Source organism: Rossellomorea sp. LjRoot5 (genome assembly GCF_964253455.1).
Classification (GTDB): domain Bacteria; phylum Bacillota; class Bacilli; order Bacillales; family Bacillaceae_B; genus Rossellomorea.
In genome coordinates, this window is the sequence record NZ_CAXUQN020000001.1 from 1,607,400 (window position 1) to 2,066,855 (window position 459,456).

Consider the following 459,456-nt stretch of genomic DNA (forward strand, 5'->3'; position numbering starts at 1 on the left):
AAATTGACGGACGGTGAAGAAGTGAAAGTGGATAACCCATCTATGATGCCGGATCCACAAAAGGTCGATCATGTTGAAGAACCTTATGTCAAAGCAACGATCATGGTTCCGAACGACTATGTAGGTGCCGTCATGGAGCTTTGTCAAGTAAAGCGCGGGAACTTCATCGATATGCAGTATATGGATGATACACGAGTGAATATCGTTTATGAAATCCCGCTTGCTGAAATCGTATATGATTTCTTCGATCAGTTGAAATCGAATACGAAAGGATACGCTTCATTTGATTATGAGCTGATTGGATACAAGGAATCCAAGCTTGTGAAAATGGATATCCTGCTGAACGCTGAAAATGTCGATGCTCTCAGCTTTATCGTTCACCGTGACTTTGCTTATGAACGCGGGAAATTGATTGTAGAGAAACTGAAGGAATTAATTCCCAGACAACAATTCGAAGTACCCGTCCAGGCAGCGATCGGACAGAAGATTGTAGCAAGATCGACCATTAAAGCCATCCGTAAGAACGTATTGGCAAAATGTTATGGTGGGGATATCTCGCGTAAACGTAAGCTTCTTGATAAACAAAAAGAAGGTAAAAAACGTATGAAGTCCGTCGGGAATGTTGAAGTTCCGCAGGAAGCCTTCATGGCCGTCCTGAAAATGGATGATACGGATAAAAAATAATCGTCATGCAGATAAAGGGGGAAAGTGGCTTGTTTTTCAAGCACAGCTTACCCCCTTTTCTCTATGAATGCCCCCAAAGGAGGGATAATCTTGGTTAAATCAGCTTATATTCATATTCCTTTTTGTGAACATATCTGCCACTATTGTGATTTTAATAAAGTTTTCCTGGAAGGTCAGCCCGTAAATGAATACTTAATCAGCCTGGGTCAGGAAATGAAACATAGAGTCTCAGCTTCTGAGAAACTGGATACCATTTTTGTCGGCGGTGGTACGCCGACGTCTCTGGATGCAAGGCAGCTCGATACGCTGTGTAAATCCATCACGACCCATTTGCCTTTTGAAAAGGGTGAATTTACCTTCGAAGCAAACCCTGGTGATTTAACACAGGAGAAACTTCGAGTGTTAAAGGAGAACGGTGTGAATCGGTTGAGTTTCGGGGTTCAATCCTTCAATGATGAACTGTTGAAAGGAATCGGTCGTACCCATAAAAGTGAAGATGTCTATACGTCAGTAGAAAACGCTCAAAAAGTAGGGTTTTCAAACATCAGCATTGATTTGATCTATAGTCTTCCAAGGCAAACAGAAGAGGACTTTCGGGATACACTAACAAAAGCGCTTGACCTGGATCTTCCTCATTACTCTGCCTACTCGCTCATCGTAGAGCCGAAAACGGTTTTCTATAACTTGATGAGAAAGGGTAAGTTGTCACTCCCGTCACAGGACCAGGAAGCAGCCATGTACGAGATCCTGATCGAAACGATGGAGAAGTATGGGATCAATCAATATGAGATCAGTAATTTTGCCAAACCGGGATTTGAAAGCAAACACAATCTCGTTTACTGGGACAATAATGAATATTATGGTTTAGGAGCAGGTGCACACGGATATATAAACGGAGTACGTTATTCCAACTACGGACCGCTCAAGAAATACATGGACCCAATTTCAGAAGGTTCCCTCCCGACCATCCAGGAGCATCAAGTCACCAAAGCCGAAATGATGGAAGAAGAAATGTTCCTAGGGTTGCGTAAAGTGGAAGGCGTAAGTAAAACCATTTTCCAACAAAAATTCGGATCGAGCATAGAATCCGTCTTTGGCCCATCCATCGAAGAAATGGAAAAGCGCGGACTGCTCTCAGTAAATGAAGAGAGAATAGCACTTACAAAACAGGGCCGTTTCCTTGGAAACGAAGTATTTCAATCATTCCTGGGTGTAATCGAATAGTTGTGTTCTAATGTGCGGGTTAGCTTATGCTAATTAAGTTGATTGAAGCGGAAGGTGCTCGACTCCTGCGGGAAACGCGTGAATGTTGAGACCCCACAGGGCGAAGCCCGAAGAGGCTCAACTCACGCCCCGCGGAAAGCGAGCACCTGCAGCGGAAATCAACCACCACTCGCTATTTTTAAAAGGCCAATGAAAAGACCCAATCTAATATATTGACATCCCTTTACTGATTTGATAATTTATTAATTAGATTTAGCACTCATCTTAGTAGAGTGCTAACAGGGGTGATGAATGTTGTTAACAGATCGACAACTTCTAATTCTTCAAGTGATCATTGATGATTTTATTCTGTCTGCCCAGCCTGTCGGTTCAAGAAGCTTGTCTAAAAAAGATGAGATTTCATTCAGTTCAGCTACGATCCGTAATGAAATGGCAGATCTTGAGGATTTGGGCTTTATAGAAAAAACCCACACATCCTCAGGTCGCGTACCGTCAGAAAAGGGCTATCGATACTATGTGGATCACTTGCTTTCTCCACAGAAATTAAAAAAGAATGACGTCCATGCACTACGCTCCATCTTTACTGAGCGCATGTATGAATTGGAGAAAGTGGTTCAGAAATCGGCGAAGATCCTTTCAGAGCTGACCAATTATACAACGATTGTTTTAGGGCCAGATTTAAAGGAAAACAAGCTGAAAAAAATTCAGCTGATTCCTCTTAACAAAGATACGGCCATTGCCATCATCGTCACGGATAACGGACATGTTGAAAATAAACTGTTCCATATTCCGCCGACAATGGATGCATCAGAGCTTGAAAAGCTTGTACACATATTAAATGACCGCTTGACGGGTGTTCCGATCAGTGAGTTAAACGATAAAATCTTTAAAGAAGTCGCTCTTTTACTGAAAGAGCATATACAGAATTATGATTTTATCCTCCACTCCCTAACGGACTCCTTTAATCCAACCGTCACGGATAAGCTTTTCTTTGGAGGAAAGACCAATATCCTGAATCAGCCTGAATTTAATGATGTACAAAAGGTCCGCATGCTTCTTGAAATGATCGAACAGGAAGAAAGCATTTATAACCTGATCCGCCCATCTGCCACAGGGGTGAACATCAAGATCGGGAAAGAAAACGATCATCTTGCTATGGAGAATTGCAGTCTCATAACCGCTACTTATTCGATTGGCAAAGAACAATTAGGTTCCATTGCGATCATCGGGCCTACCCGGATGGAGTATTCCCGTGTCGTCAGTCTACTTAATTTCTTTTCAAACGATATGTCCAAGGTTCTGACGAAGCTGTATCAAAGTGAGGATTAGTGGACATATTGTATAAAGGAAAATATGGCCCCGAAAGCGCGTCTGAACAGACGTTTCGGCGCCTTCATACGAACGCTGGCAGGATCACATTTTTAAGGAGGTGAATGTTATGTCTGAAGAAACGAAACAAGAGCAGCAGGAAGCGAAAGAGGAAAAAGGCGAAGCAGTGGAAGAAGTGTTCGCTGAAGAACCTCAAGCTGAGGAAGTGCTTGAAGAGCAGCAAGAATCAGATGAGCTTTCACAATTAGAGGAAAAGCTGAATGAGTCTGAAAATCGTTATCTTCGTTTAAGAGCCGATTTCGATAATTTCCGCCGTCGCATTACCGTGGAAAATGAATCGAAGGAAAAATATCGTGCTCAAGGACTGATTACGGAACTATTACCGGCACTGGATAATTTCGAACGTGCTTTGAATATAGAAGCTGATAATGAGCAAACGAGACAACTGCTTCAAGGAATGGAAATGGTTCACAGAAGTCTTGTGGAAGCCCTCAAGAAAGAGGGTGTGGAACAAATTGAAGCGGTAGGTCAGGAGTTTGACCCTCATATGCATCAAGCTGTCATGCAGGTGGAAGATGAAAACTACGATAGTAATATCGTTGTTGAGGAATTCCAAAAGGGATACAAATTGAAAGATAGAGTAATTCGTCCTTCCATGGTGAAGGTCAGTCAATAAACAAGACATTACATATACAAAACAGGGAGGATTCTTACTATGAGTAAAATTATCGGTATTGACTTAGGTACAACAAACTCATGTGTTTCAGTACTTGAAGGCGGAGAGCCGAAAGTCATTGCAAATGCAGAAGGAAACCGCACAACTCCTTCAGTCGTAGCGTTCAAAAATGGTGAAAAGCAAGTTGGGGAAGTAGCAAAGCGTCAAGCGATCACAAACCCTAACACAATCATCTCAGTGAAACGTCACATGGGAACTGACCATAAAGTAGAAGCAGAAGGAAAAGAATATACGCCACAGGAAATCTCAGCTATGATTCTTCAACACTTGAAATCATATGCAGAGGATTACCTTGGAGAAACAGTTGAAAAAGCGGTCATCACTGTACCTGCTTATTTCAACGATGCAGAGCGTCAAGCAACAAAAGACGCAGGTAAAATCGCAGGTCTTGAAGTAGAGCGTATCATCAATGAGCCGACTGCTGCAGCGCTTGCATATGGACTTGATAAAATGGATCAGGACCAGACAATTCTAGTATATGACCTTGGTGGCGGTACGTTCGACGTATCCATCCTTGAACTTGGTGACGGAGTATTTGAAGTACGCTCGACTGCCGGTGACAACCGTCTTGGTGGAGACGACTTTGACCAAGTGATCATCGATTACCTTGTTGCTGAATTCAAAAAAGAAAACGGAATCGATCTTTCTAAGGATAAAATGGCTCTTCAACGTTTGAAAGATGCTGCTGAGAAAGCGAAGAAAGATCTTTCAGGAGTGACTTCAACTCAAATCTCACTTCCTTTCATCACAGCTGGAGAAGCAGGACCCCTTCACTTGGAAGTGACTCTATCCAGAGCGAAATTCGATGAAATCTCTTCTGACCTTGTAGAACGTACAATGGGACCAACTCGTCAAGCAATGAAAGATGCCGGTCTTTCTGCAAGTGAAATCGATAAGATCATCCTTGTTGGGGGATCGACTCGTATCCCAGCAGTACAGGAAGCAATCAGAAAAGAAACAGGTAAAGAGCCATCTAAGGGTGTTAACCCTGACGAAGTTGTAGCGATGGGTGCAGCCATTCAAGGTGGAGTTCTGACTGGAGATGTAAAAGACGTTGTATTACTTGACGTTACACCACTATCACTTGGTATCGAAACAATGGGTGGGGTATCTACGAAGCTGATCGAGCGTAACACAACGATCCCGACGTCTAAATCCCAAACATTCTCAACTGCCGCTGATAACCAGACGGCTGTTGACATTCACGTATTACAAGGTGAGCGCCCGATGGCTGCTGATAACAAAACGCTTGGACGTTTCCAATTAGCGGACATTCCACCGGCACCGCGTGGAGTACCACAAATCGAAGTGAAATTCGATATCGATAAGAACGGTATTGTGAATGTTAGTGCGAAAGATCTTGGAACAGGCAAAGAGCAAAACATCACAATCAAATCTTCTACAGGCCTTTCAGATGATGAAGTAGAGCGCATGGTGAAAGAAGCCGAAGAAAATGCCGATGCAGATAAGAAACGTAAAGAGGAAGTTGAACTTCGCAACGAAGCAGACCAACTTGTTTTCCAAACGGAAAAAACGTTAAAAGATCTTGAAGGCAAAGTAGAAGAAGATGAAGTGAAAAAAGCGGAAGATGCAAAAGCTGAACTGAAAGAAGCGATCGAGAAAGATGATCTTGATCTTATCCGCGAAAAGAAAGACGCATTGCAGGAAATCGTTCAAAGCTTAACGATGAAGCTTTATGAGCAGGCTCAAGCGGAAGCTCAGGCAGCACAAGGCGCTGAAGGCGAAGCTTCGAAAGATGACGATGTGGTCGACGCTGAATATGAAGAAGTAAATGACGATAAGAAATAATCAGGTGTAAACGAACGAAAAAGTCAAAGTCAGGGCGGTTCTTGGCTTTGACTTTTTCTATGATTGAAGGAAACCTTCAATCAACAGACACAAACTAAAGTAAGGAATGTTGAGTTTTTATTGATAATAGTCGAAGCTCAATGTTAAAATAACCTTTATGCAAAGGATTCGGGAGTGGTGTTTTAATGAGTAAACGGGACTATTATGAGGTTCTTGGGGTTGGAAAAGACGCCTCAAAAGACGAAATGAAGAAAGCATACCGCAAGCTCTCCAAAAAATATCATCCGGATATTAATAAAGAAGCGGATGCGGATGAAAAGTTCAAAGAAATATCGGAAGCGTATGAAGTGTTAAGTGATGATCAGAAGCGCGCTCAGTATGATCGTTTCGGACACACGGACCCTAACCAGGGATTCGGCGGCGGAGGAGACTTTGGCGGCGGCGGTTTCGGTGGTTTCGAGGATATCTTCAACACATTCTTCGGTGGAGGCGGCGGGGGCCGGAGAAGAGATCCAAATGCTCCCCGTCAAGGAGCGGACCTTCAATACACAATGTCTCTGACATTTGAAGAAGCGGTATTCGGGAAAGAAACCGAAATCGAAATTCCGAGAGAAGAAGAGTGTGATACGTGCCATGGTTCGGGAGCGAAGCCTGGTACAAAGGTCAATACATGTTCTCACTGTAATGGATCCGGTCAATTGAATGTTGAACAGAATACACCATTCGGCCGCATTGTGAACAGAAGGGTTTGTCACTACTGTAACGGTACAGGTAAACAAATCAAGGAAAAATGTTCAACGTGTGGCGGTGCAGGTAAAGTACAGAAACGCCGTAAAATCGCTGTTAAGATCCCTGCTGGTATCGATGATGGACAACAGCTGCGCGTGACAGGTCAAGGAGAACCGGGTATTAATGGCGGCCCTGCAGGTGACCTGTATGTAGTTTTCCACGTCCGTTCACATGATTTCTTCGAACGTAACGGTGATGACATATACTGCGAAATGCCTGTAACGTTTGCCCAGGCCGCATTGGGTGATGAAATTGAAGTACCGACCTTACACGGTAAAGTAAAGTTGAAAGTCCCTGCAGGTACTCAAACGAGTACGAGATTCCGCTTGAAAGGCAAGGGCGTACCGAATGTTCGAGGTTACGGTACGGGGGATCAGCATGTTCAGGTGAAAGTGGTCACCCCTTCCAAGCTGACGGATAAACAGAAACAATTATTGAGAGAATTTGCTGACATCAGCGGTCAAATTCCTGATGAACAGCATGAAAGTTTCTTTGATAAAGTAAAAAAGGCCTTTAAAGGCGAATAACTAAAGAGTGGAGTTGGTAGATCAATGAAATGGTCAGAAATCAGTATTCTTACAACGAATGAAGCGATTGAGCCGATTTCAAACATTCTTCATGAATCAGGGGCAAGCGGTGTGGTTATTGAAGATCCTGCCGAATTAGTTAAGGAAAGAGAAGATATGTTTGGAGAGATCTACCAACTCAACCCTGATGACTACCCATCTGATGGCGTCATGGTCAAAGCCTATTTGCCCGTCAATAGTTTCCTGGGGGAAACCGTTGACGAGATCAAGCAGGGCATCACGAACCTCGTTACGTATGATATCGACATTGGTGAAAACAAAGTGGAGATTTCTGAAGTGAATGAAGAAGAGTGGGCTACGGCTTGGAAGAAATATTACCATCCGGTGAAGATTTCCGATAAATTTACGATTGTTCCAACCTGGGAAGATTATACTCCGGTTCACAGTGATGAACTCATCATTGAGCTGGACCCGGGCATGGCGTTCGGAACGGGTACTCACCCTACTACCGTCATGTGTATCCAGGCACTTGAGCGGATCGTAAAAGAACATGATTCCGTCATTGATGTCGGCACGGGCTCAGGTGTATTATCCATTGCATCGGCTTTATTAGCTGCTGACCAAGTACGTGCATATGACCTGGATGAAGTCGCGGTTCGTTCAGCAAGGCTGAATGTAAAGTTGAACAAAGTTCAGGAAACGGTATCGGTGGATGCCAACAATCTATTGAACGGGGTGACCGGACAGGCTGATGTGATCGTGGCGAACATCCTGGCTGAAATCATCCTGCGCTTTACAGAAGACGCATACGAGCTTGTGAAGCCGGGTGGATATTTTATCACTTCCGGAATCATCCAGCCTAAAAAGCAGGAAGTACGTGACTCTTTGGAAGCTGCCGGTTTCCATATCGAAGAGATCATGGTAATGGAAGACTGGGTTGCGATCATCGCTATAAAACCTGAATAATACAAAGTGAAAACGGTGGAGTTGAGACTGTATGCAACGATATTTTATAGAAGACCTATATCGAGAAAATGATCCGATTACGATCACGGGGGATGATTATCATCATATTGTCCGTGTCATGAGAATGAAGGAACAGGAGGAAGTATTCGTTGTCTTCAAGGATCAGGCATCAGCGATCACCTGTATTGAAACGATTACCAGTGACGCAGTCAAGCTATCAATAGTACAATGGGAAACATCGACGAAAGAATTACCAATTAAAGTATCCATTGCGAGCGGACTGCCGAAAGGGGATAAATTGGAGTTGATTTTCCAAAAGGGAACAGAGCTTGGAGCCACTCAATTTATCCCTTTTAATGCGGATCGCTCCATTGTGAAGTGGGACGAAAAAAAAGCAAAGAAAAAGATAGAGCGTTGGGAAAAGATTGTGAAGGAAGCGGCTGAACAGTCGCATAGACTTCTCGTCCCTGATGTTTCTGCACCCCTTTCAATTAAACAATTGATTCAAGCAGGCAGTCAGTTCGATTATAAACTTGTCGCATATGAAGAAGAAGCACGTGCCGGTGAAAAAGGGAACCTGTCAAAGATGTTGTCCTCCATCGGTAACGGGCAAAGTGTACTGGTCGTATTCGGCCCAGAAGGTGGATTATCGGAGAAAGAAATAGAGATGTTGAGGAGCGGAGGCTTTCTTACATGCGGCCTTGGCCCAAGGATCCTCCGAACGGAGACGGCTCCATTATATGTTCTCTCAGCCATCAGCTATCAATTAGAACTTATGAGGTGATTGTAATGCCATCAGTAGCGTTTCACACTCTAGGGTGTAAAGTGAACCACTACGAAACTGAAGCCATCTGGCAACTATTTAAAGAAGAAGGGTATGAACGCGTAGAATATGACTCGATCGCAGATGTGTATGTCATCAATACATGTACTGTAACCAATACAGGGGATAAGAAAAGCAGGCAGGTCATCCGCCGTGCTATCCGGAAAAATCCTGACGGGGTCATCTGTGTAACAGGTTGCTATGCCCAAACGTCCCCAGCCGAAATCATGGCCATCCCGGGAGTCGATGTCGTTGTCGGCACACAGGATCGCAGGAAAATGCTTACGTATATCGAGGAATACAAAAAAGAGCGTCAACCGATCAATGGCGTCACAAATATAATGAAGAATCGCGTGTACGAAGAATTGGATGTCCCGGCATTCACGGACCGTACCCGTGCCTCGCTTAAGATCCAGGAAGGCTGCAACAATTTCTGTACGTTCTGTATCATTCCCTGGGCACGTGGACTGATGAGATCCCGCGACCCAGAAGAAGTCATTCACCAGGCCCAGCAGCTTGTTGATGCAGGATACAAAGAAATTGTCCTGACAGGGATCCATACAGGCGGATACGGAGAGGACATGAAAGACTACAATCTTGCTATGCTCCTTAAAGATCTTGAGCAAAATGTGAAGGGTCTTAAGAGAATTCGCATATCCTCCATCGAAGCGAGTCAATTGACGGATGAAGTCATTGAAGTGATCGATCAATCCGATATCGTGGTAAGGCATCTGCACATTCCACTTCAATCAGGATCCAATACGGTCCTAAAGAGAATGCGCAGAAAATATACGATGGAATTTTTTGCCGAGCGTTTAGAGAAGCTTAAAAAAGCCCTTCCCGGACTGGCCGTTACATCCGATGTCATTGTTGGTTTCCCTGGTGAAACGGAAGAAGAATTCATGGAAACGTATCATTTCATCAAAGAGCATAAATTCTCTGAGCTTCACGTTTTCCCTTATTCAAAACGGACAGGCACGCCTGCAGCCCGAATGGACGATCAGATTGATGAAGACATCAAGAACGCACGTGTCCACCGCTTAATTGAACTTTCGAACCAATTAGCGAAAGAATACGCTTCAGTATTCGAAAACGAAGTACTGGAGGTAATCCCTGAAGAAATCTATCAGGATGATCTCTATGTAGGATACACGGATAACTACTTGAAAGTGGTGTTCCCTGCAACCGAAGAGATGGTAGGGAAGGTTGTGAAAGTGAAACTCACCAAAGCAGGTTATCCTTTAAACGAAGGCCAATTTGTACGAGTACTTGAAGAATCAGAAGAAAAAGCAGCCATTTAATAGATGAAGGCACCTGACGTTTCGTTCGGGTGCCTTGCATTTTATTTTCGCACAATAATACTTTGTAACCACTTTCTTTTTTTGTTAGAATCGAATTATCTATTGATTAGTGCAGAAGAAGGTTGTAAACTAGTATTGTTAATCGAATATTTGAAAAGAGTCTTTTTTTTAAACAATAGTGCAAACGATTGCATTAAATGTAAGCGTTTGTATCTTACTATACTTTGATGAGGTGTTACGATGAAAAAGGCATGGCGTAAAGAGGCAGTGGGATACCAAATCTATCCTAGAAGTTTCCAGGATTCAAACGGTGACGGAATCGGGGACTTACAGGGAGTCATTCAGCGTTTGGATTATATTAAAGAGTTAGGGATCGATGTGATTTGGATCTGTCCAATGTACAAATCCCCTAATGACGATAATGGTTATGATATTTCGGATTATCAGGATATCATGGAAGACTTCGGAACGATGAAAGACTTCGACCAATTATTGAAAGAAGTTCATAATAGAGATATGAAACTCATCATAGACCTTGTCCTGAACCATACTAGTGATGAGCACCCTTGGTTTATCGAATCAAAAAGTTCAAAGGACAATCCAAAGCGTGATTGGTATATTTGGAGAGATGGCGTGAAAGGCAAAGAACCGAACAACTGGGAAAGTATTTTCGGGGGATCTGCCTGGCAGTATGATGAAGAAACGGAGCAATACTTCCTCCATGTCTTCTCGACGAAGCAGCCAGATCTGAATTGGGAAAACGAAGAAGTGCGTGAGGTACTATATGATACGGTGAATTGGTGGCTGGATAAAGGAATCGACGGCTTCAGAATCGATGCTATCAGTCATATAAAGAAGCGTGCTGGTCTGCCGGATATGCCGAATCCGAAGAAGGAAAAATACGTTTCTTCCTTTGACATGCATATGAATCAAAAAGGGATCCATACGTTCCTTCAGGAATTCAAGGATCGTACGTATGCCAATTATGACGTGATGTCGGTTGGAGAAGCAAACGGTGTGAAGGCAGATGAAGCGGAACTATGGGTCGGTAAAGAGAACGGAAAGATGGATATGATCTTTCAATTTGAACATCTTGGATTGTGGGATGCGGAAACAAATCCGGTTCTCGACATCGTTGAATTGAAAAAGGTGCTCACTCGTTGGCAAAAAGGGCTGGAAGGAAACGGCTGGAATGCCCTTTTCATCGAAAATCATGATAAAGCCCGTGTTGTTTCGACTTGGGGGAACGACAAGGAGTACTGGAAAGAAAGTGCCACAGCGATGGCAGCCATGTATTTCCTGATGCAGGGGACACCTTTCATCTATCAGGGACAGGAAATCGGAATGACAAACGTTCAATTTCCTTCCATCGAAGATTATGATGATGTAGCCGTGAAAAATCTATACCGTCTAAAACGTGAAGAAGGGGTCCCTCATCAAGATATCATGGAAATCATCTGGGCTTCGTCCCGTGATAACAGCAGAACACCGATGCAATGGTCAGCCGGGGAAAACAGCGGATTCACAAGTGGATCACCTTGGATGAAAGTGAATCCAAACTATAAGACGATCAACGTAGAAGCACAGGAAAAAGATGAAAAGTCCATCCTCAACTTCTACAAGAAAATGATTCAACTTAAGAAAAGGGAAGACGTCTTCACGTACGGAATCTATGATTTGCTGCTTGAAAAAGACAAGCAAATTTATGCCTATACCCGCACAGGAGAAAATACATCCATGGTCGTCATCACAAACCTTTCCACAAAGAACGCCGTTTGTGACCTTGGTAAACTAAACGTATCATCAGAGAACCTTCTATTGAACAACTATGAAGTAGAGAACCATGGGGAGTTAAGCAAGTTGACCCTCAAACCATACGAGGCGAGAGTATACCGACTAAAATAATCGTGTTACACCGCTGTTGATTTCCGTGCAAGACTTCGCTTTCCTCGGGCGGAAGGCGAGCATCTGGAGTGGAAATCCACTACTGCTTGCTTACTGAGAGGCAACCCTTTTGCAGGAATATGAAAAGGTTTTCTTTATTTTGGGAGATACTACAAAGTACTCGTCTTTTTCTCTGTGTTTTGGTATGATAAGAGAGGTACGGACAACTGTTAAAGGAGAGATAATTAATGACTATGAACATTGCAAGTATGATCGATCATACTTTACTTAAACCTGAATCAACAAAAGACCAAGTGGAGGTACTTTGCCAGGAAGCGAAAGAATACAAGTTTGCTTCTGTATGTGTAAATCCTACCTGGGTACAATATTCCAGTGAATTATTAAGCGGTACAGAAGTGAAAGTATGTACGGTGATCGGATTCCCGCTTGGAGCTTCTACACCTGAAACGAAAGCGTTTGAAACAAAAGATGCGATCGAAAAAGGAGCAACGGAAGTCGATATGGTCATCAATATCGGTGCACTAAAAAGCGGCGACCATGAACTAGTAAAACGTGACATTGAAGCGGTCGTTGCAGCATCTAAAGGGAAGGCACTTTCTAAAGTCATCATTGAAACATGTCTTCTGACTGATGAAGAAAAAGTGAAAGCTTGTCAACTTGCTGTGGAAGCGGGAGCGGATTATGTGAAAACATCGACAGGCTTCTCGACTGGCGGAGCAACGGTAGAAGATATCGCTTTAATGAGAAAAACGGTTGGACCTGATATCGGCGTGAAGGCTTCAGGCGGCGTACGCTCCCTTGAAGACGCACAAGCGATGATCGAAGCCGGGGCTACTCGTTTAGGAGCAAGCTCAGGTGTGAAAATTGTCCAAGGTTTAACAAGCGATTCTGATTATTAATAAGATAAAAAAAGCTGAGTGGGTACCCGCTCAGCTTTTTTTATGCAGGTGAACCTTCTCGATTAATCGGGCAAACGAATTGGCGAATGGAAGAACAAGCAGGGAACATATAAGGTTGAATAGGACACTGGCGTGTGCCAGTTGAAGATCAGCAGAACCGGCAAGCGTCTGTACGACTATACCCAACAGAGGGATAAAGGGAATGAAAAGTGCCACTCCCATCACATTTAGCCAGATATGCGCGTATGCCGTCAGCTTGGCTTGGGTGCCGCCTCCGATGCTTGCAATGAAGGCTGTAATACAAGTGCCGACATTTGCACCGAGCATAATAGCTATTCCTGCATGGAGATCAACCGAACCTGCAGCCAGAAACCCCATTGTCACTCCGGTAACGACGGTACTCGATTGTATGATGGCCGTTAACACGCATCCAATCAGTAATGCAAGGACAAGATGTTCATTTACCTGAATCATGTAAGAACGCAAGGACTCGTGCGTCGTCAAAGGCGTTGCAAGCCATTGGATGGCCCGGATCGAGGTGAAGATCAATCCGAAGCCTATAAAGATCATGCCACTGCTTCTGATCTGTGGAGATCTAAAAAAATACAGTACACACCCGATGATCATGGATGGCACAATGAGATAGTTCATATCCAGGGTGAACATTTCAAGGGTGAAAGTAGTCCCGATATTCGAACCAAGCATGATGCCGATGGTTTGACGGAAAGGGATCAGACCGGAGGAAGCAAGTCCCACTGTGAGGACCATGACGGCGGAACTGCTGTGAATGAAGGCGGTGACAATGGTCCCTGTCATGACGCCCTTGACTGGGGTGCTCGTGAGGTAATGAAGCCAAGTCTTGATTTTCTGATTTGCAATATTAAATAGCCCCGACCTGAGCCAGGTCATGCCGAATAAAAAACATAAGATGAAAAAAATAAAAGCGATTCCATGTAAGATCATCGGATTCCTCCTGTATACAAGTACGATTAATACAAATGTATGGGGGAAATCAATCAGACATGCCTATTTAAATGAGTGTTTTATGATAAATTGTTGACCTGACACATATCATATATTATAATGGCAAAGTACATGGATTTCTTTATAATATTAAAGAATCCATCCAAGAAAGACATACACTTTCTGTCCCCTTGTGACAAAAAGACAAGGGCAAAGCCATGACCTATTGGTGAAGTAAAGGACGTCAGAAATCTCTGCGTCTTAAGAAATTGGTACAAACCATTTCTTGACTTGAACATGTAAGTGTAGTGTGTTCGGAGGGAGGGAAAGAGAGATGTCAAAAACAGTTGTTCGTAAAAACGAATCGCTTGAAGATGCTCTTCGTCGCTTCAAACGCTCAGTTTCTAAAACAGGAACTTTACAAGAGTTTAGAAAGCGCGAATTTTATGAAAAGCCAAGCGTAAAACGCAAAAAGAAATCAGAAGCTGCAAGAAAGCGTAAGTTCTAAGAGAGGGTGTAAGTATGAGTCTTCTCAATCGTTTAAATGATGATATGAAACAAGCGATGAAAAATAAAGAAAAAGAGAAGCTTTCCGTTATCCGCATGCTTAAGGCGTCACTTCAAAATGAAGCCATCAAACATGGGAAACAGGAACTCTCTGAAGACGAAGAGTTGACTGTCCTTTCTCGAGAAGTGAAGCAACGGAAAGACTCCCTCCAGGAATTTCAAAACGCCGGTCGCGAAGACCTCGTTGAAAAAATTCAAACAGAACTGACTTACGTCGAAATATATATGCCTAAGCAGCTTTCAGAAGAAGAAGTCTCTGCTATTGTCGAACAGACGGTAGCGGAGGTAGGTGCTACTTCTAAAGCCGATATGGGCAAAGTGATGGGAGCAATCATGCCTAAATTAAAAGGGAAAGCCGATGGAGCTCTCGTCAACAAACTTGTTCTTCAACATCTATCATAAGATTAAAGAAACCGGAAAGCTTGATGCTTTCCGGTTTTTTTAAAATCATTTTCAGGTGGAACAGGTGACTCGATCCATTATTAATAACATATTTTTTCAAAAAGATGAAACTTTAATAGTAGGTCATCCGTACATAAAGTATCAAGGAATATTACCTGAAACGAGGGGGTTAAGTTGAGAAGAAGTATACTTGTATTATTGATGCTGATTCTGGGGGGCACCTTTGTCCAACCGCTGATCAGTTCTGCCGCGAATTCGGATAAGGTATACGTTATTCCCATTCAAAAAGAGGTGGAAAGGGGACTTCATGCATTTTTGGAAAGAGCGATTAAAGATGCGGAAGACGACAATGCGGAACTGATCATTTTCGATATTGATACCCCTGGGGGACTGGTGGATGCCGCGGGCGATATCGGGCAGCTCCTTGATGGAATCGATGTAAAAACGATTGCATTTGTAAACGACCATGCTTTGTCTGCGGGGGCGTTCATTTCCCTCCATGCAGATGAGATCTATATGGTCCCGAATGGACAGATGGGTGCTGCAGCGGTCATTGATCAGGAGGGGAATGCGGCTGATAAGAAAGCCCAGAGCTACTGGCTGTCTGCCATGAAAAGTGCCGCTGAATCAAATGGGAGAGATCCTCAATATGCTCTGGCCATGGCAGATGAGTCCCTTGTCATAGAAGAGCTGGGGATTGAAAAAGGTGAACTATTGACGCTGGGATCAAAGGAAGCGAAGGAAATCGGTTATTCCGAAGGGACAGTCAAGAACCTCGATGAGTTGTATGAAACGCTTGGAGTGGATAAATCCTCTGTGAATCGGGTGGATGAAACGTTCGCGGAAAAACTCGCCCGCTTCATCACGAATCCTGTCGTTGTCCCCATTCTTTTATCCCTGGCAAGCATCGGGCTGATTGTGGAGCTCTATTCACCCGGTTTTGGAATTGCCGGTTCTATCGGCTTGATTTCCCTTGTATTATTCTTTTATGGACACTTGGTTGCAGGGCTTGCGGGATATGAAACCATCGTTCTTTTCGTCATTGGCATCATTCTCATCGTCGCGGAGTTCTTCCTCCCAGGCGGGCTTGCGGGCGTCCTTGGTATAGGAGCGATCGTTGCAAGTATTATGTTGGCTGGGGGCGATATGATGCAAATGGGGGTATCAGTTCTGATTGCTTTATTAATTGCCGTTGCGACAGTGATTATCTTTGTAAAGGTGTTTGGTAAAAAAATGAAATTTTTCAACAAAATCATTTTAAATGATTCCACCAGCACAGAAAGCGGATATGTATCAAATGCGAATCGATTGGATTTGATCGGAAGAATGGGTGTGACCAAGACACCTTTAAGGCCATCCGGTACCGTGATCGTGGATGATGAAAGAATCGATGCGGTTACAGAAGGCGGCTTTATTAAAGCAGGTGAAAAGGTTAAGATTGTGAAGGTGGAAGGTTCAAGGATTGTTGTAAGAGACATTTCATAATACTTTAGGAGGTAAGAAAATATGGTTATAGGACCAAGTTCGATTCTACTGCTCGTTGCGATTGTGGTGGGCATTATCGTTTTAGCTATATTATTTACATTTGTACCTGTCATGCTGTGGATTTCAGCAATCGCGGCAGGGGTCAGGATCAGCATTTTCACACTTGTGGGGATGAGGCTTAGACGTGTTATACCAAGCCGTATCATCAATCCGCTGATTAAAGCTCATAAAGCGGGGATTACGGTAACGATCAACCAGCTGGAGAGTCACTATCTTGCTGGAGGTAATGTAGACCGGGTGGTCAATGCACTGATTGCTGCTCATCGTGCAAATATTGAATTGTCTTTCGAACGCTGTGCTGCGATCGACCTTGCAGGTCGTGACGTGCTTGAAGCCGTTCAGATGAGTGTTAACCCTAAAGTGATCGAAACACCGTTCATCGCGGGTGTGGCCATGGATGGGATCGAAGTGAAGGCCAAGGCGCGAATTACGGTCCGTGCGAATATCGACCGCCTTGTCGGTGGTGCCGGTGAAGAAACGATCGTTGCCCGTGTTGGGGAAGGGATTGTATCAACGATCGGTTCATCCGACAATCACAAAAAGGTATTGGAAAACCCGGATTTGATTTCTCAGACAGTCCTCTCAAAAGGTCTGGACGCAGGTACGGCATTTGAGATACTCTCGATTGATATTGCGGATGTTGATATCGGCAAGAATATCGGAGCGGAACTGCAAACAGAACAAGCAGAAGCGGACAAGAACATTGCCCAAGCGAAAGCGGAAGAACGAAGAGCGATGGCCGTTGCCAATGAGCAGGAAATGAAAGCAAGGGTAGAAGAAATGAGAGCGAAAGTGGTGGAAGCGGAAGCAGAAGTACCTCTTGCCATGGCTGAAGCACTCAGGTCAGGTAACATCGGTGTGATGGACTATATGAACTTGAAGAATATCGATGCCGATACAGAAATGAGAGACTCGATCGGAAAGCTGACAGGGGATAAAAAAGATCCGAAGAGTGATAAGTAATCTCCCTTTTTTCAGAAAGGAGGATCTCCATGGAATCATTGATCGTTTTAGTAATGATTGGGATCATCACATCCATATTCAATAAAGTGAAACAGCCTCCTTCCAATAAACCTGTGAGGCATAAGCCAATTCAAACGGCCTCTCCCGCTTCTCCCGAGCCTGTTGGAAGAGGCAGGGAAAGAGTGGAGAGGGAACGAAGCGTACGGAGGGAACCAAGGTCATATAAAGAGCCTGTAAAAGAGGCCGTTTCTTCCATTCAAAACCGTTTCGAAGACAAAAAGAGGGAGGCAGACTCTACTTATTCCAGCCTTCAGAAACAAGAAGAACGATATTCAAGGAAACTTGAAGCCCACCAGAACCGGGCAAAGAAGATTCGGGATGACTCGGGTCTGATCCTTGATTTCAAAAATGAAGATGATATCGTTAAAGGATTTATTTTTTCAGAGGTGTTCGGTCCTCCGAAATCAAAAAAACGCCATCATCAAAAATAAAAGTGATGAACCCCCTTTTCATTTCATACATATGAGATGAAAGGGGGTTCTTTTTTTATGGCGAAAAGCTTTTTGCACCAGATGCGAAAATGGATGACACAGAAAATGGATTTACCCGAAGATGTCATGATGGACCTTCCTCGCGTCACAATGATTGGACAAATTCATATCTATATAGAAAATCACCGGGGTCTGTTGACCTTCACAGATCGGGAGGTGCGGCTTGTGCTTAAACAGGGTCAACTGTTAATAAAAGGGGAGCAATTTGTCATCAAGATGATCCTTCCGGAAGAAATTCTCCTTCAGGGGAAGATCGTAGAAGTGATCTATTTAGAACAATAGGAGGGACGGATTTGAAGAATCAATGGTTCACCTTTCTGAGGGGAAAGGTATTAGTCAAAATAGAAGGCAGATTAGTCGAGCGGGTCATCAATCAATTGCTCAGGGCTGGTATCACCATATGGAATGTGAAGAGAGCGGGAACGGAAACCATCACCTTTTACTTATCCTTAGAAGATGTACATAACTTCCGAAGAGCGGTTCGGGCATCCGAGTGTAAAGTGACATTTCTAAGAGGTCAGGGGGTTCCTTTTCTATTCAAAAGATCACTGAAAAATTCGGGTTTCATGATTGGTGGACTGGCATTCTTCGTCATCGTATTCCTTCTTTCCAATATGGTGTGGGGCATAGAGATTAAAGGTGCGTCACCTCAAACTGAGCACAGTATACGAAAGGAACTGGAGGAGATGGGGGTTTCAAAGGGGAAGATGCAGTTCTCCATCCCCGATGTAGAGAACATTCAGCGTGAGTTATCCTACAGGATGGATAATATCACGTGGGTAGGCGTGGAGTTGCAAGGGACAACCTTTCACTTTCAAGTGGTGGAAAAGAATGCCCCTGTTCCACCTGAATCAACAGGCCTTCAGCATATTGTAGCCAAAAAGAAAGCCATCATCACGGATATGTTTGTAGAAGAAGGGGATCCCCAGGTAAACGTCAATGATTACGTCAATAAAGGACAGCTCCTTGTATCGGGTCTGATCGGGAATGAAAAGGAGCCGAAAGGGGTCTCGGCGAAAGCGAAGATACTGGGGGAAACATGGTATAAGACATCGGTTGAACTCCCGCTGAAGTCACGCTTTATCGTGTTCAGCGGAAACGAGAAAAGAAAACATTATCTTGGGTTCGGTTCAATGAATATTCAGGTATGGGGATTCGGGAAAACGGAATTTAAGGACGTCGTTGTGGAAGAAACGAAAAAGCCACTGCGTTTTTTGAAATGGGAGCTACCAGTTTATTATATTGACCGAAGCATGAAAGAGAAAGAGGACGTGGAGAGAACCTATACAAAATCCGAAGCAATCATGGCTGCGAAAAAGCTTGCCAAAAGTAACCTGGAATCCTCCCTCCCTGAAGATGCAGAAATAAGAGGGGGAAAAATTTTGCAAGAAAAGGTGGAGAATGGTAAAGTTAGGGTAACCATTCACTTCAAAGTAATAGAAAATATTGCAGAAGGACAACCACTTATTCAAGGAGACTAACGAATGTCAGATGAAATCTTAATGAAATTACAACTTGAAAACCCCAATGAAGCCCTCGCTTTGTTCGGTGTTTCAGATTCCCACCTTAAATTAATAGAACAGGAATTACACGTTTCGATCGTAACAAGAGGCGAAGAGTTGCTGGTTTCAGGTAAAGAAGAAGATGTAAGTCTCGCCGTTGATATTTCTGATCGACTGGTGGCTGTGATCCGTAAAGGGATCAATATCGGCCAGCGTGATGTCCATTATGCCATAGAAATGGGCAGACAAGGGACGCTTGAATATTTTACAGAGTTGTACAATGAAGAGATTACAAAGAACGCGAAAGGTAAATCCATACGGGTAAAAACCTTGGGGCAGCGCCAGTACATCCAATCCATCAAGAAGCATGATATGGTGTTCGGGATCGGGCCAGCCGGAACAGGGAAGACCTATTTAGCCGTTGTCATGGCTGTACATGCCTTAAAGAATGGGCAGGTCAAAAAGATCATCCTGACGAGGCCGGCTGTGGAAGCAGGTGAAAGCCTAGGGTTCCTTCCAGGTGACTTGAAAGAGAAGGTGGACCCTTATCTCAGACCCCTATATGATGCCCTGCATGATGTGCTGGGAGCAGAGCATACCGCCCGCCTGATTGAGAGGGGTACCATCGAAATCGCGCCTCTTGCATATATGAGGGGCCGTACACTCGATGATGCGTTCGTGATCCTTGATGAGGCCCAGAATACAACGAAGGCACAAATGAAAATGTTCCTGACAAGGCTCGGCTTTGATTCCAAGATGATTATCACTGGAGACCGTTCCCAGGTAGATCTGCCAAGGGGCAGCGAGTCAGGATTGATTTCTTCTGAACGGATTTTAAAAGATGTTAAAGGAGTGTCGTTCATTTACCTCGATCAAGCCGATGTAGTCCGTCATCCGTTGGTCGCGAAAATTATCGATGCCTATGAAACAATCGAAAAATAGACAAAGAGAGATTGATCCAGTTGATCCATGCCGCCATCATAAGATCCGGCCTGGCCGTGGATCAATCTTTTTTGTTAGGCAATACATAGATAAATAAGTCAAAAACTGTTATGATTTTACATAATTACTAAATGCCTTTACATATGGCTATCTGAAATTGTTTATACACAACAGGGGGTTCTTTATGCAAACTCACCCATTTCTACTCAAAATAAGGAGCTTTCTCAGCTACCGATTATTTACCAATCTCTTATTTGTGCTTCTCGGCATCATTGTTTTCGGTGTCCTGTATGGAAATGTGAAACCGAAAACGCTGGATATTAATTTATATGAAGATGCCCCCACTACGATAAGAGCTCCTAAGAAATTCGTCGATAAGGAGGCCACTGCCAAGAAGAAGGAAGAAGCAAAGGCAGAAGTGGCAAGTGTATATACACCCAAGGAAGGGGCGATCGATAACTCTACTTCATTGATTCACTCTCTGTTGGAAAGTGTAAATGAAGTGAAAAATGAGTCGAAACAGCAGGCGGGGGAAGAGGAAGATTTAAAACCGCCACCAAGTACCAATATAAATGATCAGCTAAAGCTTCTGAAAGCTAAATTGCCGAAGGATAAAAATAATAATGTCACCAACAGTCTGAGTGATGACGTGTTAAAAACGCTTCTTGAGGCGTCAGAAGATGACTTGTCCCGTGTAGAGACCATCGTTACCACACAAATGAAAATCATCATGGAAAACGGGGTGAAAGAGGAAGAATTAAATGAAGCGAAATTGAATTTGGAACAACGGATCACCAACTACTCATTTAATGGTGATTTATCCACCGCTGCCGTTAAACTGGGGAAAGTTGCCATTGAGCCGACGCTATTCTACGATGCTGAAAAAACGGATGAGTTAAAGAAGCTCGCCGAGGCAAACGTGGAAAAGGTTGAAATTATTGAAGGTGGCGTCATCGTTGAAGACGGGGAGCTGATCACACCTAAAACATACAGCATCCTGAAGAATCTGGGGATGGTTGAGGACACATTTTCCTTCAGGCCATATGTCGGACTGGCACTCTTCGTCCTTGTTGTGATAAGTTCACTCTATTATTTCTTCTACACACTTGAAGTCACCGAGGAAAGAAAGCAAAATTACTTGATCCTCACAAGTATCGTTTTTGTCATATCACTCTTGATCATGAAGATCGTAGGACTGATGGAGCAGCTGGAAATCAATGATATTGCCTTCATATTCCCGGCGGCGTTCACGGGTATGATATTGAGGATCCTACTGAATGAACGGATTGCCATGATGATGGTTTTCATCCTTTCTGCCTGCTCGAGTATCGTGTTTCACCAGCAGTTCTCCGGATCCATCGATATCGAAATTGCGATTTATACGTTATTCAGTGGTGTATCAGGAATTCTTTTCCTTGTAAGCCGAAATCAGCGATCGAATATTTTAAGGGCTGGGATTTACGTAGCACTTGTCAATATCCTGATCCTTGGATTTTTAATCCTATTAAGCGGTACTTCCTATTCGAATAGCGAATATGTGTATTATATAGTGTTTGCCTTGGTATCGGGTATCATGTCTTCTATCCTCACGATCGGTTTCCTCCCGTTTTTTGAAGCGGGATTCGGGATTCTTTCATCCATGAGACTGGTCGAGCTTTCAAGTCCTACACAACCGTTATTGAAGAAACTGTTGACTGATGCGCCGGGGACCTATCATCACAGTGTCATGGTGGCGAACCTTGCGGAAGCCGCGTGTGAAGCCATCGGGGCCAACGGGTTACTCGCCAGGGTCGGATGCTACTATCATGATGTAGGGAAGTCCAAACGTCCGCATTTCTTTATTGAAAATCAGCTGAATATGGGCAATCCCCATGACCGGGTCTCGCCTGAAACAAGCCGGGATGTTATTATTAGTCATGCTTCAGATGGAGCCCGGATGCTCCGGAAACATAAATTGCCAAAGGAAATCGTCGACATCGCCGAGCAGCATCACGGTACGACACTGTTGAAATTTTTCTATTATAAGGCAAAAGAACAAGGGAAAGATGTTAAGGAAGAAGAATACCGCTATCCGGGTCCTAAACCTCAGACGAGGGAAGCGGCTGTCATCAGCATTGCGGATAGTGTAGAAGCGGCTGTCAGGTCGAAGAAATCACCAACCCAGGAAGAAATTCAAAAGCTTGTCCATTCGATTGTACAAGACCGCCTCCAGGACGGGCAGTTTAACGAATGTGATATTTCATTAAAGCAATTAGAGACAGTAAAGAGGTCTCTATGTGAAACGTTGAATGGAATCTTCCATCCACGGATCGAGTACCCCGAACTTCAAGCAAAAGGAGAATAGGCATGACTTTATTAATCGACTTTATTGACGAAACAGAAACCGTATCCGAGGAACAGACACAGCTGGTTCAAAATATCCTGAACTTTGCTGCAGAACAAGAGGGAATCGAGGATGAAAGCGAAGTGTCCGTGACCTTTGTGACCAACGACCGAATCCAGGAAATCAACCGGGAATACCGGGCAAAGGATCAGCCCACGGATGTGATTTCATTTGCCCTTGAAGAGCTGGGGGAGGATGAGGTGGAAATCATAGGGGCAGGGATTCCCCGCGTTCTCGGGGATATCATCATTTCCATTGACCGAACTAAAGAACAGGCGGAAGAATACAACCATTCCGTATCCCGTGAACTTGGTTTTCTTGCCCTTCATGGCTTCCTTCATTTATTAGGGTACGATCATATGGAAGAAGAAGAGGAAAAGAAGATGTTCACGAGACAAAAGGACATTTTAGATGAATATGGACTCAAAAGAGACTAAATTCGGCTTATTCCGGTTCTTAAAATCCTTTGGATATGCAGCGGAAGGAATGAAGTCTGTCTGGGCGACGGAACAGAACTTCAGAATTCATTCTTTCGCAGGGATTGTCGTTTTCCTCCTTGCTTACCTGCTCTCTGTATCCGCCATGGAATGGGTCATACTGATCATCCTTGTCTTTTCCGTGCTTGCTCTTGAAACGATGAATACAGCCATTGAAAAGGCGGTCGATCTTACCATAGAAGGGTATCATCCTCTTGCGAAGGCTGCGAAGGATCTGGCTTCAGCTTCGGTTCTTCTCTTCGCAATCTGTACTGCGATCGTAGGAACCATCATCTTTCTTCCAAAGCTTTTGGAACTGATTCCCTGATCTGAAAAAAAGCATTGTAAGACCGCAAAATAAAGGCTGCAGGGAAGAAAATAAGCGATTTCTTCCCTGCAGCCTTTAATTCATTTGAAAACGTTCTTATACTTGTATAGAATAAGTGGAGCAAAGAACAAAATTGATAAATAGTTTGAATTATCTAACTATTTTATTACAAAATGATAACAGCCCATTTTCTTTTATGAAAATTGTAGTAAAATGAATGTGTAAGGGTTAAAAGGAGAGTTAAATCAATGAATGCAGAACAATTGATACAAGAAGCTAAACTAGCGAGGGAAAAAGCATACGTACCCTATAGTAAATTCAAGGTGGGAGCGGCACTTCTGTCAAAGGACGGTAAGGTCTATCACGGATGCAATATTGAAAATGCAGCGTACAGCATGTGTAACTGTGCTGAACGGACTGCGTTATTCAAGGCGTACTCAGAAGGCGATACAGACTATTCGATGATTGCGGTTGTGGCCGACACGGCAAGACCTGTTCCACCATGCGGGGCATGCCGGCAAGTCATTTCAGAACTTTGCCCGAAAGAAATGAAAGTCGTATTGACGAACCTGTCGGGCGATGTAGAAGAATTAACCGTAGCAGAACTATTACCAGGAGCTTTTTCACCGGAGGATCTAAATGAGTAATAATATCAGTAACACCGAATACAAATCAGGCTTTATCTCCATCATTGGAAGACCTAATGTAGGGAAATCCACTTTTCTGAACCGGGTCATCGGTCAAAAGATTGCCATTATGAGTGATAAGCCCCAGACGACACGCAACAAAGTCCAAGGAGTTTATACGACAGATGATGCCCAGATGATATTCATCGACACTCCTGGAATTCACAAACCGAAACATAAACTGGGAGACTTCATGATGAAGATTGCTCAGAACACTTTAAAAGAAGTGGACGTCATATTATTCATGGTGAACGTCGAAGAAGGATTGGGAAAAGGAGATCACTTCATCATAGAGAAGTTGAAAGGTGTAAAGACACCGGTCTACCTCATTCTTAATAAGATTGACCAGATCCATCCAGACGCCTTACTGCCTATGATTAAACAATACAATGACCTGTTCCCGTTTGCGGCGACTGTCCCGATTTCAGCACTCGAAGGAAACAACGTGGACCAGCTGCTGCATTTACTGAAGGATCAACTACCGGAAGGGCCTCAATTTTATCCTGCAGATCAGATTACCGATCATCCAGAACGTTTTATCGTATCAGAACTGATCCGGGAAAAGGTTCTGCACCTGACACGGGAAGAGATTCCGCACAGTATCGCAGTCGTGATCGACAAGATGGAGAGAAAAGAAGAAAAGGACCTCATTGACGTCATCGCCACCATCATTGTAGAGAGAGATTCCCAAAAGGGGATTGTCATCGGCAAGCAGGGTTCCATGCTCAAAGAAGTCGGAAAGCGCTCGCGTTTAGATATTGAGAACCTGTTGGGATCAAAGGTTTACCTCGAAATATGGGTGAAGGTACAGAAGGATTGGCGTAACCGATCTGCAAACCTCCGTGACTTTGGCTTCAGCGACGACGAATATTGATAATTAACAATATTTAGGCCACATGTTTTAGAGAGAAAATGCTCATTCTAATCACAAGAAAGCTTATGAAGTCTTGCTAGTTTAAATCCAGAAAGGTGGGTTTTTTATGTTAGACTTAACATGGAAATTTTTTTCGCAGACAGGAAGTATAGACACCTATCTCCTTTTTAAGGAGCTTGAAAAGGAATCATTTGAAGATCCTTACAGCTTTGAAGAAGAAACAGCGGAAGTAGATTTTCCTTTAACGTGATAAGTTTGTCATCACCCGGGAAAGTAGAGATCGGGAGGTGGCTAAATGCTGCAGAAGTGTGAAGGAATTGTCATTCGAACCAACCATTACGGTGAGTCGAACAAAATTGTTACCATATATACACGGGAATTCGGAAAGATTGGATTGATGGCTAGAGGGGCAAAGAAACCTAATAGCCGTCTATCCGCCATTTCACAATTGTTTACATATGGTTATTTCCTTTTTATTAAAGGAAGTGGGCTGGGTACCCTTCAACAGGGAGAGATGGCAGAGTCCCTGAGGCATGTGAGGGAGGATCTGTTTAAGACAGCTTACGCTACTTACATCGTGGACCTCCTTGATAAAGCGACGGAGGACCGAAAGCCGAACCCCTTCCTGTTTGAATTGCTTTACAAGACTCTTCACTACTTGAATGAAGACTATGACCCGGAAATCCTGATGCATATTTTTGAAATGAAGATGCTCCCTGTAATGGGGTTGTATCCTCACTTGAATGGATGTGCTGTATGTGGGGAGACCGATGGTGAATTCGCTTTTTCCTTTAAAGAAAATGGATTCATCTGTCATCGCTGTTTAAGTGAAGACCCACATCATTTACCGATCTCACAAAGCACTGTGAAGCTTCTCAGGGTATTTTACTATTTCGACCTCAATCGATTGGGAAATATATCGGTGAAAGATGAAACGAAAAGTCAGTTGAAGCGGGTAATCAGGACTTATTACGATGAAAACTCTGGTCTGACATTAAAATCCAGGAGGTTTCTTGACCAAATGGATAACCTTAAGGACTTATTCTAGTTTTATAGATGCTGCTTGTGATATAGAAAGGCCCATTCACATTTGTGAATGGGCCTGATTTTTTTAAAAAATTTTAGAATTTAATTTTCTCCTGCAAGAATGATTTCACTTCACTGATTGGCATTCTTACTTGATCCATTGTGTCACGGTCACGTACGGTTACTTGGCCGTCTTCTACAGAGTCAAAGTCAAATGTGATACAGAATGGTGTACCGATTTCGTCCTGGCGGCGGTAACGTTTCCCGATGGATGCCGTTTCGTCGAAGTCGATCATAAGATCTTGAGAAAGCTCTTCGTACACTTTGAATGCGTCATCGGAAAGCTTTTTCGAAAGTGGCAGGACAGCCGCTTTGAACGGAGCCAGTGCAGGGTGAAAACGTAATACGGTACGTGAATCGTTCTCGAGTTCTTCTTCTTCGAACGCATCGCATAGGAATGCAAGGGTTACCCGATCAGCCCCAAGGGAAGGCTCGATGCAGTATGGTACATATTTTTCATTCGTTTGTGGATCCATATAGTGGAAGTCCTCATTTGAATGTTCCATATGACGCTTCAGGTCGAAGTCTGTACGATCTGCCACACCCCAAAGCTCACCCCAGCCAAACGGGAATTTGTATTCGATATCCGTTGTCGCGTTGCTGTAATGGGATAATTCATCTTGATCATGATCACGCAGTCTCATATTGTCTTCGCTCATTCCAAGATTCAGTAACCAGTTTTTACAGAATTCGCGCCAGTACGAGAACCACTCAAGGTCTTCACCAGGTTTGCAGAAGAATTCCAGCTCCATCTGTTCGAATTCACGGGTTCTGAATGTGAAATTACCAGGAGTGATTTCATTTCGGAAGCTTTTACCTACTTGCGCAATACCAAAAGGCATTTTCTTACGCATGGATCGCTGAACGTTTTTGAAGTTTACAAAGATCCCCTGTGCTGTTTCGGGACGTAAATAAATTTCATTTGTAGAAGATTCCGTAACTCCCTGATGCGTTTTGAACATAAGATCAAATTGGCGGATATCCGTGAAATCGTGGCTTCCGCAATCAGGACACGCAATATCATGCTCTTTGATGATTTCTTCCATTTTCTCGAATGAAAGACCGTCGACGATCATCTCGATACCTTTTGCTTCCAAGGCGTTTTCGATGATTTTGTCTGCACGGTGGCGTGTCTTACATTGCTTACAGTCGATCATCGGATCATTGAAGTTTCCAACGTGCCCGGAAGCTACCCATGTTTGCGGATTCATCAGGATACTTGCATCAAGGCCCACATTATAAGGGGACTCCTGTACAAATTTTTTCCACCATGCTTTTTTAATATTGTTTTTCAACTCTACACCAAGCGGGCCGTAATCCCATGTGTTCGCAAGTCCTCCATATATTTCTGAACCGGGGAAAACAAACCCTCTGTGCTTTGCTAAGTTGACTACTTGTTCCATTGACATATAAGTCACTCCTTTTCATTATTTATGTAAATAAAAAAGCTCGTCCTTAGGCGCTTGAGGCCTAGGGACGAGCTTGTTACTCGCGGTTCCACCCTAGTTGATATACATAAATGTATACCCACTTTAAAAACGGTAATTAGCTCCGGATTGCCGTCTCCATGCCATCTGGGCTTTCACTGTCCCCAGTCGCTTATCAGTTAGCAAGGATTATTGATCCATCATAGCCTTATTGGTTATAAGATGAAGACATTTTACCATGATAAAGAAATAAAAACAACTAATGATTTTGAGAAGAGAAAAGATTTGAAGTTTTGTTCAAAAGAAGATACTCTTTGTAAAGTGAATTTCAGCTATAGGTTGTCACGAATGGATGATAATATGCTCTTTTCATTTTGGTTAAATAGTATATAATATTTAATATAAAGTATAACATAAATTGTTAAACCGTTAGGTGGTGAGTAACAATCGAACTTAATAAGCGTCAAGAACGTATTCTGCAAATAGTGAAAGACAACGGACCTATCACTGGTGAACATATTGCGGATCAATTAAATTTAACCAGGGCGACTCTAAGACCCGATCTTGCCATCCTGACCATGGCAGGTTACTTGGATGCCCGTCCGAGGGTAGGGTATTTCTATACAGGGAAAACAGGGACACAGCTGTTGACGGAGAACCTGAACAAAATATTCGTCAAGGATTATCAATCGATTCCGGTTGTGGTGAATGAAAATGTTTCCGTGTATGATGCCATCGTAACGATGTTTCTGGAAGATGTGGGAACATTGTTTGTAGTGGACGCCAATACATACTTAGTGGGTGTCCTGTCCCGTAAAGATCTTTTGAGAGCGAGTATCGGTAAGCAGGAACTCAGTACATTGCCGGTGAATATTATTATGACAAGGATGCCCAATATCACGGTTTGTGAAAAAGATGACCAGCTGATCGGTGTGGCGAAGGACTTGATTCATAAGCAAATCGACTCTGTCCCCGTGATTAAAAAGACCGAAAATGGTGATTTAGAAGTCATCGGCAGGATTACGAAGACCAATATAACAAAAGCATTTGTTGCGTTGGCAGATGAATATTAGAAGGTGGTGAACGATCGTGAAAGAACCGATCATCTATGTAGTATCCGACTCGGTCGGTGAGACTGCAGAATTAGTCACAAAAGCGGCGATTAGCCAATTCAATGGTTCCAATACGGTCATTAAACGCTTTCCGTATATAGAGGACACCGAACATATCGATGAAGTGATTTCCTTGGCAAAGCTCAATCAGGGGTTGATTGTGTACACCCTTGTAAAGCCGGATATGCGTGCTTACATTAAAGAACAATCTGAAAAGGAAGAGCTCTATGCATTTGATATCATCGGTCCATTAATGGACAAATTTCAATCTTCCTACCAAAGGGAACCGTTGTTTGAACCAGGGACTGTCAGAAAGCTTGATGACGACTACTTCAAGAAGGTGGAAGCCATTGAATTTGCCGTCAAATACGATGATGGGCGTGACCCGAGGGGCATACTCAGGGCGGATATTGTTCTTGTCGGGGTGTCCAGGACGTCAAAAACACCTCTGTCGCAATACCTTGCACTGAAAAGGATCAAAGTGGCGAATGTTCCACTTGTACCGGAAGTAGATCCCCCTGAAGAATTATTTATGGTTTCACCCAAGAAATGCTTCGGATTAAAAATCAGCCCGGAGAAGCTGAATACGATCCGCAGGGAAAGATTAAAGTCTCTCGGTCTGAACGATCAGGCAAGCTACGCGAATATAAAACGTATAGAAGACGAACTGAAGTATTTTGAAAAAATAACGGACCGCATCGGCTGTCACGTCATCGACGTAACCAACAAAGCCGTCGAAGAAACAGCCAATGTCATCACAAATATTTACCAAAAAGCCAACGATTGATCGGCGGTCATTCGAATGACCGTGTACATAAAAAGATGATTCCCCCTAAAAAACGGAGGAATCATCTTTTATTTAGGCCATTTTCATAAACCAGAACTATTAGCAATATTTAAAATCGATATTTTCTGCAATTGGAGAATGATGGGTTGATTAAATTGACAATCTGTTTAGTTTTAGTGAAAAACTATCCTTTGAAAGTTGATTGGAGCGGAAGGTGCTCGACTCCTGCGGGAAACAACGAAAAGCGGAGGCGGCTTGCTCAGCCCCGACAAGCATAAGATGAATGGGCCGGGAAGGCGTTTTTTGCCTTCTTGGACCATTTAGCTTATGACCTCGAGGGGCTAGCCGCCGGAGCTGGACAAGGGTAGGGCACCACTTGCAGCCGAGGAGGCTCACCGCCAGCCCCGCGGAAAGCGAGCACCTGGAGCGGAAATCAACCACCACTCGCTTTTTTGTAAACAAAGTTTGATGAATTTCAAAGCATAAACAAAAACCTAAAGGAATTAAGTTTTAATAGTGGTCAAACTTGTCCGATTATACTATAATAAAAAATTGTGATAAAAATATTTAAAATAGGTTTAGACTAAACTCTTAAGGAATAAACTAATTATTGTGATATGTCAAGTCTCATCTGAGTTAAAATTCGACAATTTTAATCAAATCTCTGGGAAAGTTCTAAAAAGAGAGAAGGATAATACGGAGTGATGTAGAATAGTTAGTAATAGCGAACATAACCCTACCGTATATGTAGATGCGGATGCCTGTCCGGTAAAACAGGAAATTATTAAAATAACAAGAGGTTATGGCTTTAAAATCATTTTTGTTGCTTCCCATGCCCACAGGAAGAACACACCTGATGAAGGTGAATGGGTATATGTGGATAGTTCGAAAGAAGCGGCAGACTTATACATCATGAATCATGTAAAGGCAGGAGATGTCCTGGTGACACAGGACATAGGGCTTGCAAGTCTGGTATTACCGAAAAAAGTTTATGCCATCTCTCCCAGGGGAAAAGCCTACAGGGAAGAGAGTATTGTCACGGCACTCGATTATCGGTATGTCGCAGCCAAAGAACGCAGGAGAGGCAACTATGGTAAAGGTCCCAAGCCTTTTACAAATGAAGACAGAGAAACATTTTGTACGTCCTTCGATAAAATCTTGTCGGAAATTGCAGGAGAATCGTAATAAGTACAGAATGGATTAAGAGGGTAAATAAAAACAGGTGATAGAGTATGTCTGAAAGAATCCCTGAAGATAAGTTAAATAAAATTTTAACGTCAACCGATATTGTCGATGTTGTCAGTGATTATGTACAACTGAAAAAGCAGGGCAGAAATTATTTTGGTTTATGTCCGTTCCATGGAGAAAATACTCCATCTTTTTCTGTTTCTCCCGACAAGCAAATTTTTCATTGCTTTGGATGTGGTGCAGGAGGAAATGCATTTACGTTTCTCATGGATGTAGACGGCCTCAACTTCCTTGAAGCGGCTCAAAAGCTGGGATCAAGAGTCGGCGAAGAAATTTCCATCCAAACCCCTTCTTCGGATCAACCGCTTCCTCCTCAAGAGGATGAGAAGCAAATGATGGAAGCTCACAGCTTATTAAGTAAATTTTACCATCATCTCCTTCTGAATACAAAGGAAGGTCAGGAAGCATTGGAATATCTACTTGCAAGGGGCTTTACAACGGAAAGCATCACGAAATTCCAGATTGGATGGTCGCTCCCAAGTTGGGATTTCACGGTCAAGTTCTTGGAAAAGAGAGGTTACTCCCTCGAACTGATGGAAGCCGCGGGTTTACTCGTGAGAAGGGAAAGGGACGATTCCTTCCTCGATCGCTTCAGGGGAAGAATCATGTTTCCGATTGTGGATACAAAAGGGAATACTGTTGCATTTTCTGGCAGGACGATCGATGCGGATGACCAGCCTAAATACTTAAATAGTCCTGAAACGAAGATCTTTAATAAAAGCAGCATCCTTTATCATTATCATGATGCACGATCCATGATTAGAAGGAAACAGCAGGCGATATTATTTGAAGGGTTCGCAGATGTTATTTCATCAAGCGAAGCCGGGGTTGAAAACGGGGTAGCCACCATGGGTACTTCTTTGACGGAACAGCAAATAGGCCTGTTAAAGCGATTAACGGATTCCATTATCATTTGTTACGATGGTGACTCTGCCGGAGTGGAAGCCGCATTCAGAGCCGGGAAGCTTCTTCATAAGCATCAGTTGGACATACGCGTAGCCGTGATACCTGAACAATTAGACCCTGATGACTACATCACCAAATATGGTCCAGAAAGATTTCAACAGGATGTAATAGGGGCAAGTTTGACGTTCATGGCGTTTAAGCTTCGGTATTATAAACTGAATAAAAACTTAAATGATGAAGGAGATCGGCTTAAGTATATAGAAGACATACTTAAGGAAATTACTCAATTAAGTAAAGCGGTTGAAAAGGATTATTATTTAAGATACCTGGCAGATGAGTTTGAACTATCGTTAGAGGCTCTTCAACAACAGCTATCTGAATTGCAAGGTCCGGAAAACCGCGTTGCTAAACCACCTAAACAGGTCGGTATGCCAGGGAATTTCAAACAGCCCACACAGTCCAGGCTGCTGCCTGCATACCAAACCGCTGAGCGAAGATTGATTGCTTACATGCTGAAGGATCCGAATATCGCTTATAAGATTCAGGAGTGGCTTGCAGGCACGAACCTCAATATTGATGAGCATCAGGCTATTATTACTTATTTATTGGGTTATTATGAAGAAGGTCTGCCTCCAAGTGCCAGTTCGTTTATCGGATATCTTCCCGATGAAAGGCTCAGAAGGATCGTGACGGATATCGAAATGATGTCCATTAGCGAGGAAAGTACGGATCAGGAATTGACAGATTACGTTAACCAGGTGTTAAAACATCAAAAGATGTTGAGAATAAAAGAAAAAGAAGTGGAAAGAAAAGAAGCGGAAAGACTAAAGGATTACAGGCAGGAAGCCCAAATAGCAATGGAAATCTTACAGCTGCGTAAGTCTCTATAAAGTTTTGTAAGGAAGTTGGAAGGAGGGGAACAAATGGCTGAAAAGTCAGCGCGTTCCAAACAAATAGCGTCAGAATTAACAGTTGATCAGGTGAAAGAATTTTTAGTAAACCAAGGTAAGAAAAGAGGAGTCCTCACATACGAAGATATTGCGGATAAATTATCCGGCTTCGAATTGGATTCCGATCAAATGGACGAATTCTATGAACACTTAGGTGAACAGGGTGTGGAAATCGTTAATGAAAGTGACGAAGATGATGATCCAGGTGCCACGGAGTTAGAGAAGGAAGAGGAAGAAGAGTTCAATCTGAATGATTTAAGTGTTCCTCCCGGGGTTAAGATAAATGATCCTGTACGTATGTACCTGAAAGAAATTGGGAGAGTCGATTTACTTTCTGCAGAGGAAGAGATCAGTCTTGCCAAGCGAATTGAAGATGGTGATGAGGAAGCGAAGCGACGTCTGGCCGAAGCGAACCTTAGACTCGTTGTCAGTATTGCAAAACGCTATGTTGGCCGCGGAATGCTATTTTTAGATCTTATCCAAGAAGGAAACATGGGCCTTATTAAAGCGGTGGAAAAGTTTGATTACCGGAAAGGGTACAAATTCAGTACGTATGCGACTTGGTGGATTCGACAAGCCATCACCCGTGCCATTGCTGACCAGGCAAGAACGATACGTATTCCGGTTCATATGGTTGAGACCATTAACAAGCTGATTCGCGTACAAAGACAGTTACTTCAAGACCTGGGCCGTGAACCTGCACCGGAAGAAATTGCTGAAGAAATGGATCTGACTCCTGAAAAGGTTCGTGAAATTCTCAAGATCGCTCAAGAACCAGTATCCCTTGAAACACCGATTGGTGAAGAAGATGATTCTCATCTCGGGGACTTCATTGAGGATGCAGAAGCTCAATCCCCTTCGGAACATGCAGCTTACGAACTGTTGAAAGAACAGCTTGAAGATGTCCTGGATACTCTTACAGACCGGGAAGAAAATGTTCTGCGGTTACGTTTTGGTCTGGATGATGGCAGAACCCGTACATTGGAAGAAGTGGGTAAAGTGTTCGGTGTTACCCGGGAACGTATTCGTCAAATCGAAGCGAAAGCCCTTCGGAAACTGCGCCATCCTAGCAGAAGCAAACGATTGAAAGACTTTCTGGAATAGAATCGCTCTTTACTGCCTCTATTGTGCTTAGAGGCAGTTTTTTTGTCCAATTTAAAGGGTTTTTCCTGATTGTTGCCGAATAGAGCTAAAGGATGCAACTACAAAAGGTGTGACAAAAGTGACCAGAATAAAGGATTCAAAAACAGAGACCATTATCCATGAAATTCTTCTGTGGAAGCAAACGAAGATGCTTCCTGAACAATATTGTGACTATCTTCTTGCACTATATACGGAAGGAGCAGGGATCGATGACAATCAATCAGCGGAACCACAGAAAAAGACCTTCCTAAACGAATTCCTTATTTCCATTTCTACGTTAGTAATTTCATTATTTGTCATTTATTTTACTGAATTGTCAATCGTTTTGCAAACAGCGATTTTGGCAAGTTTTGTCGGATTATTAATGGGGGTAGGAATTTATTATACTAAGAAACAATTCTCACCTTTACTTCTCTATACGGCAGCTGCGTGCATCCTGCTTCTTTCATCCATAGAAATAACGGAGAAGATCTTTGCAGGCAACACTTCGCGATTATACATAACCTTATTTATGAACTGTTTGATTTGGATAGGTGCAGGGGTGAAGTGGAGGCTGAATTATTTCACGCTGGCAGGATCGGTGGGAGCGGCGCTTGTAGGAATTTATATATTACTATAACTTCTGAAAATTTAAAAGTTTTTTAAAGTTGAGAAAATTCACGATCCCCTCTTATAATAGGAATGAGAGCGAATTCATAGATTCGTATGACTATGCTTGAAAGCGCTATCTGTATTGTAGAAGTCTGTGGCTTTCAGTCATCAAAGTTAGACAAGGGGGATAATGATGAATTTCGACTTAACACAAGAGCAAGCAATGATTAAGAAAACGATCAGGGAATTCGCTGAAGAAGAAGTGGCGCCCGGTGCGTTGGACCGTGACCGCACAAAGGAATTCCCAAAAGAAGTTTTCAAGAAACTTTCTGATCTGGGGATGATGGGACTTCCCTTTCCGGAGGACTATGGTGGAGCCGGAGCGGATACAGTAAGCTTTGCCATCGTAACAGAAGAACTCAGCCGTGCATGTGCTTCAACAGGGATTACGTACTCCGCCCATATTTCACTGGGAGGCGCCCCGGTCAATTTATTTGGTACACACGAGCAGAAACAGGAATACTTAACGCCGATCTGTACAGGGGAATCATTTGGAGCTTTCGGCCTGACTGAACCCAATGCCGGTTCAGATGCGGGTGGAACCCAGACCACTGCTGAAGATAAAGGGGATAAATGGGTCATTAATGGGAATAAGTGTTATATCACCAATGCAAGTTATGCGAATCATCTCGCGTTAACGGCGATTACAGGCAGGAACAACGGGCATAAAGAAATTAGTGCCATCATCGTTCCTACTAAAGCCAAAGGTTTTACGGTCATCGATAATTATGAAAAAATGGGCCTTCATTCCTCCAATACAACTGAGCTGGTCCTTGAGGACGTGGAAGTCCCGAAGGAAAACCTTTTAGGGAAGCAGGGGGAAGGATTCAAGCAGTTCCTTGTCACTCTTGACGGGGGCAGAATCGGAATCGGGGCAATGGCTGTCGGTGTGGCTCAGGCTGCTTTTGACAAGGCTCTTCAATATTCGAAAGAAAGAAAACAATTCGGTAAAACGTTATCTCAATTTCAAGTTACACAATTTAAGCTGGCTGACATGGCAATGAAGATCGAGCTCGCAAGGAACATGGTCCATAAAGCAGCCTGGTTGAAAGATCAGGGAAGACCATTTTCTAAAGAGGCTTCAATGTGTAAGCTTTACGCTTCGGAGATCAGTATGGAAGTAGCCGACGAAGCCATTCAGATCCATGGCGGATACGGTTACATGAAAGAGTATCATGTTGAGCGATACTTACGTGACGCGAAACTCCTTGAAATTGGAGAAGGCACATCAGAGGTGCAGAGAATGGTTATATCAAGGTTGATCGGCTGCCAATAGGAGCTAACTCCCATATAGGGAGGAGTGAGCTCTATCGGTCCACTGGGGGCTGATAGAGCTCACCTGTTTGTTAAGGGATACGTGAGAAGAAATTGAAGATGGAAACAGGAAAAAAGAAGGAAATGTGTCTAATTTGTGAGAAAGATGGAAAAGTTAATTGATAGTACTTTTACTTTGTCGGTTTTTACAGTAAAATATAAAGTGTTGAAAAGAGCACTAATTTTTGGATGTTGTACATAAAGGAGGTTAAAATCATGAATCGTAATCCAATCATTCCATTCGTACTGATCATGGCTCTTGGAATTGGTCTTGTTTTCTTCTTATCGATTGAAGGCCTTAACAATGCCGATGAAAAAGCGAAGGAAGAAAAGCATGGTGAGACTGCTGGCAAAGAAGGCGAAAAAGCTTCAAGCGGGGAGTTCGATCCGGAAGCTAAGTACAAGGAGTCTTGTGTATCTTGTCATGGTGGGAACTATGAAGGTGGCGCGGGTCCTGCTCTTAAAGGAACGAAGCTGTCAAAAGACGAGATCAAAGATAGAATCAAAAATGGTGGAGGGATCATGCCTGCTGGTCTTGTAGCAGATGAAAATCTTGATGCAATGGCAGACTGGATCAAATCACTTAAATAATCAATGAATAAAAAAGGTTCTTTGTCTTTGGGCAAAGAACTTTTTTTATATGGAAAAGTTGGTTAGAATGAGTATCAGATAAGCAGGACCAATAAAAGTGAGTAAAGGTGAACAAATGAATATTCAACAATTATCAAAACGACTTGAAACAGTTGTTTCATACATACCGGAACAATCTAAAATTGCCGATATCGGTTCAGATCATGCCTACCTTCCTTGCTATGCAGTCAATAAAGGTATCGCTTCTTCTGCGATCGCCGGTGAGGTGGTAAAAGGCCCTTACCTTTCTGCGAAAAAACAAGTGGAAGATGCCGGATTGACCCGGGAGGTAGAAGTCAGGTTAGGCAATGGTTTAGAAGTCATCTCTCCCGGTGAAGTCAATTGTATTACGATTGCGGGAATGGGTGGTGCATTGATAGCATCGATTTTGGAAGCAGGCAAGGACAAACTGACAGGCGGACCCAGATTGATCCTCCAGCCCAACGTGAGTGCGAAATCAATCAGGACGTGGCTGATGGATAATGAATGGGATCTGATAGGCGAGGAAATTCTTGAAGAAGATGATAAGCTATATGAAATTTTAATAGCAGAAAAAGGAAATCCACATACCCACTACTCCGAAGAACGTGAAAAAGAGTTACTGCTCGGGCCGTTCTTGATGAAGGATCGAAACGATGCATTCATTAAAAAATGGAATCAGGAACTCCGTCAGTGGAAGAATATCGTGAATAACATGGAAAAGGCAGAGCAGACTGAAGCGCTGGAAGTACGTAAAAATGAGCTTCTGCATAAAATCAAAATGGTTGAGGAGGTCCTTATCTCATGAAAACAGTGAACGGCCATGAAATAATTCAGCTTTTTGAGGAGTTCTCCCCAAAATATCTGGCTGAAAGCGGAGATCCCATCGGACTTCAAATCGGTAAGTTGAATGAGAAGGTTGAAAATGTCATGATCACCTTGGACGTGTTGGAAAATGTCGTGGATGAAGCGATCAAGAATAATGTCAAGTTGATCATTGCCCATCATCCCCCGTTATTTCGTCCCCTGAAATCTTTGCAAACTGATTCGTATCAGGGAAGAATGATTGAAAAGCTGATCAAACATGATATAGCCGTATATGCTGCCCATACCAATCTGGATGTGGCATCAGGCGGTGTGAATGATATGCTCGCTGCAAAGCTCCAGTTACAGGACCCTTCTGTCCTTGTGCCTACCTATCAGGAAGAAATTCGTAAATTGGCTGTATATGTGCCCAAAGAACATGCAGGGGAACTGAGGGAGGCATTAGGGAAAGCCGGCGCCGGACATATCGGGAATTATTCCCATTGCAGCTTCTCCTCCGAGGGACAGGGGAGATTTCTACCCGGGGAGGGAACCGATCCCCATATAGGAAAGCAAGGCGCCCTTGAAGAGGTTATAGAAGAAAAGGTGGAGACGGTTTATCCTGTTTCCCTGGAGAAAAAAGTATTGAAAGCGATGTTTACCCATCATCCATATGAAGAGATCGCTTATGATATCTACTCCCTGGAAAATGGGTCTAAAGCCCTTGGACTGGGCAGGATAGGATATTTAGCAGAGGAAATGAGCCTGAAGGACTTTGCACTATTTGTGAAGAAAACAATAGGCATGGATGGAATCAGGTTGATTGGGGACGGGGAAGCAAAGGTGAAGAAAGTGGCGGTACTCGGTGGAGATGGAAATAAGTTCATCGGAAAAGCCAAGAGACAGGGTGCCGATGTATTCGTTTCCGGTGATATCTATTATCACACGGCCCATGACGCCATGATGATGGGGCTCAATGTTGTGGATGCAGGTCATCACATTGAAAAAGTGATGAAAGAGGGAGTAGCCGCTCATTTAGCCAAAAGATGCTCGGAAAAAGGGTATATTGTGAATATCTTCGCTTCGAAAGCTGAAACGAACCCATTTACGTATATGTAAAAAAAGAAAGGCCCCTTGCCATTTCGCAAGGGGCCTTTCAGCACTCTTATTTTGTTCCCATTTTCGCTTTCCGGACTTTAGGGAGTATTTTATTTAAAGGGACATTGCGCTCTCTTGTCCAGGTGGATTCGTCATTTGGATCAAAAGCTTCCAGGAATTTAATGACTTCTTTTACAATCGGCGTTGGAGTGGACGCACCGGCCGTGACAGCGACGACACTCGCATCTTTGATCCATTCTACGTCTAGCTCACTGATGTCCGAAATGCGGTGGGCAGGTGTACCTGCGATATCAATCGACACTTGTGCAAGGCGATTGGAGTTATTGCTCTTCGGATCGCCGACGACAATGAGGACATCGGCATCCCCGGCCTGCTCTGCCACTGCTTCCTGCCGTACTTGTGTAGCCAGGCAGATTTCTTTGTGCAGTTCGACATGAGGATACATTTCCTTCACTTTATCCATTGTATCGAGCACATCCCATTGACTCATGGTCGTTTGGTTCGTCACGATGATCTTATCGTTGTCGATGGATAATTCTTCAACGTCGTCGGCTGTTTCGACGAGATGAACGATTTCGGGTGCGACACCGACCGCCCCCTCAGGCTCGGGGTGCCCCTTTTTCCCGATATAAATCACATCATAGCCCTCGGCTTCTTTGGCGCGGATCAAGTCATGTGTCTTTGTGACATCAGGGCAGGTAGCATCCAGCGTGACCAGTCCTTTTTGCTTGGCAATTTCTTTCACCTCAGGAGAGACTCCGTGGGCGGTAAAGATCACCGTTCCTTCATTCACCTGTTCAATGATTTCTTTTCTATTGCTGCCATCGAGGGTGATGATACCGTCTTCTTCAAACGCATCCGTTACATGTTTGTTATGGACGATCATCCCCAGAATATAAATTGGACGAGGAAGCGATTTGTCTAATGCGGCATTTCTTGCAATGACCATTGCGTCTACCACACCATAACAATAGCCTCTCGGAGTAATCTTAATAATATCCATTTATAAATATCCTCCTACATGAGAGAGTCTTTTGTCTTCATTATAAAGGAGAAAGGTCCGTCTGACAAAGAGAACGAAGTGAAACGCCATTTTTACATGATATCCAACCATGGGATCCCTCAGGAGGCACTTCAAAAAAATAATCCCTGTCAGGTGATGGAATACCTTTAGGGATGCGGCCTTTATATATATAGTTTTGGTTTTGATTGTGATTTAGACGGTGCGTCATCTTCCCAATCTTCTTCATCATTGATTTTTACAGAAGGTTTTTTTTTCTTTTTCTTTTTTTTCTTAACAGGGATTTCTGCTTCAGGGATATCATCACTTTCTTCATTTTTTATCTCTGTCGATGGTTCATCAGGCGTTTCAGCAGACATATCCTTGAACCCGCGGTACAGCTTCCACAGAGATGGGATATTTTTGACCATCGGACCGTATTGCTGAAACATCGGACCCAATTGCTGGGCTGTCTGCAGCATTTGTTGAGTGTTAGACAGAAAGGAATTGACATTGCCGGGATTCAAGAGTGTTTGCATGATTCCCCCTGCTGCCTGCGGTGATCGCTCGAATCCGGTTTCGCCGGCAGAAGACCTCGTAAATTGTTCTAGAAGTCCGCCACCGCCTGCATTGCGATTTTCTCCTTTTTTCAGGAACTTCGACAGCAACCCTTTGCCTTGCCCTCTGCCTCTTCCTCTTTGATTCATTCCCATATTAAAGCCTTGATTTGGATTTTGCCTTCCAAATTGAAAAGGCGGGGGCTGTGTCTGTCCGATCCCGAAATGATTCCTGCCAGATTGCTGCATGTCGAACCCGTTACCTTGCCGTTGTCCCAACCCGAAAGTGTTTTTCACGGGTTGCTGTAACCCGAATCCGTTACCCTGGCGCTGTCTCATTCCGAAAGGATTTCGCATATCCTGACCTTGGTTTCTCATTCTTCTAGGCGGCATAATGACAGCCTCCTTTCATTTCAATAAATTCGTTGTCATTATAGAGTATGCAACAGGTTAAAAAAGGGTATTGTGACAATAACATCTGAAATAAAATCAAGTTGACCTAGATGTTTTGCTGAAAATTGATTATAATGATTAGATGTTCTTTAAATATGACGCTTGCTAACGTTAAAATAAAATCACTGACAACTAAAAAAGTGATACGTACATTTTATATAAATCTGTGGTGATGATGTGAACGGCATAGACATCCATCCCGATGACAGCGTAGATAAAAGGATATGAAGATAAAAGGAGATGTACTCAATGAAAAAGAATTTATTTCTGCAATTTGGATTTCAGTCTTTCATCACTGAAGCTGTAGAAGAACTGGGTTTCTATGAACCAACTGAAATCCAGAAGAAAATGATCCCTCTGATTTTAAAAGGACAAAGTGCGATCGGCCAATCTCAAACGGGAACGGGGAAAACCCACTCGTATCTATTACCGATCATCGAAAAGGTAGATGCAGCTGCTGAACAGGTACAAGCTGTCATCACTGCACCTACCCGTGAATTGGCACAACAGATTTATCAGGAAGTACTTAAGATTACAAAGGGTACTGAGATTGTATCCCGTTGCTATATCGGGGGGACGGACAAACAGAGAACGATCGAGAAGTTAAAACATCAGCCTCATATCGTTGTCGGCACGCCGGGACGGATCAATGACCTGGTGAAGGACCAGGCACTATTTGTCCATACAGCGAAGCTTCTTGTGATCGATGAAGCTGATTTGATGCTCGATATGGGATTCATTGAAGATGTGGATCAAATTGCTGCGAAGATGCCTGAAAAACTACAGATGTTAGTATTTTCTGCCACGATCCCGGAGAAGCTGAAGCCTTTCCTGAAGAAGTATATGGAAAATCCCCAGTATGCCCACGTGGAACCGGAACAGCTGTCGGCAAAAAATATTGAACACGTGATCGTACCTTTGAAGAGCCGTGATAAAACCAATCTCCTTTACAATATTTTAGTGGAGATAAATCCTTACTTAGGGATTGTGTTCACCAACACGAAGCAAAAGGCGGATGAAGTAGCCGATGCCCTGATTGCCAAAGGATTGAAGGTCGGCCGTATTCACGGTGATCTTTCTCCACGTGAGCGTAAGAAAATGATGAAACAAATACGGAACCTTGATTATCAATACATTGTGGCAACAGACCTTGCCGCCAGAGGGATCGACATCGAAGGGGTAAGCCATATCATCAACTATGAACTGCCTCAGGATCTGGATTTTTATGTTCATCGTTCAGGCCGTACAGCACGTGCTGGAAATAGCGGTATTGCCTTTACCATTTATACGTCTTCGGATGAAGATGCGCTGAATCGTCTGGAGAAGCTTGGAATCAGCTTTTCCCATCGGGACATTAAAAAAGGTGAATGGTCCGAGCTGCCTCCTCTGAACAAACGTAAAAACCGTCAAAAATCGAACGTTGATGAAATCGATGAAAAGGCGAAATCGTTAGTCCGTAAACCGAAGTCGGTTAAACCGGGATATAAAAAGAAAATGAAATACAAAATGGATCAAATCAAGAAGCGGGAAAGAAGAATAAAAAACAGAAACAAATAAGGGTTTGAACGTGATTCATTTGTACACATTCGATACAATAAAGAGAGATTTTCTTAGGAGTTGAGAAGAATGGTTAAGATTGGATCCCATGTTTCCATGAGTGGAAAGAATATGTTACTTGCTTCAAGTGAAGAAGCCGTTTCGTATGGTGCGAATACCTTTATGATTTATACAGGTGCACCACAGAACACGAGAAGAAAAAAAATCGAAGACCTGAATATTGAAGCGGGTCTTGCTCATATGAAAGAAAACGGAATAGAGGACATCATCGTGCATGCTCCTTATATCATCAACATCGGAAATACGACCAACCCGTCTACATTCGAATTGGGAGTCAATTTCCTTCGCTCTGAAATGGAGCGCACAGAAGCGATCGGGGCAGGACAAATCGTCCTTCATCCTGGTGCTCATGTCGGTGCGGGAGCAGATAAGGGAATTGCGAAGATTATTGAAGGCCTTAACGAAGTATTGACCAAGGATCATAAAGTTCAAATTGCCCTTGAGACAATGGCCGGTAAAGGCTCTGAATGTGGGAGATCCTTTGAGGAAATCGCTCAGATCATGAATGGAGTAGAACTGAATGACCGCATCTCCGTCTGCTTTGATACATGTCATACACATGATGCAGGATATAATATCGTAGAAGACTTCGATGGGGTATTGGAAGAATTCGATAAAATCGTAGGCATCGACCGCTTAAAAGTTCTTCACATAAATGATAGTAAGAATGAATGTGGAGCGGCTAAGGACCGACATGAAAACCTGGGATTTGGGCATATCGGATTCAAGGCACTGAATTATATTGTGCATCATCCGCAGCTAAAGGATATTCCGAAGATATTGGAAACACCTTATGTAGGGGAAGATAAGAAAAATAAAAAGCCTCCATATAAGTTTGAAATCGACATGCTTCGTAATCAAACCTTTGATGAAGAGGTATTGACGAAAATAGTGAATCAGTAAAGATTGGAGGAGGTCATGTCTCGAGACTTGAGGCCGCCTCCTCTTTCTTTATTTTCATTACCGGATAAGCTGCAAAAAGAGCTGGTTGATTTCCTTGGCTTTCCTAGGTCCGATGATCTTGGCCAGATCCTTCACCAATCTGCTTCTCTTCGTATCATCGAAGATATTGATGTTTTTCCCTTTCACGCTCTGAACGATACTTGTTGCCTGTTGCGACGTGAGAGAAATATTATATTGTTTTGCATACTTTAATAACTCATCATTTGTAATATGATTGATTTTGTGATTAATCACATTTTGTAATAGTTTCATGTATATCACTCCTCAAATGATACATATGTATCTCACATCAAGAAAGTGACACTTTTATTAGAAAATAAGTAAAAGGAAAGGAATTGACAATGACTCAAAGAGTACATAAGAAGGAAAGTCCCCTTCATTTTATTTATCGTTTGCTTTTCATAACGGTCGGAGCCGGTCTCGCCGCTGTATCGATTGAATTGTTCCTTGTTCCCAATAATATCATTGACGGGGGGATCATTGGTGTTTCACTGATCCTGGATTATTTGGTTTCCGATTCCATCCCTTTTCTTAACTTTTCAACCCTGTTGGTTCTGTTGAATCTTCCCTTTATGTATTCTGGCTACAAACATATCGGAAAGACGTTTGTTGTATCGTCATTGTTTGCGGTAGTGTCCCTGGCTGTCATTGAAAGTCTCCTTCACCATATAGATCCATTCGTAACAGAGGAGATATTGGCAACCGTCTTCGGTGGTCTGATTCTCGGAGTGGGTGTGGGGCTGGTCATCCGTCATGGGGGTTCCCTCGACGGTACCGAGATCCTGGGGATCCTCATGACAAAGAAACTGCCTTTTTCCGTGGGTGAGTTTGTGATGTTCATGAATATTTTCATTTTTGGCTGGGCAGCATTCGTCTTCGGAATCGAAGAAGCGATGTATTCGGTCATGACATACTATATCGCATTTAAGACGATCGATACGGTCATTCAGGGGATGGACGAAACCAAAGCGGTCATCATCGTGTCTGATCATTACCTGGATGTGTCTGATGCAATCCTGCAAAGGCTCGGCAGGGGAACGACCATGTTAAAGGGGCGGGGAGGCTATACGGATAATGACAAAGAGGTCATATATGTCGTGGTCACCAGGCTTGAAGTAACGAAATTAAAATCGGTCGTTTCGGACGTGGATCCGGATGCATTCATCACCATCATGAGCACCCAGGAAACAAAAGGTGCACGTTTCAAATCTGCCATTCATTAATATGTAAAAAAACATCCATTATGAAATGACAGGACCGTCCAAACAAGAGGGCGGTCCTTTTTGAATGAAGACCGGAATTATTTACAATTGATGTTGCATCCTGTATACTACCCTATGTACTTTTAAATCGTAATGATTCTTATAAAGAGAGTTGATAAATATGGATAAGACAAATCCAGTGATAAAAATAGAAGACGTAAATTTCCGCTATGAGCGTGAAAGAGTGCTTGAAGATATCAATTTGAGCATTCCAAGAGGTGCTTTTCTCGGAATCGTCGGGCCGAACGGTTCAGGGAAATCCACCTTATTGAAGCTTGTCCTTGGCCTGCTCCGGGTGAAGCAGGGGAATATTGAGCTGTTTGGGATCCCGCAGCATAAATTTAAACAATGGGACCGTATCGGCTTCGTATCGCAAAAGGCAAACAGCTTCAACACAGGATTTCCGGCTACCGTTTATGAAGTGGTAGCCAGTGGACTGGCGAAAAAGGCAGGATTGTTCAAGCGGGTTTCATCAGCATTTAAGCAAGATGTGAATAAAGCAATCGAATCAGTCGGCATGGGTGAGTTCGCCAAACGGAATATCGGAGAATTATCAGGTGGTCAGCAGCAGAGGGTCTTCATCGCAAGGGCCCTCGTGAGTCAGCCTGATGTGCTGATCCTCGATGAACCGACAGTGGGAGTCGACAGCCGTAACGTCCAAAACTTCTACGATATGTTAGAAACATTGAACAAAGAACTAGGTATCACACTTGTGCTGGTCACCCATGACATCGGGTCGATCTCTAATAAGGTGACACATGTTGCCTGCTTAAATAAACATTTACATTTCCATGGCAAAACAGAAGAGTTTGAAAAGCTCAAAGAAAATCAGCTTTCCTCTTTTTATGGTCATGATGTACATTTTTTGAATCATGAGCATGAACATCAACATTCATGATCGATCGGAGGGAAGAGAATGCTTCAGGCTATTTTTCAATATGAATTTTTACAAAATGCATTTCTGACAGGAATCCTTATCGGGATCATCGCTCCGTTACTGGGGGCATTCATCGTAGTAAGGAGATTATCCCTGATTGCCGATGCTTTGAGCCACGTGACGCTCTCAGGCATTGCGGCAAGTCTGTACTTAAGCAAAACGGTGCCCGGGTTTTCAGGGTTGAATCCCCTTTACTTCGGAATGGCTTTCTCCGTAATAGGTTCCTTATTCATAGAACGATTAAGAATGGTATACAAGCATTACCAGGAGCTTGCGATACCAATCATCCTGTCTGGGGGAATCGGGATAGGGGTCATATTCATTTCACTCGCAGATGGTTTCAACACGGATTTATTCAGTTACTTATTTGGGAGTGTCAGCGCAGTCAGCAGGGGGGATCTGTATCTGATTGGTGGAATCAGTGTCCTTGTCATCGGAGTGGTTTTCTTATTGTATAAAGAGTTGTTCCTATTATCATTTGATGAGGACCATGCAAAGGCATCCGGGATCCCTGCGAAGGCGATCCACTTTATCTTTATGATCATGGTCGCCCTGGTGATTGCCGCCTCCATGCGCATTGTGGGAATCCTTCTGGTATCGTCTCTAATGACATTGCCCGTTGCGGCAAGCATCAGGATTGCGAACGGTTTTAAACAGACGATCGGATATTCCCTTTTATTCGGGGAGATTTCGGTCATCGTCGGGTTAGTGAGTGCCTTCTATTTGAATCTTGCTCCCGGGGGAACGATTGTCATCACGGCCATTCTGATTCTCCTCTTGACGATCCTCATCAAGAAATTGAGGTCGTCCAGTCATTCTTCTAAAGGTGAGGTGTAGAAAGTGAATGTAACGGAAGCAATGGAACTGTTAAAAGCAAAAGGATATAAGCATACTGGGAAACGGCAGCAATTACTTGAGTTGTTCTCAAGCTCGAATAAATATTTAACGGCCAGGGACGTGCTGGAGTATATGAAAGCCGATTATCCCGGTCTGAGCTTTGATACCATTTATCGTAATTTAAGCCTTTTCGTAGAACTGGGCATACTGGAAGAAACGGAATTATCCAGTGAAAGGCATTTCCGGATTACGTGTGAAAGTCATCATCATCATCATCACTTCATTTGTATGGATTGTGGGAAAACGAAAGAAATTCATACATGTCCCATGGAAACGTTGAAAGAAAATTTAGCTGAAACCGGATATGATATATCAGGACATAAATTTGAAATCTACGGTAAATGTCCACAGTGTCAATAGGGATCCCTCGGGGTCTCTTTTTCTTTTGTACATCTTAACGTGTTTAACCTTGCGTAAAGGAGGGGAAAAATAGGTATATAGAAGGAATAGAGGAGATGTAGCCATGGAATCGGTCCCTTTCACACACTGCCCCACCAATAAAAAAAACTGCGTGAGTACGATAGACCTTACGTCTTACCACAGGATTGCACCCCTTCCCGTAAGCGGGGAAGTAGCAGATGCGAAAGCAAGGATACACCAGACACTGAATCAATTTGATCATGTGGAAATCAAGGAAGAAAGGACGCATTATGTGCATGCCGTCTTCACTTCCAAGTGGATGAAATTCAAGGATGACCTGGAGCTTTTTATTGATGAAAGTACCCATCTTTTGCATTTTAAGTCGGGTTCACGCCTTGGGTATTATGATTTCAAAGTGAATCGAAGGCGCGTGGAACGATTTAAATCCTTGTTTAAAAAGGCATAGAAAAGAGCCTCAGAATCGAGGCTCTTTTCTATGATCAACGTTGTTGCAACAGCCAGTTTTGTACCCAGGAATCCGCTTCCTTCCAGTCATTCACTCGAATGACTCCATCAGGGATCGGTTTTTGATTATAAGGCGTGTTAAATAACAAAACCGGGATGGATAACTCTTCGGATATCGCCACTGCATTATCATGTTTATCTTCGAAGAAAATGTCGACTGCATGTTTTTTAGCAGTGGATATTTTATCGTGAGAACCGATCAATTCAATATGGTGATACATAAGGTCCTGAGCATCGAACCATTCCTTCGTAATATCGATGAGGTCGGTTCTTCTTGCACTGATAAAGTAAAGTTCGTGCTCCTCTTTCCATTGATCCAGGATCGTTTTTGCGCCGGGAGCAAGGGGAGATTCTTTGTAGATGAGCGGTTCTGCTTCTTTAAACCATTTTCCAAAGGTTTGGGGTGATATGTCCAAAACCTTTGTCAGTTCGTATTGGGTGATGTCTTGTAAGGTTAAATTCAATTGAAAATGATCATTTATGTGAGGCAGTAAAGATTCAGGTGACGTAACTGTCCCATCAATATCGATTCCAAAACGTTTCATTCTTTATCATACTCCCCTTTATAAAAACTCCTTCAAGTCTATCACATTCCTGCCCTATTTGGCAGAGCGCTGAAATGAGATGCCTTATTTCTTTAAAGAGTACATGCTTCGAAAGTTGATTGGAGTGGAAGGTGCTCGACTCCTGCGGGAAATGCGGGAAAGTTGAGACCCCGCAGGGCAAAACCCGAGGAGGCTCAACTCACGCCCCGCGGAAAGCGAGCACCTGGAGCGGAAATCAACTATTACATGTTTCTGGAAAATACCAACATACATTACTAAATGAAGGATTACATAACAAATACCGAATACCAATGGTTCTGATATCAAGATGAAAATTTGATCATAACAAAAATGACAAAGATTAGCATAGTAAAATGGCTGAACTGACACACAATAAGAAGGCTCCCAAACACAGAAAGTGAGGGATTGCTGTATGAGTGATGAACGACGCGAATTAAACAGCGTTGATCGAAATCTTCAAGATATCGACGTATATTACGACAATCCGGAAACAGATGTGAGTAGAGATGATTACCGTGAAGAAACAGCAGCAGAAATTGCTGCTCCAATGAATGTGAGCCGCGGCTTTGAAGATGATGCCACTGAAGATGCGACAACATCAGGTCGCGTGTTAGGATACTCTGCACTTGCACTATCCATTCTTTCCTTATTTATTCTCCCGGTCATCATGGGAGCAGCGGGGATCGTCCTTGGGTTTGTGGCAAGACGCAGGGGAGCAGAGATGCTCGGTGCCTGGGCAATCGGAATTGGGGCCGTATCGATAATCGTAGGATTATTTGTACTGCCGTTCTTTTAAACTAAATCGTTTTTCTTGAAATTGGGAGCGTTTCAGGAAACTAAAAAAGAGGGCTGATCATTGATCAGTCCTCTTTCATTCACAGGGTTAGACTTGCTCCTGCTCTTTCTTTTCGGCTTCCTGCTTTGCGAAGTATTCTTCCGCAATCTTGTCAATTTCTTTCTTTAATTCTTCTACCATGGTCTCTTCAGGTACTTTACGGACGGTTTTTCCCTTACGGAATAGGAGTCCTTCCCCTCTGGCACCGGCAATACCGATGTCAGCCTCTCTGGCTTCACCAGGTCCATTCACTGCACATCCCAGCACAGCGACCTTGATCGGTGCTTTAATCGTGGAAATGTATTCTTCCACTTCATTGGCGATTGAAATCAGGTCGATTTCGATACGGCCGCAAGTCGGGCACGAAATCAATGTAGCTGCATTTGCCGCCAATCCAAATGACTTCAATAATTCTCTTGCCACTTTCACTTCTTCGACGGGATCCGCACTCAAGGAAATCCGTACCGTGTTACCTATCCCAAGACTCAGGATGGCTCCAAGGCCAGCGGCACTTTTTACGGTACCTGCAAACAGAGTCCCTGATTCTGTGATTCCGAGGTGAAGCGGGTAGTCGAATGCTTTCGCAGCTTTCGTGTAAGCCTCGATGGCTAAATTCACGTCAGAGGCTTTCATGGATACGATGATGTCATGGAAATCGAGGTCTTCAAGGATTTTAATATGATGAAGGGCACTTTCCACCATTCCATCAGCTGTAGGGTATCCGTATTTTTCAAGGATTTTTCTTTCCAGGCTCCCTGCGTTCACTCCGATTCGAATCGGGATGCCTTTTTCTTTTGCTGCCTTGACTACTGCCTCGACTTTTTCACGGCGTCCGATATTCCCTGGATTGATCCGGATTTTATCAGCTCCGCCTTCAATGGCTTTTAGGGCTAATTTATAGTCAAAATGTATATCGACAACAAGCGGGATGTTGATTTGCTTCTTAATATCAGCAATGGCGTCGGCTGCACGTTCATCCGGGCATGCGACACGTACGACCTGGCATCCTGCTTCTTCCAGACGGTGAATTTCTTTAACCGTTGCTTCAACATCATGCGTTTTGGTCGTGGTCATACTTTGGATGACCACTTCGTTATTACCGCCGATCGTTAAATTTCCTACTTTGACAGGACGTGTTTTTGTACGATGTATAATTTCACTCAAGTGTAATTCGCTCCTTTAGAAAGGTTCTCAAAGTTTCATTATAAGTAATACGAAGCTATTGTAACAGTGTTTTGTGTAAAATGACAAGAAATAGGTGTTTATTACATGGCCAAGTCATTGATAATTCGGTATTTTATAGGTTTTCCCTATTTGGATCTTGGCCGGGGAGACATCATTCAATTCTTCAAAGTCGGTGATCACCTGGTCGATGGAAACGGGAATGGATCCATCAATAAGATCTTCCACAAGGCTCAATACGGTATCGCCCGGTTTCACTTCCATTTCTACATAAGAAAGGGATGAGGGATCTTCTTCTCTTTTAACAGGTTCTTGAGGTTGTTCCCTTTGATTCCCATTCACCAGGGGCTCGGAGGTGGCGACGATCGCTTCTTTATACAGCAGACGTAACGTCCCCTTATTTAAATCATAATAAACACTGTATAGAAGAATGATAATACCAAAGAAAATTGCCATTCGTTTCATCTATATTTCCTCCCGATTAGTGTGATGTCTGAATGGACCCATGAAGGAGTTGTGTGATATGAGAGAGAAGCTTCTCCCATTTGTGATCGGTTTACTGCCCATACTGATGGTACTCGGGAATTCCATGCTGATTCCCATTCTTCCTGACATTGAAGCAGATTTGGATTTAGGGGGCAGATGGTCCGGATTCATTTTAAGTTCATTCACAATCCCAGCAGCTTTGGTGATACCCTTTGCAGGGATATTGTCTGATCGCTATGGGCGTAAACGGTTAATCAGCATTTCTTTATGGATTATGGTTCTTGGAAGTATACTGTGTATCTTTAATGGAAATGTCATTGGCCTCTTTATGTTCGGCAGAGGACTGCAAGGTGTTGGTGCAGCTGGGACGATGCCTCTCGCTATGGCATTGATCGGTGATCTTTATCAGGGGGAGGAGCGCTCAAGGATGCTTGGTTCATTGGAGGTATTCAATGGTATCGGCAAAGTGGCAGCTCCACTTATTGGTGCCACCCTCGCCCAACTTGTTCTTTGGGATCAGTCTTTTTGGGTGTTCCCGGTAATTTCTTTAGTGATCTTAGTCGGTCTGCGCCATACAGTTGATTCAAAAAAAGGTGTTCGAAAATTGGATGTGAAAGCATTCATCCCCGTTTTTTTATCAAAGGGAAGGCTGCTGATCCCTCTCTATGTCATCGGGGGAACGGGCTTATTTTTATTATTCGGCATTCTCTTCTATCTTTCCTACCATATTGAAAATACTTTTCATATTGATGGGTTTTTCAAAGGGTTTTCGTTCATTTTCCCTCTTGGTGCGATGACGATCTGTTCGTATTGGTGCGGAAAAAGATTGAAGACCGATGAGGAATTGGGTTGGACCTATTTGAAATGTGGGCTAATCACGATGAGCATCCCTTTAGGATTATTGATCTTTTTTTCTTCATTGGGATCTTTGATGCTTTTTCTCACCATAAGCTTTGGGGGATTAGGGTTGATTCTTCCTGTCATCAATACGTTCATTACGGGAAGCGTATCTGAACAAGAAAGGGGGATGGTCGTCAGTCTTTATGGTGCTGTAAGATTCGGAGGTGTGGCTTTGGGCCCTGTTGCCTTCGGCGTGTGGAGGCAGGATCCGACACATATGTATATCATCACATTTGGATTCACATTGATGAATATCCTCCTATTTGCATTTCTTGCTATACGGACAAAAGGGGAGGTCCGTACTGAAATCTAATAGACCGTTCAACGAACAAAAGTCCCCGTCAAGTGGAAACGGGGACTTTGTTTAATGGCGTATTTTCCTTTGAGGGATTTCCTTCACTACTAAATACAGGATGACGGTAATGACAAACCAGTCCAATATTGGAGCAGCGGGGATCCTGGTTTGTAATAATTCCATTAGGGTAAAAAATACGGTAGAAACCGAAGCCGCATAAGCAGTGATGCGAAAGCTTTGGCGGTATTGTACATTTCGTTTCAGGATATTTGCAAAAGTAACACCGATGATGGCGAAAATGGTTACTTTTAAGAATGTCATTCCGGAGGTGAACACATAAAGAATGCTTAATGCCACAGGGATCAATATCCATTTCAGATCGTTGAGTGAATTCAGGATGTCGAGTAACTCATCCTTTGTTACAGTGCTGTCACCAAACAATGTATAGGATGAGGACTGAACATGTCCCTGGCTTATGACCACAAAGTCATTCTTAAGGAAGGCAACCGTATTTTCATTCCTGTCAAGGTTTCCTTCTTTCATTTGACCAGTATCATCCAAGATGATGGTGATGCCATCTTTCTCGAGGGTCACGGGTTCAGACTGATCAGATGATAAGGTGCCATTCTCGATTGAAAACGATGGCAGTTCTTTATCCAGAATTAATGTATCAAGGGCATTGGTTGCGAACGATACAAATTGTATAGCTACAGGAATGATGGATATAAGAGCAAGCAAAAAAATGAAACGGATCGTCTTACCGATTCCCTGGAAACGGAATTTTGCAATATCTTTTGGGGAATAGATACTTTTATACAATTGCTGAAATACATTCATTTAAATTTTTTCTCCTTTCGTGCATACCCTATCTATTTTAAGCTTGTCTTCATGCTTCATCAAGTATGGACCCTGGTAATAATTTATAATTAATATCGTTTGTAATGTAAATGTAATAAAAGTCGACTTTTATTAACCTATTGTAAATTCGGGGCGAAAAGTATTTACGTATGCCCCGTAATATATTAAAAATGATATGGGGTTTTTGTTGTTTAATGTCGAAAATATATGTAGGGGTTGAAAAAATGGAATTAAATTGGCAGGAAATGTTGTTTCAGTTCTTTGGAGGACTAGGTATTTTCCTCTTTGGGATAAAGTATATGGGGGATGGCCTTCAGAAGTCAGCGGGTGAACGCCTTAAGGAAATCCTGGATAAGTTCACGACCAATCCGTTCATGGGAGTTTTGGCGGGTGTTTTTGTTACAGTCTTGATCCAGTCGAGTAGTGGTACGACGGTCATCGTGGTCGGACTGGTAAGTGCAGGTTTCATGACCCTCAGACAAGCAATCGGTGTCATCATGGGTGCCAATATCGGTACGACGGTGACAGCCTTCATCATTGGTGTTGACATTGGGGAGTATGCCCTTCCGATTATTGCCGTAGGTACCATCCTGTTATTCTTCTTCAAGAATAAAAAAGTCCATAATCTTGGACAAATGATCTTTGGCTTCGGTGCCTTATTCTACGGGCTCGAATTAATGGGTGGAGGAATGAAACCTTTACGCTCATTGGAAGCATTCCATGATTTGACCGTTAGCATGAGTGATAATCCGATTCTTGGAGTGGTCGTGGGGACATTGTTTACAGTGGTTGTACAAAGTTCTTCTGCAACGATTGGTATCCTTCAGGAGCTGTATAGTTCCAATCTCGTTGACCTACAGGCGGGACTGCCGATTTTATTCGGTGATAACATCGGGACAACCATCACAGCGGTATTGGCTGCACTGGGTGCATCAGTCGCTGCCAGGCGTGCTGCGGCGGTACATGTACTATTTAACTTAATTGGAACAACCTTATTCTTGATCATATTGCCGTTCTTTTCAAAGTTTGTCATCTTTCTACAAACTACATTCAACCTGAATGAGCCAATGACCATTGCATTCGCTCATGGTACTTTCAATATAACGAATACCATCATTCAATTTCCTTTCATCGCTGTATTGGCGCTGATTGTAACGAAGTTGATACCGGGTCAGGACTCGATCGTTGATTATAATTCTAAACATCTGGATCCTGTATTCATCGAACAATCGCCATCCATTGCGTTAGGCCAGGCGAAAGAAGAAGTTCTCCGCATGGGAACATTTGCCGTTAAAGGATTACAGGAAACAAATGAGTTCTTAAAGACAAAGAGCTCGAAAAATTCAGAGGCAGCTTATCAAATAGAAGGCGCCATCAATAATCTTGATAAGAAAATCACGAATTATCTTGTTGATCTATCATCTGCTTCGCTTTCGGAATCTGAATCTGAGCGTCATTCGATCCTGATGGATACAGTTCGGGATATTGAGCGGGTGGGTGATCATTTTGAAAACATTGTTGAGTTGGTTGAATACCAACAAGCCAATAAAGTGAAAATCACGGATGATGCCATGTCCGATCTTGAAGTCATGTTCAATCTGACAATTGAAACAGTGGAAAAAGCGATCAAATCTTTGGATTTGAACGACACTGAAATTGCAAGAGAAGTGGCTGAGAAGGAAGATCAAATCGATAAAATGGAACGTAAGCTCCGCAAACAGCATATCCTGCGTTTGAACGAAGGAAAATGTTCGGGACAAGCTGGTATCGTATACGTAGATATCATCAGTAATCTAGAACGTATCGGGGATCATGCCGTCAATATTGCTGAAGCAGTATTGGGAGTAGAATAAGTTTCTTTCCTGACCTCTTTGGAATTTGTCAAAGGGGTCAGTTTTTTTTATACTCAAAAGGGGGTGTTAACGTGGACATCGTTTATTGGAGTATCATTATCATACTCATGATTTTATCGTTTGTCGGGCTTGTGTACCCGATTTTGCCGAGTGTCGTTTTCTTAATGGGAAGCTTTCTGCTCTATGGGGTGTTTTTCAGCTTTGAACCATTCAGCTGGTTGTTCTGGACTGTGCAGATCCTGTTTGTTGCCCTCTTGTTCGGTGCCGATTATATGGCGAACCTGATCGGTGTCAAAAAATTCGGAGGCACGAAGGCAGGAATATGGGGAAGCACCATCGGACTGCTCATTGGTCCATTTGTCATTCCAGTCATAGGGATTATAATCGGACCTTTCCTTGGCGCCGTCATAGGTGAGTGGGTCGTACATCGATCCAATCTAAAGACAGCAGTTAAAGTGGGGATAGGATCCGTGATAGGCTTCATCTCAAGCGTATTCACAAAAGGATGCATTCAAATGGTCATGGCCATCTATTTCTTTTGGGTTATTTAATCTGCTATTTTCAGACTACAGGGGTAAGTATATAAGAAATCAACTACTTCTCGCTAATCAAAAATGACAAAATAATATCCCAATGACTAGTCAGCAGAAAAGAGGGGCATTTTATCCTTGTAAGAAAAAATTGAGAGATTGAAGGCAAAATATTTGAACAGATATAGTAGTTTTGGTAATCTTATACTGAAACGGCCTGAATATAGCTATTCAGGAAACTATACATAGGGAGGAATTTATAATGGCTTACGAATTACCGCAATTACCTTACGCATATGATGCATTAGAACCTCATATCGACAAGGAAACAATGAACATTCACCACACAAAACACCATAACGCATATGTGACGAAAGTAAATGATGCACTTCAAGGACACGACGATTTATTAAGCAAATCCATTGAAGATCTTGTTTCTAACTTAGACGCTGTTCCTGAAGGTGCTCGTACTGCAGTTCGCAATAATGGTGGCGGTCACGCTAATCACTCTCTATTCTGGACGGTATTATCACCGAATGGTGGAGGCGCTCCATCTGGAGAGTTAGCAGATGCCATCTCTTCCAAGTTCGGAAGCTTCGATTCATTTAAAGAAGAATTCGCAAATGCTGCTGCAACTCGCTTTGGCTCAGGCTGGGCTTGGCTTGTAGTAAACAACGGTGAATTGGAAATAACAAGTACACCAAACCAGGACAGTCCTTTAATGGAAGGGAAAACTCCTGTCTTAGGTCTTGATGTTTGGGAGCATGCTTACTACCTGAACTATCAAAACCGTCGTCCTGATTACATCAGTTCATTCTGGAACGTTGTAAACTGGGATGAAGTAGCGAAGCGTTATTCAGCTGCTAAGTAATTTTATTCATACAGGAAGAGAGGTTCTTTCAGGAACCTCTCTTTTTTTTGTATAAGTTTCTTCCCTTTTTCACAAGATAGGGGTACGTTAAAGGGGAGTTTTACACATGAGCAGCTTTAAAAAGATACTAGGTGACATTGATTTAACGAAAGATCTGACTTTGCTCCTGTTGATCGGGGGATTATACTCTTTGAGTATTGCCCTCTCGAACACATTCGTGAACATATACTTATGGAAACAGTCAGGTGAATTCATTGATTTGGGTGTTTATAATTTAACCGTTGTCATCTTTCAGCCTCTTACATTTATTTTAGCTGGAAGGTTGGCAAAGAAAGTGGACCGGGTGATTGTATTACGCTTCGGTGTTATTTTTTTGGCTCTCTTTTACATATCCGTATTGGCATTCGGAGAATCGGCAGAAGATTATCTTGTCGTGTTGGGAGCATTACTTGGGATCGGCTATGGTTTCTACTGGTTAGCCTTCAATGTGTTGACTTTCGAAATCACCGAACCTGAAACAAGGGATTTCTTCAATGGCTTCCTTGGTACCCTGACTTCCGCCGGGGGAATGATCGGACCGATCCTCGCCGGTTTCATCATTTCAAGGTTTGCTTCCTTTAAGGGGTATACCATTGTATTCGGAATCTCTCTTTTGCTTTTTTTCATCGCGGTTATTATGAGCTTCTTTCTTAAGAGGAGGCCGGCATCCGGACGTTATCTATTCCTCAGGATCTTGGAGGAAAGAAAGCACAATCACAATTGGCGCTTCATCACAAATGCCCACTTTTTCCAGGGGCTGAGGGAAGGAACCTTCATCTTTATCATTTCGGTGTTTGTCTTCATCAGTACGGGAAGTGAATTTGCCATTGGTACCTTTGGCTTGATCAACTCAGGCATTGCCTTTGTAGGGTATTATATCGCTTCCCGGGTCATAAAGAAAAACCTGAGAAAACGTGCTATTCTTTTAGGTGGAATCCTCCTGTATCTTGCCATATTCCTGATTGTATTTGATGTTACGTATACGAAATTATTGCTTTATGCTGGTGTCATTGCCAGTGCCTACCCCATCCTGCTGGTCCCTTATATCTCTATGACATATGATGTGATCGGTACGGGATGGAACGCGGCTGAAATGAGAATCGAGTACATTGTGGTCAGGGAAATCTTCTTGAATCTGGGAAGGATCGTCTCTGTACTTGCTTTCATCGTAGCCGTGACTTTCTTTAATCAGGAAGAGAGCATCCCGATACTCCTATTGATACTAGGGGCAGGGCATACATTGATTTATTTGTTTGTACGGAAAGTCGTGCTGCCTTTATAAGGGACTTAATACAAAGAGAGGGAAAGATTTCCTCTCTTTACTTATGGCTAGATTATCCTTGAAATTTTCTATAAAATAAAGGGATAGGATAAAGATGATTCTGTTCCCTCCTTGTTAGATGTCCAATCAACCAGGAACGAAACAAGAGCACAGAGAGATTTTTACATAGAGGAAGGGTTGGAAGACTTGAAAAGAAATAAGAGAAAAAGAAAGACGCATGTTCCCGTCAGGATGAATTTGCTGTTTTTTGCCGTGTTCTTATTATTTTCCCTTCTTGTACTTAGACTTGGACTTGTTCAGATCGTGAATGGGGAGAGCTATAAAAAAGAAGTGGATAGAACGGAAGATGTCGTGGTCAATACAGGTGTGCCACGTGGGAAAATGTATGACCGTTACGGGAATGTGATCGTCGATAATATTCCGCTGAATGCCGTCACGTATACACGGGCAAACAATACCAAGATCGATGAAATGATCGAAGTTGCGTCCAAACTATCCAGGTTCATCGAAAAAGATACGGGAGACGTGACTGAGCGGGACAAGAAGGATTATTGGATCATCAAGCATCCTGAAGCAGCCGGTGCAAAAGTCTCGGCCGGGGAAGTCAAAAAGCTCCAAAGCAATGAAGAACTGTCTGAAGATGACATGAATAAAAAAGTGTATCAAATGAGACTCGACCGGATTTCCGAGAAAGAGCTTGATTCACTCACAGAAAATGACCTTGAGATCATCGCCATTTACCGTGAGTTCTCCAGTGGTTATGCGCTTAATCCACAGATTGTGAAGAATGAAGGAGTCACTCCGGAGGAATTCGCAACGGTCAGTGAGCATCTGAGTGAACTACCAGGTGTCAACACGACGACAGATTGGAAGCGTTCCTATGTATTTGATAATACGTTACGAACCATTTTAGGGAACGTGTCCTCTTCAAGGGAAGGATTGCCAAAGAATTTGGTGGATTCCTATTTAGCTCAGGATTATAATCGGAATGATCGCGTAGGTAAGAGCTATGTAGAACTTGAATATGAAGATGTTCTTCAAGGAAAAAAGGAACAAATCAAGAACGTAACCAAAGGAGGAAGTGTACTGGAATCGGTCCTTGTGCAACAAGGACAGCGAGGCAAGGATATCGTCCTTACCATCGATATGGAACTCCAGCGTGAAATCGAAAAAATAATCGAAGAAGAATTAAGTAAACAGATTGTTCATCGGGACGCATCTCCAGACCTGGATCGGGCGTATGTCGTCATGATTGACCCGAATACCGGGGAGATCCTGGCGATGGCTGGTAAACAATATGTCAAGAATTCTGAAACGGGCAAGTACGAAATGCGTGACGCTGCACTTGGAACCTTTACATCTTCCTATGAAGTGGGTTCCGTTGTGAAAGGCGCTACGGTATTAACTGGATATATGACCGGTAAATTGACGCCGGGTGAGGTTCTGATTGATGAACCATTAAGAATCAAAGGGACTAAACCGAAAACATCCTGGTTCAATAAATACCAGCAAATCCCGATGACCGATTTATACGCATTGGAGAAGTCCTCCAACGCCTACATGTGGAAGGTTGCCCTGAAAATTGCCGGTGGCCGGTATGTACCGAATGAGCCGATTGTGAACAACCCGGAAGCGTTCGATGTGTTCAGAAATCACTACGCTCAATTTGGTTTAGGCGTCCCGACAGGCATCGATCTGCCCGGGGAATCGGCCGGTCTGACAGGAACCAAGACAGATCCCGGTTTCTTACTGGATTTGGCGATCGGTCAGTTTGATACGTACACAACCATGCAGCTGGCACAATATGTTTCCACCATCGCGAATGACGGATATCGTGTACAGCCGCACATTATGAAGGAAATAAGGGAACCGACCAATGAAAAGGAAAGCCTTGGCCCCATCCTTTTCGAGAAAGAGACGAATGTACTGAATCGAATTGATGCGACGCAGGAACAGATCAAACATGTTCAAAAAGGTTTCTATCGTGTTTATCATAACCCTGAAGGAACGGGTTACTTATTTCATGACGCACCTTATAATGCAGCGGGGAAATCCGGTACAGCTGAGACGTATATAGACGGGGAACTGAGTTATAACACCACGTTGATTGGATATGCGCCTTACGATAATCCTGAGGTGGCGTATGCCACTGTGGTGCCGGCCTCTCATATCCAGGCAAGCGGCGTGGCCGATCCATATGTGAATAAGTACATCTCAAGACGGGTGATGGATAAGTACTTTGAATTAAAGAAGAAGCGTGCGGAAGAAGAGAAAGATCCCACTTCAGTAAACAAGAAAGTCGAGAACGCGGAAGAGGCAGAAGAGCAAATGCAGAAGGAAAGAGAACAGAATAACTAATTAAAAAAGCTGATCCATGGGAAATTTGTTCCATGAATCAGCTTTTTTTATTGTGAATGATCACATGAAACCGTGAATCGGTTTAATAAATTCATCAAACATAGACATTTTTTAATGGCCGTACATAATTCATCGATCATTACACAATACTAGTGTCAATAAGGGTTTTAAGCTTTTATGAACCGCGGAATCATGAAAGGGAATGTCGAATTTACAAAACCTTTACAATCGATTAAAACACCATTAACACTCATCTATTAATCTAGTACTCGTAGGACAAAACAACCAATATTCTAGGGGGAATTAAAGAATGAAGAACTTCAAGAAATACGGACTGCTTTTAATCATCGCAACGCTCGTAGCATTTGCCGCTGCATGTGGGAATGGAAGCAGCACAGATGAAAATGCTGGAGACGACAAAAAAGGTTCAGAAACAGCTGGCTCAATCGTAGTTTCAGGTTCTTCTGCAATGCAACCACTTGTTGCAGCAGCTGCTGAAGAATTCATGGCAGAAAATCCGGATGCAGATATCCAAGTGAACGCTGGAGGATCTGGTACAGGATTATCCCAAGTTTCTGAAGGATCCGTTCAAATCGGTAACTCGGATGTATTCGCTGAAGAAAAAGAAGGAATCCCGGCGGACGAGTTAGTTGACCATAAAGTAGCGGTAGTTGGTATGACTGCTGCAGTTAATCCTAATGTTGGTATTGAAGACATTTCTAAAGAAGATCTTAAAAAAGTATTCACTGGTGAAATCAAGAATTGGAAAGAACTTGGTGGTAAAGATCAAAAGATCACTCTTGTAAACCGTCCGGATTCTTCTGGTACACGTGCTACATTCGTTAAGTTTGGTCTTGATGGAGAAACACCTGCTGAAGGAATCACGGAAGATTCATCAAACACTGTAAAGAAAATCATCAATGAGACTGATGGAGCCATCGGCTACCTTGCATTCTCATACTTCACGGATGACAGCGTGACTCCACTATCAATCGATGGTGTTAAAGCAACTGACGAAAATGTTCAAAAAGGTGATTTCCCAATTTGGGCTTATCAACATTCTTACACTAAAGGGGAAGCTGAAGGTTTAGCTAAAACATTCCTTGATTATATGATGAGTAAAGATGTTCAAACTGGATTACTGAAAGATCAAGGTTACATCGCTGCCACAAAAATGGAAGTAGAGCGTGACGCTGAAGGGAAACAAACGAAAAAGTAAAGATGATGCAATTAAATAAATTGATAGGGTAGATGCTTGAAGGCATTTACCCTATTATCTCGTATTTAGGGGTGTTTATGGATATGGAAAACAAGCTACCTGCCTCAAAGAGGCTGATTAAAAGTAATAGATCTTGGATGAACGGTGAATTTAAGGGAAGATTCTTAGTGACATTAAGTGCAGTCATCATGATTGCCGCAACAATTTCCATCACCATTTTCTTAACATCAAAAGGGTTGCAGTCATTTATTAAAAATGGTGTAAGTCCAATTGAATTCTTAACCAGCCCGGATTGGAAGCCTACAGGTGAAAATCCAATGTATGGTGCTCTTCCGTTCATTTTCGGTTCCTTTGCGGTTACGATTCTTTCTGCATTAATTGCAGCACCGCTTGGTATCGGAGCGGCTATCTTTATGACGGATATCGCCCCATCATGGGGAAGGAAAATCATGCAGCCGATTGTAGAGCTCCTTGTCGGGATCCCGTCAGTTGTTTATGGATTTATAGGACTTACAGTATTGGTCCCATTTATTCGGTCTAATACTTCCGGTATCGGGTTTTCACTGCTTGCCGGTATGATCGTATTATCCGTGATGATTTTGCCGACCATCACTACTATTGCCACAGACGCCATGAGTTCATTGCCGAAAAGCCTTCGCGATGGATCATATGCATTAGGGGCAACAAGATGGCAAACGATTAGAAAGGTATTAATCCCTGCTGCATTGCCAACCTTATTGACAGCTGTCGTACTGGGTATGGCGAGAGCATTTGGTGAAGCACTGGCTGTTCAAATGGTCATAGGAAATACAAGAGATCTTCCTCAAAGTATAGTAGACGCATCAGCGACGTTGACAACGATCATTACGTTAAATATGGGACATACCACTTATGGAAGCGTAGAGAACAACACGCTCTGGTCGATGGGCCTCATTCTATTAATCATGTCATTCATATTTATCTTATTGATCCGCTACTTATCATCGAGGAGGAAAGTCTAATGAATAGTAAGAGAGCAGACAAGATCGCCACAGGTGTTTTCATTGGTATAGCAACAGTCATCATTGCGCTATTAGTCGCTTTATTTTCTTATATATTAGTAAAAGGTCTCCCATATGTGACATGGGACTTCCTGACAACTCCATCCAGTGCTGTCCGTGCCGGTGGAGGAATCCGTGACCAATTATTCAATTCATTCTATATCCTGATCATCACGATGATCATAACGGTTCCACTAGGTGTCGGCGGAGGCATCTATATGGCTGAATACGCAAAGCCAGGTAAGATCACGAATACCATCCGTTCTTGTATTGAAGTACTGGCCTCATTACCATCTATCGTCATCGGAATGTTTGGACTATTGGTGTTCGTAAATACAACGGGTTGGGGATATACCATTATAGGTGGAGCCCTGGCACTTACGGTATTTAATCTTCCTGTATTGGTTCGTGTAAGTGAAGATGCCATCAGGAGCGTACCCCGTGAGTTGAAAGAAGCGAGCCTTGCTCTTGGGATCACCAATTGGCATACCGTTAAAACTGTACTCATCCCTGGTGCATTCCCGTCTATTTTGACAGGGGCCATCCTTGCATCGGGCCGTGTATTCGGTGAGGCAGCTGCCTTATTATTCACAGCCGGACTGTCGACTCCAAGATTGAACTATATGGATTGGAATCCAGTTTCGCCTACATCTCCTTTGAATCTTTTCAGACCGGCTGAAACCCTGGCTGTTCACATTTGGTCGGTTAACACCCAAGGGTTGATTCCCGATGTAGATGAAAAAGCAGCAGGCGCTTCTGCCGTCTTGATTCTTTCGGTGTTGATCTTTAACCTGGGTGCACGATTCATCGGAAGCTACATTCATAATAAAATGACAGCGACAAAATAATAGAAGGTGTGATAGTACATGTCGGTTCAATTAGAAACGAATCAGAAGCGCTCTTCAAGAGTAGCGGATCGAATCAAAAATGAGACCATCATTGATGTTCAGAATTTAGATTTCTATTACGGCGATAATCACGCCGTTAAAAATATAAACATGGAAATTGAAAAAAATGCTGTGACAGCATTGATCGGTCCTTCCGGTTGCGGGAAATCGACCTTCTTAAGAACGGTTAACCGCATGAATGATCTGGTGCCTATCGCCCGTGCAGAGGGGAAAATCATGTACGAGGATGTAAATCTTCTTGGTAAGGATATTGATGTAGTAGCCCTTCGCAAAGAAATCGGGATGGTTTTCCAGAAGCCGAATCCATTCAGTAAATCCATATACGAAAATATTGTTCATGCATTGAAATTTTCCGGAATCAAAAAGAAGAGTGTCTTGAATGATATGGTAGAGGAAAGTTTGACCAAAGCGGCACTTTGGGATGAAGTAAAAGACCGTCTTCATACTTCGGCACTCTCATTATCAGGTGGACAGCAGCAGCGGTTATGCATCGCAAGGACCATTGCAATGAAACCGACGGTCATGTTATTGGATGAACCATCCTCGGCCCTGGACCCGATCTCAAATGCCAAGATTGAAGAATTGATCACGGATTTGAAGAAAGAGTACACGATTGTCATTGTCACCCATAACATGGGCCAGGCATCCCGTGTTTCTGACAAGACGGCATTCTTTTATAATGGTGATTTAGTGGAATTCGACCAAACCGAAAAGATTTTCACCAATCCATCGGAAAAAAGGACGGAAGACTATATTTCAGGACGTTTCAGTTGATCAATTAGTTGGAGGGGTTTCGTGTGTCAATAGCTGCAACGAAAAAAACGGCATTTAATGTAAACGACTTAAATTTATGGTATGGAAATAACTATGCTTTAAAAAACATTACGTTTCCTATTTATGATAAAGAGGTTACCGCAATTATTGGACCATCAGGATGCGGGAAATCGACATTCGTCAAAACATTGAACTTAATGAATCGTTCGGTGCCCGGGATTAAAATGTCCGGAGAAATCAATTACAACGGGACGAATATCCTCTCAGACAAGGTCGATTTAGTTGAATTGAGAAAAAAAGTGGGGATGGTGTTCCAAAAAGGAAATCCATTTCCGCAAAGCATTTATCACAACATTACGTTCGGACCGAAAGTGCATGGGGTCAAAAAGAGGAAAGAGCTAGATGAAATCGTGGAATCAACGTTAAAGAGTGTTGCATTATGGGAGGAAGTAAAGGATCGATTAGATGCCCCGGCCATGGGTCTGTCGGGTGGTCAACAACAGCGTCTGTGTATTGCCAGGGCACTTGCGACAAAACCTGAAATCCTTCTGATGGACGAACCGACCTCGGCTCTCGATCCCATTTCCACTGTCAAAATCGAAGAACTGATCAGTGAGCTCAAGAAACAATATACGATTGTCATTGTCACTCATAATATGCAGCAGGCAGCAAGGGTTTCTGATAAGACAGCTTTTTTCCTATTAGGGGACTTGATTGAACTGGACGAAACGGATAAAATATTTTCTAATCCTAGTGACAAAAGAACGGAAGACTATGTATCGGGACGATTTGGTTAACTTGCACTTCGAGAAAAATGGTTCTTCATCATTACTTAGCAAAGGGGAATAAGTATGGCGATTAGAAGAAATTTCGATAATAATTTAAAAGAGTTAAAAGACAAACTCTTCGATATGGCGGATCTTGCTAAAGTATCTTTAAAAGAGTCTGTGGTAGCCTTGAAGACACAAGACATTGAAAAAGCAGAGGAAATCATCAAAAAAGATCATATCATTAATCAATATGATAATGAAATCAATAATCTTGCCATCATTCTCATTGCGAAAGAATCTCCTGTAGCAACGGACTTGCGGAAAATCATCTCTGCATTAAGGATCTGTTCTGAAATTGAACGGATCGGGGATATGGCTACGAATATCGCGAAGTCTACCCTGCATATCGGAAACCAGAAATTGATCAAGCCGATTGAAGAAATTCCGAGAATGCTCTCGATTGCTGAAGAAATGCTCGAAGAAGCGCTGACGGCTTTCTATACTGAGGATGCTTCCATGGCGAAAAAAGTGGCAGATCGTGATGATGAGGTAGACGAACTGTACGGCCAACTGGTAAAAGAACTGATGACGTATATCCCGAACTATCCAGATGAAATCAGTCAAATTACGCAACTGGCGTTTACGTGCAGATATATTGAACGTGTAGCGGATCACGTCACGAATATTTGTGAAAATGTCATATTCTTAGTGACCGGTGAACGATTTGATCTGAATAACTGAACTAAAATGGCCAATATATATTATAAACGGCTTACTCCAACAGTTGAGTAAGCCGTTTTTCTGGTTCTAAGCATTTATTGTTCGCCGTCATGAGTCCTGAATGATAGAGAGGACTTCTTGTTTAGACAGTGTGGATTGTTTTGTGATCTGATCCACTTTTACCCCCTGCTTATAAAGGGATATGACTTGATTCTTAATAATTTCGTTAATTGGACTCTTGTGAAGGGTCATATCGCCATCCAACATGAGCTCTTCTTCCAATACGCTTATTCGCTTCTTTAATTTATAATGCTCCTGCAGAACATTCATCGATAATTCTTCCATATCTTTTTCAATATCACGATACCGATCCCGTTGGAAAAACGAAATGACAAGTAATAGGATAGAGAAGCTTACTAATCCAATGAATAGGTAAGTCACTTTATCACCCCAAGCTGTATTCTTCTCCTTTATTTATAGCACAGATCATGTTCCAACTCTATATAATACGTGGATAAATGTGTGGGATATACCAATATTTTGTCGAATGTCGTGGCAAGATCCACAAAGAAAAATGTCGTTATGGAAATGTAATCGCTTTATTATCATTTCAGCATACTAAATCATAAAAAAAATGCACGTTTAATCCTATTGCCATCATGTGTAACAAGATACGACAAAATGCGTTTATTGTAGGTTTTTCAATACGGTGTTACGATAAATTTAAGATTAATTGTCATAATATTTAGATTGAATTCATATAATAAATGTTTCGTTTTAGGAGGAATGATTTTGATCACAGAAATAATCAAGTTAAAAGAACAAGGTGTGTCATTCAGGAGGATTGCCAAAGAACTGAATACAACCGTGGGTAAGGTTCAGTATCAATGGGTGAAGTACCAGAAAGCATTGGAGAATAGCCCGGTTCCAGCAGATGTTGAAATGATAGAACCAGAAACACCGAAGAAGCGTGTAGGAAGAGCAGCTTTTGGCAGGAAGATGCCTAAGGGCAGAGTGAGAAACCCGAGAGCCACCGAATTATCGATTACGTTTTCAACTTCTTCCAGGATCTATTGTTATTGGAACATTTCCCATGACTGGATCCGGCATGTGAAGGCTCATTTTAAGATGAACTCCGACCCACAGCCATTTGTTCTTCGATTATATGATATTACTTCTATTTCTTTTAATGGTCATAATCAACATCACCATTCGGATTCGTATGTACCATTTACAGAAACCGATTGGTTCCTGAACGGATTAAAGGAAAACCGGAGCTACTGCATGGAAATCGGTTTGCGGCTACCGTCAGGGGACTTTGTTGCCTTTACCCGTTCCAATGTCATTCATACCCCGAGAACCTCTCATCAACAGGAGGCGCACAGTATGAAAGAGTTGTTGGAATACGAGCAGGGATTAATCAAGGAACCAAAGTGGGTGGAGCATGTCAGCACGTATTCGTATTATGTCATGAATGGGGAGGAAAAGGCATGAAGGCTCTTTCAGAAATCATCGTGTATCCAACATGTAATGAATATTCATATTCTCAAGTGTTTGAGCGGGAAGATATGCTTACTGCATTACTTTTAGAGAATGGAGAATTGATCGAATTCCTTGATCGGAATGAGAGTAGTTCCATTCCTGTCGTGTTGAATCCTCTCCTTTTCTCCCTTTTTATGAGCGAAGAGTTTAAAGAGAGGGCGAACGCTATCATTCAAAGCAACCTCCTGCAAGCAGGCTCTCATGATAAACATAAGTGGCAGTTCATCTATTCACAGTGGTCAACTTATGACATGAATCTCGTACAAGCCTACAAACATCTCGCATTGGAAGGAAAAGCAACCGTCATCCCTACGGCGGTAAGTCCTTTTCCATTCACCCATTACCGGACTCAACGGGCCATTGAATCCCAGGTTCGGATGAGTACATTACTATTCAAGCAATATTTTCAAATGATTCCTAAGTCGTTCTGGTTACCTCAAGCCGCGTATGTACCGGGGATTGATCTTTATCTCACTCAGCAAGGCATTGACTATACATTCATTTCTTCCTTTTCCTATGAACATAGTGAGAAGGAACAGAACAGAGGTGTGATCAGGACGCCGAGGGGATTGAAGCTCATTCCTGTTGAGGAGGGCATTGACTACCGGGAAGAAAACGATCAACCACTTTCAATCGTATTCGTAAAGACGCTATCAGACTATGATGCATTACTGAAACTGGATAGAGGGAATGCCCGTCATACAATGGAAATCATGCTGGAAGAACCTACCGCTCTTTCAAGGGTGGGCTTCGGGTATCTTGGAATGGAGAAGCAAATCCCGATAATGGCAGATTCAGCCATTCGGAATATTCGGGTGGTTCATCGCATGGAAGAGCAGTTGGAGAATATGGTTGCGTTGTCAGCCGAAACAGAGTGGGCCTTTCAAATTATAAGGGAATGGGTATCGAGCATGGAAAGGTTTAAAGATGAGAATGGATTAACTACGGTTCATTTCGACCGGTTGCTTGAACAAGTCATGGATGGGCATAAGGATGGACATCTCCTTCTTCATCGCAAGAGAATGATCCCTTTTCCATCTGACGACATTCTTGAGAAGCTCTCCATCGGAATGAAGGGTGACGTGGGAGAGAAGCATGATTCAGTGCTGATCCTTTCCTGGGAGTATCCGCCGAATATCGTGGGTGGGTTATCGAGACATGTGTATGATTTAGCCAACAATCTTGTGAAAAAAGGAAAGCATGTGCATGTTCTTACCACCAAGGCCAATGATGCACTTGCCCTGGAGAAAATGGAAGGTGTCACGATTCATCGGGTCCATCCTTTGCATCCATATGAAGAAGATTTCTTTAAATGGGTATTCGATTTGAATCAGTCCTTCATTCAGTACGCGCATGACTTGATACGAGATGAAAGAATCACACATATCCATGCCCATGATTGGATCGTATCGACATCAGCGATGAAGCTGAAAGACTATTATTCCCTTCCTCTTATCACCACGATCCATGCTACCGAACATGGCAGGAATCAAGGGATTTATACCGATTTGCAACACAAGATCCATGGGGAAGAGCAGCTTCTCATCGGTGCTTCTGATCATCTCATCGTCTGCAGTGAGCATATGAAAGACGAAATCAAGAGCTTATTCACGATAGAAGCACCAATCGCTGTCATACCAAACGGTGTGGAAATGGAGAAACTGGACCAGTTATCCCCCTATACCTTTTCCAAACCATCGACGCCATACTTTTTTTCAATTGGAAGGATGGTTCATGAGAAAGGATTTGATACCATCATCCGTGCAGCCTCACGGTTAAAGGAAAAGGGTTATAACATCTCCTTCGTCATAGCAGGGAAGGGTCCGATGCTCGAGCAATATCGAAAGACGGTTATCGAGGAGCAGCTTTCTGATTACGTATCATTTGTCGGATACATTTCGGATCGTGAACGAAATGACCATTTGAAGAATTGCCTGGCCGTCATCTTTCCAAGTTTGTACGAACCGTTTGGGATTGTTGCTCTGGAGGCGATGGCCTTCCGGAAAGGCGTGGTCGCTTCCAATACCGGTGGACTGAAGTCCATTGTGAAACACGAACAAACCGGCTTATTATTTGAACCCAATCAGGAACATAGTCTCTATACTCAATTGATTTCATTAATTGAAGATCCCCAAAAATCGGAACAGCTGGGTGAACTGGGTTTTAAAATGGCACAGTCCATGTTCAGCTGGGACCGGATCGCAGATCAGACCATTCATGTATATGATGATGTGCTTCTTCAATCAAAAGTCGAGGGCATAAAAAGATGAAGGCGGTTATATTGGCAGGTGGAGAAGGCAGGCGATTAAGGCCATATACGATGTCCGTTGCGAAGCCCATGGTCCCGATACTGAATAAGCCAATACTTGAATATAGCATTAACCTCCTAAGTTCTTATGGAATAAAAGATATATTGATTACGACTTGTTATAAAAGTGAGACCATTAAAGATTACTTCGGAAACGGGAAACGGTTCAATGTGAATATCACGTATCTTGAGGAAAAATCCCCACTGGGGACAGCGGGTGGCATATTCCTCGCACGGCACAGGCTGCGAGAACCGTTCCTGGTTCTTAGCGGGGATGCTTTTACCAATATTCCCATCGACAAGGTCATTGAATTCCATTATGAGAAAAGAGCGGTCATGACCGTGGTGTCAAAGGAAGTGGTGAATCCAAAAGAATATGGAATCTGTCATACGGACGAAACCCGCAAATTAGTCGGTTTTATCGAAAAGCCCGAAGAGTGGGCGGGTAATGAAGTCAATACAGGTGTATATATGCTTGATCCAAGGCTTTTGGATCGCTATGCCCACATTGGTGCCAAAGATTTCGGGCAGGATTTCATTCCCCGGCTTTTGTTGAATAATGAAGAAGTATACGTGTTTAAGACCAGTGCTTATTGGAGAGACATCGGTAACCCGGAAGAATATAAATGTGCAAGGGACGATCTTATGAGGGGACATTTCTCTCCTCCCTCTTTTAAGAAAGGATTCCATCATTCAAAGGGCTTGATGGAGCCTTTCATCACCCGTCTGCAGGTAGCCTGTCCAAATGGAAAGAAACCGATGGTGCTTGCAAAACTGCTTGAGACGGTTCCGTCTTCCTCCAGTCAGAAAGAAATCGTATTCGATCACAGGGATGGGGGCCGGACGAAAATCATAAGTGATCCAAAGAGAGGATTTATCATCTATTCCAATGCGGACAGAAGAAATCTGGCAAGGGAGTTTGCAAGATATTACGGAAAGAAAATAAAAATCTGGCAAAAGGTGTAGAGGCTAATGAGGGAGAATCTGAATCGAACGTTTCATATTCAAGGAATTGCCTGGAACAAGAAAAATGAGTATACGCCCGTCCACTCTGAGAAATGTTCTTCCCTAACGGATATTAAAGTAAGAGTGAAGGAAGAGGTTGAGGGGTGGGGTGAATCTTATGTATTCGAAATGGAGAATATGTCAAAAGGAAATCGCCAGCTAAAAGTTTTCTTTCTCATCGAGTGGCTCGCCTGCAAGGAAGATGGAGTGGGGGTTCTGTCCCTTTCGAAGGATACATTCTGGAATTACAGCGGAAAACGGGTTGCCATCACCAATATTGTTTCCTGTGCAGAATCTGTAAAGAAAACAATCTATCCTCTTAATCTGAAGGGGCTCAAACTTTGGAAGAAATCCTTAAGCAAAGGTAGCTTATACTACCATCCCATAACAAATGGCCTCAATATGATGGTGTATATGCTGGATTTCTCTTTCAAGCCCTTCGAAGTGAAACAGGGGAAAGTATATGCCGTTGAAGGTGAGCTGGAAGAAGAGGTTGCAAATTTAAGTGATAGAATAAAAAACGGACTAGCATTTCCCGGGGAAAAGTGATATTATATAAAAGTCGTATGAATAGTAGAAGATGTATATGTTTGGAGGGAAATTATAATGCGTGTAAACATTACTTTGGCTTGCACAGAAACTGGTGAGCGTAACTATATTACTACTAAGAACAAGCGTAACAACCCAGACCGTTTAGAGCTAAAAAAATATTGCCCGAAATTAAAGCGTGTGACTCTTCACCGCGAAACGAAATAAGCAGCCGGATTTTATCCGCTGCTTTTTTTTATGCTTTATTAGGTTCTAATTTATACTGAAGAGTAGCTGGCGTAAGGGCTGTCGCATTTATGCGGGAAATCCGTTAAAATAATTTCAGGATAGTAAGCGTGGAGGGATCATATGTCTAAAAAGGAAAAGCGGAAATCTCAGCTGCAAGTTTTAAAATCCATTGGTCATATTGCATTTCAACAAAAATGTTTCGAAATAGAACAGCGCCTTTTTGGGTCTCCTGAGTGGAAGCGAAGCAGCATTGTATCAATTACCATTTCAAAGCCTCCGGAACTCGATACTTGGAATATCATTAAGAGAGGCTGGGAAGAGGGAAAGACAGTCGTCGTGCCAAAGTGTCTCCCGGAGAACCGCCAGTTGGTTTTTTATAAACTGAATGATTTTCATCAGTTGGAACAATCTTATTTTAATTTATATGAACCGGACCCGGAGAAGTCCGTTGCTGTAAATAACGAATCCATTGAATTGATGATCGTACCGGGGTTATCTTATACCAATGCGGGTTACCGTCTTGGGTTTGGTGGGGGATATTATGACCGGCTGCTTTCAGTCTTTTCAGGAACCACAGTGTCTCTTGCCTTTGAAGAGCAAATGGTCGAATCATTGCCGATCGAATCCTTTGATATGCAGGTGTCAACCATATTGACGGACTTGAGACGGATCGATTGTGAAGATTGAGTTCTTCTTTCTTCTTCTCTTTATCCCTGCCATCGCGATTGGAGGATGGAGGACCAAGAATTTAAGTATATCAGGAGCTTGGATGGCGGTGTTGGTCGGGCTTTTCATTGGTATCGCATATGGTTTCCGGGGCTTGTTTGTATTGGGGGCATTCTTCCTTTCGTCAAGTATATGGTCTCATCTATTCAAAAAGCACAAAATCGGGATAGAGGACCGGCTCGCTAAGACGTCCAAACGAGATTGGCAGCAAGTATTGGCAAACGGCGGACCTGCAGCACTATTCGCCCTGTTGTTCAGCATAACAGGGGATAACGTATGGTCATTTGCTTTTGTTGCATCGGTTGCAGGGGCAAATTCGGATACCTGGGCTTCTGAAATTGGTCCTTTAAGTCATAAACAACCGTTTTCCCTAAGGTCGTTCCGGAGAGTTCCAAAAGGCACATCGGGAGCCGTTTCTCCTATCGGTACAATCGCGGCGATCCTGGGTGCAGCTTTTATCGCACTGGCAGCCCTGGTCATGCTGGATGGTATGGATACCAGACTCTTTATATTGATCACACTTTCCGGGTTTCTTGGAAATCTCCTGGATACATTGCTGGGTGCGTATGTACAATTGGATTACAGGTGCCGGGTGTGCGGGATACAGACGGAATCCACTGTCCACTGCGGACAGCCTACCGAAAGAACGAAGGGCTACTGGATGAATAATGAACTTGTCAATGCCATTTCAAGCTTAATGTCCGGAGTGATCCTTCTTCTCCTCTATTGGTAGCAGGCAAAAAAATGCCAGGTTTAGATAAATTTATGGGATAAGCCAATCGGTTATGATCCAAACTATAAGCAGGAGGGATCATGATGAACGGATGGACAAAATGGTTAGTGCTCGGAGGTTTGGTTCTCTTTTTGGTTCCAAATCGATATCGTTTGTTAAACTTGTTATTAGGGAACTTTCTACTACGGAAATTTGCTGTAAGAGCGGCCATGGGAATCCCCGGTATTCGCTCGAAGTTCATTCAGGGCGCATTCCGCTCTTGACCAAAAAAGGCTGCAGGAGGGCCATACCCCATCCTGCAGCCTTTTTTGTTTACACATTAAAAACAGGTTCGGTATAGTAGGGGGAGACACATTGAAATTTCGGTAGGTTAAAAGAGTAAAAAGAAAGTAGTGGATGTTGTGGATTTACGATATCATTATTTATTTTGGAAAGTAGCCCACTATTTAGTGGAATATAAACAATATCGGATCCTGAATCTTTCCCCCGACCAGGATGAAATATGGTTGGAGAATTCAGGAATGAAAGAAGGAAACATCGTCCGGATCGTTCGAAAGGACCTGGATTGGGGTAACTGGGTCAAGAGAGATTTGGAATTGACCTCCATGAATGGAGAAAAAATCAGGAAAACCCTGAAGAAAAGACAGCTTCATATAAAGAATCTCTACATATCTACTTTTCCACCTGTCGATGGGGATCCAGATCTATTCCTCGACCCGGTGAACCGTCATAAAACGACCATCCAACCTATTCTGCTAGATGGAGATGAAAGTGTGGAAAAGCTAAAAGCCCATCCACTTTTCAATGATGGAGACTGGGAGCTCCCCCCTGAAGTATTGGTAGCCAATGTTAATTGGATCAAAAATATGGCCATGACGTCTTCCTCCAAGCAAATTCAGAAAGAGAGACAGTTATTTGAAAGAGGGAAACCGTTTTTTACTTATCTCTTTATTGCTGTTCAAGTGATCATGTTCCTCATTCTTGAAATGAATGGAGGGAGTAAGGACCCCGAGACGCTCATTCAATTCGGTGCAAAATATAATCCTCTTATGATAGAAGGGGAGTGGTGGCGCCTCATCACACCAATCTTCCTGCATATAGGATTACTGCATCTCTTGATGAACACACTCGCTCTTTATTATCTCGGAATGGCAGTGGAGAAAATGTTCGGCAGGCTCCGGTTCGTTCTCATTTATATACTGTCGGGAGTCGCAGGCACGCTTGCAAGCTTCCTGTTTACATCCAATCTTTCAGCAGGGGCAAGTGGGGCGATCTTTGGTTGTTTCGGTGCTCTCCTGTACTTTGGGGTATTACATCCAAATGTTTTCTTCCGCACCATGGGAACCAATATCATTGCGGTCATCTTATTGAATCTGGTCCTGGGATTCAGCCTTCCCGGCATTGACAACGCTGGCCATATCGGGGGTCTTATTGGAGGATTCCTTGCGGCAGGGATCGTCAGTCTGCCAAACGCAATCCGGCCGGTGCGTCAGCTCCTGTTTCTTCTTGGAAGCATTCTTATAACAGGTATATTGGTATGGAATGGCATCGGAGAGGATTCAAGTTCCTGGGATGTCGATACGGCAAATGGGGTCGCCCAGGAAAAGATATCGAATCAGGAGTGGGCGGAAGCCGAGGACCTTCTTACCCCTGTAGTGGAAGAAGGAGCTCCGAATGCACAAACCTATTTCTACCTTTCCTATGCTGAAATCAAGCAGAATAAATTAGCACCGGCGAAGAAGCATTTGACCTCTGCAATAAAGGAAGATGATCGATTTCATGAAGCCCACTACAATCTTGCCTTGATATTGATCGATACCGGGGAAAGGGAAGAAGCTTACCTCCACGCAAAAAAAGCCTATGAATTAAATAGGCAGGATGAAAAGTATGAGAAACTTTATAAAGAGTTACAAGGGAGCAATTAAGATATCAACTGTCTGAGTAAGGACGCGCCCCCATAACGATCAACGAGCAGCACAAGGACTTCTTTTTTATCTTTTTTAACTAATAGTAGAGGAATGGCACTGTCGATGGATTCCACCACAGAGCCGTCCTCTTTTTTAATCCCTAAATAATAGTTTTTATATAGTCCTTCCCATAGATTACCGATCAGGCGATCCCATTCCTTTCTGGTGAAGCCCTCCAAGGGACGGCCATCGTACATCGCGAGACTGGTCAGTGGGATGGGGGTGTATTCATCGACATTGATGCCCATGGAGGAAAGGGCATTTTCCCATAAATAATCGAGTTGTTGGGACGTCACTTTGTCCAGGATGTTCTTCCATTCTTTTTCCGTGTCGCTCCCCGGTTGCCTGAAGGCATTTAATGGACTGAAATTGGAATCGATCACGTACAGCGTATCTTCTGACATTTTCTGGGCGCTGGTGAACTCTGTGTCTGATTCATGTATTTCAGAATAGTGAAACGTTACTGCTTGGAGAATACTGCTCTCTTTCCCCTTTATGGTCGATTCCTCATCAATCTGATCTGTATCCTGTTCCCATTCATTCATCAGACCCTTCAATCTCCCATTCATATATAAAAAGCCGACATCCTGACGTAAATAAGCGGGAGTATCAAGCTTTGAAGAGACCTTCCAATTTACCTCATAATGATCATTTTTCTTTTCCGGTTGGAGCATCAGAAGCGTCGTGGCCGATTCATAAGATACGTTTTCATTTATGGGAAAGAAAATGATGCTCTCCCGGCTTTGCGGCTTGTAAATAAATTGAATGCCCACAGCCACTATACACATGAGCACCAGAAATGGCATTGCTTCTTTCAGCCTATCCTTCATTTTGTTCACTCCAGTGGTTTGTCCATTTTCTACATAGTATGAATCGATGGGATTGAATATGATAGGATGTATGATTTCAGGCTTCTTTGTCTAGTATGGTAAAGATGGAAAATCATGTAAAGGTATTGGGAGTGAAGGCTAATGTCGAATGAGAAGAAAAAGCCTGTCTCTACTCAGATTGAAGAAAACACCAATTATTTAAGGGATACTTTAGCAGTGGACAAGAGCTTTGATGTCATTCAGTTGGATCTGGAGTATGCAGAAAGAAAGATGGCCATGTTTTTAGTGGATGGCTTCGTTAAAGATGATATTATGCATTATCTGATGAAGCTCTTATCTGGACTCAGTCCTGAACAATTGGAAGAGGATACGCTAGAAAAGCTTTTAAAAACGTATATTCCTTATATAGAGATTGAACAAGTAGATGACTTGAATCAGGTGATCGATTTAGTACTGGCAGGTCCGACAGCACTTGTCGTGGACGGCATTGACAAGGTTATTATGATTGATGCCAGGACGTATCCGGTCAGAGGGCCTCAAGAACCTGATTTAGAACGGGTGGTAAGGGGTTCAAGGGACGGATATGTCGAGACGATTGTATTTAACACAGCATTGACAAGACGGAGGGTGCGCGATCCTTCTCTTCGCATGGAATACATGCAAATAGGCAGAAGATCTAAAACGGACATCGTTGTCAGTTATATAGAAGACATTGCCGACCCTAAGTTGGTGCATAAAATCAAAGATGCACTCTCGAAGATCGATACAGACGGCCTTCCCATGGGGGAGAAAACGTTGGAAGAGTACATTGCGGGACGGCATTGGAATCCCTATCCGCTGGTCCGGTACACGGAAAGACCTGATACTGCGGCATCTCACCTATATGAGGGACATGTTCTCATCATGGTGGATGGTTCTCCGAGTGTCCTCATCACCCCGACCACGTTTTGGCATCATCTTCAGCATGCTGAAGAATACAGGAATAAACCTTCTGTAGGGGCTTATCTGCGTTTTGTAAGGTTTATTGCGGTGTGGACATCGATCTTTTTACTGCCCCTTTATTATTTATTTGCGATCCATCCGGAGCTGCTGCCGGAACCCATGGCCTATATCGGTCCGAATGATGTAGGGGAAGTCCCGTTATTCCTTCAGTTTTTAATCATTGAAATTGGGATCGATATTTTAAGGATGGCCGCCATACATACCCCGTCTTCCCTGGCAACCGCCCTTGGCCTCGTTGCAGCTTTGATGATCGGGCAGGTTGCGGTTGAAGTCGGGCTGTTCATTAATGAGGTCATTCTTTACCTGGCGATCGCTGCCATCGGAACGTTCTCGACCCCGAGTTATGAGATGAGTCTGGCTAATCGACTGGTGCGGATTTTCCTATTGATATGTACGGCTTTATTTGGTGCATATGGATTTGTAGTGGGTGTATTCTTATGGATCATCATGCTCTCAAGAATGAGTTCGTTTGGCATTCCATATATGTGGCCATTTATTCCCTTCAATCTCAGGGCATTCAGGGATGTATTCATTCGTTCCCCGATCCCCCTTAAGAACAGGCGGCCGCGATTTCTGCATCCGAAAGATCCGGATCGTTAGAAACGATAGAAAAGAGATTTTCTTACTGGATATTCCTTTAAGGAAATCTCTTTTTGTTTTGTGTCCGTACTGGTTTGTTTAGGATTGAGAAGAAAGCGGTTTTCACTTATACTTTATAGGGAAGAAGAGAAAGCAGGTGTATGGCATGAAAACGATTTATGATATCCAACAGTTACTCAAAAATTATGGAACGATTATATATGTTGGACATCGTCTTTCCGACCTGCAACTAATGGAAGGCGAATTAAAGGAACTCTATCAATCCCAACTGATCGATACCCGGGATTTTCAGACCGCTTTATTTTTGTTGCGTCATGAAATAGAAATTGAAAAAGAAAAACAGGACAGGTGATAAAAATGACAGAAAAATGGTTAGTTGGAGTTGATTTAGGAGGAACGACAACAAAGATTGCGTTCTTGAGTAAATACGGTGAGCTTTTACATAAATGGGAAATCCCCACGGATAAATCGGAAAACGGAAAAAATATCATTGTGAATATTGCGAAAGCGATAGATCAAAAGCTTGAAGAATTGGATCAGAGCAAGGATAAACTGGTTGGGATCGGTATGGGTGCACCTGGACCCGTCGATACGGCTAAAGGAATCATTTACGAAGCGGTCAATCTAGGCTGGGAGAATAATACGCCTTTAAAAGATTTGCTTGAAGTCGAAACAGGATTACATGCAGTCATTGACAATGATGCAAACTGTGCGGCACTCGGTGAGATGTGGAAGGGTGCAGGCGATGGGGCGAAGGATATCGTATGTGTGACATTAGGTACGGGCGTAGGGGGCGGTGTGATCACAAATGGCAATATCGTTCACGGTGTGAAAGGAGCAGGTGGTGAAATCGGCCATATCACCGTCGTACCGGAAGGCGGATACCAGTGTAATTGCGGGAAGACAGGGTGTCTTGAAACCGTTGCCTCAGCGACCGGTGTCGTCCGCCTCGCAAACGAAAAACTCGATGCCACAGGGGAAGAATCAACGCTTCGGGCCCTGAGGGATTCCCACGGTTCAATCAGCGCCAAGGATATCTTTGATGCGGCAAGAAACCAAGATGGACTTGCCTTGGCAGTCATTGATCAATTAGCCTTCTATCTCGGGTTATCACTTGCGAATCTCGGAAATGGGCTGAACCCTGAAAAAATCGTGATTGGTGGGGGAGTCTCTAAAGCAGGGGACATCTTATTAAAGCCCGTCATTACATTTTTTGAACAGTTTTCATTCCCGACGGTCCGTACTTCTACACACTTAAGTATTGCCACGCTTGGAAATGATGCCGGTGTGATCGGGGCAGCCTGGTTGGTCAAGAACAAGATCTAATTTAACCGTAAAGTAACATTCGAAAGAGAACTTTCCTTTATGGAGGGTTCTTTTTTGTATAAGGAATAGTAGTCTAAAACACCTAATGACTAATGAACCTTTTTTAATTAATCCTGTATTTATGAAACTTTTACTGGTTTCATTCGTCTAATAGTATGGGTAAGAAAATAAGGCTTAAACCATTATACACACCCATTATGTATCCACGATTGACGTTTTGTAAAAAGATGAGTCAAGGTTTCATAATGGAATCATTATTTCTCTATTAAAATCATGAAAGTGTTACATACGCTTGAACCGTTTGTAGCAAGGAGGTTGAATAAATGAATGTAAAGAAAATACCAAAGGTACCGCTTATCATTATCGCAGCATTGTTCCTTTGGATCAAAACGTATATTGTCTACAAAACCAGTTTTGATATAAAGATAGAAAACGCTCTCCAAGAACTGATTCTATTCATTAACCCACTAAGTTTCTTACTATTCATCTTCGGAGTGGGCTTACTTCTTAAAAAGGATAAGTCTCGCACCCGGTACATCATCACTGCAAGCTTCGTCCTCTCGTTTATCCTGTACGGAAACGTAGTATTCTATCGATTCTTCGATGACTTTTTGACATTGCCTGTCCTATTCCAAACAAGCAATTTCTCTGATTTAGGCACGAGCGCCAGTGCAATCATGAGCTGGAAGGATCTTTTCTATTTCACCGATGTGATCGTATTGATTTTCATTATAAAGTTGAAACCAACCTGGTTTTCTTTACAGAACTATTCTAAAGCCAATCGACGGGCTTATTTCCTCGTTGCAACAGCACTGGTTTTCTTTAACCTTGGATTGGCAGAATCGGAAAGACCTCAGCTTCTGACCAGGACATTTGACCGTGAAATGCTGGTCAAGAATATCGGAACATATAATTATCATGTATACGATCTTTTCCTGCAATCCAAATCTTCTGCCCAGAGAGCTCTTGCGGACGGAAGTGAACTGGCAGATATCGACAATTACGTCAGAGCGGGTTACGCCCGGCCCGATAAGGAAATGTTCGGGGTGGCAAAAGATAAGAATTTAATCATTGTGTCCCTTGAGTCACTGCAGAACTTTGTCATCAACAGTGAAGTGAATGGACAGGAAATCACTCCTTTCCTTAATGATTTCATAGGGGAAAGCTACTATTTTGATCAATTCTACCATCAAACCCAACAAGGGAAGACGTCCGATTCCGAGTTCATCATGGACAACTCCCTTTATCCGTTGAACCGTGGAGCGGTATTCTTTACCCATTCAGGGAATGAATTTGAGTCCATGACGGAAAAACTGGGGGAAAACGGATATTATACATCAGCTATGCACGCAAACAATAAAAGCTTCTGGAATCGTGACATCATGTATGATTCCCTGGGGTATGACCGATATTATTCGTTACCTGATTATGATGTGACAGAAGAAAACTCTGTGAACTGGGGGATGAAAGATATCCCGTTCTTCGAGCAATCTGTGGAGCATATGAAACAAATGCCTCAACCGTTTAGTACGAAGATGATTACATTAACGAATCATTATCCTTTCACGCTTGATGAAGAAGATCAGTTGATCGATCCTTATACATCCAAGGACGGTACGGTGAATCGTTATTTCCAGACGGTCCGTTACATGGATGAAGCGGTGAAGAACTTCATTACGGACTTAAAGGAGTCCGGTCTGTATGACAATTCCGTCATCGTGATGTATGGGGACCATTATGGGATTTCAGAGAATCACAATAAAGCGATGAGTCAATATCTCGGTAAAGACATCACCCCGTTTGTAAGCACTCAGCTCCAACAGGTGCCACTGATCATCCACATTCCCGGTGAGGAAGGGAAAACCATTTCCAAGGTTTCAGGACAAATCGACTTAAAGCCGACCATCATGCACCTTCTCGGAATCGATACCAAAAAGGACATTCAATTTGGTTCTGACCTCTTCTCCCATGAACATGAGGACCTGGCCATACTCCGTGACGGACGGTTCATCTCGAAAGACTATGTGTATGCAGGTGAAAAATGCTGGAATAAGGAAACGGAAGAAAAAACCGATATGAAATATTGTGAGCCATTTAAAGAGCGTGTTACTAATGAGCTGGAATACTCCGATAAGATCATTTATGGAGATCTGCTCCGCTTTTATGGGGAAACCGAATATCGTGATGACGATGAATCATAAAGTTAAAGCTTGCGAAAGGTTTCGCAGGCTTTTTTTGTCATGAATTTTTGAACCATTCATACATGTAAGTAAGGACATATGAATGGGGAGGTTCCATTATGAAAGTGAAAGTGCGCAGTGGCGATACCCTCTGGTACTATAGCCAACTGTTTTATATCCCGGTCCAGTTAATCATCGATTCAAATCCTTCCGTTGATCCGAATAGATTGAAAATCGGTACAGAGATACAACTTCCAGGATTCAGGAAAGAAAATCATTCTATTAAACAGGGTGATTCTTTTTGGTCCCTTGCCCAAAACCGGAATATCGATGTCGATGCGTTACTTCTAATGAACGAAGGTGTTAATCCCAATGGATTACAAGTTGGTTCGACTATCATTCTTCCCTCCAGGGTGGTTTCACCCATCGTCAATGGTAAACAGGCCTACGGTTCACAAAGATTCGAGGGAGATGTCCAACGTTTAAAAGAGATCTATCCCTTTATAAAATTAAGATCAACCGGCGAAAGTGTAGGTGGAAAAGATCTCATCGAAATAAGGATAGGAAGCGGAAAGAAGAAAGTTCATATGAATGCTTCTTTCCATGGGAATGAGTGGATCACCACATCCGTCCTCATGACGTTTATCAATGATTATTTACTTTCCTTGACCAACAGTCAGCTTATGAGGGGAATACAAACCCTGCCCATATATGCAGATGTGACGATGTCACTCGTCCCCATGGTGAATCCCGATGGAGTGGACCTTGTTCTGAATGGTCCCCCCGGGGATAAAAGAACGGAAATGATCGCTCTCAATAGGGGAAGTACCGATTTTACCGGATGGAAAGCCAATATTAGAGGCGTGGATTTGAACAATCAGTTCCCTGCCAAATGGGAAGTCGAGCAGGAAAGGAAGGAGGAAAAAGAACCTGCTCCAAGAGATTTCCCAGGATATAAGCCACTCTCAGAACCTGAAACCATCGCAATGGCTAAGCTTGCCCGGCAAGAAAAATTCGATCGACTTCTTGCCCTGCACACCCAGGGGAAAGAATTTTACTGGGGGTATGATGGATTGGAGCCTCCGGAAGCCGCTAAACTAGCAAAAGATTTCACCAGAGTGAGCGGGTATGAATCCGTCCGTTATATTGATAGTTACGCTGGATATAAAGATTGGTTTGTCAAAGAATTCAAGAAATCAGGGTTCACCCTTGAATTAGGAAGAGGCATCAACCCCTTGCCCCTATCACAATTCGATGAAATCTACCAGGACGTACTCGGTATTTTACTCGTCTCAATCTATCGGTGGTATGAATGAAGAAAATACTCGAAAAATCTTTTTATAAGTTCCATAAATATCTATTGTAGAAAACGAAAATCAGGAGTAAAATTAATCATCATCCTAATGAATAGTAACCTCTTGTGGTGACCCTAAAGGTGTGTTTCTGAACATCTGGTCATCACTTTTTTGAATTTTTGTAATGTTTTTTTAATCTTATTGAAACATTTTTACGTTTGAAACGTACTAATTAATATGGAATACAGGAGAAGGGGGAAGTGGATGAAAAAGAAAAAAAGTAGTGTGTTGATATTTTTCATAATGTGCATTCTGTGGTTAACGGCATGTCAGCCGGAAGAAACACAATCTTCCCCCTCAGAGAAAGAAAAGGCTCATAAGAAAGAAATGATGGTCAATATCCTTCCTGCAGAAGGATTTATAGAAAATGTCGGCTGGCTGTCCAGTTCAGAAATCCTTTCTGTACGGGAAAAGGATGGTATGACGTCCTTCTATATCTACAATGTGTATGACGGAAGCAATCAAAAAATTTATGATGTACAACCCTCTTATGTGAGCGCAAGTATCTCACCTGATAAGAAAAAAATACTCATTCATTCCTCTCCGGCATCCTATTCAGCCCAACTGACGATCATCAATAGATCAGGGGAAGTGCAATTTCAAAAGGACGTTCCTTCCTACGACTTGACTCATTCCTGGAATCCGTTCAATGATGATACTTTGTTAATCACGACTTTCAATGAAGATTGGAGCTTTCAGGTCTTTGAAATGAATATCGGGGACAGGACCATGGATCCCATTGAGGTAGAACAGCCGTTTGTTCAGTGGCAATCAGCATCCTCCGTCCTTTATCAGGATTGGAGCAAAGATGAAGTGAGCGTATCGGCACCCCTGATCGCTCAAAATATCCTCGATGGTAAGAAGGAAACGATCGTGGAGGATAGTATCCATTTCAATCAATTCAATGATTCTCTGTTAGCGGTCTTCCCACGAGAAGAAAATGGGCCTTTTACGTATCAGTTCATTCATTCCACCGGGGAAGTTCAGTCCGAATTTACAGTTGACCTCTTAAGCCGTTACTCTGATTGGTTAATCCCTTACTATGATATGATAGAAGGGACGGGGCGGTTGATTACGTTCGTTGCCAATGAACCAGGTTCCTTTGATACGTACTCGGGCACGTTTTCTTTAAAGGGGTGGGACACGAATTCCGGAAAGGAAGATGTCCTGTTTGATGATCTTCCTTTAGAACCCATAAAGTGTTCTCCTGATGGAGAATCCTGTTTATATGGAAATCAACTTGAAAAAGTAATCAATTTGAAGAACTCAAGTATCATCCAACTATTAAAAGAAGAAGGAGCAGATATGTAATGGCGATAGTCGATGTAACAGTAATACCAATCGGAACGGAATCTCCCAGCGTAAGTTCATATGTTGCGGATCTGCATGGGATCCTTAAGGGGTATGAAGAGGAAGGGAAGATCCGTTTTCAACTTACTCCCATGAATACTATTATAGAGGGGGAACTCCCCGTTCTTTTCCAAGTGATTCAAGATATTCATGAGTCCCCATTCCAACAAGGGATCCAGCGTGTGGCAACCAATATCAGAATTGATGACCGCAGGGATAAGCCATCCACCATGGAAGGAAAACTTTCTTCCGTCCAGCGTAAATTAGAAAAATAACGGCTATAAAAAGAGTGGGCATCCATGCCCACTCTTTTTATAGGAACCGATCAAACTTCTTCACTTTCCAAAAGGACTTCACTTTTGTCGGGATAGGTTTTTTCGATGTGCTGCTCACCCCATGCACATAACATATCCAGAGGCTCTTTTAACGACCATCCGTACTCTGTCAGTTCATACTCCACCTTTGGAGGGACCTGATTATAAATGATCCGGTTTATGACGCCATCTGCTTCAAGTTCCCTCAATTGCTGGGTCAGCATTTTCTGTGTTATTCCAGGCATCAAACGTTTTAGTTCACTGGTTCTCCGCTTGCTTTTAATCAAATGACAGAGGATGACGACCTTCCACTTGCCACCGATCACTTCCAAGGAAGCTTCTACGGGTATATTGTATTTTTTCATATCATTGCCTCCACATCTAAAGTCAAATATTATATAGAATCAGCTGCAAGGATAGGGAATATCCCATTTCCTTGAAGATATATTTCACCATTATTATAACGTACACATCCAAAAGGTCCATAGGGTACTTTTGGGTGCCTATAGCGGGAGTGGGGAAAATTAAAAAGCCTTCCAAAACAAATTGGAAGGCTTTTTAATGTGTAACATTTTTTAATTAATGGCCACCTGGGTATCCAGAGTGAAGGACAGTCATAATTGTAAACCATCCAAAGACACCTAATGTCGCCAATGAGAAAAGGATTCCCATTGCATTCTTGTTTTTGAACGTGCTTACTACTGCGAATAAAGCTAATAATGTAACCAGTGAAGTAATAATTACAAGACCCATTTATATGACCCCTTTCATTAAAATGCGTTTTACTGATTCTATTGTAACATTATGTACATAAATGCACCCATTAACATTTTATAGGTTTTTCTCCTGTTTGTCGAGGTCAAAAAGTTTGACACTTCTATGTCGACCTCATTTTTATGATGACGGAAGTTCTGATACAATAAAAGTATCACAAATGGAGGTGGAAACGTTGCAATGGAAACAAATGCCCTTAGGCCCTCTGCAAACCAACTGTTATATCCTATGGAACGCCAATAATGATTGCCTGGTGATTGATCCCGGTGGAGAAGGGGATAAACTCATTCAATGGTTGGAGAATCAATCATTGTCTCCGTTAGCCATTCTTCTCACTCATGCTCATTTTGATCATATTGGAGCGGTTGATCAAATGAGGGACCACTTTAGCATCACTGTATATGTACATGAAAAAGAGGCACAGTGGTTATTAGATCCTTCATTGAATGGATCACAGCTATTCATGATGGGCGAGCCCGTCAGACTGAAGCCAGCGGATTACATACTGACAAATGAAAAGAACTTGAAAATTGGTGACTTTCAACTGCAATTATTCGAAACACCTGGTCATTCACCCGGTAGTATTTCTTATTATGTACAAGAATGTGGAATCGTATTAGCAGGAGATACTTTATTTATGGGCGGTATCGGGAGATCTGATTTGCCGGGTGGAAACCAGAAAGAATTATTAACAAGTATTCATGATAAGTTATTGACCCTGCCGGAGGATACCACAGTCCTACCAGGTCACGGTCCTGAAACATCGATTGAAGTGGAAATGGATTCCAATCCTTTCTTGAACGGCTTCTAAATAAAAAAATCCCTTCAGCTACAAGCTGAAGGGATTTTTTTTAGTGTCCTCCTGCACCAGGAGTCATCATAAAGGTCGTCCAATAAGTAAAACCTGCAAAGAACACTGTTAAGTAGGCACCGAAAACATAAATATACATGCGTTCGGACAGTTTTAAATAGCTAAGCATAATGAAGAATCCGGTTTGGCCTAAAAAGATTAATGATGTCGTGGTCATATCACCAAGATAGAACATAACGGCAAAAATACCAGTCCAAAACCCAAGAACTCTAAACATACGATCCATATGTAACCCTCCTTTGCACCCTAAGTCCATCACTCAATATTATAAATGAATACTACCATAAAAGTAAATATGTGTTTGAAGTTAGTTTGTGACGAATGCTTGTTAACTAAACATGAAACTTTCATTTTCTCTATAACTTACGAATTATTTTAGATTAACCCATTTAATGTAAAAAAATAATCACAAATTTCCAAGTGATATTACTGTACAAAAGTTATACAATTAATATACAATATGTTTAATGAATAAGAAAGTTCAATTTAAAGGAGGTCAATAAAGTGAACAACCTGACATTTTTTACTTATCCAAGCTGTACCTCTTGCCGAAAAGCCAAAAAGTGGTTAACCGCACATTCCGTCGATTTTGATGAGAGACACCTATTTAGAGAGACTCCTACACATAAAGAGCTGATGGATCTACTATCCTTAACGACTGATGGACTTGATGAAATACTTGCCACAAGAAGCCAAACGTTCAAAGCCTTGGGTAAAAACGTGGACGATCTGCCATTATCAGAAGTGATCAAACTAATCATCGATGAACCGAAACTTCTTCGCAGGCCCCTTTTGACAGACGGAAAAAAACTGGTCGTCGGCTACAATCCAGATGGCCTTCAGAGTTTGGCGAACAAAAACAGATCACTGAAGAAAAGCAGCTAGACGGTAATTGAAAAAGGCAGGCACTCGAATTTCGAGTGCCTGCCTTTTTCAATGGTTATAAGTTATCGGGGCTGAACGAGCCGTTTCCGCTTTTCGATTATCCAGCTGCGGGGCTTAGAGGCTCGAGGTCATAAGCTAAGGAACCCAAAAAGGCAAAGAACGCCTTTCCGGGTTCCTCATCTTATGCTTGTCGCCTCTGGGCAAAGCCCCTCCGCTTTTCGAGATGTCCAGCTGCAGGGGCTTGGGGCTCGAGGTCATAAGCCAAGTAACCTAAAAAGGCAAAAGGCGCCTTTTTTGGTTACTCGTCTTATGCTTGTCGCCCCAGTGCGAGCCCCTTCCGCTTTTCTTACTGGGCTAGCTGGATTCGAACCAACGCATGTCGCAGTCAAAGTGCGATGCCTTACCGCTTGGCTATAGCCCATTGAATCGTCTTTACAAAATATAGTATGGATGTATTTTGACGATCTATTCATGTATTGTTAAAAAGTTATTAAAATGTTTTCGGAATGCATTGTCTGTTGTAATAATGGTTTGGTTGATATTGATAATAGTATGGGGGGCAACTGAAAGAGACTTTTAATTAAAAATTCTTTCAGAAAAAGAAGGATTTTGCCAATTAATGTCGTATATATACTTTAAGAAAACAGAAAGGTGGTGCCAATCCATATTTCACTCAGTCGAATCATTATCGGAAGTGATGATCGGAGAAGCGTTCAGCAATGATGCAACAGATGTTCATTTGATTCCCAGAACGAAAGATTACTTGATTCAATTCAGAAAGCTCGGGGTACTGGTTCCGTTCCAGACCATAGACCCGGATCAGGCAGACCGCTTGATTGCCCATCTGAAGTTCATGGCCTCCATGGATATCGGTGAAAAGCGTAAACCCCAAAGCGGCTCCTTCAGCCTTACCGTAAAAAACACACCCCTATCTCTCAGGATTTCCACCCTGCCAACCACCCATTTAAAAGAAAGTCTCGTCATTCGGATACTCCCACAAAAATACCAGATTCCCATTGAAAAAATGTCACTATACCCGTCATCAGCTAAAAAACTTCTTGCACTTCTTATGCATTCCCATGGGCTCATTCTGTTTACAGGACCGACCGGAAGTGGTAAAACGACCACTTTGTATTCCCTCGTGCACCATTGCTCCGTCGCCCTGAACCGGAATGTGATCACCCTTGAGGATCCCGTGGAGAAGCAGCATGATGAAATGGTGCAGATCCAGGTAAATGAAAAAGCAGGGATTACGTATTCCACGGGATTAAAAGCTATTTTGCGGCATGATCCCGATATCATCATGGTGGGGGAAATCCGGGACCGGGAGACGGCCGAGATTGCGATACGGGCGTCCCTGACAGGTCACTTGGTGATTTCCACCTTGCATACAAGGGACGCAAAAGGAGCGATATACCGCTTGATGGAACTGGGGATTGAGTGGCATGACATCGAACAGACGCTTCTCGCGGTATCTGCTCAGAGGTTGTTGAAGCTCCTCTGTCCGATCTGCAAATCAGAATGTGGCGGTCAATGCCTTAGAGGGAAAAACCGTAACAGGGCATCTGTCTATGAAATCATTACGGGAAGTGCTTTGAAGGACGTACTGAAGGAGGCGAAGGGTGAGAGGGTAAAGCATCAGTACCGCACATTGCAGGCATTGATTTGTAAGGGGGTGGCACTCGGCTTTGTTTCAGAACATGAATATAGGAAATGGGTTCATGAAGAAAAACGATGATCAAGGTAAATTTCTGAAGAGGCTTGGGGATCTCCTTCAAAAAGGGTATTCCTTTACTGAAGCCATCGACTTTCTCTTGCTTCCCAAAGAAAAGAAAACCATCAAATTAAAAAAGAGATTGATCGGTTCCCTCCAAAAAGGAGAGTCCATCTCCTCCGTGATGAATAAACACCTTAACATCCCCGCTCATGTCAGCGCACAGATTTTTTTCGCGGAGCATCATGGCAAAATGGGCCACACCTTGTCAGAGGCAGGAAGCTATCTCATAAAGAGAAGAAAAAATCAGGAGCAATTGCAAAAGGTCTTTCAATACCCGCTCATGTTAATTTTTATGTCCATCATCATGATGGTCTTGCTTCGAAAGGTATTATTTCCAAGATTTCAGTCCCTTTATTCTTCGATGGGCTATGAACCTTCAGCCAAACTTACGTATCTTCTACACTTCATTGAGAACTTCCCCATTATTTTCAGTGCAGGTTTATTGTTTCTCCTTATCCTTACAATCGTTCTTTTCCTTTTCAAGAATAGAATTTCCCCTGTGAAACTCTCGGTTGTCTTATGTCGTATACCATTGATCTCCACTTACATGAAGCTTGGTCATTCCCACTTTTTTTCGAGGGAAATAAGCTTCCTGCTCTCAAGCGGAGTATCCATCACGGAATCCCTCCTCATCATCGAAAGACAATCATTCCGTCCGACCTTACAATACATTTCCAGCCATTGCATTAAACAACTTAAAGCCGGGAGTCCGTTTCATGATTGTTTTTTAACTATGCCTTTTTTTCAAGAAGAGCTGTCATTCGTTGTCCAGCATGGGCAGACGAACGGAAGATTGGCAGAGGAACTTCGTATTTACAGTGATATCTGCTTTCAGGAATTAGAGGAGAAAACACATGCCTGGCTCAAGTATATCCAGCCTGCAATCTTTACTTTTGTCGGTCTATTCATCATGGCGATCTATTTTTCCATCATGATGCCTCTCTTTCAGATGATGCAGGGAATCTAAAAAAAAATCCATAACCAGGAGGGGAAATATGCTTAAAAATGAAAAAGGATTCACCCTAATCGAAATGATGATCGTTTTGTTGGTCATTTCCGTTTTACTTTTCATTACGATCCCGAATGTCACGAATCAGAGTAATTCTATTAATTCTAAGGGGTGTGAAGCGTTTGTGCATATGGTGGAAGGGCAGATTGAAGCATATAAAATGGATGGGAATACTGATGCAGTGACCATTGATACCCTGGTTGCCGATGGCTATCTGAACGATGACTATAAAGCTTGTCCCGACGGAAGGGCCATCTCCATCAATAGTGAGGGGAAGGTGGTGACAGCTGATTAATGATGGCATAAAAGCTGAAGCGGGATATACCCTGGTTGAAATGCTCATCGTCTTATTGATCTTTACCATATTATTATCATGGGTTGGTTTCTCCATCGTTCCTTTAAAAGATCATACTCAAAAGGATCTGTTCATTTCTCAGCTTGAATCGGACCTTTACCAGATCCAAAGTTACAGTATCAATCATCAAACACCACTCTTCCTCACTTTTTATCCATTTACAAATAAATATGTTGCTAAAACGGACGCTAGACAAACAATTGTTTCGAGAGAGCTTCCTGACGGTATACAGATAAATTCTACGAACAGCCTGGAAGAAATCACTTTTTATCCTGATGGAAATACAAGCCAATTTGGCAGGGTGAATTTCAAAATGGGAGATATCACCATGTCCCTGATGTTCCAAATTGGTCAAGGAAGATTTTATGTACAAGAATACTAAGGGTTTTTCATTACCGGAAACACTAGTAGCGTTTAGTTGTGTCCTCATGATTTGCGGCTTGTTTATCCCCTTCCTCATGCATTATGCTTCCCGCCTTCAACAGCTCCAACGTGAAGTGGAGGCATTGAAATTTCTTCGTGAAGGGGTGGAGGAGGCAATCGTTACACATGAGTTTGTTGACCATTCAAGAACCTATAAGGGGGTCAAGTATGAGCTTGTGTGGGAAAGCGGAGGGAGTGGTGAAGCGTGTGTGCGCTATGGTGAAAAAGCAGTGGCCTTCCATGAGGTTTGTGTCGGGGCGGATGGATGAGAAGGGGTTCACATTGATTGAAGCACTGTTAAGCTTTAGTTTGTTTTGTATGATTTCCCTCAGTATTCCTCTGATGATGAAAGGTTTTTCGACAATCAAGCATGATTTGGTCCCTCCCCGTTATTATGAATGGAATTTATTTCATGAAAGTGTGAGAAATGAATTAAGGAAGGCAAATGATGTAAATGTATTGTCCAATCAGATCTCCTTCGTCATCGATGGAGAAACAATACTGTATGAAAAATATAATCAGTCCATTAGAAGGAGGGTGAATAATAGGGGGCATGAAATTGTCCTTCAGTCAGTGGACCATTTTACGTTTGATGTCATCCAACAGGGGGTGCATTTGAATCTTGAATTTGAAGGTGGAGAAAAAGTGGAAGGGAACTTCTTTTACTTTTCAGGGATTGAGGGGCGATCCTCTCCTTAACAATAGCGGTTTTATTCTCCCGTATACGCTGCTTCTATTGATGATTGTCCTGCTTTTAGCACTTGCATCAAAAGATTTGTTTATAAGTAAGTATCAGTATCTCTCTAATATGAAGAGTATCCAAGAAAGAAATGTAAGTGTCTCCCACGTCATCTTACGGGAAATCGAGAATGGACCTCATCCTTCGGGGCATGTAAAAACCAAATTTGGTGATGTCATGACCACCAGTCAGATGCTAAACCCGGAAGAAGTCCAATTAGAAGTGACATTTTCACGGGATAAGAAGGTTTTTCTTCCTGCGACGGTTGTGTATAATAGGGAAACAAAACAAATCATACGTTGGGAGTAGAATATGAAACCGATTTTCTTCATTGGCTTTATGGGGGTAGGAAAGACGACGATAGGAAAACGTCTTGGAGACGTATTGAATCTTCCGGTCATTGATATGGATCAATACATTGAAAGAATTGAACAAAAGGCGATTAAAGACATCTTTCATCAGCATGGTGAAGCGTATTTCAGGGATCTGGAAACGAAGGTGCTCTTTGAATTACAAAGTGAAGAAGCCATTATCACGACTGGCGGGGGAGTGGTGGAAAGAAAGGCGAATCGGGATATATTACGGCAGAACGGCTCTGTGTTCCATTTAACATGCTCTTTTGATGCACTATGGGATAGGCTTGAAGGGGATGAGGATCGTCCTCTGGTACAAAATAATTCAAAGGACAAATTATTGGCCCTTTTCGAGCGCCGGTTTCCCCTGTATGAAAAAGGGAGCTCTGTAACCATTCAAACAGATTATAAATCAGTCGATGAAGTGGTTCAAGCGATATTGCCCTATATTGAGAGTTAGGTCGTATAATTTCCAGTCTAATGGTGATACTGATAAAAGCGGAAGGTGGTGCTTTTATGTCAGTAAATGATTATGTTAAGTTCATAACACAAACATTTGTCCAACATTATGAAAAATCACCCCATGAACGTAAAACATTAAAAAAGCAGAGGAAGAATGAGCGGGAACCATTCCTCTTCAGGTGGTTCGGCATCATTCCATATGCTTTCATGATCATGTTCAAGAAAAATAAATAGTGGATAAGGATTACCTTTATGGTAGTCCTTTTTTTGTAGTGGAAGGGGTATCAAACAAAGTTTGTTCCCCCTTGAATCCTCACTTTGACTGCTGTAGATAAAAAATACCGCCGTTTATGACCTCAATGATGATTTTCGGTTCGTACTGCTCCTTTAACGCCTGTTGTTCAAGAAAATAAGATTCAGGCTTTTCTTCCTGATCTCCATAAAAATGATCCAGAAGTTGAAGGTCCTCCTCCCAGGTTTTCCTTGCTTGTTCCGCCCATTCGACGGGCTCCCTTTTGATTTCTTCATAAAGATACGCCTGAATCCGGTTCACTCCGCTTTTCGGTTTGATGATCGGTGTCAAAGTGAATGAGAAGTCAGGAATCTTCGGCGTCAGATTTCTGGATAATAATGACGAGTGAAAGTCCTCTTCTATGACGCCGTTGATCAGATTCAATCCGATACTCTTAATGCTGTCTTTCTTTCGATTGGATTGATAGGATATTTTAATATTCAGCCCGAGCCAAGGGTGCAGAGGGGTCTGCTGCCCACTCGGCGTGTACCGGTTCTCGTACAGTCGGATATACCCTGCCAAGTTCCGCGTTGAGTGAAAGATCTGATGTAGTCGCGGTGAACCAAAGTGAATGGGTTCTCCTTTCATATCTTCCGGTGCATGGTCAGGATTTGTGACGAGAGATAATGTCATAGGATTTGGGGTACCACCTGTTTTTTCGAGATAATGCCAGTAGAACGGACGGTTCATAAGCTCTTTATCCAAGTCGATTGTAAGCTGTACGGTCATATATCCATTCCCGTTCGCCACCATGTCACAGCCGTTGGCAAGGAAGTACCTCTCAAGAAATCGATGAATTTCGTGCTGCTGCATTGGATTTCTCCTCCTTTAATTGTTCTGCAAATTGAATCATACTGGTCAAATTTTCCATTTTGATCTTCATTTCCCCTTCTGTACGGGAGGAGGAGAGGATGTCTGTCACATGCTCTTCAAAATCCCTGAAATCAAGTCGCGTCAGGATTTCGTCCAATTGACCGATTACACGCTCAAAAAGATTGATCTTTTCATACAGAAGCTTCAGGATATGTTCTTCAACGGTGTTCTTTGTTGCGAAGTTATAGATGTGAACATCTTCCGTCTGGCCAAGTCGGTGCACACGGCCTATTCGCTGCTCAAGCCTCATAGGGTTCCAAGGAAGGTCGAAATTGATCACGTGATGGCAGAATTGTAGGTTGATTCCTTCCCCGCCGGCCTCGGTGGCGATCAGCACCTGGCCATGCTTCTGGAATAATTCACGCATCCAGTCTTTTTTACCACGTTTAAATCCACCCCTGAATGGGACTGAGCTGATTCCATGCTGTTTCAAAAACCATTGAAGATAGAGCTGTGTCGCCCGGTACTCGGTAAAAATGATTACTTTATCATTAATGGACTGCACGATTTCCAATGCTTTCTGAGCCTTGGAGTTCATCGTGACATTTTCTACTTTTTTCATCAGTGCACCAATTACCTGTTCAAAGGCTGGTGTAGGGGATTCCTTCTTTTCAAGCATATTCTTCAGGGTGTAAAAAACAGCTTCACGTGAGCTGCATGCTTCTCTTTGTAAAGTCAAAAGGGAGAAGGAGCTCGAATTGGCCCAGTCATCATATCGCCCCTTTAGCATATCTATACTGTCATACAAGTCCCTTTCGGCTTCATTGAAATCGATCAACACCGTCTTCACATGCCGCTTCGTCCATTCGATACCTGTATCACCACGTCTGTTACGGATCATCACTTTGTTGATGAGGCTTTTTAAATGTTCATCCTCCTGAAGCGAACGATCTCCTTTTTTATATCTGTCTGTAAATCCTGATTCATTCCCAAGATGACCCGGTTTCAATAAGGAAACTAGATGAAAGATTTCCTCTACACGATTTTGGATGGGAGTTGCAGTCAAAAGCAGGCAGAACTTTTTCTTTAGATTCTGCACAAATTCATAGTTTTTTGTTTTATGATTTTTCAGTTTGTGAGCTTCATCAATGATCACCAAGTCATAATCCTGCTCATACACTTTTTCACGGTGAGGACTTCTCTTCGCTGTGTCCATGGAAGAAACCACGATGTCACATTGATCCCACACATAGCTCTTTCGCTGGGGGACAGCGGGAATGAAGAACTTACTGTTCAATTCATAAGCCCACTGAGAAACAAGGGAGGCGGGAACAAGTATCAATACTTTTTTTACTAATCCCCTAATCATGTACTCTTTTAATATCAACCCTGCCTCGATTGTCTTTCCGAGTCCGACTTCATCTGCAAGGATGGCTTTTCCATTCATCGTTTCCACAACCTGTTTCGCTGCTTCCAGCTGATGAGGGAGCGGAGTGACGTTTGCCAAATGTTTCGGAGCCTGCAGGCCTTCAAAGTTCGGAATTGCAAGATGTTGCTCGAATTCGATGGCGAGCTTATAAAGTTCCCAGTTCCCCCATGGTCCATCGTTTTCGATTAAATTCTCGAGACCTTCTCCCCACTCTTCATCAAATATAACTTCAACATTCATCTGAAAAACATCTCCTTAATTCTTATAAAAATGATTGCTCAAAACTCGTATTTAATGGTAGGATGAAAATAGATTTTCAATTGTTAGAAAAACTCGAAAATCCGAACATTCACATTTACAACATTTCTTCTGTATATTTCTAGTATGACCAATTGTTTCAAGGAATATTGGCGAATGATGACAAGGGGAGAGACTGTGCATTCAGCGCCGAAGGAGCAAGCACGTTTAAGTGTGAATCTCTCAGGCAAAAAGACTCTTGTTGGACGCAACTCTGGAGAGTGTTTCCGTTATCAGGAAACCACCAAAGGGGAAAGCCGTTCTTCGGTAAACTTTCAGGTGCAAGGACAGAGAAAACTTCTTTATGAAAAGGGGTTTTTCTGTCCTTTTTTCATGGGATAAAACGTGGTTAAGGATTATGCATGTAAGAAAGATAAAGGGGGAAAAGTCATGTCAGAGTTAAAACAAACACCTTTATACGAAGTGTACAAAGAGTATGGAGGAAAGACCATCGACTTCGGTGGCTGGGCTTTACCAGTGCAATTCTCAAGTATTAAGGAAGAACATGAAGCGGTACGATCCCGGGCAGGACTATTCGACGTTTCTCATATGGGAGAAATTGAAGTGAAGGGTGAAGGGGCTCTTGACTACTTACAAAAAATGATGACAAATGATGTCTCCAAAGTGAAAGACGGAGGCGCTCAGTATACGGCTATGTGCTACGAAAACGGTGGGACGGTCGATGATTTACTTGTTTATAAGATAAAAGATAATGATTATTTGCTTGTTGTCAATGCAGCAAATATAGATAAAGATTTCAAATGGTTGAAAGAACATCAGACAGAAGAAGTTGAAATTAACAATATCTCTGAACAAATGGCACAATTGGCACTTCAAGGTCCGATTGCCGAAGAGGTGTTACAAACAATCACAAATGAACATACATTGGGTGACATCGGATTTTTTAAATTTCAGACTGAAGTGAACATAGATGGGAAGCACGCACTCGTTTCCCGTACAGGTTACACAGGGGAAGACGGGTTTGAGATTTACTGTGATGCAGGAGATGCGGCTGTGATCTGGAAGGCGATCCTGGCTGCCGGCAAGGAGCAGGGCGTCCTTCCATGCGGACTAGGTGCGCGTGACACCTTGCGTTTTGAAGCGAACCTTGCCCTTTACGGACAAGAATTATCTCAATCGATCACACCGATCGAGGCGGGAATCGGTTTCGCTGTAAAAGTGAATAAAGAGATTCCATTCATCGGTCAGGAAGTACTGAAACGACAAAAAGAAGAAGGTGCCCCGCGAAAGATCGTCGGTATTGAAATGATCGACCGCGGCATCCCCCGTCATGGTTATAAAGTATTTTCAGGTGAAGAAGAAATAGGGGAAGTCACAACAGGGACACAATCGCCTACATTAAAGAAAAATATTGGATTGGCATTGCTTGATAAAGAATTCACTTCACTGGATACAGAAGTACAGGTTGAAATCAGAGGGAAAAAGCTTAAAGCGAAAGTGGCATCAACACCTTTTTATAAAAGACCAAAGAAATAGGGGAGGAATGACGGTCATGAAGCATCGTTATTTACCGATGACAGAGCAGGATCAAAGGGAAATGTTAGAACAAATAGGAGTAGACAGCGTTAACGATCTATTTGAAGATATTCCTGAACAGGTTCGTTTCAAAGGGGATTACAGAATCAAAGAAGCGAAGTCAGAAACGGAACTGGTAAAAGAACTGACTAAAATGGCAGCGAAGAATGCTGACCTGAAAAGTCATACATCGTTTCTCGGGGCAGGGGTCTATGATCACTACATGCCGATCATCGTGGATCACGTATTATCACGTTCAGAGTTTTATACAGCTTATACGCCATATCAGCCTGAGATTTCCCAAGGGGAGCTTCAAGCGATTTTTGAATTCCAGACGATGATTTGTGAGCTGACAGGTATGGATGTAGCGAACTCCTCTATGTATGATGGGGGAACGGCTCTTGCAGAAGCAGCAATGCTGAGCGCAGGCCAGACCCGTCGCAAGAAGGTCCTTGTTTCAAGCACAGTCCATCCCGAATCACGTGATGTTTTGCGCTCATATGCAAAAGGTCAGTATATCGAAGTGGTGGAGATTCCGCACACAGATGGTGTAACCGATGTGGAAGAACTTAAGAAATTAATGAGTGATGAGATTGCAGCGGTCATCGTTCAATATCCTAACTTCTTCGGGCGGGTCGAGGAGCTGAAAGCGATCGAAGAAGTGGCACACGGGGAAAAAGCGATGTTCGTCGTATCCTCAAACCCCCTTGCACTCGGGGCACTTACACCTCCAGGGGAATTAGGGGCTGACATTGTCATTGGGGATGCACAGCCATTCGGTATCCCGAGTGCCTTCGGTGGGCCTCACTGCGGATACTTCGCCGTGAATAAGAAGCTTATGCGTAAGGTACCTGGCCGCCTGGTCGGTCAAACTGTCGATGAAGACGGCATCCGTGGTTTCGTTTTGACTCTCCAAGCTCGTGAACAACATATCCGTCGTGACAAAGCGACATCGAATATCTGTTCCAATCAGGCATTGAATGCACTCGCGGCATCCGTCGCGATGACCGCACTCGGAAAACAGGGTGTCAAAGAAATGGCCATTCAAAATATCCAAAAAGCTCATTATGCCAAGGAAGCGTTGAAAGCGAAAGGATTCCTCGTCGCGTTTGAAGGACCATCTTTCAATGAGTTTGTCGTAAAAGTAAATAGGCCGGTCAAAGACATCAATCAAAAGCTACTGGAAAAAGACATGATTGGTGGATATGATCTTGGACTAATGGACGACAGCTTGACACAGCATATGCTGGTGGCTGTCACAGAACTTCGCAGCAAAGATGAAATCGATGCATTCGCAGCAGAATTGGGGGATTGTCATGAATAAGCAAGATCAACCTCTTATTTTTGAATTATCAAAAGAAGGCCGAATTGGTTACAGCTTACCTGAAATGGATGTACCTCAGGTAGATCTATCCGAGCTCTTTCCACCTGAGTATATACGCACAGAAGCACCGGAACTCCCGGAGGTCTCTGAACTCGATATCATGCGCCATTATACGGCCTTATCCAAACGTAATCACGGTGTGGACTCCGGATTCTATCCACTTGGATCCTGTACGATGAAGTATAATCCGAAAGTGAACGAAAACGTTGCACGCTTGAATGGATTTGCCCATATCAATCCGCTACAGGAAGCAGAAAGCGTTCAAGGTGCCCTTGAACTGATGTATGACCTGCAGGAGCATTTGAAAGAAATCACCGGTATGGATGAAGTCACACTTCAACCTGCTGCGGGGGCCCATGGCGAATGGACCGGTCTTATGATGATCCGTGCCTATCATGAAGCGAATGGTGATACACACCGTACGAAGGTCATCGTACCCGATTCCGCTCATGGCACGAATCCTGCCAGTGCAACGGTTGCCGGCTTTGAAACCATTACCGTTAAGTCCAACGAGAATGGGCTCGTCGATTTAGACGATCTTAAGCGCGTCGTCGGGGATGACACGGCTGCCCTGATGTTGACAAACCCGAACACCCTTGGATTATTCGAAGAGAACATCATGGAAATGGCTTCCATCATTCATGAAGCTGGCGGTAAGCTGTATTATGACGGTGCCAATCTAAATGCGGTTCTATCGAAAGCAAGACCGGGGGATATGGGATTTGATGTCGTACATTTAAATCTCCATAAGACATTCACTGGCCCTCACGGAGGCGGTGGTCCGGGAAGCGGTCCTGTCGGAGTGAAGGAAGACTTGATTAAATACCTTCCTAAACCGGTACTTGTGAAAAATGGTGAAACATTCGAATTCGATTACAACAGACCTGAATCCATCGGCCGGGTAAAACCTTACTATGGAAACTTTGGTATCAATGTCCGTGCTTATACGTATATCAGGACGATGGGTCCGGACGGACTGAGAGCCGTAACGGAAAACGCGGTTCTGAATGCCAATTACATGATGCGTCGACTCGCACCTCACTTTGACCTTCCTTACGACCGTCATTGTAAGCATGAGTTTGTCATCAGCGGGAAACGTCAGAAGAAGCTCGGCGTCCGTACATTGGATATTGCGAAGCGACTACTGGACTTCGGATATCACCCACCGACCATCTACTTCCCATTGAACGTGGAAGAGTGCATGATGATCGAACCGACGGAAACAGAATCAAAAGAAACCCTTGATTCATTCATTGATGCCATGATCCAAATTGCCAAAGAAGCAGAAGAAACACCGGAAATCGTCCAGGAAGCCCCTCACACAACCATCGTGAAGCGTATGGATGAAACACTGGCAGCAAGAAAACCGGTACTGCGTTATACAAAAGAGAGCTAAACATACTATTTACATTGAAAGCCCTGCAGAAAAATCTCTGCAGGGCTTTTATTTGAGGGTCGGACCTTCGATATGTAGTGGTTGTGGAGGGGGAACCGGCCGATTTGGGTGATAATCCAGCCGGAAAATCAATGAAACCAGCCGTTTTGGTCGATAATCCGGCCGGTTAATCTGAAAATCCAGCCGTTTTCAGGAGAAAACCAGCCTAATACCATTTAATTCCATCAGCAGTACTAGAACAGTATCACCTCTTAAATGGTTCATGCACGAACACCCATCCCACCCAATAAAAAAAGATCGCCCCAGGGCGATCTCTCTGCATTATTTTTTATGCTTTACTTTCCCTGTCCACTTTTTGAATCCACCCTGTAATTGGTGAAGATTGCGGTAGCCTTTTTTGTGCAGCATTTGTGCTGCTCTTCCGCTGCGGAGTCCGCTTTGGCAATAAAGGTATACAGGTTGATCTGAGCGGATTTCCTTTTGTCTCATTTTGATCTGTGACAATGGAATATTCCGTGCACCGAGGACGTGACCGTTTTCAAATTCATTCGCTTCACGAACATCTATCAATTGAGCTTTACGATATCCTGCTCGAAATTCTTCCTCATTCAATGTATTCACGATTCTCTTTTGATAGAAGAACGTAAAAAGTGAATAGATGATGATTCCACCAAGTACGACTAAAAGAATATATAATCCTTCCATCATTCATGCTCCTTTCTACAAGTGCGCTATCTTCTATTATATTCATGAAGTGAGTAAGAATCAAAACAAATTTATTATTTTACAGCAAACACTTTCCAATCTGTTTTTCTTTGTTTTTTCGATTGGATTTGATAGACTAGTAACGGACTTGAATGAAGATGGATTTTTACATATCAATATTAAACAGAAGACGTAAATGAGGTATGCTGCATGAAAAAGGAAACGTGGAGATTTATTGACTCCGGTAATTGTTCTCCCTCTTATAATATGGCTCTTGATGAGGCATTGCTTGATTGGCACAGTGAAGGGAAGATCCCTCCTACGATCCGGTTTTACGGGTGGGATCCAGCGACACTTTCCATCGGTTATTTTCAAAAAGTGGAAAAGGAAATCAATCTTGACGCCGTCAAAGAGCATGGACTTGGTTTTGTGAGACGGCCGACGGGAGGCAGAGGGGTTCTTCATGAACATGAATTGACGTACAGCGTCATCGTTTCAGAAGAACATCCGGAAATGCCGAGAACCGTCACAGAAGCGTACCGTGTCATTTCCGAAGGGATTCTGAAGGGATTTCAAGGTCTTGGTCTCGAAGCCTACTTTGCTGTACCAAGAACGGCGGAAGAGCGGGAAGGATTAAAAAACCCGCGTTCAGCGGTTTGCTTTGATGCTCCGAGCTGGTATGAGCTTGTCGTTGAAGGACGAAAAGTGGCAGGAAGTGCACAGACCAGGCAAAAAGGTGTCATCCTTCAGCACGGTTCGATTCTATTGGATCTTGACGAGGATAAACTGTTCAGCCTGTTTAACTACCCATCTGACAGGGTAAAAGAGCGTATGCAGCGGGCATTTAAAAGCAAGGCTGTTGCGATGAATGAAATCAGTTCCGTACCGGTCACGATGGATATGGCGAAAGAAGCATTCAAAAAAGGTTTTGAGAAAGGATTGAACATCCATCTCGAGCCTTATGAGCTCTCTGAAGAGGAAACACAATATGTTGTGGATCTTGCCGAGTCCCGATACGAATCTGATGAGTGGAATTTTAAACGTTAAAAAATTTTTTGTAGAAAAAAAGCGATGCTTGTCGCTTTTTTCCTATTTTACCAACGATAACGGTGCTTTATTTTATATCAAGTTCTAAATTAATAGAAATGGACGGAGTATTATATGATTTTCTATTCTTTTCTCCCGTTTTCTATTTTTATTGGCATATTAACCGTTTGACAAACAAATGACCTATTGACCCAAAACACAATATATGGTGTGTCGAATAATTTTTCGTACACAATATGTTGTGTTTATTTATTGCTTTTCCAGAATGGCTATGATATCTTAATAATTGATATAATACATCAGTGAAGAAAGCAGAAACTGAAACATTTGAGATAGAAGGAGTTGTCTTTATGACTGTTGCGTCGAAAAATACGATGAAATTAAACACCGAGAGATTAAATAAGGATATTGGATTGTTTCCTCAAGTACATCCCATTACACCGGATATGAAAACTACACACAAAGGTGTATCCCGTCTTGTCATGATCGATCGTTATTCGTTCAAAGACACGGAAAAGATCACTCTTTCCGAAGGAGATTTCGTGGTCCTCACCATCAAGGAAGATCCGAAGTTCCCTGCAAGGGGATTGGGCTACATATCAAGCATCGATTGGGAAACGAAAAAAGCATCTGTCTGGATCGAAGAAGAGTACAGAAGTGCCATCGATAAACCGGAGGAAATGGAGACGGGGATTGTCTCGAGGACACTCGATGTCATTGAAAAACCACTTGAAGTCTACTATGAACAAATTGCGAAGCGTAACGCAACAGGCTTGGCAGAAGTGGAACAAACTCCTGAAAAGAGACAGGTTTGGTTTGAAAAATTCTATCATGAACTAGTGAACCTGCATTTTGTTCCTGCCGGACGGGTCCTGTACGGAGCGGGTGCAGGCACGGACGTAACATACTTCAACTGTTACGTGATGCCATTCGTACAGGATTCCCGCGAAGGTATTTCAGAACACCGCAAGCAGGTGATGGAGATCATGAGCCGAGGCGGCGGAGTCGGAACGAATGGATCGACGCTTCGTCCACGCAATACACTGGCGAAAGGCGTCAACGGTAAATCATCAGGCTCCGTTTCCTGGCTGGACGATATTGCGAAATTGACTCATTTGGTTGAGCAGGGCGGATCAAGACGTGGGGCCCAAATGATTATGTTAACCGATTGGCATCCGGATATTATCGAATTCATTACTTCTAAAATGCAAAACCCGCGTATCCTGCGTTATCTTCTGGAAAACACGGAAGATGAAACCATTAAAAAGGCGGCTCAGGAAAAGTTGAAATTCACCCCTCTTACAGAGCAAGAGGAAGCGATGTATCAAGGGATCCTGAACTACAGACAAATCCCCGGCTATGGTGGATTTGATGCGAAGATCCTTAAGAATGCAGAAGAAAAACTGCGCACAGGCGGAACGTACAGCGTCCATAATTCAGAATTCCTGACAGGGGCGAACATCTCCGTCTGCCTGACAAGCGACTTTATGGAAGCAGTGGAAAACGATCGTGATTATGAACTGCGCTTCCCAGATGTGGAAAGCTATAATGAAGAGCAAATGAAGTACTATAATGAAGAGTGGCACAATGTAGGCGATGTACGTGAGTGGGAAAAGCTCGGATATAAAGTGCGTACCTACCGCAAAATCAAGGCGAAGGAACTGTGGAACCTGATCAATGTGTGTGCAACGTACTCGGCTGAACCTGGAATCTTCTTTATCGATAACGCAAATGATATGACGAATGCGAAAGCATATGGGCAGAAAGTAGTCGCTACGAACCCTTGTGGCGAGCAGCCGCTTGCACCATATTCAGTATGTAACCTGGCAGCTGTCAACCTTGCCCGATTCGCCGATAAAGAAACGAAAACAGTTGATTTTGAAAAATTGAAGCGGACGGTGGAAGTAGGCGTCCGCATGCAGGACAATGTCATCGACGCGACTCCATACTTCCTGGATGAAAATAAGAAGCAGGCTCTCGGAGAGCGACGCGTAGGCCTTGGTGTAATGGGTCTTGCCGACTTATTGATCTACTGTGAAAAAGAATACGGTTCAGAAGAGGGCAACAGGCTTGTGGATGAAGTATTTGAAGTCATCGCGACAACCGCTTATCGTGCTTCTGTGGAATTATCGAAGGAAAAAGGAAGTTTCCCATTCCTGACTGGAAGCACCGATGAAGAAACGAAGGCCCTGCGTAAGGCATTCGTGGAAACAGGCTTTATGAAGAAAATGCCTGAAGACGTACGTCATGACATTGAAGAGTACGGGATCCGGAACTCCCATCTGCTGACGGTGGCCCCAACAGGTTCAACAGGTACGATGGTCGGGGTCTCGACGGGTCTTGAGCCATACTTCTCCTTCACCTATTACAGAAGTGGACGTCTCGGTAAATTCATTGAAGTAAAGGCGGATATTGTAGAGGATTACTTGAAGAGAAATCCGGATGCGGATGCAGACAATCTTCCGGAATGGTTCGTTTCTTCCATGAGCCTGGCTCCACAAGCACATGCCGACGTTCAATGCGTTATCCAGAATTGGATCGACAGCTCCATTTCGAAAACCGTTAATGCCCCTCGTGGTTATACGGTAGAACAAGTAGAAAAAGTATATGAGCGACTTTATAAAGGTGGAGCAAAAGGCGGTACCGTGTATGTGGACGGAAGCCGTGATTCTCAGGTGCTCACCCTTAAAGCGGAAGAAAACAGCTTTGATGATGAGAATGAACAGGATCAACATGATATTCCGACTGCCAAAAAGCCGATCGTCTTACTGGATACAATCCAGGACGTGCGTTCAACGGACGTGACCATCGGTTCTGAAGTGGGGAATACGTGCCCGGTCTGCCGTAAAGGTACGGTAAAAGATATGGGTGGATGCAATACTTGTACAAACTGCGGCGCTCAGCTGAAGTGTGGACTATAATCATTTAGATGCGCAGGAGGGGACTGGTTCCCCTCCTGTTTTTTTTAGTCTAAAATCCTTCCAGGTGAATTAAAGATGTAGTAATACACTAAAAGGAGGGGAGCACTTGGACATAGATGGCGTATTTTCCGGTGGAGGTATAAAGGGGCTCGCCATGATAGGAGCATACCAGGCGGTTGAAGAGAAAGGATACACATTCAAGAGGCTGGCAGGAACCAGTGCAGGGGCTGTGATTGCTGCATTTATTGCTGCAGGATACTCAAGCCGTGAATTACTCAAAATCATGGACGATGTTGACTTGAAGAATCTGTTGGATTCAAACGCGGTCATTTCCCTGCCGATCCTTAAGTGGTTTCGGGTTTACTATCGTTTGGGATTATATAAAGGAGTGGCGCTTGAAAGCTGGGTGGAAGAAAAGCTAAAAGCAAGGGGTATTTATACGTTTGCCGATCTGCCCCCCGGGTCCCTCCGTGTCATTGCATCGGATTTATCAAACGGAAGAATGCTTGTCCTCCCCGATGACCTTGAGAAGTACGGAATACCGAAAGAAACCTTTCCTGTTGCCCGGGCGATACGGATGAGTGCGAGCCTTCCTTATTTCTTTGAACCTGTGAAATTACGTTCACTGGAAGGGACCAGTTTTATGGTGGACGGGGGAGTGCTCAGTAATTTCCCCATGTGGCTCTTTGACAGGGAAAACGTGAAGAAAATAAGGCCGGTACTCGGAGTGAAGCTTAGTCACGATTTGATAAGTAAGCCGAAAAAACCGATCAAAAATGCCATTGATTTATATGGAGCCCTCTTTACGACCATGAAAGACGCTCATGATTCAAGATATATTTCCAGAAAACTTGAAAAGAACATTATCTTTATTCCGACAGAAGGCGTCCTCACCACCGAATTCGAATTGACTCCTGAGCGGAAGATTGAACTCGTTCAATACGGGAAATCAAAGGCTGCAGCCTTTTTGCAAACATGGCCCCATTAATAAAACAATCGAGCTCCTAAAACGAAGCTCGATTGTTTTTTTTATTCTTTTTTCCTTCAATTACGGTTAGTTTGGCATTGGATTTTTTTCGTATCGAACGTTTTTTCGAAACACTGGATACTTGAGGCTTACTTGTAGACTTCTTCTTATGTCGCTTCTTTGATTGCTTGGCTGCTTTAACAAACGCTCTCTGTTCATTGCTATTTCCAGTCCGTCTTCCACTGAACCATTTTTTGTAAATGAAATAGATGATCCCGATGACGGCTGCTGTAATCAGCAATTGTCTTGCAAGACCTAAAGGATTTCCGAACAGGGAAGTTCCGAGCCCGATCATAGCCAACAATATGAGTGTGAAAACAAAGATATTACGAGCGTTCAACAAAGCCACCTCCTTACATCACTATCCATCTTAGATATTATCTATACTATTATTCTAGACCATTTCGGTCTTCTTTAACCGTATAAATTGTTTTTTTATTAGGGAATGAATGTGACAAACCCACTTCTTTTTTCTGAAACTTTAAAAGATATTATCTATTTTACTAAATATTGAAGAAAATCACTAGAGGGAGCGTTTCCTGAATGTTATTTCTCAACGTTCCTTGTCCCCGATCAATGAAATAAAAATAAACAATTCCATGCAAATGTTTCATACTATGGGACATACTACGAATGGAGGTGTTACAGATGGCAGAACAGAAAGGGCAACATGAGAAGGTCCAGGACGGGACGGAAGAGAGTAAAGAAAATCCACGGTTGGAGCAGAATCAAAGTGAAAAACCGCTTTCCTTCACGGCGATGGTGGTCGTGACGGGCTTTACTGCCGGGATGTTGTGGAGCGCGATTGCATACATTTGCCATTTCTTTTCCTTTACAAAAATCGAACCTAATATCATATTTGAACCTTGGGCAGTCGGGAACTGGGTGGACAAATGGATCGGAGTCGTTCTATCCATCGTAGCTTACGGTGTCATATCGATTGGTGTGGCTCTCATTTATTATGGCCTGTTACGAAAATTCAAGTCCATGTGGGTTGGTGCAGCGTATGGAATCGCTCTGTACCTGGCATTTTTTCTTTTGCTGAATCCACTTTTTCCAAGCATAAAATCCTTTACAGCCATTGATTATCACACATTGATTACGACGTTTTGTTTGTATATTCTTTACGGTGTTTTTATAGGTTACTCGATTTCATATGAAGAAAATGAATTAAGGCATCAGGATGAAAAGGAAAAATCAGGGGAAGTTTCTCATTAATTAAGAAATGCTATTTATCAGACAATTAAGTAGGTATAGGTAAAAGGTTTATGTTAGAATGTTCATGATGAACATTCTATTTTTTTAGGAGTTTACATATGGTGAAAATCTTACTGTTAAATGGCCCCAATTTAAACCGATTAGGGAAACGGGAGCCTTCTATTTACGGTCATGTCACATTGGCTCAACTGGAAGCAACCTTGAAAAGTAAGGCAGAAGATGAAGGTGTTGAATTGTTTGCCGCTCAATCGAATCATGAAGGGGAATTGATTGACGTCATCCACCAGTCTGAAGATGAAGGATATGGGGGGATCATCCTGAACCCCGGTGCATTCACGCATTACAGCTATGCGTTAAGAGATGCAGTGGCGTCTGTATCCGTCCCGGTTGTGGAAGTGCATATATCAAATATTCATGCACGGGAAGAGTTCAGGCATCAGTCTGTCGTGGCTGCTGAGACGATTGGGCAGGTCGTCGGATTCGGCCTGTTTGGTTACGAGTTGGCCCTCAAAGCGATTATAAAGAACATTAAGGGAGTGGAACACGATGAAACTTGAACGATTACGTGAAACCTTTACAAAGAATGAACTTGACGGTATTTTATTGACGAGTACGTATAATCGCCGTTACATGACGAACTTTACGGGTTCTTCAGGAGTGGTGTTGATTTCAAAGGAGAAGGCATTATTCATCACCGATTTCAGATACATAGAACAAGCAACGGAACAGGCGGCTGATTATGAAATCGTGCAGCATACCGGTCCGATTCATGAAGAATTGGCAAAACAGGTGAAGAACCTTGGTATTACGAAGCTTGGTTTCGAAAAGAACGACATGACGTACAGTGCATTCGAAAGTTACCGTGATGCAGTGAAGGCGGACATGGTGCCGGTATCCGGTTTAGTGGAAAAGTTACGCTTGATTAAGACACCTGAAGAGCTTAATATAATTAAGGATGCGGCGGATATCGCCGATGCAGCATTTAAGCATATATTAGATTTCATCAAACCGGGTGTGACAGAGTTAGAGGTTTCAAATGAATTAGAATTCTTCATGAGAAAGGCAGGAGCCACTTCATCCTCTTTTGATATCATCGTTGCCTCAGGTAATCGTTCTGCACTTCCTCACGGGGTGGCCAGTGATAAAGTCATTGAAAAAGGTGATTTTGTAACCTTGGATTATGGTGCATACTATAAAGGATACTGCTCCGACATGACACGTACTTTATCTGTTGGGGAACCAACCGAGAAATTGAAAGAGATCTATGATGTCGTCCTTCAATCACAGCTTCTTGCCATGGAAAAAATCAAACCGGGCATGACTGGAAAAGAAGCGGATGCAATCGCTCGTGATTACATAACAGAAAAGGGTTATGGAGAGTATTTCGGACATTCACTGGGGCACGGGATTGGTCTTGAAGTCCATGAAGGACCAGGATTGTCCTCACGATCTGACGTGGTACTTGAGCCCGGGATGATCGTAACGGTCGAACCAGGTGTCTATGTACCCGGAGTTGGCGGCGTACGTATCGAAGATGATACACTCATAACGGAAGATTCCAATGAAACACTGACACACTCAACAAAAGATCTAATCATTCTACCATTTTAGTCCTTAAAAAGGCCTACTAGACAATAGGAGGAATACACATGATTTCAGTAAATGATTTTCGCACAGGTTTAACCGTCGAAGTCGACAACGGAATTTGGCGGGTAATCGATTTCCAACACGTTAAACCGGGAAAGGGAGCCGCGTTCGTCCGCTCTAAACTTCGTAACCTGCGCACAGGTGCCATCCAGGAAAAAACGTTCCGTGCCGGTGAAAAAGTAGGGAAAGCGCAAATCGACAACCGTAAAATGCAGTACCTGTATGCAAATGGTGACATGCATGTATTCATGGACAACGAAAGCTACGATCAAATCGAGCTTCCTGCTTCTACCATCGAATATGAATTGAAATATTTGAAAGAAAACATGGAAGTATCCATCATGATGTACGGAGCCGAAACGCTTGGTGTCGAGCTTCCAAACTCTGTTGAATTAAAAGTGACGGAAACAGAGCCGGGAATCAAAGGCGACACGGCTTCCGGTGGATCCAAGCCTGCTACTGTTGAAACAGGTTTAGTGGTGAACGTTCCATTCTTCGTGAACGAAGGGGACACATTAATCATTAATACAACGGACGGATCTTATGTATCACGTGGATAAAGAATAAATATGAAAAGCCTGAACGGGATACATCCCGTTCAGGCTTTTTTTGTCTCTCCGCTTCCATCCACTACCCCCAATGACCACCTCAAATCTTCCAACTCTATTGTCATAATCTTCATTCGCTAGAATACATTGTATTATCGGGAAGCATGTACAAAGGGTCCATGCCCGTCAACCCGAAGTGGAACAAGATTAGGAGGTCTCCATATGCATGAAGTTCTAGCCTTTCTACCCAGCACTATAACTGCCAAAGTCCTGTCCCTTCCACAAGATCTGATTGACCGGATAGAAGAAATCAGGGTTCGTACCAGCCGTGTATTAGAGGTAACGGCACGGGGGAAGCCATATTTTCTTTCCTATACGGTGACAAAAGAAGATAGTGAACAGCTCATTAACAAATTATCCCGCCATTCATTTTATACATTGGAAGAAGAGTTGAAGCGTGGCTATATCACGATTGAAGGCGGGCATCGGGTGGGGCTTGCCGGGAAGGTGATACTTGAAGGAGGAGTTGTGAAGGGAATCCGGAATCTATCTTCTTTTAACATCCGGATTGCCAGGGAAAAGATTGGCATAGCTCAATCCTTATTTCCATATGTGTATCGTGATGGCTGGAAACACACGATGCTGATCGGTTCTCCTCAGACGGGCAAAACGACTCTACTACGGGATCTGGCCAGGATGATTTCGACAGGCGTCCCTGAAAGAAATATCCCCCCGTTCAAAGTGGGGATCGTCGATGAACGATCAGAGATTGCCGGCTGCGTGAAAGGCATCCCTCAGCTGATGTTCGGTCCGAGAGTGGACGTGCTGGATGCCTGTCCAAAGGCTGAAGGCATGATGATGTTGATCCGTTCCATGAGTCCGGATGTCCTGGTCGTGGATGAAATCGGACGAGTGGAAGACGGTCAAGCGATTCAGGAAGCCGTGAATGCCGGTATAACCCTTGTCATGACGACGCATGGGTCTTCTTTAAGTGAAGTAAGAAAGAGACCTGTGATCAAGGATATTGTGAATCTGCAGACGATTGAACGATTCGTGGAACTGAGGAGGGGGGATGAACCGGGTAAGGTCCATGAGGTGTGGGACGAACACGGTCAATCTCTTCTGAAAAAAGTGAGTGTGACATAAATGATAAAACTTATTGGTGCTGTATTTATTCTCCTTTCCACTTCCTGGGCGGGGTTCGAAGCTTCGAAATATTTGACGGAAAGACCCAGGCAGCTTCGGCTGTTGAAGGTGGCCCTTCAGTCATTGGAAGCTGAAATCACCTACAGTCATACCCCATTGCATGAAGCGACCAGGAAGATTTCAAAACAACTGCAAAAGCCTGTTTCCTGGTTTTTTGAAACTTTCTCGAAGAAATTGACAGAGCAGGAGATCTCAGTGAAGAAAGCATGGGAAGAAAGCCTGAATGATATCTGGAAATTAACGGCTTTTAAAGCGGGTGAGTATGAAATCCTGAAGCAATTCGGAGAGAACCTTGGCAGACATGACATGATGACTCAGCAAAAACATATCCAGCTTGCACTCAAACATCTGGATAGGGAAGAAACGGAAGCCGTTGAAAAGCAGAAGAAATATGAAAAGATGACGAAAAGTTTAGGATTTCTATCAGGACTTTTGTTGATCATCCTACTACTCTGACTTGCGGACCGCATACGGGATGAGGCTTAGAAACCAGGAGGGAAACAAATATGGGAATTGACGTGGATATAATTTTCAAGATTGCCGGAGTAGGGATTGTCGTCGCCTTTTTGCATACGATTTTAGATCAGGTAGGGAAGAAGGAATATGCCCAGTGGGTGACGTTATTCGGATTCATTTACATCTTGTTCATGGTGGCTTCGATTGTCGATGATTTGTTCCAGAAGATAAAATCGGTCTTCTTATATCAAGGATGAGGGGGCGTCCGCGATTGAAATCATCCAGATTGTAGGTATTGCACTGGTAGCGACTTTTCTTGCTTTGATCGTGAAAGAACAAAAACCGAATTTTGCTTTCCTGCTCATTGTGTTTACAGGTTGTACGATTTTTTTATTTCTGATTGATCAAATTTATTCCATCATTCATATGATCGAGAAATTGGCTGCAAACGCAAATGTGAACATGGTATATGTGGAAACTATTCTTAAAATCATCGGCATCGCTTACATAGCGGAATTCGCTTCACACATTACGAAAGATGCCGGTCAGGGGGCACTGGCAGCGAAAGTGGAGCTTGCCGGAAAGATATTAATATTGGCAATGGCTGTTCCCATCCTGACAGTCATCATCGAAACGATCATCAATATGATTCCGACTGGATAAGTGAAACGTTAAGAGGTGAAATAAATGGTGCAATTATATCGGATACTCATCACAGCACTCGTTATCTTTGTCCTCGCAGCTTCAAGTGGACAAGCAGAAGAAGGAGATGAACAGAATCCTCCCGACACAAAGATTCAGCAGGAAATGATCGATGCGCAACTGGACCGGTTAGGGGTTGAAGAATTGACGGGATATTGGAATAGTATCGTGGATCAATACGGCGGCTATCTTCCAGAAAGTCAAAAAGGCAGTTTGATCGATTTCATGAAAGGCGAGAAAGAGTTCTCATTTAAAGCATGGTTCAGCGGAATCTTCAAATTTGCCTTTCAGGAGCTTGTGATGAATGGCAAGTTATTGGGTACCCTGATTATGCTCACAATCTTCAGCATGTTTCTCCAGTCCCTGCAGAATGCTTTCGAAGGAGGAAGCGTCAGCAAGGTGGCATACAGCATCATATTCATGGTGTTGATCATCATAGCCCTCAATAGTTTTCATGTGGCCATCGACTACACCCGGGATGCCATCTCCACCATGGTTCATTTCATCATCGCCCTTATCCCGCTGCTACTCGCCCTCATTGCCGCTTCAGGAGGCGTGGTTTCGGCAGCTTTCTTTCATCCCGTCATTATCTTCCTGATGAATACAAGCGGCTTACTCATTCAAAATGTCGTGCTGCCCCTCTTATTTCTTTCCGCACTTCTGAGCATTGTAAGCACCCTTTCCAGTCATTACAAAGTGACTCAGTTGGCTCAGCTATTGAGAACTTGGAGCATCGGTCTGTTAGGGGCGTTCATGACGGTCTTTCTTGGGGTGATATCCGTACAGGGTGCAACAGCTGCCGTGACGGACGGCATAACGATCCGCACAGCGAAATTTGTGACAGGCAACTTTGTTCCGGTCATCGGCAGGATGTTCACGGACGCAACGGATACCGTGATCAGCGCATCGGTTCTGTTGAAAAATACGGTGGGGATAGCAGGTGTCGCCATCGTATTGATCATTGCTGCCTTTCCCGCCATCAAGATCTTGATGATTGCATTCATATACAAACTCGCAGCCGCTCTCCTTCAACCTCTAGGGGGAGGACCGGTGATTGACTGCCTGGATACGATCGCAAAGAGTGTGATTTATGTTTTTGCAGCCCTGGCCATCGTGTCCTTTATGTTTTTCTTAAGTCTTACCGTCATCATTGCAGCGGGAAATATAACGATGATGATGAGATAAGGGGGTCCCGTCATGTCATTTCTAACCGATTGGATTACAAATATCATTATCTTTGTTCTCTTAGCCACCGTTATTGACATGCTGCTTCCAAGCTCCAACATGCAGAAATATGCCAAAATCGTGACCGGCTTATTATTGATTACCATCATCCTTACACCGCTCTTCAAATTGATGTCTACTGATTTTGATGAAGTGATGAGTTCCATCAATTTAAATGGTCCCATTCAGAATAAATCGATGGAAAATGAAATAGAAATGAAGAAAAAAGAAATACAAGCCTCACAACGTGCATATATTTTAGAACAGATGGCTGTCCAAATGAAACAACAAGCAGAAAAGGAGATGATGGATGAGCACGGCAAAGTCATTGAGAAGGTGACCATACAAGCTGATGACGTAGAGAATCTTCCCGACAGTATTACAGAAGTGGCAGTGATTGTGAAAGAAAAGGAAAGTGAAAAAGACAGCACCATTGAAACAGTCCAAAACGTGGAGATCGATACGGGATCTGAAGCGAGAAAGAAAACATCCGGCGAAGATACGTCCCAACTGGCCTCCTTACTAGCCGAACAATGGAATCTAACACAAGACAAAATAATCATTACAGTTGAAGGGGGGACTGGGGAATCGAATGAACTTTAATAAAGGTCCGCTGAATATGTTGAAGGAATGGTTATCAAAGGAAGACGCGAACTCTCCGCCCAGAGGGGGAAAAGGAACAAGGCTGCATTACTTTATCATTGTGCTTCTCGTTGGAGTGGCCTTCATGCTGATCAGCAATCTGTGGAGCGGTGATCAAGGGCTCGAAGTTGCGAAGAAAGTGGATGGAGGTACCCCTGAAGAGGTGGCGGCATTCGGATCCGGTCAAAAGGAGTCGGATGGTTCCATGAGGGATTACGAAGATCGATACGAAAATCAGTTGAAAGAAGCCCTTGATCAAATTGTAGGGGTTAGCGATGTATATGTAGTGGTCAATGTGGAGGCAACGGAATCAAAAGTGTATGAGAAGAATGAATCGACAACAACACAATCCACTGATGAAGAAGATAAAGAAGGCGGAAAGCGGTCGATAGAAGATAAATCCCGTGAAGAAGAAATCGTCATTGTGAACAACGGTGAGAAAGAAGTTCCCATTGTGAAAGAAACAAAAAAACCTAAAGTCACCGGTGTCCTTGTAGTAGCAAAGGGAGCCGATAACATACAAATCAAAAAATGGATTATAGAGGCCGTCACCCGTGCCCTTGACGTTCCAAGTCACCGGGTATCGGTCCTGCCCAAACAATAAGGGGGAAATGATAGATGTTACTGAAAAAACAAACGGTTTGGTTATTAACGATGTTGAGTCTTGTGATTGTCCTTTCGGTGTATTACATTACGTCACCAACACAACAAGCGACGGATATGGCTTATCAGGAAAAGGACGGGAAAGAGCAGGCAAAAGACGGTGATAAAGAGACGATGTCAGGCAATGACATGGAAGTCGTCACGGATGCAGCTGGAAATGAAATGTTCGAAGCATTGCGTATTGAAGTAACAGACCAGCGAGATCAGCTTCGTGAAGAGCTGGAAGCGAAGGTGGCAAACGCGGATGTATCAGCAGAAGAAAAGAGTGCAGCCTATGAGCAAATGGAAAACCTTCGTGAGTTGGCCATGACGGAATCGGTTCTTGAAACGATGATTAAAACAATGGGTTACGAGGATGCCCTTGTCAGAGCGAACGGAGAGAACATCCGGATCACAGTGAAATCAGACAAAGAGCACTCCAAAGCGGATGCCAATGAAATTATCCGCCTGGTCATGAGTGAAGTGGGACAAATGAAGCCGGTTGCAGTGGAATTCCAGCCAGCAAACTAAATGATCAATGACCTGATGCCGCCTAAAGCAGACCCTTTAGGCGGCATATTTATGTTCAGGCCGGCAAATACCCCCTTATGGTCATTTTTAACGGATAAATGAAAAATCCTTTTCTATTATTTTATTTTTTTGCGAAAAAGGTCTAGAATAGAGGTAGAGTTGTATGCGCTTAACAGGATGGTAGGAATCGCATATTGAATTTATACGTGGTATTATCGTATGATGTTAGTAGCTAGTCATAATTTTATAAACTATAAGAGGGGTGTCAACAGTGTTGAAAATTCAAGAAATTCGCGAAATAATCAAACTCGTAGATCAATCAAGTGTTGAAGAGTTTACATACGAGCATGATGGATCAAAGATCAATTTAAAGAAAAATAATGGCGTGACCGTATCAGCCCAGCCACAAGTGATACAGGCAGTGGAAGAAGTGAAACCTGCTGCACAAGCCGTTCAACAAGCTCCTGTACAGGAAGCAGCCGCTCCTGCACAGCCAGAAAAAGAAGCTCCACAAGCTAGTGCAGAGGATGCAAACCTACATAAAATCACGTCTCCGATGGTCGGGACGTTCTATGAATCTTCTTCACCTGAATCAGGTCCATATGTAAAAGTCGGGGATAAAGTCGATGAAAGCTCAGTGGTGTGCATCGTGGAAGCGATGAAACTATTTAATGAAATCGAAGCTGAAGCAAAAGGCGAAATCGTAGAAATTTTAGTAAAAGACGGTCAATTAGTGGAATATGGTCAGCCGTTATTCTTGGTTAAACCTGAATAAGGAGCGAAAATAGATATGATAAAAAAGGTATTAATAGCCAATCGAGGAGAAATTGCTGTACGTATCATTCGTGCATGCCGAGATTTAGGCATTGAAAGTGTAGCCGTTTATTCTGAAGCAGATAAAGAGGCACTCCATGTTCAACTAGCGGATGAAGCTTATTGCATCGGACCAACTGCATCGAAAGACAGCTACCTGAATTTCACAAACATCATTAGCGTGGCTAAACTGACAGATTGTGATGCCATCCACCCGGGTTACGGATTTCTAGCAGAGAACTCTGATTTTGCAGAGTTGTGCCGTGATTGCAACATCATCTTCATCGGTCCTTCACCTGAAGCCATCTCCAAGATGGGGACGAAAGACGTGGCCCGTGAAACGATGAGGGAAGCAGGCGTTCCGATTGTACCTGGTTCAAAAGGCATTGTGAAGGATGCAGATGATGCGGTTCAGCTTGCAGAATCCATGGGTTACCCGGTCATCATCAAAGCCACTGCCGGTGGTGGAGGAAAAGGGATCCGGGTCGCGAAAAGTCGGGAAGAGCTTATCAAAGGGGTGACGATCACCCAGCAGGAAGCCATGACCGCATTCGGAAACCCGGGTGTATATATCGAGAAGTTCATCGAGGACTTCAGGCACGTGGAAATTCAAGTGCTCGCTGATAACTTCGGAAACGTGATCCACCTTGGAGAACGGGACTGTACGATTCAACGCCGCCTTCAGAAACTGATTGAAGAAACCCCGTCACCTGCTTTAACAGAAGAGAATCGTGTTAAAATGGGGGAAGCGGCAGTAAAAGCAGCCAAAGCGGTTGATTATACAGGTGCCGGCACGGTAGAATTTATATATGACTACGTGAATCAATCATTCTACTTTATGGAAATGAATACGCGTATCCAGGTGGAACATCCTGTAACCGAACAAGTAACAGGAGTCGATTTGATTAAGGAACAGATTCTCGTTGCATCAGGACAAAAGCTTTCCCTGACACAAGAAGAAGTGACGTTTACCGGCTGGGCCATTGAATGTCGTATTAATGCGGAGAATCCAGAGAAGAATTTCATGCCTTCAGCAGGCCGGATCGAAATGTATCTTCCACCGGGCGGCATTGGCGTAAGAGTCGACTCAGCCGCATATCCTGGTTATACGATCCCTCCATATTACGATAGCATGATTGCCAAAGTGATTACCTATGGCGCAACACGTGAAGAAGCTATTTCAAGGATGAAACGGGCTCTAAGTGAATTTGTGGTTGAAGGAATACACACAACCATCCCGTTCCATCTGAGACTATTAGAACATGAAACCTTTGTAGGTGGGGAATTCAATACGAAATTCTTAGAAAAATATGAAGTAATGAAATCCTAGTGTGAATTCAGGAGGTGCCTTACATGGCGGAAAATCAAAACCTTTTACAAATGTCTCACGGTAAAGACGGTCTTGGGAAAATTGAAATCGCACCTGAAGTGATTGAAGTAATCGCAGGAATCGCCGCGTCAGAAGTCGAAGGCGTATCTCAAATGCGCGGAAACTTCGCAACAGGTGTCGTCGAGCGACTCGGAAAGAAAAACCACGGTAAAGGCGTCAAGGTGGAACTGGCCGAAGAAGGAATCATCGTGGATGTATACTGCCTCATGAAATTCGGTGTAGCCATCCCGACGGTCGCTCAAAAAATCCAGGACAATATTCGTCAAGCCCTGCATAACATGACTGCTCTCGAAGCAGACGAAGTGAATGTTCATATCGTAGGCGTCCAATTTGAAAATCAAAAGTTTGAAGCTGAAATTGAAGACGAAATGTAATGGGGAAGAACGGTCCTTTTAGGGGGCCGTTCTTTTTTGTGTCTGGAGGTGCACCTGGAATTCAAGTGAGGATGGGGTTTTATGGGAAATGGCTGGATTATTCAGTAGATTGGCTGGATTTTTTCCTGAAATGGCTGGATTTCTATTGGTTTCCGCTGGATTTTTCATCAAAACGGCTGGAATTGCTGGGATTTCGGCTGGATTCTTTATATGTATAACGCTGTCCAGCTCCGGCGGGTAGTCCCTCGAGGTCATTTCTGAAAAATCCCCAAAGGCAAAAAGCGCCTTCAGGGATTTCCCGGAAATGCTTGTCGGGCCTGTCCAACCCGCCTCCGCTTTTCTTTTCAGAATATTGATTTTTTTAGATAGGCGTGCGTTATGCCCTTGGTTTGTGCTATTATCAAAGGTATGAAAATTGATGGAGTTAAAGGAGTAAATATAAGATGAAGAGAAGAGTTGCCCGTGAAAAGGCTTTACAGGCGTTATTTCAAATAGATATGAGTGGGATTGAGCCGGAGGTTGCGTTAAGGAACGTGCTGGAGGAAGAGGAGAAGATGGATGCCTATCTTGAGCAGGTTGTTCTCGGCTTCATCGAGAATCAGGAACGGATTGATGGACATATTCGTGAAAACCTGGAGAAATGGTCTTTTGACCGTCTGGCAAAAGTCGATCGTAATATTCTACGTTTAGGCGTGTACGAGCTTCTGTTTGTAGAAGATGTTCCAAATAAAGTGGTCATTAATGAAGCAGTTGAAATTGCAAAGATCTTTGGTGATGATCAATCCAGTAAGTTTATCAATGGTGTCCTTTCAAAGGTAAGTCAATCTTAACAATGTAAGGGGGCGAGTGAATGTCAGCTTCTATAATTGATGGCAAGCTCATTGCAGATCATTATCGGCAGCAATTAAAGAGTCAGATTGAACAGCTGAAGGAGCAGGAAGTCATACCTGGCCTGGCTGTCATCCTGGTGGGTGATAACCATGCCTCCCATTCTTATGTGAAAATGAAGCGGAAGGCATGCAGTAATCTTGGGATCCATTCAGAGCTTTATTTATATGAATCCACTCTTACACAAGAAGAGTTGCTTGGGAAAATCAGAGAATTGAATGAACAGGATCATATTCATGGAATTCTCGTGCAACTTCCACTGCCGGAACATATCAACCCGATTACCGTGATTGAAACGATTTCTCCATCGAAGGATGTGGACGGCTTTCACCCAGTTTCCATTGGGAAAATGGTGACGAATCAAGATACATTCTATTCATGCACACCACTTGGAATCATGAAAATGCTTGAATATGAAAACATTTCGGTGGAAGGAAAACACGTCGTCATAATAGGTCGAAGTAACATTGTCGGAAAGCCGGCAGGTCACTTATTCCTGAATCGGAATGCCACCGTGACGTTCTGCCATTCGAAAACGGACAATATGTCTTCCTTCACACAGCAGGCGGATATTATCGTTTCTGCCGTAGGCAAAGCGGATCTGATCGGGGCGGAGGACATCAAACCCGGGGCTGTAGTCATAGATGTAGGCATGAATCGCAATGAAGATGGCAAGCTGTGCGGAGACGTGAATTTTGCGGAAGTAAAGGAAAAGGCAGGTAAGATCACACCTGTTCCCGGTGGAGTTGGCCCGATGACGATCACCATGCTTCTCTATAACACCGTGAAATCTGCAGAATGGGCTTTCCGGAATCGCCAAAACGGTTAAAAAATAGTACAATATACGTAACATAAAAGGAAAGGGACGGCTAATCGCTGGTCCCTTTCCGTATTCCTGCACTTAAAATTCATTCAGTGCAAGGGACAAAGGAGTCAGTGAGCATGGAACTTGATCAATCACGTTATTTAACGGTACAAGCTCTGACAAAATACATAAAGCGTAAATTCGACAGGGACCCACATCTATCCAACTTGTTTGTACGAGGTGAAATTTCCAACTTCAAAAGGCACTCAAGCGGACATATGTACTTTACTCTGAAAGATGAAAAGGCCAGGATATTGTCTGTGATGTTTTCAAGTCATAATCAATCACTGAAATTCAGGCCCGAAAATGGAATGAATGTATTGATCCGCGGAGATATTTCCGTGTATGAGTCAGGCGGACAGTATCAGATTTATGTGAAAGAAATGCAGCCCGATGGAATCGGTGAGCTTTATTTAGCGTATGAACAACTGAAGGAAAAGCTCGAGAAAGCTGGTTTCTTTGAACAGGACCGCAAACGGATGATCCCTAAGTTTCCGAAGCGGATTGCCGTTGTCACCTCCCCGACGGGTGCTGCGATCCGTGACATCATCACAACGATCAAACGGCGGTATCCGATCGGAGAAATCCTCGTATATCCTGCTCTGGTCCAGGGCGATCAAGCGGCAGGCTCGATTGCCGGCGCGATGAGGAAAGTGAATGAGCACGGTGATATCGACGTGTTGATCATAGGCCGGGGTGGCGGTTCGATTGAAGAGCTGTGGGCATTTAACGAAGAAGTCGTGGCAAAAGCCATCGCCGAGTCAAAGGTTCCCGTCATCTCTGCAGTGGGACATGAAACAGACTTTACGATTGCCGATTTTGTGGCGGATCTCAGGGCACCTACGCCGACGGCTGCCGGGGAATTAGCTGTTCCACACATTGAAGATCTATTGGAAAGAATCATGAACCGGAAACTAAGGCTGATTAAATCGTTTAAAACAAAGCTGCAAAGTGAAAGAAGCCGCTTAAATGGATTAACGAAATCATATGCTTTGAGGAATCCAAGAAATCTCTATCAGCAGAAGATCGAGACCGTCGACCGGCTGACGGATCAGCTGCAAAGAAATATCAGCATACATGTGAAACAAAACCGGGATCGATTATCCGGGCTTCATTCAAGGCTCGAACGTGTTCACCCATCCCAAATCATCAAGGTGCAGCATGAACGGGTTTTATTTATGCAAGCAGTGCTTGAAAAGCAGTTTAAACAAGTGTTGAAAGAAAAGAATCACCGTTTCACTTCAGCACTGTCCACCTTACATGCCCTCAGTCCATTGAAAATCATGGACAGGGGATACAGCCTTGTTTACCGGGATGAAGACAAATTGATTAAATCATCTCAGCAAGTAAAAGCAGGCGACCGCCTCGAGATTAATGTCAGAGATGGAAAAATATATTGTGAAGTTGAATCCGTTGAGGAGAGTGAGCGAAATGGCAAAGTCTAAAGAAGAACTATCATTTGAAACAGCTATGGATCAGTTGGAAGAAATCGTGGAGAAATTAGAAGAAGGGGAAGTTCCCCTCGAGAAGGCGCTGGAATTTTATCAAAAAGGGATGGACCTTTCGAAATACTGTCATGATACATTGCAAAAAGCAGAAAATCAATTAACCAAAATGATGACGGATGAAGGGGAAAAAACCTTTGATCTCGATGAGGAGGAATAATACATGTTTCCTCCCATTACATTGAAAGAGTTTCAACAGGAGCATGGGGAACTGATCACCAAACATATGGTTGAGACCGTCGAAGGCCTAAAGATCCCCCTTGTATTAAAGGAGGCCATGATTTATTCCCTGCAGGCAGGTGGGAAAAGAATACGTCCCATCCTCCTGCTGGCAGCGATCAGGACTTTCAAACAAGACACGAGGCTCGGACTTAATACTGCGTCCGCCCTTGAAATGATTCATACATATTCTTTGATCCATGACGACCTTCCTTCCATGGATGATGACGATTTAAGGCGAGGCAAGCCGACCAATCATAAGATGTTTGGGGAGGCAGCGGCGATTCTGGCAGGCGATGGTCTGCTGACATATAGTTTTCAGCTCATTGCAGAAGATAAAGAGTTAACAAATGACCAAAAGGTGAAGCTCATCGCCCTTCTCGCACGGTGTGCCGGTCCGGAGGGCATGGTCGGCGGTCAGGTTGCCGATATCGAAGGGGAGAATAAGCGGTTAACTGTACAGGAACTTGAAAACATTCACGTTCATAAGACAGGTAAGCTACTCATATTCAGCGTATTGGCCGGGGGGATCATTTCAGGGGCGTCAGAGAATGAACTCAGGCTACTTGAACGATTTTCCTACCATATCGGCCTCGCATTCCAAATTCAGGATGATATCCTTGATATTGAAGGATCTGAAGAAATGATTGGTAAACCGGTGGGGAGCGACGAGTCGAAACATAAGAGTACGTATCCAAGCCTTTTGACGATGAAAGGTGCGAAGGAGAAGCTTCAATTTCATCTGGACGAGGCGTTGACGGCCCTTGCTGACTTGCCCGTGGACTCCGGCCTGTTGGCAGAAATTGCCCGATTGATCGTTTCCCGGAATCATTAAAACATTCTATATTTGAGCTAGTGATTTAACATATGTTATAATATGATTAGAATAAATTTTGGGGTGGTGCAGTATTCTAGTCAGTCCACCAATCCTGAAGGTGGGCCTAAAAATCCACTAAAGGGCACATCGATGAAGTTCCTGGAATTGGCTTGAGGCGCCCAGCTTTGGGTCATATCTGGGAGTAAGGCTTGAGGGCGATCCACAATGGCATGTGGGCGTTGACCCGCGAGCCGCGGAGGCTTTGTTTCTTATGCTGGCTTCAAAGCATATGCAATAAGAACAAAGTATGAACCTGCGATGTGATGATTCACTAGCAGCGTAGCCTGCCTTGAGTGAAGAGAGAGGGGATTATGGTTACAGGGTACACATCAGTTGGCCATTGATATGTGCTTTTTCGCCCATATGAAATCCTCTTTGCAAAAGAGGCTAAGGATTGTGTTAAGGACTGTTGAGGAAAACTCCTAGACTGTTCATATTCGGACATATAAAGAGGATTATAGTGCGGACTAAGTGGTAATCCAGTCTAGCTTGTGGTGACGCGGCTAAGTCGGGTTTAATGGGAAACCGCCGGTATGGCAACATCCGGTACCTGATTGGGAAAACCTACTGGACCTAAGCTGCAATTTTTACTCTTTATATGACCCCCCAATTACATATAACCAAACTATTTACACAGTAGAAACGGTGTGTTTAAACGATAATGAATGAAACAGTGAAAAACTCAATAAAATGGAGTGTCAGCATTGCCGTTATCACATTTGTGTTAGCGGCTATTTTTTCAGTTACTTCCAATATGGTTTTAAACGGAGTCGCGTGGTTCACCGGGCTCGTAGTCGTGTTGATCATCGTCTTCATCGGGATCTTTTTTGATATGCTTGGAATCGCTTCAACGGCTGCTGATGAAACCCCTTTTCATGCTATGGCGGCCAAAAAGGTGTACGGAGCGAAATATTCAATCAAAATTGTACGGAACGCAGATCGATTCGCAAGCTTCTGTAACGATGTGATCGGTGATATTTCAGGGATCATAAGCGGGACCGCATCAGCCATTGTCCTGGTCCAATTGGCGGTTTCCTTTCACCTTAAGGGAGGGTCCTTGAAGGAGTATATCATAAGTGTAACCCTGACAAGTATCATCGCTTCCTTGACAGTCGGAGGCAAAGCGCTTGGAAAAACGTTTGCTATCACCTATTCTAAGGATATAATATTTAGAGTTGGTAAAGTTCTACAATTCCTTGAAGATCGATTTCATATCGTACTAATCAAAGATAAAAAAGACAAAAAAGATAAAAATAAGAAAAAAGGTTTTAAACGTGAGAAACAAAATATTTAGTGATGAAAGTGAGTGGACCCCATGGATCTATTATCAATAAAGGAGCCTTCTTTTCTAAAGAGCATGTCGAATGAACAATTAGAAGAGCTCAGCCAAGAGATTCGCCAATTTTTAATCAAGAATCTATCCAAAACCGGCGGTCATATTGGTCCAAACTTAGGGGTGGTCGAATTAACCGTTGCCCTTCATAAGCATTTCTCAAGTCCAAAAGATAAAATCCTTTGGGATGTTGGTCACCAATCGTATGTCCATAAGATATTAACCGGCAGGGCCTGTCAGTTTGATACCCTCCGTCAATATAAGGGGTTATGCGGTTTTCCGAAACGGAATGAAAGTGAGCATGATGTATGGGAAACCGGACATAGTTCCACTTCATTATCGGCAGGCATGGGTATGGCCATCGCGAGGGACGTCAAGAAAGAAGATTCATATATTATCCCGGTGATCGGTGATGGCGCCTTGACTGGTGGAATGGCACTTGAAGCACTTAATCACATCGGTCATGAAAAGAAGGACATGATCGTTGTACTGAATGACAATGAAATGTCCATCGCTCCAAATGTAGGGGCCCTGCACAGTGTACTTGGCCGATTGCGTACGGCCGGGAAATACAACTGGGTGAAGGATGAAATGGAATATATCCTTAAGCGCATCCCCGCTGTTGGCGGCAAATTAGCCAGTACAGCAGAACGGGTAAAGGACAGCTTAAAGTATTTATTCGTTTCCGGGATGTTCTTTGAGGAGCTCGGTTTTACATACCTTGGACCGATTGATGGACATGATTATAATGATCTCGCTGAAAATATTCAATATGCCAAGAAAACCAAAGGCCCCGTCCTATTACACGTGATCACGAAAAAAGGAAAAGGGTTTCATCCCGCAGAGTCGGACAAAGAAGGAACCTGGCACGGTACCGGACCTTACAAAATCGATACCGGGGATCTGATCAAGCCTGTGAATGCACCTCCTTCATGGAGTGGCCTTGTCAGTGAGACGGTTCGAAGGATTGCGCGTGAGGATGAACGGATCGTGGCCATTACTCCTGCTATGCCGGTCGGCTCCAAACTTCTCGGATTTGCGGAGGAATTCCCTGACCGGATGTTCGACGTGGGGATTGCCGAGCAGCATGCCACCACGGTCGCTGCCGGTCTTGCCACTCAGGATATGAAGCCGTTCTTAGCCATATATTCTACCTTCCTGCAACGAGCGTACGATCAGGTGGTTCACGATATTTGCCGCCAAAACTTAAACGTCTTCATCGGGATCGACCGTGCCGGATTGGTCGGAGCAGACGGGGAAACCCATCAAGGTGTATTCGATATTGCCTTTTTAAGACATTTACCGAATATGGTGATCATGATGCCGAAAGACGAAAATGAAGGGCAACACCTTGTCAATACGGCACTTCAATATAATGACGGTCCCATCGCTCTGCGCTATCCCCGCGGAAACGGATATGGAGTACCGATGGACGGGGAACTTACAACGATCCCGATTGGAACGTGGGAAATATTGAAACAGGGAACGGATGCAGCGATCCTGACTTTCGGAACGACGATCCCGATGGCTATGGAAGCGGCAGCAGACCTTGAAAAACAAGGACTTTCGGTTCGGGTTGTAAACGCACGTTTCATCAAACCGATGGATGAGATCATGCTGAAAAGGATCCTGGAAGAAGAGATGCCAGTGCTGACGATCGAAGAAGCGGTTCTTCAAGGCGGTTTCGGAAGCGGTGTTCTTGAATTCGCACAGGAACAGGGCTTCCATGACGCCGTGATCGACCGCATCGGTATTCCTGATTACTTCATCGAGCATGGCAGCGTGAAGGAATTATTGAACGAAATCGGCATGACCAAAGAAAACATTGTGGATCGCATCTTAACGATCACACCAAAAAAACAAAAAAGGGCTTAATGATGAAAGTAAAAAAACAACGAGTAGACGTACTTCTGGTAGAACGAGGATTAATTGATACAAGAGAAAAGGCTAAGCGGGCTGTCATGGCGGGTCTTGTCTATTCCAATGAAATGAGGCTGGACAAGCCGGGGGAAAAAGTAAGTGAGGATATCCCCCTTACGATGAAGGGGAAAGTGATTCCTTATGTGAGCCGTGGCGGTTTGAAGCTTGAGAAAGCCCTCCAGGTCTTCGATGTGGATGTGGACGATAAAGTGATGATCGATATCGGTGCTTCCACTGGCGGGTTTACGGATTGTGCCCTCCAAAATGGCGCAAAGATGTCCTATGCCCTTGATGTAGGATATAACCAATTAGCCTGGAAGCTAAGACAGGATGATCGGGTCGTGGTCATGGAAAGGACGAACTTCCGATACGTGACCCCGGCGGATCTCCAAGGGGAAATGCCAAGCTTTGCTTCCATCGACGTATCCTTCATCTCCCTTTCTTTGATATTGCCTGTCCTGAAAACCTTATTGGTTCCTGGAGGGGATTGTGTCGCTTTAATCAAGCCGCAATTCGAAGCGGGTAAGGACCAGGTCGGGAAAAAAGGAATTGTAAGAGATCCTGCCGTGCACAAAATGGTCATCGAAAAAATCATGACATTGGCGATTAAAGAAGGCTATCATATAGCAGGCCTGTCTTACTCCCCCATTACAGGCGGGGATGGGAATATAGAATTCCTCATTCATCTGAAATGGCCGGGGCACGAGGGTGAAGGGGAGTCCCTTCTTACCACCACACCGGATGACGTGATCGAGGAAGCGCATAGTCAATTTAAAGCTAAAACACAACAGTAAAGACAGGGTCACTCTTCTTAGGAGAGTGGCTTTTTTCATGGAAGAGAATTAATGTATACCGGAAATGTGTTGGAAGCAAAGTCGATACTCCCTCCAAAAGGTAGTAGTCTTATGCTTGTCGCCCCAGAACGAGCCGCCTCCGCTTTTCATTGTCCAGCTCCGGCGGCTAGAGGCTCGAGGTCACAAGCCAAACATCCCAAAAAGGCAAAGAACGCCTTTGTGGGATGTTCGTCTTATGCTTGTCGCCTCTAAGCAAGCCGCCTCCGCTTTTCTTTTTTATTGTACTTCCCAACGAAATAGGCTAACATAAGCGTAGAGGTATATTTATACAGGCTTTAATCCAATGTAAGAGGTGTATGTTCTATGATGAACAAAGGACAAAGACATATTAAAATCAGGGAAATTATTACGAATAGAGATGTGGAAACGCAGGATGAGCTGGTGGAAAGCCTGAAGAATGCAGGATTTAATGTGACGCAGGCAACTGTATCCAGGGATATCAAGGAGCTCCATCTTGTGAAGGTTCCGCTGATGGATGGCAGATACAAATACAGCTTGCCGGCTGATCAGCGCTTTAATCCACTTCAAAAGTTGAAGCGTACACTGACGGATGCGTTCGTGAAAGTGGATCAGGCAGGGCATATGCTGGTGATGAAAACGTTACCTGGAAATGCAAATGCCATCGGGGCTTTAATCGATAATCTAGATTGGGAAGAGATTCTTGGAACCATCTGCGGGGACGATACCTGTTTGATCATTTGCCGGACGGAAGAAGAAACGAAAGTCGTTTCAGAACGATTTTTAGATATGCTGTAACAATTAATTTCATGGGGCTTATTGACGGCCCTTCATACAAAATCCAATAGGAAGCTTTTCTTTTTCGAAATTTTGAGGGGAAAGTTCCTTTTTATTTGAGGTGAATGTTTTGCTACAAGAACTATCAATCAAAAATTTCGCCATTATCGATTCCCTTTCCCTTTCGTTTGAAGAAGGATTGACTGTATTATCAGGTGAAACGGGCGCGGGTAAGTCGATCATCATCGACGCCATTCATTTACTGGTTGGCGGCAGAGGATCCTCTGAGTATGTACGGCATGGGGAGAAGAAGGCTGAAATTGAAGGGTTATTTATTCTTGATAATGAAACACATCCCTGCTTTCAGAAAGCAGCAGACTTCGGAATCGAGGTCGAGGAAGGTATGATCGTCCTCAGAAGGGATATCTCGAGCACGGGGAAAAGTGTTTGCAGAATTAATGGCAAGCTGGTGACGATCGCCATCATGAGGGAAATCGGGGCATCCCTTATTGACATCCACGGGCAGCACGAACATCAGGAACTCATGAATGAAAGCCTTCATCTTTCCTTATTGGATCAATTCGGGGGGAAGGATATTGCCTCCGGATTATCCGGTTATGGACAAGTCTATAAAGAGTATCTATCCATCTATAAGCAGCTGAAAAGATTGAATGAAAATGAACAGGAGATGGCTCACCGTCTGGATCTTATTCAATTTCAGCTGAAAGAGATCCACGATGCGAATCTTCAGCTCAATGAAGATGAAGAGCTGCAGGATGAGAAGCGGAAACTGATGAACTTTGAAAGGCTATTTGAAGCCCTTCAAACCTCTTATGACAGCATACAAGGGGAAAGGAAGGGGATGGACTGGGCAGGACTCGCCATGAGCCATCTTGAAACCGCTGCAGAAGTCGATTCTCAGTATGAGAAGACGCTTGAATCCGTATCGAATGCGTATTATATTCTTGAAGATGCCGCCAATCAAGTCAGGGGAGGACTGGATCAGCTTGAATTCGAGCCGAATCGACTGGACCTGATTGAGGCGAGATTGAATGAAATCAACGGTCTTAAGAGAAAATACGGATCAACGGTAGAAGAGATTCTTGCCTATAGTTCTAAGATCGAAGAAGAAATTGAAACAATTCTGAATAAAGATTCCCATGTTGAACAATTACAAAGTAAATTACAGTCACTTGAAAAAGATTTATCCCTCGAGGCGAAAAATCTTTCCGATACAAGAAAAATGTGGGCGAAGAAATTGACCGCGAGTATCCATGAACAGTTAAAGCAGCTGTATATGGATAAGACGAAATTCGAAGTCCGGTTTGTAAAAAGCGGGGAAAATGAATCCTTTTCCTTTCAAGATTTCAAAAAGGATGGTTGGGATACGGTTGAGTTTTATATCTCCACCAATCCCGGAGAGCCGTTGAAGCCGTTATCGAAGGTGGCTTCAGGTGGGGAACTGTCACGGATCATGCTTGCCCTTAAGACCATTTTTTCAAAGCATCAAGGGATTACCTCGATCATTTTTGATGAAGTTGATACAGGTGTGAGCGGCAGGGTCGCCCAGGCAATCGCTGAAAAAATCTATCAGGTTGCCGTGCATTCACAAGTGATGTGCATCTCTCACTTGCCTCAGGTGGCAGCCATGGCCGATTGTCACTTGTTCATTTCGAAAAAAATGTCAGGAGGCAGGACGAGCACGATGGTGAAACGTCTTCAGGAAAAAGATAAGATCAGGGAAATTTCCCGTATGATTTCGGGTGTGGAAATAACCGATCTGACTTTGGAACATGCAAAGGAATTACTTCAATTGGCAGGTTCCATTAAAGAGACATGAAAAGCTATCCAATTCGGGTAGCTTTTTTTTCATGATTACCAGTTATAAATGTAGTCTTTAAAGGCAAAATTAAAACTGTAGCCGATAGTAAGTGTTTGTGGATTAGAAGCGAGGAGAGTGAATATATTGAGTTTAGATTGGTTAAGAAAATGTATAGGTGGAATTCTCCTTGTTTCGCTTTGTCTTATTGGTTTTTACAAACCGGTTCAACAATTTATCAATACTCCGAACTCTGTAAGGATGATGGAAGGGGATCAAGTTGCTCTCCCTAAAGCTGCATCCGTCACGACCATGGGTTCGTCGCATAATGAACATGTTCAAGTGGAAGAAGGGAAAGGTCAGCTCTCCATCCAGGGAAGTTCTGTAGGTAAGGACGAAGTGGTTTTCGAGCTTGCCGGCCTGCCCATAAAAAAGGTCGATGTAGAAGTACTGAAAGATTTCAAAGTGATTCCCGGTGGACAATCCATTGGAGTCAAATTAAATACTGTTGGGGTGTTGGTGGTTGGGCATCATCTGGTGGAAACAGATGGTGGGAAAATGTCACCCGGCGAAAAAGCCGGTATTCAGGTAGGGGACATGATTACTGAAATTAATGGAACGAAAATTGAAGAACTTGCCGATGTTGCCCCTTTTGTTCAGAAGGCAGGCGAAGAAGCGAAATCTCTTGACGTCGTAATCAAGCGGGATCAAAAGACAGTAAAGACACAATTGCTTCCATTGAAAGAAAAAGGGGACAAAAACTATAAGTTAGGCCTGTATATCCGTGATTCAGCAGCAGGTATCGGTACGATGACATTTTATGATCCAAAGTCCAAGAAATACGGAGCCCTCGGCCATGTGATTTCCGATATGGATACAAAAAAACCGATTGTCGTTGAAAACGGGGAAATCGTGAATTCCGAAGTCACTTCGATTCAAAAAGGGACGGATGGAAAACCAGGAGAGAAACTGGCCCGCTTTTCTTCTGACCGGAACGTCATTGGTAATATTAAGCGGAACAGTCCTTTTGGAATTTTTGGTGAATTAAATCAGTCCATTGAAAATGAACTGATGGATAAGCCAATGCCCATCGCGCTATCTCATCAAGTGAAAGAAGGACCGGCACAAATATTAACTGTAGTGGATGGGAAAGAAGTTGAAATGTACGATATTGAAATCGTCAGTACCATCCCGCAGAAATATCCCGCAACAAAAGGGATGGTCTTGAAAGTGACGGATCCCGAGTTGCTCAAGAAAACAGGTGGAATCGTACAGGGGATGAGCGGGAGTCCGATTATCCAAGATGGGAAGGTAATCGGGGCTGTCACCCATGTGTTTGTCAATGACCCGACGAGCGGATACGGGGTACACATTGAATGGATGCTGAGTGAAGCAGGAATCGATATTTATAAAAAAGATCATAACCGGGCAAGCTAAAAGTGGAAAACCCTTACGAAAGTACCGAAACCGGGTACTTATAAGGGTTCTTTTTTTTGAAGTGCCATGGGGCATCCCGGAATTCTTACTCACATCCGTTTGCCAAAGAGAGCTCATCCTTGATAAAATAAAGATTATTCGACAAAACGAATCAGGAATATCGAATAGGGTCGAAATATAAAGAAATCGTTAGAAAAACAAAGAAAATATAATAATTTTCAAGTTTTTTTCAAAAATAAAAGGAATTTAGGTTGCATTGTCGAAAAAGTAATTTAGAATAAAATTACAGAGATGAATTAATTAGGATTGAGGAGGAAACCTGTAGTGAAATCGATTAAAGTATGTGTTGTGGATGATAACCGTGAGCTGACGTCTTTATTGGAGGACTACATTGCTTCGCAAAATGATATGGAAGTAGTGGGGATTGCCCATAATGGTCAAGATTGTTTAGATTTATTAGATGAAGTTGATCCGGATGTCCTTGTCCTTGATATCATCATGCCTCATTTGGACGGACTGGCAGTGCTTGAACGCCTTCGTGAAAAGAAGGGCATCCCCAATGTCATCATGCTTACGGCCTTCGGACAGGAGGATGTGACGAAGAAAGCTGTCGACCTTGGAGCTTCTTATTTTATTTTAAAACCATTCGATATGGAAAATCTAGTAAGTCATATTAGACAAGTCAGCGGTAAATCAAACTCAATCATCAAAAAACCTTCCTCATCCAGAATGAATACAGAACAAAAACCTAGAAACCTGGATGCAAGTATCACCAGCATCATCCACGAAATCGGCGTGCCGGCACATATTAAAGGATACTTATATTTACGTGAAGCGATCTCTATGGTGTATAACGATATCGAGTTACTCGGGTCCATCACAAAGGTCCTATACCCGGATATTGCCAAGAAATACAATACGACCGCATCACGTGTGGAACGGGCGATCCGTCACGCCATTGAAGTGGCCTGGAGCAGAGGGAATATTGATTCCATTTCTTCTTTATTCGGATACACCGTCAGCATGTCAAAAGCAAAACCGACCAATTCGGAATTCATTGCCATGGTAGCGGACAAACTGCGCCTTGAGCATATGGCTTCTTGAAAGCGTAAGGAATAATACAAGCATCTTTCAAATTTTCACATGACTATCCCTCTGATTATTCGGGTCAGGGGGTTTTTGTTTGCTCATTTTCTTCTGTTTGTCCTTCCAAAGCGTCATCAAACCCTATTACAATCGCCTCTTTTATTCAAAAATGGTGGTTCGCCCTTACAGCCTGTCCCCTGCGTCATAAGATAAAGTGTAGTACAAAAACAAAATAGGGGGAGGTGAGACTATGGGATACTACCGTGATAATAACGATGTAGGAGGATCCTATGACCGTTGCAGAAACAATGATGTAGCAGGTGCTTCCGACAACAACAATGACTTCAGAGTTCCTGTCAGAGCTTATATCAGAGGAGAAGATTTCTGCAGAGCCGTTCGCCGTTGCAGGGATAATGATGTAGCCGGTGAAATGGACAACCGTCGCAGATGCCGTTGCCGCTGGTTCTAATCAAGTGCCACCACAAAACGCGAAAAACCCTGAGTTTCTCAGGGTTTTTTTGAAGATAGGTGTAAAAAGGTTCATCCTTTGAGTAGAAACTAAATAAGTATATAATGGAGTCAGTCAATTAAATTCTATAAGTGAAAGAGTATACATAAATAGAAAAAAAGAAGGAAGTGAACGTATGACGCTGATTTTTGCTCACCGTGGATCTGCAGGTACTCATCCAGAAAATACAATGGAAGCTTTTTATGAAGCGGAAAGAGTGAAGGCTGACGGAATCGAATTGGACGTTCAGCTGACAAAAGACGGAGAAATTATCGTCATACATGATGAGACCGTCGACAGGACGACCAATGGAAAAGGGTTCGTCAAAGATTATACGTTAAAAGAAATTCAAAGGCTCCAGGCGAATTTCAAATTCAAGAGTAAACTATTCAAGAAAAATCGCGTCCCGTCATTGAGGGAGGTCTTTCAGTGGCTAAAGGGAAATGAACTCCTTTGTAACATCGAGTTGAAAAACAGTATCATGGATTATCAAGGTCTGGAAGAAAAGGTGATCGGACTGATCAGGGAATTCGGATTCGAGGACCGGATCATCATCTCTTCTTTTAATCATTATTCGATTGTGGCCTGTTACCGTCTGGAACCTGAGGTGGAAATCGCGCCGCTTTACTCATCACGCATATTCATGCCCTGGATCTATGCCCAGTCATTAAGGGCGAAGGCGATACACCCCAACCTGAAAGCAGTAACGGATGAAATAATTATTGAAGCAATGAGTAATGGAGTTGGCGTCAGGCCTTACACGGTGAATAAAGTGGAGCAAATGGAGAGACTGTTACATGTAGGGTGTACGGCAATTGTCACGGACTATCCTGAAAAGGCATGGAAGCTGAGAGAAAATAAGAAAGGCTAGCGCATACAAAGCGCTAGCCTTTCTTGTTGAATCGGGACTGAACTTTATTTCGTTTTCGATCACGATGCAGGACGAAACCTGCAATGAAACCCAAACCGCAAACAAAAAAAACTAACCCGATAATGAACTGAAGCCAAAGATAAGGGATCGGAGGCTGCAGGATTCCAAAAAGCATATCTCTCATCAACTTAATTCCAAGAGCTGCGAATGCTCCGGGGATCAACATGATAATCAGGGCAATAAGACGGACCATGAGATGCATAACTCCTTTTCGTTTCCATACTAAAATTCTAACTCCAAGCAGAGAATTGTCAAGTTTCGAAAAGTAGTGTAACATTATGGATGTGAAAAATATTGCAGGTCTCGGGGTGAAGAAAGTTGCAAGAGGTTCTAATTGTCGGCGGTGGTAAGGGTGGAACAGCCATCCTGCAGATCCTCCACGAAGTTTCCGTCATGAAAGTGATTGCCGTTGTAGATTTAAATGATAACGCTTCAGGTATTAAGCTCTCAAAGGAACTTGGCATCCCTGTTGGTACAGATTGGAGACGGTTCCTCAGTGACTCCGTAGACATCGTCATCGAGGTGACCGGTGAACAGGAAGTGTTTGAGCAGATAAGGGATCATCGTGGAAAGAATACAGTCTTGATCCCTGGAAGCGTGGCTTTCCTTATTTCGAAGCTCCTTGAAGAAAAAGAAGATTTAATCCATCAATTGACGAGCGAGTCCTTTAAAAGGGATCTTATCTTTAATTCAACGGATGATGGAATGGTCGGGATCGATGATCGAGGCCTCGTCATGCTATTTAATAAAAGCGCTGAGCGTATGATCGGAAAGAGTCAGGAAGATGTGATGGGCCTTCATATTTCTGAAGTGATACCTGAGAGTAAGCTGACCAGAACGATCGAAACAAGACGGACAGAAATCAATCAGGAAGTGATACTCGGGAACGGATTGAAGATCATCTCCAATCGGATTCCAATGATCACAGAACAGGATGAAATCATCGGTGCCTTTTCAGTGTTTAAAGATATTACCGAAGTGGTGAATCTGGCAGAGGAGATAACCAACCTCAAAGAAATTCAGACGATGCTCGAAGCCATCATCCATTCCAGTGACGACGCAATCTCAGTCGTTGACGAAGAGGGTAAGGGGATCATGATTAACCCGGCTTATACCAGGATCACTGGACTTCCCCGGGAAGAAGTGATCGGGAAGCCTGCGACGGCGGATATTTCTGAAGGGGAGAGTATCCATTTGAAAGTGCTGCAAACACGGAGAGCGATCCGTGGGACGAGGATGCGGGTAGGCCCCAACCGTAAAGAAGTCATCGTGAATGTAGCACCCATCATCGTGAACAACAAGCTAAAGGGAAGTGTCGGTGTCATTCATGACATGTCGGAAATACAATCTCTTACCCAGGAATTGGACCGGGCGAGGAGAATCATCCGAACGCTGGAAGCGAAGTATATGTTCGAGGATATCATTGGTGACTCAGAGGAAATGATGATCCCCATCGAGCAAGCCAAACTGGGCGCGAAAACCCCTGCTACCGTTCTTCTTCGCGGAGAATCAGGGACTGGGAAGGAATTATTCGCCCACGCCATACATAATGCGAGTGACCGTAAATTCAATAAATTCCTCAGGGTCAACTGCGCCGCATTATCGGAGAGCCTTTTGGAAAGCGAACTATTCGGGTATGAAGAAGGTGCCTTTTCCGGTGCAAAGCGCGGTGGAAAACGTGGCTTGTTCGAAGAGGCGAATAATGGGAGTATCTTCCTCGATGAAATAGGGGAATTGAGTGCCAATACACAAGCTAAATTATTGAGGGTCCTGCAGGAAAATGAAATCGTAAGGGTTGGAGGGACAAAATCGATCCAAATCAATGTCCGTGTCATTGCTGCGACCAACGTAAACCTTGAAAAGGGAATAGCCGATGGATCTTTCAGGGAAGATCTGTATTATCGCCTCAACCGGATGCCAATTCAAATCCCTCCGTTAAGGCAGCGTAAATCCGATATTCCGCTCATTTCTGAAGCCCTGATTGCAAAGATCAATCAGGACTACGGAAGAAATGTCGAAGGAGTGACGGCTGCAGCCATGAACAAGCTGATGAATTATCATTGGCCGGGGAATGTGCGTGAGCTTGAGAACGTGCTGGGAAGAGCCATCATTTTCATGAACTACAATGAAGTCCAAATCGATGGCAAGCATTTACCTCAATTAGAAAACACAGCTAAACCCTTTGTCAACGTAGCTGAACTTCCGTATCAAGGAGCGGAAGATCTTGCATCCCAAGTGGAAAAGTATGAAAAAAATATAATTCAAAACGTTTTAGAGCAGAATAATGGTAATAAAACGGCTACTGCTAAAGCATTAAATGTATCAGTGAGAAACCTATATTATAAAATTGAAAAATATAACATTGAAATAAATAGCATGAAATAATTTGCAGAGTGAGAAATAGTTTGCAGGGTCTATTTTAACTTTATAAAGCGTTTTCAGGCTTTTAAAGTTGGCACGCTTCTTGCATGTAGTTGTATGGGAACATAATAACAGAAAAAAGGGGTTGAAACGACATACATGAATCTACAATCTTTAGTGGAAAAAGCAACCCGAATTGAAAACTCCACTGTAGCAGTCGCTGCTGCAGAAGATAAAGAAGTCCTTGTGGCTGTTTCCATGGCGGTTGAAAAGAAGATGACTGACTTTTTACTGTTCGGGGATAAAGAAGAAATCATCTCCATATTGGAAGATGTTGCCCCGCAGCTGATATCTCACAGCAGTATAAAAATCAAGCATGCCTTCTCTCCTCAAAAAGCAGCGGAGCTTGCCGTGAAGGCTGTAAAGGAAAATGAGGCAAGTACTCTTATGAAGGGGAACGTCCCTACTGCTGTCATCTTGAAAGCAGTCTTAAATAAAGAATGGGGACTTCGTACTGGTAAGGTTTTGTCACATGTGGCAGCATTTGAGGTCCCCGGGTTTGAAAGGCTGACTTTCATTACGGATGCAGCAATGAATATCTCTCCTGACCTGCAGCAAAAGGCGCAAATCATTGAAAATGCCGTCGGGGTTGCCCGTTCAATCGGTGTGGACATGCCGAAAGTAGCGCCAATTGCCGCTGTGGAAGTGGTGAATCCAGCGATGCCGGCTACAGTCGATGCGGCTTCCCTCACCATGATGAATCAGCGGGGGCAGATTCGAAATTGCACGGTCGATGGCCCACTGGCCCTTGACAATGCCGTTTCCCACCATGCAGCAAAGCATAAAGGGATCGAAAGTGAGGTTGCGGGACAGGCGGATATCCTGCTCGTACCGACGATCGAAACAGGAAATGCCCTGTACAAATCCTTGATCTATTTTGCCAAGGCGAAAGTAGGGGCAGTCATAGCGGGAGCAAAAGCACCAATCGTTTTAACATCCAGAGCAGACAGTGCAGAAAGTAAATTATATTCATTGGCACTGGCTATATGCTCTGCTTCTAATAAATAATCATTTAATGATAAAAATATAAACCTACAGGGGGAAATAATAATGAAAATTTTCAGCTATATGGAACAATATGACTATGAGCAATTGGTATTCTGTCAAGACGAAGCTTCAGGATTAAAAGCAATCATCGCCATTCATGATACGACACTTGGACCTGCCCTTGGTGGAACCCGTATGTGGACGTACGAATCGGAAGAAGCAGCGATTGAAGATGCCCTGCGCCTTGCAAAAGGGATGACATATAAGAATGCAGCGGCCGGTCTGAATCTAGGTGGAGGGAAGACGGTTATCATCGGTGATCCCCGTAAAGATAAGAACGAAGAAATGTTCCGTGCGTTCGGTCGTTATATTCAAGGTTTAAATGGACGCTATATTACTGCTGAAGACGTGGGAACAACAGTTGCCGATATGGACTTGATCCACGAAGAAACGGATTATGTTACAGGGATTTCACCTGCGTTCGGTTCATCCGGTAACCCGTCTCCTGTGACTGCTTATGGAGTATATCGAGGAATCAAAGCGGCAGCGAAAGAAGCGTTCGGTACCGATTCACTGGAAGGGAAGACAATTGCTGTACAAGGGGTCGGGAATGTTGCGTACAATATGTGCCGCCACCTGCACGAAGAAGGGGCGAACCTGATCGTAACGGATATCAACAAAGAAGCTGTTCAACGTGCCGTTGATGAATTTGGTGCGAAAGCAGTGGACATCAATGATATTTATGGTGTGGATTGTGACATCTTTGCTCCATGTGCACTGGGTGCGATCATCAATGATGAAACGATTCCACAGCTAAAGGCGAAAGTTATTGCTGGAGCAGCAAATAACCAATTGAAAGAAACTCGTCATGGTGACGCTATCCATGAAATGGGTATCGTTTATGCACCTGACTACGTTATCAATGCAGGTGGAGTCATCAACGTAGCAGACGAATTATACGGCTATAACAGTGAAAGAGCGATGAAGAAAGTGGAGCAGGTATATAACAATGTAGAGCGAGTGATTGAGATCGCTAAACGTGACAATGTCCCAACATATGTTGCTGCTGACCGTATGGCGGAAGAGCGCATCGAAAAAATGCACCGTTCAAGAAGTCAGTTCCTGCAAAATGGACACCATATTCTTAGCAGACGTGGATAAATAGAAGAAAGAACGCTTTGCTTTGTGAGAAAGTGAAGCGTTTCTTCCCTGTAAAGGGAAACATCGAACAGAGTAAGGGGTTATCTATCATAGGGGGAAATTCTTTCATGCAAACATTACAATACAGCTGCCCAAATGGAGGTAACAACAGTGCAGGAAAATAAACATCGAATACTAGTCATTAATCCTGGCTCGACATCAACCAAAATTGGTGTCTTTGATGATGATCGCTCTATATTCGAAAAGACGATCCGTCATGATTCAGAAAAGATTAATGAATTTGCAACGATTATCGATCAATATGAATTTAGGAAGAACACCATTCTTCAGACATTGGATGAAGAAGGGATCAATATATCAAAGCTGAGTGCCGTATGCGGCCGCGGGGGACTTCTAAGACCGATAGAAGGTGGCACCTATTTAGTGAATGATGACATGCTAAAGGATCTGAAAGAAGGATTCTCTGGTCAGCATGCGTCTAACCTTGGGGGCATCCTGGCATTTGAAATCGCCTCAGGATTAAATATTCCTTCTTATATCGTCGATCCCGTTGTCGTGGACGAGCTGCAGCCCCTTGCCCGGGTTTCTGGATTCTCACTCATTGAAAGAAAGAGTATTTTCCATGCGTTGAATCAGAAAGCGGTCGCAAGAAGTGTGGCGAAACAAATCGGGAAGAAATATGAAGACCTTAATCTGATCATCACTCATATGGGTGGTGGTATCACTGTAGGGGCTCATCGGAATGGAAAAGTCGTGGATGTGAATAATGGTCTCCACGGGGACGGACCATTCAGCCCTGAAAGAGCTGGAACCGTTCCTGCAGGCGATCTGGTTGACCTTTGTTTCTCAGGAGACTATTACCGTGATGAAATCATGAAGAAACTTGTCGGTCAAGGCGGCCTGGTCGGTTATCTTAATACAAATGATGCCGTAAAGGTAGAGAAAATGATAGAAAATGGTGACGAAAAAGCCAAAGCCGTCTATGATGCCATGGCGTATCAAATTGCGAAAGAAATCGGATCGGCAAGTGCGGTTCTGAATGGCAAAGTCGACGCCATTGTGTTAACCGGAGGACTTGCGTACGGCAAGGATTTCGTCAAAGCGATAAGTGAACGAATCAACTGGATAGCGGATGTCGTTATTCAACCAGGAGAAAATGAACTGCAAGCTCTTGCTGAGGGCGCTTTAAGAGTCTTACGGGATGAAGAGGACTATAAAGTATACCCGGGAAATGTAAAAAAAGAAGCAAGAGTATAAGAGCAAGGGGGACTTAAGATTGGCAGAAGAATATGATTTAGTCATTCTCGGTGGGGGTACAGGTGGTTATGTTGCTGCCATCCGTGCTTCTCAACTTGGGTTGAAAACAGCAATCGTTGAAAAAGGAAAGCTTGGAGGGACATGCCTACACAAAGGATGTATTCCGAGTAAAGCTCTTCTTCGCAGCGCTGAAGTATATGCGACAGCGAAACACAGTGAAAATTTTGGCGTGAAGATCAATGGAGTGGAACTTGACTTCCCTAAGGTCCAGGAAAGAAAAGAAGGAATCGTCGAACAACTGCATAAAGGGGTCCAACATCTGATGAAACAGGGTAAGATCGATGTCTTCGAAGGACTCGGCCGTATTCTCGGACCTTCCATTTTCTCACCGATGCCGGGAACCATTTCCGTGGAAATGAACAACGGCGAAGATAACGCGATGCTTATTCCCAAAAATGTGATCGTGGCAACAGGTTCAAGACCACGTTCACTGCCAGGTCTTGATATTGATGGTGAATATGTTTTATCTTCTGATGAAGCGCTTTCACTCGAAGTACTTCCAAAATCGATTATCATCGTTGGCGGCGGCGTCATCGGAATCGAATGGGCTTCCATGCTTTCTGACTTTGATGTCGATGTCACCGTTGTTGAATACGCTGATAAAATCGTACCAACCGAAGATCATGAAATTTCAAAAGAAATGCAGCGCCTCATGAAGAAAAAGGGCGTTAAAATCGTGACTAGTGCAAAAGTGCTTCCTGAATCCTTAAACAAAGGGGACGGAGAAGTGACAATAAACGCGGAGCATAAAGGGGAAGAAAAATCCTTTACAGCAGAGAAAATCCTTGTATCTGTAGGCAGACAAGCAAACGTTGAAGGCATTGGCTTAGAGAACACAGATATTAAGGTGGAAAAGGGCTTTATTGAAGTGAATGATTTCTTCCAAACGAAAGAATCCCATATTTATGCGATAGGGGACGTCATCGGAGGACTTCAATTGGCGCATGTTGCGTCTCATGAAGGAATCACGGCAGTGGAACATATGGCGAATGAGAATCCTCATCCGATTGACTATTCCCTGATTTCAAAATGCATCTACAGTAATCCTGAAATGGCAAGCGTAGGGATCACAGAGCAGGAAGCGAAAGAAAAAGGATACAATCTGAAGATCGGTAAATTCAGCTTCAGAGCGATCGGAAAAGCACTTGTATACGGTGAATCGGATGGTTTTGTGAAGATCATTGCAGACAAAGATTCCGAGGACATCCTTGGCGTGCACATGATTGGTCCACATGTAACCGATATGATTTCAGAAGCGGGACTTGCTAAAGTATTAGATGCAACACCGTGGGAAATCGCCCATACCATCCACCCTCACCCTTCCCTGTCAGAAGCGATCGGGGAAGCCGCTCTAGCTGTAGATGGAAAGGCAATTCACTCTTAATAAGAAAATTCAGGAAAGGTAGAGATCTTCTCTACCTTCCTAACCATTAGATTGTGTAGGAGGTAAATAAAATGGCTGAGAATCGTCATGAAGCATTAGGACTTTCCAATGAGAAAGTATTAGAAATGTATGAAACCATGCTGCTTGCCAGAAAAATCGATGAGCGCATGTGGTTACTGAACCGTTCGGGTAAAATCCCATTTGTCATTTCATGTCAGGGTCAGGAAGCGGCTCAAGTTGGTGCTGCATTTGCCCTGGACCGTGAAAAGGATTATGTGCTGCCGTACTATCGTGACATGGGTGTTGTATTGACATTCGGAATGACGGCCCAGGAATTGATGCTATCAGGTTTTGCGAAAGCAGAAGACCCGAACTCAGGCGGTCGTCAAATGCCTGGTCACTTTGGGCAAAAGAAGAATAATATCGTAACGGGTTCATCTCCTGTGACGACTCAAGTGCCTCATGCCGTTGGTATCGCTCTGGCCGGTAAAATGGAGAAGAAAGATGTTGTGACGTTTGTCACGTTCGGAGAAGGGTCTTCCAACCAGGGAGATTTCCATGAAGGGGCAAACTTTGCAGGTGTACATAAACTTCCTGTTATTTTCATGTGTGAAAACAATAAATATGCGATTTCGGTTCCGATTGAAAAACAATTGGCGTGTGAGAATGTGTCAGACCGCGCCATCGGTTACGGAATGCCTGGAATCACAGTGGATGGAAATGATCCAATCGAAGTATACAAAGCCGTGAAGGAAGCCGCTGATCGTGGACGTCGCGGAGAAGGCCCAACGCTTGTTGAGACGGTGTCTTATCGATTGACTCCCCACTCCTCTGATGATGATGACAGAAGCTACCGCTCACCGGATGAAGTGGCAAAAGCGAAAACGAACGATCCGATCATCACATTTGGTGCTTATCTGAAAGAGACAGGCGTTATGAATGATGACATTGAGAAAGAAATCAATGATCGTATTATGAAGCTTGTAAATGAAGCAACGGATTATGCAGAAAACGCTCCATATGCTGAAGCAGAATCAGCGATGAAGTATGTTTACGCAGAAGAGAAGTAAGGGGGAATTCAATCATGCCAGTAATTTCATACATTGATGCCGTAACCATGGCAATAAGAGAAGAAATGGAACGTGATGAGAAAGTATTCGTTCTTGGTGAAGACGTAGGGAAAAAAGGTGGAGTATTTAAAGCGACTCACGGTTTGTATGATCAATTTGGTGAGGACCGTGTCATTGATACGCCACTTGCTGAATCAGCCATTGCCGGAGTCGGGATCGGAGCGGCCATGTATGGTATGAGACCGATCGCAGAAATGCAGTTCGCTGATTTTATCATGCCTGCCGTAAACCAAATCGTCTCTGAAGCGGCTAAAATTCGTTACCGTTCGAATAACGATTGGAGCTGTCCGATGGTCATCCGAGCTCCTTATGGCGGTGGGGTGCACGGAGCGCTTTATCACTCACAATCCGTCGAAGCCGTCTTTGCCAATCAACCCGGATTGAAAATTGTGATGCCTTCGACTCCGTATGATGTGAAAGGCTTATTGAAAGCGGCCATCCGCGACGAAGATCCGGTACTATTCTTTGAACATAAGCGAGCTTATCGTCTGATCAAAGGAGAAGTGCCTGAGGATGATTATACGCTTCCAATTGGAAAAGCTGATGTGAAGCGTGAAGGGGAAGACATTACAGTCATCACATACGGCTTATGTGTTCACTTTGCCCTTCAAGCGGCTGAAAAACTGGCTCAGGACGGAATTGAGGCACATATCCTGGATTTACGCACGATTTACCCGTTAGATAAAGAGGCAATCATTGAAGCAGCGTCTAAAACAGGTAAAGTACTTCTTGTGACAGAAGACAATAAAGAAGGAAGCATCATGGGTGAAGTTTCTGCGATCATCGCTGAAAATTGCTTGTTCGAGCTTGATGCTCCGGTAAAACGCCTTGCAGGTCCAGACGTTCCTGCTATGCCGTATGCACCGACTATGGAAAAATACTTCATGATCAACCCGGATAAAGTAGAAAAAGCAATGCGTGAACTTGCAGAATTTTAATCACAGTCAACACCAATTAAACCAAAGCAGTAGGGAGGGTTCCTCATTGGGTATTGAAAATATGAAAATGCCTCAGCTAGGGGAAAGTGTTACAGAAGGTACAATTAGTAAATGGTTGGTGTCACCTGGTGATGCCGTTAATAAATACGATCCGATTGCAGAAGTTCAAACAGATAAAGTAAATGCAGAAGTGCCATCTTCATTCTCGGGTACCATTAAAGAATTAATTGCTGATGAAGGGGACACTCTTGAAGTCGGGGAAATCATTTGCTCCATCGAGATTGAAGGTGGAGGCGCAGCCCCTGCTGAAGAAACTCCGAAAGAAGAGCCTAAAGAGGAAGCGAAAGGGTCGGCACCCGCTAAGCCTAAGGCACCTTCAAGAGATAGCGGAAATAAAGCAAGGTATTCTCCAGCCGTATTAAAGCTGTCCCAAGAGCACGATATCGATTTGAATCAAGTGGAAGGCACCGGAAACGGCGGCCGGATCACCCGTAAAGATTTAAAGAAGATCATCGAATCAGGCTCAATCCCGAAAGCTGGAGATGCACCTGCACTTAAGAATGAAGCTCAGGCTCCACAACAAGCGCCGGTAAAAGAATCTGCACCAGAACAACCGGCTAAACAACAAGCATCTGCAGCGACTGTTCCAGTCGTCCCTGGTGATATTGAGATCCCGGTTTCAGGCATCCGCAAAGCGATTGCCTCCAACATGGTACGGAGTAAACATGAAGCGCCTCATGCTTGGACGATGATGGAAGTGGATGTAACCAACCTTGTTGACTACAGGAATTCACTTAAGACAGAATTCAAACAGCGTGAAGGATTCAATCTGACATTCTTCGCATTTTTCGTGAAAGCTGTCGCCCAGGCTCTTAAAGAGTACCCACAAATCAACTCCATGTGGGCTGGAGACAAAATCGTTCAGAAGAAGGACGTCAATCTTTCCATTGCAGTAGCCACAGATGATGCACTTTATGTTCCTGTGATTAAGAATGCTGACGAAAAAACGATCAAAGGAATCGCAAGAGAAATCACCGAGCTTGCAGGAAAAGTCCGCAGCGGTAAATTGACCTCCCAGGATATGCAGGGCGGAACATTTACGGTGAATAATACAGGGTCATTTGGCTCGGTACAATCGATGGGTATCATCAATTATCCACAGGCCGCGATCCTTCAAGTGGAATCGATCGTAAAACGTCCTGTTGTCATGAACAACGGGATGATTGCCGTCCGTGATATGGTGAACCTATGTATGTCACTCGATCACCGAGTACTTGACGGATTGGTATGTGGAAGATTCCTTCAGCGCGTGAAAGAAATCTTAGAAAACACTTCGAAAGAAAATACATCTGTCTATTAATAATGATAAGGACTGACCCTGAGAGGTTGGTCCTTATTTTTTTGTGCAGCTAGATAGAATGACTTATTAAACAAGGTTCGTACTCACTGAAACCCGGAAAAAACCACCTGAATATAACTGGAAGAATATTTTAATATGACATTTCAATTTACTATGTAGGTCGTATTTCTGGTTCTTCATTAAGAATATTCCCCCTATGAAACTTCTCGCTCATTTTTTCTTTCCTTCACTTATTAAAAGAGGCATAACCTCCACTTTCATCCTACTAAATCTGAGGATTACTCTGGAATATTCCTGAAGTTATATTATAAGAGTGCCTTTATCCTTATGAAAAAAACGGGATTCGTGACTTTTCAACCAATTACTGAATTTTCAGATTTATTTCGACAGTAACTTACAACATTTTACATATACACTTGGTTATCTTTGGTTTAACACCTACTATTTTCCAAGGTTGGTGTTCGAAGGAGGTGACGGGTGAATAGAGTTATAAAAAGACTGGGAGGGAATTAGATGTCAGGAAGAAAACGTAAGGCAAGATGGTTATCCATTGTACTCACCTTAGTCATGTTTGTCCCCTTGATGTTTCCATTCTATGCAGGGGCGGCGAATACCTCACAAGCGGCTCTATCGAAAGAAAAGCCATCCACATCAGCGAATGAGTCAGCAAAAGTAAGTCCACAATCAAAAATCACAACCACATTACAAGAACAATTTAAGAAAAAGGAACAGGTCACATACTTAGTGAAATTCAAGGATAAGGTAGATACGGAAGCAGTATCTAAAAAGGCGGCTGAAACAGCGAAAAAGCAGAAACTGTCTGCTAATAATAAGAAATTATTAAAACGGAATATGGTCGTCTCAGAGCTTCGCGCTAAAGCCCTTGAATCTCAAGCAGAAGTGAAAGAATACTTAGCGAAAGAGAAGAAGTCAGGTGCAGTAAAGGAAATCAAAGACTTCTATGTTGTAAACGGAATGGCCGTTACAAGTACGAAGAAAGTCATGGAAAAGATTTCAACCTTTGCGGAAGTGGAAAAAATCCTGCCAAATGAAACGAGACAAATTATCCAGCCGGCAAAGGCAAAAGCCTCTTCATCTGCAGTGTTGGATAAAGAAGCCCCAAAAACCCCGGCATCGATCGAGTGGAATATCGATCGGGTTGGAGCGCCGGCGGTCTGGGAAATGGGAATCGATGGAGCAGGAACCGTCATCGCCTCCATTGACACCGGGGTACAGTGGAATCATCCGGCATTAAAAGAAAAATATAGAGGGTATGACCCTCAGAACCCGGATTCACCGGACAACGAATTCAACTGGTTTGATGCAACCGCAGGACAGAGTGCGCCGTATGACGATCAGGGTCATGGAACACACACTGTCGGTACCATGGTCGGGTCTGAGCCTGATGGCAGCAATCAAATCGGGGTAGCGCCGGGTGCCAAGTGGATCGCGGTCAAAGCGTTCACGGCCGATGGCGGGACGGATGTAGACTTACTGGAAGCGGGAGAATGGATTCTGGCACCTAAAGACGCTGAAGGAAATCCTCATCCTGAAATGGCTCCAGATGTTGTCAATAACTCATGGGGCGGTGGAGCCGGCCTCGATGAATGGTACCGGGATATGGTAAGTGCGTGGAGAGCGGCAGAGATATTCCCTGAGTTCTCTGCAGGAAATACAACGCTATTCAATCCGGGAGGACCAGGATCGATTGCGAATCCGGCTAACTACCCTGAGTCATTCGCAACAGGTGCAACGGATATCAACGATCAATTGGGAAGCTTCTCATTACAGGGGCCTTCTCCTTATCAGGAAATTAAGCCTGAGATTGCCGCACCGGGAGTAAATATTCGCTCTTCCGTTCCAGGTGGCAATTATGAAGGAGGCTGGAATGGAACATCGATGGCTGGTCCACACGTAACGGCAGTCGCTGCCCTGCTACGACAAGTGGATGCAAGCTTAACAGTAGATGAAATCGAAGAAATCCTTATGTCGACCGCTGTCCCATTAACAGACGGGACTTTCCCGGATTCGCCTAATAACGGATATGGACACGGCTTGGTCAATGCGTTTGATGCAGTATCCTCCGTTATGAGCGGAATCGGAAAAGTGAAAGGACAGGTTTCAAAAGAAGGCGATGACACGGAAGCTCCTGTCATCACTCATGACGCACCACAAGAAGCATTTAAAGAAATGAATCTGCCATTACAAGCAGAAGCAAGTGATAATGTAAGTGTGACAAATGTTACCTTGAATTATCAAAATCAGGACGGTGAATGGGTAGAAGTTGAAGCAAGCAGAACTTCAGGCGACTATACATCAGGAACGTATGAAGCGGTCATCCCGGGTGAGGACCTCACAGGAGATCAGGTCACGTACAAGTGGGTTGCAACGGACTTCGGTGGTAATGAAGTCGAATCTGATAGTTATACGGTGACCCTGTTACCGGGTATCACAGTTGGATATGAGCAGGACTTTGAAGCAGATCCGACTGGCTGGACATCGTACGGTCCAGGGAACAGCTGGGAGTGGGGCGTACCGGCGAGTGGTCCGGGGAATGCTTCTTCGGGAGAAAAAGTTTATGCCACCAACTTAGACGGAACGTATGACAACAGTGCGAATATGTCACTTCAGATGCCTCCGATCGATTTACCTGATGGAGAGAGCTTCTTACAATTTAAACAGTGGCACGAACTGGAACGCAACTATGACTACGGCCATGTGTTTGTATCCACTGATGGTGAAGAGTGGACACAGGCACTGCGCGTGAATGGAAATACTGAAGGATGGGTAGACGGTGAAGTGGATCTGAGTCAGTATGCAGGTCAACGTGTATACATTGCCTTCAACGTTACCTCCGATGGAAGTGTGACGAAACAAGGCTGGTACCTTGATGATGTGAAGCTTAGCTCGGAATCAAAACTTCCAGCCAAGAAAATGAATCTTGGTCTGAAATCGAAGGATGAGAAATCATCCTCTGTATCGAAAAAGCCAAGTGTAAATCCAGCTAAGATTACAGTGGAAAATGACGTGAAGAAAGATGATGAGACGGATGAATCAGGTCCAGCTCCTGTCCTTCTTCCGATACAAGCAGAGGTAAGTGTATTGGAAACGGGTCGTTCCGTTTACACAAATCCTGCAGATGGATCATATGAAATGACTCATGCAGCAGGTGAATTCACATTACAGGCATCCACATACGGTTACAGATCCGAAACACAAAGTGTGACGATTGAAGCCGATCAAACATCTACTGCCAACTTCACCCTTGAAGAAATCCCTCAAGGGAATATCACCGGAACCGTCACGAACGAAGTAACGGGAGAACCGGTTGAAGGAGCAACGGTCTTCGTTCTTGAGGATGCAGTAGTGGAGCCGGTTGTAACAAATGCCAATGGAGAATATGAATTAGAAGCTTACGAAGGGGACTACACCCTTAAAGTGGTTGCGCCTTACTATTATAGTAAGGAAATGAGCGTCGCTGTTGAAGGCGGGGAAGTCACAACCGCCGATGTATCCTTAGAACCATTCATCGGGTATCCAGGTGAGATCGGGTACGATGATGGAACAGCTGAAAATGCACGGGCATTCTATGATGCTGGTAACGGCTGGGCTGTGAAAATGTCCCTTGAAGAAGGCAATGACACGGCACTGGTGACAGGCGGACTATTCCGCTTCTGGGACACAGAGTGGCCTGTGCCAGGAGGAACAGAATTCCAGGTTGCCGTCTATGACGCTTCTGGACCAGACGGGGCACCAGGTAAGAAAATCGCCGGTCCATTCGATGGAACCGCGTTGCGTAATGGTGAATGGACGCATGTGGATCTCAGCGAGCACGGCATCATGGTCGAAGGTGATTTCTATATGGTGTACATCCAATCTGCACCAAATCCAAATGCACCAGGCCTTGGAACGGATGAAGATGGAGAATATGCCGCAAGGAGCTGGCAGTTCGTCGGTGGAGCCTGGTCACTGGCACCGGAAGATGAAGGGAACTATATGATTCGCGCAACTGTGAATTATGAAGTGACGTCACCAGTCATAACTTCACCGAAGGATGGATCTTTCACGAATAAGGATTCCGTTACGGTTGAAGGGACTTCTGCACCGACTACGACCGTTCATCTCTTTAATGGAGAGGAAGAAGTAACGACAGCCGATACTGGTGAGGATGGAACATTCTCTGCTGATGTCTCCCTCCATGATGGTGAGAATGTATTAACCGCAAAGGCAGCGACTGAACAGGGCATGACGGGGCCATCGGAAGCAGTGACGGTAACACTTGATCAAGTGAAGCCGGAACTCGCCATCACATCACCGGAAGATGACATGAAAACAAATCGTGAAGCTATCACGGTTAAAGGAACCATCGCGGATGAAAATCTTGCATGGGTGAAAGTGAATGGTGAGAAAGCTACAGTTAAGGACGGAGAGTTCAGTCATCGAATTCTACTGAATGAAGGAGAAAATGTCATTGAGGTACTCGCGAAAGATAAAGCAGGAAACAAAAAGAAACAAAGAGTGACAGTACTAGCGAAATTCGGTGACATTGAAATTGACAATCTTCTTCCCGCAGAAGATAAAGAACTGAAGAAGGGCGAATCCGTCAAGATCGAATTTGACAGTGAGCCGGGATTGGACGCGACATTTGTCATTCAGATGCCTCTGACAAATGCACGATCCCAAGTGACAAATGCCACTGAACTTCCAATGATGGAAACGTCAGAAGGTCATTATGAAGGTTACTATACAGCCACCTCGAATGTAAAGGCGCCGGGAGCCGTGATTGAAGTGAAGATTTCCGATGATTATGGAAATGTAACGACTCAGCGTGCTGAAGGTAAATTGTATATCAATTCAAAAAAATAAGCATAGTGGGAAGAAGAGTTGGGACGTCCAACTCTTCTTCTTTTTTATACTCATTTTTCTGAGAGATTGAAGAAAGCCGTTTTTTTTTATATACTAAAATAGTATTAGTATAAACATTTTGAATTTTCAAAGGGGACGCTTGTTTATTTAGAAGAATTTTTATGAAACGTTATGTAAACGATTACAAAAATGATTTGCGGAAGAGGGGTATTATGAAGCTTAGTGATATGAAAAGTCAATCATTCAGTCGTCATACACTGTCAGAATGGCAGGAAGCTGCTGAAAAAGCGTTAAAGGGGAAGGGAATAAGTTCCTTACATACAAGCACATATGAAAATATTGATCTTAAACCATTATTTTTAGCGGAAGACGCACCTCAAATTGATAGGGTGAAAGATTATATCCCGAATATTGATGACAAATTGGAACGAACTCATAAATGGTACATTGCCCAGCCAATCAAAAGGGAATCCTGGGGAGAACTCTCAGCAGCCGTGAGGGATGCATTGTCCCGGGGGCAAAACTGTCTGTCGTTTTCCATTGGGGACCTGGACAAGGCTCAGGACCTCGTGCCATTCATGAACGATATGGGAGAATTTGATGCTCCTGTTTTTTCGATTGATCAGGCTACATCAATAGCCATCCATGGTATGAAGGACATTCCGGAGAAGATGGAGACAACAGGCGTTATTGGATACGACCCCATCTCAGAGGAAGGATGGAACGATGAAAGCAGATTGGAACGGTGGCTGAATGTTGTCGAAGGATCGACTATGGATCTGACAGGGGTTAAAGACCTGATTGTGAATTCAGCTCCCTATCATAATAAGGGAGCAAGTGGGACACAGGAGCTTGCTTATGCACTGAGTGAAGGCGTTGCTTATTTGGAGGCTGTTCAGGATAGAGGGTGGGAAATCGAGAAGGCTGCCCAAACCTTACACTTCCATTTTTCAATAGGAAGTCATTTCTTTATGGAAATCGCGAAAATCAGGGCATTTAAGAAACTGTGGCAGGGAGTCTTAACCTCTTACGGCTTGAATGAACAAAGTATCGTAAAATCCATCAGCATCAGTGCAGAGACCTCCCGATTCAACAAATCGGCCCTTGATTCCTATGTCAACATTTTACGCGGAGGTGGGGAAGCATTCTCTGCTATCCTCGCAGGGGTCGATTATCTTGTCGTAGCCCCGTTCAATGAGGTGAGCGGCGAAGTGACTCCCCTTGCTGAAAGGATTGCCAGAAACACTCAACTTGTCCTGGGGGAAGAAGCCCATTTGAATAAGGTCCTGGACCCTGGTGGCGGTTCTTATTATGTAGAGTGGCTTTCAGATGAAGTAGGAAAGCGTGCATGGAAAGAATTCCAGCAGGTTGATAAAGAGGGTGGGATCCTTGCCCTCCTTGCTAATGGATCGATAGAAGAGAAGATAAGAGTAGTAAGGGACGCCCGCATCAAGGACCTGGCCACCCGGAAGAACTCCATGATCGGGACGAACATCTATGCAAATCTGGAAGAGACCCTTCCGATTTCTCTAGCAGCGGGAGAACGGCTCTCTCTTCCTTTTGAAAGAGTAAGAGAGCGGGCACAGAAACTCGGAGATAATCCCACTGCAGGCCTGATCGGGTTAGGCGAACTGAAAACGTATAAGCCCCGTGCCGACTTTGTAAAAGGATTTTTAGCGACGGGAGGCATTCAGACGCATCAAAGTACGGATTGCTTCTCCAAGGAAGATATCCTGCAATTCGTGGAAGAAACCCGGTATCCGTACTATGTGGTGTGCGGTAAGGACGAAGAATATCACCATAAACTTTCAATGATCACTGAAGCCGTCCATCTCGTTGATTCTTCCATTGTGATTGACTTGGCGGGCAGAATTCCTGAGGAAAATAGAAGTGAATGGATCCTTAAGGGATTGAACGGTTCCATTTACAACAAACAAAACATACTTGAAAAACTTGATGCACTATTAACGATTTGGGAGGAGGGGAAAGAAAATGAGGAAGCCTGATTGGCAACAAATTAACCCGTATTCGAATGTGGGGGCAGCGGGGGACCTTCCTCTTACCGGCACTCCCTACGAAACGAATGAAAAAATCGATATAAAAGCTTTATATACAGAAAGAGACTCGGAAAATATTTCGCATGGAGAAGATTTACCCGGCCTCGCTCCGTACACTAGGGGGCCGTATCCGACGATGTATGTGAATCGTCCTTGGACGGTCAGGCAGTATGCGGGATTTTCAACCGCTGAAGAAAGCAATGCTTTTTATAGAAGAAATTTAAGTATGGGGCAGAAAGGGTTGTCGGTGGCATTTGATTTGGCGACTCACCGCGGATATGACTCGGATCATCCAAGGGTTGTAGGGGATGTTGGTAAAGCGGGCGTCGCCATCGATTCCATCCTGGACATGAAGATATTGTTCGACGGGATCCCCCTTGATCAAATGTCCGTTTCCATGACGATGAATGGGGCTGTTCTGCCTATCCTTGCTTTTTATATCGTGACGGCAGAAGAGCAGGGTGTGTCGAAGGAGAAGCTTTCCGGTACGATCCAGAACGATATCTTAAAGGAATACATGGTAAGGAATACGTACATCTATCCACCTGAAACGTCCATGAACATCATCGCGGATATTTTCGAGTATACATCCAAACATATGCCGAAATTCAACAGCATCAGCATTTCCGGGTATCATATGCAAGAAGCCGGGGCACCTGCTGATATTGAGCTTGCTTATACGCTGGCGGATGGTCTCGAGTATGTCAGGACCGGACTTCAGGCAGGGATCGACATCGATTCCTTTGCACCGAGACTTTCATTCTTTTGGGCCATCGGCATGAACTATTTCATGGAAGTGGCCAAGATGAGGGCGGCCAGGAGGATTTGGGCGAAGATGATGAAGACATTCAACCCCCGGAATCCTAAATCGATGGCGCTCAGGACCCATTCCCAAACATCCGGATGGAGCTTGACGGAACAGGATCCTTATAATAATGTCATCCGTACGTTACTCGAAGCCCATGCAGCTGCGATGGGTCATACGCAGTCGCTCCATACGAATGCCCTTGACGAAGCGATTGCCCTGCCGACAGACTTTTCGGCGCGTATCGCGCGCAATACCCAGCTTTATCTTCAAGAAGAAACAGGCATAACGAAAGTGATCGACCCATGGGCCGGTTCCCACTATGTCGAGACACTGACTCATCAACTGATGGAAAAGGCATGGGAGCATATTGAAGAAATCGAAGAACTCGGAGGCATGACGAAAGCAATCGAAACGGGCCTGCCAAAGATGCGCATCGAGGAAGCTGCTGCCAGAAGACAAGCAATGATCGATTCAGGGGACGAGTCCATCATCGGAGTGAATAAATACCGTCTGGATAAAGAAGATCCGATTGAAACACTGGACATCGATAATACGGTGGTCAGACAGAAGCAGATCGAACGGATCCAGAAGTTGAAAGAAGAACGAAATGAAGATAAAGTCACTGAAACTCTGGAAGCTTTGACGCGAACTGCAGAAACAGGCGAAGGGAACCTCCTTGAAAAAGCCGTAGATGCGGCAAGGGCACGTGCCACTTTAGGAGAAATCTCCGATGCAATAGAAAAAGTTTCCGGAAGGCATAAAGCGACGATCCGGAGTATAAGCGGGGTGTACAGTGCGAATTTCTCAAATGAACAGGAAATCAACGTCGTGAAAGAGATGACGGAAGAATTTCTGGAGAACGAAGGAAGAAGACCCCGTATCCTCATTGCCAAGATGGGGCAGGACGGCCATGACAGGGGCGCGAAAGTAATCAGCACGGCATTTGCCGATCTTGGATTTGACGTTGATATCGGGCCATTGTTCCAAACACCTGAAGAAACAGCTCTTCAGGCCGTTGAAAACGATGTGCACGTCATCGGGGTAAGCTCATTGGCCGCCGGTCATAAAACGCTTCTGCCTCAATTAGTTGCGGAACTGAAGAAACTTGGAAGGGAAGACATCCTTGTCGTCATCGGCGGGGTGATTCCAGCGAAAGACTATGATTTCCTTTTAACCAATGGGGCATCTGCCGTCTTTGGCCCTGGAACGATCATTCCCGTAGCCGCACAAAAAGTGATCAAAGAAATTTATGAAGTGCTCGGCTATGAGGAAGTGGCTGAATAATGACAGATCATCAGTCGGGACGAAAGAAGAGGTTTGTGAAAAAGAAAAAGGATCCCGTTTCGATCAGTGACTTAAAGAGTGGGGTCCTGAACGGTGACCGCAGTCACTTAGCGAAAGCCATCACGTTGATAGAGAGCAATGCGGAAGAGCATTATGCGTTGGGACAGGAGCTACTTCAAGAACTCCTCCCCCATACCGGTAAAAGCTTCCGGATCGGGATTACTGGTGTGCCTGGAGCGGGGAAAAGTACGTTTATCGAACAATTCGGGGAGATGTTGTGTAACGATGGACACCGTGTTGCCGTTCTCGCCATCGATCCAAGCTCCTCTATTTCAGGTGGCAGCATTTTAGGCGATAAAACGAGGATGGAGCAGTTATCGAAGAATCCCCGTGCCTTTGTCAGGCCCTCCCCAACGGCAGGGACGCTTGGAGGAGTCCACCGGAAAACCAATGAAACCCTCCTCTTATGCGAGGCCGCAGGGTATGACCTCATCATCATAGAGACCGTTGGGGTCGGTCAGAGTGAAGTCATGGTCAGACAGATGGTTGATTTCTTCCTGCTGCTCGTCATTACGGGAGCGGGAGACGAGCTTCAGGGAATGAAAAAAGGAATCATGGAGCTTGCCGACGTGTTGCTCGTCAACAAAGCAGATGGAGAGAATAAGCCTCTCGCGGAAAAGACGAGGAGGGAGCTCAATCAAATCCTTCACTTCCTGATTCCTGCCACAAAAGGCTGGAGTTCAAAGGCTTATACCTGTTCGGCATTGAAAAATGAGGGATTGAAGGAACTTTGGGATGTGGTCCAACAATTCGAAGATCAGACAAAAGAACAGGGTGTATTCCAGGAAAGAAGGCTTCTCCAGAAACAGGAATGGTTCCATACGATGCTGAAAGAAAGAATACTGTCAGACTTCTTCTTCCATCCGCACATCAAGTCATCTCTCCCCCGCCTGGAAGACAGGGTGAGAACTGGGGATTTTACCACTTCCCAAGCGGTGGAAGAATTGTTGACACAATATAAACAAGCGATACTCGATGGGAATCGTTCATTTTGATTGAAAGATAGGGTTTGAAATTGTTATGATAGGGGTATATCAGATCCTCTTGTTTTTTGTGAGATATGATTAAGTCAGCGATTAAAGGAGAGTTCAAGCATGGATATAGATTTCAATTTATTTATGAACGACGTTGTCCGCCAGGCCCGTCAAGAAATCGAGACAGCAGGGTATACGCAATTGACAACAGAAGAAGAAGTGGACCAGGCTTTTTCTAAAGAAGGTACAACACTGGTCATGGTCAATTCTGTTTGTGGATGCGCAGGAGGAATCGCCCGTCCCGCAGCCGCTCATTCCATTCACTTCGATAAGCGTCCGGATCAATTGGTCACGGTTTTCGCCGGACAGGATAAAGAAGCGACTGCGAAAGCACGCAGCTATTTCACAGGTTATCCGCCATCCTCACCGTCATTCGCCCTATTGAAAGACGGAAAACTACTGACGATGGTTGAAAGACACGAGATCGAAGGACATGATCCAATGTCCGTTGTAAACAAACTTCAATCATACTTTGATGAGTATTGCGAAGAGGTATAAAAAATTTCGTCAAGTTTCTTACTGTTAGAGTGAGAAACTTGACGTTTTTTTTATTTTTGGAGGATTACTTATTATGCATATATCATGCATAAAATACACCAACCACTATTGTTAATCCAACTGAAATAGTCAATACCAACATATGAATTTTCAGAAAACATAATTATTTATCGATATTTATAAAAAGTATTGCATAAATATTGAACTCTGCTACAATACGAATATAGTAATTAATATACATTATATATTATATTTATACATTCTAACTCAGGAGGAATCACAATGAAAAAGCTATTATCTCTCGTATTAGTATTAATCCTTTCTACTACACTTGCAGCATGCGGCTCAGGAGAAGACAAGCCTGCTTCCGGGGAATCAAAGAAATTGATCATGGGGACGTCGGCAGACTATAAACCGTTTGAATATGTCGACACGGCCCACAGCGACAAAATCATTGGGTATGATATTGATCTTGCCAATATGCTCGCAGATGAAATGGGATACGAAATCGAAATCAAGGATATGGAATTCAGCGGATTAATCTCCGCCCTGAAAACGGGGCAGGTGGATTTTGTCCTTTCTGCCATGACACCTACGCCGGAACGACAAAAGAATGTTGACTTCAGTGATGTCTACTATACGGCTAAAGATATGATTATCTCGACAAAAGAAAGCGGCATTCAAAGTGAGAAAGATCTGGATGGGAAAACGGTAGGAGTTCAATTAGGCTCGATTCAACAGGATGCTGCAGAAGAACTTTCAAAATCGATCAAGCTGAAAGTGGACACTCGTGATCGTATTCCTGAACTGATCCAGGATCTTCAAAATGGACGCTTCGACGCCATTATCATCGAAAATACAGTGGCAAACGGTTATTTGGACAAGAATGACGAGCTTCAAGGAAATACGATGAATGTAAATGAAGAAGAGGCAGGTTCTGCGGTTGCCCTTCCAAAGGACAGCGAGCTGACAGGTAAATTCAATGACGCATTGAAGAAGATTAAAGACAGTGGAGAATTGGATAAACTCGCTGAAAAATGGTTTGACGGAGAACAGTAGATCGATGAAGGGCTAACCTCTAATCCGGTTAGCCCTTCCTATTACATGACATTACAACTTTGGAGGGGATCAATATGCCACTAGATTTTGAACAACTGATTCCTTCGATCCCCTTTATTTTGGAAGGATTGAAGGTCACACTTAAAATTGTCGCGTTAGCAGGGGTGCTCGGGTTCGTGTTCGGTATTCTTCTTGCCCTTTGTAAAATTAGTTCCATCAAACCTTTAACCCTGCTTGCGGATCTTTATACATCGATATTCAGGGGAACTCCCCTCGTCCTTCAACTGATGATCATCTTCTACGGATCTCCTCAGCTTTTCGGGACACAGATTGAACCGTATTACGCAGCGATCCTCGCTTTTTCCCTTAATTCAGCTGCCTATATTTCCGAAATCATCCGTGCCGGGATCAATGCAGTGGATAAAGGGCAAACGGAAGCCGCGATGGCTCTTGGAGTGCCTTACCGATTGATGATGAAAGACGTGATCCTGCCTCAGGCGATCAAGAATATCCTCCCTGCGTTGATGAACGAATTCATCACGCTTACAAAGGAATCCGCCATCGTCACGGTGATCGGTGCTGCAGATGTGATGAGACGTTCATACATGGTTGGAAGTGACTTGTATTCCTTCTTTGAACCGCTTTTATTCGCAGGTCTGATTTATTATGTGCTCGTTATGATTCTGACTTTACTAGGGAAAGTGCTGGAAGGGAGACTGCGTGGAAATGATTAAAGGAGAACAGATAACCAAGTCGTTTGGAAAGCTTCAGCTATTAAAGGGAATCGATTTCTCGGTTGAGAAAGGTGAAGTCGTCGCATTGATCGGTCCATCGGGTTCAGGGAAATCCACTTTATTGCGGTGTTTGAATCATCTTGAAGAACCTACATCGGGATCGATTTACTTTGAAGAAGCCCTTGTGAAGGGGAAAGCCATCAATAAGGTAAGACAAGACGTCGGCATGGTATTTCAACATTTTCACCTCTTTCCTCATATGACCTCATTGGAAAATGTCATTTACGCCCCAATGAAAGTGAAGGGCATGACCAAAGGGGAAGCTGCGAAATTAGGGACGGACCTCCTGACTAAAGTCGGTCTGAAAGAAAAGTGCAACGAATACCCGAACCGTTTATCAGGCGGACAGAAGCAGCGTGTGGCCATTGCAAGGGCACTTGCAATGGAACCGAAAGTCATGTTATTCGATGAACCTACGTCAGCCCTTGATCCCGAAATGGTGAAAGAGGTTCTGGATGTCATGAAATCACTCGCTCACACAGGGATGACGATGATCATCGTGACCCATGAAATGGGCTTTGCAAGAGAGGTGGCGGACAGGATCCTCTTCATCGATGATGGTAAGATCATTGAAGAAGGAGAACCGCAGGCCTTTTTCTCCAACCCGCAAAGTGACAGGGGAAAAGGATTCCTTGAGAAAATATTATAATGGTGAGGGGTTAACGGAAGAAATCGTTAATCCCTCTTTTTATGTTCATCACTGTTTGTGGTATCCTAGAGTAGCTAAAAAATGAAGTAGTTAGGAGAAAGTTGAATGTTTCGAATCGGATATCGGACACTTAAGACAGGAATCGGCACCGCGGCTGCCATCAGCATCGCCCAGTGGTTCCACCTGGATAATTTCGTATCAGCCGGGATATTGACGATCCTGTGCATTCAGAATACGAAGAAGAAATCGGTGAATGCATCATGGAGCCGTTTTTTGGCATGTGTGATCGCCATGGTTTTTTCTGCCGCCTTTTTCGAATTCCTTGCCTATCACCCGGCGATCATCGGTTTGCTGCTTCTTGTGTTCATTCCACTCACCGTTAGTTTGAACATCAAAGAAGGGATTGTCACAAGTTCCGTCATCATCCTTCATGTATACTCCGCGGGACATGTCACCCTCGCCCTTTTTGAAAATGAGCTTGGGATCATCGTGATCGGGATCGGGATTGCCCTCTTGATGAACTTGTATATGCCGAGCGTCGATAAAAAGATGATCGATTATCAGGAAAAAATAGAAGCGAACTTTTATAAGGTTTTCTGTGAAATGATCAATTATTTAAAGACAAATGACAGCGACTGGGACGGCAGGGAAATCACGGAAACGGAGCAATTACTCAAAGAGGCGAAGACGATTGCCTTTAAAGATGTAGAGAATCATTTTTTAAGGGATGAGAACTTATACTATTTATATTTCAAAATGAGGGAGAAACAGTTTGAAATCCTTCAGCGCATCCTGCCGATAGCCACCAATATATCGTTAACCGTCGAGCAGGGCCACCGCATCGCAGATTTCCTGGAAGAACTGAGCAATCATATCCATCCAGGGAATACGGCGCTCTTTTACTTAAAAAAACTGTACGATATGAAAGTGGAATTCGAGCAGATGGAGCTGCCGAAAACGAGGGAAGAGTTTGAAACACGTGCCGCCCTTTATCAATTTGTTCAGGAAATGGAACAGTATCTCCTCCTGAAAAGCTCGTTCAAAGGAATAAAAAAGGAGGAAAGTGAAGCAAACTATACCTAAAATATGAAAAAGGTGATAGGATGCGTTTACTTCTTGCCTTCATTTTGTTTGCTTCCCCGATATGGCCACTCGGCAGAAACCCGATCCAGGGGGATCCGTTTATCATCGTAAACAAGGAAACGAATCAATTGGCGTATGTAGATAACGGGAAGATACAGGCTACCTTTCCCGTTGCTACAGGGAAAACGACTGCGCTCACTCCGGAAGGTTTGTTTAATGTCACAGTGAAGGCCAAGGACCCCTACTATCGTAAGAAGAACATCCCTGGCGGGGACCCGAGAAACCCCCTCGGAACCCGGTGGATCGGTTTTGATGCAGAAGGGACGGATGGCAGGATCTACGGAATCCACGGAACGAACCGGCCATCGAGCATAGGGAGATACATCTCCAATGGATGTATCCGGATGCACAATAAGAATGTCGAATATTTGTTTGACAAAGCCCCCCTCGGCACCAAGGTGCTCGTTGTGAAAACGAAGAAGAGCTTCAATCAGTTGGGGAAAGAATACGGGGCCCTGAAATAAAGAGGAGCTGCTAATCGATGGATTCGAAAAGCAGCTCCTTTTAGGTCCTATTTTTATAATAAGAATGACAGTCCTGCCATGATCGTTGATGCAATCATCGCAAACAGCATCACAAATACAATGATCTTTTGCATTTTTTTATTACCCATCGTATCGCTCCATTCTTCCACGTAAGCGTGAGATAATTTTCATTTCTATTTTAACGTGAATAATGAGAGAAGACAACCACCGGAATAAAAGAAAACGCTTTAATTATTCGTCTCAATAGGAGGAAATTCGACAACAAGTATGGAATACTATATGGGTGGAGCATGCAAACAACAGGGGGATGATAGGGATGAAAAAGGTAGAACATATCGGAATAGCAGTTTCATCAATAGACAATGTTCTCGCATTTTATGAAGATACTCTCGGTCTTTCACTACTGAAGATCGAAGAAGTTGAGAATCAAGGTGTCAAAGTAGCATTCATGGATGGTGGAAATCTTAAGCTCGAGTTACTGGAGCCACTACATAAAGAAAGCCCGATTGCGGCATTCATAGAAAAAAAGGGTGAAGGGATTCACCATATAGCCTTCGGTGTAGAAGGAATCGAGGAGCGCATCATAGAGCTCCAGACCAAAGGGGTACGGATGATCAACGAAATACCAAAGCCTGGTGCCGGCGGGGCATCTGTTGCGTTCATGCATCCGAAATCGGCCTACGGCGTTTTATACGAGCTTTGTGATAAATCCAACATCAAAGGGGAGTAATCATAATGGATATTTATGAGAAAATCAATGAATTATACGACCGCAGAAGAGAAGTGGAGCTTGGCGGCGGAGATGAAAAAATAGACAAGCAGCATGAAAAAGGAAAGCTGACAGCAAGGGAACGAATCGATATCCTGGTTGATCCTGGTAGCTTTGTGGAGTTGAACCCATTCATCGAGCACAGATGCTCAGACTTTGGACTTGAAGGGGTACAGGGCCCTGGTGACGGGGTCGTGACAGGGTACGGAAAAGTAAACGGGAAACCGATTTACTTATTCTCCCAGGATTTCACGGTGTTCGGCGGGGCACTTGGAGAAATGCACGCGAAGAAGATTTCCCATGTGATGGATCTTGCCGTCAAAAATGGTGCTCCGTTCATCGGATTGAATGATTCTGGCGGGGCAAGGATTCAAGAAGGTGTCGTTTCTTTGGATGGCTATGGACATATCTTCTATCGAAACGCCGTTTATTCAGGGGTGATTCCGCAAATATCCGTCATCATGGGCCCTTGTGCCGGTGGGGCGGTTTACTCACCTGCCATCACGGATTTTGTCTTTATGGTGGATGAGACGAGCCAAATGTTCATCACCGGACCTAAAGTCATTGAAACCGTGACAGGGGAAAAAATAAGCTCGGAGGATCTCGGTGGGGCAAAGGTTCATAACTCCATCAGCGGAAATGCCCATTTCAGGGGGAAAACGGAGGAAGAGGTGTTACAAGAGGTTCGAAGATTATTAACATACCTGCCTCAAAATAATGAAGAGAAGCCCCCTCGCCTGGATGTGGATGAAGACGATGATTACCGTGCCAACTTAACGGACCTGATTCCATTTGATGCGATTCGTCCCTATGACGTCCGTACCGTCATCAATGAAATCGTAGATGAAGGAAGCTTCATGGAGGTTCAGAAGGAATTCGCCAAAAACATCGTTGTGGGGTTGGCCCGCATAAAAGGCGAAGTGGTCGGACTTATATGCAATCAGCCAAAGTTCATGGCGGGTGGTCTTGATATCGATTCTTCCGACAAAGCCTCCCGTTTCATCAGGTTCTGTGATTCCTTCAATATTCCTCTCATTACGTTTGAGGATGTTACGGGATTCTTCCCTGGGATCAAGCAGGAACACGGAGGAATCATCCGTCACGGGGCCAAGATTCTATACGCATATTCTGAAGCGACGGTCCCTAAAATGACCGTGATTCTAAGGAAAGCGTATGGTGGAGCGTATGTGGCACTGAATAGTAAATCGATCGGTGCGGATCTGGTCTTTGCCTGGCCGAATGCGGAAATCGCCGTCATGGGGCCTCAAGGAGCCGCAAATATCATTTTTGCCAGGGAAATTGCATCGAGCGATAACCCTGAAGAGCTAAGGGAACAGAAAATCGAAGAGTATCGTGAAAAATTCGCGAATCCATATGTCGCCGCGTCCCGTGGAATGGTGGATGATGTCATCGATCCCCGTGAAACCCGGATTAAATTGATTCAAGGGTTGGAAATGATGAGAAACAAACGGGAAGAACGTCCGAAGAAAAAGCACGGCAATATCCCATTGTAAAAGGTGTACCATTTGTTGAACCCGGCTATTCACGCTATACTATAAATGTGAATACATATTTGTGGAGGTTACTAAATGATTAATGAAGAACGTTTATTAAATGAATTCCTGGAATTGGTCCAGATCGATTCTGAAACGAAAGAAGAAGCGGAAATCGCGAAAGTATTAACAAAAAAATTCTCCGATCTTGGAGTAGAGGTATTCGAAGACGACACGATGGGGGAAACGGGCCACGGTGCCGGCAACCTGATCTGTACATTAAAAGGGAATAAAGATGGGGTAGATACCATTTATTTCACTTCCCATATGGATACAGTAGTCCCTGCTAAAGGGGTAAAGCCCACTCTTAAAGAAGATGGCTATATTTACTCAGATGGGACAACCATCCTGGGAGCCGATGACAAAGCCGGTCTTGCCACTATGCTTGAATCCGTGCGTGTCCTTAAGGAAAACAATATTTCCCACGGTGACATCCAGTTCATCATCACAGTAGGGGAAGAATCAGGTCTCGTTGGAGCAAAAGCCCTTGATTCCTCACTTGTTAAAGCGAAATACGGTTTCGCCCTTGATAGTGACGGAAAAGTCGGAAACATCATCGTAGCAGCACCGACACAGGCAAAAGTGATGGCGACGATCTACGGAAAAACGGCACACGCAGGCGTAGCTCCTGAAAAAGGTGTTTCTGCCATCACGATTGCAGCGAAAGCCATCTCTAAAATGCCACTTGGCCGTATCGATGAAGAAACGACTGCAAACATCGGCCGCTTCGAAGGCGGGAAAGCAACGAATATCGTATGCGAACAAGCTGATATCCTTGCTGAAGCCCGTTCACTGGTTCCTGAAAAAATGGAAGCACAGGTAGAAAAAATGAAAGTTGCCTTCACTTCCGTTGCTGAAGAAATGGGCGGTAAAGCAGAAGTCGAAGTTCAGATCATGTACCCAGGCTTCAAGTTCAAAGACGGTGACGAAGTAGTCGAAGTGGCAAAACGTGCGGCGAAGAAAATCGGTCGCCCGAGCGAGCTTCTTACAAGCGGAGGCGGAAGCGACGCCAACGTCATCGCCGGATTCGGAGTACCGACCGTCAACCTGGCAGTAGGCTACGAAGAAATCCACACCAAAAGCGAAAGAATGCCAGTAGAAGAACTAAACAAACTCTCTGAAATGGTAATAGCCATCATACAAGAAGTCGCTGGGGAATAGAAAAGCGGAGGGGGCTTGCTCTGGGACATACCGGAAAGGCGTACTTTGCCTTTTTGGTAGGTTTGACTTATGACCTCGAGCCTCTAAGCCCTGTAGCTGGACAAATAGAAAAGCAGAAGGGCTTTGCTAAGAGGCGACAAGCATAATATATCCAAATGTCCACGAACCAAAGGTAACCCCTTCGGTTCGTGGACATTTCTTCATTCATATTAGCACCTACCTTTCTGAAATATGGTACATTAGTAGTATACATATCCGAAATGCGAGAGGGGACGTTATACATTGCCGAAAGTAGTTGTATTTCATGCCGGAAAAGAAGAATATGCTCTACCGATTGAGAACGTAGTATCCATTGAAAAGGTGGAGGAGATCAGGGCGATCCCTCACTTACCCCCATTTGTTCTGGGACTTGTAAAGGTCAGGGGAGAGCTGATTCCGGTCCTTGATTTAGGGAACATCCTATATAACACCCCTGCGATTGCTGAAAAAGGAATGTTTCTCCTCGTCGTCCAGACGAAAACGATGCAGGTCGGTTTGGTCGTGACCGAAGCAAAGGAAATCCTTGAAGTGCCCGATGAGTCGATTACAAATGTCGGTTTACTTGCTTATTCGAAAACAACCTATTTTTCAGGGATCATCAATCTTGAAGATTCTCTTTTAACCCAAATCGATCCCGATGTTTTAGTAGAGAGCTTAGAAGGTATAAAAGAAATAAAGGATTATGTGGACGAGCAAAAAACACATCAAAACTAGACAAAGAAAGCCGCGATTGAAATGAACTCACACTATCCCAAAAACGGACGAGTGATCCTTCATGTTGACATGAACAGTTTTTATGCCTCTGTAGAAATGGCCTATGATCCTACTCTGCGGGGGAAACCCCTGGCTATAGCCGGGAACCCCCAGGAAAGACGGGGCATCATCGTGACATGCAGCTACGAAGCCAGGGGCTTTGGAGTGAAAACGACGATGCCTCTTTGGGAGGCAAAAAAATTATGTCCGGATCTGGTTATCATGACACCCAACTTCGACCGTTACCGTGCCGCCTCCAAAGGAATATTCGATATCCTCAGACAATATACAGAATTAGTGGAACCCGTTTCGATTGATGAAGGGTATCTGGATATAACGGATTCCTTCGAGAAAGGAACTCCATTACAAATTGCCTCAGACATCCAGGCCCAGATCAAGGGTCAGTTAGACCTTCCTTGCAGTATAGGTGTGGCGCCCAATAAATTCTTGGCGAAAACGGCTTCAGATATGAAGAAGCCTATGGGAATCACCGTGTTGCGTAAAAGGGACATCCCGAATAGGCTGTGGCCGCTCCCCGTCATTGAAATGCACGGGATCGGTCAGAAGACTGCCGAGAAGCTGAATTCAATCGGTATCCATACGTGCAGCGACCTTGCCCATGCCAACGATATCCAGTTGAAGTCACTGCTCGGGATCAACGGACTCCGTCTTAAAGAGCGAGCCAATGGAATCGACAGAAGGAATGTGGACCCAGAGTCGATTTATGATTATAAGAGCGTGGGCAATTCCACTACCTTGCCTAAGGATACAACGAATCAGCATGAGCTTTTAATGGTTGTCGAAACGCTGTGTGCGAAGGTGTCGTCGCGACTTCAACAAAAAGATGTACTTGGTACGACGATCCAGCTGATGATCCGGGATAAATCCAGGAAGACCATCACAAGAAGCAAAAAGGTTGCAAACCCCATCTATAGAAAAGAAGACCTATTTCACCATGCGAAAGACTTATTCCTGAAGCATTGGGATGGGGATCCCGTCAGGCTCCTGGGGGTCACGGCACAGGATGTAGTGGAGAAGAGCGAAGCCACGGAACAACTGGACTTATTTTCTTATAAGAAATTCGCCGAAAAGGAACCACTCTACAACGTATTATCCAAGCTCCATGACAAGTTTGGGAAAGATTCCATCTCTCAAGGGATTAAAGCCAAGAATAAGAAAAAGTCTTATGACCAGAAACAGGACACAAGCTTCAACAAAGACTTTTTACGGGAATGACAGTTGTAAAAGGGGATACCTTATAACAGTAACGTACTTCTCAATCGGATTATTTGCATCAGTGACCCATTCTTGTTAGATTGAAAAAGACTTCGGTCATTGATTTGATGAAACGGAAGAAGTAATAAAATCATGATTCTTTAGATGAAAGGATGTTGATGTTATGGCTCAGGAAATTGGTGTTATCGGATTAGCCGTTATGGGAAAAAACTTGGCATGGAATATTGAAAGCAGGGGGTACTCTGTTTCTGTTTACAATCGTTCCAGTGAGAAAACGGATGAAATGATGAGCGAATCGAAGGGCAAGAATGTCAATCCTACATATACAATCGAGGAATTCGTCAACTCATTGGAAAAACCTCGGAAGATTCTTCTGATGGTCAAGGCGGGAAATCCGACTGATGCGACCATCGAACAATTAAAACCCTACCTTGAAAAAGGTGACATCCTGATCGATGGGGGAAATACGTTCTTCGAGGATACCCGTCGCCGCAATCAGGAACTAAGCGAACTTGGTATCCATTTTATCGGGACGGGTGTGTCCGGTGGGGAGGAAGGCGCCCTGACAGGTCCATCCATCATGCCTGGAGGACAGAAGGAAGCATATGATCTCGTGGCACCTATCCTGAAAGATATCGCAGCGAAGGTCGACGGAGATCCTTGTACGACGTATATCGGTCCCGATGGCGCAGGTCACTATGTGAAAATGGTGCACAACGGCATTGAATACGGAGATATGCAGCTGATCGCGGAATCCTACTTCCTTATGAAAAATGTCCTCGGCTTAAGTGCGGAAGAACTGCATGAAGTGTTTGCCGACTGGAATAAAGGCGAGCTTGACAGCTATCTCATCGAAATCACAGCAGATATCTTTACCAAGAAAGATGAAGAAACCGGCAAGCCGATGGTAGATGTCATCCTCGATAAAGCAGGTCAAAAGGGGACGGGTAAATGGACAAGCCAAAGTGCGTTGGATCTAGGTGTTTCCTTACCTATCATCACCGAGTCTGTCTTCGCCCGTTTCATTTCAGCGATTAAAGATGAACGTGTCAAAGCGAGTAAGATGTTGAAAGGCCCTGATACGAAACCATTCGATGGCGATAAGAAAGCATTGGTCGAATCGATTCGCAAAGCCCTTTACATGAGTAAGATCTGTTCATATGCGCAAGGCTTCGCCCAAATGCGTTCTGCGTCTGATGAGTACAAATGGGATCTCGAGTACGGTGATATCGCCATGATCTTCTGCGGAGGGTGCATCATCCGTGCACAGTTCCTGCAGAAGATTAAAGAAGCATATGACCGTGAGTCCAATCTCACTAACCTTTTACTCGATCCTTACTTCAAAGAGATCGTCGAAAGCTATCAATACGCACTCCGCGAAGTTATCAGTGTAGCCGTCCAGAATGGCGTACCGGTTCCCGGCTTCTCGGCAGCCCTATCTTATTATGACAGCTACCGTACAGAAACGCTTCCTGCGAATTTGATCCAGGCGCAGCGGGACTACTTCGGTGCTCATACCTACGAACGTGTGGACAAAGAAGGCATTTTCCATACGGAGTGGATGAAATAATTGAATGATTTAAGCCCCTTTCTGATGAAGAGAGGGGCTTTTAATTGTGAAAAAAACACTGAATTTTCTGAGAAGATACTCCATAATGAGCTGGTATATGTTACCATTATATTACATATTCAGATAGGGGTGGCGAGATGCTTCAATCGATTAAAGAAAATATAGCCAAAGTCATGATTGATAAAGAGAATGAGATAGAATTAATGATCATTGCCTTATTGAGCGACGGTCATGTATTGTTGGAAGATGTACCGGGAACGGGGAAGACCACCATGGCAAAATGCTTTTCAAAGAGTATTGATGGAACCTTCAACCGTCTGCAATTCACCCCGGACACCCTCCCTTCCGATATTGTCGGGCAGGAATACTTCGACGTGAAAACGAGTGACTTTAAAGTCAGGAAAGGACCGGTATTCAATAATGTCCTTCTTATTGATGAAATCAACCGGGCAGTACCCCGTACTCAGTCGGCACTACTCGAGTTAATGGAAGAAAAGACAGTGACACTTGGTGGAGTCACCTACCATTTACCACAACCTTTCTGCGTCATCGCCACTCAGAACCCATTTGACTCCGTCGGTACGTTCCCACTGCCGGACGCACAGCTTGATCGCTTTCTATTGACGATCAAACAGGGATATCCGTCTCCTGAAAAAGAAAAAATGATGTTAAGAAGATTCCGTTCGTCCAATCCCCTTGAAACCATCGGGAGTGTCATTTCCATTGATGATATTATCCAGTTAAAACAGAGTGTAAAAGATGTCCTTGTCTCGGAAGAAATAGAGGATTATTTGATGGACATCGTTCAACAGACCAGGAAGCATAACTATGTGGATGTCGGGGTGAGTCCTCGTGGATCTATTGCCTTCATGAGGGCGATTCAGTCAAGGGCCTTCCTGTACGGAAGGGATTTCTGCACGCCGGAAGATGTGAAGGCATTGGCACTGCCTCTATTGGCTCACAGAATTTCCTTGAATGTGGAGGGGGAAGTGAAGTCATCGAAAGAAGCAATCATACATGAAATCCTTGACCTCACTTCCGTCCCGGTCGAAACACCATGAAAGTCCATAAAGACCCACCCTTTATCTTCGCGCCACTGGTCTTGATCTTGAACGTGATCCTCATCATCATCAGCAGTTTCGCAGGGTATAGTTTCCTTGTGTTTCTTTTCTTCCTGATTCTATCTTTCGCTCTATTCTCGAGGATCTACTTGAACATCCAGCATACTAAAATCTCGTGGAGCGTAAAGAAATACCATGAAGCCTCAAGCATCGACGAAGCGGTGACCTGCTATATTGATATCAGGAATGATTCTGTGCTCCCTTTGTATCGTCTTAAAATGAACATAGAGACGAGAAGTGATCATGACCTCGTGTTCACAAGCATTGATGGTGAGAGCAGCATGTACTCACTGTCCCTGGACCTCCCGGCTAAATCTCAAAAGACGATACCTGTTGTCCTAAAGGGAAAAGGCAGGGGGAACCACCGCTTGAGCAATCTTGAATTTATCCTGGGAGATCCGCTGTCCCTGCGAGCGTATCGTATGGAATATGGGGAGGACGAACTCCCCTCATTCAAAGTTCTTCCCCGGATAGGAAAGATCCATGACTTGAAGCTGAAATCCATGCTTCAGGGATATAAACAGACCACCTACTCCCTGTTTCTGGATGAGACGAGCATCATAGGGACCAAAGAGTATGAAAACGAAAGTTTCAGGCACATCCACTGGCTTGCGACAGCCAAAGAAAACAAGCTTCTTGCAAAAAAATACCAGAAAGTCCACGGAGATATCTATTCCATCTTCCTTAACATGGTCGGAGCGGGTCAGTTTCACCTCAGAAAGGATATGGAGGAACTGATTGAGTACACCGTATCGGTCTGCCTGTATTTGATTAAAGAAGGATGCAAGGTGGAACTGTGGATTAATTATGCCACCGAACAACATGACGTCTTGCGCCTCAGAAACGACCTTGACCGCACACAACTGAGGAAGCTTGCCGAGACGCTTGCAGTCATCGATCCAAATGGGAGATTCTTCTCAACCGACCGCTTTTATCAACTTTCACTGAAGGCGAAAGACAGCAAGTCACTCGGCTTGGTCATCGGAACTCCGCCTGAGCCGACAAGGCGTGAACAGCTTTTGCATATCAAACGGTGAGAGAGGAATGAGAGGAGGTTGTCATGTTGAAAAGAGTAGGGATAACATTTCTTTTTATTTTTGTCTGTGCAGTTGCAAGCTTGGTTTTGATGGAAGTCTTTAATGATACGACTGAAAAGATCAAAGGGTTTTACTATGTAGAGGATAACGGTGGAGAAAGGGATCTCAATCTGGGTCCCGGGAAAGAAGGCAGAACGATTTCTGACAGGCGACTCGATAAGCCGATCGTTGTGGATGAATATTTACCATGGTTCGTCGACCCTTTTTCAGGTGAAATCGGATCTGAGAAAAGTTTTATAGATGTAGTAAAGGAATACGGGATCTTCGTGGTTCTAACGGTTGCTTGCCTCTTCTGGTATCTTCGCCATAAGAAAAAAAGGAAAGTGATAAAAAAAGAATTTCCAGAAACATCGGTCAACCGGCATGCCGTTCACCATGATCAATTAGCCCGTGAAGAGGAGACCTCCTTTACCCTCTCTGATGAGAAGTTGAATGAAATCCGTCAGATGCTGAAAGAATGGGAGAGTCATTTAAACATCCTAAACAGGAAAAAGAACCACGAAACGATCCAGGAATGGTTCAAACGGATCAAGGGACCTGTAGACATCATTCCCATTTATGAAAAAGTTCGCTATGGAGAGAAGGACTTCTCCACGCACGAGTTGGATTTACTTAGGAAGATGTTAAAATAGCTCCCTTTTTTGAGGGGGGGCAAGTGATAAAAGCGATCCATGCACTTTCGAGAGAATTACAAAAGGGTGAATTGGCCGGTTTGAAACAGATTTCTTTGATTTTCTGCACGGGTTTGAAATAATGAAACTAGCATCAAGAAAAGAGGAGGCATTTCAATGAGTCAAACCAATACATCGACAGATCCATTATTTAGACCATTCCATAGTGAGAAACTACAGTTATCCAACCGCACAGTGATGGCGCCAATGACACGGGGCTTTTCGCCAAATGGGGTCCCGGGTGATGACGTTGCCGCTTACTATCGCCGCAGAGCTGAAAATGGTGTTGGATTGATTGTCACGGAGGGAACGGGAATCAATCACCCATCTTCCGTTTCAGGAGCGAGCATCCCTCTGTTCCACGGTGAAGAATCACTGAATGGATGGGAAAACGTCGTAAAGAAAGTCCATCAAGCAGGAGGAAAGATCGTTCCACAGCTTTGGCATGTGGGGATGACCCGTAAAAAGGGGGAGCTTCCAAATGAAGAAGCCTTTCCTGTTGGACCATCAGGACTAAGTCTTTCAGGTGAAGAAATCACGGAGCCTATGTCGGAAGAGGAAGTCGTCCAGATGGTGGAAGCGTACGCCCAAGCTGCTGCAGATGCGAAACGCATAGGCTTCGACGGCATAGAATTGCACGGGGCACATGGATATTTAATCGATCAGTTTTTCTGGAAGAATACAAACCGTCGTACTGATCGTTATGGAGGAAATCTGGTCGGTAGAACCCGGTTTGCCGTCGAGGTGGTTGAGGCCTGCCGACGCGAAGTGGGACCCGATTTCCCGATCATTTTCCGTTTTTCACAATGGAAAATGAATGATTTCAACGCAAAGCTTACAACGACGCCAGATGAGCTGGAGCGTTTCCTGGAGCCTCTTGTGAAAGCAGGCGTGGATATTTTCCATTGCTCGACACGCCGTTTCTGGGAGCCTGAATTTGAAGGATCTGACTTGAATCTCGCCGGCTGGACGAAAAAGCTGACAGGTAAACCCGTCATATCGGTTGGATCGGTTGGACTGGATGGAGAATTCACGAGCTTCTCGGGGGCGGATACGACTAGCCTGGATGGTCTGATCGAGAGGCTGGACAGTGGAGAATTCGACTTGGTCGCAATCGGACGCTCACTCCTTCAGGACCCTGAATGGGTGATGAAAGTGGAAGAAGGCAAGGCGGATGACCTGCTGCCGTTTGATAAGGAAGCGCTGAAAAAATTGTATTAAGATAGTACTAGGTGTCTCTTTGAATGAGGCACCTTTTTTTGTGTTTACATTAAAAGAACTCCCCGGCAATTAGCCAGAGAGTCCTATATCTAACGTTTACCCGATCATTTCATCAAACAACAGCACGCGTGCGGGTGATGCATCGGTGTTTTGAATTTTTAGTGGTGCCGCCACCATGAAGTATTGGCCGGCTTTGATGTCCTTCAACTGAAGGCCTTCCATGATGATGACGCCGCTTCCCATCAGGCTGCGGTGAGTCGGGTGACCTTCCTGGGCCCGCTCGATTCCAAGGGCATCGATCCCGACGCCTGCAATCTTTTGCTCAGCAAGATATGCGGCAGCGTCTTCTGCTACATAGATGAAGTCAAAGTTGAATTCCGTATCCCATGAATTCTTTGTTTTGAAGAGGATGAAGTCATTCTCTTCAATCTCTAATCCTTCAATATCCTTCAGGCTGATTTTTTCATCGGCTTCCGTTACATCAAATACTTTAACAGGGCGAACGAGCTTCTCGATATCGATGGTTTCAATCGTTTCGCCGTCGTTGATCATGTGAAGGGGAGCGTCGACATGAGTCCCTGTATGAACATCAATGGAGAGTCTTGACTCCGTCACATGGCCGTTCGTATTTGTTTCAATCGTTGGTTGCTTTTCAGGTTTGTTTTTGTACACGGGCATCCCGTTAAAGATCGGGGCAGTTACGTCATAAATTTTCATTGGTTCCACACCTTTCTTAGCATTGGTCTACATCGAGGTTGGCAATCGGCCACCAGGAGAAGCCGTCTTTTGCAAGCAGGTTGTCAGCGGCTTTTGGTCCCATTGAACCTGCTTCATAGTTAGGGAATTCTCCGTCACGTGTATGTTCCCATACTTCAGAGATCTTGTCGACGAATGCCCAGGACAATTTCACTTCATCCCAATGGGTGAAGTTCGTGGCATCACCGCGAAGACAATCGAATAGAAGCTTTTCATATGCCTCAGGTGTGTTCATTCCATCCACGCTGTTGTTGGCAAAGTTCAGTTTTACTGGTGTCGTTTCGATATTCTGTCCGGATTTTTTCACATTCAGGTGCAGGGTGATCCCTTCTTCCGGCTGGATGTGAATAACCAGCAGGTTCGGTGCCAGTGGCTTGTCCGGGTTGTAATACAGGTTCATAGGGATATCTTTGAACTGGATGACAATTTTCGTTGACTTGGTCTCCATTCTTTTTCCGGTACGGATATAGAACGGGACACCTGCCCAACGGAAGTTATCAATCATCAATTTACCTGCTACATAGGTTTCCGTATTGGACTGATCATCGACGTTTTCAGCTTCGCGGTAACCAGGAAGTTCTTCATTTCCTGCTTTACCAGGACCGTATTGGCCTCTGACGAAGTAATCCTTGACTTCATCCTGTTCAAATGGACGAAGAGATCGCAACACGCGTACTTTTTCACTGCGGATTTCGTCCGTCGTCAATTTGATCGGGGGCTCCATGGCAAGTAATGCAACCATTTGAAGCAGATGGTTTTGAACCATATCGCGAAGGGCCCCGCTTTTTTCGTAATAACGGCCGCGGTCTTCCACACCAAGCTCTTCGGATGAAGTGACCTGGATATTGGAGATATAGCGGTTATTCCATAATGGTTCAAACATCGCATTGGAAAAACGGATGACTTCGATGTTCTGCACCATTTCTTTACCAAGATAGTGATCGATACGGTAAATTTGGTCTTCTGAGAATGATTCGCGGATCTGGCTGTTCAATTTTTCCGCTGAAGGCAGGTCGTGACCGAATGGTTTCTCAATCACAAGTCGCTGGAAGCCTTTTGTATCGGTTAAGCCTTGATTTTTCAACTGCTCTGTAATCGTTCCGAAGAATTCAGGAGCCATCGCCAAGTAGAAAACGCGATTGCCTTCTAATTCATATGTTTCATCGAGCTCATCGGATAAGTTCTTCAATGCTTTGTAAGAATCACTGTTAGACACATCATTCGGCTGATAATAGAAATGTGACACAAATTCATCGATGTTTTCATCGCTGCCTAACGCTTTATGTACCGATGTCTTTACGTGCTCCTGGAATTCTTCATTTGACCATTCGCGTCGTGCCACACCTACGACGGCAAATCGCTTTGAGATTTTTCCTTTACGGAACAAATGATAAAGGGACGGATATAGTTTTCTTTTCGCTAGATCACCTGTCGCTCCAAAAATCGTAATCAGAGATGTTGGTGTTGTTGGATTATTCAATGTCATGACCTCACTTTATCTTGTTGTAACCCTTATTTATGCGTTTCTTCTTATTTAATATCCTATACAATTACTTAATTTTAAAGACTTCTGTTTCATTTAGCAAATTATATGCTGAGGACGGAATGATGAAAACGTTTTATGTTTTGTGTAACCTTCTTCGTCATTATGTTGGCTTTAATTTTCATTCTTATGACTCATTTTCCGGGAAAGGGTAAAAAGCCGGGGATTATGCTAAAATGGAGACAGAATAGCTCATCTGAGGAGTGATGACAGTGGAATTATTATTTCTGGGTACGGGTGCAGGGGTACCGGCCAAGCTCCGCAATGTGACCAGTGTCGCTTTGAAATTACTTGAGGAACGTGGGGCAGTTTGGCTATTTGATTGTGGGGAAGCGACCCAGCATCAAATTTTACATACAAGCTTGAAACCAAGAAGGATCGAAAAGATTTTCATTACCCATCTGCATGGTGATCACATATACGGGCTGCCGGGGTTACTCGGGAGCCGTTCCTTCCAAGGAGGGGAAACAAAACTGACGGTATATGGTCCTAAGGGGATCAAAGAGTTTATCGAGGTTTCCCTCTCAGTTAGCAGGACCCACCTTCAATATCCCCTTGAAGTGGTGGAAATCAAGGAAGGGGTCATCTTTCAAGATGAAGGGTTCAGTGTAGAAGCCAGGGGACTCGACCATGCTCTTCCTACTTTCGGCTATCGTGTACTTGAAAAAGATAAGCCAGGTGTCCTTCAAGTGGATCAATTACGTGAAAGGGGCGTTCAACCAGGGCCCCTCTATAAGAAATTAAAATCAGGTGAAACGGTTCGTCTGGAAGACGGGAGGGAGATTGAAGGAAAGGATTTTCTCGGACCTTCGATTCCTGGACGGGTGGTCACGATCCTTGGAGATACAAGGTTTTGTTCCAATGCGGTGGACCTTTCTAAGGATGCAGATGTCCTGGTTCATGAAGCGACCTTTAACCGGGATCAAGAAGAGATGGCCCGGGAGTATTATCATTCCACGACAAAGCAGGCTGGAGAGACCGCTCTTCTAGCCGGGGCCCGACGCCTTTTCCTGACCCATATTTCTTCCCGCTATGCAAAGGAGTCATGGGAAGAATTGGAGAAGGAAGCAAGGGACGTCTTCCCGGAAAGCTATATGGCAAGGGATTTCATGGAGTACGTCATACCTTTAAAGAAATAGGGTGGGAATAATGAAGGAAATCTATATCGTACGTCACGCGAAAGCGGAAGGACAGCCCTTTCATGCACCGTTAACGGAGGAGGGGAAACGTCAGGCACGTCAATTAGCGTCCTTTTTAGAAAATCGATCCATTCAAGCGATTTATTCAAGCCCCTTCATCAGGGCACTGGACACCATCGCTCCTTTTGCTGAACGCTCCGGCCTCTCCATACGGGAGGACGACAGGCTGGGAGAAAGGGTGCTGAGCGATCAGGATCTTCCTGATTGGATGGAAAAGTTGAAGAGGAGTTTTGAGGATTTTTCTCTCTCATTACCTGGTGGAGAATCCAATCAAATGGCGATGGAACGGGCAAGGTCCTTCATCGATGAAGTGATGGGAAAAGAAGAGGAACACATTGTCTGTGTGAGTCATGGTAATTTAACGACGCTCATCCTCAGGTTATTTGATGAAAGCTATGGCTACAATGAACTGTTCGCTCTATCCAATCCCGACGTCTATATCGTCGGGCTGGAAGGAGACCGCGCTTCTGTACAGCGTGTTTGGGAGTAGGGAATGCCGTTTAAACAGAAAAAGGGGAATCGAGATGAATTCATTTACATTTGAACATATTTATAATCCGGGGCATATTATAGCCGAAAACGCTCTTTATCGACATATTCATTATCCGGAAATGCTGACGCGGTATGATAGTAACTTTCTAGCATTTAAGAAACAGCCGACACTTGAAGAATTTATTGAAGCCGCCCGTTCTTTACGGGAATTCCATCAGGCAAAAGGCCAGAAGCATGTAAAGTTTCTTCTTCCTCAAGATCACAAACCTTCGCAAGAACTAATGGATTATTGTAAACAAGAGGGATATGACGTCGGATTCAATGAACTTTATTCCATTGCACCAGATCAGTTCCCATCGATGGATGTGAATCCTGATATTGAGGTCAAGGAAGTGGGCAAGGAAGAACTCCAAGATTATCTTTCTTTTCAGTATGAGCAGGATATGGACTATGGTCGGGATTTTGCCGACCAAAAGGTGGATATGCATAAGCGGAATTTTGAAAATTCCCGTATCATGCAGCTTCTGGCTTTCTATAAAGGGGCGCCGGCCGGATCCGTGGATGTGATCATCGAAGAAGATTCAGCGGAAATAGACGGATTGATGGTTCACGAATCGTTTCAAAAGAAAGGGATCGGAAGCAGACTGCAGCGGTTTGTCATGGAACGGTTCCCTGACAAGTTTATCATTCTGGTGGCGGACGGGGAAGATACGCCAAGACGGATGTACCAAAAGCAGAATTACCGTTGTCTAGGGTTCAGATATGAAGTACAGAAGGTGTATGAATAAATAAAACAAGAGGGTGGACTTCTGGTCCCCCCTCTTGTTTTTCGTATTTTTTATTTCCAGCCGCGCTCATACTGTTTAGGTGCTTCGATTTCAACACCGAGTTCTTTGGCCGCTGTTCTTGGCCAGTAAGGGTCCCGAAGCAGTTCCCGTGCAAGGAGGACGAGGTCCGCCCGGTCATTTTGCAGGATTTCTTCCGCCTGGATGCCTGTTGTAATCAGTCCGACAGCTCCCGTGTCAATGCCTGCCCCGTTCTTGATGGTCTCGGCAAGCTTCACCTGATAGCCGGGGAATACCGGGATGCGTGCAGGTACAAGGGCGCCGGAGCTTACATCGATCAAATCGACGCCTTGCTCTTTCATCCATTGTGCAAATACGACATAGTCTTCGACGTTCAAGCCTTCTTCGTTATAATCTTTGGCAGATACCCTCACAAGGAGTGGTCCGTCCCATACTTGTTGAATCCCTTCAATGATTTCACGGAGGAACCGGTAGCGGTTTTCTGCCGATCCACCATATTCATCGTTTCGTTTATTGGACAGGGGGGAGAGGAACTCATTGATGAGATATCCGTGGGCTCCGTGAATCTCAATCACATCAAAGCCTGCTTTCTTCGCTCTTTCAGCCCCCTTGATGAATGCCGTGATGGTTTCTTTTATATCATCCGCTGTCATTTCAACGGGGGGTTTCATATCATCATTGAATGGAATGGCAGATGGAGCGAGGATGTCTCCTTCAAGGACCGCTTTTCTTCCGGCATGGGCTAGCTGGATGCCGGTCTTTGCCCCTTGCTCTTTCATCAGATCCACCAACTCTTTTAAGCCTTCGATATGTTCGTCATCCCAGATTCCTAAATCCTGTGGGGAGATTCTTCCCTGTGGTGTAACCGCTGTTGCTTCCAGGATGATGAGTCCGACTCCGCCGACAGCACGGCTCGTGTAGTGGGTGCGATGCCAGTTTTCGACTTTTCCATCTTCATGGTGGGAAGAGTACATGCACATGGGTGCCATGACGATTCGGTTCTTTATTTCAACATTTTTTAACGAATATGGTTCGAATAGCTTTGCGTTCATTTCCAATCACCTTTCCATGAGGAATTTATTTCGGGTTTCTAAACAGTAATTCATCATGAGTATATCAACAACACTTTTGCCGGAAAAGGAATGTGCTCTATTTTCTCTTCTTCCTTAGCTCTTTCAAAGAACTTCTTTTTTGCTTTGATGGTATCACTGAAACGGGATCCCCGCGAACCATGATCGGCTGTAGGTTTATTTTTTTAAAGAATTCTCCTTTAATTCATGTCCGAGTGTTTGAGAGCGGTTATTTGCGGAAGAAATGCACTGGAAAAAGGCATCCCTAACTTGATGGTCCTCAAGCGCAGCGATTCCCGCTTCGGTCGTTCCACCTGCACTGGTAACATTCCTTCTTAATTCCCATGCTTCCAATCCGGATTCTGAAAGCATGGCGCTTGCCCCGGCGATCGTCTGGGTAACAAGGCTTTCAGCGAGGTCCTCTTCCAGTCCCAATTCTACTGCAGCATGTTTCAGTATTTCGGCTACGTAATAGATATAAGCAGGCCCGCTCCCTGATAGAGCCGTGATCAGGTCCAATTTCTCTTCTTCTACCTCCGTTGCTATGCCGACAGACTGAAATAGTGTTTTCGTCCATTCCTTCTGGGAGGGTGAGAGATACTGATTAAAAGCTACCGCCGTTGCTGACTTCCCCATGGCTGCACTTGTATTCGGCATGGCTCTCGCGATGGCTCCCTTAAAGTCCAGCCTGTCGCTTATATGCTCCATGGTGATGCCTGCCAGTACAGAGATGATCAGCGTATTCTTGGAAAGGTAGGGTCTGACAGAATCTGCTGCTTCATGAAAGTCCTTTGGTTTCATGGCGAGGATGATGACATCATATCGTGACGCCCGGTTTACCTTTCGGATACAGAATTCATGCATGATTTTATTTAAACGCTCGTGATTGGCACGATTGGTTACATATACTTCTTCATTATTCAATACTCCCGCTTTCAATGCGCCGCTTATTAAAGCATGAGCCATCGACCCTGCTCCGATAAATAATGTCTTCATTCGCTCATTCCCCCTTCTGTTTTTGAAAAAAAACAGACCCTTTCATCCATAAAGGACGAAAGGGTCTCGCTTCCGTGGTACCACCTTGTTTTGTCCATTTTCCACGAAGAAGATGAACACACTCCAATTCCATTAACGCTGGACGACGTTCTGTTTTAAGACGCTCAAAAGGCAGGTTCACAAATAGAGAGGACGACGGTGCCTTTCAGCCGGTGGGCACTGATCTCTGACATCTTCTATTCATTACTAGTCTTTCTCATCGCTTTATTCTATATCATTATGTAATGGGTGATGAATGGATTAAATCTATATTATAGGTGATTATCGTAGAAATACAGCTTATCTGTCAAGGGCTTATTTTTAGTATATTCACACTTTTTAAAAATGACATCATGCTGAAAAAAATGTACACTAGGTAATGAAGGATCATTCATTTTCTGGAAATGAGTGACAAAACGGGAAGATACCATGTTGGCTTTCCCTTTTTATTATGAAGAATGTGGTGAAAATATGACAACTTTAGTGAATGATATCGCAAAAATCACACTCTCCACCCCTTTTGCCGTAGGAGATGTGAATGTTTATTTAGTCAAGGGGGATGCCTTGACCCTGGTAGATGCAGGCCCTCTTACAGATACGGCCTGGACGCAGCTGACTGAACAATTGTCCCTTTTAGGGTATACACCTCAGGATATCGAACAAATCGTCCTGACCCATCATCATCCCGATCACGCAGGCCTGCTTGATCGTTTCTCATCCGACGTCACAGTATATGGTCACACGTATAATCGATTCTGGCTCAAGCGTGATGATCACTTCCATGAAGAGTATGACCGTTTCTTCACGAAGCTTGCCATGGAATCAGGGCTGCCTGAAGAGTATCTCCCGGCCATCCCCAAGTTCAAGAGTCCATTGAAATTCATGGGGGACCGACAGCTGGATGTGGCGATAGCAGAAGGGGATAGCGTTCCCGGAATGGGAGGGTGGTCGGTCATTGAAACCCTTGGTCACGCCCAGAGTCACTTATCCTTTTATAGGGAACGTGATGGCGTTCTGATAGCGGGCGACCACATTCTCGCCACTATTTCTCCCAACCCCCTCATTGAACCGCCATTTGAAGGGGAGATGGAGCGTACAAAGCCATTGCTGCAGTATAATGCTTCATTGAAAAAACTTTTTGATTTTCCAATTTCCCTTGCCTACACAGGACATGGAGACAACGTTACGGATGTTCATGGGTTGATTCCGAGGAGATTAGGGAAACAGGAAGAAAGAGCAAGAGATGTATTCGGCATGATTAAAGGAAACCGCGTGACCGTATTTGAGATATGCAAGAGGTTATTTCCCTCCGTGTATCGGAAGGAGCTCGGTTTGACATTGTCCGAGACCATCGGGCAATTGGATTATTTGGAATCCAATCAATCTATACGGAAAGAAAAGCATGAAGGAATCTATTATTATTTTGCTTAGGAAGATGTGACTGACATGAACAGTAGAATCAAAGGGAAAACGATTATCATTACCGGTGCCTCGGGAGGAATCGGGGAGCAAATGGCCATAAAGGTTGCGGAGAATGGCGGGAACCTTGCGTTGATTGCACGCCGTGTCCATCTGCTTCAAGCATTGAAGGAAAAGCTGACAACAAAATTCAACTGTAAGGTGGAAGTATATCCTTTAAACGTAACGGATTATGATCAAATCCCCCGCGTTTTCACTACCATCAGGAAGGACTTTGGATCGATCCATGCCTTGATCAATAACGCAGGTTATGGAATCTTCCAGGAAGCACACGTTACTTCCTTTCAAGATGTAAAAGGGATGATGGATGTGAATGTTCTTGGACTGATGGCATGTACAGGGGAAGTCCTTCCTTATATGCGCGAACAGGGATTTGGCCACATCATAAATATCGCATCTCAGGCAGGGAAGTTTGCCACTCCGAAATCAAGTGCCTATTCCGCTTCCAAGCATGCTGTCCTTGGGTATACGAACAGTGTAAGGATGGAAGCGAAACGATACGGGGTGAAGGTGACGGCGGTGAACCCCGGACCAATCGCCACAGACTTCTTCTCCATTGCCGATGAAACCGGCACGTATGTGAAGAATGTGGAGAAGTTCATGCTTGATCCTGCATTCGTCGCGGAGACGGTAGTGGATTCACTTTTTACCAATAAAAGAGAAATCAACCTGCCCCGATGGATGAATATAGGAAGTAAGTTCTATCAATTATTCCCATCTTTTGTCGAAAAAGTGGGAAATAACCTTTTTTTCAAAAAATAGTGAAACCAAATAGTACCATCGATCGTCTAATCTAATAAGGGGGGAGTCTATGAAGAAATGTTTGACTGTTATGATACTTTGTTCCTGTATACTATTCACTGGCTGCGGGCCGTCGACATCGGTCAATTCATCTCAGGGCAGCACAAATTTCATAGGCTTTGTCACCCAATTGGAAAACAATCAGGTGCTGATCAATGATGTTTGGTTTTCTTTCACTCAACAAACTGTCATGTTGACAGATCATGATAAAAAACTTCATAAAGAAGATATAGAGATGGGTAAAAAAGTGAATGTAATCTTTAATGGGGAGATGAAGGAATCCTATCCCAGGAGAGCTTCGGCGGACCAACTGGTATTTCTGACAGACAAAGAAAGCAAAATCGAAGAGACTGTCGTGAAATTAGTCATGAGCGATCCCCGGTTTTCACAGGTGGTCATCCAATCCATCGAAAAAAATCCCACCGGCCTCTATTCGTTACGATTCAAAGATCTTTCCCTCGACCGTGATGTCCATGTAATGGTGAATGTGGAGAATGAAAGGGTCATTGTTCCGATACATACTTCTACCAAATAAGAAAGCGTTGATTTCACCTCAACGCTTTCTTTTCTTTTTTTGAGATTATACGGGACGGAAGAAGGGTATGCATCAGAGAGTGAGAAATATTTTACGTTTTTCCAGACGAAACGGGTAGAATTTTTGTTTCAGAGGAAAACTATGATTATTGTCGGAAAAAGGATGTGGATGTATGATAGGGATTCTTTTAGCCCTGATCCCCGCGGTCGCGTGGGGAAGTCTTGTGTTTGTAAGTGTAAAACTTGGAGGGAATGCTTACAGTCAAACGGTTGGGATCACGGTTGGTTCACTGCTGTTTGCGATTGGCGTCTTCTTCATCAAGTCCCCTGAGTTAACGTTATTTGTCTGGGGCATCGGGTTTATTTCCGGCGTCTTTTGGGCTGTCGGGCAAGTGAACCAGCTGGCAAGTGTTAAATTCATCGGCGTTTCGAAAACCGTGCCGATCTCAACGGGGATGCAGCTGATCGGAACGACGCTCTTTGGTGTTCTGGTATTTAAAGAATGGAAGGCGACTGAAACGATTCTCCTTGGAAGCGGGGCGGTTCTGGCTCTTATCATCGGTGTCGTTCTCACCTCATTCACACAGAAGTCCGAAGGGGATGAAGGCTCTCAATTGAAAAAAGGTCTGTTGACGCTGCTCCTTTCCAGTTGTGGATACATAGCTTATGTCGTCATATTAAGATGGTTTGATATTGACGGATGGGAAGCGATTTTACCACAGGCAATCGGTATGTTCATCGGAGCCGTTGTCATCACATTCAGGCATAAGCCATTTAACAAATACACGGTTCGAAATATTTTAACCGGACTTATGTGGGCATCCGGGAATCTCGGATTGCTCCTTGCCCTGCCCCGGATCGGTGTGGCGACAAGCTTCTCCCTGTCCCAAACGGGAATCGTCATTTCCACTCTCGGTGGTTTGTTCTTCTTAGGGGAAAAGAAATCGAAAAAGCAGATCCTCCTCGTCATTGCAGGGTGTGTCCTGATCATCATCGGCGGGGTTCTATTGGGCTTTACGAAAGATTAAGGAGGAATTGAACATGTATACAGATTTAACGGATAAGGTTGTCATCATCACGGGTGCCGCTACTGGTATAGGTAAGGCGATTGCTAAACGGTTTGCCTCTGAAGGCTGTAAAGTGGTCATTAATTATTTCAAAGAAGAAGAAAACCCTGAAGGACTGGTAAAGGAAATCGAAGAAGCAGGTGGGACTGCCTCCATCATTCAAGGGGATGTGTCAAAAGAAGAGGATGTCCAGGAGTTTGTCCGATTTGCTCATGAGACGTATGGCCGTCTGGATATCTACGTAAATAATGCGGGAATCGAAAATGAGGTTCCGTCTGAAAACCTGCCGATTGAAGATTGGCAAAGGGTCATCAACACCAACTTGACAGGTACATTCCTCGGATGCCGAGAAGCGGCGAAGTACATGCTCGAACATCACATCAAGGGATCGATCATCAATGTATCGTCTGTCCATGAAATCATCCCGTGGCCTCACTTCGCTCATTATGCAGCCAGTAAAGGAGGAGTGAAACTGCTGATGGAAAGCCTGGCGCTGGAGTTTGCACCAGATGGGATACGCGTGAACAATATTGCTCCAGGAGCCATTGATACACCGATCAATGCCGAGAAATTTTCCGATCCGGAAAAGAAAAAGGGAGTGGAGAAACTCATTCCCCTCGGCTACATCGGAGAACCTGAACAGGTCGCTTCCTGCGCCGTATTTCTAGCCTCTGATCAGGCAAGCTACGTCACGGGTACGACGCTCATCGCCGATGGGGGCATGACGAAATACCCGGGATTCCAAGCTGGAAAAGGTTGATGTATGAAAGGATAAGTCCAAAATCAAAAAAATGATTTTGGACTTATTTTTTTTACTCTGATTTTGCTGTACGTCACCCTTTGTGCCAATCATCGTATGCTTGTCGCCTCTGCCCAAGCCGCCTCCGCTTTTCTTTGTCCAGCTGCAGGGGCTTGGGGCTCGAGGTCATAAGCCAAGTCACCCAAAAAGGCAAAGAACGCCTTTTCCGGGTTACTCGTCATATGCTTGTCGCCCCAGAGCAAGCCCCTTCCGCTTTTCTTGATATTTTCTCTATTACCATTTATTTAAGTTGAAAGGGAACGTATATTCGGTTAGAATCATAGATATACTATACAAGAACGTTTGTTCTGTTTTTAGGTAGGATGGAGGATGAGGATATGACTGTCGATTACAGTGTGCTGCCACACCACAAGATTTTGTGCATCGATATGAAGAGCTTTTATGCTAGCTGTTCGGCTGTCATGGAAGGGCTGGATCCCCTTGAATGTCACTTGGCTGTAGTGGGGGATAAAAGTCGGCAGGGAAGCATCGTCCTGGCGGCCTCACCCAGGATGAAGAAGGATTTTGGAATCAAAACGGGTTCGAGGATGTTTGAAATTCCAAACGACCCGAGAATCCAGCTTGTAGAGCCGAAAATGGCGACGTATGTCCGGATCTCCACGGAGCTGACCCGCCTGTTTCATCGTTATGTGCCAAAGGATGCCATCCACACGTACAGCGTGGACGAAAGCTTCATCAAGATTGATGGGGCGACGGGTCTCTGGGGGGACGCGGCCACCATCGCCGGCAAAATCAAAGACGATATGGAAAGGGAATTCCAGCTTCCCTGTGCCATTGGAATCGGCCCTAATATGCTCTTATCCAAGCTGTGCCTGGATCTTGACGCTAAGAAAAAGGGAATCGCCGAGTGGACCTATGAAGACGTCCCCGAAAAGCTGTGGCCTCTCTCACCGCTGCGCGAAATGTGGGGGATTGGAGGACGTCTTGAGAAGACCCTCAATCGCATGGGCATCTTCTCCATCGGGCAATTGGCGAAGTATGACCTGGAAAAGCTTGAGGCGAAGTTCGGTGTGATGGGGAACCAGCTTTATTACCATGCATGGGGGGTGGACCTCTCCGAAATAGGGGCACCGATCATGGATGGGCAGGTCAGCTTCGGCAAGGGTCAGATCCTGCTGCGGGATTATAAGGAGAGAAAGGAAATCAAACGCGTCATTTTAGAAATGTGCGAAGAGGTCGCGAGACGTGCCCGGACCCATCGCAAGGCCGGGCGGACCGTGAGCTTCGGAATCGGCTACAGCCACGAAGAATTCGGAGGGGGATTCCACCGGTCGCGAACGATAGAAGAACCGACCAATATCACCATGGATCTGTACCGGGTGTGCCTGGAACTATTCGAAGAGAACTACAATGGGAAAACCGTACGGAAAATTAATATCGCCCTTTCGAATATTGTAGAGGACGGAGCGCTGCAGGTTTCCCTGTTCGAACCTGACCGGTGGGAGAAACGGGAACTCGGGTATGTAGTGGACCACATCCGGAATAAATATGGTTCAGGGGCCCTTCTCCGCGCCGTCTCCTACACTGAAGCGGGAACAGCAAGGCACCGTGCCCGCCTGGTGGGCGGACATAAATCGTAGCGAATAGGAGGTGAATAGAATTGATCCGCGATCGAGGAAGAATCAAGTGGACATCCATGATGCTCCCCGAGCATGTGAAGCTTCTCAGGGATTGGGCAAAGGAAGATACACACGAAAAGAGGATTGAACTTGATGAGCAGGAACTGGACAGGATGAATGAAGTCGTGGCAGAAGCGATGGAGTTTGGCAGGATGGTGTCGATTACCCACTATGTAAAGCACCGTCATCAATTATCAATCGGAACCGTTCATCATGTCGACCCGTTGGACGGGAAGCTGCACGTCGTAGACAGGTTCGAAGACGTACACTATATACCATTGACAAGCGTTGTGGATATTCGCTTTTTCGACTGATCTCCAAATGAAAAAGAGGGACCCCGGGTGGAGTCCCTCTTTTCATTTACTCTTCGTCTAATACCTTTTCTGCGCGCACACACGATTCAAATTTCCCTTTGTGAGAAGCGTCGCAAAACGGCATGTTGGTTGATAGACCGCAACGGCAAAGAGTGAACACTTGTTTCGTTGGAAATACATTTCCGTCAGCATCAATCAGTTCCACATCGCCGCTTACGCGAAAAGAACCGTTATCATTCACTTTAATTTGAGCTTTTGTCATGAAAACCCACCCTTTCTAGAAAATACAAAAGAATCCCCCCTATCGATAGTAAGATGAAAAGAGTAAAAAAGCAATATTCTAAAAGGAACAAATGAAATGTGATAGGATAAGGGACAGAGGAGGAAAGTCGAATGAAAATCCAACTAACGAACGAAGCAACCCAAAAGATCCAGGATAAAATAGAAAACAAACAAGGTCACCTGAAACTGAAATATGATACGGAAGGCTGTGGCTGTGTGATGAGCGGCATTCCTACCCTGTGGTTTGTCCATCACCCTGTTGAAGGTGAAGATATCAAGATCGACACGAACAGTTATCCGATTCTCGTAGAAAAATCAAAGATGGTCTTCCTGGATGAAGAGCTGAAAATCGATTTTTCTTCCCAAAGCAATACATTCCAATTAAAAAGCCCCGGGCAGATCATCAATGGGAGAATGAACTTTTTGATGTACCCGGGGGAATAGAGGACAAAAGCTCCGGTGCATACCGGAGCTTTTGTGTTCTTAAAACCAATATTCCCAACAGGATATAGGGGAAATCCCTGGGGAAGAGGGTTGGTGAGACTGTTACTCCGCCAACAGCTCTTCAAACATCCCCGCCAAAGAAACCCCGGTTTTCCATCCATCCAGTCCACCCTCTACAGACCAGCAAGCAGACAGAATTGAATGACAAAATCCATACTGAAGCAATCGCTCATAAGAGAGGGAAAGCAGGGACGCGATTGTCTCAGTTCTATATCGGAGGAGCTCTAACGGCGCATCCCATTTCTCCCATTCATTCAACATAAACTGGATGCAGTCATATTCCCGCTCTCCGATAAGCCCCTTAGGGTCAATGGCGGTCCAACCGGAAGAAGCGGAGTAGAGTATGTTTCCGTGATGAAGATCACCGTGAAGAAGATAGAGGTCTGTGGGCGTATTCAGCAACTCCGGATAAAGCGCTTCAGCTTTCACGACGAGCTCCGGAGGAATGGGACCGGTTCCTCCATTAAACCGTTCCCGTAACCTCCCGATTCCCTTTGACCAGCATTGAACCGTGGGATAAGAATGAGAACTGACAGGCTTATGCCAAAGTCCCTTGGCAATATGGGTGAAGATAGAGAGGACCTCTTCTTCATCCTCAATAGAGAGAAGGGAAGGTCCCGGCATGAGTCGATCTAAAAGGATCCAGCCTTCTTCCTTACTGCAGTCGAGCATCTTCACCATTCCCTTTCCCTGGAAATCCTGAAGCGCATGAAACTCATTGGAAAAATCATTGTTCGGATACCCGACCTTTAAAACGGCATTCTGTTCACGCCCGATCTGAACCGGCACTACAAAATTATAGCTTAATGAAAAAGGTTCACTGTAGGTTAAATCGAATCGCTTTTTAAATGAGTCCAGTAGACCTGCCAAGTGGGATAACCACTCTCGACCGGAATCGCCATACATGGTTTGCATTTTTAATTTGAAATCGGTTGGAATCATGAGATCTCTCCCTTGTCGGTTGGTACAAACTGCTCCAGAAAACGTTGGATTACTTCCTCATATTGTTCAGGGTTGTCATTGTATGATTGGGCATGGGTCCCGTGGAAATCGAGGAAGAGCTCCTTTGGCCCCTGCTTTTTTTCGAAAAGATCCTTTGTCATTTGAGGCAGGATGAAGTCATCATTCTGGCTGTGGATAAATAACACAGGTTTCCGGATGTTTTGAACAACCGAAACAGGAGATAAATCCTTTAGTGTGTATCCTTGTCGCAGCTTCAGCATACCGTCTACGAGGGGAAGGAGGAACTTTGCCGGCATCTTCACTTCCGCACGCATACGATAGGCAAGCTGTTCACCGAAGTCAGAGAAGGGACAATCGGCAATATAAAAATCAGCGCGGTCCTCCACACTTCCTGCATAGAGGATCAAAGTCGCAGCTCCCATCGATTCCCCGTGGATTCCGAAGAATACATCGTCTCCTTCACGACGGATCAGTTCATCCACAACAGCCTTCAGATCAAATTTTTCAAAATACCCGTAGCTTGTCGTCTTACCACCGGATTCCCCGTGACGCCTGTGGTCATAAATCACGGCATTGAAACCCTGTTTGATGAACAGATTCATATATTTAATCGAATTCCATTTATTCTCCGTCACCCCATGGGAAAAAATCATAAATTTTTTATGAGGGTGGGGGTTCACGAAAACCGCCTTTATGTCATATCCGTACTGGGAAGGGATCATTACTTCTTCTTTAGGGAGGGAATCATATTCATCTTCGATCACACGGGTCGATTCCGTTTCACGTGAACGAATGAAGTCATCCCCTTTTTTTGGTAAATACATAAATCGATTGGTTATATAAACCCCAAGCAGCCCGATAGAAGAAAGGGTACCGCCCAGAATCGCAAGTTTTTTTCGCATATCATCACCTCAAGGAGCATCGTTTACACATATTGTAGCAAAAGAAGGAAAAAAGAGGAATTTTAAAAGCATAATAAAAAAGTGCCTCAAAAAGAGACACTTTTTTCACGGTGAATAAGAACTGACGCTTACGACTTGGCATTTTGTCCTTTAGCAGGATGAATGGCTTTATCCAGTTCTTCTTTCGCCATGGTGTTAGAAACCGTATCTGCATTCGGTTTGCCTTTTTGACTGAATCCTTTATCGCGTTTTTGGCTCATGTGACTCATCTCCTTAAAGGTTATCCAAAGGACATATGCACTACTGATTCAATTCATAAAGGCGATAATAACCGCTTTCCACAGGACGGCTGATATGAGGTTTCACGACGTCGATGGCAAGGGCGAGTTTCTCAAGGTCAACCCCTGTGGAAACCCCCATTTCCGCAAGCATATACACGACATCTTCAGTCGCAACATTCCCTGTTGCACCGGGGGCGAAAGGGCAGCCTCCGAGTCCACCTGCACTTGTGTCAAAGCGGTCGACTCCCGCTTCGAGCGACGCAAGGATATTAGCGAGCGCCATCTTACGGGTGTCATGGAAATGTGCCGTAAGCAGTGTGTCGGGTAATTCTTGTTTTAGTAATGAAAAGAGATGATAGGCTTCAGACGGATTGGCCCGTCCGACCGTATCGGCGACACTCAATTCATCCACACCTAATGAAACGAATTCCTGACAAAGGGAAAGAGTATCTTCAGGTAAGATCTTCCCTTCATATGGACAGTGGAAAGCGGTCGAAATGCAGGCTCTCACGAAATAGCCCTTTTCTTTCAGCTCCGCAATGAGAGGAGCCAGTCCTTTCATGGCTTCCTCAGTGGTTTTATTAATGTTTTTTTGATTGAAGGAATCGCTGACACCGACAAAGACGGCTACAGAACGGCATCCTGTTTCATATACCCGCTCGATCCCCCTTTTATTTGGTGCAAGAACGATATCTCGTGAATCCATTGTCATGCAGGCATCGACAATCTCACCGGCATCCTGCATTTGTGGAACCCATTTAGGGGAAACAAACGAAGTCAGCTCCATTTCTTTCACACCTGATTGTTTCAACCGATGGATAAATTCTTTTTTAACGTCCGTCGGAACAAAGTTCTTTTCATTTTGCAAGCCGTCTCTCGGACCTACTTCAATGATCGTGGCTTTTTTAGGTAAATTCATCATTTCACTCCTCCCTCTTTCATTTTAAGAAAATTTCGACATATAAATCAATATAAAAATTTTTTGACGAATTTAGAGGAATTTAACCGCTTACATAGAATGAGTTAAAGTGGAACTATTTTATAAGCTATGAATAGGCAAGCACATCAGTCAGAAGAGAAAGGGAGGAAGAACGATGTCGAATGAAGTTGTCATTGTGAGTGCAGTACGCACGGCCATCGGAAGCTTTAACGGATCTTTAAAAGGTATTTCCGCTCCGGAACTTGGAGCGATTGTCATTAAAGATGCCCTGGAGAAGGCTGGTTTAAGCGGGAATGATGTTGATGAAGTGATCATGGGGAATGTGTTGCAGGCAGGGTTGGGACAGAACCCGGCTCGTCAAGCATCCATCAAAGCTGGACTGCCTGAACAGGTACCGGCCATGACGATTAATAAAGTGTGTGGATCAGGATTAAAAACGGTTCATCTCGCAACGCAGGCAATCCTTTCCGGGGATGCAGATATCATCGTTGCAGGTGGAATGGAAAATATGAGTCAGGCTCCATATCTGCTGCAGGGAGCAAGAGAAGGATACAAAATGGGGGACCAGAAAGTCGTCGACAGCATGATATCAGACGGTTTATGGTGTGCCTTTAATGATTACCACATGGGTGTGACGGCAGAAAATCTATGTGACCGTTACTCTCTCTCACGGGAAGAACAGGACGAATTCGCTGCATGGAGTCAGCAAAAGGCAGCAGCAGCCATAGCATCCGGCCGATTTGATGATGAAATCGTCCCGGTTTCCATCCCGCAGCGAAAAGGGGATCCGGTTGTGTTCAAACAGGATGAATTCCCGCGTAAAGGGTCAACGGCCGAGAAGTTATCGGGACTTCGGGCTGCCTTCAAAAAAGATGGCTCTGTGACAGCCGGTAATGCATCGGGCATCAATGATGGGGCCGCTGCCGTTGTCGTCATGTCCAGGAAGAAAGCAGACGAACTTGGCATCACGCCTCTCGTGACGATCAAAGGGAACGCCAATGCAGGTGTAGATCCAAGCGTCATGGGAATCGGACCGGTTGCCGCCGTGAAAAAAGTATTGGAAAAAACGAAGATGACTATAGAAGACATGGAATTGATCGAAGCGAATGAAGCATTTGCCGCTCAATCATTGGCGGTGGATAAAGAGCTTCAATTCAAAAAGGATGCCCTTAATGTAAACGGGGGAGCCATTGCACTTGGTCACCCGATTGGAGCCAGCGGTACACGGATCCTTGTGACACTGATCCATGAAATGAAGAAGAGAGGCGTCCAAAACGGACTCGCTACCCTTTGCATCGGTGGGGGACAGGGAGTGGCAACAGTCGTTGAACTTCATAAATAAGGAATGGGAAAATCCAGATTCGAGGAGGGAATACAATGAAAGAAGTATACACTTCATATGACGAAGCGGTGGCAGACATTCACGATGGAGCAACATTGATGGTTGGAGGATTCGGTCTGTGCGGAATCCCTGAAAAACTCATTCTTGCCCTTGTGGAAAAAGGGGTGAAAAACCTGACCGTCATTTCAAATAACTGCGGGATAGACGATTGGGGCTTGGGTTTATTACTGAAGAATAAGCAGATTGATAAGATGATAGGTTCCTATGTTGGGGAAAACAAAGAATTTGAACGTCAGGTATTATCAGGTGAGCTTGAAGTGGAATTGGTTCCCCAAGGGACGCTTGCTGAGAAAATCCGAGCAGGTGGCGCAGGGATACCTGCATTCTACACGCCTGCTGGAGTCGGGACACCGGTAGCGGAAGGAAAAGAAACCCGCACATTTAACGGGAAAGAATATTTACTGGAAGAAGCCTTTACGGCGGATTTCTCACTTGTCCGGGCGTGGAAGGCCGATAAGATGGGGAATCTGATTTACAATAAAACGGCACAGAACTTTAACCCGATGATTGCAGCGGCGGGGAAAGTGACGATCGCCGAAGTAGAAGAACTTGTTGAAATCGGGGACATCAACCCGAATGAAGTGCATACACCAAGCATCTATGTGCAGCGTCTGATACAGGCCGAGCAGGAAAAACGGATTGAAAGAAGAACAGTGAGACAAGCATAGAAGGGAGAGTGGAACGGGATGGATCGTGCCAAAATGCGTGAAAGAATTGCAAGAAGAGCGGAAAAGGAAATTGAAGATGGTTTCTATGTCAACTTAGGAATCGGAATGCCTACGCTGGTAGCCAACTACATTACAGAAAACAAACAGGTTGTCCTTCAATCTGAAAATGGTTTACTCGGAATCGGACCATATCCGGATGAAAATGAAGTCGATGCCGACCTCATCAATGCCGGAAAAGAGACCGTTACAGCGATTCCGGGCTCCTCTTACTTTGACAGCTCGGAGTCATTCGGAATGATCCGCGGAGGGCATATCAACATCGCCATCCTTGGTGGAATGGAGGTAGCCGAAAACGGGGACCTTGCCAACTGGATGATCCCGGGAAAAATGATCAAAGGGATGGGCGGAGCGATGGATCTTGTTCACGGAGCCCAGCGCATCATCGTCATCATGGAACATGTCAATAAGGCTGGTGAAAGCAAGATCCTGAAAGAATGCACCCTTCCTCTGACAGGAAAAGGCGTCGTTGACCGCATCATCACGGATCGCGCCGTGATGGACGTCACGGAAGAAGGATTACTGCTTCGCGAAGTAGCGAACGGCTTCTCTGTGGAGGATATCCAATCATCCACGGATGCGACGTTGATCGTCGGGGACGACGTAGTACTCGAAGCCTATTGATGGAGAAAGCCGGTTAGAAGGGGAGAGAACCTCTTTTGACCGGCTTTTTTTGAGCCTGCCTTTTGACTAAAGTGGAAAAAAGATTTATAACTATGACAGATAGGGGGAATCAGTACATGTCCAAGAAAAAGAAACAGGAAGCCGAATTGACGTTGAAAAATTCCATCAACGGGGACCTCTTCGAACAACTGAAGCAAAAAAAGGCAGAGCTTGAAAAAGTTGAGTCTGTGAAAAAGGAAGAAGAGCGCCTCCGGAAAATTGAAGAGAAAAAACAGCGTGAGAAGAATAAAAGTTTCGAAGAGCTGTTGAATGAAAGCAATTTGAATTGGAAGAACTACAAAGATTGATGAGGGATGTGATAGTGGTACCCCATCAATCAGACTGGCAGGAGAAATTTGAAAAAGAAAAACGCAGTCTGAATAAGCTCCTTCCTGACGCAACCATCCATCATATCGGTTCAACTTCCGTACCGGGCTTGGCTGCTAAACCAATCATAGACATAATGATAGAAGTACCAAGCTTAGAGAGCGTTGATGAACGTAGAGATCAATTCAGCCAACTGCATTTTGTGGGAAAGGGAGAGAATGGCATCCAGAACCGCCGCTACTTCTATAAAGGAGAAGGGAATGAAAGAGCCGTACATCTTCATATTTTTCCTTATGGAATCGATCATGTAGTCAGGCACTTGGCGTTTCGTGATTATTTGAGGGAATTTAACGGGGAAGCAAAACGGTATGGTGACCTGAAATCAATGCTTGCAAAGAAGTTCCCGCACGATATGGAGGGCTACATTCAAGGGAAGGATCAATTTGTGAAGACCCTTGAGAAAAAGGCGTTAAGCTGGTATGAAAAAAATAAGCGGGCAGGGAACCAATAAACCCTGACCCGCTTATTTTTGTGTCACTCAGTCCCTATGTTGATCATAACGTGATAATTTGGTTAACTGTTTTAACATGTCAAGCTCTTCGGAAGATAAAGATCCCGCATTCACAGCATCGATATTCTCCTGAAGCTGTTGAACGGAGCTTGCTCCCGGGATGACAGCACCCACCGAGTCATGAGCGAGAATATATTGCAGGGCAAGTTCGTTCATTGAACGGTTGTCCCCCAGTTTCCCATGGATAGACTTGAGTGTTTCTTCAAGCTCTTGATAAGAGTAGTCCAGATAGCCATCTTCCTTCATTTTCGCAGAAGCTTTGGAAAGCATTTTTTCAGAAAGAAGCCCTTTGGCCAAAGGTCCCCTGGCTACAATACTCACCTTATTTTCATCCAGCAGATCCCTCCACTCTTCCGGACGACGATCCAGTAAGCTGTACTGCATCATGACGCTATCAATGGAAGATGAACTTAGAAATCGCTTGATGACATTCGGGCGGATGGAAGAGATGCCGTAATAACGAATCAGTCCTTCCTTCTTCAAATCTTCAAACGCTTCGATTGTTTCTTCAAACTCATCTTCGATCGTCCCACCGTGAAGCTGGTAAAGATCGATATAGTCCACTTTCAAGCGTGAAAGGCTATCCTTAACGGCAGTCTTGATATAGGATTTGGAAGGATCCCAGCGCCAGCCGTCTTCCACGTCATCCCAACGGTTACCCACTTTTGTGGCCAGGATGATGTCGTCCCGGACATCACGAATGGCGTTGCCGACGATTTCTTCATTTTGCCCAAAGTCATATAAATCAGCAGTATCAAGATAATTGATTCCATTTTCTAAAGCGTGCTGCACAATTTCCTTCGCGGCGCTTTCTTCGGTTCCAAGGGACATACAGCCGAGTCCCATCTTTGAGACTAATAAATCAGAGTTTCCTATCCGTCTTTTTTCCATGGTATCCGTCCTTTCGACATTAGCACTCTCTATTATATTAACGAAAGTGAGGACGAATAAACAAAGAAAACGGTCGGATTCAACGATTGGCGTCGATCCATGCTTTCACAGTGGAATAGGTTAGACTATATTCCTTCAGCTTTGCCTTGATTTCCCATGCTTTCCCTACCAGGATGATCCGGTCCTTTTCAGCAATCACCTTCAAGGGTTTTCACCTCGATCCTCGAATGGGATATGGTAAAATGTATGAGGACAAAGGCAATGACAGAACAAGGAGAGTTGAACGATGAAAAAATTTGAAGAAAAGACCATCAACACAGAAACGATCTATCAAGGGAAAATCATTGATCTTCAAGTGGATGAAGTCGAGCTTCCAAACGGCAAGACATCCAAGCGGGAACTGATCAAGCACCCCGGGGCTGTAGCGGTCATCGCATTGACACCGGAAGGGAAAATGGTGATGGTGGAGCAGTACCGTAAAGCGTTGGAGAAATCCATCATCGAGATACCTGCCGGAAAGCTTGAGCCGGGTGAAGAGCCTGATAAAACAGCCCTGCGTGAACTGGAAGAAGAAACAGGGTATGGATGTGAAAATCTGGAGCATCTTATCTCATTTTATACTTCACCGGGATTTGCGGATGAGCTCGTTCACTTGTATATCGCTCACGATATCCATCCCATCTTGGAGTCGAAAGAAACGGATGAAGACGAATTTGTCGAATTGATTGAGGTGACAGTGGAAGAGGCACTGCAGCTCATTAAAGATCAGCGGATTTATGATGCAAAAACGGCTTATGCGGTTCAGTATCTGCAACTGGAGAAGTTGGGGAATAAGAGTTGATGTGAAGAAAGCTGGACTCCCGTTGAGAGGGGTCCAGCTTTTTTGGATGGAAATGTTTAATCCAGGTCTCCAGGAACTAGAGAATACACACATGTGTCACGTGCATCCGTCCCATTTTTATCAAGATGGTCATTCCTTATAATCCCCTCAAGCAGGAACCCCAGCCTCTCAGGCACCCTCCGCGAAGCATTGTTTCTCTCATCACAACGGATTTCCACACGCTTACAGGAAAGGTCGTGTAGGGCGAAATGGGTCAACGCCTCCACGGCTTCCACGATATACCCCTTTTTGGTGTGCCGTGAGTTGAGCCAATACCCGATTTCCACTTTAGGTACATCCCAGTCGATGCGGTGAAGACCTGTGGATCCGATGAATTCATTCGTTTCTTTCAAATAGATATGTAGTCGGATATCGGTCTTCTTAATGAAATCTGCATAGGATTCCCGGACGCCTGCCTCCACCTCTTCAAGGGTCTGTTCTTTCCGGGCGAAGGGGAGCCATGGTTGTAACTCATTCCGCGAATCTGCAATGGCATGAAACACGTCTGTACCGTCACCGGGCATGCATGGCCGAATGAAAAGGCGTGGAGTTTCGATCCTGGAGGGGAATTCGATTAAACTTGGTTTGGTCATACTATATTCCTCCCATTGGGGTTTCTATGATTATACGTTTATCCCTATGGAAGTTCAATAGAATAGAATAAACGTCTTCCACCTTACATATAGATTAGTAATCGATATCTAGGAGGAGCACTGTGATGCGCAAAAAAATGTCAAATTCAAATCCACTCGTTCAACATGTACAAGCACATTCCTCAATCTATTTATTTATCATTACATTGTTTTTAATGGGAATCATTTTTGGTGCGATTGTTGTGAATTCTTTATCATTTGCCCAAAAGGAGGACCTTTATTTCTATTTAAGTAAGTTCTTTAGTGAGATGGAGGATGGAAGCATGACGTCAGCGGAAGAGCTCTTCCGTCAAAGTTTCCTCCATAATGTGAAGTATCTCGGATTGATGTGGCTCCTCGGGATCTCGATCATCGGGCTGCCCCTCATCTTCGTTCTATTGTTTATGAAGGGTGTCGTAGTTGGCTTTTCTGTCGGGTTTCTTGTGAATCAAATGGGCTGGAGCGGATTTTTATTGTCTTTTGTGAGCGTGCTGCCACAAAATATTATCATCATTCCGGCATTTATCTTCATAGGTGCAATCAGCGCGAACTTCTCCCTGACGTTGATCCGGAAGATCTTTATGAGGCAGACGTCGTCCATGCAGTTCCAGATGATCCCTTTTTTGTCCAGATACGTCATCTTCATGGTGGTGGCCATCGGAATCGTCACCATTGCCGCTAGTATTGAAGCCTATCTTTCACCTGCTTTAATGGAAGCGGTCATAGGGAAAATCAAATAAAATGATTCTTATATAAGAATCATTTTATTTTTTTGATTATAATTATTTTATTTTGCTTATTCCTCCCTTTTTGATATAATAGTAAAGAAATTGACGAGGGAGGAGAGGACTATGGAAAGCCGCATTGAACGAATAAAAAAACAGCTTCATTCTGCCAGCTACAAGCTTACGCCACAGCGCGAAGCTACGGTACGCGTGTTATTGGAACATGAAGAAGATCACCTCAGCGCCGAAGATGTATACCTCCTCGTTAAGGAAAAATCTCCGGAAATTGGACTGGCGACCGTATATCGTACATTGGAATTGCTGTCTGAACTGAAAATTGTAGATAAAATCAATTTTGGCGATGGTGTATCGCGATATGACCTCAGGCAAGAAGGGGCAGCCCACTTCCATCACCATTTAGTATGCATTGAATGTGGAGCTGTCGATGAAATTCAAGATGATCTTTTAGAAGACGTGGAAACGATTGTCGAACGAGACTGGAAGTTTAAAATAAAAGACCACCGCCTCACCTTTCATGGCATTTGTTCCAGATGTCAGGATAAAGAAGAGGATCCAGAAGAATAAGATGATGCCGGAAAGCCTTAAAGACCCCTGTGTTGTTTCTAGAATCGGAAACATCCCATACATACTCTTTAAGGCTTTTTTCATACTCTCCCGGAATTTTTCGCGGTTTCTGACTCCATAAGGTATAAAACGGTTCAAAATCGTCATAGCTTGTATTAATAAGCAAGCGAATATGGAGGACGACAGGATGATAAAAGGGGTTCAAGTGGTATGGCAGACCATTAAGGTGTTTATTTTATTTACTGGCTCAACGATTTTGTTTTACTATGGTATCATGTGGATAAGCGAAGAATACGAAGGTTATCACAAATATGATGAGCCAGAGGGAGCAGCGGTAAAGGTTTATTCTTCCGTGACAGAGGAAGAAAGCCATTGGTATGACCGATTATTATTTTTTTATATGAACGGGGAGTAATGCAGTGTGGAAGACCATATTCAAGATTTCATGCACTTTTTAATAGTAGAAAAAGGGCTTGCAAAAAATACGATCGAGTCGTATCAACGCGATTTGAAGAATTATGCTTTATATTTATCGAAGGTTGAGGAAGTGGCGGAATTGAACACCGTTTCAAGGGTGAATATTCTGCAGTTTCTCGGCCATTTGAAAAACCAGGGGAAATCTTCAAAGACCGTTGCCCGTCATGTGGCATCGATCAGGTCTTTTCATCAATTCCTATTGAGGGAAAAGGCGACGGAACAGGATCCGACGGTGCATATCGAGACACCAAAGACCGAGAGGACACTCCCAAGGATCCTGAGCATCGCTGAAGTTGAAGCTCTACTCGAAGCCCCGGAAGAATCGACACCTTTAGGGATGAGGGACAAGGCGATGCTTGAGCTTCTTTATGCGACGGGGATACGGGTAAGCGAGCTTATCCAGCTTCAATTGGAAGACGTCCATTTGACCATGGGATTTGTCCGGTGCATCGGAAAAGGGAACAAAGAGCGGATTATCCCGATCGGGCAGACGGCCATGGATGTCCTCGAGAAATACTTAAGTGATGCACGTTTGAAATTACGGAGCAAGAAGCACCGTGATGATCATTTGTTTCTGAATCACCATGGAAAAGGGCTGACAAGACAAGGCTTCTGGAAGAATTTAAAGGCCCTTGCCAAGAAAGCCAATATTGAGAAGGATTTGACGCCTCATACGCTTCGTCATTCATTTGCCACTCATTTATTGGAGAATGGGGCGGATCTCAGGGCGGTTCAGGAAATGCTCGGTCATGCAGACATTTCCACGACCCAAATCTATACACATGTGACGAAAACACGCTTAAAGGATGTCTATTCGCAATTCCATCCCAGAGCTTAATAGAATGAAGGGGGATTCCATAAAGAAATTACGTTTCTTTAAGGGATCTCTCTTGTTTTTTTTGAAAGGGAAAAGTAAAATATAGATGTCAGACTTCTGACGTTAAATCCTGTCGATTGCTTCAAAGTGGATAAGGGTAAGATACGTTTGAAGGTCGAAAATGTAACCGCTTTTTTAAAAAATGGATTAATATATAGGAGGTTTATTATAATGAGTAACTATACATACAAACGGGTTCACTTGATCGTAATGGATTCTGTCGGTATCGGCGAAGCGCCGGATGCAGAACTGTTCAACGATAAGGGATCAGATACGCTCGGTCATATTGCTGAACACGTGAATGGATTGAATATGCCGAATATCGGGAAGCTCGGCCTTTCCAATATTAAAGAAGTAACAGGTATTGAAAAGGCAGACAAACCTCTTGCATACTACACAAAAATGCAGGAAGCATCAGTCGGGAAAGACACGATGACCGGCCATTGGGAAATCATGGGTCTGAATATCGATAAGCCGTTCAAGACATACCCGGATGGTTTTCCTGAAAAATTGATCCAAAGACTTGAAGCCGAAACAGGCAGGACGATCATTGGAAACAAGCCTGCCAGTGGCACGGAAATCATTGAGGAACTGGGAAAAGAGCATATGGATACAGGAGCTCTCATTGTGTATACATCTGCAGACCCCGTTCTTCAAATCGCAGCTCATGAAGATATCATCCCGATTGAAGAGCAGTACAAAATCTGTGAGATTGCCCGTGAAATCACGAAAGAAGAGGAATACCTCGTCGGACGTGTGATCGCCCGCCCGTTCGTGGGTGAACCAGGAGAGTTCAAACGGACATCCAATCGCCACGACTATGCGCTGAAGCCATTTGAACGTACGGTCATGAATGAAATGAAAGATTCTGGCCTGGACGTAATCGCCATCGGAAAGATTTCAGATATTTACAATGGTGAAGGTGTGACGGATTCTATCCGTACGAAGCATAATATGGACGGAATGGACAATTTCATTAAAACATTCAATCAGTCCTTCACGGGTCTCAGCTTCCTGAATCTCGTGGACTTTGATGCGTTATATGGACATCGTCGTGATCCCAAAGGATACGGGGAAGCATTGGAAGAGTTCGATGCGAGACTGCCGGAAGTGTTCGATAAAATGACGGAAGATGATCTTCTCATCATCACGGCCGATCATGGAAATGACCCTACTGCCCCGGGGACAGACCATACGAGAGAGTATGTTCCACTTCTTGTTTATTCAAAACGATTTAAAGAGGGGAAGGAACTGCCGATCTCCGAAACATTCGCAGATATCGGGGCAACGGTTGCTGATAACTTTAATGTAAAAATGCCGAAGTTCGGACAAAGCTTCCTGACGCAATTGAAATAAGAAAACGAAAAATACAAGCAGGAGAGAGGGATGAAGCGGAAAGCTCATTACCTCCTCTTTACGTTGAAAAGGAGTAATAAGATGAATTACGAAAACATCCAAAATGCAGCAAATCATTTGAAAAACCAATATACAGGACAGCCTAAGGTCGGATTGATCCTTGGATCAGGACTTGGTGTACTGGCAGATGAAATCCAAAACTCAGTGAAGATCCCTTATAAGGAAATTCCTGATTTCCCTGTTTCAACAGTAGCGGGTCATGCGGGACAGCTTGTGTTCGGACAATTGGCCGGACAGGAAGTCGTCGCCATGCAAGGGCGTTTCCATTACTATGAAGGGTATGGATTCGATAAAGTGACATTCCCAGTACGCGTCATGAAAGAGTTGGGCGTGGAAGTGCTGATTGTGACAAATGCAGCAGGCGGAGTGAACGAAAGCTTTCAGGCAGGGGATCTGATGCTGATTACCGATCATATCAACAATATGGGAGGCAATCCCCTTATCGGAGCGAATGATTCCCGTCTAGGGCCGAGATTCCCGGATATGTCAGAGGCATATTGCAAAGAACTCCGTCAAAAAGCGAAAGAAATCGCCGGGAAATTATCCATTGAAGTGCAGGAAGGGGTCTATGTAGGAAATACCGGCCCTACTTATGAAACGCCTGCTGAAGTTCGCCTTGCCCGTACCCTGGGTGGAGATGCCGTCGGAATGTCAACGGTTCCTGAAGTCATCGTGGCCCGTCATGCAGGAATCAAGGTATTGGGGATTTCATGCATTTCAAATATGGCTGCCGGAATCCTGGACCAGCCCCTTTCCCATGATGAAGTCATGGAAACAACGGAGATGGTGCGTGCCAATTTCCTTTCATATGTAAAAGAGATCGTGAAATCATTATAAACGCTGATTAATACTAGAAGAGTGGGTGAAGGCAATGAGAATGGTTGACTTAATAGAGAAAAAACGTGAAGGAAAAGAATTATCTACGGAAGAAATCAAATTCATCGTTGAGGGGTATACAGACGGAAGCATCCCGGATTATCAGGTAAGCGCCCTGACGATGGCGATTTTCTTTAAAGATATGAGCGATAGAGAAAGAGCAGACCTGACGATGGCCATGGTGGAATCAGGCGATCAAATTGATTTGTCCGCCATTGAAGGGATCAAAGTGGATAAGCACTCTACAGGAGGAGTCGGTGATACAACGACACTTGTTCTTGGACCACTTGTGGCATCTGTTGGTGTCCCTGTAGCGAAGATGAGTGGAAGGGGTCTTGGTCATACCGGGGGAACCATCGATAAGCTTGAATCCGTAGAAGGATTCCATGTGGAAATCGAAAACGACGAGTTCATCCGCCTGGTGAACAAGAATAAACTTGCCGTCATCGGTCAAAGCGGTAACTTGACACCTGCCGATAAAAAGCTGTATTCCCTGCGTGATGTCACGGCTACGGTCAATAGCATCCCTCTGATTGCAAGCTCGATCATGAGTAAAAAGATTGCGGCGGGTGCCGATGCCATCGTCCTTGACGTGAAAACCGGTGCAGGAGCTTTCATGAAGACACTGAACGATTCAAAGGACCTTGCCAAAGCGATGGTGAACATCGGAAATAACGTCGGAAGAAAGACGATGGCCGTCATTTCCGATATGAGCCAGCCCCTTGGTTACGCTATCGGAAATGCACTGGAAGTAAAAGAAGCAATCGATACGTTAAAAGGGGAAGGACCTGAGGACTTAACGGAACTGTGCCTGACCCTTGGAAGCCACATGGTGTTCCTGGCGGAGAAAGCATCCACTTTGGAAGAAGCGAGGGCGTTATTACAAAGAGCGATTGAAGACGGTTCAGCTCTTGAGAATTTCAAGGTATTCCTTAAATCACAAGGTGGAGATCCATCTGTTGTGGATGAACCATCCAAGCTGCCACAAGCTAAGTACAAGATCGAGCTTGAAGCGAAACAGGACGGCTATGTATCTGAAATCGTGGCCGATGCAGTCGGAACGGCTGCCATGTGGCTTGGAGCAGGCCGCGCGACAAAGGATTCTGTCATCGACCTGGCTGTTGGTCTTGAGCTTCGCAAAAAGATCGGGGATGCCGTCAATGCTGGTGAATCCCTTGCTACGATTTACAGCAACGACGAAAACATCGACAACGTAAAAGAAAAATTATATGAAAGCATCAAAGTGACATCTGAACATGTGGATTCGCCTACGTTGATTCATACTGAAATTACGGGTTGATTATCAATTTTGAACGAAGCCTTTGCCGAAGGGATTATTTCTCTTTGGCAGGGGCTTTTTTTGTGTGAAAACAGATTCTTGAAATGATTTCAATAAAACACAATGAACGAAGCTAAACGACGCACTAAATTTTAAAATGACTTTTTACCAATGATTGTATAAAAATGATGCGGTTGGAAAAAATGGATCTATGAGTATTGAATAATAACGAGATTTTGATTGGAGGACAGTTGGATGAAACGTTTTGCGTATATAGTGGTGACATTTGTTTTAACAGCTTTTCTATTTCCTTCTATGGGTTTTGCCCAGGAGAAGAAGTCGGAGCTCGCCGACGTGGCAAAATCAGCCATTTTGATTGAGCGTGATACTGGAGCGGTGCTTTATGAGAAAAACAGCCATGAAAAGCTGGCACCTGCGTCCATGACCAAGATCATGACCATGACCCTCATCATGGAAGCCCTCGAAAAAGGTCAAATCAAGTGGGATGACAAAGTGCGTGCGAGTGAGTACGCTGCATCGATGGGCGGATCACAGATCTTCCTGGAGCCGGGTGAAAGCATGTCTGTAGAAGAAATGCTGAAGGGGATTGCCATTGGATCGGCCAATGACGCCTCAGTCGCGATGGCGGAGCATATTGCAGGAAGTGAAGAAGCATTCGTTGAAAAAATGAACAAAAAGGTGAAGGAGCTCGGGTTAAAGGAAACTAACTTCAAAAACCCGACAGGTTTACCATCCAAAGATCATTACAGCTCGGCCCATGATATGTCCATGATGGCGAAGGAACTTCTTAAATATGATGGAATCACAAAATTCACAGGCAGCTATGAATCCTATTTACGGGAAGGGTCTGATAAAAAATTCTGGCTTGTGAATACGAATAAATTAGTCCGTTTTTATGACGGGGTGGATGGTTTGAAAACAGGTTTCACGAACGAGGCGAAATATTGCCTGACGGCGACGGCAAAGAAAGACAATATGAGAGTGATTGCGGTCGTGTTCGGTGCCCCGACACCAAAGGAACGGAACAATGAGGTGAGTAAAATGCTTGATTATGCCTTCAATCAGTATTCAACCAAACCTCTCTTTAAAAAAGGAGATTCTCTTGCTAAGGTGAAGGTCTCAAAGGGTAAGGAAAATAAGGTGGATGCCGTAACGGATGAGCCCATATCCCTCCTTACCCAAAAAGGTGAAAAGTTAGATGGGATCCAGCAGAAGATCATCTTATCGAAAGACTTGAAAGCTCCGATTAAAAAAGGAGACAAAGTCGGGACAGTCGTGGTGATGAATAAAGGAAAAAAAGTAGTGGTAAGCACTCTCGTTGCCAAGAAAAATGTAAACGAGGCAAGCTGGTGGGAATTATATAAAAAATCCTTTGGTCTTTTTACGAAGGTAGGGAAGTAATGGGCCTCAGAAAATAACCTCTAATTATGACGAATTCCTTCTAGTTTTGTCATGGAGAAGGAATTTACTAAAAGAATAGCGAAATGACTCACTATACGACAGAGAAGGAGGCTTTCTGATAGTGAGTCTTGCTATTAACTTAGAAGTCAAAAAAGATGTACTGTGTGTCCGTTTAAGTGGTGAGTTGGACCATCACACCGCCGATGAACTCAGGGGAAAAGCTTCAAGTCTGATTGAAAGTGAGAATGTGAAGCATATCATCTTGAATTTAGAGGAATTAAGCTTTATGGATAGTTCCGGATTGGGTGTCATTTTGGGCCGATACAAGCAAATCAAGCAAAAGCATGGAGAAATGGTGGTATGTGCGATATCCCCTTCTGTAAACCGATTATTTGAAATGTCAGGGTTGTTTAAGATCATTCGTCTTGAACCGTCTGAAGAAAACGCATTACAAAGATTGGGGGTCGCATGACATGAGAAATGAAATGAATATTCAATTCAGTTCTTTAAGCCAAAATGAATCTTTTGCCCGTGTGACTGTAGCATCATTTATTGCCCAACTCGATCCGACCATGGATGAGTTGACTGAAATCAAGACCGTCGTCTCAGAAGCCGTGACCAATGCCATCATTCACGGGTATGATAACAGACCGAATGGGACGGTTTATATTTCCGTGATCATGGAAGAGGATGGGTTTATTGATATGACCATCCGTGATGAAGGGATCGGAATTGGAGATGTGGAAGAAGCCCGTCAACCACTCTTTACCTCCAAGCCGGAGCTTGAACGTTCTGGTATGGGATTTACAATCATGGAGAATTTCATGGATGAAATAGAAGTGTCATCACACCCAGGTACAGGCACCACGGTAAGGCTGAAGAAGCACTTGACCAATAGTAAAGCGCTATGCAATTAAGGAGTCGTGCCCATGGATGTCGAAGTGAAAAATGAAAAGGAACAGACCTTTTTGAAAGATCACGAGGTGAAAGACCTGATAAAGAAAAGTCAGGAAGGTGACCAGAGCGCCAGGGATTTGATCGTCCAGAAGAATATGCGCCTCGTATGGTCCGTCGTCCAACGTTTTCTCAATCGTGGTTATGAGCCGGATGATCTCTTTCAAATAGGCAGTATCGGGTTGCTGAAATCAGTGGATAAGTTTGATTTAAGCTACGATGTCAAGTTTTCGACTTATGCGGTTCCGATGATTATCGGAGAGATCCAGCGTTTCATTCGGGATGATGGGACAGTGAAGGTGAGTCGTTCCCTGAAGGAAATGGGGAATAAAATCAGGAAAGCAAAGGATGAGCTTTCCAAGAAGTTCGGCAGGGTCCCGACCGTCAGCGAGCTTGCCGATCATCTTGAGTATTCCGTTGAAGAGGTGATCATGGCCCAGGAAGCGAGTCGTGCCCCATCTTCCATTCATGAAACGGTATATGAAAATGATGGAGATCCCATCACGCTTTTAGATCAGATTGCCGATAATTCGGATAATAAATGGTTTGACAAGATTGCCCTGAAAGAAGCCATCCGGGAATTGGATGATCGGGAGCGGCTGATCGTATATTTAAGGTATTACAAAGATCGGACCCAATCGGAAGTAGCGGATCGGCTGGGGATTTCCCAGGTTCAGGTATCAAGGCTTGAGAAGAAGATTTTACAAACGATGAAAGAACATATGCATACAGAGTCATAGGCAAGATAACCTTGAGGATTCAATTTTTGAATCTTCAAGGTTATTTTTTTGATTGAAATTGTTTCCATAAACTATTCGCTCCAGTCCTTCCCATCACTTCCGCCCCTACGTTGGGTTCAGTTAATTCTCCTCATCGTCCCCGTGTCATTACATAAATAAATCACGTTAATCCATACTATTGGTACGTAGGGAAAATCATGTTTTCGGGAAGTGAACTGCATGGAAGGTATTTTGTATATACGCTTACGTCATCGAGTGCAGGTAAGGGAAGAGAGCATGGTCAAGCTTTCTCAGCTGGCGCAAATCATAGCATCTGAAACAATTGTAGAGGATATAAGGGAAATCCCGATTCATCAAGTGACCCCATCAGATAAGAATATAGTGGTGGTCGACGTCATGAAGGTCATCAGTGAGGTATGCAAAGTATACCCAGACCTGGATATTCAAACGATCGGGCCTACTCAAAGTATTATAGAAGTGATCTATGAGAAAAAGAAAGTCTCTCTTCCTTTATTCATTGGCGTGTGGTTACTATTATTCATCGGTGCGGCCCTGGCGATAATGAATTTCCATGAAGATGTAAGTATGAGAGAAGTTCATCAAAGGCTGTATCATTTTGTGACAGGAGGAGTGGACCCCCATCCTTTATTGTTCCAGGTTCCTTACTCGTTTGGCTTGGGCCTTGGGATGATCTTGTTTTTCAATCATGTGTTTCGAAAAAGACTCAATGAAGAGCCGAGCCCTCTAGAGGTTGAAATGTTTAATTATCAGCAGGATTTAGATCAATACGTGATTATGCACGAAAATAAAGAAAGTCAGAAGAAACTGGATGACCATTAATATATTGATCACCGTATTTATTGGATTTGCCGGGGGGCTTGCTGTAGGCTCGGGTTTCGTTGCATTTTTAACCGTATTGGGTATCATTCCCCGGTTAACTCAATTGACCAAAACAATGAAAATGATTCATTACTATGAAATGGCTGTCATTACCGGGGCTCTTGCAGGAGGGTTCATCAGCCTGAATGATTACACTCTCCATTTCTCTCCCCTCGTCCTTATCCCCCTCGGTCTCATGAGCGGGGTGTTCATCGGACTGTTGGCTGCTGCGTTGACAGAAGTATTGAATGTGTTTCCCATTTTGGCCAAACGAATCGGGATTGATGGAGAAATTGTGATTCTGATCATGGCGATCGTGTTCGGGAAGATTTTCGGTTCTTTATTTCATTGGCTCTACTTGGTTTATCAATAATTTGCAAGAGGCAGGGGTTTCATATGGACAACAAAAGGAAAGTGATCCTGATAACAGATGGGGATGAATACGCCAAGCGCGCTATCGAATGCGTGGCGAAAGAGTATAGGGGAAGGTGTATCTCAAGCTCTAAAGGAAATCCCTCTGTGTTGTCGGGACCTGAAATTGTAAAGCTGATTCAAAGAGCCAAAAACGACCCTGTCTTTGTGATGTTTGATGATAGTGGATTTATTGGGGAAGGTGCAGGTGAAATGGCGCTTAAGTATGTGGCGAATCATCCGGATATAGACGTGCTCGGAATTATTGCGGTAGCAAGTAAAACCAGGCAGGCGGAATGGACCAGGGTGGATGTCTGCATTGATAAATTCGGGGAGTTGACTCCATACGGGGTGGATAAATTTGGTGTACCCGAAATGGATGTAGGCAGATTGACGGGAGATACTGTTTATTGTCTTGATGAACTGGATGTGCCGGTGATTGTCGGAATTGGTGACATAGGGAAAATGGCAAAGCGGGATCATTACTCCCAAGGCGCCCCCATTACGAAAAAAGCAGTGGAAATCATCTTAGAAAGGAGTGGGTACCATGCCTCAAAAGACGAAAGAAACACCGATTTCTAAAGATTTAAAAGTCATTGAAGATTATATGAAAAAACACGTAGGATTGAACACAAGTTTTGACATCGGTGTCCGTAAGTTGATGATTTTGAAAAAAGGTGTCCATTTTTATTATATAAATGGGCTTACCGATGCATCATACATTATTGAAATTGTAGAAGAACTTGTGGAAATCAACGATCATGAGCGGGCCACAAGCCGATTATATGATATTGTACATAATCGACTTGTGCATCAATCCGTCGAACCGGTTAAAACGATTGAAGAGGCAGTAGATGAAGTACTTTCCGGTTTGATTGCCGTATTTGTTGAAGGATATGAAGAAGCGCTGATCGTAGATGTCCGAAGCTATCCGGGAAGGCAGCCGTCGGAACCTGATACAGAGAAGGTTGTCCGCGGTTCTCGTGACGGTTATGTGGAGAATATCATCGTCAATACAGCCTTAACAAGAAGAAGAATAAGAGATCCCAGGCTGAGGTTTGAAATATTCCGAATCGGAGAGCGTTCCAAAACGGATATTTCGATTGCATATATTGATGATGTGGCAAATCCGAGTCTGATTGAAGTGATCAAGAAAGAATTGAAAAGTATAAAAATCGATGGTTTGACGATGGCGGATAAAACGATAGAAGAGTTTCTGGTGAAACAAGGGTATAATCCATATCCATTAGTCAGATATACAGAAAGAGCGGATGTGGCTGCGACACACCTATTAGAAGGGCATGTGTTGATCTTTGTCGATACATCCCCAAGTGTCATCATCACCCCTACCACGTATTTTCATCACCTGCAGCATGCGGAGGAGTATAGACAATCACCGGCCGTAGGGACTTTTGTGAGATGGACTAGATTCTTGGGAGTGCTTGCTTCCCTTTTCCTGCTTCCATTATGGTATCTGTTTGTACTTGATCCATCACTCCTGCCGGAAGCCATCAAATATGTCGGTCCCCAGGAACAGACCAATATCCCGGTCATCGTTCAATTATTCATCGCTGATCTTGGGGTGGAGATGTTCAGGATCGCCGCCATTCATACTCCGACCCCGCTCTCGACGGCCATGGGTTTGATCGCCGCCGTATTGATCGGCCAGATTGCCATCGACGTAGGGTTATTCCAGCCTGAAGTAATCTTATATGTAGCGGTAGCTTCGATCGGTACGTTTGCAACCCCGAGTTACGAATTGAGTGTGGCCAATAAGATGGCAAGGCTGTTTCTCATGGTGATGGTTGCATTCTTCCATATTCCCGGGTTGATGATTGGAAGTACCCTGTATATTCTATACGTAACGAATATTAAATCTCTCAATACACCGTATCTATGGCCACTCCTGCCTTTCAGTCCGAAGGCATTTATGCAGATTCTCGTCAGGAAGTCGGTACCGGGATCAAAAACACGACCAAGTATCGTCCAACCGCGAAATAAATACAAACAGCCTGCGAAATCTTAGAATATTGCAACAACTCTTGTTCTATGGTAAATTACGTTTAATTAGTAGTGGACTATAGAGGGGATTGTGACGTTACATGCATCTTCATGGATCAGCAGAAATAAAAAACGGTAGCTTAATGATAGGAGGGGTCAGTACCTTAGACCTGGCAGCTCAATATGGTACGCCCCTTTATGTGTATGACACGAAACTTGTCAGAGAGCGTGCAAGAGGGTTTAAACAAACATTTGAATCCCTCGGGGTGAAGGCGGAAGTTGCCTATGCCAGCAAAGCATTCTCCTGTATCGGGATCTTTCAGGTAATGGATGAAGAAGGATTGTCCCTGGATGTCGTTTCTGGAGGAGAGCTATTTACGGCTCTGAAGGCAGGATTTCCTCCAGGACGAATCCATTTTAATGGAAATAACAAGTCACGGGAAGAACTAATGATGGCCATTGAACATAAGATCGGCTGTATCGTCGTCGATAATTTTCATGAGCTGGAGCTTGTGAGTGAATTGTCACGGTCCCTTGAAGAAGGCACAAGGGTGCTGTTAAGAGTTACTCCAGGGATCGAAGCTCATACTCATGATTATATCCTGACCGGACAGGAAGATTCGAAATTCGGATTTGATTTAGAGAATGGTCAGGCCGAGAAAGCGATGAAATCAGCATTGGATTCCGAAACCATTGAATTGTTGGGCCTGCACTGCCATATTGGTTCGCAGATTTTTGAAACGACGGGCTTCATTCTCGCTGCAAGGAAAATCATTGGGAGTGTCGCCAGGTGGCGTTCTCAATACAGCTTTGATCCAAAGGTCATTAACCTGGGTGGGGGCTTTGGGATTCGATATACGAAAGATGATGATCCAATCCCTCCGGCTCAATATGTGAAAGAAATGATAGCTGCAGTGAAAGAGGAAGTGGAGAAATACAATTTAGTGATGCCTGAAATCTGGATTGAACCAGGGCGGTCACTCGTAGGTGATGCAGGTACCAGTCTCTATACATTGGGATCGCAGAAAGATGTTCCAGGCGTCCGGAAATATGTAGCGGTTGATGGAGGAATGAGCGATAATATCAGACCTGCCCTATACAAGGCGAAGTATGAAGCGATCATAGCGAATAAAGCCGACCGGATTTGTGAAGATACGGTTTCCATTGCAGGGAAATGCTGTGAGTCCGGAGACATGTTGATATGGGACTTACCACTTCCTGTCCCTGAAGACGGGGATATTCTCGCCGTATTCTGTACAGGTGCATACGGGTATTCGATGGCGAATAACTATAATCGGATTCCACGGCCGGCCGTCGTATTTGTCGAGGACGGAGAAGCCAGGTTAGCCCTCCGAAGGGAGACTTATGAGGATCTAATTACACATGATGTAAAGTTTTAACGACATGTAATGTAGTCTTTAAGTATCTCGAACTTAAAGACTACTTTTTTGCAATCTGGATTACATACTTTAACAAATTTCGATTTTACTATACAATAACTATGACATAAACGAATAGAGTGAAGAAAAAGGAGTCAGTCATGAAGATCAGTAATAAAGCATTGTTCTTGTTATTAATCGTCGCGGGTCTGGTATGGGGAGTCATCTACTGGACGTTCATCGCTGGAAACTAAATTGATTAGGATTTGCTTAATAAAAGTAAATTTAGTAAGATAAATAAACGTTCATATCAATTAAATTTCTAGTTTTTGTCTATAATAGGAAATATAGATTAGACATAAAACATGACGAGGGGTAAATATGTTAATTCGGTATAAAAAGACGTTTGAAAAGATTGCCATGGGATTATTATCTTTCATGCCAAATGAAAAGGATTTGAAGAAGCTTCAACAGACGATGAAGCAATACGAAACTGAAGAAAATTGGCAGCTCTTTTTATGGAAAGAAGAGGACATAGTAGGTTTAATCGGCGTATACAAAACAGAAGGTACATTAGAGATTCAACATATATCAGTCAATCCATCACATCGTCACGAAGGAATCGGCAAATCCATGGTGAAGCATCTCAGGGATATGCACTCCGAGCTTGAAGTGAAGCCCAATTCAGACACCGCATCATTTTTTGAGAAATGCGATGAAATGGGTGAGGACAACGAGGTACAAGAACAATAAAGAGGCAGGCCGCCTATTCTGGTGGCCCGCCTCTTTTTTTTCGCAAGGCATTTTGCCGCTCTGTTATCACATCAGTGCGGTCCCTGAGGGAATGGCGGTGAATGAGCGCTGAATTCGTGAGGTCACTCTCTGAACACCAGATGTAGCCATTTTTCCTGCACCGCAATTGAACCTGATCTGAAAGTGAAACATCCGTTAAAGGCAGGATAATACTGTGATATGGTTGATTTTCGCTGATTTGGTGAATGGTTTCCTCAATCATTGCTTGAAGTTTTCTGGAATGAATTCCGAGAAGGGTCAGTTCTTGGTGATTACTCTTAATATTCTTAATAGCTTTACTGAACGTTCTGACCGCACCTGTCTGGTTGCCTCTTCTATAATGATAAAAACCAACCGCCACCTGGATCAGACCCACCCAGTGAGAAGCCCTGTTTGCCGGATCGACTTCTTTCCAATATTCTTCTAGTACTTCATGGCATTCAAAATAATCACGATTTCCATGGAAGTACATTAAGTATTCGATGTAGGCTTCCGGATAAACCATAAGATCCCTCCATAAGACGCAAAGTAGTTAAATTGTAGCACAATCCCTCGCCAGAACGACAGGAAAGCCTGTAAATACAAAACTTTCTATTGGAGAAAAGAAGTCTTTCTACTATACTATTAAGTAGCATTCTTGCAAGATTGTTATAAGAAATTTGGTGATAAAGTGGAATACAATGTGAAGATTGACGCTTTTGAAGGTCCTATGGATCTTCTTTTGCATCTGATTAACTCGTTAGAAATTGACATATATGATATTCCTATGGCTCAGATCACGGAGCAATATATGTTATATGTACATACGATGAAGAATTTGCAACTGGATGTTGCCAGTGAATATCTAGTGATGGCAGCTACGTTACTCGCCATAAAAAGTAAAATGCTCCTTCCTAAACATGATGAGGGCAAGATGAGCGATGAAATCGAATTTGAAGAGGAAGATCCCCGGGACGAACTGGTGGAGCGGTTAATTGAGTATCGTAAATTTAAAGAAGCAGCGAATGAACTGAAGCTTCGTGAGGAAGAGCGGGGGCAAGTGTATACCAAGCCTCCAAGCGACCTTTCAGAATTCAGTGAAGAGGTCGATTTGAAGAATACGGAAGTTCAGGTATCTTTATATGATATGCTTGGAGCTTTTCATAAATTATTGAGAAGGAAAAAACTTCAACGACCCGTTCAAACGAGAATTACTAGACAGGAAATATCCATTGAGAAAAGAATGAATGATATTCTGGAAAATTTACAGAATCTAAAAAGTCGCACATCCTTTAAAAATCTTTTCCCCTCTGATAGCAAAGAGCATCTCGTGGTGACGTTCCTTGCTGTGCTGGAATTAATGAAGCGGAAACAAATCATTGTCAACCAGGATAAAAACTTTACGGAAATATTTGTAGAAGCAGGAGAGGAGGCTGGAATGGTTGAGCAGTATTAATTGGAAAGGGGTCCTTGAAAGCTTATTGTTTGCAGCGGGGGACGAAGGTCTATCACTGAAACAGGTCTGTTCTGTACTGGAAATCGAAGAACAGAAAGCAAAGGATGTCCTTGAAGACTTGAAGAATGATTATGAGAATGATTCCAATAGAGGCATATACATCATTGAAATTGCAGGAACCTTTCAATTAGTGACCAAAAAAACAAATGCCGACTACTTAAAGAAGCTGGTAGAATCACCCCATGTCAGTTTCCTTTCACAGGCAGCCCTTGAAACCCTTGCGATTATTGCGTATAAACAACCAATCACGCGGACGGAAATCGAGCAAATTAGAGGCGTCAAGACGGAGCGTCCCATTCAGACCCTTACGTCAAAAGGGCTCGTTAAAGAAGTGGGCAGGGCGGAAGGGACCGGCCGTGCATTCTTATTCGGTACAACGAAAGAATTTCTGGACTACTTCGGCCTGAAAAGCATCGAGGAACTTCCGCCTCTTCCTGAGAATATTGAAGATGAATTCGCCCAGGACGAAGCCGACCTGTTCTTTGAGAAGTTTCAGGAGACGATGGAAACGAACGAATAGAAGAAAGTTTATGAACAGGCAGAACTGTGAAGATACAATGACAGTCCTGCCTGCTTTATGTTCGACAGGGGGATCAAAAATTCAAGTACCCGGACACAGCCTACGGTAGCTGTGTTTTTTTGTTTTGGCTACGTCCATTGGAGATAAACACTTCCCCTTTATAATCCGCCCCTTTGCTTTCGAGATTTCACTCATATTACCCCTTGTCCTCTCATAAACTTGTACAAACACGTTAGATTTAAAGGAGTAGATGGGTGTGAATCGAAAGAGATCGAAATTTTACATATATTATTTCCTTATATGTGCTTTTCTGTTTGTATCTGTTTCCAATAAGGTTCAGGCTGCACCTTCAGTCAGTGCACAAAAAGCAATCCTAATGGATCAGGAAACAGGGCGCATTCTATATGAAAAGGATGCCCATACTCAAAGTCGCATTGCAAGCATCACCAAGATCATGACAGCGATCCTTGCCGTGGAGTCTGGAAAGATGGACCAGAAAGTAACCGTATCACAGAACGCAGCAGGCACGGAAGGTTCTTCCCTTTACTTGAAGGCAGGAGAGAAGATAAAGCTTGAGGATCTCGTATACGGGTTGATGCTCAGGTCAGGGAATGATGGGGCAGTCGCCATTGCAGAATTTGTAGGAGGAAGCCTGGACGGTTTTGTATATATGATGAATGAAAAAGCGAAGGAAATCGGGATGGAAAATACTCATTTCTCCAATCCCCACGGACTGGACGACCATGAAGATCACTATTCGACTGCGTATGATATGGCCATTCTGGCACGATATTCAATGGAAAACGATAGGTATAAGGAAATTGCGGGCACCAAAGTCCACACAGCACCGAATCCTGATGAGAAGTGGGACCGCAAGTGGAAAAACAAAAATAGACTGCTGACGGAATTATATAAATATAGTACAGGAGGGAAAACGGGTTATACGAAACTGGCAAAAAGAACGCTCGTTTCCACCGCTTCCAAGGATGGGGAGAATCTGATTGCCGTGACCCTGAACGGCCCCGATGACTGGAACGATCATATCGGAATGTTTGAATACGGATTTAAACACTATGATTATAAAATCGTTCTCGACAAAGGCAGAATTGAAAAAATGGATGATGAAATCTATAAAGACCATGCCTACCTGAAACGGGAGTCTGTGTTACCGTTGACAGATGATGAAGTGGATAAGGTCAAAGTGGAGTATAAGATGTTGAAGCCGAAAGAGGAATGGTTAAAGGGTCAGCATGTGCCTGGGGTAGTCGGGAAGGCAGTAGTTTATCTAGGGGATAAGGAAGTAGATACCCTTCCCGTTTTTTATAAAACATCAGACGAAAATAAAGAAGAAAAAAGCTGGTGGAAATTTTGGGCATATTCCTTCGAATCCATCATTGGGGTACGTGACCATGGTTAACTTGATATGGGTGGGGATGACCATTATCGGGTTGATATTCGCGATTATTAACGGGAAAATGGCCGAAGTGAATGAAGCCATTTTTACTTCAGCAAATGAAGCTGTCACCTTATGCATTGGATTGGTCAGTGTATTGGTGTTTTGGCTGGGGATTATGAGAATCGCCCAAGAAGCAGGTTTACTTGATAAATTGGCAAAGTTATTCAGGCCATTCGTGAAGAGGCTGTTTCCGGAAGTACCTGATAACCATCCGGCAATGGGCTATATCCTTTCCAATATGATGGCCAATATGTTCGGTTTGGGAAATGCTGCGACCCCACTCGGGATCAAAGCCATGGAGCAGTTAAAAAGCTTAAACGGGGGAAGGGATGTTGCAAGCAGGTCGATGATCACATTCTTGGCGATCAATACCTCAAGCATCACGATCATTCCGACAACGGTGATCGCGATCCGTATGAAATATGACTCTGCTTCGCCAACTGAAATTGTAGGACCGACTCTGATTGCCACGATGCTATCCACCATTGGTGCGATTCTGATCGACCGTTATTTTCATTATAGGCGAACCCGTCGAGAGGTGAAGTAAATGCAATGGATATCCACCATTTCCTTATGGCTGATTCCCATCATGATTGGGTTTATATTAATCTATGGGACCATCAAAAAGGTCCCGACGTATGAAACGTTTGTGGACGGAGGAAAAGAAGGGATTAAAATAGCCGTATCCATCATTCCCTTTCTCATTGGGATGCTTGTGGCCATCACCATTTTTCGGGAATCAGGTGCCCTTGAATTCTTTGTTGGTCTTATCCGCCCTGCATTGCTTGCACTGGGTATCCCCCCGGAAATCGTTCCTCTGGCCATCATCAGGCCGATTTCCGGAACCGCTGCCCTCGGCATGATGAGTGATATCATCGCCACCAACGGGCCCGATTCGTTCATCGGAAGACTCGCTTCCACCTTACAGGGCAGCACGGATACAACGTTATATGTACTAACCGTATATTTCGGTGCAGTTGGAATCCGGAAAATGGGGGATGCCCTGAAAGTGGGTCTCCTGGCCGATCTCGTAGGAATAGCAGCCGCCATCTTCATCGTCACCATCATGTTTTAATGATTGGCTGTCATTGTAACTTTATGGTTTTGACAAAGCGAGATGTAGTTGATTTTCGCTCCAATCAACTTTTTAAAGTGAGTTTTTCCCCTAAACTCAAAAATGTCATGTTTGATTCCGATCACATCACGCTCTAAAGAGTAAAGTGATTTATTATAACAAGTGTAAAATCCTCTTTATCATTACTGAGTTTATAAAAACCTCTAGCTCTGCCACCAATTGCTTATTTAAAGGGAGAGGGGAACTGCGTAGACTCCTACGGAAAACGGGCGTGTCGAGACCCCGGAAGCGAACTGTGCTGAGGAGGCTCGGCCGAACGTCCGTGGAAAGCGGAGCAGTTCCCCTCACCCTAAAGCACACACCTGTTGCAGAGCATTTAGGAACATAATCTAAAGCTTTAATGATCAGCCTCACCTTGCAGGAAAGATGAAAAGGCATAAAGGGATCGACTGAATTGGTCGATTTTCCTTTATGCCTTTCTATTTTGCCTGGATTGTGTAATAATTCATGAAGGTAAATGTATTGAAAATTAAATGAGGTGAAAGACCGTGGAACGATTACAGAAGGTAATTGCTCACAGTGGCGTGGCATCACGCCGTAAAGCAGAGCAATTAATTATAGAAGGTAAAGTAAAGGTCAATGGGAAAGTCGTAAAGGAACTTGGAACGAAGGTGTCACACTCCGATCGCGTTGAGGTGACGGGCATTCAAATCGAAAGAGAAAATAAAGTATATTATTTGCTCTATAAACCAAGGGGGGTCATCTCTGCTGTAACCGACGATAAAAATCGTCAGGTAGTAACGGACTTCTTCCCTGAAATCGAGGAAAGAATTTATCCTGTCGGCAGACTGGATTATGAAACTTCAGGAATCCTTCTGTTAACCAATGATGGCGACTTTGCCAATTCCCTGATGCACCCAAGCAATGAGATTGAAAAGACATATGTGGCAAGATTAAAAGGGATCCCGCCTAAATTTAAGATCCGCGAGCTTGAAAAAGGAATTAAATTGGAAGACGGAATGACCGCACCGGCTAAAGTGAAAGTCCTGAGTATCGATAAAAAGCAGGGGAAATCAATCGTGGAAATCTCGATTCATGAAGGAAGAAACCGTCAGGTCCGCCGGATGTTCGAAGCCCTGGGTTATCCTGTTCAAAAGTTGAAACGAGAAAGATATGCATTCCTCTCGCTCCACGGCTTGAATGCGGGTGAGGGAAGAGAACTGACACCACATGAAGTGAAACAATTAAGGACGCTTGCTGAAACAGGCAGCATCCACTAATGTCCCTCCTGGAAAGTGTCACATATCCTTCATATAATTTACATTAACTTTAAAGTGATAAATGATATAATGAGAAAGGAATTTTACCCTGAAAATCATGGGATATTTCTCTGCTCATTATGAGGATATGCAACCATACATTATGGCAGGGACTGATTTCATAAGTGGACTCTTATGACTTCAGGCCCTTTGCTACTGTAAAGAGAGAAAAACTTCTCCATTCTTGAGAACGATTTCAATTTGGGAGGCACAGGTAAATGAATAAGAAAAAACGCAGATTGCTCATCCGGACCATTATTCTCATTGTGCTGACTTCTGCAGTTGCGTATACCCTTTATGCAAACTTTACGAAGGATGAAAGAGGAATGTTAAAGGAAGGCGACAAGGCACCTGACTTTGTTCTAACCGATATGGAAGGGAATACACACCGCCTTTCCGATTATGAAGGAAAAGGAGTCTTCTTGAACTTCTGGGGAACATGGTGCAAACCGTGTGAAAGGGAAATGCCTTTTATGAACAATCAATTTAAGAAGTATCAGGATCAAGGCGTACAGATTTTAGCTGTAAATGTAGGGGAATCCGATTTTCTCATTAACCGATTCGTTTCAAAACATGGGTTAGAGTTCCCTATAGTAGTAGACAAAGAAGAGGAAGTGCAGAATGCATATGGGATCGATCCACTCCCGACGACGTTTCTGATTAACCCTCAAGGAGAAATAGAAAAGATCATAACAGGTACGATGACAGAAAACGATATCATTGAAGATTTAGAGAGCATCAAACCGTAAGGCAGTTTAACTTGAAATAAGGAGTTTTAGCATGAAAGAGATTAAATGTGTATGCGGTCATGTGAATCCAATTGGTACCGTTCTCTGTGAATCCTGTGGACGGGCTTTAACGGAGGAAGCAAAGAATGAAATGCTCCATGACATGCGTTACGAGGGGAGTGCAAGACGTTCCCAAACGTATAATAAATCGATTATAGATAAGATTTGGAATTTCTTTTCATCTGTGAAAGTGGGCGTGTGGTTAATCGTCACCACGCTTATTGCTTCAGCAGTGGGAACGATACTGCCCCAGGAACAGTATATTCCAAATGGTCAGCCTGCAGATGAATACTATGAAGATGTCTATGGTTTTTTCGGAGAACTATACTATACGGTAGGTTTCCATGATCTATATAGCTCATGGTGGTACTTGCTATTAATTGCATCCATTGGTGTTTCCCTCGTCATATGCAGCCTGGACCGGGTGATTCCCCTCTATCGAGCCTTGAAGAACCAACGTGTCTCAAGGCATGTCGGCTTCTTGAAACGTCAAAGGATATATGGGAAAACGGACACGACCGAATATCATGAATCCCTCGGCAAAATAAAAGAAAAGCTGACCCGGAAAAAATATAAGATCCGGGAAGAGGATGGAAATATCCTTGCAGAGAAGAACCGTTTCTCAAGATGGGGTCCCTATGTAAATCATATCGGTCTTATCATCTTCTTATTCGGAGGCATGCTTCGATTCGTCCCGGGGATGTACATCGACGAAACGGTGTGGATCCGTGAAGGAGAAACGAGAGCGGTTCCGGGTACGGACCAGGAATATTACTTAGAAAACAAAGGATTCACCCTGGAGACATACGACAAGAATAAGGATAAAGAAGTATTCGGTGAAGCGATTGACAAAAACGGGACTATCGCGAAGAATTTCCAATCGGATGTGATCCTGTATAAGGAATCAGGAGATCGCGTTCCCGGTCAAAAGGCAGAACGCACGAAAGAACAGGAGGATTCCATTAAAGTAAACCATCCTCTTAAATTCGGGAATTTTGCTGTCTACCAAACAAGTTATAAACTGGATGAATTCAAATCCATGTCATTTACCCTGGATAATAAAGAGTCAGGGGAAAGCTTCGGTAAATTCACAGTCGATTTATTCGATCCGCAAAATGCGTATACGTTTGAAGATGGGTATAAAGCAGAACTTATGGGATATTATCCGGATTTCTCGGGGTTCAACGAACAGGGTGAACCGCAAACCAAATCTCCCCTGCCAAATAATCCGGCATTTCTGTTTAAATTATTCTCACCTGAAAAGCCCGAAGGTGAAATCAGTTTTGTAGGAATCCGAAAAAACCTTGAGCCCTTAGGTGAAAATGCCTATAAATTGTCATTTGCAGGTGTCGAGACGAGAGATGTATCGGCCTTAACCGTACATAAAGATCTTACCCTCTGGATCCTGGCTCTTGGAGGAGCAATCTTCATGATCGGTGTTATACAGGGTGCCTACTGGCATCACAGAAGGATCTGGATCAGGCGGAGTGATGATGGGGATGGACTCATCGTAGCCGGACATACGAACAAAAACTGGCATGGTTTGAAAAATGAAATCAGCCTTGTATTGGAAGGCACTGGAATCAATGAGCCTGTCGATCAACAACAAAAGGACGATGTAAGGAGGAATGAGGATGTCAACGACAACAATGGCAGAGTGGAGCAGTAATTTACTTTACGTATCCTTCATCATGTATTTGATTGCGACTCTGTTTTTTGGCGGGAGTATCCGTCAAAAGAATACAACGGAAACGAACCAGAAGAAATGGGGCTTTATCGGGATTGCTTTAACCCTTGTCGGATTTGCCTCTCAATTGGGGTACTTCTTTCTTAGATGGGGCGCTTCGGGACATGCACCTGTAAGTAATTTATTCGAATTTACGACCTTTTTCGGTATGATGCTTGTCGGAGCCTTCATCATTCTTTACTTTATGTATAAGACGACGATACTTGGTGTCATTGCACTGCCATTCGCCCTTTTGGTGATTGCATACGCCAGCATGTTTCCAAAGGACATCAGTCCACTCATCCCTGCACTTCAAAGTGATTGGTTGAAGATCCACGTCACAACCGTTTCGGCAGGGGAAGCGATTCTTTCCATCAGCTTCGTGGCAGGACTGATCTACTTACTGAAATCAGTTCAGCATACAAAAGGCAGCAGGCAGTCATTCTGGCTCGAAACTGTGATGTATTCACTGGTTATCGTACTGGGGTTTGTTGTCGCCTCGACGGCATTTACCCTTGGGCATTACGAAGCGAACTTTCAATACGTGAATCAACAGGGTGAAGAGGCGGTTTCTGAATACACCCTCCCTGCCCTGGTAGGTCCGAATAAAGGTGAACTATTAAGCGAAGACGTGATGGAGCCGCTCGTTGAAATGCCTGCTCTCATCAATGCGAAGAAATTAAATACCGTGATTTGGTCATTTATGATCGGAACAGTCATTTATCTTCTTCTCCGCTTGATCTTCAGAAAGCGGATCGCTGCTAAGATGCAGCCGCTTGTAAAGAATGTGAACCTCGACCTGATGGACGAAATCGGTTACCGTTCTGTATTGATCGGCTTCCCGGTATTCACTCTTGGGGGACTCATCTTTGCCATGATCTGGGCACAGATCGCCTGGACCCGCTTTTGGGGATGGGATCCTAAAGAGGTCTGGGCATTGGTTACATTCTTATTCTATGCAGCCTTTCTCCACCTCCGCATGTCTAAAGGCTGGCATGGCGAGAAATCGGCATGGCTTGCTGTTGTTGGGGTTGCGATCATTCTATTCAACCTTATAGCGGTTAATCTAATTATTGCAGGGTTACACTCATACGCTTAATCAATCGTAAGGAAAGGAAGGAGCTGACAACCATGAGAATACAATTCTCTTCCCAGTCAGCTTCTTTTTTTATACAAAATAGAGGATAATATAGTGTAAATATACAAAGGGGGATGTACCCATGGAAGAAAATATTCGCATTCTGGTTGTAGATGATGAAGATCGAATCAGAAGACTGCTAAAGATGTATTTAGAAAGAGAAAACTATGAAATCGATGAAGCGGAGAATGGAGAACAAGCGTTGGAAATGGCTCTCGAACAAAACTATGATTGCATCCTATTGGATATCATGATGCCTGGAATGGATGGAATCGAAGTGTGTCAGCACCTTCGGGAAAGCAAGGCGACCCCCGTCATCATGCTTACTGCCAAGGGTGAAGAAGTGAATAGGGTACAAGGTTTCGAAGTCGGGACCGACGACTATATCGTAAAGCCTTTCTCACCCCGTGAAGTGGTTCTCAGAGTGAAGGCACTTTTACGACGCTCCACAAAATCAAGTTTCATTCAGACGGATGCAAAAGCAAAGGACCTGATCGTTTATCCCCATCTGACAATCGATAATGATGCACACCGGGTATCGGCGGATGGAATCGATGTCAATTTGACCCCTAAAGAATATGAACTCTTATATTTCCTTGCGAAAGCTCCTGATAAAGTATTTGATCGTGAGCACCTTCTGAAGGAAGTATGGCATTACGAATTCTTCGGTGATTTGCGTACGGTGGATACTCATGTGAAACGATTAAGGGAGAAGCTGAACAAAGTGTCTGAAATGGCAGCTAAAATGATCGTAACCGTATGGGGAGTGGGCTATAAATTCGAGGTAACAAATGAATGAGGCTTTGGCGTAGTGTAGTAGGGAAACTGTGGGTGACCATCCTGCTTCTGGTTTCCTTTGTATTATTTATACTTACCATCTTATTGCTGGAATTTTTTCAGAATTATCATGTAGGTGTAGTGGAGAAAGAGCTGACCCATACGGCTGAAAAAGTAGCCAGGGTCATCGAGAATCATAATGATCTGACCATCGGAATGGAACTGGGGAAAGAAATCATCGATGAACCTGTGAATATCATCATTTCCCTGGATCAAAACCAATCTTTTTATTCTCAAGACTCGACTGTCTTTCAAAAGAAGATCCACCAGTATATCTCGAAGGATAACAAGCTACAGTCAGTCAAATCAAAGGAAATAACCGTTAAAAAAGAGGTTGAATTATCCAAGGAGTCGTCTAATCGATATGAGAATGTCATCGTAGTCGGGACGCCCCTTCATATTAATGGGGAAGATGGAGCCGTTTATCTCTATCAGTCCCTTGGGGTAATCAAAGATACGACACGACAAACCACCAAACTGATTCTGCTTGCGGCAGGGATTGCCATCATTCTTACGACCATCTTTGCCTTTTTCCTTTCCACACGTATCACTGCACCGCTCCGGAAAATGAGGGAAGCGGCTTTCGAAGTGGCAAAGGGGAAGTTCGATACAAAGGTACCGATCCTGACGAAGGATGAAATCGGTGAACTTGCTACAGGCTTCAATCAAATGGGAAGGCAGTTGAAGTTTCATATCAATGCACTCAGTCAGGAAAAAGAACAGCTTTCATCCATTCTCAGCAGTATGGCTGATGGTGTAATCACCTTTAATCGGGACGGGACCATCCTGATCACGAACCCCCCTGCAGATCGTTTCCTACAACACTGGTATTACGAACAAAGTGAAGAGGGTGAAGAAGCGATACCGACGACTGTAAGAGAGTTATTGCAGAGTGTGGTCGTAACTGAAATGGAACAAACTGATGAACTGAGTCTGCAAGGGCGATCCTACGTAGTGATCGTGAGCCCCCTATATAATAATAACAATATCAGGGGAGCGGTCGCGGTGGTTCGTGACATGACCGAAGAGCGGAGATTGGATAAGCTTCGTAAGGATTTCATCGCCAACGTCTCCCACGAACTGCGCACACCCATTTCCATGCTGCAAGGGTATAGTGAAGCGATCGTGGATGATATTGCAGGATCGGAAGAAGAGAAGAAAGAAATTGCCCGCATCATCTATGATGAATCGCTACGCATGGGAAGGCTCGTGAATGATCTCCTGGATCTTGCCCGCATGGAAGCCGGGCATATCACCCTGAACAAGGATGTCATCGAAGTGATGCCTTTCACGGAAAGAGTGACAAACAAGTTCATCGGATTGGCCAAGGAAAAAAAGGTTTTCATCTACTTTGAAAGTGATGTGGAGATGAATAAAGAAATCATTATGGACCCCGATCGAATTGAACAAGTATTAACGAATCTCATCGATAATGCTTTGAGGCATACGCCAACGGGAGGGGAAGTGACGGTTTGCCTGACGGAAAAAAAAGGCGGATATCTGTTCCATGTCAAAGACACGGGTTCCGGCATACCTGAAGAAGATCTTCCCTTTGTATTCGAGCGTTTTTACAAGGCGGACAAAGCCAGAACAAGAGGGAAGTCGGGAACAGGTCTCGGCCTCGCCATCGCTAAAAATATCATTGAATCCCATAAGGGGCATATTCAGGTGCAAAGCAAAGTCGATCAAGGGACAACCTTCACTTTCTTTCTCCCTATTTAGCCAATTATCGATCATCTCCATAGAAACATGACGATTTTTCTTGTTACATGGGAAACATTCTTTATTTTTTGTTTTATTTCAAGAAGGTTGTTGAAAAAGAGAAAATGGGCCAGCAGGGTGATTCTCCCTGCTGGCTTTTTCCATGCTGTTTCCCGTCAATCTGGGTCTTTCCTTTTCACCTGAATAATACTATATTGATAGTGTGTAACTTTTTTACATATAAAACGACTAATAATCTGACGGGGAGGGAATAAAGTGAACTCCGTTTTTGAGAAATTATACTCTGCTTATCATCAGGATGTATTTCAATTCCTCATATACATGGTACAAAATAAACAGCAGGCTGAAGACCTAGTTCAAGAAGTCTATATAAGGGTGCTTAAATCTCATGAGAATTTCGAAGGGAAAAGCTCCGAAAAGACCTGGCTTTTTTCCATTGCGAAAAATGTAGCGATTGATCATTTCAGAAAACAAAAAAACTGGAAAAACCGTATTCTGGATAAATTCGATTGGAGTCGCAATGAAATAACAGACGACGGGGCACTTCCCGAAGAGATCGCCGTTGCCAATGAAGAGATCCAAGTGTTGTATGAATGCTTAAAATACTGCACAACGGACTTTCGAATGGTCATCATCATGCGTTACTTACAGGAACTTTCAATCACCGAAACCTCTGAGGTGCTTGGCTGGTCAGAAAGCAAAGTGAAGACGACCCAGCATAGGGCCATCAAATGGTTGAGAATTGAAATGAATCATCGGCTCCCAAAGGAGGAAAGAGACATTGAACAAGTCAGAATGGAAAGATCGTGATATTGAGTACCTCATCAAAAAGCTTCCTCAAATCAAAGATGACCGAACTTCTCAATATATCCAAGCAAGAATGGAAAGTCGAAAAAAGAAAAGTCAAGCTTCATTCAAACGATTCATACCGGCAGTTGCTGCACTTGCCGCCATATTCATCATGGTCCTACTCGCTCCCACCGTTCTAAATCAACTAACGGAAACCAGCATGGACAAACCTGAAACGGGAACGGCCGATTCAACGGGAAGCTCTGAAAATAATATGGAAATGGCTTCCCGGGAGAAGAAAACAGAACTTCCTCCCGAATCAAGGAAAGAAGAGAAAGTCGCTGTGACGGAAGATAATCAAAAAGAAAACAACAAGCTGACAATGTCTGAAGACCCTCAAGAACCTAAAAAAAGGCTTTCTCTCTATGAAGATGACATAAAGGGAAAGGAATTATATAACTTTGGACTTGTTTCACCGGATGCAGTACCCATACCTGTATCGATTGTCGAAGAACAGAAAAAAGAAGACTGGTTAACAAGACATGAACAAATTGCCGAGAAGCTACCTGAAACGGACTGGGGACTTGAAGACTACCTTCCTTTAAATGGCGACGTGTCTTTTGACAAAAATAAGGTCATCTTCACTCTCCGGCCTGATCACTCTTACAGTGGCAGGAGTGCAGTCGAATACGCATTTTATCACTCTCTTCAATATTCCTTCCAACATAAGGGTTTAGAAGAGGTCGTACTGAAAAATCAGGACGGCTCGGTCCCTCAATTCAGTTCCATGGGAGAATTCTCAAGTGTTGATTTGAATGAAAATACACACAGTGCATACTATCTATACTCGCCAAATGGAAAGGACCGATTCCTAGTTCCGGATAATATAAACAGAGGGGGGACCAAGGAGGCAATCCAGGCAATGAAAAGTGCAGAGACGGGCCTCTTTCAAAGTGTCATCCCGAAAGAGATCAATTTCATTGTGGCAGAAGCAGATGAAGTGGTAACCATCAGTTTCTTAAACGAATTGGATTTGACCTCTTTAGACGAACAAACCGCACAGGAGATGATTGAAGGGATATTACTGACAAGCAGGAGTTCCGGATATGAGAGCGCCCGGTTTGAAAACATCAAACAGGAAAGCTGGAACGGTTTCGACTTTACAGGACCTATCAAGACACCGATCAGCCCGAATAAAAAGAGCTTACTAAACTAAATAACATGCATAAGGCCAGAAGCGGATTTGACCTCCGATTCTGGTCTTTCCTATTTTTTAGCCATGAGATGAATATTTGCCTCATACAAAGACAAACTACTCAAAGGAAAAATATCTCAAAAAGTATGCTGGTGCATGTAATGAGGGGGAAAAGGTTAGAATGGTGTAATACATATAGAAGTCGAGGTACGTAGTCAATAAGAGCGAAGGAGGACAAGCATGATTTTCGATTATGCAAGAAGGCTTTTCATCGTTTTTCTTTTAACATTATGTGTATTCATGATGTTCTTAACCGGTAATGAGGCAAAAGCAGAGGGGGATAAGGTATCAGGGGACACAGCTTCCTGGACATTTCCCGTAGAAGGCATGGTAACAGATTCATATGGTACCCGGTCGGGATCTCACAAAGGCATGGATATCGGAGGGGAAGCCGGGTCGCCTGTGTATTCTGTCGACAAAGGAAAAGTGATCAAATCCTATCTTTCAGAGAGCTATGGTCATGTTGTATTCATCAGGCATGAAAATGGATATGAAACCGTCTATGCCCATCTTCAAAGCAGGCTTGTGGATGAAAATCAGGAAGTGGCACAAGGTCAACAACTTGGACGATTAGGGAATACGGGAAGATCAACGGGGGCCCATCTTCACTTTGAAGTACATAGGGGGGAGTGGACGATTGATAAAGAAAATGCAATCGATCCCTATCGTGTTTTCGGTCATGGGGAAGTCGGGCAGCTTGTATTTGCGAAAGAGCAGGATCCTTTCCAGATAGTTGGTGTCGCAGGTAATCTGGAATCGCCTCCTGATGAGAGGGCAGAAGAGGGGGTGCATATCGTACATGAAGGAGAGACCCTTTGGGGGATTTCCCGACAATACGATTTGTCAGTTGAAGATATAATGCAGGAAAATGCATTGAAGAGCTCCGAGTTAAAGGTCAATCAGAGATTGATGATACGGGGGTCATCCCCTGAAGGGCAGTACGTAGTGAAGCAAGGGGACACGCTCTATTCCATCTCTATGGCAGAGGGGATCGATATGGATGAACTGGTCTCGAAGAATGATTTGAACCCGGCATCGGCGATATATCCGCAACAGGTGCTCAAGGTGGATTGAGTACGTCCTGAACAACGTGGAAAAGGGGTATCACCTAATTAGTTCGAATTCGAACTGTTTTTCTTCACATAACCCTCAACTTTATGTATAATGAGAATGTATAAAAAAATAAAGATTCGTCTTCGGGGCAGGGTGAAATTCCCTACCGGCGGTGATGAAACCACGTGTTTCTAAGCCCGCGAGCCTTTTGGGGCAGGATTTGGTGCAATTCCAAAGCCGACAGTATAGTCTGGATGGGAGAAGATGAAGGTGATGGCCACAACGTTTAGAAAATGGGAAGCTAAACGTTTATTAGGGTATGCCTTTCATTCTCCGGGATATGTATATCCGGGAGTTTTTTAATGCTGCCTTTGGCTTGAACCGTCTTCGATTTGAGATGAATCTCCTAAAGGAGAGAGAGTTATGAAAAAAATGAATACGCGCATGTTTGTCACAGTTGGTATGCTAAGTGCCATATCGTATGTACTAATGTTATTCAACTTCCCAATTCCACCATTTCCAAAGTTTCTAATGGTTGATTTCAGTGATGTACCAGCATTGATTGCGACGGTCACACTGGGACCGCTTGCAGGAATATTGGTTGAACTGTTTAAAAACGTGATCGATTATGTCATGACTGGAAGCGACACAGGTGTTCCGATTGGTCATGCAGCCAATTTTATTGCGGGAGTTCTTTTGATCCTGCCGACGTATTACATCTATTCACGTTTTCAATCGAAAAAAGGTCTGTTGATCGGACTGATCACAGGTACCGTCGTCATGAGTATAAGCATGGGGATCTTGAATTATTTCGTGTTCCTGCCTGCTTATAAATACTTCATGAACTTCGAGCTTCCTGCTGAAATTATCATTACCGGAATCGTTCCATTCAACATCTTGAAAGGGATTTTGGTTACATCCGTATTTACCTTACTGTTTGTCCGCCTTCAAGGCCTGCTATCAAGGCAAGCGGCCTTAAACAAAGCGGCATAGTGATCATATAAAATAAACCCCTCAACTATATTGAGGGGTTTTTCTATTGAGATGACTTACCATAAAAAAAGGCTAAGAAGAATAGATCTTCTTAGCCTTCATCCTTACTATTCAAATTTCAGTGCATCTCCGTCGAATGGTTCGTCAGATACTTTAATGGAATCTGTCGGGCAACCTTCGAATGCATCGATCATATCATCTTCCAATACGTCAGGAACTTCAACCGTTCCCTGGTTATCATCTAATGTTACAAATGCAATACCTTCATCATCATAATCGTAAATATCTGGAGCGGCAGCCCCGCAAGCTCCACATGCAATGCATGTATCCTTGTCAACGATCGTATATTTTGGCAAAGAAAAAACCTCCCGAATAAATAATTCTATATAATTCATCATTATACACAATGTCAATTTGTGAAAAATCACTTAATGTTTATTTTATAGAGGATTGAGTGACTTTTCAATAGTTAGGTGCTTTCTTTTTATTTTTATCCTATATAAGAAAAACAAAACATGGTGAAAAGCCAATTTCATGGTACAATATTTGACAATAACCTACATATTAAGGAGTAGAGAATTGACCTATCTTCATTATGTGATCCTATACTGTTTTTTGCAAATTAGTGGAGAACGTTCCGTTTACTCGGTATTTCATATTTTAAAAGGAAAGAAGTCATCCCAATCCATTCAGGATGCACATATTTTTCATCTGCAACCATTTTTCCTTTCATTACCTAAGCTGAAGCGGCCCTTTTTCAATCAAAAGGTAAAGGAATTGGAGAAAGAAGGATGGATCACTTTTGGTGAAAGCGATAATGCCCAAGTGTCACTCGAGGGATCCAAAGCCGTGAAAGAACATTTTCTGGGTGATCCTTTCCCTTCAGATATGAACGGGCTCATATATGGTGATCAAACCCGTCTATTCTGGATGAGATTGAGCCTTCTGGTTCAAGTGCTTTCCAATGCCAAACAACAGGAAACACTCTATTATCCGGTTCAGCGGAACAAACATATTCAGGAATGGGTAAAGGATTGTATCAGGACCCACCCTAATCGTGACCATCTCTCGTCCCAGCTGTATAAAGAGCTGACCACCCTGTTGAATACTCAAGGGAATGATCCATCATTATTGGTCTATCGATTAACCGGATATCGAGACTACGGGTGGACGGAATTTCAGGTGGCAGAGAAAAAAGGAATGGATCCAGAAGAGTGCAGATTCAGATTCCTGAATTTGCTCCACGGTATGCTGACAGAAATAGAAAAGGACCCTGAAGGCTATCCTTTATTATATTCGATCAGCTTGAAAAGTGAGCACAGACAGAACTTGACCATATCGACCAGCAAGACTTACGACTTATATAAGAGGGGGCATACCCTCGAAGAAATTGCACAGATTCGTAAATTGAAACTCAATACCATTGAAGATCATGTCATCGAGTTGATTTTAACAGAAGAAGATTTGGCCATTGAACCCTTCATTACCAGGGAAGAATACGTAAATGTACTGAAAGTGATGAAGGAAGCACAAACGAAAAGACTCAAGCCCATTAAAGAAAAGCTCCCTCATTTGACTTATTTTCAAATTCGGGTCGCAATCGCAAAGGCAGGTGAAACACGTGAATTTGCAACGAGAACTTAAAGAAAGATTCGGTTATTCTTCCTTTAGGGAAGGGCAGGAAGAAATTATCCATTCCGTACTGAATCATCAGGATACGGTTGCTATGCTTCCGACAGGAACAGGGAAGTCGCTGTGTTATCAGCTGCCTGGATATCTTATGGATGGGCATGTGTTGATTATTTCTCCCCTGCTCTCTTTAATGCAGGATCAAGTGGAACAGATGAAAGTGATGGGGGAAAAGCGGGTTATCGCACTGAATTCTTTTTTGCCCTATATGGAAAGAAGAGACGCTTTGCAACAATTACATCTGTATAAGTTCATCTTCATTTCCCCTGAAATGTTAATGAATCGAGGGGTCATATCCTCCCTTCAATCATTGGATATCTCCCTATATGTGATTGATGAAGCCCACTGTATATCTCAGTGGGGACCTGATTTCAGGCCGGATTATCTAAAGCTCGGGGATCTGAAGGAGCTGCTCCGTAACCCGACCACCCTGGCATTGACGGCAACGGCGACAAAGGAAGTCAGGGAAGACATCAAGCAGGTGCTTCAAATGAATCATGCTGTTGAAATGGTTTATTCAGTCGATCGCGGGAATATTGGATTATTTGTTAATAGGGTAGCCGGACAAAGTGAAAAGCTGAATACTTTGTTAGAGTGTGTGAGAGCGTGGTCGGGTCCGGGGGTAGTATATTTCTCAAGTAAACGTATGGCTGAAGATGTTGCCCTCTGGCTTTCAGAGAAAGGTGTGGCAGATGTTGCCCACTACCACGGGGGAATGGAGCAAGAGGACCGGATCTTAATTCAGCAGCAATTCCTTTCGGGAAAACTGAGAATGATCTGTGCAACCTCAGCGTTTGGGATGGGAGTGAATAAAGAAAATATCCGATTCGTCATTCACTTTCATTTCCCATCCAGCATCGAAGCGTTTTTACAGGAAATTGGAAGGGCGGGCCGCGATGGGGAGAGTAGTGTTTCTGTCGTGTTATACTCAGAACAGGATCTTTCCTTGCCCTTACAGCTCATTGAAAGCGAGCTGCCCGAGGATGATCAGATTCGAGGTTTTATTAACGAAAGCAGAAAGGGTCATTCGAAGGAGTTAATCGAACAGCTGCAGCTTACAGAGGTGCAGTATCGATTCCTTACGTATTACATAGATGAGTTGACCCGGGGAATGCCATTTGATCAAGATAGATTACTAGAAAAAGTGAAACAAATCCGGAATAATCGTTTACAATACAAGAAGGAGAAGCTGTACTCCATGATCAACTGGCTTCAAGCCGTTACATGCAGACGGGGGAAGCTGCTCGATTATTTCAATGAGAAAATGAATGTGGATCATCCATTTTGTTGTGATGTATGCGGTGATTCACTCGATGATTTCAAGACCAAGCCTTTCGCGTTAAATAGAGAAGAACCCGGTGTGACAAACTGGGAGAAAAGGTTAGAAAATTTATTATTAGGATAAGTGGTAACAATGCAGAAGCAAGGGGAAATCATTCAACAGCTCACTAAGAAACAATTAACTTTCCATTTGTATTTTACTCAATTTTTACTATTAACGATTGCCTGTGTATTAGGTATATTTTTATTTGACGCAACGTCTGAATTCTGGAAACAGCTCAGGTTTTCCCCCATCATTTTTACGGTCGGGATGACGAGCGGTCTCCTGATCGTCATGATCGATATCCTCCTGATGAAGGTGTTACCTGCTAAATACTATGACGATGGCGGGGTCAATGCACGGATATTCACTAATCGAAGCATCGGGGAAATTGCCCTTTTAGCTTTTTTTATCAGTGTAAGTGAAGAGGTATTATTCAGGGGTGTGCTTCAATTTCATTTTGGACTGGTCATCTCAAGCATTATTTTCGCACTCATTCATTTCAGGTATTGGGCTCACTGGTTTTTAATCATCAATATAGTACTGCTCAGCTTTTGGATCGGTTTCATTTATGAATCCACAGATAATTTATTGGTTACGATCATCATGCACTTTGTCATCGATTTTTTACTCGGCTTACACATGCGTAAGAATGGAAGACAAAGAAGTAAAGAAGGGATGTCACATGAGTAAAGACCCATATCGAGATCAGGCAGCGAAACGGAAGATAAAAATTGAACGAGTCCCTGAGGAACCACCCGCCAAAAAAAGGGAGCCGCTTCCGCCAAGAAGTGAGCTGCACAGAGAAAAACATCAAAAGAACAAATGGAAAATGAAATATCCTGTGATCAGTATGCTGCTCTTATTTTTTATTTTATTGCCTCTGACTGTTTTTGGCATTTACTCTTTTTACGATCACAGAAATGGTCCCCTGGTCGTCATGTCGGAAGATGTAGATGACGTGGTTGAAGTCCGTTATGATCAAGAAAATGAACAAGAAGAAAGTGAGGCTGCCGTGGCCCCTCAAACGGAAGAAGAGCCTCCTGAAAAGGAACAGAAAAAGGCATCATCGAAAGAGTCCGCTTCCTCTACGGGTGAGAAGAATCAACAAGCCTCGGGGCCACCACCTAAAGAAACGGTAGAAGAAAAGCCGAAGGAGCAGATTAAAAAGGAACCAAAAGAAGAACCACAGGAAATAGAGAAAGAAGAACCAAAGGTCAAGGTTGTGTATCATACGGTTAAACCAAAGGAAACCTTGTACCGGATCGCCATGAATTACTACCATTCCCCATCTGGCGTTGATCGGATCAAAGAATGGAATAAGATTCAGGATACTGAAATCCAAACAGGCCAAGTGTTGGAAATCCCGTTGGATCAATAAAACATCCTCCCCATCATATGGGGACGGGTGTTTTTTTATGGGGAATTTACATTTATTTGCAACAATCATCTTTAGGATATAACATTACGTATCCATTTTAATATGCTGATTCTATCTCACTGGACATGCTCATACATTATAAGGAGGGAAGGGGTGTATATAGATGGACCGGGGAGGAAAGGGATTTGGGGAATGGACAGATCAAGCAACGGAGCAAATGCTCTATAACCTGATTGAAAAAAAACAAAAATTTGATAAAGCGAAGGCCCTTCACCTTTATGCATTATGGGGGGCAATGTTTGCATCCTTCTTTTTTCTGTATTATTTGACGAAATTCGTGTTAGGCCCTTATTCATACTCGTTTGCTGCGATGTTCTCTATCTTTGTATCTGATTCCATTCATTTATTCATGGCACTGTTTCTGGTTGTGCTATTCGGAGCTGCAAAAATATTATATGAAAAAAAGGAAAAGAAAGAGAAAGAATATCATGCATTAAGATGCGAAGTCATCGATCGCAGTAAAGATTTATGGAAAGAAGAAGCGTGGAAAAAGAGGCATCATGTATACGATAAAATGAAAAAAGAATGGGATATCAATCTATTTCATGGCAGTAAATAAGAATCCAGTGCTTCATGGAAGCACTGGGAGTGTATGATGACAGGCATGCACTTATCTCACACTTGCCATGGCCACGGTGCATCTTTCCAATCCCACGGGTAATTGGAGTAGCTGTACCCATAATGGGTCAGGGGACCGAACTCCTTTTCAAACTTCTTTTTAATTTGTTTTCGCGTTTTTACATACATATTGTACTGTGAGATGGCTTCATAGTCTTCCGGGTGGGTGTCCAGGTACAGAGTGAGATCGACAATGACGAAATCGATCGCCTGCAATTCTTCCAACACGTCATAATAATGGGCGGGAAGTTGTTTCATATGGGATCATTCTCCCTTCGTTTTTTCGTAGGGACTATAATACGGATCATAAAATACTTTCCACAACGTCCCCTTCTGCAATGCCTCTTTAGGTGAATATTGTTCCAAATTAGGGGGCTGAAACCCAAGATACAGGTTTGGGGGAGTCGAATATACCTTCCGAGTAATCGGCTTACACGGATCATTTGGACTTATATAGGGATAATATGCTTTATAGAACTCATGCATACGGATACCTCCTTTAAATGAATTCCTTCGTAACAACATATGATAGGAGGAATGGGAACATGTTATTTTATATAAATTCATAAGAATGAAGGGAAATACAAGGGAAATGTTGAATACTTAAGGTGTAGGAAATTAATGATGAGGTGGTCAAATGTTTGTTAAAAATGCCATGATACCGAAACACAAATGCTATGTGGTGGATGTAAACGATTCAGTTGAAAAGACGCTGACGGTGCTTGAACACCATAAAATCGATGGGGTACCTGTCCTTTCGAATGAAGAGTTTAAAGGCGTAGCGACCCGTTATAATATCTATCAAAGCTTCTTCCTTTCCGGAATGGACAAGGAAACCTTTCTCAAAGAGAAAAAAGTCAGTGATATCATAACAGATTCGGACAAATATATGACCGAAAAGGATGTATTTGAAAATGCATTGATCGAATTAAAAGATTCGCCGATCCTCCCGGTGGTAGGTGGAAATAATAAGTTCCTGGGACTCGTTACACGCTTTGACGTCCTGGATCAATTCAGAAGTGCATTCGGCATGGATCAGAAAGGAGTACGCATCGCTTTCTCTTCTGTAGAAACGGAAGGACGGATCGCGAGGCTCGGTGACATCATCCAACAACATTCAGAATCGGTGATATCCCTAGTAACGTTCGATGAATCGGATAAATTGTTACGTCGTATTGTCCTCAAGGTGGAAAAGAAGGACAATATGGATAAATTCCTTCATAAGTTAGAGAAATCGGGATTCCGAATTCTCGATATACATGAAGATGAATAATTGAATAAATCCCTGTATGAAAAAAAATCCTTCTCATAAGATTTATGGGAGGGATTTTTTTGATCAATCATTTTGTGAAACTGATAATTACGTTTCTTTTAGGGTATCTATTCATTACATGGTTTCCGGCATCCGAACGATTTACAAATCCTGAATTCATTGTGGAGATGGTCCTCAATCCGGTACAGTTCTTTGCAGCGTCTATTGCTTTTATGATGGGGATATTGATCCAGGTGAATGTACTGAAAGCTGAATTCTATTCTATCCTACAATTATGGAATGGAAAACTACATAAAGAATCAATCCTCATTCCATTTCACTTAGCGGTGATTTGCGTGTTGAGCGGGTATGGCATATGGCAAACCATGATTTTTTCCTGTTCAGCGATTTTTTATGGTATCATTTCAATAGATTTTCGCCGTCAAGGAGGCCACAATGCTTGAATTTTGTATTATTTTATTGGCAGGGGGAGTAAGCCTCCTCTTTTATATGTTATATGAAGCCCGACGTAACGTTGTAAAGATTGAAAACGTTAAGCTGCCCTCTTATCCTGAACAAATGAAGCCCGTATCCCTTTTTTTCATTTCCGATATACATAAACGGGAAATTTCAAATGAAATCATCGAAGACGTGAAGGGAAAAACGGATCTTGTCATCATCGGAGGGGACCTTTTGGAAAAAGGGGTGCCTTTTTCAAGGGTCGAACGTAATCTCGACAAACTCCTGACATTGGGGAGCGTTTATTTTGTATGGGGAAATAATGATTATGAAGTGAATACAAGCAGGTTAAAACAGATATTCAAGAAAAAAGGAATCATCGAAATCGTCAATTCTTCAGTGAAAGTGAAGATTCATAATGGTGTCATCAACTTGATAGGAGTGGACGACGCAAGTACCCAACGGGCAAATTATGAGGCTTCACTTGAACGGGTACACCCTGATGAATTCAATCTTTTGGTCAGTCATGATCCAAGACTTGTGAATCAAGTTCAGAAAAAGGACGGAATCGATTTCATGGTAAGCGGTCATACGCACGGGGGGCAGATTCGCCTGTTCGGTTGTGGGATGTATAAAAAAGGAAGACTTGAAACTCTCCCGGAGACCACCCTATTAGTAACAAATGGCTACGGGACAACCGCCATTCCTTTACGACTGGGTGCCCCGGCCGAAACCCACTTGTTGGTGATGGATAAAGAATGAAATGAACAAATGTTATCCATTACCTATACAAGTTTTACACAATAAGGTTTCTCTATTATAATTTTAGAGAGATGAGAAATACTTGGGGGACTATTTATGAGCGATGAAAAGAAGTTGGAAGGCAAATACAATATTAAAGCTGTGTCTACCATTTTAGGGATTCAACCGGGAACATTGAGGGCATGGGAGAGAAGGTATCAGATCATTGCACCTGTGCGGAATGAATCCGGGCACCGTTTGTATACCGAACAGCATTTAAATATATTGAAATGGCTTGTTGAAAAGGTGGATCAAGGCTTTACCATCAGTCAAGCCGTTGCGTTACTGGACAAACAGGAACTGGAAGAGAATGAAATCACATCCTCCGAACAAAAGGATCGCACCCAAACGATTTCCGATGATCTCTTAAAGGCTTTATTAAGTTTTGATGAAACAAAAGCCCATGAATTGATCAACCAGTCGTTTACGGTGTATACGATTGACAAGGTGGTCATCGACATTCTCGGGAGTCTCCTGGTAAGGATCGGGGATTTATGGGAAAATGATGAAATCACGACGGCCCATGAGCATTTTGCCACTTCCATCCTCAGGTCCCGGATCGGTATCATCATGCATTCATTCCCGCATAACGGGATATTACCCAAGGTAGTGGCTGTCTGCGGCCCTGGGGAATGGCATGAATTAGGATTATTGATCTTCACTCTTTATGTACGAAGAAAGGGGTTTGAAGTCATCTATCTGGGATCGAGCATAAAAGAGAATGATATTGACGTCGTACTGGATGAAGTGGATCCAAAGTTTTTATTCTTCTCATGCACACTGCTTGAAAACGTTGATAACCTCCTTTCCCTCGTTACGTCCTTAAAGAACGAGCGAAAAAACCTCGTGATCGGAATGGGCGGATTCGCAGTTGATCATTTGTCCAAAGACGTAAAGGCAGAATTTGATGAACACATCGTGGGACAATCGAAATCCGAATGGGAACAATGGCTCAAAAGTAAATTATAAGTGGAGTATGCACTGTTTTTTGCCCCTTACATAGTATGATGATAAATCGTTACACTCTAGGGGGTACGAAGATGAAGCTCGAAAGAATTTCGGACAATAAAATAAAATTTTCCATTAGTGTAGAAGAGTTAGAACAAAAAGGCTTGTTTGAACAAGACCAATGGAAAGATTCCTATATGTGGCATGATCTGTTCGAAGACATGTTAGATGAAGTACAAGGGAAGTTCGGCATTGAAACGCAGATGGAAATCACAGTGGAGATCGAATCATTTGATGATCAGGAAATCTGCTTGATCCTCACGTTAGAATCAGAAGATGACTTTTCTGACTGGGAAGAAGGTACCGAAATGATGAAATCCATGAATGATCACGATGTTCTCGTGTATTTCGATGATTTCGAAGACTTACTCAACCTTCTTGAACGGATCAATAAGATGGGAAAGTTGAGCCATTCCCTCACTCAATGCAGTATTTTTTATTATGAAAAAAAGTATTACGTACTTATAGAGAATTTGCTTGAAGGCGACAGCTTCGTCCTTGAAGCAATTTGCGTAGAATATGGTCAACACTCGACGATCACGAAGCATATCCTCATGGAATATGGCCGAGTTGTGTTACAAAGGGATTCCATCGAAAAGATATTGTATTATTTTTGACTAGTTGATACTGGTATTGAATCTACCCCCTTTAAATATATGTTTTATACTGGAACTCATCAGTTTTTGCACTCTCAGGGTCAATCCTGGGGGTGTTTTTTGATTGGTTGGAAGCGTGTCCAGCTCCGGCGGCTAGAGGCTCGAGGTCATAAGTCAAACCGGCCAAAAAGGCAAAAAACGCCTTTGTGTCCGCTTCGCCTTATGCTTGTCACCTCTAAGCAAGCCGCCTCCGCTTTTCGATGTGTCCAGCTCCGGCGGCTAGTCCCTCGAGGTCATAAGGTCAATAGTCCAAGAAGGCAAATACCGCCTTCCCGGCCCATTGACCTTATGCTTGTCGGGCCTGAACAAGCCGCCTCCGCTTTTCTTAAATGATAGCGTTTTCAAAAAAATGCTTCATATTGAATTTTCCTTCTTTGCAAGTGGAAATCAAACGTGTATACTATGTCATGAAAGCGGACGAGCTTCCGCTAAACAGTGAAGGATACTGGGAGGTTTACATACATGGTAGCCGAAAAGGGGAAAGAAAATCACCAAGCAGAAGAGCAGCATGATGTGCTGAAATCTACACAAACGGTTATTCATCTTGCACTTGATAAATTAGGGTATTCAGAAGAAGTTTATGAATTATTAAAAGAACCAATTCGTATGTTGACGGTTAAAATACCAGTCCGGATGGACGATGGAAAAGTAAAGGTGTTCACGGGCTATCGTGCCCAGCATAATGATGCGGTCGGACCGACAAAGGGCGGGATTCGCTTTCATCCGAACGTTTCGGAAAAGGAAGTCAAAGCGCTTTCCATATGGATGAGCTTGAAATGCGGAATCGTCGATCTTCCATATGGGGGAGGTAAAGGCGGGATCATCTGTGATCCACGGGATATGTCATTTAGGGAGTTAGAGCGTTTAAGCCGTGGATATGTGCGTGCCATCAGCCAAATTGTAGGACCGTCGAAAGACATTCCTGCACCGGATGTTTTCACCAACTCGCAAATCATGGCATGGATGATGGATGAATACAGTCGGATTGATGAATACAATTCTCCAGGATTCATTACCGGAAAACCATTGGTGCTGGGAGGATCCCATGGCCGTGAAACGGCAACTGCCAAAGGGGTGACGATCTGTATCCATGAAGCGGCGAAGAAAAAGGGCATCAAACTCGAAGGAGCAAGGGTAGTCGTTCAGGGGTTCGGGAATGCCGGAAGCTTCCTTGCCAAATTCATGCATGACGCCGGTGCGAAGGTGATCGGGATATCTGATGCCTACGGCGGCCTGCACGATGTGGACGGATTGGACATCGATTATTTGCTGGACAGACGCGACAGCTTTGGAACGGTCACGAAGCTGTTCAATAATACGATTACAAATGAAGAGCTACTGGAGCTTGATTGTGATATTCTAGTGCCTGCTGCTATTGAAAATCAAATCACGGACAAGAATGCCCACAATATAAGGGCTAGCATCGTCGTCGAAGCGGCCAACGGACCGACAACACTGGATGCGACGAAGATCTTGACGGAACGCGGAATTCTATTGGTACCTGATGTGTTAGCGTCGTCAGGTGGAGTGACGGTTTCGTACTTCGAGTGGGTTCAGAACAATCAGGGGTATTACTGGACAGAAGAAGAAGTGGAAGAGAAACTCGAAAAGATCCTGGTCAGCTCTTTTAATAATGTGTATGAAACGTCACAAACAAGAAGAGTGGATATGAGGCTCGCCGCCTATATGGTTGGGGTAAGGAAAATGGCGGAAGCCTGCAGGTTCAGAGGGTGGATTTAGCGATATATTAAAAAGGGTAGGGTGCATGGCATCCCACCCTTTTTTCTATTGGAATCACATTCATTGCTGCCCATAATATGAGTGTGGATCCCGGGAGACCGAGGGCTCCTTTTTGACCTGGACGCAATCTTATTCCATAATAACTGAGTAAAGACTTTTTAAAAATCTGAAGTGTACGGATGAACTTGATCATTCAGATAGAGGAATTGAAGGAGTGTCTGAATTTGAAAATGGAAGAATGCATTATTGTAGGCGGAGGACCATGCGGGTTGTCAGCTGCCATTAGTCTGAAAGAAAAAGGGATCAATCCTTTGATCATCGAAAAAGGGAATATCGTCAATGCGATTTACCACTATCCTACCCATCAAACCTTCTTTTCGTCGAGTGAGAAGCTTGAGATCGGTGATGTGCCTTTTGTCATTGAAGAGCATAAGCCGAGAAGGAATCAGGCATTGGTGTATTATCGCGAAGTGGCGAAGCGTAAAAAGCTGAGGATCAACCGATTTGAAACCGTTTATAAAGTAGAGAAGCACGACGGTAGCTTTACGGTGACTACTTCTAAGGGCCATTACGAAAGTAAGTCGATTGTCATCGCAACCGGATACTACGATAACCCGAATTATATGGAGATCCCGGGAGAGGAACAAGAGAATGTGTTTCATTATTTTAAAGAAGCCCATCCTTTTTTTGATACAGATGTGGTTGTCATCGGAGGGAAAAACTCCGCGGTTGATGCTGCTCTCGAATTGAATAAAGCGGGGGCTAGGGTCACCGTTTTATACCGTGGAAGTGAATATTCCAAAAGTGTCAAGCCATGGATTCTCCCGAATTTTGATGCCCTTGTAAGAAACGGTGAGGTCACGATGGAGTTTCAGGCATGTGTGGATGAAATAAACGGGGATTCGGTACTTTACAACGTTAATGGAGAAAAGAAAGAAGTTATGAGTGATTTTGTGTTTGCCATGACCGGCTACCATCCGGATCACAGCTTCCTGACGAAGATGGGAATCGAAATCGATAAGAAAACAGGTCGTCCTGCCCATGATCCCGAAACGATGGAAACAAATGTAGACAGCGTCTATATTGCAGGTGTGATTGCTGCAGGAAACAATGCCAATGAAATCTTTATTGAAAACGGTCGTTTGCATGGAGGACTGATTGCTGAATCCATCACTGGAATGAAAAAATAGAATGAAGAATGAGAAAGAGGCTCACTCATGAGCCTCTTTCTTTCGTCTATATTACTCGTGATCTTTTACTAATTTTTGAAAATCGCTTCCAATTCTTTTATGTCATGTATTTGGGAAAGGGCGACCACAAGCTTGATTCTGGCCTTTTGTCCATTTAGACCGTTTGAGAAGATGACCCCTTTTTCCTTCAGTTGTTTTCCACCACCGGAATATCCGTAAATGTCCTGGACAATCCCGTTGAAACATCTGGACACCAATACGACGGGAATATTCGATTTTAACAGTTCCTCGATGCCCGTCACCGTTTCCGGCGGGAGATTCCCCTGACCCAATGCTTCGATGACGACCCCGTCATACTGAAGATCCTTAATGGCCCTCAGTAATCCTGAATCCATCCCTGCGTATGCCTTTATGAGTGTCACCCTTTTAGAAATATCGCATACCTCGTAGTGTTCGTTCGAGGTAGGCTGGTGATGAAAGAGGACACCTCTTTTCGTCACGATCCCGATCGGTCCATATTGTGGGCTCTGAAAAGTGGATACATTGCTTGTATGGGTTTTGGTCACATTTTTTGCTGAATGGATCTCGTCGTTCAGGACAACTAAAACCCCTTTGTGCATGGATTTATCGTCCGCCGCTACCCGGACGGATGATATCAGATTATATAAACCGTCGGCACCTATTTCATTGCTTGATCTCATGGCTCCTGTCACGACGATCGAGATGGGGAGGGAGAGGGTCAAGTCTAAGAAATACGCTGTTTCTTCCAGTGTATCTGTACCGTGGGTGATGACGACCCCGTGGAATGGCGTTTCCTGATACTTTGCTTCGATGATCTCTTTCAGCTGCTGCATATGCTCCGGCGTAATATGAGGGGAAGGCAGATGGAATGCTTCTTCGACCGTTAAATTTGCCAGGCTTGAAACGATGGATGTCTGTACCGAAAGCGGGTTTTCTTTTCCCGGTGTAACGGCTCCGGTCTGTTCGTCTTCCATCATCGAGATGGTACCGCCTGTATGTATGACTAAAATATCTTTCTTCATCATTCATTCCTCCAACCATTTAAATTCCTATTTCCAATCCTACATTAACATGATACGATTAAGAAAACCGAAAGAAAAGAGGACTTTTTATGCTGGTGATTTTATCAGCGGGTATAGCACCAGGATTAGCATTGTTAAGTTACTTTTATTTACGGGATCAATATGAGGCCGAACCCATTACATTGGTGTTTAAAACGTTTATGTACGGGGCCCTTATTACCTTCCCGATTATGTTTTTACAATATGTCCTGGAAGTGGAAGGGATCATTGATTCTAATTGGTCCACTGCCTTCATTTCCTCCGGGTTCCTCGAAGAATTTTTTAAGTGGTTTATTTTGATGTTTGCAATCTTCCAGCACGTGGACTTTAACGAACCATACGACGGTATTGTGTATGGAGCCAGTGTTTCTCTTGGGTTCGCAACAGTAGAAAATATATTATATTTGATCGCCAATGGCGTTGAGCATGCATTTGGGAGGGCGGTACTCCCTGTATCGAGTCATGCCCTTTTCGGGGTCATCATGGGATACTATTTAGGAAAAGCCAAGTTCTCATCCCGAGAAGAAAGGCATAAATGGCTTTTTCTGGCCATCTCAGTGCCTATCTTGTTGCATGGAACCTACAATTATATTTTCCTTGCTGAGAAAAACTGGGTTTACTATATGGTTCCGTTCATGTTTTTCTTATGGTGGCTGGGATTAAAGAAAGTGAAGAGTGCCCACCAGCTTACAGAGAAGAAGTACAAAAGGGAATTGAAGAAAGAAGTCATTTAAAGACGCTCACGATAAGGGGCGTCTTTTCCATTGAATGAGAAGAACCCCCGCTAAATGCGGGGGTTCGATTTATTTATAGGCAGCAGCAAGATCGGTTTTGGGGGATTCTTTTCGCTTCACTTCATCAATTTTGTTCACAAACATCTGAAATACTTTTCTTTTTTCATCCAAGTCGCGTATGTATTCTTTCAGTTCACTATACTTTTCTTCAAATGGTTTATGATACATTTCCCTGATATTTTCAATGATTTCTTCATTCACCGTGGATTGAATGACCTGCTTTGTAATTCCATATTTATAGGAATAGACTTTCAATTCTTTTTTTACTTCCTCATAGTCAGTATTGATTTGATCCAATACCTCCGAAATATCCTCTTTCCACTCATCCAAAGATTTCGCTAAATAATCCTCCATCATGACCCTCCTGTTTGAATTAATAAGTATCCCTAAATTTATTATAACCTTGCTTGTTTACATCTTTTTTGCTGAGACATTACAGTGTCTTATCAAAGTAGTTCACTTCTGCAGGCACTTTTCCCAGTTTTAAATTTTTAATGATTCCACTTGTATAAAATGGGAGCCTCTACAAAAACTAGAGTTAATGTTAATTGAAGATATGGAGGTTAAGGCATTATGAATAGTCGTTTCAAATGGGTTTCTACTTCAGTCGTCATGGTGCTTATGTGTTCTCTTCTTATGATCTCTTCTGAAGGGGAAAAGGCAGACGCTTTTACAAACCAGGTAATTCAGCATGGCGCAACGGGTGAGGATGTAATTGAGCTTCAATCCAGACTTCAATATATCGGATATTATAACGGCGATATTGATGGTGTATTTGGATGGGGGACCTATTGGGCACTCCGAAACTTTCAATATGAGTTCGGTCTTCCAATCGATGGCCTTGCCGGTGCGAAAACGAAAGAAAAACTTGTAAAGGCATCGAAGTACAATAAGGAATATGTGAAAAATCAAATTGAAAAAGGCAATAACTTCAGCCATTATGGCGGGACAGATTTAGATAAACAAAAAGGTGGGGGAGGGGGAAAGGCTCCTGCTCAAAACAAGCCGGCCCCGTCTAAGCCTACGGCGGTGAATACACCGAATGGATTTTCCCAAAATGACATCCAGCTGATGGCAAATGCAGTCTATGGAGAGTCACGCGGTGAACCGTATGAGGGGCAAGTCGCTGTTGCCGCAGTCATTCTTAATCGGATAGACAGCTCTGCTTTTCCAAATACGGCAGCAGGGGTGATCTTTGAGCCGGGCGCCTTTACAGCCGTGGCTGATGGACAAATCTGGCTGACGCCTAATGAAAAGGCGAAAGAAGCGGTTTTAGATGCAATAAATGGTTGGGATCCTTCGTCCAGTGCCCTTTATTACTTTAATCCTGCGACAGCAACAAGCAAGTGGATTTGGTCGCGTCCACAAATCAAGAAAATTGGTAAACACATATTCTGTAGTTAAAGAGGTGAAGTAAATTGCTACGTGTCATTCTAATTACGGTGCTTGTCCTCGGTGTAGCCGGAACCGCTTTTTGGGGGTACCAGGAACATCAGGAGAAGAATGCGATACTGATCAATGCAGAAAATAACTATCAACGGGCGTTTCATGAATTAACCTATCAAGTGGATCTGCTTCATGACAAAATCGGTTCCACTCTTGCCATGAATTCAAGAAAATCACTGTCACCGGCACTTGCCGATGTGTGGAGATTAACCTCACAGGCTCACAGTGATGTTGGGCAGCTACCTTTGACGCTGCTGCCGTTTAATAAGACGGAAGAATTCCTGAGCAATATCGGTGACTTCAGTTATCGAGTAGCTGTAAGGGATTTAGATAAAAATCCTTTAACGGATAAAGAATATAAGTCATTGGAAAACTTGTATGAACAAAGTGCTGATATACAGAATCAGCTAAGAAAAGTACAGCATCTTGTCATGGAGAACAATTTACGATGGATGGATGTTGAACTTGCGTTGGCATCAGGGAATGAACAGGCAGATAATACCATTATCGATGGCTTCAAGACCGTCGAGAAAAATGTATCCGGATATGATGAAGCGAACTTTGGAACGACCACCTTCGTCAATACGGAGAAAAAAGATCAAAACTTTAAAAAGTTAAAGGGGAAAGAGATTTCCAAAGAGGAAGCAGTCAAGATATTACGAAGATATTCCGGTATCCCGAAATCAAAGGATGCAAAAGTATCAAAAAGCGGGAAAGGGGCCGATTACAAGTTCTATAGTGTATCGATCGGAAATGGAAATACGGAAGCGAGCATGGATATCACCCAAAAAGGCGGGTATCCGATCTGGTATATCAATAATCGCAAAATCAAGGAACCGAAGATCAGCTTGAACAAAGCGGCTGAAAAAGCGACGACTTTCCTGAAGGAAAATGATTTCCAAAAGCTTGAGATGTTTGAGAGTGCACAATATGATAACATTGGTATTTTCACATACGTGACGGTCCTGGATGGCGTAAGAATTTATCCTGACTCAGTCAAAATAAAAGTAGCTCTGGATAATGGACAGATTGTCGGATTTGCTGCTGAAGAATACTTAAAGAATAATCATGAAAGAGAGGTTCCTAAAGCTTCTATTACCAAGGCAGAGGCGAAAGAAACGACGAATCCCAAGCTGAAGATAATGGAAGAGCGTCAAGCGGTGATCGTGAACGACCTGAATGAAGAAGTGCTATGCTATGAATTCATGGGCATGCTAGGTAAAGATACCTATAGAATATTCATCAATGCAGACACTGGAGAAGAAGAAAAAGTAGAAAGGCTCAAAAAAGCTGAGCCCATTTATGAAGAAGTCGTTTAACACTTAGAGGGACGGACCTCCAAATTTGGAGGTCCGTCCCTCTCTTGTTGGAAAATTCAGAATGGAGTTAAAAAAGGTATGGAAAGGTGAGGGATCTCGTGACATAATATAGATACATATTATGGGAAAGTGGGAATTTCGGACTATGATAAAAGCAGGTACCACATTGCAATTGGAGCCTATACATAATGAAACATTTGATCGATATAGATGCAGGGTGGTCGAACTTTCCGACGAGGGGATTTTTATTGATTATCCTATCCATACCAAAACGGAGAAAGCCGTTTTTTTAATCGATGGAACACAGATGAAAGCAAGCTTCACCCTCAATGAGCAGACGGTTCTGATGTTTGAAACGGAAGTGATTGGTCGTAAATTATCCAAGATACCGATGATCCACCTGCATTATCCAGGGGACGAAGGTCTAATTAAAGTCCAAAGAAGACAATTCGTCCGTGTCGAAGCGAGTACCGACATTTCATTAAAGATCAATGGTCAGTTTCATCCGACAATCACGGAAGATCTCAGTGCAGGGGGTTGTGCTGTGGTGGTGAGAAAAGGGATGGATTTGAAAAGTGGCATCAAGCTATCCACAATCATCGTCCTGCCGATGCAGACAGGGGAGTGCCGGTATGCAGAAATCGAAGGAAAGGTGATCCGAGTCTGGGAGAAGGAGCATAAACAGATTGCGAGCATCGAGTTTGTTCACTTAACTGAGAATCAGAGACAACTTATTTTAAGATATTGTTTCGAAAGACAGCTTGACTTAAGAAAAAAAGGCTTACTTGAATAAAAAACCAAAATGTACACATACTTTTTCTTAGAACGGAAAAAGGGTGATCTTGGTGAAAACGGTAGAAAGAATTCTAATAAAATTAGCCATCATACATGTCATATTATTAATAGCGGTCCAGTTTGTATTCCATCAATTTAACTTCCTTCCCGAGCTGCATAAGCTCGTTTTCTACGAAGGGGTGGAGAAAATGGAGTACAGTGAAATTGTCGAAACCCTATCACGTTAGAGCAGGAGATGGATCCCTGCTCTTTTTTTTGGAAGAATATCTTTAAAGAAAGAATCTATAAACGAAAAATGAGATTTATGTTAAAATGGGTAAGAAAATTAATAGGAATTTAAGTAGGTGGATGAATTGAAAAAATTAAGAATTGCAATCGATGGTCCTGCAGCAGCAGGGAAAAGCACTGTTGCAAAGATTGTGGCAGGGAAATTATCTTATCTTTATATTGATACCGGGGCAATGTACCGGTCTTTAACGTATAAAGCTTTGAGCAACAACGTAGACTTGCATGATGAGAATGAATTGAATCAACTATTGTCCGAAACGACGATCGAACTTGAACCTTCAGCAGAAGGCCAGCTTGTATTCCTGGACGGGACCGATGTAACAGATGAAATCCGCCAGGCTTCCGTGACCAATTCAGTGTCTCATGTGGCAGTTCATTCCGGTGTGAGGGAAGAAATGGTGAAGAGACAGCAGCTGCTTGCGAAAGAAGGCGCCGTTGTTATGGACGGAAGGGATATCGGCACTCATGTCATCCCTGATGCAGAAATCAAGGTTTTCTTACTCGCGAGCGTGGACGAACGTGCCCAAAGGAGACATGAAGAGAACCTCTCGAAGGGATATCCGAGTGACCTGGAGCAATTAAAAGAAGAAATCGCCCGCCGAGACAAAATTGATTCAGAAAGAGAAGTGGCTCCTCTGAAAAAAGCCGAAGATGCAACGGAAATAGACACCACTTCCCTTTCCATATCAGAAGTGGTGGACCAAATCATGTTGTTAGTAGAAAGGAAAGGTTAAAGTGAACTTATATACCTTTGCCAGAGGTCTAGTTAAGTCAATCCTTTCACCATTGTATCGAATTGACGTGAAAGGGTTGGAGCATTTCCCGAAAGATGGAGGGGTTCTACTGTGCTCCAACCATATTGATAATCTGGATCCGCCAGTTGTCGGGATTTCAGCACCTAGACCTGTGGCCTTCATGGCTAAAGAAGAGCTCTTCAACGTACCCGTATTAGGGAAATTGCTGCCTGATTTACGTGCATTCCCTGTAAAAAGAGGCATGAGTGACCGTGAGGCACTCCGAAAAGGTTTACAGGTACTGAAACAGGGAGATGTTTTAGGACTGTTTCCAGAGGGTACAAGAAGTAAGACAGGGCAAATAGGCAAGGGATTGGCAGGAGCAGGCTTCTTTGCTCTTCGTTCTGAAGCTTACGTGGTACCCTGTGCCATCATCGGTCCATACAAGCCATTCAGGAAATTGAAGGTTGTATTCGGGCCGCCGATCCCGATGGATAGTATCCGTGAGGAAAGACTAAATGCGGAGAAAACCACGGAAATTATTATGCAGCATATTGAAAACTTGATACATGAGCATCAATAATATAAGGTTTCCCGCTTGACAAAAAGTAGTATTTATTAGAAGTTAGTAGAAAGAATATTTTAAATTGCGAAGTCTCAAAATAATCAAAATCTTTGCAGTCATGGATTAAGGAGGAGTACATAATGGAAGACATGAATGGAATTGAAGTGAAGAATCTTGAAATTGGTGAAAAAGTAAAAGGGACAGTCACTAAGGTTGAAGAAAAACAAGTCTTAGTCGACGTTCAAGATAGTAAAGTGGATGGCATCATTCCAATTAGTGAACTCTCAAGCCTTCACATCGAAAAAGCTTCTGATGTAGTCAGTGAAGGGGATGTACTTGAGTTAATCGTGACAAAAGTGGAAGAAGAATTGTTGGTTCTGTCTAAGCGTAAAGTGGATGCGGAAAAAGCATGGGAAGAAATGAAGGTCCGCTTTGAAAATGGAGACGTCTTTGAAGCTGAAGTGAAAGACGTTGTGAAAGGCGGTCTTGTCGTTGATCTAGGAGTAAGAGGATTTGTTCCGGCCTCATTGGTGGAAGATTACTATGTCGAGGATTTCTCCGATTATAAAGATAAAATGTTAACCTTCAAGATCGTTGAGCTGGATCAGGAAAAAAATCGTTTGATCCTTTCCCACCGTGCAGTGGTCGAGGCAGAGAAGCAGCATCAGAAGAAGCAGCTGCTGACAGATATCGAATCGGGTGCAGTCCTTGAAGGGACAGTCCAACGTATCACCGATTTCGGTGCCTTTGTAGATATTGGTGGAGTGGACGGACTTGTCCATATTTCCCAACTCTCCCATGAACATGTAGAGAAGCCTTCTGATGTAGTGACAGAGGGACAAAAAGTACAGGTGAAGGTCCTGAGTGTCGATCGTGACAACGAACGGATTTCTTTATCCATCAAAGAAACCCTTCCTGGACCATGGAGTGATATCTCCGATAAGGCCCCTAAAGGAACTGTGTTGGATGGGGTCGTAAAACGCCTTGTATCTTACGGTGCATTTGTAGAAGTATTCCCTGGGGTTGAAGGACTTGTTCATATCTCTCAAATTTCACATAAACATATCGGTACTCCACACGAAGTGCTTCAGGAAAACCAGGATGTAAAAGTGAAGGTGCTAGACGTGAATGAAAATGAACAACGCTTATCTTTAAGCATCAAGGCACTTGAAGAAAAAGAGGATGAAGTAACGGATTACGAAATGCCTCAAGAAAGTACCGGGTTCCAATTAGGTGAAATGATCGGAGACAAACTAAAAGATCTTAAGTAATGGTGATGAATTGTGACGAGAGCTCAAAGAAAGCAAGACCACATTAATTATGCAATATCCACCGGTCAACAGCGGAAGACAGGTTTTGATGAAGTGGCTTTTGTTCACCAAAGCTTACCGAATATAGCAGTAGATGAGGTTCATCTGCAGTCTGAAATTGGCGAACTTATATGGAGTTCGCCAATTTTCATAAATGCTATGACTGGTGGAGGTGGAGAAACCACTACAAAAATCAATCAGGAATTATCGATTCTTTCCAGGGAAACGGGGCTGGCAATCGCAGTAGGATCCCAAATGTCAGCTCTTAAAGACCCTGCTGAACGAAAAACGTATGAAGTCGTCCGGAAGCACAACCCGGATGGGATGGTCTTCGGGAATTTGGGAAGTGAGGCAACAGTTCAACAGGCAAGGGATGCCGTTGAGATGATTAGAGCCGATGCCCTGCAGATCCATTTAAATGTGATTCAGGAATTGACGATGCCTGAAGGGGACCGTGACTTCCGGGGGGCCTTGGAAAGGATACAGAACATTGCGGAGAATCTTTCAGTACCTGTGATTGTGAAAGAGACGGGGTTTGGCATAAGTAAAGAGGCTGCCGAATCCTTGTCCCGTTCAACGATTTCTGCCATCGATATAGGCGGATTCGGCGGAACAAACTTCTCGAAAATCGAGAATCAACGACGAAAGCGTATGTTGGATTTCTTCGATGAATGGGGTATTCCCACTGCCATTTCAATAGCTGAATGTTATGCCGCCTCGGATAAGCCGATCCTCGCATCCGGAGGGATCCAAAATAGCTTAGACATCGTTAAGTCTTTAGGATTAGGGGCATCTGCTGTAGGGATGGCCGGCGTCATCCTTAAGCATCTCCTGGAATCGGGTTTGAAGGATACCATTGATGAAGTGAATCAAATTCATACGGATATTCAGTTTTTAATGTGTGCGCTCGGGTGTAGACGGATTGACGATCTTCATAAGGTACCCATTGTGCTATCGGGCCACGTGTACCATTGGCTTGAGAAAAGACGGTTGAACCCCGGTGCATACAGCAATAGAATGTTTGATATGTAAAAAGAACGAATTCTCAAGATTGAGAATTCGTTCTTTTTTTGTTGCACGGGTTATGAGATGGAGTCCATCGATGGCGTTTATGCTTGACGCCTCTGACCAAGCCGCCTCCGCTTTTAACGTTTAGCTTTTTCCGTTCCTTCAAGGCTTGTTGCTCCGTTGTAGTGTAAGCCCTGGTCACGGTCTGATTCCACGCGTTTGCTCTGTTTCAGTTTCTTCTCTTGTCGATCTTTGCCCACTTGAAAACACCTCCTTTCTTTATTTTTTCTTTGGAAAGTTGATTCATACATGAATGAGATACATAAAGATTTTCCATAATGTAGATAATAGGAGGGAGAGTGTGCTGATGGATGGCATTTTGTATTTATGGGTACTGTGGGGAATGTGGGTATATACGACATTTATTTTGAAAAAGTCGCATCCGGACCGTTTTCGTTATTCGTTTCTTTGTTTATTGCTCATATGTGTCTTTCCATATGGCATGATGGCCGGTTCTGTAGAAGTGTCATTTTCTGTTATTGTACTTGCACTCATTTGTATTGTTTATATACGAAATTTAAGCTTGAGAGAGAAGTTATATATGCTTGCAGCTGTTCTCTCGATGGGGATGACTTATGCAGGTATCGCATTGATTTCCATTTATGACCCGGTACTTATGTTTATAGATCGGGATATCATCCTTTCTTTGTCGGTGGTACTAGTAGGCATTCTATTCTACAGTCACTCCTCCCTATACAGGCTTCGTCTCATTGCGGTCGCTTTAAGCAGTGTCACCGGCGACTTTTTTCTGAGCGTTCCATTAAACAAGGTTGGATTTTACTATTCGATCGGGGGGGCTGCTTACCTTGACGTGCTTGCTTTAACCATCGGGCTTTTATCAGCCTTAATAATAGTAATGGAAATAAATCAGGCTGTTCACATCAAGACTCAAACAAAAAAGGGGGAAATGAAGAATATATGAATGTGTATGTGTATCCTGTAATCTTTGGCGTGGTGATGGGGACCCTGACAAGGATCTATATGCTTCGCACTGACTATCGCCAATATCCAACCTATCTGCATGGAAAAATTATACATATAGCCCTTGGGTTCATTGCGGCGGGACTTGGCACCATTGCGATTCCTGCTTTACTGGAGGAAAACTTCACGGCGATAACGTTCTTGACGGTGGCGGCTTCTCAATTCCGGGATGTGAGAAACATGGAGAGAAACACGTTGACCGAGCTGGACGCTTATGAACTTGTCCCTAGAGGGGCTACTTACATTGAAGGGATCGCCATTGCATTTGAAAGTCGAAATTACTTAGTTATTTTTACTTCTCTTCTTGCTACGATCGCTTACATCGTTTTTAATATTTATGTCGCTTTAGGGATCAGTGCGATCTGCATGGTGCTTGCTCATAAATTAATGGCCGGCGGTAGGTTGAAGGATATCGTTGATATTGAATATGTGAAGCCTCGTTTTGATGGAGCGGGATTATATGTTGATAATATTTACATCATGAATATAGGCCTTAAAGTAAGGCAGGAAGAGATCCTCCGATATGGGATGGGGTTCATCCTTTCACCCAAATCGTTTGATGCAAGGTCGACACTCGCCAATCTTGGTCAACGTCAGGCCATTCTCCATGATATGTCCACTTCACTCGGGATCTTTAAGGACTCTGGGACTCCTGCTTTGACACCTCTCGCCAAGAGGGATTTAGATGATGGAAGAATCGGGGTATTTGTCCTTCCGCAGCGAAAGGACGTAGAGAAAGCCATTGCTATTCTTGGGCAGGTACCAACCCTCGAAAATGCTATAAGGATGCCGTCTGAGTCGAAAGCGAATCAGGAGGGGAGTAAGTTAAAATGAGTACGACCATACAGAAATTCATCCTCGCAACAGTCACGACCGCACCTGAAAAAGTACCGAGTGGAACAAGTGTGTTCTATTGTAAAACGGATGATGAATTACAAAAAATCTGTGCAAACCTGGAAGCCATTCTGGACGGGATTGCCCATGAATTAGATGAGGGACTGTTCATCATCGTAAAACATTGATTGCCAGTTTATTCTTTTACTGATAAAATAGTAAAGTTAGAGGGGACTGTCCCATAAGGAAACATACCTTAAGGGCGGTCCTTCTTGTGCCAGTTTATGATAATGATTGAACAGGCTTAAAAAGAGGAAATGTAAGAACGAAACAACTTCTTACAGAAAGGGTGATGAACGTGACAAAACCAGTAGTAGCAATCGTAGGGCGTCCGAACGTCGGGAAGTCCACGATCTTTAATAGAATTGTTGGTGAAAGAATATCCATCGTTGAAGATGTACCTGGTGTAACAAGGGACCGTATATATAGTTCTGCTGAATGGCTGACGCATGAATTCAATATCATTGATACAGGCGGGATTGAACTGGGAAATGAACCATTCCTGGATCAAATCAGACAGCAGGCTGAAATTGCGATTGATGAAGCCGATGTCATTGTGTTTTTGACGAATGGCCGCGAAGGCGTCACAGCCGCTGATGAAATTGTTGCCAAAATTCTTTACAGATCAAAGAAACCGGTCGTATTAGGGATAAACAAAATCGATAATCCTGAAATGAGGGAAATGATTTATGATTTTTACTCTTTAGGATTTGGTGAGCCTTATCCTATTTCAGGTTCTCATGGGCTTGGTCTGGGAGATCTACTCGACGATGTCGTCAAGAACTTCAAACAGGAAGAGGAAGAGGATTATGCGGAGGATGTCATCAAATTTTCTTTGATCGGTCGTCCGAATGTAGGGAAATCTTCTTTAGTCAACGCTTTATTAGGGGAAGACCGTGTTATCGTCAGTAACGTAGCAGGCACGACGCGGGATGCCATTGACTCCTCCTATACGTATGATGGACAGGACTACGTCATCATTGACACAGCGGGTATGAGGAAAAAAGGGAAAGTGTATGAAACCACTGAAAAATATAGTGTGTTAAGAGCTCTCAGGGCCATTGAGCGATCAGATGTGGTCCTTTCACTCATAGACGGTGAAGAAGGAATCATCGAGCAGGACAAGAAAATCGCAGGGTATGCACATGATGCCGGTCGAGCTGTCGTCATTGTCGTGAATAAATGGGATGCCGTGGATAAAGATGAGAAAACCATGATAAAATGGGAAAAGAATATCAGGGAACATTTTCAATTCCTCGATTATGCACCAATCGTCTTCCTTTCTGCGAAAACAAAGAAGCGCATTCACACATTGCTGCCGATCATCAATACGGCAAGTGAAAATCACGCCATGCGTGTACAGTCCAGTGTGCTGAACGAAGTGGTCATGGATGCTGTTGCCATGAATCCGACACCGACTGATAATGGCAAGAGATTACGGATATACTATGCGACACAAGTGGCTGTTAAGCCTCCTACTTTCGTTGTGTTTGTCAATGACCCTGAATTAATGCACTTCTCTTACGAACGATTCTTGGAGAATAGAATCCGTGATGCATTTGGATTTGAAGGAACCCCTATTCGTATTATTGCGCGTGCTAGAAAATAATAAGGTGGGTGTAAAAATGAAAAGTTCAAAAAATGTAACGGTAGTCGGAGCAGGAAGCTGGGGCTCGGCTCTAGCGATGGTGCTGGCTGATAATGGATTGGAAGTAAGGCTATGGGGCCACAAAAAAGAACAAATCGATGAAATCAACTCTAAGCATACCAATCAAAAGTATTTGAAAGAAATCGAGCTCCCTGAATCCATTATAGGGTATCATGACCTCGGGGAGTCATTGGATGGCGTTGATACCATCATTCTGGCTGTTCCAACGAAAGCGATCCGCGGGGTCCTGGGGCAGATTCAAGAGGTTCAACGGGCCCCATTGACCGTGGTCCATGTTAGTAAGGGAATTGAACCTGATTCCCTCCTCAGGATTTCAGAATTGATCGAAGATGAAATGGCGCCTGAGAATTTACATACAGTAGTGGTATTATCAGGACCAAGCCACGCTGAAGAAGTGAGCTTAAGGCATCCAACCACTGTGACCGTTTCGTCTAAGGATATGAAGGCGGCTGAAGAAGTTCAGGACCTGTTCATGAACATGAACTTTCGTGTATACACAAATCCCGATCTCCTCGGTGTTGAAATTGGTGGGGCATTAAAGAATATCATCGCCCTTGCTGCCGGAATTACAGACGGTTTGGGGTACGGAGATAACGCCAAAGCGGCTCTGATTACACGAGGGCTTGCTGAGATTGCCCGTTTAGGAACGAAAATGGGGGCAAATCCTCTGACGTTTTCAGGGTTAACTGGAATCGGCGACCTCATCGTGACGTGTACAAGTGTGCATTCGAGAAACTGGAGAGCCGGGAATATGCTCGGGAAGGGCCATAATCTGGATGAGGTCCTGGCCAACATGGGCATGGTCGTAGAAGGGGTACGCACCACGAAAGCGGCCCATCAGCTGGCTGAAAAGTATGAAGTGAAAATGCCGATTACGGATGCCCTTTACGATGTCCTCTTCAATAAAGTCGAGGCGAAAGAAGCGGTTGATCACTTGATGGGTCGCGGGAAAACGAATGAAATGGAAGACCTTGTGAATATTCTGGGTGAACGCTTAACTTGATCTGACAATATAGGCAGGCTGGAATGATTTTTTTGCTGAATGCACAATTATTCCTCGATTTATAGGCATTCGAGGATGCGAACACTGATCTCTCTGCATACACTGTCATGAATATATACAGCTTTGCCTATGGATGGGTAGGTCTCCCTTATTAGAGCTTCTCTTAGTATGTTGACGTCTATGATGTTGAAATACTTGAGAAGCTTTTTTTTGATTTTCATCCATAAGTCCCTCCCTAAGGATTGTCACAGATTATTGAACAACCATTCTTTTCTATTCTTCAGTAAAAGTCTTATGATATAATACATTCGATAACAGGAGGGATGAACTTTGGATTCGATGATGAAGATGTGGATTTCGTTTGCCTCAATGGGATTCATGCTTTTTGCCATATTAACGATTTATTTCAGCAGATACAAGATCAAGCAGAAATTCCTGCGTTTTATCACAGCTTTCATGGCTTACATACTGATGATCGCTGGTGGGCTCATGATGATTTATATAGTATTAAGCGGACCTACCAATTAGGACCGCCCGATTGAAAGGACGTTTTAGATTGAAGCGCTTTAGTATAACAGCACTACTCCTCATACTAACCATGACCATACTTTCCGGTTGTTTGTATCCGGATGAAGAATTAAGTCAGAATCAGATTCCTTATGAAACCCAGGTGAAGGCTGTACAAGAGGCAGTGGAAACCTATCAGAAAGACAATAGCGGACTGCTTCCAATTAAGACCCGGGATCAGGATACTCCCATCTATCAGAAATATCCGATTGATTTTAGGAAATTATCCCCCAGATACTTACCTGAAATCCCGGGGAATGCTTTTGAAAATGGCGGAATTTTTCAATATGTTCTGATAAATGTGGAAGAAAAGCCCGAAGTCAAGATATTCGACCTTCGAATGGCTGAACAAATAAGAGAATTGAAAATCAGGATCCAGGCCCAAGACTACCCTCCGTTCAATAAAGAAGTAGCACACAATGTTTATACCCTGAATTATAAGGAGCTTGGCTATGACGGGGAAGTCTACGTGAATAGCCCTTATTCCAATAAAAATCTTCCCCTTGTCATCAACGGGGATGGAGACATTTTTGTGGATTACTCAATGGATTTATTTGAAGAACTCAATTCGGTAGATAAAGAATATAAAAAAGGTGAAGATATCCGGAATTTACTTGTAAAAGACACATACTTTGTTCCTGCATATTCTTTACCGTATACGGTCGATGAAAATAACGAACCTGTCTTTATGACAAAATAGGCATAACCCTTTTCTTACAAAATATATTGTAAGGGAAGGGTTATTATTTTTATGTCATCCTTTATAGGGTTATTTCATCAAAACAAATGATCATAAATGCTAAAGACATAATAAATTTTTCACTTTTCATCATAAGGGGGGAAAAAAAGCATATTAATAGTCATAAGTCATTGGGACAACATCATAAATATAGAGTGTGAGACACAGAATACACGGATGAAACATCCCTGGAATATAAGATGGGAGGGAATCTCTTGGAAAGAGTCGATCTATTTAAAGACATTGCCGAAAGAACAGGCGGAGATATCTATTTAGGTGTGGTGGGAGCAGTCAGAACAGGAAAATCAACATTCATCAAGAAATTCATGGAACTTGTCGTCCTTCCTAACATCGCAAGTGAGTCAGAGCGTGCAAGAGCGCAGGATGAATTGCCTCAAAGTGCGGCGGGCAGGACGATCATGACGACTGAACCGAAATTTGTTCCGAATCAAGCCATCTCTGTTCATGTCGATGAAGGCCTCGAAGTGAATATTAGATTGGTAGATTGTGTGGGATATACGGTCCCGGGTGCGAAAGGGTATGAAGATGAAAATGGACCCAGGATGATCAATACTCCATGGTATGAAGAACCTATACCATTCCATGAAGCGGCAGAGATCGGGACCAGGAAAGTCATCCAGGAGCATTCTACGATCGGAGTGGTTGTGACAACGGACGGCTCCATCGGGGAAATTGGAAGAGGGGACTACATTGAGGCGGAAGAGCGCGTCATCGAGGAACTGAAAGAAGTAGGTAAACCATTTATCATGGTCATCAACTCGGCGAGGCCGCATGCTCCTGAGACAGAAGACCTGAGAGTGAAACTTCAAGATAAGTATGACATCCCTGTCCTTGCCATGAGTGTGGAGAGCATGAGGGACTCAGATGTTCTCAATGTACTTAGAGAAGCGTTATTTGAATTCCCGGTATTAGAAGTGAATGTAAACCTTCCAAGCTGGGTAATGGTATTAAAGGAAGATCACTGGTTAAGACAGAACTACCAGGAAGCCGTGAAAGAAACAGTAAAGGATATTAAGCGCCTCCGGGATGTCGATCGGGTTGTCCACTACTTCAGTGAATTCGATCATATCGAACGTGCGGGACTTGCCGGTATCGATATGGGTCAAGGGATTGCTGAAATCGACCTGTTCGCCCCGGATGAACTGTACGACGAAGTTCTGAAGGAAATTGTAGGAGTGGAAATCCGCGGGAAAGATCATCTCCTGGAATTAATGCAGGATTTCGCTCATGCGAAAGCCGAATATGATCAAATTTCGGATGCCCTGAGAATGGTGAAGCAGACAGGATATGGAATTGCTGCTCCATCACTGAACGATATGAGCCTCGATGAACCTGAAATCATCAGGCAGGGAGCAAGATTCGGTGTCAGCTTGAAAGCGGTGGCTCCATCCATCCACATGATCAAAGTGGATGTCCAATCTAAGTTTGAACCGATCATCGGGACAGAAAAACAGAGCGAAGAGCTTGTGCGCTACCTGATGCAGGATTTTGAAGATGATCCGCTGTCCATCTGGAACTCCGATATTTTCGGAAGAAGCTTGAGTTCCATCGTAAGAGAAGGTATCCAGGCGAAACTCTCCCTGATGCCTGAAAACGCAAGATATAAACTTAAAGATACATTAGAAAGAATCATCAATGAAGGATCGGGTGGATTGATCGCCATTATATTATAAATGTCTTTGACCTTCTTAGGAGGGTCATTTTTTTGTCTTTCTTTTTTTAAGCGATTCACGCTCTGACTGTAGGATTTTTCACATTGTATAATTATAAATTTTCAGTAGTTTGAAAGAAGGTTGTCGAAACGACGTCAGATGCATTGAACACTTGGTATATATGGGTTTGTGGTAGGGAATGCTCAAGAAGGATGCCATCTTGGAAGGTATGCAAATCTGCTGAGAAACGGGTATGGATGTTTACGGGATTCCAAGGATGGGAAGTAAGATAGAGTACCTGACAGATGAGGGTATTGGTTGCAGTCATCCGAAAGAAGTGATAGGTTGATTAGAGTGCGAGAATAAAGGCATGGAGGGTGATTCTATTACATTTGTGTTGCAAATAAGAAAAGATTCCCATTATTTCTTGATTTGTTCTTGCTAAGGTTAATCTATTGTGATAATCTTTTAACAGAATTGTTGTTGAATATTGATTCAGCAACGTTTTCAAGCGTTTTTTCTACACATCATGTATAGAATTCGCTAAAGTTGTTTACTAATGATATTAAAGTAAATGAATCATGACTGAGACATTTCCTTGGGAGGAGGTGAATGGCATGAACAAGACAGAACTTATCAATGCTGTTGCAGAAGCTGCTGAGTTATCTAAGAAGGACGCTACTAAAGCGGTTGACGCTGTTTTCGATACAATTCAAAATTCACTTGCAAATGGTGATAAAGTACAATTAATCGGATTCGGTAACTTCGAAGTACGTGAGCGTGCAGCCCGTAAAGGTCGCAACCCACAAACAGGTGAAGAGATCGAAATCTCAGCTAGCAAAGTACCTGCTTTCAAACCAGGTAAAGCGCTTAAAGAAGCTGTAAAATAATTACATACTTTGAGCGTAACGGGAAGGTCGCATTTTTATGCGGCCTTTTTGTTTTTTTACTATTAGTATGAAATGTTCTCCCGAAAATTATGTATGAAGTTTTTTTCTTTTATTGTTGGATTTATATTAATATAAAACTTCTAAAGCACTAGTCTTTGATGACATTATGGGCTTGTGCTAATATTAACAATGTTACTATTTCTTTAAGTTATTTTAGGAGGACAACATTATGGCACAAGTCAATCATGGCCAAATTGAAGAAGCAATTCGATTAATATTAGAAGCTATTGGAGAGAATCCTAGTAGAGAAGGCTTATTAGATACGCCAAAGCGAGTGGCGAAAATGTATGCAGAAGTATTTTCAGGACTCGATCATGATCCGAAAGAATACTTTGAAACGATATTCAGTGAAGAACATGAAGAACTGGTGCTAGTGAAGGATATTCCATTTTATTCAATGTGCGAGCATCACCTTGTCCCATTCTTCGGAAAAGCACATGTTGCTTATATTCCAAGGGATGGTAAGGTGGCAGGTTTAAGTAAACTTGCAAGGGCAGTTGAATCCGTTGCCAAACGCCCTCAGCTTCAAGAAAGAATTACATCGACAGTGGCGGATACGATCATGGAAACCCTTCTTCCTCACGGTGCCATGGTAGTCGTTGAAGCGGAGCATATGTGCATGACAATGAGGGGCGTGAAGAAACCGGGCTCGAGTACAGTGACAACAGCTGTAAGAGGTACGTTCAAAGAAGACGCTCAGGCACGAAGTGAAGTTCTTTCTTTTATAAAGAATTAGGAGTGACGACGAATGAATTCAAATGATTATATTGTCATCAAAGCAATTGAGGACGGCGTGAATGTGATCGGACTGACAAGAGGGACGGACACTCGGTTTCATCATTCAGAGAAGCTGGATAAAGGCGAAGTGATGATCGCCCAATTCACCGATCACACATCTGCCATTAAGGTAAGAGGGAAAGCGACGATCGTCACCAGTTACGGCGAGGTTGAGAGTGATAATAAGAAATAATCTTCTATTCTGCTATTGGCTGATAGAAAAAAATAAAGGAGGGACGGACTAAGGAGTTTTAGGCTTCGTGGTCGTCCCCTTTGTTATAATCTCATCAAGGGGTGTAAGACTCATGCTCCCTATTGTGGAGGATTTTATGGTATAATATTTAATGCTGAAATTTTTAGACCGATACATAGTAGAAATGGGGATTACAGGGTATGAAATTCATTGATTGTAACCATCAAGCGAATATCATTCATCAATACATAGAAGAGCAGTTGCATCACTCTTATCTAAAGGAATATATCGATCAACCGTATATTGACCGGGACCGGATCTGTTTTCTGCTCCTGCCTTTCGTAAGCGAAGGACGGACGATGAGTAAAGAAGCTGTACAGTGGATTTCGACTGCCATGTTATTGCAGATAGCCCTTGATACACATGAAAAGGTTACAATCTCTGAACGTGATTCCTTAAAGGAAAGGCAGCTGACCGTACTCGCTGGAGTGTACTTCAGCAGCCTCTATTACAAAATCCTCGCAGAAACAGATGATGTAGAACTTATCTCACATTTAGCAAAAGCGATTAAAGAAATAAATGAAAGCAAAATTTCCATATACAAGGACGAACATAAGAGCATTGCTGAACTCATGAAGAAGTTAAAAACCAGAGAATCAGCGATTGTGTCCAACTTCTATCGTTCCTTTGAAGATAATAAATGGATTGGGATCGTTGAAGAATCCCTGCTTTATAAGAAGCTCGTTCAGGAGAAAATCAGTCTCGGACATTCGCAGTATACAAGTTTTATACGGGCTTTGACCACTTTGTCCAACCGAATTGATCCGGATGCACCGGACTTCCACTTAACGAAGGAAGAAAAGGGTCATCTCCTATCTCAAATAAATGAACTCATAGAAGTGACAAAGCGAAAGGTCCAAACGCAGTTAGAGGCCATTGAGCCGGACACGCCCTATTTTAAGAAGCTTATTGTAGAACTGTTACCTTATGTGGAGCCTGAACCAATGACCAAACTATACGCGGAAGAAGGGTAAAACGACATGCAGCAGTCGAAAGAACAAAAAGTCCACGGAGTATTTGAAAAAATTTATTCCAATTATGATAAGATGAACTCCGTCATCAGTTTCCAACAGCATATAAAGTGGAGGAAAGATACCATGAAGCACATGAAAGTGAAGCCTGGCTCCAAGGCCCTTGACGTTTGCTGCGGTACTGCGGACTGGACATTGGCCATCGGGGAAGAAGTTGGTGAGTCCGGCAGTGTGATGGGTCTTGATTTCAGTCAAAATATGCTTTCAATCGGTAAAGAGAAAGTCAAAGAGTCCCACCTGAACAATATCGAACTGATTCATGGGAACGCCATGGAGCTCCCTTTCGACGATAACACGTTTGATTATGTGACCATTGGCTTCGGTTTGCGAAATGTTCCCGACTATCTCCACGTCCTGAAGGAAATGAACCGCGTAGTGAAACCAGGAGGGATGGCCGTCTGCCTTGAAACCTCCCAGCCGACCATGTTCGGATTCAAGCAGATGTATTATGCATATTTCCGTTTTGTGATGCCCCTGTTCGGGAAGATTTTCGCCAAGAGCTTTAATGAATATTCCTGGCTACAGGAATCTGCCAGGGATTTTCCGGGCATGAAGGAGCTTGCACAGATGTTTGAAGAAGCTGGCTTTAAAGACATACATGTGAAGCCATATAGTGGCGGGGTTGCTGCTATGCATTCCGGCAGAAAGTAAGAAATTCGTAAATTAGGTGGAAAAACTATGAAGCTAAACAGGATGTATTCGTTTCTTAAAACGGATATAGATGAAATTGAAAAGGAATTGGAAGTGGCGATCGAGTCAGAATCCCGGCTTTTACAAGAGGCCTCCCTTCACCTTCTCCAAGCAGGTGGGAAGAGGATCCGGCCGGTATTTGTATTGCTGTCTGCGAAATTTGGACAATATGATATTAATATTGTGAAAAATGTAGCGGTAGCATTAGAGCTGATGCACATGGCTTCCCTCGTACACGACGATGTGATCGACGATGCAGAGTTAAGAAGAGGAAAGCCGACGATTAAAGCCCAATGGGATAATCGTATTGCGATGTATACAGGGGATTATATTTTTGCACGGGCCCTTGAATATATGACATCTATAAAAGTTCCTGAAGCACATCAGATTTTATCACATACACTGGTGGAATTATGTAAGGGTGAAATCGCTCAAATTGAAGATAAATATCGATTTGATCAGAACCTGCGGAATTATCTTTTACGGATTAAAAGGAAAACCGCCTTGCTTATTGCCGTAAGCTGCCAGCTTGGTGCTATTTCTTCCGGAGCTCCTGAAGAGATTCACAGGCGCCTTTACCGATTCGGTTACAATGTGGGGATGAGCTTTCAAATCACGGATGATATCCTGGACCTTACAGCAAGTGAGGAAGAACTGGGGAAACCTGCTGGCAGTGACTTGTGGCAAGGGAATATCACCCTTCCGATTCTGTACGCCATGGAAAACCCGGATTTGAAATCCAAGATTGAAAGAGTGTCGGAATATACCACTCCCGACGAAATGAAAGAGGTCATATCCTCCATCCTGGCTACCGACGCCATTGACCGGTCCCATGAGCTCAGCAGAATGTATCTGGATAGAGCCCTGAAGGATCTTGATCACCTTCCATATAACAGGGTAAAGAAAAGCCTTAAAAATATTGCAAACTATATAGGCAAGAGAAAATATTAAGAAAATTTAAAATGGAAACGTTGCCAAAACCCCCAATCAGTGTTACTATTTTTCGTGGGATGTCCTTAGGACTTCCATACATACATATTAGGAGTGGGGAAGATGGAAAAGACTTTTTTAATGGTAAAGCCGGACGGCGTACAAAGAGGATTAATCGGTGATATCGTATCACGTTTTGAAAAGAAGGGGTTTCAATTAGTCGGCGCCAAGCTTATGAGCATTTCAAACGAGCTTGCCGAAGAGCATTATGGTGAGCATAAGGAAAGACCATTCTTCGGGGAACTTGTTGACTTTATTACTTCTGGACCTGTCTTTGCAATGGTTTGGCAGGGTGAAAACGTCATCACGACTGCACGTGGCATGATGGGGGCCACTAATCCCAAGGATGCCGCTCTTGGTACGATCCGCGGTGATTTCGGTCTGACTGTCGGCAAGAACATCATCCATGGTTCCGACTCTGCTGAAAGCGCTGTAAGAGAAATTGGTCTATTCTTCAAAGAAGAAGAACTGGTTGAATATTCCAAGTTAATGAATGAGTGGGTTTACTAATAGCCCTTTGATATTTAGAAGCAGGTCGCGATTTGCGGCTTGCTTTTTTCTATGGATAAAGGTTTAACTTTTCCCTGAAATGTTCGATATAGATAATATAGCTTTATACCTTTATCGCAGCAAAGAGAGTGTGGATTCAAATGTCAAATGATTATAGTGAATTTATTCAAGGGATTAAACGAAGAACGGGTATTGATCTTTCCCTTTATAAAGAAGCCCAGATGAAGAGGAGGCTGACGGCCCTTTATGAAAAGAAAGGGTATGGAAGTTTTCAGGAGTTCTTTGGTGCGTTGAATCGGGATAGAGAAGAAATGGAAGGGTTTCTGGACAGAATGACCATAAACGTGTCAGAATTCTTCCGTAACTACAAGCGTTGGGAAATTATGGAGACAAAGATTCTCCCCCGACTGTTAGATGGGAATGCAACTTTGAAAGTATGGAGCGCAGCATGCTCAACCGGCGAAGAACCTTACACCCTTTCCATGATGCTGTCGAAGTATATTCCCCTTTCAGGCGGTTCCATCACGGCCACAGACATAGACAAAAATGCACTTCAACGGGCCATGAACGGGGTCTATCCAGAAAGGTCATTATCTGAAATCCCGGAAGAAATGAAAAAAATCCATTTCATCCAGGAAGGACCTTTGTTTAAACTGAAGGACGAAGTAAAGAGAACGGTGACCTTTAAGCAGCAAAACCTGCTTTCGGACCCATTCGAAGGGAAATACGACTTGATCGTGTGCAGAAATGTAATGATCTATTTCACAGAAGAGGCCAAAAACCTTCTTTACCATAAATTCAATGCCTCACTAAAGCCCGGCGGCGTCCTCTTCGTAGGCAGCACAGAACAAATCTTCAACCCATCCCAATACGGCTTCGAAACAGAAGACACCTTCTTCTACAAAAAAATATAAACAATGACGATGTCAATCCGCATAACTTGAATCACTTCTTTCTTCCCTTGGGGTTATAAAAAGTGAACTTTCAAAATATGGTGGATTCACATCGTTTTATATTTTTTAGGAAAATAGAATATTAGAAAAGTTTTTAAACGTAAGGACTAGGAAAGAATATAAATTCTATGTTATATTGGTACATAATTCTTTAACGAGTTGAAGGGGGAAAGTAAATGAGATACTTAACATCTGGAGAATCACATGGACCACAGTTAACGACCATCATTGAAGGGCTACCGGCAGGAATGCCGCTTGAAGCTGAAGATATAAATGAAAACCTGGCAAGAAGGCAGAAAGGCTATGGACGCGGACGAAGAATGCAGATTGAAAAGGATCGTGCCTCGATCGTCGGCGGTGTGAGACATGGATATACTCTTGGTTCTCCTTTAGGATTGGTTGTGGAGAATAAAGACTGGACTCACTGGACGAAGGTGATGGGAATCGAGCCCCTTCTTGAAGGCGGAGAAGAAGAAGTGAAGAGAAAGATCTCGAGGCCGAGACCAGGGCATGCGGATCTCGTTGGCGGAATGAAATATGGACATAGAGATCTCAGGAATGTCCTGGAACGTTCATCTGCCAGGGAGACGACTGTAAGGGTGGCAGCAGGAGCCGTTGCTAAGAAGCTATTGAAGTTATTGGATATTGAAGTTGTCGGACATGTCCTTGAAATCGGAGGCATTAAAGCAGAAAAGCTTCATTATGATTCTATAAATGAATTGAGAGAGATCACAGAAGAATCTCCTGTTCGCTGCCTGGATGAAGAGGCTGCCGGGAAAATGATGAACCTGATAGATGAAGCGAAGCAGAATGGGGATTCCATCGGAGGGGTCGTAGAAGTCATCGTTGAGGGGATGCCTGCAGGTGTGGGCAGTTACGTTCATTATGACCGTAAGCTTGATGCGAAAATTGCTATGGCGGTCATGAGTATCAACGCATTTAAAGGCGTCGAATTCGGCTTGGGCTTTGAAATGGCAAGAAAGCCGGGAAGTGAAGTGCATGATGAAATAGCATGGAGTGAGGAGCTTGGGTACTACCGGAAAACGAATCGCTTAGGAGGATTTGAAGGAGGTATGACAACGGGTATGCCGATCCGTGTCAAAGGGGTCATGAAGCCGATCCCTACTCTGTACAAGCCTCTTCAGAGTGTAGACATCGAAACGAAGGAACCCTTTAAAGCAAGCATCGAGAGATCGGATAGTTGTGCGGTTCCAGCTGCAAGCGTAGTAGCAGAAGCCGTAGTGGCATGGGAACTTGCTGCTGGCATCGTCGAACAATTCAATAGTGATCAATTTGACAAACTTCGTCAGGATATCGACAGACAACGTCAGGATTCAAAGGAGTATTAATGAAATGAAACAGGTAACCATTCAAACTGCTTCCAAGACATATGACGTGAATATTGGAGTGGAGATGACGAATGAAATTGTTTCTTTTATTAAGAAGTCCTTCCCTGATGTATCAAAGCTATGGCTCATTGCCGATGAAACGGTTTTTAAGCTTCATGGGCAAGCTTTCTCTGATGATCTCGGTCAGTCCTTTGATGTAACCATTTATCAGGCTCCCAAAGGGGAAAACGCAAAGAACTTTGCCACTTATGAAGAAGCGATAACACACGGACTCAAACATCATGTAGATCGTAAATCCATCGTGATTGCTTTCGGTGGCGGTGCCATTGGTGATCTTGCGGGCTTTATCGCATCCACCTATATGAGGGGAATCCCTTTCATCGGAGTACCGACAACGATACTGGCCCATGACAGTGCCGTAGGAGGGAAAGTGGCGATCAATCACCCGCTGGGGAAAAATATGGTCGGTCAGTTTTACCAGCCGGAAGGCGTATTCTTTGATTTGAACTACTTTTCGAGCCTTTCCGAAACGGAAATACTATCGGGATTCGCTGAAGTGATCAAACATGCCTTCTTATCTGATCAGGAGTTCTTACAGAATCTCATGCATTCTTTCCGATCACCCGCAAAACTGGATGAAAGCTTTTTAACAGATTGCCTGATTAAGGGAATACAGGTAAAGGGAGATATTGTATCAAAAGATGAACGGGAGTCAAATATCCGGGCATTCTTGAACTTCGGGCACACTTACGGCCACGCAGTTGAAAGCGCAAGCGGCTATGGAAATCGAACCCACGGGGAATCGGTCATGATCGGGATGGTCTATGCTTTGTATCTAAGTGAACGCTACTGCAAACTGTCCTTTGATATGGAGAGGTTTATAGGGTGGATCAAGTCTCTTGGGTACCATCTGAAGGTTCCTTCCAACATCGGTTTTGATACATTATACGAGGGGATGAAGCGTGATAAGAAGTCCCTGAACGGCAATCCGGTTTTCGTGTTGTTGAAAGATATCGGTGAACCAGTGATGGCAGATGTTACGGAAGAGGATTTAAAACAGGCGGATGCATACATTCGACAGTTATAGATCCCGGCGCTAAAGAGACTATAGAATACCAAGAAAAAAGGGAGAGTGGAAGAATGATCAGGGGAATTCGAGGTGCCACTACAGCAGATCGTGATAATGAAAAGGAAGTTCTCCTTTCAACTGAAAGTCTCTTAAAGGAAATGATTTTACATAATAATATTACGGCAGAAAATGTCGCATCCGTTTTTATTTCTGCAACAGATGACATTACGAGCGTATTTCCAGCTAAAGCATTAAGGGGACTCGAAGAGTGGATATATGTCCCCGTTATGTGCATGCAGGAATTGGACGTGCCTGATGGACTGTCCCGGTGCATCAGAGTGATGATCCACTTCAATACATCAACACCTCAAAGTGACATCCAACATATTTATATGAAAAATGCAGTCAGCCTTCGCCCTGACTTGAAGAACAAATAAGCGGCCATTATGAAAACGACTGAAAGGAAGTTAAACATGAAGTGGAAATCCCAGATTCAAAATCTTAAAGCATACCAGCCTGGAAAAACGATGGATGATGTAAAAGAGTTATTCAATCTTGAGAAAGTAGTGAAGCTTGCATCGAATGAAAATCCCTTCGGATGCTCCAGAAACGTTGAAACCTATCTGAAAAACAGTGCTCTTTCCCATGCGCTCTATCCTGACGGTTATGCGAAGGAGTTACGTTTTAAGATGGCAGAACATTTATCTGTGGAACCTGGACAGTTATTGTTTGGAAATGGCTCGGATGAAGTGATCGAGATCATCTCCAGGGCTTTATTGGATGGTGGTAAAAGTACGGTAATGGCAGCCCCTACTTTCCCACAATATAAGCATAATGCCATCGTTGAAGGAGCAGAGGTCCGTGAAGTTCCCCTGGATGCTGCAGGAAGGCATCAACTGGACAAAATGCTGGGAGAAATTGATGACACCACTTCGGTCGTCTGGTTATGTTCGCCCAATAATCCAACAGGGGAATATATCCGAAATAGTGAACTCATTTCCTTCTTGGACGCTGTCCCTTCCCATGTACTTGTCGTTTTGGACGAAGCGTATTATGAATATGTAGTGGCGGAGGATTATTATGATTCTTTGGAATTGTTGAAGTCATATCCTCAACTATTGATTACACGCACCTTTTCAAAAGCATATGGACTGGCAGGGTTTAGAGTGGGCTTCGGGATCGGGAATAAAGACGTGATCGGGAAACTGGAGCCGATCCGTGAACCTTTCAATAACAATTCACTTGCTCAAGGAGCGGCCTCAGCGGCCATCGATGATCAGACCTTTATCGAGGAATGCAGGAGTGAGAACCGAAAAGGACTTCAGCAGTATTACAGCTTCTGTGAGCAAAACGGCCTCGCTTATGTCCCATCGCAAGCGAACTTCGTATTGATCGACTTTGGCGTAAGTGGAGACGAGGTATTTCAATACTTGATGAGCAAGGGCTATATCGTCCGGTCCGGAGAAGCACTGGGATACCCTCATTCTGTCAGGATAACAGTAGGATCCTATGATCAAAATGAAGAGGTCATCGATAAAATGACAGAATTTCTGGCACTTCAGAAACAAGAATGATGAGCGGTCGGAGGGGCGTTGGTCCTTTCCGGCTTTTTTAAAATCAGATGTTGGAGGAGAAACGATGATTGGAACAGTGTTGATCATTGGGATGGGGCTGATCGGGGGATCCCTTTCCCTCTGCATAAAAAAAGAACACCCACATGCCAAAATTATTGGTCATGATGTGAACCATAAAGAATTGAGGTTGGCGAAATCACTGGGGGTAATCGATGAGATGTCCCTTTCATTACAGACTGCCGCTGAACAAGCAGATCTCATTATTATCTCTACACCTGTTTTTCAAACAGAAAAGATCATCGCACAATTTGAATCCCTTTCCTTGAAAGAAAGAGTTTTGATCACCGATACAGGCAGTACAAAGGAACAGATAATGAGCTCATCGGAGAGACTGACCAAAAACGGGATTCAATTTATCGGGGGCCACCCAATGGCTGGCTCTCATAAGAGCGGCGTAGCAGCTGCGAAAGAAATCCTATTTGAAAATGCCTTTTATATGCTTACGCCGGGTTCCGGTGTGACAGAGGAAAACGTCTGTAGGCTTCAAGTCTGGCTGAGGGGAACACATGCGAAATTTTTAATAGTAGAGCCAAGGGAACATGATGAGTTAACGGGGATGATCAGCCACTTTCCCCATATTGTTGCGGCTTCACTGGTTCACCAGGCGAAGGGCTCTTCGACTGAACACCCCTATTTGAGAAGGCTTGCTGCAGGAGGCTTTCGTGATATAACCCGAATAGCCTCATCCAACCCAACAATGTGGAAAGACATCACCATTCAGAACAGAGGGGTCCTGCTTTCTCTCTTAAAGGAGTGGAAAGTAGAGATGGATGAGGTCGTATCGCTCATCGAAATAAATGATTCACAGAAAATATACGATTATTTTAATGATGCGAAGACATTCAGGGATGATCTCCCTATCTTAGAAAAAGGGGCCATTCCTTCATTCTATGATTTATTTGTGGATGTCCCCGATTATCCAGGGGTGATCTCCGAAGTAACAGGGTATCTTGCACAGGAGAAAATCAGTTTGACGAATATCAGAATAATGGAAACGAGAGAAGATATATACGGAGTATTAGCGATCAGCTTTCAAACGTTGGAAGATAGAGAAAGAGCTTTGCACTGCTTAAGAGAGCAAACAAATTATGAACTATTCTTAGGATAAAGGGTGATAAGCATGGAAGCGAAGAAAAGACTGTCAAATCCAAACAGTGGTTTGAATGGAGAGCTTCACGTACCCGGGGACAAATCGATATCCCACCGCTCCATTATGTTTGGATCGGTTGCTGAAGGCAAAACGGTTATACATAACTTTCTTATGGGGGAGGATTGTTTAAGCACGATTTCCTGCTTTCGTAAATTAGGCGTTGAGATAGAGGTCTCTGAAGGTGAAGTGATCGTGTACGGTAATGGGTGGGATCACTTGAAAGAGCCCGTTGACATTCTTGATGTGGGAAATTCAGGGACCACGACCCGTCTCATTATGGGAATTCTGGCAGGAAGGCCATTTCATTCGGTTCTGATAGGTGATTCCTCGATTGCAAGAAGGCCCATGAAAAGAGTGACAGAGCCCTTAAAGCAATTCGGGACAGTGATAGATGGCCGTTCCGGAGGCAACTTTACGCCAATATCCATTAGGGGCGGAAATCTGAAAGGAATCCATTATTCTTTACCTGTGGCAAGTGCCCAGGTGAAATCCGCTCTCATTCTGGCCGGGCTTCAGGCTGAAGGAATGACTGAAATAGTCGAAAGAGAGCAAACGAGGAACCATACAGAAAAGATGATCGTCGAGTTTGGTGGAACGATCGAGAAGCACGGAGATACCATTAAAGTAAAGGGAGGACAGGTATTGAAAGGCACGGAAATCCTTGTACCTGGAGACATTTCCTCAGCAGCCTTTTTCATGGTGGCCGCAGCCATCGTTCCAGATAGTAGAGTATTGTTGAAGAATGTCGGGCTAAATGAAACGCGAACCGGTATTGTGGAAGTGATGAAGAAAATGGGTGCGTCCATTGAGGTCATGGAGCAATCAACCGAAGGTGAACCGGTCGGTGATATTATGGTGCATACGTCCAAACTTACAGGAATTGAAATCGGAGGGGACCTGATTCCTTCTTTGATCGACGAAATTCCCATCATTGCCCTTTTAGCTTCACAAGCGGACGGGAAGACCGTCATCAAGGATGCCGAGGAATTAAAAGTGAAGGAAACCAATCGAATCGATGCTGTTGTGAAGGAGCTTGGAAAGCTTGGTGCAAACATACAGGGTACAGACGACGGGATGATCATCGAGGGGAAAACCCCTTTACGCGGTGGAGAAGTCCATTCCTGGGGCGACCACCGGATTGGCATGACTCTGGCAGTCGCTTCCCTGTTAACGGACTCAGATGTATATTTAGAAGATGCAGAGGCCGTGAAGATCTCGTATCCGACTTTCTTTGAACACATCAACAAACTGTTGGCGAACTGAATCAATAATGTGAGAGGTGGTTGGTCTTAGGGCTAAATCCGCCTCTCTTTTTAATGAGTGGGTGGCATGAATTCATCCTTCCCTTCATAGCTTGTCTATAAAGGAAGGTGATGACGGGTTGAGCACCTATATCATTGAAAACGCCAATTGGGTAAAGGACACCAAGCATACTCACTCTTCACTATTGATAAAAGACGGCAGGATTTCAGCCATCAGGAACAGCTTTCAGTACTACAAGTACATGAAAATGGATGTTTCCCTTTTTTTGATGACGCCCGGACATGTCATGTGTGACTTAATGGTACCCCAAGGGAGTGATTTTTCCACCGTAAAGAACTATTACCTTGACGAATTTATAAAAAGAGGGTGTACCACGGTTTTAACGGCTTTTTCAATACAGTATGAGTATGAATTTCTTAAACGATTAAATGAACGGAAAACAGCGTTGCTCAACAGTCCCATTGATTATACGATAGGATTAAAAATATCTGCGAATCTGATTACCCCGAACATCATACGGGCATGTAAGCGGCATAAAGTTCCTGTCATCTGGATCGATCTGGACGAAGCAGCTGTATTAAGAGACATTCCGTGGGGATGGATCAAAGGATTATTGTATGATTACCCTATTACTTTTGTCCCTTTTTTTACGACAGACATAGACAATAAAACCAAAATGAAGCATCTTAAAATATGGCAGAATTCGATGAAAAGCGAGGGTATTCCCCATATTCCTGCTGAAATCCCCGAAAAAGAACCACTGAAATTAAGCATATTGAAGAAAATTGGAATATATCCCCTTAGAGGAAATTTTTTGGTTGGTGGAGAAATATGTTATAACCTCTATATGAAGCCTGAAGGCGAGTTGGGTGCTGAGCCATTATCATTTCATTATGATCATCATGTGCTAAAATGTACTATGAACAAAGGGAAATATCATTATATAAATAATCGAGGTCATTTTTATCCTGGAGCTGGTGAAGAACTGATCATACAAACCCCGGGATATTTTACTTAATTGAATACAAGCTTTTTTATAGAAAGGGATTGACCATGTCATACGCTGAACAAATGTTATCATCTTTAAATGAAGGAAATTTAAAAGAAGCAAAGAAACAATATAATCAAGTGCTGAAATTTGGGAGTCATGAAGAAAAATTCAGTCTTGCCGAAGAATTACATCATCTGGGTTTTCTGGAGGAAGCAAAAGAGCTGTACGGGAATCTCCTTCAATATTATCCGGGTGAGGGTGAGCTTCTCATTGAACTGGCGGAAGTGCTGGTGGAGATGGATAAAGAAGAGGAAGCCATCGAGACGCTTGCAGAATTGGATGAGAAAGACCCCACCTATCCAAGGTCACTTCTTCTTTTAGCAGATCTATATCAAATGCAGGGTTTGTTTGAAGTAAGCGAACAAAAGCTTCTTCAAGCTAAGAGGTTATTGCCCGATGAACCTGTCATCGATTTCGGACTGGGGGAATTGTATTCTGAAACGGGCAGATTCCTGGAAGCGATCAGGCATTATCAGATCCTCATTGAAAAGGGGACGACTGAACTTGGAGGAACCAATGTCCACCAGAGATTGGCCGAGGCCTATAGTGTAGGAGGAGCATTCGAAGAAGCTTTGACCCATTATGAAAAAGCTCTTCAAGAACATCTGGAAATCAATACACTGTTCGGCTATGCCTTTACAGCCTATCAGGCAGGTTATTACGAAAAGGCGATTGAAAAATTCGTTTCCGTCAAGGAACTGGATCCTGAATATCATTCTGTCTATTTACTACTGGCGAAGTCGTATGAGCGTGAAGAAAAGCTTCAAGAGAGCCTGGAAGCCGTTCAGGCAGGTGTGAAGCAGGATGAATACAATAAAGAACTGAATGTATTCGGAGGCAAGATTTCATTGAAGATGGGCCATGAAAAAGCAGCGGAAGCGTTCCTTCGGGAAGCCTTGGCGCTTGACCCCGGTTATGTGGAGGCTGCCCTTATCATCAATAAATTGTTCTTTACACAGGACCGGTATGAAGATGTGCTGGAGATTGCCCAGATGCTGACGGTAGAAGGAGAAGAAGAGCCTCAGATCAACTGGGATCTGGCAAAAGCTTATGAAGGGCTTGAACAATATAATCATGCATTAAAACAATACCGTATTGCATATACTTACTTTAAGAATCATCAAGAGTTTTTACTAGAGTTCGGACAATTTCTAGTAGAAGAAGGACTCAGGGGTGAAGCAGTAGAAGTATATAAACACCTGATTGAAATGGATCCTTCAAATGACGAATGGCAGGACCTGATTGAAAGATTACAAGACTGATCAGTGACGGTGGGTCTAAGGGACTTGGACGTTAGGAAATGAATATGGCTAAGGGCTTATGAATGTGACCTAAACTTTATGATGAAAGAAAAACGGACCTTTTAAAAAGGATTCTGCAGAGGAGGGAAAACCATGACCACCCCTGTTTCTGTCAACGAGAAGAAAGAATTTATCCGCTGGTTTTTGAACCGATATCAATTAAAACGAAGAGAATGTGTGTGGATCTTAAATTATCTGATGAGTCATGACCAACTAATGAAAAAGGTTCACTTTGTCGAAGAATCCCAGTACTGTCCGAGAGGCTTGGTGATGTCCACCCATTGTGTCGAAGATGTTCCATTCCGGTTCTATAAAGAGAATATCATGACAACGGACGCAGAAAAGTCCTTTCATGATATCCGATTGAACAAGGATGAAGACATTTACATTCAGCTAAACTTCAGTAAGGCAAATTCCAGTTATCAATTTGCAGCCGTACTGGAAGAAAATCCGTTTATGCCGAAATACTTACTGATCAATGAAAAAGACAGAATGGTAGCTGAACGGTTTCTAGAGGACAGCCTGCAGACCTTCAGGAAGGACCGCTTGTTAAAGGCCATCGATTTAGCATTGGATACCGGTGACAAAAAGGCTTTCAATAAATTGACCAAAGAATTGAATAGCCTTACCTGATAAGTCGAATGAAGAGAAACGCCCTCTCTTCATTCGATTTTTTTATTGTCTTTTTTAGATAGTAAGATTAAGAATGGTGCATACTATGAACGAGGCTCTTTTCGTGTCCTGAGTGGTTTATCCCCATTAAGTATACCTATCCCGGGGAGTATTTCACCAGGGAGCACGTTTTATATGTAAAGCGCTTGTATAAAAAAGTGAAATCGCTTTATATGAGATGATATAAAGTGATAAGATGGGAAGTGGAAAATGAAAGAAAAAAGTGAGGGTTATATATGAATTGGAACGTAAAAGATATTGAAGTGTTCGAAGCCGAAAAAGCATATGTAGATACGGCTGTCATTCCCGTTGTCCCTGTTGATTTCGGGAAGGATATAAGAGTCTCAGCAGCACAATCAGAGTTTATCAATCTACTCACTCTGCACCTGGAAAGGCAATTCAAGGGTAGAATGATGATGATCCCTTCATTTACGTATAGGATGTCATCATCGGTGGATCGCGAGGTATCCGAATTATCCCAATGGGCAAGAGAATTAACCGTGAGCGGTGTGAAGCATGTCTTCTTTCTGACTTCAGACAGCGGGTGGAAAAAGGTCGAGGATAAACTCGGAGAAGGCTTGATATGGGTCCCATCCATTCCTCTTGAAAACCTGGACGAACAATATAAACATTCGATTATGGAAGATCAGGTAAAGCAGCTGTTAAATGTGATTGTACAAAAATGGCAAAAAAATTCATAAAAACTTCACATTGTTTCCATCTTTTAGATACGAGAGTTATTGACCTTGTATAGAGTTTAATATATCATAGTTATGTCCTAGTTTTATATTTGTGCGAAATATGTCCGACGGACTTACCTTACGATAGAGGGGGGAAAAGGATGAGCAAACATCGTGTATCTAGACGTCAATTCCTTAACTATACACTTACGGGTGTAGGCGGTTTCATGGCGGCGGGAATGTTAATGCCGATGGTTCGCTTTGCAGTGGATCCAGTGTTGAAAACGGAAGCTGCGGGAGATTTTAGAGCGACTAAGCAAAAGGTTTCAGAATTATCGAATGAACCAGTACGTGTCGATTTCTCATATGAGCAAAAAGATGCGTGGTACACATCAGAAGTTACACAAACCGCTTGGGTATATAAGAACAAAGAAGACAAAATCATTGCTCTTTCACCGGTTTGTAAGCACCTCGGTTGTACAGTTAACTGGAATGGGAATCCGGATCATAAAGAAATGTTCTATTGCCCATGTCATGGTGGAATGTATCACAAGAACGGTGAGAATGTACCAGGTACACCACCGACAGCACCGTTGGATTCATATCCGACAAAAGTAAAAGATGGAATTCTTTATCTTGGACAACCAGAACCAAATAAATTTGTTAAGTAAGGGGGCGTAATCTGTGCTGAACAAGATCTATGATTGGGTTGACGAGCGTTTAGACATTACGCCTTTGTGGCGCGATATCGCGGATCACGAAGTTCCTGAACATGTAAACCCTGCGCATCACTTTTCTGCGTTTGTTTACTGCTTCGGAGGATTGACATTCTTCGTAACCGTCATCCAAATTTTATCCGGAATGTTCTTAACGATGTACTATGTTCCAGATATTAAAAACGCTTGGGAATCTGTGTATTATCTGCAAAATGAAGTTGCATTTGGACAAATTGTCCGCGGAATGCATCACTGGGGAGCCAGTTTGGTTATCGTAATGATGTTCTTACATACACTACGCGTCTTCTTCCAAGGTGCATACAAAAAACCTCGTGAATTGAACTGGGTTGTTGGGGTTCTTATTTTCTTCGTTATGTTAGGGCTTGGTTTCACCGGCTATTTACTGCCTTGGGATATGAAAGCGCTATTCGCGACGAAAGTAGGTCTTGAAATAGCAGGGGCCACTCCATTTATCGGAGATCAGGTGAAAATGTTATTAGCGGGAGATGCTCACATCGTCGGGGCACAGACTCTGACTCGTTTCTTCGCTATTCACGTATTCTTCCTGCCTGCTGCTCTACTTGGTTTGATGGGAGCTCACTTCCTGATGATCCGTAAGCAAGGTATTTCCGGACCACTATAAGAAACAATTGTAAATGATTAACCTAATAAAAGGAGGGGGACACTATGCATCGAGGAAAAGGGATGAAGTTTGTAGGGGACTCCCGGGTTCCTGCAGACAAAAAGCCGAATATACCGAAAGACTATTCGGAGTTCCCTGGTAAAACAGAAGCTTTCTGGCCGAACTTCTTATTGAAGGAGTGGCTGGTAGGAGCTGTTTTCCTTATCGGTTATCTTTGTTTAACGGTTGCTCATCCATCACCGTTAGAACGTATAGCCGATCCGACAGATACTGGATATATTCCATTACCTGACTGGTATTTCTTATTCTTATACCAATTACTTAAGTACACATATGCATCTGGACCTTATAATGTTATCGGAGCGTTCGTCATTCCTGGAATCGCGTTTGGGGCACTTTTACTTGCACCATTCATAGATATAGGACCTGAACGCCGTCCAACAAAACGTCCTTTTGCAGTAGGATTCATGTTATTGGCACTTGCAGCTACGTACTTCCTGACTTGGGAATCCGTTGCGACCCATGACTGGGAAGCGGCTGAGGAACAAGGGAAGATCCGTGCTGAAGTGGATATCGATAAAGAATCTGAAGGATATAAGATTTTTTCTGATCAGAAGAATGGTTGTATTAACTGTCATGGTGAGAATTTGCAGGGTGGGGCGGGTCCTTCCTTAATCGGAACGGGTCTTGCACCTGAAGAAATTGCGAAGATCGCTAAAAACGGTAAACCACCGGGCATGCCTGCAGGTTTATTTAAAGGGACAGATGAAGAGTTGAAGAAACTCTCTGAATTCATTTCTGGTTTAGAAGAATAATATTGAAAAAGGGCCGGCTTCTGTCGGCCCTTTTTTTCTACTTGAAAGAGAGGTGCAAACATGCTCTGGATCATGACGATACTAAGAAATAAAACCTTTTTATGGTTGCTGCTATTAGTGAATGTATTCGGTACCATCTATGGATACATATGGTATATGTCACAGCTCCGAAATACTCCTCCCCAGTTTTTACTGTTTGTCCCGGATAGTCCGACAGCCAGTCTATTTTTTTGTTTCGTATTAATCGCGTTTATACTGAATCGTAATTGGCCGATTTTTGAAGTACTTGCCATCATCACCCTGTTTAAATACGGAGTTTGGGCAGTGATCATGAACCTGTTGACCCTCATGGTATCGGGTGATTTGCCTTGGGAAGGATATATGCTGATGGCTTCACACGCGGCAATGGCCGTGCAGGGTATCCTATATTCCTCGTTTTACCGGGTGAAGTTGTGGCATATTGCCGCAGGGGCTGTCTGGACCGTCCATAATGATATCATCGATTATGTTTACATGCAGTTTCCTGTATATTCAAGACTCTATATGTATATTCAGAATATCGGATATTTCACTTTCTGGCTCAGCATCATCTCCATCGCCATTGCGTATTATTTCACGCAGAAAACAAATCGTCTCTCTCTTGACTATAAGTTTGACTGATTTATGGTCTACTCTTGTCCACCCCTTCATACACTTTATTAGTAGTTTTAGGGGGGACAAGTATGAAATTAATCCAATTTTTTATCACGCTTTTCTTATTTCTCATTTTAGTACCTCACCCATTAATCGCTGTAGAATCTCCGTCTCCAATCAACGAGCTCGATGATATATCAGATCAGGCTTTACAGATGACAAAGGCAGGCAGGTATGAAGAAGCCAAGCATCTATTAGTTTATTTCTCCGAAGAATTTGCCTCTTTGAGTGTCCAACAGTCCTTCTCGATGGATGAGCTTAGAATTCTTACCATTTCACATAATCTTGCATTGGAAAGTATCAACCATTCCTCCCTTGCTCTTGAGCAAAAGGTGAATGCCGTTACGAAGTTCCGACTGGTGATGGATGCATTAAACAGTCAGCATCAGCCTTTATGGGTTGAAATGGAAGACCCGATCATGGAAGCCTTTAATGGTGTAAAGGTTGCAGCGGAAAACGGAAATGTTGATGAATACCAAACGACATTGAATGTGTTTTTATCAAAATATAATATCATTCAACCGAGTATTAAATTGGATATTCCAGTTGAGCGGGCTCAATCACTGGATGCAAGGATCACTTACTTGGATCACTATCGTCAGGATGTGTTGGAAGGGGAACAAACGATGAGTGAGCTGACGGCTTTGGAAACGGATCTACAAAAACTATTCGAGAACATGACAGAGGATGAAGCGGATCCTTCCCTTTGGTGGGTCATCATTTCGACGGGCAGTATCATTGTATCTACATTATCTTATGTAGGTTGGAGAAAATATAAGGGACAGGATGAAGTGAAAAAGTCCGAACGTCAAAAAAATTGACAGTACGAGGATGGCGCTATAAAATTTAGGTAATCTATACATCTGGAGGTTTTAGCGATAATGGCAGGATTTTTGATTTACTTTTTACTGATTGCTCTTATTCCAATAGGAGCACAGATGCGTGTAAAGAGTACGTTTAAGAAATATTCAAAAGTGGCTACGACTTCGGGTATGACCGGCAGGGAAATGGCCAGAAGGATTCTTGATGAAAATGGTTTGCACAATGTAAAAGTTGTGGAAGGCAGAGGGTTTCTGAGTGATCACTATAATCCGATGACGAAAACCGTAGCGTTATCACCTGATAACTACCACGGGCACTCGGTCGCCGGGGCGGCAGTGGCTGCGCATGAAGTAGGACACGCCATACAGGACGCTGAAAGCTATGCATTTCTAAGATTCCGCCATGCTCTTGTACCGGTAGCGAATATCGGTTCTAATATGTCCTGGATCTTCTTGATGATCGGCATTTTCACTCAATTAACCGGTATGTTCCTGCTTGGGATCATTTTAATGGCCGCAGGGGTTGTGTTCCAATTGATCACGCTTCCTGTTGAGTTCAATGCATCATCGAGGGCGATGAATCAAATCGTTTCCATTGGCTTGATCCGCAATGAAGAAGAGCGTCATGCCAGAAAAGTGCTGAACGCAGCAGCAATGACGTATGTAGCCGCTGCAGCAGTGGCCATCATTGAACTGATAAGACTGGTACTTATTTTCACCGGGATGAATGGTGACGATTAAGAATACAATAAAGCAGCCGGACTCGGAGGATCCTCCGAGTCCGGCTGCTTTTGGTTTGACGTACGATTCCCTCTAGTCCAGTATAGGGTTTTTATCTGCATCGAGTGTGAATCCTTCGCCGAGAACGTCATGGACCACGGTGACGGATACGAAGGCGTGAGGATCAACGCTTGTAATGATGTTTTTCAGTCTGACGATTTCATTTTTCCCGACTACGCAGTAAAGAACTTCCCGCTCTTGTTTCGTAAACGAGCCGTGGCCGCGTAATACGGTCACTCCCCGGTCCATTTTCTCATTGATGACAGTGGCGATTTCTTCATTGCGTTCTGAAATGATCATGGCCCCCCTGGCAGAGTAAGCCCCTTCCTGCATGAAATCGATGACCCTTGCAGCCACAAAAACAGCTACCAGCGTGTACATCGCTTCCCGGTATTCCAAATACGTAATGAGTGAGACGCCGATGACGACGGCATCAAACATGAACATCGTCTTTCCCATGCTCCACCCTATGTATTTGTGGGCAAGTCGGGCGATGATATCCACCCCGCCTGTCGTACCTCCGTATCTGAAAATGATCCCCAGTCCTATTCCAATGAAAACACCCGCAAATAAGGCCGCGAGAAAAAGATCCCCTTCGAGGTTGATGGTCATTTGATACCGTTGAAAAATCCATAGAAATACGGATAGAGCTACAGTCCCGATCACAGTATAATAGAAAGCTTTCTTCCCGAGGAGCTTCCATCCCAGGAAGAATAGGGGTATATTTAAGGCAAGGTTGGAGTACGACGGATCAATATCAAATAAGAAATAAAGGATGAGCGTTATTCCCGTGAATCCACCTTCAGCCAGTTTATTTTGGATATTAAAATGTACGAGTCCAAAAGCAAATATAGCCGACCCTAATAAGATGAACAATATATTTTTAATGCGTAATCCCAACATCTGTGTTTCCCTCCTTTTATAGTATTATCTAAGTTGACAGAGACATTATATAAGAAGAAAAACAAACTGGCAACGAAGACTTTCAAAATCAAACGTAATATTTGTCAAACGGGAAGGATTTAGCTAACATGATAGGAGATAATGAAGGAGTGAGACTTCTTATGGATAAAAATAAAACGATGAATCAATTACAAAAAGAAGTGGACCAATACATAAGTCAATTCAAAGAGGGTTATTTCAGTCCATTGGCGATGGTAGCGCGTCTTACCGAGGAGCTTGGTGAATTAGCGAGAGAAGTAAATCATTACCATGGTGAAAAACCAAAGAAACATACAGAAAAAGAAAACACGATTGAGGAAGAGCTGGGGGATCTGTTGTTTGTCGTTATCTGTTTGGCCAACTCCCTGGATATCAGCCTTGAAGAAGCCCACAATACAGTAATGCATAAGTTTAATACAAGAGATAAAGATCGATGGACCAGAATCGAAAGTGGGGATGAAGGTGGAGCAAATTAACATCACGATTGCAGGACCGAGAGGAAGAATGGGGAAGGAAGCTGTTCAATTGGTGAAGGACACCGAGCATTTTACTCTTATTAGCGTAATCGATCACAAGAAGGAAGCGGATCTGGATGTGCCGGTGTATTCAGATATAGAGGCATGCTTTCAAGATGGGGCGCCTCATGTGTTGATTGACTTGACGACGCCTGAAGTCGGGTATCATCATACGAAAACGGCCCTGGAATATGGGGTCAGACCGGTTGTCGGGACAACGGGTTTTTCTGCAGATGAACTGGAAGAATTGAGGGAACTGGCAGAATCCAAGTCACTTGGATGCATCATTGCTCCCAATTTTGCGATTGGAGCCGTGCTCATGATGAAATTCTCTCAGATGGCTGCAAAATATTTCGATGATATTGAAATTATTGAACTGCATCATGATCAAAAATTGGATGCACCATCCGGTACGGCCGTGAAAACGGCAGAAATGATCAGGGAAGTAAGGCAATCGAAGGAGCAGGGGCATCCTGATGAGAAGGAAACACATAGCGGTGCCAGGGGAGCGAATGTAGATGGGATGCATATTCACAGTGTACGCCTCCCAGGACTCATCGCACATCAACAGGTAATGTTAGGAGCAGAGGGACAAACATTGACGATACGCCATGATTCCTTTAACAGAGGAAGTTTCATGTCGGGAGTGAAGGTTTCTGTGGACACGGTCATGAAACTGGACACATTAGTGTATGGACTTGAAAATATATTAGACTAAAGGGTGAGTGTTATGAATATTGCGCTGATTGCTCATGATAAGAAAAAAGATGATCTTATTCGTTTCGTGCTTGCATACAAGTCAATCATAGAGAAACACTCCCTCTTTGCCACGGGGACAACGGGAAAAAGAATCGGAGAAGAAACGGGTTTATCCGTCCATCGATTCCGTTCAGGCCCTTTGGGAGGAGACCAGGAAATAGGTTCTTACATCGCCAATAATAAAATGGACCTTATCCTTTTCTTCCGGGATCCCCTGACCGCACAGCCCCACGAACCTGACGTGACGGCCCTGATCAGGCTTTGTGATGTGTATTCAGTACCGCTCGCGACCAATATGGGTACTGCTGAAGTGCTGGTAAGAGGTCTTGACAGAGGGGATATTGCGTGGCGGAGTGTAGTGAAGGAAAAGGAGGAGTAATGTGGACCAACAAATAGACATCCTTGCGTTTGGAGCACATGCAGACGATGTGGAAATCGGTATGGGAGGGACCCTGGCGAAATATGCTGCTGAGGGAAAGAATATTGTCATCTGCGATATTACAGAGGCAGAGCTGTCTTCCAATGGGACGGTTTCTTTGCGAAAAGAGGAAGCGCTTAGGGCAGCAGACATATTAGGGGCATGTAAGAGAGTGACCCTCGATATACCCGACCGGGGAATATACATAACGGACGAACACATTGAGAAAGTCGTCAACTTGATTAGAACGTATAAACCGAAAGCAATATTTGCTCCCTATGACCAAGATCGCCATCCTGATCATGGAAATGTTTCCCGACTGGTGAAAGAGGCATTTTTCTCTGCGGGAATCCGGAAGTTTCATTCCGAAACCCCGGTCCATAAAACGCCTCACCTCTATTTCTATATGATCAACGGTTTTCATAAACCTCAATTTGTTGTGGATATCGAGCCGTATATGCAAGCAAAGATTGCGAGCCTTCGAGCATATGGAAGCCAATTCTCTAAAGGATCCGACGGAGTGTCGACTCCTTTAACAGACGGATATATCGAAGCGGTTGAAGCAAGGGAGAGAATGATGGGGAAAGATGCGGGACTCCGCTATGCAGAAGGATTCTTTTCCTATAACACCCTTATCTTGCATCATGATTTGTTAGGAGATTAAGTGTATGAAGAAGTTGAAGATAGGAATTACCTGCTATCCGACGGTCGGAGGATCAGGAGTAGTGGCAACCGAGCTCGGGAAATTACTGGCTGAGAAAGGCCATGAAATACATTTTATTACCTCGAGCATTCCGTTCAGATTGAACAAAATGTATCACAATATTTATTTTCATCAAGTAGAAGTGAGTCAATATTCAGTGTTTCAATATCCTCCTTATGATCTTGCATTGGCGAATAAGATGGCGGAAATCACGGAACGGGAAAGCCTGGATATCCTGCATGTGCATTATGCGATTCCCCATGCTGTCTGTGCCATATTGGGGAAACAAATGTCCGGGAAAGACGTGAAGATCGTCACCACCTTACACGGAACGGATATTACGGTTCTTGGGTACGATCCATCTCTGACAGGGGCCATTCGCTTCGGTATTGAAAAGTCGGATGTCGTGACGGCGGTTTCTTCCGCTTTAGTAAAACAAACCCATGATTTGATCCAGCCTGATAAAGAGATCCAAACGGTTTATAATTTTATTGATGAGAGGGTATACAGGGAAGTGGATTCCAGTCATCTAAGAAAAGAATATGGAATCAAGGATCATGAAAAAGTCATCATCCATGTATCAAACTTCCGTGGTGTGAAAAGGGTGACCGATGTAGTCGCTTCCTTCAACCTCATCCAGAAGGAAATTCCATCCAAGCTTCTCCTTGTAGGGGACGGACCTGAAATGACACTCATATGCAAGCAGGTAAAGGAGCTTGGATTAGAAGATCGTGTTTTATTCCTTGGAAAACAGGATAATCTGGAAGAACTTTATTCGATCAGTGATATCAAACTATTACTTTCAGAAAAAGAGAGCTTCGGTTTAGTCGCACTCGAAGCGATGGCTTGTGGTGTTCCAAGCATCGGCACGAATGTAGGCGGTATCCCTGAAGTGATCGAAGATGGATACAACGGATTTATCTGTGAAATCGGAAACGTCAAACAAATTGCCGGGAAGGCATTGCAATTGATGAAGGACGAGAAGCTCCACATGGAATTATCGAAGAATGCCCTCCAAACGGCACGGACGAAATTTCACTCGAGCAAAATAGTCGAACAGTATGAACAAATCTATAAGAATCTTTTGTGAACTGTCAGGGATCCTTTAGTCGATTCAAGTAAAGCAGGTGTTAAGAATGTTACCAACCATATTCCAACAAGCTGTTCCCATATTGAAAAAGCTTGAAAAGGCAGGGTTTGAAGCTTATTTCGTTGGAGGATCTGTCCGGGATCACTTACTTGGCAGAACGATCAATGACGTAGATATCGCCACTTCTGCCTACCCGGAAGAGGTAAAAGCAATCTTCCATAGAACGATTGATCTCGGTATTGAACATGGGACGGTCCTCGTTTTGGAAGAGGGCAGAGAATATGAAATCACCACGTTTAGGAGCGAGTCTTCCTATACGGATTATAGAAGGCCAGATAAGGTAGAATTTATCCGTTCACTAGACGGGGACTTGAAGCGCCGGGATTTCACCATGAACAGCATGGCCATGAACTGCGATGGCACTATCATGGATCCTTATCATGGTAAAGAAGACATACATAATAGGTTGATACGGACCGTAGGCTCACCGGAAATGAGGTTTACTGAGGATGCCTTGCGCATGATGAGGGCAGTCCGGTTTGTCAGTCAGCTCGGCTTCAGTCTCGAATCATCTACATTAATCAGCTTAAGGGAGCACTCGAGACTTCTGGAGCATATAGCAGTTGAACGAAAAACAATGGAATTCGAGAAAATACTGGCTGGCCTATGGAAGCAAAAAGGGCTGAAGCTCCTTGTGGACACCCATTTGTACAAGGAGCTTCCCTATCTAGGTGGATACGGTGCACAACTCAAAGCGTTAGCAGACCTCCCTGGTTTGGACACATTAAATAAAGATCAAGCCTGGCTTCTCTTACTGACTTATATAGGGGAGGTAGATGTGCAGGGCTTTCTGAAAGGGTGGAGACTTCCTTCCAAAATGATCAGGGTCCGTTCCAAAGAACTCGATATTTTAAAGGAAAGGAAAACTGGATGGACAAAGACATTATTATATCGTGCCGGTCTCGAAGTAGCACTTAATGTTGAAAAAGTATACGGATGCTTGGAACCTTCATCAGACTTTTCGGTGGAAAGAGTAATGGAGCAATATCGCAACCTCGCAATCTCGTCCAGGCAAGAACTAGATGTAACAGGTACGGACTTAATGGCATGGGCTGACCAAAAGGGTGGTCCATGGGTGAAAGAACGATTGCTTGAAATTGAATCAGCTATCATTAATGAGACAATCCCCAATGATAAAGAAGAGATAAGGAGGTGGCTCACAGAATGCAATCGACTATAAGAAAAAAAGTCCTTCAAGCGCTATTCGAATCGGATCAGGAATTTTTATCCGGACAAGCCCTTGCTGATATAGCGGGTTGTTCGCGTACTGCAATCTGGAAACATATCGAAGAGCTTCGTAAAGAAGGTTTTGTATTGGAAGCGGTAAGGAAAAAAGGATACCGGATCATAGAGACGCCTGATAGTGTCACAGAAAGTAAAATACGTTTAGGCTTACAAACCCTGACGCTAGGGACCTCGATCCATTATGAAGAATCTGTTCCAAGCACACAGAGGATCGCTCATACCCTTGCAAGTAATGGAGCGGAAGAAGGTACATTGGTGATTGCAGACGAACAGACTGCCGGAAGAGGCAGATTGATGAGGGAGTGGCACTCCTCGAAAGGTACCGGTATTTGGATGAGCTTAATCTTAAAGCCGCACCTTCCACCTCAAAAAGCCCCACAATTCACACTTATAGCTGCCGTGGCCGTGGTCCAGGCGATCGAGGAGGTTACCGGCCTCCATCCACAGATCAAATGGCCAAACGACATACTCATTGAGGGGAAAAAGGTGACGGGCATCCTGACAGAACTTCAGGCTGAATCGGATAAAATTAATTCCATCATTATCGGGATAGGGATGAATGTCAACCAGACGAAAGACCATTTCCCCGATGAGATTCAAAAGATTGCAACGTCGCTATCCATCGAAGAAGGCAGAACCTTATCAAGATCTGTCATTGTTCAAGGATTACTGGAACGGATAGAGGCGTTGTATTCACTTTACATGAAAGAAGGATTCACACCAATCAAGCTTTTATGGGAAAGCTATGCCATCAGTATCGGGAAGAAGATCCGGGCAAGAACCATCAATGGAACCATTGAAGGCAGAGCGCTCGGAATCACGGATGAAGGCGTACTGAAGATCGAAGACGCAGGCGGGACGGTCCATCAGATCTACTCCGCCGATATTGAAGTAAATGTTTGAACTTGCAGCGGGATGGAAATCTGTGTAGCCATCCCGTTCTTTTATGGTATAATCCAATTGGGCAGTATCCTTGGAACTGCACCTGATAGAAACGTACATTTGATTTTCAATACTATTTCTGCCTTGATCCATTGTGGACTGGGACAGAGGGTCGAAACAATGATATAAAACACTCATGATCCTTCTGTCATTTTTTTCAGGAGGTTTTTTTATTTTCGTCATGAAAGTGCTTTCATTCCGTTTCGTCACCTCTGACTGAAAAGAAGGAGGATAACATGAAACAAACAACAGATTTTCATAATATGAAGATTGAAAAAGAAAAGATTGCCATGGTTACAGCTTATGATTATCCAAGTGCGAAAGTAGCCGAGGAAGCGGGTATCGATGTCATTCTGGTGGGGGACAGCTTGGGCATGGTCGTTTTAGGATATGACTCTACGGTACCTGTGACGGTATTCGATATGATTCATCATACGAAGGCCGTAAAAAGAGGGGCATCGAATACGTTTATCGTGACAGATATGCCGTTTATGTCGTATCACCTATCGAGGGAAGAAACCCTTAAAACGGCGGCGGACATCCTTCAACAGGGAGGGGCCCATGCCGTAAAGGTCGAAGGAGGCGCCCACGTCATCGATCGAATAAGGGACCTTACAAGTGCGGGAATTCCCGTGGTGGCCCATTTAGGATTGACTCCTCAATCCGTTGGGATACTTGGAGGATATAAAGTTCAGGGGAAGACAGCAGACACAGCAAAGAAATTGATCCAAGATAGTATAAAATGTGAAGAGGCAGGTGCCTTCGCCCTGGTACTTGAATGTGTACCGAAGCAAATCGCAAAGGAGATATCAGAAGCCTTAACGATTCCGACGATCGGCATCGGTGCCGGAGTTAACACCGACGGTCAGGTTTTAGTGTTCCATGACCTTGTGACGTATGGTGTGAACCGCGTCCCTAAGTTTGTCAAACAATATGGGAATGCATCAGACGTCATGCATGACAGCCTAAAGAGCTATATTGATGAAGTAAAGGGTAAGAGCTTTCCGACAGATGAACATTCCTTTACTATGCGGGATGAGGAACTTCATTCTCTTTATGGCGGGATGAACAAATGAACGTCATAACAAAGATAAGTGATTTGAGACTGAGTATAGAATCGTTGAAAAAAACGGGGAAGACGATTGGATTCGTTCCTACAATGGGATTTCTTCATGAAGGGCATTTGACCCTGGCGAAAGAAGCAAGAAGTCAAAATGAAATCGTCGTGATGAGTATTTTTGTGAACCCCCTGCAGTTCGGGCCAAATGAAGACTTTGACCGCTATCCCCGTGATGTGGAAAGGGATACGGAGTTAGCAAGGACGTCAGGGGTGGATATCCTTTTCATTCCTGAAGTGGCTGACATGTACAGGGGGAGTCAGTCAGTGACTATGAGGGTGAAAGAGCGTGTAGATGTACTGTGCGGCCGGAAGAGGGAAGGTCATTTTGATGGAGTTGTGACCGTCCTGACGAAATTGTTTCATCTTGTGCAGCCTACCAGGGCCTACTTTGGCCAGAAGGATGCCCAACAAGTCGCAGTGGTAGAAGGCTTGGTGAGCGATTATTTCTTTCCTGTTGAAATCATCCGTGTCCCGACCGTTCGGGAAGAGGATGGACTGGCGAAGAGTTCGAGAAATGTCTATCTGTCTGAAGAGGAAAGACAAGTTGCCCCTTTCCTATATAGAAGTTTGAAAGAAGCGGCTAAAAGTATTGAAGACGGAGAGAGGACTCCGTCTGTCATTACGGGGAGGATTTCTAAAATCATTCAAGCAAACACTTCTGGTACCATTGATTATGTGGAAGTGTATTCATACCCGGAGCTTGAGGAACTGAAGCAGCTGGAAGATGACATCATCATAGCTATAGCTGTTCAATTCCAACAAGCCAGATTAATAGATAATATAATCATCAATGTACAACCGGAGGAGGATTCACATGTTTAGAACGATGATGAGTGGAAAAATCCATAGAGCGACTGTAACCGAAGCAAACCTTGAGTATGTCGGGAGCATTACCATCGATCAGGATATTCTGGATGCTGTCGGAATGATGGCTAATGAAAAGGTTCAGATTGTCAATAACAATAACGGTGCACGCCTGGAAACCTATATCATACCGGGTGAAAGAGGGAGCGGCGTCATCTGTCTGAACGGGGCGGCAGCAAGACTCGTGCAAAAAGGAGATATTGTCATCATCATATCGTATAAACTGGTTGCTGAGGAAATGGTTCATAACCATATCCCGAAAGTGGCGATCATGGGAGAGAATAACAGGGTGATCGATATGATCGGAACAGAACCGGAAGCGACAATACTATAATAAATGGGCAAGTCTTCTAATTTGGGAATAGGAGACTTGCTTTTTTGTTTGTGGTACACTTATTTAGAAAATCATAAGAGTAGGATCTATATAAAGGCAGTGAATAACATGTACCCATTTAAATTGGTTGTCATAGACTTGGAAACAACAGGAAATTCCCCTAAAAAGGGAGAAAAAATCATTCAACTATCAGCGGTAATAATAGAAGGCGGGAAAATCATCGATCAATTTACATCCTTCGTATCTCCGGGAAAACCCATTCCTGCATTTATAGAGGAGTTAACCGGGATCAATGATGACATGGTGAAGGACGCGCCGTCCTTTCATGAAATTGCACCGAAAATCCTGGAAATATTGGATCATGGTATCTTTGTCGCTCACAACGTCCAATTTGATCTTTCATTTCTTCAGGCAGAACTGGAAGAAGCAGGGTATAATCCATTTAAGGGACCTGCCTTTGATACAGTGGAACTTGCAAAGGTAGCTTTACCATCGGCGGACAGCTTTAAACTGACGGAGCTATCCAATACATTGAATTTGAGCCATGTCAGGCCGCATCAGGCAGACAGTGATGCTTATGTGACAGCTGAAATCCTTCTTTATTTTATCGAAGAACTTTCAAAGCTGCCCCTGGTCACACTTGAAAAACTTCATAAACTCTCGAATCACTTGAAGAGTGATCTTGATTTGTTATTTGACAGCATCGTGACAAAGAAACAAAAACATGCAGAGGATCTCTCAGAAGAACTGGAGGTATACCGGGGTCTTGCCCTTCGTAAGAGAACCCGCTTGCTGACAACCGATGAAGAGATCGATTTTAACACACCCGATATAGAAGGACACCTGGCGCAACATGTTCCTTTCTATGAAAAAAGAGAGCAGCAAATGGAAATGATGAAAGAAATAGGACATGCCTTTGATGAATCACAGCATGTGGTCATCGAAGCTGGTACTGGTGTTGGAAAGTCACTGGGTTACTTGTGGCCAGCTGTTCTGTTTGCCAAACGTACTCACGAAAAAGTCGTCATCAGTACATATACCATTCAATTACAAGAGCAACTGCTTCATAAAGAAATTAAATTATTGGAGAAAATCAGTCCAACCCCATTCAGGACGGTTCTCTTGAAGGGGAAGAATCATTACATAAATCTGTTTAAATTCGAACAGTCCTTGAGGGAAGATGAGTCCCAGTACGATGTGATCTTGACAAAGATGCAGATTCTTGTATGGCTGACACGGACCGAGACCGGGGATATGGATGAATTGAACCTCACTTCCGGGGGGCAGTTGTTTTGGAATCGATTAAAACACGACGGCTGGCACCTCACCCAAACAAAAGATCCCTGGGTGGGAAAGGATTTCTATCTTGCTGCAAGAAAGAATGCCCAGGAAGCAGATATCATCATCACAAACCATTCGATGCTTTTAACCGATATGGTGAGGGAGAGCAGCATGCTTCCTCCCTACGATTATTTAGTGATCGATGAGGCCCATCATTTGGAAAAATCAGCACGACAGCATCTGGGGGTAATCATGGATTATCTCTCCATTAAGTTCAGCACGTCACAATTAGGGATGTTGGATCATAAACAACTGTTTTACCGGCTGGATCAACTTCTTTCGAATCACTCAGTGGATTTGATTACCCATCCCTTTGAATTGGATAAGATCATCGGTCAGTTTTATATGGATCTGGAAGAAGCCTTTTCCGTATTGACAAATGTATTCTATAAAAAGGCTAAAAAGAGAACGGGGATCCAGAAGATCCAGCTGCGCATTACCGATGAAATGAAAAACAGCAGTTATTGGCAACCTGTCATTATGTCAATGGAACGCGTGATTTCAGGAATGAAGCATATTGAAAGGGAGTTTCAGCGGGTGCTGGATACCATCAAGGAAAAGAAAATCAAACTCCTTGATAAAGAGAAGGCATTAATTGAAGAATTTTATAGCTTTTTGGTGGATTTGACAGAATTGAGAACGAATTTTCAGACAGTGTTTCTAAAAGACATGAACAACCATGTTCTCTGGCTTGATGGAGACACAAGGTCACTGCCGAACAGCCTGACCATCCAGGCTCAGCCGATCACAGTCGACGGGAATCTTCAGAGTGAGATTTTCGGCAAGAAGAAAAGTGTGGTGTTGACATCTGCCACGTTGACCGTCAGCGGATCATTTCATTATTTCTTGAATGAAATCGGACTTACAGACAATGTGAAAAAGTTGCAGCTAACTTCCCCCTTCGACTATCGTGAGGTCTCAAGGCTATTCGTTCCGACGGATGTACCTGAAATTCAACAGGTTCAAAACGAGGAATATATTGAGGCGATCAGCTCCCATTTGATAGGGGTCGCCCAGGCGACAAAAGGGCGAATGCTCATATTATTCACGTCCTACGATATGCTGAGGAAAACATATGAGCTCATGAAAGACAGTGGCTTATTGGAAGAATATGTGTTAATGGCACAGGGTATCACATCAGGTAGCCGCACCCGGTTGACCAAGAATTTCCAACGTTTCGATAAGGCGATATTATTTGGGACGAGCAGTTTCTGGGAAGGGGTGGACATTCCGGGGGAGGACCTGTCCTGCCTTGCCATGGTGAGACTGCCGTTTTCCCCGCCCGATGAGCCGGTCAATCAGGCGAAATCGGATATCCTGAAAGCCAATGGGAAGAACCCGTTTTCTTCCCATTCCTTACCTGAAGCCATCATTCGCTTCAAGCAAGGGGTAGGAAGGCTGATCAGAAGAAGCAGTGATCGGGGTATCGTGATTGTGTATGACCGGAGAATCAAGACAACAAAGTATGGTAAAGCATTCTTACAGTCGATTCCATCAATGGAAGTCAAAGAAGGCGATCTATTTGATCTGGTTTCCTGGATTGAAGATTGGCTCTGAAATCCTTTGAAACTTCAGTGATAAAATCTCCCCTTTAACACAATCTAAAGGGTAGAGGTGAAACTGGAGGATTGTAAATGAAAGTGATACTAATGGCCATGCTGTCTTTTCTCCTGATGACGTCAGAGGCCTTTGGAATGAAAGTTCCCAAGGTGGATCTACATGTGTCCCAAGAGGAATATGCGATTAGTTTCCTCCCTGTTCAAAAAGGGGAGGTCGCTGTCCTTCACCTGGCATCTGGCAATCATTATTTGATCAATACAGGAACATATAAGGACCGAAGACAACTTTATTATTATTTCAATCAAATTCATATAGACAACATCAAGGGTTTGATCATTACGGAGAAGAGTGAAGTGGATGGAAGAATGATTGCTGAACTGGTTGAAAAGTTCGGCATTGAAGAAATCGTGGCAGGGAAATCCCTCGAACCATTTATGCCGAAACAAGTCTCGCGATTCATTCATACCATACAAGAGGACCAGACCTTTGCATTCTCTGATGAATTAACCATGAGGGCTGTGCACGAAGGAAATGAAAAGAGTGAAGGATTGGACTTTTCCATCACCTTTTTTCAGTATCGCTTTCTTTGGATGAGTTCTCAATCATCACATGCTGAAGGGGTATTACTCAAGAAACCATTGGAAAATGTTAACATCGTTAAACTGCCTGTCCCTGCCAAAACAGAAGGCATGTCTCCCAAGCTTCTTAAGCATGTTGACCCACAAACCGCCATTCTTTATCGTTCTAAAGAAAGGTTCCTGAATAGTGAAATGCTTGAAGCTATCAACGAAGCATGGATCGATCTTTACTTAACGGGTCAACACGGGTTGATAGCTGTAAAAATTAACAGGAGAAACTACGAGGTGCTCACGTTTGATCAGGAAGATGGAGTATTCAAGGAGGGAGGCTGACAGTTCAGCCTTCCATGTGTGATTTCATCATCGTTTTTATGATATCCCCCTACCAAGGCAGCCTCTTATGTTGTTATAATATGTTTAGAGTTTTTTACTTGAAATAGGATAGTAGTTAAAAGGAGGAGCAATATGGAAAGTCGAATTGAAGTTCTTTCCACAGTCCGTATCGAATATACGGATAACTTATATAAAGTGGTTGATACATTGAATAGAACGTTAAAAAAAGATGATTATATGTTTGGTTTAGCACTAGATCCGGAAGATCAGAATCAAGCAGTATTAACAATTTATCGTACATAAAGAGTGATTGTAATGAAAAAATGGATAACCATCATCGTACTATTGTTCATCGTCATTGGAATATCGGCCTCCGTCCTACTGTATCAAGTTTCCCGGAACCCTCTCGATCATCAGAGAGACCTTGCCCTCAAGCGGGTAAAAGACGAAACTGCCATCGTGAAAGTGGAGGACACGAGCTTTTATAATGGCTCAAAATCCTATGTAGTGGTAACGGGTGAAAACGAACAGAAGGAAAAGCTGGTCGCATGGGTTCCCGATAAGAAAGGGAAAATTATTGAGAAAAAATGGGCAAATGGCATTACAAAAGATCAGGCGATCAATAAACTAAATGATGAAAAGAAACCGAAAGAATTATTATCGGTCCGTCTAGGGTATGAATCTGTCGGTCCGGTATGGGAAATGACCTACTTAGATCAACAAGACAATTTAAATTATTATTATCTGCTGTTTTCTTCAGGGGAATGGTGGAGAAAAATTGAAAATTTATGATCAGGGGGAACACGACAAATGAAATTCACATTAGCTGATAGAGTCAGTGCATTAACACCATCCACGACGTTAGCGATCACGGCTAAAGCGAAGGAAATGAAGTCACAGGGAATCGATGTCATCGGTTTGGGTGCCGGAGAACCGGATTTTAATACACCGGAACATATCATCAAGGCTGCCTATGAGTCCATGACGGAAGGTCATACGAAATATACTCCGTCCGGTGGGATGGCCAAACTGAAAGAAGCGATCATCCATAAGTTTGAAACCGATCAGCACCTGACATACAAACCATCAGAGATCATCGTGACAAGTGGGGCAAAGCATGCTCTATATACATTATTTCAAGTTCTATTAAATGAAGGGGATGAAGTCATCATCCCCACACCATACTGGGTCAGCTATCCTGAACAAGTGAAGCTTGCCGGTGGTACTCCTGTTATAGTTGAAGGAAAAGAAGAGAATGAGTACAAAATCACTCCACAACAACTGGAAGAGTCGGTCACTTCGAAAACGAAAGCAGTCATTCTCAACACACCAAGTAACCCTACAGGTATGCTGTATTCCCGTGAAGAGCTTCAGGGCATCGGGGAAGTTTGCTTGGAAAAGGGAATCATGATCGTGTCAGATGAAATTTATGAGAAGTTGGTTTATGGTGGGAACACCCATACTTCCATCGCAGAATTGTCCCCGGAATTGAAAGATCAAACCATCGTGATCAACGGAGTCTCTAAATCACATTCCATGACAGGTTGGAGAATCGGGTATGCAGCAGGAGACGAATTGGTCATCAAAGCGATGACCAATCTTGCCAGCCATTCGACTTCCAACCCTACCACGACCTCACAGTACGGGACCGTTGCAGCTTATATGGGGGATCAGAAGCCTGTAGAGGATATGAGAGAGGCATTCGAAGATCGCTTAAACATTGTGTTTGATAAATTGAACCGTATTCCAGGGTACCATTGCTTGAAGCCTCAAGGTGCTTTCTATCTGTTTCCGAATGTGTCAGAAGCCGCAAAGAAAACAGGCTATAACACTGTTGATGAATTTACTAAAGCCCTACTGGAAGAGGCGAAGGTAGCCGTCATCCCGGGTTCAGGTTTCGGGTCAGACAACAATATCCGTCTTTCATATGCCACAAGTCTTGATGCCCTTGAAGAAGCAATCGAGCGCATGCATGAATTTGTTGTCAATAAAAGCAAGTAGTACAGGGGACCCGCAGACCGTATGCCGGTCTGCTTTTTCCTTAAAATCATCTCGTTTTGCTCTATCTGTTGCGACGGGATAATGGTAAATGTATAATAAATAACGATACATAAGCGTCTTAGTTTTTTTGGAGGGAAAAAAATCGTGAAAACTACTATATCTCAAGTAAGTAAGTTCGTTGGTGAAGAAGTAACCATCGGGGCGTGGCTTGCCAACAAACGTTCAAGTGGGAAAATTGCCTTTCTACAGCTTCGTGACGGTACTGGATTCATTCAAGGTGTTGTCGTTAAAAGTGAAGTGGAAGAAGAAGTCTTTCAAAAAGCAAAATCATTGACTCAAGAAACGTCTCTATATGTAACAGGAACGGTTTCTGAAGATTCCCGTTCACCGTTCGGATACGAACTACAAGTGAAGAGCGTGGAAGTGATCCACGAAGCCGTGGATTATCCAATCACACCGAAGGAGCATGGAACAGAATTCCTGATGGACCACCGCCACCTTTGGCTTCGTTCCCGCAAACAGCATGCCGTGATGAAAGTGCGGAACGAAATCATCCGTGCTACATATGAATTCTTCAATCAAGAAGGATTCGTCAAGGTGGATCCACCGATCCTCACTGGTAGTGCACCGGAAGGAACGACTGAATTATTTGCTACTAAATATTTTGAAGAAGACGCATACCTTTCCCAAAGCGGACAGCTTTATATGGAAGCTGCAGCCATGGCACTAGGGAAAGTATTCTCATTCGGTCCAACATTCAGGGCGGAGAAGTCAAAGACCCGTCGTCATCTAATCGAATTCTGGATGATCGAGCCTGAAATGGCATTTTATGACTTCAAGGATAACCTGGAAGTACAGGAGCAGTATGTTTCTTATATCGTCCAATCCGTACTGGATAACTGTAAGCTTGAATTAGATCGCCTCGGAAGAGACCTGTCTAAACTTGAGCAGATCAAAGCTCCGTTCCCGCGCATCACGTATGACGATGCCCTGAAATTATTGCATGAAAAAGGCTTTGATGATATCGAGTGGGGAGATGACTTTGGCGCTCCGCACGAAACAGCCATTGCTGAAAGTTACGATAAGCCTGTGTTCATCACACACTATCCGACTTCACTAAAACCTTTCTATATGCAGCCGGATCCGGATCGTGATGATGTGGTATTATGTGCTGACTTAATCGCTCCAGAAGGGTATGGAGAGATTATCGGCGGTTCAGAACGTATCCATGATGCAGAGCTGATGAAAGCGCGCATTGAAGAGCATGAACTGGCTACAGACGCATACAAGTGGTACCTGGAATTAAGAGAATATGGATCTGTTCCTCATTCGGGCTTCGGTCTTGGACTTGAAAGAACAGTAGCCTGGATCAGCGGAGTAGAACACGTAAGGGAAACCATCCCATTCCCACGCCTACTAAACCGTCTGTATCCTTAATTATCTAAACATAGAGCTGGCTGGATTGCTTAAGAGCATTCAAGCCGGTTCTTTTCTTTTGTTACTGTCGTTAGGATCTTAATTTAGAGCATATGGGCTTTGGCTAATGTGAGAACCACTGCTCCATTTGATTTCAAATTCTTATAACATCCTGGTTTTTGAATTTGAAATTCTGTGCAAATGGATCTTTTTTAGGTATGTTTATAATTTGACAGTCAGTATGTAGAAGCACAGAGTGGATTGAAGCGGAAGGCACTTGACTCCTGCGGGAAATTGAGGAAAGGTCGAGACCCCGCAGGGCAAAGCCCGAGGAGGCTCGACTTCCTCCCCGCGGAAAGCAAGTGCCTGGAGCGGAAAGGAACGGTCGACGGTTTACACTAAACTTGGAAATAAATGAATCATGAGATCTTTTGTTTTTCCAACTTTCTTCTAATCCATAACCATGTCCACATATATTGAATCATGATATACTAATGAGTGAGGTGTACTGAATATGGATTATAAACAATTAATGGTGTCCTGGATCGAAGAGGGGACACTGAACATCCCGCAATTATTATTATCAAATTACCATACACTCGGTTTAAATGAATCAGAGTTTGTCCTGCTTTTGCATATTTACGGCCACTTGGAAAAAGGAAACTATTTTCCGACACCGGAAGAGCTTTCAAGGCCAATGAGCATTTCCAGTGAATTTTGCTCATCCTTATTACGAAGGCTCATTCAACAACGATTTTTATCGATTGAAGAAGGTTCATCAGCAGAAGGAATTCTATTTGAGAAGTATTCTCTCATTCCTCTATGGGAAAAGATGGCGGAATTCGTCATCCAGGATTCGAAAATGAAACAAATGCAGCAATCGATGGAAGAAGAAGCGGATATCTATACGACATTCGAACAAGAATTCGGCCGTCCTCTTTCTCCATTGGAATGTGAGACCCTGGCCATGTGGCTGGATCAGGATGATCACAATGCCATTATCATTAAAGCAGCATTGAGGGAAGCGGTCATTTCAGGGAAGCTCAACTTCAGATACATCGATCGGATTCTTTTTGAATGGAAGAAAAATGGTGTGAAAACCATTGAAGATGCACGAAACCAAAGTCAGCGCTTCCGGTCTCACCAAAAACCGGCAGCTTCGAATGAATCAGCTTCTTCTTCAAAACGAAAATCAGTACCATTCTATAATTGGCTTGAGCAATAAAACAATGAAAGGGGACTGACTCTCACATTTTAAGGGTTGGTCTCTTTTTTTGATGCAAATCTTTCTTTGGGTTGGAGGTAGCAGGATACATGTTAAATAAAAAACAGATACACATTTGTCTCGATGAAATGAGGAAGATGTTCCCCGATGCACATTGTGAACTCCGTCATGAGAATCCTTTCGAACTCGTCATAGCAGTCCTTCTATCGGCGCAGTGTACGGATGTCCTTGTGAATAAAGTGACAAAAAGTTTATTTGAAAAGTATAAAAGACCTGAGGACTATCTGGAGGTCACGTTGGAAGAACTTCAACAGGATATACGCTCTATCGGTCTCTATCGAAATAAAGCTAAAAATATCCGCAAATTATGTGAAATCCTCCTTACTGAGTATGGGGGAGACGTGCCGGATAGACATGAAGAATTAGTGAAGCTTCCCGGGGTGGGCAGAAAGACGGCAAACGTCGTGGTTTCCGTTGCCTTTGGAGAACCGGCCTTAGCAGTCGATACCCATGTTGAACGCGTTAGTAAAAGATTGGGGATCTGCAGGTGGAAAGACAGCGTATTGGAAGTGGAAAAAACGTTAATGAAAAAAATTCCGAGAGAAGAGTGGTCCGAAACCCATCACCGGATGATTTTCTTCGGTAGGTATCACTGCAAATCACAATCTCCTCAATGCGAGGTTTGTCCCTTGGTGGACCTGTGCAGGGAAGGTCAAAAAAGATTGAAGAAAAAGGGCAGCATATGAGTGGCAGCGTCTTTAACATCCCGATAAAATTGAGAGATCCATTTTTCTATTCCGATGATAGAGTAAAGATCGATGAGTCTCATATGGAACCTTGTGAACCATTTTTTGCATATGAAATCCTTTATTACAATGGGAGGGGGGCAGATTCGCTGCCCTGGCTGGTTCAAGGGGCATGGATGAAAGACATCCTCATGGAGTGGAAAAAAGAAGAGGACTATCTTAAAGGGCTATTCAAAAGCCGCTCTAAAGGCATAGTAGAGTGGATGAGAAAAAGCATCTGTAGGTTTTATGTGCTTTTGTATTGGAGCAATAAGCATCCGGTTAATTTGAATCATTGGCAGTCATCAATTGACCACTTTTCCTTAAAGCCTGTTAATGTCATTGAACGTTTAACCTTCATCAGAAATAATCCGGCACTCTATCATTCATTTATTCAGCTGTCACAGCTTTTTGAAGAACAACATAAGCAATATGCCAAGTATCAGGCGCTTAAATCAACCAACAAATAAATAAGGCAACGAGAGAATTCTCTCGTTGCCTTATTTTTATTCTTGATCTCTTCTAGGTTCTGATTGAGTAGCTGGTGTACCAGTGCCATCCCCGGTTCCGGTTCCTGCCCCGGTATCATCTCCGGTTCCGGTTCCGCCAGTGCCATCTCCGGTCGTTCCACCATCACCGGTTCCAGCGTCACCGCCATCGCCTGTTCCTCCGTCTCCGGTCCCGTCTCCTTCAGGAGGAGGAGTGGTGCCATCCTCGTCACCTGTAGTACCGCCATCGTTGCCGGAGTTATCATCATTTCCGTTTCCTTGACCGTTTCCGTTCCCTTGGTCATTTCCTGTCCCTTGGTCATTTCCTGTCCCTTGATCATTTTCGTTTCCTTGACCATTGTCATTGTTGCCTTCATTGTCTTCTTCAGGTTTTCCTTCATCCTTTTTATCCGTTTTTACTTCTACGTTTACGGATGCAGGGTTACTTCGTTGATCACCTGAAATGGCTACAACTTCAAAGCTGAAGGTCCCTTCGGATTGAATGTTTTCGACATTTAATCCTTTTTTATCTGTAGTCGTCAAGACTTGATTCGCTTCCCCATTGATGGATACGGAAACCTCAAACTGAACGTCTTTCTTCTTCCCGTAATCCCATGCAAGGGTGATCGTTTTATCCTTCTTATTAAACTTACCTTTCAGTTTAGAAGGAGCATCGATTTTATCGAATTCCTTGGAAACCTTGGAAGGTTCCGTTCCCTTAACGAACAGCTCTGTGATGATTTTATCATCAGGCGTATATTCGCTTGGCAGTCTCGCAGGATCGCTTCCCAATTCCACTTTTGATTCTACTACGCTGTCAGGCTTTTTAAAGTCAGCTGTATCGACACCATCATGAACATAGCTCATCAAATCACTTACGATATACTGAGCGACATGTCGATCGGTAGGTGAAAGCGGAATGGATTGAGTCTTGTACCCGGTCCAGACGGCTGCCGTGTAATTTGTTGTATAGCCTACGAACCATGAATCAGGTGCTCCCGATTTAGCGATTCCATATTTATCACGCTCTTCTTGGGAATAATTGGTTGTACCGGATTTGCCTGCCATCGGTAATCCGGGGACTTTAGCGAATTTACCCGTACCTTGAGGGTGATCGATGACGCTTTTCAGCATATCGGAGATCATATAAGCCGTGTATTCCTTCATCGCCGGTTCCGGTTTATTTTTATTCTTAATTTCTGTTTCACCGTCACGGAGGACGACTTTCGTTACAGTGTGAGGCTTATTATAAACCCCTTCATTACCGAATGCAGCATACGCGCCAGCCATTTGTACGGAGTTTACACCAGGTGAAACCCCTCCAATGGAGGCAGATTCATAGTAATGATCGAACTTCAGTCCCAGTCCATTGACGAAATCGGCTGCTTTCTCAGCACCAACTGCCTGGAAGGCTTTTAAAGCTGTTATATTCCTGGAATCCCACAATCCTTCACGGATGGTGATCGGTCCTTTGAATTGACCGTCGTAGTTGTTGATTTCCGTTCCGTTTGAATATTCATAAGGCTCATCTTTTAAAATATGGTAGGTTGACCATTTTAGATGTTCGATGGCAGGAGCGTAATCAAGCAATGGCTTGATGGTCGATCCCGGCTGACGTTTTGAGTCGATGGCATAGTTAAAGCCACGCTTGACTTCGGGATCTTGTTCTCTTCCGCCCCCAATAGCCCTGATTTCACCGGTTTTCGTATCCATGAGGGTTACACCGGCCTGCATCGGCTCTTCGGCATTTTCCGGATAGCTGAAACTCGTGTTTTCACCTGCCAGGATTTCTTCCAGTCGTTTCTGTGCATCCGGGTCGACAGTAGTATAGACTTTTAACCCGTCAGAGAATAAATTGTAATCTCCCATTTTCTGAACTTCATCTATCACAGCATCCACAAACGCAGGATACTTATTTCCATTTTTCTTTTCCACATCTTCAGCCGATACGAGCCCTTTTGTAATCGGGACGGCTTGAGCGGCTTTCTTTTCTTTTTCCGTAATTTTACCGTGCTGAGCCATTAATGACAAAACGATATTACGTCTCTTTTCTGCACTCTCAGGGTGCTTAAGAGGGTTATAATTATTCGGACTTTGAGGAAGTCCCGCAATCAAAGCTGCTTCGTGCAGTTTGATATCCTTGATGTCTTTCCCGTAATAATGATCAGCAGCTGTCGCCATACCATTAATGCCGTCGGACATATATACCTTATTGAAGTACATTTCAAAGATTTCTTCTTTTGTATATTCCTGCTCCAGTTTCAAAGCAAGCCATGCTTCCTGTGCTTTTCTCTTTAAGGTTTTCTCAGGGCTTAAAAAAGAACCCTTGATGACCTGCTGTGTGATTGTAGAAGCACCTTCTGAACCGAATCCCCCGGTTACATTGGCAATGATTGCTCCGCCCAAACGGATCAGATCGATCCCGTTATGCTTATAGAATCGGTTATCCTCCGTAGCAATGACAGCGTCCTGCATGACCTGAGGGATGTCATCGAAGTTTGCGTACTCCCGTTTTTCTTTTCCTACAGTTGTGATCAGGTCTCCGTTCATATCATAAATTTCAGATGCAATCGGATCCTTCAGTAACTTTTCATCCAGTTTTGGTGCGCTTGATGCGTAATAGGCAAATAAACCTGCACCTGCGAGCATCCCGATGATCCCGATAATAAATAATGATATAATGACGCGCTTAACCATAGAGCCTTTTTTCTTGCCCTTAGGTGATTTGGACTTCTGTTGGGCCAGGCGTTTTTCTTCCCTTGACTTATATTGACCAGCCATATTGTTTCCTCACTTTCAATCTTCTGTGTTTTTAGTATTGTCTAAGATTCAAAATATACTACTCATAATGAGATAAAATATAGATTAACTCATTTTTCTTAAACTAAAAATATAACTGATGGACTATTTTTAAATAATCGACCCTTGGATGGAGTCCCAATGGAATGGAAAACCCTTTCTCTTCCATTTCCTCCCGCTTGATTGATTTTCTTCCGCCGCCTGCCATGCGGTCCCAGTATACACGCAGTGCTTCATAGGGGAGGAGGAATACCTCTTCTGAGACGGAGAACCTTATAAGTACAAAAGTGATGCCGTCCTGCTTATGGACTGTTTCCATGTGAAGAATCTGGTGTTCATGAAAATTTTGAAGGGGAAAAGATGTCTTATTTTTCGTTTCCTTCGCTTCAAAATCAATGTATCTTCCTTTATAAACCCCGTTATAGTCTGTCGTTGACGGCTGCTTAAAGTACGCTTCCTTAATGACAGCGGCACTCCTTGAAGGATAGTGAACATCCACAATTTGAACAGGTGTGGGTTTTTTATGAATCACCGCTTTTTGAAACGTCAAATAATATTGATTTGTTTCATTGATATCTTCTTCCAGTGTCATCCCTCTGTTGCTATATGATATTTGTTTCGGTTTTCCTTTTGGTTTTTTTGAGGGTAATGTCGCTTCCACATATTTCTTACCATTGGGATAATGGAATTTCATGGTAATTCACCTCGCAGACTAATCTATATCATAACAGAAACCACTCCATTTTGTGTGAATAATTGTTTACAAATCTCCTCATTCTAGACTAGAAGGGAAGGAGGGATAAAAAGGATGAAAAAATTCAGCAATACTTATCGCTTTATACCCTATATACCTGAACTTAAACGTAGAAATGATTGGATACAATGTGTAAATCAACTTGTGAATCGATACAATCAGGATAATATATCGCGCACGAAAGCTTATCAGGCATTTTTTCTCCTTCATCCTGAGATCAAATGGTCGTTCCTGGCCTCTATGGTATCGAGGAATGCAGGATGGAATATGACCGATTTGAAGGGGGAGATCTTCCAGGGCCTTTTGAGCCGCAAGACTTGCGATATTCTATTTGAGACCTATGAAAGAGCGAATTGGAGCATCTTTCAGGATGCTTTCCCGCAACTCCTTCTCTATCATTATTCGACGTTATATGAGAAAAAAATGTTTCATTTCTTTAAAGATTTTCATATTTCACATTTTATGGAAGACGAATGGAACCGCTTCTGGGAGGAAAGGGATGAAAGGCGATTGGTGCAGTCACTCATCATAAACGAACAGCACCTCATCCAGGGACCTGTCATCGAACATGATCTTTATAAGAGAAGGGTATTTGGCACGTCGCTCTTCTTTATTGAAGATCACCTGCATTTCAGTTCCGTGCTTTTCCCGACTTTATCTGGAGATCTTTATGGGGCAAGTGTACAGGGTTTCAGAAAAGTTGAAAATAGAATCAAATTGGGCAACATCTTATTTGAACTCTTGTTTCATCCTGATTACCATTGTTTTTTTCTTGAGTTTGCTTTAAGAGTCGAGCATACAGGTTCCAGGACGGATTACGAGAAATACTGCCGTGGAGTACCTGATACGAATACACCTGTTCTTAAAAAGGCATACGGAGAGATAACCCATAATTGGGCTCATCACAAAGACTGGTCCGTGGGCAAAATCATGGATGGAAACTGGTATAAAAAACAGGACCTCCCGGACGATGTGATCATGACAAAGTGGTTTTTCCATAAGCAACAGCAGCTTAAGAAAATGGCAGTTGCCAAAAAGTTTTTCAAGGGGATATGGCCAAGTCGAAAGAAAAAGAAGATGCGGACATTTTGAGTAACCGCATCTTCAAAGCCGCCTCCGCTTTATTAGTAGTCCAGCTCCGGCGGCTAGACCCTCGAGGTCATAAGTCAAACCATCCAAAAACGCAAAGGGCGCCTTTCCGGATGGTTCGTCTTATGCTTGTCGGGTCTGACCAAGCCGCCTCCGCTTTCTTATGTTGAAGGTCTATTTTCGCCTTCTAGTTTAGGGTTGCCTTTGGATGCTTTGGTTTCGGCTGGTTGTTGTTTGGTTTGTTTGTTTTTAGGATTTTTCATTGAGTAACACCTCCACTCCTAGTATTTTGAGTTTTGGTACCTTTTATTCAAGAGCTGTCGAAACTTCATTTTCTATATGTCCTTTTTGCACTTTCTTTGGCGAAACGCTTCTAGTTTTGTCAGAGGGGAAGGGAAAGGAAAAGGGGCGGAGAATTACTGTATTAATCCAAAAAAAAGGTGGGAGGATTCACATGCTTCCAAAACAAGATATTATGTTAAAGTTAGCTGAAATTGAAGAAAGCCTCAATCAGTTGGAACAGAGCCTGCATGACCGAATCTCAGTCGAAGAGCATGAAGGATTGAGTACCTTATCCGATCAGATACAGAAAATGGACAATCAATTAAGTTCAATGGAGAGAAAAACCGGTTCTAAAACGGTTCTTATGAAGAATAGAGAAAAGTCCTATGTCTTACAAAAACTTGAATTATCCTTTAAGACGTCTTAAACTGATTTTATAAGAAAGTAGCATGGTGCTACTTTTATTTTTTGTCTAGATTTTTCATGGAGGGCTTTTTTTGAAAGAATTGAAACAAGTAACGGAAGAGCTTCTCGTGCTGGTCGAGAAGATGATGATTGAATATAAAAGCAGACGCGAGTCAGGTGAAAAAGGGGACTTTTATACTGAAGTGAAGCCGTTTGCGGATGAAGTGAAAGAAAAGAATGACCGATGGAAGGACCTGTCCCTGAATTGGATCAAAGAAACTAAGCCGAAGCACATCCATTTCCCTCAGATTCTCAATACTTTCGATAATATAGAAATGTTATCGGTCCATTGCTTTTTTCCTGAATCCAGTTACAACCGGTTTATCAGTCATTATCAATCTGTTTCGTACGTTCTCGGGACAGAGCTCGATGAACTTAATGAAAAATAAGAGGCTGCCCTTGGCAGCCTCTTTCTTATGGAGTTGAAATAGCATTTTCTTCTATTGTATTGATCTCTTTCGCTAACCCTTTGTAGTGATGAAAGGAGATTTCATTTGAAATATAAAGTTTTTTGGCCAGTGTAAGAAGTTCTTGTTGGTCGGTTGCTTGATACTGTTTACTGCTTTCATATCTTTTCAGCAATTCGTTAAGGTTCATCTTGATTCCTCCCAATACACATATTTCATATGAATGATAATAGCTCTCTATCTACCCTCATCCTATCATAGAAAACCCTTTCTTTAAGTTGTAAGAATAGTGTAACTTCCGACATTTTTCTTAAGGGTTGTCGAAAGATCTTTATGGGTTCTTTCACCATTTTTCCGAATGTACATAAAGTATAGTAACCACTAAAAGTAGGGGGGCTAAGTATGAATTCTTCACCTTTTTCGAGACAGATGCGATATCAGCCATACCCATATCACCATTCGCAGCATCAGAATATGGGTATGATGGTGAACTATCCTGTTCAAGGAATGAGACCACCGAATTATGGACCTTATCAACCCAATTATTTACCACAGCCGGATGGACCTTATACAGGTGCCGCGAGTCAGATAAATCAATATCAGCAGATGAATCAGCCTCAGAAGATGAATCCATATTTTGAAAATCCTCTTCAGCACAAAGAGTATAATCCATATCAAATGAAAGCGATGGAACAGCAGTCATATGCGAATCCCTACCCGAAAGCATCTTTTATGGCGAAACCTTCTTCAGGTGGGGTAAGTGGCATCATGAACTCCTTTAAGTCGCAGGACGGATCGTTGGACTTCAACAAAATGATGAATACGACTGGACAAATGATGGGTGCCATCAATCAAGTTTCTTCTCTTGTAAAAGGCTTAGGCGGGATATTTAAATTCTAGACAAAAACGGAGCTGCACTCCCGCAGCTCCTTTTTCATTTACTCAATTTGTATTCGCTTCCCTGATTCCTTGTTCGCTTTTACTGATAATAAACCATCTTTATAAGAAGCTTTCACATTCTTTTCGTTAACGGTTCTTGGAAAGGATACCGTCCTGCTGCTTTTTCTCATGGATTGCTTCCTTCTGATTGTCTGGTGATTTTCATTTTCTTCTGAATATATTTCTTTATGGGTCACAGAGATCGTGATGTACTGAGGAAACACATCGAGTTGTATTTGCTCTCTGTTTACACCGGGAAGTTCCGCAGTGACGAGGTAATGATCGTCAGTTTCACTCAATTCAACGGGGAATGAGCCAAATGGGTTGACAGAAGATGTGAAGAATTCATCGATACTTTGTAACATGCCTTTCATCGGTCTTTCATGAAAGAATTCATTCATGGAATGCATCAGGTCACCAAAACCGCCTTTATTTGAATCCTTGGACATGGGTATGCTCCTTTCACGCAAACGTATTCATACTAGTTTATGGCCCACTCAAGAAAATGTGCATTTGTCCTATGCAACCTTTGGAAAAAAAAGAGAGAGTATTCCTTCCCTCGAGCTCATTCACTTTTTGAGAAAGGATGAATATGGAAAGGTGGTTTTTTTACTTTAGTTTCGAACATAGATTCGGTAAAATAAGTAGGAGAGGTGATAGACATGTTCAAGAAAAATAACCTTCAGCAGTTGATAGAATTTTTTAAGAAAGATCCGGATTTCAATAAACAGATTGTTCATTGGCATACCATTGATGAAAAACCTGCCCAATTGGTAGACTTGCCACTTGAAATAGATGAAAGAATTAAAGAAGCGTTGCATAAGAGAGGGATGGAAAAACTTTATACCCATCAACGTTCAGCCTTTAGGCTTGCAATGGAAGGGAAAAGCTTCACAGCCGTCACACCAACCGCTTCTGGTAAGACGCTTTGCTATAATCTTCCGGTGCTTCAAACCATTCTGGATAATCCGGATTCCCGGGCCTTATACATTTTCCCTACGAAGGCACTTGCACAGGACCAGAAGAGTGAGCTGAACGAAATCATCGCAGAGGCCGAGGTTTCCATCAATAGCTATACATATGACGGGGACACGTCTGCAAATATCCGTCAAAAGGTGAGGAAAGCGGGGCATATCGTCATCACAAATCCTGATATGCTGCATTCGGCCATCCTTCCTCATCATACGAAATGGGTGTCTTTGTTCGAGAACCTGAAATACGTCATTATCGATGAACTTCATATATATAGAGGGGTGTTTGGCTCCCATGTCAGCAATGTGATCAGAAGATTGAAACGCATTTGTGAATTTTATGGAGCTTCACCCGTATTCATTTGCACATCTGCAACGATCGCCAACCCAAAAGAACTGGCAGAGCAATTAACAGGAACGGAAATGAATTTAATCGATAATAACGGGGCGCCAAGTGCAAAGAAACACTTCGTATTCTACAATCCACCCATCGTCAATAAACCCCTCAATATCCGTCGGAGTGCGACTCTGGAGGTGAGGAGGATCGCTGGTGAACTATTGAAAAATAAAGTGCAAACCATCATATTCGCGAGAAGTAGGGTCCGGGTGGAAATCATTCTTACGTACTTACAAGAATTGGTGAAAAGTCAATTAGGTGCGAAATCCATCAGAGGTTATCGGGGAGGGTACCTTCCCACCCAGCGAAGAGAAATTGAAAAAGGCTTGAGGCAGGGTGATATATATGGGGTTGTCAGTACAAATGCCCTTGAATTGGGTGTCGACATCGGCCAATTGCAAGTATGTATCATGACGGGATATCCCGGCACGATCGCAAGTGCCTGGCAGCAGGCAGGAAGGGCGGGGAGAAGACATGGTGAGTCCTTGGTCATCATGGTGGCGAGCTCCAGTCCACTGGATCAATTCATCATCGAACACCCGGATTATTTCTTTGAGCAGACTCCTGAAACCGCGCGGATCAATCCTGATAATTTAATCATTCTCATTGATCATATCAAGTGTGCTGCTTATGAGTTGCCTTTCAGGGAAGGGGAACAATTTGGCAGACATGAAATGGAAGATATACTGGAATTTCTCGTAGAAGAGCGGGTCGTTCATAAAAATGGTGACAAGTGGTATTGGATGAACGATGTTTTCCCTGCACATAACATCAGCCTTCGATCGGCGTCACAGGAAAATGTTATCATCATTGATCAAACCGATATTTCATCCGTGAAGGTAATTGGGGAAATGGACCGTTTTTCGGCCATGACATTATTGCATGATGAAGCGATTTATTTACATCAAGGTGTTCAGTTTCAGGTTGAAAAGCTCGACTGGGAAGAAAAGAAGGCGTTTGTACGGGAGGTCGATGTCGATTATTTTACGGATGCCAACCTGGCTGTACAATTAAGGGTGCTTGAAACCGACAAAATGAGAGAATCAGACATGTTCGATGTGGCATACGGGGATGTAACCGTTCAAGCGATGGCCACGATATTCAAAAAAATAAAATTCGACACCCATGAAAATATCGGTTCAGGTCCGATTCATCTTCCAGAAGAAGAGCTCCATACGAGTTCGAGCTGGATATCGTTAAAAGACGCAGCCTCTTTCAGTCAGGAACGACTTGAAGAGGGGCTTATCGGGGTTTCCCAAAGCCTGAAATCGATCATCCCTTTGTTTGTCATGTGCGACCCAAGCGACATTTTCGTTGTGCCACAAATCAAGGCCGCCCACAATGAACTGCCCACCATCTTCATTTACGACCGGTATCCGGGCGGAATCGGGCTAAGTGAAAAAGTATATGAACAGATAGAGAAGATTCTCCTTGAGTCATCTTCCATGATAGAACGATGCCCATGTCAAAGCGGCTGTCCTTCCTGCATCGGGATGGAGCATTCCATGGATACGGCCAAATTCGATTCATTGAAACTTCTTCGTCAATTCCTTCAATGAAAAATGGAAGGGGGGAACCGATATGTCAGTGAAAAATAAATTAGCTAGAATGAAAAAACATATTATCCGGGAAGAAGACGGGGAGCCTGCAGCACAAACGGAAGACCATTCATCAGATTTGCCCTTTTGGGAACTATGGAAAGAAAATGGAACAACTGCGTATTATATTGATGATGATTTCTGCCTGGTTAAGGAAAAGCGCTATCCCATTCATCACCAACATGGGGATTACACGTTTAAAGATTTTATAAAAGCCGTAAATGCCTGGCAGGGGTTTACAGGGGACCATCCCCTATCTTCTAAAGGGCTTCACCCTGAAGATATGTTTTTTTTCGATACGGAAACGACCGGACTTGGTGGGGGAGTAGGAAATACCATCTTCCTATTGGGACATGGAAGGGTGACTGATAAAGAAGTGATCGTGACACAGCACTTCCTGCCTCAGCCGGGAAGTGAAATCCCTTTATATCACAGCTTCTTGAGCAATGTAGATTATAATACGCTTGTAACGTACAATGGGAAGGCATTTGATTGGCCTCAGGTTAAGACAAGGCATACCCTTATTAAAGATCATGTACCCAACCTGCCTGCATTCGGGCATTTCGACCTTTACCACGGTTCCAGAAGACTCTTTAAGCATAAATTGGACTCCGTCAAGCTCATGAACGTCGAACGGAATATCCTTGGGTTTAACAGAGTCGATGATGTGCCCGGGTACCTTGCTCCGATGATCTATTTCGATTATATCGAGCGTAAAGATCCTGAAGGTATCTTCAAGGTCATGACCCATAACGAACTGGATATCTTATCCCTCATCACCCTATATACTCACCTGACGTTCCAGCTATTGAACGTTCATGACAAGGCGACCGGGCATGAACGATTCGAAGTCGGAAGATGGCTCGAATATACGGGTAACAGGAAAATAGCCAAGGAACGCTACGAGGAAATCATTAAAGAGAATGAAGACCCAAACTTTAAGGCAGTCCATCAGCTTGCCCTTCAATATAAAAAAGAAAAACAGGAAAAGAAGGCGATTGAGTTGTGGGAAGGCATTTATGAAAACGCACCTGTTACCATACGGAAAGTTGTTCTGTTGGAATTGGCCAAATTGTATGAGCATAAAACGAAGGATTTAAAACGGGCTCTGGAGATGTGCCATCGACTTTTGGACTTGACTGATAATACAGGGGGAACCAAAACTAAGGACCTCACAATAATAGGGAATCTGAATCATCGCAAGGCTCGGATAGAGGATAAAATAGACAAAAATATAGGTTATGTATCCCGGAAGAGCAAACAGTAATATTTTTAGCGTGAAAGTGGTTCCATCTCCTTATTTTTATATTGAGAATTTTCTAAAGTAGATGTAAAATAATTAATTGTGTTGAAAATTTTTATTGAAAAAAGGAATGATGAAAATGAACCGTGCCATCTTAATTTTGTTCTTTGTGGTCATTGGTTTAACAGCCTATGTTTTTACCAATTATTCACAAAGTTTATATAGCTTAATGTAAGTCTTCCGAAATAACTTCCTAAAAATAGGTATTTTCATTAGTACATGTACCCTCTCCTCTTCATAGGCTATTAATGTAGCAACCAAGAGATGAAAGGAGAGCGTTACGATGTATTGTAGACCAAGACCTAATCAAGTGCTTCCTGCAGTTATGCACCCGACGAAATGTTGTGTGAATCACAACATGACTACTTATGAGGTGCCTCATATTCACCCGACACACACAACCAATGTGAATAATGTTATGTATCAACATAAACATTATTTCCCTCACACTCAATCACAAGTAGACAGTGTGTCCCACCAACAGTTTAATTGTGGTGGCGGACCAGGAGGACCTCAAGGACCAGGAGGCCCTGTCGGCCCGGGATTCGGCCCTCGTCCAAGACCGCCATTCGGACCTTACGGAATGGGAAGATAATAGAATTAATGATGTCAGAGGGATGCCTCTAAAAGACTGGATTCAGTGATGTAGATCACTTTTCTAAGGAGAACACAGTCTTTATGCAGTCATCTCCTCTTTTTCATGCTGAGAGATCGCAACATGGATATTTCCCCATCTCAGAAATCCGTTAAATATGATACAATAGATTGAGAAGGTTTGGGGTACACTAGTAAAGAGAACCAAAGGTGCCCAAAGTTTATTAAAGGGGTTTTCCATGTGGGGAATGTTGCATGCATTGCTGGATATAAATCCTTTGAATTAGGAATTTTCAAGCAGGATGACAAAGCGGTTTATTACATAAAGCAAGCATTAAAGAAAGAATTGGTATCACTCCTGGATGAAGGATTGGAATGGGTACTCATCAGCGGGCAGCTTGGCGTAGAGTTGTGGGGAGCGGAAGTTGTGTTTGAACTTCAGGAAGACTACACTGATCTTAAACTTGCCGTGCTAACCCCTTTTATTTCTCAGGAGGAAAACTGGAACGAACAGAATAAGGAATACTATGAACTGATTCTTTCTCAAGCCGATTTTGTCGAAACCATCTCGAAAGATCCTTATAAGAGTCCTCAGCAGTTTCGCAACAAGAATCAATTATTTTTACACAAAAGCCATTCATGTGTGATTCTATATGATGAGGAAAAAGAAGGTTCGCCTAAATATTTCTATGAAGAAGCGAAAAAAAAGAAACAGTCCGACCCATCTTTTGATCTCAGGGCTATCAGCTTCCATGATTTACAGTGGATCGTTGAGGAAGAACAATGGAAGACAGACTGAAGAATCATGACTTAATCCGGCTTTTCATGGGAAACAGAATCACTGAAGGATGAAATACGATTGACAAATGGATGGTTATTTGAAAAAATAATAGTGATAAATATAGAGGTGAATAAGAATGATCTCAGATAAAGTGAAGTTAACGGCAAAGGATATTCTCGAGAAAGAGTTCAAAAGTGGTATGCGAGGGTATAAGCCGGAAGATGTGGATAAATTTTTAGATTTGATTATTAAAGACTATGAAACCTTTCATCAAGAGATAGAAGACCTACAGCAGGAAAACCTGCGACTGAAAAAGCAGGCAGAGGGTGCTCTGAAGCAACAGCGCTCAGCGGCTCCGCCTCAACAGACCGGAACCACGAATTTCGATATTTTAAAGCGTTTATCGAATTTAGAGAAACACGTTTTTGGTAACAAATTATACGACTGATATTTCCAGTTGAATTATTGGGGGGATTATCGTATAATTAGGTATTGCTGATCCTTAATGGTGTTTGGGTAATCGCTGCAACGATTCGTTGTAGAGGAAAGTCCATGCTCGCACGGTGCTGAGATGCACGTAGTGTTCGTGCCTAGCCAATTCATAAGCTAGGGCAGTCCAACCCGGGCTGACGGCAGGGAAAACACCTACGTCCTTTACGGATATGGTGTGACTACTTTGAAAGTGCCACAGTGACGAAGTCCTGTTAGAAATGGCAGGAGTGGAACGAGGTAAACCCCGCGAGCGAGAAACCCAAATTTGGTAGGGGAATCCTCTCGAAGGAATTGAACGAAGAGAGGGACAAAGGAATTTCCTTTGTAGATAGATGATTACCACCCGAGTACGAGACGAATAGTCGCCTGCAGTACAACGGAACAAAACATGGCTTACAGAACACTATTACGGGATAAGAGCAATATGGATTAAATAATGCAAGTGACTGATACATGCAGGTAATACACTGCTCTTTTGTATCAGTCCTTTTTATTTTACAGGAAACAGGACCATACTAGTGATAGTTGCATATTTATGAACGGGGTGACAAATATGAGTACATACACATTGATCGCAACGGCAGCGATGGGCTTAGAATCCATTGTTGCCAAAGAAGTGAAGGAATTGGGGTACGAATGTCAGGTCGATAATGGAAAGGTCATCTTCGAGGGAGATGAAACGGCCATTGCACGTGCCAATATGTGGTTGAGGACCGCTGATAGAATTAAAATCCTTGTTGGTGATTTCAAGGCTTATTCCTTTGATGAACTATTTGAAAATACAAAGAAGCTTCCTTGGGAGGAATTTCTCCCTGTAGACGCAGAGTTCCCTGTGCAGGGGAAATCTGTTAAATCAAAACTATACAGTGTTCCGGACTGTCAAGCTATCGTGAAAAAAGCAATTGTAGAACGGCTTCGTACTGCTTACAAGCGAACGTCATGGCTGGACGAAACCGGCCCTCTTTTCAAGATTGAGGTGGCCATTCACAAAGATGTGGCGAGCATCACCCTTGATACAAGTGGTCAAGGTCTCCATAAACGTGGATATAGAATCGGACAAGGTGAAGCGCCTTTAAAGGAGACGCTAGCTGCTGCCCTTATTCAATTAACGACCTGGAATCCTGACCGTCCCTTTGTGGATCCATTCTGCGGGTCCGGGACCATTGCCATCGAAGCTGCGCTGATCGGGCAAAATATCGCTCCCGGATTCAATCGAGAATTTCTGTCAGAGGAGTGGCCGTTGATGCCTGCCGACGTGTGGGAGAAAACACGTTTGGAAGCCGAGGGTTTGGCTAACTATGATCAGCCTCTTGAAATACTCGGTACGGACATCGATCATCGAATGATTGAAATTTCCAAAGAGAATGCTTTAGAAGCAGGACTTGGAGACCTGGTGAAATTCAAGCAAATGCAAGTCCGGGATTTCACTTCGGAATTAGAGTACGGCATCATCGTCGGGAATCCTCCATACGGAGAACGTCTGGGTGAACGTAAAGAAGTAGAGAAGATGTATCAAGAAATGGGAAGAGCCTTTGAAAAACTGGATACCTGGTCTGTATACATGCTGACTTCCCATGAAAACTTTGAACAATGCTACGGGAAACAAGCCACAAAAAAACGAAAATTGTTCAATGGATTCATCCGGACAGACTATTATCAATTCTTCGGGCCACGCCCCCCAAGAAAGTGATATTATAGGATTGTTGGAAAAAGATGATGAAGTTCAGAATAACCCTCTCACTTCCTGCGTATAATAGTTCTATCATTTTTAGAGGAGTGAAAGAGGATGGACCATTCTTTCATCGATTTCCACAAAATCTATCAGGCCTTACAAAACTCTATTTCTTCTATTTCAGGTGAAGAAGCGGAGGCCTTACCACTGGACCTCCATGAAGCATCAAAAAACCTGGATCAGGCATTTCAATATGAATTATTGAAAAAAAAGAGAATATACGGCTGAGTGCACTCTCGAAAAGCTAGGGACATCCATACAACTGGTAGACTCACCCTTTGTATGGAGAGTCCCTTTTCTTTTGGGTGTAGATCATATTGAGCTCATGAGGTAAAATATCCATTATCCTTATTCATTAAAAAAGAATTCTAGTAAAGTAGAAATTTTGTGTCGTGCAGGAGGTCCATATGAGAAGAAAATTACCATTTGAACTAACCAAGGAGCAATCCTTTTATGAAGCATTATCCGATTGGGTCGGGGATGTTTTTTATGATGTATTGCCAGATAAGGGATTTGATTTGCGGGATGAACAGGTTTTTATGGCCTTTCAACTTAATCAGGCATACAAGAATAAGCAGGTCATGTTTGCCGAAGCAGGTGTTGGCACGGGGAAAACCCTTGTGTATCTGTTATATGCCCTTTCCTATGCAAGGTATACGGGAAAGCCTGCCATCATCGCTTGTGCAGATGAAACCCTAATCGAGCAGATCGTCAAAAAAGAAGGGGATATAGAGAAGCTTGAGAAAGCCCTGGATCTGGATATCGATGTCCGCCTGGCAAAATCGAGGGAGCAATATCTTTGTATCAAGAAATTAGAAGAAAATGCTTCTCAAAATGATGTCTATCAGGATATGTGGGAAGAATTGCCGGGCTTCGTCCATGACAATTCCTCCATGAGAAGCTTCAGTCATTACGGGGATCGGAAAGAATATGCCGGCTTGTCAGATGAAGAGTGGAATTCTGTAGGCTGGGATTCCCTTCAGGACTGCATGTCCTGTGCTTATCGTCATCGCTGCGGACTGACGCTTCATCGTGAGCATTACCGGAATGCGGCTGACTTGATCATCTGTTCTCATGACTTCTATATGGAACATATCTGGACGAAAGACAGCAGAAAGCGGGAAGGTCAGCTGCCGCTCCTTCCGGAAGCAAGCTCAGTCGTCTTTGACGAAGGGCACCTATTGGAATTTGCCTCACAGAAAGCGATGACCTACCGGATGAGGATGGAGACACTTGAAGGACTGTTAGAAAAGCTGTCTTCATCTGATATGAGGGAGGAGACTCTTTATATCATTGAAGATATCATGGTCGACAACGAAAAGTGGTTCGAGCTTCTTGAGAAAGAATCCAAAGGGGAATCTGGATCCGATAGGCAGTACATCCTTCGTTCAGAAGCGATCTTGAAGCAGGCCAGGTCTCTTACGGTAAAAATCGAGAACCTGCTGAATGAACTTGTTTTTGAAAGCGAAATGTACGTAATGGATGATTATTTGTTAAAAGTGGTGGAGGAATACCTGGAGCAGATTCAGTATTCATTAAAACTGTTTTTAGATGATGAAAAAGGAATCTACTGGCTGGAAACATCAGAGGAAGAACATACCTTTGTGGTAATGCCGAGATTAGTAGAGGAAATCTTAAAAGAACACGTTTTCAGTCAAAATATCCCATTTATCTTTTCTTCTGCAACCCTTTCCTATAATGGTGACTTTTCTTATGTGTCACGATCACTGGGAATTGAAAAATATGAAAAATTTTCAGTGGAATCCCCTTATGAATATGAGGATATGATGAAAGCACATATTCCCCCTTTGGATTCCGGTGTTCATTCGAAAAATCAATATATTTGGGATAAATTACAGAATAATCAAGGAAGATCATTGATTCTTTTTACCTCCAAGGATGAGATGAACGCCTTTAGGTCGTATCAGATTCAACAGGCGGATCAAAACTGGAGTGTCATCTATGAAGGTGACCGTGAGATCAGTGATACGGTAGAACAGTTCCAGCAGGAAACGTCTACGGTCCTTTGTTCCTATCATCTATGGGAAGGATTGGACGTGCCAGGCGAGTCCCTTTCACAAGTGATCATTTATTCCCTTCCATTCCCGCCGAAAGACCCCGTCTTTGATGCGAAACGAAAGCATGCCACCCATTCCGTGGAAGAAGTGGATCTTCCTTACATGATCCTTCGCTTGAGACAAGGAATCGGACGTCTGATTCGGACAAGTGAAGACAAGGGGAGCATCCACGTGCTGTTGAATGATGACGAAACCTCATATAGAGAATTGGCAGAGTCCGTCCTGCCCGTTGGAATCGAAGTGTTGAACGCATAAAAGAGTGAACTGAAACCGCCTGAATGGGCGGTTTTTTCGTAATATGATAAAATAGATTGAATGTTAAAAAAAGGGGGCTTTTTGAATGAAAGAATCAGTATTAGAGACAAAAGATCAATTTCATGAATATGTGAAAAAAATGTCTGCCTACAACGAAGCGCTTGGTTTGATGTTCTGGGATTTGCGTACCGGCGCTCCAAAAAACGGGGCAGAACAACGGTCAGAAGTGATAGGGATGCTTTCATCTGAGCTGTTCGAGATGTCCACTTCCAATGAAATGGCAGCTTACTTAGCGAAACTATCTCCAAAGATGGATCAATTGGATTCTATGACACAAAAATTAATAGAAGAGTGTCAAAAAGAGTATGATCGAAATAAAAAGATTCCCGCTTCTGAATACAGGGAATACGTGGTATTACAGTCGAAAGCGGAAGGTAAATGGGAAGAAGCGAAAGAAAAAGCGGATTTTGATATGTTCAAGCCTTATTTAGAAAAGCTTGTGGCACTCACAAAACGCTTCATTGATTACTGGGGATACGAAGATAATAAATACGATACATTATTGGATATGTATGAGCCGGGTGTGACGGTAGATGTATTGGATAAGGTATTTGGGGATCTTCGTGATCAAATCGTCCCACTTGTACATAAAATTTCTAAATCGGAAAATAAACCAAAAACCGATTTCCTTTTTGAACACTTTCCAAAGGAACGTCAAAAGGATTTCAGTTTGAAAATCCTTGAACAAATGGGGTATGATTTCAATTCAGGAAGACTGGATGAAACGGTTCACCCGTTTGCGATTGGTTTGAACCCTGGCGATGTAAGGGTAACAACTAAATATGACGAAAAGGATTGGAGAACAGCCGTCTTCGGAACGATCCACGAGGGGGGACATGCCCTGTATGAACAAAACATTTCAAAGGATTTGATGGGCACACCCCTCTGCACGGGAACATCCATGGGAATCCATGAGTCTCAATCCCTGTTTTATGAAAATTTTGTAGGGAGGGACCATTCTTTCTGGAAGCAAAATTATTCGTTATTGAAGGATTACTCAAAGGGACAGTTTGATTCTGTTGGATTGGATGACTTTTACAGAGCGATCAATGAATCGAAGCCTTCACTGATCCGGATCGAGGCAGATGAATTAACATATGCCCTGCATATCATCATCCGTTATGAAATTGAAAAAGGATTGTTCAATGATGAGATTGAGGTGAAAGATCTCCCTGAAATCTGGAATCAGAAATATGAAGAATACTTAGGTATCCGCCCTTCCCATAATGGAGAAGGTGTCCTCCAGGATGTCCATTGGGCCGGTGGAAGCTTTGGTTACTTTCCGTCATACGCGCTCGGTTATATGTATGCTGCACAGTTAAAGCGTGCGATGTTAGTAGATATTCCTCATTATGAAGAGCTCCTGGAAAAAGGGGATCTTGCTCCCGTGAGAGAATGGTTGACTGAGCATGTTCATCAATGGGGCAAGATGAAAAAACCGCTTGAAATCATCAGGGAAGTGACCGGAGAAGGGCTTAATGCCCAATACTTGGCCGATTATTTAACGGAGAAGTATTCAAAGGTATATTCCTTAAATTAAACACTGGAGGCAAAAATCATGGATATTAATGTAGCATCACTAGAGGATAAATTGCTTGTTGGAATCGGCTGGACAGGTCCATATGGAAGAGGGTCCGAGATCCCGAGACTATTCACTAAGTTTCAACAGATGATCCCATCCATTCATCATATAAATGGAGATGAATGCATATACGCACCTTTCCATGATAGGGCGACTGATTTTACGTACTATTGTACCGTTGAGGTTGATCGCGTGGAGAAGCTTCCACCGGGGTTAGTCGAACTGTCACTCCCTGCTGGCGATTATGCACACGCACTTTATGAAGGTCTGTCGACAGAAGTGGAACAAGCCTATTTCGCCATCTTTAATTGGATTAAAGAAAATGGGTTTGAAAAAGATTACTCCAGACTGAGTGTCGAGAAGTACCTATCCCAGGACCGTGAAATCAACGAAACGGAAGATAGAAGGAAATTAGAGCTGTTTGTCCCAATTAAACAGAAATAGAAATGAGGCTGCTTCATTTGAAGCAGCCTCTTCTTATGCTTGTTACCACATTCTATAACCTTTAGATGCTGGTGGGGCGTTTTGGATCATGTCGATGAATGGGACGGTGTAGGCGACGAGGATGAGAGCGGCCAGGATGGTTAACCAGATCCGCCAGTTCTCGAGAGCCATCGGTGTCCTTTCGGCTGTATCAGCCGTTTCACCGACAGGAAATTCCTCATCTCCTTTTGGAGCGAAGAATGCAAGGTTGATAAAGATGTATAGAACAAGAATGATTCCCATAAACAGGATCGTGCCCCCGATCGCCTGCGCGATTTGGTATGGAATCCAATCCAGTGCCTGTGGTGCATCCCCATAAGTGGAGTAAGAAGATCTTCTTGGTGCACCCAGTAATCCAACCGCATGCATAGCGCCGGACATGATGCTCATTCCGACCGCCCATACGATAGCCTGCACGATGGCCAGTTTGTTCATCGCTTTCGTTAAGACACGCCCGGTCAGGTGAGGGACAAGCCAATAAGCAATCCCAAAGAAGGTCAAGACGACAGATGTGGCGAGTGTTAAATGAAAGTGACCGGTGACCCAAATCGTGTTATGGATCACCTGATTCATTTGATTGGATGCATTGATCAATCCGCCGGCTCCTGCAGGGATGAAAGCAACCATTCCGATGAACGGTACTGTAAATCTGGCGTCACCCCATGGCAGCTTCTTGAACCATCCGAATAATCCCGTAGCGCCCTTGGATCTCCCGTACATTTCAAAAGTTGCAAACAAAGAGAATGCTGTCATCAGGGAAGGGATGACTACCATGAACGTCAGGGTCACTTGCAGGAATTTCCAATAAGCATCAATTCCCGGCTCCACTAATTGATGGTGAAAACCGACCGGTATCGAGAATAGAAGGAAAAGGATAAAGGATAGTCGTGCCAATGAATCTGAAAAAATTTTCCCACCAATGATTTTCGGAATGATCACATACCATGCCATATAAGCCGGCAGCAGCCAGAAATAGACGAGTGGGTGGCCGAAATACCAGAACAAGGTACGACTGACAAGAACGTCGACCCTGTCCACCAGACCAAGGGACCAGGGGAGGAACTGAAATAGAACAGTTCCTGCAACGCCGATGGTGGCTACAATCCATAAGACGGTGTTGATGATGCTCATGAAAGTTAACAAAGGGCTCGGTTGTCCGGGATGTTCTTTTCTCCAGCTCATATATTTCATGATCATCCCTGATCCGCCAAGCCAGCTGCCAACCACTACGAAGGTCAATCCTAAATAAAAGATCCAGTGGGCTTGGAGTGGAGCATAAAATGTATAAAGGACCGTAGCTTCATTTAATAGAATCATGACTGCTGCCATGATGGTTCCAAGAAGCATGACCCAGAATCCTAACCACCCCATAAAGCGGGATTTTCCAGAGTAAGTCCCTGAAGTCCGGGAAATGGCCGCATGCTGGAATCCGAGTATAAAGAATGTCGTCAGTACCAATCCGAGTAATACCCCGTGAACAGTCAATACTTGATAATAACCGATCCCTGCAGGCAAAGTGAATCTGCCTGAGCGGACCAAAACCTGTAACAGGCCGGCGAGTCCCCCTAATGCAAGAGCGGCAAATCCAACGTAAATATGGGCCATGGCCAGTGTAGCATCCTTTTTATCAATTTTTACAAATGGTTTCATCTAGTCCACCACCCTTAACATAGATTTCATCGTGTGATGACCTACACCACAGTATTCATTACAAACAATGAGGAACTCTCCAGATTTGTCGAGTGTTGTTGTGTATTCACTGACAAACCCCGGTTCAAGCATCATATTGATATTGGTTCCTGCCACTTCAAACCCATGAACAACATCCTTGGTTGTGGCCGTGATTTTCAGTGTAGATCCTTTAGGGATTTCAATTTCCCCAGGGGAATAAAGGAAAGCTGAAGCCACAAATACCAACTCATAATCCCAAGCCTTTCCTTTCACTTTTTTAAGTCCTGGTTCGTTAAATGGAGCTATTTTGTCCACCTGCTCCGGATTGACGTAGGCCTTCGCGCTTGGAGGCTGATGCCCCTGGTGAAAAGCACTGATTCCCAATATGATTAAAAATAAGATAAGAGACCCTGATCCAAGCGTCAACCACCATTTCTCATAGCGATGCATATGCATATAAATCACTCCTTAAATTAAAAACGATTAAGAAATAACAAAAATACCCCAAGCCATGTAAGGACTAAAAAACCTCCTAAAAATAAAACCGAAGTGAATGTGCCTTTTAATGAGGTGGACTCCTTCATTTTGACTTCCGTTTTTTGATGTAATTCCGGTTTCCCCATTTCTCTCATTCCTTCCATCAATTATTCACTGATTTGATACTTCAATCATAAGCGGGTACACTTCTTGAATCTGTGATAAATATCACACTTAAAGGGGTGGTTTGTGAAATAAATGTGAAGTGATTGAAAAATAGGCAATCGGGTGTGTTCATTTGTGTGAACCTGATGCATAAAGTGTAGGAATGAAGAGGAAGGTGACGATCAAATGGAAAAGTATTATTGTAAACAGTGCTGTCAAATCTTCTCTGATAAAAAAATCTGTCCTCAATGCCAGCTGCCGGTGGAAGCGAAGATACATATCGAGGTCCATCATCAACAAGGGAAAAAGGATCATCGGTGAGACTTTGAAGACATGCTGTGCTAATATAAAGAAGATTCGAATAATAGATAAGGCGGTGGAGAATTTGTTTGTTCCTTCATTTTCATTGAAAGGTAAATTGGCCGTTGTCACAGGTGCAGGCCGGGGAATTGGACGTGCCCTTAGTATTGGATTAGCGGAATCTGGGTCCGATGTAGTCCTGTTGTCAAGAACGAGGGATGATTTAGAAGAAACGGCAAGTGTAATCGAGAAGCTTGGAAGGAAGGCTCATATCCTCCCGACAGATGTGACATCACGTGACGACATAAACAAAGTGATCACCTACATAGAAAATCATGGCTTGTCCATCGATATTTTGATTAATAATGCAGGGATGAATATACGTTCAGCAGCGCTTTCGGTAACGGATGAGGAATGGCAGAAAATCATGGATACGAACTTGAAATCAGCCTTTATGATGAGCCAGGAAGTGGGAAGGCATATGAAAGAGAGGGGCCGGGGGAAAATCATAAACATTGCATCCGTCGCCGGCCACGTTGCCCTCAGGACCGGGGTCGTATATGCTTCCACGAAAGCGGCCATGATTCAAATGACGAAGGTATTAGCCATGGAATGGGGAAAATACAATATTAATGTAAACAGTATCGGTCCATGGTATTTCAAGACACCTTTAACGAAGGAACTTCTGCAAAATGAAGAGTATGTAAATGATATACTGGCAGTGACTCCTTTAAAAAGGATCGGTGAGCTCGAGGAATTGGTGGGCCCGGCGGTCTTCCTTTCATCAGATGCCTCAAACTATATTACCGGACAAACCCTTTATGTAGACGGTGGGATGACGATCAACGGTTTTTGAATTGTTCCAGGATAAAAGGCTAACCTCTCTTTAAAGGTTAGCCTTTTATCTATTTGCTATTCAATCATCAGTATCACTAAAAAGTCGCCGACATTTTCAATGGAAATCGGCAGTTTCAAAGCTTTGTCAAAGCCATACATTTTCGATTGCCCCACAATGACGGTCGGCGGGGTAATGTCCAGTGAATGGCCGGCTTGTGCGAGGAGAGTAGCAAGATTCCCTGCAATCATATTCCCGAGTTCGCCCGCGAAAGATTCAAGCATTTCACCTTCCAGGGGCATTCCGAACATGGATGCTCCCAAACCTTGAAAGCTCTCTTCTTCTCCATCAATGATCATCCGTCCTCTTACGTCACCCGTAAACCCGATGAGTACACCAATCTTATGCTGACTAAACGGCTCTGACAGCAATGTGGGCTTTAAAACAGTCACACGCAAAGGGATGACCCCTTTAATGGCTTCTACTGAACTATTAAGTATATCGGTGACACTTTTAGTTAAAATCATGTCGTATCCTCCAGTATTTTGTCACAATAATCATACCATATGAACTAGGGATAAAGGATGGTATTTTCACACGCTGTTCATACTAAAGAACTATTTTTCGGGATGGGGGTTATGAATAATAGAAAAACAAAAGGTCATACATGATTTATGGGCATGTGGAAAAGCTATCCTTATATGGAAGTGTAAGGAGTGGTTGTGCATGCCAAAAATACTCTCAGTGGAAACAGAAGTTCCGCCTGTGAAAATCACGCAAAATGAAGCCGCAGAGTTTGCGAAGCAATTGTTTTCTTCGAGTTTTAGAGACATAGGACGTCTCATAAGTGTGTTTCAAAACGGCGAAATAGAAAGCCGTTATTTTGTGAAGGATTTGGAATGGTTTTCGAAGGATCATACCTTTAAGGAAAAGAACGATGAATTCATCCACCATGCCGTAGAATTGGGGAGTAAAGTGATCCATAAGAGTCTTTCCCGTCATAAGCTCACATTGGAAGATATCGATGCCATCATCACCATATCAACATCGGGTCTTTCAACCCCGAGTCTGGAAGCGCGAATCATGAATAGGCTGCCGTTTTCCCCCCATATAAAACGAATTCCCATTTGGGGATTGGGTTGTGCAGGGGGAGCGAGCGGTCTGTCGCGGGCGTATGAGTACTGCTTAGCCTTTCCACAGGCCAATGTTCTTGTTCTTTCAATCGAACTGTGTTCATTGACCTTTCAGCACGGGGATCGATCAAAGAGCAATTTGATCGGAACGTCCCTTTTTGCTGATGGTGTGGCATGTGCCCTTGTTTGCGGAGATGAAAGTCCTTTATTAGAGGGCGTCGTGCATCCATTACCAAGGATCTTTGCGACTCAGTCGACGCTGCTTGAGGACTCCTTGGATGTCATGGGATGGGAAGTAAAGGAAAATGGATTATATGTCGTATTTTCAAAGGATATTCCGACACTTGTGAAAAATTGGCTCCGCCCGAATGTAGAGGGGTTCATTGAAGCGAACGGGGTTAATCTCCGGGACATTAAGCACTTTGTGGCCCATCCGGGTGGAAAGAAAGTGATTGAAGCATACAGGGATGCTTTAGGGATGGATGAAAATATGACAATCGAATCGATGAAGGTGTTGAAGGAATATGGGAACATGTCCTCTGTCACGATTCTTTATGTCCTCAAAGAATTTATGGAAAAAGGCTGTGAACTGGGGGATATCGGCCTCGGCACTGCTTTGGGACCGGGGTTCAGTTCTGAGCTTTTGTTGATGAGGTGGGAATGATGCTATACTTTGTATTGTTTTTCTCGGTGTTGATGATTCAAAGACTGGTTGAACTGTCTATTGCAAGATCAAATGAAAAGTGGATGAAGGAGCGGGGGGCCAAAGAATACGGGCAGTCTCATTATAAGCTGATGGTCGTCATCCATATTGCATTTTTCATTTCCCTGCTCATTGAAGGAGGGATCTTTCACTCCGGGGTCAATCACTATTGGCCGTTATTACTTGGCGGTTTTATCCTGACTCAGCTCGGGAGGATCTGGTCGATTGCTTCTCTCGGAAAGTATTGGAACACTAAAATCATCGTCCTCCCACAGGCTGAAGTCGTAGCGAAAGGTCCATATAAACTTTTGAAGCATCCGAATTATCTGATTGTAACGCTTGAGTTTCTGATTGTTCCATTACTCTTTCATGCCTATTGGACCCTTTTAATATTTGCATTATTAAACCAATTCATTCTTTCTATCCGAATCCCACTGGAGGAACACGCCCTAAAGGAAGAGACGGAGTATGAGAAGGTCCATCTCAATACGAAGGGATGGATTCCCATATTCAAAAAAGAAAAATGATTTTCTTATTGAAAATGATTATCAATTTTGATAAGATTCTAATTGAAGATGAAAATTATTCTCAAGTACAAGTATCATTACAAAAGGGTGGGGACAAGAATGGTATGGTTTTTGATATTGTTTACTGTAGTAGCGTATGGCTTCATGATGAAGTATGTTTTATCTAATGTAGTGAAGAATCCGGCACAACGGAAGAACATATCTTCATACCAGACGAACTCGAAATCTTTTGTTCGATCAAACTTAATCGCAACGGAAACAACACGATAAACAGGGCCTTCTTCTTCGGAAGAGGCTTTTTTTGTATTTGTTAGTAAAAATGACAGCTATTATACTTGGACCGTTCCTTTCCGCTTCAGGCACTTGCTTTCCTCGGGGAGGAAGTCAAGCCTCCTCGGGCTTTTGCCCTGCGGGGTCTTGACTTTTCCTCTATTTCCCGTAGGAGTCAAGTGCCTTCCGCTCCAATCCACTCTGTGCTTCTACAATTGAGAGATAAGATTAGACAATACCAATAATGATTCAATTGATCACACGTAAAACCGTGACTTAGTTATTTTTAGAAACATGCTTCTATATTGCCTTTCCCCCTCATCCAATCATCCGCATATACTGTTATCATTCTCAAATCCCCCTTTCCGATATGATTTCATAGAGAATTTGATTCAAATACGATAAAATAAAAACGTTATCATTCTTCTTAAGTGCAGAAAGGAATTAGATTAGACTATGAGCCAGATTAAGCATACAAGTACACATTTACATAATACGTTTAAACAGCTAACGGCTTACTACGACATTTTCCTCCAGAACGGGGATGGGGAAAGGGCCGGAAAGGTGGAACGGTTGGCTGAAAAGTTGAAAAATCATGAATTGATCCTTGCTTTTTGCGGTCATTTTTCCGCTGGAAAGTCCACGATGATCAACCGGTTGATGGGGGAAGACATCCTTCCATCCAGTCCGATTCCAACCAGTGCGAATTTGGTGAAGGTTCATCACGCACAAACGGACTTTGCGAAAATTCATTATCATCAATCCCAGCCTCTATACTTTAAGGCACCGTATGATTTTGAGACCATAAAGGAATTTTGCAAAAACGGGGAAGACGTGTACTCTGTGGAAATCGGACGGAAAAATAGTGAAGTGCCTGAAGGGGTTTCTGTTTTGGATACCCCGGGAGTTGACAGTACGGACGATGCCCACAGGCTGTCTACGGAATCGGCGATCCATCTTGCTGACGCAGTCTTCTATGTAATGGATTATAACCATGTCCAATCACAGGTGAATTTTGAGTTCACCAAGGAAATGGTGCGTCATGGTGTCAAACTGTATCTGATTGTGAACCAGATCGATAAGCATCAGGAGGAAGAATTGTCTTTCACCCAGTTCCAGGAAAGCGTCAAGAATTCATTCGCCTCTTGGGGTGTAGTACCCGATGGGACGTTTTTTACAAGTTTGAAAAATCCCGATCATCCCTGCAATGACCTTGAAAACTTGGAAGCACTGATTGATAGCGTGGTTAAAAAGAAGGATGAATTGATTGAAGCATCGGCAGTCTCGGCTATTTCACAATTGCGATCTGAACATGAGAAATGGTATGAGGAGGAACTTGAAAAACTTGAGGATAGAGCCCAGGATTTCTTTACAGAGGAAGAATGGAAAAATAAAGACTCCACTCTTCAAAAAGAAAAAAGGCTCGTTGAGACCCTGGCAAAAAATGATATGAGATCCATAAAAGATCAATTCGAAGAAGATCGAAGAGAGATCCTCAAAAATGCTTATTTAATGCCTTTTGAAACAAGAGAATTAGCGAAGGGATTTCTGGAAAGCAGACAACAGGACTTTAAAGTCGGCTTCCTGTTCTCCAAGCAGAAGACAGAAGAAGAAAAAGCAGTGAGACTTCAAAAATTCAAGGACGATATCAATTCCCGGATCGAATCTCAACTTGAATGGCACTTAAAGACTCTTGGTAAAAACATAGTGAAAGAATATATCCCTTCATCTGATCAACGCGTGGAATGGGATCGATTGAACCTTGAAGTGGACGATCAATTCCTTGTAGGTTTAATTAAACAGGGGGCAGGAGTTTCGAGTGATTATGTTCTTCAATACTGTGATGATCTTTCAGAGGAGTTAAAAAGGAAAGCCAGAAATGAAACGAACGGGTTGATTGAGTCACTGATAACGGAAATGGAAAACTCATCGCCGGAAGAGCATGCTGGCATGGAAGAAGAACTCGAGGAGCTACAGAAAAAAACAGGCATCATTTATCAATGGAATTCATTGGATGAAGAGAAGGACGCCCAAATCAGAAGGTTGAACAAAGCTGAAGTTGATCCAAAGCGTGCGGAGACGATTATTGCAGAATGGACCTTGAAATGGAAAGAGAGAGAGGAAAACTTTACACTTGCGTCCAATGTGGTTCTGGATCGTAAAGAGGGCACGGGACGTGAGCGTGACGTAAACCAATCCCAGGACATCACTGAGCAGGTCTCGTCAAAAGAAGAAGCGATTCAACGGTTAGAAACGATGGCGAATGTGTTCAGGAAGTACAAAGGGTTTAACAACATGGCACATCTATTGGACGGTAAGAGAGAGCGCCTCTCGAATCAATCCTTTACCATCGCATTATTCGGTGCCTTCAGTGCCGGTAAATCATCGTTTGCCAATGCCCTGTTAGGAAGAAAAGTACTTCCGGTGAGCCCGAATCCCACTACAGCGTCCATCAACAGGATCAATCCGGTATCGGAGGGGTGTGAGCACGAAACGGCCCACGTACAAATCAAATCCGAGGAACAGCTATTGTCAGACATCAATCATTCCCTTTCGTTTTTTAAACGGAATGCATCTTCCCTGGCCGAAGCCACGGGACTGATTCCTGATTTATCGACTGATGGGAGCGGGAAAGAAAATGTCCACCTCTCTTTCCTTCAAGCCTTTCTAACAGGGTATCCTTTATTTAAGGAAACCCTCGGCAGGCGGAGGAAGGTCGATCTTGAAGAATATAGAGGGTATGTAGCAGATGAGGCGAAAGCTTGCTTTGTGGAGGCGATCGATCTCTATTTCGATTGTGATATTACAAGACAGGGGATCACCCTCGTCGATACACCGGGAGCTGATTCCATCAATGCCCGACATACCGGTGTTGCTTTCGAATATATCAAGAATGCCGATGCGATTCTTTTTGTGACCTATTATAATCACGCATTTGCCAAGGCAGACAGGGAATTCCTCATTCAATTGGGGCGTGTGAAAGACACCTTCGAAATGGATAAAATGTTTTTTGTCGTCAACGCCATCGACCTCGCAAGTGATGAAAAGGAAAAAAATGAAGTCATTGATTATGTGGAAGACCAATTGATTCAATATGGAATCCGTTTTCCAAGGATTTTCGGAGTATCATCTCTGCAGGCATTTAAAGATTCCGATTCTCATCATTCTGGTATGGATGTATTCAAGAAGGAATTCCAAACCTTCATACAGAATGAATTAGTGAGCATGAGTATCGAATCCGCACTTGGTGAGTGGGAGAGAGGGTTGAAACGTTTTCAACAATATCTCCACTCGGCTTCAAGCGAAAAGACGTATAAACAATCAAGGAAGCAGGAGCTTTTGGAGCGGAAGTCTAAGATTGTTTCCCTTATTGATAACGTATCCCAGGAACCCCTTACAGTAGAGATGATGCAGGAATCAAAGGAGCTCGTCCACTATGTGAAACAAAGAGTGTTTTTCAGGGTCTCGGATTTCTATAAGGAAGCATTTCATTCCGGATTATTTCTCCAATATCCATCCCAGTCCCAGGCAATCGGTGAAGGATTAAAGGAATTTTTATCAAGTATCGGGTTTGATCTGGCTCAGGAAATGCGGGCTACCTCACTTCGGATTCAGCAGTTCATTCAGAAGCGGCTCAGAGATCAATGGGTCGTCCTGGAAGAAAAAATCCAGCGGGTTGAACAAGATCTGGTCCTATCCCCAATGGATTATAAAAATGAAACGACCATCGAATTTGAGAGCGCATTTAACCAAACGGAACTGCGACCATTCGAAGAAGCTTTTTCAACATTCAAGAATCCAAAGCAATTCTTTGAAAAAGGCGGAAAGAAAGTGGTTCAGGAAAAATTGGAGGCATTGCTCCAAGAACCTGCAGACACTTACCTGACACAAGAACAGGCAAGGTTGGACACATGGGGCCAAAACTATTTGGAAGAACAATTCAAGTTGCTTAAAGATGAGTTGCTAAGTCAGGTGATCGATCAAATTACATCTTATCTGGAAGTCCTCGATACCGTACAGGACCTGGATCAGCTGAAGCGGGATTTAAAACAGCTCGAGAAGGTTTAAAGAAAAAGGAGGACATTCACTGTGAATCCTTATCATTGCTGTGCTACCTGTGTTCACATTCAAGGAGTGAAAAAAGAGCAGAAGACATCCTATTATTGTTCAAGACTGGGCTATGAGACCAAAACCACCTATCAGTTTTCCTGTTGGGAACCGAAGGAAGAAGTACTGAAATTGATGAAGAAGAGGGGGATGAAATCATGAGTGTGCTGGTAGATGCGGAATGGCTTAATGAACATATGGACGATGGGAATCTCAGAATCATCGATTGTCGTTTTTCGTTAGGGAATCCAGCAGAAGGCCGGGAAAGTTACAATGAGAGCCATATTCCCGGTGCCATCTTTTTTGACCTTGAAAAGGATTTATCCGGGTATGTGAAGATGCACGGGGGACGACACCCCCTCCCGAATATGAAGAATTTCCTGCGCAAGGTGGAGGATGCCGGGATCGATAATCATACAACCATCGTAATCTATGATGAAAAGGAAGCGGCTTTTGCGGGCAGATGCTGGTGGTTGTTCCATTATATCGGTCATGAAAATGTCTATATCCTGAGTGGTGGATTTGCCGCGTGGAAGAAGGGTTCCGGAAAGACGGAGTCCACCGTTCCCCATTATCCGCCAACAAACTATCGTCCGAGCGTTAAAGACGACATTTTGGCCACTGTGGATGAAATACAATGTATCGCAAACGGAGATAGGAAGACCCTGTTGATTGATTCGAGGAGCAGGGAACGGTTCTCTGGTCGGGAAGAACCGATTGACCGGATACCGGGCCATATTCCCGGCGCGATCAACCTTCCATGGACGGAAGGGATGAATGATGGGTATTTCCTTGGGCCCGATAAGCAGAAGGAACGTTTCTCGAAGCTTAAAAAAGATGACCCCATCATTGTCTATTGTGGATCTGGTGTAACAGCAACACCAAATTTCATCGCACTCAAGGAAGCTGGATTTACCGATGTGAAGCTCTATGCAGGGAGCTATAGCGATTGGGTTTCATACGAAGAACACAAAGTGGAAACAGAATAATGCCGGGTAGCTAATTGGAAGTGGTTCATCTCTTTTCCAATTAGCTATTTATGCTGATATGTTATACTTTAAAAGGTATGTACGAAACGACGTGTTTAGGAGTGGATGACTTGGAAAATAAAAATGAGCATTTATTATTAATAGATGGAATGGCATTATTATTTCGATCTTTCTTTGCAACGGCCGTAACGGGCCAATTCATGATGAACTCAAAAGGCCTCCCGACCAATGGGGTCCAGGGGTTCATGAAGCACCTGCTGATGGCTGCGGATCATGTGAAGCCTACACATATCATTGTTTGCTGGGATATGGGGAGCCAGACGTTCCGTAATGAAGTCTTTAACGATTATAAATCGAATCGGAATGCACCGCCTGTCGAACTGATCCCTCAGTTCGACCTTGCAAAAGAAGTGGCCGAAGGATTTAATCTCTCCAATGTTGGCGTGGTGGGCTATGAAGCAGACGATTGTATAGGGACCCTGGCTAAGCTCCATCAATCCGAACGCAAAGTGTCCGTTCTAAGCGGAGACCAGGATCTCCTGCAGCTCCTTGATGACAACATCGACATCATGCTGCTGAAAAAAGGTTTTGGGAATTATCAGACATATACGAAAGACCTCTTTGTTGAAGAAAAGGGCATTACTCCGGAGCAATTCATCGATGTGAAAGCACTGATGGGAGATACAAGTGACGGATATCCCGGGGTAAAAGGAATCGGGGAGAAAACAGCCATGAAACTGATTCAACAATATCACGATATATCCGGTGTACTGGCCAATCTTAATCAATTGACGCCTTCTCAACGTAAGAAGATTGAAGAAGATATGGACATGCTGCATGTTTCAAGGAAACTGGCTGAAATTCATTGTGAAGTACCACTTTCTGTTTCAGTTGAAGAAGCGAGATGGGATCATGTATCACATGATACACTTACGCTTGTGGACGAATTAGAGCTTAAAGTTCTTAGAAGGTTTTTAGTAGGTTCGAATGTGTTGGCGGCTTCAAGCTAAACCTGCCTAAACGTGATAGAAGTGTCAGGAACCCAGCCCTGACACTTTTTGTTGTAGATTATTTTTTATTCGTTTTTTTAGCTGCATTTTCTAATGCGCTTTTCGGTTCGGCCGCGAATTCAGCATCTTGTGAAATTCCTTGCGGGTTTACGCTTTTAGCGCTTTTCCCTTTGTTTTTATTGTTCCCTTTAGTCATACATAAGACCCTCCTTTAGTGTGATCATTACTATTTTGTCTTTGTTACATACAATTATCCCATGTACAGAGAATATTAGGACACACTACGAGTAAGGGAGGTGTTAGGGTGAATAAAGGAATCATTACCGCACTGATTAGTATCGCGTTAGCCCAAGGTTTGAAAATCCCGCTGCACTTTTTGAAAAAGAAGGAGTGGAAGCCTGAGCTGTTTTTTCAGACGGGGGGAATGCCGAGCTCACATAGTGCCGGAGTGGCATCTTTGACGACATTCATTGCGTTAAAGAGAGGGGTAAGAACGATTGATTTCGCTCTTTCCTTCATCTTTGGTCTGATCGTCATGTACGATGCCCAGGGGATTCGCCGCCAAACCGGTGAATTGACCCTTAAAGTAAATAGTCTCGATGAGCTTGTCAGGAAGGCGCATGAAAAGGAAACCGTTGAATTCGAGGAGAAGAAACCTAAGAGACTGAAGGAAATGCTCGGACACCAGCCCCAGGAAGTGGTCGGCGGCGCATTGCTTGGTTCCCTTCTTGGCTTCATTGCCTTCTTGTTTTCCAAAAAGGATAGGCAAAAGAAAAAATTTTCTGTAAGATAAGAGAAGACAAAGTGGCGATAAGGTGAGGAGAAACGTGAAAAAGACAACAGAGGAATTTCTCATAGATCTAGAAAATAAAGGATTTAAATTTCAGGAAGACGCGATTGGCTTCATCTATTTCGGCAAAAAATACACAGACGCCCCGGATGAACTGGTCAATAGTGCCATTGAAATCACTTTAAAAGCACAGAAACAATTTGACAGCAGTTTCTATATGTCCATATTAGAGAGACTCCACTCCCAGAAAATCTCCTCTAGAAAAGAAGCATTGAGGTGGATGGAGAAACAGGGATTGGCATAACCGAAAGACCATCAGAAGGGCATCGTATCCTTTCTGATGGTCTTTTTTAAGTAGTGTTTGTAGTTGGGATCCCTTTTAGTTCAGATGAATGGCTTTACGGGCGAGCTCATCAGCTGCTTTATTTTCCTTGCTTGGTATCCACTTGACAAAGAAAAGGTTGATTTGCTTCGTCAAGCTCAATATATCGCGAAGCAGTAATTTATATTGCGCATTGCGTACAAACTCTTTCTCAATCGCATGAACGACCGCTTGAGAATCACTTTTCAACCATACGGTATCTGTCTGCTTCTCCAAACAGATTTCAAGTGCTTTTTTGCAGGCGAGGAATTCAGCTTCATGATTGTCCATGATCCCTAAAGGAATCGAATGTTTTTCCACCTCACCGTTGTATTTGATGAAAATACCGGCTCCACTTGGTCCGGGGTTCCCGGCACTTGCCCCATCGATATATACTTCTAACAATTGTATTCACCTCGTACATATTCATAATATAAATATAGTAGCATATAAAGAGGGATGAAGGAGGATGCTCGATGATATGCTTTTCACTGGGGTACTCTCTATATACATAGCAAAAGCCGGGTGAAATGCATACACCCGGGCTTCGGTCATCCCATATTCTTCGGAAATCGTTTAGCGAGATAGCCAAACGGGGTATCCATAAGGGAAATCACCCATTTGAGAAGGTAGGTTGTAATGAAAATCTCGAACCAGACGTGGATCGGATATTCACCAAGGAAGGCGATGCTTGTGAAGACCAGCGTGTCCAAAAGTTGACTCACCATTGTACTCCCGTTATTGCGGATCCAAAATTGGGCATCTGTTGGGAATTTCTTCTTCAGATACGTAAAGATATACACGTCCGTAAACTGACTTACAAGATAAGCGGCAAGGCTGCCAAGGGCAATCCGCGGGATGATGCCAAAGATCGTCGCAAGGGATTCTTGGGCGAAATCGTCAGGATGTGGTTGAAATAAGAGCGCCAGTTGCATAATAATAGTCATAACGATCAACGTGAAGAATCCAAGCCAAACCGCTTTCTGTGCATCTTTTTTACCATATTTTTCGTTCAGGATATCTGTCACCAGAAAGGCGGAACCGTACATGGCATTCCCTAGCGTCGCAGTCAGACCAAAGATTTCAATTGTCTTGACGACCTGAAGATTTGCAAGTATTGTCGAGATCCCTATCCAAACGAATAGTCCGGTTCGTCCAAACATGCGATACATGATAAGTAAACATGAGAATGTAATGAGTACGAAAGCAAGTCCAAACCATATATTAAACATAAAAAGTCCTCCTATCGTTCATAAGTGAATGAAACAATAGTCCTCATTATACAAATAAAAATGATTTTGAACAATAAAATGGAGTTAAGGGAGTGAAAGACGAATGAAAATAAAAATCAAATTTAAATATAAAAGCAAAACGGCTTCCGATATATGGTTTGAATCCGGTTTTTTCCAGCGGAAAGAAACACTGATTCATGTAGATGATCTAATGAAAACGGGTAGAGTCATCGATCTTGAAATCATTGATGAAATGGGGAACTCTTGGACAAGGAAAGAATACATCAAATTGAATCAGGAGTTAGAAAAGGAACCCGAAAACATTGTGGTGTTCTTTGATGGCGGATTTGATAAGGAAACGAACTATGCGGGTGCCGGAATCGTCATCTATTACGATAAAGGCGGGGAATCATTTCGAATCAGAAAAAATGCCCTTCTCGAAGAAATCGAAAATAATAATGAAGCTGAATACGCTGCATTACATATCGCAATCGGTTTGCTTGAAGAAATCGGGGTTAAAAATGCACCTTGTACGATCAAAGGCGATTCCCAGGTGGCAATAAAACAGCTGGGGGGAGAGTGGCCTTGCTATGAAGAGGGTTTAAGCAGATGGCTTGATCGGATTGAAGGATTGATTCAAAAGCTTGGGCTGAAACCCAACCTGATTGTCTTGAACAGGAAAGACAACAGAGAAGCCGATAAGCTTGCCAATCAGGCATTGGAAGGCATTAAGGTGCACAGTAATAAACGATTAGAATAATTCTTCTGTGTATTATATACTCTAATAATACAATGAAGATTAGCTGTGCGTGAAAAAATCTAGGAGTGATCTCATGAATCGAAAAGAAGTGGTGGATAAAGTGGATGAGCTTATAGACACCTACTGTAACGACTGCTTACTGAAAGCACACTTTCGCAAAGAGTATGGCAAAACGTATGCTCACCGCTTTTGCATAGAACAATGCACCATTGGGGAACAAATCCGTCATTACGGAGAATATTTGAACAAAAACGAGGCATATCAAAAGTAAAGGGCAGCCATTCTAGGCCGCCCTTTATCATTTTGATCTATTGTTTTGTACGATTATAATTTAACTACGTTTGCAGCTTGTGGTCCGCGATTTCCGTCAACAACATCGAAAGAAACCTCTTGACCTTCTTCTAATGATTTGAATCCTTCACCTTGAATCGCTGAGAAGTGAACAAATACATCGTCTCCACCTTCAACTTCGATGAATCCAAAACCTTTTTCATTGTTGAACCATTTTACTTTACCATTTTGCATATTAGAATCCTCCTAAATCGTTCAAGCACAGCTGTGCCTCTGGAAAATAGTTTTCACGAAATGAGTGATCCTTATAGCTTTTAGAATAAGCCTAAAAATCGTTCATTTCAATGATGTCTTTACTATACAATATGACGTTTTTTGAGTCAACATTCGTCATATTTATTTAGGGTTTAGTCGACGGTGAAGAGATGAAGGTGAAGATTTGAGTTGAGCGGCGTTCCGTGTCCGGGTTGTATTCATCCGGTAGTTATAGTAAACTTTTAATGATATTTATGGGAATTTGGAGGGTAAAAAATGCCTACACCAAGTATGGAAGATTATATAGAACAGATTTATATGTTAATTGAGAATAAAGGTTATGCCAGAGTATCGGATATAGCAGAAGCTTTATCTGTCCATCCCTCCTCAGTTACCAAAATGGTGCAGAAGTTAGATAAGGACGATTATCTCATTTATGAGAAATACCGCGGTCTTGTTCTGACTCCAAAGGGAAATAAAGTAGGTAAACGTTTAGTATATCGACATGAGCTATTGGAACAATTCCTTCGTGTCATTGGAGTAAAAGAAGAACATATTTATGAAGATGTGGAAGGAATCGAACATCATTTAAGCTGGGATTCCATCGATCGCATCGGGGATCTCGTACAATTCTTCGAGGAAGAAAAGAGCCGGGTAGAAGGACTGCGGACGATTCAAAACCGCAGTGAATAATGATTTTATCCATTTACTAAAAGCGACGAAAAACATAAGACAAGGGTAAAGGACTTTCATTTGATGAAAGTCCTTTTTGAATATGCGGTTCAGAAATCAGAATATAGAAGGGTAGTCGTTAAAAGTTCCATCCTCGACTGACAGACTGGATAGCTCCGTTTCTCCCCATTCATTCTCATTGAGTGTGACGCCATGAAGTAAACCAACAGACGCTTCCAATACGGCTTTACGGTAGGAAATGATGCGGCCGGAAGAGGTTTGGAAGCTTATAATGTCTCCATGATAATTCCGTTGTACCTTGGATATTTCTTCCATATCTATCACCTTTTCTATTCAGACTTTAAAATTAGTATGAACAAATCAGAAAGAAAACATAATTCTACCTGTAAGATGATTTTAAGTTTACATAATAATATTATGTACATTTATAGATTTCATGTCCTTTCATGCAGGAATTAAGGACTTGGACTGAGAATATAGAACAGTATAGAAAAAATGCAGAGGAGTACATATGAAAAGTTCAGAATGGCATACAAGTGCCAAAACCCGTTGGGAAGATAATGCCGATCATTGGCATTCTAAAAGCGTTGAAATGTGGACAACTGGGAGCAGAAAGGCCGTCATCCCTTTCTTTCATGATCACGCAGGGAAAGCAAGGATCGTTGCGGATTTAGGCTGTGGCGATGGATATGGGTCTTATCTGTTGGTTGAAAAAGGATATATGGTCACAGGGATGGATTTCTCTAGAAACATGATTGATATTGCAAAGAAGCAGGAAAGGGAAAACCTGTCCTTTGTTCAGGGGGATTTGAATTCCCTCCCGTTCCAAGACGGACAATTTGATGCTGTAATGGCGATCAATTCAGTGGAATGGACTGAAAATCCTTTACACACATTGAATGAGATTGAACGGATAGTGGGTAAGGATGGTTTTATTTGCATCGGCCTATTGGGACCAACCGCTCATCCAAGGGAAAATGCCTATCCCCGTCTTCAAGGTAAGGAGGTCATCTGCAATACAATGATGCCTTGGGAACTGGAGAGGCTGGCTCAAGACAAAGGATGGAAGAAGGTCGCTGAAGACTGGATCTACAAAAAAGACGTGAAACCCACGCACACAGACAATCTCACCAATGAATTAAAGCAGGCTTTGACCTTTACGACATTATTTATGTTTCAAAAATAAAACATGATCGATTCTCATCATCCTGAGAATCGATCATGTTTTGCTATTTCCCATCCCCATCAGTCTGGATGGCCACGTTGGAGATAGGTAGCGAGAGAAGAGCAAAAGTATTCATTTATAGTGTAAAATAAAGATACAATAGAAAGAAACAAGCTGCGGTGACTCTAAATTTGAAGCTGAGAGGGTGAACTTCCATGACTACAATAAAGAAAAAAATATTATCAGATATTGAGATAGCTCAACAATCCACATTACTTCCGATCGTGGAGATTGCTAAAAAAATCGGCCTGACAGAAGATGACGTGGAACTTTACGGCAAATACAAAGGAAAGATATCCTTTGATGCGATACATAAACTGAAAGACCATTCACAGGGGAAATTAATCCTGGTTACATCGATCAATCCAACGCCTGCAGGTGAAGGAAAGTCTACGGTGACAGTGGGACTCGGGGATGCTTTGAACCGATTAAATAAAGAGACCATCATTGCCATGAGGGAGCCTTCCCTGGGACCGACGATGGGGATCAAAGGGGGAGCAACAGGGGGCGGTCATTCACAAGTGCTGCCCATGGAGGACATTAACCTCCACTTCACAGGTGATATCCATGCCATTTCTACAGCCAATAATGCCCTTGCTGCCTTGTTGGATAATCATATTCATCAAGGAAATGAATTGAATATCGATCAAAGAAGAGTGGTATGGAAACGTTCGATTGATATGAATGATCGTTCCCTCCGCCAAATCATCGTTGGTTTGGGCGGACCCGTACAGGGGATTCCGCGGGAAGACGGATTTGATATCTCTGTAGCGTCTGAAATCATGGCTGTTCTCTGTCTATCCCAGAGTATCGGAGAATTAAGAAAAAGGCTCGCTCAGATGGTCGTCGCCTATAACTGGTTAAAACAACCGGTGACCGTCCGGGATCTCGGTGTGGAAGGGGCTCTGACGTTATTGCTGAAGGATGCACTCAAGCCTAACCTCGTCCAGACGATCGAGCATTCCCCTGCTCTCATTCACGGCGGTCCGTTTGCCAATATAGCTCACGGCTGCAATAGTGTCATGGCGACGAAAACAGCTTTGAAGCTTGCTGATTATGTGGTGACTGAATCCGGATTCGGGGCAGATTTAGGAGCAGAAAAATTCCTGAATATCAAGTCCCGTGCTGCAGGTAAATTTCCCGATGCCGTAGTTCTGGTTGCCACCATCCGAGCCTTGAAAATGCATGGAGGCCAGTCGAAAGAGGAACTTCAAAAAGAAAATCTTCCGGCCCTGGAAAAAGGATTGTCCAATCTGAAGAAGCATATGGAAACCCTGGAACAATTCAATGTTCCATTTGTCATTGCCATCAACAGGTTCGTAACAGACAGTGACCATGAAATCGATGCCTTGATCAAGTGGTGTGAAAACCAGAATAAAAAGGTTTCATTAACTGATGTATGGGCTAAAGGCGGAGAAGGTGGAATCGATTTAGCACAGAAGGTCTTAGAGGAGATAGAAGGGAATAAAAAGGAATTCTCTCCCCTTTATGAGCTGTCAGATTCCCTGCAAAAGAAAATTGACACCATAGCCAAAAAAGTATATGGCGCAAGTGGAGTGGAGTATACGGTCAAAGCGAGAAAACAGTTGGAAGAATTCGAATCGCGAGGCTGGGGCGTTCTCCCGATCTGTATGGCCAAGACGCAGTACTCCCTCTCTGATGACCCCTCAAAACTCGGCCGTCCTGAGAATTTCACCATCACGATTCGCGAACTGAAGCCAAAGATCGGAGCAGGCTTCATCGTTGCTTTGACGGGAGAAGTCATGACGATGCCCGGATTGCCGAAAAAACCGGCAGCGTTCGGAATGGATGTAGATGAAGACGGCAGGGCAGCCGGACTGTTTTAAAGATGAATGATGGAAAGGAGTGGCGAAGATGTTTGACCCTACAGCATTTGATAACTTGAAGGTTATCTTTGAAGGAGCAGTCTACGATCTTGACTTAACAGGGGATATTCAGATACTCGATCGGAAGGATTTGTTTGATTTTGCTCATTATGAGCGCTGTTATCAAATTCATTATTCACTTCCTTACAAAAAAACGCTTTCAATCGAATTTCATCTGAAGGCGGATATGGGACATTTCCTGGCAGAAAGAAAGATGATGACTGAAAAGAATACGGCGGGAGCGGATATACTCATCGTCTATAAAGGTGATGAAAAACTTCAACGTCATATGGAGATCCTAGAAGAAGCCTGGGGAAAAGATAAACACTGGGAGTGGAAAGAAGTGAAGTCCTCCGTTAAACCGACCTCATATGAGGGGATCTTATCCTTCAATCGGGTGATTACGGAAGAAATGGTCGATGATGTATTACAGATGATATCATTCTCTGTAGACACATTGAAACAACTGGACCGAAAGGACTTCTAGTCCTAAGTTGAGCTCATATAAATAGAAAAAAGGGGAATTTTTCATGAGAATAGCATGGGTAACAGATAGTACTGCTTTTGTTCCAAATCAATCGGGGAGTGGGGAAAACGACATCTATGTTGTTCCCATGAGCATCCTGTTCGGGGAGAAGGAGTATATGGACGGCATTGACCTGTCCCCTGAAGAATTGTTCGCTAAATTAAGGAACGAAAAGGTGGAAGTGAAAACCTCTCAGCCTTCAATCGGCAGGTTTAAGGAATTATTCGAACAACTGTCAAGGGACTATGACCATATTTTCTCCATCCATGTTTCGTCACATTTCAGCGGGACTTTTTCGTCTGCTTATCAGGCTGCGGAACTACTGAAGGACACCACTCCGAATATTAGTTGCATTGATTCAAAGATCCTCTCCAATCCTTTGACAGAATTGATTGAGTACGGTCAACGCTTATCGAAGGAAGGAAAAGATCCCCTTCAGATAAAAGAAGCGATTGAAGAAAGAATCAACTCATGTGAGACGTATGTGATGGTTGGGAGCTTGGAACAGCTACATAAAAGCGGAAGGATGGGCGGTTTATCATTCTTTCTGGGGAGCGTCCTGAAGATAAAGCCCATGCTTTCCATTGAAGATGGTAAGCTTAAAGTGGAAGACAAGGTAAGGAGCATAAAAAAAGGCATAATCAGCATGAGCCATCAGTTGGATCTCGCTCTCACAAATAGGAGTATAAGGAAAGTATCTGTATTACACGGGTTAAATCGGGAGGATGCTTTAGAATGGATGGATCAGCTGAGACAAGCTTATCCTGAAATTCAATTTGGAGCCTATCCCCTCGGGGCAGTGATCGGTGTACATGCCGGTGAAAACACAATCGGTATAAGCTGGTTTTCAGAAAAAAATTAAAAAACCAAAAAAGGAGTGATGTGTAGATTCAGGCATCCACTCCTTTTTATTCTGAAAGTAGAACATCATTTGGTACAATGGAAGAGAAGGTGGAAATATGGAACGTAAAGAGCTGGACCAAGTAATAGACTATTTAAAACAAGAGTACATAGGTGAATCAACCGGACATGATTGGTATCATTTAGATCGAGTGAGAAAACAGGCTCTTAGAATTGCAGAAAGAGAGCAGGTTTCCCATACGTATATCATTGAGCTTGCAGCACTGCTTCACGATGTGCCGGACGAGAAATTCGTAAACGAAGAAGAAGGAAAAAAAAAGCTGGATCATATCCTGACGAATCTCACACTCAACGAATATGAAAGAGAGTCACTGGAATCGATCATCTATTCCATCTCGTATAAAGGTGGTCATGAAGCGGAATTGACTACCATTGAAGCGAAAATCGTCAGGGACGCCGATCGCCTTGATGCCATCGGGGCGATCGGCATCGCCAGGACATTTGCTTATGGAGGCAGGAAAGACAGAGCGATGTATAACCCTCATTTTCATGTGAGGGAACACATGACCTTAGAGGAATACAGAAATGGGGATAGCTCCAGTATCCATCATTTTCACGAAAAATTACTGAAGTTGAAAGATTTAATGTGCACGGCAACCGGCAGGATGTTGGCGGAAGAACGCCATGAGTTCATGCTCCGGTTTCTAGAGCAATTTAATAAAGAATGGACTGGTCAAGAATGAGAATGTTAACAGCTGAGAATCTTTCCAAAACCTATGGGGAGAAGACTCTGTTTAAAGATATATCCTTTTCCATTACGGAGAAGGAAAGAGTCGGACTGATCGGAGTGAACGGTACAGGTAAATCAAGTCTGTTGAAGCTGATTGCAGGAATGGAAGAATATGATACCGGTGAGCTTTCAAGGCCTAACGACTATCATATTTCCTATCTTCAACAGGAACCCGCATTTGATGGGGAATTAACCGTGCTTCAACAAGTATTCCGGGGAGAAGCGAAGATCATCCAGGCTATGAGAAACTATGAAACGGTGCTAATAGAGATGGAGAAGAACCCGGAAAGTCCAAAGGTACAAGATGAATTATTCGAGGCACAAAAGGTAATGGATCTCCTCAATGCCTGGGACGCAAGTGCAAATGCTAAAGCCATATTAACGAAGCTTGGCATTCAGGATTTCGGGAAGAAGATGAATGAACTATCCGGCGGGCAAAAGAAGCGGGTGGCACTGGCAGGGGTCCTTATTGAAACTCCGGACTTGCTTATATTGGATGAACCGACCAACCATCTGGATTTTCAGTCCATCAAGTGGCTGGAGGACTATTTGGGGAAATATAACGGATCAGTGTTACTCGTGACACATGACCGGTATTTCCTCGACAAAGTGACAAATCGGATCTTTGAATTGGATGGAGGCAGCCTATATGCCTATAAAGGGAATTATGCTTCTTTTATTGAAGCCAAAGCTTCTCGTGAAGAAGTGGAACGCCAATTATCCGAAAAACAGCAGAATCTTTACCGGAGAGAGCTTGCATGGATGAGAAGGGGAGCTAAAGCCCGGACCACGAAACAAAAGGCCCGTATCCAGCGATTCGAACACCTGGAAGATACAATGTCGTCCGGTCCTTCCAATGGACAAGTAGATATGTCGATTGGGGGAAATCGTTTAGGCAAGCAGGTGTATGAGTTCAAGGGCGCGTCAAAACACTTTGAAGACAAGCGAATACTAAACGAATTCTCATTCCTGATCAAGCCTAAAGACCGAATCGGGATAGTAGGGAAAAACGGGAGCGGAAAATCAACCTTCCTTAATCTCCTTGCAGGAACGGATGATCTGACAAGTGGGGAATTGATCAAAGGGCAGACCGTCAAGATCGCCTACTATACCCAGGGGCATGAAGAATTGGATGAGAATATGAGAATGATTGAATATCTAAGAGAAGAGGGTGAGTACATTACCACGGATAAGGGAGAGCAAGTTTCCGTTACGTCCATGCTCGAAAGATTCCTTTTTCCAATGAGCACCCATGGGACATTGATCCGAAAACTGTCCGGCGGTGAAAAACGAAGACTCTTCCTGCTGAAACTATTAATGTCAAAACCAAACGTCCTTCTGCTGGATGAGCCTACCAACGACTTAGACACAGAAACCCTGACAGTGCTTGAAGATTATATCAATGAATTTTCAGGTGTAGTGATCACTGTTTCCCACGACCGATACTTCTTGGATAAGACAGCAGATCAGTTGTTAATATTCAATGGGGACGGTCAGATCGATTTCTATTACGGGGAATATACAGAGTATCTTGAGAAGAGTGAAGCTTTAAGTAAGAAGCAGCTGACGGATTCAATGAAAGAACCAGTCCCTGTTAGAGAAGTGAAGGAGAAAGAGAAAAAAAGGCTCTCTTATATGGAGAAAAGAGAGTGGGATGAGATTGAAGATAAGATGACAGACATTGAAGCAAAAATAGAAAAAGCGGATGCCGAGCTCCAAAAAGTCGGCAGCAATTTCGAACGGGCACAAGAGTTGATGAATGAAAGTGAAAAGCTAAATGAAGAACTGGAAAGGCTCATTGAGAGGTGGACCTATCTCTCAGAATTTGCCGAATAAGTCTCTTTTCTTAAGACAACAAGAATACTGTGTTAAAATGGAAGGTAAATGAACTGTTTAGAGAAAGGGGTAACAATCTTGAGGATCGTATCAATTGAACCTACTCCAAGTCCGAATACGATGAAAGTTCTTCTCGATCAGGAAATGAAGGCCGGGAAGAGCAACAATTATAAAAAAGATGAAGCGGAGGGGGCTCCTCCCGTCATCAAAGAGATCTTAGCCATTGAAGGTGTTAAAGGTGTATACCATGTTGCCGACTTCCTGGCCGTCGAACGGAATGCTAAATTCGATTGGCAAGAGCTTTTGCCACAGGTGCGAAAAGCATTCGGTGAAGATACAGCTGATGGGGAAACGGGAGCCCACATGGAGGAACATTTTGGTGAAGTGAATGTCAGTGTGCAGATGTTCAAAGGAATTCCGATGCAAGTAAAAGTGACAGATGGGGAACAAGAAAAACGTTTTTCCCTGCCTTCTTCATTCCTTGAAGCGCTTGGTCAGGCTCAAAAAGAGGGGGATAATGTCGTCCTTCTTAGAAAGTGGAAAGATTATGGCATCCGTTACGGTGATCTTGATGAGATCGGCAGCGACGTGACGGAAGAATTAGTTGCAGCCTATCCTTCTGAAAGACTTTCCAGGCTTATCGTGGAAGCACAGGAAACAACCGATGCCAAGGGACCCCTCATTTATAAGAAAAAGCAAAAGGTGACCGTCGAGGATTTTGAAGCGCCGGAATGGGAAACCAGGTATCAGAAACTGGATGCGATGGAGGATCCTGCATTGGGTGACTTACCTCTACTTCAGAAAGCGCTCGAGGACGAGAAAGTATCGATCCGCAGATTAGCCGTTGTGTACCTTGGAATGATAGAAGATGAAAGAGTCCTTCCACTGTTGTACAAGGGATTGCGTGATAGGTCCGTAACAGTGAGAAGGACGGCGGGTGACTGTCTTTCTGATCTGGGATTTCGAGCGGCGATCCCGGAAATGATTGCAGCCTTAAAGGATAAGAGTAAGCTGGTTAGATGGCGCGCGGCCATGTTTCTTTATGAAGTCGGTGATGAATCTGCCTTGCCTGGTTTAAAAGAGGCGGAAAATGACCCTGAATTTGAAGTGAAGCTTCAAGTGAAAATGGCCATCGAACGAATTGAGGGCGGCGAAGAAGCAAAAGGATCGGTTTGGAAACAGATGACGGAAGCACGTCAACAATAAACAGGAAAGGATTGATTATGCATGTCTATGGCATATGAAGAATATATGAGACAGTTGGTTACGCCGATGAGGCAGGAATTGACGCAAGCAGGGTTTAAAGAGCTTGGTACAGAAGAGGAAGTCGTGAATTTCATGGAAAAAACGGAAGGAACGACCCTCGTTGTCGTTAATTCTGTTTGCGGGTGTGCAGCTGGTCTAGCACGTCCTGCTGCCACTCAATCCGTCATGAATAACGATAAGACCCCTGACCATCTTGTTACGGTTTTTGCAGGACAGGACAAAGAAGCGACTGCCAAGATGAGAGAATACTTCGACGGTTATGAGCCTTCCTCTCCATCCATGGCTTTGCTTAAAGGAAACAAGGTCGTTCACTTTATCCCCAGGGAAGAAATTGAAGATCACGATATTTCTTCCATTATTTCAAATCTGGTGACTGCGTTTAATCAAAACTGCTAGCAGTTCATCAAAAAAGAGCGGGTGACAGAGTCACCCGCTCTTTTTTTGTGGTAGGATAATGAAAAGATGATAGAAAAACGAATATCTAAAGGAGAATCACTAACGTGTTTGTCACCACTTGTGGAAGAACCAATCAGAACGTAATAGATAAAGCGCATAAGGCCTCCGATCTCCTTTCTATACCATATATACCCAGGGGAAAAAGATCGATCCGTCACCATATGGAAAAAGCTGATGGGGACTGCCTCGTCATCGGGAAAGAGCGGCTGGAACTTCATACGCGGGAAGGGAAGGGAGAGCCATTCTTTTTCCATCCAAATTCCGCATCTTTCCGGATCAAGAGGCTTATGAGGGGGGAGAAGGATCCACTCATAGAAGCGGCGGACCTTAAGGAAGGCATGAGCTTTCTGGACTGCACCCTTGGACTTGCTTCAGATAGTATTATTGCGAGTCATATCGTAGGGGAGGAAGGGTCGGTAACAGGGATTGAAGCGAATAAATACATTGCCCATATCGTTCATCATGGACTTCAGAAATGGAACTCTCCGCTTCCTGCGTTAAATCGGGCCATGAAACGTATAAACGTTCTCAATGGACATTTTTATGAAGAACTAAAGAAATTCAGGAATGACGCATTCGACGTCGTGTACATCGATCCGATGTTTGAAGAAGCATTGACCGACTCCCATGGAATCAATCCCATCAGACAATGGGCAAGCTATACCGGCGTTACAAAAGAAGGAATAGAAGAAGCGAAAAGAGTGGCCAAAAAGCGGGTCGTATTAAAAGAACACTATCAATCACCCCTATTCGAAGAAATGGGCTTTGAAGTAATAAAAAGGCCATCAGCCAAATTTCACTTTGGAGTCATCCGGTTATAAATGGCTTTGTTGGCATAGATAGTTGTGATTTTTACACATTCTATGATTTGCAAATGCTCTGTCATTGAATGTGTGCTGGAGTGTGAAGAGTATATTTTGACAGAGCTAATTGGTACATAAAAACAGTGTAGATAAAGAGCATTAGTTTATAAGCTACAATCAGTCAGTACAACCATTAGATAATGAGTTGGATGTGAACAACCCTGACACTTCTTTAAAGTAAAATTCTTATGCTTTGACAGTTGATTGGAGCGGAAGGTGCTCGACTCCTGCGGGAAACATTGAAAAGCGGAGGCGGCTTGTTCAGCCCCGACAAGCATAAGATGAATGGGCCTAAGAAGGCGTTTTTTGCCTTCTTGGACCATTTAGCTTATGACCTCGAGGGGCTAGCTGCCGGAGCTGGACAAGGGTAGGACACCACTTGAAGCCGAGGAGGCTCACCGCCAGCCCCGCGGAAAGCGAGCACCTGGAGCGGAAATCAACCACTACTCGCTTCATCAAAATGCTACCATGTTTACGTAAACAATCAATAAAATAGACAGGCATCCATCGCCTGTCTAATCTCATAAATATTAATCAGTGAATCCCAGTACAATAAAATAACCTAACAGAAGTATGTATCCGATATTGATCATAATTCCAGTATCCATCTAGTTATCCTCCTTACAAAGTATCCTCATTAATATACTACCACATAAAGATTTTTATATCCTACAAAAAAATGAAACCTTTTTCACTTTTTAATCGTAAGAAGTAGTATAATAATAGACGTAATACATAGGAAAGGACGTTATCTATGTCGATCTGGCTCAAGAAATCGTTTTTTATCTTATTATCAATCCTGACATTTGGACTTGTTTCACCATCACAAGCCTTCCTGAATGAAGAAAATCATGCCCTTGCAAAGAATAATGGCAAGCCTTCCACCGTGGAGTCGACTCCAGAGGAAACAAGAGAAGAAGAGGCTGCCCTAACCTATGATGTATTTATAGAAACGATGCTGGTACAAGCAGAAAAAAATGCATATGAAAAATTCGGGACCAAGATCAAGCCTGTCATAGAGGACGAATTCAGATCGTTAATCCTTCCAAAGATTGAAATTGCGATAGCGGATACAGCAGCTCAATTTCCGGAAGAAGACTTAACGTCCCTTACCATTTCAGAAGTACCTCAGTATGCTAAAACAGAAAAGATCTTTCATATCTATGATGAGCGTTCGGGTGAAGATATCATTCGTTTTCATGTAAGAAAAGACCATCCACCAAAAGATGGATATTATTTCAACTTTCACTACCATACGGTACATGACCAATTCCAGGCACATCATGAACTCGGAAGCATTTTCTGGGATAAAAACACTCCTCCTCAATGGATGAGCGTGTCCTGATCTACCATATATCAAAACAGATAAAACAAGTGCGTGGATGAGCGTGCTTGTTTTTTTGCTCATTTTTAAGAAATGGAAATAATACTCTCTGAAATCGGGTCTATCATTATGATAAAATAGTAATAAATGCATCCCTGTTGCATCATAAGAAAAAGGAGGGATTAAAGTGAAACGCACCTTCATCATCCTTCTGATTACAGTAACTCTTGTGATTGTCTGGACCCACACAAATGCTAATTACGACGGTACCCTCCTAAAACACTCGCCCCTTAAAACGCAAGTAAACCTTCAATCCAGTAATCAGCTTGAAAATATGATCCTCTTACCAGAATCAACGTTTGATCAAGAAGAGGCCGGTGAAATGATCAAAAGACTGGATCATATTCCTACATCGCTGTTGGAGTCCGCCGAATCGCAGGATATCAAAATTCGATTATTCCAAAACAAATTAACCGATTTTTCTACGACAAGTCACTTGAAAGGAGTCACCCCGAGAGGGTACACTAATAAAAGTATTACGTGGGATGATGTCCCTGGGATAGGTGGTTCAAAGCTTGTATTAGTAAAGATCGGTCATAGCGGGAAAGGAAAAGGGCACAACTCATATAATCTGGAACTTCATGAGTTCGCCCACAGCATTGATCGGTACGTCTTAACGGACCTGTATTATGAGCTGAAATTCTTACCCCTCTGGAAAAGGGAAGCACCACGGGTTTTCCCTGATGAAGAGTATTTCCTTCAATACAAAGAAGAATATTTTGCTGAAACATTTGCTATGTACTATTTGAATCCCGAAACTAGGAATCTACTTAAGCAAAAGGCACCCGCAACATATCGATTTTTTAAAGAACTATAAACTAGTAAAAGGTGTGGTCACTGTGAAGCAGTATTTAGACTTGTGCAAACATGTGCTGGAATATGGGACAAAGAAAGAGGATCGGACGGGAACAGGGACGATCAGTACGTTCGGATATCAGATGCGTTTTGATTTACAGGAAGGATTCCCTCTCGTTACAACGAAAAAACTGCATGTGAAATCGATCATTCATGAACTCCTCTGGTTCTTAAAAGGAGATACGAATGTAGCTTATCTTCAGGAGAACGGGGTACGCATCTGGAATGAGTGGGCTGATGAAAACGGTGAATTGGGACCTGTATACGGGCATCAATGGCGGTCATGGTCCGGTGCAAATGGAGAAACCATCGACCAGATCTCGAACCTAATCGACACGATCAAGAATAATCCTGATTCAAGACGAATGATCGTGAGCGCTTGGAATGTAGCTGATGTGGATCATATGGCTTTGCCTCCTTGTCACTGCCTGTTCCAATTCTACGTGGCAGATGGTAAATTATCCTGTCAGTTATACCAACGATCTGCCGATGTATTCCTTGGAGTTCCCTTTAATATTGCATCGTATGCTCTACTAACGATGATGGTGGCACAGGCTTGTGATTTAGAGGCAGGGGAGTTCGTTCATACATTCGGCGACGTGCATATCTATCAAAATCACCTTGATCAAGTAAAGTTACAACTATCAAGGGATCCGAAACCACTGCCGACGCTAACGATCAATCCCGAAGTCAAAGACATCTTCGGTTTCAGCTTCGAAGATTTCAAACTTGAAGGATACGATCCCCATCCGCATATCAAAGGAGTCGTGAGTGTATGATTTCGTTTATATGGGCGATGGATCAGAACCAGCTGATCGGGAAAGATAATGGACTGCCTTGGAGACTGCCTGAGGATCTGAAATTCTTCAAGAAGACGACGAACGGACATGCAATCGTAATGGGGAGAAAGACATTCGATTCCATCGGTAAGCCATTGCCTAATCGTGAAAATGTCATTTTGACCAGAAATACAACATTTCAACAAGAAGGATGCCTTGTCATGCATTCTGTAGAGGAAATTGTGGAGTGGTCTAAAGAAAAAGGCGGAGAAATCTTTATCATGGGTGGAAGAGAAATATATAAACAGTTCGTCCCCCATGTAGAAAGACTATATGTTACACAGATCCATCATGAATTCGAAGGGGATACGAACATGCCCCGCATCCCCTGGGAAGAGTTTACCTGCATTTCTTCTGAAAAAGGGATAAAGGATGAAAAAAATCCTTACGACTACGAATTTAAGATCTATGTAAGAAAATAAGAGAGATAATAAAAGTCCAGCCAGTGGCTGGACTTTTATTATGGGTCGAATCTTACACATAGAACAAGATACAGAAATACATAAAACCGCTTCCGGCAAGGACGAACAGGTGCCAGATGGCGTGATTATAAGGAAGTTTGTTCCACACGTAGAAGACAGCACCGACGGAGTACATGATCCCTCCTGTTAAGAGAAGCCCGAATCCTGCCCCTGTCAAACTAGCGTATAAAGGTTTAATCGCAATGATTACGAGCCAGCCCATCACAAGATAGAATAGGGTGGATACCACCTGATAGCGTTGAACAAAATAACACTTGAACACAATCCCCACTAAGGCAAGTCCCCACACAATCCCAAATAAAGTCCATCCTAATGCACCTCTCACACTGACAAGCATAAATGGCGTATACGTTCCAGCAATAAGGACATAAATGGCCGAATGATCCAAGATCGCAAATAGATTTTTCACCTTTGAGGGCTTAAAGCTGTGCAAGAGTGTCGAAAATAAGTAAAGAAGAATCATGGAAGTCCCGAATATCGAGAAGCTGACAATGTGCCAGGCAGATCCTTCATGAACGGCAAAAATGATTAACATCACTAATGCCGGAATGCTGAGAATCAATCCGATACCATGGGTGATGGCATTCGCAACTTCTTCTTTCCAATTGGAAAAATCGAAATCATATGTCAAAGTGTTTTCATCCTTTCTACGATCGTCTGATTGATCGCTTAACGATTTGCATATATTCATGATAATCCTCTTTAAGCTATTGTGCAATCATCAACATAGTAAAGGAGTAAAGTGTAATGGTTGGATTCCGGTGCAGAATGATGTATATTCCTAAGTAAAGAAACGATGACGAGGTGGCAAATATGTGCGGAAGATTTTCTTTGACGACCCCTTTAGAAGAATTGGTAAAACACTATTTGATTGATGAATACCTTGAAGATTGGCAGCCGAGATACAATATCGCTCCATCTCAGAACGTCCTTTCCCTTATTTCTCACAAGGGGAAGCGGAGAGCGGGTGAAATCACTTGGGGGCTTGTTCCCCATTGGGCTAATTCCTCTAACTGGAAACCATTGATCAATGCCCGTAGTGAAACGCTCCTTGTCAAACCCAGTTTTAAATCCCTTGTGCATTCAAGGAGGATGGTGATCTTTGCCGATGGTTTTTATGAATGGAAGAAGGATGAATCAGGGAATATTCCTGTAAGGTTCCAATTGAATGAAGGAAAGCCATTTGTATTTGCCGGGTTATGGGACAGGAATGGAGAGGTCACCACCTCGACCATTCTGACTACCGAAGCGAATTCCCTGGTGGGAGATGTTCATGAAAGAATGCCAGTGATGCTTACAAACAGCGAGGATATCGAGAAATGGCTCAACACAGAGGAATACTCGTTTGATCAAGCTGCTTCCGTTTTAAAGCCAATCCCTGATGAATGGATGAAAGGGTACCAGGTATCCAGTGTCGTGAACTCCCCCAAACATGATACAGCAGAATGTTTAGTCCCGGTTTCAACAGGAGTATAAAAATTTTGGCACTTTCGCATGATTAGACATTTTATGCGGTTATAAATAGGGTATAATAGAAGAATAAACGGGTGAAAAAGAGGATTGATACTTTGCTGACAAAAACCATCGAGTTCAAATCAAAGTATGGACGGAAGGTCAAAATCTCAGAAGTTCCTGTATTGAAGAAAGACAGCCCTCTCTACCTAAGGGTAAATCTTAGGCTTCATCAATTTATCACTAAAGTGGTGAATCATAATGAGCCTAAGACCATCTTCAGCTTTAGAGAACATTTAAAGAGAACGACGAAATGGTCAGAGTACGAAGAAATTTATCAATCAGAAGAGTTAAAGAATAATGCATAAGCTTTACTTGGCTCTGATCCTAAAGGCATAGAGATGCCCTTGGATCAGACCTTTTTGTATGACTTCCATTCTATTTGGGGTATATTCCGACATTTATTCATCGATCCAATTGGCTAATGAGTTAAATGCTTGCTATCTATTTAAATCCTCAGCGATTAACGATATAATACTTATGAGATGGGAGATAGGATGTGGCAAAATTGACCAAAATTAAGATTGTAACAGATTCGACAGTTGATTTATCTGATGAAGTCGTAAAAGAATTGGATATTCATGTGGTTCCTCTGTCCATTTCAATTGATGGGGAAACATACTTAGATAGAGTAGATCTTTCACCTTTAAGCTTTTTAGAAAAAATGAAGGCTTCGAAAGAATTACCAAAAAGCTCTCAACCGCCTGCAGGGTCATTTGTTGAACTGTATGATAAATTAGGTAATGATGGATCACGCGTTTTATCCATACATATGACCGGTAATATGAGTGGGACCGTTCGATCGGCAGAGTCTGCTGCAGACATGTCGACAGCAGATGTGACGGTTGTGGATTCACGTTTCATTTCAAAAGGATTGGCCTTTCAGGTGATTGAAGCCGCCAAACTTGCTCAAGAAGGAAGGTCTATGGAAGAAATCCTTGCAGCCATCGAAGAGATCCGTTCCAATACAAAATTGTTTGTCGTGGTAGACACCCTTGAAAACCTTGTGAAAGGTGGGAGAATCGGGAAAGGGCGTGCCATGATCGGTTCCCTGCTCAATATCAAGCCGATCGCATCATTGGAAGGAGCAGAGTATACTCCGGTTGCGAAGGTTCGAAGTCACTCACAGGTAGTGAAGTATTTAACTACACAATTTGTAGATGACGTGAAAGGAAAGACCATACGGGGGGTTGGACTCGTCCATGCAGATGGAATGAATCTGGCTCAAAATCTGAAAGCCAAGATCATAGAGAAAACTGGATACGATCAAATCGAGATCGCTCCGACAACGCCTATCATCAGCACTCATACAGGTATCGGGGCCATCGGTTTCATGTATTACACAGACTAATGAACAAAAGACGAAGGGGAATCAATCCTTTCGTCTTTTTTTTATGAAAAAGACAGCAGGAAAACCTGCTGCCTGGTATCATGAAGGCATCGGAGTAGGGGTGGGCTTTGCGTATCCTTCTTTATACTGTTCATCTATAAATGTTCTGATTTGTTTAATGGAATCACCATTCTTATATTTTACGATGGATTCAGCTGCGATTTTCAAGCAAAGCTCACATCTGGTACCGTGGTCGTCCCACACCACTTTGTCACCCTCCGTTTTATAAACAAAGCAATTCAGGTTGCTTTCGTGCCCGGCTGAATCCCCGCATCCGCAATAACAAGGAATATATTTTAGAAGCTCAGGGTTTTTAGCTGCGGAGGAATAGATGAGTTTCATATTGTCATCCTTATCGTCAAGAAAAGAAGGAAGGGTCTCGACAGAAGCGGTTTCTTCCCTAATGTCCCCGTTAGCCGCAGTATGATCCTTGTGCGTATCTTCATTCTGATCACTGGAACAACCGGCAAGGAACCCTAATAAACCAATCAAACATGTGAAATACAAAAAGACATTTTTCTTCATTCCAATCACCTTTCATTTTAGATATATTCGTATTGTACCATGGTAACCATAACGGGTTCGTCCCGGTTATGGTTGATTTTATGAATATTATTGCCACCTCATAACTACATCCAACATATCATAGAAATATAATAGGCAAGAAAGGCACAAATAGAATGGGGAACGACAGCATTTCCTCCTTAATATAGAGGATGTTTGATGAAGGGAAGTGTATGTGCTTGTCTGATAAAAAAAAAGTGTTAGTGATTTCAGATTTTGGAATCGATGATATCGTCGCAGTACTGTATGCTTACTATAGCGATACGATTGAAATCGTTGGGATTGTTTCGGACTACGGGAATGTTTCCAGAGAATCCGCATTGAAAAATGTAAAATACCTGCAAAGCATTACGGGGATAACAGATATCCCGGTTATCGGTGGTGCGGTCTCTGCCTTGACGGGTACCCGGCCGAAGTTCTATCCGGAAGTTCATGGTGTGGCTGGTCTCGGACCGATCATACCTGGTGAAATTGAATTCAACCCTTCGGATATAAGTGAAAATTTCTATCAAATCAAGGAACTAATTAATCAATATTCAGGGGAGCTCTATATCTATTGTGCAGGTCGATTAACCTCATTGGCAACCGCCTTTATTTTATATCCTGAAACGATGAAGAAAGTGAAAGAATTTTATGTGATGGGAGGGGCTTTCAATGTTCCTGGAAATGTCACCCCGACCGCAGAAGCCAATTTCTATGGAGATCCTTATGCTGCGAATATCCTGATCCAGCTTGCCCCGAAGAAAATTCACCTCGTTCCATTGGATGTTACAATGTATGCACTCATAACCCCCCAAATGATCGATCAACTCCATGAATTTTATCTGAAATCAAATGATAAGGTTGGCCAGATTATTAAACCAATGGTTGATTATTATTACGGGTTTTATAAGAAGACCTATCCAGATATTACTGGAAGTCCTCTGCATGATTTAGTGGCTATGTGGGCCCTTGCTGATGGCGGGAAGATGATATTCGAGGAAGTCCCGATACGGGTTGCTGTCAATACGGGTTGTACGTTTGGCCAAAGTATCGGGGATTTTAGGAAGTCAACGGATAAAGAACCATGGCGGATTCATAAAATTGCAAAACAATTCCATTACGGACAATTTATTAAGGAAGTATTCTCCACTTTACAATCAGGACCAAGCCGTCAGGAATGAGGATGACCGATTGATGAGTGTATTAATGTTTTACAGGTAAAGAACCGTGATATAATAATTAAAAGAGTAAGCGAGGTGACACATATGAAAAAAATGTCCATTCTCATGCTCGCTTTTGTTTTTTTCCTGGCAGGGTGTTCGTTAGAAGATGCTGCTGATCACATTACAAGGGAAGTATCCAACTGGGATAAAGAAAGTCCCAATGAAACATTTATACCGAAGAACCTGAAGGTGGTTTCAATAGGAGATTCATTGACTCAAGGTGTCGGTGACAGTACGAAAAGTGGTGGGTATGTTCCTTATTTGGAAAAAAGCCTTGAATCATTAGATGGTGTAAAGGATGCCCAGTTTCATAACTACGGAGTCAGGGGAAACCGTACCGATCAATTATTGAAAAGACTAAAGAAGGAAGATGTGAAGTCTTCCATTGAGGAGTCTGATTTAGTGATGATCACTATCGGCGGAAACGATGTTATGAAAATTTTTCGTGAAAATTTATCACACTTGAAGTTAGAGGTATTCCAGGAGGAGAAACGTCAATATCAACTCCGGTTACAAGAGATCATTGAAACGATCAGAAGTTATAACCCCGATGCAGGCATTGTCCTGGTCGGTCTGTATAATCCTTTTAATACTTGGTTTTCGGATATTGATGAAGTCAATCAGGTGATTCACAATTGGAATGAAGCAAGCATACAGGTACTGACGGGTTATGATAAGACGTTATTCGTGAAAATTGAGGACTTATTTATTGATGCAGGAGATACTCTATTGTATGAAGACTACTTTCATCCAAATGATGAAGGGTATAAATTGATCGCAGACCGAATGTTTACGGATCTTGCAAAAGGGGAAACATTAGCTACATTGACAGATAGAAAAGATTCTGTTGAGGAAGAGGAGCAGCCGTCATGAAGAACAAATGGAAGGTAGGGTTCTTTGTCCTTTTAGGTATGATCATTTTGGGATTCGTCATCATTGTGTCCATGATCTTTATGCCTGTAAAGGATGATGCACTGCCTGACGACAACAAAAATACAGATCAACAAGTAGGATTTAATGTAGAGACCAACAAGAAAGATTTAAATCTTATTATTGAACATTATATTGAAGAAGAAGGGATGAAAGGGCCGGTGGATTACGATGTTCAGCTGAAGGATGATGTTGAACTCCTTGGATCGGTCCCTGTCTTTACTTCAGATTTGGACTTTAAATTGAATTTCGAACCGAAGGCATTGGACAATGGGGATATTCTGTTAAAACAAAAATCCATTTCAGTAGGTTCACTGAATCTCCCGGTCAACTATGTACTGAAAGTGATCAGAGATTCTTATAATTTCCCGGACTGGGTAAAGATTCAACCCAATGATGAATTGATTTACGTCTCACTCCAAGACATGAAACTGAAGAGTGATGTGGAAGTACGGGCAAAAGAATTCGATTTGAAAGAAGATAATATTTCATTCAGATTACTCGTCCCTGTCGACCGCGCACAATAAGAAAAAGGTGGCTTCCTGATGGAGTCACCTTTTTTGTATGGTAAATTTTTATCCTTTCAATAGTATGGCTTCCAGTTCCGGTGTTCCATTGGCTAATCCCAAGGCAACGATCGTGTAGGCCTGATTAGGGCTCAGCTTCACATTCGGGACGCTCAGTACACTGTTTTTACTTCCGGCGACCCTCGCCTCGAGATTGACGGTCATTGGAGTCAACCCAAGATAATCGGTCGCTTGTTTAAAGGATATATCCGGGAATATGACATCCCCGCCTTTCACAGCTATATCAACTGCAGGGGCATCAGGGGAAAGATGAATGAATTTCACCTTTGTTTCTCCACTAGGCACTGTTGGATCATCCAGATAAGGAAGTAATTGCATTTTATTAAGTGTCCCGACAGCTGCAAGGGTGTAAATCTTTCCTGGATCGATTTTTACTTTTTTACTAATGACCGTTGTCACACTTGTACCTGCAGGATATACATCAATATGATATTTCCCGGCCGGCAATGTTAAATAATCGCTCACATCTTTAAAGGCTACATCCCGTAATACACGGTTTCCGTTTACATATACATCTACATTCGGTGCATCAGGGACCGCATGTAATACACGGACATACGAAGGCTGAGTGGAGGTTGTCATGTCAGCTCGCTGCGCCTGCATGGCAAGCCTCATATATTTAAGATGTTTCTGGTAGTAATGAACGTGCATGGACGGATCAGAATATTTATAATAACCGGATAACAAGTCATACATCGCAGCTTTCGTCAAATAATCATGTTGGCTCATCCGTATCTCTCCCTTAACAGTATTAACACAATAGAATATGCCGGGGAGAAAAAATGGTGAAAACACCTATTTTTATAAAAATCAGAAATATAGCTTGCAATCCTTATGAAAATATTGGATAATGAAAGTACTAATTGAGAAAGTGGGTGATGTCATATGAACCTATCATTAATTGAGCAAAAGGCTAATGTAAATACGTATTATATCGGTTCTGCACGTCAACTCACTTTAAACGGGATTCTTTGATTTTTTTCATTTCTTCTATCGTGAAAAATCCGTTGACGTGTCGAACCACGCAACGGATTTTTTATTTTGGGAGGAAACAAGTTGAATACTAAAGAAACAGTTTTTGAAATGATGAACCATCTGACAGAAGAAGGCTTTATATTGGGAAGGGTTGTGACTGAACAAAGGGGTGCCTTTATGGTCATGACAAGAACAGGGGAAGTGTTAAGTAAGATTTCAGGGAAACTCAGGTTTGACACCGTTCAGCGCGAAGACCTACCCGCCGTAGGTGACTGGGTACTTTTAAGCAAAAAAGGGGCGGTCATTGAAAGAGTGCTGCCCCGGACGAGTAAATTTTCAAGGAAAAAAGCAGGAAATGAAGCAGAAGAACAAATCATTGCTGCAAATATCGACACAGTCTTCATCCTATCTTCACTAAATGATGATCTTAATAGTAAACGTATGGAGCGCTATTTACTTCTATGCTGGGAAAGCGGAGCGAATCCTGTCATCGTCCTGACAAAATCGGATACGTGTTCCGATCTAGAAGAAAAGAAAATAGAAGTGGAGAATACTTTGCTTGGGGTGAAAGTCGTTACCATAAGCGCCGTCAGTCGAGAAGGGATCGAGGACCTGATGCCTTATTTAGCTAAAGGGCAAACCGTCGCCCTCGTCGGTTCTTCAGGGGTGGGGAAATCCACACTGACCAATCTGCTTGTAGGATATGACGTCCAGAAGACAAAGGAAATCAGGGAATCCGATGATAAGGGCCGCCATACAACGACCCATCGGGAACTGTTCCTGTTAGAAAATGGTGCTGCCATCATTGATACACCGGGGATGAGAGAAATCCAGTTATGGCAGGGGCAGGAAGGATTGTCCACGCAATATAACGACATTGAGGAATTATCCCTTCACTGCCGATTCAATGACTGCCAACACGAAGATGAACCAGGCTGCGGGATTCGCATGGCCATTGAAGAAGGAAGCCTTTCAGAGGAGAGGCTCGAACACTATCAGAAGCTCCAAAGGGAAATCGCTTATATGGAAAGACGGGGAAATAAGCGGTTAGAATCTTTGGAACGAAAGAAGTGGAAAAGTATCGGGAAGCAGAGAAAGCTTAAATAAAGGACTTAGAAGAGTGACCCTTTGGGCACTCTTTTTTAGTCAAGGTGAGGATCGATTCCAAGCTATTTGCTTTCCCTTTTTATCGGGAATGCGTTAAAATCGCATACAAAGGGAATAGTGAAAGGGAATGTTTTGGAAAGGATGATGATCATGTCAGAAACTGATGCGTATCAAAAAGCCACGTTTGCCGGAGGGTGTTTTTGGTGCATGGTAAAACCATTTGATGAACAGCCTGGAATTGGCAGTGTGACATCCGGATACACAGGGGGACACGTTCCAAATCCATCTTATAAAGAAGTATGTTCAGAAACGACAGGTCATTATGAGGCCGTTCAAATTGAATATGACCCATCTGTTTTTCCTTACGAGAAGTTATTGGAACTGTTCTGGCAGCAAATCGACCCGACGGATCCAGGCGGTCAGTTCTTTGACAGGGGTCAATCATATAAGACGGTCATTTTTTACCATGATGAAGAGCAGAAAAGGCTGGCAGGGGAATCGAAGGAAAGACTGGGGAAGTCCGGGATCTTTTCCAAGCCCATCGCCACAGAGATTCTACCTGCCAAGGAATTTTATCCTGCAGAAGAATACCATCAGGACTATTACAAAAAGAACCCGGGGCATTATCAACGATACAGCAGGGGATCTGGAAGAGTTGCATTTATTGAAAATCATTGGGGGGATAAGAATGAGTAAAGATGATCTAAAGAAAAAACTGACACCCGAGCAATATGATGTCACTCAGAACAATGGGACGGAGCCGCCGTTTAGAAATGAGTATTGGAATACGTCTGAAGAGGGCATCTATGTCGATGTCGTCTCGGGGAAGCCTCTTTTCAGCTCGAAGGATAAGTATGATGCCGGCTGCGGTTGGCCAAGTTTCACCAAACCCATCGATGATGAGGAAGTTTCAGAAAAGGAAGATAGAAGTCACTTTATGGTGCGGACAGAAGTAAGAAGCAAAGAAGCCGATTCTCACCTGGGTCACGTGTTCAATGATGGACCCGGTCCGACAAAACTCCGTTATTGTATCAATTCGGCGGCACTCAGGTTTGTCCCCGTCGACAAATTGGAAGAGGAAGGCTACGGAGTATACAAGAAATTATTCTAACATAGTGAATCGCTGTGAAAACATTCACATATGTGCTAAAATAGACTTTTCATGTTTACTTTGAGTTACATATGTGTATATAAAAATATGAAGAGGAAGGTGAATGATGATGCTTAAAAAGCTTTTTGGTAAAAAAGAAGAAGCTCCTAAAACAATCAATGCTGTAGCACCTTTAACCGGTACCGTAAAGTCACTTGAAGAAGTGCCGGACCCTGTATTTTCACAAAAAATGATGGGGGATGGAATCGCAATCGATCCGACAATAGGAAAAGTCGTTTCACCTGTAGACGGTGAAGTCATGCAGCTTTTCCCGACGAAACACGCAGTTGGGATCAAAGCGAAAAACGGCGCTGAAATCCTGATCCATATCGGACTTGAAACGGTTTCAATGAACGGTGAAGGGTTTGAAGCGCATATCTCAGAAGGTTCAAAAGTGAGTATCGGAGATCCACTGATAACGTATGACCTGGAACTTGTAAAAGAAAAAGCGAAAAGCACCATCACACCCATCATCATCACAAACGGCGATGACATGGGAGATCTTGTGAAAAAAGACGTGACCAGTGTGACAGCAGGACAGGAAGAAGTATTGGAGATCTCTTCGAAATAGTGAAGAGAGGAAAGACCGGCGAAGATGCCGGTCTTTTTATATTGGGTGATCTTACGAATTGACCACTATATCCCTCATCATATATTCGTAAAAAGGTGCCTTCAAATAAAATGGGCAAATGCACAAACACATTCTAGGTGAATGACATAGAGTATAAGGTAAATAAATAAATTTTTTGAGGAGTGATGGGTATGAACTATGGTTATGGTTGTGATCCATGTTATCAAGGTGGATATGCTTATCCGGTTGCCGGTTGTGGCGGTAATGGTTTTGCATTGATCGTTGTGTTATTCATCCTGTTGATTATTATTGGAGCCGTTTGTTACTGCGGACATTAATCCTTTAAAGGATATTTGAAAATAATGATGAAAAAAAGAGCTGTCACTCAAGGACAGCTCTTTTTGGATTATATTTTAAAGCTTGAAATTAACTCTTTCAGTTTTTCAGCTTGCTGGGAAAGTTCTGATGCACTAGCAGTGACTTGTTCCATGGCAGCAGATCCTTCCTCTGATGCAGCGGCAGTGGTCTCGGTGTTTGATGCGGTGGTTTCTGCAATTTCATTTACATGGGCAAATGAAGTGGCCACCTCTTGACTGAGATTCAGTGTTTCCTGAATATGGTCGACCATTTCATCCACGACTACCGTTGTTTTCGTCGTTTGACTCAGGATGTCTTCAAGGGATGCATTGGTTTCATTGGTGATTTCAACACCTGCAATGACTTCTTTCACTCCATCAGAGTTTTGCTTGATGATGATATTGACTTCTTCCTGGATGCTGTGGACGATTTCCGTTACACCCTTGGCAGCCTGTCGGGATTGTTCAGCAAGCTTTCTGACTTCATCTGCTACAACCGCAAATCCCCTGCCGTGTTCCCCTGCCCTGGCTGCTTCGATGGCAGCATTCAGTGCGAGAAGGTTGGTTTGTTCGGCAATGTCAGTGATGGTTCCAATAATAGTGGTGATTTGCGTTGAACGTTGTCCCAATGCTTCAACGGTTTCACTTGTGTTGGACATGGTTTCTTCAATGCTCATCATTTTAGTTGAAGAGGCGTGGACGGTTTTTCCGCCTTTTTCAGCAACGACTCTCATATCACGAGCGGTTTGTCTGACAAGTTCTGCCTGGTTGAATAAGAAGCGTGCTGCCTCCTCCAAGCTGTTCATTTTCTCTAATGAAGAGGACATGCGATGTGTTGTCTGGTCACTTCCTGCTGCAATTTCACTCGATGTTTCCGCAATGGACGTAATCGTGCGCGATGTTTCCTCTGCAGATGCGAGAAGCTCCTGGCTGCTTGCAGATACGTTTTCTGCCATCTCAGAAACCTTCTTTACAAGGATGGCAATGCCGGCGATAAGCTGATTCGTATCAGAGGCCAGGTCAGCCAACTCATCTTTTGATTTTACATGGATCCGTTTCGTTAAATCTCCACCTGCATTGGCAATCTCTAAAATAGATGTACTGATTTTCTTTGTATTGGTTTTAATCGTATGAGATAAAATGATTCCAAAGAATACCGCTAAAAGAACGGCGAATGCCGATAAGCCGATGGTGACGATTTGCGACAGCTGGACTTGACGGGTCAGAGAATCGATCCGGTCATCCAGATCTTTTTGTTGGTCGATGACGATCATATCTACATATGAACGGATGCCGTCCAGATATTTTTTACCTACTCCTGTTTCGACGAGGTTCGCAGCCTTTTCGAGACCTTTATCTTTCCTGGTCTCGATCACCCGATCGACAAATTGCATCCAGAATCCATATTGGGCTTCAATTTTTCCCATCTTTTCAATCTGTTCAGGGTCATCTTTCAAGAGCGAATTCAAGTCTTTGAGTTGACCTTCCACTTCTTTTTTTCCATTTTGATAGGGTGCAAGAAAGCCTGTCGCACCTGTAATAACGAAGCCTTGTTCCCCAATTTCAATATCATTTAATACTTTTGAAAGATCCTTTAATTTGGTGTCGACTTTCATATCATATGTAATCAACGTGTCGATCTCTTTCTTGAGCTTCATCATATTGAAGTAAGAAGTAGACGCGAGGACCAACAGAACAATGGTCAAAAGCCCGAATGACAGGACGACTTTTCCCCTTATGGTACGAAAATAAGAGAATATACCCAAGGTCCTTTTAGTTCTTTCATTTTTCATTTTCTTTCTTTTTGGTGCTTTTAGTTTTTTTTCTCTAATCTTTTTCACCGTTTCCCCCTCCTGAAGATAAGCAAAAAGTAGCATCATAGGATGAACTTACCATTATTTTATACATATCGACCTAATATATCTAGTCAATTCGGAAAATTTTGTCGAATTTTTGAGAGTTTTAGTATATTTCAATCATGAATAAATAGTAAACTCTCTTTCTATCGTTGCCTGATTCCAGCGGAAATCCAAAGATAAGATGATTTTTTAATAAAAAATGAAAGATTCGGCTTTTCAGACATATGAATAATGTATGGGAAATCTTGAAAAGCATCCAGATGAGCGAATCGAAAGAGAGTATGAATCTGATTCTTTCAGGAGGGGGAACAATGCCTCATTCGCATTTAATAAAACCGATGATTGGGGAGCAATATCCAACGATTGATTATGGAAAGGGTGTTTTTTTGTATGACACCGACGGCAAGGAATATGTAGATGCCTGTTCTGGAGCGGTGACGGCAAATTTGGGACATGGTATGGAAGAAATTCTTCAATCAATCGTGAATCAAGGAAACAAAGTGGCGTTTGTGTATCGATCTCAGTTCAGCAATCAGCCGGCAGAGGAGTTAGCCTCCTTTTTGAATGAGAAAACAGGTTATCCCTGGACCTTCTTTGTAAATAGTGGATCAGAGGCAGTGGAAACAGCCATTAAGATCGCCATTCAACATTGGCAGGAGAAAGGGAAGCCGCTGAAGAGGAAGATATTATCACGTTGGCTCAGTTATCATGGAATCACTTTTGGGGCCTTATCTGCTTCAGGGCATCCAACAAGAAGGGAACGGTTTGATTCGTTTTTGGGGGACTGGCCAACCATCGAACCGCCTTATTGTGCTCACTGTCCATTTGGTAAGACTTACCCTTCATGCGGGTTGGCATGTGCGTCCCAACTGGATACCATGGTAACGAGAATAGGGGCTGAAAATATAGCAGCGTTTATAGCAGAACCGATCATTGGAGCGGCAGGGGGGGCAATCACCCCTCCAAAGGGATATTATGAACGGATTAAGGAAATCTGTGGAGCCCATGACATCTTGTTCATTTCCGACGAGGTGATGACCGGATGCGGGAGGACGGGAACCTTCTTAGCGCTAGAACACTGGGGAGTAAAGGCAGATATAGTAGCAGTCGGTAAAGGTCTGAGTGCCGGATATGCCCCGATTGCTGCAACCCTCATTTCAGAGAAGATCATGGAACCGATCGTACATGGAAGTAAAGTGATCATGAGCGGCCATACCTTTAGTGGGAATCCCATGTCAGCGACTGCTGCATTGGCCGTTCTTAAGCTGATAGATTCAGAAAAGATCATTGAAGGAGTCGATCAGAAAGGGACCTATTTAAAGAATCTCCTGGAAAAATGCAGAACTGAATTTTCTTTTATTCACGACATCAGGGGAAGGGGCCTCATGTGGGGGATTGAATTTGATGAGCGGGGTGCGGGATTTACGTCTTTCATCGTTCAGAATGGAGTGGATAACGGAATTTTATTATACCCTGCTTCAGCCGGGATTGATGGCAGGAAGGGCTCTGCCATCATGGTGGCACCACCATTGAACAGTACGAAAAGAGAGCTTGAGGAGATGGTTAAAAGGTTGAGAAGAACTTTTCAAATGGCAGCAGAGAATTGGAAGGTGACTTAGATGTCTGCACATCACAATAAAATGAGGCTTTATGAAGAAATCCTGCCCTTTTTTCATGATGAAATGACGATGATGTTTGGAGGGTTTGGAGGGGTTGGCTCCCCGCCTACCATGATAAGCCATCTTCTGGAGTGGGGGGTGAAAGATCTTACCATCATCGGAAACGACACAGGCTTCCCCCACATCGGCATCGGTCAATTGGTTGCTCAAAATCGAGTGAAAAAAGTGATTGCTTCACACATAGGCTCTAATCCGATTGCAGGAAGGTTAATGAGCGAAGGGAAGCTTGAAGTTGAATTTTCTCCACAGGGTATCTTAGCTGAAAGAATCAGGGCAGGGGGAGTGGGATTAAAAGGGATCATTAGCGACATAGGGGTGGATGACCCATATTTGAACAAAGGGAAGACTTTCGTTGAAGTAGAGGGTGAACGCTTTGTATTCGAGACGGCATTGGTTGCTGAAGTGGGTATCGTTTATGCGAAGAAAGCCGATACTTTCGGGAACCTTGTCTATGACAAAAGCGCAAGAAATACGAATCCCCTTATCGCAATGGCCTCGGATATTACGATCGTCGAGACGGAGGAAGTGGTTGCTTACGGAGAGCTGCATCCTGAAGAAATTGTCACTTCAGGGGTATTTGTGGATCATATCGTCTTGTCTAAAGGAGTCGATTGGAAATGGGCCTGGGAAACGAATTGAAGGAAAAGATGGCAAAACGTGCAGCGCTTGAGGTGAAAGAAAATATGATTGTGAATCTCGGGATCGGGATTCCCTCCCTCGTTCCAAATCATCTACCTCAAGGATTTCCGGTCATATTTCAATCTGAAAATGGAATCATTGGCATCGGTCCTGCACCAGTTGAAGGCCATGAAGATGAAAATTTGTGTAATGCAGGAGGGTTCCCGGTTTCGTTGATTGAGGGGGGATGTTATACAGATAGCTCCATCGCTTTCGCCATGATCCGCCGGGGCAAAATCGATTTAACGATACTTGGATCCCTGCAGGTCAGTGAAAATGGGGATCTTGCCAATTGGATCATCCCGGGCAAAAAGGTTCCGGGGATGGGAGGAGCAACCGAACTTGCCTCCAAAGCAAAGAAAGTCATTGTACTCATGACCCACTTAGACAAGAACGGCGGCAGCAAAATCGTGAGGGAATGTACCCTTCCATTGACGGCGCGCCGCTGTGTTTCGATGATTATCACTGACCGTGCAGTATTCTCACTTGAAGATGATCAATTAATCCTGCGTGAGATATTCAATCCTTACACATTGAAGGACATAGAGGAGACGACAGAAGCCCGTTACATCTTAAGCCCTGATATCAAGTTTATAGGGTAGGGGGAGGAAATCATATGGACACTCATCGCCTCATAAAAAAAGTAATAGAAGAAAAAAAGAAAAGAACGATCAAGCTTCTGCAAAGATTGGTCCAAGAGGATAGTGTCAGGGGAAACGAATCAATGGCACAGGCGATCATGATAGAAAAGTGCAGAAAGCTTGGTTTGGAGCTGGACATTTGGGAAATAAACGAGAGTGATATAAAGCATCATCCTTTTTACAAGTGTGACCGGAAAAACTTTAAAGGTAACCCCAATGTGGTAGGGGTCTTAAAGGGCACAGGCGGGGGGAAAAGCCTTCTATTAAATGGACATATTGATGTTGTACCGGAAGGGGATCGAAAAGATTGGGTCCATGATCCATATAGTGGATTCATCAATGACGGGAAACTTTACGGGCGGGGAGCAACGGATATGAAGGGCGGTTCGGTTGCTTTGCTTCTCGCCATCGAAGTGATAAAGGAGTTGAATATTCAATTAAAAGGGGATGTCATTTTTCAAAGTGTCATAGAAGAGGAAAGCGGGGGGACGGGAACCTTAGCCGCATTAATTAGAGGCTATAAAGCGGATGCTGTCATTATTCCTGAGCCGACCAATATGAAGATCTTCCCTAAACAGCAAGGGTCCATGTGGTTCCGTCTAAAGGTAAAGGGGAAATCTGCACATGGGGGAACCAGGTATGAAGGGGTAAACGCTATAGAGAAAGCGTATAAGGTCGTTCAAGCTCTCCAACAATTGGAGAATGCACGTAACGAGAGGGTGGATGATCCATTATATGGAAATATTCCGATTCCATTACCAGTTAATATCGGAAGAATCGAAAGTGGAAAATGGCCATCTTCCGTTCCGGATACAGCCATCATTGAAGGTAGGATAGGAGTCGGACCTTGGGAGACACTCCAGGAAGTCGAACAGGAATTCACAACCGAAATTTCCAAGCTGAAGTCAATCGATGCATGGTTTGATGAACACCCTGTTGAGGTGGAATGGTTTGGCGGGCGCTGGCAGCCTGGCAATCTTCCAAGTGACCATGAACTAGTAAACACCCTGTCAAAGCATGCTAAAAAGGTCATGAAGTCTGATCCAATCATCGAAGCCTCCCCTTGGGGAACGGATGGGGGAATCCTGTCTCAAGGAGGCAATATGCCTGTGGTGATTTTTGGACCGGGAACGACTGAAGTGGCCCATGATGCAAATGAATACATTGAATTAGAAAGGGTTTACCAATCGGCTGAAATTTTTTCTCTCTTTATGGTTGATTGGTGTAATAAACCCTCATGATTTTTATCACAATGGGGTAGAAGGTAATAAGGTGCAAAACCCATGCGACGAGAGAGGACTGGTAATGATCCGGACATTCCGGTACAAAAGAATGAGTTTACACACCATCTCTTTCCTCACCTTAGACAGGAACAACTCACTTGATTCAAGTATGAGGTTGTTCCCTTTTTATGGTGGTTTGTTTCATAACTTATCTCATGCCCTCATATGTTTGTTAAAAAGGGGCTTAAAAGAATGCAGACATATGAATATATACAACAACCAAAAGTGGAAGCGGCCATTTATAAAGATGACTATAATCGGAGACTCCGGGTGGATGAATTCAGGGGGAATGCAGGAAGGCTATTGGAGTACATGGAAAATATGGCTGAGACCCATCGGTTCGAAAAGATCATTGTGAAGGCAAAGTCAAATCAGGTTGCCCACCTGATAGAAAAGGGGTTTATTGTGGAGGGGGGAGTAAACGGTTACTTTAGGGGAGACAGGGCCTTCTTTATGAGTAAATTTCTGACGGATGATAGAAGGAATAGTTCTTATTGGAGAAAAGAGGATGACATTCTTCAAGCGGTTCAACAGCTTGATAGAAAAACCATGGAAGGATCAGGATTGATATCTGTAGCCACCGGGGGGCATGCAGAGAAATTAGCAGATCTGTATCAAGAAGTGTTCACGCTTTATCCTGTACCATTACAAGATCCCGATTATATAAAAGAATCCATGAAAAATGGGACAATCTTTGTGTACATCGAGGAGGATGGAAGGATAATCAGTGCTGCTTCTGCTGAAATATCTTTTTCCAACAAGAATGCTGAACTAACGGATTGTGCTACGAGTTCTTCTCATCGTAAAGGCGGGTATATGAAGCATCTGCTAAGGAAATTGGAAGATGAACTGATTAAACAGAATATTTATTGTGCTTATACGATAGCAAGGGCTCTTTCATTCGGGATGAATGCAGCATTCCATCAGCTTGGATACAGGTATGGTGGGAGACTGGCGAATAATTGCATCATCTTTGACAAAATGGAAGATATGAACATTTGGGAAAAGGATTTAAGTGAGAGGTAGAAGAAGTCATATTGGCAGTACAAGAGTCTTGTGGAACGAAACTTTTTGGAAAGTTGGTGGAGTAGATGAAAATGAATCTCTATAAACCAAAAAGGGATTGGAAGGATATTGAACTTTGGAAAGATGTGACGGATGAACAATGGAATAACTGGTTATGGCAGCTGACAAACACAATCAGAACCCTTGATGACTTGAAGAAAGTGGTGAACTTGACGCCGGAGGAAGAAGAAGGGGTCAAAATTTCAACCAAGACCATTCCGTTAAATATTACTCCTTACTATGCATGGCTCATGAATGAGGAAGATCCCCGCTGCCCGATCCGGATGCAATCCGTTCCGATTGGCCAGGAAATCCATAAAACAAAGTATGACCTGGAAGACCCATTACATGAAGATGAGGATTCACCGGTCCCCGGGTTGACACACCGTTATCCGGACAGGGTGTTATTTCTCGTAACCAATCAGTGTTCCATGTACTGCAGATACTGTACGAGAAGGAGGTTTTCGGGACAAATCGGAATGGGTGTTCCGAAGAAGCAGCTTGATGCGGCCATTGAATATATAAGGGATACGCCGAGCGTAAGGGACGTACTGCTTTCTGGCGGGGATGGTCTCTTGATCAATGATCAAATACTCGAGTATATATTAAAGAACCTGAGAGACATACCGCATGTCGAGATCATCCGGATTGGAACGAGGGCACCTGTCGTGTTTCCACAACGGATCACTGAAAACCTGTGTAATATATTGAAGAAATACCATCCGGTTTGGTTAAATACTCATTTCAATACATCCATTGAAATCACGGAAGAGTCCAAGAAGGCATGTGAGATGCTTGTGAATGCAGGGGTTCCTGTAGGAAATCAAGCTGTGATCCTGGCAGGCATCAATGACAGCGTCCCGATCATGAAGAAGCTTATGCACGATCTGGTTAAAATTCGCGTGCGTCCGTACTATATTTATCAATGTGATTTATCGGAAGGGATCGGCCATTTCAGGGCACCTGTCAGCAAGGGGCTTGAAATCATTGAAGGTTTGAGGGGGCACACATCCGGTTATGCCGTCCCGACCTTTGTGCTGGATGCTCCTGGAGGCGGAGGTAAAATATCCCTGCAACCGAATTACCTGATATCCCAAAGCGCTTCGAAAGTGGTCGTAAGGAATTTCGAAGGTGTCATCTCCACTTATCCGGAACCGGAGGAATACGTAGCCGGAAGGGCAGATGAATACTTTAAAGAAGTTTATCATGATGAAGAAATCAAAGAACCTACCATTGGTATCGCCGGATTGATGAATCAAACCCATTCTTCCCTCACACCAGCTGGTCTCAAGCGCTTGGAGCGTCGCAAGGAATATCAGGAGAACCCGGATCACAATTCTCTCAAGGACTTCAGGGGGAAAAGGGATCAGCTTAAGGAAAAGAAGCATAAAGCAATGCTTTCAAAAATGAATCAGGACAAAAATGATGATAAGGAAGAAACCATCAATGGCTAAAAATACGGCAAAGGTGTGCGAATGGTGTGAAGAGAACACGGCTCATGCTCATCAATCAAGTGTGTATTGGGAGCTGCCTGATGGCTCACGGGCGGTTCAGATTGCGAATGTCCCGAGCCTCTCTTGCAGTCATTGCGGGATGGACTACCAGGAAGAATCCATCATCAATGAGATTGAAGACCAATTGATGCTGATCGATACGAGGTTAATTGATAAAGTGATTCCTTATAAAGACTTAATGGCACTTCCCCGCTTACTAAAGAAGAATTATTTTCGATTTTAGCAGGTGGAGTCCACGATATGTTCTTATTTGAAGCAAACACTTTACGAATTCATCTTCTTCCGCTATCCTTTTAGAAAAGAAAGCACAAGGGCAGGTGGAAGAGATGAGAAAATCCTTTTATCATTACTTAATGAAATACAGGCAACCTACTGCCAAGGATGAAATAACCCGATTTGCAAATTCAGCTTATGATGATCACAGCTTTCCGAAACAGTCCGGGCAATACCATGAAATCAGCTCCTATCTCGAAATGAATGGGCACTATCTTGAAAGTATGTCCATCTTCGACATGGCCTGGGACCAGTACCAATTAGAAGAAAAAAATTAATGATACACCCTAGCCAATGGACTGACATTTGTTTCCCGCAAACGTCGGTCCTTTTTTAAAAAGTCCCGCGGTCTTTTTGATTCGTTTTTAGCCATCGCATGAAAACATTTCTTACCCTAAAAAAAGATAGTCAGGGATTTCGTGTATACCGATATGATTGTTATTGCATATCATATAAAAAAGGCGATTAAGGGTGAGGGGAGAATGAAGAAACGAAAAGAGCCTAGATTCAGAGTTGGAGAAACGGTAGTCGTCACAATCTATGGTACCGTCGGGAAAATCACCGACATTAAAAAGATTGACGGAGAGTTTTTATATGAGGTTAACGAAAGTGAAGGATTATTCAAGGAAAAAGCATTAGAACTGCTTGATTCTTATGATGGATATATTTTTGAACAGGAACAGATCGATATTGAATACAAATTTTTGTTTGGAGACCTTGTCATTGTAAAGGGATACGAAGAGGATCTCTTTAAAGTGGTGGGTTTCAGAACGGAAATATGGCGATATAAAGATGATGCGTGGGAAGACGTGATATATGAATTAATGAGGATCACGGACGGTGAATGGCTGGAGGCAGACGAAGATGAAATTACCCTGGTTGCCGATGAAGAGCAGGCAGAAGCTTTCATAAAGAAATATGGGTTCGTCTTCCCGCAAAAAAAAGAAGGTAAATCAAAATCGCTCCATTCACCTGCTTACCCGAAGCCGACCTGGATTGATCAGCTCCTTGATCATTACAATGACTACAAAACACTGTACCTATTATTCAATGATAGTAAATACAAGAACAAAATGGATTATGTGTTAGAGCAGTTGAAAAATCATACAAACACACAGTCTATCGTTAAAGAGAAGGAATAAGCCACATAATATAAAGAAAAATGGGAACGCTTATGCCAAGGAAAGATAATAGTATGACACGAAGGATCCATTGCATGCCTGAAACAATGATCCCTTCTCCATTCTCCAGGTCTCTTACCATTGATTTCGTTTTTTGGGTAAATGTATGTAACATACTATCGCTCCTCTACCTTTGATGATAAAGTCTATGCTTGTCTTTAAAGTGTTATGAAAACTTTTTTCTCCTGGCATAACCGAGATAGTATTGTCATAAATTGAGAATCAAAGGGGGCGATCACATGCGGGAGATAGAAGTCTTTATCGACACTGAGGAAATTGCTGATTTCTTTATGAAAGAACTGATCCAAAGAGGGTATGCAGCATCAGAAGATGAGCTGGAAGAAATAGCGGATATCACATTCGAGTATCTGATTGCCAAATGTATCATTGATGAAGAATGGGAAGATGAGGCTTAAACTCTTTTCACCCATGGATATGGATTTCACTTAGTATGCCAACGACCATTCATATAACGGGGATTGACTCTGATGTGTCGCTCATACCTTCTTTCATGAAGGAAGGGGGGCACATTATTTTGAGTCAATCCCTCTTTAGTTTCAGAAGAATAGTCGTTCTTGCTTTCCATTTCCGGGTCATAGAGAAATGATGAGGGATCGTCATCGTCAAAAGGGGCGACATCACCTCAATCGGTTGCTCTTTAAACCAATCTGTCGACGAAGGATCGTCATAATGGATATTTTCCCAGACAGCTCCTAGTGCAGGGCTGAATAGATGCTTTCTTTTCTTCACCCTCGAGTAAATATGGGGCCAATAATCCTCCCTGGATCCCGTATGTGGATAGTGAAGGGAGAAAGATAATGCAGTCGGGAAAATAATCGGATGGAATAATACCCTATATAACTTCTTACCTAATTGAATTCTGCGATCCACTTTCTCAAAGTGAGAAACGGAAAGTCCGGCCAGGGAGTATGTGGAGTGCTTGCCATAAGGAAATAGTATGGAAGTGAATTCCAGACGGTCCTGTAGGAAAAACTTCCACTTGTCAATTCCCATATTAAGATTGGGACTGGATAATATTTTGTTTTGAATCAGGTGCTGCTCATTCATAATGAGTGCGGTCGTCAACACAGGGTGATTCCCCGTCTTGAGATAATCTGCCCATATCTTCCACATGAATACCGAAACGTGGAACTTTTTGAGGAGGTGAAAGGGGCGGCGGCCGGTTAATTTCCAGTTTTCATAAAGTAATAGTTGGGGGTAAGCATCGTCAAAGATAGCTGCATTACATCGTTCCAGAAACTCGAATAGAGATTGTTGTTCGTTGGCACTCATTACATGTGAGAGCAGATCGTTCTGGATATCTGTCATATGATAACCGGCATTTCTCGATACCATGTGGGCGAGAAAAGACCAGTGAAGTTCAGGGTGTTTTTTGAATAAATCGAGATAGGAAGAAGTTCTTGTCAGGTTATTGACATTCCCTTTTTTTACTTTGATGGAAATTTCCCTGAACAAAGCTTGATCTTCAGGAAAATAGACATCGGGTACCGGTTCCTGCTTCATTTCGTCGTAAAGCCTGCAAACCGCCTGAACATCGAGAAGGGGGGATATATTCTTTCGTTTCCCGGGTTTGAATAGGTTTGAAAAAATTTGAAACGGTGAATAACCCAAGTAATCACACCTCTCAAAAAAAGATGAAATAATTTTTTGTGTGAAACTAATCTTTGCAGTGAATCGTATATATAAATACAAATGAAGGAGAATCACTATTTGGGAGGTTTATTTATGTTAAAGAAGATCATTAAGAGTTTATTAGGCTCAAAGCGTCACCACTACAGCTCCAGTGACGCCTGGAAAAAATATAAATCACCGAAGCATAAACATTTCGGACACCATCACTATAAAAAGAATAAGAGCAAAAGTTTTTTCTCCAGTTTCTTTAGCAGTTGAAGGGGCAAGGGAGTATAGATGATTCATGTTCTGTTTCGCAGACTCGTCGATGCATTTGAACATACCTGGAAACCGGGAGATAGGGTCGACGAATACCAAATCATCCGTTTAGTTGGGAAAGGAAGCTATGGTACGACTTATTGTGTCTTGCTCCCTAATGGAGACGAAGCCATTTTGAAACGAATACGCCCTTACAAGAAGTTATTTTCCAATCACGTCCAATATGTCCGGAATGAAAGGGATGCACTGGAAACTTTAACTCACCCCCACTTCCCTGCATTCATCATGGCTGGCGATTATAAGGGGATTTCCTATCTTGTCATGAAAAAAATGAGTGGTCGTACTTTTGAGGAATTGATTTTTCAAGAAGGAAAAAAGTATTCAGAGGAAGAATCTTTAAGAGTAGGTTTGCAGGTAATAACATTAGTGAACTTCATTCATCAAAATGGGTATGTACACCGGGATTTAAGGATTCCTAATATTCTTTTTGATGATGGTGCCATTCATATCATCGATTTTGGTCTTGCGTGTGAAATAGGGACAGATTCAACTATCCTGGAAGCTCATAAAGATTATATGAGGGATAAATCGAAGAAAAGTGATTATTACGCAATTGGTCATTTTCTATTATTTTTATTTTATTCTTCTTATGAGCCAGGGAGTAATAGGGATAAAGGTTGGGAAGAGGAGCTTCCTATTCATCATGATACGAAAGCCATTCTGAGAAAACTTCTGCAAATCGACGAAGAATATCATGATGCCTCGGAGTTGATCGGGGATTTAATAAAGGTGATTCATATATTACACATACAATAAACGAGGAGGAATTTTCATATGTCATTTTTTAACAAAGTATTTGCTTCAATCGGTATTGGAGCAGCCACAGTGGATACTAAATTGGAGAAATCGAGCTACGTTGCAGGGGAGACGGTAAACGGGGTGGTGGAAATTACGGGGGGAAGCACGGAGCAGAGTATCGATGCCATCTATTTAACCCTTTTCACTACATATATTCGGGAATCGGATGACAAGAAATATACAGATTACGCCCCAATTCAAAAGGTGCAAATATCCAATCCATTCACCGTTTTGGAAAATGAAAAAAAAGAATTTCCATTTACCTTCACCCTCCCCTTTGAAACTCCGATCACATATGGGAACACCAGGGTGTGGGTAGCTACGGGTGTGGATATCAAAAATGCAGTAGATCCAAAAGACAAAGACTATATTGAAATCGTGCCGAATCACTTGACGAATGCCATCTTGACTTCTGTACAGGAGCTCGGCTTCAGAATTCGCACAGTGGAATGTGAAGAGGCGCCCAGACGCTACAGAGGGAGATATCCTTTCATTCAGGAGTTTGAGTTTGTACCGGTGAATGGACCATATCAACGTAAATTGGATGAACTTGAAGTGATGTTCCTGAATCAATCGGAAGACCAGGTAGAATTGCTTCTGGAAGTGGACAGACGGGCGAGGGGGCTGGGGGGATTCCTGGCGGAAGCTCTCGAAATGGATGAATCCATGGTCAGGGTGACCATAGGCTCGTCCGATATTCCCCATTTAGCATCGAAACTTCAACAAGCCATCGACAAATTTGCGTAAATAATCCATTCGACAAAGATTCCTATGAATCTGAGAAGGATTCGACACGCTGTTTGTGTAATTGTATGAGTACAACATAATGACGGAGGGGTGCTCATGCCTTTACTTGAAAAAATCATTCGTCCTAAGCTTTTGAGATCGACCTATGACGTGACCATTTTCCAAACCCCTAATTATGGGGAGGACAAAGGGTACGAGGAGGTTTATCGTATCTCGGTAGAAGCAAATAATCATGAAGAAGCCCTGTATCAGACATTCAGGACGTTTAATGTACCAGACTTGGTTCCAAAGGATTATCAAGGCAGATATATTGCTACACGTGACATCGTCTTCATTGATGAAGGACGGAGGGGCCACCACTATTATCGTCTCCAGCCAAATGGCTGGAAGAGGGTGAACCGGATCGTCATTCATTAGATAAAGGTAAGTTCGAAAAAAGGAAAGGATCTGCCTCAGTGGCCGGATTCTTTCCTTTTTTATAAGTCCTTACATGTTATGTCCAGGACCATTCTTTCTATTTCGACCTGTATTCTCTTTCCCGTGTGCATTATGCTCGGCATCTAATGCTTCTTTTGGGATATGATTATTTTTCTTAGGGGCATTGATTCTATTTCGGTGTTTTTTTCCCATCCGTGTGTCCCCCTTTGTTATGATTTAAGTTTTTCGGTTCTTGAAGAGGTTGGTTGTGTCCCCGACCGGGTAGAAGGGTTGGTCTCATTTGCATGTTGTACTGCTTGCTTCAGTTTTTTGCTCATTTGTTCTTTAGCCATGGTTAATCACTCCTTCTGCCTTTATTTTGACCTCGCAAACAGCATTTTATCCTTCCATTTCCTAGCGTTGCATATGTCCAAAAAAAGGATTACAATGGTCTTTCAACAGTCTTGATAGGAGGAATAGTTAGTGAGTATACATATTAATGCGAAAGAAAACGAAATTGCAGAAACAGTTCTTTTACCTGGGGATCCACTTAGAGCAAAATACATTGCAGAAACGTTCTTAGAAGATGTAACGTGCTACAACGAAGTCCGTAATATGTTTGGATACACAGGAACGTATAAAGGAAAAAGAATTTCGGTGCAGGGAACTGGAATGGGTGTCCCGTCGATTTCAATTTATATTAATGAATTGATGCAAAGTTATAACGTTCAGAACCTGATTCGTGTCGGTACATGTGGTGCCATTCAAAAGGACGTGAAAGTACGTGACGTCATCCTGGCAATGACATCATCCACTGATTCTCAAATGAATAAATTAACGTTCAATGGGATCGATTATTCTCCAACAGCGAACTTCGATCTATTAAAACGTGCATATGATGCAGGAGTAGAAAAAGGACTTAATCTGAAGGTAGGAAACGTATTCACTGCTGACATGTTTTATAATGACAATGCGGAGCATGAAAAGTGGGCTCAATATGGTATTCTTGCCATTGAAATGGAAACGTCCGCCCTTTATACATTGGCAGCTAAATATGGTCGAAATGCACTTTCGGTTCTGACTGTAAGCGACCATATCCTGACGGGGGAAGAAACCTCTTCAGAAGAGCGTCAAACGACTTTCAATGAAATGATCGAAGTGGCTTTAGAAGCGGCCATTCAAGAATAATTTATAGAGGCAATATGAAAAACTGCTTACACTCCCGAGTCGGGTTTATAGGCAGTTTTTCATTTTGTGAAGTTTCTCCTGCTTACATATAGCACTGGACATGATAAGATGGAGAATGGAACCATTATAGAGAAACTAGGTGAAAGTATGAAAAAGATCATCTTCGTAACTGCTGCCTCCCTGGTTATGTTATCAGGTTGTTCGCAAGTAGAAGAGTGGTCAGACGAAATATTTGGCCAAAAACAGCAAGAGACACAGGAAAAGAAACCAAAGGTCCAAACACCTGACAACGGGCAGGATGAACAAGCATTACCGGAACAGCAACCTTCTGAAGAAGAGGTTCCAAAAGAGCTGCAATTAGAGTCCCAATACTTCAATGACGTAAAAGTTGTGGACGGGAAACAGGTTATTCAAAATCCCTCCAATTTATTAGCATTGGTAAATAAGGAATATGCATTAGATGAATACAAACCTGCAGATTTAGTCCGTCCAAACGTTCCATTCGTATTCGGGGATGAGGACCTTGAAAAAGCGCACCTCCGTAAAGAAGCTGCAGAGCAGTTGGAAAAGATGTTCGCAGATGCCAAAGCAGGAGGGGTATTCTTGACGGCCATTTCAGGTTACCGTTCATACGAGTACCAAAAAATGCTCCTGGATAGGGAAATAGCCCAATTCGGTAAAGAAAAGGCAGTCATGGCCGTTGCGCCTCCGGGACAAAGTGAGCATCAATCAGGATTGGCTATGGATATTTCCAGTCAAAGCAACCAATTTCAAGTAAATATAGAATTTGCTGATACGAAAGAAGGAAAATGGCTGGCAGAGAACGCATATAAGTACGGGTTCATTCTTCGCTACCCCGAAGATAAGGTATCCATTACCCAATATCAATATGAACCTTGGCACTATAGATATGTTGGGATGGACGCTGCTAAAGTGATTCATGAAAATGATTGGACACTTGAAGAATACTTTAATAATGTAAAGAAAATCTAATGATGATAAAGGGTCAGGGCCTATGGTTCCTGACCCTTTTTTAGATGGGGATTTAGGGATGCTAAGATCTTTCTGCCTCAAAAGGGATGAATTCCCTTCGCTTTGTTCTCTTTTTTTGTATTTCCACATACAACAGTAATAAGGGATGTCCAAATTTGGAATGAGTGGGTGGATGGTATGATGAGGGTGTTTAGTATAATCATCATTGGCAGTGTTTTCGTCGGGATAGGCATCAATCAATTTTTCGTCCCCCATCATTTTCTCGATGGGGGCATGATCGGGATCGGTTTGATTGCCCACTATTGGCTTGGTGTGAAACCCGGTCTTACCATCATTCTCCTCAGTATCCCCCTTTATCTGCTTGCCTTCTTTAAAGATCGAATCCTTTTTTATAACAGTATTCATGGGCTATGGTTGTCCTCTTTGATGATTGATTACTTTTATCAATGGCATACCCTCTTACTCCTTCCTCCACTAATGAGTGCTTTTTTTGGTGGTGCTTTTGTCGGGATCGGAATAGGCCTCATGTTAAGGGGGAATTCCGCTACGGGTGGGTCTGATTTATTGGCACAGTTAATTGGAAAGAGTTTTGGATGGAATGTCGGTAAGCTGATCTTTGCCTTTGATAGTGTCGTGCTTATGGCGGGCTTCCCCATTATTGGAGTGGAAGCATTTTTATATTCTTTGTTAGCTGTAAGCACGGTGGGGTTTTTTACGACGCTTTTGACACATCATAATAGAGAAGATGGATTTTCCTTTCGCTAACATGGAAAAGCTGATAGAATGAAGAAGTTATGAGCTTAAAATTGCTCAGCGGAATGTTTCATGATATTCTAAACGAAAATTCACACAAGATACATAGCAACGAAAGTGGTGGAAGCTTTGGAACAAGATAAGACAGAACAGTCACAACAAGAAACCCAGTCAAGTTTTATAAAAATGAAAAAATTCAAATTTGTCATGCTCCTTTTTTTCCTTGTATTCCTAACGGCAGGAATTACAACATTTGCATTGGCGTTTGGAGATGAAAAGGCAGTTAATGTAGGGGTTACAGAACGATCGGAATTTCAGAAGCTGTATGAAGCCTATGATAAGTTGAACCAGAATTATTACAAGGACCTGGATCAGGACAAACTTGTAAACGGTGCGATCAATGGGATGATCGATAGCGTCGGTGATCCTTATTCCGATTATATGAACGAGGAAGAGGCGAAGAAGTTCCAGGAAAGCATTTCTTCTTCATTTGAAGGAATCGGAGCAGAAATTCAGGAGAAAGAAGGCTACATATCCATCGTCTCTCCAATTAAAGGTTCCCCTGCAGAAAAAGCCGGCCTGCAGCCGAACGACATCATCACGAAGGTAGATGACAAAAGCATTCAGGGAATGTCTGTGACAGATGCCGTTCTCCTCATTCGTGGAGAAAAAGGCACAAAGGTAACGCTGACCATTCAACGGCCAGGTCAGGATAAACCGATGGAGGTCACCATCACCAGAGATGAGATTCCGATTGAAACGGTTTATGCAGAGATGAAAGATAATGGTGTAGCTGAAATTCAAATCACAAGTTTTTCAGAGAATACGTATAAAGAACTGACAGAAGCGTTAAATGAAATGAACGATAAAGGCATGAAGAAACTGGTTCTGGATCTTAGACAAAATCCAGGTGGATTACTTGATCAAGCCGTCAAGATCTCGAATCTGTTTGTGCCTGAAGGTGAAGTCTTATTCCAAGTGAAAGATAGTAATGGTAAAGTGGAAAAGTATGTGTCAGAATCAGGTCAGAAGGTAGAAGTCCCTACAGCCGTGCTGGTTGATGAAGGAAGTGCAAGTGCTGCAGAAATTCTATCAGCAGCCGTAAGCGAATCCAATGATATACCTTTGGTTGGAACGAAGACATTCGGTAAAGGGACCGTCCAAACGGCAGAAACCTTCAAAGATGGCTCAAATATGAAGTTTACCACGGCTAAGTGGCTGACGCCTGAAGGAAATTGGATTCATGAAAAAGGCATCAAGCCAGATGTCGAAGTGAAGATGCCAGATTATGCCCAGCTTCCATACATCAATCCAGACAAGGAACTAAAGGAAGAAGATTTATCAGATCAGGTGAAAACCGCAGAGCAAATGCTCGAAGCTCTGGATTTAGATCCCGGGAAAGTAGACGGTTATTATGATGCTGATACAACGGCAGCCGTTAAGGAATTCCAAGGGGAAAATGACCTCGAAGAGACAGGTACACTGAACGGGGAAACCATCTTAAAGCTTATGACCGACCTAAGAGAAAAGCTGAAGGAAAACGATCCTCAACTGAAAAAAGCGATTGAAGTGTTAAATAAAGATCAATAAATTCAAGGTCTCAGGTGGTTTCGCCTGGGATCTTTTTTATTAGGTAGCTTCAATCGTCTTGGTTCCTTGCCTGGCATAGATTGCCCCGTACCTTATCCATTCGTGATGTACGTTGTGTTCCTATTCACTTTCTAATAAAATATGTATAGGGATCAATGGAAAGGAAGATTACATGAAAAAAGATGTTTATATATTATCCGGATTTCTTGGAAGTGGAAAAACGACCTTACTTAAACAATTGCTGAAATCCTTAAAGGATCATGATAAAAAACCCGCGGTATTGATGAATGAACTAGGAAGTGTATCCATCGATAGTGATGCGGTGGATGATGACACTGCATTGCGTGAACTTCTTGATGGGTGTATTTGCTGTACCATTTCAGAGAAATTGGAGTCACAGCTCCAGGAACTTCTGGTGAACGAAGACTTTGATGTACTGGTCATAGAAACAACAGGTGCTGCACATCCAGTTGAGGTGGTCGATTCCATCTTGTCCCCTCTGTTCGCCGATCGTTTTGAGTTCAGAGGGATCGTTACAATAGTGGATGGCCTTCAATGGCGTAATAGAGGGGACTTCAGTCCGGCTGTCTTACATTTGATGAGAGAACAAATCCGTCATGCCCAGTTTATTATAGCGAATAAGATGGACTTGCTTACTGAAATGGAACGAGGGACATTCTCTTACGAACTGCAGCAAATTAATCAAAATGCCAAGGTGTATTTAACGAATTATTCTCAGGTATCCATGAAAGATATTCTATCTTTAAGTGCACAACAAGAGGGAATATCATACGACCGGGCCGCCATTGGGGACCATCTGACTCTGCAGGCGGTCGTCTATACGTTCAGCGGTAATGTAAAGGGAGAAGCCTTTGAAGAATGGGTGAAAACCCAGTCGGATTCCATTTACAGAATGAAGGGGTATGTTCCATTGCAAGGAAGGAACTATCCAACATTGTTTCAGTATTCATACGGCATGCCGCTCTTTATGCCCGGAGATATGAAATACCCTACCAACTTCGTCATAATCGGAGAAAATTTACATAAAGAAGAAATAGTACAGTCTTTAAAGAAGATTGACCTGACGAAATAATTTGGAGGGGTGGGGGAGTCCTAATTATGGTTTTTTTATTGTTTAGTGTAGAACTCATATTATTCATTGCTGGGGTATACGTTTTCAGTATCCATGAAACCAAACAAGTTTTAACCATTGACAATATCGAATAAAATGTATATTATTTAATAGTTAACTTAGTGAAGTATTTATTGAGTGTGAGAAAGGTCGATTTTTAGTGGGAAAAGAATTGTTCGAGCTAGAAGGGCTGTTCAGGTCCGTTTTTAGAATGATGAAATCAGATATTCGAACCATCTTTGGAGAATTTATTTCAAATGGGGAATTCCGGGTGCTTCAACTCATCAGGGAAAATGGTGCACTGAAATCCTCGGAAATTTCAAAGCGAATGGAAGTCTCCGCAAGTCACATTACGTCCATTACAGATACACTAGTGGAAAAAGGCTATATTACAAGACAGCGATCCAGTGAAGATCGTAGAGTCGTAGAGTTGGCCGTTACTCCTCAAGGAGTGGAAGTGCTGGCACAATGTGAAGAGAAGAAGTCGCACTATTTTCAGCAGTTATTCCAAACCTTTGAAAAAGAGGAGATCGAGCACCTGATCGAACTGTTTGAGAAACTGTTGAGTTCATCCGTTCGTAAGTAATAACTTGTTTCAAGATAATGTCCTGTAAATGTCACTGTTCTGCTTCGGAAACAGAGTTGTTCAGCCATATATTAACAGGAATGAAAAAGGGTTGACCTTTAGAGTGGTCATCCCTTCTATTATGCTCATTTACTTAAGTTGGTTAATTATTCATACTATAAATATTGAGGGAGACAGAGAATATGGAGCATTTGGAACATCGAAAAAAAGTACTGATCATGATTGCGATCATGTCAGCCATGTTATTCGCCGCATTGAATCAAACCATTGTGGGGACCGCATTGCCTAAAATCATTTCTGAAATCGGAGGTATGGATTATTATAGCTGGGTATTCACCATCTTCATGTTAACCAGCTCCATAACAGCCATATTGGTCGGTAAATTATCTGATATGTATGGAAGGAAGCCTTTTATCTTACTTGGAATTGGAGTCTTCATGATCGGTTCGTTCTTAAACGGATTATCTGCTTCCATTATACAGTTAATCATTTTCCGTGGGATTCAAGGATTCGGGGCGGGGATGATCATGTCCACAGCCTTTACCGCTGTCGGGGACTTATTCTCGCCCCGAGAAAGAGGGAAATGGCAGGGACTGATGAGCAGTGTGTTTGGTTTAGCCAGTGTATTCGGTCCCACACTTGGAGGCTGGATCGTCGATAATGCCGATTGGCACTGGGTCTTCTGGGTATTCCTTCCGGTAGGATTCATCGCATTTGGGATGATTTATAAAATGTTTCCTTCACAAGAACAGAATAGAGGCCTGAAAGTGGATTACCTGGGATCCATCATGCTAACTTTAACGATCATTCCGTTATTACTCGCCTTTACGTGGGGTGGAAACGATTATGAGTGGGTTTCCCTTCAAATCATTGGACTACTGACTACCTCGGTTGTAGCACTGATCCTATTCATCATAACGGAAAAAAGAGCAAGTAATCCTGTACTTCCATTACAATTGTTTAAAAATAAGATCTTCACCCTTTCAAATATCATTGGATTCATTCTCGGAGCCGGGATGTTCGGGGCCATTATGTATATGCCGTTCTTCATTCAAGGCGTAATGGGTACTTCCGCGACGAAATCCGGGCTTGTGATGATGCCCATGACATTGAGTATGGTATTTGCCAGTACGATCGGGGGACAAATCATTACGAAGACAGGGAAATATAAGTTTCTGGCACTGATCGGTCTGTTCGTCATGAGTATGGGTATGATTCTTTTATCCTTCATGGATACGAATACGACAAACGCCAGAGCCCTGGTGAATATCATTATAGTAGGAACGGGACTTGGCCTGAGCTTCCCTGTCTTTACACTGACGGTTCAAAACGCAGTGCAGCATAAATTTCTTGGAGTTGCCACTGCTGCAACACAATTGTTCAGACAAATCGGCGGAACTATAGGGGTGGCGATCATGGGAACCGTGATGAATTCTTCCATGACTTCAAAGATGACAGAGAAAATGTCTTCAGTAAAAGACTCTCCATTACTGACAGATCCTGAAACTTCTGGTGTTATGAAGCAGCTTCAAGACCCTCAGAACATCATGAACGGTGGGAAATTAAAAGAGCTTCAATCAACATTGCCACAGGAATTCCAAGGGATCTATGCATCCATCCTGGAAGGTGTAAGAGAATCATTGAGTTATGCGTTAACGAACGTCTTCTTTATTGGAGCCATGATTCTCCTTGTTGGATTTGTGTTAACCTTCTTTATGAAAGAGATCCCATTAAGGATGTCAAATAAAGATGCTACAGAGGAAGAAAAGGAAACAGAGCTTAAAGAAGCTTCCAATCACTAAAATCCTTTAGATAAAAGAGGGTAACCGTGTCTGCTGATAGTAGCAGGCATGGTTACCCTCTTTCTGATTATGACATTGTACTTTCTCCAAATTTCTTAAAGGTCATTTCATCTTCCACCAAGCCGCAAGCCGCACATTGAACTTTTAACTGGGGTCCGTTGTAAGCGAGGTGAAATGGCTCGAGCTGATTTTGCTCGTAATTCTGAACGACTTCTCCTGAAGCAGGATCAAGTTTCACACTCTGAGGTACTTGTTGTATAATATTAAATCGGGTTCGATTCGTTTTACAGCTGGGACAGCGATAGGGTGTAGTCATTGATATCACCTTTCTTCATTTTTTTTTAGTATGGATAAAGAATAAAGATTTTATGTAAAGGATGATTGAATATGTCAGTAGTATTCAACGATTTGCTTGTATCTTACAGACAAATATGGAAAAACCGCGTATTAACAAACGATGCCGTTTCATCGGAACAAGTCTTGAAAGAAGCCATTAAACGTGAATTGGAAGATGCCAATAGTCACCCAAGGGTTCGTAAGTCCATTGAAATTAAATATTTTTCAGCAACTAAAAGAATTATTGAATCCGATTTGCCAAACGAAGCTAAAGTCCGGCTAATTCAGTTACATATCGAAATGTATGCACAATTAATGAAAGAACAGAATCTCTGATCAAGAAGCAAATCTGAGCAGTTATCTTTCTTTTATACCTTAATGGGTATATAATGAAGGGAGATTAATGAAAAGGGTGATACCATGCCTCTACTAACATTATTATTAGTCAGTGTACTCTCATATATGATGTATTATCGATATTTTCCCGTACGAACTAAACGGTGGAATTCCCTTGATGTGACAGCAAAACATGTAGTAGTGGATGTCAGGGATTATCAGGACTCGTCTAAAGGAGATTGCGAAGAGGTCATAGCCTTACCTTGTGGATACATCCGAAGATATGCAAGTGATATTCCTGAAAGGCCTGTCATTGTGATGGGAAGCAATTTCGTCGAGTGTAATGTGGGTGTGAGACAATTAAAACGGCTCGGCTTCGATGTGAAGGGATATCTGCTCATCGGATCTGACAAAAAATGCAATGAGTACCTTTCTTTGGAATGAAATCCTTCCTGCTTTGAAATGTTACTGTAATATCCGTTACATTGGATGAGTTGCTAAAAACCTGTCAAGAATCAGATACCGGTAATAATTAGTTGCTGCATCCAATTCGTTCAGCTGTTGGAAATGTAAGTAAATCATTTAAAAATGCTTTTCTTCCTACTAGAATCAATAGTTACTATCTTACTATAAGGAAATTGTCTTTCAAAATAGAACAATTGATTACTAGTTACCAAGTTATCCCGTAAATGTAACAAAAACAGGGTGGTATGATGAATGTGCAGCAAAGAAAAACACATTCACTGAGGAGGAATTCATTTTTATGAATAAGAAAATGATGGTTTCAGCAGCAACAGCATTAACATTATTAGCAACTCCATTCGCAGCAGGTAAAGCTGACGCTGCAGCACCGTGTCCAGCACAAGGTGAGGTTGCTCAAAAAGTGAACGCCTTTAAATATAATGGTAATCAAGAAGATCTAAACAAATATGTACAAGATGTTCTATCAAAATACCAAATCAACGGCCAAAATATAAATGTACAAGAATTATTGAAAGGACAGGCTCCAAAAGCAGAGGCGGCTGCACCTGCTCCAGCTAAGGAAGCACCAAAAGCGGAAGCTCCTGCACCGGCAGAAGCACCAAAAGCAGAAGCTCCTGCACCTAAGTCGGAAGCACCTGCTCCAGCTCCAACTTCAAATAAGCAAAAACAACAATCAGAGCAAGCAACTGAACAATCTGGTCAACTAAGTCAGTTTGAACAAAAAGTAGTGGAATTGACTAACCAGGAACGTGCAAAACAAGGGCTTCCAGCTCTTAAAGTAGATGCAGAATTAAGCAAGGTAGCACGTGAGAAGTCCCGTGATATGCAAGCGAACAACTACTTCTCTCATACAAGCCCTACGTATGGTTCACCATTCGACATGATGAAGCAGTTTGGTATCGAGTACAGCTCTGCAGGTGAAAACATCGCTATGGGTCAACAGACTCCTGAAGAAGTAGTAGAGGCATGGATGAATAGTGAAGGTCACCGTAAAAACATCATGAGCTCAAACTACACTCACATCGGTGTGGGATATGTAGAGAACGGTAACTACTGGACTCAACAGTTCATCGGTAAGTAATTTTATGAACAAAAGCAGTCTCTCTTTGGAGAGGCTGCTTTTTTAGTTTCCCTTAATAATATGATTGCATACGCGACATTCTTTATAGCAGGTTGAACGAAATGTGTAAGAGCTTAGATTTGCATTTCCCGATAATCATTCATACTATTGAAATATAACGAGTACGTGGAGTGAGCTTGATGAAACAAGATAAAGTTGTCCTCATAACGGGCGGATCAAAGGGAATCGGAAGAAAGACGGTGGAGGAATTCTCTAAACAAGGATACAGGGTCATCCTGAACTATAGAAGCGATGATTCTTTTGTGGAGAAGTTGGTTTCTGAATTAACCCAGTGCTACTCCAATTCCATCATCCCGATCAAAGGGGATATTTCCGTACCGGAAGAATGTGAACGGATGGCATCAGAGATCTGGGGTAAGGTGGAGAGCGTCGACATCCTGATTCACAATGCCGGACCCTATGTAAAAGAAAGAAAATCATTTGCCGATTACTCCCCTGAGGAATGGAATTATATTGTGAATGGGAATTTAAATAGTGTATTTTACTTATCCAGGTTATTGATCCCGAAGATGCGTGAAAAACAATGGGGAAGGATCATCACATTTGGATATGACAGGGTCGAATCAGCACCGGGCTGGATTTACCGTTCTGCATTCGCTGCAGCTAAAGCCGGCCTCGCTTCCTTCACAAAAACAATTTCAATTGAAGAAGCGCATAACGGCATAACGGCAAATATGGTCTGTCCGGGTGACATAGTAGGTGATTGGAAAGAAAGAGAAATTAGAATTGCGAAAGAACAACATGATTCACATACACCGATTGGCCGACCCGGTACAGGAGAAGATCTCGCAAGGATCATTTCATTCCTCTGTCAGGAAGAATCTGATTTCATTACCGGTTCTATCATTCCCGTAACAGGTGGTAAGGATGTACTTGGAAAGGTATTTCATCAATAAAGAGCAAAGGCAGTGATTCAGTCCGTTGCTCTTTCAGTCACTAATTTCTTATACACTTTTAATGACTATATTGTTTTCTGTATTTCTTTTGTATAGATAGGAGCCGACCTGACAAAGTAACCGCGCCTGCCGTTAAGCCCGATGTAAGCCCAAGCCAGTAGCCGTACGGTCCGAAATTTGTGTAGTTGGCAAGAAAATATCCTAATGGTAGTCCGATCACCCAATATGATACAAGAGCCATGATAAAGGTGATATTGACATCCTTATATCCTCTAAGCGCACCTTGGACGGGGGCTTGTATCGCGTCTGAAAGCTGGAAGAATACGGCATATAATAAGAAGTGTCCCGTTAATTCTAATACATACGCATCATCTGAGTATAGATAGGCGATTTCAGAACGGAAGAAGAGTAATATGACTCCATATATGACAGCTAAAAGCAATGCAAAGCTCACACCCATCCAACTGTAAACCTTTGCATCACGAAGCCTCTTTGCACCGACCTCAAAGCCTACAACGATGGTCAAGGCCATAGAGATGCTCAGTGGGATCATATAGAGGAAGGATGCAAAATTGATCGCTGCCTGGTGAGCCGCGATTACCACTGTATCGTAATTGCTCATCAACAAAGTGACGGCTGAAAAAATGCTGACTTCGAAGAAAATGGATAAACCAATCGGTACACCGATCACAAAAATTTCTTTCCACTTAGCAAGGTCAGGCTTATGGATGGTCCGGAAAATATTATATTGGCTAAAAGGACCTTTCGTATGGACGACCCAGAAGGCGATGAGTGTAATCAGCCAATAGGTGATGGCAGACGCAACACCTGCACCCACTCCTCCAAATGCAGGAAGTCCCAACTTACCAAAAATAAGAAGATAATTGAACACGACATTAATCGGCAGGGACATGAGAGTAATGAACATGGTCACCCTCGTCATCCCCAGGGCGTCGATGAATGATCTTAGTACATTATAGATAAATAAGGGAATCATTCCGAACGAGAGGGCAATGAGATACTCTTTCGCCACAATACGGACTTCCGGTTCTATATTCATCCCGTTTAATATCGGATTGAGGGCAAGTCCCCCAATCACCATGACGATAAGGGATAAAGCGATGGCTGCATATACACCTTGAAGCACAGTACGGGGAACTTCTCTCTTATTGCCGTGTCCATTCAACTGGGCGACGATTGGCGTCACGGCCAAAAGGATTCCGCTTAATCCTGTAAAGACCGGTACCCAAAGAGAAGAGCCAATCGCAACACCCGCAAGATCAATGGGAGAATACTTCCCTGACATGATCGTGTCGAAGAAATTCATGGCAAACATCCCAAGCTGCGTCACAAGGATGGGGATGAGTATGATGGACAGCTGTTTGATCTTATCTTTCATTGTATGAGTTTCTCTCATTGGACGTACTCCTCCTGTATGCCTTCAGATACTGCATGGTGATTTCACTATCATACTGTACCATATTTTCATGGGGATAGAGAGTGAAATATGCTTACCAAACGAGCACTCATTATGGATTAAGGGAAATGACCTTATGGGAGGGAAAGAATGACTAAACAATGGCAGGACTGGATTTGGATAGTGTTTATCATTTGGTATGGGGTGGGGATTATCCTGGTTTCTTTCGACTGGCTGCCTCCGTCTCTACAATGGGCAAATGCCGTCTTCTTATATTTAGCAGGGATATTGGCCATTCTTTATGCAATGAAGAGGTTCGAGACCAGAGCCGGGCTGATCATTTCTTTAGGCATCATGTTGCTTACGATTTTCGCCGAGAGTTTAGGCGTCCATTACGGTCTGATATTCGGGTCTTATCATTATAAAAAGGATTTTGGTTTTCAATTATTCGATGTCCCAGTGACAATTGGCTTCGCCTGGGTCATGGTGGTATTCACCAGTATGGCACACTATGAGTTCTTCTTTAAAAGGACGAAGACAATCGGGGGAGCGTTAGTATATAGTACGGTGACCTCTCTATTAGCGGTGACAATGGATTTGATCATCGACCCCGTTGCCTTTAAAGGCAGGGAATACTGGATATGGGATCAAGGGGGACCGTACTATGATATCCCCACTCAAAACTTCTTAGGGTGGTTTTTTGTTTCTTTTTTCATTCAATGCTTCTTGTATGTATGGGTCAAGCAAGAAATTTTCACTACCAAATGGAGCAACCGGATGAGGAGGTTATACTTCCTTGTGATCTTGATGTTTATGGTGACGGCTATGGTGGAAGGGCTATGGCTTGCCGTTCTTGTCACTTCATCAATTTACGCGGCATCGCTCATTCTTAGGACACGATTGGAGAAGGTAACATGATTGAACCGAAAAAAAGTAAGAGATTTCAACAACTGCTGTCGGGCTATCTTACTTATCAGCTCAAGAAGCACTTTTATCGTGTGTGGATCGAAGACCAACGAGATTCGTTTCAACAGGGTTCAGGCCATCTGGTACTTACCAATCATTCAAGCTGGTGGGATGGTTTGATGGTCTTTTACATAAATCATCATGTAATAAAGGAAGACAGCTTCGCAATGATGAGCCAGAAAGGAATGGAGGATTTCTCTTTCTTTCAGAAAATCGGCGCATTCTCTGTTAATCCCCATTCTCCCAAAGACCTGGTCACCTCATTGAAATTTGCTGAGAAGTGTTTACAAGAGAAGAAAACGGTCTGGATCTTTCCTCAAGGGAAGGAAGAGCATCTTGAAAAGAGACCCTTATCCTTTATGAGTGGACCCGCTTATTTGTACGAACGGAATCCGGAAATCACTGTTACGATGGTCACATTTTATTATACTTTTCGTCATGATCAAAGACCCGAGTTGTTCATCCGGATTAGCCAGGAAGACATGTTTACAAGTCAGAAGTCAACACGGGCAGAGCTGTCAGGTCACTTAAGAATGGGTTTGGAAACCAGGCTGGATGACTTGAAAAATGATATTATCCATGAAAACATATCCGCATTTGAATTGTTGATTAAAGGATTTCCGACCAATAGTGAGTGGTTGAGTTTTTGGAAGGGAAGAAAGTAGGGGTGGAGAGAAAATGAATTATTATATACTGATCACATTCCTATTTGTACTGGCTACGTTTATCAATCTACTGTTTTTACCAAAACTATCCCGTAAGTCGGCTGTAAGTGACTTGGTGTCAGTCCTGGTTCCAATGAGAAACGAGGAAAGGAATGTAGAAGGACTGATCGAAAGTATCAAAAAGATCACCCATTCCCCCGCTGAATTTATTTTATTGGATGATGGGTCGACGGATCACACAAGAGACCTCCTGACACATCTTACATCAGGCGATCCCCGTTTCAGGATCATCGATGGAAAGCCCCTCCCAAAAGGATGGGTGGGAAAGGTCCATGCCTGCAACGAGCTTAGTCGGCATGCCTCAGGTTCGTATTATCTATTTCTGGACGCCGATGTGAGGGTTTCACCCTCCATCATTGAAAAAGTACTGTACCAAATGGAACGGTATGATTCCGGGCTTGTAACGGGATTTCCCCAATTTCCCATACCGACCTTTCTCAGTAAAATGCTGGTGCCGTTTCAGCATTTTCTCGTCTATTTTCATCTGCCACTCGCCGTGGCAAACCATACGACCAGAAGTGCATTCACGGCAGCCCATGGAGCTTTTATGTTTTTCAAGAAGGAAGCATACGAGGATTGCGGTGGACATGAGGCTGTTAAGTCGTCTCTTCTTGAGGATGTTCATATCTCCAGGAAGGTAAAGGAAAACGGGTGGAAGGTGACACTCGTCAATAATAGCTTTGAGGTGACCTGCCATATGTATGAAACGAATAAGGAAGTATGGGAAGGATTTCTGAAGAATATTTATATAGGCACTGGAAGAAGTCCGATATCGGTTATCCTTCTTTCCCTATTTTATACCGTTTTCTTCATACTCCCTCTGCCTTTAGCCCTTTATGGTTTGATTTCGGGGGAGTGGGGGTACGTTCTTCCATTGATGGGAATCTGGGTGCAAACTTTCATGATCGACATCGCTTCCAATCAATCAAAGTGGCATTTTCTATTGATTCCTATCGCTTCCATCTTCTTTATCTTCATCATGTGGGCGTCTATGCTGAGGGGATTGAAAAATCAGGGATACACGTGGAAAGGAAGGACCTATTCATGAAGAATATCATCATCATTGGCGGGGGATTAGGGGGATTGTCTGCAGCGATATCCCTTCAAAGTAAAGGATATAACGTTACGGTCGTAGAACAGAACCATCACACCGGTGGGAAAATGATGCAGGTTGAAATCGACGGCTACTCCTTTGATTTTGGCCCGAACACGATTACGATGCCTCACGTCTTTCAATCTGTGATCAATGATGCAGGAGGGGACTCCTCTCGTTATTTTGAATTTGAAAGACTCGTGAAACATACGAAAAACGTTTTTCCGGATGGAAGGGTCCTCTATCAATCAGCCGACCCCGAAGAAATGATGAACGGGCTTAAAGGGATCGATCCTTATGGGGCAGCCCATTATACAGAGTATTTAAAAGAAGTAGAAAAGCTTTATTCATTAGCCGAGAGAGGATTTTTTTACCGGGTATTTGGTTCATGGAGGGATTATCTTTCACCCAGTCTTTCCTATAGCTTTGTGAAGGTCCGTCCCTTTGAGAAAATGGATCATTTTCATAGAAGGTTCTTTCAAGATGAAGAAGTGTTGAAAGTGTTCAATCGGTATGCGACGTATATTGGCTCATCACCTTATGAGTGCCCTGCCACCTTTTCATTGATCGGTCATCTTGAGATGAAAGACGGGGTGTATTATACAAAAGGTGGAAACCCGAGGATTGCAGAAGGGTTTAGTCGTTTCTTCCAGGAACTCGGTGGAAGGATACGTTTGGGAATACGAATGAAAGAGATCGTGGTGAAGGGGAAAAAGGCAGTCGGTGTGATAACAGAAGATGGAGAATTTCTTCCTGCTGATGACGTGATCGTGAATGGGGATTTCATCACGGCTACGAAAGAATTGATCAAGGAGGGGGATCGACCGAGTCATCCTGACGGCAAGCTTGACTCCTTTGAACCTTCGATATCGGCTTTCGTTATTCTGGCTGGACTCAGTAGCTTTCAAGATTCCATTCATCATCACCAGGTATATTTCACCGGGGATTATCATAAGGAATTCACAGAAATTTTCTCCGAAAAAAAGCTCCCGAGTGACCCCACGATCTATATCAGCCATTCGGCGGCGACAGATTCAAGCGTCACAAAGGGAAGTAATTTGTTTATCCTTGTCAATGCACCCGCCATTGAATTGACAGATGAACAAGTTCAGTCGTATAAAGAGAAGATTTATCATAAATTAGAAGAAAAGGGACTGTCCATAAAGGAATCACTGGAAGTGGAGAAAATCTACACACCGGACACCATAAAACATAAATTCTCTGCCTATAAAGGCTCGCTTTACGGCCTTGCCTCCCACCGCATGACCGAAGCATTTCTTCGTCCTTCAAATGTCAGCAAGGATATTAAACATCTCTTCTACACAGGTGGAACGACACACCCAGGGGGAGGATCCCCGATGGTGACGATAAGTGGAAGAAATGTAGCCAATTATATCTTGAAAAGGGATAGGGGCAATATATCCCGGTAATTCTCATGAATAGAAAGAGTCCTTGAAGGTTGAAAAGGGTCTCTTCTCTTTTTGTCAAATTTTCGTGGTTCTATCCCGCCTGTATTTTTGGTAAAGTGTATAATGGTTAGAGAGAAGGAAATCAGAATATGAGTTAGGAGTTTATACATATGAAGAAGCGTATATTATTTACAGGCGGAGGATCAGCTGGTCACGTCACGGTTAATACAGCACTGATTCCACACTTTGAAAAAGAAGGTTGGGACATAACGTATATAGGTTCGGAAGATGGAATCGAAAAGGAAATTATTACTGAACAATTTCCCCATATCCCGTACAAGAGTATCTCAAGCGGGAAGCTTAGAAGATATTTTTCCTGGAAAAACTTTTCAGATCCGTTTCGAGTAATGAAAGGAGTGTTTGACGCACTATCCGTCATCAGGAAAACGAAACCGGACATCATCTTTTCCAAAGGAGGATTCGTTTCCGTCCCGGTCGTGATGGCCGCTAAGATCGCAAAAGTTCCTGTAGCGATCCACGAGTCCGATGTGACCCCGGGCCTTGCCAATAAATTAGCCGTCCCATTTGCAACGAAAATATTTACCACCTTCCCGGAAACGGTCCAATCCCTTCCAAGTGAAAAATCATTATGCGCAGGAGCCATCATCCGAGAAGAATTATTTACGGGTGATGCACGAGAAGGGAAGAGATTAACCGGTTATTATGAGGATAAACCCATTTTAATGATCATGGGAGGAAGTCTTGGAGCAAGAAAAATCAATGAAGCGGTAAGAGGGAATCTGGAAGAGCTGCTTTCTGCCTTTCAAATCATTCATATTTGCGGAAAAGGAAATGTGGATGAAAGCCTTGTACAAAAAGGGTATCGTCAATACGAATTCATCAAGGGTGAACTGCCTCATTATCTTGCAATGACGGATTTCGTGATCTCTCGTGCCGGTTCAAATTCAATCTTTGAATTCCTGGCTTTAAAGAAACCGATGTTATTGATCCCCCTCTCAAGAGAAGCGAGCCGTGGAGATCAAATTCTCAATGCCAACAGTTTCGTGAAACACGGTTATGCGATAAAGCTGGAAGAAGAAGAATTGGACGAAAAGAGCTTCTTGGCGGGAGTCAATGAGCTTAAGGAAAATCGTGAAATAATGATCCGCAATATGGAAAAAGGTGAAAAAGCCTACACCATCCAGGATATGTATGAGGTACTTTCGTCCATGTCCCGATAAAGAGTCATTGGACTCCCCATCAAGCATATAGTATACAAATGGTTGAAGGGGAGAAGTGGAATGGCCTATCAATTTTCAAAAGGATGGTATCTTCAAGAACTTAAAAAGATGGGAATCAATCATCATCCTTTAGAAAAAAGGAAATTGGAGAATTATAAAACATTTGTGGTAAGAAACCTGTATTTCGAGAAAATAGCTAAACAAAAATAAAAACCGGAGCTGACAGTATCGGTGCTGATCTTGGAATGTAAGATAAGGCATCAATACAGTCAGCTTCGATTTATTTAGCGGATTTTGGAGGGTAATAATCATTTCATGGGATTTTCATTTAATTTTCATGTTTGAGGGTTATAGTAAACGTATAATTCTTAATAATAATAGGAGAAAGTAAATGGAATCCAAATCGAAAGTCAGCCATCCATCATTTTTATCGAAATTCATCCCAAATCCAAAGGAACGAAAAAATGTCATCTTTTATTTGGGATTAAACACCTGTCTAACGGCTGCAGGAATTCTCCTCATTTCGGCTTATCAGGAAGTGCTCATGGGTATGAATGAGGAATCCTACAAGGAATTCCTCAAACAGTTCGGGTCCGCAGCAAGAATTATTTATTTTGTCGTCCTCAGTATCTTTCCGATATTCCTGTTATTGAAATGGAAAGGGTTGAGAGGGTTAAAGTGGAAGGATATTGAAATAAAACGCCTTGTCCAATTTGCAGGAAAGCTGTTGAGGAAATGGCACGTCCCCTTAGCGCTATTGGCAACGGCAGGTGTAGTGTTACACGGAATTCTGGCAATCGTCAGAGATTTCCATTGGGACTTCACAAATATAACAGGGATCCTTTCGAGTATCGCGCTCTTCTTCCTTGTAGGCATGGGATTTAAGCGTTTCAAAAGAAAGGACCGAGAATGGCATTTGAAACTTGCCATCACCTTTACTATATTTTTTATGATCCATGCCTCCTTTTAATCCGACTTAACAAAAAGGTTATCACAATAGGTAAATGCCTATGTGATAACCTTTTTCTGTCTTTACGCTTCAAGCGCCTGCTCTTCTTCCGGGGACTGCTGAAGCTGATATAAATAAAGGGTGTACAAATCTTTCGGAATCTCATACAGATCATACACGTCTTCTTGAGCATTTAATTGATCATAGAGAGATTTCCTTGATTCGTTTGCTTTTACGACATAAGGCAGCTTTTCTGCGGCTTTTTGTGAACGGGTATTCACCTTTCTGATTCTCATAAAGATGGTTTCCATGCCCAGTTCAAAAAATAACTCGGAAAAAAATGCATCCTTCGCCGGCTGGTTATACCCTTTGCCATGAAACGGCTTCCCGAGCCAAGTACCAAGGAACCCTGCATTTTCCTGGATGTCGAATAAATTAATCGTTCCGATAGGGTTGCCCCACTCGTCCAAAATCGTCCGGGAAATAAGTTCTCCCCGTTCTTCTGCTTCAATGGTTTGTTTTGTCAGAAAAAGAAGTTCATCATAGGAATACGCTTTTTGACGCACAAAAGGGAAGACATCCGGGTGCGCCATCAGGTCATAAAGTTCATGACACTCATGTAATTCACGTTTCTTGATCATAGTAGACCCTCCTTGAGGGCAGTCTACTCGCGTACGATCCCACCCTCGAAATTTTTAAATGGTAACTAAAAAATTTCGGGGTGGGAATCGAACCCACTAAGACCAGTCAAGAAACTGGTGGCGCACCTTTTGCCTTCCCTTCATTACAGTCGCTCATTATATAAAATAAATCGCGTTTTTGTAATCGGAAATATATTATCCATCTGTATCATATACGAAATATCTCAAAAAGGAAATAGGTAAAATGCTGATTTTTGAAGAAAATTTTTAACAAATTTCTACACGTTTTGATAAGCTATTTCCCCATTGACGAATGTCAACATAGGCTTTGCCATAAAGTGGAATGGGTGGTGGCTCCAAAGGACCAGATCGGCATCCTTATTTACTTCGATACTGCCGATCCTGTCAGATACACCAAGGTTTCTGGCAGGAGCAATGGTGATCCCTTCCAATGCCTTTTGTTCCTCCAGCCCTTCACGCACGGCAATCGCCGCACACATGTTCAAATACTGGATGGGGGTGTAAGGGTGGTCGGTCGTAACCGACACTTCGACACCGGCTTCCGTCAATTTCTGGTAGGTGATCCAGCTCTTGTTCTTAAGCTCCACCTTCGAGCGTCTTGTAAACGTCGGACCTACAGAAACTTTTAAGTTCCTTCCTTTCAGTTCATCTGATATGAGGTGACCCTCAGTGCAATGTTCAATCCGGAGGTCGAGGTTGAATTCTTCAGCGAAACGCACTGCGGATAAGATATCGTCTGCCCTGTGAGCATGGATCCGTACAGGGATTTCCCGTTTCAAGGCAGATACTAAAGGGGCAACTCTCAGTTCCTCTGGTTGATCACAATATTTAGCAGAGAAAAACGCTTCCCTGAGCATCCCCATGATCCCCATCCTTGTAATGGAATCATTGTTTCCAGTGCTATGGATTCGTTTCGGATTCTCGCCTAAAGCGATTTTCAATCCGGAGGTTTCTTTGATAAGCATGGACCTGATGTTAGAACCATGTGTTTTGATCACCGCTGTGGTACCCCCGATCACATTCGCGCTTCCGGGCATGACATTCACGGTGGTGACGCCATATTTAAGGGCGTCTTTAAAGCCCGGGTCCAATGGGTATACACCGTCGAAGGCCCTGATATGAGGTGTCATCGGTTCGATGGTTTCATTGGCGTCGTTACCTGCCCAGCCTGTACCTTCGTCGTAGAGGCCTAAATGAGTGTGGCAATCAATGAATCCGGGAAAAAGGAATTTCCCCTGACAATCGTACACGGAAGAGTGGTGGAATCCATCCACGTCATGGGAGTATATTTGTTTGATTTTTCCGTCTTTTATGAGTAAAGCTCCATTATGAATAGGCTTTGATGTAATGGGATAGATGGTTACGTTTTTTAAAAGTATGGAATTCATCGTTTTTCCTTTCGTGAGGCTTGTTTCCTTCTTATTTTAAACAATTTTCAGTAAAAAAAGAAGTTAATCCATTCTATTATTTCTTCTATTTGAATAAATCAGATAAAAAAGGGTTGAGAGAACAGCTATTAAACTGAGGGGTTTAATATAGCGAGTCCCGATGACTTCAATATGCTCCCAGTGTGTACCCAGCTCCATCCCGATGATCATAAACAACAATGTCCAGGGGAGCATAGCTGCAAACGTGTACAGAGTGAATGTAGAGAAGGGCATGCGGCTTATGCCGGCGGGTATACTGATGGCATGCCTTACGATTGGTATAAAACGTGCCGTGAATATGACGATCGTCCCATGCTTCTCAAACCATTTCTCTGCTGCAAGAATGTGTTTTGAATGAATGAACAGATATTTTCCGTATTTTTCAAAAAACGGTCTGCCTCCATAATAGCCAAGCCAGTAAAGAAACAACTGAGCTACGGTCCCACCGACGACACCGCTGATGAAGGCTCCAATAAATGTAAGTTTTCCGGCGTTTACCATAAAACCTGCATAGCTCAGGACAAGCTCGCTCGGGATGACTTCAATCATGAGTGCGAGAGAGATTCCCGCATATCCTAAATCGGTTAAAAATGTAAGGACGTGTAAAATCCATTCATGGTTCATATTTATCCTCCTACATGAATCCTGAGTATTGAAGAATGAGAATCAAGAGACCCAAAGCCCAAACGTAATAGGAGAATATTTTCAGAGAGTGCTTTTTTAAGAAATTCACCATGGTCATAATGGCGAAATAACCGAATACTGCAGCGCTGACTGTTCCGATGGCTAAACTTGAGAAAGGGATCGCTTCAGCCCCGCCACCGATCATTTCTTTTCCTTGAAGCACGATACCTCCAAGAATGGCAGGGGTAGAAAGGAGGAAGGAGAAATAGGCTGCTGTCTCTCTGTCCAATTTCCTGAATAATCCGGCTGCTATCGTTAAACCGGACCTTGAAAGGGCGGGAAATATGGCAGCAGCCTGGAAGCTGCCAATCACCAAAGCATCTGTATAAGAAAGATCATCCAACTTCTTGTAGCCTTTCTTTACGCCGTCAGCGACATACATAATGCACCCTGTCACAAGAAACTCCCAACCGATGGTAGCCCCTGTCTTTGATATAGCGTCAAAATAGTCTTCGAACATAAATCCTATAATGACAGCAGGGATGGTCCCGATGATGAGGATCCAGGATAATTTACTGAATGGGTGCCTCAACATGTATAAAAGTTCCTTCTGATAAACGACAAAGACGGCAATCAAAGTACCGATATGAAGCATCGTATCCAGGAAGAGCCCGGCTTCTTCCAGTCCGAAAGCAAGTCTGCCGAGATAAAGATGCCCGGTGCTTGAGATCGGAAGAAACTCTGTTAACCCTTGTATAACGCCGAGGATAAAAGCCTCGATTTTGTTCACATTCACCACTGCCTTTCTTCAAGAACTCTAAGGACAAACTCCTCTTCTAAACGTATATTCCGATTCGTCCCATTTCATGAGGGTTGTCATGAAGAAACAAAAAAGGCCCCGTAAAAAAATCTCAAAAATGGGTGAAACTTTATGAATGCAAGGACGTAAATATAGATGAGGATACAATCAATAAGGAGGAATTGGCATGCCGACAAAAGATGAAAGAATGATGGCAGCTCTTATCTATATATCAAGCTTCTTCACCGTATTCATCGGTCCATTGATCATTTGGCTCATTAAAAAGGACGAATCGGAGTTCGTGGATTTCCATGGGAAGGAATACTTGAATTTTCTCATTTCATACGCCGTATACGGGTTTGTAAGCAGCATCCTCATGGTGGTACTAATCGGATTTGTCTTGGCTCCCGTCGTAGGGGTGCTGGCACTGATCTTCACCATCCTGGGTGCGGTAAAGGCATACGAAGGTGACTATTACAAAATCCCGACAGTCTTTCGATTATTGAAGTGAACAAAGAGGTTGGGAAATATCTAAATTCATTTCCTTTAAAGACGACAATCAATAAATTAGTCAGGATCACTTGTTTCACCGCTATTGATTTCCGTGCAAGACTTCGCTTTCCTCGGGCGGAAGGCAAGCCTCCTCACAGCTGACGCTCCTGCGGGAAACGCTGGACAGGTGAGACCCCGCAGGGCAAGAGCCCGAGGAGGCTCACCGCCAGCCCCGCGGAAAGCGAGCAACTGGAGCGGAAATCAACCACTACTCACTTCATCCTAAAGCAACAGTATTTATGTAAACAACTAAATGATATATCCGAACGATTTAGAGTTTCCATAATTGTTCGGATTTTTTTCACGTCTTTTTTACTTACAAAAAAATTCTCATCGAAAAGTGAACGATTTCTTTCTTCTGCCGTCTTATAGATGTAAAAGAAAAGGGAGGAAGAAAAAATGAACGAATTACAACAAGCGTTACAAGCCATCAATTGGGGACTTATTGCTCCTGTTATCGTTATTCAACTCATTCTTATGATAGTGGCATTGATCGACGTATTCCGAATAAAATCCACAAATGGACCAAAATGGCTTTGGGTATTAATCATCATTTTTATTAATATTGTTGGACCGGTCATCTACTTCATCTTCGGAAGGAGACAGAATGGATGAACGTCTTGGAAGTAACGTCTTTAGAAAAGAGATATAAGGAAAAGCTTGCGGTTGAAAATATTTCCTTTCAGTTGAAATTTGGGGCTTGTACTGCTTTGCTCGGTCCGAATGGAGCCGGCAAAACGACGACTTTAAATATGCTTGCAGGATTAATTAAACCAACGGCAGGGACGATCATGGTTCCTGATTCCCCTGATGATATCCGTAATATGATCGGATATCTGCCTCAATATCCCTCCTTTTTTGAATGGATGACCGGAAAGGAGTTCCTGATCTTCTCCGGTGAAATTGCAGGAATGAAGAAGGTTGACGCAAAGGGGAGAACAGAGGAACTGATCACTTTAGTCGGTTTGGAAGAAGGGAAGAATCGGAAGGTGGGTCAGTACTCCGGCGGAATGAAACAACGTCTTGGAATCGCTCAGGCTCTCATTCATAAACCTAAACTCATCATCCTTGATGAGCCGGTATCAGCCCTTGACCCATTTGGCAGGAGGGAAGTTCTTGACTTATTAAAGACATTGAAGAAGGAAACGACCATTCTGTTTTCGACCCACATCCTAAATGATGCAGAACAAATTTGTGATGATGTCCTTTTTCTTCATGAGGGCGTGCTGATCGAGCAAGGGACAATCCAGGAAGTGAAGGCAAGGCACCATAAATTAAGATTGACTTTGCATTTTAATGAGGATAGCCATAAGTATATTCCAATCTTAAAAGAAAAAGAGTGGATTCATAATATGATGTCAGACGGGAAGGAGCTTTCCTTTGAGGTGTTTGATCTGGACCGGGATAGAGCGAGGATTTTTTCGATGATCTCTGAGTATGGATGGGGCGTGACCAAATTTGAAAGTAGTGAACAAAGTCTGGAAGAGGTCTTCATGGAGGTGATGAAAAAATGAAAATCAGTTGGGTATTATTCAGAAAAGAAATGCTCGAGCTCATCCGTAATTATAAAATGATCTGGATGCCATTCGTTTTCATTCTATTTGGTTTGATGGAACCGTTAACGGCCTATTATATGCCTGAAATATTACAATCAGTCGGAGACTTGCCCGAGGGTACGGTCATATCCATACCGACCCCTTCAGCGGGTGAAGTACTTCTGTCCATACTGAATCAATTCAGCACCATGGGTGTCCTGGTCATCGTATTGGGGTTCATGGGGACCGTGGCAGGGGAAAGGAAAAGCGGTAACGCTATCTTGGTACTTGTGAAACCTGTTCCTTACAGTTCGTATATATTCTCCAAGTGGTCAGCGGCACTAGTGCTTGTATGGTTGTCGTACAGCCTTGGAATGCTTTCGGGTTTGTATTATATTCACCTGTTATTTGATGGAGTCGACTTACACACATTCATTCAGGGGTTCCTGGTTTACGGCCTGTGGCTGACCTTTATCATGACATCGGTGATTTTCTTCAGCAGCCTCGTTCAAACGCCGGGCCTTGCTGCCTTTTATACAATCGCATCCACCATGCTGATAACCTTCTTCTCAGGATATATGACGAAAACATTAAAATGGTCGCCGGGTCAGTTGACCAACTATGTAAACGATCTGATCCTTCAAGACCGATGGACAGAAAATCTCTCAGGAACAATCTACCTGACCCTGGCCATATGCCTGACCATCCTCATCATCACTCCGATCCTCTCCAGAAAAAAAGAACTGAGCTGACGTCATGGCGTCAGCTCTTTCCTGAAGAGGGACGGACCTCTTGGATGATTAGAAAAGGATTTCAATGATTAATGTCGAATGGTGGTAGAAGGAGGAAGATAGAAAATGTTCCATCGTGCTGGCATCATCCTCATTGAAAATGGCAGTCTGGCAGTCATAAAAAGAATAAGGAATGGTTGTGTATATTATGTGATTCCAGGTGGAGGCATGGAAGGAGGGGGAACCGGAATTGAAACGGCGATTCGGGAAGCGAAGGAAGACTTTAAATCAACGTTTCGGAACTGAAAATCGCGTTGACCTTCAAGCAGAATAATACACATTCTTATTATTTTGTGGGAAAATATAATGGCTTATTTGGCTCAGGAAAAGGTGAAGAATACGATTTTACCAGTAATAGAGGGAAATATATTCCATGCTGGGTTCCGATAGAGGAATTGTCCGGGAAAAATTTGTACACTCTCTGGAAGTAAAACAATTTATATTACAGCAAAGGGCAGGTGGTCAAGAAGATGATGATTAGCGAGACAGGACTGGTCCTCGAAGGTGGCGGAATGAGAGGGATCTACACGGCGGGAGCCCTTGAATTTTTCTTGGAGAACGAAATTGAATTCCCTTATGTCATTGGAGTTTCTGCAGGTGCATGCAATGCCGCGTCATATTTGTCCAAACAAAATGGCCGCAACAAAAAGGTGAATGTAGATTTCATCCGAGACCCTAAATACTTATCATGGCGGAACTATTGGAAAACGGGCGAACTATTTGGGATGGACTATGTCTTTGATGAAATACCGAATAAATTGGTCCCCTTCGATTACAAAGCCTTTCACTCCAACCGAACGGAATTTGTAGTCGGGACAACCGACTGTCAAACAGGAAAACCAGCCTATTTCTCAAGGAAGGATTATGGAGAAGATCTTCTCACGATCATCCGCGCATCAAGCTCTCTTCCATTTGTTGCTCCAATTGTTGAATTCGCTACCCGACACCTCCTTGACGGGGGCATAAGCGATCCGGTTCCCATTGAAAAAGCCGAGACGGACGGATTCAAAAAAAATGTGGTCATCCTGACCCGAAATAGAGGATATTACAAAAAGCCTTCAAGATTTTCTTTCCTGGTGAGAAGAAAATATCCTCAATATCCAGAGTTGCACAAAACATTGATGAACCGATATATGCGTTACAATCAAACAATTAAAGAAATTGAAAGAAAAGAAAAACATGGAGACGTTTTGATCATCCAGCCTCAGCATCCACTTAAAGTAAGCCGGATTGAAAAGAATCCTCAAAAACTGGACGAATTGTACTGGCAGGGATATCATGACGCAGAATCAAAATGGAAGCAGTTAGCGGAATGGAACCAAACGGGGAAGCTGGTCCACTCCTAAAAACGTCAGGAATGGATAGAACCATTCATTAGTGAAAAGAGTTCTGTTTCATTTTCCTGACATTTGGTCTTTTTACGGATTTTTCACATACATATAATAGAGATTCCTTGAAAGGACGAGCATTCTATGAACCTCTATCAAATATACAAAAATGAACAATATACGTTGCTTTTTAGAAGTGTCATGTATTTTCTCATTGGAGTGGGGATGCTTGTAGTGACACAGCAATTATATTATTTTCCCCTGCTGATCTTCATCCCGGCGTTATCAAATCTGTATCTCAGCTATAGTCTGAAAAAGGAACTTAAGAAGGCAAACCGTCTGTATTATGAAAATTTGCCGGTCTCTCTGCATTCACTTGTAGGGGTTCATACAAAGGAAGGCTCCTATTATTTAAAAACCAACGGATGGTCACACTATTTTATTCAACGTACATCCATGATCAATAATCCTAAGCATTACTTGTTTCATAGAAAGCATAAACCGCCACTTTCATTTTCGAAGTGGAGCAGAACCATAAAGATCGATCATCCGGAGAGAAGAATGATGTTCCAACTGAAATATCAAAGTGCGACCGCCATCGAGTGGGAGAATGAAGGTGGGGACACGATCCTCATCTATAAAGGAAACAAGAGATGGATCTTGAACTATCAAGAAAAAAATTATCTATCCTTACAAAAGGGATACCTCCCTCAAAGTGTTCAACGACTGTTCGATTCCCACCATAGTTACGTTTCATTTTACGAAACATACAATGATGATTTGGACTGGCTTTTAATCTTTCTATGGTACGTAGACAGTGATTATTTTCTTACATCGTAGCTCATTCTTTTTATGGATTTGGATACAATATTGAATGAAGAATGGAACACAAAGAAAGAAACTTGCTTCTACTAAATAGAGGCATTTTTTTATAGGGTGAGTTTCTCATCCTGAATTCTAAAAATTAGGACAAAAATCTTATTTTAATGCGTCTTACATGATTTTATTTACGAAACTATGATAGAATAATGATAATCGAATAGGTTTCCTTCGGGGCAGGGTGAAATTCCCTACCGGCGGTGATGAGCAAATGCTCTTAGTCCGTGACCCGGCTAATACATATTAGACGGTGGATTTGGTGAAACTCCAAAGCCGACAGTGAAAGTCTGGATGGGAGAAGGAACGGCAGCATTTAGTTGATGGATAGGATAGGAGTCCGGTCAGTGTTCGTGGATGATTTTTCCTTTCTGAAACATTAGATCAAATGCTTTATTTAGTCATGCCAACTTCCCCCAAGTAAAACGTTACTTGGGGTTTCTTTATTTTTGAATAGTATTTTTGAAAGAAGGGAGGTACATCAATTGAATCATACCCATTATATGAAGCTTGCTATTTCAATGGCAGAGGTAACCCTTGGCCAGACCTCTCCAAATCCTGTGGTAGGGGCTGTTTTGGTCAAAAATGGAGAGATTGTCGGGGTTGGTGCTCATCTGAAGGCGGGAGAAGGTCATGCAGAAGTGAATGCCATTAAAATGGCAGGAGATAAAGCGAAAGGAAGCGACATTTACGTTACCCTTGAGCCTTGTTCCCACTATGGGAAAACACCTCCCTGTTCTCAAGCGCTGATCTCAAACGGGATAAAGAGAGTCCACATCGCCACCCTGGATCCCAATCCTCTAGTGGCTGGTCGGGGAGTTCGACAATTAAGGGATGCAGGCATTGAAGTGGTGGTGGGCGAGCTTGAAGAAGAAGCCCTGGAACTGAATAAGCATTTTTTTCACTTCATTCAAAATGGTACTCCATATGTCACGCTAAAAACAGCGGTTACATTAGATGGAAAAACCGCATCTGCTTCGGGAGACAGTAAATGGATTACATCCGAAGCCTCAAGAACCGATGTCCACTATGATCGTCACAGGCATGACGCGATATTAGTAGGAGTCAATACCGTCATTCAAGATAACCCACACCTTACCACCCGTTTGCCCCAAGGTGGAAAAAACCCCATTCGAATAATATTAGATACCTATTTGCGTACACCGATCCACTCTCATGTAGTAGAGGATTTAGAAAGCAGGACCATCATCATTACAGGCATTTCGGTCAATGATGAACAGAAGAAGCCCTATATCGATCGAGGATGTGAAATCATTTCCCTTACCGACGAAAAGATAGGCATTCGCACCGTCCTGAAAGAACTAGGTTCCCGAAAGATTGCATCCCTTTACGTAGAAGGTGGTTCTACTATACATTCCGCCTTCTTGGAGGAAAGAGCTTTTCAGGAAATGATTATGTATATGTCTCCGAAGCTTGTGGGTGGAAGTGCTGCCTTCACGAGTATTGGAGGTAAAGGATTTCCAACCATTGCAGAAGGATTGGAAATGGAAATCGCAAGCCTCGATCGTGTAGGACAGGATATCAAAATTGTCGCACGGCCAAAACGGGAACCTTTGTGAAAGGGGGAGAAGGATGTTTACTGGAATCATTGAAGAAATTGGATCGATCGAACACATGAAGAAATCTTCTTCTTCCATGGAACTGACGATTGCAGCTAGCCGAATCCTCGAAGATATCCATATAGGGGACAGCATCAGTGTGAACGGGGTTTGTTTAACCGTCACTGCATTCAGCTCCAGCAGGTTTCAGGTTGATGTCATGCCTGAAACGTTTGAAGGGACCACCTTACGGACCCTTACCCGTGGTTCGAAGGTGAACATGGAAAGAGCCATGCCGTCAAATGGGCGTTTCGGCGGTCACTTCGTCAACGGACATGTAGACGGGGTCGGTACCATTTTGAGAGTAGAGAAAGTGGAAAATGCATGGTATATGGACATTTCCATTCCTGAACATCAGAGTCATTTGTTCATCATGAAGGGTTCGGTCGCAATAGACGGAACCTCCCTTACTGTGTTTGGTGTGAAAAATAATACCATTACCATTTCGCTCATCCCTCAGACAAGAGGAGACACGGTACTTGGTGGAAAGAAAGTAGGGGACCTTGTCAATATTGAATGTGATGTAATGGCGAAATATTTTCATCGTTTCTATGAAGCGAAGGAACAGTCTAAGAGTACTTCAAGCAGCATCAGCTATGATTTTTTATCTCAAAACGGTTTCGCTGACTAAGAGGAGGGGTTACCCCATGTTTAATAAGATCGAAGAAGCTCTGGAAGATTTACAGGCAGGTAAAGTCGTCATCGTAGTGGATGACGAGAACCGTGAGAATGAAGGAGACTTCATTGCCCTGGCGGATAAAGCCACGCCTGAAGTCATAAATTTTATGGCAAAAGAAGGTAGAGGCTTGATTTGTGCCCCTATAACAGAGGAAATAGCACATAAACTGAAGCTCTCTCCGATGACAATGTCAAATACTGACCCACATGGCACGGCCTTCACCATCTCAGTTGATCATAAAACGGCAACGACCGGCATTAGTGCATTTGAAAGATCGACCACCATACAGGAATTATTGAACGAGAATTCAATACCGGAGGACTTTAAACGACCCGGTCACGTATTTCCCCTTGTCGCCAAAAATGGAGGGGTTCTAAAACGGGCAGGGCATACAGAAGCAGCCATCGATCTGGCTTTTCTGGCAGGTGCACAACCATCCGGAGTCATCTGTGAAATCATGAATGAAGATGGAACGATGGCAAGGGTGCCTGAATTAATGAAGCTCGCTGAAAAATGGGATTTAAAGATCATTTCCATTGAAGATTTGATCAGGTATAGAAGAAAAAAGGAAATGCTTGTGACAAGGGAAGTGGAAATTGAGCTTCCAACTGAGTTTGGAAACTTCAAAGCGGTTGCTTACACAGAAAACCTTACAGGAAAAGAGCATATCGCCCTTGTAAAAGGGGAATGGTCAGAGGGGGAGGATGTACTCGTGCGTGTACACTCCGAATGCCTGACAGGGGACGTCTTCGGTTCCAATCGTTGTGATTGTGGACCGCAGCTCGCTACAGCCCTTACCCAGATTGAAGAAGAAGGAAAAGGTGTCCTGCTTTACATGAGGCAAGAAGGCCGTGGGATTGGATTAATAAACAAACTGAAGGCTTATAAGCTCCAGGAAGAAGGGTATGACACTGTTGAAGCCAATCAAAAACTGGGCTTTGGTGACGATTTAAGGGAATACGGAATCGGAGCGCAGATTCTGAGAGATTTAGGTATAACCAAGATGCGTCTATTGACCAATAATCCGAGAAAGATTGCCGGGATCAACGGATACGGTTTAGAAATTGCAGATCGGGTGCCGATCCAGATGCCTTCAAAATTCGAGAATGAAAAGTATTTAAAAACAAAGCATACTAAGCTCGGGCACTTACTTAAATTTTAGGAGGAATACACGATGAAAACCATTTATGAAGGAAATTTAGTAGGATCAGGATTAAGAGTTGCCATTGTCGTTTCACGTTTCAACGAGTTCATCACATCCAAGCTTCTGGGCGGGGCGGAAGATGCCTTGAAGAGACACGGTGTTGAAGAAGGGGATGTTTCCGTCACGTGGGTTCCGGGTGCATTTGAAATTCCCATGATCGCCAAAAAACTGGCGCGTTCTGGTAAATACGATGCCGTTGTGACCTTGGGAACGGTCATCCGAGGAGCCACCGCTCATTTTGAATACGTAAGCGGAGAGGTTGCTAAAGGTGTGGCCAATCTTAGCCTGCAGGAAGACGTACCCGTCATATTTGGGGTCTTAACGACTGATACAATCGAACAGGCAATCGAAAGAGCCGGCACAAAAGCCGGAAACAAAGGATGGGAAGCGGCGGTATCGGCCATCGAAATGGCAAATTTGATCCGTGAAATAGATAAATAAGGGTTTGGACGAGTCTCCTACACTGGAGACTCGTTTTTTGAGGGACGGACCTACTATTGGTGTTTATGAAGTTTGACAGAGAAGTGCTCAAGTAAGTGAAATATGTGGAATCATTTGTTAATTGGCTGAATTAATCATGAAATCGGCTGGATTAATGGTTATTTCCGCTGGATTATTTACGGAATCGGCTGGATTATCAGTGAAATCCGCTTGATTCTACCCCATTTCGGCCGGATTCCCGTCGAGGATCTGCAACTGCTCCCACGTTTCGACCGTATTCCCACCCAGGATCAGCAACTGCCCATCATTTTAGGACACACTCCAAATAAGAAGCTAATATTATCAACTTTCAATGGTTTACCCCCTCGAGATACATGAATCCCCCATTCCACACCCACCAAAATACATGTTGGCAAACGTCAGACCTTTTGCTAAAATAGTATTTTGTGGCTCCCCTTTATTAAGGCAGGAGCGGGTAGGGAGAGGGCAGTTTTATAGGAAGATTATAATATGAAAGCACGTGGAGGTATTTTTCAGTTAAAAAATCACGGTACTTCGATGAAACAGGAGATGATGGCAGGTGCGATCGGTTACTTTACGATTGTCTACATCATTGCTGTAAATGCTTTAATTCTTTCTGAAGCTGGAATTCCATTTGAAGGGGCAGTCATGGCAACGATACTTGCTTCCTTCGTTGGGTGTTTGGTGATGGCCTTTTGGGCAAATGCGCCGATCCTTCTGGTTCCAGGCATGGGAATTAATGCAATGTTTACATTCACCCTGGTAAAATCGTCGGGCCTCTCGTGGCAGGAAGCATTGGCTGTCATAGTGATTTCAGGAATACTCTTTATGATCATTGCATTTACAAAGCTTTCTAAAGTATTATCGGAAGCCATCCCCAAAACTTTAAAAGAAGCCATAACTGTAGGGTTAGGGATGTTTTTAATGTTTATCGGTCTTGAAAAAGGCGGTCTCATTCAAAGAGGCGACAGTGCCATCATCATGATCGGTGATTTTGGGGAGCTAAAGGTGTTAGCCACGGTGCTGACATTCCTGGTGACGATTTTTCTTTTCATTCGTAATGTAAAAGGTCAATTTTTATGGAGTATCGCATTTGGTACAGTGCTGGGATTCCTCTTTGGGATTGAGCCTTCCATCCAATCAAGCTCTTTCCATCTGAGTGAATACAGTCAGGTATTTGGTCAAATATCGTTTAGTGCCATTATGGAAATTCCGTTTTGGATTGCGGTTTTTTCTGTCACGATGGTGCTGGTATTTGAAAACATCGGTCTCGTTCATGGTCATACGGATATGATCGATCAACCGCATAAATATTCTAAAGCCTTTCAAGCTAATGCTTTTTCTGCATTCACATCAGGGTTTTTCGGAACGAGTCCGACAGTCTCGACGGTGGAAAGCGCAGCAGCCATGACGGCAGGCGGCCGGACTGGGTTGACAAGCTTGACTACGGGCGTATTATTTTTGGGATCGGTGTTGTTCATTCCGTATTTAAAGTGGATTCCGGATCATGCCATCGCCCCGATTCTCATCATCATCGGTGGTTTGATGATTCAAAATATACGACATATGGATCTTCGTGATCTGACAGAGGCGTTTCCCGCTATTTTCATCATTGCGATGATTCCGTTTACGTACAGTATAGCGGACGGGATCGCCATCGGCTTTATTCTGTATCCAGTATTAAAATTGGCTACAGGGAAGGCGCGGGAAGTTTCCATTCCTCTATATATCATCGCTGCTCTGTTTCTGATGAATTTCTTTGTTCATTCGATTCATTAAAGCGATTCAGAACGTAAGAGAGAGAGGCCCATCACCTTAGTGATGGGCCTCTCTGCTTTATTACTATCGGGGTCTTCACTTCCTTATTTTACAACTAATGTCAAATTACGTGGACTTTCCACATATTTCTTGTTACTATTAAAGAAAAAATATGAATCTTTTTAACTATTTTTCTAAATGTTGAACAGGAACGCAGGAGTGATTTTGATGGAAGTATTTGTAGCCCGACAGCCAATTTTTAATCGTAATCAAGAAACGGTGGCGTATGAACTTCTATACCGAAACAATGAAATCAATATGTTTCCATCGATTGACGGGGATCAGGCAACCGCTGACGTCATCATTAACAGCTATTTGAATATCGGACTGGAAAGCCTTTCAGCAGGCAAACCTTGTTTTATTAATTTCACAGAGAATTTATTAAGGCTGAGAGTCCCGACTTATTTTAATCCGAGGGAGATCGTTGTGGAGATTCTCGAGAGTGTGGTTCCGGGTCCTGATGTGCTGGTCGTTTGTCAGGAATTAAAAGACTTGGGGTATAAGATTGCGTTGGATGATTTTATATTCAATGAACTGAATCCATATTTCAGGGAATTGATGAAACTGGCGGATTATGTGAAGGTGGATTTCATGAATACAACTGATACGGAGCGGGGAAGCATTGAGGTTCTTTCTAATTTACTGGGTTACAGGCTCCTTGCTGAAAAAGTGGAAACCGAGAACCAGTACAAAGAAGCGTTGGGGAAAGGATATCACTTCTTTCAGGGCTATTTCTTCAGTAAGCCGAAGATCATCGCCACTCAGGATGTCCCGACTTATTTTCATTCGTATTATACCATCATACAAAGCCTGGAAATGACGGAACCTAACATTGAAAGGATCAGTCAATTGATCGAACAGGATCTTTCCCTATCATATAAATTATTGAAATTGATCAACTCTCCGGCTTATCGCCCGAAACATAAGATTCATTCCATCCGTCAGGCCATTGTTTTGTTAGGTCTTGTGGAAATCAAGCGCTGGATCTACATTTTGGCAGTAAGGGAACAGGTGGGGAAGAAGAGACAATTGGACAATGAAGTGATTACATTATGTTTGACGAGGGCGAAGATGTGTGAGCTGCTCGCAGAAAAGCACAACCGGGCATCCAGTAAATCAAGTTACTTCCTGACAGGTATGTTTTCCTTGATGGATACTATTCTTTCCATGCCGATCGATTGCATCTTGATGGATTTACCTTTGGATGACGAGATTTGCGATGCTTTAACGGGGTCAGTTAATGACCTTAAGAAGATATTGGAACTCGTCGTCTCCATTGAACAGGCGAACTGGAAAGAGATCGAGATGAAAATGACAGAATTGAAGTTAAACAAAAGGGAAGTGATGGAGAGCTATCATCATTCCTGCAAATGGACGGAAGAGCTTTTGAATCATGAAGTAACCGAGATGACATAATGCTACCATACAGATTTATAATCCCCTGGGCCAAGATATTTTCTTTGGGGTTTGATATACCTTTTCAATTCCATGAGCAGTAGCCGCTGCAATTGCTTTGAATAAATCTGACGGCCCACATCTGCAGGGAAAGGGTAGATTCCAATCATATTGAAACGCACCCGAAAGAGACCTTCATGTACGAGGTCTTTTTTGTCGTTGAAAATGCGGGCGAACACAGTGACATCCCTTGACTGAAATTCATCATCCGCTTCTTCCACCTTATGGACTTGAAAACGAAAACGGTATTCTTCCTTCATCATCATCACCACATCCATTGTCTCGAAGTGATCCATATAATTCAACTATGAACATGTCTTATTTTTGAAAATGAGGGGATAGGATTGCGTAATGAGCTTGTTTGTGGCAAGCTAAGACTATTATGAATAGTTTACTAGTAAATTACCGTGGAGGGATTCACGATGGACTTGAATCTAATAAAATGTCATGGCTCTGGAAATGACTTTTTACTTATTGATGAAATGACAAATGGATATGATTTTACGGAAGAAGCCAGACAAAATCTTGCCCTGGCTCTATGTGATCGTAAGTCTGCCTTCGGGGCAGATGGGATTTTATTTGTATTATCAAGCGAAAATTGTGATGCCAGAATGCGGGTCTTCAACGCAGATGGTTCTGAGGCTTCAATGTGTGGGAATGGCCTGCGATGTGTCGGCCGCTATGTATGTGAGCTTCTTGATAAAGAGACCATCGTTGTCCAAACGATGAAAGCGGATCTTCGTGTGTCTTCACAGGAATCCATTTTCGAAAACATCCCGACATATAATGTTGAAATTTCCCCTGTTCTTTTTCAACTGGATCAACTGCCAATGAACATCGATCGTGAAACGATGGTGAATGAAAGCATCCCTGAAATCTCCGATCATTTAACCTTTTCTGCCCTGGCAGTGCCGAACCCACATTTGATAAGTGTCGTCGGCACAGAGCATATCCTCTCGAACGAGCAGAAATCCATTGCTGAAACAGTGAATGGACCCAATAACCTGTTTCCTGATGGAGTCAATGTAAGTTTTGTACACCCACTGGAAAAGGGGTCCATCTATGTTCGTACGTATGAAAGAGGTGTCGGTTTCACAAATGCGTGTGGGACAGCCATGTCTGCTTCCAGTCTTGTAACATGCTTACTTCAGCAAAATGAATTCGGTCAGGAAATCGATGTATACAATAACGGGGGGAAAGTCCGTGTCGTCGTGAACGAATTGGATGATGGACGCTATAACATGGAGTTGATTGGAAATGCAACGTATCTTTATCAATCCCAATTAGAATTGTCTCTTTCTAATCCCGAGCAGTATCATGAAGTGTCAAGACAGGAATTTACTGAAGAGGGTATGTATGAGCACTTACAAAACCATGCCAAGTCAATCGTGGAAAGCAAAGTGTTCATGAGTGCATAGTTAACCATGGATAGTCAAAGAGGGTGCCCCTATGATTTCGGGGTACCTTCTTTTTTAGTTTTGGCCTGATTTTTCAAAAAATCAATCACTTTGTCAAATGGCTGGAATTTTTTAACCTGATCAAAGGCGGTAAAAGGACATCCTTTCTCATGAAATCTTCTTAAGACTACGTCAAAGGTAAATTGTTCAGGATCGAGATCTTCATTCACTTCATCCCACCATAGGGGAGTGGCGACCAAAGCCTCTTCATTCCCTCTCAATGAATAGGGGGCGATGATGGTTTTACCTTCCGCGTGTTGGATATAATCCACGTACAGTCTGCCTTTCCGGTTCTTTTTTAACCGCTCGGTCGTGAAATCCCCCGGATCATTGCTCACAAGGTAGTGAGCAATGAATTCTGTAAATAAGCCTGTGTCTTTCCATTTGTATCCTGGAGGGAGGGGGATATATACTTGAAGCCCCTTATTTCCCGATGTTTTGACAAAGCTCTTGAGATTCAAACCGTCAAATAATCCTTTCATGATGGTGGCTGCTTTAACGGCCAATGAAAAATGAACACGGCTTGGTGGATCTAAGTCAAAGACTACCTCATTGACGAATTCTTCCCCTGCTTTTTGAAAGGGGACATGAAATTCAAGGGCCAGCTGATTTCCAAGCCATATCAACGTTTCAAGGTTATTGCACAGGGTGTAATGAATTTGATCCTCTTGGTATGTTTCAACAAATGCAGGAGAATAATCAGGAGTGTTCTTTTGGTAAAAGGATTCCCCGAAAACCCCATGGGGAAATCGAATGCAGGTTAAGGGCCTGTTCTTTAAGAATGGCAAAATCACCACAGACATCTTTCGGAGGAATCGGATATAATCCAGTTTCGTCATGGAAAACTCCCGAAACAAAATCTTTTCCGGGTGAGTGATATCAACCTTACTTGGAAGAGAGGCTTCGTCCATCATAAATTGGTCAAGTGTGCATGCTTCCGGAGGAATGGAAAAAAGGAATTGTTTAAAATGGGGTTCCCGAAGCTTTCCATCCTGCCAATGCAGATATAGTATTTCTACGGTGATGGCCGGATCTATGTAATAAAGAGAATGTTCCTTACCTGTACTGTTTTGCTTAATTGTCGTTTTCACCGTTCTTTTTTCCTCAGCAGAAAGACCGAAATGGAATAAGCCGATCGGCATGATTTGTCCGTTATCATATACGCCGATGTGAAAATAATCATTCGCATCATCCAGGGCGGTGATAAAGCATTGGCAATGTTTCCAGTTCTTACATTTGATCCAATTAGCACTCCGTTTCCCCGCGTCCCATTTACTCTGGTCCCTCTTCGCGACAACCCCTTCCCCTTCATCATTTAGAACGAGCTCCCACACTCTCTCAAGCTTTTTGTAAAAAGGAACCATTTGCAAAGTCGATGGGTGAGAAGGATCAGGCTCCAATGGTAAATGAAGGCGGGTGAACACCTCTTTCAGTTTTTCTTTTCTCGTAAGATAAGGTTCCTGGATATATGATTTCTTCTCAGACTGAAGTAAATCAAATACGAGGAAAGTAACAGGTCTACTGGCAGCGGCCTGTAGTATTTTTTGATCATTCCGCATCCTCCCCCTAACCTGAAGTTCCTGGAACTCGGTGCTGAAAGAGGAGCGTAATAATGCGACCTCTCCATCTAAAATGAGAGGGAGGGGGAAGGCACGTTCATCCAGTAATTGTTGAATTTGCCTCTTTATCTCAGGGAAGTGACTCAGAAGTTCTTTCCCATTACGGCTTTGAAGGCTGATTTGATCAGAGGATTGAACAGATAAAATGCCGCGGAAGCCATCATATTTCACCTCATAGAGCCAGCCATTACCTGAAGGAAGTTCATGACGCAATGTAGGGAGCATCGGTTTCATTTGTTTCACCTCTTTTTTTAATAGTAGTGTTTCCGCTTAGGACTCGGATTATTTCCAGATGTTTAAAGGGATGAAGAAAGTGTGGGAACTAAATGATATGGATAAGGGATTAGTTTATGTAAAGGAGGGTATTGAAAGATATGCATACTATTTGGAAAGGTTCCATCAGCTTTGGACTGGTGAACATCCCCATTAAACTTCATTCTGCTACAGAAGACCGGGATATTAAGCTCCGTTCACTTCATAAAGAATGTCATACACCCATCAAATACGAAAAAGTATGCCCAGCTTGTGAAATGGAACTGGATCAAGCAGATATTGTAAAAGGTTATGAAGTGACGAAAGGTAAATTTGTCGTCCTTGAAGATGAGGAATTGAAAGAGCTGAAGGAAGCAAATGGTGATAAGGCTGTAGAGATTGTGGATTTTATTAAGATGGAGGAAATCGATCCGATTTTCTTTGATCGAAGTTATTTCGTTTCACCGAACGACGGCGGAAAGAAAGCCTATTCCCTTTTGAGAAAAGCGCTTCAGGAATCAGGGAAAGTAGGGATAGCCAAAATCACGATGCGGTCGAAGGAACAGCTTTCCATCGTCCGTGTATACGAGCAAACTCTCGTCATGGAAACCATTCATTATCCCGATGAGGTAAGAGGAACCGGCGATGTCCCGAATGTGCCTGAAGGAGATGAAATCACCGAAAAGGAACTAGAGACCGCTACCATGCTCATTGATCAACTGACGACTGAATTCCAACCGGAGAATTATAAGGATCAGTATCGTGAACGATTAAGTCAATTGATAGAATCAAAACAAACAGGGGAAAAGATGGTCACATCTAAAGAAAGAGAACCGAAAGAAAATGTAACGGATCTAATGGCGGCCCTTCAGGCATCCATCGATTCGTCCAAGCCTAAAAAGGCAAAGAAACCAACTAAAAAGAAAACGACTTCTAAGAAAAAAGCTCAGTAGAAGGCGTGAGTCAGGAGAGAGGGAGAAGTCTTGAAGGAGAAACATATTGAACAAGGCGTCTTTGTCGCTGTATCCCTGTTGTGTTTGATTGTATTCACCTGGGGATTTGTATCGATCGTGGAAGAATGGAAAGAAAATGAGATCGCCCAATTTGATAATGGTGTATTCGAAATCGTCAGAGGGATAATTTCACCTAAATTAACGGAGATCATGACTTTCATCACTTTCTTAGGGGGGATAGAAGGTATCAGCATTTTCACCGGGTGTGCAGTACTCATCCTTCTATTTATGAAGAAATATCCACTTGCTCTGTTTGTATCGATCACCATCCTCTCCGGTGCGGGATTCAATGGGCTTCTAAAATGGATATTTAAACGGGATCGCCCCGATATTGAAGCATTGATCCAACAGGGTGGCTACAGTTTTCCGAGTGGTCATTCTATGAGCTCTTTCATATTTTATGGTTCACTAGCATTCATTCTGTTCCGTGCCCTGGATCGTAAACGGTATAAATGGGCTAGCGTGATACTGGTTGCCATGCTTGTCCTGCTGATTGGAATGAGCAGGGTATACCTTGGGGTTCATTATCCAAGTGACATCATTGGCGGATTCACAGCAGGCGGTGCCTGGCTGACCCTTTGTATTACGATATATATGTATTTCTACAAACGCAAGCATTGGAGAGAAGATGAAGATATGCATGTGAAAAACGCTCAGGAGACCTGAGCGTTTTTGTATTAAAACAAATTAAAGATATATGGACCGATGGAAGTGACGTATAGAAGAATATAGATCCCCATGAAATAGAATACTCCTCCGAATGTACCCCAGTCCGGATCTCTGCCAACTTTCCAAAGAAGTGCAGTAAGGATGCTTAATATCACTAATAAGATATATTCGCTTCCCGTAAATGTGAGATAGCCGGGAGCGGCAAAATAGAAATAATCTCCCATCGCTTTACTGATGAATGTCAGTGGCATAAGGATGAATAGAAAGATCGAGGCATATTCCACCCAGTTGATTTCTTCTTTTTCAAACATATTCGGTTTGAACATATAAAGAAGAATCAAGACAAACAGCGAAGGAAGTACCCAATAAAACGAAACCAATATGGTGATTAAACTGCTGAAAAGCATGAGAACCGAGTTATTCAAGGCTTCTTTTACACTTCGTTTCGACCATTCCGTACTTTTGGCAATGGCTTTTTCATCCTGTGAGGCGCCAAACAATTCATAATAGTCACCCCCATAGTCGAGCCAGGCAATACTTTTGTCCGTTATCTGAATGGGTGAATACGTAAAATGCTTGCTTGTACTGACGGGTGTGGCCACAAAATGATTGGAATCGCTGAAAGGCGCAACGTACAGACTGATGGTGTTTTGACCTCCTACCTTGTGGCTCTCGGATGTGAAGAGGATGGACGATTTTCCATCGAAGTCAGCAAACTGTACGGACCTCGGACTTTCCAATTTGAACCCTGAGTGGTCATTCGTGAATTCAATCTGTTCAGGCTTAATAATAGACGTTCCTAAATCGTCTATGGACGTTTTCAATTTCCATATCTTATAGGACAATGTACCTTGAGCACGCATTTCTTCATTGTACAAAAGAGTCAACTGATTGTTTTCTTTTATGAAAGAAAGCCCATTAACATGATGATTCGTTGCTGTATTGACAATCGCAAACGGCTCCTTCACCAATTGTAATCCTTCATCCATGTAGTAAAGATGGGAATGCGTATCATCCTGCCTTATTTGTAATACGGTACTTCCATCGTTTTCCACATAAGCATCAAGGACTTCACCAGGGAATCGGTAAACTTCTTTGCTGGATAAATCATTTGGAGAAAGAGAATACAGAACCTCTTGTTTCCAGTAATAGATGGTGTTTGATGAAGTGCTGATCCCCGTTACTTCATCATCTATGGTCTTGACACCGTCAGCATCGGAAGAAATGACTTGCTCATCCTTCACTTGTATGACCTTATTTCCATCTGTCCAAAAAGGCTTCCCCCTTGTAACGCTTGAGTTCAGTGAACCTTCTTTCCTTGGGTTAAGTGATTCATCGAAAGAAAACTGATCTACCTTTCCGTTACTTGCTAAGAACAGTCGCTCCTCGTTATAGAAGACAAGTGGACGTTCTTCAGAGGAATAGCCCAACGGCATCGATCTGCTCCAATCGGGATCCGGCTGTTGTTTAACGTCCAGAAGTTGGTTAAAGAAAAGTGCACCAATCAATAAAAGAATTAACACGGTTGGTATTCCAAATGTTTTTAATTTTGCTCTCACAGTCATTCCCCCTCATTCTCTCTCTTTAATATGTGAGTACATTTTAGAATTTTACCACAATTCATATTATTGTTCACCAGAATTTTCCTTTAGGGACGTAAACTTTTGTATTGACTTTTGTTTTTTGAGAGATTACAATGATATTGAAAATCATTCTCATTAAACAAAAGAGTTCCCCCTCTTTCAGATAGAGAGAATGGTTCATGATAACCCCCTTTTATTAGATCGTAAAGACAGGCCTGAAGCGGATGCTTCAGGCCTGTCTTTTTCTTGCATTTCATATCATCATGTCGTAAATTGTTAAAGGATGTTTATTTACGGGGAGGGATAAAAGGAAGTGAATCATAAAAATGATAGACGGTTTCGGATCGCCAGCCACGAAGCATTAATTGGTGTTGCACTCGTTCTGATAAATTTTTTATGGTGGTATGGATTTGCTTTTGGACTCGGTGGGCAGCCTGTATCAGATTACGATTGGATCTTTGGGATGCCGGCATGGTTCTTCTATAGCTGTATCATGGGTTTTCTTCTTATGGTGTTTTTAGTGATTGTTGTCGTGAAATACCTTCTGACTGATATTCCTTTTGGCGACGAGGAGGATGATCATGAATAGTATGGCTATGATTCCCTTATTTGCCTTTTTGATTTTGATTTTTTTAGTGGGGATTTATACGGCTAGAACCGTTAGCAGATCAGATTCCTTTGTACAGGAATATTTCCTCGGGAGCCGACAACTCGGAGGATTTATCCTCGCCATGACGATGATCGCTACATACGGTAGTGCCAGCAGCTTCATCGGTGGTCCGGGTGCTGCTTATACATATGGGTTATCGTGGGTGCTGCTTGCCATGAGCCAGGTTGTGACAGGATATTTTGTACTTCTTATACTCGGTAAGAAGTTTGCCATCATGTCAAGGAAGTATAAAGCCGTTACATTGATCGATTATTTACAGGGACGATACAGAAGCAATAAGATAACGGTCCTGTCGGCCATCAGTATCATCTTGTTTTTATTCTCAGCAATGATTGCCCAGTGGGTAGGAGGTGCACGTTTAATTGAATCATTAACGGGATTAAGCTACGAAGCCGCTCTGTTCTTGTTTGCCATATCCGTCCTGGTTTATGTTACGATCGGCGGTTTCCGCGCGGTTGCCATCACAGATGCGATCCAGGGAGTTGTCATGCTTGGAGGGACCTTGATCCTCCTAGTTGCTACCATCATGGCAGGTGGTGGCATGGAAAAGATTATGATGGAATTGCAGGCTGAAAATCCTAATTTACTAAGTCCTCATGGGCCGAACGGTGAACTGAGCGCAAGATACATTTCGTCCTTCTGGATCTTGGTTGGAGTGGGAGTCGTTGGACTTCCCCAAGTAGCCGTAAGGGCCATGAGCTATAAAAATTCCCGTTCCCTGCACAGGGCTCTAATTATCGGCACGATTGTCGTAGGTTCGATCATGCTTGGGATGCATCTCATCGGAGTTCTTGCAAGAGTGGTCCTGCCGGGGATCGAAGTGGCGGACAAAGTCATGCCTCTCCTTGCTTTGGAGGTACTCCCCCCGTGGCTTGCGGGGATTGTACTGGCGGCTCCTATGGCAGCCATCATGTCGACGGTGGATTCGTTGCTGTTGATTGTATCATCAGCTATCGTTAAAGATGTTTATATGAATTTCATCAATAAGGATGCAAAAGAGAAACAGATCAAGACGATCAGCTTTTGGGTGACGAGTATAACAGGTATACTGGTTTTCCTGATGGCATTAAGCCCGCCTGAATTGATTATCTGGCTTAATTTATTTTCTTTCGGTGGCCTTGAAGCAGTCTTTATATGGCCAATCGTACTCGGGCTGTACTGGAAAAAGGGGAATAGTGCTGGTGCGTTAGCTTCCATGGTTACGGGACTGACGGCATATATTTTATTTCATAGCTTTGCACCGAACTATCTGGATATGAATACGGTCATCTTTCCCATTATCATCTCCTTCTTCATGTATGTATTGGTTTCCCTGATTACTCAATCGAAACACCGGATGGATGGGTTTAATTAATCTGTGATTCCATGATGATAACCATTGGTTGAACCAATTAGCACAAGATGGAATAGAATATTTATTAAATGGTTGACATCGTGAGAAAAAGCGATTAGTATAATAAACAATTAATTAAATGAGCGAATGGCTTTGACGAAGAGGAGTACCTATAATCGACACTGCAGAGAGCTGGTGGTTGGTGTGAACCAGTGTGATCGGTCTTAGGGAATGGACTTCCGAGCTTCCAAACCGAAACCTTAGGGGAATAGGCTTTGGCGAATGTCTTATCGTTACAAAAGACGCGTATTAGAGCATTCTGCTCCGATACGATTGAGTGGACTGTAATAGCAGTCAACAAAGGTGGCACCACGGGTATCCCGTCCTTTCTTTTTTAAAAAAAGATTTGGATAGGGATGCCCTTTTTTATAATTTCATAATGATAAATCGTTGAATAAGAGGAGTACATTCAAGTGATGCATAACAGGGAGTTAAGGACAGTGAGACCTTAGCATGATAGCTTGTCTGGAATGGACTTATGAGAGATGATCTGAAGGAAGTAGGGTCATACGGATTTCCACCGTTAAAAGGATAGAGTATCGGGTGATCAACCCCGTACTTGAATCAAGAGGGGATGTAGGTTATATCCCAATAGAGGTGGCACCGCGGTCAGCATCGTCCTCTATGAGCAGATTTTCTGTTCATAGGGGACTTTTTTTATGGGCTTTTTAAGAGATAAAAGCGAATTGGAGGATTATTAATGATGAAGCATCAAGATTTGAACTATGTCGTGAAAGAATTGAATGGTGATATGTACACACCTATATCACTCTTCCAATCCTTAAAGGGGAAAAAGAAATTTTTATTGGAGAGTTCGCTGAAACATGAACAATCCGGACGCTACTCTTTTGTGGGTAGCGATCCGTTTTTGGAATGTAAGGCATATGGAAATACCGTACAGATGATAAAAGCGTCTACAGATCAAGTAGAGGAGCGGATAGGGGACCCTATTGAAATGATTCAAAGCCTTATTCCCCACTATCCTCTAGAAGAAGCACCCTTTCCATTCACAGGGGGAGGGATTGGATACTTAGGGTATGATGTGATCAGACATTACGAGGAAATCGGAATCACGCCAGATGACGAATTGGAGATGCCGGACATTCATCTCATGTTCTATGAAAAGGTCATCGTCTTCGATCATCTTGAGCATAAAGTATACATCGTTGTCATGAATGAATGGACAGAAGAAGTGGAAGGGAATCTTCAGGAAAAAGTGAAAGAAGTCGAAGCCGAGCTGACAAGCGTGTATTTGGACACACACAAAGAAAAACTGGATCGACTTTCCTTTCATGCTCAAACGTCAAAGGATGAGTTCATGGAGAAAGTGGAAAGAGCGAAGCAGTCGATACGGGAAGGAGAAATCTTTCAAGTGGTGCTTTCCCAAAGACTGCAGGCTTCCTTTACCGGTGATCCTTTTACATTCTATAGAGGCTTGAGACAGTCAAACCCGTCACCCTATATGTTTTTCATCGATTTCGAAGAATACGTCGTATTGGGTGCATCACCGGAAAGCATGCTGAAGGTTCAGGGCAGTCAGATCACAACGAATCCCATTGCCGGTACAAGGCGCAGGGGGAATACAGCTGAAGAAGATGGAAAGCTTGAGAGGGAGCTGCTGGCGGATGAAAAGGAAATGGCTGAGCATCGAATGCTTGTAGACTTAGGCAGGAATGACCTGGGAAGAATTTGTGAGATCGGATCCATCCGGTTAACCAAATACTTAACCATTGAGAGGTACAAATATGTGATGCACATCGTTTCAGAGGTGAAGGGTAAATTGAAGGAAGATGTGCCCCCCCTTGAAGCATTAACAGGCTGTTTACCTGCAGGAACAGTGAGCGGGGCACCGAAGATCAGGGCAATGCAGATCATCAATGAACTTGAAACGACGAAACGTGGAGTATACTCTGGTGCGGTCGGATATATCGGGGTTAACGGCAATCTGGACTTTGCCCTGGCGATCCGCACAATGGTCGTCAAAGATGGCGTTGCTAATGTTCAAGCAGGGGCAGGCATCGTGTATGATTCAGATCCGGAATGTGAGTATGAAGAAACGCTGAATAAAGCGAAATCATTATTGGAGGTGACGGGATGATTCTACTCATTGATAACTATGATTCGTTTACCTATAACCTATATCAATATATTGAAGAACTTGGTGAAAGGGTAGTGGTCAGACGGAATGATACGATTTCGTTGGAAGAAATAAAAAAACTGAATCCTTCAGGGATCATCCTTTCCCCTGGACCCGGGAAGCCTGAAAACGCGGGTATTTGCACCTCGATTATACAGAATCTTCACGCTAGTGTGCCGATTCTCGGTGTTTGTCTCGGTCATCAGGCAATCGGTGCAGCCTTTGGGGCAACCATTGAAGTAGCAGAAAAGGTCATGCATGGAAAGACCTCACTTATCAAACATAGTGGTGAAGGGATATTTGAATATTTGCAACAACCGTTGGAAGTGATGAGGTACCATTCACTGGTCATCAAAAAAGGGACTCTGCCAGAACCACTGGAGACGGTTGCCCTTTCCATGGATGACGGGGAAATCATGGCCATCAAGCATATGAGATTTCCTTTGTTTGGGGTTCAATTCCATCCAGAGTCCATCGGGACGAAAACAGGAAAGAAAATCATTCAAAACTTTTTAGACGAGATGAGAAAGGGGAATAACCGTGAAAAGCTATCTACAAAAGCTGTCTGATGGTCATTCATTAGAACGAGATGAGATGAGAGGAGCCGTTCAGGAATTATTCAAGGAAGACACGACCGAGAGTCAAATAGCATGTTTCTTGACCCTTTTGAAAATGAAGGGGGAAACGGTGGGGGAAATGACAGCCCTGGTTGAAGTGCTTCGAGAGAAAGCATTGCCCGTAACCAGCACAGTAAAGGGTGTATTGGATAACTGCGGGACAGGTGGGGATGGATCTCAGAGCTTTAATATCAGTACAACAAGCGCATTCGTATTGGCAGGAGCCGGCGTCAAAGTCGCAAAGCACGGAAATAGGAGCATATCAAGCAAGACGGGTAGTGCAGATGTATTAGAACATCTGGGCATCTCATTGGATTTCGGGGCAGATGAAGTGGAAAATCTCCTGAATGAAACCAATATCGCATTCCTCTATGCCCCCCATATCCATTCGGGACTGAAAAAAATCATGAAGGTCCGGAAAGAATTGAAAATCCCGACCATCTTTAATCTGATTGGTCCATTAACGAATCCTGTTCAATTGCAAACACAGCTGGTCGGGGTGTACAGAAGAGATAGGCTTGAAACGATGGCAAATGTTTTACATGAATTGGGAAGAAAGCGGGCAATCGTCCTGAATGGGGCGGACTATATGGACGAAGCGTCACTTGCAGGTGAAAATCATCTTGTCCTTTTGGAGAATGGTGAAATCAGCTCTTTTACATTATCTGGGGACGAGGTCGGGCTCCCATCTTATACTCTTGAAGAGATAAAGGGAGGAGATGCAAGGGACAATGCCCGCATCTTACAGGACGTTCTACAAGGAAAAGAAGGAGCCTATACGGATACGGTCCTATTCAACGCAGGAATCGCTTTAGTCGCCCATGGTAAAGCTTCGACCTTCGCAGAAGGTGTAAAGCTGGCTAGGGAAAGTATAGGAAGCGGACGGGCAAATGAAGCGCTATCATCCCTTATACACTATAGCCGACAACGAAGAAAGCAGGTGATTTGAATGACAACCATTTTAGAAACCATCATTGAAAAGAAGAAAGAAGAAGTGAAGGAGTTAAAACAATCCGGATATACTACCTTTCAGTATCAAGGCACCCACAACAATTCGTTATACGAAACTCTTAAATCTGCTTCGTCCCTACAGGTGATAGCAGAAATCAAACGGGCTTCTCCATCTAAAGGAGATATTCGAACCGAAGTGGATCCGGTGACACAAGCCGCTATCTATGCAGAAGCTGGAGCATGCGCCATTTCTGTTCTGACGGATACACCATTTTTCAAAGGGAGGATGGAGGATCTTGCAAATGTTAGAAGAGCCGTATCGATCCCGATTCTGTGTAAGGACTTTATCATCGATGAAATCCAGATCGATCGTGCAAGGGATGCAGGGGCGAATGTGATTCTGTTAATTGTGGCCGCCTTGGATTCCTTCAGGTTGAGAGAGTTATTTTCTTATGCCTCAAGTCTAGGACTGGAGGCTCTTGTAGAAGTTCATAATGAGGAGGAAATGATGAAAGCTCTGGAACTTGGTGCTACTATAATCGGAGTGAATAATCGTAACCTGAAAACCTTTGAAGTGGATCTTCACATTACTGAAACTCTGGCATCGATGGTGAAGGGCAGGGAAGTCGTGCTCATAAGTGAAAGTGGGATCAGGGATGAGGCGGATTCAAGGAGAGTGAAAGATGCAGGGGCACAAGGGGTCCTCGTCGGGGAAACGTTAATGAGGAGTAAAGATCCCGCAGCTACCCTCTCCGCTCTCAAGGTTGAAAAAGGTGAGATGAAATGACGAAAGTCAAAGTGTGCGGCATCAGAAGACAGGTAGAAGCTGAGTGGGCATTAAATGCGGGAGCTGATGCCATAGGGTTTGTGTTTGCCGAGAGTGAAAGGAAAGTCGATGTTGAGAAAGCCGCACAGATCAGCAAATCTCTTCCTCCAGATCTATTGAAGATCGGTGTGTTTGTAAATGAATCAAAAGAAAGACTGGAAGAGATCTTTCATCTTGTGCAGCTCGATTATGTTCAGCTCCACGGGGATGAATCAGTGGAATTCTGTGAAACTCTCAATATTCCTTTTATCAAGGCGATCTCGGTGAAGGAAAGAAATGATATAGAAGGTATCGAGGAATTTCCGGGAGAGATGGTTTTGTTGGATAGCGGAAAGGGACCCCATCGTGGTGGCAATGGCACCACATTCAATTGGGATTATGCACATTCCATCAACATTCATCAGCAGCTGATTCTTGCAGGGGGATTAAATCCGGACAATGTCAGGGAAGCCATCACAAAGGTCCGTCCCTATATGGTGGATGTCTCGAGTGGGGTTGAGACGGATGGAGAGAAGGACCGGTTAAAGATGGAGGCATTTATAAGGGAAGCAAAGTCGGTGCTTGTATAAAATGAAAACAGTGAATGGAGGAAGAAGAATGTTATATGCACAACCAGATCATAAAGGCCTATTCGGTCAATTCGGAGGAAGGTTCGTTCCTGAGTCATTGATGAAAGCCGTTCAGGAACTCGAGGCCGCTTACGATGAAGCAATCAATGATGTACGTTTTCAAGAAAGGCTCGAAAGTTACTTAAAGGACTATGTAGGAAGGGAGAATCCTCTCTACTTTGCAGAAAACCTCACCAGGCAGATAGGGGGAGCCAAAATCTATCTGAAGCGGGAAGATCTGAATCACACAGGTGCCCATAAAATCAACAACACGATCGGGCAGGCACTCCTTGCTGAGCGAATGGGAAAAAGAAAAGTTGTAGCAGAAACGGGAGCAGGTCAACATGGGGTCGCAACCGCCACCGTATGTGCTCTATTAAATCTTGATTGTGTCATTTTCATGGGTGCGGAAGATATCCGCAGGCAGAAGCTGAATGTATTCAGGATGGAGCTGCTCGGAGCAAAGGTAATCAGCGTCACCCAGGGAAGCGCCACATTGAAGGATGCGGTGAATGAAGCGCTGCGTTACTGGGTTGCCAATGTTGAAGACACTCACTATATCATGGGGTCCGTTTTAGGTCCACACCCATTTCCGAAGATGGTCCGGGACTTCCAAAGTATCATTGGAAAAGAAACGAAGAAACAATTCTTTGAAAAAGAAAAAGGTCTTCCAAATGCCATCGTGGCATGTGTCGGAGGAGGAAGCAATGCCATTGGAATGTTCCACCCGTTTATTGAAGACAAAGAAGTAGACTTATACGGTGTCGAGGCAGCCGGAAGCGGCATTGAAACAGAGAAGCACGCTGCCACATTAACGAAAGGATCTGTCGGAATCCTTCATGGAAGCATGATGTATCTCCTTCAGAATGAAGAAGGGCAGGTACAGGAAGCCCATTCCATTTCAGCAGGACTTGACTATCCAGGTGTAGGGCCAGAACACAGCTACTTAAAAGAAATTGACAGAGTCCGTTACGCATCCATTTCTGACGGTGAAGCGCTGGAAGCATTTAAACAGTTATCACAGACGGAAGGGATCATTCCTGCACTCGAAAGCTCCCATGCCGTTGCCTATGCGGTGAAGTTGGCAAAAACCATGACAATGGACCAATCAATCGTCATATGTCTATCTGGAAGAGGGGATAAAGATGTTGAACAAGTAAAAGAGTTATTGGGAGGTAGTCAGCATGGGTAAAAAATTTCTGGAAAGCAAACTTGAAGCCGAATTAAAGCGAGGGAATAAGTTGTTCATTCCCTATGTAATGGCGGGAGACGGTGGCATAGACACATTGATTACAACTTTAAAGAAGCTTGAAGAAGGTGGGGCGACGGCCATTGAAGTCGGTATTCCGTTCTCTGATCCCGTTGCCGATGGACCGACGATTCAAGAAGCCGGTAAAAGAGCATTGGAGAAGGGAACCACACTTCGAAAAGTGTTCGATGTATTGACTGAAAGAAGGAACGAACTTGGAATTCCTTTGATATTTATGACCTATATCAATCCGATTTACAAATATGGTGTAGAACGCTTCTTCGACGATTGTAAAAAGGCTGGTGTGGATGGAGTGATCATTCCTGATCTGCCCCTGGAGCATTTCGATTTGGTTAAGCAGCCCTCGAAGGAAAAAGAAATAGCCATTGTCCAATTGGCAACCCTCACCAGTCCTTTGGAAAGAGTGAAGGAATTGGCCTCTGTGACAGAAGGGTTCCTCTATGCTGTTACGATTAATGGAATTACAGGATCAAGAGAAGGGTTTGCCGAGAATATATCCCGTCATTTAAACAAGCTTAAGAGCAACAGTCCGGTGCCGGTTCTGGCGGGATTTGGGATATCGAGCCCCGATCATGTCCGCAGCATGAGTGAAAGCTGTGATGGGGTAGTGGTCGGAAGTAAAATTATAGACCTTATTCAAAAAGACTCATTTGATGAAATCAGGGAGTTAATCGGAGCATCAAAGACAGGAGCATTTCACTCGTGAATTCATACAGAAACAGCCGATCCTTATAGGGTCGGCTGTTTCCTTAACATGATGAATTATTTTACACCTTTTATGGAGACAGTCAGTGCAGGACTTACATCTTTATAGGATAGAGATATATTTTTAAAGCCGGTTTCCTGTAGAGCCTGTGAAATTTCTTCACCATAGCGTCGAGCCTTGCTGTCCCGCTCTTCATCTCCCCGGGGCTGAACGGTAATGAGGAGGGTGCCACCGGTTTTAAGCATCTTGTATAAATGGCTGAGTGCCTGCTTCTGATCATTCCATAATGGGTAATTATTAACGGAAAAGATTCGATCGTATTGAGCATCGTTTAAGTCGAATTGACTGATATCCTGAACAAACAGGCGAACCCTGCCTTTCTCTATAGCTTTCTGATTCTTGTTTTCAGCCGCTCCTTTCATTGTTTCTGAAAGATCGACCCCGTCCACAAAGGTATCAGGGAATCGAGTGGAAATGCGCTTAATACAATATCCCGGCCCATATCCGATTTCAAGAACGCGATCGCCATTTTCGATGGCCAGTTGTTTGATGGACCAGTTGTTGATCTTCCGATTGTCAAACTCCATTACTTTCCCCACAAACCAGCCCAGGATTCCTTTCGGGCGTTTAAATTGTTTCTGTAGCGTAAACAACAGGGCATCACCTCATTTCCTTTATTTTAAAATGAACGTTCTATTTTTCGATTTTCCACGAAACCTTTGAAGTAAAACCTTTACTGAAATGTTGCGATTCTTTGGAAAAGTGGCATAATATAATCAAATCTAATTTGCGTTGAGGAGTTGAGTACATAGTGAAAGCCCTTATCAGAGAGCAAAGGAGGATGAAATGAAGATTGTCATTGTATCCGACACCCATATGCCTAGGAAAGGAAGAAGCTTGCCTGACCCTCTTCAAAAAGACCTAACGGATAGTGACCTCATCATACATGGGGGTGATTTTCAGACCCTCGATGTGTTTGAAGCATTTAAGAGGTACGGGGAACTGATTGCTGTTAGTGGAAATGTTGATAATGTAGAACTTCAATCCCTGCTTCCAAAAAGAAGGATCATTGAGAAGAAAGGCCTGAAGATCGGCATTGTGCACGGGGACGGAAAGGGGAAAACAACTGAAAAAAGGGCTCTGGAAGCCTTTGACGATGTTGATGTGGATGTAATCATCTTCGGTCACTCCCACATACCCTATTCCCGCTTTATGAAAGGAGTCCTTTTATTCAACCCAGGCTCTCCCACGGATAAACGGAAGCTGCCATATTATTCCCACGGTGTATTGACAATCGGAGATACCTGGAAGATCGAGCACATATTTTATAAATAAAAAGTAAAAGCACAGTGGCTGAACTGTGCTTTTTTCATTATTTAATGGGATATTGATAATACTCTTGACTATAGAAGGTTTGGAAACCACTTGATTCATAGAGATTCAGTGCCTTGCTGTTCGCTGCCGCCACATCAAGGTATATATTATCGGTCCACTTGGATTCCTGCATCACGACCTGTGACAATGCTTTTCTGCCGATTCCCTTTCCTTGAAAAGATGGGAAGACGGCAAACCCATAAATGAAACTGTTATTGTTCGCACGTTGAACCCTTATCTTACCAACCACTTTTTCATCATGGATGATCATAAGATTTCCTTCCCTGGACTCTTCGAATAGTCTCTTGGTATAGGATTCAGCATCACTTCTGACAATCCCGAAACAGGTTTCATCAAGGTCGATGATGGTTTCGATATCTAGTTCATCGGCTGTTTTGATCCCGACAGAATCAGAATCTATGACTAACTCTTTTTTATTCCATTTCATTTCATATTCCGTGAAATCATAGACAGCGTCCGTATAAGATATAAACCCTTTACCAGACGTCGATGTTCCCGGAATATTGAGTAAGAGCTTATTGACCGTCCGGGGTTTTAAAGATTGGAGTGCTCTGTGAAACAGTTCTTGAAACAGGTGCTGACGACGGAAATCAGGATGGATCATACCACATATTTCGTACGAATCCCCAAATCCGTATATTCCTAAAAATCCGATCAGACGATCCTCGTTATAAAGAAGGAAATCATCTTGATCGTGCTTTCTTTTTTTTAGCATTTCCCAGTTTAATTTTAAGTTTATCTCTTCAAAATTCTCGCAGACATTCTGAAGATCTTTTATATCTTGAAGTTGTTTAGAAGTAAGCATTCATTATCCCCCTTTTCCCAAAAGAGAAAGAATTTTCTTACTTGATTTTATTTTATGAGCATTATTTATACAAGAGAATTTTGATCTTTCATTGAAAAAAGAGGTTGGGACCAATGAGTTTAGTTAAAAGAAAATCCGAACGATTATTCGAAATCGTTCGGATTTATTATTTAGCTGTTTACGTAAATACTGTTGGTTTTGTATGTAGTGAGTAGTGGTTGATTTCCGCTCCAGTTGCTCGCTTTCCGCGGGGCTGGCGGTGAGCCTCCTCGGGCAAAAGCCCTGCGGGGTCTCACCTGTCCAGCGTTTCCCGCAGGAGTCGAGCAACTTCCACTCCAATCAACTTTGCAAGCGTAAGTGTTTCACTATTCCATGGTAGAGTCCCCAATTGCATACACCAACTCTGATTCTATTAGTACCAATGATCAATTACCGTTACTTATACAAATTCTCTTTCTTACCTGATGTGAAAGACTCATATGCTCGGAATGATCGAACAACCGAAAACTATAAGCCTTTGTATGAATAACAATCATGGTAAAACGGGACTGTTAAAATTTTTCTAAAGTTTATACACTGTAGAGAGCAGGATCTAGCTTTTGATTGTAGTGCAAGACGAAGACTCCTGCGGGAGAAGCGGAATAGGTAAGACCCCGCAGGAGCGAGAGCGACGAGGAGGCTTGCCTTCCGCCCGAGGAAAGCGAAGTCTTGCACGGAAATCAAAAGCGGTGTAATAAGTGATTCTACATAATTTTTTGATTGTTCGTCTTTAGAGAAGAAGGATTTAGATATGTCCCAGTCTCTCCATATCATTCCTTATCCTGTATACGCTGAATCACTTCATGAAGTTCATCAGGCTTAAGGAATTCAAGTGGGGAAAATCCTTTTTCAAACATGACGGACTCGCTTTCAATCATCAGGACATATCGACCGTTCACTTTCGCCAAGTGAATGCTGTCTCCAAAATCTGAAAGAAGGGCTTTTACCGAAACATGGTCAAGCTTCACTTTCAGTTCCACTTCAGGGGATTGCTCGATAATTTGTGAAGTGGCTTCCACCACCTGTTCCGTCGTGAATCGTTCCTGCAGTTCTCGCTTTGGGCTGATGGCCCATTCTTCTACGGCTTCTTCAAATTCCACCCGTTCGTCACTTTCTTCAGCATATGTTTCTGAAATATGTTCTTTTACCATTCCGTACACTTGGGATTTCACGATTTCAGGCATGGACTTTTCATACTCCACCCATTTCAGGAAATCCTCAAAGTATCTCGCATGTGATGCTTGATGGATCTTGATTTCGGCTGAATCCATCATGCCTTCTTCAGGCATATATGGATATTGGATAGATTTCATATTTTTCGTCGTGATCGCCATTTCTACATTATGAATCAGGGTTGCTTCATCCGTAATGGTAGCGACCTTTGGTTCAAAATCGCATTTCATGAGGAATAAAAAGGGATCATCAAAAAATTTGGTGAGCTTTGCGGTGGCAACTAAAAATGCTCCGCCGCGAATAGCGCTGGCTTCTATGTACATTTGGACAATCTGATCACATGCTTCACGAAAATCTTCTTTATTTTCAGCATGACGCGTTCGATGAAGTAGATTGTAGTTTGGATTCGATGTAAGCTCATGGCCTGGTTCTACAACAAAGCGGCCAATTTTAGTGGGGGCGGATTCTGACTTGGAGTGCCTGTCCACTTTTCGCTTGACGATCTTAGTCAGTTCACCGTCCAGGAAGCTTTTAAGGGGGCTTTCCTCATACTCATCCCCGGTCAAGGTTTGAAAGTGCTTATGTCGTTTATCTGCTTCTTCGCCTTTTCCTTCTACCTGGATTAAATAAAATGAAAGATGCTGTATGGTAAAATCCATGATTTGTTCTCCTGACCTGATTAGATTCGATTTCTTTTAATTTCACATTCATTGTTACAGTATAGAAAAGCACAAAAGGTTCGTCAATTGACTTATGAAAGGGGAGTATTGAGAGATACTATTTATTAGCTTGATAAAACGTAAGGTGGTGAGCTTGGTGAGTAATGAATCATTTTTCACATTAGTGAAAAAAGGAAATAAATCTTCGTTCTTTGCGATGGTGGGGAATGGCATCCTTGCAATCGCAAAGGGGGCGGCATTCTTTATCAGTGGAAGTGGGGCAATGTTTGCCTCTGCCATGCACTCGTTAGCCGATACTGTCAATCAAGGGTTTGTGTTTATTGGCAGTGTTCTTTCAGAGAAGAAGCCGACAGAAAAGTTCCCGACAGGTTTTGGGCGTGTCATCAATCTGTTTTGCATGATTGCGGTCATCGTCGTTTCGGTCATGGCTTATGAAACGATTCGTGAGGGGTTTCATCTACTCAAACATCCCGCTGAAGTCAAAGGGATATGGATAAATGTATCCGTGTTACTCTTGAACATCCTCATTGATGGAACGATCCTCTATAAAGTGATGAAGGAAATCAGTCAGGAAGCCCGCGTGGAGAGCAGGGGTGCTGGGATTGTGACCGGTGCGTTCAAGCATGTAAAACGGGCAGCGCCCCCAACAAGACTTGTGTTTTATGAAGATTTAGTGGCTGTATCCGGTGCCATTCTTGCTTTGACAGCGGTTCTTGTATCTTATTTCTCTCCGTTTCAACTATTGGATGGGATTGTGACCATAATGATCGGATTCCTGATGGTGGGGGTTGCCTTCAGGGTCGGGTATGACAATATGGTTGGTCTGATAGGGGTTGCTGCACCAAAGGAAGTAGAGGACCGGATTGCTTCTGCCATCTTTGAACATGAGGCAGTCATCGATATCTTTAAGATGAGGATCACACAGGAGGGTCGTTATTACCACGTTGAATCATATCTTGAATTGAAAAAGGGGTTACCCCTATCAGAAGCGGATGATATTAAGTTTGCCATACAGGATCAATTAATAGCGGATCCCGATATAGCTGATGTTACATTAGGAATCATAGAAGACAATGGTATTCAGGAGTGGAAAGGGACTGATATACCCGAAATTCCATAGTGATCATCCGGCTGATGATTTCAGCCGGATGATGTAGATTAATTTTGAATAAATTTTTCAAACACAAACCCAAAATCTTTAAGGGTTAATTCTTTCTTCTTGTCCGACAGCCAATTGAAGGCATATTGATTGACCTCTTTAAACTGCTCAACAACATTTACGCCATCTGTCTTTACTTGTCCCAATGTTGAGGAGGCAAGTTGGAGGCTTTCATTGGCAAAACCGGAATAAATACTATTGTCAGTAGTGATTTCACCAATTTTTATAAGGGACTTATATAGATCTTTCACTTCTGCTAAATGTTTTTTATGAACATCGATGGAGTAGATTTCCGAACCGATCTTAAACTTGATTTCGACATCCAGATCTACTGTTCCCGCCGTTTCAAGTAGGACATTCGAAAGGTGATACTTGTAATAATCCAAGCGGCGGAGCACCCGTTTCTTGCTTGCAGCACTCGTCCCATCAAGGTGAATGAGAGCTTTGTTTGTAAAGCAGTATTCATCGGACTTGGATTTGATTAGGAAGTAAATCTTCTCTCCATCTTCATGCATAATGTAATCATCTGAATCGGCTTTGTCGTAATCCTGGGGCTTTATGACTGTGCCGATATCACTTAAACCTAATACGTCTGAAGCAACTTTTCCAAACATGCTTTCAAATCCTTTCGATTTTGATTGTTTTCTTTCTTACCATGAGATAAGACTTCATTAGTATATCATAGATTAATAGAAGGTAAGGGAATTACTGGAAGATTCTAATTTAAAGCTTATGGTTTGGGTGATGCATTCCGTTCATACTATAATAAAGAAAATCATAGAATAGATTATCGTAAAAGGGGGGGAATAGAATGGATATGGACGATCTGCTGATGCGTTTCAAAGATAGAACGCCTAAAGTGTTAGGAAGTGAAACATTTTCTGAATATGCTATTCTACTTCCTTTAATCGAAGTGAAAGGTGAGATTCATGTTCTCTTTGAAGTCCGTTCATTGAATATGCGGAGACAACCGGGGGAAATCTGCTTTCCGGGTGGGAAGATCGACCGGAGTGACTCTGATGAAAGGGCAGCTGCTTTAAGGGAGACGTCAGAGGAATTGGGCATACAAGAACATTCCATCTTGGATATTTATCCTCTCGATTATATCGTCTCCCCTTTTGGGACAATCATCTACCCTTTTGTAGGGAAGCTGAATATATCATTGGAAGAGCTCCGCCCGAATTCTGCAGAGGTGGAAGAGATTTTTACAACCCCGCTCTCTTACATGCGTGAAAAAGAACCGGAATTGTATAATATCAAATTTAAAATGGAACCGGAGGAGAGCTTCCCATACAAACAAATTCCAGGTGGGGAAAACTACGACTGGCAGGCAAGAAACATGAAAGAGCATTTCTACTACTATCAAGACAAAGTCATCTGGGGCCTCACCGCCCGCGTCCTCCATCACTTTATAAAACTTATATCATAGTACTTTATAGTCATGTAAAACAAAAAAAGATCAAAAGAAATTCTACATTTACCTGTACGGATTGACATACGTTTCGTTTTCATACTTTTTTCGATAGGGCAATCTGTCGGAGAAAGTATTTTTGTATGTCAATATGTAGCAAATTGAATGGTTTGTAAATGGTTAGGAGGAGGTAAAGAGAAGTAACAGAAAGACGATAGAAAAAGGAGAGGGGAATCATTATGATCATTCGTGCTAAATGCTGGAGGATGTTAAGCGTACAGGAAAAATTGTTTATTTTGAAGGCCGTATGTAATAAGCATCTCAAAAAGTAGTATTCGGATAATATAACCGATTTGTACATGCCACAGCTTCTTGTCTTAGGTCCACTTACAATGGTGGTACGATCAAATCAGGAATGTAAGGTTTGCAAATGAAGAGTGACGTAAAGCAATCCCACCCCATGTGATGATGGAAATTACATGGAGGCCGTTGATCCAGCCACCTTCCTATTCTTTTTCTGGAAATATGCCCTTACCCAGTGAACTTGTGATCCCCAAAATAATCCTTCCAACCCGGATCATTCTAATCTTTCAATCGTCCCATTTTTTAAATTGCTTCTTACCATAAGACCAATAAAATGTTTCTGGCGTATTTTATTGGTCTTTTGGTAAGATATATAGTGCACATACATATAAGGGGGACAACTAGTGAAAGCGTTACTTACAGTCATGATCGCTGGTCTATTTTTTACTATCCTTTTAAGCGGATGCAATCGGAATGCAGCCGACATGGTCGTCAATGGTAGTGTAACGGTAAATGAAGAAGCTGAAACACTTACATTTTCCGGAGTATTAACGGATGAAGATTTAGAACCGGATACTCCTTTTCTTGCCCGTTTTTTCCTGCAGGGCAAAACGATCAAAAATGCACTGGGAACCGACTTGATCTATACGGATGAAGAACTGAAGAGCCGTAAAGAGGGAGAGGCTTCTAAAGAGTATAAAGTAGAAAAAACAGTAGAAATAAAAAAGATTGAAGAGATCGATAACATCATACGCGAAATTAAAAACGAAGATAAAAAATCTGTCACCATCGAAATCGTAAATGACAATGGCCGAATTGATGATAAGGTTCTTCATGAGATTAAAAAGGAGTAGGGTCGTTAAATCAACCCTGCTCCTTTTCTATGTATGACGGCTTATTTAGGATTCACTGGTCTTTTTAATGCATAAAGATCGTCTTCAAGTAGAAGCATTTTATCCATCAATACGTCTTTGGAATCCATCACTCCTTTATTATATAAGAAGGGACCGATTTCTTTCATGAAGAAGTCAAACCAATTTTCAGCTCCTAAATCCCCGATTTCATCCCCTGTTTGTTCATAGTAAAAGCTCTGTATCCTTCCAATCATTTCATCCTTTTGTTCTTTAGGTATCTTTGTAAACATCATGAGTACCCCTCCAGTTTTGTTTCTTCCATCCTAACATAAGAGGTCCTGCCAGGGAGAGGTATAAAGAAATTCATCGGTCAAGGAATTGTGGATTCTTTTCTAAAAATAAAGGGAATTTCCAGACAGTAGCCAATATAGTAAGAGAAGACCATGAGGGGGACTTATAATGGAAATGAACTCAATCTATTTAATCAAAGAAAAAAACGGGATGAAAAAGGACTTTTCGCTCCTTCTTTCCATGATGGACTATGCCAGATTGACCTCCATTCAAGAAGTGGAAAATTTGCCGGTTGAAATGCTTGATTACCGTTGTCATGATGAAGCGAATTCCATTGGGATGTTGCTTGCTCATTTTGACGCTGTAGAAAAGATTTATCAGGCATTGACATTTGAACAATTGACTGATGATGAAATAGAAGCATATGCGACGGAATTGGAACCGGCATTAAGTTTAGGGAGCAAGGCAGCCGAGAATATAAAAGGAAATTCTGTGGAGTACTACCTGGAAAACCTTCAACTCACAAGAAAGCATACTATCGATCAATTTAAAAAATTGGACGAAGAATGGCTATATGAAGAAACAGAATGGTGGTACGGGGAAAAAGGTAATAATTTCTTTAAATGGTTTCATGTTTTTGAAGATGAAATCAATCATAGGGGTCAAATAAGAATGATCAAAAAGTTATATGCATAAGAAAATCAACCCACTGTATTAGAGTAGGTTAGACTGTGTTTTTTACAATTAGACCCATTCGTGCCTTGAGTTTTGAAGGGGAATCTGTTATAGTAAAGATAATTATTTTTGTTCAAGATTAATATACATGAATGAAAAACATTCGTCTTGAATTTTATTAATCAGAGCAGGAATATAAATATTTTTACGTGCAACTGCACTAGGAGGTACATGTTTTATGTTACAAGGTAAAGTTAAATGGTTTAACGCTGAAAAAGGTTTCGGTTTCATCGAAGTTGAAGGTCAAGACGATGTTTTTGTTCACTTCTCCGCTATCCAAGGTGAAGGATACAAATCATTAGAAGAAGGTCAAGACGTTACATTTGAAATCGTTGAAGGCGCGCGTGGACCACAAGCGGCAAACGTTCAAAAGTAATTCAACCGTATAATTTCAAGCAGGGTACGTCAGCTGACGTACCCTGCTTTTTTGCTCTATATAAGAGTCGATGTGGACAATCAGGTAGAAAGTTCTATAATGAAATAGATGTTATAACATTGTTTATGGAGGATGATCGTGTTGGTGGCAAAAGAAAGTAATATGAAACTGGCACTTGCCGGCTTATTGTTAGGGATACTCATGTCAGCCATGGATAACACCATCGTAGCAACGGCATTGGGATCCATCGTTTCAGATCTTGGTGGACTGGACAAGTTTGTATGGGTCACAAGCGCATACATGGTAGCAGTCATGGCCGGGATGCCGATTTTTGGTAAGCTGTCTGACATGTATGGTAGAAAGAGATTTTACATATTCGGTCTCTCCATTTTCTTAATTGGTTCTGCACTGTGTGGAATAGCACAGGATATCGTTCAGTTAAGTATATTCCGGGCCATCCAAGGAATCGGTGGTGGAGCTTTGCTGCCAATCGCCTTTACCATTGTGTTTGATTTATTCCCACCTGAAAATCGAGGAAAGATGACAGGACTACTGGGTGCAGTATTTGGATCCGCTTCAGTATTCGGGCCATTGATTGGGGCATTTTTAACGGATCACTTAAGTTGGCATTGGATCTTCTACGTCAATGTACCAATTGGTCTCCTATCGCTCTTCTTTATTACAACGGCTTATAAAGAATCCCCACAACGATCAGATCAGCGAATTGATTGGGGAGGGGCGATAACTCTTGTTATAGCGGTTGTCAGTCTGATGTTTGCCCTGGAATTCGGCGGAAAGGAGTTCCCTTGGGCATCGTGGCAAATCATTGGATTGTTTGCATCCTTCTTTATCTTCTTTATCAGTTTCTTATGGATCGAACGAAAAGCATCTGAACCGATTATTTCATTTTGGATGTTCAAAAGTCCATTGTTTGCGTCAGCGCAGGCCCTCGCTTTTCTGTATGGGGCTGCGTTCATTATCTTGACCATATTGATCCCGATCTTTGTTCAAGCTGTATATGGTGGATCTGCAACTAACGCCGGATTGATTTTGACTCCATTGATGCTCGGTTCTGTAGCAGGCAGTGCCGTGGCAGGCATCCGGATGACGAAAACAAGTTATCGTAATATCATGTGGGTTTCCATCATTTCCTTTATCGCAGGCATGGTGTTACTCGCGACGATGGGGCCAGATACGAATAGATGGTTGTTGACGCTCTATATGATCATAAGTGGTTTTGGTGTAGGTTTTTCATTTTCATTACTGCCTAATGCAACGATCCATAAGCTTGATCCGCGTTTTAGAGGGTCTGCCAACTCGACGAACGCCTTTTTCCGTTCACTGGGGATGACCATCGGGATAACGGTCTATGGAACGCTGCAAACAAAACTCTTTGCCTCTAATCTTGAAAATGCCTTCAAGAGACATGAAGAAGGAGGGGGCTTCCAGGGTGATCCAAGGAGTATTTTTGAACCTGAAATGCGTGAAAAGATTCCGAATTTTGTTCTTACTAAAATCACGAACGCTATGTCTGATTCCATTACAACCACTTTTGCCTATGCATTGATCCCACTTGGGATTGCATTAGTGTTTGTGTTCCTTATGGGAAAATCAAGACTTGAGGTTTCAACTGATTTGTCTTCTGAGAAAATGAAGGAATAGAAAAAATGCCCATTCTTACCTGTTCAAATTTTTACATATCGGGTACAGATAGGGAATGAACCCGTGCATTGGAGTGTTTAGTTTGTGGAAAAATGCTAAGAAATTTTTTATTTTTATAGGGGTATTCCTGGGGATAAGTCTCTTATTGAGTATTATTACAGGTCTGATTATCACCTATATGTACGATGGTACCGGTTATAAGGGTTCTCCAGTGATCGGAACCATGATAAATGGAGCTTCAGCTGTAATTGCCGTATTGGTCGCATACAAACCGTTCAAAAAGAGCGGTGCACATAAAAGGTAGCAAATCACTTTTTGCTCCATGAATAGAACGAATGATGAACCTTCCCGGAGATTTCGGGGAGGCTTTTTAATGCAATAATTATTATTAAATGTATCCATACATAATGAAAGAGACCAGTCGCTGACTGGTCTCCTTTTAAGTATCGGTATTTATTACTATGTTAGATTATTTATTTTGTTGGTTTTGTTGGTTTTGTTGTTTAGCAGCTTTTTTCGCTCTTTCAGCAGCGTTTTGCTCTTGAGCAAATTCTGCTTCATTTTTTTGTTGCTGTTGCTTGTTGTTGTTATTGTTCGTCATCATGATCACCTCCCTCTACATTAATTTGCCCGGATATGAAAAAAAAATACTCAAAATATTACTTTTTTAAAATTCTTGGTAAAATAGAGATACCAAATAGAGAGTGGGGAACGTTCATGAAACAAATTATTGCAATGGGTGGTGGAGGTTTCTCAATGGAACCTGATAACCTGTTATTGGATCAGTACATAATAAATCAGTCAAGGGCATCCCAGCCAAAGGTTTGTTTCCTTCCGACAGCCAGCGGGGATGCAGAAGGTTATATCGAACGTTTTTACAAAGCTTTTACATCCCTTTCGAGTGAACCTTCTCATCTATCTTTATTCAAGCCCTCTACCAGGGATTTAGAAGGGTTCCTGCTTGAAAAAGACATTATTTATGTAGGAGGGGGCAATACGAAGAGCATGCTTGCCTTATGGAAAGAGTGGGGGATTGACGCGATTCTAAGGAAGGCGTGGGAATCAGGAACCATTCTCGCAGGATTGAGTGCAGGCTCGATTTGCTGGTTCGAAGAAGGAACCACCGATTCATACGGAGATGGACTAGAGACCATTAAGGGACTGGGTCTGATAGAAGGCAGTCACTCCCCTCATTATGACGGAGAAGTGAACCGTCGTCCCCTGTATCATTCTTTTATTGAGAGTGGGGAATTGAAGACAGGCTTTGCGGCTGATGATGGAGCAGCTTTGCATTTTATTGAAAGAGGACTTGCCAAAGTCGTGAGTTCAAGACCACATGCATCAGCCTACCGGGTAGAGAAAAAAGATGGCGTGATTCAAGAATACAGAATCCCGACGAACTATTTGGGAAATTCGATGTGATTGCTAAGAAAACTGCATAATCCGGTGACCCTTTTCATAGGGATAGTGATGAGTCTTTTTTTCAGGGAGGAGAATCATCATGAATGAGGATAAACGCAACATGGCCGGTGATTTAGTAAAGAACACATCGAAGCAGGCAAGTGAACTCCTGAACAAAACAGCAGATACAGCAAATGGGATCATCAAGAGTGTGAGCGGTGAAGGTGGGTTGGTGGGGAAAGTGACGGATACATCGGCAGACTTTGTGAAAAACGTAAGCAACACAGGAAATAAGATGGTCGGGAAAACTGTTGATACAGCAAGTAAAGCCGTAAAAGGTGCATCCAATAAATTATTTAAAAAGAAATGAGGCATTGACAGAAGCAATCTCCTGTATGAGAGATTGCTTCTTTTTATTTGATTCAGAACTCAGAATGAAGGCTATGATAAAATAAATCATGGATGTAAATAATGAAGGGGAGTGAAACAATGGTTCAGTTTCGAAAAATTCCAGCTGCAGATACGTATTCGATAAGACAACAAATTTTACGACCCACACAAACAATGGAAGAATGCAAGTATGAAGGAGATATGGATGAATCCACCTTCCACATCGGTGCACTTGATGGGGATAAGCTGATCTGTATAGGGTCCTTCTATCAAAAAGCGCATGAGGGATTGGAAGGGGGCCTGCCTTATCGTTTAAGGGGTATGGCGACTCTTCCTGATTATAGATCAAAGGGAATTGGAAAACAGCTCATTCAATACAGTGAAGGTATCCTTACAAGCGAAGGCTGCAATTTATGGTGGTGTAATGCCAGGACTTCAGCTGCCCCATACTATACAAAATTGGGACTGACACAGTCAGGTGGTATTTTTGAAATAGAACCTATAGGTCCTCATGTGATTATGTTCAAAAAAATGTAAGAACGGTATAACCTTCTACTAAAAAACAACCGGGCAATGGCCCGGTTGTCTCCAGCGTTCACTCCTGTATGGAAGATCTTCTCAGTTTTATGAACTTCACTAAATTCAATACAATCGTTTTCGATACTGCGTAGGTGGGTACGGCTAAGATCATACCGAGTATTCCAGCTAAGTTACCTGCAACAAGTAATAATATGATGATCGTCGCAGGGTGGGTATCCAATCGTTTACCTAAAATGAGGGGGGAAAGAAGATTCCCTTCAATTTGCTGAGCAATCGTGACCACCACTACGACAAGTATCGCCTTTGTCGGTGAGTCAAACAACGCGACGATGATGGCCGGTGCTGCGCCGATGAACGGTCCGATAAACGGGATGATGTTTGTGACGGCTCCTATCAGTGCCATCACAAGTGCATAAGGCAACCCAATGATCAGATAACCGATGAAGGTAAGTGTCCCGACAAATGAAGCGACTGTCAATTGCCCCTGTATGTACGCGGCAAGTGTTTCACTCGTATCCTTCAATGTGTTGATTCCTTCCTCACGGTATGCAGGCGGCAAAAATTTCGAAATGGCCTTCGGGAATTTATGACCGTCCTTGAACATGAAGAATAGCAGAAAAGGTACGGTCACAATGAGAATGGTGATGCTTGTCAACACACTCAATAATCCCTTCAAGGCAGTAGTGATATTATCAGGCAAGGTATTGGCGAAATCCACGAGCTGATTCTCGATATCTTTCAGGGATACATAATCCTGATTCATCATCCATTTAAACTGCTCTGTTTCAGACAAGTATTCAATGAAGTTCCTTGTTTGCTTTGCATACTCAGGCAAGGCGTTGAATAACGCCGTCACCTGATTGGTAATGACAGGTGCGATATTCCCGATGATCAACACCAACGCCCCAATGATCGCAGCATAAAGTACGATGATGGCAATCGTCCTCGGCAGCCTTGCTTTCACCAGAAGATTGACTAAGGGATTCAGTAAAAAATATAGAAACCCTGAAATGATGATCGGGAAAAATAGAGTAGATGCAAAAACGACAATGGGTTCAAATAGAAAGGAAATCTTTGTTGATACATAAATAATGGTAAGAATGATAAGTATTTGTAAGCTCCACGAATACATTTTTTTCTTGGTCAACCTGTTCACCTCTGCTTATCGACTAGTTTATCTGATTAAGTATATCAAAAATGGGAGGGGAATCCCTACTAATATCTGAGTTAACCGCGAATTATTTTTGAGGAAGAACATATAAGGCACAATGAATCCATCATAGCACAGCCAATGAAAATGCATAATGGCACCATCTTTGGGGAGCATAGTAAAAAAATGATTCTGACTGAAGGTGCAAATATGAGTTCCTTTAACAATAAGAATAGAAGAAAGCCGAAGCAGCTCCTTTCAGTAAAAGAAGAAGTTGTCATTGAAGCCCTCACAATGGACGAGAAGGTGTTCTATTTTCAGGAAGGTCTTTTTCACACGGATGACCTGAAAATAAGAAACTTGACCTTTAATGAAAAAAGAATGACCATCCTTTTTTTAGATTCTGTCATTGATAATAGAAGCCTACAGACATATATCATCCAGCCCCTCCTAGAAAAAGAGGGCGGAACGATTCAAGATTCTGTAAGCAGTAATAGTGTCAAAGAAACGATTCATTTAGAAGAGGCACTAACTGCGATGGTGGATGGGCACTGTATTATCTTACAGGAAGATAATGAATGGATTACGTTCGTAAGTATGCCAAAGATTCTTTCCAACCGGTATGAGCCGATTAATGAGAAGGTGATCAGGGGATCACATCAGGGGTTCAGTGAAAACATTTCGGAAAATATCCACCTGATCCGTGAAAGAATCTCCAGTCCGAAGTTGACTGTGAAACACTCGAGTGTGGGGGAGACGACAAGAACGAAGTATTCTCTTGTATATTTATCCGATCTGACGAATATGGAAATAGTGAACACCATTGAGGATCGAATCAGCTACATTAACAGCGATTCGATACAATCACCCGGGTATTTTGAAGAATTTCTGGAAGATAATTCGTTTTCCCCATTCCCTCAGTTTTTGAATACAGAACGCCCGGACCGTGTGGCGGGAAACCTGATGGAGGGGAGAGTGGCCATGGTGATGGAAGGAAGTCCGACTGTGCTTATTTTTCCTGTGAACTTTTTCAGCTTTTTTCAAACAACGGAGGATTATAATAATCGCGCATTCATTGGGTCTTTTATTCGTTTGATCAGGTTGATCAGCTTTATTGCCACCCTTTGTTTACCGGCTTTTTATATCGCCGTCATTTCCTATAATTATGAGATCATCCCTGTGGAAATTATCTTTTCGATAAAAAGCTCACTTGAATACGTGCCCTTTCCACCATTGATTGAGGCGGCGATCATGCAGCTTACATTGGAATTGCTGCGTGAGGCAGCGATACGGCTTCCCAATCCGATTGCGCAAACCATTGGGGTTGTAGGGGGTCTGGTCATTGGGACGGCTGTTGTAGAAGCCAACCTGGTTTCTAATACGATGGTTATTGTCGTGGCGATCACAGCGATTTCTTCTTTTGTCATTCCTTCAAATGAGTTGAGCACTTCTGTGAGGATATTGGGATTCCCCCTTATGATAGCCGCAGCACTATTCGGCGTGCTTGGAATGGTCATTGGACTGATGCTGCTCTTAATCCACATGTCCAATCTGAAGTCGGTGGGCCATCATTATTTATACCCGGTAGCCCCTCTTGATGTTAAGGGACTGAAAGATACGTTTATTCGGCTTCCTGTATGGCTGATGAAAAAGCGGCCGAAGGATTTACGATCACTATACAGATGGAAAACGTCGGATTCCCGGGGATGGAAAAAAAATGAAGATTCAGACTAACCTCACTTCCATCCAATTAATATTCTTTATTATTCAAACCCAAATCGGAGTAGGGATTCTCGGACTTCCATTCAGCGTATTTTCTGTTTCGAAGGCAGATGCGTGGATCTCTGTATTGCTTGCCGGTTTCATTGTACAGATCCTCATCGTACTCTTCTGGGTATTGGGGAGAAGATTTCCTAAGAAATCCCTCTTTCAGTATTCCAGACAACTTTTGGGTAAAGTTCCAGGATCGATGGTGAATATTTCTTTTATTATTTATGGGATTCTGGTCACGGCGTTAATATTGATGTACTCGACCGCTATCATAAAGACGTGGGTGCTTCCCCTTACACCAAAATGGATCGTCACGTTTTTATTGATTTTTACTGGAATTTACCTGGGGAAGGAAAAGGTTGCTGCTATTAGCGATGTATATGTAGTGGTATCGAGTCTGATCTTTTTTCTTCTCCTGATTTCTGTGGTGGTGTTGGCCACTTATCCCGTTGAATGGAGATATCTATTACCAATCGGTGAGTCCGGTGGTATTCAGATTTTAAAGGGAGCAAAAGAAGCATACTTTTCAATGTTAGGGTTTGAATTGCTGCTCTTTCTGTTTCCGTATTTTCAACACAATGGTGAACGTTCTGTCTTGTATTCAGCATCGATTGCGAACCTGTTTGTGACACTGACTTATACGTTTCTCACCATCGTCAGCCTTATTACCTTCAGTCCTGAAGAAATAGTCATCGTTCCCCAACCGGTCCTTTACTTTGTAAAATCCCTTTATTTACAGATAGTTGAGAGGATTGATTTAGTATTCATGTCATTATGGGTGGTCAATGTCATCACCTCCCTGACAAGTTATCTTTTTTTATCTACAGAAGGGAGTATTCATACGTTCAAGTGGTTTAAACGTAAACGTTATATTTATACTATGTTATTTGGAATGATGGCGTATGTCATTGCATTAATTCCAGGTAAAGAAGGAGAAATGGAGATCTATAATAAAATGGTGATCAATCTTTCGTATCTCTATATTTTGGTGATACCTGTTTCGTTATTAAGCATTTCATATCTTTTCAAGAAAGCAGAAAGAGGGGAAGACGCATGAAAAAACAATGGATCATCATCAGCATTCTTATTGTTATGCTCCCTTTCTTAACTGGCTGTTGGGATCAGCGGTTGCTTCGAAATGGAAGGCTTGTTTTTTCTTCTTCTTTTGATTTGTTGGATGATGAAACGATCCGATCCACTGCGATCATCCGGGATTTCAAGAATGGAACCCCTACAAATACAATGGTCCAGGGCGAAGGGAAGACCATACGTGAAACACGGATGGTAATGGACAGAAAGATTTCCGGGGCATTTGAGCCGTCGAAAAACCGGATATTTTTATTAGGGGAAGAACTAGCCAAAAAGGATATTTATAAGTTTTTGGATATTTTTTACCGTGATCCAAATAGTTCGATTTCAGCAAAACTTGCCGTGGTGGAGGGGAATGGAGAAGACATCCTCTCTAAATTGAGTGAAAAAAACGTGCTGATCTCAGAGTATATGATTGAATTACTCAAAAGTGCTGAGTCCGCCACTGGCGTTCCGAAACAGAATTTACAAACGGTCTGCACACTTATGTTCGATGAAGGAAAGGACTTTGCCCTGCCTCTCTTAAAATTAAAGGATGGCGAGATCATATTAGACGGTACGGGTATTTTCCATAAACATTCTTTATCGGGGACTTTAACGTTTAAAGAATCCTCGTTATTCCTCATCATGAATAACCAAAAGGCAAAGATTGCCCGTTTTGTATCCAAAATAGACAATGATAAACGTCTGAATGTGGATAATTATATTACGTATAATGTGACAGAATCCAAGTCAAAGCTCAAGATTATTTCAGATGCCCCGGATCATATACAGGTGGGGATAGACGTAGCCATGGATGTATTAATTGTCGAATTCCCCCAGGATAAATTAACAGATAAGAAGAAATTAAAGAAACTCAATGATGAGACTTCAAAGAAATTAACAGAAGATGCAGAAGAGATGATTGAGAAGATTCAACTGGCAAACTCAGATTTATTCGGAATTGGCAGGGAGCTGATGGCGTTCCATCCCAAAACGTGGGAAAAAATAAATTGGGATGAAGCTTATCCTGAAATCACAATCGTACCAACCATAAAAGTCGATATTATAGGGCACGGGATCATAAACTAAAGGTCCAGCACATTTAAGTACTGGACCAAGTTTCATGATCAAGAGACAATCTTTAAGCCGATGATGCTTCCAACAATACAGCAGATGAAAAAAAGCCTTTTTACATCCTTTGTTTCATTGAAAAAAATCATCCCCATGAGCACAGCACCTGCAGAACCGATGCCGGTCCAAATCCCATAGCCTGTGCTTACGGGAATATCCAGCAGGGATAGAGACAACAGGTAAAAGCTCATGGCTCCCGCTGTGAAACTGATCAAGGAAGGGACAAATCTTTTATATCCTTCTGAAAGCTTCATGAATGTCACCATGATCACTTCGGAGAACCCTGCAAAGATGAGAAACACCCAAGCCATCAGTAGCCACCCCCAGTATCTGTTTCTTCTTTATCACTCATCTTTAGTCCAATGACTCCAAAAATGAGTAAAGAGATGAATGCAATCTTCAATATACTCATCCCATCATTCAAGAACAGCATACCAACCACAGCCGTGCCTGCTGCACCGATACCCGTGAAGACGGCATATGCTGTCCCGATTGGCAGGAGTCTCATTGATTGAGAAAAAAAGTAAAAACTCACTAAAATGAGGAATGCCGTAATGATACTGGGCACCGGTTTTGTAAACCCTTCTGAAAGGGATAATCCGGTTGCCCAGCCAATTTCAAGAATTCCCCCAATAATCACATATAGCCAGCCCATGATGCTACTCTCCTTTTCGGCTTGATATTCCAAGTGCATAAACTTTCCAAGCCGATTCGATTCGTTGTTGAAATATTTCATCCGTGTAATAGTGATGCTCCAGAAAGACACCGTCAACCAGACATAAAAACGACGCCACAAATTCATCCTCCGTGACCCCTTGAAACATTTCTTGGTTAACGCCTTCCTTGTATACCGAGACTAAGATGGATGTGGTAACCTTTTCGAAGTGAATGAATTGCTCCTGTATTAAATCCTTAAACTGTTCAGGAGGAAAGAATGTTACCCTTTTCCACAGTAAAGCTTCTTTCGTTGTCATCAAACGGTGACAGAACAAATCGAAAAGCACCTTGATATTTTTAAGGGGTTCTTGATGATTCATGGTACCTTCCGCTTTTCTGTACGCTGTCACTTCTGATACAATCAAGTCCTCTATTACTTCGATAAAAAGATCCTCTTTACTGCGAAAATGATTATAAATAGAAGGTTTTTTAATTCCGACCTCCTTTGCGATTTCTGCTAAAGATGTATCTTCATAGCCCTTTTGACCAAATAAATCCAGAGCCACATTTTTTATCAGCCGCTTATTATCATTCACGATGATCCCTCTCCCTTAAACTAACTAACGGTCGTTAGTTTAATTATAAAACCCATTTCAGCAAAATGCAAGTAACAAAATGGTCACTCTTTAATAATACACTCGAATGATCACCCTATCCCATACATATAACCTTCTGTTGATTTTAAACGGGGGGAAGGGGATTCGCATGAAAATCTTATGGTGGAAAACGACGATTCTCAGTGTATTGGTTTTAACGCTGGTGTGTTTATTGATTTTGAAAATAGTGGTTAGTACGAAGGGTGACTGGGTAGTAATCGAAGAGAAGTACTTTCCCGCAAGAGATGGACACGGTCCGTTAGGAATCAAGACGGGGAAACAACTTAACCCCCCACAAAATGGTTCCTCATGTGCCATGAAATTTGATAATGGTCATACGTATTCAGTGGATTGCGAAGAATATCTTGATTACAACATCGGGGAGGAGGTCAGAATAGTCTCGATTGATAATAATGAGGTAAAACTAAGAAGGAAGTAATTGTGTTAGGATAAAACCATAATACTGAAAACAATTATGATAGGAATGATCATGCATATGACGAAAAGGGACCTTGTGCAATATTTTATTGTTAATAAAGATTTATCGATGTCGAAAGGGAAGACCGCTGCTCAAGTGGCACATGCCGCCACATTGAGTACATTGACGATGATGTCAAAGGATTCTCCTTTCCAAAACAGGCAGGCGGATTTTATAGAATGGGTGCAGACGGGCATGAAAAAAGTGGTTTTAAAGGGGAAAACAGCAGAACTGGAGAAGTTAGAGAAGAAAGGATATTTCAGCATACATGACAGTGGGTTAACTGAAATAAAAGAAGGGTCCTTGACTGTAACAGCACTACCTCCGATGGGAAAAGATGAAGCTAAGGAAATGGTCGGTCATTTGTCTCTATTAAAAGATTAGATCAACGTATGTCAATACATACCGTTATAAACCGTTGCCAATATTGCAAAAAAGCTGATCAGATGAGGTTCTGATCAGCTTTTCTATAGAGATAAGCGTTTATTTTAATGTATCTAGATACGCATAATATGCGGCTAGTTTTTCATTGTTGTTGGCAGCTTTACCGTTTCCCTTTAATGATTTACCTATTGCAAAGTATTCTTTATGAACAGGTAAGACATGAACGGTAACAGCTGGTCGGCCTCTATGCCTGAAACCCTTAGGTACGTGAAGCATGGAAAAACGTTTCATAAGTTTGCCTCCTTTAAGGAGAGAGCCATTCTACCCATCTAGTACTATTTAAGTAGAATCTATGATTGTCTAACGATAACATATATGATTACTTGACTCAACTTTCTGATATTATATACAATTATCAGATCAAACTATTTGTAAAGTACCCCCATGAAGGAATGGATGGATTCGTATTTTATAGTGAAGATGATGGATCATCTTTCAGCGCATTCAGATTTTAACAACTTTGGGAGGTATTTATAAGTATGAATATAGACGAAGTACTAGAAGATACCATAGAACTTGGACAAGAAGATATCAATCGCCCCATCTATCGCGTCGACATCGATAAACTATTAGAAGTAACAAGTGATATATAAGAGGAGTTCCATATAGAGAAAATGAAGAAGGCAGCTCCTATAGAAGGGACTGCCTTTTTCATATTCCAAACTGATTTTGCCCGATGTTCAGTCGTGTCTTTTATGTTTATTAAGTAATTCCTTCATCATATTGATGATGGTTGCTTTCTCACTCTTATCGAATGTGCGGGTCCATCCAGATAGAAGGGTTTCCTCTTCAGTTGACAGGTCTCGTTGCAATCCATCTACGAAAATTTCTTTGATTTCGTCTGTTCCATATTTAGGGTTTATCGTTTCATGTCTCATCGATTTACCTCCTTGCTTCTTCTTCTTCCTTATTTTCCCCAAGTCAAATAATTCAAACATCTTAGTGCTTTCGAAGTGTTATGCGATGAAGGGTTTAAGGGAAGAATAAAGAAAAAAAGTATAGGAGATTCTTATGTCGCTCCCTCTCTTTATTACCGTATTGATCATGTTGATATACATTTCTCTCTTTATGAAGAAGAAACTAACATTTACTGCTAACTTCATTCAATTTATGGTGTTATCCATTATTTCCACTAATTATATTACCATTATGACGAATAACCTAGAATGGATGAACACTTCCGTGGATGTCACTCAGTTCATCAGTCTGCTCATTAACCGGGAATGTATTTTACCTTTGGTGGGTGTGATCATGGTGAATGGGTACTTGAATTATAAAAAGAGAAGCGAAAAAATGCTTTGTTATATAAGTCTTTTGTTTTTTATCAGTGTATTGGACGTCCTTCACCTGTATTTTCAATCTCTATCCTATCCGGATTGGAGTCTTTTTAATACAGTCATCGTCAATGGGGTGTATTTAGTATTCTGTATATGGATGGGGAAGGGACTATACTATTTCCAGAAGAAGGAGGAGGGAAGGCATGGACAGGGTATATGAGAGATCCTTTGATTTGAATGAATGGTTCATCATCATTAGTCTGGTCGGTCTTCTTTTGTTGATATGGGTAACTCCAAAAATCTTCTCTTTCCTTGAAGGGACGAGTTATTTCATTTATGGAATATCCGTGGGCATGTTCTATGATCATACCATCAGCATCCCGCCATGGGACTTTTATGATGTAAACGATAGTTCTGCCTATCAGGGGATAGATTTTATCAGTTATATTATGTATGGACCCTATAGTTATTTTTTTATTTATATCTATCGTAAACTGAGAATTACGGGGATTATGAACCTTGCATACATATTGATCTGGACCGCGTTCTCCCTCTTAATGGAGTGGTTTACAGTGAAGATCGGAATCTTCCACTTTGACAAGGGATATAAGATGTATTGGTCCATCCCTATCTATATGGCAGTTCAAAGTATTCAACTTCTAGTTCATCATCAAATAAGAAAAGAAAGCCAATAGTTTTCAAATAGAAAGAGGTTGGGACAAATATGTTTAGTAAAAAGAATATCCGAACGATCATTCGAAATTCTTTTTTGAAAATCGAAATCGTTCGGATTGATCGTTTTTGATTTAGTGAGTAGTGGTTGATTTCCGCTCCAGGTGCTCGCTTTCCGCGGGGCGTGAGTTGAGCCTCCTCGGGCTTTGCCCTGCGGGGTCTCAACTTTCCCGCGTTTCCCGCAGGAGTCGAGCACCTTCCGTTCCAATCAACTTCCGAAGCGTAAGTCTTTTACTAAACATTGTTATGTCGAGATTGCTTTCCATTGGATACACTAACTCACTAACTCTTTTTCTATGAGTTGCAGTGACTGATGACCGTTACTTATACAAATTCTCTTTCTAACCTAAGTGAATGACTCATTCTGCGCCGACACATCCCAAATGATCGAACATTCGAAAACTATAGTCTGTACATGAAATGGCCCTTATATTATTGCTAAAGCAGATTCAATGTATATATCAGGATCAGCTATTGATTGAGTGCAAGACGAAGACTCCTACGGGAAAAGCGGAATAGGTGAGACCCCGCAGGAGCGAAAAGCGACGAGGAGGCTCGCCTTCCGCCCGAGGAAAGCGAAGTCTTGCACGGAAATCAATAGCGTTGAAGCAAGCAAGCCCAACTAATTTTTGATTGTTCATCTTTAGAGGAAATGGATTTAGTTGTGTCCCAGCCACGTTTTTAGACGGAGAGGACCACTTCGTATTGAGTGAAGCCGATATCTTCCAGAGCTTTTTTCAGGCTTGCGCTTGTTTTCAGATCCTCAAAAGTAATGCCGAGGTTCCCCAGTGTATGAGCCACTTCTGGCCGGATACCGGTTAAGACGGATTGAACACCCATCATTTTTAGCGCATAGATGATTTGATAAATATTATGGGATACCATCGTGTCCATGATGGCAACACCGGAAATATCTATAAATAGATAGTCTAATTGAAGATCAGAGCTTTTTTTCAACGCCGTTTCCATGATGGCATTTGCTCTATCGGTATCAATTTCCCCGATAAGGGGCAGAATCGCAATCTTCTCTGCGATGGGTACAACCGGGGCCGAGAGTTCATCCATGGCAGTGTGGATGAGGGCGATCTGATCCTTTTGCTGAGTGCTGGATAATTCGTTTAACAGGTACGCAATTTCATCAAGAATGGGATTGATTTCTTTATTTACTTGAAGCATAAGGGAGGCTGAGATTTGATTATCCTTCAATTGATCAATGAATATATCCCAAATGGCAGTACGGAAACCTGATAGGGTTTTTAGGGCTTCATTGAGAGGTATTCCATTCTCAAGAGCCGCTTTCCCCACTTTATCAGTCCATTCCTTTACTCTTAATGATGATTCTACTTTGTCATCGTACAAAGATTGTCCGAGGATTTCGATTAATTGCTTGCGCCATTCGGTGACTTGTTCCATCTTCAGTCCCGATAACGTAAGCTGATCAGAAAAATTCTGTTCCTGGTAGCGAATAACACCTTGAGCGATTTCGGATTTATGGGAAACAATTTGTTTCCCAAAATAAAATAATTCGTCTCTCATTTTCTTCAGCCAACTCCTTATACTGCATGTGTATTTATTCTATTACGAAATAATCACTATTAATGGTAATATAGTATATCATAGAATCTGATGAAATTATACTTTTCTCTAAAGAGGAACATCCCGTTCAGGCATATGAGGAGAAACTTTTTTTTGATTATATTATAGTAAAAGGGAATTGAAATCCGCCTATGACGAGGGGTGATTTACTTGCGGATCATTTTGTTCGATGGCATATGCAATTTTTGCAATAATAGTGTCCGGTTTATCATCAAGCGTGATGCAAGAGGGGCATTTCGATTTGCCTCGCTACAAAGTGAGACAGGACAGAAGTTATTAGAGAAGCATAACATACCTAAAACGACGGACAGCTTCGTATTGGTTGATGGGGATCATGCTTCCATTGAATCAACAGCAGCCTTGAAAGTATGTTCTAAACTGATTTGGCCATGGAAAATTTTCGGTCTGTTTCTCGCCATTCCGAAGCCTTTAAGAGACAGCATATACAGGATTATTGCAAGAAATAGATACAAATGGTTTGGGAAACAGGAATCATGCATGATTCCCTCAAAGGAAATTCGGGAACGATTCATAGAATAAGCACAATTGAACTGGGAAATAGGATGAGGAAAAGAATCACACAAATTGAATAGACCCTGGACGAGTTCCAGGGTCTATTTCCCAATTAAACAATAAAAGTCTTACTCATTTTGAATCGTTTTAACGGACACCTTTCTTCCTGAACGGGGTCCATCGAATTCACAAAGGTATATACCCTGCCAAGTCCCCAAAAATAGATCACCATTTGACACGATGATTGTCTGACAATGGCCGACGGTACTGGTTTTCAAATGCGCAGCTGTATTTCCTTCACCATGAAGATCTGACGTGTGGTTCCATGGGTAAAGTTCGTCTAATCGGCGAATGAAGTCGGTTTTCACATCGGGATCGGCATTCTCGTTTACCGTGATACCGGCTGTTGTGTGTAAGGACTGCACCGCCACAAGACCTTCTGTCATTCCAGACCGGCTAATGATGTCTTGTACGTAACGAGTAATGTCGATCATTTCATCACGCTTCTTGGTATCAATGGTTAATGTTTTAATCATAATTAAACCCTTCCCTTATTAGACCTATTCGTTTACATTCCACAATATGTCCAAGTTAAAACCTGTTTTTATTAAGGGGGACACGGCCGATGACGTTGGCCACATTGTCCTCACCTATTTGTTCTAACGTAATCTCCGTTACCTCCGTATGATAGCTTTCCCTCCAATCCTTATACTTTTTAAGGGCAGTGATATATTCTTCTCTGTTTCCTGGCCGTCCAAGTGTGATGTGGGGCGAGTATGTAAAATGGGGATCCCGATAAGGCGCCAGTATTCCTTTATACAACTCATCATGTAATTCTATAAGAAAGTCGTTGCCTTTTTTTACATTCAAGAATAAAAATTCCCCGCCGAAACCTGTCACATCCTTTAAGGTCAGGCTGAATGGAGAAATATGCTTCGCTACTGATTCTATATGAGCCAGGATTTCACTTTGGGGAATAAAAGATTCAAAAGGAAAAACGAGTGTAATGTGGGGAGGGATTTTATCCGACAGAGGGTCATATCGGTTTCTGATCTCCTGGATTTTCTCAACTGAATGAAATGAAGGGAAGATATGGATTGCTCTTTTCATCATGATGCTCCTTTACTGGCAAGGTGATTCTTGACTTTCAATGATTGTATACGATGTGCGATCGAATGATGCCCTGAAACATCTTCCTTCTTTTGTTTTATAGAGAGCCTTATAGATTTTTCCTCGGCTCTTTGTGGTATGGGTCTGAATGATTCCCACAACGGTCGAATCCGGTGCCACCGTACGAATGGAGGATTGAATACTGCTGTGCAAAATACTCCGTTTGTATCCGTATACCACAATGACAAAAGCTATAAGAAAGATGAACACCCACCTTAATCCCATTAATAAAAATGTCTTTTTCACGATTCAGCCCCCATCTCCCTTATAGCTATTTCTTTCATTTTTTTCGAATGCTTCCCTAACGTAACTTTTCAAATAGACGCTTGGCCAGAGATAGGGCTGCTTCATTATCTCCATGGAGACAAATCGTGTCTGCCTGGATGGGTACGGTTTTCCCATCAATGGAGATCACCTCTTGTTTTTCTACCATCCGAAGAACTTGACTTTCCACTTCATCCCCGTCATGAAGGACAGCATGAGGAAGAGAGCGGGGAGTTAATGTACCATCGGATTGATAGGCACGATCGGCAAATACTTCATGTGCCACATGCAAGCCGACTTCTTCACCAGCCCTTGTAAGTTCACTTTGGGACAGGCCGAATAAAGTGAGGGTGGGGTCAAGGTCGTAAACGGCTTCAGCAATCGCTTTAGCCAATGTGAAATCCTTTGCAGCCATATTGTATAAGGCTCCATGTGGTTTTACATGTAAAAGTTTCCCGCCTTGCGATTTTATAAAAGCATATAATGCCCCTATCTGGTATTGAATGAGAGCATAAGTCTCTTCAGGCGAGATGTGCATCATTCTTCTTCCAAATCCCTGGATGTCTGGCAGCCCGGGATGCGCCCCCATTTTCACTTGATGCTTCAATGCGTTTGCAACAGTTTGTTTCATCACCAGTGGATCTCCCGCATGAAAACCGCAAGCGATATTGACGGATGTAACATAGTTCATCATTTCTTCATCTTTTCCTATCGTATATGCACCAAAACTTTCCCCTAAATCACAATTTAAATCAATTTTCATTTTTTCATCCTTTCGAGCATGAGAATGTATTGTAACATTCTGAATTCTTCTTCATGATATCATAAAAGTATGTCCATTTGTCTGTTCGGGAAACAGTCTGTTAATAAAAACATGAATTTTCTCATCAAATTTTAATCTTGTTTTAATTGAGTTCACTTTTTCAGGCGTTACAATGAATCTTGCTTATGAATAAGGATTTATCACTCCCTAAACAGAATGAAAGTGGGGTAGCTTTCTAATCTGTTTAAATCTTTATTATGTAAGACCCATTCTAATTTCTTTCCTTTGAAGACAAAAGCCTTGCTGAAGCTTTTGTCTTCTTTTTTTGTATCTATAGAATCAAAAAAATAGACAGGGAAGTTGTTCTCCGCCTGTCAGTGGTTATGTTGCCCGTTATTGGGTTTTAGTTTCATTTTATAGAGCCATTCTTTCATTTTTCCTGCATTTCTTTTCCTCTCTGGCCGATTCTCCATAATCCTGGTTCGTAACAGGTAATAAACCAATTCTTCCGACAGGACGATAAGGATAAAGAAAGAAACAATCACCACGATCCAAGTCATACCTTTCTCCCCCTTTTGCTTTCTAACTATGTTTATGGATATATCTACCACATTATGAAGAAAATGAAACATTATATGGAATAACAAACAGAGTAATGCAGATGATTATAATATAATTATGTAAATTGGTTTATCTCTTAATGAAAACTCACCTTTTTCTCATTTTATTTTAATGATACAGGAGGAAAATGAGGGTAGTGATAAAAGGGAGGTTAGAACCATGTGGATTCGAATTATTCCTATTTTATTTTTCAGCTTTACGGCAATAACATTAATGACGTATCAAGGCATTGAAATATTCCATGCCCTAAACGATTTTATTTTCAACAAAAATAAATTAAAATAAAGGGTATTAAGATTTAGAGCAGGTGATTGTGTGAAAAGAATCTTAGTCATTGAAGATGAAAAAAATCTATCCAGATTCATTGAATTGGAACTGAAATATGAAGGATACGAAGTCGGCCTGGCCTATGACGGGAGAGATGGTCTCGATCAAGCCCTAAACGAAGAATGGGACATCATCCTCCTTGACCTGATGCTCCCCGGATTGAATGGATTGGAAGTGTGCAGAAGAATCAGGCAGGTCAAAGCCATCCCGATCCTGATGATTACGGCAAGGGACAGCGTAATGGACCGGGTATCAGGGCTTGACAGCGGGGCGGATGATTACATCGTCAAACCCTTTGCTATTGAAGAGTTGTTAGCAAGGCTAAGGGCTGTGTTCAGGCGCGCCGTAAAAGAGGAAGCTACACAACAGACCACGTTTCATTATCGGGATATCATCGTATACAAGGAGTCCAGGCAAGTTTTTAAGCTTGAAGATGAAATTGACGTAACCAAACGGGAGTATGACCTTTTACTTGCTTTTTTAGAGAACAAGAATATTGTGTTGACCCGTGAAGTCCTCCTCAATAAAGTATGGGGTTACGACACTGAGGTAGAAACGAATGTTGTAGATGTCTACGTAAGGTACTTAAGGAATAAAATAGATTCTAAAGACGAAGAGAGTTATATCCAGACCGTCCGTGGGACCGGCTATGTGATGAGAACATGAATACATTCATCAATCGCCTTAAGCCTTCTTCCCTTAAGGTGAAGTGGGCATTAGCAGCCGGGTCAGCTATATTCCTTGCCTTTTTTTTATTCAGTTTTTTTCAATATCATGCCATTAATAAATGGATGATTGATGAAGAAGAAAGTAATTTCGGCCGGGTCTTGGATGAAATTACTGTCTTCTTTAAACAGAGAGGGAACGATATCCAACTCCAGGACATTTATGATAGCCGGGATCTAATGAAACAAATAGCCGAAAAAGACCAGACGATACGGATATTGGATCGTCATGGGGAACAAGTATTGGAAATCAGGGGTGAAAATGAGTCTGCCTTCTATGTACCATTTCAACCTGTCAAAGATAAATCCGTGGAACTTATAGAATCTGAAGGAAAGAAAATGCTCATTGGGCGTTCACCCATCAAATCAACTCGATTTAATGGATATGTAGAAATCATACAGCCATTGAACCGTTATGAAAACATCATGAAAAATCTTTTTTGGATGATGACAATTACGGGTATCCTTGCTCTTCTGATTAGTGCGGTCATAGGTTATTCTATGGCGAAAAGCTTTGTCCGCCCATTGAATAAACTTTCTGAAACAATGAGGTCCATCGAAAGAAAAGGATTTCACGAAAGAGTAGAGATTGTTAAGGCCCATGATGAAATCAGTGACTTATCTCAGATCTTTAATAAAATGATGAGTCAGATCGAAAAATCGTTTCAACAGCAACAGCAATTTGTGGAGGATGCTTCACATGAATTGAGAACACCCATTCAGGTACTTGAAGGGCATCTTGCATTATTGAATCGTTGGGGGAAAAAGGATCCAACCATACTGGAGGAGTCTTTACAAGTATCATTAGATGAACTTGAGAGAGTGAAGCGGCTTGTAGGTGAATTGTTGGAGCTTTCCAGAGCGGACCGGGAAAAATTCGATTTGGAAAATGCCAGGGCAAATGTTCAGAAAATAGTGGATAAAGTGATGAGGGACTTTAGGTTTCTTCATCAGGAATACACTTTTTCTTGTTTTGATGATTTAAACCACGAAGCGGTGGTAACCATCATGCCGAGGCACTTGGAGCAGATCATGATCATCCTGTTGGATAATGCCGTGAAGTATTCTGATGAACACTCGACCATAGAAGTGAAGCTAATGGACTCTCAGGAAGACGTTATCATCGAAGTCAAGGATGAGGGGATTGGTATTCCTGAAGAAGATCTTCAGAAAATATTTGACCGCTTTTATCGTGTGGATAAAGCAAGAAGCCGCGAGAAAGGTGGATACGGGCTGGGGCTCGCCATCGCTTCGAAGTTGGTCCAAAACTATGAAGGTGACATCACGGCCAGTGGAAACCATCCTGATGGGACCGTCATTCGCCTATCCCTTAAACAAATCCATTGAATTTACAGATAGACGTCTCAATATTTTTCTGAGACGTCTATTTCTGTGTACTGCATGTCAATGCTTTTAGGGATTTTCAGTTCCAGGATCCCTTCTTTATATTGAGCGACAGCACCTTTTTTCTTTACCAGACAAGGGAGGGTGATCACTTGTCTTTCCTCACAGCCGGGTATGTTCTCAATGATTGCCTGATTTGACGTGTGAAAAATCTTCAGATGCTTCATCCACTCCTCATTCGGTACCTGGAAACGAATATAGATATCTTCAAAGGTTTCGAACACACTGGTAGGAATGGCGGAAGTAGATCTGGATTCTTCCTCGCGTTTCGTTTGCTGCCCCTGATTGCCCATCGGATTCATAAAGGATTGTGCCCCATTCATCATATCATTCGGATTCATCATGCTATCCCAACCGCCAGGAAACATCTTTTTCATCATTCCTTGAATATAGTTATCCATTTCTTTAGGGTTCATTTGATTCATTTGATCTTTCATGTTTTTATTGAAAGGGAATAAACTCCATGGGAAAATGTGAACCACCTCACTTTAAACATAGTAAATAACCCTTTTGTTTCCTTCTGGTTCTATCCTATGCATTGGGTGGGCGATGAGTTCATTTTTGGAGATGCAAGAGGATGTTGCGACTGAAAAAGCTTTGTCTATGACTCTATGAACATAGAACTAAACAAAAAATCGTAGAAAATGACAAAAAATATTTGGTTTTTTTAGGTAACAGTAGTAAGATGGTTTATGAAAAAAGTACCCTGACATAGGGATACAAGAAGGTGAAAGAGAAAGCGCTTAATAAAATATTATTTCAGAATAGTCGTTATACGGAAAGGTTTTCATGTAAAATATTATGGGAATATAAGTAATATTCGCATTATACGTACGGAAAACAAAATTTTGAGAAATTTGTTATAAAGACTTTATCTTACTACTGCACAGTGATAAAATATCCTTGTAAGCGTTTTTATGTATTAAAAATTACTATTCTTGCATAATGAATACCGTTGATTAAATTGTAAGAATACATGATACCCAAATTATACTAACTGGCAAAATAGTTGGAGGTTTTTCACAATGAAAAAGCAATCTGCAAAAGGGGAACCGTGGCAATCATTTTACGGACCAAACCTTGGTTATGTAATGGAGGTTTATGAACAATTCCTTGAAGATCCATCAGAAGTAGATCCTGAATTAAAGGAATTATTCGAACAATGGGGGCCACCCACCGTTGAAGACGTAAAGGTGATCGCGAGCGCCCAACACGGTGATTCATCGTTTACACTGCCCGAACAGCCTACTGCATTGAGTAAAATGGTGGCTGCGGTTAAATTAGCAGATAATATTCGTACATATGGTCACTTAGCTGCGGATATTAATCCCCTGAATGACCGGAATAAGGATACAAGAAGAATTGAACTTTCTGAGTTTAATCTAACAGAAGAAGATTTAAAGCAAATACCTGTTGATTTCTTATGCCCTAATGCACCTTCTCATATAAAAGACGGTCTTCAGGCCATTCAGCACTTAAGACAGGTTTACACAAATAAGTTGGCATTCGAATATGCTCATGTTCATGAGCTTGAAGAGAAAAATTGGTTAAGGGAAAAGATAGAGTCGGAATCCTATTTCCCTCCACTTTCTAAAGAAAAGAAAATTTCGTTATTAAAGCGTCTTGCCCAAGTGGACGGATTTGAGAAATATGTTCATCGTACCTTTGTTGGTCAAAAGCGCTTCTCAATTGAAGGATTGGACACGATGGTTCCATTACTGGACGAGATGGTTCGTTATTCTGTTGAATCAGGTGCTAAAACCGTCAATATCGGAATGGCTCATCGAGGACGTCTGAATGTTTTGGCACATGTCATCGGGAAACCATACGAGATGATCTTCGCAGAATTCCAACACGCTCCGAGTAAGGACTTAATTCCTTCTGAAGGATCAATCGGCATCACATTTGGATGGACGGGAGACGTTAAGTATCATTTGGGGGCAGACCGTGAAATTTCTCCACAGCAGTCACCGACAGCCCGTGCACGGGTGACGCTTGCCAACAACCCGAGTCACTTGGAAGTTGTCAGTCCGATCGTTGCAGGGTACACACGTGCAGCCCAGGAAGTCCGTGAAGATAAAGGCTATCCTGAGCAGTCTCCTGAAGCATCATATGCAGTCATGATACATGGAGATGCTGCCTTCCCGGGTCAAGGTGTCGTTGCCGAAACGTTAAATATGAGTCAACTGCGCGGATACAATACAGGTGGATCGATTCACCTCATCGCCAACAACATGATTGGTTTCACAACTGAAAGCCGTGATTCACGTTCGACAAAGTATGCATCGGATACGGCCAAGGGCTTTGAAGTGCCAATTGTGCATGTCAATGCGGATGATCCGGAAGCCTGTCTTGCTGCAGCAGTCCTTGCCTATGAATATCGTAAAACATTCGGTAAAGACTTTGTCATTGATTTAATCGGCTACAGACGTTTTGGTCATAATGAAATGGACGAACCGATGGTAACGAATCCATTGATGTATTCAGTCATTCAGGATCATCCAAATGTTAAGAAGATGTATGCTGACAAACTCATCTCAGAAGGTATCGTAACAGATGCTGACGTAGAGAAAATGGATACTGAAATCGAAGAAGAATTAAAAGCGGCGTATGAAAAAGTACCTGCCAAAGACGATGATCCCGATACGGTCCTTGCTCCACCAGAGTATGTTGCCAATGGCCTGCCTGAAATCAATACAAGCGTCGATTTCAAAAAGCTTGAAGGGCTGAACAGTGAATTGCTTCAATGGCCTGAAGGCTTTAATGTGTTCAAGAAATTAGAACGTATTTTAAAGAGGCGCAGCCAGGTATTTGAAGGAAAAGGAAAGATTGATTGGGCACATGCCGAGACTCTTGCCTTTGCATCCATCTTAAAGGATGGCACCCCAATACGATTGACTGGTCAGGACTCCGAACGTGGTACATTTGCTCAGCGCCATCTTGTACTGCATGATGAGAAATCCGGAGAAGAATATATTCCTTTACACAATCTTGAAGATAGTCATGCATCGTTTGTCGTTCTTAACAGCCCTCTTACAGAGACTGCGGTTGTTGGATATGAATATGGGTATAATGTCTTTGCTCCGGAAACCCTTGTTCTATGGGAAGCTCAATTTGGTGATTTCTCCAATATGGCACAAGTGATGTTTGATCAATTCATTTCAGCCGGTCGGGCGAAATGGGGACAAAAAACAGGTCTTGTCATGCTCCTTCCCCATGGATACGAAGGACAAGGTCCTGAACACTCAAGCGCTCGTTTAGAGCGATTCTTACAGCTGGGTGGGGAATATAATTGGACAGTAGCCAATTGTTCCACTGCAGGTCAGTACTTCCACATTCTAAGACGTCAGGCAGCCATTTTACAGAAGGAAGAAGTCAGACCTCTGGTTATTATGACACCGAAAAGCTTGCTGCGAAATCAATTTGCAGCGGTCACAGCCGAAGAGCTTGCCAATGGGGAATTCCATTCGGTCCTTGAGCAGAAGGGTCTTGGAGAAAACCAAGATGCGGTTGAGCGCGTTGTATTATGCAGTGGGAAAATGGCAATTGATCTAGAAGAAAAGCTTCAAGATATCGAGGATAAAGATTGGTTACATGTTCTTAGAATAGAAGAAATTTATCCTTTCCCTAAAGGAGACATCACATCTATCTTAGAAAGGTATCCAAACCTCAAAGAATTGGTTTGGATCCAAGAAGAGCCTAAGAATATGGGTGCTTGGACATTTGCAGAATCACGACTTCGTGATATAGCTCCTGACGGTGTGGAAGTGTACTATGTAGGACGTCGCAGACGTTCCAGTCCTTCAGAAGGTGAACCAACTGTACACAAAAAAGAACAATCACGAATTATTAACGAAGCGTTAACTCGATAAGAAAGAGGAGGACATCACAGTGGCAGAAATTAAAGTTCCAGAATTAGCAGAATCAATTACAGAAGGTACGATTGCACAATGGCTCAAACAACCGGGTGATTATGTTGAAAAAGGCGAATATATCGTCGAGCTTGAGACGGATAAAGTAAATGTTGAAGTCATTTCAGAAGAAGCAGGTACGATCCAAGAGCTAAAAGCAGATGAAGGGGATACTGTTGAAGTCGGGCAAGTGATTGCCATTGTTGGTGCAGGAGGAGAAGCTCCGGCCCCTTCCACTTCTGAAGCGAAGGAAGAAGCGCCTGCTTCAAAGCAAGAAGAGAAGGCAGAAAACACATCCGAAGAAGCGCCATCCAAAGAAGACAAAAAGAATCGTCCAATCGCTTCACCGGCAGCTCGTAAGCTAGCACGTGAAAAAGGCATCGACCTTTCTGATGTTCCAACAGATCCCCTTGGCCGTGTGCGCAAGCAGGACATTGAAGCCTACAGCAATAAACCGGCTGAAGCTCCTTCTAAACCTTCTGTGCAAGAGAAGAAGGCTCCTGCTAAGAAAGATGATGGAAAGCCAGTGGTACGTGAGAAAATGTCCCGTCGCCGTCAAACGATTGCAAAACGCTTAGTCGAAGTTCAGCAAACAGCTGCCATGCTGACGACATTCAATGAAATTGATATGAGTAAAGTCATGGAGTTACGTAAACGTAAAAAGGACAAATTCTTTGATGACCATGATGTAAGACTTGGTTTCATGAGTTTCTTTACAAAAGCAGTGGTAGCAGCGCTTAAGAAGTACCCTTATGTGAACGGTGAAATTGACGGGGATGAAATCGTCCTTAAGAAATTCTACGATGTCGGCGTAGCCGTATCCACGGATGATGGATTGGTTGTACCTGTCGTACGTGACTGTGAACGTAAGAACTTTGCAGAAATTGAAGGGGAAATCATGGAACTGGCTACTAAGGCCAGAAACAACAAGTTATCCCTTGGTGACCTGCAAGGAGGATCATTCACCATTACAAATGGTGGGGTGTTCGGTTCATTACTGTCCACACCGATCTTAAATGGACCACAGGTTGGAATTCTTGGGATGCATAAAATCCAACTTCGTCCTGTAGCCATTGATAAAGACACAATGGAAAATCGTCCGATGATGTACATTGCTTTATCATATGATCATAGAATCATTGATGGAAAAGAAGCTGTTGGATTCCTGGCAATGGTTAAAGACTTACTTGAAAACCCTGAAGATTTACTTCTTGAAGGGTAAGCAACTCTGATTGAATAATAATAGATGAATGTTTGGCTGATTCATATGACCCCTTGTGGTATATGAGTCAGCTTTTTTTTCACGTATTTTCACCAAATACATAAAATATGGTTAAATAAAATAAAGTTGCTTTTAGGAAACTTATGGACAATAATCGGAGAGGGTGGGGGAAATGAACGCTTATCACTCAAAAAAAGTGCTTTGGTACTCTTATTTGTTTCATAAGATCGGACTTCTCGATCACAATCAATTTAAGCAAATAGAGGAATATCATGGATTTAAAGTCGTAAAAAGAGACAGACTCAAATGAACTTGAGTCTGTCATCAATTTGTATCTCAGGGGGTGAGATAAGTTGATTTTCAATTTTTTTGTTTATTTAAAGCGTCAAGATTTCCTAAAAGGTTTCAATCCACGGTTACGAATTTCTTTCTTAAGAAGCGATATCCAGTCTTGATCATTCCCTTGTTTCTCAGCATCACGATAAGCTGCCACCAACTGTTCATTACTTAAGATTTTCATGACCAACCTCCCAGGAAATGTATAAAATATAGAATTTTCTATATTTTCTATTTATTCTACATAGAAAACATTCATTTGAAAAGTGTTTTTTCATAATTTCCGTCTAAAGTTGTATTTTTAGTTGTTTTGGTGAATTTGGTTTAAAGAAGACGTTTTTTGTCTATATAATCCGGTTATACCATGTAGGACTTGTTGGATTTTGTCGACAACGGGGCACCGACTATTTAACTTGTTTTTAACAGGTATGTGTTGATTAGTTTGAAAATTTAAATTTTTGTGATAATATACACGCATAAGGAACTGAAATTTCACCTCTTGAATCACTTAGGGTAGGTTCCAATTTATAAGGGGTCATAACAAAGGGGGAAAATCACTTGTCGGAGATTTTACACACTACAGTAGGGGATCTTCTTGAAGAAAAAGCACGCATTCAGCCGGACATTGAAGCGGTTGTCTATGCTGACAGGGGGTTGAGGTGGTCATATCGCGAATTTAACCAATTGTGCAGACAGGCTGCAAAAGGCTTCATGAATCTTGGTATGAATAAAGGAGATCATATCGCCATTTGGGCATCAAACACCCCTGAATGGTTAGTGAGCCAGTTCTCCACCGGGAAAATGGGTGCAGTACTGGTCACAGTGAACACAAATTATCGAAGTGCTGAATTAGAATATTTGCTAAGACAATCTGACAGTCAGACCATTATTTTGATGGAAGAATTCAGAGGTGCGTCATATATAGACATGCTCTATGAAATCTGTCCGGAATTGAAATCTTCCGAGCCGGGGGAATTAAAAAGTGAAAAACTGCCTTTCTTAAAAAATGTGATTGTTTTAGGGAAGAATTCCTATCCGGGTACATATAGCTGGCAGGATATCATGGAGAAAGGGAAAGAAGTGGAAGATAAAGAGCTTGATGAAAGACTTTCCAGCCTATCTCCTCATGATGTCATCAATATGCAATATACGTCAGGGACGACAGGGTTTCCGAAGGGGGTCATGCTCACTCACTCCAATATCGTAAACAACGGGCATAATATTGCCGGATGCATGAGACTTGGTAATGAAGATCGTTTATGCATTCCAGTCCCTTTCTTTCATTGCTTCGGATGCGTGCTGGGGGTACTTGCTTGTGTTTCCGTAGGAGCCACAATGGTCCCGTTACAGGAATTCGATCCCCGTCAGGTCCTGAAGACGGTCCAGGATGAAAAGTGCACAGGCCTTCATGGAGTGCCTACCATGTTCATTTCCGAGTTAAATCTCCCGGATTTCGATCAATATGATCTATCCCATCTTCGCACAGGTATCATGGCAGGCAGTAATTGTCCGATTGAAGTGATGAAAGGGGTCATGGAAAAAATGGGAGCAGATGAAATCACGATTGCATATGGCCAGACTGAGTCATCCCCCGTGATCACCCAGACACGCACCCATGATCCGATTGAATTAAAGGTCGAAACCGTTGGGAAATCCTTGCCGAATGTCGAAGTGAAAATTGTAGAGCCCGGTTCAAATCGGGAAATTCCATATGGAGTCCAGGGAGAATTATGTACCCGTGGATATCACGTCATGAAAGGGTACTATAAGAATGAAGAAGCGACAAGGCTTGCCATTGACGATGAAGGCTGGCTCCATACGGGTGATTTAGCCGTCATGGATGAACATGGATATTGCAGGATAACAGGAAGATTAAAAGATATGATCATTCGAGGTGGTGAGAACATTTACCCGAGAGAGATTGAAGAGTTCCTCTATTCCCATCCTAAGGTGTTGGATGTACAGGTCATTGGGATTCCAGATGAGGTTTATGGTGAAGAGGTCATGGCCTGGATCATTCTGAAGGAAGGACAGACTGCGACTTCTGAAGAGATCAGAGAGTATTGCACCGGTAAGATTTCGCGGCATAAAATCCCAAGATATATTGAATTTACAGATTCCTACCCAATGACTGCCTCCGGTAAAATCCAAAAATTCCGATTAAAAGAGCAGGCGAAGCAAACCGCCATTCAAAAAAAGTAATTAAAAAATTGTAAGCGTTTCCCTGTAAAGTATGAGGATTGGACACAACGAAATCCAGTTCCTCTAAACATGGAAAATCAAACAATTAGTTAGGATCACACGTTAAACCGCTGTTGATTTCCGTGCAAGACTTCGCTTTCCTCGGGCGGAAGGCAAGCCTCCTCACAGCTGTCGCTCCTGCGGGGTCTTACCCATTCCGCTTTTCCCGTAGGAGTCTTCGTCTTGCACTCCAATCAACAGCTTGAACCTGCTATATACATTGAGTGCTTTTGAAAGAATAATATAAGCCCCGGTATATCAGAGCAGTATGGTTCATTTACATTAGGTAAGAAATAGTATTTGTATGATTAACTGATACGTCTCTGAAACTAATAAAATAAGAGTTAGTGTATGTAATGATATAGCAGTTATAGTGTGACCCTACGCTTTGAAAGTTGATTGGAGTAGAAGGTGCTCGACTCCTGCGGGAATTGCGGGAAAGTTGAGACCCCACAGGGCAAAAGCCCGAGGAGGCTCAACTCACGCCCCGCGGAAAGCGAGCACCTGGAACGGAAACCAACCACTACTCACTACATCCAAAGCATAAACATGTACGTAAACAACCAAATAATGAATCCGAACGATCTCGATTTTCAAAAAAGAATTTCGAATGATCGTTCGGATTTTCTTTTTAACTAAACACTTTTGTCACAGCTGCGTCCTTTTTTAATGATTTTTCGTATAATGAATGTAGCGTATACTGAAATATCAAAGCTCATTTGATAAAATAAAATATAAGAAAGCTAGTTTGAATGATTAACTATAACAAAGTTATGTTAACAAGGGGAAGGGGTAACATGGTGTACGTTTTTGTCTATGGTACGTTAAGAAGACATGAGAGTAATCATTCTTTATTAAAGGATGCTTCATTGGTGCGGGAACAAGCCTGGGTAGAAGGACTTCTATATGAAACGAATAGAGGCTACCCAGCCCTTAAAGAAGGTAATGGAACGGTCTATGGAGAATTATATAAGATCGACTCCGACATCTTATTGGAGATCGATGAACTTGAGGATTTCCTGGAAGATCGTGAGGAGAACCTATTTATCCGAAAGCTTAAGGAAGTTGAAACAGACACCGGAACCCGGGAAGCATTTGTCTTTTATTCCAAACATAAAGCATTATTTCAACAAGAAATTCCTTCAGGAGATTGGAAGGTCCATCAATTTCTTAAGGGGAAACCTGAAAGAACCCTATATTTCGCATACGGATCATGTATGGATGATGATCGATTTAAAAAAGCTCAGGTCGATCATCATTTCAAGAATTGCCTTGGAGCAGGGCTGTTGAAAGGGTATACAATGAAGTATCTCTTTCAGGTACATGATGGAGGCCGTGGAGATATCATAGAAGATGGAGGAACGATGGAAGGGATTGTATATGATCTCCCTAAAGAGGCAGTAGAGTACCTGTTTACCAGGGAGGGGGTCACCCCGGGTTGGTACAGAGCGGCATTCATAGACCTACTGATAGACGGCAAACCGCATAATGATGTACTGACCTTTATTGTAAAGGTAAAATATGATGAAACGTGTCCCCCCGATCATTACGCCAGGGAAATCCTCAGGGGCAGCCGTCCACATGTAAGTCAGTCATACCATGAAAAACTACAAAAACAGTTAATGGAAATCGGTATGACGAAAGAACAAGTGGAGAATCTCCTGGAGTCAATTTAAAGGTGCGGACGCTTCATGAATCAGTAGTGCTTTTCATCTAAATCAGCTTCGGTATTAATAAGTGACCAGCTGGGTCCCTGGGGATACACAAATTGTAGTGTGTGAAAAGAGGTGTGTGATGGACTTTTTACTTCATTTGGTTGATCAATTTGGTTATATTGCCATGTTCCTATTTAGTTGGGTCGTGTTTGTGGGTTTACCGGTACCAAACGAACTGGCTGCCGCATTAGCCGGATATCTTTCTGAATGGAGACATTTTAATCCGTACACCTCTTTTTTCTTTATGTATAGTGGATTGATCTCCTATGGAATCTTTGCCTTCATGAATGGAAGGTATCTTGGTACTAAGTTAACATCCCGGATGAGGAATGGAAACAAATCCAAGAAACTCATTGAAAATGGAGAAGTTTGGCTGAATAAATATGGTCCATTGGCGATTTCGTTCAGCTATTTTATACCAGGTGTCCGGTTATTCATGCCATATATTGCAGGTACAACCAGAGGGATCTCCCTCATGAAATATCTTCTTTTTGCCCTTCCATCAGCTTTCGTATGGGGAATCATCTATTTTCAGATTGGCCGTTACTTCCCTAAGAGCTTTCAAGCACTGTTAGAGGAAGTGAGCGTAAAAGCGGGGATTGTTTTTGTCATCCTATTGATTGCACTGATTATTTACGGACTCTTCTTCACCATGAAAAAAAGCACCAATACAACAAAGTGGAAAAAAGTAAGGTATCGGAAATAAAAAAAGACGGATGGAAGTATTTCCATCAGCCTTGTTCATCTATTATAATCGTGAAATACTTACCGAATACTCCTATCGCCTTAACCGTGGTTCTGGAACCATTCTCATCCTCATAGGTCTTCCCGATTGTGTTAAACAGCAAGTACCCATTCTTAATATTTGATCCGGTTTCGATCAGCGTTGTATATGAATTCCCCTCCACTTTTTTGGTGCAAGTTATCGAAGCATGGCATTCGATATCATATTCATTTAAAAGCCAAGAGTAAAACTGTTCTTCATTCGGCCGGTGGGTACTCATATAAAAAAACAGAAGGATGGGGAAAACCATCCCTATTCTGATTAATCCTTTTTTCACGAATATCGAACCTCTCCCAATATATAATCTCCTATAATATACCATATAACAGTTGCTGGATGTGACAAAATCCATAAAAAGTCGACAAAAAACTATCAAACGAGTGCCTGATACCGGTTCAGTCGTTTTCCGATTTAGATAGTAGTTGAACTAATGCGCCTGTAAGAATATACTAGTAGCATAGTTCTATTGAAAAGGAGGTTATCGACTTGATCCATAAAACTTGGACGGAGAAACATTCGAATAAAAAGATAAAGTGTGTACATACGGACGCGAAGAAATATACAGTTGCGAATGTCCTTACAGTTGGAAAAGAATACGAAGTGAAAAACGAATCAGAAGAATACTACTTCGTCATTGATGAAAGTGGCAAAATGGGAGGATTCTACAAAGAATACTTCGTAGAGGTCTAAACATCTTCCAGCTGATTTTTTCCTGTACGGAAGAAATCAGCTTTTTTCATGTTAATTTATTCGTAATCTTCATATTAGTAATGCATTGTTCAACGTGCTTGAAAATTGGGATGGATGGGGAGACGGCAAATGCAGCAATCATTTAGTAAACGGGTGGTAACTCTACAGGACATGTCATCACTGAAAGAACTATTTATGAACTATGAACTAAAGGCATTTGGAGAAAGGCAAACCAGCGAAGAAGAAATACATGAGATGGTTGAATCGATTCCAGAAACGGATCGGATAGGTCTTTGGCATAATGGGGAATTAGCTGCCCTTTCCATTTTGACTGAAAAAGATCATCGCCTGCCCTCTTTAATTCTTGCTAACCCAAATGAACATATGGGTCACTACATAAATGAGATGGTAAAAGAATTAGTATCATCCGCTATCGAAAAAAAAATGAAAAGCGAAAACAAGACGATCATCCTATCCGCAAATCTTGAAGTAGAGAAAAAGACTTTCGAACAATGTGGGTTTACTGCAACCCGATTTTGGTTTCAGATGAAAAAGGATCTTGAAGATTTGACGATTACCTCCATTCCTTCTTCTTATCAAATTACAATTTTCAATCCCGATACTGAAACTCATTGTCTTCATGAACTTTTTGAAGAGGTTTTTTCGGATCATTTTGATTATCACCCGACTGAATTGGATGAATTCAAGAAGCGTTTTCTTCGCCCTTCTTTCGATCCTACTCTTTGGTATCTATTGAAAGAAGGAGACAATCTCATAGGATTTATCCTTTGTTCTGTCAATGAAGAGACCAGGATGGGGGAGGTCTCTCATCTGGGTATCAAGAGAAACTTGCGTCGCATGGGACTTGCCCATCATTTACTTTATTACGCATTTGGCAAGCTAAAAGAACGTGGGATGAAATCAGCAGCACTATCCGTAGACAGTGACAGCTACACCGATGCCACCATTGTCTATCAAAAAGCCGGCATGTATGTCTATAGGGGATTCACCCGATATGATCTGAACGTATAAAAGCGTACCACACCCGGAAATGGGTGTTTTTTTCTTGACCTGCTGAAAAAATAAATTTGTGCAGACCCTTTGCAGTGTAAGCGCTATTACATGTAGAATGACTAGTATGTGAATTGGAAAGGATGTCAAAGCATGAATTTGGAAAGACGACTACCGGAATCGGTCACTCGTATAATAAATGAAAGAAAACAAGCATTCGCTCGTACTGAGAACCCTTCATTGATCGGGGAAGGGGGATATACGGCCAGTGAAAATTATATCATCGAAGACAGCATCATCTCCCTTTCCATTGGAAAAAACCTTCTCCTTAAAGGACCAACGGGATCAGGAAAAACAAAGCTCTCCGATACATTATCATCGATATTCTCTCAGCCGATGCATAGTATCAACTGCTCGGTTGATCTCGATGCAGAAGCATTATTAGGATATAAAACGATCAGCGAAAGGGATGGGAAAAATACCATCGATTTCATTGAAGGACCTGTGATTCAAGCAATGAAAAATGGTCACCTGCTCTATATCGATGAAATCAATATGGCCAAACCTGAAACATTGCCGATTTTAAACGGTGTGTTGGATTATAGAAGAAGCATTACGAACCCTTTTACAGGTGAAGTCGTGAAAGCTGCTCCCTCATTTGGTGTTATAGCAGCCATTAATGAAGGGTATGTAGGTACGGTTCCGTTAAATGAGGCCCTTAAAAATCGTTTTGTTGTCATAGACGTACCTTATATTGAAGGAGAAACGCTGAAGAGTGTCATTGAAAGTCAAAGTAGGCTTACGGATGACAAGCTCATCGGCCAATTTGTAGACTTGTCTTCGGATTTACTGATCCAGGTAAAAAATGGACAAATTTCAGAGGAAGCAGCTTCCATACGTGCTCTCCTTGATGCCTGTGACTTGGCTCTGTATCTCCCTGCCAAGCGTGCGATACAGAGGGGAATTGTTGATAAGCTTGAAGATGAACGTGAGAAAGCGGCTATTCTGAATATAGCAGAAACCTTATTTGAATGAGGGATTTGTAATGCACCGATTTATTCAATTTAATGATGAAAACATCGATTCATTTTTAGTGATGGAAATGGCGGATCTTACTAAGACACTGTCTAAGAATGGGGATATGAACCTAAAATATGGTCCGTTTTCTTATTTGGACTATAAAGAGGAAACGGTCTATGTCAGTCATTTCTGGGATCATCGAAAAAGAGATGACGAAGTCCATGGGTTGAAAAGTGATATCTACTTGAGGACCATCGGTAATCTCCATGAAACGGTCATAGAAGATGTGATAACATACATTGAAAAAGTAAAAGCCACTTCGGTCCCGCGATTTGCAAAGCAATTATTTGTCATCGGTGAAGAGATACGATTAGAGGAAATTTGCAAATCCAAACGCCCGGGCACCAAGAAATCATTTGACACCAGAAGAACATTATACCGTCAACACTTTGAGGCCCAGCTTAAAGTGAATCTGACGAAAAGCGTGTTCACCGATGCTCTGTTCAATTCGATTTACCTCCTTCTACACGCCCAATCCCCCTTGGAACAACCGGTGAAGATTAATGAGGATATTGACCTGGCCATGCCGTTCATTCATGGCCAGATTACCCGATTTTATGAAACCCGTCAGACAAAAGATGTCGTAAAGGTAGCTTTGGAGATTGTAGAGGTTGTGGATGAAATTGTTCAAAAAGATATGTTGAATGAATACTTCCATCTGCCAGTGGACGTGTATGAGATAGAAGAAACATACGGTGAAACATTTGATGATTTAAAAAGGAAAGACCCTCTAGAGAATAATGATGTGCTGGAAGAAGAAAGCACAGGGGAAGAAGAAATCCTGGATGAAGAATTCCGTACTTGGCACAGGGAAACAAGTGACAAAGGGGAATCCTTCCTGCAGTTCGATCTGGATCAAGGTTCTCAATCCGACCTGATGGGAGAAGGTGTCCGTGAAGGAGATGATGCTGATCAGGCATTGGCAATGGTTCAAGGCTCTATGCAGGAGACAGAAAGGGAGCAGTACCATAATGTGAAAGCCGAGGAGCAGGAGAGGGAAGAGTCAGGAGGGGGAGAAAGTGAGTATGGAAAGGACAATCGCTTCGCAGTACCTCACTTTCTTACACCGTCTGTTCCCACTTCTGAAGAAAAGCTTGAGTATAATCAGAACAAAGGAATGATTGCTCCATTTCAAAAAAAGCTTCAGAAGATGATTGAGAAAACACTGGAACATAAGCGTATACAGCCGCGCAGCGATCTGCATTTCGGCAGATTGAATAACAAGTTATTACGGTTCATAACCGATGATAATCCAAGACTTTTTTACAAAAAGCAGAATCCTTCCTCAGAGATAGATGCAGTGTTTTCTCTACTGGTCGATTGTTCAGGCTCCATGTTTGACAAAATGGATCAAACGAAGCTAGGTATAACGTTGTTTCATGAATCCTTAAAATCAGTCAGGGTACCACATGAGGTCATCGGCTTCTGGGAAGATACGAATCGTGCGACCAAAACCAGTCAGCCGAATTACTTAAACCCTGTGTTGGATTTCCATACCTCTCTGAAACCAGGCAGTGGTTCTGAAATCATGCAGCTTCAACCGGAAGAGGACAATCGGGATGGTTTTGCCATTCGTTTGATAACAGAAAGAATTCTGATGCGGAATGAAAAACAAAAATTCCTTCTTGTTTTTTCAGATGGTGAGCCTGCAGCCATGGAGTACGAACAGAATGGAATTGTCGATACTCACGAAGCAGTATTGGATGCAAGGAAAAAGGGAATCGAAGTCATCAACGTGTTTTTGTCAAACGGTGAAATCGATGAGTCCCAAAGAAAAACCATCCAAAATATTTATGGGAATTACAGTATCCTTGTTTCAAATGTGGAAGAACTCCCGGAAGTATTATTCCCATTACTCAGAAAGCTCCTGTACAAGAGTATATAAATGTTTAAAAGAGGTCGGGGCATAAATCCATTTCCTTTAAAGACGAAAAATCAAAAAATTAGGGATCACTTGTTACATCGCTTTTGATTTCCGTGCAAGACTTCGCTTTCCTCGGGCGGAAGGCGAGCCTCCTCGTCACTGTCGTTCCTGCGGGGTCTCACCTATTCCGCTTTTCCCGTAGGAGTTTGCGTCTTGCACTCCAATCAATAGCTAGATCATGCTATATACACTGAATATACTTTAGTGAAAATAATAAAAGGCCCGTTTCACCAAGAAAGTAATTCATACACAGACAATTATTTTCCAGTTTTCGGTTATTAGGTGTGTGTCTAGCAGAATGGGTCATTCACATCAGGAGTCTGAGAAAAAATCCTATGAAAATATCAAACTTTGTTTGAAATTATAGGGGTGAAGGGAATAATAGAATAAGAGTTGGTGTATGCTATGGTGGACACTCCAATGTTATAGTGAAACACTTACGCCTGGAAAGTTGATTGGAGCGGAAGGTGCTCGACTCCTGCGGGAAACGCTGGACAGGTGAGACCCCACAGGGCAAAAGCCCGAGGAGGCTCACCGCCAGCCCCGCGGAAAGCGAGCAACTGGAGCAGAAATCAACCACTAATCACTACATCCAAAAGCAACAGTATTTACGTAAACAGCTAAATGATAAATCCGAACGATTTCGAATTTCAAAAGTGAATTTCGATGATCGTTCGGATTTTTTTCACTTAACACTTTTGTCCCAGTTTCTTTTCTTCCCCTTCCTTGATATCCCTTATCCTGGTTTAAATGATTCAATGAATGGGATAGATTTTAATCTCCAAGGAAATTTCTGTATACTAAAGAAAGATGAGAGTCGTTTAACTGTTATGATGTGTTGGGAAGATGAGTCTTTTTTTATACAAAAGGGTAGGTTAGTAAATAAACATGATAGGGAAGAAGAAAGTAGTGTACAAGGGAGGAAGGGACAGATATGGATGAGTTGGATATGCATCATATTTTCGAACTGGGTCTTATATTAGTTATGATCGCAGCCGGTATTACGGCGATTTCCAAAAAACTCAAGCAACCTTATCCGATTGCTCTCGTGATTGTTGGGGCGCTGATCGGTTTATTCAATATACCTGTTTTGGAGCCGCTTAAAGCCTTCATTACCGAAGGAGAAATCTTTAATTTCGTCATAATTACCCTTTTTTTACCGGCTCTATTGGGAGAAGCGGCATTGAAGCTTCCCTATTCCCATCTAAGGGCTAATAAAGAACCGATCATCGCTTTGGCTTTCGGAGGCACGCTGATATCATTTTTAATCATCGGTTTTTCAGCGTATTATTTCTTTGATTTCTCTATTCAGGCAGCTTTTGTGTTTGGAGCCCTGATGAGTGCAACAGATCCTGTCAGTGTATTAAGCATATTCAAGAGTGTGGGCGTTAAGAAGAGATTGGCCGTTGTGATTGAAGGTGAAAGCCTATTCAATGATGGTTTAGCTGTTGTATTATTCAATATTTCCGCCTTTTATCTTGTATCATATATCGATGCCGGATGGGCGGGTCTTGGAAGTGGATTGTGGGAGTTCATCAGAGTGGTCTCATTAGGGGTGATCATAGGTGGTTCCCTGGGGTATGCCTTTTCAATATTAACGAAGTACT

497 protein-coding genes, 1 tRNA gene, 1 other RNA gene, 4 riboswitches and 2 other annotated features (2 of these 505 running past the window's edge) are annotated in these 459,456 nt (G+C 43.1%); of the genes, 407 read left to right on the forward strand and 92 right to left on the reverse strand.

What is annotated here, in order from left to right; translation table 11 throughout:
* From lepA to deoC, 11 genes are all read left to right on the forward strand, one after another.
* Positions 1–684 carry the end of a translation elongation factor 4 gene (gene lepA / locus ACSQ2E_RS08170; RefSeq protein ID WP_435990086.1) on the forward strand. It extends 1,149 nt beyond the left edge of the window, so only the last 684 of its 1,833 coding nucleotides appear in the window; its start codon lies beyond the left edge, outside the window; it ends in the stop codon at positions 682–684.
* 63 nt (positions 685–747) lie between these two features.
* On the forward strand, positions 748–1,908 hold the full coding sequence (gene hemW / locus ACSQ2E_RS08175; RefSeq protein ID WP_435994451.1) for a radical SAM family heme chaperone HemW: 1,161 nt from the start codon (positions 748–750) through the stop codon (positions 1,906–1,908).
* A 294-nt stretch (positions 1,909–2,202) separates the two neighbouring features.
* Positions 2,203–3,237, forward strand: coding sequence for a heat-inducible transcriptional repressor HrcA (gene hrcA / locus ACSQ2E_RS08180; RefSeq protein WP_435994453.1), 1,035 nt, complete (start codon positions 2,203–2,205; stop codon positions 3,235–3,237).
* Positions 3,238–3,346: 109 nt separating this feature from the next.
* Positions 3,347–3,913 carry a nucleotide exchange factor GrpE gene (gene grpE, locus ACSQ2E_RS08185; protein ID WP_435990087.1) on the forward strand — a complete coding sequence of 189 codons (567 nt, stop codon included), beginning with the start codon at positions 3,347–3,349 and terminating at the stop codon, positions 3,911–3,913.
* A gap of 39 nt (positions 3,914–3,952) precedes the next feature.
* The gene (gene dnaK / locus ACSQ2E_RS08190; RefSeq protein WP_435990088.1) at positions 3,953–5,782 is read left to right on the forward strand and encodes a molecular chaperone DnaK; all 1,830 of its coding nucleotides are present in this window, start codon (positions 3,953–3,955) and stop codon (positions 5,780–5,782) included.
* Positions 5,783–5,967: 185 nt separating this feature from the next.
* The gene (gene dnaJ, locus ACSQ2E_RS08195; RefSeq protein ID WP_435990089.1) at positions 5,968–7,098 is read left to right on the forward strand and encodes a molecular chaperone DnaJ; all 1,131 of its coding nucleotides are present in this window, start codon (positions 5,968–5,970) and stop codon (positions 7,096–7,098) included.
* A gap of 24 nt (positions 7,099–7,122) precedes the next feature.
* Entirely contained in the window at positions 7,123–8,064 is a 942-nt protein-coding gene (prmA, locus tag ACSQ2E_RS08200; RefSeq protein ID WP_435990090.1) for a 50S ribosomal protein L11 methyltransferase, read from the forward strand.
* A gap of 31 nt (positions 8,065–8,095) precedes the next feature.
* Complete coding sequence (locus tag ACSQ2E_RS08205) at positions 8,096–8,848, forward strand: 16S rRNA (uracil(1498)-N(3))-methyltransferase (protein ID WP_435990091.1); 753 nt, start codon at positions 8,096–8,098, stop codon at positions 8,846–8,848.
* A gap of 5 nt (positions 8,849–8,853) precedes the next feature.
* Positions 8,854–10,188, forward strand: coding sequence for a tRNA (N(6)-L-threonylcarbamoyladenosine(37)-C(2))-methylthiotransferase MtaB (gene mtaB, locus ACSQ2E_RS08210; RefSeq protein WP_435990092.1), 1,335 nt, complete (start codon positions 8,854–8,856; stop codon positions 10,186–10,188).
* A gap of 240 nt (positions 10,189–10,428) precedes the next feature.
* Positions 10,429–12,093, forward strand: a complete 1,665-nt coding sequence (locus ACSQ2E_RS08215) for a glycoside hydrolase family 13 protein (protein WP_435990093.1) — start codon at positions 10,429–10,431, stop codon at positions 12,091–12,093.
* Between the two features lie 227 nt (positions 12,094–12,320).
* Positions 12,321–12,992, forward strand: coding sequence for a deoxyribose-phosphate aldolase (gene deoC / locus ACSQ2E_RS08220; protein ID WP_435990094.1), 672 nt, complete (start codon positions 12,321–12,323; stop codon positions 12,990–12,992).
* Positions 12,993–13,022: 30 nt separating this feature from the next.
* On the opposite strand, the gene ACSQ2E_RS08225 is transcribed toward deoC, so the two are convergent.
* On the reverse strand, positions 13,023–13,955 hold the full coding sequence (locus tag ACSQ2E_RS08225) for a Na/Pi symporter (RefSeq protein WP_435990095.1): 933 nt from the start codon (positions 13,953–13,955) through the stop codon (positions 13,023–13,025).
* Between the two features lie 334 nt (positions 13,956–14,289).
* On the opposite strand from ACSQ2E_RS08225, the gene rpsU reads away from it, so the two are divergent.
* The 15 genes from rpsU to recO all read left to right on the forward strand — a co-directional run bounded on the left by rpsU (position 14,290) and on the right by recO (position 26,222).
* Entirely contained in the window at positions 14,290–14,463 is a 174-nt protein-coding gene (rpsU, locus tag ACSQ2E_RS08230; RefSeq protein WP_032087602.1) for a 30S ribosomal protein S21, read from the forward strand.
* Positions 14,464–14,477: 14 nt separating this feature from the next.
* Positions 14,478–14,924: a GatB/YqeY domain-containing protein gene (locus tag ACSQ2E_RS08235; RefSeq protein WP_034757488.1), complete on the forward strand. Its 447-nt coding sequence runs from the start codon at positions 14,478–14,480 to the stop codon at positions 14,922–14,924.
* A 201-nt stretch (positions 14,925–15,125) separates the two neighbouring features.
* Positions 15,126–16,409 (forward strand): NfeD family protein, encoded by a 1,284-nt coding sequence (locus tag ACSQ2E_RS08240; RefSeq protein ID WP_435994455.1) that lies wholly within the window; start codon positions 15,126–15,128, stop codon positions 16,407–16,409.
* A 21-nt stretch (positions 16,410–16,430) separates the two neighbouring features.
* Positions 16,431–17,432, forward strand: a complete 1,002-nt coding sequence (gene floA / locus ACSQ2E_RS08245) for a flotillin-like protein FloA (protein WP_435990096.1) — start codon at positions 16,431–16,433, stop codon at positions 17,430–17,432.
* A 29-nt stretch (positions 17,433–17,461) separates the two neighbouring features.
* Positions 17,462–17,923, forward strand: coding sequence for a hypothetical protein (locus tag ACSQ2E_RS08250; protein WP_435990097.1), 462 nt, complete (start codon positions 17,462–17,464; stop codon positions 17,921–17,923).
* 57 nt (positions 17,924–17,980) lie between these two features.
* Positions 17,981–18,265 (forward strand): sporulation protein YqfC, encoded by a 285-nt coding sequence (yqfC, locus tag ACSQ2E_RS08255; RefSeq protein ID WP_435990098.1) that lies wholly within the window; start codon positions 17,981–17,983, stop codon positions 18,263–18,265.
* A gap of 11 nt (positions 18,266–18,276) precedes the next feature.
* Positions 18,277–19,464, forward strand: a complete 1,188-nt coding sequence (yqfD, locus tag ACSQ2E_RS08260; RefSeq protein WP_435990099.1) for a sporulation protein YqfD — start codon at positions 18,277–18,279, stop codon at positions 19,462–19,464.
* 3 nt (positions 19,465–19,467) lie between these two features.
* On the forward strand, positions 19,468–20,427 hold the full coding sequence (locus ACSQ2E_RS08265) for a PhoH family protein (RefSeq protein ID WP_435990100.1): 960 nt from the start codon (positions 19,468–19,470) through the stop codon (positions 20,425–20,427).
* Between the two features lie 184 nt (positions 20,428–20,611).
* Positions 20,612–22,771, forward strand: a complete 2,160-nt coding sequence (locus ACSQ2E_RS08270) for an HD family phosphohydrolase (RefSeq protein ID WP_435990101.1) — start codon at positions 20,612–20,614, stop codon at positions 22,769–22,771.
* A 2-nt stretch (positions 22,772–22,773) separates the two neighbouring features.
* A complete protein-coding gene (gene ybeY / locus ACSQ2E_RS08275; RefSeq protein ID WP_435990102.1) occupies positions 22,774–23,247 on the forward strand; it encodes an rRNA maturation RNase YbeY in 474 nt (157 codons plus the stop codon).
* Positions 23,222–23,614, forward strand: a complete 393-nt coding sequence (locus tag ACSQ2E_RS08280) for a diacylglycerol kinase family protein (protein ID WP_435990103.1) — start codon at positions 23,222–23,224, stop codon at positions 23,612–23,614. Before ybeY ends, ACSQ2E_RS08280 begins: the two co-directional genes overlap by 26 nt.
* Positions 23,615–23,862: 248 nt before the next feature.
* Entirely contained in the window at positions 23,863–24,261 is a 399-nt protein-coding gene (locus ACSQ2E_RS08285) for a cytidine deaminase (protein ID WP_435990104.1), read from the forward strand.
* A complete protein-coding gene (era, locus tag ACSQ2E_RS08290; RefSeq protein ID WP_435990105.1) occupies positions 24,254–25,174 on the forward strand; it encodes a GTPase Era in 921 nt (306 codons plus the stop codon). Before ACSQ2E_RS08285 ends, era begins: the two co-directional genes overlap by 8 nt.
* 106 nt (positions 25,175–25,280) lie before the next feature.
* Positions 25,281–25,424 (forward strand): YqzL family protein, encoded by a 144-nt coding sequence (locus ACSQ2E_RS08295; RefSeq protein WP_224519495.1) that lies wholly within the window; start codon positions 25,281–25,283, stop codon positions 25,422–25,424.
* Between the two features lie 45 nt (positions 25,425–25,469).
* Positions 25,470–26,222 (forward strand): DNA repair protein RecO, encoded by a 753-nt coding sequence (gene recO / locus ACSQ2E_RS08300; RefSeq protein ID WP_435990106.1) that lies wholly within the window; start codon positions 25,470–25,472, stop codon positions 26,220–26,222.
* Between the two features lie 73 nt (positions 26,223–26,295).
* Here recO and ACSQ2E_RS08305 read toward each other — a convergent pair whose 3' ends face one another.
* Entirely contained in the window at positions 26,296–27,669 is a 1,374-nt protein-coding gene (locus ACSQ2E_RS08305) for a glycine--tRNA ligase (RefSeq protein ID WP_224519496.1), read from the reverse strand.
* A 464-nt stretch (positions 27,670–28,133) separates the two neighbouring features.
* Here ACSQ2E_RS08305 and ACSQ2E_RS08310 point away from each other — a divergent pair, with 464 nt between their 5' ends.
* The 10 genes from ACSQ2E_RS08310 (at position 28,134) to ACSQ2E_RS08355 (ending at position 38,330) form a co-directional block, all read left to right on the forward strand.
* Complete coding sequence (locus tag ACSQ2E_RS08310) at positions 28,134–28,760, forward strand: helix-turn-helix transcriptional regulator (protein ID WP_435994457.1); 627 nt, start codon at positions 28,134–28,136, stop codon at positions 28,758–28,760.
* Between the two features lie 13 nt (positions 28,761–28,773).
* Positions 28,774–29,586 carry a pyruvate, water dikinase regulatory protein gene (locus ACSQ2E_RS08315; protein WP_435994459.1) on the forward strand — a complete coding sequence of 271 codons (813 nt, stop codon included), beginning with the start codon at positions 28,774–28,776 and terminating at the stop codon, positions 29,584–29,586.
* A 711-nt stretch (positions 29,587–30,297) separates the two neighbouring features.
* Positions 30,298–30,771 carry a YaiI/YqxD family protein gene (locus ACSQ2E_RS08320; protein WP_435994461.1) on the forward strand — a complete coding sequence of 158 codons (474 nt, stop codon included), beginning with the start codon at positions 30,298–30,300 and terminating at the stop codon, positions 30,769–30,771.
* Positions 30,772–30,818: 47 nt separating this feature from the next.
* On the forward strand, positions 30,819–32,630 hold the full coding sequence (dnaG, locus tag ACSQ2E_RS08325; protein WP_435990107.1) for a DNA primase: 1,812 nt from the start codon (positions 30,819–30,821) through the stop codon (positions 32,628–32,630).
* A gap of 33 nt (positions 32,631–32,663) precedes the next feature.
* Complete coding sequence (gene rpoD / locus ACSQ2E_RS08330) at positions 32,664–33,794, forward strand: RNA polymerase sigma factor RpoD (protein ID WP_435990108.1); 1,131 nt, start codon at positions 32,664–32,666, stop codon at positions 33,792–33,794.
* Between the two features lie 118 nt (positions 33,795–33,912).
* The gene (locus ACSQ2E_RS08335; protein ID WP_435990109.1) at positions 33,913–34,452 is read left to right on the forward strand and encodes a hypothetical protein; all 540 of its coding nucleotides are present in this window, start codon (positions 33,913–33,915) and stop codon (positions 34,450–34,452) included.
* Between the two features lie 165 nt (positions 34,453–34,617).
* Entirely contained in the window at positions 34,618–35,760 is a 1,143-nt protein-coding gene (locus ACSQ2E_RS08340) for an acyl-CoA dehydrogenase family protein (protein ID WP_435990110.1), read from the forward strand.
* Positions 35,761–36,014: 254 nt separating this feature from the next.
* The gene (gene cccA, locus ACSQ2E_RS08345; protein ID WP_435990111.1) at positions 36,015–36,389 is read left to right on the forward strand and encodes a cytochrome c550; all 375 of its coding nucleotides are present in this window, start codon (positions 36,015–36,017) and stop codon (positions 36,387–36,389) included.
* Positions 36,390–36,504: 115 nt separating this feature from the next.
* Positions 36,505–37,215, forward strand: coding sequence for a tRNA (adenine(22)-N(1))-methyltransferase (locus ACSQ2E_RS08350; protein WP_435994463.1), 711 nt, complete (start codon positions 36,505–36,507; stop codon positions 37,213–37,215).
* Positions 37,212–38,330, forward strand: coding sequence for a Nif3-like dinuclear metal center hexameric protein (locus ACSQ2E_RS08355; RefSeq protein WP_435990112.1), 1,119 nt, complete (start codon positions 37,212–37,214; stop codon positions 38,328–38,330). The genes ACSQ2E_RS08350 and ACSQ2E_RS08355 overlap by 4 nt, the downstream gene beginning before the upstream one ends.
* Positions 38,331–38,376: 46 nt before the next feature.
* Here the strand turns inward: ACSQ2E_RS08355 and ACSQ2E_RS08360 are convergent, their stop codons facing one another.
* Positions 38,377–39,333: a 4-hydroxy-3-methylbut-2-enyl diphosphate reductase gene (locus ACSQ2E_RS08360; protein ID WP_435990113.1), complete on the reverse strand. Its 957-nt coding sequence runs from the start codon at positions 39,331–39,333 to the stop codon at positions 38,377–38,379.
* 182 nt (positions 39,334–39,515) lie between these two features.
* Positions 39,516–40,280, reverse strand: coding sequence for a VrrA/YqfQ family protein (gene vrrA, locus ACSQ2E_RS08365; protein WP_435990114.1), 765 nt, complete (start codon positions 40,278–40,280; stop codon positions 39,516–39,518).
* 309 nt (positions 40,281–40,589) lie between these two features.
* Between vrrA and ACSQ2E_RS08370 the strand changes: the two genes are divergently transcribed.
* Both ACSQ2E_RS08370 and ACSQ2E_RS08375 read left to right on the forward strand, forming a co-directional pair.
* On the forward strand, positions 40,590–41,897 hold the full coding sequence (locus ACSQ2E_RS08370) for a DEAD/DEAH box helicase (protein WP_435990115.1): 1,308 nt from the start codon (positions 40,590–40,592) through the stop codon (positions 41,895–41,897).
* Positions 41,898–41,966: 69 nt separating this feature from the next.
* On the forward strand, positions 41,967–42,860 hold the full coding sequence (locus ACSQ2E_RS08375) for a deoxyribonuclease IV (protein WP_435990116.1): 894 nt from the start codon (positions 41,967–41,969) through the stop codon (positions 42,858–42,860).
* Positions 42,861–42,917: 57 nt separating this feature from the next.
* Here ACSQ2E_RS08375 and ACSQ2E_RS08380 read toward each other — a convergent pair whose 3' ends face one another.
* The gene (locus ACSQ2E_RS08380) at positions 42,918–43,172 is read right to left on the reverse strand and encodes a DUF2624 domain-containing protein (protein WP_435990117.1); all 255 of its coding nucleotides are present in this window, start codon (positions 43,170–43,172) and stop codon (positions 42,918–42,920) included.
* 89 nt (positions 43,173–43,261) lie between these two features.
* Here ACSQ2E_RS08380 and ACSQ2E_RS08385 point away from each other — a divergent pair, with 89 nt between their 5' ends.
* The 5 genes from ACSQ2E_RS08385 to ACSQ2E_RS08405 all read left to right on the forward strand — a co-directional run bounded on the left by ACSQ2E_RS08385 (position 43,262) and on the right by ACSQ2E_RS08405 (position 46,842).
* A complete protein-coding gene (locus tag ACSQ2E_RS08385) occupies positions 43,262–44,143 on the forward strand; it encodes a YitT family protein (RefSeq protein WP_435990118.1) in 882 nt (293 codons plus the stop codon).
* 160 nt (positions 44,144–44,303) lie between these two features.
* Positions 44,304–45,080: a metal ABC transporter ATP-binding protein gene (locus ACSQ2E_RS08390; RefSeq protein ID WP_435990119.1), complete on the forward strand. Its 777-nt coding sequence runs from the start codon at positions 44,304–44,306 to the stop codon at positions 45,078–45,080.
* 18 nt (positions 45,081–45,098) lie between these two features.
* Positions 45,099–45,956: a metal ABC transporter permease gene (locus ACSQ2E_RS08395; protein ID WP_435990120.1), complete on the forward strand. Its 858-nt coding sequence runs from the start codon at positions 45,099–45,101 to the stop codon at positions 45,954–45,956.
* 3 nt (positions 45,957–45,959) lie between these two features.
* Entirely contained in the window at positions 45,960–46,376 is a 417-nt protein-coding gene (locus tag ACSQ2E_RS08400) for a Fur family transcriptional regulator (RefSeq protein WP_435990121.1), read from the forward strand.
* A 103-nt stretch (positions 46,377–46,479) separates the two neighbouring features.
* Positions 46,480–46,842: a DUF1499 domain-containing protein gene (locus tag ACSQ2E_RS08405; RefSeq protein WP_435990122.1), complete on the forward strand. Its 363-nt coding sequence runs from the start codon at positions 46,480–46,482 to the stop codon at positions 46,840–46,842.
* Positions 46,843–46,876: 34 nt separating this feature from the next.
* Here the strand turns inward: ACSQ2E_RS08405 and ACSQ2E_RS08410 are convergent, their stop codons facing one another.
* Positions 46,877–47,446, reverse strand: coding sequence for a hypothetical protein (locus tag ACSQ2E_RS08410; RefSeq protein ID WP_435990123.1), 570 nt, complete (start codon positions 47,444–47,446; stop codon positions 46,877–46,879).
* Positions 47,447–47,879: 433 nt separating this feature from the next.
* Here ACSQ2E_RS08410 and ACSQ2E_RS08415 point away from each other — a divergent pair, with 433 nt between their 5' ends.
* On the forward strand, positions 47,880–48,263 hold the full coding sequence (locus tag ACSQ2E_RS08415; RefSeq protein ID WP_435990124.1) for a DUF4190 domain-containing protein: 384 nt from the start codon (positions 47,880–47,882) through the stop codon (positions 48,261–48,263).
* A gap of 87 nt (positions 48,264–48,350) precedes the next feature.
* Here ACSQ2E_RS08415 and ispG read toward each other — a convergent pair whose 3' ends face one another.
* Both ispG and ACSQ2E_RS08425 read right to left on the reverse strand, forming a co-directional pair.
* On the reverse strand, positions 48,351–49,457 hold the full coding sequence (gene ispG, locus ACSQ2E_RS08420) for a flavodoxin-dependent (E)-4-hydroxy-3-methylbut-2-enyl-diphosphate synthase (protein ID WP_142245354.1): 1,107 nt from the start codon (positions 49,455–49,457) through the stop codon (positions 48,351–48,353).
* A 123-nt stretch (positions 49,458–49,580) separates the two neighbouring features.
* Positions 49,581–49,949: a hypothetical protein gene (locus tag ACSQ2E_RS08425; RefSeq protein WP_435990125.1), complete on the reverse strand. Its 369-nt coding sequence runs from the start codon at positions 49,947–49,949 to the stop codon at positions 49,581–49,583.
* A gap of 58 nt (positions 49,950–50,007) precedes the next feature.
* Between ACSQ2E_RS08425 and ACSQ2E_RS08430 the strand changes: the two genes are divergently transcribed.
* Entirely contained in the window at positions 50,008–51,183 is a 1,176-nt protein-coding gene (locus ACSQ2E_RS08430) for an MFS transporter (protein ID WP_435990126.1), read from the forward strand.
* Between the two features lie 51 nt (positions 51,184–51,234).
* Here the strand turns inward: ACSQ2E_RS08430 and ACSQ2E_RS08435 are convergent, their stop codons facing one another.
* Positions 51,235–52,002: a DUF1189 domain-containing protein gene (locus ACSQ2E_RS08435; protein WP_435990127.1), complete on the reverse strand. Its 768-nt coding sequence runs from the start codon at positions 52,000–52,002 to the stop codon at positions 51,235–51,237.
* A 245-nt stretch (positions 52,003–52,247) separates the two neighbouring features.
* Between ACSQ2E_RS08435 and ACSQ2E_RS08440 the strand changes: the two genes are divergently transcribed.
* The 11 genes from ACSQ2E_RS08440 (at position 52,248) to phoU (ending at position 64,408) form a co-directional block, all read left to right on the forward strand.
* Complete coding sequence (locus ACSQ2E_RS08440; RefSeq protein ID WP_435990128.1) at positions 52,248–53,876, forward strand: Na/Pi cotransporter family protein; 1,629 nt, start codon at positions 52,248–52,250, stop codon at positions 53,874–53,876.
* Positions 53,877–53,947: 71 nt separating this feature from the next.
* Positions 53,948–54,427: a DUF456 domain-containing protein gene (locus ACSQ2E_RS08445; RefSeq protein ID WP_435990129.1), complete on the forward strand. Its 480-nt coding sequence runs from the start codon at positions 53,948–53,950 to the stop codon at positions 54,425–54,427.
* Positions 54,428–54,668: 241 nt separating this feature from the next.
* Positions 54,669–55,277 (forward strand): superoxide dismutase SodA, encoded by a 609-nt coding sequence (gene sodA / locus ACSQ2E_RS08450; RefSeq protein WP_435990130.1) that lies wholly within the window; start codon positions 54,669–54,671, stop codon positions 55,275–55,277.
* Positions 55,278–55,383: 106 nt separating this feature from the next.
* Positions 55,384–56,598 carry an MFS transporter gene (locus ACSQ2E_RS08455; protein WP_435990131.1) on the forward strand — a complete coding sequence of 405 codons (1,215 nt, stop codon included), beginning with the start codon at positions 55,384–55,386 and terminating at the stop codon, positions 56,596–56,598.
* Positions 56,599–56,763: 165 nt separating this feature from the next.
* A complete protein-coding gene (locus tag ACSQ2E_RS08460; RefSeq protein WP_435994466.1) occupies positions 56,764–58,956 on the forward strand; it encodes a peptidoglycan D,D-transpeptidase FtsI family protein in 2,193 nt (730 codons plus the stop codon).
* 310 nt (positions 58,957–59,266) lie between these two features.
* Positions 59,267–60,175, forward strand: coding sequence for a phosphate ABC transporter substrate-binding protein (locus tag ACSQ2E_RS08465; protein WP_435990132.1), 909 nt, complete (start codon positions 59,267–59,269; stop codon positions 60,173–60,175).
* A 77-nt stretch (positions 60,176–60,252) separates the two neighbouring features.
* Positions 60,253–61,176: a phosphate ABC transporter permease subunit PstC gene (gene pstC / locus ACSQ2E_RS08470; protein WP_098439856.1), complete on the forward strand. Its 924-nt coding sequence runs from the start codon at positions 60,253–60,255 to the stop codon at positions 61,174–61,176.
* Positions 61,176–62,063 carry a phosphate ABC transporter permease PstA gene (pstA, locus tag ACSQ2E_RS08475; RefSeq protein WP_034757612.1) on the forward strand — a complete coding sequence of 296 codons (888 nt, stop codon included), beginning with the start codon at positions 61,176–61,178 and terminating at the stop codon, positions 62,061–62,063. The genes pstC and pstA overlap by 1 nt, the downstream gene beginning before the upstream one ends.
* An 18-nt stretch (positions 62,064–62,081) precedes the next feature.
* Entirely contained in the window at positions 62,082–62,897 is an 816-nt protein-coding gene (pstB, locus tag ACSQ2E_RS08480; protein ID WP_435990133.1) for a phosphate ABC transporter ATP-binding protein PstB, read from the forward strand.
* Between the two features lie 23 nt (positions 62,898–62,920).
* A complete protein-coding gene (gene pstB, locus ACSQ2E_RS08485; RefSeq protein ID WP_435990134.1) occupies positions 62,921–63,694 on the forward strand; it encodes a phosphate ABC transporter ATP-binding protein PstB in 774 nt (257 codons plus the stop codon).
* A gap of 54 nt (positions 63,695–63,748) precedes the next feature.
* The gene (gene phoU, locus ACSQ2E_RS08490) at positions 63,749–64,408 is read left to right on the forward strand and encodes a phosphate signaling complex protein PhoU (RefSeq protein WP_435990135.1); all 660 of its coding nucleotides are present in this window, start codon (positions 63,749–63,751) and stop codon (positions 64,406–64,408) included.
* Between the two features lie 87 nt (positions 64,409–64,495).
* Here the strand turns inward: phoU and ACSQ2E_RS08495 are convergent, their stop codons facing one another.
* Positions 64,496–64,828, reverse strand: coding sequence for a hypothetical protein (locus ACSQ2E_RS08495; RefSeq protein WP_435990136.1), 333 nt, complete (start codon positions 64,826–64,828; stop codon positions 64,496–64,498).
* A gap of 351 nt (positions 64,829–65,179) precedes the next feature.
* Between ACSQ2E_RS08495 and ACSQ2E_RS08500 the strand changes: the two genes are divergently transcribed.
* The 9 genes from ACSQ2E_RS08500 (at position 65,180) to ACSQ2E_RS08540 (ending at position 73,403) form a co-directional block, all read left to right on the forward strand.
* Positions 65,180–65,881 carry a DUF4912 domain-containing protein gene (locus ACSQ2E_RS08500; protein WP_435990137.1) on the forward strand — a complete coding sequence of 234 codons (702 nt, stop codon included), beginning with the start codon at positions 65,180–65,182 and terminating at the stop codon, positions 65,879–65,881.
* Positions 65,878–68,199 (forward strand): glycosyltransferase, encoded by a 2,322-nt coding sequence (locus ACSQ2E_RS08505; protein ID WP_435990138.1) that lies wholly within the window; start codon positions 65,878–65,880, stop codon positions 68,197–68,199. The genes ACSQ2E_RS08500 and ACSQ2E_RS08505 overlap by 4 nt, the downstream gene beginning before the upstream one ends.
* Entirely contained in the window at positions 68,196–69,203 is a 1,008-nt protein-coding gene (locus tag ACSQ2E_RS08510) for a nucleotidyltransferase family protein (RefSeq protein WP_435990139.1), read from the forward strand. Before ACSQ2E_RS08505 ends, ACSQ2E_RS08510 begins: the two co-directional genes overlap by 4 nt.
* 6 nt (positions 69,204–69,209) lie before the next feature.
* A complete protein-coding gene (locus tag ACSQ2E_RS08515; RefSeq protein WP_435990140.1) occupies positions 69,210–69,791 on the forward strand; it encodes a hypothetical protein in 582 nt (193 codons plus the stop codon).
* Between the two features lie 57 nt (positions 69,792–69,848).
* Entirely contained in the window at positions 69,849–69,998 is a 150-nt protein-coding gene (gene rpmG / locus ACSQ2E_RS08520; protein WP_064091498.1) for a 50S ribosomal protein L33, read from the forward strand.
* A 141-nt stretch (positions 69,999–70,139) separates the two neighbouring features.
* Entirely contained in the window at positions 70,140–70,706 is a 567-nt protein-coding gene (locus ACSQ2E_RS08525) for a 5-formyltetrahydrofolate cyclo-ligase (RefSeq protein ID WP_435990141.1), read from the forward strand.
* On the forward strand, positions 70,696–71,478 hold the full coding sequence (locus ACSQ2E_RS08530; RefSeq protein ID WP_435990142.1) for a DUF92 domain-containing protein: 783 nt from the start codon (positions 70,696–70,698) through the stop codon (positions 71,476–71,478). Before ACSQ2E_RS08525 ends, ACSQ2E_RS08530 begins: the two co-directional genes overlap by 11 nt.
* 80 nt (positions 71,479–71,558) lie before the next feature.
* Positions 71,559–71,741 (forward strand): hypothetical protein, encoded by a 183-nt coding sequence (locus tag ACSQ2E_RS08535; protein WP_318019851.1) that lies wholly within the window; start codon positions 71,559–71,561, stop codon positions 71,739–71,741.
* 138 nt (positions 71,742–71,879) lie between these two features.
* On the forward strand, positions 71,880–73,403 hold the full coding sequence (locus tag ACSQ2E_RS08540) for a rhomboid family intramembrane serine protease (protein ID WP_435990143.1): 1,524 nt from the start codon (positions 71,880–71,882) through the stop codon (positions 73,401–73,403).
* On the opposite strand, the gene ACSQ2E_RS08545 is transcribed toward ACSQ2E_RS08540, so the two are convergent.
* Entirely contained in the window at positions 73,400–74,275 is an 876-nt protein-coding gene (locus ACSQ2E_RS08545) for a hypothetical protein (protein ID WP_435990144.1), read from the reverse strand. The genes ACSQ2E_RS08540 and ACSQ2E_RS08545 overlap by 4 nt on opposite strands.
* A gap of 141 nt (positions 74,276–74,416) precedes the next feature.
* Between ACSQ2E_RS08545 and ACSQ2E_RS08550 the strand changes: the two genes are divergently transcribed.
* The 7 genes from ACSQ2E_RS08550 (at position 74,417) to ACSQ2E_RS08580 (ending at position 82,363) form a co-directional block, all read left to right on the forward strand.
* The gene (locus ACSQ2E_RS08550; RefSeq protein WP_435990145.1) at positions 74,417–75,877 is read left to right on the forward strand and encodes a spore germination protein; all 1,461 of its coding nucleotides are present in this window, start codon (positions 74,417–74,419) and stop codon (positions 75,875–75,877) included.
* 145 nt (positions 75,878–76,022) lie between these two features.
* Entirely contained in the window at positions 76,023–76,229 is a 207-nt protein-coding gene (locus tag ACSQ2E_RS08555; protein ID WP_435990146.1) for a YqgQ family protein, read from the forward strand.
* Between the two features lie 5 nt (positions 76,230–76,234).
* Complete coding sequence (locus ACSQ2E_RS08560) at positions 76,235–77,203, forward strand: ROK family glucokinase (protein ID WP_435990147.1); 969 nt, start codon at positions 76,235–76,237, stop codon at positions 77,201–77,203.
* Between the two features lie 323 nt (positions 77,204–77,526).
* Positions 77,527–79,404, forward strand: a complete 1,878-nt coding sequence (locus ACSQ2E_RS08565; RefSeq protein WP_435990148.1) for an LTA synthase family protein — start codon at positions 77,527–77,529, stop codon at positions 79,402–79,404.
* Positions 79,405–79,502: 98 nt separating this feature from the next.
* Positions 79,503–80,699, forward strand: a complete 1,197-nt coding sequence (locus ACSQ2E_RS08570) for a M14 family metallopeptidase (protein ID WP_435990149.1) — start codon at positions 79,503–79,505, stop codon at positions 80,697–80,699.
* 243 nt (positions 80,700–80,942) lie between these two features.
* Positions 80,943–82,049: a hypothetical protein gene (locus ACSQ2E_RS08575; RefSeq protein WP_435990150.1), complete on the forward strand. Its 1,107-nt coding sequence runs from the start codon at positions 80,943–80,945 to the stop codon at positions 82,047–82,049.
* Entirely contained in the window at positions 82,049–82,363 is a 315-nt protein-coding gene (locus ACSQ2E_RS08580) for an MTH1187 family thiamine-binding protein (RefSeq protein ID WP_435990151.1), read from the forward strand. Before ACSQ2E_RS08575 ends, ACSQ2E_RS08580 begins: the two co-directional genes overlap by 1 nt.
* Positions 82,364–82,413: 50 nt before the next feature.
* On the opposite strand, the gene ACSQ2E_RS08585 is transcribed toward ACSQ2E_RS08580, so the two are convergent.
* Complete coding sequence (locus ACSQ2E_RS08585) at positions 82,414–82,767, reverse strand: winged helix-turn-helix transcriptional regulator (RefSeq protein WP_034757670.1); 354 nt, start codon at positions 82,765–82,767, stop codon at positions 82,414–82,416.
* Positions 82,768–82,981: 214 nt separating this feature from the next.
* Positions 82,982–83,155, reverse strand: coding sequence for a DUF2759 domain-containing protein (locus ACSQ2E_RS08590; protein ID WP_034757672.1), 174 nt, complete (start codon positions 83,153–83,155; stop codon positions 82,982–82,984).
* Between the two features lie 196 nt (positions 83,156–83,351).
* On the opposite strand from ACSQ2E_RS08590, the gene ACSQ2E_RS08595 reads away from it, so the two are divergent.
* Positions 83,352–83,987: an MBL fold metallo-hydrolase gene (locus ACSQ2E_RS08595; protein ID WP_435990152.1), complete on the forward strand. Its 636-nt coding sequence runs from the start codon at positions 83,352–83,354 to the stop codon at positions 83,985–83,987.
* 40 nt (positions 83,988–84,027) lie between these two features.
* On the opposite strand, the gene ACSQ2E_RS08600 is transcribed toward ACSQ2E_RS08595, so the two are convergent.
* Positions 84,028–84,273 (reverse strand): DUF2626 domain-containing protein, encoded by a 246-nt coding sequence (locus tag ACSQ2E_RS08600; protein ID WP_034757675.1) that lies wholly within the window; start codon positions 84,271–84,273, stop codon positions 84,028–84,030.
* A gap of 278 nt (positions 84,274–84,551) precedes the next feature.
* On the opposite strand from ACSQ2E_RS08600, the gene ACSQ2E_RS08605 reads away from it, so the two are divergent.
* Positions 84,552–84,932, forward strand: a complete 381-nt coding sequence (locus ACSQ2E_RS08605) for a Spx/MgsR family RNA polymerase-binding regulatory protein (RefSeq protein WP_435990153.1) — start codon at positions 84,552–84,554, stop codon at positions 84,930–84,932.
* A gap of 349 nt (positions 84,933–85,281) precedes the next feature.
* Here ACSQ2E_RS08605 and ACSQ2E_RS08610 read toward each other — a convergent pair.
* Positions 85,282–85,353, reverse strand: a tRNA-Gln gene (locus ACSQ2E_RS08610).
* 198 nt (positions 85,354–85,551) lie between these two features.
* On the opposite strand from ACSQ2E_RS08610, the gene comGA reads away from it, so the two are divergent.
* From comGA to ACSQ2E_RS08655, 9 genes are all read left to right on the forward strand, one after another.
* Complete coding sequence (gene comGA, locus ACSQ2E_RS08615) at positions 85,552–86,670, forward strand: competence type IV pilus ATPase ComGA (RefSeq protein ID WP_435990154.1); 1,119 nt, start codon at positions 85,552–85,554, stop codon at positions 86,668–86,670.
* Entirely contained in the window at positions 86,654–87,676 is a 1,023-nt protein-coding gene (comGB, locus tag ACSQ2E_RS08620; RefSeq protein ID WP_435990155.1) for a competence type IV pilus assembly protein ComGB, read from the forward strand. The genes comGA and comGB overlap by 17 nt, the downstream gene beginning before the upstream one ends.
* A 28-nt stretch (positions 87,677–87,704) precedes the next feature.
* On the forward strand, positions 87,705–88,013 hold the full coding sequence (comGC, locus tag ACSQ2E_RS08625) for a competence type IV pilus major pilin ComGC (RefSeq protein ID WP_435990156.1): 309 nt from the start codon (positions 87,705–87,707) through the stop codon (positions 88,011–88,013).
* Between the two features lie 7 nt (positions 88,014–88,020).
* Positions 88,021–88,455 (forward strand): competence type IV pilus minor pilin ComGD, encoded by a 435-nt coding sequence (comGD, locus tag ACSQ2E_RS08630; protein ID WP_435994468.1) that lies wholly within the window; start codon positions 88,021–88,023, stop codon positions 88,453–88,455.
* Entirely contained in the window at positions 88,439–88,765 is a 327-nt protein-coding gene (locus ACSQ2E_RS08635; RefSeq protein ID WP_435990157.1) for a hypothetical protein, read from the forward strand. The genes comGD and ACSQ2E_RS08635 overlap by 17 nt, the downstream gene beginning before the upstream one ends.
* On the forward strand, positions 88,737–89,195 hold the full coding sequence (comGF, locus tag ACSQ2E_RS08640) for a competence type IV pilus minor pilin ComGF (RefSeq protein WP_435990158.1): 459 nt from the start codon (positions 88,737–88,739) through the stop codon (positions 89,193–89,195). The genes ACSQ2E_RS08635 and comGF overlap by 29 nt, the downstream gene beginning before the upstream one ends.
* Before the next feature lie 109 nt (positions 89,196–89,304).
* Positions 89,305–89,544 carry a hypothetical protein gene (locus ACSQ2E_RS08645; protein ID WP_435990159.1) on the forward strand — a complete coding sequence of 80 codons (240 nt, stop codon included), beginning with the start codon at positions 89,305–89,307 and terminating at the stop codon, positions 89,542–89,544.
* Positions 89,545–89,547: 3 nt separating this feature from the next.
* On the forward strand, positions 89,548–90,048 hold the full coding sequence (locus tag ACSQ2E_RS08650) for a shikimate kinase (protein ID WP_435990160.1): 501 nt from the start codon (positions 89,548–89,550) through the stop codon (positions 90,046–90,048).
* A 56-nt stretch (positions 90,049–90,104) separates the two neighbouring features.
* On the forward strand, positions 90,105–90,284 hold the full coding sequence (locus ACSQ2E_RS08655; RefSeq protein ID WP_034757956.1) for a YqzE family protein: 180 nt from the start codon (positions 90,105–90,107) through the stop codon (positions 90,282–90,284).
* A gap of 79 nt (positions 90,285–90,363) precedes the next feature.
* Here the strand turns inward: ACSQ2E_RS08655 and ACSQ2E_RS08660 are convergent, their stop codons facing one another.
* Together ACSQ2E_RS08660 and ACSQ2E_RS08665 are read right to left on the reverse strand one after the other, a co-directional pair.
* Positions 90,364–91,155, reverse strand: a complete 792-nt coding sequence (locus ACSQ2E_RS08660; RefSeq protein WP_435990161.1) for a YqhG family protein — start codon at positions 91,153–91,155, stop codon at positions 90,364–90,366.
* Positions 91,124–92,824: a DEAD/DEAH box helicase gene (locus tag ACSQ2E_RS08665; protein WP_435990162.1), complete on the reverse strand. Its 1,701-nt coding sequence runs from the start codon at positions 92,822–92,824 to the stop codon at positions 91,124–91,126. The genes ACSQ2E_RS08660 and ACSQ2E_RS08665 overlap by 32 nt, the downstream gene beginning before the upstream one ends.
* A gap of 174 nt (positions 92,825–92,998) precedes the next feature.
* A riboswitch (glycine riboswitch) is annotated at positions 92,999–93,090 on the forward strand.
* Positions 93,091–93,093: 3 nt separating this feature from the next.
* A riboswitch (glycine riboswitch) is annotated at positions 93,094–93,174 on the forward strand.
* A 97-nt stretch (positions 93,175–93,271) separates the two neighbouring features.
* Between ACSQ2E_RS08665 and gcvT the strand changes: the two genes are divergently transcribed.
* Genes gcvT through gcvPB form a run of 3 tightly spaced genes read left to right on the forward strand, consistent with a single transcriptional unit; the run spans position 93,272 to position 97,197 of the window.
* Complete coding sequence (gene gcvT, locus ACSQ2E_RS08670) at positions 93,272–94,378, forward strand: glycine cleavage system aminomethyltransferase GcvT (protein WP_435990163.1); 1,107 nt, start codon at positions 93,272–93,274, stop codon at positions 94,376–94,378.
* A gap of 16 nt (positions 94,379–94,394) precedes the next feature.
* The gene (gene gcvPA, locus ACSQ2E_RS08675) at positions 94,395–95,741 is read left to right on the forward strand and encodes an aminomethyl-transferring glycine dehydrogenase subunit GcvPA (RefSeq protein ID WP_435990164.1); all 1,347 of its coding nucleotides are present in this window, start codon (positions 94,395–94,397) and stop codon (positions 95,739–95,741) included.
* Complete coding sequence (gene gcvPB, locus ACSQ2E_RS08680; protein WP_435990165.1) at positions 95,734–97,197, forward strand: aminomethyl-transferring glycine dehydrogenase subunit GcvPB; 1,464 nt, start codon at positions 95,734–95,736, stop codon at positions 97,195–97,197. The genes gcvPA and gcvPB overlap by 8 nt, the downstream gene beginning before the upstream one ends.
* Before the next feature lie 321 nt (positions 97,198–97,518).
* On the opposite strand, the gene ACSQ2E_RS08685 is transcribed toward gcvPB, so the two are convergent.
* Entirely contained in the window at positions 97,519–97,902 is a 384-nt protein-coding gene (locus ACSQ2E_RS08685) for a rhodanese-like domain-containing protein (RefSeq protein WP_034757979.1), read from the reverse strand.
* A gap of 210 nt (positions 97,903–98,112) precedes the next feature.
* Here ACSQ2E_RS08685 and ACSQ2E_RS08690 point away from each other — a divergent pair, with 210 nt between their 5' ends.
* From ACSQ2E_RS08690 to ACSQ2E_RS08700, 3 genes are all read left to right on the forward strand, one after another.
* Positions 98,113–98,949, forward strand: a complete 837-nt coding sequence (locus tag ACSQ2E_RS08690) for a lipoate--protein ligase family protein (protein WP_435990166.1) — start codon at positions 98,113–98,115, stop codon at positions 98,947–98,949.
* Positions 98,950–99,299: 350 nt separating this feature from the next.
* Positions 99,300–101,870, forward strand: coding sequence for a vitamin B12-dependent ribonucleotide reductase (locus ACSQ2E_RS08695; protein ID WP_435990167.1), 2,571 nt, complete (start codon positions 99,300–99,302; stop codon positions 101,868–101,870).
* A 106-nt stretch (positions 101,871–101,976) separates the two neighbouring features.
* Entirely contained in the window at positions 101,977–102,858 is an 882-nt protein-coding gene (locus tag ACSQ2E_RS08700) for a patatin-like phospholipase family protein (protein ID WP_435990168.1), read from the forward strand.
* Positions 102,859–102,874: 16 nt separating this feature from the next.
* On the opposite strand, the gene ACSQ2E_RS08705 is transcribed toward ACSQ2E_RS08700, so the two are convergent.
* Positions 102,875–103,237 carry an SA1362 family protein gene (locus ACSQ2E_RS08705; RefSeq protein ID WP_435990169.1) on the reverse strand — a complete coding sequence of 121 codons (363 nt, stop codon included), beginning with the start codon at positions 103,235–103,237 and terminating at the stop codon, positions 102,875–102,877.
* Positions 103,238–103,545: 308 nt separating this feature from the next.
* On the opposite strand from ACSQ2E_RS08705, the gene ACSQ2E_RS08710 reads away from it, so the two are divergent.
* The 30 genes from ACSQ2E_RS08710 to ACSQ2E_RS08855 all read left to right on the forward strand — a co-directional run bounded on the left by ACSQ2E_RS08710 (position 103,546) and on the right by ACSQ2E_RS08855 (position 129,207).
* The gene (locus ACSQ2E_RS08710) at positions 103,546–104,115 is read left to right on the forward strand and encodes a YqhR family membrane protein (RefSeq protein ID WP_435990170.1); all 570 of its coding nucleotides are present in this window, start codon (positions 103,546–103,548) and stop codon (positions 104,113–104,115) included.
* A 98-nt stretch (positions 104,116–104,213) separates the two neighbouring features.
* On the forward strand, positions 104,214–104,672 hold the full coding sequence (gene aroQ, locus ACSQ2E_RS08715) for a type II 3-dehydroquinate dehydratase (RefSeq protein ID WP_435990171.1): 459 nt from the start codon (positions 104,214–104,216) through the stop codon (positions 104,670–104,672).
* A complete protein-coding gene (locus ACSQ2E_RS08720; protein ID WP_435990172.1) occupies positions 104,662–105,726 on the forward strand; it encodes a M24 family metallopeptidase in 1,065 nt (354 codons plus the stop codon). Before aroQ ends, ACSQ2E_RS08720 begins: the two co-directional genes overlap by 11 nt.
* Before the next feature lie 38 nt (positions 105,727–105,764).
* Complete coding sequence (efp, locus tag ACSQ2E_RS08725; RefSeq protein WP_435990173.1) at positions 105,765–106,322, forward strand: elongation factor P; 558 nt, start codon at positions 105,765–105,767, stop codon at positions 106,320–106,322.
* A gap of 210 nt (positions 106,323–106,532) precedes the next feature.
* The gene (spoIIIAA, locus tag ACSQ2E_RS08730) at positions 106,533–107,456 is read left to right on the forward strand and encodes a stage III sporulation protein AA (protein WP_435990174.1); all 924 of its coding nucleotides are present in this window, start codon (positions 106,533–106,535) and stop codon (positions 107,454–107,456) included.
* Positions 107,457–107,972: a stage III sporulation protein SpoIIIAB gene (spoIIIAB, locus tag ACSQ2E_RS08735; RefSeq protein ID WP_435990175.1), complete on the forward strand. Its 516-nt coding sequence runs from the start codon at positions 107,457–107,459 to the stop codon at positions 107,970–107,972.
* A gap of 50 nt (positions 107,973–108,022) precedes the next feature.
* The gene (gene spoIIIAC, locus ACSQ2E_RS08740; RefSeq protein ID WP_034758004.1) at positions 108,023–108,229 is read left to right on the forward strand and encodes a stage III sporulation protein AC; all 207 of its coding nucleotides are present in this window, start codon (positions 108,023–108,025) and stop codon (positions 108,227–108,229) included.
* 13 nt (positions 108,230–108,242) lie between these two features.
* A complete protein-coding gene (spoIIIAD, locus tag ACSQ2E_RS08745) occupies positions 108,243–108,635 on the forward strand; it encodes a stage III sporulation protein AD (protein ID WP_094075148.1) in 393 nt (130 codons plus the stop codon).
* Positions 108,636–108,659: 24 nt separating this feature from the next.
* Entirely contained in the window at positions 108,660–109,859 is a 1,200-nt protein-coding gene (gene spoIIIAE / locus ACSQ2E_RS08750) for a stage III sporulation protein AE (RefSeq protein ID WP_435990176.1), read from the forward strand.
* A gap of 12 nt (positions 109,860–109,871) precedes the next feature.
* Positions 109,872–110,501 carry a stage III sporulation protein AF gene (gene spoIIIAF, locus ACSQ2E_RS08755; protein ID WP_435990177.1) on the forward strand — a complete coding sequence of 210 codons (630 nt, stop codon included), beginning with the start codon at positions 109,872–109,874 and terminating at the stop codon, positions 110,499–110,501.
* Entirely contained in the window at positions 110,491–111,144 is a 654-nt protein-coding gene (gene spoIIIAG / locus ACSQ2E_RS08760) for a stage III sporulation protein AG (protein ID WP_435990178.1), read from the forward strand. The genes spoIIIAF and spoIIIAG overlap by 11 nt, the downstream gene beginning before the upstream one ends.
* 14 nt (positions 111,145–111,158) lie before the next feature.
* A complete protein-coding gene (locus tag ACSQ2E_RS08765) occupies positions 111,159–111,713 on the forward strand; it encodes a SpoIIIAH-like family protein (RefSeq protein ID WP_435990179.1) in 555 nt (184 codons plus the stop codon).
* Positions 111,714–111,984: 271 nt separating this feature from the next.
* The gene (accB, locus tag ACSQ2E_RS08770; RefSeq protein WP_435990180.1) at positions 111,985–112,488 is read left to right on the forward strand and encodes an acetyl-CoA carboxylase biotin carboxyl carrier protein; all 504 of its coding nucleotides are present in this window, start codon (positions 111,985–111,987) and stop codon (positions 112,486–112,488) included.
* A 15-nt stretch (positions 112,489–112,503) separates the two neighbouring features.
* Entirely contained in the window at positions 112,504–113,856 is a 1,353-nt protein-coding gene (gene accC, locus ACSQ2E_RS08775; RefSeq protein WP_435990181.1) for an acetyl-CoA carboxylase biotin carboxylase subunit, read from the forward strand.
* A gap of 23 nt (positions 113,857–113,879) precedes the next feature.
* A complete protein-coding gene (locus tag ACSQ2E_RS08780; RefSeq protein ID WP_435990182.1) occupies positions 113,880–114,290 on the forward strand; it encodes an Asp23/Gls24 family envelope stress response protein in 411 nt (136 codons plus the stop codon).
* A gap of 38 nt (positions 114,291–114,328) precedes the next feature.
* A complete protein-coding gene (locus ACSQ2E_RS08785) occupies positions 114,329–114,508 on the forward strand; it encodes a hypothetical protein (protein WP_435990183.1) in 180 nt (59 codons plus the stop codon).
* Positions 114,509–114,733: 225 nt separating this feature from the next.
* On the forward strand, positions 114,734–115,120 hold the full coding sequence (gene nusB / locus ACSQ2E_RS08790; protein WP_435990184.1) for a transcription antitermination factor NusB: 387 nt from the start codon (positions 114,734–114,736) through the stop codon (positions 115,118–115,120).
* 20 nt (positions 115,121–115,140) lie between these two features.
* On the forward strand, positions 115,141–116,007 hold the full coding sequence (gene folD / locus ACSQ2E_RS08795; protein WP_435990185.1) for a bifunctional methylenetetrahydrofolate dehydrogenase/methenyltetrahydrofolate cyclohydrolase FolD: 867 nt from the start codon (positions 115,141–115,143) through the stop codon (positions 116,005–116,007).
* A gap of 113 nt (positions 116,008–116,120) precedes the next feature.
* The gene (xseA, locus tag ACSQ2E_RS08800) at positions 116,121–117,488 is read left to right on the forward strand and encodes an exodeoxyribonuclease VII large subunit (protein WP_435990186.1); all 1,368 of its coding nucleotides are present in this window, start codon (positions 116,121–116,123) and stop codon (positions 117,486–117,488) included.
* On the forward strand, positions 117,475–117,708 hold the full coding sequence (gene xseB, locus ACSQ2E_RS08805; protein WP_435990187.1) for an exodeoxyribonuclease VII small subunit: 234 nt from the start codon (positions 117,475–117,477) through the stop codon (positions 117,706–117,708). The genes xseA and xseB overlap by 14 nt, the downstream gene beginning before the upstream one ends.
* Before the next feature lie 3 nt (positions 117,709–117,711).
* Positions 117,712–118,602, forward strand: a complete 891-nt coding sequence (locus ACSQ2E_RS08810; protein WP_435990188.1) for a polyprenyl synthetase family protein — start codon at positions 117,712–117,714, stop codon at positions 118,600–118,602.
* 703 nt (positions 118,603–119,305) lie between these two features.
* Positions 119,306–119,938 (forward strand): hypothetical protein, encoded by a 633-nt coding sequence (locus ACSQ2E_RS08815; protein ID WP_435990189.1) that lies wholly within the window; start codon positions 119,306–119,308, stop codon positions 119,936–119,938.
* A 21-nt stretch (positions 119,939–119,959) separates the two neighbouring features.
* Positions 119,960–121,852: a 1-deoxy-D-xylulose-5-phosphate synthase gene (gene dxs / locus ACSQ2E_RS08820; protein WP_435990190.1), complete on the forward strand. Its 1,893-nt coding sequence runs from the start codon at positions 119,960–119,962 to the stop codon at positions 121,850–121,852.
* A gap of 2 nt (positions 121,853–121,854) precedes the next feature.
* Positions 121,855–122,691, forward strand: a complete 837-nt coding sequence (locus tag ACSQ2E_RS08825; RefSeq protein WP_435994471.1) for a TlyA family RNA methyltransferase — start codon at positions 121,855–121,857, stop codon at positions 122,689–122,691.
* Positions 122,692–123,057: 366 nt separating this feature from the next.
* Entirely contained in the window at positions 123,058–123,507 is a 450-nt protein-coding gene (gene ahrC / locus ACSQ2E_RS08830) for a transcriptional regulator AhrC/ArgR (protein ID WP_060672439.1), read from the forward strand.
* 109 nt (positions 123,508–123,616) lie between these two features.
* Positions 123,617–125,326, forward strand: a complete 1,710-nt coding sequence (gene recN / locus ACSQ2E_RS08835; protein WP_435990191.1) for a DNA repair protein RecN — start codon at positions 123,617–123,619, stop codon at positions 125,324–125,326.
* Between the two features lie 126 nt (positions 125,327–125,452).
* Entirely contained in the window at positions 125,453–126,742 is a 1,290-nt protein-coding gene (gene spoIVB / locus ACSQ2E_RS08840) for a SpoIVB peptidase (protein WP_435990192.1), read from the forward strand.
* A 324-nt stretch (positions 126,743–127,066) separates the two neighbouring features.
* Positions 127,067–127,846, forward strand: a complete 780-nt coding sequence (spo0A, locus tag ACSQ2E_RS08845; RefSeq protein WP_435990193.1) for a sporulation transcription factor Spo0A — start codon at positions 127,067–127,069, stop codon at positions 127,844–127,846.
* Between the two features lie 232 nt (positions 127,847–128,078).
* The gene (locus ACSQ2E_RS08850; RefSeq protein WP_435990194.1) at positions 128,079–128,297 is read left to right on the forward strand and encodes a hypothetical protein; all 219 of its coding nucleotides are present in this window, start codon (positions 128,079–128,081) and stop codon (positions 128,295–128,297) included.
* Between the two features lie 175 nt (positions 128,298–128,472).
* A complete protein-coding gene (locus ACSQ2E_RS08855) occupies positions 128,473–129,207 on the forward strand; it encodes a glycerophosphodiester phosphodiesterase (RefSeq protein WP_435990195.1) in 735 nt (244 codons plus the stop codon).
* Between the two features lie 13 nt (positions 129,208–129,220).
* Here the strand turns inward: ACSQ2E_RS08855 and ACSQ2E_RS08860 are convergent, their stop codons facing one another.
* Entirely contained in the window at positions 129,221–129,460 is a 240-nt protein-coding gene (locus ACSQ2E_RS08860; RefSeq protein WP_060672228.1) for a DUF2627 domain-containing protein, read from the reverse strand.
* Positions 129,461–129,585: 125 nt separating this feature from the next.
* Between ACSQ2E_RS08860 and ACSQ2E_RS08865 the strand changes: the two genes are divergently transcribed.
* From ACSQ2E_RS08865 to ACSQ2E_RS08950, 18 genes are all read left to right on the forward strand, one after another.
* A complete protein-coding gene (locus ACSQ2E_RS08865) occupies positions 129,586–131,652 on the forward strand; it encodes a sigma 54-interacting transcriptional regulator (protein ID WP_435990196.1) in 2,067 nt (688 codons plus the stop codon).
* A 135-nt stretch (positions 131,653–131,787) separates the two neighbouring features.
* Positions 131,788–132,696 carry a phosphate butyryltransferase gene (yqiS, locus tag ACSQ2E_RS08870; protein WP_435990197.1) on the forward strand — a complete coding sequence of 303 codons (909 nt, stop codon included), beginning with the start codon at positions 131,788–131,790 and terminating at the stop codon, positions 132,694–132,696.
* Between the two features lie 42 nt (positions 132,697–132,738).
* Positions 132,739–133,836, forward strand: a complete 1,098-nt coding sequence (gene bcd, locus ACSQ2E_RS08875) for a branched-chain amino acid dehydrogenase (protein ID WP_034758065.1) — start codon at positions 132,739–132,741, stop codon at positions 133,834–133,836.
* Positions 133,837–133,971: 135 nt separating this feature from the next.
* A complete protein-coding gene (buk, locus tag ACSQ2E_RS08880; protein WP_435990198.1) occupies positions 133,972–135,093 on the forward strand; it encodes a butyrate kinase in 1,122 nt (373 codons plus the stop codon).
* 19 nt (positions 135,094–135,112) lie between these two features.
* Positions 135,113–136,537 carry a dihydrolipoyl dehydrogenase gene (gene lpdA, locus ACSQ2E_RS08885; RefSeq protein ID WP_435990199.1) on the forward strand — a complete coding sequence of 475 codons (1,425 nt, stop codon included), beginning with the start codon at positions 135,113–135,115 and terminating at the stop codon, positions 136,535–136,537.
* 71 nt (positions 136,538–136,608) lie between these two features.
* Positions 136,609–137,607 (forward strand): thiamine pyrophosphate-dependent dehydrogenase E1 component subunit alpha, encoded by a 999-nt coding sequence (locus tag ACSQ2E_RS08890; protein WP_435990200.1) that lies wholly within the window; start codon positions 136,609–136,611, stop codon positions 137,605–137,607.
* Between the two features lie 14 nt (positions 137,608–137,621).
* Positions 137,622–138,605 (forward strand): alpha-ketoacid dehydrogenase subunit beta, encoded by a 984-nt coding sequence (locus ACSQ2E_RS08895; protein WP_060672234.1) that lies wholly within the window; start codon positions 137,622–137,624, stop codon positions 138,603–138,605.
* A 46-nt stretch (positions 138,606–138,651) separates the two neighbouring features.
* Positions 138,652–139,965, forward strand: coding sequence for a dihydrolipoamide acetyltransferase family protein (locus tag ACSQ2E_RS08900; protein ID WP_435990201.1), 1,314 nt, complete (start codon positions 138,652–138,654; stop codon positions 139,963–139,965).
* A 513-nt stretch (positions 139,966–140,478) separates the two neighbouring features.
* Positions 140,479–144,831, forward strand: coding sequence for a S8 family serine peptidase (locus ACSQ2E_RS08905; protein ID WP_435990202.1), 4,353 nt, complete (start codon positions 140,479–140,481; stop codon positions 144,829–144,831).
* Positions 144,832–145,043: 212 nt separating this feature from the next.
* Positions 145,044–146,837, forward strand: coding sequence for a methylmalonyl-CoA mutase family protein (locus ACSQ2E_RS08910; protein WP_435990203.1), 1,794 nt, complete (start codon positions 145,044–145,046; stop codon positions 146,835–146,837).
* Complete coding sequence (scpA, locus tag ACSQ2E_RS08915) at positions 146,824–148,980, forward strand: methylmalonyl-CoA mutase (protein ID WP_435990204.1); 2,157 nt, start codon at positions 146,824–146,826, stop codon at positions 148,978–148,980. Before ACSQ2E_RS08910 ends, scpA begins: the two co-directional genes overlap by 14 nt.
* The gene (gene meaB / locus ACSQ2E_RS08920; protein ID WP_435990205.1) at positions 148,980–150,035 is read left to right on the forward strand and encodes a methylmalonyl Co-A mutase-associated GTPase MeaB; all 1,056 of its coding nucleotides are present in this window, start codon (positions 148,980–148,982) and stop codon (positions 150,033–150,035) included. The genes scpA and meaB overlap by 1 nt, the downstream gene beginning before the upstream one ends.
* Positions 150,036–150,134: 99 nt before the next feature.
* Positions 150,135–150,572 (forward strand): BrxA/BrxB family bacilliredoxin, encoded by a 438-nt coding sequence (locus tag ACSQ2E_RS08925; RefSeq protein WP_034758093.1) that lies wholly within the window; start codon positions 150,135–150,137, stop codon positions 150,570–150,572.
* A gap of 282 nt (positions 150,573–150,854) precedes the next feature.
* On the forward strand, positions 150,855–151,631 hold the full coding sequence (locus tag ACSQ2E_RS08930; RefSeq protein WP_435990206.1) for a transporter substrate-binding domain-containing protein: 777 nt from the start codon (positions 150,855–150,857) through the stop codon (positions 151,629–151,631).
* A 74-nt stretch (positions 151,632–151,705) separates the two neighbouring features.
* Positions 151,706–152,365 carry an amino acid ABC transporter permease gene (locus ACSQ2E_RS08935; RefSeq protein WP_435990207.1) on the forward strand — a complete coding sequence of 220 codons (660 nt, stop codon included), beginning with the start codon at positions 151,706–151,708 and terminating at the stop codon, positions 152,363–152,365.
* Positions 152,358–153,074 carry an amino acid ABC transporter ATP-binding protein gene (locus ACSQ2E_RS08940; RefSeq protein WP_435990208.1) on the forward strand — a complete coding sequence of 239 codons (717 nt, stop codon included), beginning with the start codon at positions 152,358–152,360 and terminating at the stop codon, positions 153,072–153,074. Before ACSQ2E_RS08935 ends, ACSQ2E_RS08940 begins: the two co-directional genes overlap by 8 nt.
* Positions 153,075–153,179: 105 nt before the next feature.
* Positions 153,180–154,157 (forward strand): aromatic acid exporter family protein, encoded by a 978-nt coding sequence (locus ACSQ2E_RS08945; protein WP_435990209.1) that lies wholly within the window; start codon positions 153,180–153,182, stop codon positions 154,155–154,157.
* Positions 154,158–154,177: 20 nt separating this feature from the next.
* A complete protein-coding gene (locus ACSQ2E_RS08950) occupies positions 154,178–154,681 on the forward strand; it encodes a L,D-transpeptidase (protein ID WP_435990210.1) in 504 nt (167 codons plus the stop codon).
* A 53-nt stretch (positions 154,682–154,734) separates the two neighbouring features.
* On the opposite strand, the gene prli42 is transcribed toward ACSQ2E_RS08950, so the two are convergent.
* Positions 154,735–154,830, reverse strand: a complete 96-nt coding sequence (prli42, locus tag ACSQ2E_RS08955; protein WP_156029987.1) for a stressosome-associated protein Prli42 — start codon at positions 154,828–154,830, stop codon at positions 154,735–154,737.
* A 188-nt stretch (positions 154,831–155,018) separates the two neighbouring features.
* Between prli42 and mce the strand changes: the two genes are divergently transcribed.
* The 10 genes from mce to ACSQ2E_RS09005 all read left to right on the forward strand — a co-directional run bounded on the left by mce (position 155,019) and on the right by ACSQ2E_RS09005 (position 165,893).
* Positions 155,019–155,432 (forward strand): methylmalonyl-CoA epimerase, encoded by a 414-nt coding sequence (gene mce / locus ACSQ2E_RS08960; protein WP_435990211.1) that lies wholly within the window; start codon positions 155,019–155,021, stop codon positions 155,430–155,432.
* Positions 155,433–155,437: 5 nt separating this feature from the next.
* Complete coding sequence (locus tag ACSQ2E_RS08965; RefSeq protein ID WP_435990212.1) at positions 155,438–156,985, forward strand: acyl-CoA carboxylase subunit beta; 1,548 nt, start codon at positions 155,438–155,440, stop codon at positions 156,983–156,985.
* A gap of 75 nt (positions 156,986–157,060) precedes the next feature.
* Complete coding sequence (locus tag ACSQ2E_RS08970) at positions 157,061–158,185, forward strand: tripeptidase T (protein WP_435990213.1); 1,125 nt, start codon at positions 157,061–157,063, stop codon at positions 158,183–158,185.
* A 282-nt stretch (positions 158,186–158,467) separates the two neighbouring features.
* On the forward strand, positions 158,468–158,938 hold the full coding sequence (locus tag ACSQ2E_RS08975) for a chemotaxis protein CheW (RefSeq protein WP_435990214.1): 471 nt from the start codon (positions 158,468–158,470) through the stop codon (positions 158,936–158,938).
* A 21-nt stretch (positions 158,939–158,959) separates the two neighbouring features.
* Entirely contained in the window at positions 158,960–160,213 is a 1,254-nt protein-coding gene (locus tag ACSQ2E_RS08980) for a DNA polymerase IV (protein WP_435990215.1), read from the forward strand.
* 163 nt (positions 160,214–160,376) lie between these two features.
* Complete coding sequence (gndA, locus tag ACSQ2E_RS08985; RefSeq protein ID WP_435990216.1) at positions 160,377–161,783, forward strand: NADP-dependent phosphogluconate dehydrogenase; 1,407 nt, start codon at positions 160,377–160,379, stop codon at positions 161,781–161,783.
* A gap of 137 nt (positions 161,784–161,920) precedes the next feature.
* Positions 161,921–162,844: an AAA family ATPase gene (locus ACSQ2E_RS08990; protein ID WP_435990217.1), complete on the forward strand. Its 924-nt coding sequence runs from the start codon at positions 161,921–161,923 to the stop codon at positions 162,842–162,844.
* Positions 162,841–163,941 carry a hypothetical protein gene (locus tag ACSQ2E_RS08995; RefSeq protein ID WP_435990218.1) on the forward strand — a complete coding sequence of 367 codons (1,101 nt, stop codon included), beginning with the start codon at positions 162,841–162,843 and terminating at the stop codon, positions 163,939–163,941. Before ACSQ2E_RS08990 ends, ACSQ2E_RS08995 begins: the two co-directional genes overlap by 4 nt.
* A 23-nt stretch (positions 163,942–163,964) precedes the next feature.
* Positions 163,965–164,633 carry a hypothetical protein gene (locus tag ACSQ2E_RS09000; protein ID WP_435990219.1) on the forward strand — a complete coding sequence of 223 codons (669 nt, stop codon included), beginning with the start codon at positions 163,965–163,967 and terminating at the stop codon, positions 164,631–164,633.
* Between the two features lie 156 nt (positions 164,634–164,789).
* Positions 164,790–165,893, forward strand: a complete 1,104-nt coding sequence (locus ACSQ2E_RS09005; protein WP_435990220.1) for an NADH:flavin oxidoreductase — start codon at positions 164,790–164,792, stop codon at positions 165,891–165,893.
* A gap of 96 nt (positions 165,894–165,989) precedes the next feature.
* On the opposite strand, the gene ACSQ2E_RS09010 is transcribed toward ACSQ2E_RS09005, so the two are convergent.
* Both ACSQ2E_RS09010 and zwf read right to left on the reverse strand, forming a co-directional pair.
* Positions 165,990–166,610 carry a cyclase family protein gene (locus tag ACSQ2E_RS09010; protein WP_435990221.1) on the reverse strand — a complete coding sequence of 207 codons (621 nt, stop codon included), beginning with the start codon at positions 166,608–166,610 and terminating at the stop codon, positions 165,990–165,992.
* A gap of 16 nt (positions 166,611–166,626) precedes the next feature.
* Positions 166,627–168,129 carry a glucose-6-phosphate dehydrogenase gene (gene zwf, locus ACSQ2E_RS09015; protein ID WP_435990222.1) on the reverse strand — a complete coding sequence of 501 codons (1,503 nt, stop codon included), beginning with the start codon at positions 168,127–168,129 and terminating at the stop codon, positions 166,627–166,629.
* 275 nt (positions 168,130–168,404) lie between these two features.
* On the opposite strand from zwf, the gene rnz reads away from it, so the two are divergent.
* From rnz to ACSQ2E_RS09030, 3 genes are read left to right on the forward strand one after another with little or no spacing between them, the layout of a single operon-like run.
* Positions 168,405–169,331: a ribonuclease Z gene (gene rnz / locus ACSQ2E_RS09020; RefSeq protein ID WP_435990223.1), complete on the forward strand. Its 927-nt coding sequence runs from the start codon at positions 168,405–168,407 to the stop codon at positions 169,329–169,331.
* 10 nt (positions 169,332–169,341) lie between these two features.
* Positions 169,342–169,881: a histidine phosphatase family protein gene (locus ACSQ2E_RS09025; RefSeq protein ID WP_435990224.1), complete on the forward strand. Its 540-nt coding sequence runs from the start codon at positions 169,342–169,344 to the stop codon at positions 169,879–169,881.
* A gap of 34 nt (positions 169,882–169,915) precedes the next feature.
* On the forward strand, positions 169,916–170,671 hold the full coding sequence (locus tag ACSQ2E_RS09030; protein WP_435990225.1) for a GNAT family N-acetyltransferase: 756 nt from the start codon (positions 169,916–169,918) through the stop codon (positions 170,669–170,671).
* A gap of 50 nt (positions 170,672–170,721) precedes the next feature.
* Here the strand turns inward: ACSQ2E_RS09030 and namA are convergent, their stop codons facing one another.
* Both namA and proC read right to left on the reverse strand, forming a co-directional pair.
* Positions 170,722–171,741, reverse strand: coding sequence for an NADPH dehydrogenase NamA (namA, locus tag ACSQ2E_RS09035; RefSeq protein ID WP_435990226.1), 1,020 nt, complete (start codon positions 171,739–171,741; stop codon positions 170,722–170,724).
* A gap of 195 nt (positions 171,742–171,936) precedes the next feature.
* Complete coding sequence (proC, locus tag ACSQ2E_RS09040; protein ID WP_435990227.1) at positions 171,937–172,755, reverse strand: pyrroline-5-carboxylate reductase; 819 nt, start codon at positions 172,753–172,755, stop codon at positions 171,937–171,939.
* 510 nt (positions 172,756–173,265) lie between these two features.
* On the opposite strand from proC, the gene ACSQ2E_RS09045 reads away from it, so the two are divergent.
* The 5 genes from ACSQ2E_RS09045 (at position 173,266) to ACSQ2E_RS09065 (ending at position 177,435) form a co-directional block, all read left to right on the forward strand.
* Positions 173,266–174,225: an MBL fold metallo-hydrolase gene (locus ACSQ2E_RS09045; RefSeq protein WP_435990228.1), complete on the forward strand. Its 960-nt coding sequence runs from the start codon at positions 173,266–173,268 to the stop codon at positions 174,223–174,225.
* Between the two features lie 15 nt (positions 174,226–174,240).
* Positions 174,241–175,035 carry an SDR family NAD(P)-dependent oxidoreductase gene (locus ACSQ2E_RS09050; protein WP_435990229.1) on the forward strand — a complete coding sequence of 265 codons (795 nt, stop codon included), beginning with the start codon at positions 174,241–174,243 and terminating at the stop codon, positions 175,033–175,035.
* Positions 175,036–175,084: 49 nt separating this feature from the next.
* Positions 175,085–175,609 carry a DUF3221 domain-containing protein gene (locus ACSQ2E_RS09055; RefSeq protein ID WP_435990230.1) on the forward strand — a complete coding sequence of 175 codons (525 nt, stop codon included), beginning with the start codon at positions 175,085–175,087 and terminating at the stop codon, positions 175,607–175,609.
* A gap of 175 nt (positions 175,610–175,784) precedes the next feature.
* A complete protein-coding gene (locus tag ACSQ2E_RS09060) occupies positions 175,785–176,636 on the forward strand; it encodes a GRP family sugar transporter (protein ID WP_435994473.1) in 852 nt (283 codons plus the stop codon).
* 13 nt (positions 176,637–176,649) lie between these two features.
* Positions 176,650–177,435 (forward strand): glucose-1-dehydrogenase, encoded by a 786-nt coding sequence (locus ACSQ2E_RS09065; RefSeq protein ID WP_435990231.1) that lies wholly within the window; start codon positions 176,650–176,652, stop codon positions 177,433–177,435.
* A gap of 89 nt (positions 177,436–177,524) precedes the next feature.
* Here ACSQ2E_RS09065 and ACSQ2E_RS09070 read toward each other — a convergent pair whose 3' ends face one another.
* The gene (locus tag ACSQ2E_RS09070; protein ID WP_435990232.1) at positions 177,525–177,656 is read right to left on the reverse strand and encodes a hypothetical protein; all 132 of its coding nucleotides are present in this window, start codon (positions 177,654–177,656) and stop codon (positions 177,525–177,527) included.
* A 156-nt stretch (positions 177,657–177,812) separates the two neighbouring features.
* On the opposite strand from ACSQ2E_RS09070, the gene ACSQ2E_RS09075 reads away from it, so the two are divergent.
* Positions 177,813–179,075 (forward strand): DinB/UmuC family translesion DNA polymerase, encoded by a 1,263-nt coding sequence (locus tag ACSQ2E_RS09075; RefSeq protein WP_435990233.1) that lies wholly within the window; start codon positions 177,813–177,815, stop codon positions 179,073–179,075.
* A gap of 20 nt (positions 179,076–179,095) precedes the next feature.
* Positions 179,096–179,428, forward strand: coding sequence for a YolD-like family protein (locus ACSQ2E_RS09080; protein ID WP_435990234.1), 333 nt, complete (start codon positions 179,096–179,098; stop codon positions 179,426–179,428).
* A 46-nt stretch (positions 179,429–179,474) separates the two neighbouring features.
* On the opposite strand, the gene ACSQ2E_RS09085 is transcribed toward ACSQ2E_RS09080, so the two are convergent.
* Positions 179,475–179,690 (reverse strand): CDGSH iron-sulfur domain-containing protein, encoded by a 216-nt coding sequence (locus ACSQ2E_RS09085; RefSeq protein ID WP_034758155.1) that lies wholly within the window; start codon positions 179,688–179,690, stop codon positions 179,475–179,477.
* Positions 179,691–179,821: 131 nt separating this feature from the next.
* On the opposite strand from ACSQ2E_RS09085, the gene ACSQ2E_RS09090 reads away from it, so the two are divergent.
* Positions 179,822–180,154 carry an iron-sulfur cluster biosynthesis family protein gene (locus ACSQ2E_RS09090; protein WP_435990235.1) on the forward strand — a complete coding sequence of 111 codons (333 nt, stop codon included), beginning with the start codon at positions 179,822–179,824 and terminating at the stop codon, positions 180,152–180,154.
* A gap of 102 nt (positions 180,155–180,256) precedes the next feature.
* Here the strand turns inward: ACSQ2E_RS09090 and ACSQ2E_RS09095 are convergent, their stop codons facing one another.
* From ACSQ2E_RS09095 to ACSQ2E_RS09110, 4 genes are all read right to left on the reverse strand, one after another.
* Complete coding sequence (locus ACSQ2E_RS09095) at positions 180,257–181,156, reverse strand: aminoglycoside phosphotransferase family protein (RefSeq protein ID WP_435990236.1); 900 nt, start codon at positions 181,154–181,156, stop codon at positions 180,257–180,259.
* The gene (locus ACSQ2E_RS09100; protein ID WP_435990237.1) at positions 181,153–182,079 is read right to left on the reverse strand and encodes an alpha/beta hydrolase; all 927 of its coding nucleotides are present in this window, start codon (positions 182,077–182,079) and stop codon (positions 181,153–181,155) included. The genes ACSQ2E_RS09095 and ACSQ2E_RS09100 overlap by 4 nt, the downstream gene beginning before the upstream one ends.
* Positions 182,080–182,207: 128 nt before the next feature.
* Positions 182,208–182,339 carry a hypothetical protein gene (locus ACSQ2E_RS09105; RefSeq protein ID WP_258261711.1) on the reverse strand — a complete coding sequence of 44 codons (132 nt, stop codon included), beginning with the start codon at positions 182,337–182,339 and terminating at the stop codon, positions 182,208–182,210.
* Positions 182,340–182,379: 40 nt separating this feature from the next.
* A complete protein-coding gene (locus ACSQ2E_RS09110) occupies positions 182,380–183,279 on the reverse strand; it encodes a hydroxymethylglutaryl-CoA lyase (protein ID WP_435994475.1) in 900 nt (299 codons plus the stop codon).
* A 175-nt stretch (positions 183,280–183,454) separates the two neighbouring features.
* On the opposite strand from ACSQ2E_RS09110, the gene ACSQ2E_RS09115 reads away from it, so the two are divergent.
* From ACSQ2E_RS09115 to ACSQ2E_RS09135, 5 genes are all read left to right on the forward strand, one after another.
* Positions 183,455–184,642, forward strand: a complete 1,188-nt coding sequence (locus ACSQ2E_RS09115; RefSeq protein WP_435990238.1) for an acetyl-CoA C-acetyltransferase — start codon at positions 183,455–183,457, stop codon at positions 184,640–184,642.
* A 35-nt stretch (positions 184,643–184,677) separates the two neighbouring features.
* A complete protein-coding gene (locus ACSQ2E_RS09120) occupies positions 184,678–185,370 on the forward strand; it encodes a CoA transferase subunit A (protein ID WP_435990239.1) in 693 nt (230 codons plus the stop codon).
* An 18-nt stretch (positions 185,371–185,388) separates the two neighbouring features.
* A complete protein-coding gene (locus tag ACSQ2E_RS09125; protein ID WP_435990240.1) occupies positions 185,389–186,051 on the forward strand; it encodes a CoA transferase subunit B in 663 nt (220 codons plus the stop codon).
* A gap of 116 nt (positions 186,052–186,167) precedes the next feature.
* Entirely contained in the window at positions 186,168–186,398 is a 231-nt protein-coding gene (locus ACSQ2E_RS09130; protein WP_435990241.1) for a YqkE family protein, read from the forward strand.
* Positions 186,377–186,928 (forward strand): GrpB family protein, encoded by a 552-nt coding sequence (locus ACSQ2E_RS09135; protein ID WP_435990242.1) that lies wholly within the window; start codon positions 186,377–186,379, stop codon positions 186,926–186,928. The genes ACSQ2E_RS09130 and ACSQ2E_RS09135 overlap by 22 nt, the downstream gene beginning before the upstream one ends.
* Positions 186,929–186,955: 27 nt before the next feature.
* Here the strand turns inward: ACSQ2E_RS09135 and ACSQ2E_RS09140 are convergent, their stop codons facing one another.
* Both ACSQ2E_RS09140 and mciZ read right to left on the reverse strand, forming a co-directional pair.
* Positions 186,956–187,879, reverse strand: a complete 924-nt coding sequence (locus ACSQ2E_RS09140; protein WP_435990243.1) for an aldo/keto reductase — start codon at positions 187,877–187,879, stop codon at positions 186,956–186,958.
* 79 nt (positions 187,880–187,958) lie between these two features.
* A complete protein-coding gene (gene mciZ, locus ACSQ2E_RS09145; RefSeq protein WP_435990244.1) occupies positions 187,959–188,084 on the reverse strand; it encodes a Z-ring formation inhibitor MciZ in 126 nt (41 codons plus the stop codon).
* A gap of 81 nt (positions 188,085–188,165) precedes the next feature.
* Here mciZ and ACSQ2E_RS09150 point away from each other — a divergent pair, with 81 nt between their 5' ends.
* The gene (locus tag ACSQ2E_RS09150; RefSeq protein WP_435990245.1) at positions 188,166–188,720 is read left to right on the forward strand and encodes an NUDIX hydrolase; all 555 of its coding nucleotides are present in this window, start codon (positions 188,166–188,168) and stop codon (positions 188,718–188,720) included.
* 56 nt (positions 188,721–188,776) lie between these two features.
* Here the strand turns inward: ACSQ2E_RS09150 and ACSQ2E_RS09155 are convergent, their stop codons facing one another.
* Positions 188,777–189,352, reverse strand: coding sequence for a GNAT family N-acetyltransferase (locus ACSQ2E_RS09155; protein WP_435990246.1), 576 nt, complete (start codon positions 189,350–189,352; stop codon positions 188,777–188,779).
* A 125-nt stretch (positions 189,353–189,477) separates the two neighbouring features.
* On the opposite strand from ACSQ2E_RS09155, the gene spoIIM reads away from it, so the two are divergent.
* From spoIIM to ACSQ2E_RS09240, 17 genes are all read left to right on the forward strand, one after another.
* Positions 189,478–190,131: a stage II sporulation protein M gene (gene spoIIM, locus ACSQ2E_RS09160; RefSeq protein ID WP_435990247.1), complete on the forward strand. Its 654-nt coding sequence runs from the start codon at positions 189,478–189,480 to the stop codon at positions 190,129–190,131.
* A 111-nt stretch (positions 190,132–190,242) separates the two neighbouring features.
* The gene (fur, locus tag ACSQ2E_RS09165; RefSeq protein ID WP_034758188.1) at positions 190,243–190,701 is read left to right on the forward strand and encodes a ferric iron uptake transcriptional regulator; all 459 of its coding nucleotides are present in this window, start codon (positions 190,243–190,245) and stop codon (positions 190,699–190,701) included.
* 187 nt (positions 190,702–190,888) lie between these two features.
* Positions 190,889–191,116 (forward strand): YqzK family protein, encoded by a 228-nt coding sequence (locus ACSQ2E_RS09170; RefSeq protein ID WP_435990248.1) that lies wholly within the window; start codon positions 190,889–190,891, stop codon positions 191,114–191,116.
* Positions 191,117–191,122: 6 nt separating this feature from the next.
* Positions 191,123–192,016, forward strand: coding sequence for a site-specific tyrosine recombinase XerD (xerD, locus tag ACSQ2E_RS09175; protein ID WP_435990249.1), 894 nt, complete (start codon positions 191,123–191,125; stop codon positions 192,014–192,016).
* A 210-nt stretch (positions 192,017–192,226) separates the two neighbouring features.
* Positions 192,227–193,411 carry a phosphopentomutase gene (gene deoB, locus ACSQ2E_RS09180; protein WP_435990250.1) on the forward strand — a complete coding sequence of 395 codons (1,185 nt, stop codon included), beginning with the start codon at positions 192,227–192,229 and terminating at the stop codon, positions 193,409–193,411.
* 81 nt (positions 193,412–193,492) lie between these two features.
* Complete coding sequence (locus tag ACSQ2E_RS09185) at positions 193,493–194,308, forward strand: purine-nucleoside phosphorylase (RefSeq protein ID WP_435990251.1); 816 nt, start codon at positions 193,493–193,495, stop codon at positions 194,306–194,308.
* Positions 194,309–194,342: 34 nt separating this feature from the next.
* Positions 194,343–195,647 carry a pyrimidine-nucleoside phosphorylase gene (locus ACSQ2E_RS09190; RefSeq protein WP_435990252.1) on the forward strand — a complete coding sequence of 435 codons (1,305 nt, stop codon included), beginning with the start codon at positions 194,343–194,345 and terminating at the stop codon, positions 195,645–195,647.
* Positions 195,648–195,881: 234 nt separating this feature from the next.
* Positions 195,882–197,048 carry a D-alanyl-D-alanine carboxypeptidase family protein gene (locus tag ACSQ2E_RS09195; RefSeq protein ID WP_435990253.1) on the forward strand — a complete coding sequence of 389 codons (1,167 nt, stop codon included), beginning with the start codon at positions 195,882–195,884 and terminating at the stop codon, positions 197,046–197,048.
* Between the two features lie 121 nt (positions 197,049–197,169).
* Complete coding sequence (gene spoIIAA, locus ACSQ2E_RS09200) at positions 197,170–197,520, forward strand: anti-sigma F factor antagonist (RefSeq protein ID WP_435990254.1); 351 nt, start codon at positions 197,170–197,172, stop codon at positions 197,518–197,520.
* A 1-nt stretch (position 197,521) separates the two neighbouring features.
* A complete protein-coding gene (gene spoIIAB / locus ACSQ2E_RS09205) occupies positions 197,522–197,965 on the forward strand; it encodes an anti-sigma F factor (RefSeq protein WP_034758205.1) in 444 nt (147 codons plus the stop codon).
* 12 nt (positions 197,966–197,977) lie between these two features.
* Positions 197,978–198,742, forward strand: a complete 765-nt coding sequence (gene sigF, locus ACSQ2E_RS09210) for an RNA polymerase sporulation sigma factor SigF (RefSeq protein ID WP_435990255.1) — start codon at positions 197,978–197,980, stop codon at positions 198,740–198,742.
* A 219-nt stretch (positions 198,743–198,961) separates the two neighbouring features.
* The gene (locus ACSQ2E_RS09215) at positions 198,962–199,582 is read left to right on the forward strand and encodes a stage V sporulation protein AA (protein WP_435990256.1); all 621 of its coding nucleotides are present in this window, start codon (positions 198,962–198,964) and stop codon (positions 199,580–199,582) included.
* Positions 199,572–199,994, forward strand: coding sequence for a stage V sporulation protein AB (locus tag ACSQ2E_RS09220; protein ID WP_435990257.1), 423 nt, complete (start codon positions 199,572–199,574; stop codon positions 199,992–199,994). Before ACSQ2E_RS09215 ends, ACSQ2E_RS09220 begins: the two co-directional genes overlap by 11 nt.
* 23 nt (positions 199,995–200,017) lie before the next feature.
* On the forward strand, positions 200,018–200,614 hold the full coding sequence (locus ACSQ2E_RS09225; RefSeq protein WP_435990258.1) for a stage V sporulation protein AE: 597 nt from the start codon (positions 200,018–200,020) through the stop codon (positions 200,612–200,614).
* Positions 200,580–202,058 carry a spore germination protein gene (locus tag ACSQ2E_RS09230; RefSeq protein WP_435990259.1) on the forward strand — a complete coding sequence of 493 codons (1,479 nt, stop codon included), beginning with the start codon at positions 200,580–200,582 and terminating at the stop codon, positions 202,056–202,058. The genes ACSQ2E_RS09225 and ACSQ2E_RS09230 overlap by 35 nt, the downstream gene beginning before the upstream one ends.
* Positions 202,059–202,134: 76 nt before the next feature.
* Entirely contained in the window at positions 202,135–203,433 is a 1,299-nt protein-coding gene (gene lysA, locus ACSQ2E_RS09235) for a diaminopimelate decarboxylase (protein ID WP_435990260.1), read from the forward strand.
* Positions 203,434–203,793: 360 nt separating this feature from the next.
* On the forward strand, positions 203,794–204,165 hold the full coding sequence (locus ACSQ2E_RS09240; protein WP_435990261.1) for a GNAT family N-acetyltransferase: 372 nt from the start codon (positions 203,794–203,796) through the stop codon (positions 204,163–204,165).
* Positions 204,166–204,178: 13 nt separating this feature from the next.
* On the opposite strand, the gene ACSQ2E_RS09245 is transcribed toward ACSQ2E_RS09240, so the two are convergent.
* Entirely contained in the window at positions 204,179–204,709 is a 531-nt protein-coding gene (locus ACSQ2E_RS09245) for a DUF309 domain-containing protein (RefSeq protein WP_435990262.1), read from the reverse strand.
* A 165-nt stretch (positions 204,710–204,874) separates the two neighbouring features.
* On the opposite strand from ACSQ2E_RS09245, the gene ACSQ2E_RS09250 reads away from it, so the two are divergent.
* From ACSQ2E_RS09250 to ACSQ2E_RS09320, 15 genes are all read left to right on the forward strand, one after another.
* Positions 204,875–205,639 (forward strand): segregation/condensation protein A, encoded by a 765-nt coding sequence (locus tag ACSQ2E_RS09250; protein WP_435994477.1) that lies wholly within the window; start codon positions 204,875–204,877, stop codon positions 205,637–205,639.
* Positions 205,626–206,219 carry an SMC-Scp complex subunit ScpB gene (gene scpB, locus ACSQ2E_RS09255; protein ID WP_435990263.1) on the forward strand — a complete coding sequence of 198 codons (594 nt, stop codon included), beginning with the start codon at positions 205,626–205,628 and terminating at the stop codon, positions 206,217–206,219. Before ACSQ2E_RS09250 ends, scpB begins: the two co-directional genes overlap by 14 nt.
* A 250-nt stretch (positions 206,220–206,469) precedes the next feature.
* Positions 206,470–207,636: a D-alanyl-D-alanine carboxypeptidase family protein gene (locus ACSQ2E_RS09260; protein ID WP_435990264.1), complete on the forward strand. Its 1,167-nt coding sequence runs from the start codon at positions 206,470–206,472 to the stop codon at positions 207,634–207,636.
* Positions 207,629–208,222 (forward strand): nucleoside recognition domain-containing protein, encoded by a 594-nt coding sequence (locus tag ACSQ2E_RS09265; protein WP_060672297.1) that lies wholly within the window; start codon positions 207,629–207,631, stop codon positions 208,220–208,222. Before ACSQ2E_RS09260 ends, ACSQ2E_RS09265 begins: the two co-directional genes overlap by 8 nt.
* Positions 208,223–208,750 (forward strand): spore maturation protein, encoded by a 528-nt coding sequence (locus tag ACSQ2E_RS09270; RefSeq protein WP_034758235.1) that lies wholly within the window; start codon positions 208,223–208,225, stop codon positions 208,748–208,750. It begins immediately after the preceding gene.
* A 548-nt stretch (positions 208,751–209,298) separates the two neighbouring features.
* The gene (locus ACSQ2E_RS09275) at positions 209,299–210,030 is read left to right on the forward strand and encodes a pseudouridine synthase (protein ID WP_435990265.1); all 732 of its coding nucleotides are present in this window, start codon (positions 209,299–209,301) and stop codon (positions 210,028–210,030) included.
* Positions 210,031–210,287: 257 nt separating this feature from the next.
* Positions 210,288–210,818, forward strand: a complete 531-nt coding sequence (gene resA, locus ACSQ2E_RS09280) for a thiol-disulfide oxidoreductase ResA (protein ID WP_435990266.1) — start codon at positions 210,288–210,290, stop codon at positions 210,816–210,818.
* A gap of 31 nt (positions 210,819–210,849) precedes the next feature.
* A complete protein-coding gene (resB, locus tag ACSQ2E_RS09285) occupies positions 210,850–212,526 on the forward strand; it encodes a cytochrome c biogenesis protein ResB (protein ID WP_435990267.1) in 1,677 nt (558 codons plus the stop codon).
* Positions 212,507–213,682, forward strand: coding sequence for a c-type cytochrome biogenesis protein CcsB (gene ccsB / locus ACSQ2E_RS09290; protein ID WP_435994479.1), 1,176 nt, complete (start codon positions 212,507–212,509; stop codon positions 213,680–213,682). The genes resB and ccsB overlap by 20 nt, the downstream gene beginning before the upstream one ends.
* Positions 213,683–213,803: 121 nt before the next feature.
* Entirely contained in the window at positions 213,804–214,520 is a 717-nt protein-coding gene (locus ACSQ2E_RS09295) for a response regulator transcription factor (RefSeq protein ID WP_034758246.1), read from the forward strand.
* Positions 214,517–216,280 carry an ATP-binding protein gene (locus ACSQ2E_RS09300; protein ID WP_435990268.1) on the forward strand — a complete coding sequence of 588 codons (1,764 nt, stop codon included), beginning with the start codon at positions 214,517–214,519 and terminating at the stop codon, positions 216,278–216,280. The genes ACSQ2E_RS09295 and ACSQ2E_RS09300 overlap by 4 nt, the downstream gene beginning before the upstream one ends.
* Before the next feature lie 255 nt (positions 216,281–216,535).
* On the forward strand, positions 216,536–217,090 hold the full coding sequence (sigX, locus tag ACSQ2E_RS09305; protein WP_435990269.1) for an RNA polymerase sigma factor SigX: 555 nt from the start codon (positions 216,536–216,538) through the stop codon (positions 217,088–217,090).
* Complete coding sequence (locus tag ACSQ2E_RS09310; RefSeq protein WP_435990270.1) at positions 217,062–218,285, forward strand: hypothetical protein; 1,224 nt, start codon at positions 217,062–217,064, stop codon at positions 218,283–218,285. The genes sigX and ACSQ2E_RS09310 overlap by 29 nt, the downstream gene beginning before the upstream one ends.
* Positions 218,286–218,504: 219 nt before the next feature.
* Positions 218,505–219,398, forward strand: coding sequence for a peptidoglycan DD-metalloendopeptidase family protein (locus ACSQ2E_RS09315; RefSeq protein WP_435990271.1), 894 nt, complete (start codon positions 218,505–218,507; stop codon positions 219,396–219,398).
* Between the two features lie 114 nt (positions 219,399–219,512).
* Positions 219,513–219,647: riboswitch (FMN riboswitch) on the forward strand.
* Positions 219,648–219,800: 153 nt separating this feature from the next.
* Positions 219,801–220,370 carry an ECF transporter S component gene (locus ACSQ2E_RS09320; RefSeq protein ID WP_435990272.1) on the forward strand — a complete coding sequence of 190 codons (570 nt, stop codon included), beginning with the start codon at positions 219,801–219,803 and terminating at the stop codon, positions 220,368–220,370.
* Between the two features lie 107 nt (positions 220,371–220,477).
* Here the strand turns inward: ACSQ2E_RS09320 and ACSQ2E_RS09325 are convergent, their stop codons facing one another.
* Positions 220,478–220,726, reverse strand: coding sequence for a ferredoxin (locus ACSQ2E_RS09325; RefSeq protein WP_034758261.1), 249 nt, complete (start codon positions 220,724–220,726; stop codon positions 220,478–220,480).
* Positions 220,727–220,949: 223 nt separating this feature from the next.
* Between ACSQ2E_RS09325 and ACSQ2E_RS09330 the strand changes: the two genes are divergently transcribed.
* From ACSQ2E_RS09330 to ACSQ2E_RS09350, 5 genes are all read left to right on the forward strand, one after another.
* Positions 220,950–222,014: a helix-turn-helix domain-containing protein gene (locus tag ACSQ2E_RS09330; RefSeq protein WP_435990273.1), complete on the forward strand. Its 1,065-nt coding sequence runs from the start codon at positions 220,950–220,952 to the stop codon at positions 222,012–222,014.
* Complete coding sequence (locus ACSQ2E_RS09335) at positions 221,992–223,464, forward strand: RecQ family ATP-dependent DNA helicase (RefSeq protein WP_435990274.1); 1,473 nt, start codon at positions 221,992–221,994, stop codon at positions 223,462–223,464. Before ACSQ2E_RS09330 ends, ACSQ2E_RS09335 begins: the two co-directional genes overlap by 23 nt.
* 9 nt (positions 223,465–223,473) lie before the next feature.
* Positions 223,474–224,073, forward strand: coding sequence for a CPBP family intramembrane glutamic endopeptidase (locus ACSQ2E_RS09340; RefSeq protein WP_435990275.1), 600 nt, complete (start codon positions 223,474–223,476; stop codon positions 224,071–224,073).
* Positions 224,066–224,761 carry a LysM peptidoglycan-binding domain-containing protein gene (locus ACSQ2E_RS09345; protein ID WP_435990276.1) on the forward strand — a complete coding sequence of 232 codons (696 nt, stop codon included), beginning with the start codon at positions 224,066–224,068 and terminating at the stop codon, positions 224,759–224,761. Before ACSQ2E_RS09340 ends, ACSQ2E_RS09345 begins: the two co-directional genes overlap by 8 nt.
* A 163-nt stretch (positions 224,762–224,924) precedes the next feature.
* Positions 224,925–225,380: a DUF2663 family protein gene (locus ACSQ2E_RS09350; RefSeq protein WP_435990277.1), complete on the forward strand. Its 456-nt coding sequence runs from the start codon at positions 224,925–224,927 to the stop codon at positions 225,378–225,380.
* A gap of 56 nt (positions 225,381–225,436) precedes the next feature.
* On the opposite strand, the gene ACSQ2E_RS09355 is transcribed toward ACSQ2E_RS09350, so the two are convergent.
* Positions 225,437–225,697, reverse strand: coding sequence for a spore coat protein CotJB (locus tag ACSQ2E_RS09355; RefSeq protein ID WP_435990278.1), 261 nt, complete (start codon positions 225,695–225,697; stop codon positions 225,437–225,439).
* Positions 225,698–225,703: 6 nt separating this feature from the next.
* The gene (locus ACSQ2E_RS09360) at positions 225,704–225,925 is read right to left on the reverse strand and encodes a spore coat associated protein CotJA (RefSeq protein ID WP_435990279.1); all 222 of its coding nucleotides are present in this window, start codon (positions 225,923–225,925) and stop codon (positions 225,704–225,706) included.
* 151 nt (positions 225,926–226,076) lie between these two features.
* Here ACSQ2E_RS09360 and ACSQ2E_RS09365 point away from each other — a divergent pair, with 151 nt between their 5' ends.
* From ACSQ2E_RS09365 to ACSQ2E_RS09395, 7 genes are all read left to right on the forward strand, one after another.
* Positions 226,077–226,712 (forward strand): CBS domain-containing protein, encoded by a 636-nt coding sequence (locus tag ACSQ2E_RS09365; protein ID WP_435990280.1) that lies wholly within the window; start codon positions 226,077–226,079, stop codon positions 226,710–226,712.
* A gap of 59 nt (positions 226,713–226,771) precedes the next feature.
* Positions 226,772–227,155, forward strand: coding sequence for a hypothetical protein (locus ACSQ2E_RS09370; RefSeq protein WP_435990281.1), 384 nt, complete (start codon positions 226,772–226,774; stop codon positions 227,153–227,155).
* Positions 227,148–227,912: a metallophosphoesterase gene (locus ACSQ2E_RS09375; RefSeq protein WP_435990282.1), complete on the forward strand. Its 765-nt coding sequence runs from the start codon at positions 227,148–227,150 to the stop codon at positions 227,910–227,912. The genes ACSQ2E_RS09370 and ACSQ2E_RS09375 overlap by 8 nt, the downstream gene beginning before the upstream one ends.
* 96 nt (positions 227,913–228,008) lie before the next feature.
* Complete coding sequence (locus ACSQ2E_RS09380; RefSeq protein ID WP_435990283.1) at positions 228,009–228,920, forward strand: MerR family transcriptional regulator; 912 nt, start codon at positions 228,009–228,011, stop codon at positions 228,918–228,920.
* Positions 228,921–228,991: 71 nt separating this feature from the next.
* Positions 228,992–229,576, forward strand: coding sequence for an adaptor protein MecA (locus tag ACSQ2E_RS09385; RefSeq protein WP_435990284.1), 585 nt, complete (start codon positions 228,992–228,994; stop codon positions 229,574–229,576).
* 501 nt (positions 229,577–230,077) lie between these two features.
* Positions 230,078–231,355 carry a Glu/Leu/Phe/Val family dehydrogenase gene (locus ACSQ2E_RS09390; protein ID WP_435990285.1) on the forward strand — a complete coding sequence of 426 codons (1,278 nt, stop codon included), beginning with the start codon at positions 230,078–230,080 and terminating at the stop codon, positions 231,353–231,355.
* A 224-nt stretch (positions 231,356–231,579) separates the two neighbouring features.
* Positions 231,580–232,545 (forward strand): YpdA family putative bacillithiol disulfide reductase, encoded by a 966-nt coding sequence (locus ACSQ2E_RS09395; RefSeq protein ID WP_435990286.1) that lies wholly within the window; start codon positions 231,580–231,582, stop codon positions 232,543–232,545.
* A gap of 68 nt (positions 232,546–232,613) precedes the next feature.
* On the opposite strand, the gene ACSQ2E_RS09400 is transcribed toward ACSQ2E_RS09395, so the two are convergent.
* Entirely contained in the window at positions 232,614–233,591 is a 978-nt protein-coding gene (locus ACSQ2E_RS09400) for an asparaginase (RefSeq protein ID WP_435990287.1), read from the reverse strand.
* 86 nt (positions 233,592–233,677) lie between these two features.
* Here ACSQ2E_RS09400 and prsW point away from each other — a divergent pair, with 86 nt between their 5' ends.
* Complete coding sequence (gene prsW, locus ACSQ2E_RS09405; protein ID WP_435990288.1) at positions 233,678–234,361, forward strand: glutamic-type intramembrane protease PrsW; 684 nt, start codon at positions 233,678–233,680, stop codon at positions 234,359–234,361.
* 69 nt (positions 234,362–234,430) lie between these two features.
* Here the strand turns inward: prsW and ACSQ2E_RS09410 are convergent, their stop codons facing one another.
* Positions 234,431–234,775 carry a hypothetical protein gene (locus ACSQ2E_RS09410; RefSeq protein ID WP_034758298.1) on the reverse strand — a complete coding sequence of 115 codons (345 nt, stop codon included), beginning with the start codon at positions 234,773–234,775 and terminating at the stop codon, positions 234,431–234,433.
* 258 nt (positions 234,776–235,033) lie between these two features.
* Here ACSQ2E_RS09410 and sleB point away from each other — a divergent pair, with 258 nt between their 5' ends.
* The 8 genes from sleB (at position 235,034) to fni (ending at position 241,910) form a co-directional block, all read left to right on the forward strand.
* Complete coding sequence (sleB, locus tag ACSQ2E_RS09415) at positions 235,034–235,825, forward strand: spore cortex-lytic enzyme (protein ID WP_435994481.1); 792 nt, start codon at positions 235,034–235,036, stop codon at positions 235,823–235,825.
* Between the two features lie 14 nt (positions 235,826–235,839).
* Entirely contained in the window at positions 235,840–237,186 is a 1,347-nt protein-coding gene (gene ypeB, locus ACSQ2E_RS09420; RefSeq protein ID WP_435990289.1) for a germination protein YpeB, read from the forward strand.
* A 145-nt stretch (positions 237,187–237,331) separates the two neighbouring features.
* Positions 237,332–237,979: a flagellar brake protein gene (locus ACSQ2E_RS09425; protein ID WP_435990290.1), complete on the forward strand. Its 648-nt coding sequence runs from the start codon at positions 237,332–237,334 to the stop codon at positions 237,977–237,979.
* A gap of 52 nt (positions 237,980–238,031) precedes the next feature.
* Positions 238,032–238,208: a YpfB family protein gene (locus ACSQ2E_RS09430; RefSeq protein ID WP_435990291.1), complete on the forward strand. Its 177-nt coding sequence runs from the start codon at positions 238,032–238,034 to the stop codon at positions 238,206–238,208.
* Positions 238,209–238,334: 126 nt separating this feature from the next.
* The gene (cmk, locus tag ACSQ2E_RS09435) at positions 238,335–239,003 is read left to right on the forward strand and encodes a (d)CMP kinase (RefSeq protein WP_435990292.1); all 669 of its coding nucleotides are present in this window, start codon (positions 238,335–238,337) and stop codon (positions 239,001–239,003) included.
* Position 239,004: 1 nt separating this feature from the next.
* On the forward strand, positions 239,005–239,586 hold the full coding sequence (locus ACSQ2E_RS09440) for a lysophospholipid acyltransferase family protein (RefSeq protein WP_435990293.1): 582 nt from the start codon (positions 239,005–239,007) through the stop codon (positions 239,584–239,586).
* A 119-nt stretch (positions 239,587–239,705) separates the two neighbouring features.
* Positions 239,706–240,839 (forward strand): 30S ribosomal protein S1, encoded by a 1,134-nt coding sequence (gene rpsA / locus ACSQ2E_RS09445; RefSeq protein WP_435994483.1) that lies wholly within the window; start codon positions 239,706–239,708, stop codon positions 240,837–240,839.
* A gap of 12 nt (positions 240,840–240,851) precedes the next feature.
* Entirely contained in the window at positions 240,852–241,910 is a 1,059-nt protein-coding gene (gene fni / locus ACSQ2E_RS09450; RefSeq protein WP_435990294.1) for a type 2 isopentenyl-diphosphate Delta-isomerase, read from the forward strand.
* A gap of 113 nt (positions 241,911–242,023) precedes the next feature.
* Here fni and ACSQ2E_RS09455 read toward each other — a convergent pair whose 3' ends face one another.
* Complete coding sequence (locus ACSQ2E_RS09455) at positions 242,024–242,146, reverse strand: YpzI family protein (RefSeq protein WP_435990295.1); 123 nt, start codon at positions 242,144–242,146, stop codon at positions 242,024–242,026.
* Positions 242,147–242,253: 107 nt separating this feature from the next.
* Here ACSQ2E_RS09455 and ACSQ2E_RS09460 point away from each other — a divergent pair, with 107 nt between their 5' ends.
* From ACSQ2E_RS09460 to ACSQ2E_RS09615, 32 genes are all read left to right on the forward strand, one after another.
* Complete coding sequence (locus tag ACSQ2E_RS09460; RefSeq protein ID WP_435990296.1) at positions 242,254–242,868, forward strand: YphA family membrane protein; 615 nt, start codon at positions 242,254–242,256, stop codon at positions 242,866–242,868.
* Positions 242,865–243,761 carry a YIEGIA family protein gene (locus ACSQ2E_RS09465; RefSeq protein WP_435990297.1) on the forward strand — a complete coding sequence of 299 codons (897 nt, stop codon included), beginning with the start codon at positions 242,865–242,867 and terminating at the stop codon, positions 243,759–243,761. Before ACSQ2E_RS09460 ends, ACSQ2E_RS09465 begins: the two co-directional genes overlap by 4 nt.
* A complete protein-coding gene (locus ACSQ2E_RS09470; protein ID WP_435990298.1) occupies positions 243,758–243,949 on the forward strand; it encodes a capping complex subunit for YIEGIA in 192 nt (63 codons plus the stop codon). The genes ACSQ2E_RS09465 and ACSQ2E_RS09470 overlap by 4 nt, the downstream gene beginning before the upstream one ends.
* A gap of 170 nt (positions 243,950–244,119) precedes the next feature.
* Positions 244,120–245,430 carry a ribosome biogenesis GTPase Der gene (der, locus tag ACSQ2E_RS09475; RefSeq protein WP_435990299.1) on the forward strand — a complete coding sequence of 437 codons (1,311 nt, stop codon included), beginning with the start codon at positions 244,120–244,122 and terminating at the stop codon, positions 245,428–245,430.
* 16 nt (positions 245,431–245,446) lie between these two features.
* Positions 245,447–246,493: an NAD(P)H-dependent glycerol-3-phosphate dehydrogenase gene (locus ACSQ2E_RS09480; RefSeq protein ID WP_435990300.1), complete on the forward strand. Its 1,047-nt coding sequence runs from the start codon at positions 245,447–245,449 to the stop codon at positions 246,491–246,493.
* Between the two features lie 339 nt (positions 246,494–246,832).
* Positions 246,833–247,021, forward strand: a complete 189-nt coding sequence (locus ACSQ2E_RS09485) for a DUF2768 domain-containing protein (RefSeq protein ID WP_435994485.1) — start codon at positions 246,833–246,835, stop codon at positions 247,019–247,021.
* Between the two features lie 28 nt (positions 247,022–247,049).
* Positions 247,050–247,760 (forward strand): hypothetical protein, encoded by a 711-nt coding sequence (locus ACSQ2E_RS09490; RefSeq protein ID WP_435990301.1) that lies wholly within the window; start codon positions 247,050–247,052, stop codon positions 247,758–247,760.
* A gap of 254 nt (positions 247,761–248,014) precedes the next feature.
* Positions 248,015–249,493 (forward strand): stage IV sporulation protein A, encoded by a 1,479-nt coding sequence (spoIVA, locus tag ACSQ2E_RS09495; protein WP_435990302.1) that lies wholly within the window; start codon positions 248,015–248,017, stop codon positions 249,491–249,493.
* 596 nt (positions 249,494–250,089) lie between these two features.
* Positions 250,090–250,362: an HU family DNA-binding protein gene (locus ACSQ2E_RS09500; RefSeq protein WP_034758336.1), complete on the forward strand. Its 273-nt coding sequence runs from the start codon at positions 250,090–250,092 to the stop codon at positions 250,360–250,362.
* Between the two features lie 229 nt (positions 250,363–250,591).
* Complete coding sequence (folE, locus tag ACSQ2E_RS09505) at positions 250,592–251,158, forward strand: GTP cyclohydrolase I FolE (RefSeq protein ID WP_435990303.1); 567 nt, start codon at positions 250,592–250,594, stop codon at positions 251,156–251,158.
* A 12-nt stretch (positions 251,159–251,170) separates the two neighbouring features.
* Positions 251,171–251,392, forward strand: coding sequence for a trp RNA-binding attenuation protein MtrB (gene mtrB / locus ACSQ2E_RS09510; RefSeq protein WP_034758340.1), 222 nt, complete (start codon positions 251,171–251,173; stop codon positions 251,390–251,392).
* A 200-nt stretch (positions 251,393–251,592) separates the two neighbouring features.
* Complete coding sequence (locus ACSQ2E_RS09515; protein WP_435990304.1) at positions 251,593–252,426, forward strand: heptaprenyl diphosphate synthase component 1; 834 nt, start codon at positions 251,593–251,595, stop codon at positions 252,424–252,426.
* A gap of 6 nt (positions 252,427–252,432) precedes the next feature.
* Positions 252,433–253,134 (forward strand): demethylmenaquinone methyltransferase, encoded by a 702-nt coding sequence (locus ACSQ2E_RS09520; RefSeq protein ID WP_435990305.1) that lies wholly within the window; start codon positions 252,433–252,435, stop codon positions 253,132–253,134.
* Between the two features lie 27 nt (positions 253,135–253,161).
* Positions 253,162–254,124 (forward strand): heptaprenyl diphosphate synthase component II, encoded by a 963-nt coding sequence (hepT, locus tag ACSQ2E_RS09525; RefSeq protein ID WP_435990306.1) that lies wholly within the window; start codon positions 253,162–253,164, stop codon positions 254,122–254,124.
* Between the two features lie 102 nt (positions 254,125–254,226).
* Positions 254,227–254,673 (forward strand): nucleoside-diphosphate kinase, encoded by a 447-nt coding sequence (gene ndk / locus ACSQ2E_RS09530; RefSeq protein ID WP_034758349.1) that lies wholly within the window; start codon positions 254,227–254,229, stop codon positions 254,671–254,673.
* Positions 254,674–254,813: 140 nt separating this feature from the next.
* A complete protein-coding gene (locus ACSQ2E_RS09535; protein WP_435990307.1) occupies positions 254,814–255,587 on the forward strand; it encodes a CheR family methyltransferase in 774 nt (257 codons plus the stop codon).
* Between the two features lie 215 nt (positions 255,588–255,802).
* Complete coding sequence (gene aroC, locus ACSQ2E_RS09540; RefSeq protein ID WP_435990308.1) at positions 255,803–256,975, forward strand: chorismate synthase; 1,173 nt, start codon at positions 255,803–255,805, stop codon at positions 256,973–256,975.
* A 4-nt stretch (positions 256,976–256,979) separates the two neighbouring features.
* Positions 256,980–258,062: a 3-dehydroquinate synthase gene (gene aroB, locus ACSQ2E_RS09545; protein ID WP_435990309.1), complete on the forward strand. Its 1,083-nt coding sequence runs from the start codon at positions 256,980–256,982 to the stop codon at positions 258,060–258,062.
* Positions 258,063–258,115: 53 nt separating this feature from the next.
* Positions 258,116–258,481 carry a chorismate mutase gene (aroH, locus tag ACSQ2E_RS09550; RefSeq protein WP_435990310.1) on the forward strand — a complete coding sequence of 122 codons (366 nt, stop codon included), beginning with the start codon at positions 258,116–258,118 and terminating at the stop codon, positions 258,479–258,481.
* 36 nt (positions 258,482–258,517) lie between these two features.
* Complete coding sequence (hisC, locus tag ACSQ2E_RS09555) at positions 258,518–259,618, forward strand: histidinol-phosphate transaminase (protein ID WP_435990311.1); 1,101 nt, start codon at positions 258,518–258,520, stop codon at positions 259,616–259,618.
* Positions 259,619–259,682: 64 nt separating this feature from the next.
* On the forward strand, positions 259,683–260,786 hold the full coding sequence (locus ACSQ2E_RS09560) for a prephenate dehydrogenase (RefSeq protein ID WP_435990312.1): 1,104 nt from the start codon (positions 259,683–259,685) through the stop codon (positions 260,784–260,786).
* 12 nt (positions 260,787–260,798) lie between these two features.
* The gene (gene aroA / locus ACSQ2E_RS09565) at positions 260,799–262,091 is read left to right on the forward strand and encodes a 3-phosphoshikimate 1-carboxyvinyltransferase (RefSeq protein WP_435990313.1); all 1,293 of its coding nucleotides are present in this window, start codon (positions 260,799–260,801) and stop codon (positions 262,089–262,091) included.
* Between the two features lie 118 nt (positions 262,092–262,209).
* Entirely contained in the window at positions 262,210–263,109 is a 900-nt protein-coding gene (locus tag ACSQ2E_RS09570; protein ID WP_435990314.1) for a hypothetical protein, read from the forward strand.
* A 35-nt stretch (positions 263,110–263,144) separates the two neighbouring features.
* Entirely contained in the window at positions 263,145–264,404 is a 1,260-nt protein-coding gene (locus tag ACSQ2E_RS09575; protein ID WP_435990315.1) for a tetratricopeptide repeat protein, read from the forward strand.
* A 132-nt stretch (positions 264,405–264,536) separates the two neighbouring features.
* Complete coding sequence (locus ACSQ2E_RS09580) at positions 264,537–265,076, forward strand: ReoY family proteolytic degradation factor (protein ID WP_435990316.1); 540 nt, start codon at positions 264,537–264,539, stop codon at positions 265,074–265,076.
* Positions 265,077–265,351: 275 nt separating this feature from the next.
* On the forward strand, positions 265,352–265,816 hold the full coding sequence (locus tag ACSQ2E_RS09585) for a YpiF family protein (RefSeq protein WP_435990317.1): 465 nt from the start codon (positions 265,352–265,354) through the stop codon (positions 265,814–265,816).
* Positions 265,817–265,956: 140 nt separating this feature from the next.
* Positions 265,957–266,466 (forward strand): ubiquinol-cytochrome c reductase iron-sulfur subunit, encoded by a 510-nt coding sequence (locus tag ACSQ2E_RS09590; RefSeq protein ID WP_034758386.1) that lies wholly within the window; start codon positions 265,957–265,959, stop codon positions 266,464–266,466.
* Positions 266,467–266,479: 13 nt separating this feature from the next.
* Positions 266,480–267,154: a menaquinol-cytochrome c reductase cytochrome b subunit gene (gene qcrB, locus ACSQ2E_RS09595; RefSeq protein WP_032087896.1), complete on the forward strand. Its 675-nt coding sequence runs from the start codon at positions 266,480–266,482 to the stop codon at positions 267,152–267,154.
* A 44-nt stretch (positions 267,155–267,198) separates the two neighbouring features.
* Positions 267,199–267,969 (forward strand): c-type cytochrome, encoded by a 771-nt coding sequence (locus ACSQ2E_RS09600; protein ID WP_435990318.1) that lies wholly within the window; start codon positions 267,199–267,201, stop codon positions 267,967–267,969.
* 60 nt (positions 267,970–268,029) lie between these two features.
* Positions 268,030–268,629, forward strand: a complete 600-nt coding sequence (locus ACSQ2E_RS09605; RefSeq protein ID WP_435990319.1) for a DUF1405 domain-containing protein — start codon at positions 268,030–268,032, stop codon at positions 268,627–268,629.
* A gap of 62 nt (positions 268,630–268,691) precedes the next feature.
* Entirely contained in the window at positions 268,692–269,483 is a 792-nt protein-coding gene (ypjB, locus tag ACSQ2E_RS09610; protein WP_435990320.1) for a sporulation protein YpjB, read from the forward strand.
* A gap of 60 nt (positions 269,484–269,543) precedes the next feature.
* The gene (locus ACSQ2E_RS09615; RefSeq protein WP_435990321.1) at positions 269,544–270,224 is read left to right on the forward strand and encodes a zinc metallopeptidase; all 681 of its coding nucleotides are present in this window, start codon (positions 269,544–269,546) and stop codon (positions 270,222–270,224) included.
* Positions 270,225–270,296: 72 nt separating this feature from the next.
* Here the strand turns inward: ACSQ2E_RS09615 and ACSQ2E_RS09620 are convergent, their stop codons facing one another.
* Positions 270,297–271,166, reverse strand: a complete 870-nt coding sequence (locus tag ACSQ2E_RS09620) for a YitT family protein (RefSeq protein ID WP_258261624.1) — start codon at positions 271,164–271,166, stop codon at positions 270,297–270,299.
* 101 nt (positions 271,167–271,267) lie between these two features.
* Here ACSQ2E_RS09620 and ACSQ2E_RS09625 point away from each other — a divergent pair, with 101 nt between their 5' ends.
* From ACSQ2E_RS09625 to ACSQ2E_RS09715, 19 genes are all read left to right on the forward strand, one after another.
* Positions 271,268–271,681: a nucleotide pyrophosphohydrolase gene (locus ACSQ2E_RS09625; RefSeq protein ID WP_435990322.1), complete on the forward strand. Its 414-nt coding sequence runs from the start codon at positions 271,268–271,270 to the stop codon at positions 271,679–271,681.
* Complete coding sequence (gene dapB / locus ACSQ2E_RS09630; RefSeq protein ID WP_435990323.1) at positions 271,668–272,438, forward strand: 4-hydroxy-tetrahydrodipicolinate reductase; 771 nt, start codon at positions 271,668–271,670, stop codon at positions 272,436–272,438. The genes ACSQ2E_RS09625 and dapB overlap by 14 nt, the downstream gene beginning before the upstream one ends.
* Positions 272,439–272,450: 12 nt before the next feature.
* Positions 272,451–272,858, forward strand: coding sequence for a methylglyoxal synthase (gene mgsA / locus ACSQ2E_RS09635; RefSeq protein ID WP_435990324.1), 408 nt, complete (start codon positions 272,451–272,453; stop codon positions 272,856–272,858).
* 1 nt (position 272,859) lies between these two features.
* Entirely contained in the window at positions 272,860–273,561 is a 702-nt protein-coding gene (gene bshB1 / locus ACSQ2E_RS09640; protein ID WP_435990325.1) for a bacillithiol biosynthesis deacetylase BshB1, read from the forward strand.
* Positions 273,562–273,565: 4 nt separating this feature from the next.
* Positions 273,566–274,690, forward strand: a complete 1,125-nt coding sequence (gene bshA / locus ACSQ2E_RS09645; protein ID WP_435990326.1) for an N-acetyl-alpha-D-glucosaminyl L-malate synthase BshA — start codon at positions 273,566–273,568, stop codon at positions 274,688–274,690.
* A 46-nt stretch (positions 274,691–274,736) separates the two neighbouring features.
* Positions 274,737–275,930, forward strand: a complete 1,194-nt coding sequence (locus ACSQ2E_RS09650) for a CCA tRNA nucleotidyltransferase (protein WP_435990327.1) — start codon at positions 274,737–274,739, stop codon at positions 275,928–275,930.
* Entirely contained in the window at positions 275,915–276,898 is a 984-nt protein-coding gene (locus ACSQ2E_RS09655) for a biotin--[acetyl-CoA-carboxylase] ligase (RefSeq protein WP_435990328.1), read from the forward strand. Before ACSQ2E_RS09650 ends, ACSQ2E_RS09655 begins: the two co-directional genes overlap by 16 nt.
* 275 nt (positions 276,899–277,173) lie before the next feature.
* Positions 277,174–278,013: a 3-methyl-2-oxobutanoate hydroxymethyltransferase gene (gene panB / locus ACSQ2E_RS09660; RefSeq protein ID WP_435990329.1), complete on the forward strand. Its 840-nt coding sequence runs from the start codon at positions 277,174–277,176 to the stop codon at positions 278,011–278,013.
* On the forward strand, positions 278,010–278,879 hold the full coding sequence (gene panC / locus ACSQ2E_RS09665; protein ID WP_435990330.1) for a pantoate--beta-alanine ligase: 870 nt from the start codon (positions 278,010–278,012) through the stop codon (positions 278,877–278,879). Before panB ends, panC begins: the two co-directional genes overlap by 4 nt.
* On the forward strand, positions 278,872–279,255 hold the full coding sequence (panD, locus tag ACSQ2E_RS09670; RefSeq protein ID WP_435990331.1) for an aspartate 1-decarboxylase: 384 nt from the start codon (positions 278,872–278,874) through the stop codon (positions 279,253–279,255). Before panC ends, panD begins: the two co-directional genes overlap by 8 nt.
* Before the next feature lie 108 nt (positions 279,256–279,363).
* The gene (gene dinG, locus ACSQ2E_RS09675) at positions 279,364–282,153 is read left to right on the forward strand and encodes an ATP-dependent DNA helicase DinG (RefSeq protein ID WP_435990332.1); all 2,790 of its coding nucleotides are present in this window, start codon (positions 279,364–279,366) and stop codon (positions 282,151–282,153) included.
* Positions 282,154–282,230: 77 nt separating this feature from the next.
* Positions 282,231–283,067, forward strand: a complete 837-nt coding sequence (locus ACSQ2E_RS09680; protein WP_435990333.1) for a hypothetical protein — start codon at positions 282,231–282,233, stop codon at positions 283,065–283,067.
* A gap of 132 nt (positions 283,068–283,199) precedes the next feature.
* Positions 283,200–283,370: a YpmA family protein gene (locus ACSQ2E_RS09685; protein WP_079533122.1), complete on the forward strand. Its 171-nt coding sequence runs from the start codon at positions 283,200–283,202 to the stop codon at positions 283,368–283,370.
* A 12-nt stretch (positions 283,371–283,382) separates the two neighbouring features.
* A complete protein-coding gene (locus tag ACSQ2E_RS09690) occupies positions 283,383–283,859 on the forward strand; it encodes a cell wall elongation regulator TseB-like domain-containing protein (RefSeq protein WP_435990334.1) in 477 nt (158 codons plus the stop codon).
* Between the two features lie 18 nt (positions 283,860–283,877).
* Complete coding sequence (locus ACSQ2E_RS09695; RefSeq protein WP_435990335.1) at positions 283,878–285,068, forward strand: pyridoxal phosphate-dependent aminotransferase; 1,191 nt, start codon at positions 283,878–283,880, stop codon at positions 285,066–285,068.
* A gap of 144 nt (positions 285,069–285,212) precedes the next feature.
* The gene (gene asnS, locus ACSQ2E_RS09700) at positions 285,213–286,505 is read left to right on the forward strand and encodes an asparagine--tRNA ligase (protein ID WP_258261610.1); all 1,293 of its coding nucleotides are present in this window, start codon (positions 285,213–285,215) and stop codon (positions 286,503–286,505) included.
* A 493-nt stretch (positions 286,506–286,998) separates the two neighbouring features.
* On the forward strand, positions 286,999–287,709 hold the full coding sequence (locus ACSQ2E_RS09705; protein ID WP_435990336.1) for a DnaD domain-containing protein: 711 nt from the start codon (positions 286,999–287,001) through the stop codon (positions 287,707–287,709).
* Positions 287,710–287,798: 89 nt separating this feature from the next.
* Positions 287,799–288,455, forward strand: a complete 657-nt coding sequence (nth, locus tag ACSQ2E_RS09710; protein ID WP_435990337.1) for an endonuclease III — start codon at positions 287,799–287,801, stop codon at positions 288,453–288,455.
* Positions 288,452–288,964: a YpoC family protein gene (locus ACSQ2E_RS09715; protein WP_435990338.1), complete on the forward strand. Its 513-nt coding sequence runs from the start codon at positions 288,452–288,454 to the stop codon at positions 288,962–288,964. The genes nth and ACSQ2E_RS09715 overlap by 4 nt, the downstream gene beginning before the upstream one ends.
* Positions 288,965–289,000: 36 nt before the next feature.
* On the opposite strand, the gene ACSQ2E_RS09720 is transcribed toward ACSQ2E_RS09715, so the two are convergent.
* Entirely contained in the window at positions 289,001–291,763 is a 2,763-nt protein-coding gene (locus ACSQ2E_RS09720) for a transglycosylase domain-containing protein (RefSeq protein ID WP_435990339.1), read from the reverse strand.
* 103 nt (positions 291,764–291,866) lie between these two features.
* Positions 291,867–292,475: a Holliday junction resolvase RecU gene (recU, locus tag ACSQ2E_RS09725; RefSeq protein WP_435990340.1), complete on the reverse strand. Its 609-nt coding sequence runs from the start codon at positions 292,473–292,475 to the stop codon at positions 291,867–291,869.
* 114 nt (positions 292,476–292,589) lie between these two features.
* On the opposite strand from recU, the gene ACSQ2E_RS09730 reads away from it, so the two are divergent.
* The 3 genes from ACSQ2E_RS09730 to ACSQ2E_RS09740 all read left to right on the forward strand — a co-directional run bounded on the left by ACSQ2E_RS09730 (position 292,590) and on the right by ACSQ2E_RS09740 (position 294,760).
* Positions 292,590–293,627 (forward strand): DUF2515 family protein, encoded by a 1,038-nt coding sequence (locus ACSQ2E_RS09730; protein ID WP_435990341.1) that lies wholly within the window; start codon positions 292,590–292,592, stop codon positions 293,625–293,627.
* A 451-nt stretch (positions 293,628–294,078) separates the two neighbouring features.
* Positions 294,079–294,333: a hypothetical protein gene (locus tag ACSQ2E_RS09735; protein ID WP_435990342.1), complete on the forward strand. Its 255-nt coding sequence runs from the start codon at positions 294,079–294,081 to the stop codon at positions 294,331–294,333.
* Positions 294,334–294,403: 70 nt separating this feature from the next.
* Positions 294,404–294,760: a YppE family protein gene (locus ACSQ2E_RS09740; RefSeq protein ID WP_435990343.1), complete on the forward strand. Its 357-nt coding sequence runs from the start codon at positions 294,404–294,406 to the stop codon at positions 294,758–294,760.
* A 25-nt stretch (positions 294,761–294,785) separates the two neighbouring features.
* Here the strand turns inward: ACSQ2E_RS09740 and yppF are convergent, their stop codons facing one another.
* A complete protein-coding gene (yppF, locus tag ACSQ2E_RS09745; RefSeq protein ID WP_261750555.1) occupies positions 294,786–294,968 on the reverse strand; it encodes a YppF family protein in 183 nt (60 codons plus the stop codon).
* A gap of 212 nt (positions 294,969–295,180) precedes the next feature.
* Here yppF and ACSQ2E_RS09750 point away from each other — a divergent pair, with 212 nt between their 5' ends.
* A complete protein-coding gene (locus ACSQ2E_RS09750) occupies positions 295,181–295,678 on the forward strand; it encodes a YppG family protein (RefSeq protein ID WP_435990344.1) in 498 nt (165 codons plus the stop codon).
* Between the two features lie 38 nt (positions 295,679–295,716).
* On the opposite strand, the gene ACSQ2E_RS09755 is transcribed toward ACSQ2E_RS09750, so the two are convergent.
* Positions 295,717–296,166 (reverse strand): Hsp20/alpha crystallin family protein, encoded by a 450-nt coding sequence (locus ACSQ2E_RS09755; protein WP_435990345.1) that lies wholly within the window; start codon positions 296,164–296,166, stop codon positions 295,717–295,719.
* Between the two features lie 213 nt (positions 296,167–296,379).
* Between ACSQ2E_RS09755 and ACSQ2E_RS09760 the strand changes: the two genes are divergently transcribed.
* The 11 genes from ACSQ2E_RS09760 (at position 296,380) to ACSQ2E_RS09810 (ending at position 308,004) form a co-directional block, all read left to right on the forward strand.
* Positions 296,380–298,644, forward strand: coding sequence for a DEAD/DEAH box helicase (locus ACSQ2E_RS09760; protein WP_435990346.1), 2,265 nt, complete (start codon positions 296,380–296,382; stop codon positions 298,642–298,644).
* A 22-nt stretch (positions 298,645–298,666) separates the two neighbouring features.
* Complete coding sequence (locus ACSQ2E_RS09765) at positions 298,667–299,950, forward strand: ribonuclease H-like domain-containing protein (protein ID WP_435990347.1); 1,284 nt, start codon at positions 298,667–298,669, stop codon at positions 299,948–299,950.
* A 361-nt stretch (positions 299,951–300,311) separates the two neighbouring features.
* A complete protein-coding gene (locus ACSQ2E_RS09770; protein ID WP_435994487.1) occupies positions 300,312–300,581 on the forward strand; it encodes a CotD family spore coat protein in 270 nt (89 codons plus the stop codon).
* A gap of 240 nt (positions 300,582–300,821) precedes the next feature.
* Positions 300,822–301,379: a DUF1273 domain-containing protein gene (locus tag ACSQ2E_RS09775; RefSeq protein WP_435990348.1), complete on the forward strand. Its 558-nt coding sequence runs from the start codon at positions 300,822–300,824 to the stop codon at positions 301,377–301,379.
* 118 nt (positions 301,380–301,497) lie between these two features.
* Positions 301,498–301,809 (forward strand): cell division regulator GpsB, encoded by a 312-nt coding sequence (gene gpsB, locus ACSQ2E_RS09780; protein WP_034758475.1) that lies wholly within the window; start codon positions 301,498–301,500, stop codon positions 301,807–301,809.
* Between the two features lie 60 nt (positions 301,810–301,869).
* An RNA gene (gene rnpB, locus ACSQ2E_RS09785) (RNase P RNA component class B) lies at positions 301,870–302,254 on the forward strand.
* Between the two features lie 152 nt (positions 302,255–302,406).
* On the forward strand, positions 302,407–303,543 hold the full coding sequence (locus ACSQ2E_RS09790) for a THUMP domain-containing class I SAM-dependent RNA methyltransferase (protein ID WP_435990349.1): 1,137 nt from the start codon (positions 302,407–302,409) through the stop codon (positions 303,541–303,543).
* 96 nt (positions 303,544–303,639) lie between these two features.
* On the forward strand, positions 303,640–303,813 hold the full coding sequence (locus tag ACSQ2E_RS09795) for a hypothetical protein (RefSeq protein ID WP_435990350.1): 174 nt from the start codon (positions 303,640–303,642) through the stop codon (positions 303,811–303,813).
* Positions 303,814–303,992: 179 nt separating this feature from the next.
* Positions 303,993–305,918, forward strand: a complete 1,926-nt coding sequence (locus ACSQ2E_RS09800) for an ATP-dependent DNA helicase (RefSeq protein ID WP_435990351.1) — start codon at positions 303,993–303,995, stop codon at positions 305,916–305,918.
* An 85-nt stretch (positions 305,919–306,003) separates the two neighbouring features.
* Positions 306,004–307,518: a carboxypeptidase M32 gene (locus ACSQ2E_RS09805; RefSeq protein ID WP_435990352.1), complete on the forward strand. Its 1,515-nt coding sequence runs from the start codon at positions 306,004–306,006 to the stop codon at positions 307,516–307,518.
* 18 nt (positions 307,519–307,536) lie between these two features.
* Positions 307,537–308,004: a GyrI-like domain-containing protein gene (locus tag ACSQ2E_RS09810; protein WP_435990353.1), complete on the forward strand. Its 468-nt coding sequence runs from the start codon at positions 307,537–307,539 to the stop codon at positions 308,002–308,004.
* Between the two features lie 42 nt (positions 308,005–308,046).
* Here the strand turns inward: ACSQ2E_RS09810 and ACSQ2E_RS09815 are convergent, their stop codons facing one another.
* Both ACSQ2E_RS09815 and ACSQ2E_RS09820 read right to left on the reverse strand, forming a co-directional pair.
* The gene (locus ACSQ2E_RS09815; RefSeq protein WP_435990354.1) at positions 308,047–309,693 is read right to left on the reverse strand and encodes a b(o/a)3-type cytochrome-c oxidase subunit 1; all 1,647 of its coding nucleotides are present in this window, start codon (positions 309,691–309,693) and stop codon (positions 308,047–308,049) included.
* Entirely contained in the window at positions 309,694–310,170 is a 477-nt protein-coding gene (locus tag ACSQ2E_RS09820; protein WP_435990355.1) for a cytochrome c oxidase subunit II, read from the reverse strand. It abuts the gene before it with no gap.
* Positions 310,171–310,542: 372 nt separating this feature from the next.
* Between ACSQ2E_RS09820 and ACSQ2E_RS09825 the strand changes: the two genes are divergently transcribed.
* Positions 310,543–310,677, forward strand: coding sequence for a hypothetical protein (locus ACSQ2E_RS09825; protein WP_435990356.1), 135 nt, complete (start codon positions 310,543–310,545; stop codon positions 310,675–310,677).
* A 64-nt stretch (positions 310,678–310,741) separates the two neighbouring features.
* A complete protein-coding gene (locus ACSQ2E_RS09830) occupies positions 310,742–311,512 on the forward strand; it encodes an SDR family NAD(P)-dependent oxidoreductase (protein WP_435990357.1) in 771 nt (256 codons plus the stop codon).
* A 56-nt stretch (positions 311,513–311,568) separates the two neighbouring features.
* Here ACSQ2E_RS09830 and ACSQ2E_RS09835 read toward each other — a convergent pair whose 3' ends face one another.
* Positions 311,569–312,018, reverse strand: coding sequence for a chemotaxis protein CheX (locus tag ACSQ2E_RS09835; protein ID WP_435990358.1), 450 nt, complete (start codon positions 312,016–312,018; stop codon positions 311,569–311,571).
* A 199-nt stretch (positions 312,019–312,217) separates the two neighbouring features.
* On the opposite strand from ACSQ2E_RS09835, the gene ACSQ2E_RS09840 reads away from it, so the two are divergent.
* From ACSQ2E_RS09840 to ACSQ2E_RS09865, 6 genes are all read left to right on the forward strand, one after another.
* Positions 312,218–313,288: a type III polyketide synthase gene (locus ACSQ2E_RS09840; RefSeq protein WP_435990359.1), complete on the forward strand. Its 1,071-nt coding sequence runs from the start codon at positions 312,218–312,220 to the stop codon at positions 313,286–313,288.
* Positions 313,288–313,854 carry an isoprenylcysteine carboxyl methyltransferase family protein gene (locus ACSQ2E_RS09845; RefSeq protein ID WP_435994489.1) on the forward strand — a complete coding sequence of 189 codons (567 nt, stop codon included), beginning with the start codon at positions 313,288–313,290 and terminating at the stop codon, positions 313,852–313,854. The genes ACSQ2E_RS09840 and ACSQ2E_RS09845 overlap by 1 nt, the downstream gene beginning before the upstream one ends.
* Positions 313,855–314,580: 726 nt before the next feature.
* Complete coding sequence (locus ACSQ2E_RS09850) at positions 314,581–318,192, forward strand: dynamin family protein (protein ID WP_435990360.1); 3,612 nt, start codon at positions 314,581–314,583, stop codon at positions 318,190–318,192.
* A 21-nt stretch (positions 318,193–318,213) separates the two neighbouring features.
* Positions 318,214–318,393, forward strand: a complete 180-nt coding sequence (locus ACSQ2E_RS09855; protein ID WP_435990361.1) for a hypothetical protein — start codon at positions 318,214–318,216, stop codon at positions 318,391–318,393.
* Positions 318,390–319,220, forward strand: coding sequence for a sulfurtransferase (locus tag ACSQ2E_RS09860; RefSeq protein ID WP_435990362.1), 831 nt, complete (start codon positions 318,390–318,392; stop codon positions 319,218–319,220). Before ACSQ2E_RS09855 ends, ACSQ2E_RS09860 begins: the two co-directional genes overlap by 4 nt.
* Before the next feature lie 77 nt (positions 319,221–319,297).
* Positions 319,298–320,230, forward strand: coding sequence for a 5'-3' exonuclease (locus ACSQ2E_RS09865; RefSeq protein WP_435990363.1), 933 nt, complete (start codon positions 319,298–319,300; stop codon positions 320,228–320,230).
* A gap of 58 nt (positions 320,231–320,288) precedes the next feature.
* Here ACSQ2E_RS09865 and ACSQ2E_RS09870 read toward each other — a convergent pair whose 3' ends face one another.
* Entirely contained in the window at positions 320,289–320,426 is a 138-nt protein-coding gene (locus ACSQ2E_RS09870) for a small, acid-soluble spore protein L (RefSeq protein ID WP_098440074.1), read from the reverse strand.
* 108 nt (positions 320,427–320,534) lie between these two features.
* On the opposite strand from ACSQ2E_RS09870, the gene ACSQ2E_RS09875 reads away from it, so the two are divergent.
* Positions 320,535–321,023, forward strand: coding sequence for a divergent PAP2 family protein (locus ACSQ2E_RS09875; protein ID WP_060672394.1), 489 nt, complete (start codon positions 320,535–320,537; stop codon positions 321,021–321,023).
* Positions 321,024–321,057: 34 nt separating this feature from the next.
* On the forward strand, positions 321,058–321,324 hold the full coding sequence (locus ACSQ2E_RS09880) for a DUF6123 family protein (RefSeq protein WP_435990364.1): 267 nt from the start codon (positions 321,058–321,060) through the stop codon (positions 321,322–321,324).
* A 75-nt stretch (positions 321,325–321,399) separates the two neighbouring features.
* Here the strand turns inward: ACSQ2E_RS09880 and ACSQ2E_RS09885 are convergent, their stop codons facing one another.
* Both ACSQ2E_RS09885 and ACSQ2E_RS09890 read right to left on the reverse strand, forming a co-directional pair.
* The gene (locus tag ACSQ2E_RS09885; RefSeq protein ID WP_435990365.1) at positions 321,400–321,786 is read right to left on the reverse strand and encodes a reverse transcriptase-like protein; all 387 of its coding nucleotides are present in this window, start codon (positions 321,784–321,786) and stop codon (positions 321,400–321,402) included.
* 146 nt (positions 321,787–321,932) lie between these two features.
* The gene (locus tag ACSQ2E_RS09890; RefSeq protein ID WP_435990366.1) at positions 321,933–322,613 is read right to left on the reverse strand and encodes a queuosine precursor transporter; all 681 of its coding nucleotides are present in this window, start codon (positions 322,611–322,613) and stop codon (positions 321,933–321,935) included.
* Between the two features lie 103 nt (positions 322,614–322,716).
* Between ACSQ2E_RS09890 and ACSQ2E_RS09895 the strand changes: the two genes are divergently transcribed.
* Both ACSQ2E_RS09895 and ACSQ2E_RS09900 read left to right on the forward strand, forming a co-directional pair.
* Positions 322,717–323,373, forward strand: coding sequence for a reverse transcriptase-like protein (locus ACSQ2E_RS09895; protein ID WP_435990367.1), 657 nt, complete (start codon positions 322,717–322,719; stop codon positions 323,371–323,373).
* 73 nt (positions 323,374–323,446) lie between these two features.
* The gene (locus tag ACSQ2E_RS09900; protein ID WP_435990368.1) at positions 323,447–323,644 is read left to right on the forward strand and encodes a zinc-finger domain-containing protein; all 198 of its coding nucleotides are present in this window, start codon (positions 323,447–323,449) and stop codon (positions 323,642–323,644) included.
* A 53-nt stretch (positions 323,645–323,697) separates the two neighbouring features.
* Here ACSQ2E_RS09900 and cspD (ACSQ2E_RS09905) read toward each other — a convergent pair whose 3' ends face one another.
* On the reverse strand, positions 323,698–323,898 hold the full coding sequence (gene cspD / locus ACSQ2E_RS09905; protein ID WP_435990369.1) for a cold-shock protein CspD: 201 nt from the start codon (positions 323,896–323,898) through the stop codon (positions 323,698–323,700).
* Between the two features lie 297 nt (positions 323,899–324,195).
* Between cspD (ACSQ2E_RS09905) and mntR the strand changes: the two genes are divergently transcribed.
* On the forward strand, positions 324,196–324,612 hold the full coding sequence (mntR, locus tag ACSQ2E_RS09910; protein ID WP_034758545.1) for a transcriptional regulator MntR: 417 nt from the start codon (positions 324,196–324,198) through the stop codon (positions 324,610–324,612).
* Between the two features lie 96 nt (positions 324,613–324,708).
* Here mntR and ACSQ2E_RS09915 read toward each other — a convergent pair whose 3' ends face one another.
* Complete coding sequence (locus tag ACSQ2E_RS09915) at positions 324,709–324,927, reverse strand: DUF3892 domain-containing protein (RefSeq protein WP_435990370.1); 219 nt, start codon at positions 324,925–324,927, stop codon at positions 324,709–324,711.
* Positions 324,928–325,123: 196 nt separating this feature from the next.
* On the opposite strand from ACSQ2E_RS09915, the gene ACSQ2E_RS09920 reads away from it, so the two are divergent.
* The 13 genes from ACSQ2E_RS09920 to ACSQ2E_RS09980 all read left to right on the forward strand — a co-directional run bounded on the left by ACSQ2E_RS09920 (position 325,124) and on the right by ACSQ2E_RS09980 (position 337,821).
* On the forward strand, positions 325,124–325,798 hold the full coding sequence (locus ACSQ2E_RS09920) for a class I SAM-dependent methyltransferase (RefSeq protein ID WP_435990371.1): 675 nt from the start codon (positions 325,124–325,126) through the stop codon (positions 325,796–325,798).
* 194 nt (positions 325,799–325,992) lie between these two features.
* Positions 325,993–327,684, forward strand: a complete 1,692-nt coding sequence (locus ACSQ2E_RS09925; RefSeq protein WP_435990372.1) for a formate--tetrahydrofolate ligase — start codon at positions 325,993–325,995, stop codon at positions 327,682–327,684.
* Between the two features lie 28 nt (positions 327,685–327,712).
* Positions 327,713–328,210 carry a hypothetical protein gene (locus ACSQ2E_RS09930; RefSeq protein WP_435990373.1) on the forward strand — a complete coding sequence of 166 codons (498 nt, stop codon included), beginning with the start codon at positions 327,713–327,715 and terminating at the stop codon, positions 328,208–328,210.
* 43 nt (positions 328,211–328,253) lie between these two features.
* Positions 328,254–329,111, forward strand: a complete 858-nt coding sequence (locus tag ACSQ2E_RS09935; RefSeq protein ID WP_435990374.1) for a DegV family protein — start codon at positions 328,254–328,256, stop codon at positions 329,109–329,111.
* A 97-nt stretch (positions 329,112–329,208) separates the two neighbouring features.
* On the forward strand, positions 329,209–329,853 hold the full coding sequence (locus tag ACSQ2E_RS09940) for an HD domain-containing protein (RefSeq protein WP_435990375.1): 645 nt from the start codon (positions 329,209–329,211) through the stop codon (positions 329,851–329,853).
* A complete protein-coding gene (locus ACSQ2E_RS09945; RefSeq protein WP_435990376.1) occupies positions 329,850–331,736 on the forward strand; it encodes an ABC-F family ATP-binding cassette domain-containing protein in 1,887 nt (628 codons plus the stop codon). Before ACSQ2E_RS09940 ends, ACSQ2E_RS09945 begins: the two co-directional genes overlap by 4 nt.
* 78 nt (positions 331,737–331,814) lie before the next feature.
* Entirely contained in the window at positions 331,815–332,942 is a 1,128-nt protein-coding gene (locus tag ACSQ2E_RS09950) for a conserved virulence factor C family protein (protein ID WP_435990377.1), read from the forward strand.
* 21 nt (positions 332,943–332,963) lie between these two features.
* The gene (locus ACSQ2E_RS09955; protein ID WP_435990378.1) at positions 332,964–333,398 is read left to right on the forward strand and encodes a BrxA/BrxB family bacilliredoxin; all 435 of its coding nucleotides are present in this window, start codon (positions 332,964–332,966) and stop codon (positions 333,396–333,398) included.
* A 104-nt stretch (positions 333,399–333,502) separates the two neighbouring features.
* The gene (locus tag ACSQ2E_RS09960) at positions 333,503–334,279 is read left to right on the forward strand and encodes a class I SAM-dependent methyltransferase (protein ID WP_435990379.1); all 777 of its coding nucleotides are present in this window, start codon (positions 333,503–333,505) and stop codon (positions 334,277–334,279) included.
* Between the two features lie 796 nt (positions 334,280–335,075).
* Complete coding sequence (locus ACSQ2E_RS09965; RefSeq protein WP_435990380.1) at positions 335,076–335,666, forward strand: YpjP family protein; 591 nt, start codon at positions 335,076–335,078, stop codon at positions 335,664–335,666.
* 166 nt (positions 335,667–335,832) lie between these two features.
* Positions 335,833–336,522: an anthrax toxin lethal factor-related metalloendopeptidase gene (locus tag ACSQ2E_RS09970; RefSeq protein ID WP_435990381.1), complete on the forward strand. Its 690-nt coding sequence runs from the start codon at positions 335,833–335,835 to the stop codon at positions 336,520–336,522.
* 22 nt (positions 336,523–336,544) lie between these two features.
* Complete coding sequence (locus ACSQ2E_RS09975; RefSeq protein WP_435990382.1) at positions 336,545–337,339, forward strand: thymidylate synthase; 795 nt, start codon at positions 336,545–336,547, stop codon at positions 337,337–337,339.
* The gene (locus ACSQ2E_RS09980; RefSeq protein WP_435990383.1) at positions 337,336–337,821 is read left to right on the forward strand and encodes a dihydrofolate reductase; all 486 of its coding nucleotides are present in this window, start codon (positions 337,336–337,338) and stop codon (positions 337,819–337,821) included. The genes ACSQ2E_RS09975 and ACSQ2E_RS09980 overlap by 4 nt, the downstream gene beginning before the upstream one ends.
* A 52-nt stretch (positions 337,822–337,873) precedes the next feature.
* Here the strand turns inward: ACSQ2E_RS09980 and trhA are convergent, their stop codons facing one another.
* Positions 337,874–338,572, reverse strand: a complete 699-nt coding sequence (trhA, locus tag ACSQ2E_RS09985) for a PAQR family membrane homeostasis protein TrhA (RefSeq protein ID WP_435990384.1) — start codon at positions 338,570–338,572, stop codon at positions 337,874–337,876.
* A 122-nt stretch (positions 338,573–338,694) separates the two neighbouring features.
* On the opposite strand from trhA, the gene ACSQ2E_RS09990 reads away from it, so the two are divergent.
* The 3 genes from ACSQ2E_RS09990 (at position 338,695) to ACSQ2E_RS10000 (ending at position 340,744) form a co-directional block, all read left to right on the forward strand.
* A complete protein-coding gene (locus ACSQ2E_RS09990) occupies positions 338,695–339,357 on the forward strand; it encodes an SOS response-associated peptidase (protein ID WP_435990385.1) in 663 nt (220 codons plus the stop codon).
* 71 nt (positions 339,358–339,428) lie between these two features.
* Entirely contained in the window at positions 339,429–339,701 is a 273-nt protein-coding gene (locus ACSQ2E_RS09995) for a DUF2535 family protein (protein WP_435990386.1), read from the forward strand.
* 200 nt (positions 339,702–339,901) lie between these two features.
* Positions 339,902–340,744 carry a DegV family protein gene (locus ACSQ2E_RS10000; RefSeq protein ID WP_435990387.1) on the forward strand — a complete coding sequence of 281 codons (843 nt, stop codon included), beginning with the start codon at positions 339,902–339,904 and terminating at the stop codon, positions 340,742–340,744.
* A gap of 78 nt (positions 340,745–340,822) precedes the next feature.
* On the opposite strand, the gene ACSQ2E_RS10005 is transcribed toward ACSQ2E_RS10000, so the two are convergent.
* Complete coding sequence (locus ACSQ2E_RS10005) at positions 340,823–341,308, reverse strand: PCYCGC motif-containing (lipo)protein (RefSeq protein ID WP_435990388.1); 486 nt, start codon at positions 341,306–341,308, stop codon at positions 340,823–340,825.
* Positions 341,309–341,526: 218 nt separating this feature from the next.
* Between ACSQ2E_RS10005 and ACSQ2E_RS10010 the strand changes: the two genes are divergently transcribed.
* The 3 genes from ACSQ2E_RS10010 (at position 341,527) to ACSQ2E_RS10020 (ending at position 344,009) form a co-directional block, all read left to right on the forward strand.
* Entirely contained in the window at positions 341,527–342,510 is a 984-nt protein-coding gene (locus ACSQ2E_RS10010; protein WP_435990389.1) for a nucleoside hydrolase, read from the forward strand.
* A gap of 84 nt (positions 342,511–342,594) precedes the next feature.
* Positions 342,595–343,425 carry an SGNH/GDSL hydrolase family protein gene (locus ACSQ2E_RS10015; protein ID WP_435990390.1) on the forward strand — a complete coding sequence of 277 codons (831 nt, stop codon included), beginning with the start codon at positions 342,595–342,597 and terminating at the stop codon, positions 343,423–343,425.
* The gene (locus ACSQ2E_RS10020) at positions 343,422–344,009 is read left to right on the forward strand and encodes a YpmS family protein (protein ID WP_435990391.1); all 588 of its coding nucleotides are present in this window, start codon (positions 343,422–343,424) and stop codon (positions 344,007–344,009) included. Before ACSQ2E_RS10015 ends, ACSQ2E_RS10020 begins: the two co-directional genes overlap by 4 nt.
* A gap of 48 nt (positions 344,010–344,057) precedes the next feature.
* Here the strand turns inward: ACSQ2E_RS10020 and ACSQ2E_RS10025 are convergent, their stop codons facing one another.
* The gene (locus tag ACSQ2E_RS10025) at positions 344,058–344,798 is read right to left on the reverse strand and encodes a DUF4397 domain-containing protein (protein ID WP_435990392.1); all 741 of its coding nucleotides are present in this window, start codon (positions 344,796–344,798) and stop codon (positions 344,058–344,060) included.
* A gap of 327 nt (positions 344,799–345,125) precedes the next feature.
* Here ACSQ2E_RS10025 and rsgA point away from each other — a divergent pair, with 327 nt between their 5' ends.
* From rsgA to ACSQ2E_RS10050, 5 genes are all read left to right on the forward strand, one after another.
* A complete protein-coding gene (gene rsgA, locus ACSQ2E_RS10030; protein WP_435990393.1) occupies positions 345,126–346,151 on the forward strand; it encodes a ribosome small subunit-dependent GTPase A in 1,026 nt (341 codons plus the stop codon).
* 150 nt (positions 346,152–346,301) lie between these two features.
* On the forward strand, positions 346,302–346,847 hold the full coding sequence (gene msrA, locus ACSQ2E_RS10035; protein WP_435990394.1) for a peptide-methionine (S)-S-oxide reductase MsrA: 546 nt from the start codon (positions 346,302–346,304) through the stop codon (positions 346,845–346,847).
* Positions 346,840–347,262, forward strand: a complete 423-nt coding sequence (gene msrB, locus ACSQ2E_RS10040; RefSeq protein ID WP_435990395.1) for a peptide-methionine (R)-S-oxide reductase MsrB — start codon at positions 346,840–346,842, stop codon at positions 347,260–347,262. Before msrA ends, msrB begins: the two co-directional genes overlap by 8 nt.
* 109 nt (positions 347,263–347,371) lie before the next feature.
* The gene (locus ACSQ2E_RS10045; protein ID WP_098441832.1) at positions 347,372–347,872 is read left to right on the forward strand and encodes a PTS sugar transporter subunit IIA; all 501 of its coding nucleotides are present in this window, start codon (positions 347,372–347,374) and stop codon (positions 347,870–347,872) included.
* Between the two features lie 191 nt (positions 347,873–348,063).
* On the forward strand, positions 348,064–348,210 hold the full coding sequence (locus tag ACSQ2E_RS10050; RefSeq protein ID WP_082386316.1) for a YjcZ family sporulation protein: 147 nt from the start codon (positions 348,064–348,066) through the stop codon (positions 348,208–348,210).
* A 68-nt stretch (positions 348,211–348,278) separates the two neighbouring features.
* On the opposite strand, the gene ACSQ2E_RS10055 is transcribed toward ACSQ2E_RS10050, so the two are convergent.
* A complete protein-coding gene (locus tag ACSQ2E_RS10055; RefSeq protein WP_435990396.1) occupies positions 348,279–350,069 on the reverse strand; it encodes a methyl-accepting chemotaxis protein in 1,791 nt (596 codons plus the stop codon).
* A 329-nt stretch (positions 350,070–350,398) separates the two neighbouring features.
* Here ACSQ2E_RS10055 and ACSQ2E_RS10060 point away from each other — a divergent pair, with 329 nt between their 5' ends.
* The 9 genes from ACSQ2E_RS10060 (at position 350,399) to ACSQ2E_RS10100 (ending at position 358,362) form a co-directional block, all read left to right on the forward strand.
* Positions 350,399–351,706: an aspartate aminotransferase family protein gene (locus ACSQ2E_RS10060; RefSeq protein WP_435990397.1), complete on the forward strand. Its 1,308-nt coding sequence runs from the start codon at positions 350,399–350,401 to the stop codon at positions 351,704–351,706.
* A complete protein-coding gene (locus ACSQ2E_RS10065; protein ID WP_435990398.1) occupies positions 351,707–352,405 on the forward strand; it encodes a 3-oxoacid CoA-transferase subunit A in 699 nt (232 codons plus the stop codon).
* Entirely contained in the window at positions 352,384–353,046 is a 663-nt protein-coding gene (locus ACSQ2E_RS10070) for a 3-oxoacid CoA-transferase subunit B (protein ID WP_435990399.1), read from the forward strand. Before ACSQ2E_RS10065 ends, ACSQ2E_RS10070 begins: the two co-directional genes overlap by 22 nt.
* Positions 353,047–353,060: 14 nt before the next feature.
* A complete protein-coding gene (locus ACSQ2E_RS10075; protein ID WP_435990400.1) occupies positions 353,061–354,326 on the forward strand; it encodes a peptidase in 1,266 nt (421 codons plus the stop codon).
* 234 nt (positions 354,327–354,560) lie between these two features.
* Positions 354,561–355,394 (forward strand): putative beta-lysine N-acetyltransferase, encoded by an 834-nt coding sequence (gene ablB, locus ACSQ2E_RS10080; RefSeq protein ID WP_435990401.1) that lies wholly within the window; start codon positions 354,561–354,563, stop codon positions 355,392–355,394.
* Between the two features lie 65 nt (positions 355,395–355,459).
* The gene (gene ablA, locus ACSQ2E_RS10085; protein WP_435990402.1) at positions 355,460–356,887 is read left to right on the forward strand and encodes a lysine 2,3-aminomutase; all 1,428 of its coding nucleotides are present in this window, start codon (positions 355,460–355,462) and stop codon (positions 356,885–356,887) included.
* Positions 356,880–357,170 (forward strand): YokU family protein, encoded by a 291-nt coding sequence (locus tag ACSQ2E_RS10090; RefSeq protein WP_435990403.1) that lies wholly within the window; start codon positions 356,880–356,882, stop codon positions 357,168–357,170. The genes ablA and ACSQ2E_RS10090 overlap by 8 nt, the downstream gene beginning before the upstream one ends.
* A 103-nt stretch (positions 357,171–357,273) precedes the next feature.
* On the forward strand, positions 357,274–357,498 hold the full coding sequence (locus ACSQ2E_RS10095; protein ID WP_435990404.1) for a YozE family protein: 225 nt from the start codon (positions 357,274–357,276) through the stop codon (positions 357,496–357,498).
* 204 nt (positions 357,499–357,702) lie between these two features.
* Complete coding sequence (locus ACSQ2E_RS10100) at positions 357,703–358,362, forward strand: hypothetical protein (RefSeq protein ID WP_258261539.1); 660 nt, start codon at positions 357,703–357,705, stop codon at positions 358,360–358,362.
* Here the strand turns inward: ACSQ2E_RS10100 and ACSQ2E_RS10105 are convergent.
* The gene (locus ACSQ2E_RS10105) at positions 358,346–358,516 is read right to left on the reverse strand and encodes a hypothetical protein (protein ID WP_435990405.1); all 171 of its coding nucleotides are present in this window, start codon (positions 358,514–358,516) and stop codon (positions 358,346–358,348) included. The genes ACSQ2E_RS10100 and ACSQ2E_RS10105 overlap by 17 nt on opposite strands.
* 124 nt (positions 358,517–358,640) lie before the next feature.
* Here ACSQ2E_RS10105 and ACSQ2E_RS10110 point away from each other — a divergent pair, with 124 nt between their 5' ends.
* Entirely contained in the window at positions 358,641–358,817 is a 177-nt protein-coding gene (locus ACSQ2E_RS10110; protein ID WP_435990406.1) for a YozD family protein, read from the forward strand.
* 124 nt (positions 358,818–358,941) lie between these two features.
* On the opposite strand, the gene ACSQ2E_RS10115 is transcribed toward ACSQ2E_RS10110, so the two are convergent.
* The gene (locus tag ACSQ2E_RS10115; RefSeq protein ID WP_435990407.1) at positions 358,942–360,033 is read right to left on the reverse strand and encodes a DUF2515 family protein; all 1,092 of its coding nucleotides are present in this window, start codon (positions 360,031–360,033) and stop codon (positions 358,942–358,944) included.
* 297 nt (positions 360,034–360,330) lie between these two features.
* Between ACSQ2E_RS10115 and ACSQ2E_RS10120 the strand changes: the two genes are divergently transcribed.
* The 3 genes from ACSQ2E_RS10120 to ACSQ2E_RS10130 all read left to right on the forward strand — a co-directional run bounded on the left by ACSQ2E_RS10120 (position 360,331) and on the right by ACSQ2E_RS10130 (position 362,334).
* Complete coding sequence (locus ACSQ2E_RS10120; RefSeq protein ID WP_435990408.1) at positions 360,331–361,128, forward strand: serine/threonine protein kinase; 798 nt, start codon at positions 360,331–360,333, stop codon at positions 361,126–361,128.
* An 18-nt stretch (positions 361,129–361,146) separates the two neighbouring features.
* Entirely contained in the window at positions 361,147–361,917 is a 771-nt protein-coding gene (locus ACSQ2E_RS10125; RefSeq protein ID WP_435990409.1) for a sporulation protein, read from the forward strand.
* Positions 361,918–362,013: 96 nt separating this feature from the next.
* Complete coding sequence (locus tag ACSQ2E_RS10130) at positions 362,014–362,334, forward strand: YodL domain-containing protein (RefSeq protein ID WP_435990410.1); 321 nt, start codon at positions 362,014–362,016, stop codon at positions 362,332–362,334.
* 69 nt (positions 362,335–362,403) lie between these two features.
* On the opposite strand, the gene ACSQ2E_RS10135 is transcribed toward ACSQ2E_RS10130, so the two are convergent.
* Positions 362,404–362,547, reverse strand: coding sequence for a hypothetical protein (locus tag ACSQ2E_RS10135; RefSeq protein ID WP_435990411.1), 144 nt, complete (start codon positions 362,545–362,547; stop codon positions 362,404–362,406).
* Between the two features lie 17 nt (positions 362,548–362,564).
* Complete coding sequence (locus ACSQ2E_RS10140) at positions 362,565–362,687, reverse strand: hypothetical protein (RefSeq protein WP_261750612.1); 123 nt, start codon at positions 362,685–362,687, stop codon at positions 362,565–362,567.
* Positions 362,688–362,817: 130 nt separating this feature from the next.
* On the opposite strand from ACSQ2E_RS10140, the gene deoD reads away from it, so the two are divergent.
* From deoD to ACSQ2E_RS10175, 7 genes are all read left to right on the forward strand, one after another.
* Positions 362,818–363,522 carry a purine-nucleoside phosphorylase gene (gene deoD / locus ACSQ2E_RS10145; RefSeq protein ID WP_034758629.1) on the forward strand — a complete coding sequence of 235 codons (705 nt, stop codon included), beginning with the start codon at positions 362,818–362,820 and terminating at the stop codon, positions 363,520–363,522.
* Positions 363,523–363,669: 147 nt separating this feature from the next.
* Complete coding sequence (locus ACSQ2E_RS10150) at positions 363,670–364,515, forward strand: M15 family metallopeptidase (protein WP_435990412.1); 846 nt, start codon at positions 363,670–363,672, stop codon at positions 364,513–364,515.
* 177 nt (positions 364,516–364,692) lie between these two features.
* On the forward strand, positions 364,693–365,280 hold the full coding sequence (locus ACSQ2E_RS10155; RefSeq protein WP_435990413.1) for a YitT family protein: 588 nt from the start codon (positions 364,693–364,695) through the stop codon (positions 365,278–365,280).
* A gap of 117 nt (positions 365,281–365,397) precedes the next feature.
* Positions 365,398–366,858: a S41 family peptidase gene (locus ACSQ2E_RS10160; RefSeq protein WP_435990414.1), complete on the forward strand. Its 1,461-nt coding sequence runs from the start codon at positions 365,398–365,400 to the stop codon at positions 366,856–366,858.
* A 172-nt stretch (positions 366,859–367,030) separates the two neighbouring features.
* Positions 367,031–367,951, forward strand: coding sequence for a CobW family GTP-binding protein (locus ACSQ2E_RS10165; RefSeq protein WP_435990415.1), 921 nt, complete (start codon positions 367,031–367,033; stop codon positions 367,949–367,951).
* Positions 367,952–368,150: 199 nt separating this feature from the next.
* A complete protein-coding gene (locus ACSQ2E_RS10170; protein ID WP_435990416.1) occupies positions 368,151–368,576 on the forward strand; it encodes a MarR family winged helix-turn-helix transcriptional regulator in 426 nt (141 codons plus the stop codon).
* A 182-nt stretch (positions 368,577–368,758) separates the two neighbouring features.
* On the forward strand, positions 368,759–370,378 hold the full coding sequence (locus tag ACSQ2E_RS10175; protein WP_435990417.1) for an MDR family MFS transporter: 1,620 nt from the start codon (positions 368,759–368,761) through the stop codon (positions 370,376–370,378).
* A 67-nt stretch (positions 370,379–370,445) separates the two neighbouring features.
* Here ACSQ2E_RS10175 and ACSQ2E_RS10180 read toward each other — a convergent pair whose 3' ends face one another.
* Positions 370,446–370,694, reverse strand: coding sequence for a DNA alkylation repair protein (locus ACSQ2E_RS10180; protein WP_224519717.1), 249 nt, complete (start codon positions 370,692–370,694; stop codon positions 370,446–370,448).
* 71 nt (positions 370,695–370,765) lie between these two features.
* Here ACSQ2E_RS10180 and ACSQ2E_RS10185 point away from each other — a divergent pair, with 71 nt between their 5' ends.
* The 4 genes from ACSQ2E_RS10185 to ACSQ2E_RS10200 all read left to right on the forward strand — a co-directional run bounded on the left by ACSQ2E_RS10185 (position 370,766) and on the right by ACSQ2E_RS10200 (position 373,570).
* Positions 370,766–371,050 carry a hypothetical protein gene (locus ACSQ2E_RS10185; RefSeq protein ID WP_435990418.1) on the forward strand — a complete coding sequence of 95 codons (285 nt, stop codon included), beginning with the start codon at positions 370,766–370,768 and terminating at the stop codon, positions 371,048–371,050.
* An 84-nt stretch (positions 371,051–371,134) separates the two neighbouring features.
* The gene (locus ACSQ2E_RS10190; protein WP_435990419.1) at positions 371,135–371,494 is read left to right on the forward strand and encodes a hypothetical protein; all 360 of its coding nucleotides are present in this window, start codon (positions 371,135–371,137) and stop codon (positions 371,492–371,494) included.
* Between the two features lie 319 nt (positions 371,495–371,813).
* Positions 371,814–372,614, forward strand: a complete 801-nt coding sequence (locus tag ACSQ2E_RS10195) for a CAP domain-containing protein (protein ID WP_435990420.1) — start codon at positions 371,814–371,816, stop codon at positions 372,612–372,614.
* Between the two features lie 179 nt (positions 372,615–372,793).
* Positions 372,794–373,570, forward strand: a complete 777-nt coding sequence (locus ACSQ2E_RS10200; protein ID WP_435990421.1) for an SDR family oxidoreductase — start codon at positions 372,794–372,796, stop codon at positions 373,568–373,570.
* A 58-nt stretch (positions 373,571–373,628) separates the two neighbouring features.
* Here the strand turns inward: ACSQ2E_RS10200 and ACSQ2E_RS10205 are convergent, their stop codons facing one another.
* Positions 373,629–374,987 (reverse strand): MATE family efflux transporter, encoded by a 1,359-nt coding sequence (locus ACSQ2E_RS10205; protein ID WP_435990422.1) that lies wholly within the window; start codon positions 374,985–374,987, stop codon positions 373,629–373,631.
* 150 nt (positions 374,988–375,137) lie between these two features.
* Here ACSQ2E_RS10205 and ACSQ2E_RS10210 point away from each other — a divergent pair, with 150 nt between their 5' ends.
* The 7 genes from ACSQ2E_RS10210 (at position 375,138) to ACSQ2E_RS10240 (ending at position 381,391) form a co-directional block, all read left to right on the forward strand.
* Positions 375,138–375,905 carry a carotenoid biosynthesis protein gene (locus ACSQ2E_RS10210; protein WP_435990423.1) on the forward strand — a complete coding sequence of 256 codons (768 nt, stop codon included), beginning with the start codon at positions 375,138–375,140 and terminating at the stop codon, positions 375,903–375,905.
* Positions 375,902–376,618 carry a lysophospholipid acyltransferase family protein gene (locus ACSQ2E_RS10215; RefSeq protein WP_435990424.1) on the forward strand — a complete coding sequence of 239 codons (717 nt, stop codon included), beginning with the start codon at positions 375,902–375,904 and terminating at the stop codon, positions 376,616–376,618. Before ACSQ2E_RS10210 ends, ACSQ2E_RS10215 begins: the two co-directional genes overlap by 4 nt.
* Before the next feature lie 13 nt (positions 376,619–376,631).
* Positions 376,632–377,726, forward strand: a complete 1,095-nt coding sequence (locus ACSQ2E_RS10220) for a glycosyltransferase (protein WP_435990425.1) — start codon at positions 376,632–376,634, stop codon at positions 377,724–377,726.
* Complete coding sequence (locus ACSQ2E_RS10225; RefSeq protein ID WP_435990426.1) at positions 377,723–379,201, forward strand: phytoene desaturase family protein; 1,479 nt, start codon at positions 377,723–377,725, stop codon at positions 379,199–379,201. The genes ACSQ2E_RS10220 and ACSQ2E_RS10225 overlap by 4 nt, the downstream gene beginning before the upstream one ends.
* A 149-nt stretch (positions 379,202–379,350) precedes the next feature.
* Complete coding sequence (locus ACSQ2E_RS10230; protein ID WP_435990427.1) at positions 379,351–380,421, forward strand: undecaprenyldiphospho-muramoylpentapeptide beta-N-acetylglucosaminyltransferase; 1,071 nt, start codon at positions 379,351–379,353, stop codon at positions 380,419–380,421.
* A 60-nt stretch (positions 380,422–380,481) separates the two neighbouring features.
* On the forward strand, positions 380,482–380,631 hold the full coding sequence (locus tag ACSQ2E_RS10235; RefSeq protein WP_435990428.1) for a YflJ family protein: 150 nt from the start codon (positions 380,482–380,484) through the stop codon (positions 380,629–380,631).
* Between the two features lie 181 nt (positions 380,632–380,812).
* Entirely contained in the window at positions 380,813–381,391 is a 579-nt protein-coding gene (locus ACSQ2E_RS10240; protein WP_435990429.1) for a hypothetical protein, read from the forward strand.
* A gap of 62 nt (positions 381,392–381,453) precedes the next feature.
* Here ACSQ2E_RS10240 and ACSQ2E_RS10245 read toward each other — a convergent pair whose 3' ends face one another.
* From ACSQ2E_RS10245 to ACSQ2E_RS10260, 4 genes are all read right to left on the reverse strand, one after another.
* Positions 381,454–382,011, reverse strand: coding sequence for a GNAT family N-acetyltransferase (locus tag ACSQ2E_RS10245; RefSeq protein WP_435990430.1), 558 nt, complete (start codon positions 382,009–382,011; stop codon positions 381,454–381,456).
* Positions 382,012–382,289: 278 nt separating this feature from the next.
* Positions 382,290–383,420, reverse strand: coding sequence for an amidohydrolase family protein (locus tag ACSQ2E_RS10250; protein WP_435990431.1), 1,131 nt, complete (start codon positions 383,418–383,420; stop codon positions 382,290–382,292).
* Between the two features lie 63 nt (positions 383,421–383,483).
* Positions 383,484–384,083 (reverse strand): DedA family protein, encoded by a 600-nt coding sequence (locus ACSQ2E_RS10255; protein ID WP_435990432.1) that lies wholly within the window; start codon positions 384,081–384,083, stop codon positions 383,484–383,486.
* A gap of 10 nt (positions 384,084–384,093) precedes the next feature.
* A complete protein-coding gene (locus tag ACSQ2E_RS10260) occupies positions 384,094–384,873 on the reverse strand; it encodes an undecaprenyl-diphosphate phosphatase (RefSeq protein ID WP_435990433.1) in 780 nt (259 codons plus the stop codon).
* A gap of 196 nt (positions 384,874–385,069) precedes the next feature.
* On the opposite strand from ACSQ2E_RS10260, the gene ACSQ2E_RS10265 reads away from it, so the two are divergent.
* The 13 genes from ACSQ2E_RS10265 to ACSQ2E_RS10325 all read left to right on the forward strand — a co-directional run bounded on the left by ACSQ2E_RS10265 (position 385,070) and on the right by ACSQ2E_RS10325 (position 397,162).
* The gene (locus ACSQ2E_RS10265) at positions 385,070–385,393 is read left to right on the forward strand and encodes a DUF4870 domain-containing protein (protein ID WP_435990434.1); all 324 of its coding nucleotides are present in this window, start codon (positions 385,070–385,072) and stop codon (positions 385,391–385,393) included.
* A 440-nt stretch (positions 385,394–385,833) separates the two neighbouring features.
* A complete protein-coding gene (locus tag ACSQ2E_RS10270) occupies positions 385,834–386,049 on the forward strand; it encodes a PLD nuclease N-terminal domain-containing protein (protein WP_435990435.1) in 216 nt (71 codons plus the stop codon).
* On the forward strand, positions 386,046–386,948 hold the full coding sequence (locus ACSQ2E_RS10275) for an ATP-binding cassette domain-containing protein (RefSeq protein ID WP_435990436.1): 903 nt from the start codon (positions 386,046–386,048) through the stop codon (positions 386,946–386,948). Before ACSQ2E_RS10270 ends, ACSQ2E_RS10275 begins: the two co-directional genes overlap by 4 nt.
* Positions 386,945–387,721 carry an ABC transporter permease gene (locus ACSQ2E_RS10280; RefSeq protein ID WP_435990437.1) on the forward strand — a complete coding sequence of 259 codons (777 nt, stop codon included), beginning with the start codon at positions 386,945–386,947 and terminating at the stop codon, positions 387,719–387,721. Before ACSQ2E_RS10275 ends, ACSQ2E_RS10280 begins: the two co-directional genes overlap by 4 nt.
* Positions 387,722–387,826: 105 nt before the next feature.
* Positions 387,827–388,006, forward strand: a complete 180-nt coding sequence (locus ACSQ2E_RS10285) for an NUDIX domain-containing protein (RefSeq protein WP_435990438.1) — start codon at positions 387,827–387,829, stop codon at positions 388,004–388,006.
* Between the two features lie 227 nt (positions 388,007–388,233).
* On the forward strand, positions 388,234–389,106 hold the full coding sequence (locus ACSQ2E_RS10290) for a patatin-like phospholipase family protein (RefSeq protein WP_435994491.1): 873 nt from the start codon (positions 388,234–388,236) through the stop codon (positions 389,104–389,106).
* Between the two features lie 126 nt (positions 389,107–389,232).
* Entirely contained in the window at positions 389,233–389,928 is a 696-nt protein-coding gene (locus tag ACSQ2E_RS10295; protein ID WP_435990439.1) for a hypothetical protein, read from the forward strand.
* 202 nt (positions 389,929–390,130) lie between these two features.
* A riboswitch (FMN riboswitch) is annotated at positions 390,131–390,274 on the forward strand.
* Positions 390,275–390,449: 175 nt separating this feature from the next.
* Positions 390,450–391,544 (forward strand): bifunctional diaminohydroxyphosphoribosylaminopyrimidine deaminase/5-amino-6-(5-phosphoribosylamino)uracil reductase RibD, encoded by a 1,095-nt coding sequence (gene ribD, locus ACSQ2E_RS10300; RefSeq protein ID WP_435990440.1) that lies wholly within the window; start codon positions 390,450–390,452, stop codon positions 391,542–391,544.
* Between the two features lie 13 nt (positions 391,545–391,557).
* Positions 391,558–392,214 carry a riboflavin synthase gene (ribE, locus tag ACSQ2E_RS10305; RefSeq protein WP_435990441.1) on the forward strand — a complete coding sequence of 219 codons (657 nt, stop codon included), beginning with the start codon at positions 391,558–391,560 and terminating at the stop codon, positions 392,212–392,214.
* Positions 392,215–392,230: 16 nt separating this feature from the next.
* Positions 392,231–393,424: a bifunctional 3,4-dihydroxy-2-butanone-4-phosphate synthase/GTP cyclohydrolase II gene (locus ACSQ2E_RS10310; RefSeq protein ID WP_435990442.1), complete on the forward strand. Its 1,194-nt coding sequence runs from the start codon at positions 392,231–392,233 to the stop codon at positions 393,422–393,424.
* 12 nt (positions 393,425–393,436) lie between these two features.
* Positions 393,437–393,907, forward strand: a complete 471-nt coding sequence (gene ribH / locus ACSQ2E_RS10315) for a 6,7-dimethyl-8-ribityllumazine synthase (protein ID WP_435990443.1) — start codon at positions 393,437–393,439, stop codon at positions 393,905–393,907.
* Positions 393,908–394,417: 510 nt separating this feature from the next.
* Positions 394,418–395,707, forward strand: coding sequence for an NCS2 family permease (locus tag ACSQ2E_RS10320; protein ID WP_435990444.1), 1,290 nt, complete (start codon positions 394,418–394,420; stop codon positions 395,705–395,707).
* Between the two features lie 207 nt (positions 395,708–395,914).
* Positions 395,915–397,162, forward strand: coding sequence for an EAL and HDOD domain-containing protein (locus ACSQ2E_RS10325; RefSeq protein ID WP_435990445.1), 1,248 nt, complete (start codon positions 395,915–395,917; stop codon positions 397,160–397,162).
* A 2-nt stretch (positions 397,163–397,164) separates the two neighbouring features.
* Here ACSQ2E_RS10325 and ACSQ2E_RS10330 read toward each other — a convergent pair whose 3' ends face one another.
* Positions 397,165–397,497 carry a hypothetical protein gene (locus ACSQ2E_RS10330; protein ID WP_435990446.1) on the reverse strand — a complete coding sequence of 111 codons (333 nt, stop codon included), beginning with the start codon at positions 397,495–397,497 and terminating at the stop codon, positions 397,165–397,167.
* 126 nt (positions 397,498–397,623) lie between these two features.
* Between ACSQ2E_RS10330 and dapF the strand changes: the two genes are divergently transcribed.
* Entirely contained in the window at positions 397,624–398,619 is a 996-nt protein-coding gene (gene dapF / locus ACSQ2E_RS10335) for a diaminopimelate epimerase (RefSeq protein ID WP_435990447.1), read from the forward strand.
* 29 nt (positions 398,620–398,648) lie between these two features.
* On the opposite strand, the gene ACSQ2E_RS10340 is transcribed toward dapF, so the two are convergent.
* Positions 398,649–400,511: a DNA ligase D gene (locus tag ACSQ2E_RS10340; RefSeq protein ID WP_435990448.1), complete on the reverse strand. Its 1,863-nt coding sequence runs from the start codon at positions 400,509–400,511 to the stop codon at positions 398,649–398,651.
* 140 nt (positions 400,512–400,651) lie between these two features.
* Here ACSQ2E_RS10340 and ACSQ2E_RS10345 point away from each other — a divergent pair, with 140 nt between their 5' ends.
* Together ACSQ2E_RS10345 and ACSQ2E_RS10350 are read left to right on the forward strand one after the other, a co-directional pair.
* Positions 400,652–401,482 (forward strand): Ku protein, encoded by an 831-nt coding sequence (locus ACSQ2E_RS10345; RefSeq protein ID WP_435990449.1) that lies wholly within the window; start codon positions 400,652–400,654, stop codon positions 401,480–401,482.
* 30 nt (positions 401,483–401,512) lie between these two features.
* On the forward strand, positions 401,513–402,208 hold the full coding sequence (locus ACSQ2E_RS10350; RefSeq protein WP_435990450.1) for a phosphatase PAP2 family protein: 696 nt from the start codon (positions 401,513–401,515) through the stop codon (positions 402,206–402,208).
* Between the two features lie 11 nt (positions 402,209–402,219).
* Here the strand turns inward: ACSQ2E_RS10350 and ACSQ2E_RS10355 are convergent, their stop codons facing one another.
* On the reverse strand, positions 402,220–403,770 hold the full coding sequence (locus ACSQ2E_RS10355; protein WP_435990451.1) for a hypothetical protein: 1,551 nt from the start codon (positions 403,768–403,770) through the stop codon (positions 402,220–402,222).
* Between the two features lie 337 nt (positions 403,771–404,107).
* Between ACSQ2E_RS10355 and ACSQ2E_RS10360 the strand changes: the two genes are divergently transcribed.
* From ACSQ2E_RS10360 to trpA, 9 genes are all read left to right on the forward strand, one after another.
* Positions 404,108–404,383: a YhdT family protein gene (locus ACSQ2E_RS10360; protein ID WP_435990452.1), complete on the forward strand. Its 276-nt coding sequence runs from the start codon at positions 404,108–404,110 to the stop codon at positions 404,381–404,383.
* Positions 404,376–405,818, forward strand: a complete 1,443-nt coding sequence (panF, locus tag ACSQ2E_RS10365) for a sodium/pantothenate symporter (RefSeq protein ID WP_435990453.1) — start codon at positions 404,376–404,378, stop codon at positions 405,816–405,818. Before ACSQ2E_RS10360 ends, panF begins: the two co-directional genes overlap by 8 nt.
* A 123-nt stretch (positions 405,819–405,941) precedes the next feature.
* Positions 405,942–406,188, forward strand: a binding site (T-box leader).
* Positions 406,189–406,238: 50 nt separating this feature from the next.
* Positions 406,239–406,483 (forward strand) — a binding site (T-box leader).
* 74 nt (positions 406,484–406,557) lie between these two features.
* A complete protein-coding gene (gene trpE, locus ACSQ2E_RS10370; RefSeq protein WP_435990454.1) occupies positions 406,558–407,955 on the forward strand; it encodes an anthranilate synthase component I in 1,398 nt (465 codons plus the stop codon).
* Positions 407,952–408,563, forward strand: a complete 612-nt coding sequence (locus tag ACSQ2E_RS10375) for an anthranilate synthase component II (RefSeq protein WP_435990455.1) — start codon at positions 407,952–407,954, stop codon at positions 408,561–408,563. The genes trpE and ACSQ2E_RS10375 overlap by 4 nt, the downstream gene beginning before the upstream one ends.
* Positions 408,535–409,560, forward strand: a complete 1,026-nt coding sequence (gene trpD, locus ACSQ2E_RS10380; protein ID WP_435990456.1) for an anthranilate phosphoribosyltransferase — start codon at positions 408,535–408,537, stop codon at positions 409,558–409,560. The genes ACSQ2E_RS10375 and trpD overlap by 29 nt, the downstream gene beginning before the upstream one ends.
* Complete coding sequence (gene trpC / locus ACSQ2E_RS10385; RefSeq protein WP_435990457.1) at positions 409,561–410,349, forward strand: indole-3-glycerol phosphate synthase TrpC; 789 nt, start codon at positions 409,561–409,563, stop codon at positions 410,347–410,349. It begins immediately after the preceding gene.
* Positions 410,346–410,957 (forward strand): phosphoribosylanthranilate isomerase, encoded by a 612-nt coding sequence (locus ACSQ2E_RS10390; protein WP_435990458.1) that lies wholly within the window; start codon positions 410,346–410,348, stop codon positions 410,955–410,957. The genes trpC and ACSQ2E_RS10390 overlap by 4 nt, the downstream gene beginning before the upstream one ends.
* Positions 410,958–410,985: 28 nt before the next feature.
* On the forward strand, positions 410,986–412,188 hold the full coding sequence (gene trpB / locus ACSQ2E_RS10395; protein WP_435990459.1) for a tryptophan synthase subunit beta: 1,203 nt from the start codon (positions 410,986–410,988) through the stop codon (positions 412,186–412,188).
* Positions 412,181–412,972: a tryptophan synthase subunit alpha gene (gene trpA / locus ACSQ2E_RS10400; RefSeq protein ID WP_435990460.1), complete on the forward strand. Its 792-nt coding sequence runs from the start codon at positions 412,181–412,183 to the stop codon at positions 412,970–412,972. Before trpB ends, trpA begins: the two co-directional genes overlap by 8 nt.
* A 56-nt stretch (positions 412,973–413,028) precedes the next feature.
* On the opposite strand, the gene ACSQ2E_RS10405 is transcribed toward trpA, so the two are convergent.
* A complete protein-coding gene (locus ACSQ2E_RS10405) occupies positions 413,029–413,625 on the reverse strand; it encodes a class I SAM-dependent DNA methyltransferase (RefSeq protein ID WP_435990461.1) in 597 nt (198 codons plus the stop codon).
* A gap of 193 nt (positions 413,626–413,818) precedes the next feature.
* Between ACSQ2E_RS10405 and ACSQ2E_RS10410 the strand changes: the two genes are divergently transcribed.
* The gene (locus ACSQ2E_RS10410) at positions 413,819–414,307 is read left to right on the forward strand and encodes a metallophosphoesterase family protein (RefSeq protein WP_435990462.1); all 489 of its coding nucleotides are present in this window, start codon (positions 413,819–413,821) and stop codon (positions 414,305–414,307) included.
* Between the two features lie 37 nt (positions 414,308–414,344).
* On the opposite strand, the gene ACSQ2E_RS10415 is transcribed toward ACSQ2E_RS10410, so the two are convergent.
* Positions 414,345–415,172 (reverse strand): GNAT family N-acetyltransferase, encoded by an 828-nt coding sequence (locus ACSQ2E_RS10415; protein WP_435990463.1) that lies wholly within the window; start codon positions 415,170–415,172, stop codon positions 414,345–414,347.
* Between the two features lie 809 nt (positions 415,173–415,981).
* A complete protein-coding gene (locus tag ACSQ2E_RS10420) occupies positions 415,982–417,043 on the reverse strand; it encodes a DUF3900 domain-containing protein (RefSeq protein WP_435990464.1) in 1,062 nt (353 codons plus the stop codon).
* A 157-nt stretch (positions 417,044–417,200) separates the two neighbouring features.
* Here ACSQ2E_RS10420 and ACSQ2E_RS10425 point away from each other — a divergent pair, with 157 nt between their 5' ends.
* A complete protein-coding gene (locus tag ACSQ2E_RS10425; RefSeq protein WP_435990465.1) occupies positions 417,201–418,184 on the forward strand; it encodes a cation diffusion facilitator family transporter in 984 nt (327 codons plus the stop codon).
* 38 nt (positions 418,185–418,222) lie between these two features.
* Here the strand turns inward: ACSQ2E_RS10425 and ACSQ2E_RS10430 are convergent, their stop codons facing one another.
* Positions 418,223–418,837 carry a PH domain-containing protein gene (locus ACSQ2E_RS10430; protein WP_435990466.1) on the reverse strand — a complete coding sequence of 205 codons (615 nt, stop codon included), beginning with the start codon at positions 418,835–418,837 and terminating at the stop codon, positions 418,223–418,225.
* A gap of 197 nt (positions 418,838–419,034) precedes the next feature.
* Between ACSQ2E_RS10430 and ACSQ2E_RS10435 the strand changes: the two genes are divergently transcribed.
* Entirely contained in the window at positions 419,035–419,652 is a 618-nt protein-coding gene (locus ACSQ2E_RS10435; protein WP_435990467.1) for an NUDIX hydrolase, read from the forward strand.
* Between the two features lie 689 nt (positions 419,653–420,341).
* The gene (locus tag ACSQ2E_RS10440) at positions 420,342–420,791 is read left to right on the forward strand and encodes a hypothetical protein (protein WP_435990468.1); all 450 of its coding nucleotides are present in this window, start codon (positions 420,342–420,344) and stop codon (positions 420,789–420,791) included.
* A gap of 41 nt (positions 420,792–420,832) precedes the next feature.
* Here ACSQ2E_RS10440 and ACSQ2E_RS10445 read toward each other — a convergent pair whose 3' ends face one another.
* Positions 420,833–421,084, reverse strand: a complete 252-nt coding sequence (locus ACSQ2E_RS10445) for a DUF2164 domain-containing protein (protein WP_397550298.1) — start codon at positions 421,082–421,084, stop codon at positions 420,833–420,835.
* 166 nt (positions 421,085–421,250) lie between these two features.
* Here ACSQ2E_RS10445 and ACSQ2E_RS10450 point away from each other — a divergent pair, with 166 nt between their 5' ends.
* The 4 genes from ACSQ2E_RS10450 to ACSQ2E_RS10465 all read left to right on the forward strand — a co-directional run bounded on the left by ACSQ2E_RS10450 (position 421,251) and on the right by ACSQ2E_RS10465 (position 424,159).
* Entirely contained in the window at positions 421,251–421,778 is a 528-nt protein-coding gene (locus tag ACSQ2E_RS10450) for a DinB family protein (RefSeq protein ID WP_435990469.1), read from the forward strand.
* A 217-nt stretch (positions 421,779–421,995) separates the two neighbouring features.
* Positions 421,996–422,193, forward strand: a complete 198-nt coding sequence (cspD, locus tag ACSQ2E_RS10455; protein WP_032088076.1) for a cold-shock protein CspD — start codon at positions 421,996–421,998, stop codon at positions 422,191–422,193.
* Between the two features lie 141 nt (positions 422,194–422,334).
* Positions 422,335–423,855, forward strand: a complete 1,521-nt coding sequence (locus tag ACSQ2E_RS10460; protein WP_435994493.1) for an MDR family MFS transporter — start codon at positions 422,335–422,337, stop codon at positions 423,853–423,855.
* A 145-nt stretch (positions 423,856–424,000) separates the two neighbouring features.
* A complete protein-coding gene (locus ACSQ2E_RS10465; protein WP_156029999.1) occupies positions 424,001–424,159 on the forward strand; it encodes a hypothetical protein in 159 nt (52 codons plus the stop codon).
* A 165-nt stretch (positions 424,160–424,324) separates the two neighbouring features.
* Here the strand turns inward: ACSQ2E_RS10465 and ACSQ2E_RS10470 are convergent, their stop codons facing one another.
* Positions 424,325–424,459: a hypothetical protein gene (locus tag ACSQ2E_RS10470; protein ID WP_435990470.1), complete on the reverse strand. Its 135-nt coding sequence runs from the start codon at positions 424,457–424,459 to the stop codon at positions 424,325–424,327.
* A 113-nt stretch (positions 424,460–424,572) separates the two neighbouring features.
* Between ACSQ2E_RS10470 and ACSQ2E_RS10475 the strand changes: the two genes are divergently transcribed.
* The 3 genes from ACSQ2E_RS10475 to ACSQ2E_RS10485 all read left to right on the forward strand — a co-directional run bounded on the left by ACSQ2E_RS10475 (position 424,573) and on the right by ACSQ2E_RS10485 (position 426,183).
* Positions 424,573–425,277: a Type 1 glutamine amidotransferase-like domain-containing protein gene (locus tag ACSQ2E_RS10475; RefSeq protein ID WP_435990471.1), complete on the forward strand. Its 705-nt coding sequence runs from the start codon at positions 424,573–424,575 to the stop codon at positions 425,275–425,277.
* 79 nt (positions 425,278–425,356) lie between these two features.
* Entirely contained in the window at positions 425,357–425,626 is a 270-nt protein-coding gene (locus ACSQ2E_RS10480) for a hypothetical protein (RefSeq protein WP_435990472.1), read from the forward strand.
* A 119-nt stretch (positions 425,627–425,745) separates the two neighbouring features.
* Positions 425,746–426,183, forward strand: coding sequence for a GNAT family N-acetyltransferase (locus tag ACSQ2E_RS10485; RefSeq protein WP_435990473.1), 438 nt, complete (start codon positions 425,746–425,748; stop codon positions 426,181–426,183).
* Positions 426,184–426,241: 58 nt separating this feature from the next.
* Here ACSQ2E_RS10485 and ACSQ2E_RS10490 read toward each other — a convergent pair whose 3' ends face one another.
* Positions 426,242–427,333 carry an AI-2E family transporter gene (locus tag ACSQ2E_RS10490; protein ID WP_435990474.1) on the reverse strand — a complete coding sequence of 364 codons (1,092 nt, stop codon included), beginning with the start codon at positions 427,331–427,333 and terminating at the stop codon, positions 426,242–426,244.
* Between the two features lie 213 nt (positions 427,334–427,546).
* Here ACSQ2E_RS10490 and ACSQ2E_RS10495 point away from each other — a divergent pair, with 213 nt between their 5' ends.
* The 3 genes from ACSQ2E_RS10495 to ACSQ2E_RS10505 are packed head-to-tail and all read left to right on the forward strand — an operon-like array spanning position 427,547 to position 431,266.
* Positions 427,547–429,070, forward strand: coding sequence for a spore germination protein (locus ACSQ2E_RS10495; protein WP_435990475.1), 1,524 nt, complete (start codon positions 427,547–427,549; stop codon positions 429,068–429,070).
* Positions 429,054–430,163: a GerAB/ArcD/ProY family transporter gene (locus ACSQ2E_RS10500; RefSeq protein ID WP_435990476.1), complete on the forward strand. Its 1,110-nt coding sequence runs from the start codon at positions 429,054–429,056 to the stop codon at positions 430,161–430,163. Before ACSQ2E_RS10495 ends, ACSQ2E_RS10500 begins: the two co-directional genes overlap by 17 nt.
* Positions 430,160–431,266 carry a Ger(x)C family spore germination protein gene (locus tag ACSQ2E_RS10505; RefSeq protein WP_435990477.1) on the forward strand — a complete coding sequence of 369 codons (1,107 nt, stop codon included), beginning with the start codon at positions 430,160–430,162 and terminating at the stop codon, positions 431,264–431,266. Before ACSQ2E_RS10500 ends, ACSQ2E_RS10505 begins: the two co-directional genes overlap by 4 nt.
* A gap of 38 nt (positions 431,267–431,304) precedes the next feature.
* On the opposite strand, the gene ACSQ2E_RS10510 is transcribed toward ACSQ2E_RS10505, so the two are convergent.
* Genes ACSQ2E_RS10510 through ACSQ2E_RS10520 form a run of 3 tightly spaced genes read right to left on the reverse strand, consistent with a single transcriptional unit; the run spans position 431,305 to position 432,561 of the window.
* The gene (locus tag ACSQ2E_RS10510) at positions 431,305–431,619 is read right to left on the reverse strand and encodes a DMT family transporter (protein WP_435990478.1); all 315 of its coding nucleotides are present in this window, start codon (positions 431,617–431,619) and stop codon (positions 431,305–431,307) included.
* A complete protein-coding gene (locus ACSQ2E_RS10515) occupies positions 431,619–431,963 on the reverse strand; it encodes a DMT family transporter (RefSeq protein WP_435990479.1) in 345 nt (114 codons plus the stop codon). Before ACSQ2E_RS10515 ends, ACSQ2E_RS10510 begins: the two co-directional genes overlap by 1 nt.
* Positions 431,964–431,967: 4 nt before the next feature.
* Positions 431,968–432,561 (reverse strand): TetR/AcrR family transcriptional regulator, encoded by a 594-nt coding sequence (locus tag ACSQ2E_RS10520; RefSeq protein WP_435990480.1) that lies wholly within the window; start codon positions 432,559–432,561, stop codon positions 431,968–431,970.
* A gap of 169 nt (positions 432,562–432,730) precedes the next feature.
* On the opposite strand from ACSQ2E_RS10520, the gene ACSQ2E_RS10525 reads away from it, so the two are divergent.
* A complete protein-coding gene (locus ACSQ2E_RS10525; protein WP_435990481.1) occupies positions 432,731–433,060 on the forward strand; it encodes a hypothetical protein in 330 nt (109 codons plus the stop codon).
* Between the two features lie 51 nt (positions 433,061–433,111).
* Positions 433,112–433,483 carry an aminoacyl-tRNA hydrolase gene (locus ACSQ2E_RS10530; protein ID WP_435990482.1) on the forward strand — a complete coding sequence of 124 codons (372 nt, stop codon included), beginning with the start codon at positions 433,112–433,114 and terminating at the stop codon, positions 433,481–433,483.
* A gap of 99 nt (positions 433,484–433,582) precedes the next feature.
* Here the strand turns inward: ACSQ2E_RS10530 and ACSQ2E_RS10535 are convergent, their stop codons facing one another.
* Both ACSQ2E_RS10535 and ACSQ2E_RS10540 read right to left on the reverse strand, forming a co-directional pair.
* On the reverse strand, positions 433,583–433,774 hold the full coding sequence (locus ACSQ2E_RS10535) for a hypothetical protein (protein ID WP_435990483.1): 192 nt from the start codon (positions 433,772–433,774) through the stop codon (positions 433,583–433,585).
* A 449-nt stretch (positions 433,775–434,223) separates the two neighbouring features.
* Positions 434,224–434,421 carry a hypothetical protein gene (locus tag ACSQ2E_RS10540; RefSeq protein WP_435990484.1) on the reverse strand — a complete coding sequence of 66 codons (198 nt, stop codon included), beginning with the start codon at positions 434,419–434,421 and terminating at the stop codon, positions 434,224–434,226.
* 133 nt (positions 434,422–434,554) lie between these two features.
* On the opposite strand from ACSQ2E_RS10540, the gene ACSQ2E_RS10545 reads away from it, so the two are divergent.
* Together ACSQ2E_RS10545 and ACSQ2E_RS10550 are read left to right on the forward strand one after the other, a co-directional pair.
* Positions 434,555–435,040, forward strand: coding sequence for a hypothetical protein (locus ACSQ2E_RS10545; RefSeq protein ID WP_435990485.1), 486 nt, complete (start codon positions 434,555–434,557; stop codon positions 435,038–435,040).
* Positions 435,024–435,515, forward strand: a complete 492-nt coding sequence (locus tag ACSQ2E_RS10550; protein WP_435990486.1) for a hypothetical protein — start codon at positions 435,024–435,026, stop codon at positions 435,513–435,515. The genes ACSQ2E_RS10545 and ACSQ2E_RS10550 overlap by 17 nt, the downstream gene beginning before the upstream one ends.
* Before the next feature lie 718 nt (positions 435,516–436,233).
* Here ACSQ2E_RS10550 and ACSQ2E_RS10555 read toward each other — a convergent pair.
* On the reverse strand, positions 436,234–437,088 hold the full coding sequence (locus ACSQ2E_RS10555) for an STAS domain-containing protein (protein WP_435990487.1): 855 nt from the start codon (positions 437,086–437,088) through the stop codon (positions 436,234–436,236).
* 210 nt (positions 437,089–437,298) lie between these two features.
* Between ACSQ2E_RS10555 and ACSQ2E_RS10560 the strand changes: the two genes are divergently transcribed.
* The gene (locus ACSQ2E_RS10560) at positions 437,299–437,688 is read left to right on the forward strand and encodes a thiol-disulfide oxidoreductase DCC family protein (protein WP_435990488.1); all 390 of its coding nucleotides are present in this window, start codon (positions 437,299–437,301) and stop codon (positions 437,686–437,688) included.
* A gap of 101 nt (positions 437,689–437,789) precedes the next feature.
* Here ACSQ2E_RS10560 and ACSQ2E_RS10565 read toward each other — a convergent pair whose 3' ends face one another.
* The 5 genes from ACSQ2E_RS10565 to ACSQ2E_RS10585 form a co-directional block, all read right to left on the reverse strand.
* Positions 437,790–438,197 carry a secondary thiamine-phosphate synthase enzyme YjbQ gene (locus ACSQ2E_RS10565; protein ID WP_435990489.1) on the reverse strand — a complete coding sequence of 136 codons (408 nt, stop codon included), beginning with the start codon at positions 438,195–438,197 and terminating at the stop codon, positions 437,790–437,792.
* Positions 438,198–438,252: 55 nt separating this feature from the next.
* On the reverse strand, positions 438,253–438,774 hold the full coding sequence (locus ACSQ2E_RS10570; protein WP_435990490.1) for a 2'-5' RNA ligase family protein: 522 nt from the start codon (positions 438,772–438,774) through the stop codon (positions 438,253–438,255).
* Positions 438,775–438,783: 9 nt separating this feature from the next.
* The gene (locus ACSQ2E_RS10575) at positions 438,784–439,077 is read right to left on the reverse strand and encodes a hypothetical protein (protein WP_435990491.1); all 294 of its coding nucleotides are present in this window, start codon (positions 439,075–439,077) and stop codon (positions 438,784–438,786) included.
* Positions 439,078–439,132: 55 nt separating this feature from the next.
* Positions 439,133–439,858, reverse strand: a complete 726-nt coding sequence (locus tag ACSQ2E_RS10580; RefSeq protein ID WP_435990492.1) for a LamB/YcsF family protein — start codon at positions 439,856–439,858, stop codon at positions 439,133–439,135.
* A 374-nt stretch (positions 439,859–440,232) separates the two neighbouring features.
* Positions 440,233–440,418 (reverse strand): hypothetical protein, encoded by a 186-nt coding sequence (locus tag ACSQ2E_RS10585; protein ID WP_435990493.1) that lies wholly within the window; start codon positions 440,416–440,418, stop codon positions 440,233–440,235.
* A gap of 376 nt (positions 440,419–440,794) precedes the next feature.
* On the opposite strand from ACSQ2E_RS10585, the gene ACSQ2E_RS10590 reads away from it, so the two are divergent.
* A complete protein-coding gene (locus ACSQ2E_RS10590) occupies positions 440,795–441,472 on the forward strand; it encodes a response regulator transcription factor (RefSeq protein WP_435990494.1) in 678 nt (225 codons plus the stop codon).
* Entirely contained in the window at positions 441,469–442,878 is a 1,410-nt protein-coding gene (locus ACSQ2E_RS10595; protein ID WP_435990495.1) for a HAMP domain-containing sensor histidine kinase, read from the forward strand. The genes ACSQ2E_RS10590 and ACSQ2E_RS10595 overlap by 4 nt, the downstream gene beginning before the upstream one ends.
* A gap of 17 nt (positions 442,879–442,895) precedes the next feature.
* Here the strand turns inward: ACSQ2E_RS10595 and ACSQ2E_RS10600 are convergent, their stop codons facing one another.
* A complete protein-coding gene (locus ACSQ2E_RS10600) occupies positions 442,896–443,360 on the reverse strand; it encodes an Hsp20/alpha crystallin family protein (protein ID WP_435990496.1) in 465 nt (154 codons plus the stop codon).
* 600 nt (positions 443,361–443,960) lie between these two features.
* Between ACSQ2E_RS10600 and ACSQ2E_RS10605 the strand changes: the two genes are divergently transcribed.
* Positions 443,961–446,807, forward strand: coding sequence for a 2-oxoglutarate dehydrogenase E1 component (locus ACSQ2E_RS10605; RefSeq protein ID WP_435990497.1), 2,847 nt, complete (start codon positions 443,961–443,963; stop codon positions 446,805–446,807).
* A gap of 19 nt (positions 446,808–446,826) precedes the next feature.
* Positions 446,827–448,068 (forward strand): 2-oxoglutarate dehydrogenase complex dihydrolipoyllysine-residue succinyltransferase, encoded by a 1,242-nt coding sequence (gene odhB, locus ACSQ2E_RS10610; RefSeq protein WP_435990498.1) that lies wholly within the window; start codon positions 446,827–446,829, stop codon positions 448,066–448,068.
* Positions 448,069–448,453: 385 nt separating this feature from the next.
* Here the strand turns inward: odhB and sda are convergent, their stop codons facing one another.
* Complete coding sequence (gene sda, locus ACSQ2E_RS10615) at positions 448,454–448,588, reverse strand: sporulation histidine kinase inhibitor Sda (protein ID WP_034758885.1); 135 nt, start codon at positions 448,586–448,588, stop codon at positions 448,454–448,456.
* 383 nt (positions 448,589–448,971) lie between these two features.
* On the opposite strand from sda, the gene ACSQ2E_RS10620 reads away from it, so the two are divergent.
* The 3 genes from ACSQ2E_RS10620 (at position 448,972) to ACSQ2E_RS10630 (ending at position 453,066) form a co-directional block, all read left to right on the forward strand.
* Positions 448,972–450,606: an AMP-binding protein gene (locus ACSQ2E_RS10620; protein WP_435994495.1), complete on the forward strand. Its 1,635-nt coding sequence runs from the start codon at positions 448,972–448,974 to the stop codon at positions 450,604–450,606.
* A gap of 836 nt (positions 450,607–451,442) precedes the next feature.
* Positions 451,443–452,321 carry a gamma-glutamylcyclotransferase gene (locus ACSQ2E_RS10625; RefSeq protein ID WP_435990499.1) on the forward strand — a complete coding sequence of 293 codons (879 nt, stop codon included), beginning with the start codon at positions 451,443–451,445 and terminating at the stop codon, positions 452,319–452,321.
* 118 nt (positions 452,322–452,439) lie between these two features.
* Positions 452,440–453,066, forward strand: coding sequence for a DedA family protein (locus tag ACSQ2E_RS10630; RefSeq protein ID WP_435990500.1), 627 nt, complete (start codon positions 452,440–452,442; stop codon positions 453,064–453,066).
* A gap of 25 nt (positions 453,067–453,091) precedes the next feature.
* Here the strand turns inward: ACSQ2E_RS10630 and ACSQ2E_RS10635 are convergent, their stop codons facing one another.
* Positions 453,092–453,421 (reverse strand): hypothetical protein, encoded by a 330-nt coding sequence (locus tag ACSQ2E_RS10635; RefSeq protein WP_435990501.1) that lies wholly within the window; start codon positions 453,419–453,421, stop codon positions 453,092–453,094.
* Between the two features lie 209 nt (positions 453,422–453,630).
* Here ACSQ2E_RS10635 and ACSQ2E_RS10640 point away from each other — a divergent pair, with 209 nt between their 5' ends.
* The 5 genes from ACSQ2E_RS10640 to ACSQ2E_RS10660 form a co-directional block, all read left to right on the forward strand.
* Positions 453,631–453,834, forward strand: a complete 204-nt coding sequence (locus ACSQ2E_RS10640; protein WP_435990502.1) for a DUF6501 family protein — start codon at positions 453,631–453,633, stop codon at positions 453,832–453,834.
* A 129-nt stretch (positions 453,835–453,963) separates the two neighbouring features.
* Positions 453,964–454,866, forward strand: coding sequence for a GNAT family N-acetyltransferase (locus tag ACSQ2E_RS10645; protein ID WP_435990503.1), 903 nt, complete (start codon positions 453,964–453,966; stop codon positions 454,864–454,866).
* Positions 454,867–454,998: 132 nt separating this feature from the next.
* The gene (locus ACSQ2E_RS10650; RefSeq protein ID WP_435990504.1) at positions 454,999–455,880 is read left to right on the forward strand and encodes an ATP-binding protein; all 882 of its coding nucleotides are present in this window, start codon (positions 454,999–455,001) and stop codon (positions 455,878–455,880) included.
* Between the two features lie 10 nt (positions 455,881–455,890).
* A complete protein-coding gene (locus ACSQ2E_RS10655; RefSeq protein WP_435990505.1) occupies positions 455,891–457,810 on the forward strand; it encodes a hypothetical protein in 1,920 nt (639 codons plus the stop codon).
* 973 nt (positions 457,811–458,783) lie between these two features.
* Positions 458,784–459,456: the beginning of a cation:proton antiporter gene (locus tag ACSQ2E_RS10660; RefSeq protein WP_435990506.1), read on the forward strand. It continues 902 nt past the right edge of the window; the window shows 673 of its 1,575 coding nt (coding positions 1–673); it begins with the start codon at positions 458,784–458,786; its stop codon lies off the right edge, out of view.

What these genes read in the sequence shown, in the direction of transcription:
- dxs (WP_435990190.1), top strand. Translation starts at nt 119,960, where the DNA reads ATGGATCTATTATCAATAAAGGAGCCTTCTTTTCTAAAGAGCATGTCG.
- ACSQ2E_RS09800 (WP_435990351.1), top strand. Translation starts at nt 303,993, where the DNA reads ATGAGAAGAAAATTACCATTTGAACTAACCAAGGAGCAATCCTTTTAT.
- ACSQ2E_RS08965 (WP_435990212.1), top strand. Translation starts at nt 155,438, where the DNA reads ATGGATATTTATGAGAAAATCAATGAATTATACGACCGCAGAAGAGAA.
- lysA (WP_435990260.1), top strand. Translation starts at nt 202,135, where the DNA reads ATGCATCTTCATGGATCAGCAGAAATAAAAAACGGTAGCTTAATGATA.
- ACSQ2E_RS10205 (WP_435990422.1), bottom strand. Translation starts at nt 374,987, where the DNA reads ATGAGAGAAACTCATACAATGAAAGATAAGATCAAACAGCTGTCCATC.
- ACSQ2E_RS10015 (WP_435990390.1), top strand. Translation starts at nt 342,595, where the DNA reads ATGAAAAAAATGTCCATTCTCATGCTCGCTTTTGTTTTTTTCCTGGCA.
- ACSQ2E_RS10505 (WP_435990477.1), top strand. Translation starts at nt 430,160, where the DNA reads ATGAAAAAACAATGGATCATCATCAGCATTCTTATTGTTATGCTCCCT.
- ACSQ2E_RS09350 (WP_435990277.1), top strand. Translation starts at nt 224,925, where the DNA reads ATGGACCGGGGAGGAAAGGGATTTGGGGAATGGACAGATCAAGCAACG.
- ACSQ2E_RS09115 (WP_435990238.1), top strand. Translation starts at nt 183,455, where the DNA reads ATGTCGAATGAAGTTGTCATTGTGAGTGCAGTACGCACGGCCATCGGA.
- ACSQ2E_RS09765 (WP_435990347.1), top strand. Translation starts at nt 298,667, where the DNA reads ATGTCAGTGAAAAATAAATTAGCTAGAATGAAAAAACATATTATCCGG.
- spoIIIAG (WP_435990178.1), top strand. Translation starts at nt 110,491, where the DNA reads ATGAACTTTAATAAAGGTCCGCTGAATATGTTGAAGGAATGGTTATCA.
- ACSQ2E_RS09425 (WP_435990290.1), top strand. Translation starts at nt 237,332, where the DNA reads ATGATAAAAGCAGGTACCACATTGCAATTGGAGCCTATACATAATGAA.
- ACSQ2E_RS08945 (WP_435990209.1), top strand. Translation starts at nt 153,180, where the DNA reads ATGTTTCGAATCGGATATCGGACACTTAAGACAGGAATCGGCACCGCG.
- ACSQ2E_RS10110 (WP_435990406.1), top strand. Translation starts at nt 358,641, where the DNA reads ATGCGGGAGATAGAAGTCTTTATCGACACTGAGGAAATTGCTGATTTC.
- ACSQ2E_RS09390 (WP_435990285.1), top strand. Translation starts at nt 230,078, where the DNA reads ATGGTAGCCGAAAAGGGGAAAGAAAATCACCAAGCAGAAGAGCAGCAT.
- ACSQ2E_RS09845 (WP_435994489.1), top strand. Translation starts at nt 313,288, where the DNA reads ATGCTATACTTTGTATTGTTTTTCTCGGTGTTGATGATTCAAAGACTG.
- ACSQ2E_RS09465 (WP_435990297.1), top strand. Translation starts at nt 242,865, where the DNA reads ATGAATGTGTATGTGTATCCTGTAATCTTTGGCGTGGTGATGGGGACC.
- ACSQ2E_RS08535 (WP_318019851.1), top strand. Translation starts at nt 71,559, where the DNA reads ATGATGAACGGATGGACAAAATGGTTAGTGCTCGGAGGTTTGGTTCTC.
- ACSQ2E_RS09810 (WP_435990353.1), top strand. Translation starts at nt 307,537, where the DNA reads ATGGATATTAATGTAGCATCACTAGAGGATAAATTGCTTGTTGGAATC.
- ACSQ2E_RS09075 (WP_435990233.1), top strand. Translation starts at nt 177,813, where the DNA reads ATGACTGTCGATTACAGTGTGCTGCCACACCACAAGATTTTGTGCATC.
- ACSQ2E_RS08980 (WP_435990215.1), top strand. Translation starts at nt 158,960, where the DNA reads ATGAACTCACACTATCCCAAAAACGGACGAGTGATCCTTCATGTTGAC.
- ACSQ2E_RS10410 (WP_435990462.1), top strand. Translation starts at nt 413,819, where the DNA reads ATGAAGATTGTCATTGTATCCGACACCCATATGCCTAGGAAAGGAAGA.
- ACSQ2E_RS08570 (WP_435990149.1), top strand. Translation starts at nt 79,503, where the DNA reads ATGAAAGTGAAAGTGCGCAGTGGCGATACCCTCTGGTACTATAGCCAA.
- ACSQ2E_RS09295 (WP_034758246.1), top strand. Translation starts at nt 213,804, where the DNA reads ATGGAAGAAAATATTCGCATTCTGGTTGTAGATGATGAAGATCGAATC.
- ACSQ2E_RS08380 (WP_435990117.1), bottom strand. Translation starts at nt 43,172, where the DNA reads ATGAAACTATTACAAAATGTGATTAATCACAAAATCAATCATATTACA.
- ACSQ2E_RS10565 (WP_435990489.1), bottom strand. Translation starts at nt 438,197, where the DNA reads ATGATTAAAACATTAACCATTGATACCAAGAAGCGTGATGAAATGATC.
- ACSQ2E_RS09535 (WP_435990307.1), top strand. Translation starts at nt 254,814, where the DNA reads ATGTCAAATGATTATAGTGAATTTATTCAAGGGATTAAACGAAGAACG.
- ACSQ2E_RS09795 (WP_435990350.1), top strand. Translation starts at nt 303,640, where the DNA reads ATGGACCATTCTTTCATCGATTTCCACAAAATCTATCAGGCCTTACAA.
- ACSQ2E_RS08995 (WP_435990218.1), top strand. Translation starts at nt 162,841, where the DNA reads ATGAAAGTCCATAAAGACCCACCCTTTATCTTCGCGCCACTGGTCTTG.
- cspD (WP_435990369.1), bottom strand. Translation starts at nt 323,898, where the DNA reads ATGCAAAATGGTAAAGTAAAATGGTTCAACAATGAAAAAGGTTTTGGA.
- ACSQ2E_RS09230 (WP_435990259.1), top strand. Translation starts at nt 200,580, where the DNA reads ATGCCTCAAAAGACGAAAGAAACACCGATTTCTAAAGATTTAAAAGTC.
- ACSQ2E_RS10105 (WP_435990405.1), bottom strand. Translation starts at nt 358,516, where the DNA reads ATGTTACATACATTTACCCAAAAAACGAAATCAATGGTAAGAGACCTG.
- ACSQ2E_RS10215 (WP_435990424.1), top strand. Translation starts at nt 375,902, where the DNA reads ATGATTGAACCGAAAAAAAGTAAGAGATTTCAACAACTGCTGTCGGGC.
- ACSQ2E_RS08405 (WP_435990122.1), top strand. Translation starts at nt 46,480, where the DNA reads ATGGAATCGGTCCCTTTCACACACTGCCCCACCAATAAAAAAAACTGC.
- ACSQ2E_RS08565 (WP_435990148.1), top strand. Translation starts at nt 77,527, where the DNA reads ATGAATGTAAAGAAAATACCAAAGGTACCGCTTATCATTATCGCAGCA.
- era (WP_435990105.1), top strand. Translation starts at nt 24,254, where the DNA reads ATGAGTAATAATATCAGTAACACCGAATACAAATCAGGCTTTATCTCC.
- vrrA (WP_435990114.1), bottom strand. Translation starts at nt 40,280, where the DNA reads ATGCCGCCTAGAAGAATGAGAAACCAAGGTCAGGATATGCGAAATCCT.
- ACSQ2E_RS08590 (WP_034757672.1), bottom strand. Translation starts at nt 83,155, where the DNA reads ATGGGTCTTGTAATTATTACTTCACTGGTTACATTATTAGCTTTATTC.
- ndk (WP_034758349.1), top strand. Translation starts at nt 254,227, where the DNA reads ATGGAAAAGACTTTTTTAATGGTAAAGCCGGACGGCGTACAAAGAGGA.
- ACSQ2E_RS10530 (WP_435990482.1), top strand. Translation starts at nt 433,112, where the DNA reads ATGCATATGACGAAAAGGGACCTTGTGCAATATTTTATTGTTAATAAA.
- ACSQ2E_RS09315 (WP_435990271.1), top strand. Translation starts at nt 218,505, where the DNA reads ATGATTTTCGATTATGCAAGAAGGCTTTTCATCGTTTTTCTTTTAACA.
- cspD (WP_032088076.1), top strand. Translation starts at nt 421,996, where the DNA reads ATGTTACAAGGTAAAGTTAAATGGTTTAACGCTGAAAAAGGTTTCGGT.
- ACSQ2E_RS10255 (WP_435990432.1), bottom strand. Translation starts at nt 384,083, where the DNA reads ATGAACCATGAATGGATTTTACACGTCCTTACATTTTTAACCGATTTA.
- ACSQ2E_RS10585 (WP_435990493.1), bottom strand. Translation starts at nt 440,418, where the DNA reads ATGACTTGGATCGTGGTGATTGTTTCTTTCTTTATCCTTATCGTCCTG.
- panD (WP_435990331.1), top strand. Translation starts at nt 278,872, where the DNA reads ATGTTTAGAACGATGATGAGTGGAAAAATCCATAGAGCGACTGTAACC.
- ACSQ2E_RS09100 (WP_435990237.1), bottom strand. Translation starts at nt 182,079, where the DNA reads ATGCGAAAAAAACTTGCGATTCTGGGCGGTACCCTTTCTTCTATCGGG.
- ACSQ2E_RS09130 (WP_435990241.1), top strand. Translation starts at nt 186,168, where the DNA reads ATGTCCAAGAAAAAGAAACAGGAAGCCGAATTGACGTTGAAAAATTCC.
- ACSQ2E_RS10375 (WP_435990455.1), top strand. Translation starts at nt 407,952, where the DNA reads ATGATTCTACTCATTGATAACTATGATTCGTTTACCTATAACCTATAT.
- folD (WP_435990185.1), top strand. Translation starts at nt 115,141, where the DNA reads ATGTCAGCTTCTATAATTGATGGCAAGCTCATTGCAGATCATTATCGG.
- spoIIIAA (WP_435990174.1), top strand. Translation starts at nt 106,533, where the DNA reads ATGCATGAAGTTCTAGCCTTTCTACCCAGCACTATAACTGCCAAAGTC.
- ACSQ2E_RS08555 (WP_435990146.1), top strand. Translation starts at nt 76,023, where the DNA reads ATGAAAACGATTTATGATATCCAACAGTTACTCAAAAATTATGGAACG.
- ACSQ2E_RS09580 (WP_435990316.1), top strand. Translation starts at nt 264,537, where the DNA reads ATGACCACCCCTGTTTCTGTCAACGAGAAGAAAGAATTTATCCGCTGG.
- pstB (WP_435990133.1), top strand. Translation starts at nt 62,082, where the DNA reads ATGTCGGTTCAATTAGAAACGAATCAGAAGCGCTCTTCAAGAGTAGCG.
- ACSQ2E_RS09195 (WP_435990253.1), top strand. Translation starts at nt 195,882, where the DNA reads ATGAAACGTTTTGCGTATATAGTGGTGACATTTGTTTTAACAGCTTTT.
- ACSQ2E_RS09655 (WP_435990328.1), top strand. Translation starts at nt 275,915, where the DNA reads ATGCAATCGACTATAAGAAAAAAAGTCCTTCAAGCGCTATTCGAATCG.
- ACSQ2E_RS09980 (WP_435990383.1), top strand. Translation starts at nt 337,336, where the DNA reads ATGATTTCGTTTATATGGGCGATGGATCAGAACCAGCTGATCGGGAAA.
- ACSQ2E_RS10165 (WP_435990415.1), top strand. Translation starts at nt 367,031, where the DNA reads ATGAAAAAAGATGTTTATATATTATCCGGATTTCTTGGAAGTGGAAAA.
- ACSQ2E_RS10435 (WP_435990467.1), top strand. Translation starts at nt 419,035, where the DNA reads ATGGATATGGACGATCTGCTGATGCGTTTCAAAGATAGAACGCCTAAA.
- ACSQ2E_RS10310 (WP_435990442.1), top strand. Translation starts at nt 392,231, where the DNA reads ATGTTTAATAAGATCGAAGAAGCTCTGGAAGATTTACAGGCAGGTAAA.
- ACSQ2E_RS10090 (WP_435990403.1), top strand. Translation starts at nt 356,880, where the DNA reads ATGGCTAAAAATACGGCAAAGGTGTGCGAATGGTGTGAAGAGAACACG.
- ACSQ2E_RS09380 (WP_435990283.1), top strand. Translation starts at nt 228,009, where the DNA reads ATGAGCGATGAAAAGAAGTTGGAAGGCAAATACAATATTAAAGCTGTG.
- ACSQ2E_RS09155 (WP_435990246.1), bottom strand. Translation starts at nt 189,352, where the DNA reads ATGACCAAACCAAGTTTAATCGAATTCCCCTCCAGGATCGAAACTCCA.
- ACSQ2E_RS10345 (WP_435990449.1), top strand. Translation starts at nt 400,652, where the DNA reads ATGCATACTATTTGGAAAGGTTCCATCAGCTTTGGACTGGTGAACATC.
- ACSQ2E_RS09925 (WP_435990372.1), top strand. Translation starts at nt 325,993, where the DNA reads ATGACTACAATAAAGAAAAAAATATTATCAGATATTGAGATAGCTCAA.
- ACSQ2E_RS09005 (WP_435990220.1), top strand. Translation starts at nt 164,790, where the DNA reads ATGAGTCAAACCAATACATCGACAGATCCATTATTTAGACCATTCCAT.
- ACSQ2E_RS09065 (WP_435990231.1), top strand. Translation starts at nt 176,650, where the DNA reads ATGTATACAGATTTAACGGATAAGGTTGTCATCATCACGGGTGCCGCT.
- ACSQ2E_RS09360 (WP_435990279.1), bottom strand. Translation starts at nt 225,925, where the DNA reads ATGCATGAGTTCTATAAAGCATATTATCCCTATATAAGTCCAAATGAT.
- accC (WP_435990181.1), top strand. Translation starts at nt 112,504, where the DNA reads ATGATAAAAAAGGTATTAATAGCCAATCGAGGAGAAATTGCTGTACGT.
- ACSQ2E_RS08515 (WP_435990140.1), top strand. Translation starts at nt 69,210, where the DNA reads ATGAGGGAGAATCTGAATCGAACGTTTCATATTCAAGGAATTGCCTGG.
- hisC (WP_435990311.1), top strand. Translation starts at nt 258,518, where the DNA reads ATGAAGTGGAAATCCCAGATTCAAAATCTTAAAGCATACCAGCCTGGA.
- ACSQ2E_RS08270 (WP_435990101.1), top strand. Translation starts at nt 20,612, where the DNA reads ATGCAAACTCACCCATTTCTACTCAAAATAAGGAGCTTTCTCAGCTAC.
- ACSQ2E_RS09030 (WP_435990225.1), top strand. Translation starts at nt 169,916, where the DNA reads ATGAATTCATTTACATTTGAACATATTTATAATCCGGGGCATATTATA.
- ACSQ2E_RS09575 (WP_435990315.1), top strand. Translation starts at nt 263,145, where the DNA reads ATGTCATACGCTGAACAAATGTTATCATCTTTAAATGAAGGAAATTTA.
- ACSQ2E_RS09805 (WP_435990352.1), top strand. Translation starts at nt 306,004, where the DNA reads ATGAAAGAATCAGTATTAGAGACAAAAGATCAATTTCATGAATATGTG.
- sleB (WP_435994481.1), top strand. Translation starts at nt 235,034, where the DNA reads ATGGTGCTTATGTGTTCTCTTCTTATGATCTCTTCTGAAGGGGAAAAG.
- mtrB (WP_034758340.1), top strand. Translation starts at nt 251,171, where the DNA reads ATGAATTCAAATGATTATATTGTCATCAAAGCAATTGAGGACGGCGTG.
- ablB (WP_435990401.1), top strand. Translation starts at nt 354,561, where the DNA reads ATGCAGACATATGAATATATACAACAACCAAAAGTGGAAGCGGCCATT.
- panC (WP_435990330.1), top strand. Translation starts at nt 278,010, where the DNA reads ATGAACGTCATAACAAAGATAAGTGATTTGAGACTGAGTATAGAATCG.
- ACSQ2E_RS09850 (WP_435990360.1), top strand. Translation starts at nt 314,581, where the DNA reads ATGAGCCAGATTAAGCATACAAGTACACATTTACATAATACGTTTAAA.
- ACSQ2E_RS09715 (WP_435990338.1), top strand. Translation starts at nt 288,452, where the DNA reads ATGAGTGGCAGCGTCTTTAACATCCCGATAAAATTGAGAGATCCATTT.
- ACSQ2E_RS10320 (WP_435990444.1), top strand. Translation starts at nt 394,418, where the DNA reads ATGAAAGCACGTGGAGGTATTTTTCAGTTAAAAAATCACGGTACTTCG.
- ACSQ2E_RS09500 (WP_034758336.1), top strand. Translation starts at nt 250,090, where the DNA reads ATGAACAAGACAGAACTTATCAATGCTGTTGCAGAAGCTGCTGAGTTA.
- recU (WP_435990340.1), bottom strand. Translation starts at nt 292,475, where the DNA reads ATGAAATTCCATTATCCCAATGGTAAGAAATATGTGGAAGCGACATTA.
- deoB (WP_435990250.1), top strand. Translation starts at nt 192,227, where the DNA reads ATGAGTAACTATACATACAAACGGGTTCACTTGATCGTAATGGATTCT.
- trpB (WP_435990459.1), top strand. Translation starts at nt 410,986, where the DNA reads ATGTTATATGCACAACCAGATCATAAAGGCCTATTCGGTCAATTCGGA.
- prmA (WP_435990090.1), top strand. Translation starts at nt 7,123, where the DNA reads ATGAAATGGTCAGAAATCAGTATTCTTACAACGAATGAAGCGATTGAG.
- hepT (WP_435990306.1), top strand. Translation starts at nt 253,162, where the DNA reads ATGAAGCTAAACAGGATGTATTCGTTTCTTAAAACGGATATAGATGAA.
- ACSQ2E_RS08635 (WP_435990157.1), top strand. Translation starts at nt 88,439, where the DNA reads ATGTACAAGAATACTAAGGGTTTTTCATTACCGGAAACACTAGTAGCG.
- ACSQ2E_RS09770 (WP_435994487.1), top strand. Translation starts at nt 300,312, where the DNA reads ATGCACCCGACGAAATGTTGTGTGAATCACAACATGACTACTTATGAG.
- ACSQ2E_RS09345 (WP_435990276.1), top strand. Translation starts at nt 224,066, where the DNA reads ATGAGTAAAGACCCATATCGAGATCAGGCAGCGAAACGGAAGATAAAA.
- ACSQ2E_RS10390 (WP_435990458.1), top strand. Translation starts at nt 410,346, where the DNA reads ATGACGAAAGTCAAAGTGTGCGGCATCAGAAGACAGGTAGAAGCTGAG.
- ACSQ2E_RS09025 (WP_435990224.1), top strand. Translation starts at nt 169,342, where the DNA reads ATGAAGGAAATCTATATCGTACGTCACGCGAAAGCGGAAGGACAGCCC.
- ACSQ2E_RS08695 (WP_435990167.1), top strand. Translation starts at nt 99,300, where the DNA reads ATGACTGTTGCGTCGAAAAATACGATGAAATTAAACACCGAGAGATTA.
- ACSQ2E_RS09050 (WP_435990229.1), top strand. Translation starts at nt 174,241, where the DNA reads ATGAACAGTAGAATCAAAGGGAAAACGATTATCATTACCGGTGCCTCG.
- bshA (WP_435990326.1), top strand. Translation starts at nt 273,566, where the DNA reads ATGAAGAAGTTGAAGATAGGAATTACCTGCTATCCGACGGTCGGAGGA.
- ACSQ2E_RS09070 (WP_435990232.1), bottom strand. Translation starts at nt 177,656, where the DNA reads ATGACGAGTAACCCGGAAAAGGCGTTCTTTGCCTTTTTGGGTGACTTG.
- ACSQ2E_RS09870 (WP_098440074.1), bottom strand. Translation starts at nt 320,426, where the DNA reads ATGACTAAAGGGAACAATAAAAACAAAGGGAAAAGCGCTAAAAGCGTA.
- ACSQ2E_RS08690 (WP_435990166.1), top strand. Translation starts at nt 98,113, where the DNA reads ATGAAAAAGGAAACGTGGAGATTTATTGACTCCGGTAATTGTTCTCCC.
- ACSQ2E_RS08660 (WP_435990161.1), bottom strand. Translation starts at nt 91,155, where the DNA reads ATGCAGCAGCACGAAATTCATCGATTTCTTGAGAGGTACTTCCTTGCC.
- prli42 (WP_156029987.1), bottom strand. Translation starts at nt 154,830, where the DNA reads ATGGGTAATAAAAAAATGCAAAAGATCATTGTATTTGTGATGCTGTTT.
- ACSQ2E_RS09560 (WP_435990312.1), top strand. Translation starts at nt 259,683, where the DNA reads ATGATTGGAACAGTGTTGATCATTGGGATGGGGCTGATCGGGGGATCC.
- rpoD (WP_435990108.1), top strand. Translation starts at nt 32,664, where the DNA reads ATGGCTGAAAAGTCAGCGCGTTCCAAACAAATAGCGTCAGAATTAACA.
- ACSQ2E_RS08225 (WP_435990095.1), bottom strand. Translation starts at nt 13,955, where the DNA reads ATGATCTTACATGGAATCGCTTTTATTTTTTTCATCTTATGTTTTTTA.
- ACSQ2E_RS08395 (WP_435990120.1), top strand. Translation starts at nt 45,099, where the DNA reads ATGCTTCAGGCTATTTTTCAATATGAATTTTTACAAAATGCATTTCTG.
- ACSQ2E_RS08990 (WP_435990217.1), top strand. Translation starts at nt 161,921, where the DNA reads ATGCTTCAATCGATTAAAGAAAATATAGCCAAAGTCATGATTGATAAA.
- ACSQ2E_RS08430 (WP_435990126.1), top strand. Translation starts at nt 50,008, where the DNA reads ATGAGAGAGAAGCTTCTCCCATTTGTGATCGGTTTACTGCCCATACTG.
- ACSQ2E_RS09215 (WP_435990256.1), top strand. Translation starts at nt 198,962, where the DNA reads ATGGAAGGTATTTTGTATATACGCTTACGTCATCGAGTGCAGGTAAGG.
- ACSQ2E_RS10005 (WP_435990388.1), bottom strand. Translation starts at nt 341,308, where the DNA reads ATGAAGAAAAATGTCTTTTTGTATTTCACATGTTTGATTGGTTTATTA.
- ACSQ2E_RS10550 (WP_435990486.1), top strand. Translation starts at nt 435,024, where the DNA reads ATGGACAGGGTATATGAGAGATCCTTTGATTTGAATGAATGGTTCATC.
- ACSQ2E_RS08205 (WP_435990091.1), top strand. Translation starts at nt 8,096, where the DNA reads ATGCAACGATATTTTATAGAAGACCTATATCGAGAAAATGATCCGATT.
- ACSQ2E_RS08375 (WP_435990116.1), top strand. Translation starts at nt 41,967, where the DNA reads ATGGTTAAGATTGGATCCCATGTTTCCATGAGTGGAAAGAATATGTTA.
- ACSQ2E_RS08305 (WP_224519496.1), bottom strand. Translation starts at nt 27,669, where the DNA reads ATGTCAATGGAACAAGTAGTCAACTTAGCAAAGCACAGAGGGTTTGTT.
- ACSQ2E_RS09900 (WP_435990368.1), top strand. Translation starts at nt 323,447, where the DNA reads ATGAATCGAAAAGAAGTGGTGGATAAAGTGGATGAGCTTATAGACACC.
- ACSQ2E_RS08415 (WP_435990124.1), top strand. Translation starts at nt 47,880, where the DNA reads ATGAGTGATGAACGACGCGAATTAAACAGCGTTGATCGAAATCTTCAA.
- ACSQ2E_RS08390 (WP_435990119.1), top strand. Translation starts at nt 44,304, where the DNA reads ATGGATAAGACAAATCCAGTGATAAAAATAGAAGACGTAAATTTCCGC.
- ACSQ2E_RS10625 (WP_435990499.1), top strand. Translation starts at nt 451,443, where the DNA reads ATGGTGTACGTTTTTGTCTATGGTACGTTAAGAAGACATGAGAGTAAT.
- ACSQ2E_RS09835 (WP_435990358.1), bottom strand. Translation starts at nt 312,018, where the DNA reads ATGATTTTAACTAAAAGTGTCACCGATATACTTAATAGTTCAGTAGAA.
- ACSQ2E_RS10185 (WP_435990418.1), top strand. Translation starts at nt 370,766, where the DNA reads ATGTCAGTAGTATTCAACGATTTGCTTGTATCTTACAGACAAATATGG.
- ACSQ2E_RS09355 (WP_435990278.1), bottom strand. Translation starts at nt 225,697, where the DNA reads ATGAAACAACTTCCCGCCCATTATTATGACGTGTTGGAAGAATTGCAG.
- ACSQ2E_RS09400 (WP_435990287.1), bottom strand. Translation starts at nt 233,591, where the DNA reads ATGATGAAGAAAGATATTTTAGTCATACATACAGGCGGTACCATCTCG.
- ACSQ2E_RS08440 (WP_435990128.1), top strand. Translation starts at nt 52,248, where the DNA reads ATGGAATTAAATTGGCAGGAAATGTTGTTTCAGTTCTTTGGAGGACTA.
- scpA (WP_435990204.1), top strand. Translation starts at nt 146,824, where the DNA reads ATGAGGAAGCCTGATTGGCAACAAATTAACCCGTATTCGAATGTGGGG.
- ypjB (WP_435990320.1), top strand. Translation starts at nt 268,692, where the DNA reads ATGAAATTAATCCAATTTTTTATCACGCTTTTCTTATTTCTCATTTTA.
- buk (WP_435990198.1), top strand. Translation starts at nt 133,972, where the DNA reads ATGGAGGTAACAACAGTGCAGGAAAATAAACATCGAATACTAGTCATT.
- ACSQ2E_RS10065 (WP_435990398.1), top strand. Translation starts at nt 351,707, where the DNA reads ATGTCTGCACATCACAATAAAATGAGGCTTTATGAAGAAATCCTGCCC.
- ACSQ2E_RS08370 (WP_435990115.1), top strand. Translation starts at nt 40,590, where the DNA reads ATGAAAAAGAATTTATTTCTGCAATTTGGATTTCAGTCTTTCATCACT.
- ACSQ2E_RS08550 (WP_435990145.1), top strand. Translation starts at nt 74,417, where the DNA reads ATGTCGAATGAGAAGAAAAAGCCTGTCTCTACTCAGATTGAAGAAAAC.
- ACSQ2E_RS09000 (WP_435990219.1), top strand. Translation starts at nt 163,965, where the DNA reads ATGTTGAAAAGAGTAGGGATAACATTTCTTTTTATTTTTGTCTGTGCA.
- trhA (WP_435990384.1), bottom strand. Translation starts at nt 338,572, where the DNA reads ATGAATATATGCAAATCGTTAAGCGATCAATCAGACGATCGTAGAAAG.
- ACSQ2E_RS10325 (WP_435990445.1), top strand. Translation starts at nt 395,915, where the DNA reads ATGGAAGTATTTGTAGCCCGACAGCCAATTTTTAATCGTAATCAAGAA.
- dapF (WP_435990447.1), top strand. Translation starts at nt 397,624, where the DNA reads ATGGACTTGAATCTAATAAAATGTCATGGCTCTGGAAATGACTTTTTA.
- ACSQ2E_RS10240 (WP_435990429.1), top strand. Translation starts at nt 380,813, where the DNA reads ATGGAATCCAAATCGAAAGTCAGCCATCCATCATTTTTATCGAAATTC.
- proC (WP_435990227.1), bottom strand. Translation starts at nt 172,755, where the DNA reads ATGAAGACATTATTTATCGGAGCAGGGTCGATGGCTCATGCTTTAATA.
- ACSQ2E_RS08585 (WP_034757670.1), bottom strand. Translation starts at nt 82,767, where the DNA reads ATGAAAAAATACAATATACCCGTAGAAGCTTCCTTGGAAGTGATCGGT.
- ACSQ2E_RS08425 (WP_435990125.1), bottom strand. Translation starts at nt 49,949, where the DNA reads ATGAAACGAATGGCAATTTTCTTTGGTATTATCATTCTTCTATACAGT.
- rpsU (WP_032087602.1), top strand. Translation starts at nt 14,290, where the DNA reads ATGTCAAAAACAGTTGTTCGTAAAAACGAATCGCTTGAAGATGCTCTT.
- ACSQ2E_RS08910 (WP_435990203.1), top strand. Translation starts at nt 145,044, where the DNA reads ATGAAGCTTAGTGATATGAAAAGTCAATCATTCAGTCGTCATACACTG.
- ACSQ2E_RS08970 (WP_435990213.1), top strand. Translation starts at nt 157,061, where the DNA reads ATGATTAATGAAGAACGTTTATTAAATGAATTCCTGGAATTGGTCCAG.
- ACSQ2E_RS10295 (WP_435990439.1), top strand. Translation starts at nt 389,233, where the DNA reads ATGAACCTCTATCAAATATACAAAAATGAACAATATACGTTGCTTTTT.
- mntR (WP_034758545.1), top strand. Translation starts at nt 324,196, where the DNA reads ATGCCTACACCAAGTATGGAAGATTATATAGAACAGATTTATATGTTA.
- prsW (WP_435990288.1), top strand. Translation starts at nt 233,678, where the DNA reads ATGCTGGTGATTTTATCAGCGGGTATAGCACCAGGATTAGCATTGTTA.
- ACSQ2E_RS09590 (WP_034758386.1), top strand. Translation starts at nt 265,957, where the DNA reads ATGAGCAAACATCGTGTATCTAGACGTCAATTCCTTAACTATACACTT.
- dinG (WP_435990332.1), top strand. Translation starts at nt 279,364, where the DNA reads ATGTACCCATTTAAATTGGTTGTCATAGACTTGGAAACAACAGGAAAT.
- spoIIIAE (WP_435990176.1), top strand. Translation starts at nt 108,660, where the DNA reads ATGGTGCAATTATATCGGATACTCATCACAGCACTCGTTATCTTTGTC.
- ahrC (WP_060672439.1), top strand. Translation starts at nt 123,058, where the DNA reads ATGAACAAAGGACAAAGACATATTAAAATCAGGGAAATTATTACGAAT.
- gcvPB (WP_435990165.1), top strand. Translation starts at nt 95,734, where the DNA reads ATGAATAAGCAAGATCAACCTCTTATTTTTGAATTATCAAAAGAAGGC.
- ACSQ2E_RS10095 (WP_435990404.1), top strand. Translation starts at nt 357,274, where the DNA reads ATGAGAAAATCCTTTTATCATTACTTAATGAAATACAGGCAACCTACT.
- ACSQ2E_RS09300 (WP_435990268.1), top strand. Translation starts at nt 214,517, where the DNA reads ATGAGGCTTTGGCGTAGTGTAGTAGGGAAACTGTGGGTGACCATCCTG.
- ACSQ2E_RS09470 (WP_435990298.1), top strand. Translation starts at nt 243,758, where the DNA reads ATGAGTACGACCATACAGAAATTCATCCTCGCAACAGTCACGACCGCA.
- ACSQ2E_RS10180 (WP_224519717.1), bottom strand. Translation starts at nt 370,694, where the DNA reads ATGACTACACCCTATCGCTGTCCCAGCTGTAAAACGAATCGAACCCGA.
- ACSQ2E_RS09515 (WP_435990304.1), top strand. Translation starts at nt 251,593, where the DNA reads ATGAAATTCATTGATTGTAACCATCAAGCGAATATCATTCATCAATAC.
- mtaB (WP_435990092.1), top strand. Translation starts at nt 8,854, where the DNA reads ATGCCATCAGTAGCGTTTCACACTCTAGGGTGTAAAGTGAACCACTAC.
- panB (WP_435990329.1), top strand. Translation starts at nt 277,174, where the DNA reads ATGAAACAAACAACAGATTTTCATAATATGAAGATTGAAAAAGAAAAG.
- ACSQ2E_RS09965 (WP_435990380.1), top strand. Translation starts at nt 335,076, where the DNA reads ATGTCGATCTGGCTCAAGAAATCGTTTTTTATCTTATTATCAATCCTG.
- ACSQ2E_RS10075 (WP_435990400.1), top strand. Translation starts at nt 353,061, where the DNA reads ATGGACACTCATCGCCTCATAAAAAAAGTAATAGAAGAAAAAAAGAAA.
- spoIIIAC (WP_034758004.1), top strand. Translation starts at nt 108,023, where the DNA reads ATGGGAATTGACGTGGATATAATTTTCAAGATTGCCGGAGTAGGGATT.
- grpE (WP_435990087.1), top strand. Translation starts at nt 3,347, where the DNA reads ATGTCTGAAGAAACGAAACAAGAGCAGCAGGAAGCGAAAGAGGAAAAA.
- ACSQ2E_RS09270 (WP_034758235.1), top strand. Translation starts at nt 208,223, where the DNA reads ATGCAATGGATATCCACCATTTCCTTATGGCTGATTCCCATCATGATT.
- nusB (WP_435990184.1), top strand. Translation starts at nt 114,734, where the DNA reads ATGAAGAGAAGAGTTGCCCGTGAAAAGGCTTTACAGGCGTTATTTCAA.
- ACSQ2E_RS08855 (WP_435990195.1), top strand. Translation starts at nt 128,473, where the DNA reads ATGACGCTGATTTTTGCTCACCGTGGATCTGCAGGTACTCATCCAGAA.
- fur (WP_034758188.1), top strand. Translation starts at nt 190,243, where the DNA reads ATGGAAAGCCGCATTGAACGAATAAAAAAACAGCTTCATTCTGCCAGC.
- ACSQ2E_RS10050 (WP_082386316.1), top strand. Translation starts at nt 348,064, where the DNA reads ATGAACTATGGTTATGGTTGTGATCCATGTTATCAAGGTGGATATGCT.
- namA (WP_435990226.1), bottom strand. Translation starts at nt 171,741, where the DNA reads ATGAACGCAAAGCTATTCGAACCATATTCGTTAAAAAATGTTGAAATA.
- ACSQ2E_RS09820 (WP_435990355.1), bottom strand. Translation starts at nt 310,170, where the DNA reads ATGCATATGCATCGCTATGAGAAATGGTGGTTGACGCTTGGATCAGGG.
- ACSQ2E_RS10480 (WP_435990472.1), top strand. Translation starts at nt 425,357, where the DNA reads ATGAATGAGGATAAACGCAACATGGCCGGTGATTTAGTAAAGAACACA.
- ACSQ2E_RS08295 (WP_224519495.1), top strand. Translation starts at nt 25,281, where the DNA reads ATGTTAGACTTAACATGGAAATTTTTTTCGCAGACAGGAAGTATAGAC.
- ribH (WP_435990443.1), top strand. Translation starts at nt 393,437, where the DNA reads ATGAAAACCATTTATGAAGGAAATTTAGTAGGATCAGGATTAAGAGTT.
- sodA (WP_435990130.1), top strand. Translation starts at nt 54,669, where the DNA reads ATGGCTTACGAATTACCGCAATTACCTTACGCATATGATGCATTAGAA.
- ACSQ2E_RS10415 (WP_435990463.1), bottom strand. Translation starts at nt 415,172, where the DNA reads ATGCTTACTTCTAAACAACTTCAAGATATAAAAGATCTTCAGAATGTC.
- ACSQ2E_RS09010 (WP_435990221.1), bottom strand. Translation starts at nt 166,610, where the DNA reads ATGAAAATTTATGACGTAACTGCCCCGATCTTTAACGGGATGCCCGTG.
- ACSQ2E_RS09990 (WP_435990385.1), top strand. Translation starts at nt 338,695, where the DNA reads ATGTGCGGAAGATTTTCTTTGACGACCCCTTTAGAAGAATTGGTAAAA.
- ACSQ2E_RS10495 (WP_435990475.1), top strand. Translation starts at nt 427,547, where the DNA reads ATGAGTTCCTTTAACAATAAGAATAGAAGAAAGCCGAAGCAGCTCCTT.
- dnaK (WP_435990088.1), top strand. Translation starts at nt 3,953, where the DNA reads ATGAGTAAAATTATCGGTATTGACTTAGGTACAACAAACTCATGTGTT.
- xseB (WP_435990187.1), top strand. Translation starts at nt 117,475, where the DNA reads ATGGCAAAGTCTAAAGAAGAACTATCATTTGAAACAGCTATGGATCAG.
- panF (WP_435990453.1), top strand. Translation starts at nt 404,376, where the DNA reads ATGAATAGTATGGCTATGATTCCCTTATTTGCCTTTTTGATTTTGATT.
- xseA (WP_435990186.1), top strand. Translation starts at nt 116,121, where the DNA reads ATGGAACTTGATCAATCACGTTATTTAACGGTACAAGCTCTGACAAAA.
- ACSQ2E_RS09650 (WP_435990327.1), top strand. Translation starts at nt 274,737, where the DNA reads ATGTTACCAACCATATTCCAACAAGCTGTTCCCATATTGAAAAAGCTT.
- ACSQ2E_RS08580 (WP_435990151.1), top strand. Translation starts at nt 82,049, where the DNA reads ATGGCGATAGTCGATGTAACAGTAATACCAATCGGAACGGAATCTCCC.
- ACSQ2E_RS09605 (WP_435990319.1), top strand. Translation starts at nt 268,030, where the DNA reads ATGCTCTGGATCATGACGATACTAAGAAATAAAACCTTTTTATGGTTG.
- ACSQ2E_RS08285 (WP_435990104.1), top strand. Translation starts at nt 23,863, where the DNA reads ATGAATGCAGAACAATTGATACAAGAAGCTAAACTAGCGAGGGAAAAA.
- ACSQ2E_RS08650 (WP_435990160.1), top strand. Translation starts at nt 89,548, where the DNA reads ATGAAACCGATTTTCTTCATTGGCTTTATGGGGGTAGGAAAGACGACG.
- aroH (WP_435990310.1), top strand. Translation starts at nt 258,116, where the DNA reads ATGATCAGGGGAATTCGAGGTGCCACTACAGCAGATCGTGATAATGAA.
- ACSQ2E_RS10595 (WP_435990495.1), top strand. Translation starts at nt 441,469, where the DNA reads ATGAATACATTCATCAATCGCCTTAAGCCTTCTTCCCTTAAGGTGAAG.
- spoIIIAB (WP_435990175.1), top strand. Translation starts at nt 107,457, where the DNA reads ATGATAAAACTTATTGGTGCTGTATTTATTCTCCTTTCCACTTCCTGG.
- ACSQ2E_RS09480 (WP_435990300.1), top strand. Translation starts at nt 245,447, where the DNA reads ATGAAAAGTTCAAAAAATGTAACGGTAGTCGGAGCAGGAAGCTGGGGC.
- ACSQ2E_RS09260 (WP_435990264.1), top strand. Translation starts at nt 206,470, where the DNA reads ATGGGTGTGAATCGAAAGAGATCGAAATTTTACATATATTATTTCCTT.
- aroQ (WP_435990171.1), top strand. Translation starts at nt 104,214, where the DNA reads ATGGTGAAAATCTTACTGTTAAATGGCCCCAATTTAAACCGATTAGGG.
- ACSQ2E_RS08525 (WP_435990141.1), top strand. Translation starts at nt 70,140, where the DNA reads ATGTCTAAAAAGGAAAAGCGGAAATCTCAGCTGCAAGTTTTAAAATCC.
- ACSQ2E_RS08645 (WP_435990159.1), top strand. Translation starts at nt 89,305, where the DNA reads ATGAAGAGTATCCAAGAAAGAAATGTAAGTGTCTCCCACGTCATCTTA.
- yqiS (WP_435990197.1), top strand. Translation starts at nt 131,788, where the DNA reads ATGAATCTACAATCTTTAGTGGAAAAAGCAACCCGAATTGAAAACTCC.
- ACSQ2E_RS08435 (WP_435990127.1), bottom strand. Translation starts at nt 52,002, where the DNA reads ATGAATGTATTTCAGCAATTGTATAAAAGTATCTATTCCCCAAAAGAT.
- ACSQ2E_RS09895 (WP_435990367.1), top strand. Translation starts at nt 322,717, where the DNA reads ATGAAAATAAAAATCAAATTTAAATATAAAAGCAAAACGGCTTCCGAT.
- ACSQ2E_RS08685 (WP_034757979.1), bottom strand. Translation starts at nt 97,902, where the DNA reads ATGGAAGGATTATATATTCTTTTAGTCGTACTTGGTGGAATCATCATC.
- ACSQ2E_RS09190 (WP_435990252.1), top strand. Translation starts at nt 194,343, where the DNA reads ATGAGAATGGTTGACTTAATAGAGAAAAAACGTGAAGGAAAAGAATTA.
- ACSQ2E_RS10175 (WP_435990417.1), top strand. Translation starts at nt 368,759, where the DNA reads ATGGAGCATTTGGAACATCGAAAAAAAGTACTGATCATGATTGCGATC.
- efp (WP_435990173.1), top strand. Translation starts at nt 105,765, where the DNA reads ATGATTTCAGTAAATGATTTTCGCACAGGTTTAACCGTCGAAGTCGAC.
- ACSQ2E_RS10285 (WP_435990438.1), top strand. Translation starts at nt 387,827, where the DNA reads ATGTTCCATCGTGCTGGCATCATCCTCATTGAAAATGGCAGTCTGGCA.
- ACSQ2E_RS10580 (WP_435990492.1), bottom strand. Translation starts at nt 439,858, where the DNA reads ATGAAAATTGATTTAAATTGTGATTTAGGGGAAAGTTTTGGTGCATAT.
- ACSQ2E_RS08350 (WP_435994463.1), top strand. Translation starts at nt 36,505, where the DNA reads ATGAATATTCAACAATTATCAAAACGACTTGAAACAGTTGTTTCATAC.
- ACSQ2E_RS10025 (WP_435990392.1), bottom strand. Translation starts at nt 344,798, where the DNA reads ATGAGCCAACATGATTATTTGACGAAAGCTGCGATGTATGACTTGTTA.
- ACSQ2E_RS09090 (WP_435990235.1), top strand. Translation starts at nt 179,822, where the DNA reads ATGAAAATCCAACTAACGAACGAAGCAACCCAAAAGATCCAGGATAAA.
- ACSQ2E_RS09940 (WP_435990375.1), top strand. Translation starts at nt 329,209, where the DNA reads ATGGAACGTAAAGAGCTGGACCAAGTAATAGACTATTTAAAACAAGAG.
- ablA (WP_435990402.1), top strand. Translation starts at nt 355,460, where the DNA reads ATGAAAATGAATCTCTATAAACCAAAAAGGGATTGGAAGGATATTGAA.
- ACSQ2E_RS08810 (WP_435990188.1), top strand. Translation starts at nt 117,712, where the DNA reads ATGTTTCCTCCCATTACATTGAAAGAGTTTCAACAGGAGCATGGGGAA.
- ACSQ2E_RS09240 (WP_435990261.1), top strand. Translation starts at nt 203,794, where the DNA reads ATGTTAATTCGGTATAAAAAGACGTTTGAAAAGATTGCCATGGGATTA.
- ACSQ2E_RS08925 (WP_034758093.1), top strand. Translation starts at nt 150,135, where the DNA reads ATGGATATAGATTTCAATTTATTTATGAACGACGTTGTCCGCCAGGCC.
- meaB (WP_435990205.1), top strand. Translation starts at nt 148,980, where the DNA reads ATGACAGATCATCAGTCGGGACGAAAGAAGAGGTTTGTGAAAAAGAAA.
- dnaJ (WP_435990089.1), top strand. Translation starts at nt 5,968, where the DNA reads ATGAGTAAACGGGACTATTATGAGGTTCTTGGGGTTGGAAAAGACGCC.
- ACSQ2E_RS10330 (WP_435990446.1), bottom strand. Translation starts at nt 397,497, where the DNA reads ATGGATCACTTCGAGACAATGGATGTGGTGATGATGATGAAGGAAGAA.
- ACSQ2E_RS09460 (WP_435990296.1), top strand. Translation starts at nt 242,254, where the DNA reads ATGGATGGCATTTTGTATTTATGGGTACTGTGGGGAATGTGGGTATAT.
- ACSQ2E_RS10045 (WP_098441832.1), top strand. Translation starts at nt 347,372, where the DNA reads ATGCTTAAAAAGCTTTTTGGTAAAAAAGAAGAAGCTCCTAAAACAATC.
- ACSQ2E_RS08455 (WP_435990131.1), top strand. Translation starts at nt 55,384, where the DNA reads ATGAGCAGCTTTAAAAAGATACTAGGTGACATTGATTTAACGAAAGAT.
- spoIIAB (WP_034758205.1), top strand. Translation starts at nt 197,522, where the DNA reads ATGAGAAATGAAATGAATATTCAATTCAGTTCTTTAAGCCAAAATGAA.
- spoIIIAF (WP_435990177.1), top strand. Translation starts at nt 109,872, where the DNA reads ATGTCATTTCTAACCGATTGGATTACAAATATCATTATCTTTGTTCTC.
- ACSQ2E_RS10420 (WP_435990464.1), bottom strand. Translation starts at nt 417,043, where the DNA reads ATGGATTTTACCATACAGCATCTTTCATTTTATTTAATCCAGGTAGAA.
- ACSQ2E_RS09225 (WP_435990258.1), top strand. Translation starts at nt 200,018, where the DNA reads ATGGACAACAAAAGGAAAGTGATCCTGATAACAGATGGGGATGAATAC.
- phoU (WP_435990135.1), top strand. Translation starts at nt 63,749, where the DNA reads ATGGCGATTAGAAGAAATTTCGATAATAATTTAAAAGAGTTAAAAGAC.
- ACSQ2E_RS10060 (WP_435990397.1), top strand. Translation starts at nt 350,399, where the DNA reads ATGCCTCATTCGCATTTAATAAAACCGATGATTGGGGAGCAATATCCA.
- ACSQ2E_RS10570 (WP_435990490.1), bottom strand. Translation starts at nt 438,774, where the DNA reads ATGATGAAAAGAGCAATCCATATCTTCCCTTCATTTCATTCAGTTGAG.
- ACSQ2E_RS09695 (WP_435990335.1), top strand. Translation starts at nt 283,878, where the DNA reads ATGAAATTCACATTAGCTGATAGAGTCAGTGCATTAACACCATCCACG.
- ACSQ2E_RS09945 (WP_435990376.1), top strand. Translation starts at nt 329,850, where the DNA reads ATGAGAATGTTAACAGCTGAGAATCTTTCCAAAACCTATGGGGAGAAG.
- ACSQ2E_RS08655 (WP_034757956.1), top strand. Translation starts at nt 90,105, where the DNA reads ATGTCAGTAAATGATTATGTTAAGTTCATAACACAAACATTTGTCCAA.
- yqfC (WP_435990098.1), top strand. Translation starts at nt 17,981, where the DNA reads ATGGCGAAAAGCTTTTTGCACCAGATGCGAAAATGGATGACACAGAAA.
- ACSQ2E_RS08510 (WP_435990139.1), top strand. Translation starts at nt 68,196, where the DNA reads ATGAAGGCGGTTATATTGGCAGGTGGAGAAGGCAGGCGATTAAGGCCA.
- msrB (WP_435990395.1), top strand. Translation starts at nt 346,840, where the DNA reads ATGAGTAAAGATGATCTAAAGAAAAAACTGACACCCGAGCAATATGAT.
- ACSQ2E_RS10140 (WP_261750612.1), bottom strand. Translation starts at nt 362,687, where the DNA reads ATGGCTAAAGAACAAATGAGCAAAAAACTGAAGCAAGCAGTACAACAT.
- ACSQ2E_RS10245 (WP_435990430.1), bottom strand. Translation starts at nt 382,011, where the DNA reads ATGATCAAGAAACGTGAATTACATGAGTGTCATGAACTTTATGACCTG.
- ACSQ2E_RS08940 (WP_435990208.1), top strand. Translation starts at nt 152,358, where the DNA reads ATGATTAAAGGAGAACAGATAACCAAGTCGTTTGGAAAGCTTCAGCTA.
- ACSQ2E_RS10340 (WP_435990448.1), bottom strand. Translation starts at nt 400,511, where the DNA reads ATGAAACCGATGCTCCCTACATTGCGTCATGAACTTCCTTCAGGTAAT.
- ACSQ2E_RS10155 (WP_435990413.1), top strand. Translation starts at nt 364,693, where the DNA reads ATGATGAGGGTGTTTAGTATAATCATCATTGGCAGTGTTTTCGTCGGG.
- ACSQ2E_RS10125 (WP_435990409.1), top strand. Translation starts at nt 361,147, where the DNA reads ATGTCATTTTTTAACAAAGTATTTGCTTCAATCGGTATTGGAGCAGCC.
- ACSQ2E_RS09840 (WP_435990359.1), top strand. Translation starts at nt 312,218, where the DNA reads ATGCCAAAAATACTCTCAGTGGAAACAGAAGTTCCGCCTGTGAAAATC.
- comGB (WP_435990155.1), top strand. Translation starts at nt 86,654, where the DNA reads ATGAAGAAAAACGATGATCAAGGTAAATTTCTGAAGAGGCTTGGGGAT.
- ACSQ2E_RS10225 (WP_435990426.1), top strand. Translation starts at nt 377,723, where the DNA reads ATGAAGAATATCATCATCATTGGCGGGGGATTAGGGGGATTGTCTGCA.
- ACSQ2E_RS09585 (WP_435990317.1), top strand. Translation starts at nt 265,352, where the DNA reads ATGAATTGGAACGTAAAAGATATTGAAGTGTTCGAAGCCGAAAAAGCA.
- trpC (WP_435990457.1), top strand. Translation starts at nt 409,561, where the DNA reads ATGACAACCATTTTAGAAACCATCATTGAAAAGAAGAAAGAAGAAGTG.
- ACSQ2E_RS08410 (WP_435990123.1), bottom strand. Translation starts at nt 47,446, where the DNA reads ATGAAACGTTTTGGAATCGATATTGATGGGACAGTTACGTCACCTGAA.
- ACSQ2E_RS10475 (WP_435990471.1), top strand. Translation starts at nt 424,573, where the DNA reads ATGAAACAAATTATTGCAATGGGTGGTGGAGGTTTCTCAATGGAACCT.
- ACSQ2E_RS10270 (WP_435990435.1), top strand. Translation starts at nt 385,834, where the DNA reads ATGAACGAATTACAACAAGCGTTACAAGCCATCAATTGGGGACTTATT.
- ACSQ2E_RS09520 (WP_435990305.1), top strand. Translation starts at nt 252,433, where the DNA reads ATGCAGCAGTCGAAAGAACAAAAAGTCCACGGAGTATTTGAAAAAATT.
- ACSQ2E_RS10525 (WP_435990481.1), top strand. Translation starts at nt 432,731, where the DNA reads ATGAAAATCTTATGGTGGAAAACGACGATTCTCAGTGTATTGGTTTTA.
- hemW (WP_435994451.1), top strand. Translation starts at nt 748, where the DNA reads ATGAATGCCCCCAAAGGAGGGATAATCTTGGTTAAATCAGCTTATATT.
- ACSQ2E_RS10650 (WP_435990504.1), top strand. Translation starts at nt 454,999, where the DNA reads ATGAATTTGGAAAGACGACTACCGGAATCGGTCACTCGTATAATAAAT.
- ACSQ2E_RS10200 (WP_435990421.1), top strand. Translation starts at nt 372,794, where the DNA reads ATGAAACAAGATAAAGTTGTCCTCATAACGGGCGGATCAAAGGGAATC.
- ACSQ2E_RS09920 (WP_435990371.1), top strand. Translation starts at nt 325,124, where the DNA reads ATGAAAAGTTCAGAATGGCATACAAGTGCCAAAACCCGTTGGGAAGAT.
- ACSQ2E_RS08560 (WP_435990147.1), top strand. Translation starts at nt 76,235, where the DNA reads ATGACAGAAAAATGGTTAGTTGGAGTTGATTTAGGAGGAACGACAACA.
- ACSQ2E_RS09755 (WP_435990345.1), bottom strand. Translation starts at nt 296,166, where the DNA reads ATGTCCAAGGATTCAAATAAAGGCGGTTTTGGTGACCTGATGCATTCC.
- sigF (WP_435990255.1), top strand. Translation starts at nt 197,978, where the DNA reads ATGGATGTCGAAGTGAAAAATGAAAAGGAACAGACCTTTTTGAAAGAT.
- ACSQ2E_RS10510 (WP_435990478.1), bottom strand. Translation starts at nt 431,619, where the DNA reads ATGGCTTGGGTGTTTCTCATCTTTGCAGGGTTCTCCGAAGTGATCATG.
- ACSQ2E_RS10100 (WP_258261539.1), top strand. Translation starts at nt 357,703, where the DNA reads ATGAAGAAACGAAAAGAGCCTAGATTCAGAGTTGGAGAAACGGTAGTC.
- ACSQ2E_RS10540 (WP_435990484.1), bottom strand. Translation starts at nt 434,421, where the DNA reads ATGAGACATGAAACGATAAACCCTAAATATGGAACAGACGAAATCAAA.
- ACSQ2E_RS10210 (WP_435990423.1), top strand. Translation starts at nt 375,138, where the DNA reads ATGACTAAACAATGGCAGGACTGGATTTGGATAGTGTTTATCATTTGG.
- ACSQ2E_RS08355 (WP_435990112.1), top strand. Translation starts at nt 37,212, where the DNA reads ATGAAAACAGTGAACGGCCATGAAATAATTCAGCTTTTTGAGGAGTTC.
- ACSQ2E_RS09485 (WP_435994485.1), top strand. Translation starts at nt 246,833, where the DNA reads ATGATGAAGATGTGGATTTCGTTTGCCTCAATGGGATTCATGCTTTTT.
- ACSQ2E_RS08280 (WP_435990103.1), top strand. Translation starts at nt 23,222, where the DNA reads ATGAATATGGACTCAAAAGAGACTAAATTCGGCTTATTCCGGTTCTTA.
- ACSQ2E_RS08780 (WP_435990182.1), top strand. Translation starts at nt 113,880, where the DNA reads ATGGCGGAAAATCAAAACCTTTTACAAATGTCTCACGGTAAAGACGGT.
- ACSQ2E_RS09865 (WP_435990363.1), top strand. Translation starts at nt 319,298, where the DNA reads ATGTACGAAACGACGTGTTTAGGAGTGGATGACTTGGAAAATAAAAAT.
- ACSQ2E_RS08505 (WP_435990138.1), top strand. Translation starts at nt 65,878, where the DNA reads ATGAAGGCTCTTTCAGAAATCATCGTGTATCCAACATGTAATGAATAT.
- aroA (WP_435990313.1), top strand. Translation starts at nt 260,799, where the DNA reads ATGGAAGCGAAGAAAAGACTGTCAAATCCAAACAGTGGTTTGAATGGA.
- ACSQ2E_RS08895 (WP_060672234.1), top strand. Translation starts at nt 137,622, where the DNA reads ATGCCAGTAATTTCATACATTGATGCCGTAACCATGGCAATAAGAGAA.
- comGC (WP_435990156.1), top strand. Translation starts at nt 87,705, where the DNA reads ATGCTTAAAAATGAAAAAGGATTCACCCTAATCGAAATGATGATCGTT.
- ACSQ2E_RS08905 (WP_435990202.1), top strand. Translation starts at nt 140,479, where the DNA reads ATGTCAGGAAGAAAACGTAAGGCAAGATGGTTATCCATTGTACTCACC.
- ACSQ2E_RS10500 (WP_435990476.1), top strand. Translation starts at nt 429,054, where the DNA reads ATGAAGATTCAGACTAACCTCACTTCCATCCAATTAATATTCTTTATT.
- ybeY (WP_435990102.1), top strand. Translation starts at nt 22,774, where the DNA reads ATGACTTTATTAATCGACTTTATTGACGAAACAGAAACCGTATCCGAG.
- ACSQ2E_RS10655 (WP_435990505.1), top strand. Translation starts at nt 455,891, where the DNA reads ATGCACCGATTTATTCAATTTAATGATGAAAACATCGATTCATTTTTA.
- ACSQ2E_RS10250 (WP_435990431.1), bottom strand. Translation starts at nt 383,420, where the DNA reads ATGAATTCCATACTTTTAAAAAACGTAACCATCTATCCCATTACATCA.
- ACSQ2E_RS09150 (WP_435990245.1), top strand. Translation starts at nt 188,166, where the DNA reads ATGAAAAAATTTGAAGAAAAGACCATCAACACAGAAACGATCTATCAA.
- ACSQ2E_RS09125 (WP_435990240.1), top strand. Translation starts at nt 185,389, where the DNA reads ATGGATCGTGCCAAAATGCGTGAAAGAATTGCAAGAAGAGCGGAAAAG.
- ACSQ2E_RS10515 (WP_435990479.1), bottom strand. Translation starts at nt 431,963, where the DNA reads ATGGGCTGGCTATATGTGATTATTGGGGGAATTCTTGAAATTGGCTGG.
- trpA (WP_435990460.1), top strand. Translation starts at nt 412,181, where the DNA reads ATGGGTAAAAAATTTCTGGAAAGCAAACTTGAAGCCGAATTAAAGCGA.
- ACSQ2E_RS09825 (WP_435990356.1), top strand. Translation starts at nt 310,543, where the DNA reads ATGGAAAAGTATTATTGTAAACAGTGCTGTCAAATCTTCTCTGATAAA.
- nth (WP_435990337.1), top strand. Translation starts at nt 287,799, where the DNA reads ATGTTAAATAAAAAACAGATACACATTTGTCTCGATGAAATGAGGAAG.
- ACSQ2E_RS10120 (WP_435990408.1), top strand. Translation starts at nt 360,331, where the DNA reads ATGATTCATGTTCTGTTTCGCAGACTCGTCGATGCATTTGAACATACC.
- ACSQ2E_RS08930 (WP_435990206.1), top strand. Translation starts at nt 150,855, where the DNA reads ATGAAAAAGCTATTATCTCTCGTATTAGTATTAATCCTTTCTACTACA.
- ACSQ2E_RS10135 (WP_435990411.1), bottom strand. Translation starts at nt 362,547, where the DNA reads ATGGGAAAAAAACACCGAAATAGAATCAATGCCCCTAAGAAAAATAAT.
- ACSQ2E_RS08765 (WP_435990179.1), top strand. Translation starts at nt 111,159, where the DNA reads ATGTTACTGAAAAAACAAACGGTTTGGTTATTAACGATGTTGAGTCTT.
- pstC (WP_098439856.1), top strand. Translation starts at nt 60,253, where the DNA reads ATGGATATGGAAAACAAGCTACCTGCCTCAAAGAGGCTGATTAAAAGT.
- ACSQ2E_RS10150 (WP_435990412.1), top strand. Translation starts at nt 363,670, where the DNA reads ATGAAAAAGATCATCTTCGTAACTGCTGCCTCCCTGGTTATGTTATCA.
- ACSQ2E_RS08250 (WP_435990097.1), top strand. Translation starts at nt 17,462, where the DNA reads ATGGAATCATTGATCGTTTTAGTAATGATTGGGATCATCACATCCATA.
- ACSQ2E_RS09720 (WP_435990339.1), bottom strand. Translation starts at nt 291,763, where the DNA reads ATGGCTGGTCAATATAAGTCAAGGGAAGAAAAACGCCTGGCCCAACAG.
- ACSQ2E_RS08935 (WP_435990207.1), top strand. Translation starts at nt 151,706, where the DNA reads ATGCCACTAGATTTTGAACAACTGATTCCTTCGATCCCCTTTATTTTG.
- ACSQ2E_RS09705 (WP_435990336.1), top strand. Translation starts at nt 286,999, where the DNA reads ATGGATTATAAACAATTAATGGTGTCCTGGATCGAAGAGGGGACACTG.
- ACSQ2E_RS09110 (WP_435994475.1), bottom strand. Translation starts at nt 183,279, where the DNA reads ATGAATTTACCTAAAAAAGCCACGATCATTGAAGTAGGTCCGAGAGAC.
- ACSQ2E_RS08950 (WP_435990210.1), top strand. Translation starts at nt 154,178, where the DNA reads ATGCGTTTACTTCTTGCCTTCATTTTGTTTGCTTCCCCGATATGGCCA.
- ACSQ2E_RS09410 (WP_034758298.1), bottom strand. Translation starts at nt 234,775, where the DNA reads ATGGAGGATTATTTAGCGAAATCTTTGGATGAGTGGAAAGAGGATATT.
- ACSQ2E_RS09140 (WP_435990243.1), bottom strand. Translation starts at nt 187,879, where the DNA reads ATGGAAAAAAGACGGATAGGAAACTCTGATTTATTAGTCTCAAAGATG.
- ACSQ2E_RS10535 (WP_435990483.1), bottom strand. Translation starts at nt 433,774, where the DNA reads ATGAAACGTTTTTCCATGCTTCACGTACCTAAGGGTTTCAGGCATAGA.
- aroC (WP_435990308.1), top strand. Translation starts at nt 255,803, where the DNA reads ATGAGATACTTAACATCTGGAGAATCACATGGACCACAGTTAACGACC.
- deoC (WP_435990094.1), top strand. Translation starts at nt 12,321, where the DNA reads ATGACTATGAACATTGCAAGTATGATCGATCATACTTTACTTAAACCT.
- ACSQ2E_RS10020 (WP_435990391.1), top strand. Translation starts at nt 343,422, where the DNA reads ATGAAGAACAAATGGAAGGTAGGGTTCTTTGTCCTTTTAGGTATGATC.
- ACSQ2E_RS09915 (WP_435990370.1), bottom strand. Translation starts at nt 324,927, where the DNA reads ATGGAAGAAATATCCAAGGTACAACGGAATTATCATGGAGACATTATA.
- ACSQ2E_RS09320 (WP_435990272.1), top strand. Translation starts at nt 219,801, where the DNA reads ATGAAAAAAATGAATACGCGCATGTTTGTCACAGTTGGTATGCTAAGT.
- ACSQ2E_RS08575 (WP_435990150.1), top strand. Translation starts at nt 80,943, where the DNA reads ATGAAAAAGAAAAAAAGTAGTGTGTTGATATTTTTCATAATGTGCATT.
- ACSQ2E_RS10070 (WP_435990399.1), top strand. Translation starts at nt 352,384, where the DNA reads ATGGGCCTGGGAAACGAATTGAAGGAAAAGATGGCAAAACGTGCAGCG.
- ACSQ2E_RS08860 (WP_060672228.1), bottom strand. Translation starts at nt 129,460, where the DNA reads ATGGTCCGTCTTATTGCCCTGATTATCATGTTGATCCCCGGAGCATTC.
- cccA (WP_435990111.1), top strand. Translation starts at nt 36,015, where the DNA reads ATGAATCGTAATCCAATCATTCCATTCGTACTGATCATGGCTCTTGGA.
- ACSQ2E_RS09815 (WP_435990354.1), bottom strand. Translation starts at nt 309,693, where the DNA reads ATGAAACCATTTGTAAAAATTGATAAAAAGGATGCTACACTGGCCATG.
- ACSQ2E_RS09375 (WP_435990282.1), top strand. Translation starts at nt 227,148, where the DNA reads ATGCTTGAATTTTGTATTATTTTATTGGCAGGGGGAGTAAGCCTCCTC.
- ACSQ2E_RS08465 (WP_435990132.1), top strand. Translation starts at nt 59,267, where the DNA reads ATGAAGAACTTCAAGAAATACGGACTGCTTTTAATCATCGCAACGCTC.
- ACSQ2E_RS09105 (WP_258261711.1), bottom strand. Translation starts at nt 182,339, where the DNA reads ATGAGCCAAAAACGCGATAAAGGATTCAGTCAAAAAGGCAAACCGAAT.
- ACSQ2E_RS09790 (WP_435990349.1), top strand. Translation starts at nt 302,407, where the DNA reads ATGAGTACATACACATTGATCGCAACGGCAGCGATGGGCTTAGAATCC.
- ACSQ2E_RS08720 (WP_435990172.1), top strand. Translation starts at nt 104,662, where the DNA reads ATGAAACTTGAACGATTACGTGAAACCTTTACAAAGAATGAACTTGAC.
- ACSQ2E_RS09620 (WP_258261624.1), bottom strand. Translation starts at nt 271,166, where the DNA reads ATGTTGGGATTACGCATTAAAAATATATTGTTCATCTTATTAGGGTCG.
- mce (WP_435990211.1), top strand. Translation starts at nt 155,019, where the DNA reads ATGAAAAAGGTAGAACATATCGGAATAGCAGTTTCATCAATAGACAAT.
- recO (WP_435990106.1), top strand. Translation starts at nt 25,470, where the DNA reads ATGCTGCAGAAGTGTGAAGGAATTGTCATTCGAACCAACCATTACGGT.
- bcd (WP_034758065.1), top strand. Translation starts at nt 132,739, where the DNA reads ATGAAAATTTTCAGCTATATGGAACAATATGACTATGAGCAATTGGTA.
- ACSQ2E_RS08850 (WP_435990194.1), top strand. Translation starts at nt 128,079, where the DNA reads ATGGGATACTACCGTGATAATAACGATGTAGGAGGATCCTATGACCGT.
- ACSQ2E_RS10470 (WP_435990470.1), bottom strand. Translation starts at nt 424,459, where the DNA reads ATGATGACGAACAATAACAACAACAAGCAACAGCAACAAAAAAATGAA.
- resA (WP_435990266.1), top strand. Translation starts at nt 210,288, where the DNA reads ATGAATAAGAAAAAACGCAGATTGCTCATCCGGACCATTATTCTCATT.
- ACSQ2E_RS09615 (WP_435990321.1), top strand. Translation starts at nt 269,544, where the DNA reads ATGGCAGGATTTTTGATTTACTTTTTACTGATTGCTCTTATTCCAATA.
- ACSQ2E_RS09690 (WP_435990334.1), top strand. Translation starts at nt 283,383, where the DNA reads ATGAAAAAATGGATAACCATCATCGTACTATTGTTCATCGTCATTGGA.
- ACSQ2E_RS10450 (WP_435990469.1), top strand. Translation starts at nt 421,251, where the DNA reads ATGGAAATGAACTCAATCTATTTAATCAAAGAAAAAAACGGGATGAAA.
- ACSQ2E_RS10630 (WP_435990500.1), top strand. Translation starts at nt 452,440, where the DNA reads ATGGACTTTTTACTTCATTTGGTTGATCAATTTGGTTATATTGCCATG.
- ACSQ2E_RS10280 (WP_435990437.1), top strand. Translation starts at nt 386,945, where the DNA reads ATGAAAATCAGTTGGGTATTATTCAGAAAAGAAATGCTCGAGCTCATC.
- ACSQ2E_RS09760 (WP_435990346.1), top strand. Translation starts at nt 296,380, where the DNA reads ATGTTCAAGAAAAATAACCTTCAGCAGTTGATAGAATTTTTTAAGAAA.
- gpsB (WP_034758475.1), top strand. Translation starts at nt 301,498, where the DNA reads ATGATCTCAGATAAAGTGAAGTTAACGGCAAAGGATATTCTCGAGAAA.
- comGF (WP_435990158.1), top strand. Translation starts at nt 88,737, where the DNA reads ATGAGGTTTGTGTCGGGGCGGATGGATGAGAAGGGGTTCACATTGATT.
- comGA (WP_435990154.1), top strand. Translation starts at nt 85,552, where the DNA reads ATGTCGTATATATACTTTAAGAAAACAGAAAGGTGGTGCCAATCCATA.
- ACSQ2E_RS08890 (WP_435990200.1), top strand. Translation starts at nt 136,609, where the DNA reads ATGGCTGAGAATCGTCATGAAGCATTAGGACTTTCCAATGAGAAAGTA.
- ACSQ2E_RS09600 (WP_435990318.1), top strand. Translation starts at nt 267,199, where the DNA reads ATGCATCGAGGAAAAGGGATGAAGTTTGTAGGGGACTCCCGGGTTCCT.
- ACSQ2E_RS09930 (WP_435990373.1), top strand. Translation starts at nt 327,713, where the DNA reads ATGTTTGACCCTACAGCATTTGATAACTTGAAGGTTATCTTTGAAGGA.
- ACSQ2E_RS09860 (WP_435990362.1), top strand. Translation starts at nt 318,390, where the DNA reads ATGAGTGTGCTGGTAGATGCGGAATGGCTTAATGAACATATGGACGAT.
- ACSQ2E_RS10265 (WP_435990434.1), top strand. Translation starts at nt 385,070, where the DNA reads ATGCCGACAAAAGATGAAAGAATGATGGCAGCTCTTATCTATATATCA.
- ccsB (WP_435994479.1), top strand. Translation starts at nt 212,507, where the DNA reads ATGGCAGAGTGGAGCAGTAATTTACTTTACGTATCCTTCATCATGTAT.
- aroB (WP_435990309.1), top strand. Translation starts at nt 256,980, where the DNA reads ATGAAACAGGTAACCATTCAAACTGCTTCCAAGACATATGACGTGAAT.
- ACSQ2E_RS10445 (WP_397550298.1), bottom strand. Translation starts at nt 421,084, where the DNA reads ATGATGTTTACAAAGATACCTAAAGAACAAAAGGATGAAATGATTGGA.
- ACSQ2E_RS10230 (WP_435990427.1), top strand. Translation starts at nt 379,351, where the DNA reads ATGAAGAAGCGTATATTATTTACAGGCGGAGGATCAGCTGGTCACGTC.
- ACSQ2E_RS09045 (WP_435990228.1), top strand. Translation starts at nt 173,266, where the DNA reads ATGACAACTTTAGTGAATGATATCGCAAAAATCACACTCTCCACCCCT.
- ACSQ2E_RS08340 (WP_435990110.1), top strand. Translation starts at nt 34,618, where the DNA reads ATGAATTTCGACTTAACACAAGAGCAAGCAATGATTAAGAAAACGATC.
- ACSQ2E_RS08600 (WP_034757675.1), bottom strand. Translation starts at nt 84,273, where the DNA reads ATGGATCGTATGTTTAGAGTTCTTGGGTTTTGGACTGGTATTTTTGCC.
- ACSQ2E_RS09955 (WP_435990378.1), top strand. Translation starts at nt 332,964, where the DNA reads ATGTCTATGGCATATGAAGAATATATGAGACAGTTGGTTACGCCGATG.
- ACSQ2E_RS09730 (WP_435990341.1), top strand. Translation starts at nt 292,590, where the DNA reads ATGAAAAAATTCAGCAATACTTATCGCTTTATACCCTATATACCTGAA.
- ACSQ2E_RS10545 (WP_435990485.1), top strand. Translation starts at nt 434,555, where the DNA reads ATGTCGCTCCCTCTCTTTATTACCGTATTGATCATGTTGATATACATT.
- ACSQ2E_RS09735 (WP_435990342.1), top strand. Translation starts at nt 294,079, where the DNA reads ATGCTTCCAAAACAAGATATTATGTTAAAGTTAGCTGAAATTGAAGAA.
- gcvPA (WP_435990164.1), top strand. Translation starts at nt 94,395, where the DNA reads ATGAAGCATCGTTATTTACCGATGACAGAGCAGGATCAAAGGGAAATG.
- ACSQ2E_RS09340 (WP_435990275.1), top strand. Translation starts at nt 223,474, where the DNA reads ATGCAGAAGCAAGGGGAAATCATTCAACAGCTCACTAAGAAACAATTA.
- ACSQ2E_RS10600 (WP_435990496.1), bottom strand. Translation starts at nt 443,360, where the DNA reads ATGAATCAAATGAACCCTAAAGAAATGGATAACTATATTCAAGGAATG.
- ACSQ2E_RS09055 (WP_435990230.1), top strand. Translation starts at nt 175,085, where the DNA reads ATGAAGAAATGTTTGACTGTTATGATACTTTGTTCCTGTATACTATTC.
- ACSQ2E_RS10290 (WP_435994491.1), top strand. Translation starts at nt 388,234, where the DNA reads ATGATTAGCGAGACAGGACTGGTCCTCGAAGGTGGCGGAATGAGAGGG.
- ACSQ2E_RS09385 (WP_435990284.1), top strand. Translation starts at nt 228,992, where the DNA reads ATGAAGCTCGAAAGAATTTCGGACAATAAAATAAAATTTTCCATTAGT.
- ACSQ2E_RS10190 (WP_435990419.1), top strand. Translation starts at nt 371,135, where the DNA reads ATGCCTCTACTAACATTATTATTAGTCAGTGTACTCTCATATATGATG.
- ACSQ2E_RS09750 (WP_435990344.1), top strand. Translation starts at nt 295,181, where the DNA reads ATGAATTCTTCACCTTTTTCGAGACAGATGCGATATCAGCCATACCCA.
- ACSQ2E_RS10485 (WP_435990473.1), top strand. Translation starts at nt 425,746, where the DNA reads ATGGTTCAGTTTCGAAAAATTCCAGCTGCAGATACGTATTCGATAAGA.
- ACSQ2E_RS09265 (WP_060672297.1), top strand. Translation starts at nt 207,629, where the DNA reads ATGGTTAACTTGATATGGGTGGGGATGACCATTATCGGGTTGATATTC.
- ACSQ2E_RS09120 (WP_435990239.1), top strand. Translation starts at nt 184,678, where the DNA reads ATGAAAGAAGTATACACTTCATATGACGAAGCGGTGGCAGACATTCAC.
- yppF (WP_261750555.1), bottom strand. Translation starts at nt 294,968, where the DNA reads ATGAACCTTAACGAATTGCTGAAAAGATATGAAAGCAGTAAACAGTAT.
- pstA (WP_034757612.1), top strand. Translation starts at nt 61,176, where the DNA reads ATGAATAGTAAGAGAGCAGACAAGATCGCCACAGGTGTTTTCATTGGT.
- trpE (WP_435990454.1), top strand. Translation starts at nt 406,558, where the DNA reads ATGATGAAGCATCAAGATTTGAACTATGTCGTGAAAGAATTGAATGGT.
- rpmG (WP_064091498.1), top strand. Translation starts at nt 69,849, where the DNA reads ATGCGTGTAAACATTACTTTGGCTTGCACAGAAACTGGTGAGCGTAAC.
- ACSQ2E_RS08360 (WP_435990113.1), bottom strand. Translation starts at nt 39,333, where the DNA reads ATGGATATTATTAAGATTACTCCGAGAGGCTATTGTTATGGTGTGGTA.
- gcvT (WP_435990163.1), top strand. Translation starts at nt 93,272, where the DNA reads ATGTCAGAGTTAAAACAAACACCTTTATACGAAGTGTACAAAGAGTAT.
- ACSQ2E_RS10235 (WP_435990428.1), top strand. Translation starts at nt 380,482, where the DNA reads ATGGCCTATCAATTTTCAAAAGGATGGTATCTTCAAGAACTTAAAAAG.
- ACSQ2E_RS10645 (WP_435990503.1), top strand. Translation starts at nt 453,964, where the DNA reads ATGCAGCAATCATTTAGTAAACGGGTGGTAACTCTACAGGACATGTCA.
- ACSQ2E_RS09680 (WP_435990333.1), top strand. Translation starts at nt 282,231, where the DNA reads ATGAAAGTGATACTAATGGCCATGCTGTCTTTTCTCCTGATGACGTCA.
- ACSQ2E_RS09095 (WP_435990236.1), bottom strand. Translation starts at nt 181,156, where the DNA reads ATGATTCCAACCGATTTCAAATTAAAAATGCAAACCATGTATGGCGAT.
- ACSQ2E_RS08710 (WP_435990170.1), top strand. Translation starts at nt 103,546, where the DNA reads ATGGCAGAACAGAAAGGGCAACATGAGAAGGTCCAGGACGGGACGGAA.
- ACSQ2E_RS09085 (WP_034758155.1), bottom strand. Translation starts at nt 179,690, where the DNA reads ATGACAAAAGCTCAAATTAAAGTGAATGATAACGGTTCTTTTCGCGTA.
- resB (WP_435990267.1), top strand. Translation starts at nt 210,850, where the DNA reads ATGAAAGAGATTAAATGTGTATGCGGTCATGTGAATCCAATTGGTACC.
- ribE (WP_435990441.1), top strand. Translation starts at nt 391,558, where the DNA reads ATGTTTACTGGAATCATTGAAGAAATTGGATCGATCGAACACATGAAG.
- ACSQ2E_RS08265 (WP_435990100.1), top strand. Translation starts at nt 19,468, where the DNA reads ATGTCAGATGAAATCTTAATGAAATTACAACTTGAAAACCCCAATGAA.
- ACSQ2E_RS08665 (WP_435990162.1), bottom strand. Translation starts at nt 92,824, where the DNA reads ATGAATGTTGAAGTTATATTTGATGAAGAGTGGGGAGAAGGTCTCGAG.
- ACSQ2E_RS09890 (WP_435990366.1), bottom strand. Translation starts at nt 322,613, where the DNA reads ATGTTTAATATATGGTTTGGACTTGCTTTCGTACTCATTACATTCTCA.
- ACSQ2E_RS09935 (WP_435990374.1), top strand. Translation starts at nt 328,254, where the DNA reads ATGAGAATAGCATGGGTAACAGATAGTACTGCTTTTGTTCCAAATCAA.
- folE (WP_435990303.1), top strand. Translation starts at nt 250,592, where the DNA reads ATGGCACAAGTCAATCATGGCCAAATTGAAGAAGCAATTCGATTAATA.
- ACSQ2E_RS10275 (WP_435990436.1), top strand. Translation starts at nt 386,046, where the DNA reads ATGAACGTCTTGGAAGTAACGTCTTTAGAAAAGAGATATAAGGAAAAG.
- ACSQ2E_RS10220 (WP_435990425.1), top strand. Translation starts at nt 376,632, where the DNA reads ATGAATTATTATATACTGATCACATTCCTATTTGTACTGGCTACGTTT.
- ACSQ2E_RS08815 (WP_435990189.1), top strand. Translation starts at nt 119,306, where the DNA reads ATGAATGAAACAGTGAAAAACTCAATAAAATGGAGTGTCAGCATTGCC.
- ACSQ2E_RS08545 (WP_435990144.1), bottom strand. Translation starts at nt 74,275, where the DNA reads ATGAAGGATAGGCTGAAAGAAGCAATGCCATTTCTGGTGCTCATGTGT.
- ACSQ2E_RS10130 (WP_435990410.1), top strand. Translation starts at nt 362,014, where the DNA reads ATGCCTTTACTTGAAAAAATCATTCGTCCTAAGCTTTTGAGATCGACC.
- ACSQ2E_RS09220 (WP_435990257.1), top strand. Translation starts at nt 199,572, where the DNA reads ATGACCATTAATATATTGATCACCGTATTTATTGGATTTGCCGGGGGG.
- ACSQ2E_RS10195 (WP_435990420.1), top strand. Translation starts at nt 371,814, where the DNA reads ATGAATAAGAAAATGATGGTTTCAGCAGCAACAGCATTAACATTATTA.
- ACSQ2E_RS09685 (WP_079533122.1), top strand. Translation starts at nt 283,200, where the DNA reads ATGGAAAGTCGAATTGAAGTTCTTTCCACAGTCCGTATCGAATATACG.
- ACSQ2E_RS10555 (WP_435990487.1), bottom strand. Translation starts at nt 437,088, where the DNA reads ATGAGAGACGAATTATTTTATTTTGGGAAACAAATTGTTTCCCATAAA.
- ACSQ2E_RS09185 (WP_435990251.1), top strand. Translation starts at nt 193,493, where the DNA reads ATGAATTACGAAAACATCCAAAATGCAGCAAATCATTTGAAAAACCAA.
- sda (WP_034758885.1), bottom strand. Translation starts at nt 448,588, where the DNA reads ATGAAAATCTTAAGTAATGAACAGTTGGTGGCAGCTTATCGTGATGCT.
- dnaG (WP_435990107.1), top strand. Translation starts at nt 30,819, where the DNA reads ATGTCTGAAAGAATCCCTGAAGATAAGTTAAATAAAATTTTAACGTCA.
- ACSQ2E_RS10605 (WP_435990497.1), top strand. Translation starts at nt 443,961, where the DNA reads ATGAAAAAGCAATCTGCAAAAGGGGAACCGTGGCAATCATTTTACGGA.
- ACSQ2E_RS08215 (WP_435990093.1), top strand. Translation starts at nt 10,429, where the DNA reads ATGAAAAAGGCATGGCGTAAAGAGGCAGTGGGATACCAAATCTATCCT.
- ACSQ2E_RS10430 (WP_435990466.1), bottom strand. Translation starts at nt 418,837, where the DNA reads ATGTTTGGAAAAGTTGCTTCAGACGTATTAGGTTTAAGTGATATCGGC.
- ACSQ2E_RS08240 (WP_435994455.1), top strand. Translation starts at nt 15,126, where the DNA reads ATGCTGATTCTGGGGGGCACCTTTGTCCAACCGCTGATCAGTTCTGCC.
- mgsA (WP_435990324.1), top strand. Translation starts at nt 272,451, where the DNA reads ATGAATATTGCGCTGATTGCTCATGATAAGAAAAAAGATGATCTTATT.
- msrA (WP_435990394.1), top strand. Translation starts at nt 346,302, where the DNA reads ATGTCAGAAACTGATGCGTATCAAAAAGCCACGTTTGCCGGAGGGTGT.
- ACSQ2E_RS09170 (WP_435990248.1), top strand. Translation starts at nt 190,889, where the DNA reads ATGATAAAAGGGGTTCAAGTGGTATGGCAGACCATTAAGGTGTTTATT.
- ACSQ2E_RS08825 (WP_435994471.1), top strand. Translation starts at nt 121,855, where the DNA reads ATGAAAGTAAAAAAACAACGAGTAGACGTACTTCTGGTAGAACGAGGA.
- ACSQ2E_RS08235 (WP_034757488.1), top strand. Translation starts at nt 14,478, where the DNA reads ATGAGTCTTCTCAATCGTTTAAATGATGATATGAAACAAGCGATGAAA.
- gndA (WP_435990216.1), top strand. Translation starts at nt 160,377, where the DNA reads ATGGCTCAGGAAATTGGTGTTATCGGATTAGCCGTTATGGGAAAAAAC.
- spoIIM (WP_435990247.1), top strand. Translation starts at nt 189,478, where the DNA reads ATGCGCAAAAAAATGTCAAATTCAAATCCACTCGTTCAACATGTACAA.
- ACSQ2E_RS09365 (WP_435990280.1), top strand. Translation starts at nt 226,077, where the DNA reads ATGTTTGTTAAAAATGCCATGATACCGAAACACAAATGCTATGTGGTG.
- ACSQ2E_RS08385 (WP_435990118.1), top strand. Translation starts at nt 43,262, where the DNA reads ATGACTCAAAGAGTACATAAGAAGGAAAGTCCCCTTCATTTTATTTAT.
- ACSQ2E_RS09245 (WP_435990262.1), bottom strand. Translation starts at nt 204,709, where the DNA reads ATGGTTTATCCGGAAGCCTACATCGAATACTTAATGTACTTCCATGGA.
- floA (WP_435990096.1), top strand. Translation starts at nt 16,431, where the DNA reads ATGGTTATAGGACCAAGTTCGATTCTACTGCTCGTTGCGATTGTGGTG.